The following is a 446813-nucleotide window of genomic DNA, read 5'->3' on the forward strand; positions in this document are numbered from 1 at the left end:
CGCTCCACGATTGGTGTTCCTTGCTTCCCGCTGCCGATTCGCTCGCGCCCGAGTGGCTCGCCGTTCCCGATGACGCGAATGATCTCGCGGCCGGTGTCTGGCCCGCGCGCGCCGCCCGAGACGCCGACGGCGTCCTGACCCTCGCCGGGGTGGATGCCGCGACCCTCGCCCGCACCTACGGCACCCCCCTTCTGGTGCTGGACGAGGACGAGGTGCGTCAGCGCGCACGGGAGTTCCGCCGGGCCTTCGACCAGGCGGCGTCGGAGCACGGCACGGTCGCGCAGGTGTACTACGCCGGCAAGGCGTTCCTCAGCGCCACCGTCGCGCGCTGGGTGGTCGACGAGGGACTCCGCGTCGACGTGTGCACCGGGGGAGAGCTCGAGGTGGCGCTGGCCGCGGGAGTCGCCCCGGCATCCATCGGCTTCCACGGCAACAACAAGTCGACGCGCGAGCTCGAACGAGCGGTCGAGGTCGGTGTGGGCAGCATCATCGTCGACAGCGCGATCGAGATCGAACGACTCGCGGCGATCACCGCCCGCGTGGACGCGGTGCAGCGGGTGCTCGTGCGCGTGATCAGCGGCGTGCACGCCGAGACCCATGACTTCCTCGCCACCGCGCACGAAGACCAGAAGTTCGGATTCCCGCTCGAGGATGCCGAGGTCGCCGTTGCTCGCATCCGAGAGATCCCCGGGCTCGACTTCGTGGGTCTGCACTGCCACATCGGGTCGCAGATCTTCGGCGTCGCCGGGTTCCGCGAGTCCGCCTCGCGCGTGCTCGAACTGCACGCGGCGCTGCTCGAGGGCGGTGCGGTCCCGCAGATGAACCTGGGAGGCGGCTTCGGCATCGCCTACGTCCGCAGCGACGACCCCACTCCGATCGACGTCCTCGCCGGTGAGATCGTGTCCGCCGTCGCCGCGGGCTGCGCCGCGCGCGGCATCGCCGTGCCCGCGCTCTCGTTCGAGCCCGGCCGCGCGATCGTCGGAACGGCGGGCGTCACGCTCTACGAGGTCGGCACGACCAAGGACGTCACCATCGACTCCGGTGCCGTCCGGCGCTACATCAGCGTCGACGGCGGGATGAGCGACAACGCTCGCCCGGCGCTCTACGGGGCGCAGTACTCCGCGCGCATCGCCTCGCGCGTGGGGATCGGCGCCCCGCAGCTGAGTCGCGTGGTCGGCAAGCACTGCGAATCCGGCGACATCGTCGTCGATCACGAGTACCTGCCCTCCGATCTGGTACCGGGCGACCTGCTCGCCGTGCCGACGACGGGCGCGTACTGCGTCTCGCTGTCGAGCAACTACAACCATGTTCCGCGTCCGCCGGTCGTCGCCGTGCGCGACGGTCGCTCGAGGGTCATCGTCCGCGGTGAGACCATCGACGATCTCCTCTCCCGTGACGCGGGCATCGACGGGGCGAACGCCCCCGAGGGAGAGAAATGACCCACCTCCGAAGGAGCAACAATGGCTGAGTACCGACGACTTCGAGTGGCGCTTCTCGGCGCCGGAGCGGTCGGATCCCAGGTCGCCGACCTCCTGCTGCGCCACGGCGACGAGCTCGCCGACCGTGCGGGCGCCTCGCTGGAGCTCGCCGGCATCGCCGTGCGCGACGTCGATGCTCCGCGCGACGTCGACCTTCCGCGCGAGCTCTTCACCACGGATGCCGAGTCGCTGATCCTCGGATCCGACATCGTGATCGAGCTCATGGGCGGTATCGAGCCCGCACGCACGAGCATCCTGCAGGCGATCGGCTCCGGCGCCGATGTGGTCACGGCCAACAAGGCACTCCTCGCCACCCACGGTCCGGAGCTCTTCGAAGCCGCCGACCGTGTCGGTGCCTCCGTGCACTACGAGGCCGCTGCGGCCGGCGCCATCCCGATCATCCGCCCGCTGCGCGATTCACTCGCCGGCGACCGCATCGTGCGCATCATGGGCATCGTGAACGGCACGACGAACTACATCCTCGACCGCATGGACACCGAGGGCGCCGACTTCGCCGACGTGCTCGCCGACGCGCAGCGTCTCGGATACGCGGAGGCCGACCCCACGGCCGACGTCGAAGGCTACGACGCGGCGCAGAAGGCCGCGATCCTCGCGAGCCTGGCTTTCCACACCGCCGTGCCGCTCGACGCGGTCTACCGCGAGGGCATCACCACCGTCACCGCCTCGATGATCGAGGAGGCCCGTTCCGCGGGCTTCGTGATCAAGCTCCTCGCCGTGTGCGAGCGCCTCGACGTCGACGGAACCGAATCGATCTCGGTGCGCGTGTACCCGGCACTGGTACCGCACTCGCACCCGCTGGCGTCGGTGCACGGCGCCAACAATGCGGTGTTCGTCGAAGCCGAGGCCGCCGGTTCCCTGATGTTCTACGGCGCGGGCGCCGGTGGAGTGCAGACCGCGTCGGCCGTGCTCGGTGACGTCGTCTCCGCCGCTCGCCGCCACATCGCCGGGGGCGTGGGCGTCGGCGAGTCGACGCGGGCGAACCTGCCGGTCGTGCCCATCGGGCACGTGACGACCCGTTACCAGGTCACCCTCGAGGTCGCGGACGCTCCGGGTGTGCTCGCCACGGTCGCCGGCATCCTGAGCGACGGGGGCGTCTCGGTCGCCACGATCGTCCAGACGGTCGAGGGCGACGAGGAGCCCACCGCGCGACTCATCATCGGCACGCACCGGGCAGCCGAGCAGTCGCTCAGCGCCGCGGTCGCGGCACTCGCCGACAGCTCGGTCGTCGAGCGCGTCGTGTCGGTGCTGCGCGTGGAAGGCGAGTGACGGTGGCGGAAGGGCGCACGATCGAGGTCCGCGTTCCCGCCACGAGCGCGAACCTCGGGCCGGGATTCGACACCCTCGGCCTCGCACTCAGCGTCTACGACTCCCTCGTCGTCACCGAGCTCCCGGCGGGTGAACTCGACATCGAGGTGTCGGGTTCGGGCGCCGAGGAGATCCCGCGCGACGCGTCGAACCTGATCGTCCGCACGGTCGAGCACGTCTACGCCGATGCCGGCCGGCCGATGCCGGGTCTGCGGATCGTGGCCGAGAACGGCGTGCCGCACGGCCGCGGCCTGGGATCCTCCGGCGCGGCCGTGGTCGCCGGGGTCCTGATCGCGAAGGGCCTCCTCGCCGGAGACGTCGAGATCGGCGACTCCGATCTGCTGCGACTCGCGACCGAGCTCGAGGGGCACCCTGACAACGTCGCGCCCGCCCTCTTCGGCGGCCTGACGATCGCCTGGATGAGCGAGCGCGGCGCGCAGCACAAGAAGCTCCTCGTGCACCGGGGCGTCTCGCCCCTCGTGCTCGTGCCGGCGTACACGATGTCGACGTCGCAGGCGCGCTCTCTGCAGCCGCCGCAGGTGTCCACTGCGGATGCCGTGTTCAACGTGTCGCGTTCGGCGCTGTTGATCGCGGCGCTGACGCAGAGCCCCGAGCTCCTCCTCGACGCGACCGCCGATCGGCTGCACCAGGATTACCGCGCCGAGGCGATGCCCGAGACGCAGCGGCTGGTGCAAGCCCTGCGTGCCGCCGGTTTCGCCGCCGTGGTCTCCGGTGCCGGCCCCAGTGTGCTGGTGCTCGCCGACGGGCCGGGAAGCCGCCAGGACGCGGTCGAACTGGCCGGGCGAGTGACCGACACTCCGTGGGAATCCCTCCTGCTCGCCGTCGATGTGCGTGGTGGTACAGTGGGGGATCGAGCGGAGGGCTCCACGTAACGTCTTCGTGAATCTGGCCCCATTGCAACTCTTGCAAGACCCGCACGTCCAACCTCATGGCACAAGTGCCCAGGCCGGCTGGCGCCGAGCGTCAGCCCGTGCGAACGCGCGCAGCACCCGTTGCGCGTGTGGACCGCTCACTACCCCCGAGAAATAGAGGGAGTACTCGTGGAGAACTTCTCCGAGACCCAGAACGACCAGGCCGCCCCGGTCGTCGATGCCCCGGCAGCAGCCGGCACCGACGCATCCGCTGAGGCGGCACCCGCCCGCAAGCGCGCACCGCGACGTGCGACGACGGCGACCGCCGCCGCGAAGGCCGAGAAGGCGGCAGAGGCCGCGCCGGCCGCCGACGCGGCACCGGCCAAGGCAGATGCCGCAGGCGACAGCGCCGAGGCCGCTCCGAAGGCCAAGGCGCCGCGCCGCAGCCGCGCCAAGAAGGCGGATGCCGAGGCCCCCGCCGCGGAGTCCGCGGGCGAGACGCCCGCTGCGGAGAAGGCTGCCGAGAAGGCGGCTCCCGCCCAGGCCTCCGACGAGAAGTCGACGGAGAAGCCCGCTGACGCCGGTGCTGCGGATGCTTCCGCCGAGCAGGCCCCCAAGACCACGGGACGCGGTCGCCGCGCCCCGAAGAAGACGGCGGAGTCCGACGCTTCGGCCGCCGACGCCCCTGCCGCCGATTCCGCTGCCTCCGACAACGCTCCCGCCGCGGACAACGCCGGTGAGGGTGGCGACGGCGGAGACGAGCAGAGCGGTCGCGGCCGCAGCCGCAACCGCAGCCGCAACCGCGGACGCGGCCAGAACGGCACCGGTGCCGCGCAGGAGCAGCAGGCGCAGCCCGCCGGCGACGACGAGCAGGGCGGCAACGGCCGCAACCGTCAGCGCAACAAGCGCCGCGGCAACGCGCAGACCGACGAGTTCGACACCGAGATCGGTGAGGACGACGTCCTGATCCCGGTCGCCGGCATCCTCGACGTGCTCGACAACTACGCCTTCGTCCGCACGACCGGTTACCTCGCCGGCCCCAGCGACGTCTACGTCTCGCTCGGGCAGGTCAAGAAGTACAACCTGCGCAAGGGCGACGCGGTCGTCGGCTCGATCAAGCAGCCCCGCGAGGGCGAGCAGCAGGGGCGCCAGAAGTACAACGCCCTGGTCAAGGTCGACTCGATCAACGGGCTGTCGATCGACGATGCCGCCACGCGCGTCGAGTTCGGCAAGCTCACGCCGCTCTACCCGCAGGAGCGCCTGCGCCTCGAGACCGCGCCCGAGAAGCTCACGCAGCGCATCATCGACCTGGTCGCGCCGATCGGCAAGGGCCAGCGCGGCCTCATCGTCGCGCCGCCGAAGGCCGGTAAGACGATCGTCCTGCAGCAGATCGCCAATGCGATCGCGCAGAACAACCCCGAGGTCCACCTCATGGTCGTGCTCGTCGACGAGCGCCCCGAAGAGGTCACCGACATGGAGCGCACGGTCAAGGGCGAGGTCATCGCCTCGACGTTCGACCGTCCGGCCGAGGACCACACCACGGTCGCCGAGCTCGCCATCGAGCGTGCGAAGCGCCTGGTCGAGCTCGGTCGAGACGTGGTCGTGCTGCTCGACTCGATCACCCGTCTCGGCCGCGCGTACAACCTGGCGGCTCCGGCTTCCGGCCGCGTGCTCACCGGTGGCGTCGACGCGTCGGCGCTCTACCCGCCCAAGCGCTTCTTCGGCGCCGCGCGCAACATCGAGAACGGCGGATCCCTCACGATCCTCGCCACGGCTCTCGTCGAGACCGGCTCCAAGATGGACGAGGTCATCTTCGAGGAGTTCAAGGGCACCGGCAACAGCGAACTGCGCCTGTCGCGTTCGCTCGCCGACAAGCGCATCTTCCCGGCCGTCGACGTGAACGCGTCGAGCACCCGCCGTGAAGAGATGCTGCTCTCCTCCGACGAGGTCAAGATCACCTGGAAGCTCCGTCGCGCCCTCGCCGGCCTCGACACCCAGCAGGCCCTCGAGGTCGTGCTCGGAAAGCTCAAGGAGACGCAGTCGAACGTCGAGTTCCTCGTGCAGATGCAGAAGTCGATCCCGACCCTGCCCGCAGGTTCGCACGACAACAACATCCGCTGAGCGGAGAGTCCGTGTTCGAGTCCGTCCAGGCTCTGATCGACGAGCACCGCCGGGTCCAGGAGGAACTCTCCGACCCGGCGGTGCACGCCGACGCCGCGCGCGCCAAGCGTGTGAACCGCCGCTATGCCGAGCTGTCGCGCATCGTCGCCGCGTACGAGGCATGGGTCGCGGCATCCGACGACCTGGATGCCGCGCGCGAGCTCGCTCGTGAGGACGAGGCCTTCGCGGCGGAGGTCCCCGGACTCGAGGCCGGACTGCAGGCCGCGCAGGAGAAGCTCCGGCGACTCCTCATCCCGCGTGACCCGGATGACGCCCGTGACGTGATCATGGAGATCAAGGCGGGGGAGGGCGGCGCCGAGAGCGCGCTCTTCGCGGCCGATCTGCTGCGCATGTACGTGCAGTACGCGGCGTCGATGGGATGGAAGACCGAGCTGCTCGAGCGCAACGAGTCCGATCTCGGTGGCTACAAGGACGTCCAGGTCGCGATCAAGGGCTCCTCGACCGACCCGGCGCAGGGCGTCTGGGCGCACCTCAAGTACGAGGGTGGTGTGCACCGCGTGCAGCGCGTGCCGGCGACCGAGTCGCAGGGACGCATCCACACCTCGACCACCGGTGTGCTCGTCTTCCCCGAGGTCGACGAGCCCGACGAGATCGAGATCAACCAGAACGATCTCAAGATCGATGTCTTCCGCTCTTCGGGGCCGGGTGGGCAGTCGGTCAACACGACCGACTCCGCGGTGCGCATCACGCACGTTCCGACGGGCATCGTCGTCTCCATGCAGAACGAGAAGTCGCAGCTGCAGAACCGCGAGGCGGGAATGCGCGTGCTCCGTGCGCGGCTGCTCGCGAAGCAGCAGGAGGAGCTCGATGCGGCGGCATCCGATGCTCGCCGGTCGCAGATCCGCGGCATGGACCGGTCCGAGCGGATCCGCACCTACAACTTCCCCGAGAACCGCATCGCGGATCACCGCACGGGATTCAAGGCCTACAACCTCGATCAGGTGATGGACGGCGCGCTCGGACCGATCATCGAATCGGCGATCACGACCGACGAAGAGGCCCGGCTCGCCGCCGTCGGCACCGAGTCCTGATCCGCACGCCCCCGGAGCGCTAGGCTCGGCGCGTGATCACATTCCTCTTCCGCACCCTCATCTACATCGTGTCCGCGGGGCTCGGGCTGATCGTCGCCGATCTCCTGCTCGACGGATTCCAGATCGAGTGGTCGAAGTGGTGGGGCTTCGTGCTCTGCATCCTGATCTTCGCGCTGCTGCAGAGCATCCTCTCGCCGTGGATCAGCAAGATCGCCGACCGCTACGCGCCGGTGCTGCTCGGTGGAATCGGCATCTTCTCGACCCTGGTGGCGTTGATCATCGTCGTGCTGCTGCCCATCGGCGGTCTGCGCATCGTCGATGTCACCGGCTGGTTGCTCGGCGCGGTGATCGTCTGGCTCATCACGGCGCTGGGCACGGTGCTGCTGCCGCTGATCTTCCTCAAGCGCCGAGTCGGCGACGCGAGCGAGAAGCGAGATCGTCGCGCACGCTGAGCGGAGTCAGATCGAGTAGTCCGGCACGGTGAGCAGCGCGCGCGTGTCTTCGCCGCTCGCGCGCTGACGCGGTTTGGCCGGCACGCCGACGAGCACGCTGTCCGCGGGCGCATCCCGGGTGACGACGGCGTTCGCTCCGACGAAGGAGTGCGCCCCGATCGTCACGGGTCCGAGGATCTTCGCTCCGGCTCCGACGGCGACACCGTCGCCGAGTGTGGGGTGGCGTTTGCCGGTCGAGCGCGAGCGCCCACCGAGCGTGACCCCGTGGTACAGCATCACGTCGTCGCCGATCTCCGAGGTCTCGCCGATCACGACGCCCATGCCGTGGTCGATGAAGAAGCGGCGGCCGATCCGGGCCCCCGGATGGATCTCGATGCCCGTGAACCAGCGGGTGAGCTGCGAGTTGGCGCGTGCGAGGAAACGCAGCCGCCGTCGCCACAGCGCATGCGAGACGCGGTGCGCCCAGATGGCATGGAGTCCGGGGTACAGCAGTGCGACCTCCGCGGCGCTGCGGGCAGCAGGATCGCGGAGCCGGGCAGCGGCGATGTCCTCGCGCATTCGACCGATCATGCGGTGGTCGTCAGTCCTCGCGCAGGTCCGCGAACAGCGCGGTCGACAGGTAGCGCTCCCCGGTGTCGGGAAGGACGACGACGATGTTCTTCCCCGCGTTCTCGGGGCGGGAAGCGACCTGCAGGGCTGCCCACGTCGCTGCGCCGCACGACATGCCGACGAGGAGACCCTCGCGGGCGGCCAGCTCCCGAGCCACCCGGATGGCGTCGTCGAACTCGACGGGGATCACCTCGTCGATCACCTCACGGTCGAGGATCGCGGGGACGAAATTCGGCCCGATGCCCTGGATCTTGTGCGGGCCGGGGTGGCCCTCGCTGAGCATGGGGGAGTCCTTGGGCTCGACGGCGATGACCTGTACACCGGGCTTGGCGGCCTTGAGCGCCTGTCCGGTGCCGGTGACGGTGCCACCGGTGCCGACTCCGGCGATGAAGATGTCGACCTCGCCGTCCGTGTCGCGGAGGATCTCCTGTGCGGTGGTCTCACGGTGGATCTGCGGGTTCGCGGCGTTCTCGAACTGCCGCACCCAAACCGCGCCCGGGGTGTCGGCGACGATCTGCTTCGTGATCTCGATCGCACCGCTCATGCCCTTGGTCGGGTCGGTGAGGACGATCTCTGCGCCGAAAGCCTTGAGCAGCACACGGCGCTCCTTCGACATGGACGCGGGCATGGTGAGGATCACCTTGTAGCCGCGCGCTGCCCCGACCATCGCCAGGGCGATGCCGGTGTTGCCGCTGGTCGACTCCACGATCGTGCCGCCCGGCTGCAGCTCACCGGATGCTTCGGCGGCGTTGATCATCGCGATGCCGATGCGGTCCTTCACGCTGGAGGCGGGGTTGTAGTACTCGAGCTTCGCGAGGACGGTGGCGCCGAGGCCCTCGGTCACGCGGTTCAGACGGACCAGCGGCGTGTTGCCGAACGCGGTCGTGATGTCGGAGTGGATACCGGGCATGGAGGAGCCTTCCTGTGCGGGTCGCTTCGCTCTCAGCCTATGGGAGGGGTACGGGGGAGAGGGCAATGTGACACCCGGCGGGCGCTCTACGCTGGAGATCATGCCCGACACGTCTTTCGCCGCACTCGTCCGTGCGGCCGCTCAGCGCCTCGCCGATGCCGGTGTGACCGATCCGCTCGTCGACGCGGAGCTCCTGGTCGGTCACGTGCGGGGTCTGCGTCGCGGCGAGGTGCAGGCGGCCGTCGTCCGAGGCGACGTGATGAGCGACGCGGATGCCGAGCGGCTCGATGCTCTCGTGACGCGCCGGGAGTCGCGGGAACCCCTGCAGCACATCACCGGCACCGCGCCGTTCCGGCATCTCGAACTGGCCGTGGGCCCCGGGGTGTTCGTCCCCCGACCCGAGACGGAGATGGTGGTGCAGCACGCGATCGACGCGCTCCTGCACGCACCCGATCCGCAGCCGATCGGCATCGATCTCGGCACGGGGAGCGGGGCGATCGCACTCGCGATGGCGACCGAGGTGCCGCACGCGCGGATCTACGCCGCGGAGCTCTCGCCCGAGGCGCACGCGTGGGCGAGCCGCAACACCGCCGATGCCGAGAACCTCACGCTGGTGCTCGCCGACATGGCGGATGCCTTCCCCGACCTCGCCGGTGCCGCCAGCGTCGTCATCTCGAACCCGCCGTACGTGCCGGACTCGGCGATCCCGCGCGACCCCGAGGTGCGCCTCTTCGACCCGGCGATGGCGCTGTACGGCGGCGAGGACGGTCTCGATCTCGTGCGCGCGCTCAGCACCAATGCTCTGCGGCTCCTCCGTCCCGGCGGGCTGCTGGTGATCGAGCACGGTGAACTCCAAGGGGCCGAGATCCGCGGCATCCTCGAGCGCGACGACTGGCGTGCCGCGGCGACGCACCGCGACCTCACCCTGCGTGACCGCGCCACCACGGCCATCCGTCCCTGATCCGTTCTCTCGGCGGCCTCCCGTAGAATCGGAACGACATGTCCTCCATCTTCGACTGCGGCGACGAGGCGCAGCTGCTCGCCGGTATGCGCCATGCACGCCAGGCGATCGGCCGCGGTGAACTCATCGTCATGCCCACCGATACCGTCTACGGCGTGGCCGCCGACGCCTTCTCGCCCGCTGCCGTGCAGCGGCTGCTCGATGCGAAGGGACGGGGGCGCGATCAGCCGCCGCCCGTCCTCATCGGCAGCAAGGAGACGCTGACGGCTCTCGCGGAGTCGGTCCCCGAGCCGGTTCAACGCCTCGTCGACGCCTTCTGGCCCGGCGGGTTGACCATCGTGCTCCCTGCTCAGCCCTCGCTCGTCTGGGATCTCGGCGAGACCCGGGGAACCGTCGCCGTGCGGATGCCCGAGGGGCGCGTGGCGCTGGAGCTGCTGGCCGAGACCGGACCGCTCGCGGTCTCGAGCGCGAACCTCACGGGTCAGGCCGCAGCGATCTCGGCCTTCGACGCCGAGAAGATGCTCGGCGACAGCGTCGCCGTCTACCTCGCAGACGGAATGAGCCGCGACGGTGTGGCCTCGACGATCGTCGATGCCACCTCGCTCGTGCGTCCGCCGGCGGAATCGGATGCCGGACGCGTGCGCATCCTGCGTGACGGGGCGATCAGCCGGGAGCAGCTGGAGGAGGTGCTCGGCGATCTGCTCGAGCCCGCCCCGGAGCCGGATTCCGCGGCGCCCGCGCCTCGACAGGACGGGGATTCGTGAAGCAGTACCTCTTCACGATCATCCTGACCGCCGCGATCACCTTCGTGCTGACCTGGGCGGTCCTGCGGGTGAGCCTGCGGTTCAAGCTGTACCCCGAGATCCGCGATCGCGATGTGCACACGCGTCCCACTCCGCGGCTCGGCGGGGTCGCGATCTTCCTCGGCATCGCCGCCGCGATGGGGATCTCGGCGGCGAACCCCTTCTTCCAGAGCATCTGGATGCCGCCGCAGACGATGTGGTCCATCCTCGGAGCCGCACTGCTGATCGCCGTGATCGGAGTCGTCGACGACCTGTGGGACCTCGACTGGATGATCAAGCTCGGCGCGCAGTTCCTCGCGGCCGGGATCCTCACGATCGGGGGAGGGCTGCAGATCCTCTCCCTCCCGTTCGGCGATCTCATCGTCTTCTCGAGCTGGCTGAGCATCACGATCACGATGTTCGCGATCGTCGTGGTCATGAACGCCGTCAACTTCATCGACGGCCTCGACGGCCTCGTCGCCGGGGTCTGCCTCATCGCCAACGGCGTCTTCTTCGCCTACTCCTACATCTTCACGCGCGACTCCGGCGCCTCGAGCTACTTCAACCTCTCGACCTTCATCGCCGCCGTCCTCATCGGCGCCTGCATCGGTTTCCTGCCCTGGAACTGGAGTCCGGCGAAGCTGTTCATGGGCGACTCGGGCGCACTCGTGCTCGGCCTGCTGATGGCCGTCTCCGCGATCTCCCTCACCGGGCAGATGGATCCGTCCGCGCTCGACCCCGAGCGTCTCGGGCGGTCCCAGCTGCTCGGTGCGTTCATCCCGATCCTGCTGCCGCTGATGGTGGTGCTGCTGCCGTTGCTCGATTTCGGCCTGGCGGTGCTGCGCCGCATGCACGCCGGCAAGTCGCCGTTCTCGCCGGACCGCAAGCACCTGCACCACCGCATGCTCGACCTCGGTCACCGCGACCGTGATGCCGTCCTCATCTTCTACGCCTGGACGGCGGTGATCTCACTCGCCGTCCTCCTCATGTACGTCGGAGCCCGCGAGGACTGGCCGGGCCAGTACCTTCCCGGTGTGGGATTCGGTGTGGTCGGGATCGCGGCCTGCCTGGTTCTCACCCTGAAGCCCTCGCGACGTGCGATCGCCGCAACCCCCGACTCCGACCCGACCCCCGTGGAGCCCTCATGAGTCCGAACCCCGTTTCCAGCACGCCGATCCTGCGACGCACTCTCATCTGGTCGGGAGTCGCCACAGTGGTCCTCGCGATCGCCGCGGCGGTCGTGGGCTATCTCGTCGGGCAGGAGAACGGACTGATCAGCGGCCTGCTCGGTGTGCTCATCGCCGCCGTGTTCCTCGGGATCACCGGTGCGAGCATCCTGATCGCGAACCGGTGGTTCGGCGAGCCGCTCTACGTCCAGTTCTTCTTCGCGATCGTGCTCGGCGGGTGGCTGCTCAAGCTGATCGTGTTCTTCCTCGGCGTCATCGTCCTCAAGGACCAGCCCTGGCTCGACCCCGTGATCTTCTTCGTCGCGATCGTCGCCGGCGTGCTGATGTCGCTGATCGTCGACGCCGTCGTCCTCATGACGATGCGCCTGCCGAACGTCAGCGATGCATCGCTTCCCTCGGTCGCGCCGGAGGACGTCGCTCCGGGGGCCCCGACCGCCGACGAGGACCCCCAGAGGTCTTAGGGCCGCCTCATACTCTGATAGTGTTGAAACGTGCCCGCCGCTCGCCCGCGAGCGCTTGCGCTGTGAAGCACACCGACCATCGTCGCCCCGGTTCTGACCGGTGCCCCGAAGCTGGAGCCCGCGCTGTTTAATCTTGCTGCGACCCTGACGCCACGACTTGCCACCGATGACGAGTTCCACGCTCCGTCGATCGCGGAGTTCTTCCCCGATGCGGTGTTCCAGATCGGCGACCTGGTCATCCACCGCATCCACCTGATCCAGTTCCTGGCCACGATCGCGGTCGTGCTGATCCTCTGGCTCGGAACGCGCAACATGCGCGTCGTCCCCGGGCGCTTCCAGAGCCTCGTCGAGATGGGCCTCGACTTCGTGCGAGTGAACGTCGCCGAGGACCTGCTCGGGCGCAAGGACGGCCGTCGCTTCCTGCCGATCCTCGCCACCATCTTCTTCATGGTGCTGTTCATGAACATCACGGGAATCATCCCGTTCCTGAACATCGCGGGTACGAGCATCATCGCCGTCCCGCTGCTGCTGGCCGTCGTCAGCTACGTCACCTTCATCTACGCCGGCATCAAGAAGAGCCCCAAGGGCTTCTTCAAGAACTCGCTGTTCCCGTCGGGCGTCCCCCCGTTCCTCTACATCATCGTGACGCCGCTCGAGTTCCTCTCGACGTTCATCATCCGGCCCGTCACGCTGACCCTCCGACTGCTGATGAACATGATCGTCGGGCACCTGATGCTCGTCCTGTTCTTCTCCGCAACGCAGTTCTTCGTCATCACTCTCGGAGGGTGGTGGACAGCACTCGGCGCGGGCACGCTCGCGTTCGGCTTCGCGTTCACACTGTTCGAGATCCTGGTGGCGTTCCTGCAGGCCTACGTCTTCACCATCCTCACCGCGGTCTACATCCAGCTCGCGGTCGCAGAAGAGCACTGAGCGGGTCGGCAACAACCGCCTTCCCACCCAACGAAAGGAAAAACCCGTGGACGCAACTACGGTTCTCGCTGAAATCTCCGGCAACATCGGCACCGTCGGCTACGGCCTCGCGGCTATCGGACCGGCCATCGGCGTGGGTATCGTCGTCGGCAAGACGATCGAGGGCGTCGCCCGTCAGCCCGAGCTGGCCGGTCGCCTCCAGGTCCTCATGTGGATCGGTATCGCCTTCACCGAGGCGCTCGCCTTCATCGGCATCGCGACCTACTTCATCTTCCAGTCCTGACAGACACCCTCTGCGATAAGGAGACAGGATGCTGAACGCTCTTGTCACGTACGCGGCGGAGGAGGCGGACCACAATCCGCTCATCCCCGCCTGGTACGACATCATCTGGTCGGCGGTCTGCTTCGTCGTGATCCTGGTCGTCGTCTGGAAGGTGGCGCTGCCCAAGCTCTACACCCTCCTCGACGCTCGCTCCAACGCGATCGAGGGCAACATCGCCAAGGCCGACGAGGCCCAGAAGCAGGCCGAGGCGGCTCTCGAGGAGTACACCCGTCAGCTCGCCGAGGCGCGCACCGAGGCCGGTGAGATCCGAGAGGCCGCCCGCGAGGACGGCAAGAAGATCGTCGCCGAGGCCAAGGATGCCGCTTCGTCCGAAGCAGCTCGCATCACGGCGACCGCGCACACGCAGATCGAGGCCGAGCGTCAGACCGCTCTCGTCTCGCTGCGCAGCGAGGTCGGCACGCTGGCCATCGACCTCGCCGGTGGCGTCGTCGGTGAGACGCTCTCCGACGATGCCCGCGCGACGGCGGTCGTCGACCGCTTCCTCGCCGACCTCGAAGCATCCGAGAAGGCGGCTCAGTAATGGGCAGCGCGACCACTCAGGCACTCGCGGCATCCATCCAGACGCTTGCCGCAGCGAAGGACGTCACCCTCGACACCGCGCGGGAGCTCTTCGCCGCCGCGCACGCCGTGGGCGATTCGTCTCAGCTGAGCGGCGCGCTGGCTGACCCGGCGGCCCCCGCAGCGGCACGGCAGAACGTCGTGACCGCGGTGTTCGGCGGGCTGTCGGCGAACACGCAGGCCGTGCTCAAGACGGTCGTCTCGGAACGCTGGTCCAACGCCGACGAGCTCGTCGACGGCATCGACGAGCTCGCGATCCGTGCCTCGGCGATCGCCGAGGCAGGCGCCGACATCGAGGGGGAGCTGTTCGGCTTCTCCCGCGTCGTCGCCGCGAACCCCGAGCTCGAGCTCGCACTGGGAAGCCGTCTCGGCGGTCAGGACGCGAAGTCGGCTCTCGTCGAGCGTCTGCTCTCCGGAGCGACCAGCGCCCCCGCGGCCCTGATCGTCTCCTCCCTCGTGCGTCAGCCGCGCGGGCGGCGGATCCGTCAGCTCCTCAACCGCGCCATGCGGATCGTCTCCGACCAGCGTGACCGCGTCGTCGCGACGGTCTACAGCGCGAGCGAGCTGAACGACGCGCAGCGCGCCCGCCTCGGCGAAGCGCTCTCGCGACGCTACGACGGTCAGGTGGCGCTCAACGTCGTCATCGACCCGACGATCATCGGTGGTCTGCGCGTGCAGATCGCCGACGACGTGATCGACGGCAGCATCTCCGCACGACTCGCCGACCTTCGCCAGAAGCTCGCGGGCTAACACGACTTCGCGCGGGGAACCGCGCACCCAGATACAAAGGGAAGACAATGGCAGAACTATCGATCAGCCCCGACGTCATCCGTGACGCGCTGAAGGACTTCGCCGCCGCTTACGAGCCCACCGGGGCCGCGGCGACCGAGGTCGGCACGGTCATCGACGCCGCTGATGGCATCGCGCACGTCGAAGGACTGCCCGGTGTCATGGCGAACGAGCTCGTGATCTTCGCCGACGGCACCAAGGGCCTCGCCCAGAGCCTCGACGAGCACGAGATCGGCGTCGTGGTCCTCGGCGACTTCGCCGGCATCGAGGCCGGTCAGGAAGTCACCCGCACGGGTGAGGTCCTCTCCGTCCCCGTCGGCGACGGCTACCTCGGCCGCGTCGTAGACCCGCTCGGAAACCCGATCGACGGCCTCGGCGCGATCGCCACCGAGGCCGTCCGCGAGCTCGAGCTGCAGGCGCCCGGCGTCATGCAGCGCAAGTCGGTGCACGAGCCGATGCAGACCGGCATCAAGGCCATCGACGCGATGATCCCCGTCGGCCGCGGCCAGCGTCAGCTGATCATCGGTGACCGCCAGACCGGTAAGACGGCCATCGCGATCGACACGATCATCAACCAGAAGGCCAACTGGGAGTCGGGCGACGTCAACAAGCAGGTTCGCTGCATCTACGTCGCCATCGGCCAGAAGGGCTCGACCATCGCTTCGGTGAAGGGCGCGCTCGAAGAGGCCGGTGCTCTGGAGTACACCACGATCGTGGCCGCTCCGGCATCCGACCCCGCGGGCTTCAAGTACCTCGCCCCCTACACCGGTTCGGCCATCGGTCAGCACTGGATGTACGGCGGCAAGCACGTCCTCATCATCTTCGACGACCTGTCGAAGCAGGCCGAGGCCTACCGTGCCGTCTCCCTTCTGCTGCGCCGCCCGCCGGGCCGCGAGGCTTACCCGGGTGACGTCTTCTACCTGCACTCGCGTCTGCTCGAGCGTTGCGCGAAGCTGTCCGACGAGCTCGGCGCCGGTTCCATGACGGGCCTCCCGATCATCGAGACCAAGGCGAACGACGTCTCGGCGTACATCCCGACCAACGTGATCTCGATCACCGACGGCCAGATCTTCCTGCAGTCCGACCTCTTCAACGCCAACCAGCGTCCGGCGGTCGACGTGGGTATCTCGGTGTCGCGAGTCGGTGGTGACGCTCAGGTCAAGTCGATCAAGAAGGTTTCCGGAACGCTGAAGCTCGAGCTCGCGCAGTACCGCTCGCTCGAGGCGTTCGCGATGTTCGCCTCCGACCTCGACGCCGCCTCGCGTCGTCAGCTGTCGCGCGGTGCACGTCTGACCGAGCTGCTCAAGCAGCCGCAGTACTCGCCGTACCCGGTCGAGGAGCAGGTCGTCTCGATCTGGGCCGGAACCAACGGCAAGCTCGACACGATCGAGGTCGAGGACGTCCTGCGCTTCGAGCGCGAACTGCTCGACTACCTGCGTCGCAACACCTCGGTGCTCGACACCCTGCGTGAGACCAACGTCCTCAGCGACGACACGGTCGCGGAGCTCGAGAAGCACACGGATGCCTTCGTCCTGGAGTTCCAGGGTGGCAAGGGACACGCCATCGGCGCCCCGGGCCACGAGGAGCACGCCGCTGCGGAGGCAGACGACGTCAACCAGGAGAAGATCGTCAAGGGTCGTCGCGCGTAATCGCGTGAGGTACTGATTTCATGGGCGCTCAACTCAGGGTCTACAAGCAGAAGATCAGTTCTGCTCAGACGACCAAGAAGATCACGAAGGCGATGGAACTCATCGCGGCTTCGCGCATCCAGAAGGCGATGGCACGCGTCAAGGCGTCCACCCCCTTCGCGCGAGCCGTGACGAGGGCCGTGTCCGCCGTCGCGACGCACTCGAACGTCGACCACCCGCTCACCCGTGAGCCCGAGAACATCAGCCGCTCCGCGGTCGTGATCTTCTCGTCGGACCGCGGTCTCGCCGGTGCCTTCAACTCGCAGATCCTCCGTGAGGGTCTCGAGGTGGCGGAGCTGCTGCGCGGTCAGGGCAAGGAGCCGGTGTTCTACCTCGTCGGTCGCAAGGCCGTCGGCTACTTCCAGTTCCGTCGCATCGCGGCGGCAGCGGAGTGGACCGGAGACACCGACACCCCGTCGTTCCACACGGCCGAAGAGATCTCGTCGACTCTGCTCGACGCGTTCTCGCGCGGCGGTGCGGGCGGCGGTGTCGACGAGATCCACCTCGTGTACAACCGCTTCGTCAGCATGATGACGCAGTCGCCGGAGTCCGTGCGCCTGCTTCCGCTGGAGATCGCGGAGGCCGACGAGTCGGAGGCGGGCAGCGCTGTCTACCCGCTCTACGAATTCGAGCCCGACGCCGAGACCGTGCTCGACGCGATCCTGCCGGTGTACATCCAGAGCCGCGTCTTCAACGCCCTTCTGCAGTCGTCTGCCGCCAAGCAGGCTGCGACGCAGAAGGCGATGAAGTCCGCCAGCGACAACGCCGACAAGCTCATCACCGACTACACCCGTCTGCGCAACAACGCGCGCCAGGCGGAGATCACGCAGCAGATCGCGGAGATCGTCGGCGGCGCCGACGCCCTCTCGTCTGGCAAATAGACCATCAGGAAAGAGACGAAGAAATGACCACCACCGCTACGGCTGACCAGCCCGCGACCGCGGTCGTCGGGCGCGTCGCACGCGTCAACGGTCCGGTTGTCGATATCGAGTTCCCGCACGACTCGATCCCCGGCATCTACAACGCGCTGAAGACGACGATCACCATCGGCGAGGAGTCGACCGAGATCACCCTCGAGGTCGCTCAGCACCTCGGTGACGAGCTCGTCCGCGCCATCGCCCTGAAGCCGACCGACGGCATCGTCCGCGGCCAGGAGGTTCGCGACACCGGAGAGGCCATCTCGGTCCCGGTCGGCGACATCACCAAGGGCAAGGTCTTCAACGTGATCGGCGAGGTCCTCAACGGCGAGCCCGGTGAGACCCTCGAGGTCACGGAGCGCTGGCCGATCCACCGCAAGGCGCCCAACTTCGACCAGCTCGAGTCGAAGACCACGATGTTCGAGACGGGCATCAAGTCCATCGACCTCCTCACCCCGTACGTCCAGGGTGGAAAGATCGGTCTGTTCGGTGGAGCCGGTGTCGGTAAGACCGTCCTCATCCAGGAGATGATCCAGCGTGTCGCGCAGGACCACGGTGGCGTCTCGGTGTTCGCCGGTGTCGGTGAGCGCACCCGTGAGGGCAACGACCTGATCCACGAGATGGAAGAGGCGGGCGTCTTCGACAAGACCGCGCTCGTGTTCGGCCAGATGGACGAGCCGCCGGGGACGCGTCTTCGCGTCGCACTGTCGGCCCTGACGATGGCGGAGTACTTCCGCGACGTGCAGAAGCAGGACGTGCTGCTCTTCATCGACAACATCTTCCGCTTCACGCAGGCCGGTTCCGAGGTCTCCACGCTTCTCGGCCGTATGCCGTCCGCGGTGGGTTACCAGCCGAACCTCGCCGACGAGATGGGTGTGCTCCAGGAGCGCATCACCTCGACGCGTGGTCACTCGATCACCTCGCTGCAGGCGATCTACGTGCCGGCCGATGACTACACCGACCCGGCTCCGGCGACCACCTTCGCCCACCTCGACGCGACGACCGAGCTCTCTCGTGAGATCGCTTCGAAGGGTCTGTACCCGGCCATCGACCCGCTGACCTCGACGTCGCGCATCATGGACCCCCGCTACCTGGGCGAGGACCACTACCGCGTCGCCACGACGGTCAAGCAGATCCTCCAGAAGAACAAGGAGCTGCAGGAGATCATCGCCATCCTCGGTGTCGATGAGCTCTCCGAGGAGGACAAGATCGTCGTGTCGCGTGCGCGTCGCATCCAGCAGTTCCTCTCGCAGAACACCTACATGGCCAAGAAGTTCACGGGTGTCGAGGGTTCGACCGTCCCGCTCAAGGAGACCATCGAGTCCTTCGATGCGATCACCCGCGGTGACTTCGACCACGTGGCCGAGCAGGCCTTCTTCAACGTCGGTGGTATCGGCGACGTCGAAGAGCGCTGGGCGCAGATCCAGAAGGAGAACGCCTGACCATGGCGCTCAACGTCAGCCTCGTCTCCGCCGACGCGGAGGTCTGGACGGGGGAAGCGAGCCTCGTGATCGCCAAGACCGTCGAGGGTGAGATCGGCTTCATGTCCGGTCACGAGCCGGTGCTGGCCATCCTCGCCGAGGGCCAGGTCCGGATCACCCAGACCGATGGCACCAAGGTGCTCGCGAACGCGCAGGACGGGTTCCTCTCGATGGAGGGCAACGTCCTGACGATCGTCGCCGGCAACGCGGCGCTCATCGCCTAGCAGTCGACTACATGCGTCCGCCTCGGACCCGATCTCCGGGTTCCGAGGCGGACGCATCTGCATTCCCCGAGGACTCATGAAGATCCTTCTCCCTCCGTCCGAGACCAAGCATCCCGGCGGTACCGGTGATCCACTCGATCCCGCCGCACTGGCGCTGCCGGTTCTGCACGAGCATCGCACGGCGGTGATCGACGCTCTCGTCGATCTCGCGGCCGATGAGGAGCAGGCTCGACGGGTGCTGAAGCTGAGCGAACGCCAGGTGGGCGACATCGCCCACAATCGGATGCTGCGGAGCGCACCGACGATGCCCGCGATCGACCGCTACACCGGAGTGCTCTTCGATGCGCTCGACGCGCGCACGCTCTCTGCGGCGTCACGCCGCTGGCTGGGGGAGCACGTGTGGATCCACTCGGCACCGTTCGGGCCGGTCGGAGCGCTCGACGGCATTCCTCCCTACCGCCTCGCGGCGGGCACCGCCCTCCCGGGACTGGTGGCGATGCGCCGGCACTGGGCCGATGCCACCAGCGCCGCCCTCGCCGAAACGGAACCCGCGTTCGTCCTGGATCTGCGGAGCGAAGCCTACGTCGCACTGGGACCGATTCCCACTTCCGTGCCGTCGGCCTACGTCCGGGTCGTCACCGACGACGGCGACGGGGGAGCGCGGGCTCTCAACCATTTCAACAAGAAGTCGAAGGGTCAGCTCGTCCGCGCTCTTGCGGAGAGCCGGCCGCGGATCGGCTCGTTGCGATCGCTCCTCACCTGGGCATCGAAACACGACATCGTCCTTCGGCGCACCGAAGACGACCGGGTGCTCGAGCTGGTCGTCACGGAGTGACGCCCGTCCGCGCATGGGGAGATGTCCCCGTGCGTGTCGTTGCCGCGTCGTTATCTGCACCGCTATGGTGGGTCTCGCGGCGTGGATTGCGCCACCAATTCGGATCCGGAGGGGATCATGAATCCTTACTACGACTCGAGCTACTGGGCATTCCTCGGTGGCGTCATCATCTTCAGCGTCATCATCGGCCTCGCCGCCTACGTGCTCGTCTCCCTCTTCTTCATGAAGATCTTCGAGAAGGCCGGTGTCGAGGGCAAGTGGCGCGCGTGGGTGCCCGTGTACAACTACATGGTCTTCGCGAAGCTGGGCGACATGTCGCCCTGGCCGGTGCTGATCGTGATCGGTCTTTCGTTCATCCCGTACCTGAACTTCCTCACCGGACTCGCGGCGGCAGCGCTCTTCGCCGTCATCGCGTGGCGCGTCGGACTCAAGCTCCAGAAGGATGCGGTGTGGGTGGTCCTGTGGATCTTCCTCTCCATCGTCTGGCTCGGCATCAACGCGTTCGACAAGTCGCGATGGAACCCGAACATCCAGCCCGCTCCGTGGGCCGGAAACGGATTCTTCGCTGACCGCACCGTTTGGGCGGGCATCCCCGTCCAGCCTTCTGCCGCCGCCCCGCAGGCCGGATACGGCGCTCCCGGTTACGGCGCGGCCCCGCAGGGGTACGCACCTCCCGCTCCGCAGGGCTACGCCCCGCCGGCTCAGCCCGGATACGCACCTCCCGCACAGCCCGGATACGGCACCCCCGCGGCGCCCCCGGCGAGTGCACCCGCGACCCCGCCCGCGCCGCCTGCTCCGGCCGCGCCGCCCGCGACTCCGCCGGCACCGCCCGCCGCTCCGCCGGCACCGCCCGCTGCTCCGCCGGCACCGCCGACGGACCCCACGCAGCCTCCGGCCTGATCGTCCCGTGCGAAGAGCCCTCGACCTCACGGTCGGGGGCTCTTCCCGTCTTCACGGCGCTTCGGCCCGTCGCCGAAAACCGGCGCGCCGCTGGGATAGCGTGAGGGCATGGTCATGTCACAGCGCCGCGTCGGTGCGTCCGGACTCCTCGTCTCCGCCACCGGCCTCGGATGCAACAACTTCGGGCGGGCCGGCACCGACACCGAGACGATCGAGGGCACGCGCGAGGTGATCTCCGCGGCGATCGCCAACGGCATCACCCTGTTCGACACGGCGGACATGTACGGCGCCGTGGCCGGAACGAGTGAGACGCTCATGGGGGAGGCCCTCCAGGGGCGACGCGACAGCGTCGTGCTCGCGACGAAGTTCGGTCACGAACGCGACCTGGGCTACGCCTTCCCCGCAGCCCGAGGATCTCGGCGCTACGTCCGTCGCGCGGTCGAGGAGTCCCTGCGTCGTCTGCAGACGGACTGGATCGATCTGTATCAGTTGCACCTGCCCGATCCCGAGACGCCGATCGCCGAGACCACCGATGCTCTCGACGAGCTGGTCCGTGAGGGCAAGGTCCGCTATTACGGTCACTCGAACTTCACCGGTTGGCAGATCGCCGAGGCCGAGTTCACCTCGACCGCTCGCTCGAGCGGTCGCTTCGTCTCGGCGCAGAACCACTACTCGCTGCTCGCCCGTGCCGCCGAGAGGGAGGTCCTCCCCGCGGTCGAACGGTACGGGCTGGGCTTCTTCCCGTTCTTCCCCCTCCACAACGGGCTCCTCACGGGCAAGTTCACCCGCGAGGGTGGACCCGCGAGCAGCCGGATCATGTCGTCTCGGCGTCACGTATGGGAGAACGCGCCGTGGGAGGCGTTGGAGGCGTATCGCGTGTTCTGCGAGGAACGCGGGATCACGATGGTCGAGGCGACGTTCGGCTGGTTGCTGTCCCGTCCCGCGGTCTCCAGTGTCATCGCGGGCGCGACGTCGGCGGCGCAGGTGGAGTCGAATGCGCGCGCCGGCGATGCATGGCGACCCGACGCCGAGGAGCTCGCCGTCATCGATGCGCTCTTCCCCCTGCCTCAGGACCCGGGGGCGCAGGTGTGAGCGCAATCAGCGATTCGACTACGATGTGTGAGTACCTCGCGGCCGTCCGATCCGCCGTGGGACCATCGGAGGCAGCACGTGGCTGAGACGACAACGACGACGCGTAGCGTCACGGTCGCGCAGCGCCCGCTGCTGCTCTCCTGGGCGGGCACGACTGATCAGGGGCGCCGTCGCGACACGAATCAGGATGCATTCCTCGCGGAGTATCCGCTGTTCATCGTCGCCGATGGAATGGGTGGACACGCAGGAGGCGAGATCGCCAGCCGCAGCACGGTTCAGCGGCTGCAGGCACTGGTCGATGACGGATCCGTGGAGCGGGCGGCGATCGAGAAGGCGCTCGAACTCGCGGTGGCGGACATCGCGGATCACCCCGAGACCACCGACGAGGGAACCGGGACCACGCTGACCGGCGTGTTCCTGGAGCTTCAGGACGGGGAGCCGCACTGGGTGTCGCTGAACATCGGCGACTCACGCGTGTACCTCCTGCGCGACGATCGCCTCGTGCAGGTGACCACCGATCACTCGGTCGTCCAGGAACTCATCACGGCGGGGAAGCTGAGCCCGGAGGAAGCGGAAGGGCATCCCTACAGCAACGTGATCACACGGGCGGTCGGGGCGAGCGAGCTGACGCCGCCGGACTACCTGACGATCGAGGTCCGCGCCGGCGATCGGTTCGTGATCTGTTCGGACGGTCTCACCAAGGAGCTCACCGACTACGGCATCCAGCACTTCCTGCGGGAGAACCCCGAACCGGGGCCGGCCGTCGACGCGATGCTCGCCGCGGCCCTCGAGAACGGCGGTCGAGACAATGTCACCGTCATCATCGTGCAGGTGACCGATCCTGCGGACTCCTCCTCCACACCGGACGAGAACGGCGAATAGCCCCGATCGCCTGTGAGCGGAGACCCTCCGCCGATCCCCATGCCGTCGAATGGAGGGCATGGATCCCCTCCCGATCGTGCTGCCGGCCGCGCAGGTCCCGCCTCGACGCGCCCCTTTGCCGTTCCTCGCCGCCGGTATGCCCGTCGTCGCCGGCGTCGTTCTCTGGCTGGTCACCGGCTCGCTCTTCTCCCTCTGCTTCGCCGCGCTCGGCCCCGTGATGATGGTGGCCTCGCTCGTCGATTCGGGACGCGGTCGTCGTCGGGAGCAGCGACGCATCCTCGAGGAGGATGAGCGGTCATGGGCGGTGGCGGAGGAACAGCTCTCCTCGCTGCACGGGGAGGAGAGACACCGCCGCTGGGGCCAGCACCCCGACGCGGCCACCTGCACGCAGGAACCGCCGCTGCGCGGCACGGAGCCGCCCGAGGCGAGGACGCCCGTCGTGGTCGGTTCCGGTGCTGTCGCCAGCATCATCCGTACGACCGGTGGTGACGGTGAGCGGGCACGTGAACTCCAGGAACGTGCGCGTGTGCTCGAGTCCGCACCGATCATCGTTCCCCTGGGCGCGGGAATCTGCGTGCGGGGCCCGCAGCCTCTCACCGTCGCCGTGGCGCGTGCGCTGGTGCTGCAGCTCTCTCTGCGGTTCGCGCCGGGACAGCTGAAGCTCGTCGGCGAGGGGTTCCCCGACGGGGACTACGCCGGGCTTCCGCACTCGTCGTCCCTCCGGCGAGGATTCCGCCTCGGTGTCGGACCCGCGTCGATCCGGGAGGTCGAAGCGGACGCGACGATCTGGCTGGCGCGGTCCGGCGAAGAAGTACCCGACGGCATCCTCACCGTCCTGGATCTGCAGGAACCGCGGGAGGCCACGCTCCGAACCCCGGAGGGCGTCGTCACGATCGCCGCCGAAGGGGTCTCCCGCCAGCAATTCGAGACGAGCGCCGCCCGCCGACTCGCCTCCGACGACGAGGCGGATGCCGTGCCGGAGGCGGTGGAGTTCGCTCAGCTCGTGCAGACACCGGCCGAATCAGGGCTGCGGGCGGTCATCGGTCGAGGAGCCGGTGCGGACGGAGAGGTCGACATCGTCGAAGACGGTCCGCACGCCATCGTCACCGGCACCACGGGTACCGGCAAGAGCGAGCTCCTGGTGACCTGGGTCACCGCGATAGCCGCGTCGTACGGCCCTGAGCGAGTGAACTTCGTCCTGGCCGACTTCAAGGGCGGAACGGCGTTCGAACCGCTCCGGGCGCTGGCCCAGGTGACCGCGGTCATGACGGATCTCGACGAGGCGGGAGCGCGACGCGGCGTGGAGAGCCTGCGCGCCGAACTGCGCCGTCGGGAGGGCGCTCTCGCCGCAGCCGGTGTGCGCGATATCGCCGACGTGGAGATTCCGCGACTCCTGATCGTCGTGGACGAGTTCGCGGCCCTCCTGCAGGACCATCCGGATCTCGGCGCCGTGTTCACCGACATCGCCGCGCGAGGCCGCGCGCTGGGGATGCATCTGATCCTCGGCACCCAACGCGCCTCCGGGGTGGTGAGGGACTCCCTCGCCGCGAACTGCCCGTTGCGGCTCAGCCTTCGGGTCAGCGATCCGTCCGACAGCCGCGCGATGATCGGGACGGCGGCCGCGGCGGAGATCCCCGGGGGAGTGAGTGCTCGAGGCCTCTGCCTCGTGCGCCGCCCGCAGGACGATGATGCCGAACCTCTTCGCGTCGCGTTGACCCGTGAAGACGACCTGAGCGGGGTGGCGAAGCGCTGGGCGCACCTGCCCAGGCCTGTGAGTCCCTGGCTGCTTCCGCTCGCCGAGATGATCCCGCTGCCGGAGGATGCGACGAGGCCGGGGAGCTCGGAGATCCTCTGGGGAGTCGCCGACGTCCCGGAGTCGCAGGAGCAGCCGTGGCTCGTCATCCGGGCGGGCCAGGATCGCGGGATCGCCGTGATCGGCGCTCCCGGGTCGGGGCGCACCACCGCTCTCCGCGTGCTCGCCGCACAGGTCCCGGAGGCGCTGTGGATCCCCGCCGACACGGAGCGGATGTGGGACGTCGTGCAGTCGCTGGTCGAGGGACGGACACGGATGCCCGCGCTCGTCCTTTGCGACGACCTCGATGCCCGTGCCGCGGAGCTGCCGCCCGAGTATGCGCAGACTCTGGTGCAGCGGTGGGAGCAGATCCTGCGCGGTGCGACCGGGAGCAGCGTCGTGATCACGGCGACGCGATCGAGCGGAGCCATCGGGCGCGTGCTCGACGCGCTGCCGCGCCGAGCCCTGCTGCGCGCCGCGAGCAGGGTCGATCACGTCGCGGCCGGCGGCGAGAGCGCGACGTTCGACGAGCGTCGTCCACCCGGCCGTGCTCGCCTCGACGGCCACGAGACGCAGTTCTTCTGGAAGCCCGACGGAGCGGCGAGTGACGGGCGCGCGATCGGCGGCGAGGGGCCGGAGCGCTGGGAGCCGGGAGCGGGGCTCCATGCCATCGTCACGGCCGGGGCCGCGTCGCTCGTCTCCGCGGTTCAGCAGGCGTACCCCTCCGCGCGGGTGAGCGTGATCGGGTCGGGGGCCGTCATCGGTGCGGGTGAGGGCTTCACGCAGACCCCGGGCGGAGAACACGAGCCGGTCGTCCTTCTCGGCGACACCGATGCCTGGCAGCGCGAGTGGTCGCTCTGGCAGCGCGTCCGCACGGAAGGCGAGGTGCTCATCCGCGCGGAGCGGCCTTCGGATCTCCGGCAGTTGGTCGGGCACCGGGAACTGCCGCCGTTCGCGCGGCTTCACGCCGGACGGGTGTGGGCGGTGCGCGGAGCCGAGGCACCGCGGCGACTCGTGGTTCCCGCGCTCCTCGGTGAGCGGGAAACCTGGAGACGTGAGCCCGCGCCCGTGACGGCAGCGAGCGTCGGTGCGCAGCCGCCAGCGGACCAGCCCCGCACACGGCGGAGCCTGCGAGAACGTCGGGGATGAGGCGTCAGATACCGGGGGAGACGAGAACCCGACCGACCGGCTTTCCGCCGCCGAGCACGTCGAGCGAGAGCGCGTCGGCCAGGTCGGCGACATCACGATCCGTGAGTGCCCCGGCTCGCGCGAGCAGCGTCGCAGCCACGATGGTCGATGCGCGTGCTCCGCCGTCGAGCATCTTCAGGGCGACGGTCGTGCCGTTGGGGGCCACCATGACCATGACGCCCTCGGCGCCTCCCTTGGCGAAGACTCCGAGCTTCTCGATGGCGACGGTGTCGGGCCGCCCGGGACCCTCGATGGTCCAGGGGTGCTCGCGCACCGCGCGCACCAGGGAACCGGCGACGCGGTGAAGGGCGAACGGCGAGCGATCCGATGCCGTGCCGATCCGGTGGATCGCGCGGGCGAGGCCCGTCAGCGTCATCGCGTAGACCGGTGCGCCGCAGCCGTCGATCGACGTGTGGGAGATCTTCTCGCCGGTGAGACGCTCGATCACCTCGCGGATGTGCGCCTGCAGAGGGTGGCCCTCCTCCAGATACCCCTCCGTGGGCCAGCCGGTGGCGATGCAGGCCCGCAGCATCGCGGCGTGCTTGCCCGAGCAGTTCATCCGCACGCTCGCCTGCTGGCCGTGCTCCCGCACCATCTCGTCGCGGGTCGCCTGATCGCTCGGCCAGGCCGGCGGGCAGGCGAGCGCGTCTTCGTTCAGACCGCCGGCCGTCAGCATCTCCCGCACCGCGGCGGCATGCCGATCGGTCCCGATGTGACTCGCCGTCGACAGAGCGAGGTGCTCGCCCTCGAGCGCGGCTCCCGCCGTGATGCAGGCGACCGCCTGCAGGGGCTTCATGCTGGAGCGCGGCAGGATGAGCGCATCGGCGTTGCCGAGACGGGCGACCACCTCTCCCTCGGAGGAGAGCACCACCGCCGCTCCCGCGTGTCGCGACTCGACGAAGCCGCTCCGCTCTACGACGGCGAGTTCGACGGAATCCTGAACGGTGAGAGTCTCCAGCACCCGTCCAGACTATCCCCGCCGCCCGACGAGTCGCCGAAGCGAGTGCGGCGCCGGGAGTGTCGGCGACCGGTGGCACACTGGGGAGCATGGCAGAACACGCAACGCGCATCCTCGGAGAGCACCGTTATGCGCTCACGAGCATCTGGACCGGCAACACCGGGACCGGCACGAGCGGCTACCGCGACTATCGGCGCGACGTCGAGATCTCCGTCGAGGGAAAGCCGATGCTCCTCGCATCCGCCGACAAGCCTTTCCGCGGCGACCCCGCGCGATGGAACCCCGAGGACCTCCTCGTCGCATCGCTGTCGGAATGCCACCTGCTCTCGTACCTGCACGCGTGCGTCACCGCGGGCGTGGTCGTCCTCTCCTACCGCGACGACGCGACCGGCACGATGCGCGAAGACGGCGCGGGCGGCGGAGCGTTCTCCGAGGTCACGCTGCACCCGCAGGTCGTCGTCGCCGACGCATCCATGATCGAGGCCGCGGAGCGCGCGCACGTGCAGGCCAACGAGTGGTGCTTCATCGCGAACTCGATGAACTTCCCCGTGCGGCACGAGGCCACGGTGACAGCGCTCGGCTGAGCGCTCGACGACCGTCAGCGGCGCTCGTGCGGCAGTGCCTGCTTGATCTTCTCGATCGCTCCCTGCGCGGGAGCTTCGTTGTATGCCCCGGCGAGCTCCTGGCCCGAGAGCGCGTGGATCGCGGCCATGATCTCGTCGGTCGCGAGACGACGCGCTCGACCGCTCGTCGCGGGGCCGTGTGGGGCGAGATCGAGGGGTTTGCCGAAACGCACCGTGATGCGCTCCTTCGTCGTGGGGATCTTCGCGCCGACCGGCATCACCTTGTCGGTCCCGATGAGCCCGACGGGGACGACGGGCGCTCCGGTCTGCAGAGCCAGGAAAGCGACGCCCGTGCGGCCCTTGTAGAGCCGACCGTCGGTGGAACGGGTGCCCTCCGGGTAGAGCGCTACGGCGAGTCCCTCATCGAGCAGCTGGCGCTGCAGGTCGAGTGCGTCCAGAGCAGCCTGTCCGGCACCGCGGCGTACCGGTATGGCTCCGATGGATTCGAAGAAGGTCTTGCTGAGCCAGCCCTTGGCGCCCGTGCCCTCGAAGTAACTGGATTTCGCGAGGAAATGCACCGGACGGGGGGCTGCAACCGGGATCGCGATGGAATCGATGAAGGACAGGTGGTTGCTGGCGAAGATCACGGCCCCGGTGCGCGGGACGTTCTCCTTGCCCTCGACGCGCGGACGATAGATCAGCCGGGCGAGCGGGCTGATGATGCTGCGCCCCAGCGCGTAGGCGAATCCGGCGTGACGAGGCTCCGCTGACTTCGAGGTCTCTGCGGTCTCTGCGGGGGACGATTCCGGGTCCACGGACGGCTCAGAGGTCATCAGAGAAGGCTACTCCGAGATCCATGCCGGCACTGGAATGAAGCGGTTGTGTCGCGTCTCCCAGCGCGGGCCAAGCGAAATGCGAGAGGATGAAGCGTCCCGCCCGCGATCTCGAAGGCTCAACTGTGCGCAAGCGTCCGCTCCTCCTCCTGTCCACCGTCGCCGCGGCGACCCTTCTGCTGGCCGGCTGCTCCGGCAGCGCTGAGCCGGAGAGCTCGGCCACGCCGGAGGAGACCGCGGGAGCGACGTCGTGCCTCGCCGACCTCGCATCCGGTGCCGGGTCCGACGCCGTCACGGTCGAGGGAACGGACGGCGACGCGAAGGTGACGGTCCCCGCAGGCACCGAGATCACCGAGCCCGAGCGTTCGGTGATCACCGAGGGCGACGGCGATGAGGTGCTTCCCGGCGACCTCGTCTCGCTGCGTTACCAGCTCGTCGACGCGACGACCAACGAGGTGCTGAGCAGCTCCGAGCGCGGCCCGGACGGCATCCTCTCGGCGTTGCTCGCCTCGCAGCAGCAGCAGATCTCCGACCCCACGCAGTCGACCGTGTTCACGGTCGCGGCGGAGTGCCTCCCCGTCGGGTCGAGCGTCGTGCTCACCCTCCCCGCCTCGCAGGAGGGCCTGAACCCGAGCGTGCTCTACGTCCAGACGATCGAGAAGCTCCCGACCATCGCATCGGGTACCGACGTCGAGCCCGAAGCGGGGATGCCCACCGTCGAGCTCGACGCGGACGGCGCCCCCACCATCACTCTCCCGGACGGCGACGCTCCGGCCGAGACGAAGGTCGCGGTCCTGAGGCAGGGCGACGGCGCGACGGTCGCCGAGGGTGATCTCGTCACTGTTCAGTACCGCGGCATCAAGTGGTCGGACGGGGAAGAGTTCGACTCCAGCTGGAGCCGCGGAGCGGCCCCGGCGCAGTTCCCCACGACGGGTGTCGTGACCGGCTTCAAGAAGGCGCTCGAAGGCCAGAAGGTCGGATCGCAGGTCATCGTGACGATGCCGCCGTCCGAGGCGTACGGTGCGAGCGAGGGCAACGAGCTCCAGAACGAGAGCCTCGTGTTCGTCGTGGACATCCTCGCGACCACCCCGCCGGAGCAGGTCCAGCAGTAAGCGACGGAGCCGAGGGCGTGTCATAGGCTGACGACATGCAGCGCATCATCGTCCTCGGCTCCACCGGCTCCATCGGAACGCAGGCGCTCGACGTCATCCGTGCCAACCCCCGCCGTTTCGAACTGGTCGGTCTCGCTGCAGGCTCGAACGCAGAGATGCTGGGCGAGCAGGCCGAGAGCTTCCGTGTCGAGAGCACCGCTCTGGGGGCGGTCGAGGCCGAGCAGCTCGTGCGCGACGTCGACGCCGACGTGGTGCTGAACGCGATCACGGGATCGATCGGCCTCGGCTCGACACTCGCCGCTCTGAAAGCCGGACGCACGCTCGCCCTGGCGAACAAGGAGTCCCTCATCGTGGGCGGCGAGCTGGTGCTCGCCGCGGCACGGCCCGGGCAGATCGTGCCCGTCGACTCCGAGCACTCCGCGATCGCGCAGGCGCTCCGCAGCGGAACGCACGCCGAGGTGCGTCGGCTCGTCGTCACGGCCTCCGGCGGTCCCTTCCGCGGGCGCACCCGGCAGGAGCTCGCCGAGGTCACGCCGGCCGAAGCCCTGGCCCACCCGACCTGGGATATGGGGCGCATGGTCACCACCAACTCCGCCACCCTCGTCAACAAGGGCCTCGAGGTCATCGAGGCGCACCTGCTCTTCGACATCGCCTACGACGACATCGACGTCGTGGTGCACCCGCAGTCGATCGTGCACTCGATGGTCGAATTCATCGACGGCTCGACCATCGCCCAGGCATCGCCGCCCGACATGCGCCTGCCGATCTCGCTGGGACTCGACTGGCCGAACCGCGTCGGTGGGGTGGGGCGCCCCCTCGATTGGAGGACGGCGTCCTCCTGGACGTTCGAACCTCTCGACGAGGAGGCCTTCCCCTCCGTCGCGCTCGCGAAGACCGTCGGACGTGCGGGAGCGACGTTCCCCGCCGTCTACAACGCCGCGAACGAGCAGGCGGTCGACGCCTTCCACGACGGACGACTTCCGTTCCTGGGAATCGTCGACACGATCGCCCGCGTCGTGGATGCGCACGAACCGCCCGAGCAGCTCACGGTGGAGTCGCTCGCCGCGGCCGAGCTCTGGGCGCGGCAGAAGGCGGACCGGCTGATCGCCGCCGCCTGAGCCTCAGTCCTCGTCGGGGTAGGGCACGGGCCAACGCGAGTCCGGCACCGGCCACCCGGCCGCGCGCAGAGCACGGCGGGCGAGTTCCCTGGCCGAGTACGGCGTGCGCACACCACGGATATCGCGGTAGTCCTGGTGCCCGGGTCCTGCCCAGAGGATCGCATCGCCGTCCCCGACGAGCTCGACAGCGGCGACGATGGCCGTCTCCGGCGGCGAGTACTCGTGGATCTCGGCATCCGGGCGTGCTTTCCGTGCGCCCGCCACCAGCGTCGCACGGATCGACTCGGGATCCTCGAAGCGGGGGTGGTGATCGGTCACGACGAGGATGTCGCTGCCCTGCACGGCCGTGCGGGCCATGTCGAATCGCTTGCTCGCGTCGCGGTCGCCATCGGCGCCGAACAGCATGACGACGCGTCCCGGCGTCACGCGACGCACGGCGGCGAGTGTCTTCTCGAACGCGTCGGGGGAGTGGCCGAAGTCGACGAAAACGGCCGGGCCGCGCTCGCCCGACACGAGCTGCGTGCGCCCGGGCAGATACGCGCGGATGCCGCCGTCGCGCTCGAGGGCCGTGACGATCCGCTCCCAGGCGTAGCCGCCTTCGAGGAGCATCACGATCGCCAGTGCGGCATTCGCGGCCATGTGTGGGCCGATCACCGGGACCGTCGTCGTGAGGGTTCCCGCGGGGCCCGCGAGGGTGAAGGTGGTGCCGGCGGCGCGCTCGTCGTCGATCGTGACGACCCAGTCCGCTTTCGCTGCGATCTTCGGGTCGGCGGCGATCAGCGGGGTGCCCACCGTCACGACCGGGATCTCGGCGCGTTCGACGACGATCGCGCCGGAGGGGGAGTCGAGGCAGATGACGCCGCGCTTCGACCGGTCGGGGCGGAAGAGCGGCAGCTTGGCCTCGAAGTACTCCTCCATGTCGGCGTAGTCGTCGAGGTGGTCGTGGCTGAGGTTGGTGAAGCCGGCCACGTCGAAGTGGATGCCGTCGACGCGGTGGCGCGAGAGCGCCTGGGCGCTCACCTCCACGGCCACGGCCTCGACCTCGCGCTCGCGCATGAGGGCGAGGAGGGCGTGGAACTCGGATGCTTCGGGCGTCGTCAGTCGCGAGACGATGACCTCGCCCGCGATGTGCCGTTCGGCGGTCGAGGAGAGCCCGGTGACGACGTCGATCTGGTCGAGGATGCCGGCGAGCAGATGGGAGACGCTCGTCTTGCCGTTGGTCCCGGTGGTCGCGAGGAGCAGGGGGAGCGGATCGTCGGCCCCGGTGCCGTAGACCCAGGCGCTCAGGTCGCCCAGGATCGCGCGCGGATCGTCGACGATCAGGATCGGGAGGCCGACCGACTCGGCGATCGCGGCGCCGTCGTCGTCGGTGATGATCGCGACCGCGCCCTTCTCGGCGGCCGCGGCCGAGAACTCGGCGCCGTGGCGGTTCACGCCCCGGATCGCGACGAAAGCCTCTCCCGCGCGGAGGTCGGCGGTCGCGAGGGTGATGCCGCTGACGGCCACCCCCTGCAGCTCGCCGCGCGTGTCGCGAGCGAATCGGGAGGCGAGTTCGGACAGCTGACGCCGGGGCGGGTTCGCGGGGCGGAGCACGGGAGGCAGGCTCGGTTGTTGTTCAATCGACATGTCTCTTCCATGATCTCACGTGCCGGGCGTATTCCTAGGCTCCAGGCAGTAGCGTTGGCGCGTGGAAACCCTGCTCTATGTGGGTGGCATCCTGTTCATGCTGGTCGGGCTCGCGCTCTCGATCGGACTGCACGAGATCGGTCACCTCCTGCCCGCGAAGCTCTTCGGCGTGCGCGTCGGCCAGTACATGATCGGCTTCGGGCCGCGCATCTGGTCGCGCCGGATCGGCGAGACGGAGTACGGGTTCAAGCTGCTGCCGATCGGCGGGTTCATCTCGATGTCGGGCATGTACCCGGCCTCGAAGAACTCCCGCGCAGCAACAGGGATCTTCCGTTCGCTCGTCCAGGACGCGCGCGCCGCGAACGACGAGACGATCGCGGCGGGCGAGGAGGACCGCGTCTTCTACAAGCTCCCGGTCTGGAAGCGCGTGATCGTCATGCTCGGCGGGCCGTTCATGAACCTCGTTCTGGCGCTTCTCATCTTCACGGTTCTCGCTTCCGGGATCGGACTGCAGCAGGGCACCACGACGATCTCGTCGGTGACGGAGTGCGTGCTGCCGGCCGGTTCGTCGCAGACCGAGTGCACGGCCGACGACCCGGCCTCACCGGCGGCCGAAGCCGGGATCCTGCCCAACGACATCCTCGTCTCGATCGACGGCACCCCGGTGTCGACCTTCGCGGAGGCCACCGCGATCGTGCAGGCGGCGCCGGGCGAGACGCTCGACGTGGTCGTGCGGCGCGGCGGCACCGAGCAGAACCTCGAGATCACACCGATCGTCGCCGAGCGCACGCTGACGGACGCCAGTGGCCGCCCGATCCTCGACGACGCCGGGGATCCGGTGGTGAAGGAGGTCGGCTACGTCGGGATGTTCGCGCAGATGGGCTACGTCCCGCAGCCGCTCTCGGTCGGACCCCAGATGGCCGTCGAGAACGTGGGCCGTGTCGCGAATCTGATCGCGACGCTGCCCGTGCGCCTCTGGGACGTCGGCGTCTCCCTGTTCACCGGGAGCGAGCGTGATCCGAACGGACCGCTCAGCGTCGTCGGCGTCGGGCGGCTCGCTGGTGAGGTCGCCGCGACCGATGCGCCGGTGCTCAACCGTTTCGCCGTGCTGCTGAACCTGCTCGGCTCGTTGAACATCGCTCTCTTCGTCTTCAACCTGATCCCGCTGCTGCCGCTCGACGGCGGTCACATCGTCGTCGCGCTGTGGGAGGGGATCAAGCGCGGATGGGCGCGCCTGTTCCGCCGCCCGCCGCCCGCACCGGTCGACGCCACGAAGCTGGTGCCGCTCACCGTCGTGGTCGCGGTCCTGCTGATCGGGATGGGCGCACTTCTGCTCCTCGCCGATCTGTTCAACCCGGTGAACTTCCTGCAGTAGGGTCCCCGCTCAGCGGAGTGCGTGAGCGACGAGCCGTTCCAGCGTGCGGATGCCGTCGCGCGACAGGATCGACTCGAGGTGCCCCTGCACCGATGAGAAGCGCGGCCCGCGCAGAGCGTAGACGTCACCGCTGGTGGAATCGGCCGAGACCTCGGCGTCGCCGATGACGGTCGCACCGGGGGAGACCCGCGCGGTGAACGTGTTGTAGAAGCCGATCGACGCATCCTCGCCGAAGACCGGGACCGACTTCTGCAGACCCTGGTGGGGAGCATCCAGCGGGGTCAGCGCGATGCCGAGGGAATCGGCGAGGATCTGGTGGCTGAGGCAGACCGCGAGGAGCGGTGCCCCCGCCGAGCGGCGGCGCGCGACGACGTCGCGCATCCGCGAGATGCGCGGGCTCTCGGTGTCGCGCGGGTCTCCCGGACCGGGACCCGCGACGACCAGGTCGACCGCGTCGATATCGGCGTCGTGCACATCGCTCCACGTGGCGATTCGCACGTCGAGACCGAGGTGCCGCAGCTGATGCGCCAGCATCGTGGTGAAGCGGTCCTCCGCATCGACGACGAGTGCGGTGCGCCCGGCGAACGGACCCGAATCGTCATCGCCCTGCGGGTTCAGCCAGAAATCCGCCAGGCGTGCGTTCCGCGAGGAGAGCAGCGCCGCGACCGTGGGGTCGTCGGCGAGCGTCAGCGGGGCGCCCGGGGCATCCGCATCGCTGCGCTCCTCGGCGACACGGTCCCGATCGATCGCCCCGATGGCGCCGAGCACACCGGCAGCCTTCCCATGGGTCTCGCTGACCTCACCGTGCGGATCGGAGTGGCGCACGAGCGTCGCCCCGACGGGCACCCGCACCTCCCCGCCCTTCAGGTACACGGTGCGGATGAGGATGGGGGCGTCGAGGTCATGACCGCCGTCGACGTTCGGGGTGAAGAGCGCGGCGACGCCGGAGTAGTAGCCACGCGGTTCGCGTTCGTGCCGGTGGATCACCGCGCAGGCGTTCTGCATGGGAGACCCGGTGACGGTGGGGGCGAACATCGTCTCGCGGAGGATGTCGCGCGGGTCGAGTCGGCTCCGGCCCCGCAGCATGTACTCGGTGTGCGTGAGCCGGGACATCTCCTTGAGGTGCGGTCCCGTGATGCGACCGCCGTCGGAGCAGACCGCGCTCATCATCTTGAGCTCTTCGTCGACGACCATGAAGAGCTCCTCGGTCTCCTTCGTCGATGACAGGAAGTCGACCAGTGTCTCCTTGGTCGCTCCTCCCGCGGGGTGGCGGAACGTGCCGGAGATCGGATTCATCGTGACGATTCCGTCGCGTGCGACGACGTGCGCCTCGGGGCTGGCGCCGACGGCGATGTGACCGGGTGTGAAGACGGCGAAAGTCCAGTAGGCGCCGCGCTCGTGCGTGAGCAGTGCGCGGAACCAGGTGAGGGCCGCGGTGCGCTCGTCGACGTCGATGCGTGCGGTGAAGTCGCGCCGGATGACGAAGTTCGCGCCCTCGCCGCGGCCGATCTCGTCGGCGATGACGCGTTCGACGATCGCGGCGTACTCGTCGTCGGCGATGTCGAAGCCGTCGTCGTGCAGGGGGATCCGCGCTTCGGGCAGCGCGGTGAGGAGGTCGGGCGTCGGGAGGTGCAGATGCTCGTCGACGACGATGCAGCGCAGCGGCGCACCGTCGTCCTGCGAGACGAAACCGCGCTCGCGCACCTGGCGATACGGAACGAGGGCGAACACCTCGCGGGCGGCTCCGTCGACGGTCAGCGGGATGTCGGCGAGCAGATCGACGTCGACCACCTCGCCGGTGAGCAGCTCGACGGTGTCGGCGCCATCGCGCGCGATCAGCACGAAGGACGAACGCGGGTCGGCCGTGAGCGCGGCGAGTCGTGAGAGGGTCATCGATGTCTCCTGTGCAGGGCTCCGGCTCGGCGCAACGAAAAGACCGCCCCGGAGGCGGTCTGGATTCGTGGGAACGCGAACACACCGCCTAGGAGGCGGGCCACCAGGTGAAGTTCGCGAGCATGGGGCGAAACTACCACACCGGGGGTGCGCCGGCCGGGCGGATGACGGCCCGTTCCCCCGGCTCCGCTTCCAGCCTGCGCCCATCCTGGCGGCGTAGTCTGGAGCAGTGCCAGCAGTGAACCTCGGAATGCCGAAGATCCCCGAAGTCCTCGCCCCGCGCCGCAAGTCTCGCCAGATCAAGGTGGGCAAGGTGCTCGTGGGTGGGGATGCTCCCGTCACCGTTCAGTCGATGACGACGACGAAGACGACCGACATCAACGGGACGCTTCAGCAGATCGCCGAGCTCACGGCGTCCGGCTGCGAGATCGTGCGCGTGGCTGTTCCCCACCAGGACGACGCGGATGCGCTCAAGATCATCGCGATGAAGAGCCAGATCCCCGTGATCGCCGACATCCACTTCCAGCCGCGCTACATCTACACGGCGATCGACGCCGGATGCGGTGCCGTGCGGGTGAACCCCGGCAACATCCGCGAGTTCGACGGCAACGTCGGCAAGATCGCCGAGGCGGCGAAGGCCGCGGGCGTCTCCCTGCGCATCGGCGTGAACGCCGGTTCGCTCGACCGGCGCATCCTCGCCAAATACGGCAAGGCCACCGCCGAAGCACTCGTCGAGAGCGCGGTCTGGGAGGCCTCGCTGTTCGAGGAGCACGACTTCCACGACTTCAAGATCTCCGTCAAGCACAACGACCCGATCGTGATGGTGAAGGCATACCGTCAGCTCGCCGAGCGCGGCGACTGGCCCCTCCACCTCGGCGTCACCGAGGCGGGACCGGCGTTCCAGGGCACGATCAAGAGCGCCACCGCGTTCGGCATCCTCCTCGGCGAGGGGATCGGCGACACCATCCGCGTCTCGCTCTCCGCCCCGCCGGCCGAAGAGGTCAAGGTCGGGCATCAGATCCTGCAGTCGCTGAACCTGCGCGAGCGCAAGCTCGAGATCGTCTCCTGCCCCTCGTGCGGCCGTGCGCAGGTCGACGTCTACACGCTCGCGGAGAACGTCACCGAGGGCCTCAAGGACATGACGGTGCCGCTGCGCGTGGCCGTCATGGGCTGTGTGGTCAACGGGCCGGGCGAGGCGCGCGAAGCAGACCTCGGAGTCGCGTCGGGCAACGGCAAGGGCCAGATCTTCGTCAAGGGCGAGGTCATCAAGACCGTGCCCGAAGCCGACATCGTCGCGACGCTGATCGAGGAGGCGAACCGGATCGCCGCCGAGATGGGTCCCGAAGCCCCGCTCGGCACCGCGCAGGTCGTCACCGTCTGACCCGGCAGGGAGAAGCAATGTCGTCGACAGTCGTGTCGTTCGCCGACGGTTCCATCCGGGGCGAGAGCGTCATCACCCGTATCGAGCCGGTCGACGACGGCGCCGTCGTCGTCGTCGAGGCGACGCCCTTCCACCCGGTCGATCACACGTGGCCCGATCAGCCGGGCGATACGGGAACGATCGTCGTGGGCGAGGAGAGCGTCACGGTTGCGGAGGCGGTCATGGCCGCCGTCAGCGATGAGGGCGACTTCGCGATCGGCGCGGCGATCCCGGTGCGACGCGGGGCCGACGGGTGGACGTGGTTGGTCGCCCATCGCCTCGACGGCTCGGCGCCTGCGGGATTCACGGAGGGCGCGGCGGCCCGGCTCGTGGTCGACGAGCCGCACCGAGCGGGACTCAGCCGTGGTCATACGGCCTGCCATCTCGCGTCGCTGGCGCTCGATCTGGCCGTCGCCGACCTGTGGCGCAAGGATCCGGGAACCGATGCCCTCGGTACGCCCGACTTCGAGGGGCGGGCGAATCAGTCCAGTCGTATCCACGAGGACGGCAGCGTCGACGAGTATCGCCTGGGCAAGAGCCTGCGGCGCGCCGGCTTCGACACCGAGACGTTCGCGGCGACGCTCGCCGAGCGGGAGGCATCGATCAACGCGCAGTTGACCGCGTGGGTGTCCTCCGCCGCGGGCAGCCGGATCGTCACCGAGGGACCGGCGATCGTCGACCGGCGCCGGTGGCACTGCGAGCTCCCCGAGGGGGAGGCGGTGATCCTCTGCGGCGGTACGCACGTGGATTCGCTGGCGGCGTTCGAAGCGATCCGGGTGTCGCTCGATCTGAGTGATCCGCAGCTGCTCGTGATGACGACGACCGTCGTCCCCGCGGCCTGACGCACGGTCAGTCCAGGGAGAACTCGATCTCGCCCGCACCGATGTCCGCACGCGCGACGCGCAGGCGGACGACGTCTCCCGGGCGCGCATCGATCGGAACGGGTGCGGATGCCGTGACGGCGGGGTCCGCCAGTTGGATCCGCGCGCGCTCCCCGTGGAGCTCGATGATCGTCGCATCGACCCGGGAACCCACCAGCGGGGTGATGAGCGCGGCCTCGACGGCGTTCACGGTGGCGGCGTCGAGCCGGGAGGCGCGCTGCGACGAGTCCTGCATCAGACCGGGCAGGTCGGCGAGCGAGTCCCGCACCCACGAGGGCACGGCTTCACCGCGGGACACGGCGAGGCAGATCGTCAGCGTCCATCGGTCGACGAGTCGGCGCAGCGGCGCCGTCGCGTGGGCGTAGGGCGCGGCGATCGCGGCCTGCACGGTGTCGGTCGGTGTCGAGCCGTCGAAGGTCGCGTAGCCGGCACCTCGGAACAGGGTCGCGGCCGCCTGCAGCACGGGGAGAGTGAGCGGGTCGTTGCGGTCCAGGTTCCGGAGGAAGTCGCCGTAGTCGCCGGTGGTCCAGGGCCGTCCCAGCGCCGCCGCCTGTCGACGGAACGTGTCGAACGCCGCGTCGTCGGGGCGGGGCATCGTGCGCAGGATCCCCACCTCCGCCTCGAGCATGAGCGAGGCGGCCGCCATGCCCGTCATGAGCGACAACTGCGCGTTCCACTCCTCGACGGGGAGGGGGCTGCGCCGTCGGATCGCGTATCCGCCGGCGTCGGTCCGGACGACCTCTTCGTCGGGCAGGTTCAGGCTGGCGCCGCCCCGGGCTCGCTCCTGCGCGATGCGCAGCCGGCCGATCTCGGGCAGGAGGGAGACGGGTCCGTCCTCGCCACGGTCGACCGCATCCTGGGCGCTGGCGTACTCGAGTTGCACCCGCGACCGGATCAGCGCTCGTTCGAGTGAGGTGCCGACGACGGTTCCGTCACCGTCGAGACCGAAGGTCCATACGAGAGCGGGGCGATCGACGTCGGGGAGCAAGGAGGCGCGGTCCTCGCTCAGCACGGGCGGATGCAGCGGGATCGATCCATCGGCGGCGTAGAGCGTCTGGCCGCGGCGCCGCGCCTCGACATCGACGGCGCCCCCGGGGGAGACGAAGCCGGGGACATCCGCGATCGCGTAGCGCACGGTGTACCCGCGGCCGGCGCGCTCGAGATGGAACGCCTGGTCGAGATCGCGGGAGCCGGGCGGGTCGAGCGTCGCGAACGGCACATCGCGCAGGTCGAGCTCGGGCGGCGGCGACGGGGAGGAGAGTGCTTCGTCGAGCGCTTCGGCGGGAAAGTCGACCGGGGCATCGAGGTCTGCACGCAGTGCCGAGAGCGCGACGGCGAGCTCGGTCTGCGCGGCGGAGGGGTCGACGTGCGAACGACGCTGCGGCATGCGTCCACACTAGGCGGATCCTCACGCGGAGGATTGTCACGGGGCGATTCCCTGCGGCCCGATCGTCGGGGGTTCGCGTTAGCGTGGAGGACATGACCACTTCAGCCAAGGCTCAGACCCTCGTCGACCTCTATGACGCCCCCGAGATCCTCCGCGTCGTGAACGTATGGGATGTGGTGTCCGCGCGAGCGGTCGCCAAGCTCCCCGAGACCCGGGCGATCGCGACGGCCGGTCACGGCATCGCCGCATCGTTCGGCTACGACGACGGCACGATCCCGCGCGACATCATGCTCGACATGGTCGGCCGGATCGCGGCATCCGTCCACGTGCCGGTCACCGCCGACCTCGACGACGGTTACGACGACGCGGGGGAGACCACGCGTCTCGCCATCGCCGCCGGTGTCGTCGGCGCGAACGTCGAGGATCGCCTCAAGCCCCTCGACGAGTCGGTCGCCGTGGTGGAAGCCATCGTCAGGGCGGCCGAGGCGGAGGGCGTGCCGTTCGCCCTCAACGCACGCACCGACGCGTTCGTCCGCGCCGGCGGGCGCCCGGTCGAACAGAGCGTCGCCGACGCGATCCAGCGCGGTCGCGCGTTCATCGATGCCGGCGCCACGTCGGTGTTCGTACCCGGCATCCTCGACGCCCACGTCACTCGCCAGCTGGTCGAGGGTATCGGCGAGCGGAAGGTGAGCGTGATCGGCTTGCCGGGCGCGCTCAGCGCCGCCCAGTACGAGAAGCTCGGCGTCGCCCGTATCTCCTACGGCCCGCTCCCGCAGCGAGCCGCGTTGACGGCGCTGCAGGAGCTCGCCGCCAGCCTCTATAAGGGTGGCGTCGTGCCCGAGGGGCTCCCGGCGCTCAACTGAGTCATCGGCCGAAAGACGACGGCCACGGGTCAGTAGACTTGGCCCGTGGTCACTCGTCTTTCGAACTTCTTCCTCCGTACTCTCCGTGAAGACCCTGCAGGTGCAGAGGTCGCGAGTCACAAGCTGCTGATCCGCGCCGGCTACATCCGGCCGCAGGCGGCGGGCATCTTCGCGTGGCTGCCACTGGGACTGCGGGTCAAGTCGAAGATCGAGACCGTCGTGCGCGAGGAGATGGCCGCGGCCGGCGCGCAGGAGGTTCACTTCCCGGCGCTCATGCCGCGCGAGGCCTATGAGGCGACGGGGCGCTGGGACGAGTACGGCGACCTGCTCTTCCGCCTGAAGGACCGCAAGGGGGGCGACTATCTGCTCGCGCCCACCCATGAGGAGGCCTTCACGCAGCTCGTGAAGGATCTCTATTCGTCGTACAAGGACCTGCCGCTGACGATCTACCAGATCCAGGACAAGTACCGCGATGAGGCCCGCCCGCGTGCCGGTCTGCTGCGCGGACGCGAGTTCACGATGAAGGACGCCTACTCCTTCGACGCGTCCGACGAGGGGCTGGAGGCCAGCTACCAGGCGCAGCGCGATGCGTACGAGCGCATCTTCCAGCGGCTGGGGCTCGAGTACGTGATCGTCCAGGCGGATGCCGGGGCGATGGGCGGCTCGCGGAGCGAGGAGTTCCTGCACCCGACCCCGGTCGGCGAGGACACCTTCGTGCGCAGCGCCGGCGGATACGCCGCGAACGTCGAGGCGTTCACCACCGCCGTGCCCGACGCCGTCGCCTTCGACGCCGATGCCGCGCCGATCGTGTTCGACTCGCCGGACACCCCGACCATCGACACGCTCGTCGCGCATTCCAACGCCGTTCTCGACGGGGAGTACTCGGCGGCGGACACGCTCAAGAACGTCGTCCTCGCCCTCACGCACCTCGACGGCACGCGCGAGCTGGTCGTCGTCGGCATCCCGGGCGACCGCGAGGTCGACGAGAAGCGCGCCGAGGTGGCCTTCGCGCCGGCCGAGGTCGAGACCGCCACCCCGGAGGACTTCGCGAAGCATCCGCTGCTCGTGAAGGGCTACATCGGCCCGTGGTCGAGCACGGGCGCGGTGCTGGGTGAGGAGTCCGCCACGGGGATCCGCTATCTCGTCGACCCGAGGGTCAGCGAGGGCACCAGCTGGATCACCGGGGCGAACATCGACCAGAAGCACGCGCACTCGGTGGTCGCCGGGCGCGACTTCACAGCCGATGGCATCGTCGAGATCGCCAACGTGCGCGCCGGCGACCCCGCCCCCGACGGCTCCGGACCCGTGGAGCTCGCGCGCGGCATGGAGATCGGGCACGTCTTCCAGCTCGGGCGCAAGTACGCCGAGGCGCTCGGTCTCAAGGTGCTCGACGTCAACGGCAAGCTCGTCACGGTCACGATGGGCTCGTACGGCATCGGCGTCACGCGCATCCTGGCGATCATCGCCGAGCTCAACAACGACGACAAGGGGCTCATCTGGCCCGCGTCGGTCGCGCCCTTCGACGTGCAGGTCGTCGCCGCCGGCCGCGACCAGATCGCGTTCGACGTCGCGGCGGAGCTCTCGTCCGCTCTGGAGGGCATCGGGCTCGACGTGCTCTACGACGATCGCCCCAAGGTCTCACCCGGTGTGAAGTTCGGCGATGCCGAGCTCGTGGGCGTGCCGAAGATCGTGATCGTCGGGCGCGGCGCGGCCGAGGGCCAGGTCGAGCTGTGGGATCGCGCCACGGGTGACCGCGAGGCCGTGTCGATCGCCGAAGCCGTCGAACGACTCTCCCGCTGACGATCGAACGAACGCCGCGTCCCGTCGGGGCGCGGCGTTCGCGTTCTCGGTGTGGCACCTCGCGCCCGTTCAGCGGGTCGTGACACGCTGGACGCATGATCGACGAACCGCTCCCCGATGCCCTGAGTGCCGAGATCAACGCCGTGCTCGACGATGCCGGAGTGCATGCCGACCGTCGGCTCGTGATGAGGATGCTGCGCACCGCGATCCTGCTGGGGGAGGACGGCACCGACCGTCTCGACCTCAAGATCGCTTCAGCGGCGCTCGCGGAGATGCGCGACGCGTTCCGACTGTTCGCGCCGTACCGCGGTGTGCCCAAGGTCACGGTCTTCGGATCCGCTCGCACGCGCACCGACGATCCGCTGTACCGGCAGGCCCGCGACGTCGCGGCGGCGCTGGCGACCGATGGATGGATGGTCGTCACGGGTGCAGGGCCGGGGATCATGCAGGCCGCGGCGGAGGGAGCCGGGCCCGCACTCTCGCTCGGTGTCTCGATCCGCCTGCCCTTCGAAGAGAAGCCCAACGGGATCGTGTCGTCCGGTCAGGACCACGTCGTGGCGATGAAGTACTTCTTCACCCGCAAGCTGATGCTCATCAAGGAGTCGGAGGGGTTCATCTGCCTGCCCGGCGGGTTCGGCACGCTCGACGAGATGTTCGAGCTCCTCACCCTTCAGCAGACGGGCAAGGCGGAGCCGATGCCGATCGTGCTCCTCGACGAGACCGGTGGGCGATTCTGGGAGGGGCTGCGCAGTTTCGTCGACGAGCACCTCGCGCCGGCGGGGGTGATCTCGGAGGGCGATTTCGATCGAGTGGTGATCACGGACTCCGTCGACGCCGCGCGGGCGGAGATCACGGGGTTCTGGCGCAACTACGATTCGCTGCGCTGGTTCGGGGACACCCTGGTGCTGCGGCTGCGGGCGGAACCGACGGATGCCGAGCTCGCCGACCTGAACGAGCGCTTCGCGTCGATGTTGGCGTCCGACCGCATCGAGCGCGCCACCCCGCGATCCGTGGAGATCGCCGATGGCGATGCCGTCGACCTTCCTCGCCTGGCGCTCCGCCTCGATCAGCGACGCGTGGGCGACCTGTTCCGATTGATCGGCGCGATCAACGCCCTGCCCTCCGCGGATGCGCTGCCGGAGAGGTCGCCGTCGGCCTGACGTGGCGACCCGTGGCGGGGGCGGGGTATCGTTGTACGGATGTCGCGTGTGTGATTCCGCGCGACGAGAGCTGAATAGGGAGCCGTCATGGATATCGAACTGAGCCTGCTGCGTGGAATCGAGAAGGAGAAGGGGATTCCCTTCGACGAACTCGTCGCGATCATCGAGCAGGCGATCCTGACCGCCTACTCCAAGCACGTCTCGGCCGAGGGCGACCTTCCCGAGGGCGTGCGCGTCGACCTCGATCGCAAGACCGGTCACGTCGCCGTTCTGCAGGCGGTCTCCGACGACGAGGGCGCCATCATCGGCGAGGAGGACGCCACGCCGAGCGACTTCGGCCGCATCGCCGCTTTCGCCGCCAAGCAGGTCATCAGCCAGCGCCTCCGCGACATCGCCGACGAGGCCGTACTCGGCGAGTTCCGCGGCAAGGAGGGCGACATCGTCGCGGGCGTCATCCAGCAGGGTCCGAACCCGCGGATGATCCATGTGGATCTCGGTTCCGTCGAGGCCATCCTGCCCCCCGAGGAGCAGGTTCCCGGCGAGGAGTACACGCACGGATCGCGCATCCGCGTCTACGTGACGAGTGTGGCGAAGGGGCTGAAGGGCCCGCAGATCACCGTCTCGCGCACGCACCCCGGTCTCGTCCGCAAGCTGTTCGCGCTCGAGGTCCCCGAGATCGCGGCCGGCCTCGTCGAGATCGTCTCCCTGGCCCGCGAGGCGGGGCACCGCTCGAAGATCGCGGTCAAGGCCAACGACCCGTCCATCAACGCCAAGGGCGCCTGCATCGGCGAGCTCGGCCGCCGCGTGCGCGCCGTCACCGAAGAGCTGTCGGGGGAGAAGATCGACATCGTCGACCACGACCCGGAGCTCGCGGCCTTCGTCGCGAACGCGCTCTCCCCGGCGAAGGTGACGAGCTCGTTCATCCTCGACGCCACCACCAAGGCCGTTCGAGCCCTCGTTCCCGATTACCAGCTCTCGCTGGCGATCGGCAAGGAGGGGCAGAACGCCCGTCTCGCCGCGAAGCTCACGGGCGCCAAGATCGACATCCAGCCGGACAGCGTCCTGGACTGAGCGCCCACCGTCCGCTCGGCACGCGCCGCCCGCGTGCCGAGCGAGAGGAAACGCAGGTGTAAGATGGAACCCGTACGAACGTGCGTCGGCTGTCGCATGCGTGCTCCCCGCTCCGCCCTCCTCAGGGTGGTGTCCCAGAACGGAATCCTCATCATCGATGAGCGCGCCGTCCTGCCGGGGCGAGGCGCGTGGATGCATCCGACGCAGGAATGCATGGCGTCCGCACTGCGGCGCCGCGCTTTCGGACGAGCACTCCGTGTGTCCACCCCTGTGGACACGCAGACCATCGAGAAACGGCTGAACGGCTATGGAAACAAAGTGAACGGCTCGAAATGAGACCCGTCCGCGACTAATGGTCTGCCCTGTCTGGGCAGACTGCCCCAGACAGGAGAATTGTGGCTGGTAAACCACGCGTACACGAGATCGCCGCCGAACTCGGCGTCGACAGCAAGGTCGCACTTGCAAAGCTGAAGGAACTCGGCGAATTCGTCAAGAGTCCCTCATCGACCATCGAACCGCCGGTGGCGCGCAAGCTGCGCGCGGCGATCGATGCCGACCCCTCGCTCAAGGCATCCGCTGAGACTGCTCCGGCTGCGAGCCCCGCCGCCAAGCAGGCAGCCGCCAAGCCGGCAGCGGCCAAGCCGGCCGGCAAGTCGGCGCCGACCCCGGGCCCCAAGCCCGGTCCCAAGCCCGCACCCGCACCGGTCGTCGAGACGCCCGCTGCGGAGGCTCCCGTTGCGGAGTCGTCCGCGCCCGCCCCGGCGGCCCCTGCACCGGAGGCACCGGCACCCGCCGCGCCCGCCGGTGACAGCGGCGCGCCCAAGCCCGGCGTTCCGCGCCCGGGGAACAACCCGTTCTCCTCGGCCCAGGGCATGGGACAGCGTCCCACCGGTCCTCGCCCGGGGAACAACCCCTTCGCTTCGGCGCAGGGCATGGGACAGCGCCCGACTCCGGGCAACATCCCGCGCCCGCAGGCGCCACGCCCCGGTGCACCCCGTCCGGGTGCTCCGCGTCCCGGCTCGCCCCGTCCCGGTGCCCCTCGCGGTGGCCAGGGCGGTCGTCCCGGTGCTCCGTTCCAGCAGCGTCCCGGCGGCCCCGGTCGTCCCGGTGGCGCCGGTGGACCCGGTGCCGGTCCCGGCGCGCGTCCCGGTGGTGGCTTCGCCGGTCGTCCCGGTGGCGGCGGCGGTCGTGGCCGTGGTCCCGGCGGTGGTACCGCCGGTGCGTTCGGTAAGGGCGGCGGCAAGAGCAAGCAGCGCAAGTCGCGGCGGGCGAAGCGGCAAGAGTTCGAGATGCGGAGCGCCCCGGTCGTCGGCGGCGTCAACGTCACCCGTGGAAACGGGGAGATCATCCGCATGCGCCGCGGTGCGTCGATCGCGGACTTCGCCGACAAGATCGAGACGCTGACCGGTTACACGGTCCAGCCCGGAACCCTCGTCACGATCCTCTTCAACCTGGGTGAGATGGCCACGGCCACCGAGTCCCTGGACGAGGCCACGTTCGAGGTCCTCGGCGAGGAGCTCGGCTACAAGATCCAGATGGTCTCGCCCGAGGACGAGGACAAGGAGCTCCTCGAGGGCTTCGGTCTCGACCTCGAGAAGGAGCTGGAGGAGGAGAGCGACGACGACCTCGAGATCCGTCCGCCGGTCGTCACCGTCATGGGTCACGTCGATCACGGTAAGACCCGACTGCTCGACGCGATCCGTCAGACCAACGTCATCGAGGGCGAAGCCGGCGGCATCACCCAGCACATCGGTGCCTACCAGGTGTGGACGGAGCACGAGGGCATCGAGCGTGCCATCACCTTCATCGACACGCCGGGTCACGAGGCCTTCACGGCCATGCGTGCCCGTGGTGCCCAGGTCACCGACCTCGCGATCCTCGTGGTCGCGGCCGACGACGGCATCATGCCGCAGACGGTCGAGGCGCTCAACCACGCCCAGGCGGCGAACGTGCCGATCGTGGTCGCGGTGAACAAGGTCGACAAGCCCGACGCCAACCCGTCGAAGGTGCGCCAGCAGCTCACCGAGTACGGGCTGGTCGCCGAGGAGTTCGGTGGCGACGTAATGTTCGTCGACGTCTCGGCGCGTGCCAACACCGGCATCCAGGAGCTCCTCGACGCCGTGCTGCTCACGGCCGACGCGGGTCTCGACCTCACCGCCAACCCGAACAAGGCCGCTCGCGGTGTCGCCATCGAGGCGAAGCTCGACAAGGGCCGCGGTTCGGTCGCGACGGTGCTCATCCAGTCCGGAACGCTCCGCATCGGAGACGCGATCGTCGCCGGCACCGCCTACGGACGTGTGCGTGCGATGGCCGACGAGAACGGCGAGCAGGTCCTCGAGGCCTATCCGTCGCGTCCGGTCCAGGTTCAGGGGCTGAACTCGGTGCCCCGCGCCGGTGACGTGTTCATCGTCACCGACGAGGACCGCATGGCTCGCCAGATCGCCGAGAAGCGTGAAGCGGTCGAGCGCAATGCGCAGCTGGCCAAGGCCCGCAAGCGCATCTCGCTCGAGGACTTCACCCGTGCGCTCGAAGAGGGCAAGGTCGAGTCGCTCAACCTCATCATCAAGGGTGACGTCTCGGGTGCCGTCGAGGCGCTCGAGGAATCGCTGCTCAAGATCGAGGTCGACGACTCCGTCCAGCTGCGCATCATCCACCGCGGTGTGGGTGCGATCACCGAGTCCGACGTCAACCTCGCGACGATCGACAACGCGATCATCGTGGGCTTCAACGTCCGCCCCGACACGAAGGCGCGCGAGCGCGCCTCCCGCGAAGGCGTGGACATCCGGTTCTACTCGGTCATCTACAACGCGATCGACGAGATCGAGAACTCCCTCAAGGGAATGCTCAAGCCGGAGTACGAAGAGGTCCAGTCGGGTGTCGCCGAGATCCGCGAGGTGTTCCGCTCCTCGAAGTTCGGCAACATCGCCGGTGTCATCGTGCGATCGGGAACGATCACGCGAAACGCCAAGGCCCGCGTCATCCGCGACGGAGTCGTCCTCGCGGACGGCCTGGCGATCGAATCGCTGCGTCGCTTCAAGGACGACGTCACCGAGGTGCGTACGGACTACGAAGCCGGTATCGGCCTCGGCAAGTACAACGACATCCAGATCGGTGACGAGATCGAGACGACCGAGCTCGTGGAGAAGCCGCGCGGCTGATCCTCGTTGAGTCGCTCCGGCGATGGATGCCATCGGGATAACGGGAACCCCCAAGACCCCGACTATCCCGATGGCATCCATCGCCTCCGCAACAGTTTCACGCCGCTTCGGCGGTTGAAGAGAGAGAATCAAGCATGGCTGGAGAACGACAGGCTCGCCTCGCCGACCGGATCCGCGTGATCCTCGCCGAGCGCCTCGAGAAGGGGCTGCGCGACCCGCGGCTCGGCTTCGTGACGATCACCGACGTACGCGTGAGCGGTGACCTCCAGCACGCGTCGGTGTTCTACACCGTCCTCGGCACCGAGGAGGAGCGCATCGCCAGCGGCGCGGCGCTGACCTCGGCCACGGGGATGCTGCGCAGCGAGGTGGGGCGACAGCTCAGCACCCGTCTGGTGCCCACGCTGGAGTTCATCCCCGATGCGCTCCCGGAGAACGCCGACCACATCACCGCGCTGCTGCGTCAGGCTCAGGAGCGCGACGCCGAGGTGGCGAAGCTCGCCTCCTCCGCCTCGCACGCCGGCGACGCCGACCCGTACGTGCGCGCGGAGGACGAGGACTCCGACCGCTGATCCCGCCTGCGCGGAGACGCGTTGGGTATATCGGTCGATGACCGCCGCGGTCGCGGTTCTGCTTGCTACCGTCGCACCGGATGAGAAGCGTCTCATCCGGTGCGAGGGGGTGCATCATCGACGGCGCAGTGGTGTCCGGAGGAACGAGTCACGCGTGGGCGACGGTCGGTCCGTTGCTCGGCGAGCTGATCGACGAACAGATCGGGTGCGCGCCGCACGTGCTGTCGCGCCTCATGGTTGATCTGCACGCGAGTGCGCCCACGATCCGTCAGGTGGCGGCCGCGTTGACGCGCGGGCAGCGCCAGGGGCTGCTTCCGCTGCCGTCTCCTCTCCCGATGGTGCCCGCCGTCGTCGAGGCCTTCCGAGGGCTCGATCTCTCGGCGCGTGATCGTGCTCTTCTTTTCGCGCTGGCCGTGACGCTGACCGACGAGCTGGAGCCGCTGCTCGCCTTCGACGGACGCACGGCCGAGGATCTCGCGGCGTCCGCGATCGGCGGGCATCTCGACCTGCACGCCGGCCGCATCCGTCTCCAGGACCGGCGACTCGCGATCTGGATATCCGACGGCATGGGGTCGGGCGAGGCCGCCCGGGTGCACGCGCGTCTGCACGAGGTTTTCGCGCGGCAGCGGCGCACGATCGAGGCGGACTGGCATCGAGCGCGCGCGTCGCTGGAGATGGACCCCGGATCCGCCCGCGAACTCACGCGGATCGCGAGAGGGCTGTCGGAAGCGGGGCACGCCGATCGCGCCCTGATGATCGCGCGCGAGGCGGCCGCGCACGCCGCGGGGCGGGATCTCGACGAAGCCCGGATGGTCGCCGGCGCGGCCGCGATCGGGGGCGGATACGCGCTTGAGGCTGCCGCCTGGCTGGGCACCCTGTTCCCGCACGGAACGGAGCGCTATCGGTTGCAGGGCCTCGCCGGCCTGCTCATCGCACAGGCTCACCTGCAGGGGTCGGTTCCCGAGATCGACCTGGAGGCGCTGCGCCCGGCCTCGGATGCACCGGAGGACTGGTACTCGATCGCTCGGGGAGCGGCGCTGGCCGTGCCCCTGTGCGCGGAGCGCGGTGACCGACGGGGCATGCGCGCCTGGCGGGAGTCGCTGCGGTACGCCTCTGCCCGGGTCGGTGTCGAGTCGAAGCTCCGAGACCCCGCAGTCGCCCTCGCGTGGCTGCTCGTGGGCGAGTCCGAAGAAGACGATGCCGAGGGCACGGGCCCGGTGACGGGAGGCCTGATGCGCGCGCTGACCTCCGCTCTCGACGGACGGATCGACGTCGGGCTGCGTCTGCTCGCGCATGAGGACGCGCTCGCGTCGGGTGTGGATCCGCTCGTGGAGGGATTCGAGCGGAGTCCGCTCGTCGATGCGTACCGCGCGGTCGCGCACGCCCTGCTCCTGGTCTGGCGCGGTGACATGGCCGAGGCACGCGAGCATCTGCTCACGGCATCCATGACGCTCCCGGTGAGCATGCCGTTCGCCGGACTCGGTGTCGTTCTCGCCCGCAGGCTCGACCTCGCCGTGCTCGGAGAACTGGGACCGTTCGCTCGTGCGCTGACCTGTGCGCTGCCGTCGGCTCAGCGGATCGATCTGCTGGTCGATCAGGGCATCGAGGCGTTCCTCGACGGAGACTTCGACGGAGCCGCCGGATTCGTCCGGCTGTGGCGCGAGCTCGGGGCACCGCAGACGTCGTTCGCCGTTCCCGGGCTCGAGGAGATCCGCCCGGGCGGTGACGAGGAACCGGTCGTGCGTCTCATCGAGCCCCCGGAGGTCAGACTCGCCCGGTCGCTGCGTACACGCGTCGCCACCGCTCCCGATGTGCGCTGGCACTCCGAGCGCGACGAGGTCCTGCGCGCGGCGCGCACTCTGCGGTCGCCGTTCGCGCGCGCTCGCATCGAGGCGATGCTCGGTACCCGTGCGGCGATCCGCGGGGAGGCGGTCGTCGCTCGCGAGCACCTGCGCACGGCGCTCAGCCTGTTCGAGCTCTCGGGGGCTCACGCCTGGGCGCGATCGGTCGTACGCCGGATCGCGACCCTCGACGCCGATGACGCATCTTCGGCGATCGATCCACTGGCGGCGTGCCGGGCAGCATGGTCGCAGCAGCTCACCGCGCGCGAGCTCGAGGTCGCGATGCGGGCGGCGGCCGGCGCGAGCAACCGGGAGATCTCGGAAGCGCTGGTGGTCTCCGTGCGCACGGTCGAGGTGCACATCGGACGGGCGTTCGCGAAGCTCGGCGTGCGCTCGCGGGTCGAGCTCACCGTGCTGGCTCACCGGACCAATCAGCTGCTGTGAGGAGTCAGCGCGGTAGCGCGATCTCGCCGTTCCCGGCCTCGGCGAGCCCGTCCGCGACGAGCGAGTCGATCGCGCGATCCCGTTGCAACGGATCCGGCCAGTCCGGCAGCAGATCCTCCAGGGCGATCCCTGCGGGGGCGATCTCCCTGAGCACGCGCAGCACCGCGCCGCGCGCCTGCCGATCCGAGCCTTCGTAGGCCGCCTGCTTTCGGCGCGTGTCCACCGTCGCGGGACTCCCCGCGGCGATCCACACGCACCGGTCGGCGATCGGGCACTCTTCGCAGATCGGCGCGCGTGCGGTGCACACGGTGGCACCGAGCTCCATGACGGCGGCGTTGAACACCGCGGCGGCGGAGTCGTCCACCGGCATCTGCGCCTCCATCAGGGCGAGGTCGCGCCGTGAGGGAGGGCCCGGGTGCGCGATGCCGTCGACGGCGCGCGCGAGCACCCGGCGCGTGTTGGTGTCGACCACCGGATGCCGGTCGCCGTAGGAGAAGACGGCCACCGCGCGGGCGGTGTAGTCGCCGATCCCGGTGAGCGCGAGCAGCGCGGGGACGTCTCGGGGCACCGTTCCGTCGTGCTCGCGGACGACCTCCGTCGCCGCACGGTGGAGCCAGAGCGCGCGGCGAGGATAGCCGAGGTTCGCCCATTGCTGCACGACCTCGGCGGGGGAGGCCGTGGCCATGTCCGCCGGTGACGGCCAGCGCTCCAGCCACGCATCGAGACGGGGGATCACGCGGGCGACGGGCGTCTGCTGCAGCATGAACTCGCTCACGAGCACGCCCCAGGCGCCGAAACGCTCGTGGAACTCCGGCCGACGCCAGGGCAGATCGCGAGCCGCGGAACGGTACCAGTCGATGACCGGGGCGGCGATCTCCCGGTCGCGGTTCTCGGGCGTCTCCGGCATCCGACAAGCCTATTCGAGCCGCGACCGCGTGTTCGCCCGTGCGGCCGGGCACCGTAGGCTGGAGGGATGGTTCTGCCGGGCATCCTCCTCGTCGACAAGCCCGCAGGGCTGACCAGCCACGACGTCGTCGCGCGCACGCGTCGTGCGTTCGGCACCCGCAAGGTCGGGCACGCCGGAACGCTCGACCCGATGGCGACCGGACTGCTCGTGATCGGCATCGAGGGTGCCACCCGGCTCCTCACCTACATCGTGGGCGCCGGCAAGACCTACGAGGCGACCATCCGTCTCGGACAGGCCACGGGCACCGACGACGCCGACGGAGAGATCACCGCGTACGCGGATCCCGCCGCCTGGGCGGACGTCTCCGATGCGGGCATCGCCGCGGAGATCTCGGCCCTGACCGGTGAGATCTCGCAGGTTCCCAGCGCGGTGTCCGCGATCAAGGTCGACGGTCGCCGCGCATACGATCGCGTCCGTGCGGGGGAGGAGGTCGTCCTCGCCGCGCGGAACGTCGTCGTCTCGCGCTTCGATGTCGTCGGCGACAGAGCGGGTGACGGCATCCGCGATCTCGACGTGATCGTGGACTGCTCGTCCGGTACGTACATCCGGTCGCTGGCCCGCGACCTCGGTGCCGCGCTGGGCGTCGGCGGGCACCTCACCGCGCTGCGGCGCACCCGGGTGGGGTCGTTCGACGTCGCGGATGCCGTCGACATCGATTCCCTCGAGGGGGCTCCGGTCCTCACCCCTGCGCAGGCCGCGGAGCTCATCCTGCCCGTGCTGTCCGTCTCCGCCGAGGAAGCGCGGGATCTGCGCCACGGGAAGCGACTCGCCGGCCAAGCCGGCCGGATCGATGCACCGCTGGTCGCGGCCATCGACGACGAGGGCGTTCTCGTCGGTGTCATCGAGAAACGCGGAGGCGACCTCAAGAGCGCCATGAACATGCCGGAGAGTGCCCGATGATCCTGTGGTTCACCCTCGCCCAGATCGTGGTGGCGGTCGTCGCCGGAGCGTTCTGCGTCGTGGCGGGACTCGCCGGCCGTCGCCCGAGCGACTGGTCCGTCGGCGCCGTCGCCCTCGTCGAGGCCCTGCTGGTCGCCCAGGTGGTCACCGCGATCATCGCTCCGCTCGTGGGGAACCCGCCCACGGGGGATCTCCTCGAGTTCTGGGTCTATCTCGTCTCCGCCGTGCTCCTGCCGGTCGGGGCCGTGCTCTGGGCGTTGATGGAGCGCAGCCGCTGGAGCACCGTCATCCTCGGAGTCGCCGCCCTGGCTATCGCGATCATGGTGTGGCGCATGCACGTCATCTGGACCGTGCAGATCGCGTAACCCGGAGGCGCACACGGACGTCGGTCCCCTCTGGCGCATCTAGGATGGAATGCGCTATGAGCACCACCGCCCCCACCACCAGGATGACCGGAATCGGTCGCGTCCTCGTGATCGTCTACGCCGTCATGGCGCTCGCGGCCACCGGCCGGAGCTTCGTGCAGATCTTCCGACGGTTCGACGAGGCTCCTCTCGCGTACTCGCTCTCGGCCGTCGCCGCCGTCGTCTACATCCTCGCGACCCTGGCGCTCGTGCTCGCGAGGCGGCGCGGCTGGTACACCGTGGCCTGGGTGGCGATCGTCTTCGAGCTCACGGGTGTCCTGGTCGTGGGCCTGCTCAGCATCCTGATCCCCGAGCAGTTCCAGCACGAGACCGTGTGGTCGCTGTTCGGACGCGGATACCTCTTCATCCCGCTGGTGCTCCCGGTGTTCGGCATCTGGTGGCTGCGGACCAACCGGCCGGACGTCGCACGGACGACCGTCGAGGTCGACGCGTGATCGTCTTCCGCGATCTCGCTGAGGTCCCGGAGGGCTTCGGCCCCAGCATCGTGGCGATCGGCAAGTTCGACGGGGTGCACGCCGGCCATCGTGCCGTGATCCGACGGCTCGAGGAACGAGCGGCCGAGACGGGCGCGCGTTCCGTCGCCGTCACCTTCGACCGCAACCCGCTGGCGATCCTGCGGCCCGACCGCTGCCCCGAGAACGTCGTGACGGTGGAGCGCAAACTCGAGCTCCTCGGCGAGCTCGGTCTGGATGCCACGCTGCTGCTCACCTTCGACGAGGAGATGGCCTCGCTCAGCGCCGAGGACTTCGTGACCGAGATCCTGGTCGCGGCTCTCGGGGTCTCGACCGTCCTCGTGGGCGAGGACTTCCGCTTCGGGAACCGCGGTGCGGGCACCCCCGAGCTGCTGCGCGAGATGGGGCCCAGCCACGGGTTCACCGTCGAGGTGGTCGATGGCGTCTACCTTCCCGGCTCCGCACGACGGGTGTCGTCGACGTGGATCCGCGAGCTCCTCATCGCCGGCGATGTCACCGGCGCCGCACGGGTGCTCGGACGCTCGCCCGATGTGCGCGGCGTCGTCGTCCACGGCCTCAAGCGGGGACGGGAGTTGGGATACCCGACCGCGAACCTGTCGGCCGTCGTCGATGCGTTCGTCCCGGCCGACGGCGTGTACGCCGGATGGTTGATCGACCACGACACGGGCATCCGTCACCCCGCCGCGATCTCCGTCGGGACGAACCCGACCTTCGACGACGTGCTCGAGCGTCAGGTCGAGGCGCACGTGCTCGGCGAGACCGGTCTCGATCTCTACGGGCACGACGTCACCGTCGAGTTCACCGAGCGCCTGCGCGGCATGGTCGCCTTCGAGGGCATCGAGAAGCTCACGGCGCAGATCGCCGCCGACGTGAGCGATGCGGAGCGCGTGCTGCGCGAGCACACCGCCTGATCGGTCCGCCGCGCGCGTCGCCACGAGGGTTCCCCGCCCGGGATGGCGTAGAGTGGTCGCAGTCATCGTCGAATCTTCCGCGTCCTGCGCGCATCGGCGAGATGATCGATCTACATCCGCACGGTCCTGGCTCACGCCACACGCGGACAACAGAGCGCCGGAGCCCCTGGGGCGTTCCGGCCTTCACGCTCAGGAGGAGCATGCCGACCACGGCAACCGCCGCCACACGGCGCAAGAAGTCGTCTCGTCGCGATGACGAGGCGCCCCTCATCCCGATCCTCGCGCGCAAGGTGCGCGAGATCGAGGCCAAGTCCCAGCGCGGAAAGCTGGGACCGACCAACCGCGTCAAGTTCCAGGTGATCGCGTTCCTGGTACGCGAAGAGCGCGCCAGGGTCAAAGCGGATGCCGACATCGGTGATGCCGCACGCGCCGAGCTGCTCAAGCGGCTCGACGGCGTCGCGACCATCCTCGCCAAGACGGCGGCGCGCGACACGTCGCTCATCCAGCTGCTCGAAGCGGACCAGGCGACCTCGCCGGTCGCCAAGCGCATGCGCCGCGACTGGCTGCTCGAGTCCGGTGCGGAGCTCGCTCCGGAAGAGTTGATCATCGCAGATGCCGCGCCGGTTCAGATCTCCGTCGTTCCTGCGGCGATCGCCGAGCGACAGGTGACCCCGCCGTCGGTCGAGGCCCGCCAGCTCGCGAACCCGTTCCTCGCCCCCGATCTCACGCCGCGCGTGACCACCACCCCGCGCCGTCGCCTCGACGGCTGGGAGCTGATGGGCCCGCTGTACAAGGCGTTCGAGACCGGTGCGGGCGGCTCGGCCGCCAGCATGGAGCTGCCTCCGGCACCCGAGTACGACCACATCTCGCCGAAGGGTCTCGAGGTGATGGTGCATCAGTCCCGCTTCCTCGAGGCGGTTCGCGACGGGCATCGCAGCTTCCTCCTGGCCGATGAGCCCGGCCTGGGCAAGACCGCCCAGTCGGTTCTCGCCGCCTCGGTCGCGGGCGCCTACCCGCTCCTGGTCGTGGTCCCGAACGTCGTCAAGATGAACTGGGCGCGCGAGGTCGAGCGGTGGACGCCGCAGCGGCGTGCGACCGTGATCCAGGGCGACGGCGACGACATCGACGCCTTCGCCGACATCTTCATCGTCAACTACGAGATCCTCGATCGGCATCTCTCGTGGCTGTCGTCGATCGGACTGCGCGGCATGGTCGTCGACGAGGCGCACTTCATCAAGAACCTGTCGTCGCAGCGCTCGCAGAACGTGCTGTCGTTGGCCTCTCGTGTGCGCGAGCGCACGCCCGGCGGGAAGCCGCTCATGCTGGCCCTGACCGGTACGCCGCTGATCAACGACGTCGAGGACTTCGACGCGATCTGGCGGTTCCTCGGCTGGACCACGGGGGAGAAGCCCGGTCCGGAGCTCATGGAGAAGCTCGACGCGACCGGATTCACTCCGGCGGACAAGGCGTTCTACCCCGAGGCGCGCGACGCCGTCATCGCGATGGGGATCGTCCGCCGCAAGAAGAAGGACGTCGCAGCCGACCTGCCCGACAAGCTGATCGCCGATCTCCCCGTGCAGCTCGACGACGAGTTCGGGCGGAGCATCCGCCAGGCCGAGCGCGAGCTGGGGGAGCGTCTCGCCGCCCGCTACCGTCGGATCATCGAGGCCCGTGGCGATCGCGGCCTCGCGCCGGGCGAGATCGACGACGACATCGTGCGTCTCGTCGCCCAGAACGAGCTCGAGGAGTCGAAGGCCGCCGGAACCGGGGGCGACAACGTCTTCACCATGGTCCGGCGTATCGGCCAGGCCAAGGCGTCGCTCGCCGCCGACTACGCCGCGCAGCTGCAGCGCTCGGTGGGCAAGGTCGTGTTCTTCGCGAAGCACATCGACGTGATGGATCAGGCGGAGGCGCACTTCGCCGCCGCGGGCATCCGCTCGGTCTCGATCCGTGGCGACCAGACGACGACGGTCCGTCAGCAGGCGATCGACGACTTCAACGGCGACCCCGAGGTCGGCATCGCGGTCTGCTCCCTCACCGCAGCGGGCGTCGGTCTCAACCTGCAGGCGGCGTCGAACGTCGTGCTCGCCGAGCTGTCGTGGACGGCGGCCGAGCAGACGCAGGCCATCGACCGCGTGCACCGCATCGGTCAGGACGAGCCGGTCACCGCGTGGCGCATCATCGCCGCGCACACGATCGACACGAAGATCGCCGAGCTCATCGATCAGAAGCAGGGCCTGGCCGCTCGTGCGCTCGACGGCGAGGCCGTCGACGATGCGGCAGCCGAACCCGTGCAGCTCGGGGCGCTCATGCATCTGCTACGGGAGACGCTGCGCAGCGCGTGAAAAGTCGTTAAGAATCGCGATTCTTGATTGCGATTCGAGGGCAGAGAAGGGCCATTCGGAGAAGTTGTGCCGGATGGCCCTTTTTCTTCGGCAAGATCTCCGGTTTTCGACATGCTCGAATGGCGCTCGACGGGCGCATGGCACTAGTGTCGATCGCAGGCAGCGTCGCCTTTCCCCTTTCCTTCTCCCGAGCGTCTGAGGCAACAGCATGAAGATCGGAATCCTGACGAGCGGTGGCGACTGCCCCGGACTCAACGCGGTGATCCGCGGCGTCGTGCTCAAGGGCACGACCACTTACGACATGGAGTTCGTCGGCATCCGCGACGGCTGGCGAGGGGTCGTCGACGGCGACTTCTTCCCGCTCACGCGCCACGAGGTCAAGGGCCTCTCGAAGGTCGGCGGAACGATCCTCGGCACCAGCCGGACGAACCCGTACGAGGGGCCGCGGGGCGGCGCCGAGAACATCGCGAAGACGCTCGCGGCGCACAACATCGACGGCATCCTCGCGATCGGCGGAGAGGGCACGCTCGCGGCCGCCAACCGTCTCGCGAACGACGGCATCAACGTGATCGGTGTGCCGAAGACGATCGACAACGATCTGCGAGCGACCGACTACTCGTTCGGCTTCGACACCGCGGTGAACATCGCCACCGATGCCATGGACCGTCTGCGCACCACCGGCGATTCGCATCAGCGCTGCATGGTGGCCGAGGTCATGGGTCGCCACGTCGGGTGGATCGCACTGCACGCGGGTATGGCCGCCGGCGCGCACGTCATCTGCATCCCCGAGGTGCCGATGTCGATCGACGAGATCACCGCTCTCGTCTCGAGCGCGCACGACCGCGGTCGTGCGCCGCTCGTCGTCGTCTCCGAGGGCTTCACGCTCACCGGGATGGACACTGCCTACAGCGACAAGGGGCTCGACGCGTTCAACCGTCCCCGCCTCGGTGGTATCAGCGAGGTGCTCGCCCCCGAGATCGAGCGCATCACCGGTATCGAGACGCGTTCGACGGTGCTCGGACACATCCAGCGCGGAGGGTCTCCCTCCGGATTCGACCGGGTCCTCGCGACACGCCTCGGCCTGCACGCGGCGGATTCGCTCGTCGCCGAGTCCTGGGGCCGCATGGTCTCGCTGCGCGGAACCGACATCGTCGAGGTACCGTTCGCCGAGGCGCTGGGCGAGCTGAACACGGTTCCCCGTAGCCGGTACGACGAGGCCGCAGCCCTCTTCGGCTGAGCGCGTCAGCTCGAATCAGGCGATCGCGCCGCATCGGGCCGCTCCTCGACGGAACGGACCCATGCGGCGCGATCGCCTTCTCTTCGCGCGGTCAGTCGGCGAGGCCGAGCGTGTCGAGCAGCCAGGCGAGCTCGAACGCACGCTCGCGCCAGGAGTTGTAGCGCCCGCTGACCCCGCCGTGCCCGGCGACCATCTCGCACTTGAGCAGGACGTCGGATGCTCCGGCCTCCCGCAGGCGGGCGACCCACTTCGCCGGTTCGACGTAGAGGACGCGCGTGTCGTTGAGCGACGTCACCGCGAGGATGCGCGGGTACTGCACGCCGTCGCGGACGTTCTCGTACGGCGAGTAGGACTTCATGTACGCGTAGACGTCGGCGTCGTGGAGTGGATCGCCCCACTCGTCCCACTCGATGACGGTGAGGGGGAGCGACGGATCGAGGATGGTCGTGAGGGCGTCCACGAACGGGACGGCGGCGAGCACGCCGGTGAACAGTTCGGGAGCGAGGTTGGTGACGGCGCCCATCAGGAGTCCGCCGGCGCTGCCGCCCTCGGCGACCAGGCGGTCGGGAGCGGTCACCCCGGTGTCGACGAGGTGACGCGCGCTCGCGACGAAGTCCGTGAAGGTGTTGCGCTTGTGCAGCAGCTTGCCGTCCTCGTACCACTGGCGGCCCATCTCGCCGCCGCCGCGGACGTGCGCCACGGCGAAGACGACGCCCCGATCGAGTTCCGACAGGCGGGCCACCGAGAACCCGGGATCGATCGAGTGCTCGTAGGAGCCGTAGCCGTAGAGGTGCAGAGGGCGCGGAGTTTCGCCGGGGGCGCCGAACTCCTTCTTCCACACCAGCGAGATCGGCACTCGGGTGCCGTCGTCGGCCGTCGCCCAGTCCCGCCGCTGCCCGTACTCGGTCGGGTCGTAGCCGCCGAGCACGGTGACGCGCTTGCGGAGCAGCAGCTCCTTCGTCGCGAGGTCGAGGTCGTACACGGTGCCCGGAGTGACGAACGACGTGTACCCGAGGCGGAGGAAGGGGGAGTGCCACTCCGGGTTGCCGCTCACTCCGGCCGAGTACAGCGGTTCGTCGAAGGGGATGTCCGCGACGGCGTCCGTCGTGTAGTCCAGCAGACCCACCCGCTCCAGGCCTTCCGCCCGGTACTCGACCGTCGCGAAGTCGCGGAACGCATCGACGCCGAGCAGCCGCCGACCGGGCTCGTGCGGCAGGATGATGCGTCGCGCGCCCTGGGGTGCATCGGCCGCGACCGAGACCAGTTCGAAGTCGAGGGCATCGTCGTTGTGGAGGATGAGCAGCCGGTCCTCACCATCGACGACCGCGTGCTCGACCGAGTACTCGATGCCTTCGGCGCGCGGCCAGACGATCCGCGGCTCCGCCGTGAGAGGCCCGGCGAGATCCACCAGGTACTCCTCGCTCGTGATGCTCGAGCCGACGCCGATGACCAGGTACTTCCGGCTGCGGGTGATGCCCGCGCCGAGCCAGAACTTCTCGTCGGGTTCGTGGAACAGCTGGACGTCCTCGGACACCGGGGTTCCGAGCGCGTGCAGCCAGAGAGTGTCGGGACGCCAGGCGTCGTCGCGCGTCGTGTAGAGGATGGCCGAGCCGTCGGGCGTGAAGAACGCGCCGGCGGTGTTCGGGATCTCGTCGGCCAGGGTCTCGCCGGTGGTGAGGTCGCGCACACGGATCGTGTAGACCTCGTCGCCCTCGAAGTCGGTCGACCAGAGCAGCTTCGTCGCGTCGTCGGAGGTGTCGAACGCTCCGAGCGAGAAGAACTCGTGACCCTCGGCCTCGACGTTCCCGTCGAGGAGCACGACCTCGCCGGGAACGGCGACGTTCGGCGTCAGCTGCGGGGGAGTCCAGTCGTCGGCGTCGGCCGCCGCACGGCAGTGGATCGGGTACTGCGCCCCTTCGACCGTGCGGCTGTAGTACCACCAGTCGCCGCGTCGGGTCGGCACCGAGAGATCGGTCTCCTGCACGCGGCCCCTGATCTCCTCGAACAGCGTCTCGCGGAGTCCGGCGAGGTGCGCGGTCTCGGCATCCGTGTGCGCGTTCTCGGCCTCGAGGTGCGCGACGACCTCGGGGGACTCCTTCTCGCGCAACCATTCGTACGGGTCGTCGAACGTGTCGCCGTGGTGGGTGCGGAGAGTCGAGCGTCGGTCTGCGATCGGGGCGTTGGTCACCGCTCCACGCTATCCCAGGTCGAGTTGACCGGCACCGGGGACGGTGGGAGGATTCAACGGGGCCGGTTAACGGAAGTCAAACCCACGGTGAACTCTTCGTTCGTCACGTCGATCTCGTCGACATCTCCCTCTTCCTCAACGACCGAAAGCGAACGGTGGAAACCGCAGCCCTCCTCGTCGTGCTGGTGATCCTGCTGGCACTCTTCTTCGACTTCACCAACGGCTTCCACGACACCGCGAACGCGATGGCCACGCCCATCGCCACCGGTGCCCTCAAGCCCAAGACCGCCGTGCTCCTCGCCGCGGTGCTGAACCTCGTCGGCGCCTTCCTGTCGACCGAGGTCTCCAAGACCGTCTCGCACGGGATCATCCACGAGGACGGCATCCAAGCCGCCGTCTTCCTGCCGATGATCTTCGCCGGGCTCATCGGCGCGATCACCTGGAACATGCTCACGTGGCTGCTCGGGCTGCCCTCGAGCTCGTCGCACGCGCTGTTCGGCGGTCTCATCGGCGCCACGCTGGTGGGCGTGGGCGTGCAGGGCATCGACTTCGGGATGGTGCTGTCGAAGATCATCCTTCCCGCTCTGATCGCGCCGGTCACCGCCGGGATCATCGCCTTCGTCGCCACCAAGGCGGCGTACTCGATCACCCGTCGCTACGACGGCAAGCCCGACGGCCGTGACGGTTTCCGCTGGGGGCAGATCTTCACGTCCTCGCTCGTCGCACTCGCACACGGAACCAATGACGCGCAGAAGACGATGGGTGTCATCACCCTGGCCCTCATCACCGTGGGATGGCAGAACGCCGATCAGGCCGACCCGTACCTCTGGGTGATCATCGCCTGTGCGGTGACGATCGCTCTCGGCACGTACCTCGGCGGATGGCGGATCATCCGCACCCTCGGCAAGGGCCTCACCGACGTGAAGCCGGCGCAGGGCTTCTCGGCCGAGAGCGCGACGGCGGCCACGATCCTCGCGTCGAGCGCATTCGGCTTCGCGCTCTCGACGACGCAGGTCGCCTCCGGCTCGGTGATCGGTTCCGGTCTGGGCCGCCGCGGGTCGACGGTGCGCTGGCGGACGGCCGGTCGCATCGCGATCGGCTGGCTCCTCACGCTTCCGGCCGCCGGCGCGGTCGGCGCGCTGGCCGCGCTCATCGCCCTCTGGCTCGGAGGCTGGGGAATCGCGATCGACGCGGTCCTCGCCCTCGCCGTCATCATCGGGCTCTTCCTGCGCTCGCGGCGTGACGCGGTCACGCCCGCGAACGCGATGAGCGATGTGGCCGAGTCCGGCCTCGCGATCGATCTGCCGGATGCCCCGCCGCCCACGCGCCGCCAGCAGCGGATCGAGCAGGCCAAGGCCGAAGCCAAGGCCCGCAAGCAGGCGAAGGCGGATGCGCGTGCGCAGGGCAAGAACGGCACGCGCACGACGAGCACGACCGCGGTCCGCGACGAGGCCGGTACCGAGAAGGGAACGGGCGAATGAGCGTCTCCATCGATTGGCTCGCCTTCTTCCAGGTGTTCGTCGCGGCGCTGATCGGCGCCGTCGCGATCGTCACCTTCTACGCCTTGGGTCTGCGCCTGCTGGTGCGCAGCGGACACGCTCCCGTCGTGAGCCCCGCGGAGTTCACGGACGCGATCACGGTCATCACCGAGAAGGACCTCCGGCGAGCCGAGAAGCAGGCCGCCAAGGCGGCGCGCAAGAGCCCGCTCACCGACGGGCAGAAGCGCCTGTCGCTCGTCGGTGCGTACGGATGCTTCGCCCTCTGCGCTCTCGCGGTCGTCGCCGGCATCATCATCATCGTCGTCGGCCACTGACGGCCCAGGGCGCTCCGGCGTCCCACCCCCGTCGTAGGCTGGTGCCATGCCAGGGCCCTACGTCTTCGGTCGGCATCAGCCGGCGTCGCACACGATCATCCATGTCAGCGACCCGCACTTCCTCGCCGGAGGCGCGCGCTTGGGCGGGCGCTACGACGTCGACGACACGTTCGCGCGCACGCTGGTCGCCATCCGAGCGGTTCACCCCTCTCCGGCAGCGATCGTCCTCACCGGTGACCTGACCGATCTGGGGGAGCCCGACGCCTATCGTCGCCTGCGTGCCGCGATCGAGCCGGTCGCCCGGGAACTCGGGACGCGGGTGATCTGGGTCGCGGGCAACCACGACGAGCGACCCGCGCTGCGGGAGGGACTGCTGGACGCGCCCGCGACGGAGGAGCCCGTCACGGGTGTCTGGGAGATCGACGGCCTGCGCATCATCGCGCTCGACACCTCGGTGCCCGGCTGGCACCACGGCGACCTCGACGACGGCCAGCTCGCCTGGCTCGCCGACGTTCTGCGGACCCCTGCTCCGCAGGGCACGCTGCTGGCCATGCACCACCCGCCCCTGCCGAGCCACCTCCCGCTGTTCGACATCCTCGAACTGCGCCATCAGGAGAAGCTCGAGGCCGTGATCCGGGGGAGTGATGTACGCGGTATCCTCGCCGGCCACCTCCACTACTCGTCGACCGGGGTGTTCGCCGGGGTGCCCGTGAGCGTCGCCTCCGCCACCTGCTACACCATGAACGTCGCGCGTCCGGCGGCCGAGGTCAACGGGATGGATGCCGCGCAAGCGTTCAACCTCGTGCACGTGTACCCCGACACCATCACGCATACCGTCGTGCCGGTGACGACGGCGCCCACCGGCGAGTACTTCTCGGAGGCGTGGCTCGAGAAGATGGCGGCGCTGGATCCCGAGGCGCGTCTGGAGGCGTTCTCGCGGAAGCCGACGCGCTGATGCGGTGCCCCGAGCGCGGCGAAGGCGCGGGCGTAGACTGGAGTCATCCCCCACTCCACTCATTCGCCACGACCCACAAGGATGTGACATGGCATCTGCCGCGCCGACCCTGACCCGTACTGAGACCGACTCCCTCGGGAGCATGGAGATTCCCGCCGACGCGTACTGGGGCATCCACACCGCCCGCGCCGACGAGAACTTCCCGATCACGAAGCGCCCGATCTCGGTCTACCCGGATCTCGTTCGCGCCCTCGCGATGGTCAAGCAGGCCAGTGCCCGCGCGAATCGCGAGATCGGAGTGCTCGACCCGGAGCGGGCGGATCTGATCGACCGCGCGGCCCAGCGCGTCATCGACGGCGAGTTCCACGACCAGTTCACGGTCGGGGTGATCCAGGGCGGTGCCGGCACCTCGACGAACATGAACGCGAACGAGGTCATCACCAACATCGCGCTCGAGATGGCGGGACACGAGAAGGGCGACTACGCGTTCCTCTCGCCGATCGACCACACCAACCGCAGCCAGTCCACCAACGACGTGTACCCGACCGCCGTGAAGATCGGCCTGTCGCTGACCCTGCGGGCGCTGCTCGAGGAGCTCGACCTGCTGCGCCGATCGTTCCTGGCGAAGTCAGGGGAGTTCCACGACGTACTGAAGGTCGGACGCACGCAGTTGCAGGACGCCGTGCCGATGACGCTCGGCCAGGAGTTCCACGGTTTCGCGACGACCCTCGGCGAGGATCACAGCCGGCTCACCGAGAACGCCTCGCTCATGTTCGAGATCAACATGGGCGCGACGGCGATCGGCACCGGCATCACGACCCACTCCGACTACGCGCCCGCCGTCCTCAAGCACCTGCGTGAGATCACCGGCCTCGACCTCGAGACCGCCACCGACCTCGTCGAGTCGACGAGCGACACCGGTGCGTTCATGTCGTTCTCGTCGTCGCTCAAGCGCAACGCCATCAAGCTCTCGAAGATCTGCAACGACCTGCGCCTGCTCTCGTCGGGACCGCAGGCCGGTTTCGGCGAGATCAACCTCCCCGCCCGCCAGGCGGGCTCGAGCATCATGCCGGGCAAGGTCAACCCCGTGATCCCCGAGGTCGTCAACCAGGTCGCCTTCGCCGTCGTGGGCGCGGACATGACGGTGACGATGGCGGTCGAGGGCGGGCAGCTCCAGCTCAATGCCTTCGAGCCGGTGATCGCGCACTCGATCTTCCAGTCGATCACCTGGATGCGCCAGGCGATGTGGACCCTCCGGGTGAACTGCGTCGACGGCATCACGGCCAACCGCGACCGCCTCGGGACCATGGTGGGTGCCTCGGTCGGCGTGATCACGGCGCTCACCCCCTTCATCGGGTACGCGGCCGCGGCAGCGCTCGCGAAGACCGCTCTGCTCACCAACCGGAGCGTCGCCGACCTGGTCGTCGAGGCCGGCCTCATGTCGCGGGAAGAGGTCACCAAGCAGCTGTCGCCCGCGCGTCTGTCCGGACTCGAGGCCGTCACGGCCGCGATCCCGATCATCCCGACCGACGATCTCATCGAGATCTGAGCGGAGACGGCAGAAGGGCGGATGCTTCGGCATCCGCCCTTCTGCGATTCCGCGCACCGACGACGATCAGTCGAGGATGCGGCAGTGCGTCGTGAGTTCGCCGATGCCGTCGATGCCGACGGTGACGGTCGAACGGTCGCGGAGGAAGATCTGCGGATCGCGGGAGTAGCCGGCACCGCCCGGGCTGCCGGTGGAGATGAGCGTGCCGGGCAGCAGCGTGAGCGACTGCGAGAGGTGCGCGATGAGCGTCGCGACCGAGCGCACCATCTGGCCGGTCGTCGCGTCCTGCACGGTGTGACCGTCGACGACGGTCCAGATGTGCAGATCCTGCGGGTCGGCGATCTCGTCGGCGGTCACCGCGAAGGGACCCGTCGGAGTGAAGCCGTCGAAGGACTTGCAACGCGACCACTGCGCCTCCGCGAACTGGATGTTCCGCGCGGTGATGTCGTTGACGACCGTATAGCCCCAGACGTGGGAGAGTGCATCGCTCGCCGCGACGTTCTTCGCCGGGGTGCCGATCAGAACACCGAGCTCCGCCTCGTAGTCGACCGCTTCGCTGAGGGCGCGGGGCCAGGAGGTCGTCTGCTGGTGACCCGTCAGCGAGTTCGGCCACAGGGTGAAGACGGTCGGTGCGGCGTCGGTCTTGAGACCCAGCTCGCTCGAGTGGGCCGCGTAGTTCAGTCCCACGGCCAGCACGGCCGGGGGCGCCAGAACCGCCGAGGCGAACGACCAATCGGCGAGCGGATGCCGGGGCGCGGCGCCGTCGGCGAGGGCGGAGCGGAGCAGGTCGAGTGCGGTGTCCCCGCGTTCGATGAGCTGCTGCAGCGTCGCCGGAGCGTCGGTGAGGAGGTCGGAGACGAGGATGGCGTCGGCGTCTTCCACCACGGCGAGAACCGCAGAGAGGGAATCCGGACGGCGCAGATGAGCGAACCGCATGCCTCTACGCTACCCGGTGGCTGCGCCCTGTCCGCGGAGGCGTCCGGTATACCGCTACCGGCACCGCTGTGGCCCCTATGCTCGTGGCTATGAGTTTCGGAGGACCGTCCCAGCCGCAGCAGCCCTCGCCGTACACCCCGCCGCCGGCCCCGCAGCAGCCTCCAGCTCCGCAGCAGCCTCCCGCTCCGCAGCAGCCTCCCGCTCCGCAGCAGCCTCCAGCCGTGCAGCAGCCTCCCGCCCCGCAGCAGGCGCCCGCCCCCCAGTTCTCGCAGCAGCAGTACGCGCAGTCGGCGTACATGCCTCGGCAGTTCTCGCAGCAGCCGGCCTATGCCTCCGCTCTCGCGCAGCCGACGCCGTACACGCCGCCCGCTCCGGCCGCGCCCTCTCCCGCCGAGGGGCTGCCGGCGCTCCCCGTGCCGACGCGCAAGGGGCGCAGCGTATCGATCTGGCTCTTCGGATTCCTCGGGCTCCTCCTCCTGGCGCTGATCGGGTACTTCGTCGTGGCACTCGGGCCCTCGGCATCCGTCATCGGGCTGGTGCTCGCGCTCATCCCGCTCGCGATCGTGTTCCTCGGCGTGAGACTGATCGATCGATGGGAGCCCGAGCCCAAGAGTCTCGTGATCTTCGCGATCGCGTGGGGTGCCGTCGCTGCGGTCGGCCTCACACTGCTGGTCGATCTCGCGCTCACCTTCGCCTTCGGTTTCCGCTCGGAGGAGCTGGCCGCGGTCGTGCAGGCGCCCATCGTCGAGGAGTTCTGGAAGGGATTCGGCGTCTTCCTCATCTTCCTCGTGGCACGTCGCGCGTTCGACGGTCCGATCGACGGCGTCGTCTACGGCGCGCTCGTCGGCGCGGGGTTCGCGTTCACCGAGAACATCCAGTACTTCGCGATCAGCCTGATCGAGGGCGGGGGAGAGCAGCTCTCGGTGACCTTCGTCGTACGCGCGCTCCTCTCTCCGTTCGCCCATGCGATGTTCACGTCACTGACGGGACTCGCGATCGGACTCGCAGCACGCCGCCACTCCTCGGCATGGGCGGCCCTCGGCGCGGGGCTCCTCGGCCTGCTGGGCGCGATCCTGCTGCACGCGCTGTGGAACGGATCCGCGACCTACGCCGACTTCTTCCTGCTGTATTTCACGCTGCAGGTCCCGCTGTTCGCCGGCTTCATCATCGGCATCGTCGCGCTGCGCCGGGAGGAGGCGCGACTGACGAAGGCGCGTCTGAGCGACTACGCGGCAGCGGGGTGGTTCACTCCCGAGGAGGTCACGATGCTCGCGACACCGGCGGGGCGCAAGGTCGGAATGGCCTGGGCGGCGCGGTTGCGCGGAGATCGTCGACCCCTGATGCGCGAGTTCATCAAGGACGCGACGACGCTGGCATCCGTCCGCCAGCGGGCGATCACCGGACGGGATCCGCTCGCGTCGGACGACGAGCGCGCGCTCCTCATCCGCACCCGTGCGACGCGCGCCGCGCTGCTCGCGTACTGAGCGACCCGGGGTGGGACCCCGCCCCGAACAGACTCAGCGCCCGGTGCTGCGGCGATGCCTGCATGTCTCCCGGGCGCTGAGTTGGCTTGAAACCAGGGTGCACCCGCCTCCCGGGAGTGTCAAGGGCGACTTCGTCGGGTGTTCGCTGTGAGCAGGTGCGGTCGCGTTGACCGGTCGGCGTCCACTCGGGTTGGATGGAGTCATGACTGATCGTACGAAGCCCGAGTTCGACGCCCCCACCGGTCCTGCCCCCGCAGAGCTGGTCATCCGCGACATCATCGAGGGTGACGGCACCGAGGCCAAGCCCGGCGACACCGTCACCGTGCACTACGCCGGTGTCGAGTTCGAGTCCGGCGAGGAGTTCGACTCCTCGTGGGGCCGCGGTGAGACCATCCAGTTCCCCCTGCGCGGCCTGATCCAGGGCTGGCAGGACGGCATCCCCGGCATGAAGGTCGGCGGCCGTCGCGAGCTCACCATCCCGCCGCACCTCGCCTACGGACCGGCCGGGGGAGGACACTTCCTCTCCGGCAAGTCGCTGATCTTCATCATCGACCTCGTCGCCGTCGGCTGATCCCACGGCGTTCACGAAGACGCCTCGTCCCGTTCGCGGGCGGGGCGTCTTCCGTTGCACTCAGGAGATTCTTATTCATGGGAATATATCTTTCGAGAGCACGGTTCCCTTTCCTGTCGCCATTCGAGCGGCCCCCACGTCCCAAGGAGATCCCATGACCAGCATCGACATCCCCGGCTACCGCCCCGGCACCTACGTCCTCGACCCCTCCCACAGCGAGGTCACCTTCAGCGTCCGTCACATGATGATCTCGAAGGTGCGCGGCACCTTCGGCGTGAAGAGCGCGACGCTGACCGCTCCCGAGAACCCGCTCGAGACCACGGTCGAGGCGAGCGTCGACGTCTCGTCCGTCGACACGAAGGACGAGGGTCGCGACCAGCACCTGCGTTCGGCCGACTTCTTCGACACCGAGAACTTCCCGACCATGGACTTCGTCTCCACCGGTGCCCGTGCCGAGAACGGCGAGCTGTACGTCGACGGTGACCTCACCATCCGCGGCATCACCAAGCCCGTCAGCTTCGAGGTCGACTTCGGTGGCTTCGGTTCCGACCCGTGGGGCAACTACAAGGCCGGCGCGTCGGCCAAGGCCGTCATCAACCGCGAGGACTTCGGCCTGACGTGGAACGCCGCCCTCGAGACCGGCGGCGTGCTCGTCGGCAAGGACGTCACGATCAACCTCGACCTGCAGGCTGCACTGCAGCAGGACTGATCCGCGTGCGATGAGGACCCCGGGCCGTTCACGGCTCGGGGTTCTCTGCGTCGTAGTCGCGGAAGCGCGCGCTGCGCCGCATGAGGACGGCAACCAGCGCGATCACGATCACCCCGCCCAGCACGGGCGGGAACCAGAGCGCTGTGAACGTCGAGAGGGTTCCCGCGTACAGCGCGCCGACCCGGGGCCCGCCCGCCACGACGACGATGAAGACGCCCTGGAGGCGGCCGCGCATGGCATCGGGCACCGCCGCCTGCATCATGGTGTTGCGGTAGATCGAGCTCACGTTGTCGGCCGCTCCGGAGAACACGAGCGCGATGCACGCCACCACGATGAGGGCGATGTTCGGTGCGGCCTCGGAAGCCGGCGGGAGGAAGACGCCCGTGAGCAGGACGATCCCAAACGCCAGGATCGACGCGCCGTACGCCTGGACGGCACGGGCGATGCCGCGTCCGTGCCAGCGGTACTGCACCACGCGGCCGGAGAACAGGCTCGAGGCGAAGGTGCCCAGTGCGACGGCGGCGGTGAGGAGCCCGGTCGTCACGGCGCCACCGCCCAGCAGGATCGTGCCGAGGGCGGGGAAGAGCACGAGCGGCTGGCCGAAGGTCATCGCGATGATGTCGACGATGTACTGCATGCGGATGTTGCCGGCTCGTCGGAGGAATCGCCAGCCATCGACGAGGGAGGCCAGTCCGGGGCGCACGATGTCGCCTTCGGGGCGGAGGGCGGGCAGGGTCCAGAGTCCGAGGAACATCGACAGCATGAGGACGACGTCGATCGTGTAGGTCCATCCGTATCCGGTCAGGGCGACCAGGATCCCGGCGAGGGCCGGGCCCGCCATGACGGTGAGACCCATCGAGATCCCGTTCAGAGCGGATGCCGGCGCGAGCAGGTCGCGCGGGATCAGGCGCGGAACTATGGCGGTGCGGGTCGCCATGCCGACCGAGTTCGCGGCCGCGGTGATCATGCTCAGGGCGTAGAGCCACCAGATCGTCTCCGAGCCGGTCCACGTCAGCGCGGCGAGCAGCGCCGTGGACGCGAAGGTGACCGTCGCGGCGATGAGTGCGACGCGTCGTCGGTCGAACGCGTCGGCGAGCATGCCGCCGTAGAGTCCGGCCAGGATCATCGGGACGAGCCCTGCGACCGCGATCATCGAGACCGCGAAGGTGCTGCCGGTGAGGCTGAACACGTGCAGCATCACGGTGACGAGTGTCAGTTGCCCGCCGATGCCGGCGAGGGCCGATCCGATCCACATCCGAGCGAACGCGGGGCTCGCCTTCAGAGGGGAGAGGTCGATGAGATGTCCGCGTGATCCGCTCATCGCGATGCCTGGCCGTGCTGCACCTCTCGAGCGTATCCGAGGGGGAACGGGTGGGCGCGGATCGCGGTCGCCGGCAGGGGGCTGGGGCTGGTAGACTCTTCAGGTTGCCGTTTGATCGGCCGCGGATAAAGAGAGCCCTCGCATCAGGCGTCGGGCGCCGCGCAACAAGCTGAAAGGGGATCGAATCTATGGCACTCGAAGCAGACGTCAAGAAGGCGATCATCGAAGAGTACGCGACGCACCCCGGTGACACCGGATCCCCCGAGGTGCAGGCCGCAATGCTGACGCAGCGCATCAAGGACCTCACCGAGCACCTGAAGGAGCACAAGCACGACCACCACTCGCGTCGTGGTCTGTTCCTGCTCGTCGGTCAGCGCCGTCGTCTCCTCGGCTACCTCCAGAGCGTCGACATCGAGCGTTACCGCTCGCTGATCGCTCGCCTGGGTCTTCGCCGATAAGGCAGAGCACGCCAGCGTACAATCGCGCAGAACATTCTTGAGAAGGCCGCCCCAGGTGTGGGGTGGCCTTCGTCATTTCCCGGAGGGGTTGATCTCGCTCCCGCTTTCCCGGAGGAAAGTAAGAAGCGGTGACCGGTCGTCGGCAGCGCGCCGTCGATCGGCGGGCGCTCGCGTGGTTGCAGATCGTCAGTGCGGTGGTCACGGCCGCCTTCCTCGTGGCCAGCGTGATCGCACTTCGCCGGCCAGCGGACGGCGGAGCGCAGGCCCTTCTGTTCGCCTTCCTCGTCTACGGTCAGATCTTCAGCGGCTCCGCTCAGCGCAGCGGACTGCAGTGGCGTTTCACCCGTGTCGGCACGCTCGGCGTCGGTGTCGTTCTCGGAGCGCTCCTGATGCTCTCCGTCGCCCCGGCGGGCGTCCTCGCGAGCGTGCTCCTGCTGCTGCTCGCCCTGTGCGTGCTCGCCTGGTTCTGCGCCGGTGCGACCGATCTCGGTCTTCCCGCCATCGGAGCGCTCTGGCGGTGGCCGCACGAGGTGGGTCTCGCGATCGGCTTCGCCCTTCTGGTCGGGCTGACGGTCTTCGACGTCGGGCGCGCGGAGGGCGGAGCGACGGCGGGTGTGATCGCCGGATGCGGCGTCGTGCTGCTCTTCGTCGGATTGACGTTCGTGCCGGGGCGTGGTGTGCGTGGCTGACCGGTCCGCCCATCCGCGCACGCGACTCGATGACAACTTCGCGTCGCCGCTCCGGTTCTCGCTGTTGGCGACGCTGAGTAAGGGAATCGAACTCGACTTCGCGACGCTGCGCGAGATCCTGCAGTGCGCCGATTCGCCGCTGAGCAAGTCGATCAGCCACCTGCACGCCGCAGGTTACGTCACGGTGCGCAAGGCGAGTCTGGGGAGCAGGCAGCGAACGTGGGTGCGCTCGACCGGCGAAGGGCGGGAAGCCTTCGCCGGTCATCTTCAGGCGTTGCGGGAGATCGTCGCACTCGGCGGCGGCGCGTCGCTGTGAGGGTCAGGCGTCGGCGCCCACGAGGTCGGCATGATGGATCGCCGCGACGTCGGGGTGTGCGCGCAGCCGCGACTTGAGCGCGTTCTCGCCGTAGAGAGCGTGGATCGGGTTGCTCGGATCCTCGGTCACCCCCGTGGCCGCGGCGGCGAGATCGGCGGGGAGCTCGATCAGCGGCAACCGCTTGTCGAGCGCGGGGTTGAAGAAGAACGGGATCGAGATGCGCTCGTTCGGCGCCTGCGGAGAGACGACGCGGTGGTTGGTGGCCTTGAGATAGCCGCCGGTCGCGTACTCGAGGAGCTCGCCGATGTTCACGACGAAGGCTCCGGGCACCGGGGGAGCGTCGACCCACTCGCCGTCGCGCTCGACCTGCAATCCGCCCTTGCCGGGCTCGACCCACAGCAGCGTGAGCACACCGGAGTCCTTGTGCGCACCGACGCCCTGCTGGGGCTCCGGCTCATGCGTGCCCGGGTAGCGGACGATCTTGATCAGGGTGGAGGGTTCGCCGAAGTGCTCGTCGAAGTACGACGAGTCCGCACCGAGGGTGTCGGCCCACGCGCGCAGGAGCTTGCGCGCGACCTCCGAGAGGGTAGCGTGCCACTCGGCGACGATCTCCTGCAACTCGGGCTGCGCGGCGGGCCAGAGGTTCGGTCCGATGAGGCGGTTGAACGCCGGGCCGCCGTCGATCGCGTCGCGCTCGGGGCCGATGTCGATCTGCTCGCGCCAGTCGACCTTGCCCTGCGTCCGCTCGCCACCGATGCGCGTGTACCCGCGGAAGTGCGGGCTGTTGACGTTCTCGATCGCCAACTTGTCGGCCTCGGGTAGTGCGAAGAAGTCCAGCGCGGCCCGGTGCAGGCGTGCCTCGAGGGCGGGGGAGATGCCCGTGCCGGTGAGGTAGAAGAACCCGACATCGTGCGTGGCGGCGCGCAGGTCCTCGCGGAAGCGCGCGGCGGCCGCGGGCCCCTCGTCGAGCTGGGAGAGGTCGAGGATCGGGAGCGAGAGTTCAGCCATGGCACGAGAGTACGTCGCCGCCGCGCCGGGACGGGCGTGTGTTGCGGAGGATTACCGCGGTGCTAAAGTCTCGTAGGTAAGGGATGCCTTACCTCAGTAATATTCTGCAGAGAGATCCCTCCGTGCTCGCCACTTTCCTCATCGGCCTCCGTGAAGGCCTGGAAGCCGCCCTCGTCGTCGGCATCCTCGTCGCCTACCTCGGACGACTCGACCGGCGTGACGTGCTGCCGCGGCTGTGGGCCGGCGTCGGCCTCGCGGTCGCCCTCGCGCTCGGCATCGGCGCCGTCCTGACCTTCGGGGCGTACGAGCTCACCTTCGTGGCGCAGGAGCTGATCGGCGGGCTGCTCTCGCTGCTCGCGGTCGCCATGGTGACGTGGATGATCTTCTGGATGCAGAAGGCCGGGCGCACGATGAAGGCCACGCTCGAGGGCGGCATCGACCGTGCGCTCACGCAGGGCGGGCTGTGGGCCCTCGTCGCGATCGGCTTCGTCTCGGTCGCCCGCGAGGGGATCGAGACCACCCTGCTGCTGTGGTCGATGGTGCAGTCGTTCGGCGACGCGCCCTCCGCTCTGCTCGGAGCACTCCTCGGACTCGCCGCCGCGGTGGTGATCGGTGCCCTGATCGCGCGCGGTGCCGTGCGCCTCGACCTGCGGCGCTTCTTCGCCTGGACCGGCGGCTTCCTGGTGATCGTCGCCGGAGGCGTGCTCGCCTACGCGTTCATGGATCTGCAGGAGGCCGGGGCACTCCCCGGACCGTTCACGGCCGCCGCCCCCATCGACGCGGTGACCGGTGCCGTGGCCGTCGGCTGGCAGGCGTTCCCGTTCGGGTGGGCGTTCGACGTGACGTCGGCGATCGCTCCCGACAGCGCGTGGGCCGCCATCCTGCAGGCCACCGTCGGCTTCATGCCGCGGATGACCTGGCTGCAGGTGACCGCCTGGGCCGTCTACATCGCGGTCGTCGGCTTCCTCTTCGTGCGCGGTCTCCGCTCGCGTCGTCCCTCGGCATCCGCTCCGCTCGTCTCGTCGAACGCCGCGGACGCATCGGTTTCCTCACCCACACAGCAAGGAGCAGCATGACCACCTCCCACCGGATCCTCGGCGCCGTCGCCGCGACGGGCGCGGCCGCGCTCGTGCTCAGCGGCTGCGTCGCGAAGAGCGATGTCACCGCCGGCGCGGCCTTCGACGTCTCATCGACCGACAGCGCCTGCTCGGTATCGGGCACCTCGGCCGAGAGCGGCACCCTGACGTTCGAGGTCACCAACGACAGCGGTCAGGTCTCGGAGTTCTATCTGCTCGCCGACGACGGGCTGCGAATCGTCGGCGAGGTCGAGAACATCGCGCCCACCGCCTCGCGCACCCTGACCGTCGTGGCTCAGCCGGGCGACTACTTCACGCTCTGCAAGCCGGGGATGATCGGCGAGGGCGTCGGCAAGTCGCCGTTCACCGTCACCGGTGAGCGCGTCACGGTCGACGGTCCCGACGCCGAGCAGAAGCAGCAGGCCGTCGACCTCTACGCCGCCTTCGTGAAGGACCAGGTCGGCCAGCTCGTTCCTGCGGTCGAGGACCTCGTCGCAGCATACGAGGCGGGCGATGACGACACCGCTCGGAGCCTTTTCCCCCTCACGCGCGCCTTCTACGAGCGCATCGAGCCGGTCGCCGAGGCGCTGGGCGACCTCGACCCGCGCATCGACTACCGCGAAGTCGACGCCGTGGCCGAGGGGCTCGACTGGACGGGCTTCCACCGCATCGAGAAGGACCTCTGGGTTCCCGCGCAGGACGCGTTGAACGCGGACGGCGAGACGCCGGCCTGGCAGGATTGGGCGCCGTCGACGACCGAGGAGCGCGCCGACTTCGGCGACCTGCTGCTCGCCGACGTGCAGGAGCTGTACGACTACGTGCACTCCGACGACTTCACCGAGACGCTCGACGATCAGGGGATCGGCGGAATCTCCAACGGCGCCATCGCGCTGCTCGACGAGGTCGCGACGGGCAAGATCTCCGGCGAGGAGGACTGGTGGTCGGGCACCGACCTCTACGACTTCGCCGCGAACGTCGAGGGATCGAAGATGGCGTTCTCGCTGGTGCAGGACTTCGCCGAGGCGCAGGGCGACGACGGGGCCGCGCTCGTCTCGGAGATCGAGTCCGGCTACGCGGCGCTCGAGGAATCGCTCGCGGCGCACGGCTCGCTGACCGACGGCTTCGTCGGGTACTCCGAACTCACGGATGCCGACAAGCGCGAATTCACCGACCTCATCAACGCGCTCGCCGAGCCGCTCTCGCAGCTCACCGGCACGGTTCTCGACTGAGCACTGGGATCGACGGAAGGGTACGATCACGCACGTGAACGACACAGGAGCGGATGCCGCGGCCGACTCGTCCTCCGGCGAGGCGGTGGCCGCGGCATCCGCTCCGACCGGCCTCAGCCGCCGGGGCCTGCTCGGCCTGGCGATCGGCGGGGGAGTCGCGGGCCTGGCCGTCGGTGCGGGCGCCGGGCTGTCCGGCGGCGTCGCCCTCGGGCGCGCACGGGCCGCCGAGGACGCCCTCGCCGCCTATGACTTCTTCGGGGAGCATCAGGCGGGGATCACGACGCCTGTGCAGGATCACCTGCATTTCGCGTCGTTCGACATGATGCCGCGCACGGATCGCGACGATCTCGTCTCACTCCTGCAGGACTGGACGTACGCGGCATCGCGCATGACCCAGGGCCTCGACGTCAGCGCGACGGGAGCGGTCGGCGGGTCGGCGGAAGAGCCGCCGGACGATACCGGCGAGGCGCAGGGCCTCCCTGCTTCCGGGCTCACGATCACGATCGGCTTCGGTCCCGGTCTGTTCGAGAACGAAGACGGCGACCGGTACGGGATCGCCGCGTCCCGTCCCGCCGCTCTCGTGCGGCTTCCCGCCTTCCTCGGCGACGACCTCGACCCGCAGGCCTCGCACGGAGACCTCTGCATCCAGGCCTGCGCCGACGATCCCCAGGTGGCCGTGCACGCCATCCGCAACCTCAGCCGCATCGCCTTCGGCCGCGCGCGTCTGCGCTGGTCGCAACTGGGCTTCGGCAAGACCTCGCGCACGACCGCGGCGCAAGCCACTCCGCGCAATCTCTTCGGGTTCAAGGACGGCACCGCGAACATCCTCGCCGACGACACCGCCGCGCTCGACGCCCACGTCTGGGTCGCGGACTCCGACGACCCGGCCTGGATGGCGGGCGGGTCCTACCTCGTCGCCCGCAAGATCGCGATGCTCATCGAGACCTGGGATCGCGTGCGGCTGTCGGAGCAGGACACGATCATCGGACGGGACAAGGGGGAGGGTGCGCCGCTCTCCGGGGGCACCGAACTCACCGAGCCCGACTTCTCCGGATCCGCGATCGACGCCAACGCGCACGTGCGGCTCGCCCACCCCGACCAGAACGACGGCATCCGTATCCTGCGGCGCGGGTACAACTACGTCGACGGGAACAACGACCTCGGGCGGCTGGACGCCGGGCTCTTCTTCCTGTCGTACCAGCGCGACCCCGCGCAGTTCATCACGCTGCAGCGCCGGCTGTCGACCGACCTCATGAACGAGTACCTGCGCCACGTCGGCTCGGGGATCTGGGCGATCCCACGCGGGGCGACCGCGGGGTCGTACATCGGGGCGGAACTCTTCGCCTGATCCGCCGCCGGGCGCGGGCGGCGGAGCGGGTCACTCCGCGATCATGCGCATGATCGCGGCGGTGGCGGCATCCGCCCCGAAATGGTCCTGGGCGGTGATCGTGACGACGGCGTCGCCGGCGAAGATCACCAGCTGCCCGTAGGCGCCGTGCAGGCGCCATCCCGCGCCCGGCCCGTCCCACCCGGCCAGCGCGTACCTCTCGTAGCCGGGGTTCTGGCCGCACGCGAGCCACTCGGAATGCATCCGGTCGATCCAGTGCGCGTCGATCAGGCGGTGCCCCTGCCACTCTCCACGATCTCGGATGAGGCGTCCGATCCGGGCCATCTCCTCGGTGCGCAGGAAGAGTCCGCCACCCGCGACGATTCGGCCGTTCGGGCAGCGCTCCCACTCCGTGTCGACGATGCCGAGCGGCGCGAACAGGCGCGGTTCGAGGTAGGCGTGCACGTCGCCCACGTGCTCGGCGAGCACGCGCATCGCCGTGTACGTGCTCGCGTTCGAGTACTGGAAGGCGCGTCCGGGCGTCGGTCGGCGGAGGAACTCCGCCGCGAGGTCGGGCCAGTCCGTCATCATCGTCTCCGACCACGGGAGATCGATTCCGCTCGACATGGTGAGCAGGTCGCGCAGCGTGACCTCCTCGACCCCGGCGCCGAGCTCCCATCCGGGAAGGGAGGCCGCCACGGGTTCGTCGACGGAGATCAACCCTTCGTCGGCGGCGATGCCTGCGGCGAGCACGCACACGCCCTTGGCGACCGACTGGATGTCGATCCGCTCGTCGGGCGCCCAACGATGCTCGGCGGTCTCGTCGCCGATGAGGACGTGCAGACCGAGGGCGCCGAACCCGTCGGTCTCGATCTCATCGACGATGCGGTCGCGGAGGGTCGAGGCTCGGGTCACGTCGTCCAGGCTATCGCGGCCGTCGCGAGCCGGTCGGGTCGTTGCGCCGTCCCTCGCGGGAGGTCAGCTCGGGGTCGCGGAAGAGCCACTTCGGTCGCGGTTCGACGAGGGGGCGGAACGCCCGCCGGACGGGCTTCGTGGCCAGCGCGAGCGCGACGACGACCGAGAGCAGTGTGACGAGCGGCAGCCAGATCCAGGTGGGTTCGAGGTCGCGCAGGATGCCGGACTCGCGGAACGGGTAGAGGACGAAGGAGTGCAGGAGGAAGACGTACATCGTGTACTGGCCGAACGTGGTCCACCAGTACGTGCCGCGGGGGATCAGCGCGAAGAACGCCGCGCACAGCAGCACCGCGAGCAGCATCAGCGCGATGCGCACACCGCCGGCCCACCACTGCTCGCCGCCGAGCCCGAGGTCGGCGTAGGAGTCCTCGTAGAAGAGCCAGTGGCGCAGATCGAACTCCTGCCAGAACGGGAGCCAGTTCCAGGCCGCCCACCCGGTGCCCGCGAGCACGGCGACCGCGACGACCCGGATCCACCACGGGCGGAAGTCGAGCAGGCGCAGACGGGCCACGACGTCCCGTTCGCGCAGCCACCAGCCGAGGGTGAAGAAGGGCAGAAGGCCGAGCGTGCGCGAGAGCGAGAAGGTGCTGTCGATGTTGGGGAGGTAGCCCACGCCGATCGAGATCGCGACGGTCCAGAGCAGCGGCCAGCGCAGCAGCGCGAGGTAGGGGAGGATGAGGCGGAAGATCCCGAGAGCGAGGAGGAACCAGAGCGTCCAGGACGGCTGCGTCGGGTTGGGGTTCGCCTGGCCCTCGACGAGCCACTTCGTGAGCGTCCAGAGCGTCTCGAAGATGATGTACGGCAGGAGGATGTCGGTGATCACTCGTGCCATCTGCGTCTTGGTCGGCGAGCCCGACTTCGAGAAGTATCCCGAGATGATCGCGAACGCCGGCATGTGGAAGGCGTAGAGGGCGAGGTAGAAGGCGAACGCGATGTCGGAGTCGTAGATGAGACGCTGGATCGCGTGGCCCAGCACCACCAGCACGATGCAGGCGTAGCGTGCGTTGTCCCAGAACGGGACGCGGCGTCGGGGGCGCGGAGTGGTTCCTGTCGCCGGCGGTGTGGAGTCCGCTCCGGTGGTGCTCATGCTCCGAGGCTACCGCCGGGAATAAAGTTGGTGCGATCGCGTTGACTCATATACATTCAAGTGAATAGAACCGGGTGCAATCATCGGGTTCGGAGAAGTTGGAGAGAAATCATGAGCGAGCAGTCAGGGGCACCCGCGATGCAGTTCGGCATCATGTCGGTGAGCGACATCACGCGCGACCCCACCACCGGAGTGACGCCGAGCGAGCAGGAGCGCATCAAGGCGACGCTGGCGATCGCGAAGCACGCCGAAGAGGTCGGCCTCGACGTCTTCGCCGTCGGCGAGCACCACAACCCTCCGTTCTGGTCGTCCAGCCCCACCACCTTCCTCGCCGCCCTCGCGGCGCAGACCGAGCGTCTCATCGTCTCCACCTCGACGACGCTCATCACGACCAATGACCCCGTGCGCATCGCCGAGGAGTACGCGATGCTCCAGCACGTGTCCGACGGTCGGATGGACCTCATGCTCGGGCGCGGTAACACCGGCCCCGTCTACCCCTGGTTCGGCCAGGACATCCGCCAGGGTCTGCCCCTCGCGATCGAGAACTACGCGCTGCTGCACAAGCTGTGGCGCGAGGACGTCGTCGACTGGGAGGGCAAGTTCCGCACGCCGCTGCAGGGCTTCACCTCCACCCCGCGCCCGCTCGACGGCATCGCGCCGTTCGTGTGGCACGGATCGATCCGCACGCCGGAGATCGCCGAGCAGGCCGCGTACTACGGCGACGGCTTCTTCGCGAACAACATCTTCTGGCCCAAGGAGCACTACCAGCGCCTGATCGAGCTGTACCGCCAGCGCTACGCCCACTACGGCCACGGCACGCCCGAGCAGGCGATCGTCGGTCTCGGCGGACAGGTCTTCATGGCGGCCAAGTCGCAGGACGCGGTGAACCAGTTCCGCCCCTACTTCGACAATGCACCGGTCTACGGTCACGGTCCGAGCATGGAGGACTTCACCGAGATGACGCCGCTCACGGTCGGATCGCCGCAGCAGGTCATCGACCGCTACGCGGGCATGCGCGACCACTACGGCGACTACCAGCGTCAGCTGTTCCTGATGGACCACGCGGGTCTCCCGCTCAAGACCGTCCTCGAGCAGCTCGACATCCTGGGTGGCGAGGTCGTGCCCGTCCTGCGCAAGGAGCTGGCGGAGAACCGCCCGGAATCGGTGCCGGATGCTCCGACGCACGCCGCGCGAGTGAAGGCGGAGTTCGGCGACGGACCCACCCGCCAGGCCCGCCCGGGTGCGAACCGCGGAGACAACCTCACCGGCGACAGCCCCTACCAGGACACGCCGGCCCCCGCCGGTGCGTCGTTCGGCCTCGGCCGCAAGGAGGCGTGAGATGACCACGCGTCGGATCGCCGTCGTCTCGGCCGGACTCTCGAACCCGTCGTCCACCCGGATGCTCGCGGATCGTCTCGCCGCCGAGACCGTGAGAGAACTCGCCGCTCGCGAGATCGACGCGACGGTCGACGTGATCGAGCTGCGCGACTACGCGCACGACATCACGAACAACCTGCTCACGGGGTTCGCTCCTCCCGCCCTCGAGACCGCGATCAACACGGTCGTCTCGGCGGACGCCCTCATCGCGGTGACGCCGATCTTCTCGACGAGCTACTCGGGACTCTTCAAGTCGTTCATCGACGTGCTCGACCCCGACGCGCTCACGGGAAAGCCGGTGCTCATCGGTGCGAATGCGGGCACGGCCCGTCACTCGCTCGCGATCGACTACGCCATCCGGCCGCTCTTCGCCTACCTCCACGCCGACGCGGTCTCGACCGGCGTCTTCGCGGCCTCGAGCGACTGGGGCGGCGCGGGTGACGACGTCGCCCCGCTCGCCAAGCGCGTCGAGAAGGGTGCGCGCGAGCTGGCCGACGTCATCGCTCGCCGGGAGGCGGCGGTCGCGACCGATCCGTTCGACCCCGCGACCTACCTCGGCGAGGGACGCTCGTTCGGGCACATGCTCGGAGGCCTCGCCGGCGAGTGAGCGCGGGGCATGACGCCATCGACAATGTCCGTGGGGCATCGTACGGTGGCGTCATGTCAGCCTCCGAAGCAATCGCCGCCCTCCGTCGTTCGTTCGCGGGGCGGATGCTGCTGCCCGACGATGCCGGTTTCGACGCCGCACGGGCGCCGTGGAACCTCTCGATCGATCAGCACCCCGCGCTGGTGGCGAATCCTCGAGACGTCGGCGATCTCCGGGCGCTGCTCGTCGCGGCACGCGAGACCGGGATGCCCCTCGCGGTGCAGCCCGGCGGTCACGGGGCGGGGAGCGATGTGACCGGGGCGATCCTGGTGCGCATGGCCGACTTCGACATGCTCGACATCGACACGGCTGCGGGGACCGCCGTCGTCGGTGCCGGTGTGCGGTGGGGGCGCGTTATCGAGGCGCTCGAGGGCTCGGGATGGGTCGCTCCGGCGGGGAGCAGCCCGGTCGTCACCGTGGCCGGTTACACGCTCGGCGGCGGTCACTCCCTGTTCAGCCGCACGGCGGGTCTCGGGTCCGACAACCTGCGTGCGGCGTGGGTGCTGCGCACCGACGGGCGCCATGAGCGCGTCGACGACGGGAGCGACCCCGATCTCATGTGGGCACTGCGCGGCGCGGGCGGGGTCGTCGGCGTCGTCACGGCGCTCGAGATCGATCTGGTGCCCGCCCCCGCCGTCTGGGGCGCGACGCTGGTCTTCGACGTCGCGGATGCCGAGGCGGTCCTCCGCGGTGTGCGCGACCTGGCCCCGGTCGCACCGCCGACGCTGAACGCGTCGGTCACGTCGACCCGCATGCCCGACGCGCCGCAGCTGCCCGAAGCGATTCGCGGCAAGAGCTTCGTGACGGTGCAGCTCATCTCGACCGCGGGCCCGGCCGATGATCTGCTCGAGCGCCTACGGAGCGTCGCGCCCGTGCAGCGAGAGGCGGTGGGGGAGACCTCTCCCGTCACCATCGCTGCACAATCGGGGGAACCGACCGAGCCCACGCCGAGCCGTGGTGCCTCGGCGGCGCTGGCCAGTCTCGACGACGACACGATCGATGCGCTCCTCTCGTTCCATCGGCACGACGACCAGTGGCCGGTGATCGGAATCGAGTTCCGCATGCTCGGAGGGGCGCTGGCAACACCGCGGCGCGCGGGATTCGCCGGTCTCGAATCGGCCGGATGGCTCGTGTACGCGCTCGCTCCGCTGTTCCCGGGCGCTCCGGTTCAGCCCGGTGATGCGAGCCTTGCGCGTTTCCGCGAGATCATCGCACCGGCATCCGCCGAGCGCACGGTTCCCACCTTCCTCACGCCCGGGCAGACGCTCGCCGGGGCGGCGACCGGCGAGGCGCTCGTACGCCTGCGTGCGGTGCGGGAGCGGTTCGACCCGGATGGCCTCCTCCACCACGGACGTCTTCCGCGCTGAGCGCCCCGCATGCACGGCAGCTGGTGCAGGCGTGGGCTCAGGTTCCGTCGCCTCGTCGCCACGTGTACTCGGTCTCCGGGCGACCGCGGGCGCCATAGCGTGCCCCGCGGTCGGCGAGGCCCTCAGCGGCGAGGTGTTCGAGGTACCTCCGAGCGGCGACGCGCGACATCCCCAGCTCGGCCGCAGCCTCGCTCGCCGAGAGCGGTCCGCTGCGCCGCAGCGCGGCCGTCACCCGATCCAGGGAGGAGGGTGAGAGGCCCTTCGGCAGGGGAATGCTCCCGGTCGACCTCCCCAGCAGCGCGTCGATCTCGGCCTGGGTCGCTTCTCCGTCCGTCGCCCGCGCCTGCGTGCGATGCGCGCGGTACTGCGCCAGTCGCTCCTGGAAGACGGAGAACGAGAACGGTTTGACGAGGTACTGGAAGACACCGAGCGCCGCCATCTGACGGACCGTCTCGGCGTCTCGCACCGCGGTGATCGCGATCACGTCGACGGCGGCGGAGCGGGCGCGGAGGGTGCGCAGCACATCGAGTCCGGAGCCGTCCGGCATCGTCACGTCGAGGAGCACGAGGTCGAATCCGTCGCCGTTCGCGCGGTCCAGGATCGCCTGCACCGCGGCGCGTGCTCCGGTGCACTCCCCGGCGACGACGAACCCGTCGAGCCGCTCGATGTAGTTCCGATGCAGCTCGAGCGTGAGGGCGTCGTCATCGACGAGCAGCACGCGGATCATCGCCTGCCCCGCCCGCGCGCAGCCGGAAGGGTCACGTGGAAGGTGGTCGGATCGTCGCGGACCTCGATCCGGCCACCGGCATCGAGCACGAGAGCGCGCACGAGCGTCAACCCGACCCCTCGCCCTGCGACGCCCGCCTCCTTCGTCGAGAATCCGGAGGCGAAGATCTCGTCGCGCAGCGATGGGGGGACACCGGGGCCGCTGTCGGCCACGTCGAGCTCGATCCCGTCGCTCGGCGAGCGACGCAGTGTGACCGACACCCACCTGTCGTCGGAATCCGTCACGGCATCCATCGCGTTGTCGATCAGATTGCCCAGGACCGACACGCTGTCGACGGGCGACAGCGGCGTCGGCGGAGTGTCGGGCGCGATGGTCATGCGCCAGTCGATTCCGCGCTCCTTCGCCTGGGAGGCCTTGCCGAGCAGCAGTGCTCCGACGGTGGGGTCGCCGTGCCGGCGGGCGGTGACCTGGTCCACCAGCGACTGGCTCTGCCGCGAGGTCTCGGTGAGGATCTCGATGGCCTCGTCGATGCGCCCCAGTTCGAGAAGCGCGACAGCGGTATGCATGCGGTTGCCGTGCTCATGTGTCTGAGCGCGCAGCGCGTCGCCGAGCGTACGGATCGACTCGTAGGACGATACGGCGTCTCTCACCTGACCCGGAGGCAGATCCCCGGCGATCCGTCGAGTGATCCGCCGTGCCGCCCAGGCGCCGAGTGCCCCGGCCGCCACGAGGGCGGCGGTGATGCCGAGGGAGAGGGGAAGGCGTCGCAGCAGCGTTTCGCTGATGGTTTCTGTGGTGACGCCCGCGGCCACCCAGCCGAGGAGACTCCCGTCCGCACCCGTCACCGGGACGATGGTGCGGACCGAGGGGCCCAGTGTGCCGGTGAACTCCTCGGTGAGAGGCGCCGGACGATCGGGGATGGTGCCGAGATAGGGCTTCCCGATCTCGTCGAGATCGGGATGGGTCACCCGGATGCCGGTGGTCGTCATGATCGTGATGAAGTCGAGCCCCGCGGCGTCGATGACCTCCAGGGCGTACGGTTCGAGCGTGCGCGTCGCGCGTTCCCGGTCCGCGTCCGCGAGCGACGACGAGACGAGCGGTGACGCGGCGAGCGCGACGGCGGTGGACGCGGTCACCCGCTCGGCCTCCGCACGCGTGGCGCGCTGCGCCTCGACGACCAGGAACAGCGCCACCAGGGCGCCGATGACGCCGGCGGACACCAGCAGGACGAGGAACACGCGCGAGGCCGCGCTCCGGTCGGTGCGGGCGTGCGACATCGCGTCTCCCTTCGTCTGCGGTGGCGAATGTGACCAATACGACCACAAATGGTGCCGTCGCGGGAAGTCGGCGAACGTGGGCACACCGCCGGCGACGACGCCGGTCCCGAACGACGACGTTCATCTCCGAGGAGGAACAATGGCCATCACCACCGGATTCACGTTGCCCGGCTTCCACTGGAGGCGCGGCAAGCAGTCCTGGGACCGTCACACCTGGCTCTACGTGTCGGTGATCATCGCGGTCGTGCTGGGCGCACTCGTCGGGCTGATCTGGCCCGAGGTCGGGCAGAGCTTCGAGCCGCTCGGCAAGGGATTCGTGGCGCTGATCAAGATGATGATCGCCCCGATCATCTTCTGCACGATCGTCGTCGGGGTCGGGTCGATCGCCAAGGCCGCGACGGTCGGGAAGATCGGCGGACTCGCGCTGCTGTACTTCATGGTGATGTCGACCTTCGCCCTGGCCATCGGGCTGGTCGTCGGCAACCTCATCCACCCGGGATCGGGCCTCGATATGGCCGGAGCGACGTACGATGCCGACACGGCGGAGGCGAAGAGCACCCAGGACTTCATCCTCGGGATCATCCCGGCGACGTTCTTCTCGGCGTTCACCGGAGAGAGCGTGCTGCAGGTGCTCTTCATCGCGCTGCTCACGGGCTTCGCGCTGCAGGGGTTGGGCGACCGCGGCGCACCGATCATGGACGCGGTCAAGAACCTCCAGAAGGTCGTTTTCCGCATTCTCGGGATGATCCTCTGGCTCGCACCGCTCGGCGCGTTCGGAGCGATCGCCGCGGTCGTCGGCAAGACGGGCATCTCGGCGATCTGGAGCCTCGGCATCCTGATGGTGGCGTTCTACATCACGTGCATCCTGTTCATCGTCGTGATCCTGGGCGTTCTGCTCTACGCCGTGACGCGGGTCAACATCTTCCGGTTGATGAAGTACCTGGGCCGGGAGTACCTGCTGATCGTCGGCACGTCGTCGTCGGAGTCGGCCCTTCCACGGCTGATCGCGAAGATGGAGCACGTCGGGGTGTCGAAGCCCGTCGTCGGCATCACCGTTCCCACCGGTTACTCGTTCAACCTCGACGGAACGGCCATCTACCTCACCATGGCCTCGCTGTTCATCGCGACCGGCATGGGGCAGCCGATGTCGATCGGCGAGCAGATCGGTCTGCTGGTCTTCATGATCATCGCGAGCAAGGGAGCGGCCGGGGTCACCGGCGCGGGACTCGCGACGCTAGCCGGGGGACTGCAGGCCTACCGTCCCGATCTCGTCGACGGCGTGGGCGTGATCGTCGGCATCGACCGGTTCATGTCCGAGGGACGCGCTCTCACCAACTTCACCGGCAACGCGGTCGCGACGCTCCTGATCGGCACGTGGACGAAGCAGATCGATCGCGATCGGGTCGGTCGGGTGCTCAGGGGCGACCTGCCGTTCGACGAATCACTGCTGGACGGGGTCGACGACCACGGGATGTCCGACGGCAGCGAGGCTGCTGACGTGCACGAGCTCAAGGAGTCCGCGCTCGACGAGATGTCGGCGAAGGAGGAGCGCGCGCGTCGGCGTGCGCTGCAGAGCTGACTCGAACACCGGATGAAGGACGCGGGAGCCGACGGACATGTCGGCTCCCGCATCGGTGGTCAACCGCTCTTGCGTCGGAACTCGCGCCGCGTCTGCGGGGCCGCACCGCCGTGGACGGCGGAATCGCCATCCAGGTGGGACTCGCCCTGGCGGTGCTGCGCGTTCTTCTTCTCGAGCGCTTCCTTGAACTTGCGCTTCATCTCCTCGGAGGAGGAGGTGGCGCCTTCTTCGGTGCTCATGTCCGCCAGCCTAGGCCACCGGCGTCTCGTCCGGGAGGTCTCGCCTGCTGCGGCGCGTGATCAGATCGATGAGCAGACCGAGACCGATCGCCACCGCGACAGACACGGGGACCGCCACGATCGGTCCGCCGGGGAGGACTGCGGCGACGGCTGCGCCGACCGATGCCTGGTACACGGCCCATCCGAGTGCTGCCACGGTGACCAGGGCGAGATAGCGCGGAGGATGCACGCGGGACGCTCCGGCGACGAGGTTGATCGCGAGACGGGCGAACGGAACGAACCGTGCGGTAAAGAGAACCGTGGCCATCCCGCCGTCCAGTCTGCGGCGGGCCCAGTCGAGCGCCCGTCGGACGCGCGGCGCGCGCATCCACCCCCAGCGTTCGGTTCCGACGAAGCGCCCGATCAGGTAGCACGCGATGTCGCCGAGAGCCGCCGCGGCTGCGGCGCAGGCGATGACGGCCCAGAGCGGGGGAGCGCCCGTCGAGACGGAAGCCGCGCCCAGAGCCGTCACCGCGACCTCTCCGGGGATCACCACCAGGAAGGCGTCACCGAACACGAGGAGGCACATGACCGCGAGCGCCCAGGGGCCGGCGAGGACATCGGCGAGGAGATCGGTGGGCACGTCCTCAACGGTGCCCTCCGGCGGTGAACGGCAACTGAAATCCGGATAGCCGGTGACGGGCTTTCGTGCATCCGGTGAACATCTGGTGCGCGCCCCGCGAATCGGCCTCGACCGCCGATCGCTGCCTCCATCCTGGGGGTGTGAGAGTCGCGATCGTGACAGAGTCCTTCCTTCCGCACATGAACGGTGTGACCGGATCCGTCCTGCAGATCCTGCGCCACCTCGAACGACACGGGCACGATGCCCACGTCATCGCCCCCGCCGCGAACGGCATGCCGCAGGACCTGCACGGTGCCCCGATCGAGGCGATCCCGAGCCTCGCACTCCCGGGGTACCGCAACGTCCGCGTCGGCACCTCGCCGGCCTCGCGCCTGGCGGTCGCCCTCCGGCGCTTCCGCCCGGACGTCGTGCACCTGGCGTCACCGTTCGCGCTGGGATGGCGGGGCGTGCTCGCCGCAGAACGGCTCGAGGTGGCGTCGGTCGCGGCCTACCAGACCGACGTCGCGGCCTACACCGAGCGCTATCGCGTCGCCGCGACGACGGGGATCGCACAGACGCACATCGCCCGGCTCCATCGGCGCGCGACGCTGACCCTCGCCCCCTCGTCGGATTCCGCCCGGCAACTCGAGCACCTCGGCGTCGACCGGATCCGCCGGTGGGGGAGAGGCGTCGACGCGGAACGCTTCCAGCCGGCGCGCCGTGATGAGAATCTGCGCGCCCGGTGGGGTGGGGAGGTCGTCATCGGGTACGTGGGCCGCCTCGCCCCGGAGAAGCAGGTCGAGGACCTCGTCGCGCTGCGTTCCCTCCCCGGCGCGCGCCTCGTCATCGTCGGAGACGGACCGAGCAGAGCGCGCCTGCAGGCGATGCTGCCGGATGCCGTCTTCCTCGGTCACCTCGACGGCGATGCGCTCGCCACCGCCGTCGCCTCGTTCGATGTCTTCGTGCATCCAGGGGAGAGCGAGACCTTCGGACAGACGTTGCAGGAAGCGCACGCGAGCGGTGTGCCCGTGGTGGCCACCGGTCGCGGCGGGCCCCTCGACCTCGTCCGGATGGGGATCGACGGATGGCTCTACCGCCCGGGAGACCTCGACGACCTGCGGATGCGGGTGGCCGACCTGGCGGGCGACGCCCGCAAACGCCGGGCGTTCGGTGAATCCGGCCACGACGCGGTGCAGGAGCGTTCCTGGGACAGCGTGTGCGGACGCCTCCTCGAGCACTTCGACGAGGCCCGCACGTTGAAGCGGGTCGACACCTCGCTCCGCGCTCGCCGCAGCATCCGACCCGAGACGCCCCTGCCCGTCGTCCCCGCACGGTGGCAGAGGTACATCGCCCTCGGCGACTCCCTCACCGAGGGGCTGTGCGATCCCGCCCCCGACGGCGCGCTGCGCGGATGGGCCGACCGCCTCGCCCTCCTGCTGGCCTCGCGGGGAGGGCTCCACTACGCCAATCTCGCCATCCGCTCCAAGCGGGTCGCCGATGTGTGCGGCCCTCAGCTGGACCGCGCCCTGCAACTCCGTCCCGACCTGGTCTCCGTGCTCATCGGTGCCAACGACCTGGTGAAGCACCGCGTCGACATCCCCGCGCTCGCCGCGGAGCTCGAGCGTGCGATCGTGCGTCTGCGGGCGACGGGAGCCACGGTCGTCCTCGTGACGCCGTTCCTGCCGGGTCGGCGTGCGGCGGCGATCTACACGGCCCGGTTCGCGGCGTTCGCCACGGCGCTCGGCGGCATCGCCGCGCGTACGGGCTCGGTGCTGATCGACACCGACCTGCACCCGGCGCTGCGCGAGCGCGAGCACTGGGGGGAGGACCTCGTCCACCTCAGCAGCAGTGGTCACCGCTTCCTGGCGTATCGCGCGGGCGAGATCCTCGGGGTTCCGCACGCCGAGGCCCTCGGCGCCCTCGACGCCTCACTGCACGAGCAGATCGACATCGGTACCGGACTGTGGTGGTCCCGCCATGCCCTGCCCTGGGTGTGGCGGCGGCTGCACGGGCGTGCAGCCGGCGACGGCCGTGTCGCGAAGCACGACGACTACGTCTACCTGGGGCGCTCGACGGCGCAGCGCGGCGTACCGGCGGGGCGGGGGTGAAATCGGGCGTCCCTGGTAGGGTTGGGGAGGCTGACCTGTGTCGGCCGGACAACTTCACATCGACTCATGGAGCGATCGGCGGAGGAGCTGGTCCCCTGTGGTGGGTTCCTCGGCAGACGTCATGTCGGGTGGCTTTCTACTGGTGGCCAGCGCAGGCGACATTCGCGAGAGTGCTCGCGCGCCCTTATCCTGCCGTTCCGCTCCTTCATGAACACGCTCGCGCGTCACACGGATTCGCGAGTCTAAACAAAGAAGGAGAGACCTCTTGGAAGGTCCTGAAATCACCGCCACCGAGGCCGTTCTCGACAACGGCCGCTTCGGCACCCGTACCATCCGCTTCGAGACCGGCCGCCTCGCGCAGCAGGCTCAGGGCGCAGTCGCCGCGTACCTCGACGGCGAGACCATGCTCCTCTCGGCCACCAGCGCCGGCAAGCACCCGCGTGAGGGCTTCGACTTCTTCCCGCTGACGGTCGACGTCGAGGAGCGCTCCTACGCCGCCGGCAAGATCCCCGGCTCGTTCTTCCGTCGCGAGGGTCGTCCCTCCACCGAGGCGATCCTGGTCTGCCGTCTGATCGACCGTCCGCTGCGTCCGTCGTTCGTCGACGGCCTGCGCAACGAGGTCCAGATCGTCATCACCGTCCTCTCGATCGCTCCGGGAGAGTTCTACGACGCTCTCGCGATCAACGCGGCATCCGCGTCGACGCAGATCTCGGGTCTCCCGTTCTCCGGCCCCGTCGCCGGTGTGCGCCTGGCGTTCATCCCCGGCCAGGGCGAGCACGCCGACCAGTGGGTCGCGTTCCCGACGGCCGAGCAGGTCAGTGAGGCCGTGTTCGACCTCATCGTCGCCGGTCGCGTGGTCACCAAGGCCGACGGCACCGAAGACGTCGCGATCATGATGGTCGAGGCCGAGGCTACCGAGGGCAGCTGGAACCTCATCAAGGCGGGCGCCACCAAGCCCGACGAGGCCGTCGTCGCCCAGGGCCTCGAGGCCTCGAAGCCGTTCATCGCGCAGCTCGTCAAGGCTCAGGCCGAGCTCGCCGCCACCGCGTCCAAGGAGCCGGGCGTGTACCCGGTCTTCCCGCCGTACTCGAGCGAGGTCTACGACTTCGTCGCGGGTCGTGCGTACGACGAGCTGGTGAACGTCTACCAGATCGCCGACAAGACCGAGCGCCAGAACGCCGACGACGCAATCAAGGACCGCGTCAAGGCGGAGCTCATCGCGGCGACTGAGGCTGGTGAGCTGCCCGCTGGCGCACCCCTCGAGTTCTCGGGTGCGTACAAGTCGGTCACGAAGAAGATCGTCCGCGGTCGCATCCTCACCGAGAGCGTCCGCATCGACGGTCGCGGCCTGGCCGACATCCGTCCGCTCGACGCCGAGGTGCAGGTCATCCCGCGCGTGCACGGCTCCGCGATCTTCCAGCGCGGCGAGACCCAGATCATGGGCGTCACCACGCTGAACATGCTCAAGATGGAGCAGCAGATCGACTCGCTGTCGCCCACGACGAGCAAGCGCTACATGCACCACTACAACTTCCCGCCCTACTCGACCGGTGAGACCGGCCGCGTGGGTTCGCCGAAGCGTCGCGAGATCGGGCACGGCTTCCTCGCCGAGCGCGCACTCGTGCCGGTGCTGCCGAGCCGCGAGGAGTTCCCCTACGCGATCCGTCAGGTCTCGGAGGCGCTCAGCTCCAACGGTTCGACGTCGATGGGCTCCGTCTGCGCGTCGACCCTCTCGCTGCTGAACGCGGGTGTGCCGCTGCGCGCCCCCGTCGCCGGTATCGCGATGGGTCTCGTCTCCGACGAGGTCGACGGTGAGACCCGCTACGCCGCCCTCACCGACATCCTCGGTGCGGAGGACGCGCTCGGCGACATGGACTTCAAGGTCGCCGGTACCAGCGAGTTCGTCACGGCGATCCAGCTCGACACGAAGCTCGACGGCATCCCGTCGTCGGTGCTCGCGGGCGCGCTGACCCAGGCGCGCGACGCGCGTCTGACGATCCTCAACGTCCTCAACGCCGCGATCGACGCGCCCGACGAGATGGCGCCGACCGCGCCGCGCGTCATCAGCGTCCAGATCCCGGTCGACAAGATCGGCGAGCTGATCGGCCCGAAGGGCAAGACGATCAACGCGATCCAGGACGAGACCGGCGCGCAGATCTCCATCGAGGAGGACGGCACCGTCTACATCGGCGCGACCGACGGCCCCTCGGCCGAGGCCGCCCGCGCTCAGGTCAACGCGATCGCCAACCCGACCAACCCGGAGGTCGGTGAGCAGTTCCTCGGCACCGTCGTGAAGATCGCCACCTTCGGTGCGTTCGTCTCGCTGCTGCCCGGCAAGGACGGCCTGCTGCACGTCACCGAGGTGCGCAAGCTCGCCGGTGGCAAGCGCGTCGAGAACGTCGACGACGTGCTCTCGGTCGGTCAGAAGATCCTCGTGAAGATCACGAAGATCGACGACCGCGGCAAGCTCTCGCTCGAGCCCGTGATCGACGAGGCCCCCGCGGCCGACGCCGCTCCGGCCGAGGAGGCCGCGGCCGAGTAATCGGCTCCGTACGACGAGGCCCGGTGCCTTCCCGCAGGGGAGGGCATCGGGCCTCGTCGTTCTCGTGATCGAACTGTTATGGGAAGTTTGCCCGCCGTTCCGCGGATTGGTCGGCGAGTTCGCCGGTTTCGCATACCCTCGAAGTACGCACCGGGGGGTGCATGAATGCAGGTACGAAGATCGGATCGCACCGATCGACGTGGGGGTGAGAGTATGCGATTGTTCGGCGTAGGCGCAGGGGCCCCGGATGATCGCGCGCTCGCGCAGGGTGCGGAGCATCCTTCCGCCCCGATCCCGATCGTGGGTCCGGGGGTCGGCGAGACCATCCGCGTCCCGCTCGGTGAGACCGGGCTCGAGACATTCCCGCTCATGCTCGGCGCCGCCGAGTTCGGGTGGAACGTCGATCTCGAGACGAGCCACGGCATCCTCGATCGCTACATCGAGTTCGGCGGCAACGCCGTGCACACCGCCGACGGGTTCTCGGGCGGTCGCAGCGAGCACATCATCGGTCAATGGTTGCGGTCCCGCGGGCTGCGCGACGAGGTCGTGCTGAGCGCGCGCATCGGCGCGCACGCGGACAACCCGGGGCTCGGGTCGGTCAACCTCGTGCGCGCGGTCGAGGGGTCGCTGACACGGTTGGGTACCGAACGCATCGACGTGCTCTACCTCGATGCCACTCTCGACGCCACGACGAATCTCGAAGACACCCTCGCGACCGTGGAGTGGCTGGTCGACGCCGGCAAGGTGGCGGCCGTCGGCGCGTTCGGATTCGCACCGGAGCGTCTGGTCGAGGCGCGCATCCTCGCGTCGGCGGGCTATCCGCGCATCGAGGTCGTCGACGCCCCGTACAACCTGATCCGCCGCCAGTCGTTCGAAGGTGATCTCCGCCTCGTCGCCGGTGCGCAGAACCTCGCGGTGACCCCGTCGCACGCGCTCGAGCACGGATTCCTCTCGGGCCGCCACCGGAACAAGTCCGTCGCCTCCCGCGGAGTGCGGGGCGAGCAACTGCGAGGCAACCTCAACCGTCGCGGCATCCGCATCCTCCGCGCGCTCGATCAGATCGCGGAGGAGCTGAGCGTGCCGGTCGCCGCTGTCTCGATCGCCTGGTTGCTCGCCCAGAGGTCGATCGTGGCACCGATCGTCAACACCTTCGCCGCCGAGCACGTCGACGAGCTCATGCAGGGGGCGGGCGTCGCCCTGTCGCGCGCGCAGCTCGCCGACCTCGCGCGAGCAGGCACCTGAGCGGCTTCACACGACTGTCATATGCGTGGCATAGGGTGGAGTGAGAGCCCGGCAGATGCTGGCGATGAAGCGAGCGAGTAGTGACGCACTATATCTATCTGGTCAGACACGGTGAACATCAGGATGCCGAGCACGGCCTGGCCGACGGACCCCTTTCCCCGCGTGGACAGCGCCAAGCCGAATTGATCGCCGACCGCCTGGGCGGACTCCCGCTCGATGCCGTCTGGCACTCTCCACTGCTGCGGGCGAACGAGACGGCACGGGCGATCGCGGCCCGCCTGCCCTCCGTCGATCCCAAGCCGACCTCGTTGCTGTTCGACTGCGTCCCGACCGGCATGACCGAGGAGACTCCGGCTGCGTTCGAGCCGTTCTTCGGATCGATCACCGACGCGGAGATCGAGGCCGGCGGCGCGCAGATGTACGACGCCGTCAATGAATTCCTCGTGCGCAAGACCGGCGAGGTGCACGAGGTGCTCATCACCCACAACTTCGTGATCTCGTGGTTCGTGCGCGAGGTGCTCGGGGCACCGGAGTGGCGGTGGATGACGTTGAATCAGGCCCATTGCGGTCTCACCGTCATCGCGCAGAAGCAGGGCCGTCCGTGGACGCTGCTGAACCACAACGACACCGGCCATCTGCCCATGGAGCTCCGCACGGGTATTCCGGACGCGATCCCGGTCTGAGTCGGCGGCGGTTACCGCGCGCCCCCGGCCGTGGCGCGCAGTGCCCGAAATAGACTGGTACCCATGACCACGCAGGTAGCAATCGTCGGCGGGACCGGCAAGCTCGGGGCGATCATCCACGCCGTCATCGACGACCTGGACGGGTTCGAGGTGAGCCGCATCCTGTCCTCGTCGAGCGACCTGTCGGAGCTCGTGGGTGCCGACCTGGTGATCGACGCGTCGACGCCCCAGGTGAGTATCGACGTCGTGCGCTCGGCGGTCGAGCACGGGCAGAACGTACTCGTCGCGACATCGGGCTGGTCGGCCGAGCGCATCGCGCTCGTGCGACCTCTGGTCGAAGCCGCAGGAACCGCCGCAGTGTTCATCCCCAACTTCTCGCTCGGTTCGGTGCTCGGTTCCGCTCTCGCCGCTGCGGCGGCACCGTTCTTCGACTCCGCCGAGATCGTCGAGGCGCATCGCGAGACGAAGATCGATTCGCCCAGCGGCACTGCCCTGCGCACCGCCGAACTCATCGCGGCCGCGCGTTCCGAGCAGGGGCCGGTGAGCGCCCCGCACGCCGATCAGCGGGCCCGAGGTCAGCAGGTCGGCAGCGTCCCGATCCACTCGCTCCGTCGTCCCGGCGTCATCGCGAAGCAGGAGGTGGTGCTCGCGGGCCCCGGCGAGTCGCTGACGTTCACGCACGACACCGTCGAGCCCGCCCTCGCCTATGCCCCCGGCATCCGCCTCGCGGTTCCGTTCGCTCGGGACGCGACGGGAGTCGTCGTCGGTCTCGAGAACATGATCGACATCGGCATCCGCTCATGATCTCCCGCATCGGCGTCGGAGTGATGGCCCTGTGCCTCGCGCTCTACATCGTCGTGGTGGGCTATCGCGCCGTGCTGATGCTCGGCACCGGCGAGCCGATCGCGATCGCGATCGGCGTCGCGCTGCTCGTCATGCCGTTGATCGGCGCCTGGGCGCTGATCCGCGAGATGCAGTTCGGCTTCGCCGCGGACCGGCTCGGGCGCACGCTCGATGCCGAAGGCGGGATGCCGGAGGCGGAGACGGAGCTGACCCCGAGCGGACGCATCGCCCGGGCGGATGCCGACCCGATGATCGAGCGATACACCGCCGCGGCGGAGGCCGCACCGGAGGAGTGGCGCGCGCGATTCCGGCTGGGTGTGGTGCAGGATGCCGCGGGGCGGCGCAAGGACGCCCGCGCGAGCATCCGCGAGGCGATCAGGCTCTCGCGCGGCTGATCGCCGGCGACTCAGGCCAGAGTGGCTTCGAGGGTGATGTCGATGCCCGCGAGCGCCTGAGAGACCGGGCATCCGGACTTCGCCTCTTCGGCGATCTCCTGGAATGCCTCGGGGGAGAGCCCGGGCACCACCGCGTTGACGTTGAGGTGGCTGCCGGTGATGCCGACGCCCGGCTTGAAGGTGACGGATGCGCTCGCGTTCACGCGCTCCGGCGGGGTGCCGTTCTCGCTCAGCGCGTGAGCCAGAGCCATGCTGAAGCACGACGCGTGCGCGGCGGCGATGAGCTCCTCCGGCGTCGTGGTGGTGTCGCTGCCCTCACTGCGTGCCTTCCAATCGATGGGGAAGGTGCCGAGCTTCGACGACGAGAACGCGACGGTGCCGGAGCCCTCCGCCAGTGATCCGGTCCAGGTGGTGGTCGCTTCGCTGGTGACGGGCATGATTCCTCCGGTTCTCGCACTGCGGATGCGCAGCGTCGCGTCGTCGCCAGCCTAGCGAGCGGCGCTCTCCGGGGGAACGTGTCAGGCCGTGCGCGTGCGTCCGAGGAGTCCCGCGCGCTGGAGCAGCAGGTACAGCTGGCAGCCGAGGCACAGGCCGATCGCGGCGTTCAGGAACGCGGCGATGAACGCGGCGGCGGTGGCGATCGGGAGAGCCCAGGGCACACCTGCCAGCTGGAGGACGAGGCCGATGGTCACGACGAACAGACCGACTCCCTGCGCGAAACGCGGCGGACGGGGGTCTTCGAGCTCGGTCGGGGGCGCGAGACGCGGACGGATCGCGCGGCGGAAGAGCACTCCCCACGGGGCGGTCGCGGGGGAGAGGATGCTCCAGAGGAAGAGCAGCGCGATCACCACGGTGAGAAGGAAGGCGGGATCGAGTGCGCGATCCGAGACCGGTGCATCCGCGATCACCCATTGGCTGCCGGACGTGAACGTCGAGTCGGAGAGAGGCTGGTAGGCGAACCACCCGAAGGTCGCCACGCCCCGAGCCGTCGCGAGTCCGGTGAGTCCGAGAAACGTCGCGATCAGCAGCAGGACGGCCGTGATGGTCGCGGCGAAACGCGGACCGCGGGGATCGATGCCGGCGGGAGAGGACATGGATGCTCCTGACGTCGTCTCAGAGGGAGGCGAGGGCTTCGGTGAGGGCGCGTCGCTGCGGCACGCCGTGGAATCGGGAACGCACGGCGCCGGATTCGTCCACGAGGAACGTGGTCGGCGTCTGGAGCACGTGATAGCGCGAGGAGAGGTCGGGGCGGTGGGTGAGGTCGACCTCGACGTGACGGAGGCCGTCGCCCTCCTCGGCATAGGAGCGCAGCATCCGGCGGACCTGCGGGCAGCGGGCGCACATCTCGGTGCTGAACTGCACGAGCGTGGCTTTCGATCCGAGCTCGGCGGGAACGGCATCCTGTGCATCGAATCGCAGCGCTCCGCCCGCCCTGCGGCGTCCGTCCCGACGCTTCGCGACTGCGCCGATCACGACCGCGAACGCCACGAGCGCGGCGAGGATCGCGAGGGCGACGACGGGAGACATGCATCGAGGGTACGGCGCGGGTGCGGGTGGAGGGGTCGATGTGTCCGACGATGACGGCAGCGAGCGGATGCACCTCCGCCCGTGTCGTAATGCGGGAAGGTATTCTGGCTCTCATGAGCGCAGCCGTCCCGACGCCGTACGAAGACCTCCTCCGCGACGTCCTCGAGAACGGAACGCACAAGTCCGATCGCACCGGTACCGGGACGACGAGCGTGTTCGGACGGCAGATCCGCTTCGACCTGTCGCAGGGTTTCCCGCTGATCACCACCAAGCGTGTGCACTTCAAGTCGATCGCCTACGAGCTGCTGTGGTTCCTGCGCGGCGAGTCGAACGTGCGATGGCTGCAGGAGAACGGCGTGACGATCTGGGACGAGTGGGCGGACGACGCCGGGGAACTCGGTCCCGTCTACGGCGTGCAGTGGCGTTCGTGGCCGACACCGGCGGGGGAGAGCATCGATCAGCTGGCGGAGGTCATCGAGCAGATCCGCCGCTCGCCGGATTCCCGTCGCCTGATCGTGTCGGCCTGGAACCCCGCCGACATCCCCGACATGGCCCTCGCGCCCTGCCACGCGCTCTTCCAGTTCTACGTCGCCGACGGCAAGTTGTCATGCCAGCTCTACCAGCGCAGTGCCGACATGTTCCTCGGCGTCCCGTTCAACATCGCGTCCTACGCGCTCCTCACCCTGATGATCGCCCAGCAGGTCGGTCTCGAGCCCGGCGACTTCGTGTGGACGGGCGGCGACTGCCACATCTACGACAATCACATCGAGCAGGTCACCGAGCAGCTCACCCGCTCCCCTTACCCGTACCCGACTCTGCGCTTCGCGCGTACGCCCGAGTCGATCTTCGACTACACCTTCGAGGACTTCGTCGTCGAGGACTACCAGCACCACGCTCCGATCCGCGCGGCGGTCGCGGTATGACCTGGGTCGGCCTGATCTGGGCGGAGGCGGCCGGTGGCGTCATCGGCGCCGAAGGCGGCATGCCGTGGCACGTTCCCGAGGACCTGGCGCACTTCAAGGAGGTCACGCTGGGTGCCCCCGTCGTGATGGGGCGCAAGACGTGGGACTCGCTGCCCGAGCGGTTCCGCCCGTTGGCCGGCCGAGAGAACATCGTCATCACCCGCCAGCAGGACTGGAGCGCCGAGGGTGCACGCCGAGCGGCGACCGTCGCCGAGGCGGTGCGCGGCCAGGATCGGGTCTGGATCATCGGGGGAGCCGAGATCTTCCGGCAGGTGATCGGTGACGCCGATCGGCTCGAGGTCACCGAGCTGGACCTCGAGGTCGACGGCGACGCGTACGCTCCCGCGAAGACCGGATGGCGCCTGGTCGACGAAGGGGAGTGGCTCACCTCCCGCACCGGCGTGCGCTACCGCTTCCTCGGATACGAGCGCTGATGCCCACCGCGCTGATCACCGGAGCGAGCGCCGGACTCGGGGCCGAGTTCGCACGTCAGCTCGCGCGGCGCCGCGCCGACCTCGTGCTGGTCGCGCGGTCGGAGGAGGCCCTGTCGTCGTTCGCGGCCGAGCTGCGCAGCGAGTTCGGTGTCGCCGTCGAGGTGCTTCCGGCCGATCTCGCGATCGAGGAGGGCGTCGAGCGGGTCGAGCAGCGACTCGAGCGCGCGGATGACCCGATCGACCTGCTCGTCAACAACGCCGGGTTCGGTTTGCCCCTGCAGTTCGCCGACAACGACATCGCCGACGAGGTGCGTCACCTGCGGGTGCACGTCGAAGCCTCGATGCGCCTCATGCACGCCGCGCTGCAGACCATGCGCGGTCGGGGAGGGCGCATCATCAACGTGGCCTCGGTGGCCGGATTCATCTCGCGTTCGACCTATTCCGCCTGCAAGGCGTGGCTGATCCAGTTCAGCCGGTGGGCCAACGCCGAATACGCACGGGACGGGGTCAGCGTGACCGCGCTGTGCCCCGGGTTCACCCACACGAGCTTCCACGAGCGGATGGGCCTGGCTCCGGGGCGCGAGGGCGTTCCGGCGATCATGTGGCTCGACGCGCGCGACGTGGTGCGCGAGGGACTGCGAGACGCCGCGCGCGGGAAGTCCGTGTCGGTGCCGTCGCTGCGGTACAAGGTGATCGTGGCCGTGGCGGGTCTGCTTCCGCGGTCGGTCACGGCAGGGATAGCTCGGCGCGGACGGGTCTGACGATCCGGCTCAGCGGAATCGTCCCAGGCGGATACCGGCGAGGGCGAGGGCACCGATCGTCTCGCCGTCCCTGATGCGTCCCTCGGCGATCATCGCGAGCGCATCGGCGAACGGCACCCAGGAGACCTGGTCGATGCCCTCCTCGCGCTGACTCTCCGCGGCCGTCGCGGGGTCGGACGCGGTCAGTCCACGGGCCAGGAAGACGTGCTCCGGAGCATCCGCGACGCCGTTGAGCGCGTTCATGATGCCGAGCTCGTGCCATTCGGATGCCGTGAACCCGGTCTCCTCGAGGAGTTCGCGTCGCGCGGCGACGAGCGGATCCTCGCCGTCGCTGCCGCCGGCGGGCACCTCGACGGAGATCCCCGTCGTGTAGCGCTCGAGGGTGACGAGACAGACGCGCTCCTCGTCGTCGAGCGCGACCACGAAGACGGCGGGATGCTGCATCCGCACGACCCCGTAGATGCCGTCGTCCCCGCCGGGGCCGGTGACCTTGTCCTCGCGTACCTCGATCCAGCGGTTGGCGTAGACGGTGTCGGACTCGTGAGTGACCCATGCCATGCCACGAGCCTAGTTCGCGGCCGCGTCCTCGTGAGGTCGGGCCGAGACGATACTCTGGTTGCATGACGCACTCGGGCAACCCTTTCGGACAGGTTCTCGTCGCGCTCGTCACTCCGATGACGGCCGACGGCGAAGTCGACTGGCCCGCCGTCGAGAAGCACATCGATGACGTCATCACCGCCGGTGCTGACGGTGTCGTCGTGACGGGAACGACCGGCGAGACCTCGACCCTCACGGACCCCGAGAAGCTGAAGCTCGTCGAGATCGGCAAGTCCGTCTCCGCCGGTCGCGCCAAGATCATCACGGGGGGCGGGTCGAACGAGACCGCCCACGCGATCGAGCTGTACAAGGCGAGCGAGAAGGCCGGCGCCGACGGCATCATGATCGTCACGCCGTACTACAACAAGCCGACTCAGGCCGGCATCCTCACGCACTTCCGTCTGGTGGCCGATGCCACCGACCTGCCGGTGATCCTGTACGACATCCCCGGGCGCACCGGTGTGCCGATCAAGTACGAGACCATCCTGCGCCTGGCGAAGCACCCGAACATCCTCGCGGTGAAGGACGCCAAGGGCGACTTCTCCGAGGTGAGCCGAGTGCTCAACCAGACCGATCTCATGTACTTCTCGGGTGATGACGCGAACGTGCTCCCGCACCTCGCCATCGGCGCGACGGGCCTGATCGGTGTGACCGCGAACATCACCGCGACTCCGTACCGCACGATCGTCGACGCCGTGAATCGGGGCGATCTCGCCACCGCGACCGCCGAGCACAAGCGTCTTGAGCCCCTCGTGCGCGCCGTGATGACCCACGTTCCCGGAACGGTCGCCGCCAAGTACATCCTCCACGGCCTCGGCCGGATCTCCAGCCCGCGCGTGCGTCTTCCGCTCGTCGGGCCGGAGGAGTGGGAGGCCGCACTCATCGAAGACGAGCTCGATCTCGTCGCCGGCGTCCCGGGCGCCGATTTCTCGAACTTCCGCCCCGACCGCAACGCGGCCGCCGGTGGTGCCCTGCCCAAGGTGCACGGCACGACGCGCTGAGTCGCGTCGCCATGAACGAACGGACGCGCCGAGTGTCCGACTGAGGAGACAGCATGTCCATTCCCCTGGCCGAACCGTCCGCTCTCGACGAAGGAACGCTGCGGGTCATCCCGATCGGCGGTCTCGGCGAGATCGGTCGGAACATGACGATGTTCGAGTACGACGGCAAGATCCTGATCGTCGACTGCGGTGTGCTCTTCCCCGAGGAGCACCAGCCCGGCGTCGATCTGATCCTTCCGGACTTCGAACCGATCCGCGACCGCCTCGACGACATCGTCGGCGTCGTGCTCACGCACGGGCACGAAGATCACATCGGCGCCGTTCCGTACCTCCTGCGTCTCAAGGGCGACATCCCCCTGATCGGGTCGGGTCTGACCCTGGCGCTCGTCGAGGCGAAGCTGAAGGAACACCGCATCAAGGCGTTCACGCTGACGGTCAAGGAAGGCCAGCAGGAGAAGGTCGGCCCCTTCGATCTCGAGTTCGTGGCCGTGAACCACTCCATCCCCGACGCTCTGGCCGTCGCCATCCGCACGCCGGCGGGCATGGTGCTCGCCACCGGTGACTTCAAGATGGACCAGCTGCCGCTCGACGGACGCATCACAGATCTCCGCGCGTTCTCGCGCCTGGGAGAGGAGGGAGTCGACCTCTTCCTGGTGGACTCGACCAATGCGGATGTGCCGGGCTTCACCCCGACCGAGCGGTCGATCGGCCCGGTGCTCGACCAGGTGATCGGCAAAGCGCCGCGCCGTGTGATCGTCGCGAGCTTCTCGAGCCACGTGCATCGCGTGCAGCAGGTCATCGACGCGGCCCACGCCCACGGGCGGCGCGTGGCGTTCCTCGGCCGCAGCATGGTGCGCAACATGACCATCGCCGAGCAGCTCGGGTACCTGAAGGTGCCGGCCGGCGTGCTCATCGACTTCAAGAAGGCGCGCGACCTCCCCGACGAGCAGATCGTCTACATGTCGACCGGTTCGCAGGGCGAGCCGATGGCGGTGCTCAGCCGCATGGCGAACATGGATCACGCGATCGAGGTCAGCGAGGGCGACACCGTCATCCTCGCCTCGAGCCTCATCCCGGGCAACGAGAACGCCGTCTACCGCGTGATCGACGGCCTCACCAAGCTCGGTGCGAACGTCGTGCACAAGGCGAACGCCCGCGTGCACGTCTCGGGACACGCCGCGGCGGGGGAGCTGCTCTACTGCTACAACATCCTCAAGCCCAAGAACGTGCTGCCGGTGCACGGCGAGTACCGTCACCTCATCGCGAACGCCAAGCTGGCGCAGGACACGGGGATCGCCGAGGAGCGCACGATCATCGCCTCCAACGGCACCGTCATCGACCTGCGCGACGGCGTGGCGTCGGTCGTCGGACAGCTCGACCTCGGCTTCGTGTACGTCGACGGCTCGACGGTCGGCGAGATCACGGATGCCGATCTCAAGGACCGTCGGATCCTGGGCGAGGAGGGCTTCATCTCGGTCATCGTGGTGGTGGATGCCGCGACCGGACGCATCATCTCCGGGCCGGAGATCCACGCGCGCGGTGTCGCCGAGGACGACTCGGTCTTCGACGACGTGACGCCGAAGATCGTCGCCGCGCTCAAGGAGGCCTCCGGCAACGGTGTGCGCGACACCCATGCGCTCTCTCAGGTCGTGCGTCGCACGATCGGCCGGTGGGTCAACCAGCGTCTGCGTCGCCGTCCGATGATCGTCCCCCTCGTGATCGAGGCGTGATCAGCGGGATCGGCTGAAAGCCGCGTCGATACGCGGGAATGTCGGCCGTGGGCCGTAACGTGAGGGCATGGCCAGGAGTACGACCAAGTCCGAGCGCGCGTCCGGGAGCGCGCCGTCCCGCCCCTCGCGGCGGGCGGCTCCCCAAGCCTCGCCTGCGCCAAAGAAGCCGGCAGCGAAGAAGCCCGTCCCGAAGAAGTACATCGACGAGCTCGACAAGCCGCCGGTGGCGGTCCGGGCGTGGACGGGGCTCGCACACGGCGTGGGCGGGCTCTTCCGCGCCTTCGGCCCGGAGACGTTGGAGAAGGACGACCGTCGTGACGGCTTCCCGTTCCTGCTGGTGCTGCTGGCGATCCTCGGTGCGGTGAACGAGTGGTTCTTCATCGGCAACGAGGTCGCCGCGAACATCAGTGCGTACTCGGTGGGGATGCTCGTCGGGCGGATCGCCTTCTTCATGCCGGTGCTCCTGCTCCTGCTCGCCGGTTGGCTGTTCCGCCATCCTTCGTCGGTCCACGACAACGGTCGCATCGGCATCGGATTCGGTCTCTTCGTGCTCGCCCTCGCGGGCATCAGCCATGTCGCCGCCGGTGCTCCGGACGGCGCGGGAACCGCCGCGCGCGCGCACCCGAACATGGGAATGGCCGCCATCAGCGAGGCGGGGGGAGTCTTCGGCTGGCTCGTCGGTGAGCCGCTCGCGCTGGTGCATCCCGCCGTGGCGTACGTCGTGCTCGGGCTCATCATCGTGCTGAGCATCTTGATCCTCACCAAGACGCCGCCCAACCGCATCGGGCGACGCCTCGGCGACCTCTACGCCTGGATGTTCGACGCCGAGCGTCCTCAGCCGGCGGCCGAAGCGCCCGAGATCGACGATGCCGACAAGACCGACGACGAGAACGTCCTGCCGTGGTGGCGGCGCAACAAGAGCGGCCGTGAGGAGGACCCCGACGAGGGCACCCTCGGCTCCGACGACATCACTGCGCTCCTCTCGACGGCGGAGCCGACCCCGGCATACGACCAGGCCGTCGTCGTCGAGAACCGGTACGACTCCGCCACCGAGGTTCTGTCCGACGTGCGCTCCGTCGCCGATTCCCTCGCCGAGCAGCAGACGACGGCCCTCCTCGACGACGATTCCGACACCGGTGAGGTGCCCGAGCTCCCGGGCCTCGACGGCTTCGGGACCGAGGGCCCGGGAGACCGCGGCCCCCAGGCGCCGGTCGCGCCGTACATCCTCCCGTCGCCGGGCCTCCTGGTCGAGGGGCCGCCCCCGGTCATGCGCTCCGAGGCGACCGACAAGGTGATCGAACAGATCACCAGCGTGCTCACGCAGTTCAAAGTCGACGCGAAGGTCACCGGCTTCTCGCGCGGACCGACGGTGACGCAGTACGAGGTCGAGGTGGGCCACGGCGTCAAGGTCGAGAAGATCCTGCAGCTGAGCAACAACTTCGCCTACGCCGTCGCCTCGAACGACGTGCGCATCCTTTCGCCGATCCCCGGTAAGAGTGCGATCGGTATCGAGATCCCGAACGCCGACAAGGAGATGGTCGCGCTCGGCGACGTGCTCCGTTCACCGGCCGCGCAGAAGAGCACGCACCCGATGACGATCGGCGTGGGCAAGGACGTCGGCGGCAACATCGTCATCGCGAACCTGGCGAAGATGCCCCACCTCCTGGTCGCCGGTTCCACCGGTTCCGGAAAGTCCAGCTTCGTGAACTCGATGATCACGAGCCTGCTGATGCGTGCGCGCCCGGCGGACGTGCGCATGGTGCTGATCGACCCGAAGCGCGTCGAGCTCACCAGCTACGCGGGTGTGCCGCACCTGATCACTCCGATCATCACCAACCCGAAGAAGGCGGCCGAGGCGCTGCAGTGGGTCGTCAAGGAGATGGATATGCGGTACGACGACCTCGCGTCGTTCGGATTCCGTCACATCGACGACTTCAACCGCGCGGTGCGCGCCGGCGAGGTCGAGGTACCCGTCGGCAGCGAGCGCGTGCTCAAGCCGTATCCGTACCTCCTCGTCGTGGTCGATGAGCTCGCCGATCTCATGATGGTCGCCCCGCGCGACGTCGAGGACTCGATCGTGCGCATCACCCAGCTCGCCCGTGCGTCCGGCATCCACCTGGTGCTCGCGACCCAGCGCCCGAGCGTCGACGTGGTGACCGGCCTGATCAAGGCCAACGTGCCATCCCGTCTCGCGTTCGCGGTCACGAGCGTCACCGACAGCCGCGTGATCCTCGACAGCCCCGGTGCCGACAAGCTCATCGGACAGGGTGACGCACTCTTCTCGCCGATGGGTTCCTCGAAGCCGTTCCGTCTGCAGGGCGCGTGGGTCGACGAGAAGGAGATCGACGCGGTCGTCAAGCACGTGACGCGACAGGCCCGGCCCGAGTACCGCAACGACGTCCAGGAGGCGCTGGAGCCGCGCAAGAAGGAGGTCGACGAAGACATCGGCGACGACCTCGAGCTGCTGTTGGCCGCCGCCGAGCTGGTTGTCTCCTCGCAGTTCGGTTCGACCTCGATGCTGCAGCGCAAGCTCCGCGTCGGCTTCGCCAAGGCCGGACGCCTGATGGATCTGCTCGAGTCGCGCGAGATCGTCGGCCCGTCCGAGGGTTCCAAGGCTCGTGACGTGCTCGTCACGGCGGAGCAGCTCGGGGGAGTGATGGCGAAGCTGCGCGGTGAGGACGTTCCCGCGACGCCCAACGCGGCGCCGGCGGCTCCCGCCCCGGCACCGGCGGCGGCGATGGCCTCCGATCCTCTCGACGCGCAGTTCGAGGGTCTTCCCGTCGTCGAGGCCGAGGGCGATGAAGACGCCTGGGGCCTGACGGGACGCGACTGATGGCGATTCCTCGGCAGCTGCCCAACGCGATCACCATCGCGCGCATCCCGCTCGCGGTGGTGTTCTTCGTACTGCTCCTGCTCGGGGGTACCTACGGGGTTCCCGATCTCGCGCTGCGCTGGACTGCGGCCATCCTGTTCATCTTCGCCATCTCGACCGACTGGGTCGACGGCTACCTCGCCCGCCGCTACGAGATCGTCAGCGATTTCGGCAAGCTCTGGGACCCGATCGCCGACAAGCTGTTGACGGGCGCGGGTTTCATCGGACTCGCGATCCTCGGCGAGGTGTCCTGGTGGATCGTCGCGATCATCCTCGTTCGCGAGTGGGGCATCACGATCCATCGCCTGATGATCGTCAACGAGCACGTCGTCGCCGCGGCATGGATGGGCAAGGTCAAGACCGCTGTACAGGGTGTCGCTCTCGCCTGGGCACTGATGCCTCTGCACGTGGTGATCGGCCTTCCCGCCTGGACCCTCATCACCTTCGTGCTCATGCTCGTGGTGCTGGTGCTGACCATCTGGAGCGGGATCGACTACGTCGTCGCCCAGGTGCGCGGGGCGCGTCGGAGTCGATGACCGACCTCGCGGCATCCGTGATCGAGACGCTCGGGCGTCGCGGCTGGACACTCGGCGTGGCGGAATCGCTCACGGGCGGGGCGGTGATCGCCGAACTCGTCGGCGTGCCGGGTGCGTCCACCGTGGTCCTCGGAGGAGTGGTGGCGTACGCGACGCCGGTCAAGCACACGCTGCTCGGGGTGGACGAGTCGCTCCTCGACCGAGAGGGCCCCGTGCATCCGGAGGTCGCACGCCAGATGGCGCGGGGCGTCCGGCACGCCGTGAGTGTGGACGGCATCGACGCGGCGGTCGGCGTCGCGACGACGGGAATCGCCGGCCCCGTCTCGCCCGACGGGCAATCGGTCGGAACCGTGCACATCGCCGTCGCCACGCCGGAGCGCATCGAGGCGCGATCGTTCCTCTTCCCCGGTGACCGGAATCGGATCCGGTCGGCGTCCGTTCGAGCCGCCCTCGAGATGCTCCGAGAGCTGTCCCGGGAATAGTCGCCGTCGCGACGAGGTTATTGATTTCGTGCTCACACTCAAACCACAGAGTGCAGTTGTAGATTTTATGAAGGTCGGCGAGGTTATACTGGCCATCACTTCGGGGGAGACTCCGAGAAACCGATTGGGGAGGAGGTTCCGATGATTCTTGTACGACAGGAAATCGGCGATGTGCTGAGGGACTTCCGTCTGCAGAAGGGGCGCACCCTTCGGCAGGTCGCGAGCAAGGCTTCCGTGGCGCTCGGCTATCTGAGCGAAGTGGAGCGCGGTCAGAAGGAAGCGTCGAGCGAGATCCTCGCCTCCGTCGCCGATGCGCTCGACGTCCCCATCTCCACCATCATGCGCGAGGTCGGAGATCGCATCTCCGTGCTCGAGGGCATCCAGGTGTTCCCCGACGTCGTTCCCGACGATCTGGTCGCCTCGATCGAGCCCGAGCTCTCGCTCCACTGATCCCACGCACCCCGTCGTTACGCGATGCGTCGAAGTGAGTTCCTGCGTGCCGTCGAGGACGAGTTCCCCGGCCGCACGTCGTCGGTGTTGAACGATCTGGTGCTGACCCCGCTCGCCGGTCGCACGGCGAAAGAGGCTCTGGCTGCGGGGATGCCCCCGCGGGAGATCTGGTTCGCGCTCTGCGACGAGATGGAAGTGCCCGAGAACCGACGGCACGGTGCCGGCCGGCTGGAGCCGCGTCGGCGCTGAATTCGCGCATGCGTTCGATCGATGTCGAGATCGGATGCCGGGATGCGGCGTGTCGTCGAATATTCGTTCGAAGCGAGCGTAGTCTTCTGCACAGTGGTTCAGACGTTCGTGTTTTCCACTGTTCGTGTGACTCGACGACGCAATGTCGGAGGCTCCTCGTACGGTGAAGACATGGCCACCGAGCCATACGCCTTGTCGGAGAGTTGCTTCCAGCCGGAAGCGCCGCGACAGCCTACAGGCGGCACCACGCGAAGCAGAAGGAGCACGACATGCCATCTCCCGCCGACCGCGAGAAGTCCCTCGAGACCGCACTCGCCCAGATCGACCGCCAGTTCGGAAAGGGCTCGGTCATGCGGCTGGGCAGCGACGAGCGCGCACCCGTCGCAGTCATCCCCACCGGCTCCATCGCCCTCGACGTCGCTCTCGGCGTCGGAGGCCTCCCGCGTGGCCGCATCGTCGAGATCTACGGCCCGGAGTCCTCGGGTAAGACCACGCTCACGCTGCACGCGATCGCCAACGCCCAGCGCGCCGGTGGTATCGCGGCGTTCATCGATGCCGAGCACGCGCTCGACCCCGATTACGCCGCCAAGCTCGGCGTCGACATCGACGCACTGCTCGTCTCGCAGCCCGACACGGGTGAGCAGGCGCTCGAGATCGCCGACATGCTCGTGCGCTCCGGTGCCATCGATCTGATCGTCATCGACTCCGTGGCAGCGCTCGTGCCCCGCGCCGAGATCGAAGGTGAGATGGGCGACTCGCACGTGGGTCTGCAGGCGCGACTGATGTCGCAGGCGCTTCGCAAGCTCACCGGTGGTCTTAACCAGACCAACACCACGATGATCTTCATCAACCAGCTGCGCGAGAAGATCGGTGTGTTCTTCGGCTCTCCCGAAACGACCGCCGGTGGTAAGGCGCTCAAGTTCTATGCATCGGTTCGCCTCGATATCCGTCGTATCGAGACCCTGAAGGACGGCACCGACGCGGTGGGTAACCGTACCCGCGTGAAGGTCGTCAAGAACAAGATGGCCCCGCCCTTCAAGCAGGCGGAGTTCGACATCCTCTACGGAGTGGGCATCTCGCGCGAGGGTAGCCTGATCGACTTCGGCGTCGAGCACGGAATCGTCAAGAAGTCGGGGTCGTGGTACACCTACGACGGTGACCAGCTCGGCCAGGGCAAGGAGAACGCCCGTACGTTCCTGCTGAACAACACCGACGTGGCACTCGCCATTGAGACGCAGATCCTGCAGAAGCTCGGCATTGGTGGCGCGGCTGCTCCCGCGGCTCCGGCAGATGAGCTCGCCGAGCGTCGCCCGGCCTGATCATGAACGGTGAGAACGGGGGCGGTCCGCATCAGGACATCGGGCGGGTCGCCCCCGTCATCCCTCTTTTCGGAGCGCGGGGCGTCACCCCGCCGACCGCGACCGCGAAGACTCCCGATACAGCGGTGGAGCCACCCGCTCCAGTATCCGCTTCCGTCTCACTCGTGTCGTTCGTCGACGACCGAATTCCCGGCGACGATGCGCTGGACCCGGTCGAGGTTCGAAAAGCGGCCGAAGAGAGTCTGGTGCGCAAGCTCCGTACTCGATCGCTGTCGGTCTCCGAGGCCCGGCAGGTCTTGAGGACTCACGGGCTCGATGGCACACAGATCGACGACGTCATCGACGACTTCCTCCGGCGCCGGTACCTCGACGATCACGAGCTCGCGCAGATGCTCGTGGCCGCGGGGGTCGATCGCAAGGGCCAGGGTCGCGTCGCCATCTCCCGCTCCCTCTCGCAGCGCGGGATCCCGCGCGACGTGATCGCCGCAGCGCTCGACGAACTGCCGGACGACGACGCGGAGCGCGCGCTGGAGTTCGCTCGCACCAAGGCCCGCTCGCTCAGCCGCCTCGACCACGACACCGCTCTCCGGCGTCTGCTCGGACAGCTCGCTCGTCGTGGGTACGGCGGATCCGTCGCGACGAACGCGGCGAAGACGGCGTTGAACGAGGCATCGTTCGGGACGAAGAGCTCTGGCGTGCGCTTCGTCGAGTCGGACTGACGCGTCAGCCCGGAGGAGCCGTCTCCCGCTCGTACAATGGAGAGATCATGACTACTCCGCGCAGTGAACCGACGATCATCACCTCGTCGTCGGCAGCCGTCGACGCCGACGGTCGTCAGAGATCCTACGAAGTACGCACGTTCGGCTGCCAGATGAACGTGCACGATTCCGAGCGTCTCTCCGGCTCACTGGAGAGTGCAGGCTACGTTCGCGCCGCGGCCGGTGACGAAGCCGATGTCGTCATCATCAACACCTGCGCGGTGCGCGACAACGCGGCGGGGAAGCTCTACGGAACACTCGGCCAGCTCGCAGGCGTCAAGCGCCGCAAGGACGGAATGCAGATCGCGGTCGGCGGATGTCTCGCGCAGATGGACAAGCAGACCGTGCTCGACAAGGCTCCGTGGGTCGATGTCGTCTTCGGCACGCACAACATGGGTTCGCTGCCGCGTCTCCTCGAGCGCGCACGCCACAACGGCGATGCCGAACTCGAGATCCTCGAGTCGCTCGAAGTGTTCCCCTCCACGCTCCCCACCAAGCGCGACGCCGCGCACAGCGGCTGGGTGTCGATCTCGGTGGGCTGCAACAACACCTGCACCTTCTGCATCGTGCCGAGCCTGCGCGGCAAGGAGAAGGACCGGCGTCCCGGCGACATCCTCAACGAGATCCGACTGCTCGTCGAGGACGGAGCGATCGAGGTCACCCTCCTCGGACAGAACGTCAACTCCTACGGGGTCGAGTTCGGTGATCGTCAGGCGTTCAGCAAGCTGCTGCGTGCCGCCGGCGAGATCGAAGGGCTCGAGCGCATCCGCTTCACCAGCCCGCATCCCGCCGCGTTCACCGACGATGTGATCGATGCGATGGCCGAGACGCCCAACGTGATGCCGCAGCTGCACATGCCGTTGCAGTCCGGCAGCGACCGCATCCTCAAAGCCATGCGCCGCTCCTACCGCAGTGAGAAGTTCCTCGGCATCCTCGATCGGGTGCGCGATCGGATGCCCGACGCGGCCATCACGACCGACATCATCGTCGGTTTCCCCGGCGAGACCGACGAGGACTTCGAAGACACGATGCGCGTCGTCGAGCTCTCCCGGTTCTCCAGCGCTTTCACGTTCCAGTACTCGATCCGGGAGGGCACCCCTGCCGCGACGATGGAGGATCAGGTTCCCAAGGCCGTCGTGCAGGAGCGCTACGATCGCCTGCTCGCGCTGCAGGAGCGGATCTCGCTCGAGGAGAACCAGAAGCAGGTCGGTCGGTCCGTCGAGGTTCTCGTCTCGACGGGCGAGGGGAAGAAGGACGCCGAGACGCATCGGCTCACCGGACGCGCTCAGGACAACCGTCTCGTGCACTTCGAGGTCACACCGGGCTCCGACCTCCCCCGTCCGGGCGATTTCGTCACCGTGACGATCACCCACGCGGCGCCGTTCCATCTCCTCGCTGATGACCCGACCGGTGCGCCGTTGCAGATCCGCCGCACGCGTGGAGGCGACGCCTGGGATCGCGCGCAGTCCGAGTCGTGCGCCGTCCCCGCTCCGGTGGGCGACGGCGGTCCGCGGGCCGTGTCCCTCGGGCTCCCCACCCTGCGTGTCGGAGTGTGAACGACTCCGCCGATACTGCGCCCGAGGCGGCGCCGCGTCTCTGGGCGGTGGTCGGCGCCACCGGTACGGGCAAGAGCGAACTCGCACTGAACATCGCCGAGGGGCTGAGATCACGCGGGAATCCGGCTGAGATCATCAACGTCGACGCGATGCAGCTGTATCGCGGTATGGACATCGGCACCGCCAAACTTCCTCTCGATGAACGACGCGGAATCCCGCACCATCTCTTCGACGTCCGCGAGGTCGACGAGGAGGCGGCGGTCGCCTGGTACCAGCCCGAGGCGAGGGCCGCCGTCCTCGACGTGCAGAGCCGCGGTGGTGACGCGATCCTCGTCGGCGGGTCGGGACTCTACGTCTCGAGCGTCGTCTTCGACTTCCGGTTCCCGCCTCGTGACGAGTCCGTCCGCGTGCGCCTCGAGGCGGAACTCGCCGAACACGGAGCGGACGCCCTGCTCTCTCGGCTGAAGGTAGCGGACCCTGCGACGGCGGCGCGTATCGATCCGAAGAACTCTCGCCGCATCGTGCGTGCGCTGGAAGTGCTCGAACAGGGAGCCACCACACACGGCGCCGCTCTGCCGACCACGCCGACGCTCTGGCAGCGGAGCACGCGCGTGATCGGTGTGCACGTCGAACGCTCCGCACTCGTCGAACGGCTCGACGCCCGCGTGGAGCGGATGTGGGCCGAGGGGCTTCTCGGAGAGGTGGAGCGGCTCCGCTCTCAGGGACTCGAACGAGGCGTCACTGCCAGCCGCGCGATCGGTTATGCGCAGGCGCTGGGTCAACTGGACGGTCGTCTCGATCAAGCCGAAGCCATCGCCGAAACCCAGGCGCTCACCCGCCGTTACGCGCGGCGACAGGTGTCGTGGTTCAAGAGGTACCCCGCGATCGAATGGGTCGAGCATCCGATCGATGTCGCGGCGCTGATCGCCGACTGACCGATGTCGGTGGCCGCTGGGATCATGACCACATGGCGACCCATTTCTACACGGCCTCGAGCCTCGACGGTTTCATCGCGACGGCGGATCACTCCCTCGAGTGGCTGCTGAGCCAGGACTTCGACCAGGACGGTCCCATGGCCTACCCGGCGTTCGTCGAGGGGATCGGTGCTCTCGCGATGGGCGCATCGACCTACGAGTGGCTGTTGCGCGCGCAGGGCGAGGAACCCTGGCCCTATACGCAGCCCACCTGGGTGTTCACGCATCGAGAGCTCGCTGTTCCCTCCGGTGCCGACGTGCGTTTCGTCCAGGGAGAGGTCAGCGACGCGCACGCGGCGATGCGGCTCGCAGCCGGCGGCGATGACATCTGGGTCGTCGGTGGTGGCGACCTCGCCGGCCAGTTCGCCGACGCCGGTCTGCTCGACGAGGTGTGGATCCAGTTCGCCCCGGTGACGCTCGGGGCTGGGGCGCCCCTGTTTCCCCGCGCCCTGGAGTTCGAGCTGCTCGACGTGGCTCGTAACCGCGGTTTCCTCTGCGGTCACTACCGCGTCGTCGGGTAGCGCCCGCCCCGGATAGGCTCATTCTTCGGCGCGATCCGGGAGGCGTCGATGAACAGGAGCACCATGGCGTGGAACGTGCGGGCATTCGAACAGGCCGACACCGATGCGGTCATCGAGCTGTGGACCGAGGCCGGACTCACCCGGCCCTGGAACGATCCCCGCCTCGACATCGAGCGCAAGCTGCGAGTGCAACCCGAGCTGTTCCTCGTCGCGACGGACCCGGAAGGCGTGACGGTCCTCGGTTCGGTCATGGCCGGGTACGACGGCCATCGCGGATGGCTCTACTACCTCGCCACAGCGGCTTCCCATCGCGGCCACGGCATCGCGCGTGAACTGGTCGCCGAGGCGGAACGGCTGCTGCTGGCTCTCGGATGCCCGAAGGTGCAGCTCATGGTCCGCGAGGGCAACGAAGCGGTGCTGGGCTTCTACGATGCGCTCGGATACGAGCGGTTCGCGGTGGCGAACACCGGCAAGCGGCTCATCGCCGACGCATAGCCGAGATCCCTAGACTGGGAGCATGGTCGCATTCACCAAGGGTCACGGCACGGGCAACGATTTCGTCATCATCGCCGACCCCGACGGTGCTCTCGACCTCACCGCCGATCAGGTCGCGGCACTCTGCGACCGTAACTTCGGTATCGGCGCCGACGGTGTGCTGCGAGTCGTCCGCTCCGCCGCGATCGCCGACGGTGCTGCAGCGCTGGCCGAGGAGCCGGATGCCGAGTGGTTCATGGACTACCGCAACGCCGACGGTTCGATCGCCGAGATGTGCGGCAACGGCATCCGTGTCTTCGCGCACTACCTCCTGTGGGCGGGCCTCGCCGTCATCGAGTCGGGGTCGACGCTCTCGATCGGAACCCGCGCCGGGGTGCGCGACGTCACCCGCAGCGAGAACGGGTACCAGGTCGACCTCGGCCGCTGGCGTCTCGACGGCGACGATCCGCTGGTGACCGCCAGCGGGCTCGCGGTCACCCGACCCGGTCTGGGAATCGACGTGGGAAATCCGCACGTCGTCGTGGCCGTCGCGAGCGAGGCGGAACTGGCTTCTCTCGACCTCCACCGACCTCCGCTCCTCGATCCGCTCCCGCCCGCCGGTGCCAACGTGGAGTTCGTCGTGCCGGGCGAACCCCTGGTGCGCGACGGCATCGGCCATGTGCGCATGCGGGTGTTCGAGCGCGGGGTGGGCGAGACTCTCAGCTGTGGAACGGGCGTGGCCGCCACGGCTCTCGCCGTTCGTCACTGGGCGGGGGAGCAGGCGCCCGACAACTGGCGCGTCGAGGTTCCCGGCGGGACGCTCGGAGTGCGGATGTTCGCCGCCGAGGACGGAGAGCACGTCGCTCTCGCCGGTCCCGCCCAACTCGCCTTCCACGGCGAGATCGAGCTCGCCTGAGCACAGCGCCCCGCCCGCGGGCCGGCGAGCGGTCGCTGACGCCTCAGGCGATCGTGATGGGCTCGGTCGGGGGAGTCCCGTGCTTGCGCACCTTGAGCACCCGGTAGCCCTTGCTGGTCGCGGTGCGATAGACCGTGAAGCCGGGGTGGAACGTCGAACCGATCCAGCGCTGGAGGGAGTCGGCGCCGAGGTTTCGCTGCACGACCAGCCAGGCGTCACTGCGCTCGTCGAGGCGCGGAATCCACTTCTCGAGCAGATCGTGCAGAACGTTCTTGCCCACGCGGATCGGCGGGTTCGAGCGGATCGTCCGGAAGGTCACATCGGCGGGAACATCCTCGGGCAACGACGCGTTGACATTGGTGAGCCCGAGAGACGCCGCATTGCGGCGGACGAGATCGAGGGCACGCTCATTCACATCCACGGCCCAGACCTTCGCGTGGGGCGCGGCGAGTGCCATCGACAGCGTGATGGGACCCCAGCCGCTGCCGAGGTCGAGAAGATTGCCCCCCGGAGGAACGGGAGGCATGTTGGCGAGAAGCACTGACGTACCGGCGTCCAGGCGATCCGGGCTGAAGACACCGCCGGCGGTGGTGAGTTCGAGCTCGCGGCCTGCGAGCGTCACGCGGATCGTTCGCAGGTTCTCAGGACTGACCGGGGCCGCAGTGAAGTAGTGATCGGACCCCATACGGTGAGCGTACCGGAGAGCGCGGGCTAAGGTTAAGGCTCGAAACGAAAGCAAGAGATCAGGGACGGATGACGGAAACCACCACACAGCACGAAGACGGCGATGCACTCGATCGTGTGCTCGCTCACGCCGAGAGTCGCTCGGAAGTCCGCGTGTTCGGAGCAGCACAGGCGCTGCAGGACCGGTCGACGGCGGCGCACGCCGCATCGGACGGTGACCAGTGGGACCTGGAGGATCGTCATGCGCTTCGTCGCGTCGGCGGCCTCTCGACCGAACTCGAAGACGTCACCGAGGTCGAGTACCGGCAGCTCCGACTCGAGAACGTCGTGCTCGTCGGGGTCTACCCGCAGGGTGCGCAGACCGACGCCGAGAACTCCCTCCGCGAACTCGCGGCCCTTGCCGAGACCGCGGGCGCCGTCGTGCTCGATGGTGTTCTGCAGCGTCGGCCCCACCCTGACGCCGCCACCTACCTCGGTCGCGGAAAGGCCCAGGAACTCAAGGACATCGTGGCCGCTGTCGGCGCGGACACGGTCATCGCCGACACGGAGCTGGCGCCGAGCCAGCGCCGTGCGCTCGAGGACGTCGTGAAGGTCAAGGTCATCGATCGCACGACCGTGATCCTCGACATCTTCAGCCAGCACGCCAAGAGTCGTGAGGGCAAGGCGCAGGTCGAACTCGCCCAGCTCGAGTACCTCCTGCCGCGTCTGCGCGGCTGGGGTGACTCGATGAGCCGCCAGGCGGGTGGACAGGTCGGTGCCGGTGGCGCCGGAATGGGCTCGCGCGGCCCGGGTGAGACGAAGATCGAGCTCGATCGCCGACGCATTCGCACGAAGATGGCGCTTCTGCGTCGTCAGATCCGCGACTTCGGTCCGGCTCGCGAGGCGAAGCGCGCGGAGCGCAAGCGCAACACGATCCCCTCCGTGGCGATCGCCGGGTACACGAACGCCGGCAAGTCGAGCTTGCTCAACGCTCTGACGAGCGCTGGCGTGCTCGTCGAGAACGCGCTGTTCGCGACGCTGGATGCGACCGTCCGCCGCTCCGAGACCGCTGACGGACGCGTGTTCACGCTGACCGACACGGTCGGGTTCGTCCGCAACCTGCCGCATCAGCTCGTCGAGGCTTTCCGCTCGACGCTCGAGGAGGTCGGTGACGCCGACGTCGTGCTCCACGTCGTCGACGGCTCCCACCCCGATCCGGCCGGACAGTTGCAGACCGTTCGCGATGTGATGGGCGACGTCGGGGTGCGCGACATGCCCGAGCTCGTCGTGTTCAACAAGGCCGACCTGATCGATGACGACGAGCGACTCGTGCTGCGCGGTCTCGAGCCGAAGGCGCATTTCGTGTCGTCGCGCTCGGGGGAGGGCATCGCCGAGCTTCGTGCCGCGATCGAGGAGGCTCTCCCGAAGCCGGCCGTCGAGGTGCACGCCGTGGTCCCGTACGATCGGGGCGACCTGGTCGCCGCGATCCACGAGACCGGGATGCTGTTGGCCGTCGACCATCGCGAAGAGGGCACCGCGGTGCACGCTCGGGTGTCGGAGCGGCTCGCCGCCGATCTCGCGCCCTACGCGAGCTGAGGCCGACCGCAGCGGTCAGGAGGCGATGAACCGCCCCTCGACCGTGGCGGAGACGACGATCTCCTCCGGTTCGTACTCCATTCCGGGTGAGGCGTCTGCCATCGCGAAAGCCGCCCCGCGCGCCTTCAGCATCGGTGCCGCGGGCTGCGCCTCGCGATTCGAGATGAGTCCGACATCGGCGATCTCGACGGGCGTGACCGAATCGCGTCCGAGGGCGCCGGCGTAGGCCTCGGCACGGGTGACGGCGACACCGACGGCCGCGGCGGCGACCTCGCGCTCGATGCGCGTCCGCGTCTCGGGCGTGAGGTGCCAGTTCACCCAGCCGACCTCGACGCCGTCCCAGGCGGAGATGTCGGACACCCAGATCGACAACTCGGATGCTTCGGTGAACGTGGCTGTGAAGTCGATGCTCGCGTAGTACACCGGAGCGAGTCGCTTGCCCTCGTTGTTCCACGGCCTCTCGGCGCGCACCGAGAGGCGCTTGCTCGACCAGTCGACGACTGTCTGAGCGTCGCTGCGCTCGGTGATGCTCGCGCGCAGAGGTTCGGCGAGACGCATGACGGTGTCGACGACCGCCGCCCGCTCGGGGCCCTCGGAGCGGACGGTGACGCGGATGGTGGCGCGCTCCGGCGCGACGCGCGCCTCGTGCTCGCCGCGGACGGTGACGGTGACATCGCTCATGGGGCCGACTCTACGCCAGGCACCTGACGCACGGATGACGGCGACTGCTCAGCGCCGGGAATGGCAGGTGCGCAGGATCCGTTGTATCCTGTGAAGCTGGGTGCCACGGCATCCGGATGAAAACTCCACAGTGCGACAGCGGCTCCTTCGAGAGAAGGACCACGGGGCTGATCGGTTTCGACAGCGCCTGTGAATCCACGAGAAGCGGGCCGAGGATGCAGAGTTATCTCGTAAACGCTCTCTGCAAAACAATAGTTGCCGAAACCAAGCGCAACGACTTCGCCCTCGCTGCATAAGCGAGCCCGATAGTCCGTCAGGCCGTATGTGATTCCGATACGGATCCTGGCGTCATCTAGGAATCTTGCTGCGTGGTGGCGTCTGGACGCCACGTGGGACTCCTCCCAGGCTGGGCTCGTCGACTTAGGTGTCTGTGACAAAGGTCGGAGCCGAGTAGAACGTCTTCACAGACTGCGCCCGGAGAAGGCGTGGAGACTCAGCGTTGGACGGGGGTTCGATTCCCCCCAGCTCCACCAGGTCGCTGTCGCGAAGGAGAAGGCCCTCGGGTTCCCGCCATGTGTGGGAACCCAAGGGCCTTCTTCGTGGGGCGACGGCGGTTACTTCTCCGCCGACACGTCGTCGCCGTGCGTCGGCGGTACCGTGGGCGGCTCGCCCTTGGCATCTTCTGCGCCGAGGTTGTCGTTCTCCTCGGGTCCCGGGGACTGTTCCGTGCTGATGTCGTTGCGATCGCTGTCTGCGTTCATGGCGTCACCTTCTTTCTCGGTCGGATGGGGGAGTGATGCGGCGCTCTAGAGCGGGATCGTCGGTTCCTGCGGGTTCGGCGCCAACGGCTCCTCCGGGTTCGGCGCGAGCGGTTCGTCCGGAACGGGGGCGAGAGGCTCGCCCGGTGTGGGATCGAGCGGCTCGGGCCTGGTGGGCTGCTCGCCCGGTGCGAGCGGAGTGGAGAACGGGTCGGACATGTGCGCTCCTTCCGCGGCGCGGTCTGCGTCGCTGGTCCTGAGCGAACCACGCACAGCCATCTATGTCTGCTCCCTTGCCCTTTTCACGCGGATGTGATGCCGTGCAGGCCTTCCGCACGAGGGGTCCATGGTGCACTCTGGGAGCGACCGAGAGGGGCAGTCATGGGAGAGTTCGTCATCGGAGCGACGATCGAGGGCGCCGAGCCGGTGCAACTCGACCCGCGACGATTCAATCGGCACACCTTCTGGTGCGGCCAGAGCGGCAGCGGCAAGACGTACGCGCTGGGCGTGGTGCTCGAGCAGTTGCTCCTGCACACGGAGCTCCCCGTGCTCGTCTTCGATCCCAACGCGGATTTCGTGCGGTTGCGTGAGATCCGCCCCGGCACCGATGACGCAGCGGCGCGCCGACTGGGCGATCTCGATGTCCGTGTGTTCCGCTCCGGCCGTGCGGAGGGCGAGCGCCTACGGGTGCGCTACGTGGACCTCTCGCCGGCGGCCAAGGCCGCTGTGCTGCGCATCGATCCGATCGCGGATGCCGAGGAGTACAACGCGCTGCTGCACACGCAGGTGTCGTCCGGGCAGTTCGATTCGGCGGAGATGATCCGCGGCCTCCGCGAGAGCGGGGAGGCGGTGAAGGTGCGACTCGCGAATCGCATGGAGAACCTCCAAGTGCTCGAGTGGGAGCTGTGGTCGCGTGGTGCGGCATCCGTCGTCGACGTGATCAGCGAGCGCCCGAGGGTGACGGTCCTCGACCTCGGAGGCTTCGATCATCCGGCCGAACCCGGCGTCGCCGCCCTGGCCGTTCTGGAGGATCTCTGGGCGCGTCGGGAAGAGCGCCGACCGCTGCTGATCGTGATCGACGAAGCTCATAACCTCTGCGTTCCGGAGCCGACGACGGCTGTGGAACGGGAGTTGACGGCACGCCTCGTGCAGATCGCCGCTGAGGGGCGGAAGTTCGGGCTGTGGCTCTTCCTGTCGACACAGCGCCCCACGAAGATCCACCCGAACGTGCTGTCGCAGTGCGACAACCTCGGGCTGATGCGCGTCAACGCTCCACGCGATCTCGCCGAACTCGCCGAAGTGTTCGGGTTCGCCTCGGAGCACGCCATCCGTCGTGCGCAGACCTTCGCGCAGGGTCAGGCGCTGTTCGCCGGCGGTTTCATCGCCGAGCCGACGTTCGTGCAGATGGGAGCGCGTCTCACCGAGGAGGCGGGCGGCGACGTCCGTGTTCCGATGGCGTGAGCGTCGACGCGCTCAGGAGTCCTCGGGGATCGGCGTCTGCACGGGGATGGCTCCGGTCCGCAGACGCTCGACGGTCTCCTTCTCGACGAGAACCGGCACGTAATCCTGGATGCGCCCGCCGCTGAGGCGTTCGTGCTCCTCGTGGGCGATGTGCTCGATGCTCTCCCGCGGAACGTCGGGGAATCGGGTGGCGATCCGGTCGAGCATCGCGGCGGTGTTCGCTTCGTCGTTGCGTTCGCTCATGGGCCGATTGTCTCCCGGCTGCCCGGCATCCGCAATGGAGTCCCCTCAACCGGCGCCTTCGATGAGGAGGAGGCCCTGCTTGGTGTCGGCGAGCTTCACCCACCCATCGCCGAACAGGTAGGTCATGCCGTACCCGTCGTCATCGGTGCCCATCGCGTACTGCGGATCCTCGGTGATGTACACGCCCTCGGGACCGTCTTCGCGATGCCACCCCGCGGCCAGGAGCGATGTCTGCGCATCGCTCGCCGCGCCCGCGCTCAGCTCGGCCCAACCGTACAGCTGGCCGTGATCGGAGGCGACGGCGTAGTCGCCCCAGAAGCACAGCAGCCCCTCGTCCTCCGGGATGGTGGTGTCGCCGATGACGAAGTCCTTGGTCTCGGCCGTCCACCCCGCCTCGGTCAGGGCCGCGACCGTGCCGGACGAGATCATCGACTCGCACGTGAGCGCTGCGGAGGTGGGTTCAGGGTTCGGCGTCGCGGCCGGCTCGACGCTCGCCTGCGGCGCCGGCGTCGCGGGATCGGTCGTCGGGGTCGGGTCGGTCTCGCCAGGGGCGGAGCACGCCGTCAGAGCGGCGACGAGGAATGCTGCTCCAGCTGTGATGGAAACGATGCGGGGAGGGATCATCGCGGGCCTCGGGAGATCAGGGATGCAGGAAGGTGAGGAAGGCGTCGTGGAGGATGCCGTTGGTGGCGAGTGTCGAGCGCGTCGAGATCGTCTCGGCCCCCGCGTAGTCGGTCATCGTGCCGCCCGCCTCGCGGACGATCGGCACTGCGGCCGCGATGTCGTACTCCTTGACGTCGAACTCGGCGACCATGTCGAGGCGTCCCTCGGCCAGGAGCATGTACGAGAAGACGTCACCGTAGGCGCGGTCGCGCCACACCCGGTCCGCGAGCGCGATGAGAGTGTCGATGCGTCCGGCATCCGCCCACTGCGCGATGCTCTGGAAGCTGACACTGGCGTCGTCGAGCGACGAGACGGAGGAGACGTGCAGTCGGCGCGGCTCGTTCTCCGTCGCCGTCCAGGCACCCTCCTCGGGGGAGGCCCACCAGCGTCGGCCGAGCGCGCGGGCATGCTGACGACGCCGACCTGCGGAACGCCGTCGACCGCGAGGGCGATCATCGTGCCCCAGAGCGGCACACCGCGCAGGAAGTTGGCGGTGCCGTCGATCGGATCGATGATCCACTGGCGGTGAGTGTCGCCTTCGGCGCCGAACTCCTCGCCGAATATGCCGTCCTCCGGGCGCTCGGTCGCGAGGATGTCGCGGATCGCGCGTTCGGTCGCGAGGTCGGCATCGGTGACGTGGGAGTTGTCGGCCTTGGTCGAGATCTGCAGATCGGCGGCGTCGAACCGGGGGAGCGACTGCGCATCGGCCGCGTCGGCCAGACGCAGGGCGAGTTCGAGATCGCTGCGGAAGTCGGATGCGCGGGGGATGGCGGTCACGCCACCAGCGTAGTCGCCCGTGCCGAGGGTCTCGATCGGGGCATGACCGTGCGGTGACGCGGCCGAGAAGACGTGCTCGAGAAGCAGAAAAGCCCCGAAGACTGGCGAGAGTCAACGAGGCTGATCCGTGCACCCCCTGGGACTTGAACCCAGAACCCACTGATTAAGAGTCAGTTGCTCTGCCGATTGAGCTAGAGGTGCGTGGCCCGGGATGACCCCGACCGAGGAATTACATTACCAGGGGATCGACGCGGTGCGAAATCGAGCCCGCACCCCCGGGAGTGTCGCAGCGATCGAGGCGGCGCGACGCTCCCGGGCGGATGATCAGGCGGCGTCGCCGACGAGGATCGCCTGGGCGTCTTCGGCGGCGGGAACCGCACCGTGCGAGTCGATGTGGGCGAGAGCACGCCGTCCCAGGAAGACCGTGAGAGCGGCGATCAGGACGGATGCCGCGGCGAACAGGTACGGGACCGTCACGTTGAACGAGTGCCACAGCAGTGCGGCGAGGGGAGGGGCCATCGCCCCGCCGAGGAAGCGCACCGCCGAGTACGACGACGAGGCGACCGAACGGGGAAGGTCGGTGGCCTCCATGACCGCCTCGGTGAGCACGGTGTTCATGATGCCGAGCAGGAGGCCGCCGATGATGATGCACACGACGAGGGCCGCAGGGTCGCCGGCGAGGAGGCCGGCCGCGACGAGATCGACCGCCAGCAGGGGCAGCACGGTCACGATGATGCGGGTCCGCGGCATCCGGCGCATGAGGAGCGGAGCGACCCAGACGCTCGTGATCGCGAGCGCGACGCCCCAGCCGAAGAACGTGAAGCCGATGCCGAGTGCGCCGAAGCCGAGGGGGAAGGGCGAGAAGGCGAGGAGCACGAAGAAGCCGATGTTGTAGAACAGCGCGGCGACGGCGAGGATCGCGAGCGCCGGGCGGCGGAGCGCGGTGAAGGGAGCCGAGAACGGCACCGGAGTGCGCTTCTCTGCGGGGCCGCGCAGCAGCACGAGGACCGCGACGAACGCGATCGCCATGAGGGCGACGACGCCGAAGAAGGGTCCGCGCCAGCTCATCTCGCCGAGGAGCCCGCCCAGGAGCGGACCGATCGCGATGCCGAGACCCAGCGCCGCCTCGTAGAGGATGATCGCTGCACTGCTGCCGCCGGACGCCGCGCCGACGATCGTGGCGAGAGCGGTGGAGATGAAGAGCGCGTTACCGAGGCCCCACCCCGCGCGGAAGCCGATGACGGCGTCGACGCTGCCGCTGAGGGCGCAGAGCAGGGCGAACGCGACGATGAGCGCGAGTCCGATGAGGAGAGTCGCCTTCGCGCCGATCCGGCTCGAGATCCAGCTCGTGACGAGCATCGCGAGGCCCGTGACGAGCAGATAGCTCGTGAAGAGGAGTTCGGTCTCGACGGGCGAGGCCTGCAGGGACTCCGCGATCGCCGGGAGGATGGGGTCGACCAGTCCGATGCCCATGAACGCGACTACGCAGGCGAAGGCGACGGCCCACACCTGCGCGGGTTGCTTCCAGACGGAGGGGGTGGCGGTCGTGTTCATTGCGAGGAGTCCTTTCGGTCGGTGGGGTCGGTGTGCGCGGCGAGGATCTCGGCCGCACGGGTCAGGGTCGCCCAGTCGGCGTCGTCGAGCGCGTGGAACCGCGGCGCGAGCGTGTCGCGGAACTCGTAGCGCCAGGCGGCGAGAGCACGGGCTCCGGCGTCCGTCGCCTCGACGACCACCGCGCGGGAGTCGGCGGGGTCGGGGGAGCGGCGCACCAGTCCGTCGCGCTCGAGCGCGCCGATCAGGCGGGTCATTCCCGGTTGCGTGGTGCGAGCGGCTGCGGCGAGTTCGCCGACTCTCGAGGCGCCCTGTCGGCCGAGCAGGCTGAGCACCCGCCACTGGGCGGCGGGTGCCTCGTTGCCGGCATCCTGCGCGGCGATGCGGCCGAGCGCATACGCCGAGAGCACGATGGAGGGGATCACTTCCGCACGTTGCATACCAACGAGTATATACCCGATGGTATGTAATGGGTGTCAGTGGCGAGCGCCCGCGATCCTCGCCGAGAGTTCGTGGGCGTGAGCGAGCAGCGTGCGGCCGAGGTGCGCGAGGCGATCGGGGCCGAAGCGGAACTCCACGCCCGTCAGGCTCAGAGCCCACTCCGGACGGCCGTGGCGATCGAACACGGCCGCGCCGATGCCCCAGCTGCCTTCCACGATGAGGCCGGGATTGACCGCGAAGCCGCGTTCCTTCGTCTCGGCGAGGCGCGCACGCAGCGGCTTCTGCGCATGCGGGCGGCCCCACGTCGACGCGAGCTCCGGGTGCCGACCGAGATACGCATCCACATCGTGGTCGGGAAGGAACGCCAGGATCGCGAGGCCCGCGCTCGCCACGCCGAGGGGGAAGCGCACGCCCTCGCTGAGCACGAATGAGCGGATCGGGAAGGCGCCTTCCTCACGGAGGAGGCATACGGTCTCATCGGCTCGTCGTACCGAGAAAAAGGCGCTCTCCTCGGTCTTGACGGCGAGCGACCGCACGATGTCGCGCGCGAGAGCGGTGACGTCGTAGCGCGCGGCTGCGGCGTTGCCCATGAGGTACAGCTCGGGTCCGGGCATCCAGCGGGCGGTCGTGTCGTCCCGATCGACGAGTCCCTCGGCGCGGAGCGCGCTGAGCAGGCGATGCGTCGTCGACCTCGACAGGTCGGCGGCGTGGGCGAGCTCCTGGAGCGCCATCCCTTCGGGGCGCCCGCCCGAGACGAGGCGGAGGAGTCCGGCCGCCCGTGCGATGGCCTGCGCTCCCGGCACGCTCGTCGACGCTCGTTCCATAATGTGGACGCTACTCGGCGAAACGTCCACATCGCAAGCATCCGCTGTCGCTCCCACCGCGCGACCGTCAAGCTGGACCCAACGCCCGTTCGAAGGAGTACGCGTGATCGACAAGCACTGGCCCTCTGCCGCGGAGGCGGTCACCGACATCCCCGACGGAGCGTCCCTCGCCGTCGGCGGGTTCGGCCTCTCCGGGAACCCCATCGCCCTCATCGAAGCTCTGCTCGCCCAGGGGACGACGGACCTGAGCGTCGTCAGCAACAACTGCGGCGTCGACGACTGGGGTCTCGGCATCCTGCTCGGAGCGCACCGCATCCGCAAGATGACGTCGTCGTACGTGGGCGAGAACAAGGAATTCGAGCGTCAGTTCCTCACTGGCGAACTCGAGCTCGAGCTCACCCCGCAGGGAACCCTCGCCGAGAAGCTGCGCGCCGGCGGGTCGGGGATCGCCGCCTTCTTCACGCAGACGGGCGTCGGTACGCAGGTCGCCGAAGGGGGTCTGCCGCGCAGATACGCGCCCGACGGCACGATCGCCGTCGCCTCGCCCGCCAAGGACGTGCGCACCTTCGGCGAGGGGGACGACGCCCGCGAGTACGTGCTGGAGGAGGCGATCACCACCGACTTCGCCCTCGTGCACGCTGCCGTCGGAGACCGCCACGGCAATCTCGTCTTCACCAAGGCCGCACGCAACTTCAACCCGCTCGCCGCGATGGCGGGCCGGATCTGCATCGCGCAGGTCGAGCGCCTCGTCGAACCGGGCGAGCTCGACCCGGACGGGGTGCACCTGCCCGGCGTGTACGTGCACCGCGTCGTCGAGGTCGGACCCGACATCCCCAAGCGCATCGAGCGACGCACCGTCGCCACGGAAGGAGCCTGACATGGCGCTCACCCGAGACCAGATGGCCGCCCGCGCCGCCGGAGAGCTCGAGGACGGCTCGTACGTGAACCTCGGCATCGGGCTTCCCACCCTCGTCCCGAACTTCGTACCGACGGGCGTCACCGTGGTGCTGCAGTCCGAGAACGGCATCCTCGGCGTCGGCCCGTACCCGACGGAGGATGCCGTCGACCCCGATCTCATCAACGCGGGTAAGGAGACGGTCACCGTGCTCGCGGGATCGGCGTTCTTCGACTCGGCGACGAGTTTCGGCATGATCCGCGGGGGCAAGATCGACGCCGCGATCCTCGGTGCCATGCAGGTGTCGGCGACCGGAGACCTGGCGAACTGGATGATCCCCGGGAAGATGGTCAAGGGCCCCGGTGGGGCGATGGACCTCGTGCACGGTGCCGCACGCGTCATCGTGCTCATGGAGCACGTCGCGAAGGACGGATCCGCCAAGATCGTCGAGCGGTGCTCCCTGCCGCTCACCGGTCGGGGGGTGGTCGACCGCATCATCACCGACCTCGCCGTGATCGATGTGACCGAGGCCGGCCTCGTGCTCGTCGAGACGGCCCCCGGAGTCACCGCCGACGAGGTCATCGCCGCCACCGAGCCCCCGCTGACACTGTCGCCCGCGCTCGCCGGTCTGAGAGGCTGAAGGACATGCACGACACCGATATCGTCATCGTCTCCGCCGCCCGCACCCCGCAGGGTCGTCTCAAGGGTCAGCTCGCGGCCGTCACGGCCCCGCAGCTGGGCGCCTTCGCGATCCGCGGTGCGCTCGAGCAGGCATCCATCCCCCCGGAGGACATCGACGCCGTCATCGTCGGGCAGGTCCTCTCGGCGGGATCCGGGCAGAACGCCGCACGCCAGGCGGCCATCGGCGCGGGGATCGGCTGGGGCGTTCCCGCACACACGGTCAACAAGGTGTGCCTCTCCGGCCTCACCGCGATCATCGACGCCGCTCGCATGATCCGCACGGGAGATGCCGAGGTGGTCGTCGCGGCCGGCATGGAGTCGATGACCCGCGCCCCGCACCTGCTCATGGGGTCACGCGACGGATGGGCCTACGGCAGTGTCGAGGTGCTCGATCACATGGCCTACGACGGGCTCACCGACGCGTACGACCGGGAGAGCATGGGAGCGTCCACCGAACGGCACAACGCCCGATACGAAGTCACGCGCGAGGCTCAGGACGCCGTCGCCGCGCTCTCGCATCAGCGTGCGGCGGCCGCCCAGGCTGCGGGCGTGTTCGACGACGAGATCGTCACGGTCTCGGTGCCTCAGCGCCGCGGGGAACCTCTGCTCGTCACCGCGGACGAGGGAATCCGCCCCGACACGACGGTGGAGTCGCTCGCAGGACTCCGTGCCGCCTTCGCAGAAGGGGGCACGATCACGGCGGGCAACTCCTCGCAGATCTCCGACGGAGCCTCCGCCGTCATCGTCACGACGCGCGCGCTCGCCGCGGAGAAGGGATGGCCCGTCCTCGTGACGGTCGGCGCGAGCGGCCAGACCGCCGGGCCGGACAACTCCCTGCAGGCGCAGCCGGCGCGCGCGATCGAACGCGCGTGCGAGAAGCAGGGGATCTCGCCGTCCGATCTCGATCTGGTCGAGATCAACGAGGCGTTCGGCGCCGTGGTTGCGCGTTCGCAGGTCGAACTCGGCCTGGATCCCGCGCTCGTCAACATCCACGGGGGAGGGATCGCGATCGGGCATCCGATCGGCGCATCGGGTAATCGCCTCGTCGTGCACCTGGCGCACGAGCTGGCGCGTCGCGGCTCCGGCACGGCGGCCGTCGGCCTCTGCGGCGGGGGCGGTCAGGGCGAGGCGCTGATCCTCACCCGGTGACACGCGGACTCAGGAGGAGCGGCGGCGCGTGCGCTTCTGCGCCGCCGCCTTCTGCGCCTGCTTCTCGTCGCGGTTCGCGCGCTTCGCCTGCGCGGGGGCGAGGGGTGAATCCAGGGCGACCTCGAGACCGCGGTCGAAGCGGCGGGTGTCGCGCACGGCGCCGATCGCGAGGGCGAAGGTGATGGCCCAGCTGATCCAGGCGAGCGCGGCGCGCCAGGTGACGGGGGACTCGCGGGTGCCGCGGAGGAGCGAGACACCGGTGGTGATCGCTCCGAACAGGCCCGTGCTGAACAGATAGCGCATGCCCCTACGCTACCGCCCGAGTCCCGGCCGGGGCGGGGGATTGACACGAACGCCGGATGCCGGGCATACAGCCCCTTCGGATCGGCACTCGCTATCATGGGTGTCAGTCGCGGCTCGTCCGCGACCGTAGAACCGTGTATCTACCGGCCGTCGGCACTCCGACGGACAGCGGCGGCACCCGACCACCGCGTCCGCGGGCGCGCGAGAGCCATGACCCAGACACACACCTCCACCGAGCCGAGCCTCTTCCGTCTCGCCGGCTTCCCCTACTTCCTCATCGCCTTCATCGCGAGACTGCCCTTCGCGATGATGGTCGTCGGCGTGCTGACCGTCGTCGTCTCGGCGCGCGGATCGCTGTCGCTCGGCGGGCTCACCTCCGCAGCGGTCGGCCTCGGCACCGCGTGCTTCGGCCCGCTCCTCGGTGCCGCCGCGGATCGCTACGGCCAGCGGACCGTGCTGCTGCTGCTCGCCATCGCGAACGGCACGATGATGGTCGTGTTCACCCTCGTCGTCTACGGCGACGCGGTCGACGGCCTCGTTCTCCTGGCCGCAGCCGGCATCGGGGCGACGGCCCCGCAGGTCTCGCCGCTGTCGCGTGCGCGGCTGGTCACGATGATCAGCGAGCGGATGCCGGAGACCCGCCGGGCCCGCACGGTCTCGGGCACCATGGCCTACGAGTCCGCCGCCGACGAGACGGTGTTCGTCTTCGGGCCGTTCATCGTCGGCATCCTCGCGTCGCTGATCGCGCCGTGGGCTCCTCTCGTGGGCGCGGCGGTCCTGACGATCGTCTTCGTCGGTGCGTTCGCCCTCCACCCGAGCGGTCGACACGTCGCCGCCGTGCGCGGGGCAGACGGGGCAGCGCCCTCGGCGGTGTCGGAACTCTTCCGCCCGCAGCTCGTCATCGTCGTGATCGGCATCCTCGGCGTCGGCATGTTCTTCGGCACCATGCTCACCTCGCTGACGTCGTTCATGGCGGACCGGGGCGCCTCCGAACAGGCGGGTCTGCTCTACGGTGTGATGGGCGTCGGCTCGGCCGTTCTGGCGCTCGGCGTCGCGTGGCTTCCGGTCCGCTTCTCGCTCCGCGCCCGGTGGCTGGTCTTCTCGGGCATCCTCTTCGCGGGCTCGCTCCTGCTGGGCGTCGTGGATTCTCCCGCGATGATGATGCTCGCTCTCGGCATCATGGGGGTCGGCATCGGCCCGACGCTCGTGACGCAGTACAGCTTCGGCGCCGCGCGCAGCCCGCTCGGACGCTCGGCGACGGTCATGACGATGCTCGGCTCGGGGATCGTCGTCGGCCAGTCGATCGGTGCGGCCGTCGCCGGTGAGCTCGCCGAGAACGTCGGCACCTCGGCGGCGCTCGTGCTGCCGATCGTCGCGGCCGGGGTCGCGTTCGCAGCGGGTCTCGTCAACTGGGTGCTCAGCCGCACGCGTGCGCGGAACGTGGCCGTCGCGGCGTGACGCGGTGAACCGGGGCCGCGAACCTCGATAGCCTGGGGGTACCCCCTGGTGTGAGGAGCCATCTTGGCCGCTGCAGAGTTCGTCGTCGTCGCCAACCGTCTTCCCGTCGATCGGGTCGAGGGCCCCGACGGGGAGGAGACCTGGCGCACGTCGCCCGGCGGACTCGTCGCGGCTCTCGAGCCGATGATGCGCAGCACGCACGGCGCGTGGGTCGGCTGGGTCGGCCAGCCCGACGTCGAGCGCGACCCCTTCGAGGCCGACGGCATCCACCTCATCCCGGTGTCCTTGAGCGCGCAGGAGGTCGCGGAGTACTACGAGGGCTTCGCCAACGACACCATCTGGCCGCTGTACCACGACGTCATCGCGCCCCCGCAGTTCCACCGCGAGTGGTGGGACGCCTATGTCACCGTCAACCGGCGCTTCGCCGAGGCGGCGGCCGCCGCGGTCGCGGAAGACGGCACGGTGTGGGTGCACGACTACCAGCTGCAGCTCGTTCCGCAGATGGTGCGTGAGCTCCGCCCGGACGTCACGATCGGGTACTTCCACCACATCCCTTTCCCGGCGCACGGCCTCTATGCGCAGCTGCCCTGGCGCGACCAGGTGCTGCAGGGCCTGCTTGGAGCCGACGTGATCGGGTTCCAGCGCGCGCAGGACGCCACCTACTTCCTCACTGCGGTGCGGCGCCGCCTGCGTTACGAGGTCAAGGGCGCGAACATCGCCGTCCCGCAGGACGACGGCTCGATCCGGACAGCCGTCGCCCGCGCCTTCCCGATCTCGATCGACACCGCTCCCTACCTGGATCTCGCTGCGAACCCCGCCGTCCAGGCCAGAGCCGCGGAGATCCGTGCGAGCCTCGGCAACCCGAAGCGCATCCTGCTGGGCGTCGATCGCCTCGACTACACCAAGGGCATCCGTCACCGGATCAAGGCCTACGGCGAGCTCCTCGCCGAGGGGCGTCTGAGCGTCGACGACGTGACGCTCGTGCAGGTCGCGAGCCCCAGCCGCGAGCGCGTCGACGCCTACGTGCACCTGCGCGACGAGATCGAGCTGGCCGTCGGGCGCATCAACGGCGACAACGACACGATGGGGCACACCGCGATCCGCTATCTGCACCAGGGGTATCCCCGCGAGGAGATGGTCGCGCTGTACCTCGCGGCCGATGTCATGCTCGTCACCGCTCTGCGCGACGGCATGAACCTGGTCGCGAAGGAGTACGTCGCCACGCGCGTCGACAACCGGGGAGTGCTCGTCCTCAGCGAGTTCACGGGCGCCGCCGACGAACTCCGCCAGGCGGTGCGCGTCAACCCGCACGACATCGAGGGCGTCAAGGCCGCGATCATGACCGCGGTCGAGATGACACCGGCCGAACAGGGCAAGCGCATGCGCTCGCTCCGTCGCCGTGTGCTCGAGAACGACGTGGACGCCTGGTCGTCGTCGTTCCTCTCCGCGCTCGACGACGCACGCCGTTGAGCCGCCCCGCATCTTCCCGCCCCCACGACTGGAGACACCCATGACCAGCCCCTGGATCCCCGGAACCCCCGCGCCCGAACTGAGCGCGCTCGCGCGTACCGAGCGCCTCGTCGTCGCCCTCGACTTCGACGGCGTCGCCTCGCCGCTCGTGCCCGATCCCATGGCGGCTCGCGCGCTGCCGGAGACCGTGGAACAGATCCGTCGTCTGACGGCCCTGCCCGACACGATCGTCTCGTTCGTCTCCGGGCGCAGCCTGCACGACCTCCGCATCATCACCGAGCACGAGGACGACTCGCCGGTCGCCCTCGCGGGATCGCACGGCGCGCAGTACTGGTTCCCCGGCGAGGGCGAGGCCGCACCGACCGGCGACGCCACCGAGGAGGGTGCCCGAGAGGAACTCTGGGCGGCCGCTCGTCCGATCATCGACCGCTACGAAGGCGCCGAGTTCGAGCCGAAGACCTTCGGCATGGGCGTGCACACGCGTCGGGCGGATCGGGAGACCGAGGAGAAGCTCTTCGCCGAGATCGACGCGCTCGCCGCCAAGCGATTCCCGCACTGGCGCCGTCGCGCGGGCCATCGCGTGCTCGAGTTCTCGTCGCGGACGGAGGGCAAGGACGCCGCGATCGGAGTGCTCCGCGAGCGCTTCCACGCCACCGGCATCCTCTTCGCCGGCGACGACGTCACCGATGAAGACGCCATGCGCGTGCTGCAGCCGGGCGATCTCGGCGTGCGTGTCGGCCCGGGGGAGAGCGCCGCGGCGCTGCGCGTCGACGGACCCGTCGATGTCGCACGCCTTCTCGGCGCGCTGGCGGACGAGCGGGCCGCCGGGCGGGAATAGACTGCCTGCATGTCTCCGCACGATCCTGCCAGCGCGTCCATCGACATCAAGCCCCGCAGTCGTGTCGTCACCGACGGCATCGAAGCCACGACCTCACGAGGCATGCTGCGTGCCGTCGGCATGGGCGACGAGGACTGGGAGAAGCCTCAGATCGGCATCGCCTCGAGCTGGAACGAGATCACGCCCTGCAACCTGAGTCTCGACCGGCTCGCGCAGGGTGCGAAGGAGGGCGTGCACTCGGGCGGCGGCTACCCGCTGCAGTTCGGCACGATCTCCGTCTCCGACGGCATCTCGATGGGCCACGAGGGCATGCACTTCTCGCTCGTCTCGCGCGAGGTCATCGCCGACTCGGTCGAGACGGTCATCATGGCCGAGCGCCTCGACGGAACCGTGCTGCTCGCGGGCTGCGACAAGTCCATCCCCGGCATGCTCATGGCGAGTGCGCGCCTGGGGCTGTCGAGCGTGTTCCTCTACGCCGGCTCGATCGCGCCGGGATGGGTGAAGCTCTCCGACGGCACCGAGAAGGACATCACGATCATCGACTCCTTCGAGGGCGTCGGCGCCTGTCGTGCGGGTCGCATGACGGAGGAGGACCTGAAGCGCATCGAGTGCGCCTTCGCTCCCGGAGAGGGTGCCTGCGGCGGCATGTACACCGCCAACACGATGGCCTCGGTGGCCGAGGCCCTGGGGCTCAGCCTTCCCGGCTCCGCGGCGCCGCCCTCGGCCGACCGTCGCCGTGACTACTTCGCCCACCGCTCCGGCGAGGCCGTCGTCAACCTGCTGCGCCAGGGGATCACCACGAAGGACATCCTGACGAAGGAGTCGTTCGAGAACGCGATCGCCCTCGCGATGGCGCTCGGCGGTTCGACCAACGTCGTGCTGCACCTGCTGGCGATCGCTCGCGAGGCCGAGATCGACCTGAGCCTGCACGACTTCAACCGCATCGGCAGCAAGACGCCGCACGTCGCCGACATGAAGCCCTTCGGCAAGTACGTGATGAACGACGTCGACCGTCACGGCGGCATTCCCGTGATCATGAAGGCGATGCTCGACGAGGGCCTGATCCACGGCGACGCACTCACGGTCACCGGCAAGACGGTCGCCGAGAACCTGCGCGACCTCAACCCCGATCCCGTCGACGGCGACGTCATCCACACGTTCGACAACCCCATCCACGCGTCCGGCGGCATCACGATCCTGCACGGCTCGTTCGCCCCAGAAGGAGCGGTCGTGAAGTCCGCAGGCTTCGACGCCGACGTGTTCGAGGGCCCGGCGCGCGTGTTCGAGCGCGAGCGCGGAGCGATGGATGCTCTGGCGAACGGCGAGATCAACGCCGGCGACGTCGTGGTGATCCGCTACGAGGGCCCGAAGGGCGGGCCGGGCATGCGCGAGATGCTCGCGATCACCGCGGCCATCAAGGGCGCGGGACTCGGAAAAGATGTACTACTCTTGACGGACGGACGATTCTCAGGCGGCACAACCGGCCTGTGCATCGGCCACATAGCACCCGAAGCGGTGGACGCAGGTCCTATCGCCTTCGTGCGCGATGGTGATCTGATACGGGTCGATATCGCAGCTCGCTCTCTCGACCTACTCGTCGACGAGGCGGAGCTCGCCTCCCGCCGCTCTGGCTGGGAGCCGCTTCCCCCGCGCTATACCCGTGGCGTTCTTGCCAAGTACTCACGCCTCGTGCGGTCCGCCGCCGAAGGCGCGACGACGGGCTGATCCCGACTCGTTCGGCACGCAGCATCGTCGTCTCCGGCATCCGATGCCCTACAGATCACCAGAAGGAAAGTCATGACTGCTGACTCCGTCTCGGCTGTGCCGAGGCCGCCCGCCCGTCAATCCAACGCCCCCGAGATCACCGGCGCCGAGGCCGTCGTCCGTTCGCTCGAGCTGCTCGGGATCACCGACGTCTTCGGACTTCCCGGCGGCGCGATCCTGCCCGTGTACGACCCGCTCATGGACGCGTCCGACCTGCGTCACATCCTCGTGCGGCACGAGCAGGGTGCCGGCCACGCTGCCGAGGGCTATGCATCCGCCTCCGGCAAGGTGGGCGTCTGCATCGCGACGTCCGGACCCGGAGCCACGAACCTCGTCACCGCGATCGCCGACGCCTACATGGACTCGGTGCCCCTGCTGGCGATCACCGGACAGGTGTTCTCGACGCTGATGGGAACGGATGCCTTCCAGGAGGCCGACATCGTGGGAATCACGATGCCGATCACGAAGCACTCCTTCCTGGTGAAGGACGCCGCCGACATCCCCGGCGCGATCGCCGCCGCATACGAGGTGGCATCGACCGGCCGTCCCGGTCCCGTGCTGGTCGACATCACGAAGGACGCGCAGCAGGCGATCGCGCCGTTCGTCTGGCCGCCCAAGGTCGATCTGCCCGGTTACCGCCCCGTCACCAAGGCGCACGGCAAGCAGATCCAGGCCGCAGCCGCCCTGCTCGCCGAGGCCAAGAAGCCCGTGCTCTACGTCGGCGGCGGTGTGATCCGCGGACGCGCGTCCGCCGAACTGCTCGAACTCGCCGAGTCGACCGGTGCGCCCGTCGTGACCACGCTCATGGCCCGCGGTGCATTCCCCGACTCGCACCCGCAGCACCTGGGCATGCCGGGCATGCACGGCACGGTCCCGGCCGTGCTCGCGCTGCAGGAGGCCGATCTGCTGATCTCGCTCGGCGCCCGCTTCGACGACCGTGTGACCGGTAAGGCTGCGCTCTTCGCGCCGAACGCGAAGGTCGTGCACGTCGACATCGATCCCGCCGAGATCTCGAAGATCCGCATCGCGGACGTGCCGATCGTCGGCGACGTGCGCGACGTGCTCGTCGACCTCGAGGCCGCCTACCGCGGCGCGATCGGCAGCGCGAAGCCCGACACCGAGGAGTGGTGGTCGTACCTCGACGGACTCCGCAACGAGTTCCCCCTCGGCTACACGCCTCCGACCGACGGCCTGCTCGCGCCTCAGCACGTGATCCAGCGCATCGGCGAGCTGACGGGCCCCGAGGGAATCTACGCGGCCGGCGTCGGACAGCACCAGATGTGGGCGGCGCAGTTCATCAAGTACGAGCGTCCGAACGCCTGGCTCAACTCCGGCGGAGCCGGGACCATGGGGTACTCCGTGCCCGCGGCCATGGGTGCCAAGGTCGCCGAACCCGACCGCGTGGTGTGGGCGATCGACGGCGACGGATGCTTCCAGATGACCAATCAGGAGCTCGCGACCTGCGCGATCAACAACATCCCGATCAAGGTCGCGATCATCAACAACTCCTCGCTGGGCATGGTGCGCCAGTGGCAGACCCTGTTCTACGACGGGCGCCACTCCAACACCGACCTGAACACCGGGCACGGCACGGTCCGCATCCCCGACTTCGTGAAGCTCGCCGAGGCCTACGGATGCCTCGCGATCCGCGTCGAGAAGGAGGACGAGGTCGATGCGGCGATCCAGCTCGCCCTCGAGACGAACGATCGCCCCGTCGTGATCGACTTCGTCGTCAGCGCCGATTCCATGGTGTGGCCGATGGTGCCCCAGGGCGTCAGCAACAGCTACGTCCAGTACGCCCGCGAGCACGCGCCCGCATTCGACGAGGAGGACTGACCATGTCGACCCACGTGCTGAGCCTCCTGGTCGAGGACACCCCCGGCCTCCTCACCCGCGTCGCAGGGCTCTTCGCCCGGCGCGGATTCAACATCCACTCGCTCGCCGTCGGTGTGACCGAGGTGCCCGGCATCTCGCGCATCACCGTCGTCGTCGATGTCGACGAGCTGCCGCTCGAGCAGGTCACCAAGCAGCTCAACAAGCTGATCAACGTGATCAAGATCGTCGAGCTCGACTTCGCCACCTCGGTGCAGCGCGAGCACATGCTCGTGAAGGTGCGCACCGACAACGCCACCCGCTCGAACGTGATCGAGGTCGTGAACCTCTTCCGCGCCTCGGTGGTCGACTACGCCGCCGACGCGCTCGTGATCGAGGTCACGGGCGACAAGGGCAAGGTCGACGCGATGCTCCGCGCGCTCGAGCCCTTCGGCATCAAGGAGATCGCGCAGTCGGGCCTCCTCGCCATCGGCCGCGGCGGCAAGAGCATCACCGAACGCGTCCTGCGCGGCTGACCCAGACCACCCCATCCATCCGCTCCACCGCCGTCCGGCACGGAGCGAGAAGAACCGCCACGAACAAGGAGAAACACACAGTGAGCACCGAGATCTTCTACGACGCCGACGCCGACCTGTCCCTGATCCAGGGCAAGAAGGTCGCCATCGTCGGTTACGGCTCGCAGGGCCACGCCCACGCGCAGAACCTGCGCGACTCGGGCGTCGAGGTCGCGATCGCCCTCAAGGAGGGCTCCAAGTCGGCTCCGAAGGCCGAAGAGGCCGGCTTCGCGGTCAAGACCGTCGCCGACGCCACCGCCTGGGCCGACGTCATCATGATCCTCGCGCCGGACCAGCACCAGCGCACGATCTACAGCGAGTCGATCGCCCCCAACCTGACCGCGGGCAAGACCCTCGCCTTCGCGCACGGCTTCAACATCCGCTTCGGCTACATCGATGCTCCCGAGGGCGTCGACGTGATCCTCGTCGCCCCGAAGGCGCCGGGCCACACCGTCCGTCGCGAGTTCGTCGCCGGTCGCGGCATCCCCGACATCATCGCCGTCGAGCGCGACGCCTCGGGCAAGGCCTGGGACCTCGCACTCTCGTACGCGAAGGCGATCGGCGGTACCCGCGCCGGCGTCATCAAGACGACCTTCACCGAGGAGACCGAGACCGACCTGTTCGGCGAGCAGGCCGTGCTCTGCGGTGGCGTCAGCCACCTCGTGCAGGCCGGTTTCGAGACGCTGACCGAGGCGGGCTACCAGCCGCAGATCGCGTACTTCGAGGTGCTCCACGAGCTCAAGCTCATCGTCGACCTCATGTGGGAGGGCGGCATCGCCAAGCAGCGCTGGTCGATCTCCGACACCGCCGAGTTCGGCGACTACGTCTCGGGCCCGCGCGTCATCGACGAGCGCGTCAAGGAGAGCATGAAGGGCGTGCTCGCCGACATCCAGTCGGGTGCGTTCGCGAAGCGCTTCATCGACGACCAGGACAACGGAGCCGAGGAGTTCCTGGCGCTGCGCGCCAAGGAGGAGCAGCACCCGATCGAGGTCACCGGTAAGGAGCTGCGTTCGCTCTTCGCATGGAAGCAGCAGGACGAGGACTACATCGACGGCAGCGCTGCGCGCTGATCGACCGATAGACGAGAGCGGGCGTCCCGGAAGGGGCGCCCGCTCTTTCGCGTCCGGTGGTGGTCAGGGGCGGGTGAGCTCCTCGAGCACCTCGACGACGTGGCGGTACGGCTGTCCCGTGGCGCGGGTCATCCCGATCTCGCACGTGCGGTTCGCGGAGACGAAGGCGTCGAAGCCGCCCCGATCGGCATCGGCCGCACGTACCTCCTCCGATTCGACCGCGGTCGCGCTGGCAGTGAGCTCGGGGTGCAGCATGCCCCGATCTCCGGCGAAGGCGCAGCATCCCCAGCCCTCGGGAACGAACACGTCCGTGGCGACGGCCGCGGCGATCTCGGTCAGAGCGCCGGTCGCTCCGAGCGCGGTCGTGGAGCAGGTCGGATGCACCGCCACACTGTCGAGCTTCGCCTGAACGGTCACGCGGGGGAGCACCTCCCGAGCGATGTAGGTCGTCGCGTCCTCGATGACGAGGCCTGCGTACTCCGGATACTCGGAGACGGACTTCGCGAGCATCGTGTGGAGCCCCTCGGTGCAGGAGGCGGCATCGCACACGACCGGAAGATCGCCGAATCGGCTCGCCTCCCAAAGGCTCGACAGCACGCGTTTCGTCATGCGGTCGTAGCCGGCGAGGTGCCCCTTCGACTTCCAGGGCGTGCCGCAGCACATTCCGCCGGCATCCTCCGGGATCACCACGGCGATCCCGGCCCGATCGAGAAGCGCGCGGACCGCGTCCCTCGACCCCTCTCCGTGCCCCTCCGCGCCGAACATCGTGCCGATGCACGCCCCGAAGAACACGGCACGGGCGTCGGACGGGTTCTGGGCGGACGGGGCCTTCGTACCGCCGCGCGGGAGTCCGCCGTCGTAGAGAGGGACGGTATCGGATCCCAGGATCGCTCGTCCGACCCGGGTCGCACCGGTCACGATCGGGGCGGGCAGGGCGGAGGCGAAGGTCAGCGCCGTACCGCCGACGCGCGTCACGGCGCCCCAGCCCTTCGCCGCGGCATCCCAGAGGCCGTCCTCGATCTTCGACGCTTCCTCGGCGCGCAGGCGACGGACGAGATCGCCGGTGTTGATGTCGACGGGGCACGCGACTGCGCACATGCCGTCGACCGCACAGGTCTGCACTCCGTCGTAGTCGTAGTCGGCGCGCAGGTCCTCGAGAAGCGCGGTGTCTCCCTGCTCCTCGGCCCAGGCCATGTCGCGCCGCAGTACGATGCGCTGGCGCGGGGTGAGGGTGATGTTCTTGCTCGGGCACGTCGGCTCGCAGTAGCCGCATTCGACGCACCGGTCGACCTCCTTCTCGACCGTCGGCACGCGCTTGAGGTCGCGGAGGTAGGAGTCCGGGTCGTCGGAGAGCACGACGCCCGGATTGAGGATGCCGGCGGGATCGAAGAGACGCTTGATCGACCACATCATGTCGGTCAGTTCATCGCCGTACTGACGGCGGACGAACGGCGCCATGATGCGCCCCGTCCCGTGCTCCGCCTTCAGCGAGCCGCCCTGGCCGAGCACGAGCTCGACGAGGTCGTCGGTGAAGCGCCGGTAGCGCGCGACGCTGTCGGGATCGTCGAAGCGTTCGTTGAGCAAGAAGTGCACGTTGCCGTCCTTGGCGTGACCGAAGATCACCGACCCCTCGTAGTCGTGCGCGGCGAACAGCTCGATCAGGCGCTCGCAGGTCACCAGTAGACGGTCGACCGGCACGACGATGTCTTCGAGCAGCGCGGTGGTGCCGGACGGACGTGCTCCGGCGACAGCGGTGTAGAGGCCCTTGCGCACGTGCCACAGCGCCGCGCGCTCCGAGGCATCGGTGGTCAGCGCCGCCTCGATCGCGAGGGGGAGGTCGGCGAAGTGTGCGAGTGCGGTCGCACTGTCGATCGCCAACTCCTCGGTGCTGCCGGCATGGACCTCGACGAGGAGTGCCGCGTGCTGATCGACGTCGATGTCGGCGATCGCGGCGGGCACGTCGCCGAGCCCCTGCGCGACGCGGAGTGAGGCGGCATCGAGGAGCTCGATCGTGGCGAGCCCGAGGTCGCCGAGCCCGGGGAGGGCGGCCATCGCATCGGAGAGCGTGGTGAACACGAGCAGGCCGGTGGCGATAGCAGGACGGATCGGGATGGTGCGGAAGCGCGCCTCGGCGACGAAGGCGAGTGTGCCCTCCGAGCCGATCACGAGGTGCTCGAGGATGCGCACCGGGGTGTCGAAGTCGAGGAGGGCGTTGATGCCGTAGCCCATCGTGTTCTTCATCGAGAACTGGCGGCGCACGAAGGCGACGTTCTCGGGTGAGGACAGCAGCTGTGCGCGGAGGGCGAGGAGCCCCGTGGCGAGGTCGGGATCGGAGTCGCGCAGGCGCTCATCGGCGTCGGGAAGTGCGGTGTCGAGGACGGTGCCGCTCGGCAGGACGAGGAGGAGAGACTCCACGGTCCGGTAGGAGTTCTCGACGATGCCGCAGGCCATGCCGCTGGAGTTGTTGGCGACGACACCCCCGATCGTGCAGGCGATCTCGCTGGCGGGGTCGGGGCCGAGCTTGCGACCGTGGCGCACCAGACGCGTGTTCACCTGGCGCACGGTGGCGCCGGGGCCGACCCGCACCGAGGCGCCGTCGTCCTCGACGCGGATGTCGCGGAACCCGCTGCGCGTGTCGACGAGGATGTCGCCGCTGACGCCCTGTCCCGAGAGGCTCGTGCCCCCGGAACGGAACGTGAGCGTGCGCCCCGCTGCGCGCACGGCCTCGAACACCCGGGCGACTCCCGCGGCGTCGGTGGGGGAGAGCACGGCATCCGGCACGAGCAGGTAGTGGGAGGCGTCGTGCGCCCGGGCGAACCGGTCGATCGAGCGGGCGTGCACCTCGGTCGACGGTCCGAGGATCGTCGGATCGAGTGGTTCGGCGAGAGTGATCGACACGGGAGGCTCCTCGGCGCTGACGGAAGATTGTCTGACAAGTGTACCGATGACCACGATCTCGCTAATCTGAGTGGGTGAACAGTCCCATGGATGCCCCGCTCGCGGTCGTCGGCGTCGTCGATGCCGTCACGTCACGGCTGCGGGATCGCATCCTGAGCGGGGACCTCCGCTCAGGCTCGGCGCTCACCGAAGCGTTCGTGTCGGAGGAGTACGCGGTCGCTCGGCCGAGTGCGAAGGCCGCGATCGAGCAGCTCGTCGCCGCGGGCCTCCTCGAGCGCACCGCGCACCGCAGTGCCCGTGTCGTGGCGATCGACCCGGAGACCGTGCGCGACGTCTATCGCACCCGGACGCGACTGGAGAGCGCGGCGTTGCGAGAGCTCGCCGGCACGCGCACGGTACCGGCTGCGGCGATCGCGGCGAACGCCGAGATCCAGGCGATGCCCGCGGGGCCCGATCCCGCCACCGTCGATCCCGATCTGCGCTTCCACACGGCGCTGATCGATGCCCTCGGCAGCGCTCGAACGGGCCGGATGTACCGCAGTGTGCTCGACGAGGCGCGGATGTGCATGGCGCAGGTGCAGGGCCGTCGTCTGCTCGAGGCCGGCGTCATCGCCGCCCAGCACGCCGAGATCCTCGACGCTTTGGCGGCCGGTGAAGCAGAGCGGGCCACCGCCGTTCTCGGCATCCATCTCTCGTCGGCGCAGGAGCGCCTCGTCGACGCTCTCGGCGCGGACTGACGAATCCGGCGATCAGCTCGCCGGGGCCTCTTCGACGACGAGCGGGGCCTCCGCCGGGTCGGCCCACACCGGTGCGGGCAGCACGGTGTCGACCTGTCCGGCCTGAATCGCGCGGAGAGCCTCGGTGATCTCCTCGTCGTTCTCGGGGACCGGGAGGCCGCAGGCGCGCAGCTCGGAGCCGAACTGGAGGGTCAGGCGGATCTTGCCGGCCTCGACCGCTTCGGCGGTGGTGCCGGTGCGGATCTCGCTGCCGGTCTGGATCGCCGACACCTCGTCGCACACGTGATAGACGGCGCCGCCGTCGACCCACACGACCTCGTCCTTGCCCAGCAGCTGGATCACCGCGGACTGATCGGCCGTGTACTGCTCGACGGAGGGCGGGTCGAAGTCGATGCCGATGAACACCGCGATCGCCGCGAGCACGATGCCGACGATGCCCGCCGTCGTCTTCTGGCCCTTGTCCATGTCCTTGTTGAGGAAGACCAGGATGATCAGGGGGAGGAACGCCACGATGGCGATGATCGCGCCGAGCTGATTCTGCACGAAGAAGCGCACGGTGTCGGATCTCCGCGCGGGATCCAGGCGATTGGCCTTCTTCCAGAGCACCGACCCGGTGATCGAGAGTGCGGCGATGACGACGAGCAGCACGAGCAGCGCGATGAACGCCCACTGCGGGAACTGCGCCGTGACGCCCTGCTCCTCGAGTAGTCCGGTGTCGGGGTCGCGGACGAACGTGCCGTCCTCGCCGACGAACACGCGCTGACGGATCAACCAGAAGATGCCGACGGCCTCACCGACGATCGCGAGGAGCCACAGCGCTCCGGCGATCCAGCGGAAGCGTGTGGCCTTCGCCTTCGCTTCGGGGGTCGGCTTCCAGTTCGCGGGCGGTTCGACACCCTCTGCATTCGTTGTGCGCTGCTCAGCCACGATGGCCCCCTCCTCGGTCGTGACGCCGAGCCTAGTGGACGAGGTGTCCTACGCTGGAGACATGACCTCCGATTCCGATGATGCCCTGAACTGGGACGGGGATGACGACGCGTCGCTCGCGCGTCCGGCTCCGGTGAAGCGCGAGAAGATCGCCGCCGAAACGCCTGCCCCCGTCGTCGCCGATCGCGTCGAGGGTCCGTCGCAGGACGCCGCGCCCCTCGGGGACGACCGAGCGGAAGAGGAGGACGAGCGTGCACCGCTGAGCACGGCGATGCTGCTCATCACGGGTGTCGTCGGTGGTGTGTACCTCCTGTACTCGATCGGCTGGGTGGTCGGTGGTCTGAGGCTCAAGCCGCTCGCCAACTTCTTCGTCGCCGACGAGATGTTCGTCCCGTGGTTCGTGCTGGCGGTCGCCGCACCCGCGCTGTGGTTCCTGGCCACGTGGGTGCTCACCCGCGGGCGGGCGTCGTGGGTGCGGGCATCCCTTCTCCTGCTCGGTGTCGTGCTCCTCGTGCCGTGGCCGTTCGTGACCGTGGGGGTGATCGGAGCATGAGCGCCGAGCAGAGCATCGACAGCACGCGCACCTCGCCCCGCTGGATCACCGGCCTCATCCCGGGGCTGGCCGGGCTGTTCTACGCCTACGCGGTGTGGAACGCCGTCGCCCATCTCATCCGGATGGCGCAGGGCGGGCTGACCGGTGGAGGGTGGATCACACTGTTGTTCGGCGTCGTGTTCCCCGCGATCGTCTTCGTGTTCGCCTCCGCGATCGGACGTCGACGTCGCGCGGGTGAACTCGCGCTGGCACTGCTCGCCGGCCTCGGGATCGTGGCGGTGTTCTGGCTCTGCGTGCTGTCGTTGAGCCTCGGGCTCATCGCCGCCTGACGGGCGTCACACGGTAAAGCCGAGCGATCGCCTCGGGTACAGTGGAGGAGATCGCGCCCCCGAAGGCGTGCGGCGCATCGGCCCCTATTGTGTTGCCCCGAAGGATCCACTGTGCCGAAGCCCGTAGTGCTCATCGCCGAAGTTCTCTCTCCTGCCACGATCGAGGCCCTGGGCCCGGACTTCGATGTCCGCAATGTCGACGGCACCGATCGCGAGGCGCTGTTCTCGGCGCTGTCGGAGGCGGATGCCGTGCTCGTGCGCTCGGCGACGCAGATCGATGAAGAGGCGCTGACGCACGCGCCGAAGCTGAAGGTCGTCGCCCGCGCCGGCGTCGGACTCGACAACGTCGACATCAAGGCGGCCACCGCGGCCGGCGTCATGGTCGTCAACGCGCCGACCTCCAACATCGTCTCGGCCGCCGAACTCACCGTCGGTCACATCCTCAGCCTCGCGCGCCGCATCCCCGCCGCGCACGCCTCGCTGTCCGCCGGGGCCTGGAAGCGCAGCTCCTTCACCGGAGCGGAGCTCTTCGAGAAGACCGTCGGCATCGTCGGCCTCGGCCGCATCGGCGCGCTGGTCGCCGCACGTCTGGCCGCGTTCGACATGCGCGTCGTCGCCTACGACCCCTACGTCACCTCGGCGCGTGCGCAGCAGCTCGGTGTGCAGCTCCTCTCGCTCGACGAGCTCGTCGCCGAGTCGGACTTCCTCACGATCCACATGCCGAAGACGCCTGAGACCACGGGGATGATCGGTGCGGAGCAGTTCAAGGCCATGAAGCCGACCGCCTTCGTCGTGAACGTCGCGCGTGGGGGGCTCATCGACGAGGAGGCTCTGCGCGAGGCGCTCGTCGCGGGCGAGATCGCCGGCGCCGGCCTTGACGTCTTCACGTCCGAGCCTCCGGTCGAGGGCGGGAGCGCCCACGCGCTCCTCGACCTCCCGAACGTCGTCGTCACCCCGCACCTCGGTGCCAGCACCGAGGAGGCGCAGGAGAAGGCCGGTGTCTCGGTCGCCCGCTCGGTGCGCCTCGCCCTCGGTGGCGACCTGGTGCCCGACGCGGTGAACGTCGCCGGTGGTGTCATCGACCCGTACGTGCGCCCCGGCATCTCGCTCGTCGAGAAGCTCGGCCAGATCTTCGCCGCTCTCGCGACGTCGCCGCTCACGAGCCTCGACGTCGAGGTGCACGGCGAGCTGAACGACTACGACGTGAGCGTCCTCAAGCTCGCGGCTCTCAAGGGCGTCTTCACGAACATCGTGAGCGAGACGGTGTCGTACGTCAACGCTCCGCTGCTCGCCGAGCAGCGCGGCATCGCGGTGCGTCTGCTCAAGGACGATGTCAGCGCCGAGTACCGCAACGTCATCACCCTCACCGGTGCCCTCTCCGATGGTTCGCAGCTCTCGGTGTCGGGCACGCTCACCGGCCCGAAGCAGGCCGAGAAGCTGGTCGGCATCAACGACCACGCACTCGAGCTCCCGATCGAGAAGCACCACGTCGTCATGCTCTACACCGACCGTCCCGGAATCGTCGCGGTCTACGGGCAGAAGTTCGGCGAGGCCGGCATCAACATCGCCGGCATGCAGATCGCACGCGAGGCCGCCGGTGCCCAGGCGCTGAGCGTTCTCACGCTGGACTCGCCGGTCTCCGACGAACTGCTCGACGACGTGCGCGATGCGATCGACGCCGACCTGTTCCGTCAGATCGAGATCACCGACATCTGATCACGACGGGGGATTCGAGGGCGGGGCGCGCGAGCGCCTCGCCCTTCGTCGTCGACGGGATGCCGATCACGGAGCCGTCGTGCGGAGGACGAGCGCGATCAGTGCGGAGAGTTCGTCGGGCCGGGGGACGAGATGCTCGGAGCCGTTCACGTCGAGGGAGTTGTTGAAGTAGAGGCCGTCGCTGAGCAGCATGACGAGGTCGAGCCCCGCCTGGTCGCGCACGTGCGGACGGATGGTGTCCTCCCAGCGCCTGCGCGAGTCCCGAAGGGCGTCCGCAGCGGCGACCGAGCCGCCCTGGGCGAGCCGTGAGGCGGTGACCAGCGCACGGTCGAGTGCGTCGTCCTCCATGACGGAGGTCCGCACGTAGTACGACACGGGGCCTTCGTCGGCGGCGTTCATGCGTGCGAGGTCGGCGGTCGTCAACTCCTCCAGGCGCTGCAGGAGCCCGGCGACGAGCTCGTCCTTCGATCCGAAATGGTAGAGCAGACCGCCCTTCGAGACACCGGCGGCCTTGGCTGTCGCCTCGATGGTGGCGGCCCGCTCGCCCTCGGTGAGGACGAGCTCTTCGAAGGCGTCGAGCACGCGCTCGCGGGCGAGGGGTGGTCGGGGCATCGGGTCCTCTGCTCAGTCGTCGATCAGGGCGGATTCTGTTACTATACCAGCCGGACGGTTTAGTAATGCCGCCGCAGAAAGTGAGAGGTGTGACATGACCCGGACCGCGTCGATCCCGACCGCAGGAACGGATGCCCCCCGCGTCGGAGCCCGCGGATGGGCCGCGCTCATCGTGCTGATGCTGCCGGTGCTGCTGGTTTCGGTCGACAATACGGTGCTCAGCTTCGCGCTGCCCGAGATATCCATCGCGCTCGCCCCCTCCGGTGCCGAGCAGTTGTGGATCATCGACGTCTACCCGCTCGTGCTCGCGGGACTCCTCGTGACGATGGGAACGCTGGGCGACCGGTTCGGCCGCCGCAGGATGCTGTTGATCGGCGCGAGCGGATTCGCCGCCGTGTCGGTGCTCGCCGCCTTCGCCCCGACCGCCGGTCTGCTCATCGCCGCCCGTGCGCTGCTGGGATTCTTCGGCGCGATGCTGATGCCCTCGACCCTCTCGCTGCTGCGGTCGATCTTCGTGAACCGCGATCAGCGTCGGCTCGCGATCGCCGTGTGGGCCTCCGCGTTCTCCGCAGGCTCCGCGCTCGGACCGATCGTCGGCGGGTTCCTGCTCGAGCACTTCAGCTGGGGCTCGGTGTTCCTCATCGCCGTGCCGGTGCTCATCCCGCTCCTCATCGCCGCGCCGCTGCTCGTTCCCGAGAGCCGCGACCCGAACCCCGGGCGCATCGATCTGCTCAGCATCGCCCTGTCGATGGCCGCGATGATCCCGGTCGTCTACGCGATCAAGTCGCTCGCGGTCGACGGACCCTCGGTCGTCGCCGGTGCATGGGCGCTGCTCGGGGTCGTGATGGGCGTGCTGTTCGTGCGCCGCCAGCTCCGCGCCGAGATCCCGATGCTCGACATGGCGCTCTTCCGGCGCGGCACCTTCTCGGGGGCGATCCTGGTGAACCTCCTCAGCGTCGTCGCGCTCGTCGGATTCCTGTACTTCGTGTCGCAGCATCTGCAGCTCGTGCTCGGCCTGTCGCCGATGATGGCCGGTCTGGCCCTCGTGCCCGGCATGGCCGTGATGATCGTCGCGGGGCTCGGCGTCGTACCGATCTCGCGACGCGTGGCGCCCCACCTCGTCGTGCCGATGGGTCTCGCGTTCTCGGTGGCGGGGTACCTGATCGTGGCGTTCACGACCCACGAGCACGGTGTCGCTCCGCTCATCATCGCCTTCGTGGTGCTCGGCATCGGCATCGGCGCCGCCGAGACGATCTCCAACGAGCTGATCCTCTCCAGCGCGCCGGCCGAGAAGGCGGGTGCGGCCAGCGCGGTCTCGGAGACCGCGTACGAACTCGGTGCGGTGCTCGGTACCGCGGTGCTGGGCGGCATCATCACCGCGTTCTACCGCGCTGCGATCGTGCTTCCGGCGGGGCTGCCCGCCGAGACCGCGGATGCCGCGCGCGAGACGCTCGCCGGTGCCTATACCGCCTCGAACGAGCTCTCGGGCACGCTGGGCGACGAGCTGTGGCAGGCGGCGGCGGACGCCTTCGGCTCGGGTGTCTTCATCACCTCGCTCATCGGTGCGGGACTCGTCGTGGTCGCGGGCGTCATCGCCGCCGTCACACTGCGCACGCGCACCCCGAGCTGACCAGTACGCTGGGGGAACCGAGCCGTCGACACCGACTCGCGGCTCGGTTCCCGAAGCAAGGAGTGTCATGTCGCGTGTCGTGAAGCTGGCCGTCATCCCGGGTGACGGCATCGGTCCCGAGGTCATCGCCGAAGCCGAGAAGGTGCTCGACGCGGTCACCGCCGAGACGGAAGTGACGTTCGACAAGACCCGCTTCTCGCTCGGAGCCGCCCGGTTCCTCGAGACCGGAGACACGCTCACCGACGACGACCTCGCCGCGATCTCCGCCCACGACGCGATCCTGCTCGGCGCGGTCGGCGGGACGCCGGGCGACCCGCGGCTCAAGGACGCGAACATCGAGCGCGGTCTGCTCCTCAAGCTTCGTTTCACGCTCGACCACTACGTGAACCTGCGCCCCTCCAAGCTCTTCACGGGCGCCGTGGGGCCGCTCGCGAACCCCGGTGACATCGACTTCGTCGTCGTGCGCGAGGGCACCGAAGGTCCCTACGTCGGCAACGGGGGTGCGATCCGTCAGGGCACCCCGCACGAGATCGCCAACGAGACCTCGGTGAACACGGCGTTCGGCGTCGAGCGCGTGGTCCGCTACGCGTTCGAGCTCGCGGAGCGTCGTCGCAAGAAGCTCACACTCGTGCACAAGACGAACGTGCTCGTGCACGCCGGTGCCATCTGGCAGCGGATCGTGAACGAGGTCGCGGCCGAGCATCCCGATGTCGCGGTCGACTACCTCCACGTCGATGCCGCCACGATCTTCCTCGTGACGGATCCCGCGCGTTTCGACGTCATCGTCACCGACAACCTCTTCGGTGACATCCTCACCGATCTCGCCGGTGCCGTCACCGGCGGAATCGGACTCGCCGCCTCGGGGAACATCAATCCCTCGGGCGCCTTCCCGTCGATGTTCGAGCCGGTGCACGGTTCGGCGCCCGACATCGCGGGGCAGCAGAAGGCCGATCCGACCGCTGCGATCCTCTCGATCGCGCTGCTGCTCGACCACCTCGGCCTCACGGCCGAATCCGCACGCGTCAGCGCGGCGGTCGAGGCGGACATCGCGAGCCGTGACGGCGCGCGCACCACCGCCGAGATCGGCTCCGCGATCGCCGCACGCCTCTGATCCGCAGGCGTAGGCTGGAACCGCGCGAGGACGCGTACACCCCTCAGAACGGAACATCACCATGACGACCATCGACGCACAGGCAGCAGTGGCTCCGCTCGATTTCGCTGTGACCAAGAACCTCACCGCGGCCTCGCCCGCGCGAGTCGCCGAAGTGCTGGAGAGCCCCGGCTTCGGTGTCGTCTTCACCGACCACATGGTCGACATCTGCTGGTCGCTCAAGGGCGGCTGGCACCGACCGCGCGTGCAGCCCTACGGCCCGATCCCGCTCGACCCCGCGGCATCCGTGCTGCACTACGGCCAGGAGATCTTCGAGGGCATCAAGGCCTACCGCCACGCGGACGGGTCGATCCACACCTTCCGCCCCGACCGCAACGCCGCTCGCCTGCAGGCGAGCGCGCGTCGCCTCGCGCTCCCGGAGCTCCCGACCGAGTACTTCATCGAGTCGCTGCGTCAGCTCATCGCTGTCGACGGACGCTGGGTGCCGTCCGGTGCCGATCAGAGCCTCTACCTCCGGCCGTTCATGTTCGCCAAGGAGGCGTTCCTCGGCGTCCGCGCCGCGCAGAAGGTGGCCTACTACGTCATCGCGAGTCCCGCGGGCGCGTACTTCACCGGAGGTGTGAAGCCTGTGCGCATCTGGCTCTCCGAGGAGCACTCCCGCGCGGGTCGCGGTGGTACGGGCAAGGCGAAGACCGGTGGGAACTACGCGTCGAGCCTCCTGCCGCAGGCGCTGGCGAGCTCGAAGGGCTGCGACCAGGTCGTCTTCCTCAACGAGAAGAACGACGTCGAGGAGCTCGGCGGCATGAACGTGGTGTTCGTGTTCAAGGACGGCCGCATCGTCACTCCCGAGTCCGACAGCATCCTCGACGGCATCACGCGCGACTCGCTGCTGCAGCTCGCCGAGGACCGCGGGTACACGGTCGAGCGCCGGGCGATCTCGATCGACGAGTGGCGCGAGGGCGTCGCCTCGGGCGACATCACCGAGGTGTTCGCGTGCGGTACGGCCGCCGTCGTCACCCCGATCGGTGCGCTCGTGGGCGAGGGCTTCGACGAGCCCCAGCCGATCGGCGAGCTCGCTCTGTCGCTGCGCGAAGAGCTCACCGACATCCAGTACGGGCGCCGTGACGACCGCCACGGCTGGCTGCTGCGCCTCGACGCCTGACCGCTCGCCAACCACCCGAGACCCCGTTTCGCCGAACCGGCAAAGCGGGGTCTCGTCGTCGGGGCCGCTGGATAGGCTGGAGTCATGAAGATCGCCCGATTCAGCCATGACGACGCCATCCTCTTCGGGATCGTCGACGAGAAAGACCTCGTCGTCCTCTCGGGCGACCCTCTCTTCGCCGGCTACGAGCCGACCGGTGACCGTGTGCCGATCGCTGACGCCGTCATCCTCGCCCCGGTGATCCCGCGATCGAAGATCGTCTGCGTCGGCAAGAACTACCACGACCACGCCGCCGAGATGGGCGGAGAGGCCCCCGAGGAGCCGCTGCTCTTCCTCAAGCCGAACACCGCCGTGATCGGCCCGGGCGACACGATCGTGCGCCCGGCGATCTCGGAGCAGACCGAGTACGAGGGCGAACTCGCCGTCGTGATCGGCAAGGTCGCGAAGAACGTCTCGGCGGCGGATGCCCTCGACTACGTGCTCGGATACACGATCGGCAACGACGTGACCGCCCGCGACCTGCAGCGCAAGGACGGCCAGTGGGCGCGAGCGAAGGGCTTCGACACCTTCTGCCCGCTCGGCCCGACGATCAACACCGACTTCGACCCGTCCGAGGCGACGATCGAGACGCGCGTCAACGGAGAGGTCCGCCAGAAGGCGCCGCTGACCGACATGATCCATTCGGTCGAGGAGATCATCGCTTACGCGTCGGCCGTCTTCACACTGCTCCCGGGTGATGTCATCCTCACCGGAACGCCCGCGGGCGTGGGCACCTTCGCGGCCGGTGACACGGTCGAGGTCGAGATCACGGGTCTCGGCATCCTGCGCAGCGCCGTGCGCGACGCCGTTCCCGCGGCATGAGCGCGCCGGCCCTCACCGCCGCGCAGCAGTCGGCGGTGCAGCGCCGCACGGTCCTCGTCCTCTCCCTCGGGCAGGTTCTCGGAGGGATCGCCTTCGGCGCGACGGTGTCGCTCGGCGCGCTCCTGGCCGCCGACATCTCGGGAGACGACGCGCTGTCGGGGCTCGCGACGGCGTCGGTCACGCTCGGCGCGGCGCTCTGCGCGATCCCGCTGGCGCGTCTCGCCGCGCGGGTGGGCCGTCGAAGGGCACTGACCCTCGGCAACCTCTTCGCACTCGTCGGCATCGCGGTCGTCATCCTCGCTGCGTCGCTGCGCGTCTTCCCGCTGCTGCTGGCGGGCATCCTCATGATCGGCGCGGGCAACGCGGGCAACCTGCAGTCGCGCTTCGCCGCGACCGATCTCGCCGTTCCCGCCCATCGAGGCCGCGACCTGTCGATCGTCGTCTGGGCGACGACGATCGGTGGCGTCGCCGGCCCGCTGCTGCTCGGGCCGGGGGAGATCGTCGGCGCCGCGATCGGGATGCCGCCGCAGACCGGGTCGTACGTCTTCTCGTTCGTCGCGCAGTCGGCGGCCCTCGTGCTCTACCTCGTCGCGCTGCGCCCGGATCCGCTGCTGGCCGCGCAGCGCATCGCGACCGTCGCGGCGGCGGCCTCCAGCGTCCAGGCCGTCGACCGCCCCGTCGTCGCGCGCTACGCGATGTTCGCGATCGCGGGTTCCCACGTCGTGATGGCCTCCGTGATGGCGATGACCCCGATCCATCTCTCGCACATGGCGCACAGCATGCACGCGGGGCACGATACGGCGGCCGCCGCGGCCGACGTCTCGCAGCTCGTCGGGATCACGATCGCGCTCCACGTCGCGGGCATGTACGCGCTCTCCCCGGTCTTCGGCATCCTCGCCGACCGCTGGGGGCGGCTGCAGGTCGTACTGTTCGGGCAGGTGCTGCTGGGCGGGTCGTTGATCTTCGCGATCTTCGCCAACGACCGGGCCTGGGGCGTCATGGTCGCCCTCATCCTCCTCGGTCTCGGCTGGAGCGCCGCGACCGTCGCCGGTGCCGCGCTGCTGACCGAGTCGAGTGCACCCGAGCTGCGCACGCGCCGGCAGGGGCGCAGCGACTCGCTGATGAGCCTGTCGGCGGCCGCCGGCGCGGTGCTGGCCGGGGTCATCCTGTCGAACTTCCAGTACGCGGGACTCGGGATCGCGGCATCCGTACTGGTGCTGATCATCGTCGCGCTGTCACCTCTCGGCCGCCGCGCACGCTCGTGAAGTCCTGGGCGGGAGTGGGGGAGGCGTACGCGACCTCGTACGCATCGCTCTGCGCGGGCACGGTCGACACCCTGCTCGACGCCCTCGGGCCGGCTCGGGGACGCTCGCTGCTCGACGTGGGCGCGGGAACCGGAGAGCTGGTCGCCCGCGCGACAGGAGCCGGGTGGGCGGTGACCGGTTGCGAGCCCGAGCCGACGATGCGGGAGGTCGCCGGGCGCGCCCATCCCGGACTGTCGTTCGTCGCCGCGGCGCTCCCCGAACTCCCGTTCGCGTCAGCGTCGTTCGACGCGGTGACGGCGAACTTCGTGCTCAACCATGTCGTCGATCCGCGAGCATCGGCTCAGGAGATGACCCGGGTGGCGTCGGACGGTGGTCTGCTCGCCGGCACGATCTGGACATCGTCTCCGTCGTGGTTCTGGCTCGAGGTGTGCGAGCGGGCAGGCGTGACGCCTGCCGCTGGCGAGCGGCTTCCGGCGCACAAGGACTTCGAGCGCACCGTCGGGGGCTTCTCCGCGATGCTGACGGATGCCGGTTGGCGGGACACCTCGACGATCGAACAGACATGGACGTGGGAGGCTGCGCCGGAGATCCTGTGGAGCTCGGCGGAGGGCGGCGTCGCCTCGGCGGGCCAGTTCTACCGCAGCCTCGATCGCGAAGAGCGTGCACGCTTCCGATCCGGTTTCGATGAGGCGTGTGCCGTCCACACGCGCGGTGGGATGGTTCCCCTGCGTCATTCGGCGGCAGTGGCGGTGGGGCGCGCGCTCTAGAATCGAAGGGCTATGGCTACTCCTCACCCCCTCACCACGACCGCCAGCGGTGCCGACGTCCGCGTCCGCTTCTGCCCGTCGCCCACCGGCCTGCCGCACGTCGGCATGGTTCGCACCGCTCTCTACAACTGGGCGTACGCCCGCCACAACGGCGGCAAGCTCGTCTTCCGCATCGAAGACACCGATGCGGCGCGCGACAGCGAGGAGAGCTTCCGGCAGCTCGTCGACGCCCTCACGTGGCTGAAGATCGATTGGGACGAGGGCGTCGAGGTCGGCGGACCGCACGAGCCGTACCGCCAGTCGCAGCGACACGACATCTACCGGGGCGTCATCGACAAGCTCCTCGCGTCGGGTGCGCTCTACGAGAGCTACTCGAACGCCGAGGAGATCGACGCCCGCAACGAGGCCAACGGTCGTGCGAAGCAGCTCGGATACGACAACTACGACCGCACGCTGACCGAGGAGCAGAAGGCCGCCTTCCGCGCCGAGGGCCGCCAGCCCGCTCTGCGTCTGCAGGTGCCGGATGAAGACCTCACGTACGTGGACCTCATCCGCGGAGAGGTCACCTTCCCCGCCGGTTCCTTCCCCGACTTCGTCGTGGTGCGCCCGAACGGCATCCCGCTGTACACCTTCGTGAACCCGGTCGACGACGCCCTGATGGGCATCACGCACGTGCTGCGCGGCGAAGACCTCATGCCCTCGACTGCCCGTCAGCTCGCGCTCTACGCCGCGCTCATCGACGCGGGCGTCACGACGTTCGTGCCGCGCTTCGCCCACATGCCGCTCGTGCTGGGGGAGACGGGCAACAAGAAGCTCTCGAAGCGCGACCCGCAGGCCGACCTGTTCCTGCACCGCGAGCGCGGCTTCATCCACGAAGGTCTCCTCAACTACCTCGCCCTGCTCGGCTGGTCGATCGGTCACGATCGTGACGTGTTCTCGCTCGACGAGTTCATCGCCGCGTTCGACATCGAGAACGTCAACCCGAACCCGGCCCGCTTCGACCAGAAGAAGGCCGAGTCGATCAACGGCGACCACATCCGCATGCTCGACGTGAAGGACTTCGCCGAGCGCACGATCCCGTATCTCGCCGCGGCCGGGCTCTTCGACGAGCCGACCCACGAGCAGCTCGTGCTGGCGTTCCGCGCCGCTCCGCTCGTGCAGGAGCGCGTGCAGTTGCTGGGGGAGGTGCCCGGCATGCTCGGCTTCCTCTTCACCGACGACGTCGCGTACGAGGCCGATGCGCTCAAGAGCCTCCCGGCGAACGCCGGCGAGGTGCTCGACGCCTGCGTCGCGGCGCTGGAGCCCGTCACCGATTTCACTCCGGAGAAGATCCAGGATGCCCTGGCGACGGCGCTCGTCGAGAACCTCGAGCTCAAGCCCCGTGTCGCCTACGGCCCGCCGCGCGTCGCGATCACCGGTCGCCGCGTGTCGCCGCCGCTCTTCGAGTCGATGGAGCTGATCGGCAAGGACGAGACGCTGCGTCGCCTGCGTCTGCTGTCGGAGACGCTGGCGGGCTGAGACGCCCGACGAACCGCCTGGAGGAGGACCCCGTTCGCGGTTGTCCTCCTCTTCGCGTTCGGGGCACGCGCACGGGAGCGCGACACGCGCGGAGGGAGCCGCTCCATTTGGCGCTTCCCGATCCGTCCGGTAGGCTTGACTCTCGGTGCGAGGCTCCGGTTTCGCCCTTGGGGTATGGTGTAATTGGCAACACGGCGGTTTCTGGTTCCGTTGTTCTTGGTTCGAGTCCAGGTACCCCAGCAAGACGAAGAGGCCCGGAATTCCGCGAGATGCGGAACCCGGGCCTCTTGCTTTGCCCGCGGGGAGCGGGCCCCGGAGGGCCTACTCGCACTCCCCGATGAACTCGAGGTAGCAGACGGCCTCGTGGGTGATGGCGGGCTCGTAGTCGTCGTTCGACACCTCGCGGGTCGCGGTCTCCGCGGTCTTCGTCAGATGCCCGAACGACCCGAGCGACGAGACGTACATGCCCTCCTGGTCGAGGCCGCGCATCCGGTCGATCTCGGTGCGGTGCTGCGTGCAGAGCAGCGTCGCCGCACCCGTCAGCTCGACATCGGCGCAGGCGCCGGCGTACTGGGCCTCCATGAGGCCGATGCAGTCGGTCCAGTCCTGGTTGACCGTGCACGGGCTCACGCCGTCGTCCGCGACGTTGTAGAGGCCCGTCTCGTACTCTTCGGTGTGGAACGTCTCGGGCTTCTCGGCGACATCGGTCTTGGTCCAGTGGCGTGCGGTCGTGAACGCGATCACGACGACGATGATCGCGGCGATCACGAGGGCGCCCACGATCGAGAGGGTGACCCACAGGCCGGTGCGCTTCTTCTTGGCGGGGGCTTCCCCTCCCGGCGTTCCGTACGGTGTGGTCGCTGCGTACGGATCCCCGGGCCCGCCGTAGGGCGCGCCCGTCGGGCCGTCGTGCGGCGCGGTCGCGGCGAAGGCGGCCGGCGCGGCGAACGCAGCGGGCGCGGCTCCGTATGCGGCGGTCGGGGCATCGGATGCCGGTGCCTGATCGACGGGCGGCGACGGCTCCGCGGGCGGAGCGGCAGGCGGGGGAGCCGCGGCGAAGCCGCCGACCGGTGCGCCGGTATACCCGTCAGACGCAGAAGAAGGTGCGGGCGCGGCCTCGGATGCAGGTGCAGGCGCGGGTGTCGCGGCCTCGGGCGCCGGGGGAGCGGGCTGACTGATCGACTGCCAGTACCCGTACCAGCTCTGGCTGGCCTGGGGATCGGCGACGACCTGCTGGGCCTCGGCATCCGAGAGCTGGATGCCCAACGACTGGCGCGCCTGCGCATTCAGGAGGTACGAACGGAATTCATCGAGTGACAGGCCCATGCTGGCGATGATGGCAGAAACCCGCAGCGCGCGACAATCCGGTTGGGTATTCCTCCCCATGCCCGCCGGACCTAGCAGAGCGCACGCGAACGTGACCAGCCCCTTCTCGGATCGGGTGCCGGCGGGCAGAGTGCTGGCATGGCAGCTCTCGTGCGCGTGATCCCCGGTGAAGACCTCGGCTTCCGAAGGATCCGATCGGGATCCGGCTTCCGTTATGTCGACAAGGGCGGTGACGCCGTACCGGAGGCCGATCGGGAGCGCATCCACGACCTGGTCATCCCGCCGGCGTGGACGGACGTCTGGATCGCCGCGGACCCGCTCGCGCACATCCAGGCCGTCGGCGTCGACGGAGCGGGGCGCAAGCAGTACCTGTACCACCCGCTCTGGCGGGTCAAACGGGACCGCCACAAGTTCGGCCGCGCGCTGGCCCTCGCCGAAGCCCTTCCGCATGCGCGGGGGCGGGTCACCCGAGCATTGCAGCACGAGACCCTCTCCCGCGAGAAGGTGCTGGCCACCGCATTCCGGTTGCTCGATGACGGAGCCCTCCGGATCGGGTCGGAGCGCTACCTCGTGCGCCACGGCAGCCGCGGCCTGACGACGCTGCGCCGCCGTGACGTGCACGTCGAGGGGAACGTCGTGTCGCTCTCGTTCCCGGCGAAGAGCGGGCAGACCGCGGCGATCGAGATCACCGACGACGTGCTCGCGGCCGTGCTCGACGATCTGGCCGCTGGCCCGGACCGGGCGCCGCTCCTCGCGTATCGGCGGGGACGCCGGCGCGTGAAGATCACGCCCGCCGAGGTGAACCGCTACCTCAAGGACGTCACGGGCGACGCGTTCACGGCGAAGGACTTCCGCACCCTCCACGGCACGATCCTCGCGGCCGACGCCCTCGCACGCATCGGCCCGCTCGACTCGCGTCGGGATCGCGAGCGCGCCGAGCGCCTCGCCGTACAGGCCACGGCCTCGGCGCTCGGCAATACGGTCGCGGTCGCCCGGGGCAGTTACATCGATCCCCGCGTCTTCAAGCTGTACTCCCGCGGGAAGACGCTCGACCTCTCGGTCGCCCCGGAGACCGCGATCCGCCGTCTTCTGGGCGACACGAGGCGGCGTCGCTGATCAGCTCTCGCGAGGGTAGGTGTAGAAGCCCTCACCCGTGGCCACGCCGAGCTTGCCCTGGTCGATGTAGCGCTCCTTGATGAGGTCGGCGAATGCCTGCTGCTTCGCGTCGCCCATCCGCGAGATGTTGTAGGCGGTCGTGAGTCCGACGATGTCGTAGATCTCGAAGGGGCCGGCGGGTGCTCCGGTGCCGATGCGCCACGTGGCGTCGATCGCCTCCGGCTCCGCGATGCCGTCGACGAGCAGCTCGCCCGCAGCCTGGAGGAAGGGCACGAGGAGGGAGTTGAGGAGGTAACCCGCCTTCTCCTTCTTGATCTCTATCGGCACCATGCCGATGCGGCGTGCGAATTCGACGACCTCGGCATACACCGCCGGGTCGGTGGAGGGAGTGCCCATCACCTCTGCCGTGTTGTGCGACCAGATCTCGTTGGCGAAGTGCAGGGCGAGGAAGCGATCGGGGCGCCCCGTCGAATCGGCGAGCGCGCTCGGGAGAAGGGTCGACGAGTTGGTCGCGAAAACGGTCGACGACGGTGCGGCCTCCGCCATGCGCCGGTAGATGCCCTGCTTGAGCTCGAGGTTCTCGGGAACGGCCTCGATCACGAGGTCGGCTGCGGCGACGGCGTCTTCCAGATCGGTGGTCAGACGGATCCGCGGGATGGCCGCGTCCGCGCCGCCGTCGGCTGCGCCCTTCACCGAATCCGCGACGTACCGCGCGGCCAGTCCGCGGAATCGCTCGCCGGCCCGCTCGAGGGCCGCATCGTCGATGTCGTAAGCGGTGACGTCGAATCCATGGAACGCGGTCTGGAACGCGATCTGCGATCCGAGGACGCCGGTGCCCAGGACGGTGATGTTCTTCATTTCTCTTCCTTCTTCTGCGGCCTCGTGGGCCGTTTTCGGGGACGACGCGTCCGGGTCAGGACGCGTCGGCGGTGCGGTCGAACCTTTCGAGATCGTGCGCGAAGCGGGCGACCTCGCCGTCGGACCACCGAGCGAGGTGCGCCTCGACGATCCGCTGGAGCGACGTGAGCGCACGGTGGAAGGCATCTGCGCCGTCCTCCGTGAGCTCGAGCGGGCGTCCGCGTCCGGTGTCGTTCGGTGTCTCGCGGACGAGTCCGAGACGGATCAGCGCTGCGAGCTGGCGTGAGACCGTCGATCGGTTGAGGCGGAACATGCGCGCGATATCGGTGGAACGGATGCCGGGCTGCTCGGCGATCGCCATCATGATCGACTGCTCGGTCATCGAGAGGGGAGTCTCCTCGTCGCGCGCGTCGGCGAGGCCGCGGCGGGTGATCGCGACGAGAGAGCGGAGCACGCTCATGCTGTGGTCCTGACGTTCCTTGTCCATCTCACCCTCCTGTTGCTTGATGCAACGCTACGCCGAGGTGTTGCATTCCGCAACATACTCACGGGATGGCCTGCACCCCGACGGTGCGGATGGGAGGATGGAGGGATGGAAACCGCCAACCTCACCCGTGACGAGACCGCGGCGCGATCCGCCGCGATCACCGCGCACCGGATCCGTGTCGAGCTCGATCTCGCGGGCGCTCCCGAGCGCGCGCGGACAGGCTTCCACTCCCGGACCACGCTCGAGTTCGACGCCACGGCGACCGAGACCTGGCTCGACTTCATCGGGGAGTCGGTCGAGCGCGTCGTGGTCAACGGCGACGAGGTCGAGGTCGAGTACGACGGCGCCCGCATCGCTCTGCGCGGTCTCGCGGCCACGAACACGGTCGTCGTCGATGCCGTCGGTGCCTACAGCCGTTCGGGCGAAGGTCTGCACCGGTTCCACGATCCCGCCGATGGCGAGACCTACCTGTACACGCAGTACGAACCGGCGGACTCGCGCCGGGTCATGGCCTGCTTCGAGCAGCCCGACATCAAGGCGTCGTACACCTTCGTCGTCGATGCGCCGGCCGGCTGGGAGGTCCTCTCCAACCAGGCCGCCGTGCGCACCGAGGCGGGCGTCGGCATCCAGCGCGTCGAGTTCGCTCCGACGCTGCCGATCTCGAGCTACATCACCTCGGTCGCTGCGGGCCCCTACACCCGTGTCGACGGGGAGTGGCACGGCGGCGACCAGCGCATCGCGCTCGGGGTGTTCGCCCGCCGATCGCTCGCCCAGTACCTGGAGGCGGAGGAGATCCTCGAGGTCACCCGTCAGGGTCTGGACTTCTTCGCGGAGGCGTTCGCCTATCCGTATCCCTGGGGCAAGTACGACCAGATCTTCGTGCCCGAGTACAACCTCGGGGCGATGGAGAACCCGGGGCTGGTCACCTTCACCGAGGCGTACCTCTCCCGCGGCGCGGCGACCGATGCCCAGCGCGCGGCACGAGCGAACACGATCCTGCACGAGATGGCGCACATGTGGTTCGGTGATCTCGTGACGATGCGCTGGTGGGACGACCTCTGGCTCAAGGAGTCCTTCGCCGACTACATGGGTGCCCACGCCTCGGCCGCCGTTACCCGGTACACCGATGCCTGGGTGACGTTCGCGGCCCGGCGCAAGGCCTGGGCCTACCAGCAGGATCAGCTGCCGACCACGCATCCGATCGTCGCCGACATCACCGATCTCGAGGCCGCCAAGCTCAACTTCGACGGCATCACGTATGCGAAGGGCGCGTCTGTCCTCAAGCAGCTCGTCGCCTTCGTGGGCGAGGACGCGTTCTTCGAAGGAGCCCGCCGTTACTTCGCCGCCCACGCGTTCGGCAATACGACGCTCGGCGACCTGCTCGTGCAGCTGAGCGCCGTCTCGGGTCGAGACATGGGCGAATGGTCCCGGGCGTGGCTGGAGACGACGGGCATGTCGACGCTGTGGCTGGAGGAGACGGACGATGCGGATGCCGCAACCCGTGTGCTCGTGCAGACCGACCCGCGTCCGCACCGCCTGCGCATCGGTCTGTACGCCCGCGAGGGGGAGCGGCTCGTGCGTCGCGAGCAGATCGCCGTCGACATCAGCGAGGAGCGCACGTCGATCGTCGTCCCCGAGGCGGATCTCGTTCTGCTGAACGACGACGACCTCACCTATGCGAAAGCGCGTCTGGATGAGCGCTCACTCACCGCCGTCGAGGAGTCGCTGTCGGCGATCGACGACCCGCTCGCGCGTGCACTCGTCTGGTCGTCGCTGTGGAACGCCACCCGCGACGGCGATCTCGATCCCCGGCGGTATCTCGGCATCGTGCGCGCGCACGCACCGCTCGAATCCAACAGCGGGCTCCTCACCGGCGTCCTCGCCAACGCCGCGTTCGCGATCCGCCACTTCGTCGCGGACGCGCATCGCGACGCGGAGCAGCGGTCCTGGCTCGCGGCGTCGCTCGTCGCCGTGTGGGACGCGGATGCCGGCAGCGATGCACAGCTGTCGTGGGCGCGCGCCTTCGCCGGGGCATCCGCGTACGACGACCACCATGCCGAGCAGGTGCGGGAACTGCTGGGCGGGCACGTGCCCGACGGCCTCGTCGTCGACCCCGACCTCCGTTGGCAGCTGCTGACCGCGTTGGCGACCACCGGGCACGCCGATGCCGCGGAGATCGCCGCCGAGCTCGAGCGCGATGACACCGGAAGCGGCCGGACGGCCGCGCGTCGCGCGCTGGCCTCCCGTCCGGAAGCCGACGTGCGTGCTGCGGCCTGGGAGGCGGCGTGGAACGACCTCTCGCTCAGCAACGACCACCTCGATGCCGAGATCGGGGGGTTCCGTGCCGGCGGACGCCGTGATCTCATCGCGGGCTTCGACGCGGAGTATTTCCGCCGCATCGGCGACGCGTGGCGGAGCCGCAGCATCGAACTCGCGCGGCGCCTCGTGCTCGGGCTGTTCCCCTCGTCGGACAGCACCGACGCGGCCGACGCCTGGTTGGCCGAGAACGCGGAGGCGCCCGCTGCGCTGCGCCGACTCGTCCTCGAGCAGCGCGATCACCTCGCCCGCGAGATCCGCGTGCGGGCGGCGCAGAGCTAGGGCGTCCCCGGTTCGAGGGCCATTCCCATCACCGTGCGCACGATCCACGGATGCGCGCGGTCGTCGTCGATGTGGGTCATCCCCAGGTTCTCGGCGACGCCGCGCGAGGCGCGGTTCTCGGGATGGATGATCGCCGTCAGCACGATCGGCGCGTAGCGCTGTCGTGCGAGCTCGACGCACGCGTGCGCGGCCTCGGTGGCGAAGCCCCGTCGTTGCATCTCCCGTCGCACGTGGTACCCGACCTCGAGCACACGCTCGTCGTTCACCGATTGCCAGGTGAGTCCGCAGTCTCCGACGAACTCGCCCTCGTGGGTCTCGATGATCCACAGGCCGTGGCCGTCCTCGGCATAGCGAGCGCGCATCCGTGCGATCCAGTCGGCGCTCTCCTCCCGCGTCTTCGGTGCCGGGTAGTAGGCCATGACCTCGGGGTCGCCGAGCATCGCCGCGACGCGGTCGAGGTCGTCATCGCCCATCTCCCGGAACCGCAGGCGTTCGGTCGGGTGGGGGAGGAGACTGGGTGTCGACATCAGACGTCGAGCGACTCGCCGGGCTCGAGCACGAAGAACTCGCCACCGCCCTGCTGCGTCGCCCACTCCAGTCGCTGACGGTGCATGGTCTTGCCCGCCACCGAGAGCGTCATGTCGTGCGTGCCGAAGGCCCGGCGGGGCTTCACCGCGAGGACGTAGTCGATCGCCTCGCCGATCTTCAGCCACGGGGCACCGAGGGGTGCCGCGAGAGTGCCGACCTCGACGCCCTCCGGCACGGCGTAGGAGTCGCCGGGGTAATACAGCTCGTCGTTCACGAGCACGCCGACGTTCTCGATGACGGGGATCGACGAGTGGATGATCTCGTGCGTTCCGCCGAAGAAGCGCAGAGTGAATCCACCGACCGTGCGCGTCTCGCCGGGGGAGACGACGGTGATCTCGTAGCCCTCGGCCGCGCGGGCGACACCCGCCGGTCCGAAGATCGGAACGCCCGGCGCCATCCGCAGGATGCGGTCGAGATGCTCCGGCGTCCAATGATCGGGGTGCTCGTGGGTGAGCACGACGGCGACGACGTCGCCGAGGTCGTCGAGCGGAGTCGTGAAGGAACCCGGATCGATGAGCAGGGTCTCACCGTTCTGATCGATGCGGAGGCTGGCATGTTCGAACTTGGTCACGCGCATGCGTCGAGTCAACTCCCTCTCCGTGCGCCGTGCAAACCCTTGACTTTCTGCGCGCCACGCCCGGGCGACGCGATGCCGGGGCCTCGATTTGGCGTCGTGAGAAATGCCGTGGCATACTTGAACGGTTGTCGCGCGACGGAAACGAAACGCAGACGGCCCCATCGTATAGCGGCCTAGTACGCCGCCCTCTCACGGCGGTAACGCGGGTTCGAATCCCGCTGGGGTCACACAACAAGAGAAGGCCCCCGGTTCTCCGGGGGCCTTCTTCGTGCGTCGACGTCTGTGCTCAGGTCGCGCGCTTCGCGCCGGTCAGCCACAGCGCGACCGCCGTCGTCAGCAGAGCCGCCGCGGCGAGCGGGAAGTCGAGCCCGTACATCGTGATGCCGATCACCGGGGAGACGAACACGAGCACTGCGGCGGTCGTCGCTGCCGGGGAGGGGAAGCGCGCGGGTGTCTGCCGCGGAGCCTTCTCGAAGCGCACGAGCCACAGCGATGCCAGCCACACGGCGCCGAGGACGATCGCGAAGAACACCGGACGCGTCCACCACCATGCGGCGCTTCCGGGGGTGGGCATCGGCAGGGGCAGCAGCAGCTCGATCCCGATGAGCACGAGGATCACCGGGAAGTGCCAGAGGTAGATCGTCATCAGGCGGGAACCGATCAGGAAGACCGCGCCCTGCGCCGGTCGCGTGCGCATGAGAGCCGTCAGCGGCTGGCGCAGGAGCGTCAGCCCCGCAGCCTGCACGATCGCCAGCAGCGCCATCGGCGCGGTCGGAGGCCACTGGTTCGTGAGCATGCTCGCGGGATATCCCGCGATCGCGACGAGCGCCCAGAGCGCGCCGTAGCCGGCCACGAAGATCGCCGCAAGCTGCCACCGACTGCGCCGCGCGAACCAGCCGTCGTACAGGAAGAAGCCCACCTGCTGCGCGAACAGCCAGATGAAGACGATGTTCGGGATGCCGAAGATCTCCTGACCGAAGCCGTACCCCGTCGGCGGCACGCGATCGATGCCCAGCAGCTCGCCGAGAATCAAGAACCGGAAGGCATCGACCGCGAAGCCGGCGAGCAGCAGCACGACGAGTACGCGCGCGCCGAACCGCTCGTGCAGACGCATCATGAACGGCGCGCACGCCTGAGCGATCAGATACGCGGCGAGGAACCACAGCGGTGAGCCGACGCCGATCGCGATCGAGTCCACGAAAGCGGGATCGAGGTCGATCAGCCGTGTGACGCCCAGGGCGACCGTGAAGAACACGAAGACCGGGAGTGCGGGGCGGGCGAGCCGGGCGAGCCGCACGCGCACGAAACCGTCGGCCGTCTCTCCTCGGGCGGTCGCGGAGCGCCATCCCGCGCGCGCCGCGTATCCGCCGACGACGAAGAACAGCGGCATGATGTTGACGATCCACGTGCCGGCGACGAACCAGGACTGCAGCTCGACGGTCTTCTCGATCACCAGAGATCCGTCCGAGCCTCGGCCGACGCCGGTGAACAGGATGTGCACGAAGACCACGAGGAGCACGCACGCCACACGTGCGAGGTCGAGCGTGAGGTCTCGTCCGGCGGGGACGGTGCGGGTCGTCGTGTCGGCGGCGGCGCGGGTCATGCCGAAGACTCTAGCGCCGCGAGGCGATCGCCCAGGTGCCCGTGCCGTCGCCTGTGGAAAAAGCGCCGAAGGGGCACCCGCCGAGCGTGCGGGTACCCCTTCGGACATCAGCGCGGGTCAGGCCTCGACGTCGGATGCCGCAGCCGTCGCAGCGTCTCGACGCATCCGGCGGGCCCGACGGATGAGCCAGATCGCGAGCACCACCACGCCGGCGATCGCAGCCCAGGGGAGGAGGAAGCCGACGGCGATCACGAGAGCGTTGAGCGAGACGATGAGCCCGTTCCATCCTGCCCACAGCCCGTCACCGAACCCCGCGGGATCGGCCGTCGTCGTCGTGGCGGTCCGGGTCAGCTGGACCTGGAGGCTGGACATCGCGACCTGGTCGTCGAGCGCGGCGAGCTGCTGTTCGTAGGACTCGAGCTGCGCCTGGCGGTCGGTCAGCGCGACCTCGGCCTCGATGAGCTCCGAGACGGATCCCGTCTGCGCCATGAGTTCGGTGAGCCGCTGGACCGAGGCTTTCGTCGCGTCGACACGCGCCCGGAGATCCACGGCGACGTCGGTGACGTCCTGGCGGGAGATCGACGACGACAGCACCTCCCCGGATTCGTCGAGCTCGGCGATGACCGCGGCCAGGTCGGCGGACGGTACGCGGATGCTGATCCACCCGTACCCCGAATCCGCCGGAGCGGGCTCCGACGTGCCGTCGACGGCCAGGGCCTTGCCAACCTCGGTGCTCTCGACGTACCCGCCGTGCTCCTCGGCCAGCGCGCTGATGGCGTCCGCGGCATCCGCGATGTCCTCCACCTCGAGCGTGGCGTTCGCGTTCGCGATGATCTCGCGGTCGGCCGTGGCGACGTCTCCGCTCGCGATCGAGCTCGATTCCGCCGCGCTGTCGAGGCTCGCACTGCGATCGCCGGAGACACCCTGCTCGGGCATCGCGACACCCGGGACGGGCGCATCGACGGCGGGGGAGCTGAAGCCATCGGCCGTGCTCGAGGCGCCGCCGGAACCGACGACGCCGAGGATCGGGGGCGTCACCAGCACGCCGACCGCGAAGGCCGCGGCGACGCCGACACCGGTCAGCCAGCGACGGCGGCGCGCTCCGGCACGCGCAGGAGCCACCTGCGGGGCCGGGCCGGGAGCGCGCTCCTCGGCGATCTGGGCGAACACGGCGGTCTCGATGCGCGTGACCGCCTCATCCGACAGCTCGGGCAGCTCTTCCGGGGTGGTCTGGTCGTTCATGCGTCTCTCACTTCCTGGACGGCGCCCCGCAACTGGGTGCGCACTCGGGAGAGACGGTTCCGAACGACGGCGTGACTCACACCCAGCTCCTCCGCGGCCGCCTGATAGGCGTACCCCTCGGTGGCGCAGAGGCGGAAGATCTCGCGATCGATCTCGCTGAGGTTTCCCACCTCATCGGCGATCCGAGCCGCGAGCGCCGCCGTGATGACCTGCTCCTCGACGTTCACCGTGTCGGGGAGGGAGTCATCGAGCGCGTCGGAGGTGTGCGCCTGATCCCGCCGCCGTTGCCGCAGACGATTCGCCGCCTGGAAGCGGCAGATCGTCGCGAGCCACGGCAGGATCGACTCGCCCTGGAGGTCGAGTGCGGGGAGCTTGCGCCAGGCGACCAGGAAGGTCTCCTGGGCGATGTCCTCGGCATCCGCGGGGGAGGCGAGGATGCCGTAGGCGATCCAGTACACGGGTCGGACATGTGCGCGGTACAGCTCGCGGAAGGCGCTCTCGTCACCCGACGCGGCCTGCGCCGCCCATCTCTGATCACTCGTCTGCGTAGGCATCCTGATTCCGTTCGGTGTCTCTCACCCGGAGAGTGTCGAGGGATGCCCCATCGTCTCAGAATCCTCCGCGCGCCGATATCGTCGGCGCTCCGATAGCATTGCGTCTGCGAGGGGGAGTATCCCGGATCCGCGCGTAACGTCATCACGAGCACCAAGGCCGCTGCTCCGGGCGCGCGACGCACCGTGTGCGGGGGAGAGACTCTCGATCCTTCTAGACCCTTCGCGAAAGCTGTCGTTCCCCGTGGAAATCCCTCTCTGGTTCGAGATCACCTCGATGATCGTCCTCACGGTCATCCTCATCGGCGACCTCCTGCTCATCCGGCTCCGGCCGCACATCCCCTCCACGAAGGAGTCGACCCTGTGGGTCGTCTTCTACGTCGGGCTCGCCCTGCTGTTCGCCCTCCTCCTGGGCAACGTCGGCGGGTGGCAGAACGCCGGCGACTTCATCACCGGGTGGGCGCTGGAGTACAGCCTCTCGGTCGACAACCTCTTCGTCTTCGTGCTGATCATGGCCCAGTTCGCCGTGCCGCGGCGTCTGCAGCAGCAGGTCCTCATGGTGGGCATCATCATCGCGCTGCTCCTGCGCGGTGCCTTCATCCTCGTCGGCGTCACGATCATCGAGAACTTCTCCCCGATCTTCTACATCTTCGGCGCCTTCCTCGTGTGGACGGCGATCCGCCAGGCGATGCCCGAGGGTGACCACGACGGCGAGGTGCAGCGCGAGAACTTCATCGTGCGCCTGCTGCGCCGCCGGATCGACATCAGCGAGACGTACGACGGATCCAAGATCCGCACGACCGTCGACGGCAAGCGCATGTGGACCCCGATGATCATCGTGTTCATCACGATCGGAGTGACCGACCTGATCTTCGCGATCGATTCGATCCCCGCGATCTTCGAGATCACGACGAACGGGTTCCTCGTGTTCTCGGCGAACATCTTCGCTCTCATGGGCCTGCGTCAGCTGTACTTCCTGCTCGGTGACCTGCTCGACCGCCTGCGTTACCTCCATTACGGCATCGCGGTGATCCTCGGGTTCATCGGCATCAAGCTGATCCTGCACGCCCTGCACGTCAACGAGCTGCCGTTCATCAACGGCGGTGAGCACGTGGAATGGGTGCCCGACATCGACAACATGGTCTCGCTCGGAGTCATCCTGGTCTCGATGACCGTGGCGACCATCGCGAGCCTGATCGCGGCTTCGCGGGAGAAGCGGGCGCAGAAGGTGGCACCGCCCGCGGAGTGATCCCGGAGAGACGCGACTCGGGCGCGGATCACTCCGCCGACCAGAGGATCTCCGCGTCGAGGGTGGCGTCGATCGTCTGACGGAGCAGTGCCCCGACCGATTCCGACTGCAGAAGCGAATAGCGGTCGTACTCGCCGAGCGGGGCGATCGCGGCGAGCTGCCAGGACGCGGCGAGGGGATCGTCGGAGAGTTCGGTGTTCGGATCCCAGCGCGCCTCGGGTGCGCGGGCGAGCACGCGCCGCACGATCGACTCGCCCTCGGCGAGCAGGGGGGTCAACCCGTCGTGCCACTCCAGAGTGGGGAGCGGGGTCAGAGCGGCTCGTGGATGCGGGTCGTCGTCGAGCCACTGCTCGACCAGGAAACGCTCCGTGCCGACGGCGAGCGCATGCAGCACCTCGGTGTCGGCGGACACGCTGACGAGCCGCGCCAGGGTTCCGATGCGACTGCGCTGATCGCCACCGCCCGCCTCGGCGCCGCGCTCGATCAGGACGACGCCGAACTCCGGATCCTCTTCGTCGAGCAGCCGCCCGATCATGGTGAGGTAGCGGGTCTCGAACACGCGGAGCGGGAGCGGGGTGTACGGGAACAGCACCGAGCCGAGGGGGAACATCGGCATCGGGTTCATGGGATCAGTCAACACCCCGCGCCGCACGCAGGCCAGCGTCGTACAGTGAAGAGATGCGCAGACCGCTCCCCGTCACTCCCGCGCCCGGCCAGGAATCGGTGTGGGACTACCCGCGACCGCCTCGAGTGGAAGCGGTGGCGGAACGCGTGACGATCCGGCTCGGCGGCGAACTGATCGCGGACACCGACCGGGCGATGAGAGTGCTCGAGACGAGCCACCCGCCGGTCTACTACCTCCCGATAGCCGACTTCGCACCGGGTGCGCTCACCGACGCGGCCGGTTCGTCGTTCTGCGAGTTCAAGGGTGCAGCGCGCTATCTCGATGTCCACGGCGGAGGTGTCGTGCGTCCGGGCGCCGCATGGAACTACCCTGATCCGACGCGGGGTTTCGAAGCGCTCGAGGATCGCGTCGCCGTGTACGCCGGGCCCATGGACGAATGCACGGTCGGCGGAGAGATCGTCGTCCCGCAGCCGGGTGGTTTCTACGGCGGCTGGGTCACGTCGGCCGTCGTGGGTCCGTTCAAGGGGATCCCGGGCTCGATGGGCTGGTAGTTCCCGCCCGCCGACGATCAGAACGCCCGCAGGTTCGCCTGCAGCCCGCCGTCCGCGTACTCACGGCGCAGGATGCCGCGCCGACGGAGGATCGGCACCAGCTCGTCGAGCGTGCGGTGCAGGGTCACCGGGTGGAAATCGCCCCAGAGCAGTACGCCGTCGTTGCCCCACTCGCCGAGCTCCTCGATCAGGTCGGCGAACTCCTCCGCCGTACCCACGAAGCCGCTCCGATCGCTGATGCGTCCGGCGCGGACGAGGGCGGTGAGGTGCGCGCGCAGGGGGGCGTCCTCGCCGCGGTCGCCGATCAGTCGCTGGATGCTTCCGCGTGACACGTGTGCGCCGAAGATCGACAGATCGAGCGGGCGATCGAGGTCGAGTCCGGTGAGATCGGTCTCGAGGTCGCTCGACTGCTTGCGCGCGATCTGCTCGAGGGCGGCGTCATCGGGATGGGCCGAGGCGGCGACGATCCGGTATGCCTCCTCGGGCGACGAGACGATGACGGGCTGGATGGCGAACAGGATCTTGATGTCCTCCGGGCGGCGTCCGCGTTCGATCGCCGCATCGTGGATCTTCTTCCGATACGCGCGCACCGACTTCTCGTTCAGCGGCGCGAGCGCGAGCTGCACGTCGGAGTTCGCGCCCGCGAAGCCGAGGCCGCGGCCCGACCCGCCCGGCGACACGATCGCCGGTTCGCCGTCGGTGAAGGGGATCGCGTTGAGCGGCCCGTCGAAGGAGTAGTACTCGCCGCGGTGCTGTACCGGGCGCAGCTTCGAGCCGTCGGCATAGACGTCGCTGGCACGATCGAGCACGAGGGCTCCGTCGTCCCAGCTGCGCCAGAGCGCGCGGATGCCGTCGAGCCATTCCTCCGCGCGGTCGTAGGCCTCGTCGTGCCCGAGCTGCGCCGCGCCGGAGAAATGACGCGCGCTCCCGGTGTCGGTGACGACGTTGAGACCGAGGCGATGTCCGCTCAGATGCTGGAGCGTGGCGAACTGGCGGGCCGACGTGAACGGCAGGGACGCCGCGGGATTCACCGTGGGCACCACGCCGAGATGCTTCGTCGCCTGGAACAGGTAGGGGGCGAGCAGCAGAGGGTCGTGCTTGGGCCCACCGAAGGCGTGGCGCACCCGCAGATCGATGGTCGAGGGCGATCCGAGTGAGGGGCCGTCCTCGATGATCACCAGATCGAATCCGGCCTGCTCGAGCGTGCGCGCCGCTTCCTGGTAGATCTCGGGTCGTGTCCAGTCGTAGTCCCAATCGAGCGACGGGTAGCCCCAGCCCTGCGGTCCGAAGCCGCGCGCGAGGAACCAGCCGAAGTGCTGCGGGCGGCTCATGCGACGACCTCCCGAACGGTCTCGAGCACGCGCGACAGATCGGCGATGAGGTCGTCGATGTCCTCGATGCCGATCGAGAGGCGCAGGGTACCCGGGTGCACGCCGAGAGCGAGGCGCTCGTCCTCGGTGCGGTGGGAGTGGCTGGTCGTGCCCGGATGCAGCACCAGGGAGCGGACGTCGCCGATGTGCGTCATGTGGATGAAGACGCCGACGCTCTCGACGAAGTCGCGTGCGGCGGGGAGGCCTCCGCGGAGGGTGACGGTGAAGATGGAGCCGAACCCGCCCTGGAGATAGCGCGCCGCGGTCGCGTGATCGGGGTGGGTGGGGAGACCGGCGTAGTCCACCCGCTCGACGTCGGGATGCTCCGACAGCCACTCGGCGACCGCTTGGGCGTTGCGCGACTGCCGTTCGACCCGCAGTCCGAGCGTCTCGACGCCCTGACCGATGAGGAAGGCGTTGAGCGGGGAGGGAGAGGCGCCGAATCGAGGAGCCACGCTCTCCCGGGCGTACGCGATCCGCGCGTTCCCACCGTGCCGTGCGGCGACACTCGGCTCGCCGTTGCGGCCCGGGAGAACGAGATGGGGAGCATTGTGTCCGGCGGCCGCCGGGTCGAAGCGGCCGTCGTCGACGATCACACCGCCGAGCACCGAGCCGTGCCCGGCCAGGAACTTCGAGGCGGAGTGCACCACGATCGCCGCTCCGTGCTCGAGCGGACGCACGAGGAACGGCGTCGCGAGCGTGTTGTCCACGATCAACGGGATCGCCGACTCCTCGGCGACCGCGCTCACCACGGCGACGTCGAGGATGTCGTTGCGGGCGTTGGCGATCGACTCGGCGAACAGGGCCCGGGTGTTCGGACGGATGGCGGCGCGCCAGGCATCCGGATCGGCGATGTCGTCGACGAACGTCGTCTCGATCCCCAAGCGGGAGAGATTGTCGAGGAAGAGTCCGCGACTTCCCTCGTAGATGTGCGTCGACGAGACGATGTGGTCGCCTGCGCCCGCGACCGTCAGAAGGGCGGTCACGACCGCCGCCTGACCGCTCGCGACGAGCAGGGCATCCGCCCCGGACTCGAGCGCGGCGATCTGCCGCTCCACGGCCCGAACGGTCGGATTGCCCGTGCGGGTGTAGCCGAAGCCGGCGCCGGTGCCGAAGTGATCGGCGGCGTGATCGAAGTCGTCGAACTCGAAGCCGGCGGTCAGGTAGATCGGCGTCGCGCGCGCAGCGGCGGAGTCTCGCGTCCTCGCGGCGTGCACGGCGCGAGTCGCGAAGCGGGCGTGGTCGGCGGTCATGCGATGCCTCTCGATGATTCGGGTGAACAGTAGAGTGTCACGGCGCGTCATCGGGCGCCGAAGCGGTGGTAACCTGACGTCATGCGGATCGTGCTCCTTCTTAGCGGCCGCGACGAGACCTCGTTCTGAGCCCCTCCTCGTCGCGGAGTCCATCGTGGGCCGAACCGCCAGCTTCAGGAGAAGAGCCATGAACACCCCCGCAGTCGACGTCGATTCCTCACGCCCGAGAACCCTCGCCGAGAAGGTCTGGGACGACCACCTGGTCGTCAAGGGCGAGAACGGCGAGCCGGATCTCATCTACATCGACCTGCACCTCGTGCACGAGGTCACCAGTCCGCAGGCCTTCGACGGCCTGCGCTCGGAAGGGCGACCGCTGCGCCGCCTCGACCTCACGATCGCCACGGAGGACCACAACACTCCGACGTGGGAGATCGACAAGCCGATCGCCGATCTCACCAGCCGCACGCAGATCGAGACGCTGCGCCGCAACGCCGCCGAGTTCGGAGTCCGCCTGCACTCCCTGGGAGACGCCGAGCAGGGGATCGTCCACGTGGTCGGCCCGCAACTCGGACTCACCATGCCGGGCATCACGGTCGTCTGCGGCGACTCGCACACCTCGACCCACGGTGCCTTCGGCGCCATGGCCTTCGGCATCGGTACGAGCGAGGTCGAGCACGTCATGGCGACCCAGACGCTGCCCCTGAAGCCGTTCAAGACGATGGCCATCAACGTCGAGGGAACGCTGCGACCCGGCGTCACCGCCAAGGACATCATCCTCGCCGTGATCGCGAAGATCGGCACCGGCGGTGGCCAGGGCTACGTGCTCGAGTACCGCGGCAGCGCGATCCGCGCCCTCTCGATGGAGGGGCGCATGACGATCTGCAACATGTCGATCGAGGCAGGTGCCCGCGCCGGAATGGTCGCGCCCGACCAGACAACCTTCGACTACCTCGAGGGGCGTCCGCACGCGCCGAAGGGCCAGGACTGGGAGGATGCCGTCGCCTACTGGCGCACGTTGCCCTCCGACGACGGCGCCGCGTTCGACGCCGAGGTGTTCATCGACGCCGACGACCTCGAGCCGTTCGTGACCTGGGGCACCAACCCCGGACAGGGAAGTTCGCTCTCGGCGGCGGTGCCGGATCCCGCCGCGATCACCGATCCGAACGAGCGCGCCGCCGCGGAGCGCGCACTCGAGTACATGGACCTCACGCCGGGGACGCCTCTCAAGGAGGTGCCGGTGGATGCCGTCTTCATGGGGTCGTGCACGAACAGCCGCATCGAGGACCTGCGCGCCTTCGCATCGATCATCGAGGGCAAGAAGAAGGCGGACGGGGTGCGCGTGATGGTGGTGCCGGGCTCGGCGCGTGTACGCCTCGAGGCCGAGGCCGAGGGCCTCGACCGGATCATCAAGGACTTCGGCGCCGAGTGGCGTTTCGCCGGGTGCTCGATGTGCCTGGGCATGAACCCCGACCAGCTGGCACCGGGGGAGCGCTGCGCATCGACCTCGAACCGCAACTTCGAAGGCAGGCAGGGCAAGGGCGGGCGCACGCACCTCGTGTCGCCCCTCGTCGCGGCGGCCACGGCCATCCGCGGAACCCTGTCGAGCCCAAGCGATCTGGAGGTCTGATCATGGAGAAGTTCACCACCCACACCGGCATCGCCGCTCCTCTGAAGCGGTCGAACGTCGACACCGACCAGATCATCCCCGCCGTCTTCCTCAAGCGGGTCACCAAGACCGGCTTCGAGGACGCGCTGTTCCACGGCTGGCGGCAGGACCCCGAGTTCGTGCTCAACCAGCCGTCGTATCAGGGCGCCTCCGTGCTGCTGGCCGGTCCCGATTTCGGCACCGGCTCGAGCCGCGAGCACGCCGTCTGGGCGCTGCGCGACTTCGGCTTCAAAGTGGTGCTCAGCCCGCGCTTCGCCGACATCTTCCGCGGTAACTCGGGCAAGCAGGGCTTGCTCGCCGCAACGATCTCCGAAGAGGATCTCGAGCGTTTCTGGGCCGAGATCGAGCGGAATCCCGGGGTTCGGATGACCGTCGACCTCGAGGCGCGCACCGCGTCGATCGGCGACATCCAGGCCGAGATCGGTATCGACGATTACACTAGATGGCGGCTCCTCGAAGGGCTCGATGACATCGGGCTCACGCTGCGCAACGAAGACAAGATCGCGCAGTTCGAGGCCCGTCGCGAGTCGTGGCGGCCCCGGACCCTTCCCGTTCAGTAACGCGGTGGAGGCGGGTGGCTGAGGGGCACCCGCCCCGAACACAGTGAACTGAAGTGAGGCTCCGAATGACGACACCCGTGCGCGACGCTCTTCCGGACGGAGTCCCCGCACTCACCGGAGACGTCCTCGCGATTCGAGGCGGACGCCCGCTGCGCGGCCGCGTCGACGTCAAGGGGGCGAAGAACCTCGCCACCAAGGCGATGGTCGCCTCCCTCCTCGGTGAGACCGTCAGCACCCTCCGCGACGTGCCCGCGATCAGCGACGTCGCGGTCGTCCGCTCCCTCCTCGAGGTGCACGGCGTGCGCGTGTCCGAGGGTGACGAGCCCGGTGCGCTCGTCTTCGACCCGAGCGACGTCGAGTCGGCGCACTTCGAGGAGATCGACGCCCACGCCGGTGCATCGCGCATCCCGATCCTCTTCTGCGGCCCGCTGCTGCACCGTCTCGGTCAGGCGTTCATCCCCGACCTCGGCGGGTGCCGCATCGGCGACCGCCCCATCGACTTCCACCTCGACGCGCTCCGCAAGTTCGGCGCCGTCGTCGAGAAGCTCCCCAGCGGCATCCGTCTGTCGACCCCCAACGGTCGCCTGCACGGCGCGAACATCCACCTCCCGTACCCGAGCGTCGGCGCGACCGAGCAGGTCCTGCTGACGGCCGTGCGAGCGGAGGGCGTGACGGAGCTGCGCAACGCAGCGATCGAGCCCGAGATCATGGATCTCATCGCCGTGCTCCAGAAGATGGGCGCGATCATCTCGTACGAGCCCAACCGGGTCATCGTCATCGAGGGCGTCGAGAAGCTCCGCGGCTACGATCACCGGTCGATCTTCGACCGCAACGAGGCGGCTTCCTGGGCATCCGCCGCTCTGGCGACCGACGGCGAGATCTTCGTCGGCGGCGCGAAGCAGCAGGAGATGCTGACCTTCCTCAACGTCTTCCGCAAGGCGGGCGGATGGTTCGACATCCAGGAGGACGGCATCCTCTTCCGTCGTGAAGGCGAACTGCGCCCCGTGGTCGTCGAGACCGACGTCCACCCCGGCTTCATGACCGACTGGCAGCAGCCGCTCGTGGTCGCCCTCACCCAGGCCAACGGCCGGTCGGTCGTGCACGAGACGGTGTACGAGAACCGCATGGGCTTCACCGAGGCGCTCGTGAAGATGGGCGCCGACATCGTCGTCCACCCGCGCGGGCTGCAGGCCGGACCGCGCCGCGTGCCGCGCCGCGACCTCGAGCAGGCCGCCGTCATCACGGGGCCGACCCCGCTGCACGGCGCCGACATCGTCGTGCCCGATCTCCGGGGCGGGTACAGCCACGTGATCGCGGCGCTCACCGCTTCCGGCGAGTCCAAGGTCTCGGGGGTCGACATCCTCAGCCGCGGCTACGAGAAGTTCCTCGCGAAGCTCGACGCGCTCGGCGCCGACTTCGACGTCCTCCGGTGACGCCGATGCGCAACAGGTCGCCGGAGACGACGCGGCCCAGCATCTTCTGGCCGGTCGCAGTGATCGTCCTCCCTCTCGTCTCGTTGATCGCGAAGATCCGGGTGAGGAACCCGGAGAAGCTCCCGCGCGACGGGGCGTACGTGCTCGCGCCGAACCACTATTCGGAGTTCGATCCGCTGATCGTGGCGGTCGCCGTGTGGCGAATCGGACGCGCACCAAGGTTCATGGCGAAGGAGAGCCTCTTCCGTGTGCCGGTTCTCGGATGGATCCTGCGCAGGACGGGCATGATCCCCGTGGCGCGGGCATCGTCGGCCACGGCGGCCAAGCAGACGATGCTGCAGTCGAAGGAGATCGTCGAGCACGGTCGCGGGGTCATCGTCTACCCCGAGGGCACCCTCACCCGCGATCCCGACCTGTGGCCCATGCGCGGTAAGTCCGGCGCGGTCCGCCTGGCCCTGACCGACGGCATCCCGCTGATCCCGATGGCCCAGTGGGGCACCCAGGAGATCATGGGCCGGTACCAGAAGGGGCTGAGCCTCTGGCCGCTCCGGAAGCCCGTGGACGTGATCGTCGGCGACCCCGTCGACGTCTCCGACCTCCAGGGGCGCGGCGGCGATCAAGCCGCCTTGAACGAAGCCACCACGCGGTTGATGAACGCGATCACCGTTCTGCTCGAAGAGCTGCGCGACGAGAAGGCCCCCGCCGAGCGGTGGAACCCGTCGACGCACGGTCAGAAGGAGACGGGGCGCCTTGACTCCTAAGCGAACGACGCACCAGGGGCCGCGCGTCGCCGTGATCGGCGCCGGCAGCTGGGGCACGACCTTCGGCAAGATCCTCGCCGACGGCGGCGCCCAGGTCACCATGTGGGCACGCAGAGCCGAGCTGGCGCAGGAGATCAACGAGGCCAAGCGCAACTCGCGATACCTCCCCGGCATCAACCTTCCGCGGTCGATGGCCGCGACGCATGAGCTCGCGACCGCGCTCGAGGGCGTCGATCAGGTCTACCTGTCCGTGCCCAGCCAATCCCTGCGCGAGAACCTGAAGGCGTTGCGGCCGCTGCTCGCCGGCTCGGACGCCAAGATCGTCAGCCTCATGAAAGGCGTCGAGCGCGGCACCGGACTGCGCATGAGCCAGGTCATCCAGCAGGAGCTCCGCTGCGATCCCGACCGAGTGGCCATCGCTTCGGGACCCAACCTCGCGCTCGAGATCGCTCGGGAGCAGCCGACGGCCGCCGTCATCTCGTCGCGCAGCCAGGAGACGGCCGAGACGGTCGCCCGTGCCGCGCGCAACGATTACTTCCGCACCTTCGTGAACACCGATGTGATCGGCACCGAGTTCGGCGGAGTGCTCAAGAACCTCATCGCCGTCGCGATCGGGATCGTCGACGGCGTCGGCTACGGCGAGAACACGAAGGCGTCGATCATCACCCGCGGACTGGTCGAGATGACCGACTTCGCGGTCGCCAACGGTGCGCACCCGGAGACGCTCCAGGGGCTGGCGGGACTGGGCGATCTGATCGCGACCTGCCAGTCGCCGTTGAGCCGCAACAACACGGCCGGGCGTCTGCTCGGCCAGGGATACAGCTTCCAGGACGTCGTCAAGCAGATGCAGCAGACCGCCGAGGGACTCGCGTCCGTCGCGCCGATCCTGCAGCTGGCACGCGAGTCCGAGGTGCACATGCCCATCGTCGAACAGGTGAAGATGGTGCTCGACGGCAAGATGAGCCCGCGCGACATCGCACCCCACCTGACGACGGACGACGACACCCCGCAGGGGGAGAGGACCAACCATGGACAAGCAGACGGTGGTGGTGCTGTTCGGAGGGCGCTCCAGCGAGCATTCGATCAGTTCCGCAACGGCGGGCGGAGTGCTGGGCGCGATTGATCGTGGTCGCTACGACGTGATCCCTGTCGGGATCACCCGCGAGGGCGCCTTCGTTCTCGAGGACGACGACCCGGCCAAGTTCCCGCTCGATGCCGCGCACCTCCCTGAGGTGGTCGACAACGGCACCCGCGTGCTGTGGCCCGAACCCGGCGGAGACCGCACGCTGCGCGTCGTCCGTGTCGACGGAACGATCGACGGTCTCGGTGAGATCGACGTGGTGCTCCCGATCCTCCACGGCCCGCACGGAGAGGACGGCACGATCCAGGGGTACTTCGACACCCTCGAGGTGCCGTATGCCGGTGGCGGTGTGCTCGACTCGGCGCTCTGCATGGACAAGCACTTCATGAAGATCGCGCTGCAGGCAGCCGGCATCGTCGTGGCGCCCTGGGTCACGGTTCGGCGCCGTGCATGGGAGCAGGATGCCGCGCAGGTGCGCGCACAGGCTGCCGAACTGGGCCTCCCGCTGTTCGTCAAGCCCGCGCGTGCGGGCTCGAGCGTCGGCGTGTCGAAGGTGGAGGCGCTGGACGAACTCGACGCGGCGCTCGCGATCGCGTTCGCCGAAGACGACAAGGTACTGATCGAGACCGGCGTCAGCGGACGTGAGATCGAGGTGGCGGTGCTCGAGGGCGCCGACGGCGTGCGCGCATCGCTGCCCGGCGAGATCGTGCTGACCTCGCGCGGGTTCTACGACTTCGAGGGCAAGTACCTCGGGGGAGACGGCGTCGATGTCGTGTGCCCGGCCGTGCTCACGGATGCCGAGATCGCGGCGATCCAGAGCGCGGGTGTGAGCGCGTTCGAGGCCGTGGACGGTCGCGGGCTGGCGCGCGTCGACATGTTCCTCACTCCGGAGGGCGACCTCGTCGTCAACGAGCTCAACACGATGCCGGGGTTCACCCCGATCTCGATGTTCCCGAAGTGCTGGGTGGCCTCCGGTCTCAGCTACGGCGACCTGATCTCGGAGCTCATCGAGGCGGGCCTGCGCCGCTGATCGGCGACGCGAGGTGCCTCAGCCCGCTGTCGGAGGCTGAGGCTGGCCGGGGTGCGGGCCCGGGTACTGCTGCTGCGGATACGCCTGCTGGGGCGGGTACGCAGGTGCGGGATGCCCGGCGCCGTACGCACCGCTCGGCGCCGCCGGGCCGGCTGCAGCGCGGTGGACGATCGCGGCCACGAGAGCGGTGACCCACCCCCAGACGAGTGCCCAGGTGACTCCCGCGGTGCTGATCGTGAAGAACTGCACCTGGTAGATCTCGATCTGCGTGGGGTCGATCTGGAGGTACGCGAGGGTCAGCGGCGCACGGACGAGGCCGGCGGCTGCGGACGCGATCATCACGGCACCCCAGGTGCCGAAGAAGACGGCGGCCCCGCGCCCGGGAAGAGCTCCGCGGACGATCATTCTCACGAAGAGCCAGGTCAGGCCGCTCAGCACGACGAGCGCCAGGAGCATGCCCAGGACCGGCAGCGGAGAGCCTCCGCGGCCGAAGCCCCACCCGAGCGGATCGGGCAGGATCCAGGCCCGCGGGACATTCGGCACGCCGCCGAGCACGAAGAGGTAGCCGGCGAGGGAGCTGAGGAGAGCGCCGACGCCCACCAGGACGGCGGCGATGACGGGAGTTCGATTCGCGGGCTGAGGGTTCATGCCGCGAGTCTAGGAGACCGCGCTCAGCCGGCGGGGGACTCCACGCGGTCGGTGCATTTCGCGGTCGCCCGCTCGAGCCCGGGCTGGATGCTGGCGGAGAGCTTCTCGACGACCGTGCGGAAGTCGATCTCGGCGCCGCGTCGGATGATGACCTCGACGGCGGGGTCGCGCCCGTAGGTGACCAGGCGTTGACGCTCTTCCTCCTGGTCGAGCACGAGCCAGTCCACGCTGCCGATCGTCGTGCAGACGAGATCCGACGGCGCGGGCGGGGCGACGCCGCAGCGGAGCACGATCGTCGGATCACCCCATGCTCCCGTGGCCTGGGCATCCGTCCATACCCGGTCGAAGCCGGCGACGTTCTCGGGCAGCAGCACCGATACGTTCGCACAGGCCGGGTTGTTCGCATCATCCGCGGGCTCGAGGTGGATCGTCGTGGAGCATCCGGCGAGGGCGATCGCAGCGGCGCCGGCGACCGCGACGGCAGCAGCGAGGCGACGGAAGAGGGGCATGCTTCCAGGCTACCTTTGAGTTCATGCCCTCCCGACCCGAGAACCACGACCCCCTGCTCGGCGAGCTCTCGGAGGGAAGCATCCTGCGCGCGATCCTGTCGCGCACGCCGCCCGGATCGCACACGATCCTCGGTCCCGGAGACGACGCGGCGGTGATCTCCGCCCCATCGGGTTCGGTGGTCGCGACGACCGACACCCTCGTGCACGGTCCCGACTTCCGTCTCGCCTGGACCTCCGGCTACGACCTCGGGTGGAAGGCCGCCGCGGTCAACCTCGCCGATGTCGCCGCGATGGGGGCTCGTCCGACAGCCCTGCTGGTCGCCCTCGCCGTCCCTCGCGATCTGCGGCTGTCGTTCGTCGAGCGGCTGGCCGACGGCTTCCGCGACGCGTGCGAGGCGCTCGCGCCGGGGTGCGCGGTGGTCGGGGGCGATCTGACGGTCTCGGATGTGCTGACCGTCGCGGTCACCGCCCTCGGCGATCTCGAGGGGCGCTCGGCCATCACCCGCTCGGGCGCGCGGCCCGGGGAATCCGTCGCCATCGCCGGTGAGCTGGGCCTCGCGGCCCACGGGCTGGCGGTGCTGTTCGGTCGTTTCCGCGACGGCGAGACGCCTGTCCCCGTCGATCCGTCGAGGCTCGGCGACGGTGAGGCGGCCGCGGTCGCCGCCCAGCTGCGACCGTCACCGCCGATCGGCCTCGGACCGATGGCCGCCGTGACGGGTGCGACCGCGATGATGGACGTGTCCGACGGGCTCGCGCTCGACGCCGGTCGCCTGGCGGATGCCTCCGGTGTCACCCTCGCACTCGACGGGCACGCGCTCGGGCCGGATGCGCGTCGTGCCCTGGCCGGAGGCGAGGACCACGCCCTTCTGGCCACCTTCCCCGAGGGGATGCTCGCTCCGGGCTTCCGCGTGATCGGACGCGTGGTCGAGCGATCCGGTGACGGTGTGCTGTGCGATGGCGAACCCGTGGATGTCCGGGGTTGGGACCCCTATCGCGACTGGGACTCCGCCGCGGGCTGATCGCGATCCGCGCCGTCGAGCGGCTGCCCCCACCACACTGTGGTGTCGCCGTAGGTCTTCTCGCGCACGAGCTCGAGCCCCGCGGCGTCGAGATCCGGGGGTGTCGATCGGCGCGCACGCTCGACCACGACCAGTGCGTCGGGGGACAGCAATGGCGCGAGGGCGACGAGATCCGCGGTCATCGCCTCGTCATCGAGGTCGTACGGCGGGTCGGTGAACACCAGGTCGAACGGGCCCTGCGCACGCACCAGGAACGGATGCACGGCGCTCTCGTGCACGCGGGCCGCCGCGACTCCGCCGGCGCGTGCGACGGCCGCGGAGTTCTTGCGCACGATCGCTGCGGCGGCGCGCCCCCGTTCGACCAGATCGGCGCTGCGAGCGCCGCGGCTGAGCGACTCCAGCCCCAGGGCGCCGGAGCCGGCGTACAGATCGAGCACCCGGGCGTCATCGATGGCGCCGAACGACTCGAGCGCTCCGAAGAGCGACTCCCGCACCCGATCGCTCGTGGGGCGGGTGCCGGCGTCCGGCACCTCCAGGCGCGTTCCTCCGGCCGTACCGGCGATGATCCTCGTCACCCGTTCACGATACGACAGGCGGAGTGACGCGGGTGTCGGTGGCGTTCCCTAGACTCGATGCATGTCGCTCACCCTGGATTCGTCGCTCGACGACGCGTTGGGTACGACGACCGCGAAGACGCTGGATCGGGCGTTCTCGATGCGCACGGTGGGCGATCTTCTCTCGCACTATCCGCGCCGCTACGCCGATCCGGGCGAGCTGACTCCGATCCGCGAGCTCCCGCTCGGCGAAACGGTGACGATCGTGGCCGAGGTGCTCTCGTCGAGCTTTCGTCGCATGCGCAATCGCAACGGGGCGATGGTGGACGTCGTGATCGGCGACGGGATCGGTCGGATGTCGCTGACGTTCTTCGCGAAGAACATCGGTCAGGCGGAGTGGCGGTCGAACGATCTCGCGGTGGGTCGGCGAGGCGTGTTCTCCGGCAAGGTCGGGGAGTTCAACGGCGTGACGCAGTTCGCGCATCCCGAGTACGAGTTGTTCGATGACGAGGATTCCGCTCGACGCAGTGCGGATGCCCGCGCTTCGGTGCCGATCCCGATCTACCCGGCGACGTCGACGGTACAGACCTGGCAGATCGCGAGATTCGTCGGTCGGGTGATCGATGCGCTCGTCGACGTGCCCGATCCGCTCCCGGAATCCGTGCGATCCCGAGAGGAGCTCCTCACCGCGCGCGAGGCCATCGAGCTCATCCATCGGCCCCGCACCAAGAACGACATCGATCCTGCGGTGCGCACTCTGCGCATGCACGAGGCATTGACCCTGCAGACCGCTCTGCTCCAGCAGCGTGATGCGGTGCGCGCGCTCTCCGCGACCCCCCGCGCCGCGTCGCCGGGAGGGCTGCTCGAGCGCTTCGATGCCGCGTTGCCCTACACGCTCACGCCCGACCAGCAGACGGTCGGTGCGCAGGTCGCCGAAGACCTGATCGGCGCGTGGCCGATGAACCGGCTGGTGCAGGGCGAGGTCGGTTCGGGAAAGACGCTCGTCGCGCTGAGGGCGATGCTCCAGGTGGCCGAGAGCGGGGGACAGGCGGCGCTCATCGCCCCGACCGAGGTGCTCGCGGGGCAGCATCTGCGCTCGATCACCAAGATGCTCGGTCGCGAACTGGCTCCGCTCGTGATGCCGACTCTCCTCACCGGCCAGATGCCGGCTGCCGAGCGACGCAAGGCCGCCCTGCGCGTCGCCTCCGGCCAGGCATTGATCGTGGTCGGCACCCACGCACTCCTCGGCGAGAAGACCACGTTCGCCGACCTCGGTCTCGTGGTCGTCGATGAACAGCACCGCTTCGGCGTCGAGCAGCGCGAGGCGCTGCGCGCGAAGGGCTCGAGCCCGCACGCACTCGTGCTCACCGCGACCCCGATCCCGCGCACGGTGGCCATGACGGTCTTCGGCGACCTCGACACCTCCGTCATCCGGACGATGCCGGCGGGGCGCGCGGGCATCGAGTCCTTCGTCGCTCCGCTCGCCGAGCATCCCGGGTGGTTCAACCGTGTCTGGGAACGCGCGGCCGAGGAGATCGCCCAGGGGCGTCAGGTCTTCGCGGTGTGCGCGGCCATCGACACGACCAAGAAGACCGGCGAGGCGGGGGAGCAGCCGGCGATCGCGTCGGAAGGCGGGAACGGCCCGCGCTGGGGCGTCGTGCAGCTCGATGAGGCGCTCGCGACCCATCCCACACTCGGCGGGTTGCGACGTGCGGTCCTGCACGGGCGGATGCCGTCCGACGAGAAGGATGCGGTCATGCAGGCGTTCGCGCGCGGCGAGATCGATCTCCTGCTCGCGACGACCGTGATCGAGGTCGGCGTCGACGTTCCGAACGCGTCGACCATGATCGTGCTCGACGCCGATCGCTTCGGCGTGTCCCAACTCCACCAACTGCGTGGACGCGTCGGTCGCGGTGGCGTCCCGGGGCTCTGCCTGCTGGTCACGGAGGCCGAGTCCGGCTCCGTCGCCCGAGAGCGCGTCGATGCCGTCGCGGCTACGCTCGATGGCTTCGCGCTGGCCGAGGTCGATCTCGAGCTGCGCGGCGAAGGCGACGTGCTCGGCGCCGCCCAGGCGGGCGTGCGCTCCTCGCTCAAACTCCTCCGGGTCGTGAAGGACGCGGGCCTCATCGTGCGTGCTCGCGAGCTGGGTGAGGAGATCCTCGCGGCTGACCCCGACCTCACGCGACACGCCGGTCTGCGCGACGCGATCCTCCGGCGAGTGAGTGACGAGGACAGAGCCGCGCTCGCGAAGAACTGAGCTCGATGTCGCCGCACGGGGAGTGCATCGGAGAGGTGCCCTAGGCTGGTGGGCATGAGCAGCAGGATCGCCGTCGTCCCCGGTTCCTTCGATCCGCCCACGCTCGGACACCTCGACGTGATCCGGCGGGCCGCGACCCTGTTCGACGAGCTCCACGTGCTCGTCGTGCACAACCCCGGCAAGGAGGCGATGCTCCCGATCGCTCAGCGCATGTCCTTGCTGGAGCGATCGATCGCCGACGACGGGATGCCCGGCAACATCATCATCGGCTCGTGGAGCATGGGGCTGCTCGTCGACTACGCGCGCGACGTGAATGCGGGAGTCCTCGTCAAGGGCATCCGATCGCAGATCGACGTGGCCTACGAGTCGCCGATGGCGATCGTGAACCGCCACCTCGCCGACATCGAGACCGTATTCCTCCTGCCCGATCCCGCGCACGCGCTGGTGTCGAGCTCACTCGTGCGTCAGGTGGCCTCGCTCGGGGGCGACATCTCCCCGTTCGTCCCGCCGGTGGTGGCCGAGTTCCTCGACACGGGCGCCCGGGGGATCTGAGACGGAGCGTTCGTCCAGCCCCGCGCCGGTGAGGGCCGGTAGCATTGTCGGGTGCGATCCCGACTGAACGGCCCCTTCATCCTGCCCGTCCGCGACATCGTCCGGCGGCCGGGGGAGATGCGCGAGCATACCTTCACGGTGACGCTTCCCGAGCAGTGGGGCGAGGGGATCGTTTCGTTCGAGAAGGGCTCGAACCTCGACCTCGACGTGCGACTGGAGTCCGTGCACGAGGGGATTCTCGTCTCCGGAGCGGCCGACGCGGAGTACGTCGGCGTGTGCGGTCGATGCCTCATCGACATCGCTCGGCCCGTCGAAGTCGAGTTCCAGGAGCTTTTCGCGTATCCTGGTGAGGAAGAAACTGACTTCGAGGTTCAAGACGACCACGTGGATCTTGAAACTCTCGTCAGGGATGCGACCGTTTTGGCGCTTCCATTTCAGCCGGTGTGTCAGCCGGATTGCCTGGGTCTCGACCCGGAAACGGGCGAAAGGCTGACCGCGAGCACCGGGACGGAGCAGGCCGCTCCCATCGATCCTCGATGGAGTGCGCTCCAGCAGATCACAGACCAAGACGGAACGGCACAGAGCCGCGCCGCCGAGAAAGAAGAGAGCTAGTCATGGCTGGTAACCCCCCGAAGCGCAAGGTTTCCCGTTCGAACACCCGCTCGCGCCGCGCGCAGTGGAAGGCGGCGCCCGTCGCCCTCGTGAAGACGATCGAGAACGGCAAGGTCGTCTACAGCCGTCCGCACCAGGCGAAGGTCGTCACCGACTCGCAGGGCACCGAGCTGTTCCTCGAGTACAAGGGCCGCAAGGTCGCTGACGTCTGAGTCGCGAGTCATCGTGACGGAGGTCCCTGAGGGGAAGCGACCTCTCCCAGCAAAGCTCCGCGTCGATATCGACGCGGAGCTTCTGGAGTTGGCGCTCACTCATCGTTCCTACGCCTACGAGCACGGCGGCATCCCGCACAACGAGCGTCTCGAGTTCCTCGGGGACTCGGTGCTCGGGCAGGCGGTGACCGTGATGCTGTTCACCACGCACCCCGAACTCGATGAGGGGCAGCTGGCGAAGCGCCGAGCGAGCGTCGTGTCGACCGTGGCGCTGGCCGAGGTGGCACGAGGAATCGATCTCGGCAGTCACCTTCTCCTGGGACGCGGCGAAGAGCAGACCGGTGGACGCGACAAGGACTCGATCCTCGCCGACACCATGGAAGCCGTCATCGGCGCGACCTACCTCTCGGCGGGTCCGGATGCGGCGACCGAGCTCGTTCTGCGACTCACCCGGCCGCTGCTCGACGACCCCGAGCGCTACGGCGCGGCGATGGACCCGAAGACCAGCCTGCAAGAGCTGGCCGCACGTATCGGCGCGACCCCGCCCGTCTACGGGGTGGTCGCCAGCGGTCCGGATCACGATCGGCGCTTCACGGCGACGGTCGTCGTCGGCGATGTCCGGATGAACGGCCTGGGCAGCAGCAAGAAGACGGCCGAGATGGCTGCGGCGCTCAGCGCCTGGCGCTTCCTCAGCGAACGTGCCTGAGCTTCCCGAAGTCGAGGTCGTCCGAGCGGGGCTCGCTCCCGCCATGACCGGCGCGATCATCACGGGTGTCAGCGTGTTCGACGAGCGTGCCCTCACCCGGCATCCGGCCGGCGCTGCGGATTTCGTGCGTCGCCTCGAAGGGCGTCGTGTCGTCACGGCCTCGCGACGCGGCAAGTTCCTGTGGATGCCGCTCGAGTCGGATGACTCCGCCTTGATCGCGCATCTCGGGATGAGCGGTCAGATGCTGCTGCGCGCGCCGGATGCTTCGGCCGAGCGTCACGAGCGCATCCGACTGCACATCGAACATCCGACGCACGGCGAGCTCGCCGTCGTGTTCGCCGACCAGCGCACGTTCGGATCACTCGCCGTCGACGCTCTCGTCGCCGACGGCCCGAGCGCCGTGCCATCGCAGGTGCTGCACATCGCCCGCGACCCGATCGATCCGTTCTTCGACGACGTGATCTTCCGCGCGGCCCTGGCCAAACGCGGCAGCGCGATCAAACGGGTTCTCCTCGACCAGACGGTCGTCAGCGGCATCGGCAACATCTACGCCGACGAGGCGCTGTGGGCCGCTCGCATCCACCCCGAGACCCCGGCCGACCGACTGTCGACGCAGGCCGCGCGTCGGCTTCTCGGCGAGGTCCGCTCCGTGCTCGCCAAGGCCCTCGCCGAGGGTGGTACGAGTTTCGATGCGCAGTACGTCAACGTCAACGGCCAGGCGGGATACTTCGCCCACTCGTTGAACGCCTACGGGCGCGGCGGCAAACCCTGCCCGCGCTGCGGAAAGCCCATCGTGCGGGAGAGCTTCATGAATCGCTCCTCGCACTACTGTCCGCGCTGCCAGCGGAGGCCATGACCGCTCCGCTCGGAGTCCAGTCTCCCCCGTAGCGTCTAGTCTCTCGGTATGACCTCGACGCCCACCGCATGGAATCTCCTCTTCCGCTCTCACGATGGAGTCGCCGCGGCTCCCGGCCGTGCGGCGGTTGCGCCGGTGCCTCCGCAGCCTCCTGCCGGGTGGGCCGGAAGCTATGGCCCGGGTGTCGATTGGAGGCACTGGCCGCGAAGCTCTGCGACCGGACTCCCGATGATGCACGTCGTCACCCTATGGCTGCCCGAGGACTATCGGCGGCAGGGGAGCCGGTATCCGGGAATCGCGTTCTTCGCCGGTGAGGGCCAGTTCGCGCCCGATCCCGTGATCGCGGATGCAGGGTCGGCCGACCCCTTCCTGCGTGATCTGGCCGAGGCCGTCGAACATCCTGGCCTTCGTCGGCGGCGCGACCTCATCGACGGAGAGTTCGCGCTGCTCTGGCTGACGGCAGACGAGCTCGCCGCAGGGCCCACGGCACCGCGAGGTGATCTGCGCCTGCCCGGCTCCTGGTCCGACGAGAGCGAGGGCTGCAACGCCTGGGACACTCACGAACCGACGACGGACGTGTGGCTGGTTCCGCGCGTCGATCCCAACGCCGGATTCGCCCCCGGAGAGGTCGGTGCGGGTGTCGTCGCGCCCGATGACTACTCGAGTCCGTTGGACGAGCGTTACGAACTGCGCCCGTGGGCCGCGCCGCTGTGGGGGATGAGTCATCTCGGTGGAACCGCGTTTCCCGTGCAGGCGATGCCGGACGGGCTGACTCCCTGGTATCTGGAGATCGAAGAGATCGTCGGGACGAACTTCGGTGGTGGAGGCAACGCTCAGATCGACCTCGAGTCCGATGCCTTCGATTGGGCGTGCGGCTGAGGCACGTTCGAACTCCGAAGTGATCGCCGGATCAGCCCGCGAACAGGCCGATGTAGGCGAGTCCGTTGTAAAGCTTGGTCGTATCGGTGACCACCTGGGTCGGATCGCCGTAGACGAACATGGCGTTCGCGTCGTGGATGCCGAGTTCAGCGCACTTCTTTTCGATCGCTGCTGTCGAGACTTCCGCTTCGAGGGTGCTCTCGGCGACGAGCTCCGCGACCGAGCGCGGGACATCGTGGTGGATGACGAGCAACAGGTCTTCGTCGTACACGTGTTCTTCGTCGAGATCGACGCTGAATCCGATACCGGCATCGACCGCGGATGCCTCCTCATCCTGCCAATAGGAGTCGGGCACCTCGAAGTAGGAGAAGAACTACGCTTCGGTCTGCGCTGTCGTGCCGATCCAGAAGTGGAGTGCGGAGAAGGGGGTAGGGAGCTTGGGCGGCCCGTACGCGTCGACCCAATCGAACAGGGTTCCGGGGCGAAGCCCCTAGCGCCGTTCGATCTCGGGAAAGCCCCCGCGGGGAGTGCGGGTCAGCGCTTCGTCCACGAGAGCTCGCTTGTACGCCTCGGTCGCGGCATCGGGAGCCGCGCTCACTCGTCGTACCCGACGGCCGGGGACTCCGCTGCAGGCGACTCCAGCGCCGAGCGCGCGGGCCCATAGGTCAGCGGCACACGCAGCGTCAGCTCTTTTGCGGCATCCCAGAAGTCCTCGTCGATCTCGTCGACACGAGGGGCGAGCTCGCCCGCGACCGCGCGGTAGACGTCGTCTATCGTGCTGACCTCTTCGGACTCCGTGATCGGGCCGATGAGATCCCAGAACTCCTGGAGCGCGGCGTTGGTGCGGTGCGCCCCGCATTCGGAGAGCGCCGCGCGGGCGGTTTGCACTTCGGCGATGCCCCAGTTGCCCAGGAACTGGATAAGGCCGCCGTTGTATCCGTCGGCGACCAGCCGCCAGAGCGCAACCAGCGCTCGCGAACGGGGGGCGAGGGCATCGGGTTTCCACGCGGCGGACTCCAGCTCCGCGAGGGCTTCTTCGAAGAGGGCGTCCTGTTCGATGCTCCAGACGCTCAGGGCGCCCCCTTCCGAGGTCTGCCCGGCAGCGGGCCAGTTCACACCGTGGCCGGAATCGGTGAGGATCCAGCCCGCGCGCTCCGCAGCACTCATCGCCGCGACCGTCGGCCCCACCGAGGTCAGCGGGGCGGCCAACGCGCGGCCGTCATCGAGGTGCACGAGGATACGCTTCTCCTCGAATGTCACATCCACGATGTGCGCTCCGACCACAGGGCCATCCGTTCCTCCTCAGAGCTTCTTCTGCCACGCCCCGACATACGAGACCGGTACGAAACCGATCGCCTCGTTGATGTCGAGCATCGGCCGGTTCTCCTCGGCATTGAAGGTCGAGACCCGCGTCGAGTCGGGCGCGAGTTCGCGCCACCGCAGCAGGTTTGCGCACTTGACGATGGTGCCGAGCCGATGCCCGCGGTGCTCCCGAGCGACGAGCGTGCCGAACTGATGCGTCACGCCCGCGCGGTCCTCGCCGATGAGCAGCTCGTTGTACGCGACGATCGCGCCGGTCGGCACATGTCGCACCGCGGCGACGGAGACCATCTGGCCGGCGCTCGTGAGGCGGGCATCACGACGCACGACGCGTGCGGCATCCCACTCCTCGGCGTCGAACTCCATGTCGCCGCTCGGTGCATCGGTCACCAACCGTGCCAGCACATCGGCGTAGCCGTCGCGCAGCTCCGGCGGGGTCGGCAGATTCCACTCGATGCGGCGGTAGTCGGAACCGGCTCGGCTCATCGCCTGCTCCAGAGCGTCGCGCAGCGGCGCCGGGTCGGCGGTGAGATCGAGTTCGCTGTTGCGTTCGACCTGCTCGAGTCGGTAGCCGCGCGCCCCCAGCAGGTCGGTCAGCGCGATCGCGGGCACTCGTCCCCAGCCGGTCTTCGGGACCAGCATCCGATCAGCCTCGATCGGGCGGTGCAGGCTCCAGATCTGGAGGATGTCGCGTCCGCGTGCGCGCGCCTCGTCCTCGGCGCGATCGAGCAGAGCCTCTTCGACGCCTTCGCTCCAGTGCTCCTCCGGCACGAGCAGGTCGAGCTCGGCCGCCCGCGCCCCCGCGTCCTGGGCGTAGTCGACGGTGACGGCGCCGACGATGCGGTCGCCCCGTCGGGCGAGGAAGCCCGTGTGCAGTGTGTCGGTCGTGTCGTGCCACGCGGGCAGCATCTGCGCGGCGGTCGGTGCGAGATCGGGCAGGCCGACCATCTCGTCGCATACCCGGTGGCCGAGTTCGCCATAGGCGAGGAACCCCGCGGCGTCGGGGTCGTCGAGCGTCAGGGGAACGGCGAGGGGGACGACCGTCGTCGGGGTGGTCATGTCAGTTCTTTTTTCCAAGCGCCCTCGTAGGCGCGCGCGGTGAAGCCGATCGCTTCGTTGATGGCGAGCATCGGCCGATTCTCTTCGGCGTTGTAGGTGATCACCCGCTGGGAGGTCGGCGCGATCGCAGTCCAGCTCTGTAGGGCTGCGCATTTCACGCGCAGCCCGAGTCGGTGTCCGCGGTGCTCGCGCAGCACCAGGGTGTCGTGCTGGATCGTCGTCGTCGATCCGCTCGTGCCGGTGCCGAGTTCGGTGAACGCGGCGAGTTCGCCCGTGACGATGTGCTGGGCGGCGGTGACCTGGAGAGTGTGACCCGCCTCGGCCTGCCGTTGCTCCATGCGGCGCACGCGTGCCGCATCCCATGCCTCCTCGTCGGCGTCGAGGTCGGCCGACGGTGCGTCCGTCGACATACGCGACTTCAACCAGGCGTACCCGTCGAGGTGTTCGGCCGGTGTCGGCAGCGTCCAGCGCACGACCCGGTAGTCGCTCGATGCGGCCTCCGCCTCGGCGAGGAGCTCGGCGCTCCGCGCGCGGGCGACGTCGTCGAGGTCCAGCAGGCTGATCCGGTACACCTGCTCGAGCGAGAAGCCGCTGCGGGTGAGGAAGCGGGCGACATGATCGTTCGGGACGCTGCCGTGCCCGGTGGGCGATTCGAGGCGCGCCCCGTCAGCGGTGGGCTGTTCCGTCCAGTTCTGGATCACACCGCGGCCGTGCGCTCGCGCAGCCTCCTCGACGTGAGGGAGGATCGCCCGCCCGATGCCGCGCCCCCAGGCGAGCGGACGCAACTCGATGGTCGCGATCGCCACACGCGACCCCGCTTCGTGGGGGAGATCGACGACGACGCGACCGATCATCTCGTCGGCGAGTCGGACGGTCCATACGAGCGTCGTCTGCTCCTCGCGCGATCGCAGTCGGGGGAGGAGTTCGGCCGGCGACAGATCCTGCTCGTCGCGTCCGGTGAGTTCGCGGTAGACGAGGTTGCGGACGCGGGCGAGCTCACGGAACTCGCCCGCGTCCGCTGCATCCGCCCGGGCCGGAACCACGAGCGGATGCAGGGTCGCGCCTGCGCTGAGGGGGATGCTCATCCGATTCTCCTTCTCAGTGCATCTGACGCTGGAGGTGGTAGGCGAGGATCGCCGCGCTCTCCTGGGGGCTGCGGTGCTGGTCGTGGAGGAACAGCGGTGCAGCCGGAGCGAACTCGCGCTTCGGTCGGCGGGGGCGTTGCGTCCGACGGAGCAGCCAGAGGCCGATCCGCAGTGACAGGCGATCACCGAGCGACAGGGCGCGCAGTTCTTCGGGTTCGGGGATGTGCAGGACCGTGCGGTCCTGAGTATCCGGTGGGTGGGTGATGTTGCGGGACAGCGTGATGTTCACGGTGGTTTCCTTCGAAAGGGGTGTGCAGAAACGCGGAAGACGCGGCGTCGACGGCCGGACGGCCGGACGGACGGATGCGCAGAGGGCGCGGAGAGCGGATGCCGAGAGGCGTGAGCCGCGGATCGATGACGCTCGGCGGCGGTGGCGCACAGGGCGATCGACGCGGACGGATCCCCGAGGGGATCAGTCGAGGGCGGGTGCTGTTCTAGGAGACAGCGTTGCCGTCGACGCCGAGGTCGGTTACCGAGTACGCAAGGCGCGGCGCAGTGGAAGCGTGCGCGACCAGACCGTTGGTCTGTGCGGAGAGCTGAATGTTCATCATCGGTAACCTCCCTTCTTGAGGTGTCGGTGGCCCAAGCTAGCGAACGTTCGGGCACCGAGTCAAGCATTTTCCCAGTTTCACGGCGTGTCGCGCGTGTCGGTCTCGGGTGCCTCCCGCGCGGTCTCCCGGCCGAATCCCGCATTTCCGGTAACGTATGGGCGTGATTCTCCCCGAACGATCGGTGCCCCGATGCATCTGAAGAGCCTGACCCTCAAGGGCTTCAAGTCGTTCGCGCAACCGACGAGCTTCGTCTTCGAACCCGGTGTGACGTGCATCGTGGGACCGAACGGCTCCGGTAAGTCGAACGTCGTCGACGCTCTCGCCTGGGTGATGGGGGAGCAGGGCGCGAAGACCCTCCGCGGCGGCAAGATGGAGGACGTCATCTTCGCGGGCACGTCGACGCGCGGCCCGCTGGGTCGTGCCGAGGTTCAGCTGACGATCGACAACAGCGACGGTGCGCTTCCGATCGAGTACGCCGAGGTGACGATCAGCCGAACGCTCTTCCGCAACGGATCGAGCGAGTACGCCATCAACGGCGACAGCTGCCGGCTCCTCGATCTGCAGGAGCTGCTCAGCGATTCCGGCCTCGGTCGTGAGATGCACGTGATCGTCGGGCAAGGACGTCTCGATACCGTTCTGCAGGCGTCGCCCGAAGATCGGCGCGGCTTCATCGAAGAAGCCGCCGGCATCCTCAAGCACCGTCGACGCAAGGAGAAGACGGTTCGCAAGCTCGACGCGATGGAGACGAACCTGACGCGTCTGAGCGATCTCGCGGGGGAGATCCGTCGCCAACTCAAGCCGCTCGGTCGTCAGGCCGAGATCGCCCGCGAGGCGCAGTCGATCGCTGCCGTCGTGCGCGATGCGAAGGCACGACTCTTCGCCGACGACGTCGTGGCCCTGCGCACGGCGCTGGCCGACCACACGCGCACGGAGAAGGAACGACACACCGAGCGCCTCGTGCTCTCGGACCAGGCCGACACCGTGCGGGCGAGCATCCACCGGCTCGAACAGGATCAGAACTCCGTCGCCGTCGATCAGGCGCGCAGCGTCGCGTTCGGGCTGGAGCAGGTGCAGGAGCGCATGCGCGGTCTCTACACGCTCGCCAATCAGCGGCTCGCCCTCCTCGGCACCGAGGACGACGATGCCGCGGTCACCGCGGTCACCGTGACGCAGGCGACGATCGACGAGGCCAAGGACGACATCACCGAGATCTCGGCCGGTCTCGGTGACGCCCAGGACGCGGCCGTCGCGGCCAGCCGAGAAGTCCTGAACGCCCGCGCCGAGCTCGACACGCTCGACGTCGACATCGCAGAGCAGAGCGCTCTGGTGTCGGAGTACGACATGCGTCTCTCGGAGCTGCGCGGCACCGCCGATGCGGCCGCCTCCGCGCTTGCCGCCGTGCGCGGCGCTGTGCTCCGCCAGGAGAACGCGCTCGAGGCCGCGAACGAGCGGCGGCGAGAGGCGTCGGAGGCGCTCGAGGCGATCGAGGATGCCGAGGCGCCCGAAGGTTCTGCGGCCGATTACTCTGCGGCGTACGAGAGTGCGCAGCGCGCGGCGACCGCGGCGGAGGCTGAGCGCGAGACTCTGCGCGAGCGGCTGCACGCCGCCGAGCGCGAGGTCGACTCGTTGACGGCCAAGGCGGCGGCGCTCGGGAGCGCGCTGGCGCTGTCGGGTGGTTCCGCCGAGATCGTGAAGGCGGGTGGCCCGGGGATCCGGGGTCTCGTCGGCGACGCGGTGCAGGTCCGATCGGGCTTCGAAGCCGCGGTGGCCGCCGTGCTCGGTCCCCTCGCCGAGGGCGTGCTCGTCGATACAGCCGCCGATGCGTTCACGCTGGCTGCCGAAGCGGCCGACCAGCGGAGGGGAGTGGTCGACTTCGTCGCGGCCGAGACCTCGCGTCGTTCGGTCGAACTCCCGCAGTTGTCCGGAGTGACCCCGGCGGTTTCGGCCGTCGATGCGCCCGCGGGAGTGCTCGGAATTCTCGCCCACGTCCTCATCGCCGACGATCTCGATGCTGCTCGCGCTGCGCGCACCGCTCTGGATGCGCTCGACGACGAGTCGACCACGATCGTCACCGTCGGCGGAGACGTCGTCACCGCCCACAGCCTGCGCACCGGGTCGGGAGGCGAACGCTCGCGCCTCGAGCTCGCGGCCGAGCGCGACGCCGCCACAGAGCGGCTCGCCGAGGTGCAGGTGATCGTGGATTCGCTCCGCGAGGCACGGGAAGACGCGAACGAGGCCGTCGAGACGACGCGGCGCCAGTCGAAGGACGCCCTGCGCGCACTGCGCGAGCTGGACGCGGCCCTGGCCACGCACGCCGAACAGGTGAACCGCATCACGGTGCGTCACGAAGCCGCGGTCGCCGAGTGCGAGCGTCTCGAGACCGGTCTCGCACAGGCGCAATCGGCCGTGGCGGATGCCGAGGCGAAGGCGGAGTCCGCGAAGACCGCGCTCGACGATGCCGTCTCCGCTCCCCGCCCCGTGCTCGATGCCTCGGCGCGTGCCGGTCTGCTGGAGGCGTTGGAATCCGCGCGCGAGGGCGAGGTGCGGGCGCGGCTCGAGATCGAGACGCTCCGCGAACGCGTGCGTGCGGCGCAGTCGCGGGTGACCGCACTGGAGCGCCAGCGCGAGCAGGAGCGGGATGCCGCCGCCGAAGCTGCCCGCCGTGCCGTGATCCGCCGCGCGCAGCGCGAGGCGGCCGCCGGTGTCGCCGAGGAGCTCCCTCGCGTCCTCGACTCGCTCGACCGTTCGGTCACCGAGGCGCGCGTGGCGCTGGCCGAGGCCGAGACGGCTCGGGCGGCCCAGAACCAGGAGCTCACCGGACTGCGGGCGCAGGAGTCCTCATTGCGGGAACGCCTGGCCGGGCTCACCGAGAGCGTGCACGGCCTCGAACTGCAGATCCACGAGAAGAAGCTCCACCTGACCGGGCTGCTCGAACGCGTCGCCTCCGAGCTCGCGCTCGACGAAGACATCCTCGTCGCCGAGTACGGCCCCGATCAGCCCGTTCCGCGCGACATCGCCGAGGTCTCGGACGACCACGAGATCGACGTCGACCTGACCATTCCGTTCGACCGCCGCATCCAGCAGCGACGCCTGGCCGACGCCGAGCGCAAGCTCGCACAACTCGGCCGGGTGAATCCGCTCGCGCTCGAGGAATTCGCCGCGCTGGAACAGCGTCACGCGTTCCTCACCGAACAGCTCGCGGATCTCACGCAGACCCGTCAAGACCTGATGACGATCATCGCCGACCTCGACGAGCGGATGCAGACCATCTTCGCGAGCGCGTTCGCGGATACCCAGGAGGCGTTCGGCGAGGTCTTCCCCCTGCTGTTCCCCGGCGGTACGGGGAGCATCTCGCTCACCGACCCCGACAACATGCTCACGACCGGGATCGAGGTCGCCGTGCGCCCGGTCGGGAAGAAGATCGAACGGCTCTCCCTGCTCTCGGGCGGAGAGCGCTCACTCGCAGCCGTCGCTCTGCTCGTGGCGATCTTCAAGGCGCGTCCGAGCCCGTTCTACATCCTCGACGAGGTCGAGGCCGCGCTCGACGATGCGAACCTCGGCCGACTTCTCACGGTCTTCGAGCAACTGCGCGAGACCTCGCAGCTGCTCGTGATCACGCACCAGAAGCGCACGATGGAGATCGCCGACGCGCTGTACGGCGTGTCGATGCGTCAGGACGGCGTCTCCGCGGTGGTCGGGCAGCGCGTGGGCGATCGCGCGGCCGCGGCGAGCTGAGGTCTCGCAGCGAATCGCCGGGGACGGCGGCGGACTCCGCGATGCTTCGCGCCCCGTAGGCTGGGGGGCATGGCGGAGAAGTCCTGGTCCCTCGGTCGCGCACTGCGCGGCATGTTCGTCAAGCCCACGATCGATGAGACGACCTGGGACGACCTCGAGACGGCGCTGATCACGGCGGACTTCGGTCCCGACATCAGCGAGCGCATCGTCGAGGAGCTCCGGGCGAAGGTCGAACGGTTCCGTACGACCGACCCGAAAGACCTCCAGCGGATGCTGCGCGAGACGCTCGAGGAGCACTTCGCGAAGTTCGACACCACGCTCAAGCTCACCGAGCGCCCCGCCGTGGTGCTCGTCGTGGGTGTGAACGGCGTCGGGAAGACGACCACGATCGGGAAGTTCACGAAGTTCCTGCGCGGATTCCAGCGCAGTGTCGTCGTGGGCGCCGCCGACACCTTCCGCGCGGCGGCCGTCGACCAGCTCGCCACCTGGGCCCAGCGCGGTGGCGCCGCGATCGTGCGGCCTCAGCAGGAGGGCCAGGACCCCGCATCGGTGGCGTTCCAGACCGTCGAGTACGCGCAGCGCGAGGGGATCGAGATCGCGATCATCGACACCGCGGGCCGGCTGCACACCAAGGGCGGCCTGATGGACGAGCTCGGCAAGATCCGGCGTGTGGTCGAGAAGCAGGCGCCGATCAGCGAGGTGCTGCTGGTGCTCGACGCCACGACCGGGCAGAACGGGGTGATGCAGGCGGAGTCCTTCCTGCAGCACGCGGGGGTCACGGGACTCGTCCTCACGAAGCTCGACGGGTCTGCCAAGGGCGGTTTCGTTCTGGCGGTTCAGGAGCGCACCGGCATCCCCGTCAAGCTCCTCGGTCAGGGTGAGGGCATCGATGACCTGACCGGATTCACCCCGCACGTGTTCGTGCAATCACTTGTCGGATGACGACGGGACTACCGTCGCGAGCATGAGGCTGGTTTCATAGCGGTATGGCGATCGAACACGACTACTTCGGGCTCCTGTCCTCAGGGCCGGACGGATCGATCTTCTGGTCGGAGACGGTCGAACTCGGCGACCAGAGCGTCACCGTCGACCTGACCGCGCCCGATCAGGACGATGTGTCGTCCGAGGCGCTCGACATCGCAGCCTCGTTGATCGCCGGGCTCGAGAACGTCGACGACACGGCACGTCGCGGGATGCTGTCGGAGGTCGACGATCGCACGAGCGAGGTGACCGAGTACATCCTGCAGCAGCAGGAGGCCTACGGTGACGACCTCCCCGATGTCCTCGTCGACATCTCGGGCGACGCCGCCGTCGACATCATCCGTTCTCTCCGGCTCATGAGCATGACGATCCTCGCCGACGAGCACGGCGGGTCCGAGCCGTTCGCGGTGCTGGAGTACGCGCTCGACGCCGCCACCACCGACGACGTGCTCCTGGTGAACCTCGGTTCCGACGGCAGCGTGCAGTCGGTGATGAGCGCCGACTGACGCGACGGTCTGTGCTCAGACCGCCTGGGTGAATCCCAGATCCGCGCTGTCGGCGATGTGGGCGAGGTGCGCGGGGATCTCCCGTCCCTTCGACACCATCGACTGCGCCCACAGGCGGCCCGCACGGTACGACGAACGCACGAGGGGCCCGGCCAGGACACCGAGGAACCCGATGCGCTCGGCCTCGTCCTTGAACTCGACGAACTCCGCCGGCTTCACCCAGCGCGCCACCGGGAGGTGACGCGGCGACGGGCGCAGGTACTGCGTGATGGTGATGATGTCGCACCCGGCGTCGTGCAGATCCTGGAGCGCCTGGACGACCTCCTCCGGTTCCTCACCCATGCCCAGGATGAGGTTCGACTTGGTGATGAGGCCGGCGTCTCGCGCCTGTGTGATCACGTCGAGCGAGCGCTCGTAGCGGAACGCCGGGCGGATGCGCTTGAAGATGCGCGGCACGGTCTCGACGTTGTGCGCGAAGACCTCGGGGCGCGCATCGAAGATCTGCCCCAGGAACGCCGGATCGGCGTTGTGCTCGTTGGCCAGCAGCTCGACGCCGGTGTTCGGATTGAGCTCGTGGATCTTGCGGACGGTCTCCGCGTTGAGCCAGGCTCCCGTGTCCGGCAGATCGTCACGCGCGACGCTGGTCACCGTCGCGTAGCGAAGGTTCATCCGCACCACGCTCTCGGCGACCCGACGCGGCTCGTCGGTGTCGTAGTCGGCGGGCTTGCCGGTGTCGATCTGGCAGAAGTCGCACCGGCGCGTGCATTGCGAGCCCCCGATGAGGAAGGTGGCCTCGCGGTCCTCCCAGCACTCGAAGATGTTGGGGCAACCGGCCTCCTGGCACACGGTGTGCAGGTCCTCGCTCTTCACGAGCGACTGCAGGGCAGTGTACTCCGGGCCCATCTTCGCCTTGGTGCGGATCCATTCGGGCTTGCGTTCGATCGGCGTCTCGGCGTTTCGTACTTCGAGGCGGAGGAGCTTGCGCCCCTCGGGGACGGCGGTCATGCGGTGACTCCTGAGTACTCGGTGGCGAAGGTGCGGATCACGGAGGAGAGGACGTCGGCGGGGGAGACGTCCGCCCCGACGATCTCGCTGATGGTGGTGACGCCGGCATCGGTGATGCCGCACGGGATGATGCCGCGGAAGCCTGCGAGGGAGTTGTCGCAGTTGAGCGCGAACCCGTGCATCGTCACGCCCTGCTGCACCCGCACGCCGATCGCGGCGACCTTGTCCTCGGACAGCGGGCGGCGCACCCAGACGCCGCTCCTGCCCTCGACCTGGTAGCCGTCCACGCCGAGCGGTCCGAGGACATCGATCAGCAGACGCTCCAGGCGGCGCACGTGGGCGACGACGTCGAGCGGCTCCTCGAGTCGGACGATGGGGTATCCGACGAGCTGCCCCGGTCCATGCCAGGTGATCTTCCCACCGCGGTCGACATCGATCACGGGCGTCCCGTCCGCGGGGCGTTCGTGCGGCTCGGTGCGCTTGCCGGCGGTGTACACGGCCTCGTGCTCGAGCAGGATGAGCGTGTCGGGGCGGGTGCCGTCGACCACGTCCGTGTGGATCCGTCGTTGAAGATCCCATCCCTCGGCGTAAGGGACGAGGTCCGGAGCGAGTCCGGCCGTCACGATGTCCAGCATCCGATCTCCCGTCGAAGCGCATTGTTGTAACGCGTCCAACAATACGCCTCTCGATGCTCGCCGCGACGCATCGGCGCGGCGCGGTACCGTGAAGGCATGAAGACCACCGGTCGTGCCGGACGCCCGAAGGCGTCGTCTCGCGAGACGCTCGCCGAGGCCGCCTGCGAACTCTTCCTCGAGCAGGGGTACGAGTCGACCTCCATCGCCGAGATCACTCAGCGGGCAGGGGTGAGCCGGTCGAGCTTCTTCAACTACTTCGCGTCGAAGAGCGACGTGCTCTGGTCGGGGCTCGACGCTCGCATCGCTGAGGCATCCGATGCTCTCGACGCCCTCGATCGTGACGCGAGCGACGCGGACGTGCGCCTGATCCTGCTCGCAGCGGTGCGGGAGTTCGCCCCCGACCCCCTGGCCCTCGCACTGCGGAACGTCGCGGCGATGGGCCTCGAGGACGAGCTTCCGCGCGACGCGGGCGTGCGCCAGGCGCGGCTGGCCGCGGCGATCGCACAGGCTGCCCGCGCCTCGGGGATCGATGAGATCCGCGCCGATATCCTCGGTGCGGCTCACGCAGCCGCGGTGCTCTCGTCGCTCCGGGTCTGGGCGGAGCAGGGGGCGGGTCGTGCGGCACCCGAGAACGTGCTCCGCGATGCGCTCGACCTCATCGGCGACCTCCGCTGGTCCCGCTGATTCGAGAAGCCGGGCCGAGCCGACGATCCGCGTCGGTCGACTCGCGTAGAATCGGAGCACCATGGCTACGTTTGGCACGCTCTCCGATCGGCTCACCGAGACCTTCCGCAATCTGCGCACGAAGGGAAAACTCACCGCGAGCGATGTCGACGGCACCGTGCGCGAGATCCGCCGCGCACTCCTCGACGCCGACGTCGCACTCACGGTCGTCAAGGACTTCACGGCGAAGGTCCGCGAACGTGCGCTCGGAGACGAGGTCAACAAGGCGCTGAACCCCGCCCAGCAGGTCGTTCAGATCGTCAACGAGGAGCTGGTGCAGATCCTCGGCGGAGAGCAGCGTCGTCTGCAGTTCGCGAAGACCGCTCCGACCGTCATCATGCTCGCCGGCCTCCAGGGCTCGGGAAAGACGACGTTCGCCGGAAAGCTCGCCAAGCAGCTCGAGGGCGAGGGGCACACGCCTCTGCTCGTCGCCGCGGACCTCCAGCGCCCGAACGCCGTGAACCAGCTGCAGGTCGTCGCCGAGCAGGCCGGCGCCACCATCTACGCCCCCGAGCCCGGCAACGGCGTCGGCGACCCGGTCAAGGTCTCGCGGGACGGTGTCGAGCACGCGCGCCGCCAACAGCACGACGTCGTGATCATCGACACCGCCGGACGACTCGGCGTCGACGCCGAGCTCATGAAGCAGGCGGCCGATATCCGCGCGGCGGTCCAGCCCGATGAGGTCCTGTTCGTGATCGACGCGATGATCGGTCAGGATGCCGTGAACACGGCGAAGGCGTTCCAGGAGGGCGTCGATTTCACCGGTGTCGTGCTCTCGAAGCTCGACGGCGACGCGCGCGGTGGAGCCGCGCTCTCGGTCGCGTCGATCACCGGTCGCCCGATCATCTTCGCCTCCACGGGTGAGCGTCTCGAAGATCTCGAGCCCTTCTACCCGGATCGCATGGCGAGCCGCATCCTCGACCTCGGTGACATCCTCACTCTGATCGAGCAGGCGCAGCAGGCGTTCGACGAAGAAGAGGCGATGAAGGTCGCCGAGAAGCTCGCGACCGAGCAGTTCACCCTCGAAGACTTCCTCGAGCAGCTTCAGCAGATGAAGAAGATGGGCTCGATGAAGAAGATGCTGGGGATGCTCCCCGGCATGGGCCAGATGAAGCAGCAGCTCGACGACTTCGACGAGCGCGAGATCGACCGCACCGAAGCGATCATCCGGTCGATGACGCCGGGCGAGCGCCGCAATCCCAAGGTTCTCAACGGCTCGCGCCGCCTGCGCATCGCTCGGGGTTCGGGCATGACGGTCACCGACGTGAACCAGCTCGTCGCCCGCTTCGAACAGGCCGCGAAGATGATGAAGACCGTCGCCCGCGGCGGCACCCCGAACATCCCCGGCATGGGCCCGGTCCCCGGAATGGGACGCCCCGGCGCATCGTCCAAGCGCGGGAAGAAGGGCAAGTCGTCGAGCGGATCACGCTCGGGCAACCCGGCCAAGCGTGCGGCCGAGAACTCCGGAGCCGTCGCTACCGCGCAGCCGACCGGTTCGGGATTCGGTCTGGGCGGCGGCGCGAACGCGCCGACCGAGGCCGATCTCGCCGAGATCCAGAAGCTGTTCGGCAAGAGCTGACGGCCCGCCCGGGCATCGCCGCGAACTGCCCGCCGACCAATGCGGCGAGGACGACGGCGATCCCGACACCCTGAATGACGGTGAACGACTCGCCGGCGACGACGACGCCGAGGAGCGTCGCCACCACCGGGGAGAGCAACGCGAGCAGTCCGGGCGCGATCACCGGCAGTTTCTGGATGCCGCCGAACCACAGGGTGTAGGCGAAGATGCCGCCCGCCGTCGCGAGCCACGTGTAGCCGAGTGCGGCCGTCGCGTCGATCGCCGGGGGCGTCCCCTCGATCAGGAGCGTGAGGGGCAGGAGAACGAGACCTCCGGCGCCGAGCTGCCACCCCGCGTAAGTGATGGGACCGACCCCCTTCGGCCGTCCCCAGCGCTTCGTCAGGACCATTCCGGCGCCGGTCGCCGTCACGCCGCCGAGCGCCGCGAGGACTCCCCACGCGTCGAGCCCCGCCGACGGCCCGAGGACGATGAGTGCGACGCCCATCGTGCCTCCCAGTGCCGCGGCCGCGGAGGACGGACGGATGCGCTCGTGCAGCACGAGCGCACCCAGCGCGAGCACGATCAGCGGTTGAGCGCCGGCGACCGCGGCAGCCACCCCTCCCGGAAGACGCTCGGCGGCGAGGAAGAGCAGGGGGAAGAACGCCCCGATGTTGAGCGCGCCGAGCACCACCGCCTTTCCCCACCAGGCGCCGCGGGGGAGTCTGCGCGAAAGCAGGATCGCGAGGACCCCGGCGGGGAGGGAGCGCAGGAGACCGGCGAAGAGCGGATGCCCCGGCGGCAGCATCTCCGTCGTGACGAGGTAGGTCGTTCCCCAGGCCATCGGTGCGAGGGCGGTGAGGAGCAGGATGCGCAGACGGTTCATGTTCTCAGCATGGACACGCAGCCAACATGAATCCAACGCATTCTGAGCATGCTGTTCATGACGTGAGATCATGTTCAGATGGAGCTTCAGCAGATGCGCTACGTCGTCGAGGTGGCCGCGACGCGGAGCTTCACCCGAGCCGCCGAGCGTTGCTTCGTCACGCAGTCCGCGCTGAGCCACCAGATCGCCGCCCTCGAGCGGGAGCTGGGTCAGCGACTGTTCATCCGGTCGAGCCGCGGTGTCCGGATGACCGAAGCGGGGGAGGCCTTCCTCCCACCGGCGCGCAGCGCGCTCGCTTCTGCGCAGCAGGCCATCGATGCGGTGGCCGCCGAGCCCGATCAGCTGGACGGCACCGTTCGGATCGGAATCATCCCGACGGTCGTCGCCGTCCGCGTTCCGCGCCTCCTCGCGTCGTTCCGAGCCGCACACCCCGCCGTACGGGTCGAACTGGAGATGGGCAACAGCGATGAGCTCGTCGCGAAGATCCGGCGCGGCGATCTGGATGTCGCGCTTCTCGGGCTGCAACCGGGCGCCGAGCCCCGCGGTGTCGGATACCGGGAGATCGCCGTCGATCATCACGTCGCGGTGCTCCCGCGTGCCCACCGACTCGCGGCGCGCACCCGACTGAGACTTGGCGATCTCGCCGAGGACGTCTTCGTGGACTTCCCGGCCGGGACGTCGGGGCGAGCCCAGAGCGACGTCGCCTTCCGGGCGGCGGGCGTCGATCGCGACGTCGCATTCGAAGTCGACACGGCCGGAGTCATGCTCGGCCTGGTCGCCGAGGGACTCGCGGTCGCGCTCCTCACTCCGGGGGCGGTTCCCGCGGGTATGGCCGGGGTGAGCACGGTGCCGGTCGTCGACGGCCCGAGGCGAGCGGAGTACGTCGCCTGGGATCTCGACTCGCCTCGGCGTGTCGCTCGTGCGTTGCTGACGGTGCTCGATGGGGAGGCATCCGTCTGACAACGGCGAAGGGGCGGGCCCGGAGTTCCCTCCGGACCCGCCCCTCGCGGTGATCGGTCGTTACTTGACGTCCTCGTCGACCCAGTCCATCGACTTGGTGACGGCCTTGCGCCACAGGCGCAGCTGGCGGTCGCGCTCGTCGCTCTCCATGGAGGGCTCCCAGCGACGGTCTTCCTGCCAGTTTGCGGAGAGCTCGTCGAGGCCGCTCCAGAACCCGACGGCGAGGCCGGCGGCATAGGCGGCGCCGAGGGCGGTCGTCTCCGCGACGACCGGTCGCACCACCGGCACACCCAGGACATCGGCCTGGAACTGCATCAGAGCGTCATTGGCGACCATGCCGCCGTCGACCTTGAGCTCCGTGAGGTCGACGCCCGCGTCCGCGTTGACCGCGTCGAGCACGTCGCGGGTCTGGAAGGCCACGGCCTCCAGTGCGGCGCGCGCGATGTGGTTCTTGTTCGCGTAGCGGGTGAGGCCCACGATCGCGCCACGCGCATCCGGTCGCCAGTACGGTGCGAACAGGCCCGAGAACGCCGGGACGATGTACACGCCGCCGTTGTCCTCGACCTTGTCGGCCAGTTCCTCGACCTCGGGGGCCGAGGAGATGATGCCGAGCTGGTCGCGCAGCCACTGGATCAGCGATCCGGTGACGGCGATCGAACCCTCGAGCGCGTAGTGCGTCGGAGCGTCGCCGAGCTTGTAGCCGACGGTGGTGAGCAGACCGTTCTTCGAGTGGACGATCTCCTCGCCGGTGTTGAAGATGAGGAAGCAGCCGGTTCCGTAGGTGTTCTTGCTCTCACCTGTCTGGAAGGCGGCCTGTCCGAACGTCGCGGCCTGCTGGTCGCCGAGGATGCCGGCGATCGGCGTCTCGCGCAGCAGCGAGGAGTCCTCCGCCGCACCGTAGACCTCGGAGGAGGAGCGGATCTCCGGCATCATCGAGCGCGGCACGCCGAACGCCTCGAGGATGTCGTCGCGCCACTCGAGCGTCTCGAGGTCCATGAACATCGTGCGCGAGGCGTTCGTGACATCGGTCACGTGCACGCCGCCGTCGACGCCGCCGGTGAGGTTCCACAGCACCCAGCTGTCGGTGGTGCCGAAGATGAGGTCCCCGGCTTCCGCCTTCGCGCGCGCACCCTCGACGTTCTCGAGGATCCACGCGATCTTCGTCCCCGAGAAGTACGTCGCCAGCGGGAGTCCGACGATCGGCTTGAAGCGCTCGACTCCGCCGTCGGCCGCGAGGCGGTCGACGATGTCCTGCGTGCGGGTGTCCTGCCAGACGATCGCGTTGTAGGCGGGCTTGCCGGTCGTCTTGTCCCAGACGACGGCCGTCTCGCGCTGGTTGGTGATGCCCACCGCTGCGATGTCGTGACGGGTGAGGTCGGCGCGGCTCAGTGCGAGGCCGATGACCTCCTGCACGTTGCGCCAGATCTCGGAGGCGTCGTGCTCCACCCAGCCGGCCTTCGGCAGGATCTGCTCGTGCTCCTTCTGGCCCGTCGCGATGATGCTGCCCTTCTTGTCGAAGATGATCGCGCGGCTGGAGGTGGTTCCCTGATCGATGGCGAGGATGTAGTCAGCCATGGTGTGTTCTCCTTTGAAGTGGGATTCGGGTGGCGTCAGGCTGCGAGGCCGAGCAGGGCGGGGGCGGCGAAGGCCGCGATCGCACCACCGATGAGCGGTCCGACGACCGGCACCCACGAGTAGCTCCAGTCGCTCGAGCCCTTGCCCTTGATCGGGAGGATCGCGTGGGCGATACGGGGGCCGAGGTCACGGGCCGGGTTGATCGCGTAGCCGGTCGGTCCACCGAGCGAGGCGCCGATGGCGACCACGAGCAGCGCGACGGGCAGCGCGGTGAGCGGTCCGAGGCCTCCGGGCACGCCGACCTCGATGTCGCCGTAGTCGGCGAATCCGAAGATCACGAACACGAGGACGAACGTACCGATGATCTCCGTGACGAGGTTCCAGCCGTAGGACCGGATCGCGGGGCCGGTCGAGAAGACACCGAGCTTGTTGGCGGCCTCCGGCTCCTCATCGAAGTGCTGCTTGTAGGCGAGCCAGACGACGATCGCACCGAGGATCGCACCGAGCAGTTCTGCTGCGGTGGCGACGAGGAACATCGTGAAGGTGATCTTGCCGGCGATCGCCAGGCCGATACCCACGGCCGGGTTGAGGATCGCACCCGAGTACGCCGAGACGATGACACCCGCGAACACCGCGAGGCCCCATCCCCAGTTGACCATCAGGAAGCCGCCGCCGAAGCCCTTGTTCTTCGCGAGGGCGACGTTGGCGACGACACCGCATCCGAGAAGGACCAGCATCGCCGTGCCGACGAACTCCGACAGGAAATAGAGACCGAGATTGACATCAGGCATGTCTTCTTTGACCTTTCTTACGTGTCACGTCATCCCTGCCGTGACACTTCTTGGGTTACGCCGCGGGGAGGCGGCGGTTCCGTCTCGTCAGCCGCGGGTGCGGGACGAGATGTCGAGGCCGTGCCGCTCGTTCAGCAGCTGGCGGGTCTGTTCGAGTTCAGCATCGTGCCTCGAACGGTCCCAGTCCAGTAGGGGAGCGAGCGCGTCGGCGATCTCATCGAGGACCTCGGCATCGGCATGACCGGTGAACGCGATGCTCGTGCGACGCAGGATGACGTCCTGCAGGCGCGCGACGAGCTCGTTCTGCACCATCCACTCGAGCTCCCGGGTCGAGAGGTCGCCGCCGGCGAGCGGGGCGTCCGCTCCCTGCTCGACGTACTCCCAGACCTGGGCGGCGCGGGTGCCGTAGCGGGCGAGGAGCTTCTCGGCGCGGTCTCCGGCGCCCGCGAGGTTCTCCTGGATCCAGATGCGCTTCGCCTTCTCGGTGCGCGGGAAGTCGCGGCCGCCTCCGATGGCGCGGCCGGCGGTCGAGACCGTGCGGGTGCGGTTCAGCAGGCCGAGCACGACGTCGGAGAGCGACTCGCCGAGCGCACGGAAGGTCGTCCACTTGCCGCCGACCAGGCTCACGAGCGGGACGGCGCCCTTCTCGTCGACCTCGATGCGGTAGTCGCGCGAGACGAAACCGGGTGCGGTGTCCTCGTGACGGGGGAGCGGACGGATGCCGGAGAACCGGTACACGATCTGCTCACGGTCGACCGCGATCTGCGGGAAGACGTGGTGGATCAGGTCGAAGAAGTAGTCGACTTCCTCCTCGGTGCAGACGGCGACCTCGCGGGGATCCGCGTCGATGTCGGTCGTTCCGACGAGCACCTTGCCCTTGAGCGGGTAGATCAGCACGATACGACCGTCGGAGTGCTCGAAGAAGATCTCGCGTCCACGCGTGGCGGCGAGCAGCTCCGGGTGGTCGAGCACGATGTGCGACCCCTTGGTGCCGCCCATGAATCGCGTGTCGGTGCCGAGGGCGTCGTTCGTCAGGTCGGTCCAGGGGCCGGAGGTGTTGACGACCACGTCGGCCTTCACCGGGAACTCCGTGCCGCTCTCGCGGTCACGGAGGACGATGTTCTCGCCGTCGCGGGCGATCGCCTCGACGTAGTTGAGCGCGTGCGCGCCCGGGTGCGCGGAACGGCCGTCCTGCAGGACGTCGAGGGCCAAGCGCTCCGGGTCGTGCATGGACGCGTCGTAGTACGTGGCGGTGTACTTGATGTTCGGGTCGAGCGCGGGCAGTTCGGCCAGCGAACGCTTGCGGCCGAGGAAGCGGTGGCGCGGCACGCTACCGCCGTCACGGGAGAACGTGTCGTAGATCGTCAGACCGATCTTGATGAGGAACGCACCGCGCTCCTGCGGCTTGCCGCTCTTGTGCGTGAGAAAGCGCAGGGGTGCCGAGAGGATGCCCGAGAACGTCGAGTAGATCGGGATCGTCGTCTGCAGCGGCTTCACGTAGTGCGGAGCGATGCGCAGGAGGCCGTTGCGCTCCTCGACCGACTCGCGAACGAGACGGAACTCGCCGTTCTCGAGATAGCGGATGCCGCCGTGGATCATGTGGCTGGACGCCGACGATGCCCCGGAGGCGAAATCGCCGCGTTCGACGAGGACGACGTCGACGCCCTGGAGGGCGAGGTCACGGAATGTCGATATTCCGTTGATGCCGCCGCCGATGAGCAGCACCGTCGTACGTCCGGATTCGCGGAGCGCGCGTACGTCGTCGCGCTCGGCCGATGAGTGTGTCGATTCGATCATTCTCGAGCTCGCTTCCTTGCTTGCCCCCCAGCATCGACCTCTCCTCCGCTGCGCGCAAGCCCAGTGCACATATGTGCAAGGATCGAGGGCAAGGAGGCGGTCTTGGCTGATCACAGTGCACATCCGCGTGACGGGAAGCTGGTCGCCGCGCTCACCGCGGCGCAGCTCTACTACATGCAGGACAAGACGATGGAGGTCATCGCGCGCGAGCTCGGCACCTCCCGCTCATCGGTATCTCGTCTTCTGAGCTACGCCCGGGAGAGCGGTTTGGTCGACATCCGCATCAATTCGCCTCTCGAGCGGCTCGGGATGCTCGAGCAGCGGATCCGCGATCGCCATCGCATCGTGGCGCACGTCGTTCCCATGCCCGAGATCGTCAGTGAGGTCGAGCGCCTGGAACGGGTGGCGTTGACCGCGGGGCGACTGCTGTCGCAGTTCGTCGACTCGAACATGATCATCGGCGTGGCGTGGGGGTCGACCATCAGTGCGGTCAGTCGCGGCCTCACGCAGAAGGAGACGCACAACACGACATTCGTGCAGTTGAACGGTGCGGGCAACACCCAGACCAGCGGTGTCGAGTACTCGAGCGACATCCTCCAGCGCTTCGGCAGCGCGTTCGGTGCGCAGGTGCAGCAGTTCCCGGTGCCGGCGTTCTTCGACGACCCGGCGACGCGCGAGGCGATGTGGCGGGAGCGGAGCACACGGCGTGTGCTCGACCTGCAGTCGAAAATGGACATCGCGGTCTTCAGCCTCGGATCGCCCGCGGCCGAGGTGCCGAGCCGCGTGTACGTCGGCGGATACCTCGGGCGCGACGACTATCGGAGCCTGCGCGAGGACCATGCGATCGGAGACGTCGCGACCGTCTTCTTCCGTGCCGACGGCTCCTGGAAGGACATCCGTCTCAATGCGCGAGCGACCGGCCCGACACTCGATCGCCTGCGACGCGTACCCCGACGGGTCTGCGTCGTGTCCGGCATCCCCAAGCTCGCCAGCGTCCGTGCGGCGATCGCCGCGGATCTGATCACCGATGTGGTCCTCGACGAGGGACTGGCGCGCCGCCTGGCGGAGGACTGAGGGTCAGGCTTCGTGCGTCGAGGCCTCCGGGCCGGAGCGGAACTCGCGGATGAGGTGCTGCACGACCTCTCCGAGGTCGCCCTCGGCGGCGTCCGCCACGGCCACCTGCCGCGCATAACTGGCTCCGTCGCGCAGGATCGTGCCGACGCTGCCGAACTCCCGTTCGCATCCGAGCGCTCGTGCCACGGGCGCGAGTTCCTCGAGGGTCTCGGCGAGGTGATCCCGCACGTCGCGCTGCGCGCCGGAGTCGTCGACGATCACCCGCGCGTCGAGTCCGTAGCGGGCCGCGCGCCATTTGTTCTCGCGGTGGAACCAGGAGGGCAGGGCAGACAGCGGGCGTCCCTCGTCGAGTTCTCGCGAGAAGTGCTCGACGAGGACCTGCACGAGCGAGGCGACCGCGGCGAGTTCGGGGAGCGTCGACATCCCGTCGCAGGCGCGCACCTCGATCGTTCCCCAGCGGGGCGCGGGGCGGATGTCCCAGCGGACCTCGGAGGCATCCTTCATCACCCCGGTGCGCACCATGTCGTCCATGTACGACTCGAACTGCGCCCAATCGTGCAGGGGCCAGGGAAGCCCGGCGGTCGGCAGCTGCTGGAACACCAGCGCGCGATTGGAGGCGTACCCGGTGCGCTCTCCGGCCCAGAACGGACTCGAAGCCGCGAGTGCCTGCAGGTGGGGGAGGTACGCGGTGAGCGCGTTGATGATCGGGAACACCTTGCGATGGTCATCGACGCCGACGTGCACGTGAATGCCCCAGATCATCATGTTGCGGCCCCACCACTGCGTGCGCTCGATCAGCGTGTGGTACCTCGTCTTATCGGTGACCTGCTGGTCGTACCACTGCGCGAACGGGTGGCTGCCGGCCGACAGCAACTCGATCCCGATCGGGTCGGTGGCCCCGCGCACCGCGGAGATCGCCCGGGCGATGTCGTCGACGGCGTGGGCGACGGACTCGCCGACGCCGCTCGTGACCTCGATCGTGTTGGTGAGGAGTTCACCGGTGACGGTGTGGCGTTCGCTGGCGCTCTGTTCCTCGAGAACGGCGAGGAGTTCGGGCGCTCGTCCGGCCAGATCACCGGACGCCGGATCGGCGAGCATGATCTCCCACTCCAAGCCGACGGTGGAGCGGGCTGAGGGGGCGAACTCGAGCGTCACGTGCACATTCTGGCACGCGGCCGACGCGACACGGCAAAGCCGGAGTCCTCACGTTTCGCGCCCGGGCTCGGCATCTGGCAGAATAGAAGGTCGGACGGCATGCTCGACCCTCTATCCAGCTTCCGTCCTCCTCTTTGAGCTTCCGCCGGATGTGCACCCCACTCTCCAGGCGACCAGTTCGTTTCCTTCCACACAATTCAGGAGAATCGTGGCTGTCAAGATTCGTCTCAAGCGCCTGGGCAAGATCCGTGCGCCGTACTACCGCATCGTCGTCGCCGACTCGCGCACCAAGCGCGATGGTCGCGTGATCGAGGAGATCGGCAAGTACCACCCCACCGAGGAGCCCTCGTTCATCGAGGTCGACTCCGAGCGTGCGCAGTACTGGCTCTCCGTCGGCGCGCAGCCGACCGAGCAGGTCGCCGCGATCCTCAAGATCACGGGCGACTGGGGCAAGTTCAAGGGCGACGCCGACGCGAAGTCGACCCTCAAGGTCGCCGAGCCGAAGGCCGCCTTCGAGGTCGACTCCTCGAAGAAGTCCGTCGTCAAGCCCAAGGCGGAGAAGAAGGTGGAGGCTCCCGCTGAGGAGGCTCCCGCCGCCGACGCCGACGCGGAGGCCGCCGAGGCTCCCGCCGCCGACGCAGAGTAATCCGTCGTGCTCGCCGCCGCGCTCGAACACATCGTCAAGGGGATCGTCGATCACCCGGAGGATGTGCGCATCACCGCATCCACGTCGCCGCGAGGCGATCTCCTCGAGGTGCGCGTGCACCCCGATGACCGTGGACGCGTGATCGGGCGCGGCGGCCGCACCGCCAAGGCACTCCGTACGCTCGTCGCCGCCCTGGCCGACGGCCGTCGCGTGCGCGTCGATGTCGCGGACGACTGACGTGGTGCCGCAGGACACCCCACAGGGCAAGAACCAGCTCCGGGTGGGGCGCCTCGTGAAGGCCCATGGCCTCAAGGGCGGGCTCAAGCTCGAGCTGTACACCGACAACCCGGAGCGTCGCTTCGTCACGGGAGCCGAGTTCACGTTGCAGGTGCCCGAGGCATCTCCGTGGCACGGCAAGACCATCACCGTGCGCGAGTACCGGGTGATGAACGGCAACCCGGTCGCCTTCTTCGACGACGTCGACGACCGCACCGCCGCCGAAGGCCTCGTGCGAGCCATCCTCTGGATCGACCAGGACGTCGACGAGACCGAGGACGACGCGTGGTTCGACCACCAGCTCGTGGGCCTCGATGTCGTCCGTGACGGCACCGTGGTCGGACGCGTCCAGCGCATCGAGCATTTCCCGGCGCAGGATCTCCTCATCGTCAAGTCCGGTGAGAAGGAGATCATGGTGCCGTTCGTCTCGGCGATCGTTCCGACCGTCGACGTCGCTGCCGGTCGAGTGATCGTCACCCCGCCGCCCGGGCTCTTCGAGGAGCTTCCGGATGCCGACGACGACTCGGCGGCGGCCGAGGAACCGCTCGCAGCCGAGGATTCCCCGGCGGCCGAGTAGCCGCTGAGAGGTCACTCCCGTGCGCATCGACGTCCTCTCCATCTTCCCGTCGTACTTCGACGGCCTCACGCTCTCCCTGCTCGGCAAGGCGCGCGATGCGGGCATCCTCGACCTGAACGTCCACGACCTCCGAGACTGGACGTCGGATCGTCACCGCACCGTCGACGACACCCCGTACGGCGGGGGTGCCGGAATGGTGATGAAGCCGGAGCCCTGGGGGCTCGCGCTCGACGAGGTCGCCGCGGCCACCGAACGTCCGACGATCATCTTCCCTTCGCCGGCTGGTGAGGTCTTCACGCAGGCCACCGCGCGCGATCTCGCGACGCGCGAGCACATCGTCTTCGGCTGCGGCCGGTACGAGGGCATCGACGAGCGGGTCTTCGAGTACGCCGCGGCGCTCGGTGAAGTCCGCCTGATCAGTCTCGGCGACTACGTGCTCAACGGCGGCGAGGTGGCGACGATGGCGATGATCGAGGCCATCGGACGCCTGGTGCCGGGAGTCGTCGGCAATCCCGAGAGCCTGGTCGAGGAATCGCACGAGGACGGCCTGCTGGAGTACCCCTCGTACACGAAGCCGGCGGTCTGGCGGGAGCGCGCCGTTCCGGAAGTGCTCCTCAGCGGGAACCACGCCCACATCGCGCAGTGGCGCCGTGATCAGCAGTTCGAGCGCACACGAGCTCGTCGACCGGACCTGCTCGCCGACGACGCCGACTGACGGGGACGGATAGACCTCCTCCTTCTCGGTGATAGCGTCCGAGGATGATCGATCGCGCGCTCGCGGATTCCTTCCGGACCATCGGAGCGGACTACGACCGCTATCGACCGGGCTTCCCGGATGCCGCCGCCGACCTGATCCTGCCGGAGCGGGTCGGGGCGGTGCTGGACCTCGGTGCCGGAACCGGCAAGTTCACCGAGCTTCTGATCGGTCGCGCGACCTCCGTCCAGGCAGTCGAGCCGTCCGAACCGATGCTCGACGTGCTGCGGGCGAAGCTGGTCGATGTGACGGCGCATCTCGGCACGGCCGAGAGCATCCCCCTCTCCGACGCCTCCGTCGACGCGGTCACGGTGGCGCAGGCGTTCCACTGGTTCGAGCGCGAGGCGGCGTGTGCCGAGATCGCTCGCATTCTGGCGCCCGGTGGTGTCCTGGGGCTGGTCTGGAACCACTCCGATCCCGCCTGCACCTGGGACCGCGCTGCTCACCGCATCGCTCATCCGGCAGTGGGGGCCGAGGATCAGACGACCGGGAGTGCCGTCGAGGATCTTCCCGGCTTCGAGTTCGACTCGCGTGCGGTGATCGCGTGGTCCGAGAACATCTCACGTGATGATTACCTGCGTCGGTGGGGCACGATCAGCAGTGTCCTCGTCGCCGACCGCCGATCGAAGACCGAGATGCTCGCGGCGATCGAAACGGTCCTCGACGACGCCCCCGAGACGAGTGGGCGGGCGGAGCTGGTTCTCCCGCAGCTCACCGAGGTGTACAGGTACCGCCGGACGGCGTGACCGCGAGGACGCTCAGTCGACCCCGAGAAAAGATCGGTCGGTCAGCACGATGGGTCCGTCCGCGGTGATCGCGACGGTGTGCTCCGAGTGCGCGCCGCGCGAACCGTCGACGCTGCGCAGAGTCCAGCCGTCGGGGTCGGTGACCAGCTCGTCGGTCGTCGCGAGGAACCAGGGCTCGAGTGCGAGCACGAGTCCGTCGCGGAGCGGGAATCCGCGTCCGGCGCGACCGTCGTTCGCGACGTGGGGGTCGCCGTGCATCGTGCGACCCACTCCGTGCCCGCCGAAGTCCGTGTTGATCGAGTACCCCTCGCCATGTGCGACGGCTGCGACGGATGCCGAGATGTCGCCGATCCGGTTGCCGACGACGGCCGCGGCGATGGCGGCATCCAGTGCGCGCTCCGTCGTCTCGATCAGCCGGAGGTCCTCGTCGCGCGGGGTGCCGACCACGAACGACACGGCGGAGTCGGCCACCCATCCGTCGACGGATACGGCGAAGTCGAGCGAGACGAGGTCGCCGTCACGCAACGTGTAGTCGTGGGGGAGCCCGTGAAGCACTGCGTCGTTCACGGATGTGCAGATGACCTTCCCGAACGGGCTCGCACCGAAGGACGGGTGGTAGTCGATGTAGCAGGACTCGGCACCGCGCTGACGGATCAGGTCATGGGCGCGACGGTCGATGGAGAGGAGGTTGGTCCCGACCTTCGTGTCGGAGCGCAGTGTGGCCAGCGTCTCCGCGACGAAGCGGCCGGCTGCGCGCATCTCGTCGATCTCGGCAGGGGTGCGCAGTTCGATCATTCGGGGGAGTCCTCTCGTCCTCGTCCATTCTCCCCGATCCGGGCGGATGCGGCGTCGCCGCGCTCACAGCGAACAGCCGTGCGAGCCGCCGCCCACCGGCATACCATCGAAGCATGTGGTTGCGACGGGCGTTCTTCCGCTGGCTCCTGCCGGCGGCCTTCCTCTTGCCCCTGTGGCTCCTCGTCGGATGGGGAGTGTTCCAGGGCGGATGGGCCATCCTCTGGGTGCTGTTCATCGCGATCCCGTCGGTGTTCCTGGGCCAGCTCCTCCTCACCCTCCTCACTCGTTCGCGTCCATCGGTGCGCACCGACCGTGCCGTGTCGTGGTGGGACGTGGCCGGGTTCACGCTCTGGCACGGTCTCACGATCGCGGTCGGATGCTTCATCCCCGGGGTCTTCCCATGGTTGCTGACCGCCGCGGTGATCGTCGGCCTCGCACTCGTCTGGTTGCAGGGGTGGCAGCTCTGGAGTGAGGCGAAAGGGAGCGGGGCGCGGTTCCGCGAGACGATCGCCTGGTCCTCGTTCCCGGCATCCGATGACGCATCACCGGAGCCTCGCCCGCGCGAGGTCATCGTCGTGCAGGAGAAGGACCCGCTCGGCTGAGACGCGTGTTTTGGCGGCTGCGGTCATCCATGGCAGAATAGATGTTTGTGCCGTGACCGGTTCTGCCTCAGGGGAGCCCGCGGATGCTTCGGCCCCGTACGGTGCACACCCATTCTTGTTCCTTCCACCATGCATGCGACCTGAGGCGAGTGCAGAGAGAGACGATCATGCAGATCCTCGACGCCGTAGACGCGGCTTCCCTCCGTTCGGACATCCCGGACTTCTTCCCCGGTGACACCGTCAAGGTGCACGTCAACATCACCGAGGGCAGCCGCTCGCGTATCCAGGTCTTCCAGGGCGTCGTCATCGGCCGCTCGGGCGACGGCGTGCGCGAGACCTTCACGGTCCGCAAGATCAGCTTCCAGGTCGGCGTCGAGCGCACCTTCCCGGTGCACTCGCCGGTGATCGACCACATCGAGGTCGTCACCCGCGGTGACGTCCGCCGTGCGAAGCTCTACTACCTGCGCCAGCTGCGTGGCAAGAAGGCGAAGATCAAGGAGAAGCGCGACCGCTGAGTCGCCGCATCTCCACAGCACCCCAGGACACGATGTCCTGGGGTGCTTTGTTTCGTCCCCAGTATGCGAACCTTGATACTGCCGCTCGATGGCACGCACGACTGACGAAGGATGCCGATGACCTCTGAACCCTCCGCCGCGCCCGCCACGGGCACGAGGCGGCGCCGTGGACTGCTGGTCTTCCTGCGCGATGTGCTGATCATCATCCTGATCGCCGCGCTCGTCTCGTTCGTGGTCAAGACCTTCATCGTCCGCTCCTTCTACATCCCCTCGGCATCCATGGAGCGCACGCTCATGGTCAACGACCGCATCCTCGTCGATGAGCTCACGCCGCGATGGACGGGATACGAGCGCGGTGACGTGGTGGTGTTCCAGGACCCGGGCGGATGGCTGGGCGACCAACCGCAGCCGCCGGCATCCCCTCCGCTCGTGCAGGCGATCGACGGCGTGCTGACCTTCATCGGCATCTCCGCCTCCGATTCGCAGGACCATCTCGTCAAGCGCATCATCGGCCTCCCCGGCGATCACGTCGTGTGCTGCAACGCACTCGGCCAGATCACGATCAACGGTGCTCCGATCGACGAGCTCGACTACCTGAACCTCCCCGAAGGGAACACCGCGGCGTCGAACGAACCTTTCGACGTCGTCGTGCCAGAGGACTCGCTGTGGCTGCTCGGCGACAATCGCACTCGGTCGCGGGACTCGCGAGCGCATCAGGAACTTCCCAGCGGCGGCTTCGTCCCGGTGTCGAATGTCGTGGGGAAGGCCTTCCTGACGACCTGGCCGTTCGGGCGGATCGGGGCGATCGACGGACACCACCAAGCCTTCGACAGCGTTCCGGACGAAGAATGACGGTCGTTTCCCCGACCCTCACGCTCGAGCGGCGCATCCTCGGAGACAGCGCTCTGATCATCTCGCTCGACGAGGTCGGTCGCGGAGCGCTCGCGGGCCCGGTCGCGGTGGGCGCGGCGGTGATGGATGCCGCCGGAGCGCGACGTCGTGTGCCCGAGGGGCTCCGCGACTCCAAGCTCGTCACCGAGCGACGTCGACCCGACGTCGCGGAGCGGGCGACGGCATGGGTACGCGCCTCGTCGGTCGGATGGGCCAGTGCCGCGGAGGTCGACGAGGTCGGCATCATCCGGGCACTGGGTCTGGCCGCCTCCCGTGCCGTCGATGCGGTCGTCGCGCAGGGCACGTCGACCGCGGGGGCGGTCGTGCTGCTCGACGGGAACCATGACTATCTCTCTGCCGTGCATCATTCCGTACTCGACGTGCGTCCGGTGATCAAAGGCGATCGGGACTGCGCTTCCGTCTCGGCCGCATCCGTGATCGCGAAGGTCGCGCGCGACGCGCACATGGCCGACCTCCATGCCGACTACCCGCAGTACCAGTGGGATCGCAACAAGGGATATGCGAGCACCGAGCATCGAGAGGCCATCCGCACGCTCGGGCTCTCCCCGCTGCATCGTGCGTCGTGGGCGATCGCCGATGCTCCCGCCCTATTCTGAGCGCCGGATGCGGTGCCGCACGCGTGCTCTCGCGACCCTAGGATGGAACCACCATGGATGAGGAAGCCTTCGACGACTACGACCGCGAGCTCGAGCTCGCGCTGTTCCGCGAGTACCGAGACGTGGTCTCGCAGTTCCAGTACGTCGTCGAGACCGAGCGTCGGTTCTACCTGGCGAACGATGTGAACGTCGTGCGTCGCGACACGGAGCACGACTTCTACTTCGAGATCTCGATGAGCGATGTGTGGGTGTGGGACATCTACCGCGCCGATCGCTTCGTGAAGGCCGTGCGTGTGCTGACCTTCAAGGACGTCAACGTCGAGGAGCTGCAGCGCCGGGAGTTCGAACTTCCCCAGGAACTGTCGCTCGACGGCGAGTGAGTCGTAGAAGCGCACCTCTCCTGCACGGCTGACGCCTGAGGCCCGGGTTTCCGCCGTGCGGTGGACGCTCGGAGTCCGCCCCGCCGCGCGGGTGCCACGATCGTCATGCTGTCGGAATGGCAGCGAAGGATGACCTCGGTAGAGCCGGGGAAGAACGGGCGGCGCGGCATCTCGTCGGCGCCGGGTACACACTCCTGGACCGCAACTGGCGTTGCGCACAAGGTGAGATCGACATCGTGGCTCTCCAGGGCGAGGACCTCGTCTTCGTCGAGGTGAAGACGCGGCGGACGATCGACTACGGTCATCCGTTCGAGGCGATCGACGCGCGCAAGAAGCGGCGGATGTGGGGGCTCGCCCACGCCTGGGCCGTCGCGCACCCGCTTCATGCTCGTGGGCGTCGGATCAGGCTCGATGTGGTGGGGATCGTCGGTCACGACCCGTCATCCGGTTCGCTCGAGCACGTGGCGGACCTCGTATGAGCACCACACGCACCTGGGCGGTCGCCATCACAGGGGTGGACGGGCACATGGTCGAGGTCGAGGCGGACCTCTCGAACCAGACGCCGGAGTTCAAGATCATCGGGCTGCCCGACAAGTCGCTCGGAGAGGCGGTGCAGCGCGTGCACAACGCATGCAAGAACTCCGGACTCGACCTCCCGCGGCGAAGGATGACGGTGAATCTCTCGCCGGCCAGCCTGCCGAAGCACGGATCGGGCTTCGACCTCGCGGTCGCCGTCGCGACACTCGCTGCGGGGGATGCGATCTCCCCGCGATCGATCCGGGACACCGTGCACGTCGGCGAGCTCGGTCTCGACGGTCGCGTTCGACCGGTGGCCGGAGTGCTCCCCGCGGTGTTCGCGGCCGCGAGGGCAGGCTTCGAGCGCGTGATCGTGCCCCAGGCCAACGCCGCCGAAGCGCGACTGGTGACCGGGATCGAGGTCCGCGGGGCGCGCTCGCTCGCGGAGGTGGCGGTCTGGCACGGGGCGGATGTCGAGATCCCCGAGGTGCCCGTCGAAGAACCGCCCGCCGTGGAGGAGGAACCGAGCGAGTCGCTCGACCTCGCGGACATCGTGGGGCAGGAGTCGGCGGTCGAGGCGCTCGTGGTCGCCGCAGCGGGCGGGCACCACATGCTCCTCAGCGGTCCCCCTGGCGCCGGCAAGACGATGCTCGCGCGACGTCTCCCCGGAATCCTTCCACCGCTCACCGAAGGCGAAGCACTCGAGGTCGCCTCGATCCGCTCGCTGATGGGTGACCGAGTGGCGTGCCTCGACCGGACCCCACCGATCGAGGCACCGCATCACAGCGCATCCGTCGCCGCACTGGTCGGCGGCGGATCGCGGGTGGCGCGTCCCGGCGCGATCGTGCGCGCCCATCGCGGCGTGCTGTTCCTCGACGAGGCGGCCGAGTTCTCGAGGGTGGCTCTGGACGCGCTTCGCCAGCCGCTCGAATCCGGCGCGATCGAGGTGATCCGTTCGGGGTTCACCGCACGGTTCCCCGCGCGCTTCCAACTCCTGCTCGCGATGAATCCGTGTCCGTGCGGCAATTACGGCGTGCGCGGCGCGGAATGCACCTGCCCGGCGCAGGCGATCAGACGATATGCGACCCGGCTCTCGGGACCCCTCCGCGACCGTATCGACATCGAGTTGCGTGTCGCGAGAGTGGCTGCATCGCGCGCGACCGCAGGTGGCCGCTCCGAATTCTCGACGGCCGCCGCTCGACAACGCGTCGCCGATGCGCGGGGTCGTGCCGCCGCGAGGTGGACGGGGACGCCGTGGTCGCGGAACGCCGACATCCCGGGGACGTGGCTCCGGCAGGGGGAGTTCCGCCTGGACTCCGCGGATCGTCAGCCGCTCGATCGCGCACTCGAGCGGGGAGCGCTGACCCTGCGCGGCTACGACAGGGTGTTGCGGTTGGCGTGGACGATGGCCGACCTCGCCGGACTCGCGCGTCCTCGACCGGATGAGATCGGTCGAGCGCTGCTCCTCAAGAGGGGGATGACGCCGTGACCCACGAGATGATCGGCGACCGGGAGGTCGCGCGTGCGGCGTCCGCTCTCCGAGCAGGTGAGGCGGGCGTATCGACGGAGGCGATCGCTCGCGCGGCGTGGTCGGTGCTCGCGGAACCGGGCGACGGCGTCGCGGGCTCGCTGATCCGGGAACTCGGTGCCGCCGGTGCCCTCGAGCTTGCCCTCGATGCGCCGAGTCCGGCGGATGGTCGTGTGGACGGCTCCGCACGGGCGCATCGCGCGTTGGCGGAAGGGAGAGCGCGCTGGCGGCCGCGTGCGCAGACCCGTGCGTTGGTCGACGCCTTGCACGGTGCGAGCCAGGTCGGTGCGCGCCTGGTGATCCCCGGCGACCCGGACTGGCCGGATTCGCTGGACGACCTGGGGGAGCACGCTCCACCGGCGCTGTGGGTTCGCGGGGACGCCCGACTCCTGAGGGCGACCCCGCGCGTGGCCATCGTCGGCGCTCGCGCGGCGACCGGGTACGGCGAGCACATCGCCGCCGAGATCGCCGGAGATCTCGCCGCGGGCGGTGCGACGGTCGTCTCGGGCGGGGCGTACGGCATCGACGGCGTCGCGCATCGTGCGGCGCTCGGAGTCCGAGGGGCGACCATCGCGTTCCTGGCCGGCGGTGTGGACCGCGCGTATCCCTCCGGACACCAGGAGCTCTTCACCCGAATAGCCGGGCACGGAGCGGTCGTCAGCGAGTTGCCGTGCGGAGCCGCACCGACGAAGTGGCGCTTCCTGGCCCGAAACCGTCTGATCGCGGCACTCGGCCAGGCGACCGTGGTCGTCGAGGCGGGTTGGCGGAGCGGCTCCCTCAACACGGCGGGTCACGCGGCGGCGCTGGGGAGACCCCTCGGAGCCGTGCCGGGGCCGGTGACCTCGGCGGCCTCAGCGGGGTGCCATCGCCTGCTCCGTGAGTACGACGCACGCTGTGTGACCTGCGCAGCAGAGGTCCGCGAGCTCTGGGGCGACGACACGCAGGAGGCGTCGGCTTCGCGGCGCCAGGATCCGGATCGCACCCGTCTGCTCGACGCTCTCGGAACGCGGACGCCGCTCGACGTCATGGAGATCTGTCGACGCAGCGGTCTCGCCCCCGACCGGGTGCGCGCGCTGCTCGGTCTGCTCGACCTCGAGGGGATCCTGACACGATCGGATGCGGGGTGGGTGCGCGCGGCGACCCGCTGATCGAGCCGCGGCGGCGAGGTGCGATCTCTCGCACCGTCATCCGGTGCATGCTGGAGCCATGCAGCTCGCCGCCGCCGTCCAGGCCTTCACGGAGTACCTCGAGCGGGTGCGCCGGCTGTCGGCGGCGACGGTGCGCGCCTATCGCTCCGACCTGCGGGACCTGACAGCGTCGGCCGGAGACATCACGATCGGGGACGTCGATCTCGACGTGCTCCGCGACTGGCTGTGGAAAGCGACCCAGCGCGGAGATGCACGCTCGACGTTGGCGCGCCGCGCGGCGGCGGCGCGATCGTTCTTCACCTGGGCGACCGAGCACGAGATCATCGCGCACGATCCGAGTCTCCGCCTGATCGCTCCGAAGCGCGGTCGCACCCTGCCGGTCGTGGCCTCGAAGGACGCGATGACTTCGCTTCTCGAGCAGCACCGCATCCGCGCGACCGCCGGCGGAGACCCGCTCGCTCTCCGCGACCATGCGATCCTCGAGACGCTCTACGGCTCCGGCATCCGTGTCTCCGAACTCTGCGGACTGGACATCGACGATCTCGACGTCGATCGCCGTACCGCGCGCGTGCTCGGCAAAGGCGCCAAGGAACGAGTCGTGCCCTTCGGGGTGCCCGCCCGTGAGGCGCTGAACGCGTACCTGCGGCGCGCGCGCCCGGCGCTCGTCGCCCGGAGCGATGCCCCCGGTGCCGCCGTCTTCCTCGGCAGCCGCGGCGGGCGAATCGGACCGCGCGCGGTGTACTCGCTGGTGGCAGAAGTGCTCGGCCCTCTCGTGGGGTCGGAGACGGTCGGTCCACATGCACTCCGGCATACGGCGGCGACGCACCTCCTCGACGGCGGCGCCGACCTGCGCGCCGTGCAGGAGATCCTCGGCCACGCCAGCCTGGGTACCACGCAGATCTACACGCACGTCTCCGCCGAGCGACTGACCGCCACCTACCGTCTCGCGCACCCGCGCGCCTGAGCGGGCGTCACGAACCGTCGCAGCACGGCAGAAGGACCGCTCTGGCCGGTGCGCCGAAGAGCAGGAGCGGATTGATGTAGACGCGGTCGAGGCGCACCCCCACGTGCAGGGTGCCGACCATGCTGTGCCCACCCTGCGCGACGACCCCCACGATGTCTCCCGCCACCACGGTGTCGCCGGGATTCAGGGAGGAGGCGAGCGGCTCGAAGGTCGAGACGTATCCGGCGCCGTGGTCGATCGTGAGCAGCGGACGGTCGACGACGGTTCCGCGGAAGGCTACGACGCCGTCCGCGGGTGCACGGACCTCCTGTCCCGGAACGCCGGCGATGTCGATCCCGCGGTGGCCGGCCCCGTAGGCGTGAGCGGGAGCGCGGTACGGCGCCGTCACGGATCGCGGGCCGTCGAGGGGCCAGCGCCACGCGGCGTCGTTCTCCGACGAGTAGGACCGGACCGAGGGGTCGGGCTCGAGGGCGGCGATCGCAGGATCGTTCGCGCCGAGTGCGAGCGCGATGAGGAGGGCGGCGATCAGGAAGACACGTCCGGGTGGGGTCATGCCGAGAGTCTGCGGGTCGTTCAGGCCGACGAGACGTGAGTCCGAGCGACGGGCCCGGAGGCGGGGGAGAAGTGCGCGATGTCGCCGCCCGTGGAGAGCAGGACAGGCGGTCGTTGTCCTGTATGCTGGAGGGGCACCTCGAAATCGGGGTGACTACGCGTGCCCAGAGCGACTCCGGTCGTGGCATCCACTCCCACAGGTCCTTCCTCGGAAGGCGGGTGTGCGCCGGGCACCAGGAAGTCCGATCGAACGATCGGCGAAAACCTCAACGGCGCACCGCGCCAGAACAAGGAGACGACCATGGCTGTGGTCACCATCCGCCAGCTGCTCGACAGCGGCGTGCACTTCGGACACCAGACCCGTCGTTGGAACCCGAAGGTGAAGCGCTTCATCCTCACCGAGCGCAGCGGCATCCACATCATCGACCTGCAGCAGTCGCTCGGCTACATCGACAAGGCCTACGACTTCGTCAAGGAGACCGTCGCCCACGGTGGCACGATCCTCTTCGTCGGCACCAAGAAGCAGGCGCAGGAGATCCTCGCCGAGCAGGCCACGCGCGTCGGTCAGCCCTTCGTCAACCAGCGCTGGCTCGGTGGACTCCTCACGAACTTCCAGACGATCTCCAAGCGCCTCGCGCGCATGAAGGAGCTCGAGGAGCTCGACTACGAGACCCCGGCGAACAGCGGCTTCACGAAGAAGGAGCTCCTGCTCAAGAAGCGCGAGCTCGACAAGCTGCACAAGTCGCTCGGTGGAATCCGCAACCTCACCAAGACGCCGTCGGCCATCTGGGTCGTCGACGCCAAGCGCGAGCACCTCGCCATCGACGAGGCCAAGAAGCTCGGCATCCCCGTGATCGGCATCCTCGACACGAACGCCGACCCGGACGACTTCCAGTACCCGATCCCCGGCAACGACGACGCGATCCGCTCGGTCTCGCTGCTGACGCGCATCATCGCCGACGCCGCTGCCGAGGGCCTGCAGCAGAAGCACAACCCGGAGACGGGCGACGCCGAGCCTCTCGCCGACTGGGAGAAGGAGCTCCTCGAGACTCCCGCCCAGGAGGTCCAGGAGTCCGCTGACGCCGCTGCCGTCGAGACCGCGGCTGACGAGGCCGCCGTCGTCGAGACGCCCGCCGCCGACGAGACCGCTGCCGACGCGGCCGGTGCAGAGGCTCACGACGAGGCGATCGCCGCCGCTTCCGGCGAGGAGACCGCTGAGGTCGCCGCCGCCGAGGCCGCAGACGCCAAGTAATCCCGCGACCACCACACACATCACGAAGCAAGGAGCCACCACACATGGCCAACTTCACCATCGCTGACCTCAAGGCGCTGCGTGAGCAGCTCGGTACGGGAATGGTCGACACCAAGAAGGCGCTCGAGGAGGCCGACGGAGACGTCGAGAAGGCCACCGAGATCCTGCGTCTCAAGGGTGCGAAGGGCAACGCGAAGCGCGCTGACCGTTCGACCAGCGAGGGACTCGTCGTCGCTCGCGAGCAGGCCGGTGCCGTGACGCTGATCGAGCTCGCGTGCGAGACCGACTTCGTCGCCAAGAACGACCGCTTCATCGCGCTGGCCGACAAGGTCGCCGACGCCGCTGCAGCCGTCAAGGCCGACTCGGTCGAGGCGGCCCTGGCCGCCGACGCGGCGGGTCAGTCCGTCGAGCAGCTGATCTCGGAAGAGGCTGCGATCATCGGCGAGAAGGTCGAACTGCGTCGTGTGCGTACGATCGCCGGCGACAACGTCGAGGTCTACCTGCACCGCACCAGCAAGGACCTGCCGCCGCAGATCGGTGTCGTCGTCGCCTACTCGGGCGACGACGCGGACACCGCTCGCAGCATCGCGCAGCACATCTCGTTCGCCAACCCGTCGTACCTCTCCCGCGAGGACGTTCCGGCTGACGCCGTCGAGAAGGAGCGGGAGATCGTCACCGAGATCTCGCGCAACGAGGGAAAGCCCGAAGCGGCTCTCCCCAAGATCGTCGAAGGCCGCGTCTCCGCGTTCATCAAGCAGGTCGCCCTGCTGGAGCAGGACTACGCCAAGGACAACAAGCTCTCTGTCGCCCAGGTGGCGAAGGACGCCGGTATCACCGTGACGGACTTCGCGCGCTTCAAGGTCGGCGCGTAGCAGAGTCGAAGGGGTTCGGATCGGTGAGATCCGAACCCCTTCTTCATGCCCAGAAGGCACTATCTTGAATCGGGACGAGAGGACAACACCCATGACCGAACGCACCGGACGCCGCCGCGTCCTTCTCAAGCTCTCCGGAGAGGCATTCGGCGCCGGTCAGCTGGGTGTCAACCCGGATGTCGTCGGCCAGATCGCGCGCGACATCGCCGCAGCCGTCGACCGCGTCGAGGTCGCCATCGTCGTGGGCGGGGGCAATTTCTTCCGCGGCGCCGAGCTGAGCCAGCGTGGCATGGACCGGGGGCGCGCCGACTACATGGGCATGCTCGGAACCGTGATGAACGCGCTCGCGCTGCAGGACTTCCTCGAACAGGCCGGGGCGGCCACGCGTGTGCAGTCCGCGATCTCCATGACCCAGGTCGCCGAGCCCTACATCCCGCGCCGGGCGGAGCGTCACCTCGAGAAGGGCCGCGTCGTCATCTTCGGTGCCGGTGCCGGCCTCCCGTACTTCTCCACCGATACGGTCGCCGCTCAGCGCGCGCTCGAGATCGGCGCGGAGGAGGTCCTCGTCGCGAAGAACGGCGTCGACGCCATCTACACGGCCGACCCCAACAAGCACGCGGATGCCGAGCGCATCGAGCGGGTCACGTACAGCGACGCGCTGCAGCGCGGACTGAAGGTCGTCGATTCGACCGCCTTCAGCCTGTGCATGGACAACAACATGAACATGCGCGTCTTCGGCATGGAGCCGGCGGGCAACGTGACGCGCGCCCTTCTCGGTGAGCCGATCGGCACCCTGGTCACCACCTGAGTGTGTGACGCGGCGGAGAAGGCTTCGCCCGATAGAATTTGCAGAACACCCCGACGATAGGAGTCACCGTGATCGCGGACGTCCTCGCTGAAACCACCACCCGCATGGACCGGGCGGTCGAAGCTGCCAAGGAGGACTTCTCCACGGTGCGCACCGGTCGCGCGAACCCCCAGCTCTTCCAGAAGGTCCTCGTCGACTACTACGGAACGCCGACCCCGATCGGTCAGCTGGCATCGATGGTCAACCAGGAGGCGCGCACCCTCGTCATCACGCCGTACGACAAGTCGGCGCTCAAGGCGATCGAGCAGGCCATCCGCGACATGCCGAACCTCGGGGCGAACCCGACGAACGACGGCAATCTCGTGCGGGTGACGATGCCGGAGCTGACGGCCGACCGTCGCAAGGAGTACGTCAAGCTCGTCAAGTCGAAGGGCGAGGACGCGAAGGTCCACGTCCGCGGCATCCGCCGCAAGGCGAAGGACGACCTCGATGCGCTCAAGAGCGAGGTCGGTGAAGACGAGATCGCGCGTGGCGAGAAGGAGCTCGATGCTCTCACCCGCCAGCACGTCGACCTCATCGACGACGCGCTCAAGCGCAAAGAGGCAGAACTCCTCGAGGTGTGAGGACGGATGTCTGACACGCGAGATTCCGAGGACGGTGCGCCGTTGACCCGCCGCGAGGCGCGGGATGCGACGACGCCGGACTCGGGCATCCCGTTGGCGGACGAGGCGTTCCCCGCCTTCGACGCCTCGCTCATCCCGCCCCGCCCTCCGCTCCCGGACGAGCCGGCCGTGGTGATCCCCGACATGATCGACACGGCGGACCACAACGCCATCCGTGAACAGTGGCGGGCGAAGCGCGACGAGTTCGGAAGTCACGTCTCGCATGCCCGAGACCAGATCGACCAGGCGAACGAGCGGATCAAGCAGCGCACGGGTCGTGACCTCGTGCTCGCGATCCTCATCGGCCTCGCGTTCGGTGCGGCTCTTCTCGGTTCCCTCCTGTTCATCAAGGTGCTCTTCGTTCCGTTCGCCCTGGCGGCTGCGCTGCTCGGGGTCTACGAACTCGCGCGGGCTCTCCGGGCATCCGGCCGCCGGATCGATGTCGTCCCGCAGCTGGTGGCTGCCGGCGCGCTCGTGCTCTCCGGCTATTTCGCGGATATCTGGCTGTGCTGGATCGTGCTGTTCCTCGCCGTGGCATTCGTCATCGTCTGGAGGCTCATCGCGCAGATGTTCGCTCAGGACGGGCGCACCTACGGTGATGTGCTCGCGGATGCCGTCATCGGCGGCTTCGTGCAGGTCTACGTTCCCTTCCTCGCAGCCATCGCACTGATCCTGCTCGGGCAGGAGGGCGGACAGTGGTGGGTGCTCGGCTTCATCGCCATCGCGGTCGCGGCCGACACCGGCGCGTACGCCGCCGGCCTCGCCTTCGGGCGGCATCCGATGGCTCCGCGGATCAGCCCCAAGAAGACCTGGGAGGGTTTCGCCGGTGCGGTCGTCGCCTCGCTGACCGCGGGTGTGCTGCTCGCGATCTACCTTCTCGAACTGCCGTGGTGGGGCGGGCTCATCTTCGGTGCCGCCATCCTGCTGTCGGCGACACTGGGCGATCTGGGTGAGTCGATGCTCAAGCGCGATCTCGGGATCAAGGACATGAGCTCCTGGCTTCCGGGCCACGGCGGGCTGCTCGATCGGCTCGACAGCATCCTGCCGTCGACGGTCCCCGCCCTCTGCCTCTACTTCCTCCTCTCTCCCTGGGTGGTGCTGTCATGAACGACCAGAAGACCGAAGAGCAGCAGTCCTCCCGTGCGGCCTTCGCCGTCGCCACGGGGCGCACCAAGGGATATCACCCTGCGGCCGTCGACACCTTCCTCGCCTCGGCGCGCGCCGCCTTCGAGCACGGGGGAGATCTCGGTGCGGCGGATGTCCGCACAGCCTCGTTCCCGCTCGTGAAGGGCGGCTACGTGGTCGGTGACGTCGACGCCGCACTGAGCCGTGTCGAGGACGCTTTCGCCGCGCGCGAGCGCGATCGTGCCGTGCGTTCCGAGGGCGCGGGCGTCTGGGTCGAGCAGGCGCGCGACGAGGCTCAGGTGATCCTCGACCATCTCGCGCGTCCGCGCCGTCACCGCTTCGCCCGCACGGGTGCACTCACCTTCGGATACCGCGTCGACGAGGTCGACCACGTGGCGACGCGCATCGTGCGCTACCTTCGCGACGGCGACGCGTTGAGCGCGGAACAGCTGCGTTCGGCGGCCTTCCGGATGCAGCGCGGCGGTTATCGCGAGGAGCAGGTGGACGCCCTGCTCGACGCGGCGATCGACGTGATCCTCGCCGTCCGCTGACCTTCTCATGGCCGTCCCAGGCAGTCTTGCGTAGACTGTCGACCATCGTGAACTCCCGAAACGACATGACACCTGCACGACGTGACGCCTCGCCGGTACCTGTGGCGACGGCGAATTCCGCGCATCGTGGTACTCGTCGATGGTCGCGTCGCCGCGGTGTGGTCGCGGCATTCGCATCGCTCGCGGTCGTCGGTTTCGCGGCCGCGATGGTCGCACCGACCGCCGTCGCTCTCGCGGATCCGCCCGAGCAGGAGACGCCGGACAGCGCGTACTCCGTCGCACTCGAAGACACCCAGAACCTGACGGTGACGGTCGAAGGTGCCGAGATCGCTCCGGTCGAGCGCGGATCCTTCGAGGTCTACGTGACGCCGAAGCCAACTCCCACGCCCACGCCGACGACGGCCTCCAAATCGAACTCGGGAGGGACGGCCCCCGCGGCCCCGCTCTTCTACACCGGTGGCGGAGCGCCGGCGGACTGGATGGCTGCCGCGGGAATCGCCGAAGCCGACTGGGGCTACGTCGATTACGTCGTGTCGCGCGAGAGCGGGTGGAACCCGAACGCCACGAACAGCAGTTCGGGTGCCTGCGGCCTCGTGCAGGCTCTGCCCTGCAGCAAGGTGCCGGGCAACGGGTACGACCCGGTCGACAACCTGCGCTGGGCGAGCGGCTACGCGACCGGGCGCTACGGCAGTTGGGCCGGCGCCTACAACTTCTGGATCAACAACCACTGGTGGTGAGCAGGCACGATGCCCCGCTCCCGCAGGCGGCCTCCTTCGCGATCTGAGGCCGACGAGTCCTTCGAACGCCTCCTCGCGGGGTGGAAGCGTACCGAGACCCGTCGCGGTGCGGAGTGGACCGTGCAGCCCGTCTCGGCGATCCAGGCCCAGAAGTCCTACGTGTGCCCCGGGTGCTCTCGCACGATCGAACCGGGCACCGCTCATCTCGTCGCCTGGCGCGCCGATGGAGTCCTCGGCGATGCCGCCGACCTCGCCGCACGCAGGCACTGGCACACACACTGTTGGAGGCAATCGTGACCATCGAGATCCGCGGACCGCTCGAACTGCCCGCGCAGCGGGAGGACATCGAGCTGCGTACGGCCGACGGCCTCACGCTCGTCGGTGAACTCGCTCTCCCCGAAGGGGCCGACCCCGTCGCGACCCTCGTGACTCTTCACCCGCTCCCCACCGCGGGAGGGTTCATGGACTCGCACATCCTGCGCAAGGCCGCGGCGCGCCTCCCTGCCCTCGCGAACCTCGCCGTCCTGCGGTTCAACACGCGGGGGACGACGTCGCCCCGCGGCACGAGCGAAGGGGCGTTCGACGGGGGAGCGGCGGAGCAGTTCGATGTGGCCGCCGCGATGGAGTTCGTCCACGAGCGCGAGCTGCCGCGCCCCTGGCTGCTCGGATGGTCGTTCGGCACGGAGCTGGCCCTCAAATACGGGCGGGATCACGACATCGCGGGCGTCATCCTGCTCTCTCCGCCCCTGCATCGCGCGACGGACGCCGAGGTCGCCGCGTGGGCGCAGTTCGATCGGCCGGTCGTGATCCTCGTCCCCGAGTTCGACGACTACCTCCGGCCCGAGGAGGCGCGTGAGCGCTTCGCCTCGATCCCGCATTCGACGCTGATCGCCGTCGACGGCGGCAAGCACCTCTGGGTGGGGGAGTCGCAGACGCGCCGTGTGCTCACCGAGATCGTGGCCGCCGTCCACCCGGCGGCCCTTCCGCTGCCGACAGAGTGGCCGGCATCGCGCTGAGCGGCGTCAGAGCTCGTTCATGCGGGGGATGAGCACCTGGCGGTAGATGATCAGGATGCTCGCGGCGACGGGGATCGCGATGAGCGCTCCGAGGAGGCCGAGCAGGCTGCCGCCGGCGAGCGCGGCGACCACGACGACCGCACCCGGTACCGACACGGCGCGGCTCATGATGCGCGGAGAGATCACGTACGCCTCGATCTGCATGTAGATCAGGTAGTAGATGCCGGCGGTGATCGCGGTCGCGGGGGATCCGAGACCCGGGATCAGGCAGATGAGCACGATGAGCGTGGAGCCGGTGAGCGTACCCACGAGCGGGATGAGCGAGAAGAAGAACGCGATGACCGCGAGCACGGCAGGGAAGGGCGCCTGGATGATCGAGAGGAAGATCGCGCTCAGCACGCCGTTGATCACGCCGAGCGAGACCTGGCCCATGACGTAGTACCCGACCGAGTCGGTGATCTGGTCGGCCAGGTCGATGAAGCGCTCCCGCTTCGAGGCCGGCGCGAGCTGGTAGACGGCGCGCTTGAGTGAGGGAGTGGATGCCGTGAGGTACACCGTGAGGATCAGCACGATGAAAGCGCCGAACAGGCCGGTGATGATCGAGGTGCCGACCACGATCACGCTCTCGGTTATCGTTCCCCAGTTCTCGAGCAGCCAGTCGGTCGCACGCGTGAACGTGTCGTCGATGAATGAGGGCTGCAGGCCCGGGAAGACATCGCTGATCCAGTCCTTCACGTCGCCGATGTAGGTGCTCTGCAGGAACAGCGTGATGCGCCGGACGAGCTGGCTGATCTGATCGACCAGGATGGGGAGCACCATCAGGACGATGCCCGCGAAGACGCCCAGCACTCCGAGGATGGTGACGAGCACCGCGAGCCAGCGGGGGAGCTTGCGGCGTTCGAGGAATGCGACCACCGGGTCGAGTCCGAGGCTGAGGAACAGCGCGGTGCCGACGTACAGCAGGACGGTGGAGAGGTTCTGCAGGCTTCCGATCAGGAGGATGCCGAGGCCCACTCCGAGCGTCGCCACCAGGGCGGTGCGGAAGGGGTTGTGGATCTTCATCTCGACTCCTCGTGTCGGGGTGCTGCCAGGCTACCGATCGTGCCACGCGCAGCCCGCGCGACGTGCCGTTCCACACCGGGGGAATCACCCTTGTGGGCAACACACAGGTGGTTTCGCTAGTCTGAAATGTCGAGTGTTGCGTCCCGGCCGATCGTGCGGGATGCGTGAGGAGACTATTCGTGCGTTTCGTATGGGCCGTCGTGGCCTTCGTCCTGGCCGCGGCCCTGATCGGTGCCGGCATCGCTCAGCGCACCATCTTCATGGGGCCGGATTCGGTGCAGGAGAAGGTGCAGATCGAAGAGCCTGCGCCGTTCATCCTGCTCGACGGGGATGTGCTGCGTGCCCACCCCGGCGCGCAGACGCTGCTGATCAGCGGCGACGGCGACATCTTCTCCGCTTACGGACGCACGGCCGACATGGAGGCGTGGCTCGCCGACTCCGACTACAACCAGGTGACCGTCGACGACGACGGATCCTTCCAGGTCGAACACATCGCCGCGCCTGCGGCCGAGGATGACGCAGTCGACTCGGGAGACGCCGCGACGGAGGAGCCGACCGCCGAGGACGACCCCGCTGCAGACAGCGGACGCAACCCCGTCGGATCCGACCTGTGGCTGAACTCCTTCAGCGACACCGACTCGCTGTCGCTCGACAATCTCCGTCTCCCCGAGGGAGTCAGCGTGCTCGTCGCCTACGACGGGACCGAGAACGCGCCCGACGACATCGTGGCGTCCTGGCCGCTCGACACGTCCACCCCGGCCGCAGGTCCGCTCATGGCAGGCGGGGGTGTGCTGTTGCTGGTGGGACTGATCCTCTACGTGCTCGGCATCCGTCATCAGCGTCGCGGTCGCGGTCCGCGTCGCAAGGGCCCGGGTCCGCTCCCGGTGACCGAGCCCATCGACCTCGCCTCCCTGCCCGCGGGCGAACGCGCAGCGATAGAGAGCGGAGCGACCCCGGCGAAGCCGCAGGCCACCGACGACGACGTCCAGGACGCCGAGATCGTCGACGAGCCCGCTGCGCCCGCAGACGAGAAGACCGGCGGGAAGACGGACGAGAAGACCGAGGGGAAGTCGACGATGAAGGCCGCAGATCCCGCTCGCCGGCGTCGCCGTCTCCTCGTCGTACCGATCCTCGGGCTCACCGCGGTGCTCGCGGCTGGTTGCTCGTCCGATTCGTGGCCGCAACTGGGCGCTCCCGAGGCGACACCGTCGCCCACTCCGACGGTGATCGCCCCCGAGAACCAGAAGCCGCCGGCCGTCACCGAGGGTCAGGCCGAACGCATCCTCGGCGAGATCTCCACCACACTCGTCGAAGCCGACACGAACCGCGATCTCGATCTCGCCAAGACGCGGCTCGACGGACCGGCGCTGACGGCTCGCACGACGGATTACGCCCTGCGCACCGCGATCGCCGATTCTCCCGTTCCCGCCGCGATCCCCACCGACGACGTGGAGGTCGTGCTCCCCGAGGCGACCGATCGTTGGCCCCGTACGACGCTCCTGCTCTCCAAGAGCGCGGACGACGAGACCGTCCCGCCCGTGCTGCTCACCATGACGCAGCAGGATCCGTGGTCGAACTACAAGGTGACGAACATCGCGGAGATGTCGGCGGACGCGGTGTTCCCGGACGTCGCCGCCGCCTGGCTCGGCACCGCGCTGGTCCCGGATGACTCCGCCTTCCTCAGCATCGCTCCCGGCGAACTCGCCGCCGCGTTCGCGGACGTCGTCGACACGGGGGAGAAGAGCGCCTCCAACGGGCTCTTCGACGATCTCTCGCAGAAGCTCGCGACCTCGATCCGCGACAGTCGGCAGACGGTGGTCCAGAACCTCATCGACAACGGTGCGGCCGAGACGTCCGAGGTCAGTTTCGACATGGCGCCGACCGACACCCCCGCCGTCTCGATGACGACCCTCGACAGCGGAGCGATCGTCGGCATCACGCTGACCGACGCCGAGACCGTGAAGCCGACGTCCGCCGACGCCGTCATCCGCTTCGGGGACAACGCGAAGGCCAATGCTCTCACCGGCGTCTCGGAGTCCGCGAAGGGCGTCGTGACGACCTATGAGTTCCAGCTCTTCTTCTCGGTCCCCGCGCAGGGATCCACCGAGCAGATCAAACTCCTGGCATCGCGTCAGGATCTCGTCTCCGTAGAGGTGATCAAGTGACCGAGTTGTCTCCTGCGGCGCTGCGTGGTGCCGTCGACCTGTCGAGCCTGCGCAACCGGCCGGCCGCTCCCGCGCCCGGCGCCCCGGCGGCGCCCGCCGCGGGCACACCTTTCGCCGATCTCGTGATCGATGCGACCGACGAGACGTTCGGGCAGGTGCTCGAGCTGTCGCGCACGGTGCCCGTCGTCGTCGACCTCTGGGCGGAGTGGTGCGGGCCGTGCAAGCAGCTCAGCCCCATCATCGAGAAGGTCACCCGCGAGCTGGGCGGGCGTGTGCTGCTGGCGAAGGTCGACGTCGATGCGAATCCGCAGCTGGCGCAGAGCTTCCGCGCGCAGTCCATCCCGATGGTCGTCGCCCTGATCGCCGGACAGCCCGTGCCGATGTTCAACGGCGCCGTTCCCGAGGAGCAGGTGCGCGCGGTCTTCGCGCAGCTGCTGCAGCTCGCCGCGCAGAACGGCGTGACCGGTTCGCTGGCGGTCGACGGCGCGCCGGTCGGCGAGGAGGCTGCCGCTCCCGAGGAGCCCGCGCTGCCGCCGCTTCATGCCGAGGCCTTCGCTGCGATCGAGGCGGGCGACTACGCCGCCGCCATTGTCGCGTACGAGAAGGCGCTCGTGGAGAACCCCCGCGACGAGGACGCTATCGCCGGGCTCGGACAGGTGCGGTTGCTCGATCGCGTGCAGTCGCTCGATCTGCAGACCGCTCGTGCCGCCGCCGCGGCGGCACCGCTCGACATCGCGGCACAGTTCGACGTCGCCGACCTCGATCTCGCGGGTGGGCACGTCGACGATGCCTTCGGACGTCTCCTCGATCTGTTCGCACAGCTCCCGTCGGATGAGCGCACACCGGTTCGCGAGCGTCTCGTCGAGCTGTTCGGACTCATCGGTGCCGGCGACCCTCGCGTCGTCTCGGCGCGGAACCGCCTGACCTCGCTCCTCTTCTGATCACCGCTTCCGGCTCGGGTCGCCCTAGCCGCGGGTGACGCTCGGAACGTGGGGGTCGGTCTGGTACCGGAGCCACAGCGTCGACAGCGCCGGGAGGGTGATCGTCGCCGTCGCCGGACCGCCGTCCTCCACGTGCGCGACGACGACACCGAGATTGCCCGATCCGCGGCCTCCGAACGCCGAGGCATCCGTGTTGAGGATCTCCTCCCACACGCCTTCACGGGGGAGTTCGAGGCGGTAGCCGACGTGCTCGATGCCGGAGAAGTTGCTGATCACGACGACGCGTCCGCCGTGACCGTCGCGGCGCTCGAACGCGATCACGGTCGGATCCCAGCTCGGTGCTCCCAGACGTGAGAACGACGAGGCATCGCTGTCGCGGGCCCACAGCGGCGCCTGCACGCGATACGCCGCGTTGAGAGACGCGACGAAGTCCTGCAGCTGGGCGTGGGACGGCTGGTCGAGCAGCCACCAGTCCAACTCACGTGACTCCGACCATTCGGCGAGCTGACCGAACTCCTGGCCCATGAAGAGCAGCTTCTTGCCGGGGTGGCCCCACATGTAGCCGAGGTAGGCGCGCACGTTGGCGAGCTTGTGCCAGTGGTCGCCGGGCATCTTGGTCACGAGGCTGCCCTTGCCGTGGACGACCTCGTCATGGCTGATGGGCAGCAGGTAGTTCTCGCCGAAGGCGTATACGAACGAGAACGTCATCTCGCCTTCGTGGTGCGCGCGGTACATCGGATCGCGGGCGATGTACTGGAGCGAGTCGTTCATCCAGCCCATGTTCCACTTGAAGCCGAATCCGAGACCGGCATGGTCGGTCGGTGCGGTCACTCCGGGGAAACTCGTCGACTCCTCGGCGATCATCATGATCCCGGGGTGCAGCCGGTACGACGTCGCGTTGACCTCCTGCAGGAACCGGATGGCCTCGAGGTTCTCGCGACCTCCGTGGATGTTCGGCTCCCACTCGCCCTCGTTGCGCGAGTAGTCGAGGTAGAGCATCGATGCGACGGCGTCGACGCGGAGACCGTCTACGTGGAACTCGTCGAGCCAATACAGCGCGTTGGCCACGAGGAATCCTCGCACCTCGGGGCGGCCGTAGTCGAAGATGAGGGTTCCCCAGTCCTGGTGCTCGCCACGACGCGGGTCCGGGTGCTCGTACAGGGGCTGGCCGTCGAAGCGGGCCAGCGCGAACGCGTCCTTCGGGAAGTGCCCCGGAACCCAGTCCATGATCACGCCGATGCCCGCCTGGTGCAGACGATCGATGAGGTACCGCAGATCGTCGGGCGTCCCGAACCGGCTGGTGGGCGCGTAGTAGCCGCTCACCTGATAGCCCCAGGACCCGCCGAACGGATGCTCGGCCACCGGCATGAACTCGACGTGGGTGAACCCCGTCGTCGTCACGTGCTCGATCAACGGCTCGGCGAGGTCCCGATACCCGAGACCGCCCCGCCAGGAGCCGATGTGGACCTCGTAGACGGAGAGAGGCTGCGCGACGGCATGCGTGGCGGCGCGTCGGGTCATCCATGCACCGTCGCTCCAGACATACGACGATGCCGTGACGACCGACGCCGTGTCCGGCGGTACCTCGGCCCACTGCGCCATCGGGTCGGCCTTGAGGATCCACTCCCCGGAGCGCGTACGGATCTGATACTTGTAGCGGGTGCCGACCGCGAGATCGGGCACGAACAGCTCCCAGACGCCGCTGGCGCCCATGGAGCGCATGGCGTGGGACTCTCCGCTCCATCCGTTGTGGTCGCCGATCACGCGCACGGCCGTGGCGTTGGGCGCCCACACGGCGAACGCGACCCCCGTCTCTCCGTCGACGTCGCCGGGATGCGCCCCGAGCACGTGCCAGAGGCGTTCGTGCCGGCCCTCGGCGATCAGATGGATGTCGACGTCGCCGAGGGTGGGCGCATGGCGATAGGGGTCGCCGACGACGGTCTCCTCGTCGTCTCCATAGGCCGTCGCGAGACGGTAGGGCACGGGCGGGCCGTCGTGCTGCGCCTCCCAGATCCCCTGAGCGACGTGGGCGAGGTCGAGTCGCTGGCCGTTGCCGAAGACGGCGGCGACCGACGAGGCGAGCGGTCGGCGCGCACGGATCACCGTGACGGTGCGGTCGGCGCCATCCTTGTGCGGGTGGGCGCCGAGGACGGCGTGCGGGTCGTGGTGGGTGCCCGAGGACACCGCCTGCCACTCGGCGGATGCCGTCAGGTCGTCGATGGAAGTCATGGGCGGTGCCTCACCTTCAGGATGTGCACGGGCTCGGCGAAGGCGTCGAGGCGCACGTAGTTGTGATCCGACCAGGTCCACACCGCTCCCGTGAGCAGATCCTCGACCTCGAACTGCTCACCGAGGGGGACCCCCCAGCGCGAGGTGTCGAGGTGCACGGTGGTCTCGCGGACGGAATGCGGGTCGACGTTGGCGACGACGATCAGCGTGTCGGGGGAGCCGGTTCCGGTGAAAGCAGCATCCAGGTGCTTGCTGTAGACCAGCACGTGGTCGTCGTCGCTCCAGTGCACGTCGAAGTTGCGGAGCTGACGCAGCGCGGGATGCTGTCGGCGGATCTCGTTCAGTCGGCGCAACAGCGGAGCCAGGGACTCGCCGCGGGCCTCGGCGCCCTCCCAATCGCGGAACTTGAACTCGTACTTCTCGTTGTCGATGTTCTCCTCGGACCCGGGACGGGCGACGTTCTCGAGGAGCTCGTAACCGGCGTACACGCCCCACAGCGGTGCGGCGGTCGCGGCGATGCAGGCTCGTACCCGGTATGCCGCGCGCCCGCCGAACTGCAGGTACTCGGTGAGGATGTCGTGCGTGTTCACGAAGAGGTTGGGGCGCATGTAGTCGCTGGTCTCGTGCGACACCGAGGTCAGGAACTCCTCGAGCTCGGCCTTGGTGTTGCGCCACGTGAAGTAGCTGTAGCTCTGCTGGAAGCCCGCGGCGGCGAGCGCGCGCATGACGGCGGGGCGGGTGAAAGCCTCGGCCAAGAAGATGACGTCGGGGTCCTGGGCGTTCACGGTCGCGATGAGCCACTCCCAGAACTGCAGGGGCTTGGTGTGCGGATTGTCGACCCGGAAGATCTTCACGCCCTGCGCGACCCAGTGCTGCACGATCCGGAGCATCTCGGCGTAGATGCCCGCCGGGTCGTTGTCGAAGTTCAGCGGGTAGATGTCCTGGTACTTCTTCGGCGGGTTCTCGGCGTACGCGATCGTGCCGTCGGGCAGCGTGGTGAACCATTCGGGGTGCGCGGAGACCCACGGGTGATCGGGAGACGCCTGGAGGGCGAGATCGAGCGCGACCTCGAGCCCCTCCTTCTTCGCCGCGCGGACGAATGCACGGAAGTCGGCGGCGGTGCCGAGCTCGGGGTGGATGGCGTCGTGCCCTCCCTCGGCCGCGCCGATCGCGTAGGGCGACCCCGGGTCGCCGGGCTCGGTGGTCAGCGTGTTGTTGCGTCCCTTGCGATTCGTCGTACCGATGGGATGGATCGGCACGAGGTAGAGCACATCGAAGCCCATGGCCGCGACACCGGGCAGTCGCTTCGTCGCGCTGCGGAACGTGCCGCTCTTCACCGTTCCGTCCTTGAGGCGCTTGGCGCCTTCGGAGCGGGGGAAGAACTCGTACCAGGACGCGACGCCGGCGGCGGTGCGGTCGACCACGAGCCGATGGTCCGGCGTCGCGGAACGGAGGGCGGTGACGGGGCGATCGGCGAACGCGCGCGCGAGGTCGGCATCCGTCGACAGCGCCGAGGTCGTTGCGGCGTCCCCGGTGGCGAGGGAGGCCGCCGCGGCGGTCAGCCGCTTGCGCTCTGCGGCCGGACGATCGCGCTCCGTCGCTGCGCGCTGGAGTATCTCGGCTCCGAGCGCCGCCATCACCGGGACGTCGACCCCGGCGGCGACCTTGAGCTCCGCGGCGTGCGCCCACGTCGCGAAATCGTCGGAGAACGCCTCGAAACGGTACGTCCACGATCCCTGGGCATCGAGCGCGATCTCCGCCGCCCAGGTGTCGGTGCCGTCCTCACGGGGAGCGAGTCGGTGCAGGCTCTCGGCGCCGTCCGGTGCGGTGAGCCGGAGATGGACCCCGATGATGTCGTGACCCTCACGGAACGAGACCACGCTGAACGGGACGACCTCGCCGACGAACGCCTTGGGCGGGAACCCACCGGGAACGGAGGGCTGCACGTTCGTGAGCGGGAGTCTGCCGGTGGTCACCCCTTCGGTGATCGGTTCGTCCGCGCGGGGACGCAGGGGGATCTGGGCGGGGCTCCGAAGAGCCGAGGGAGAACTTCCGACGCGTGCAGCCACATCCCGAATGTACCGCTCCGGTCAGACCTCCGATACCGGGTGGACAAGCGCGTCGCGACCCGACATCATTCGACCAGGAAAAGTCGCATCGACGTGCCGGCGACGGGGAGGACGTCACCGGGCGCGAACACCTCACGGTCGTCCGACGGACGCTCGTCCGCGCTGGACCAGAGCGACACGAAGCGGGTGGCGCCCTCGATCTCCTCGGGCAGCCGTACGTCGATCGGGGACTCGGTGCCGTGCACGATCAGGAGGATGCGATTCGCGTCCTCGGCATCCGGAGTGGATGCCGCGACGTACTGGAGCGTGCGGTTGCCCGGATCCGTCCATTGATCGCTCTCCATCGTCTCGCCGTTCTGGTCGAACCAGTCCATCACCGAGGCGTTCGGGATGTGCTCGCCGAGGCGCGCGTACCGGCTCGGGCGCAGTGCGGGGTTCTGCGAGCGCAGCTCGATCAGACGTGCGACGTGCGCCTGCAGGTCGAGCTGCCACGGTTCGTAGTCCCAGGCCAGCCACGTGAGTGCGGAGTCCTGTGCGTAGGCATTGTTGTTGCCCCGCTGCGTGCGACCGACCTCATCGCCCGCGGTGAGCATGGGGATACCGGCCGAGAGCAGCAGCGTGCCGAGGAGATTGCGCATCGCCTTGCGGCGGGCGGAGAGGATCGCGGCATCGTCGGTCGGTCCCTCGACACCGTGGTTGAAGGCGCGGTTCGTGTCCGCGCCGTCGCGATTGTGCTCGCCGTTGGCCTCGTTGTGCTTGACGTCGTAAGAGACGAGATCGTGCAGGGTGAAGCCGTCGTGCGCTGTGACGAAGTTGACGCTCGCGAGCGGCCCGCGCTTCTCGTCGAACGTGTTCGACGATCCGGCGAGTCGCGTCGCGAATCCGCCGATGCCGACCGGCGCGGACGCCCGACGCGCGTAGTCGATGTCGCTCAGCCAGAAGTTGCGCACGCGGTCGCGGTAGCGGTCGTTCCATTCGTGCCACCCGGCCGGGAAGTTGCCGGTCTGCCATCCGCCGAGCCCCACGTCCCACGGCTCGGCGATCAGTTTGGTGTCGCGCAGCACCGGATCGTTCGCGATCGCCGTCAGGAGCGGATGCTCGGGGGAGTAGGTGTGGTCCGCGTCGCGGGCGATCGACGTCGCGAGGTCGAAGCGGAACCCGTCGATCTGCATCTCCTGCGCCCAGTAGCGCAGGGAGTCGAGCACGAGGCGTGCACCGGCATCCGTCGACGTGTTCAGGGTGTTGCCGCAACCGGTCGTGTCGATGTACGCGCCGCTCGCGTCCTGGCGGTAGTAGTTCGCGTTGTCGAGACCGCGCAGGCTGGAGCGGGGCCCGCCGATGCCCTCCTCGGAGGTGTGGTTGTAGACGACGTCGAGGATGACTTCGAGCCCGGCTTCGTGGAGCAGACGTACCATCCCCTTGAACTCCGCGAGGACCGCTTCGGGTCCCTCCTTGCGTGCATCCTCCGAGGCGTAGGCGGTGTGCGGGGTGAAGAAGTTCAGCGTGTTGTAGCCCCAGTAGTTCGTGAGCCCGCGCTCGAGCAGGCGCGGCTCCGGGACGAACGCGTGCACGGGGAGGAGTTCGATCGAGGTGATCCCGAGCGTGTGGAAGTACTCGATCATCGCCGGGTGGGCGAGCCCGGCGTAGGTGCCGTGGAGGGCGGGCGGCACATCGGGCTGTCGCTTGGTGAGGCCCTTGAGGTGGCCCTCGTAGATGATCGTGCGGTCGAGCGGGACACGCGGCTTGCGGGAGTCCCCCCAGTCGAAACCGTCGACGATCACGACCGACCGCCACTCCTCGTACCCGCCGCCCTGGGCGAGGCCGCGGGAGTAGGGATCGAGGAGCAGCGTCTCGGGGTTGAACGTATTGCCCGGTCCGTGCGGGCCACCGACGCGGATCGCGTACCGGGTTCCGGGCTGGAGGAGCGGTGTCGTGACCTCCCACACACCGCCCGGGAGGCGCTCGAGGGAGACCTGGTCGGTCGCCCAGTCGAGATCGGTGGCGTCGAACACCACGAGTTCGACGGAGGACGCATTCTGCGACCAGACGCGCAGCGTGCCGACCCCGTCGTGCAAACGCACGCCGAGATCGTCGAGGGTGGTGCCGCCGGGCGCGGCGAAGACTCGGGTCTCGGGCATGAATACACCCTAGAGTGCTGTGCTCGGGTGTCGGACCAGTGAGAACCGGGTTCCGCGCGCCGATGCACGTCGGAATGGGGGAGAGTGGAGAGATGCACTATCTCGACCACGCCGCGACGACTCCGCTGCGCCCGGAGGCGCGCGATGCCTGGCTCGCCGCGAGCGAGACGATCGGCAATGCATCGTCGACGCACGGCGCCGGACAGGATGCCCGTCGGCTCCTCGAGGAGTCGCGTGAACGGGTGGCCGAGGTGCTCGACGCCGACCCGATCGAGATCGTCTTCACCTCGGGCGGGACCGAGTCGATCAATCTCGCGCTCCAGGGGAGCTGGCGCGCCCGCGCTCAGGGACGCGACGCGATCGTCCTGCCCGACGGTGAGCATCACGCGACCATGGACACCGTGGAATCCCTCCAGAGTGAGGGGGCGGTCGTGCGCCCCGTCGCCCTGACCTCGGCGGCGCTCATCGATCCGGGGCGTTTCGCCGCGGCACTCCCCGGAGCCGCCCTCGCCACCGCGCTGGTCGCGAACAACGAAGCGGGCACGGTGAACCCCGCCGCAGAGCTGGCCTCCTCTGCGGCGGAGGCCGGCGTGCCCCTGCACCTGGATGCCGTCGCCGCGCTCGGCCATCTGCCGCTGTCGTTCCGGCGACTCCGCGGTGACGCCGGAACGGGAGTCGGGCTCGTGGCCCTCAGCCTCGCCGGGCACAAGATCGGAGCGCCGGTCGGCGTCGGTGCTCTGATCGTCGCCCGGACCGCGCGCATGGCTCCGTTGCTCCGGGGCGGGGCGCAGCAGCGCGGCCTCCGCGCCGGTACCCAGGACGTCCCGGGCGCCGCCGCCTTCGCCACGGCTCTCGAGCTCGCCGAGCGTGAGCGTCCTGCCGAAGCGATCCGACTCGGCGCGCTGCGGGACCGGTTGGTCGCCGGCATCCGAGCGCGGGTGCCCGAGGCCGTGCTGCTCGGCGACCCGGTCGATCGGCTCCCGGGCAACGCGCACATCCTCTTTCCCGGGGCGGTGGGGGAGAGTCTGCTCTTCCTGCTCGACACCGCGGGCGTCGCTGCCTCGACCGGGTCCGCGTGTCAGGCGGGGGTCGCGGAGCCCTCGCACGTGGTGCGGGCGATGGGGCGGAGCGAGCAGGATGCGCGGAGCGTCCTGCGGTTCAGCCTGGGACGAACGTCGACGGACGACGACGTCACCGCCGTCGTGGAGGTGATCGGAGACGCCTATCTCCGCGCATCCGGCTCCGGCACAGCCGCACGCTCGTAGACTGGATCCATGCGAATCCTGGCGGCGATGAGTGGCGGAGTGGACTCCGCCGTTGCCGCGGCGCGCGCGGTCGAGGCCGGCCACGAGGTCGTGGGGGTGCATCTCGCGCTCTCGCGTGCCGGTGGCACTCTCCGCACCGGCAGCCGGGGATGTTGCACGATCGAGGACGCCATGGATGCGCGCCGCGCGGCGGACCGGCTCGGCATCCCCTTCTACGTGTGGGACTTCTCGGAGCGGTTCCGCGACGACGTGATCGATGACTTCATCTCGGAGTACCAGGCGGGTCGCACCCCCAACCCGTGCATGCGCTGCAACGAGAAGATCAAGTTCGCGGCACTGTTGGAGCGGGCGATCGAACTGGGCTTCGATGCGGTCTGCACGGGGCACTACGCCACACTCGTGGACGGCGAGGGCGGGCTCGAGCTGCATCGCGCATCCGACAACGCGAAGGATCAGTCCTATGTGCTGGGAGTGCTCACGGCCGAGCAGCTCGCGCACACGTACTTCCCGCTGGGGACGACGCCGTCCAAGGCTCTGGTGCGCGCGGAGGCCGCGGAGCGCGGCCTGAGCGTCGCGCAGAAGCCCGATAGCCATGACATCTGCTTCATCCCCGACGGCGACACGCGCGGCTGGCTGGCCGAGAAGGTCGGCACCGCGACCGGCGAGATCGTCGACCGCAGCGGCGCCGTCGTCGGGTCGCACGAGGGGGCGCACGGCTACACGGTCGGACAGCGCAGAGGCCTGAAGCTCGGCATCCCGGCCGCCGACGGCAAGCCGCGCTTCGTGCTCGAGGTCCGTCCCGTGTCGAACACGGTCGTCGTCGGTCCCAAGGAGGCGCTCGCGATCCGCGAGATCTCGGGCGCGAGATTCAGCTGGGCGGGGGCAGCGCCGACGGCATCCGACTTCGACTGCCACGTGCAGATCCGCGCCCATGCCGAGCCGGTCGAGGCGACCGCTTCCGTCGATGCAGACGGCGTGCGGGTGGTGCCGGTCGTGCCGCTCGACGGCGTCGCCCCCGGACAGACCGCGGTGCTCTACGTCGGTACGCGCGTGCTCGGCCAGTTCACCATCGACCGGACGGTCTCGGCGGTTCCGGTCGACGCCTGAGCGGCGCCCCTCCGAATGTCGGTGCCCGCTCGTAGACTTGCCGGGTGCCCGACATCATCTCGCTCGAAGACGCCCGCACCGAGGCCGAGGAGCTGACCACTCGCATCCTGGAAGCGAAGGATGCCTACTACGGTCGCGATACCTCGCTGGTCGACGACGCGACCTACGACGGGTGGATGCGTCGGCTCGAAGAACTCGAGCGTCTGCATCCCGAGCTGCAGGGTCAGGATTCGCCCACGCAGATGGTCGGCGCGGCCGAGACGACAGGGCTCGCGACGATCGAGCACGCCGAGCGCATGCTCAGCCTCGACAACGTTTTCTCCCTCGACGAGCTCCGGGAGTGGGCGGCGAAGACCCGCGCCTCCGCCGGTCGTGACGTCGCGTGGCTCACCGAGCTGAAGATCGACGGTCTTGCGATCAATCTCCGCTACGAGAACGGCGTCCTCACCTCCGCGGCCACGCGCGGCGACGGACGGGTCGGCGAGATCGTGACCGAGAACGCGCTGCGGCTGCCGGAGATCCCCGAGCGCCTGGACGGCGAAGGGCATCCCGCGATCGTCGAGGTGCGCGGCGAGGTCTTCATCCCGGTGGCCGCGTTCGAGCGACTCAACGCGGCGCAGGCGTCCTTCCGGGAACGCGCCTACTCCGATGCGCTCGCGCGCTGGGAGGCCCGCACCGGTGCGAAGCGCCCGTTCGACGAGGAGAAGGCGCGTACGGCGGCCGCTCGTCGGTTCCCGTCGTTCGCCAACCCCCGCAACGCCGCCAGTGGCGGGCTGCGCCAGCAGATCGACAAGAAGGACGGCCTCGAGCTCGAGGCGGGACTGCTGCGCATCGAATCCCTCGCTCTCTACGTGCACGGCATCGGCGCCTGGCAGAACCCGCCGGTCGCGGCTCAGAGCGAGGTGTATGAGCTCCTCTCGACCTGGGGCCTCCCGACGAGCCCGCACACGAAGGTCTGCGCGAGCATCGACGAGGTCACCGGCTTCGTGGAGTACTTCGGCGAGCATCGTCACGACATCGAACACGAGCTCGACGGCATCGTGGTCAAGGTCGACGAACTCGAACTCCACGACGAGCTCGGCGCGACGAGCCGGGCGCCCCGGTGGGCGATCGCCTACAAGTACCCGCCCGAAGAGGTGCAGACGAAGCTGCTCGACATCGTCGTCTCGGTCGGGCGTACCGGGCGCGCCACACCCTTCGCGGTGATGGCCCCGGCGCAGGTGGCGGGTTCCGTCGTGCGCCAGGCCACGCTGCACAACAAGGACGTGGTCAAGGCGAAGGGCGTGCTGATCGGAGACACGGTCGTGCTCCGCAAGGCCGGCGACGTGATCCCCGAGGTGCTGGGACCGGTCGTCGAGCGTCGCGACGGGTCGGAGCGCGAGTTCGTGATGCCGGAGGTCTGCCCCGAGTGCGGCACGGAGTTGCGGGCGATGAAGGAGGGCGACATCGATCTGCGTTGCCCCAACGCCCGCTCGTGCCCCGCCCAGGTGCGCGGTCGTGTCGAGCACATCGGTTCGCGTGGTGCGCTCGATGTCGAGGCGCTCGGTGAGGTGACGGCGGCCGCGCTCACTCAGCCGACCTCACCGGCGGAGCCGCCGCTCGTGACCGAGGCCGGCCTGTTCGACCTGTCGTTGGAGCAGCTGGTCCCGATCGAGCTGTTCGTGCGCGACGCCGAGACCGGCCTGCCCAAGCAGGACGACGACGGCATCGTCAAGACCCGTGCGCCGTTCCGTCGCAACCCGACGGCAGCCGAGAAGAAGTCGGGTGTCGAAGGTCCTCAACCGTCGTCCCAAGCCGTGACGCTGCTGGCGGAGCTGGAGAAGGCGAAGACCAAGGAACTCTGGCGCCTGCTCGTCTCGCTCAACATCCGTCACGTCGGACCGGTCGCGGCGCGCGCACTGGCCCAGTGGTTCGGCTCGCTCGATGCGATCCGTGGGGCGTCTCGCGAGGAGCTGGCGGCCGTCGAAGGAGTGGGCGGGATCATCGCCGACTCCCTTCTGGCATGGTTCGACGTGGATTGGCACGTCGCGATCGTTGATCAGTGGGCGGCGGCGGGAGTGCAATGGGCGACTCCCGGACACCCCGGCCCCGGAGCCGCCGTCTCGGCCGGAGGCGTGCTCGAGGGGCTGACGATCGTGGCCACGGGTTCGCTCGACGGGTACACGCGTGAAGGCGCCCAGGAGGCGATCATCCAGGCCGGCGGAAAAGCGGCCTCGAGCGTCTCGAAGAAGACCGACTTCGTCGCCGCAGGACCGGGGGCCGGATCCAAGCTTGGCAAGGCCGAGGAACTCGGCATCCGCATCCTCGACGCCGCGCAGTTCCACCTGCTGGTGACGGAGGGACCCGAGGCGCTCGGCGAGGTGTCTTCGGCGGAATGAGGCGTTACGGTCCGGTCATCGTCGCTGAGGGCGCGCTCGTCGTGGGTGACCCGGGGCGCGGCCACCTCCGCCTCACGGAAGACGTCGTCGTGCACCGGCACGGGGCCGGAGCAGGCCGGGTGTTCGCGTGGGAGCACCTCTCGTCGGTGCGGCTCGACGTTCCGACGACGGGATTCCGTTACCCGGGGCTGGCAAGCACGATCGGGCTGGGAATTCTCGCTGCGGCGGCGCAGGAGGATGTCGGTATCGGACCGGATGACGGCTCGGTGGAGCTCATCGTCCGCGGAGAGGCGCAGCGCCTCGATCTCGGACGCCACCACGTCGGAGGGTACTGGCGCCCGACGGTCGTCGGCGCTCAACTGCTGCTCGACCAGTTGATCGGTCACCCTGAGCAGCGCCTTCTGCTGGCGCGACCCGAGGTGCTGGTCGATCTCGCGGCGAAGCTCGCGCGGCGCGAGGCCGGCTAGCTCCGCCGCGAGCGCTCAGTTCTTGTGCCGCGGCTTGCGGAACGGCTTCTCCTCGCGGTCGCCACGCGGCGGACGGCTGTCGTCGTTGCGGCGCGGACGATCGTCACGGTCGCGTCGGTCGAAGCGAGCGCCGCCCTCACGCGGCCCGCCGCGTCGCGCACCCGGTCCACGATCCGGCTTGATCTCGATGAGCTGGCCCGAGATGCGTGTGCTGCTCAGCTTCTCGAGAACGGCCGGGTCGAGGTTCGCGGGAAGCTCGACGATCGAGAAGTCGGGGCGGATGTTGATCGCCCCGAAGTCGTCGCGTCCGAGGCCGCCCTCGTTCGCCAACGCGCCGACGATCTGTCGCGGCTCGACACGGTGGCGCCGGCCGACCTCGATGCGGTAGGCGGCGTAGTCGCCACGCCCGCGGCGTTCGGTGCGGGGCTCGCGGGAGTCGCGCGCGTTGCGTTCGCGCGGCGGGCGGTTGTCGGCGGCGACGGCCTTCGCGAGAGGGTCGTCCGCCGGGTCGAGCAGCAGGGGAGTGTCCCCCTGGGCGACGATCGCGAGGGCCGCGGCGACATCGCCCTCGGGGACGTCGTGGTTGCGGACGTAGTGGGCGACCACATCGCGGAACGACTCGATCCGGGCGGCGTCTCCGAGAGCGGCGGTGATCGCGTCGTCGAACCGGGTGAGGCGCGTGGTGTTGACGTCTTCCGTGGTCGGGAGCTGCATCTGCGTCGGCTCCTGACGCGTCGCCTTCTCGATGTGCTTGAGGAGGTAGCGCTCACGCGGAGTGATGAAGCTGATCGCGTCACCGGTGCGACCGGCACGGCCGGTGCGACCGATGCGGTGCACGTAGGATTCCGTGTCGGTCGGGATGTCGAAGTTGATGACGTGGCTGATGCGCTCGACGTCGAGGCCGCGGGCGGCGACATCGGTGGCGACGAGGATGTCGAGCTTGCCGTCCTTGAGCTGGTTGACGCTGCGCTCGCGCTGCACCTGCGGCACGTCGCCGTTGATCGCCGCGGCCGAGTACCCGCGCGCACGCAGCTTCTCGGCGAGCGTCTCGGTCTCGTTCTTGGTGCGGACGAAGACGATCATGCCGTCGAAGTTCTCGACCTCGAGGATGCGGGTCAGAGCATCGACCTTCTGCGCATAGGACACCACCAGGTATCGCTGGGTGATGTTCGTGCCGGTCGCGGTCTTCGACTTGATGCTGATCTCTTCGGGATCGCGCAGGTACTTCTGCGCCAGACGGCGGATCTGCGGCGGCATCGTGGCGGAGAAGAGGGCGACCTGCTTCTCCTCGGGCGTCTGCGCGAGGATCTGCTCGACGTCTTCCGCGAAGCCCATCTTGAGCATCTCATCGGCCTCGTCGAGCACGAGGTACTGCAGCTCGGAGAGGTCGAGCGTGCCCTTGGCGAGGTGGTCCATGATGCGGCCGGGGGTGCCGACCACCACGTGCACGCCGCGGCGGAGAGCCGACAACTGGACGCCGTAGCCCTGGCCGCCGTAGACGGGCAGCACGTGGACGCCCTTCATCTTCGAGGCGTACGACTCGAACGCCTCGCACACCTGGAGCGCGAGTTCGCGGGTCGGGGCGAGCACGAGGGCCTGCGGCGTCTTCTGCGAAACGTCGAGACGCTCGAGGACGGGCAGCGCGAAGGCCGCGGTCTTTCCCGTGCCGGTCTGCGCCATGCCGACGACGTCGCGACCCGCGAGGAGCGTCGGGATGGTGGCCGCCTGGATGGGCGACGGGGTCTCGTAGCCGAGGTCACGGATGGCTTTGAGGACGGGCCCGGTGATGCCGAGATCCTCGAATCCGGGGGTCGCGGGGGAGTCCTCGGGGGCGTCGGTCAGCACTGCATCTTCAGGGGTCACTTCCCAAGGGTAGCGCCCCGAGGGTGCTGCGCGCCTGTGAGGGCGTCCTCAGGAACCGCTGGTGAGTGCGAGAAGACGTTCCTTGACCTGCCGCCGGAGCACCTTTCCGATGAGGGATTTCGGCAGTTCGTCGACCACGAACAGCCGGCGCGGAACCTTGTAAGGGGTGAGGATCCCCCGCACGAACTCGCGGATCGCTTCGACGTCGACATCGACACCGCCGTCGACGACGATCGCTGCAGCGACCTCTTCGCCGGAGTGCGCGCTCGGAAGGCCGACGACCGCGGCATCGACGATCTGCGGATGCTGCCGCAGCGCGTTCTCGACCTCGGTGGGGGCGACGTTGAACCCGCCCGTGATGATGAGCTCTTTGATGCGGTCCACGATCCGCACGAAGCCGGCGTCATCGATCGTGACGATGTCACCCGTGCGATACCAGCCGTCGGCGAAGACGGCATCCGTCTCCTCCGGCTTGCCGTAATAGCCCGAGAAGACCTGCGGACCGCGCACGACGAGCTCGCCCGCCGATCCGGCCGGGACATCGACCGTCGGATTCTCGGGATCGACCACGCGGCACTCGGTACCGGGCAGCGGGAGACCGACGGTGCCGGGCACGCGGTTGTCGGCGACGGGGTTGGCCATGAGCACGGGGGAGCACTCGCTGAGTCCGTATCCCTCGACGAGGAAACCGTGCGTCGCCGCCTCGAAGGGTACGACGAGTTCGTGGGGCAGCGCCATGGCGCCGGAGATCGCGACCTCGATGCCGTCGAGCGAGACGCCCTTCTGGTTCGCCGCCGTGAGCAGGCGATCGGCGATCGGCGGCACGAGGGGCAGGAACGTGGCGGGGTGTTTCTTCATCGCGTCGAGCACGAGATCGGGATCGAACTTGGGGAAGAGCACGAGGCGCGCACCCATCGACATCGCGAACGTGAGGCACAGCGTGAGGCCGTAGGCGTGGAACATCGGGAGGACGGCGTAGACGACGCATCCCTTGCCGCGCTGGATCGACGGGACCCACGCCTTGGCCTGCGCGGCATTGGCCAGGAGGTTGCGATGGGTCAGCGAGGCGCCCTTGGGGGTGCCGGTCGTGCCCGACGTGTACTGGATGATGGCGAGGTCGTCCGTCGAGGGGCGCGGATGCGACTCGGGGATCGGGCCGTGGGAGACGAGCGACTCCCAGGTCACCGTTCCACGGACGCGAGTGGTGAGCGCCGCGCGGGATTCCCGAGCCTTCGCCACGGGAAGGCGAAGCGCGACTCGGGTGAGGAACGGCATCGCCGTGGTCACGTCGACCGAGACGAGGGTCGACACCGCGAGATCGGACGGGAACTCCTGCACGGTCGAGACGACCTTGTTCCAGACGATCGCATGCTTCGCGCCGTGGTCCTCGAACTGCTTCCGCAGCTCGCGGGGCGTGTACAGCGGATTGTGCTCGACGACGACCGCTCCGAGCCGCAGGACGGCATAGAACGCGACGATGTGCTGAGGGCAGTTTGGCAGCACGATCGCGACGGGGTCGCCCGCGCGCACGCCGAGATCGCGGAGTCCGCCGGCGACACGGTCGATCGCGTCCTGCAACTCGGCGTACGTGGTCTCGCGGCCGAAGAACTGCAGAGCCGGTGCATCGGGATAGTCCCGCACCGACTCGGCGACGATGTCGATCAGGGATCCCGAGACGGGAGCGAGGTCTTCCGGGACGCCGTCTGCGTAGCTGGCGACCCACGGGCGAGGAGGCTGGAACGTACTCACGCGCCCCAGCATAGGGGGAGGGATCGAACGCGCGGAGGCGGCTGTGGAGGAAGCCGCTGACTAGACTTGCAGGCGTGTCTGAAATCACCCCCGAACTCGTGCGCCATCTCGGTGTGCTCGCACGCATCCAGCTGAACGACGACGAGGTGTCGCGGCTCACGGGCCAGCTCGACGCGATCGTCGACAACATCGCGAAGGTGTCGGAGGTCGCGACCGCCGACGTCGTCGCGACGAGCCACCCGATCCCGCTGAGCAACGTCTTCCGTCCCGACGTCGTCGGGCAGACGCTGACGCACGAGCAGGTGCTGCAGAACGCTCCGGATGCCGCCGACGGCCGCTTCCGCGTCACCGCGATCCTGGGAGAAGAGCAGTGAGCGACATCATCCGCCTGGACGCCTCCGACCTCGCGGCGAAGCTCGCCGCCGGGGAGGTGTCGAGCGTCGAAGCGACGCAGGCGCACCTCGACCGCATCGCCGCCGTGGACGGCGACGTCCACGCCTTCCTGCACGTGAACGCGGGGGCGCTCGAGGCCGCTGCGGCCATCGACGCGCGCCGCGCCGCGGGGGAGGAACTGGGTCCGCTCGCCGGCGTACCGCTCGCGATCAAGGACGTGCTGGTCACGACCGATCAGCCCACCACCAGCGGCTCACGCATCCTCGAGGGATACCGCTCGCCGTACGACGCTACGGTCGTCGCGCGCTCGCGCGCCGCAGGTCTCGTGCCCCTCGGCAAGACCAACATGGACGAGTTCGCGATGGGCTCGTCGACCGAGCACTCGGCTTACGGACCCACCCACAACCCATGGGACCTGGAGCGCATCCCGGGCGGTTCCGGCGGTGGGTCGGCTGCAGCCGTCGCCGCTTTCGAGGCCCCGATCGCCCTCGGCTCGGACACCGGCGGATCGATCCGCCAGCCCGCGCACGTGACCGGCACGGTAGGCGTGAAGCCGACCTATGGCGGGGTCAGCCGTTACGGGGCGATCGCCCTGGCGTCCAGCCTCGACCAGGTCGGTCCCGTCTCGCGCACCGTCCTCGACTCCGGACTCCTGCACGATGTCATCGCCGGTCACGACCCGAAGGACTCGACGTCGCTGAAGGACGCCTGGCCGTCGTTCGCCGACGCCGCCCGCGAGGGCGCGCGCGGCGACGTGCTCAAGGGCCTCAAGATCGGTGTCATCCGCGAACTGCCCGACAGCGGCTTCCAGCCGGGTGTCGCGGCATCCTTCCGCGCCTCGCTCGCGCTCATGGAGGCGCAGGGAGCCGAGATCGTCGAGATCGGCGCACCTCACTTCGAATACGGTGTGGCGGCGTACTACCTGATCCTCCCCGCGGAGGCGTCGAGCAACCTCGCGAAGTTCGACTCGGTGCGCTTCGGCCTGCGGGTCACTCCGGACGGGAACCCGACCGTCGAAGACGTCATGTCGGCGACGCGCGACGCCGGTTTCGGCGACGAGGTCAAGCGCCGCATCATCCTCGGCACCTACGCGCTGTCGGCGGGATACTACGACGCGTACTACGGCAGTGCCCAGAAGGTGCGCACGCTCATCCAGCAGGACTTCGCCGCCGCCTTCGCGGAGGTCGACGTGATCGCGACGCCGTCGGCGCCGACGACCGCGTTCAAACTCGGCGAGAAGATCGACGACCCGCTGCAGATGTATCTCAACGACATCACGACGATTCCCGTGAACCTCGCGGGTGTGCCGGGGATCTCGATCCCGAGCGGCCTGGCGGACGACGACGGTCTCCCCGTCGGCATCCAGTTCATCGCTCCGGCGCGTGAGGACGCCCGCCTCTACCGTGTGGGAGCCGCACTCGAGACGCTCCTCGTCGATTCGTGGGGCGCCCCGCTGCTCACCCGCGCACCCCAGCTCGCAGGAGGGAACCGCTGATGGCCGCCGCCAAGCTCATGGACTTCGACAAGGCCCTCGAACTGTTCGAGCCCGTGCTCGGATTCGAGGTGCACGTCGAGCTGAACACGAACACGAAGATGTTCTCGGACGCGCCGAACCCGGCGAACGAGGCGTATCACGCCGCGGAGCCGAACACGCTGATCGCGCCGGTCGACCTCGGTCTCCCCGGCTCACTGCCCGTCGTGAACGAGACGGCGATCCGGTCGTCGATCAGCCTCGGGCTCGCCCTGGGCTGCTCGATCGCGGAGTCGAGCCGTTTCGCGCGCAAGAACTACTTCTACCCCGACCTCGGGAAGAACTATCAGATCTCGCAGTACGACGAGCCGATCGCGTACGAGGGGTCGGTCGAGGTCGAGCTCGAGGACGGCACGCTCATCACGATCCCGATCGAGCGCGCGCACATGGAGGAGGACGCCGGCAAGCTGACCCACATGGGCGGCGCGACCGGTCGTATCCAGGGTGCGGAGTACTCGCTGGTCGACTACAACCGCGCGGGCGTGCCGCTGGTCGAGATCGTGACGAAGGTCATCACCGGCACGGAGCACCGCGCTCCCGAGGTCGCCAAGGCCTACGTCGCTGCGATCCGCGACATCGTGCGTGGACTCGGCATCTCCGAGGCCCGTCTCGAGCGGGGCAACCTGCGCTGCGACGCGAACGTCTCCCTGCGACGCCGGGGCGAGGAGAAGCTCGGCACCCGCACGGAGACCAAGAACGTCAACTCCATGCGCTCGGTCGAGCGTGCGGTGCGGTACGAGATCCAGCGCCAGGCGCAGATCCTCGCCGACGGCGGCTCCATCACGCAGGAGACGCGCCACTGGCACGAGGACACCGGAACCACGTCTCCGGGTCGTCCGAAGTCGGATGCCGATGACTACCGCTACTTCCCGGAGCCGGATCTCCTCCCCGTCGAGCCGGCCCCTGCACTGATCGAGGAGCTGCGGGCGGCACTGCCCGAGCAGCCCGTCGCGCGGCGTCGTCGTCTGATGACCGAGTGGGGCTTCACCGATCTCGAGTTCCAGGACGTGCGCAACGGCGGCATCCTCGACGAGGTCGAGGCGACGATCGCGGCCGGGGCCGCGCCCGCGGCCGCTCGTAAGTGGTGGACCGGCGAGATCGCCCGTCTCGCCAACGCCCAGGAGAAGGATGCCGCTGCCCTGGTGAGCCCGCAGAACGTCGCCGCCCTGCAGAAGCTGGTCGACGCGGGAACGCTGACGGACAAGCTCGCCCGTCAGGTGCTCGAGGGCGTCATCGCCGGCGAGGGAACGCCGCAGGAGGTCGTCGACGCCCGTGGCCTCGCGGTCGTCTCGGACGACGGCGCGCTGATCGCGGCGATCGACGATGCGTTCGCCGCACAGCCGGACGTGCTGGCGAAGATCAAGGATGGCAAGGTGCAGGCCGCCGGTGCCGTGATCGGTGCGGTCATGAAGGCGATGAAGGGTCAGGCGGACGCTGCGCGCGTGCGCGAACTGATCCTCGAGCGCGCCGCGCAGTAGGTCCTGTTCTCCCTCGGGCCGGTGTCGGTGGTCCGAGGGAGAATGTTCTCATGGGGCACGGAGACGGCAGAGGGCGCATGGTGTCGTCGGCGGGAGCCGATGACACGGGAACGCGCATCCTGCACGTCGACATGGACGCCTTCTACGCGGCGGTCGAGGTGCTCGACGATCCGGGTCTTCGTGGATTCCCGATCATCATCGGAGCGCCCGACGGGCGGTCGGTCGTCTCGAGCGCGTCGTACGAGGCGCGTCGCTACGGGGTCCGCTCGGCCATGCCGGTCTCCCAGGCGATCAGGCTCTGCCCCTCGGCGCGGATCGTGATGCCGCACTTCCACCGGTATCAAGAGGTCTCCCGACAGGTGATGGCGATCTTCGAGTCGTTCACGCCGCTGGTCGAGCCGCTGTCCGTCGACGAGGCGTTCCTCGATGTGCAGGGCGTGCGCCGGTTGTGGGGGAGCCCGGGGGTGATCGCCCGGCTCGTGCGCGAGCGCGTGGCGGACGAGGTCGGTATCACGTGCAGCGTCGGCGTCGCGGCGACCAAGCACGTCGCGAAGATGGCATCGACGATCGCGAAACCCGACGGAATGCTCGTCGTCCCGGCGGCACGCACGCTCGAGTTCCTCTCGCCGCGGCCGGTCCGCGCGATGTGGGGTGTCGGTCCGAAGGCTGCGGAGGCGCTCGAGGCGCGTGGCATCCGGACCATCGGCGACATCCGTGAGTCCTCTCCGGAGATGCTCGACCGCGCCGTCGGCTCGGCGCTGAGCGCCCGTCTGGCGCAGCTCGCCCGCGGAGAAGACGCCCGAGCCGTCGACACCGAGCGTGTGGAGAAGAGCATCGGACACGAGGAGACGTTCGAGCACGACATCCTCGATCGTCCGTTCCTGCGAGCGGAACTGTTGCGGCTCGCGGACCGCGTCGCCGCCCGTCTTCGCCGTGCGCAGTGGGAGGCGGCGACGGTCTCGATCAAGATCCGTTTCGACGACTTCCGCACCGTGAACCGCTCTCAGACGCTGTCGGAACCCACCGCGGTCGGACAGCGCATCGGCGAGGCCGCCCAGGCGCTGTTCGAGCAGATCGACCGTCGTGACCCGATCAGGCTCGTCGGAGTGCGTGCCGAGAAGCTGCAGCCGGCGGGCGGCGGTGGGATGGGGCTGTGGGACGACGACGAGGACTGGAGGCGGGTCGAGGGAGCGGTCGACGATGCCGTGGCTCGCTTCGGGACTGCGACCATCACGCGCGCGCGACACATCGGGCGCGGCGAAGGGCGCGGTGCTGCACAGCATCCTCGGGCGCACGGCGTGGATTGACGCTCCGCAATCCCTTGCGGTCGACTAGCGTGGTCCCATGCCGAACATTGCACTGGAACTCGGAAAGCAGGCCGCGTCCATCGGGGTCAAGAGCGCATACGGAGAGCCGCAGGACGTCGACGGCGTCAGCATCACTCCCGTCGCCTTCACCTACTCGGGCTTCGGCGGGGGAAGCGGCGACGGCGCGGAAGGCGGTGGCGGCGGCGGAGTCTCCGTTCCCGTCGGCGTCTACGTGCGTCGCGAGGAGGGGCTGCGTTTCGAGCCCAACATCGTCACGCTGCTGGTCGTGGCGGTGCCGTTCGTCTGGGTCGCCGGCCGAGCTCTCTCACGTATCATCCGTGCCCTCAAGAAGTGATGATCCTGTCGCTGCGGCGCTCGCCCGCGCGGCGGGGCTGATCTGCGACGATCTCCGCGCGTTGGCTGCGTCGAACCCGGTCGTCCTCATCGACGGCTGCAGCGGCGCGGGGAAGTCCACTCTCGCGGCGCGGGTCGCGGAAGAGTGGCCGCTCGTCGGTCGTGTGCAGGTCATCGCCCTCGATTCGCTCTATCCCGGATGGGACGGCCTCGATGGGGGAGTCGAGCGGGCGCTGGAGGGAATCCTCCGGCCGCACGGGCGCGGCAAACTCGGCGCATGGCAGCGTTGGGATTGGGAACGCGCCACCGAGGCGGAGACGCATGCGGTCGATCCTGCGCTCGGAGTGATCGTCGAGGGCAGCGGACTGTTGACACCGGCCACGGCAGCCCTGGGCGATGTGCGGGTGTGGCTTGAGGCTGCGGAGCCGGTGCGCAAGCGCAGGGCGCTGACGCGCGACGGCGAGACCTACCGTCCGCACTGGGATCGTTGGGCGGCGCAGGAGCGCGCGCACATCGCGCGTGACGACCCCCGGTCGTTGGCGACGCGGATCATCGACATTCCCTGACCCGCGGGCGCATCAGTCGCCCATCTCCGCATCGATGAGGAGCTCGAGGCGGTACCCGATCCAGTCGTAGATCCCGAAACGCGGATCCTCGGGGTCGTGGTCGTCGTCCTCGATGATCCCGAGGCGGGTGGCGAGGACCAGGCGGATCGCGTTCAGAGTGCGCAACCACGCATCGACCTCGCCGCGCGGGACCTCGAGGGTGCGGGCGCGGAGCATGTCGTCATCGGTCATCGACGCGCGGAAGGACTGGAACGGGCCGAGTGCGCGGCGGACCACGTCGGCATCTGCGAGGCGGCGCTCGAGCAGATCGTCCCGGGTGGCCTCGGCGAAATCGCGTGACGCGTGCTCATCGTCGGGATAGGGGTTCGGTGCGAGACGATCGAGGGCCTCGTCGTTCGCATCCGCGGACGACAGCAGCGTCGTGTACTCGTCGACGACCTCGTCCAGTCGCACGCCCTCGAGGGTGACGAGGGTGATCTCGACGGCAGCGGCGCTCACTGCGGGGCCTTCCGCACGGTCGCCCAGAGGCCGTACTCGTGCATGGCCTGAGCGTGGACCTCCATGGTCTCGCGGGGCCCCGTGGCGACGATCGCGTGCCCGTCGTGGTGCACGGCGAGCATCAGCGACGTCGCGCGATCGATCGAGTAGCCGAAGTACGTGCGGAACACCCGTACGACGTAGCTCATGAGGTTGACCGGATCGTTCCAGACGACGACCTGCCAGGGCTCGAGCGGCGCGGCGCGGAGATCGATGTCCTCCACGACGTCCGGGACCACCGCAGGCGTGCTCATGCCCACCCCAGATCGTGGAGCTGCGCGTCGTCGAGGCCGTAGAAATGCGCGATCTCGTGCACGAGTGTGGTGTGGAGCTCGTCGCGGAGCTCCCCCTCGTCCTCGCACACGGCGAGGTGGGGTTCGCGGTAGACGACGATCCGGTCGGGGAGTTCGCCCATCCCGTACTGGGTGCGCTCGGTCAGGGCGAGACCGTCGTACAGGCCGAGGAGGTCGAGGCTGCCGTCCTCCGGGCGGTCCTCGACGACGAACACGACGTTGTCGAGTCCGTCGACCATGTCGTCGGGCAGCCGATCGAGCTCGTCGACGACGAGGGTCTCGAAGGTCGCGGCATCCATTTCCATCGTGTTCAGCCTAGGGGCCGCGCAGGATCAATGCAGGAAGACGAGGAGCCCGGCGACCGCGATGAAGAGGATGCCGAAGACGGTGTTGAGGGTGCGCTGGCCCTTCGCCGTGCGCGTGAAGCGTCGGAACGGCCGGGCGGCTGCGGCGAAGAAGCCCCACATCACGAGGACGTCCACGACGATGACCGTGGCCAGGAGGATCAGGTATTGAGGCAGTTGGGGTTCGTCGAGGCGGATGAACTGGGGGATGAAGGCGAGGAAGAACACGATCGCCTTGGGGTTGAGCAGGTTGACCCAGAAACCCCGACGGATCATGGACCAGTGGCCCTCGTGCGCATCGACCAGGTCGAGTGCGTCGTCGGCGACGGCGACGGGAGCCGTGGGCTTCGCCAGGATCAGGCGCAGGCCGAGGTAGACGAGGTAGGCAGCACCCGCGTAACGGATGCCGTTGAACAGCAGTTCGGACCGCGAGACCAGCAGCCCGACTCCCGCCGCCACCACGACCACGTGCACCACGAGGGCGAGCTGCTGCCCGATGATGCCCCAGATCGATCGACGCCAGCCCTGGGAGAGGGCGTTCGACATCGTATTGATGGCGCCGGCGCCCGGGGTGAAGCTGATCACCACGGATGCCGTCAGAAGCGAGAACCAGACCGCGAGTGACACCTCGTCAGTCTAGGGGCGCGACTCGGAGCGAGATCCCGCAAAGCGAAAGGCCCGAGTCCGGGGACTCGGGCCTTTCGTATGGGGTGAGTAACGGGACTCGAACCCGCGACATCCGGCACCACAAGCCAGCGCTCTACCAGCTGAGCTATACCCACCATGTGCCTACCGGAGCAGGCAACCAGACGAGTCTATTACATGTTTGGGGTGAACTCCGACACGGTGCGCTGAGCGATGGTCTTCGCGTCGTCGCTCGAGGGGCCGGGCTCGTCGACGAACACCGCCTCCCGGTAGTAGCGGAGCTCACGGATGGACTCGAGGATGTCTGCGAGCGCGCGGTGCCCGCCGTCTTTGGACGGAGCCTGGAAGAAGACTCGCGGGTACCACCGGCGCGAGAGCTCCTTGATGCTGGATACATCGACGTTGCGGTAGTGCAGCCACTGATCGATTTTCGGCATGTACTTCGCGAGGAACATGCGATCGGTGCCGATCGTGTTGCCGGCGAGGGGCGCCTTGCGCTCGACGGGGACGAAGCGACGGATGTAGGCGAGGGTCTGCGCCTCGGCCTCTTCGAGCGTCACTCCGAGGGGGATCTCCTCGATCAGGCCCGACTTCTCGTGCATCTTGGTCACGAAGTCGTTCATGTTCTCGAGCGAGGCGGCGCTCGGGCGGATCACGATCTGGAATCCGGGATCGACGGGTTGGAGTTCGAAGTCCGTGATGACGACGGCGATCTCGACGAGTTCATCGATCGAGAGATCGAGCCCCGTCATCTCACAGTCGATCCATACGAGACGATCGTTCTCCGACGCAGATACCATGCCGTCATACTATCGACGGCTCCGACATCGGAGCGCGAGCACGGTACGGTAGTGCTATTCGCCTCCGTAGCTCAGCGGAAGAGCAGCGGCCTTCTAATCCGCCGGTCGCAGGTTCGAATCCTGCCGGGGGCACGACTGCGTCATCGGTTCACGAGTAGCGCAGCGCGGATACCGCGTCGTCGACCCGCCAGAACTCGCCGATCAGTCGGAACGCACCGGTCTCGAGGTGGAGACGCTCGGCGCGATAGCGCAGACCGAGCGGATCGGTGGCGACGCGAAGGTGGCCGAGGACTCGGCCGGACGCGTTGTCCTGCACACGCCACAACTGATCGGCGGCGCGGATCAGGTGTTCACGCGTCGAGGCGATGCGGGGCGTCGTCCAGGGCTGTGCGGTGGTGGGTGCGATCAGTGTGTCGTTCATGAGTTCTCCTCTCACCTCGAACGTATGACCGACCACCGACATTCGGATCGACGGCCTGGGGCACTCTTCCTGCACGCTGACCGGGGATTCCCGTTCGTCCACCAACCGCGTGATACTCGTCCCGCAGTGCCATTTGCCTGCCGCAGTCTGGAGCGAGCCGAGCGGAAGACTCGGGAGCGAAGGAGAACGAGATGATGGATACCGTGACGATCGTCGGCAAGGTGGCGACCGACCCCAACCAGGCGCAGACGGGCGGAGGCGTCGCCGTGACGAACTTCCGTCTCGCGAGCACCCATCGCCGATTCGATCAGTCGGCCCAGGCCTGGGTCGATTCCGGAACGAACTGGTACTCCGTCGCCGCGTATCGGCAGCTCGGCGAGCATGCGAAGGCCTCGCTGCGCTCCGGCGACAGCGTGATCGTCACCGGGCGTCTGCGGATCCGCAATTGGGAGAGCAACGGCAAGAGCGGCACGAGCGTCGACATCGACGCCGATGCGATCGGGCACGACCTCCGGTGGGGGACGACGGCCTACCTCCGTTCGAGCCGCACGACGCCGGCCGCCGAGGTGCCGACCCCGGCTCGCGACACCGACGGGGAGGATCGCGGCGACGAGGAGTCCGCGCCGCTCGCGCTCGACACGGCATGGGCCGAGACGGACACCCCCGCGGTGGACGAGGAAGCGACGGCGCCGGCACTCTACTGAGCCCGCGCGCGGCAGCGACTCCCGCCGTGTCGTGTGACGGCGATCGTCGGCACGTCCCCGTAGACTCGGGGCGTGCTTCGACGATCGGTCCTCCCCGTCATACGCGCGGTCGTCGGTGCGTCCGTCGCTGCGGCCGCTGTTCTCGTGCTCGCGGGCTGCGTGGGCGACCCCGATCCCGCGCCCACGTCTTCGGCTCCGTCGCCCTCGGCGACCGACGCCCCCGTGGCGGTCGCCTTCGTGCCCGACGGCTCCGCCGACGACAACCTCCCGATCTTCACTCAGACCGCACAGGGCGTGTGGGATTCCGAGCAGCGCGGCGAGGGGCGAGCGTACATCGACGCGCTGGTGGGCGTCGGCTTCGACAAAGCGGCGATGCAGGTCACCAACGACCAGTCGACCGTGGGGAACGCGGCCGAGAGTCTGCAGTTCTCGGTGCGCTGGGGCGACACCGAGTGCCTCATCGGCCAGGTCGGTCCGTCGACGGGCCAGCTGGTGACGCAGGTGATGCCGCAACTCGCCGAGGGGCGATGCCTCATCGGCATCACGCGCGCGATCGACTGGTGACCCGCACTCCAGCCGGTAGGCTGGAGTGTCGATCAGACGCCGACAGAAGGAGCGATTCCCGGTGGCAGAGTACATCTACTCGATGGTCCGTGCGCGCAAGGCGGTGGGCGAGAAGCTCATCCTCGATGACGTCACGATGGCCTTCCTCCCCGGAGCGAAGATCGGCATGGTCGGCCCGAACGGTGCCGGTAAGTCGACGATCCTCAAGATCATGGCCGGCCTCGACACGCCCTCCAACGGCGAGGCGAAGCTCTCGCCGGGGTTCAGCGTCGGCATCCTGATGCAGGAGCCGGAGCTCGACGAATCCAAGACGGTGATCGAGAACATCCAGGACGGCATCGCCATCAAGGCGAAGGTCGACCGTTTCAACGAGATCTCAGCGCTGATGGCTGATCCCGACGCCGACTTCGACGCCCTCCTCGCCGAGATGGGCACCCTGCAGGAGGAGATCGACGCAGCCGACGGATGGGACCTCGACTCCCAGCTCGACCAGGCGATGGATGCGCTCCGCACCCCGCCGGCCGATGCGGCGATCGCTCCGCTCTCCGGTGGTGAGAAGCGCCGCGTGGCTCTCGCCAAGCTGCTGCTGCAGAAGCCGGATCTGCTGCTGCTCGACGAGCCCACCAACCACCTCGATGCCGAGAGCGTGCTCTGGCTCGAGCAGCACCTGCAGGCGTACAAGGGCGCGGTCATCGCGATCACCCACGACCGGTACTTCCTCGACCACGTCGCCGAGTGGATCGCAGAGGTCGACCGTGGTCGCCTGATCGGCTACGAGGGCAACTACTCGACCTACCTCGAGAAGAAGGGCGAGCGCCTCGAGATCCAGGGCAAGAAGGACGCCAAGCTCGCGAAGCGCCTCAAGGAGGAGCTCGAGTGGGTCCGCTCCAGCGCGAAGGGGCGTCAGACCAAGTCGAAGGCGCGTCTCGCCCGGTACGAGGAGATGGCATCCGAGGCGGAGCGCACCCGCAAGCTCGACTTCGAGGAGATCACGATCCCCGCCGGTCCTCGACTCGGCAGCATCGTCATCGACGCGAAGAACCTGCAGAAGGGCTTCGACGGTCGCTCTCTCATCGACGGACTCAGCTTCAACCTGCCGCCCAACGGCATCGTCGGCGTGATCGGCCCGAACGGCGTCGGAAAGACCACGCTGTTCAAGACGATCGTGGGCCTGGAGCCGCTCGACGGCGGCACCCTGAAGATCGGTGAGACGGTCAAGATCAGCTACGTCGACCAGTCTCGGGCGAACATCGACCCCGACAAGACGCTGTGGGAGGTCGTCTCCGACGGACTCGACTTCATCACCGTCGGCAAGACCGAGATCCCGTCGCGCGCCTACGTGTCGAAGTTCGGATTCAAGGGGCCGGACCAGCAGAAGAAGGCCGGTGTGCTCTCCGGTGGTGAGCGCAACCGTCTGAACCTCGCCCTCACGCTCAAGGAGGGCGGCAACCTGCTGCTCCTCGACGAGCCCACCAACGACCTCGACGTCGAGACGCTGAGCTCGCTCGAGAACGCGCTGCTCGAGTTCCCCGGCTGCGCCGTGGTCATCACGCACGACCGGTGGTTCCTCGACCGCATCGCCACGCACATCCTGGCGTACGAAGGCAACGACGAGAAGCCCGACCAGTGGTACTGGTTCGAGGGTAACTTCGAGGCCTACGAGGAGAACAAGATCGAGCGCCTCGGGCCGGACGCGGCGAAGCCGCACCGGTCGACGCACCGCAAGCTCACGCGCGACTGAGCACCGATGTCCGATTCGAGCACAGCGGCAAGTCCCCGTCTGCACATCCCCATCCACCTGCGGTGGGGAGATCTGGACGCGTTCAACCACGTCAACAACACCTCCATGCTCAAGCTCCTCGAAGAGGCGCGCGTGCGGGCGTTCTGGCGTGCGGGACCGGGGGAGGAAGCCCCCTCAACCGCTGTGCTCGATTCGGGGATCGACGAGGGCGTGCTCACGCTCATCGCCCGCCAGGAGATCGAGTACCTCGCGCCGGTGCCGTACCAGCGCCGGCCGCTCGAGGTGCAGATGTGGTTCGGCAAGCTCGGCGGATCGAGTGTCGAGGTCTGCTACGAGGTGCACAACGACCCCGCGTCCGAGCCGCGCACCATCTACGCCCGCTCGACCGCGATCATCGTGCTCGTCGATGCCCGCACCGGGCGGCCGACCCGCCTCACCGGAGAGATGCGCGAGGCGTGGGAACCCTACGTCGGCGCGTCGATCGAGTACGCGCACCGCTGAGCGGGTCGAGCGCTGGATCGGGACTCAGGCGCCTTCGGGCACGCGGATCATGATCTCCTGCGCGACGCTCGCGACCAGAGCTCCGTCACGCGTGTAGATGCGTCCCGTCGCGAGTCCGCGACCCCCGCGGGCGTTCGGCGACTCCTGCACGTAGAGCAACCACTCGTCGACCCGCGCCGGACGATGCCACCACATCGCGTGGTCGAGGCTCGCCACCTTCAGCCCGGGAAGCGCCCAGTAGACGCCGTGCGCCCGCAGGATCGACTCCTGGATCGTCATGTCGCTGAGGTACGCGAGAGCCGCGCGGTGCAGTCGCGGATCGTCGGGAAGCGGTGCGCGCATCCGCATCCACACCGCCTGACGGGGTGCCCGCTCATCACGGCTCGGCAGGTAGAGCGGGTGGCCGACGTGACGGATGTCGGCAGCGCGGTCGGTCAGCATCCGCACCGTCCCGCCGGGCAGACCCTCGACCGTCGCCTCATCCGGGGCGAGTGTCTCCGGATCGGGGATTCCCTCGGGTAGCGGCTCGGCATGCTCGACGCCGGGATCCTCGTCCTGGAACGAGGCGATCATCGAGAAGATCGGCACCCCGTTCTGGTACGCCTGCGACCGCCGCGTGGAGAACGACCGCCCGTCGTGGATGCGATCGACCGCGATCGTTATCCCCTGTGCGGAATCGCCCGGGCGCAGGAAGTAGCCGTGCATCGAATGCACCGGTCGGTCTTCGGGGAGCGTGCGCTCGGCGGCGATGAGGCTCTGGGCGAGCACCTGGCCGCCGTAGATACGGCCGGTGGGCATCGGGTGCGACGCGCCGGTGAAGATGTCCTCCGTCGTACGCGCCTGCGTCGAATCGAGATCGAGCACCTCGAGCAACTGCTCGACGGTGCGGACGGCGTGGCTCTCCGCGCTCATATCTCCCTCTCCGCGGCCGGACCACCGCTCCGTTGATAGTTTAGAACCCGTGCCCCACGACCTCCTGCTCGCCGACCGCGAGACCGCGAAAGACGTCCTCACCTTCCTGGGACGGGCGGCGCGGATCACCGACGAGGGGGTGCGTCTGCAGGCGGCGAACGGAGTTCTCGCGTTGACCACCGCGGCGCTCGCTCCGCAGGGGCTGTTCGACCAGACCCCCACCGTGCTGGCGATGCGCATCGTCCATGCCGATCCCGAGCTGCAGTGCGACATCGTGGTCGACCGACTCACAGCCGGTGACGACGACGTGCGACTCGCACTACCCGAGACGGGTCTCTCCCCGGCGTGGGCGGGTGTCGCGCCGCCGCGAAGCGGATGGGAGCAGATCGCCGCGCTTCCGGCATCCGTCATCGCGAATCGTGCCCAGTGGGGGATTTCCGCCGTCGCGCGCGGTGCGACTCCCGGCGCCGGAGAGGAAGCCGTCCGCGCGTTGCGTGCGGCCATCTGGGGCGAACCGGACGACGACCTGGCGGGCCTGCCGCGCGGGATCGCCTTCGCGGCCGACGCGCTGGGATTCATCTCGGGTGAGGAGCAGGTGCCGGTGACGCGCTCGGGGCGATGGTCGCGCCTCGCATTCCGTCGCGGGCATGTGCTCGCGCGCGGTCCCGTCGCGACCGGACTCACCGCCGTGCGGGGTACGGGACTCCAGGGCTCGATCTAGCCGCCGGCTGCCGGCTCATCGCGCCGCGGCGCGTCCTGCCTGCCGTCCGGAGAACAGGCAGCCGCCCAGGAACGTCCCTTCGAGCGCGCGATAGCCGTGCACGCCACCGCCGCCGAAGCCGCTCGCCTCGCCTGCCGCGAAGAGACCGGGGATGGCAGAGCCCTGGCCGTCGAGCGCACGCCCGTCGAGATCGGTCTGGATGCCTCCGAGCGACTTGCGGGTGAGCACATGGAGCTTCACGGCGACCATGGGGCCGGCGGACGGGTCCTGCAGACGATGCGGTGCGGCTGTGCGGATGAGCTTGTCGCCGCGGTAGCTGCGCATCGAGCGGAGCATGCCGATCTGGGCATCCTTGGTGAACTCGTTCTCGACCTCCCGATCACGCGCCTGCACCTCGCGCCGCACGGTGTCGATGTCGAGGTGTTCTCCGCCCGGATGCGCCTGCATCTGCTCGAGCAACGACTCCAGATCGTTCTCGACGATGAAGTCAGCGCCCTCATCGAGGAACGACTGGACGGGGCCGGTCGGTCCCTTGGCGAGACGCGACTTCAGCAGCAGCCCGACGTCCTTACCGGTGAGGTCCGGGTTCTGCTCGCTCCCGGAGAGCGCGAACTCCTTCTCGATGATCTGACGGGAGGTCACGAACCACGAGTGGTCGTGGCCCGTCGTGCGCAGATGAGCCAGGGTCCCGAGCGTGTCGAAGCCCGGGTACAGCGGTACGGGCAGGCGCGAGCCGGTCGCATCGAGCCAGAGCGATGAGGGACCGGGGAGGATGCGGATGCCGTGCGACGGCCAGACCGGATCCCAGTTCGTGATGCCCTCGACGTAGTGCCACATGCGGTCGCCGTTGATCAGCCGGGCGCCGGCCTCGGCGGAGACGCGCTGCATCGAGCCGTCGACGTAGGCGGGCACCCCGGTGAGCATGTGGGCCGGGGGAGTGCCGAGCCGCTCGGGCCAGGCCGCACGCACCAGATCGTGGTTGCCGCCGATACCGCCCGAGGCCACGATCGTCGCGCCCGCACGGATCTCGAAGTCGCCGACGATCTCTCGGGAGGAGGGGATGCCGCGCTCCTCGCCGTTCGAGGCGAGGATGTCGCCGCGGGCACCCGATACGGCGCCGTCGGCCGTGAGGAGTGCGGTGACGCGATGGCGGGGCAGGACGGTGAGCCGCCCCTCGCGCTCGCCCTGTTCGACCCGGGCCGCGAAGGGAGCGACCACTCCCGGACCGGTGCCCCAGGTGATGTGGAAACGAGGCACGGAGTTTCCGGGGCCGATCGCCCCGTAGCCTCCGCGTTCCGCCCATCCCACGACGGGAAAGAAGCCGACGCCCCGTTCGCGCAGCCAGGCGCGCTTCTCCCCGGCGGCGAACTGCAGGTAGGCCTCCGCCCATCGGCGCGGCCACTCGTCCTCCGGGCGGTCGAAACCGGCGGAGCCGAACCAATCCTGCGTCGCGAGCTCGATCGAGTCGCGGATGCCGAGGCGTCGCTGCTCGGGGGAATCGATGAAGAACAGTCCGCCGAACGACCACCACGCCTGTCCGCCGAGGTTCGTGCGCGGCTCCTGATCGATGAGCACGACGCGGCAACCGGCGTCGAGCGCCTCGGAGGCGGCGACGAGTCCGGACAACCCCCATCCGATCACCAGGACATCCGTGGACAGGGGCGTGTTCGTCATGGTGTCTCCGTTGATTCCTGACGTGAGCGGGTTTCGAGCGTGGGGCGTCCGTCGGCGCCGGCACCGATTCCCGACGGCTCGAACGTGTTCACCATGGCATATGCGGCGCGCTCGAGGTAGTCCCAGAGCGTGGATTCGTGCAGAGGCGACAACTCCGCCTCGTCGACGGCGGTGCGCATGCAGCGGAGCCAACGATCGCGGGCGTCGGGGTCGACGTGGAACGGCATGTGGCGCATGCGCAGCCGCGGGTGCCCACGGGTCTCCCCGTACGTGGTGGGCCCTCCCCAGTACTGCTCGAGGAACAGCAGCAGCCGCTCTTCCGCGGGACCGAGATCCTCCTCGGGGTACATGGGCTTCAGCACCGGATCGATCGCGACCTCGCGGTAGAAGACCGAGACGATCTTCGCGAACGTCTCGCGGCCGCCGACCTCGTCGTAGAACGTCACTTGTCCGTGCTCCCGTCGCCCGTGGTGGGCTTCTTGCGCCGCCAGATCCCGCGGTCGGGGATCACCGGAACGCCGGTCACGGCGTTCGGACGCGTCTTGGGGGGATTCGCTCCGCGTACGCGTCGCGCTCCGTCGAGGCCGGTGGGGATCACGGCGTGCATGCGGGGGATCGCGATCTCCTTCTCGGCCAGTGCCGAGCGCAGACGCTTGCGCAGCTCCTGAGCGACGTCGTCCTTCGCGTTCGCGCGGGCCTTGATCACGATGCGCACGACGAGGGCGTCGCCCTCGATCGATTCCAGGCCCCACAGCTCGGGCTTCTCGACGATCCGGGTGCGCCACTTCGGGTCCTTCGCGAGGGCGAGGGCGGTGTCGAGCATCGTTTGCTCGACCACTTCGAGATCGGAGTCGACGGGCACGCCGATGTCGATGATCGCGCGGGCCCAGCCCTGCGACATGTTGCCGATGCGCAGGACCTCGCCGTTGCGCACGTACCAGAGGGTGCCGTTGACATCGCGCACCTGCGTGATGCGCACGCTCACGTACTCGACCACGCCGGTCGCGAGACCGAGGTCGACGACGTCGCCGATGCCGATCTGATCCTCGGCGACGAGGAAGATGCCGTTCAGCACGTCCTTGACGATGTTCTGGGCGCCGAAACCGAGGCCGGCACCGACCGCGGCGGTCAGCAACGTCAGGGAGCCGAGCAGGCTGTTGTCGATCGCGTTCACGATGAGCACGAGCGCGATGATCACCAGCATCACGTTCACGATGTTCTGGAGGATCGACCCCAGGGTGCGTGTGCGCTGCACGAGGCGCATGTCGGCGAGCGGTGAGCGTTCCAGGGCCTGCGTGTCGTCGACGGATGCCTTGTTCTTCGCGCTGTCGACGATGCGGTGCACGACCCGACGGATGACCACGCGCAGCACGAGGGCGATGAGCACGCAGCTCACGATGATGATCGCGACCAGGAGTGCTTTGCCTCCGACGATCCCCAACACGCGGAGCGTCTCCTCCCAGATCGCGGGGACGTCGGTCGGCTCGACGGGATCGGTGTTCTCGAACGGAATGATCATCGCCACCGATTCTAGCGATCGGGTCTCGGTGCGGGCTGGGTACGAGAAGGGGCCCGGGGCGACGTCGTCAGACGCACCCCGGGCCCCGTCCCGCAGACGCTCAGTCGTCGCTGTCGCGGGACTGCGCGGTGAGCGCGCGCTCGACGTCGGCGAGGTTCTCGAGCACGAGGCGGCGCAGCGCCGGCGCCGCATCCTGATGCTCGGACAGCCACGCGCGCGTCGCGTCGCGAAGAGCGACATCGGCCAGTGCCGTCGGGAACAGACCCGTCACGAGGTACTGCGCGATCTGATAGGTGCGCGACTCCCACACGGGGAGGAGCATCTCGAAGTACGGCCCGACGAACTCGCGGAGAGCTTCGGCACCCGCGGGGTGCACGAAGCCGAGAGCCGCGGAGCGGACGATCGTGTTCGGGGCATCGTCACGGTCGACGAGAGAGGCCCACGCCGCCTTCTTGGATGCGACGTCGGGGAGAGCCGCACGTGCCTGCGCGGCGAACTCGCCACCCTTGGAGGTGTTGTCCGCGGCGAGAGCGGCGTCGATCGTCGCGGCATCCGTGGCCCCGATGGTCGCGAGGCCCACCAACAGCTGCCAGCTCAGGTCGGCATCGATCTCGAGACCGGGCAGCGTCTCCTCGCCCGAGCGCAGGCGACCGACGATGCCCGCGTGCTCCGGCGTCACGAGAGAGGTGGCGAAGGCGGTGACGAACTGCAGTTGGCTGTCGCTGCCGGACTCGGCCGACTCGGCGAGTGCCCAGAGGCCGTCGGCGACCTTGAGTCGCGCCGCGTCGCGCTCCTCGGGCGCGACGTAGAGCGTCGCCGCCGTGCGCAGCTGCGCGAGCGTCGTGCGCACGGTCGTCGACTCGCTCTCCCGGCCGATGTTGCCGAGCACGAGATCGATGTAGTCGGATGCCGCGCTCTCGGCGTCGCGGGTCTGATCCCACGCCGCACCCCAGACGAGCGAGCGCGCGAGCGGATCGTGGATGTCGGCGAGGTGCGCGATCGCCGTGGCGAGCGAGCGCTCGTCGAGGCGGATCTTCGCGTAGGCGAGGTCCTGGTCGTTCAGCAGCACGAGGTCGGGCTGGGCCAGGCCCTGCAGCTCCGGCACCTCGGTGCGATCGCCGTCGACGTCGACCTCGACGTAGTGCGTGCGGCTGAGTGCACCGTCGGTCAGGTTGTAGAACCCGATGCCCAGACGGTGCGGGCGGATCGTCGGGTAGTCGGCCGGGGCGGTCTGCGTCACGGCGAAGCGCGAGATCGTGCCGTTGCCGTCCTCCGCGATGACGGGCTCGAGGGTGTTGACCCCCGCGGTCTCGAGCCATTTCTTCGACCACGTGCTCAGGTCGCGTCCGCTGGTGGCCTCGAGCTCGACGAGCAGATCGCTCAGCTCGGTGTTGCCCCACGAGTGCTTCTGGAAGTACTGCGAGACACCGGCGAAGAAGGCCTCGATGCCCACCCACGCGGCGAGCTGCTTGAGCACGGAGCCGCCCTTGGCGTACGTGATGCCGTCGAAGTTGACCTGTACGTCCTCGAGGTCGTTGATCTCGGCGACGATCGGGTGCGTCGACGGGAGCTGGTCCTGGCGGTACGCCCAGGTCTTCTCCATCGCGTTGAAGGTCGTCCATGCCTCGGTCCACTCCGTGGCTTCGGCGGTCGCGATGGTTGACGCCCACTCGGCGAACGACTCGTTCAGCCAGAGGTCGTTCCACCACTTCATGGTCACCAGATCGCCGAACCACATGTGTGCGAGCTCGTGGAGGATCGTGACGACACGACGCTCCTTCACGGCATCCGTCACCTTGCTGCGGAAGACGTAGGTCTCGGTGAAGGTGACAGCGCCGGCGTTCTCCATGGCTCCGGCGTTGAACTCCGGCACGAAGAGCTGGTCGTACTTGGCGAACGGGTAGGGAACGCCGAACTTGGACTCGTAATAGGCGAAGCCCTCACGGGTCTTGTCGAAGATGTAGTCGGCGTCGAGGTGCTGCCAGAGGCTCTTGCGTCCGTAGACACCGAGGGGGATGACGCGGCCGGATGCGCTCGTGAGCTCGGAGAAGGTCGACTCGTACGGGCCGGCGATCAGGGCCGTGATGTACGAGGAGATGCGGGGGGTCGGCTCGAAGCCCCAGGTCGCGGTGACGTCGTCGTCGTGCACGATGGGCTCGGGCGTGGGGGAGTTCGAGATCACCTTCCAGGCGGCGGGCGCCGTGATCGTGAACTGGAACGTGGCCTTCAGATCGGGCTGCTCGAACACCGCGAACACGCGACGGGAGTCGGGCACCTCGAACTGGGAGTAGAGGTAGACCTCGCCGTCGACGGGATCGACGAAGCGGTGCAGGCCCTCGCCCGTGTTCGTGTAGAGGCAGTCGGCGTCGACGACCAGCACGTTCTCGGCCTGCAGGCCCGTGAGGGTGATGCGCGAGTCCGCAAAGACCTCGTTCGGGTCGAGCTGCTCGCCGTTGAGCGAGATCTCGCGCACATCGCGCGCGATCAGGTCGATGAACGTGAAGCTGTCGGGCGTCGCGGTGAAGCGGACGACGCTCCGGGATCCGAAGATCTCGGCGCCCTTCGTCAGGTCGAGTGCGATGTCGTACGACTCGGTGCCGACGACGTCGCGACGCTCCTGCGCTTCGATACGGGTGAGGTTCTCTCCAGGCACAGCTTTACTCCCAGGGGTGAGGGGTCGTCGCCGGGGAATGGCGCAGTTGGCGCCGACGGCAACCATGACAGACTACGCCAGCGCGCGACCCTCGCCACTCCGTCGAGGTGAAAGGATAGGAGGGTGAGCGCGATCGAACCCGTAGTCGTCCCCTTTGCCTCTGCTGCCGCGGCCGGAGGTGCAGCCATCGTCACGACCCCCGTCGCCTACGACGGGATCCTCCTCGCCGGCTTCGGCGGACCGGAGGGGCAGGAGGACGTGATCCCCTTCCTGCGCAATGTGACGCGAGGGCGCGGCATCCCCGACGAGCGGCTCGAAGAGGTCGCACATCACTACCGTCACTTCGGCGGCGTGAGTCCGATCAACGGCCAGAACCGCGCGCTCAAGGCGGCGCTCGAAGCCGAACTCGCCGCGCGGGGCATCGATCTGCCCGTGTACTGGGGCAACCGCAACTGGACGCCGTATCTCGCGGACGCGGTGACGACGGCATCCGACAACGGTCACTCGACGCTGCTCGCCTTCGCGACGAGCGCGTACAGCTCGTTCTCGAGCTGCCGGCAGTACCGCGAGGACTTCGCGGGCGTTCTGCAGGAGACCGGCCTCGGTGACAGCGTCACGATCGACAAGATCCGCCCGTTCTACGACCACCCCGGATTCGTCGACGCCTTCGAGACCGGCGTCCGCGAAGCGATCGAGGGCTTCCTCGCCGACGGGATCGCGGCATCCGACATCCAGATCCTGTTCTCCACGCACAGCATCCCGACGGAGGACGCGCAGCGCTCCGGCGCGCGCGACATCGACTGGGGTGAGGGCGGCGCGTACGCGGCGCAGCACGAGGCCGTCGCGGCCTGGGTGATGGACCGCGTGCTGCAGACGCTGCCGACCGGTGCCGGTGTGTCGTGGGAGCTCGTCTACCAGTCGCGCTCGGGCCCCCCATCGCAGCCGTGGCTCGACCCCGACGTGTGCGACGTCATCGCCGAGCTGCCCGGGCGCGGACGCCGGGCCGTCGCCGTCGTTCCGCTGGGCTTCATGAGCGACCACATGGAGGTGCTCTGGGACCTCGACACCGAGGCCAAGGAAGCGGCGGAGGAAGCGGGACTCGCCTTCACCCGCACGCCCACCCCGGGTGTGTCGCCCACGTTCGTCGCCGGGATCGTCGACCTGATCCAGGAGCGTCTCGAGGGGCGTCCGCGGAGTGAGCGCCAGCACCTGACCGACCTTCCGGGCGGTTTCGACGTCTGCCGTCCCGGCTGCTGCGAGAACGTGCGCGCCGGCTTCAAGCCGGCGGCCGCGGGCATCGCCCCGTAGTCCGACACGATGTCGGTGGCGTCAATAGAATGAAGGCCATGCGCATCCACATCGCCACCGATCACGCCGGTCTCGAGTTCTCGACCCAGTTGCAGGAGCATCTGCGCGCGGCGGGCCACGATGTCACCGATCATGGGCCGATCGCGTACGACGCGCTCGACGACTACCCGGCGTTCTGCATCCGTGCCGCACAGGCCGTCGTCGCGGACCAGGCCGCGGGGATCGAAGCCGCCGGCATCGTCTTCGGCGGGTCGGGCAACGGCGAGCAGATCGCGGCGAACAAGGTGCAGGGCATCCGCGCCGCGCTCGTCTGGAACCTGTCGACCGCCGAGCTCGCCCGCGAGCACAACGACGCGAACGTGATCTCGATCGGCGCCCGTCAGCACACGTACGACGAGGTCACGTCGTTCATCGATCTCTTCCTCGCCACGCCCTTCTCGGGCGAGGAGCGCCACGTTCGTCGGATCGGGCAGATCGCCGACTTCGAGCGCGACGGCTCCCTGCTGCCGGACCCGCGGGCCTGACATGCCCGAGGGTCATTCCGTCCACCGGATCGCGCGCCAGTTCGACCGCAACTTCATCGGGAAGACGCTCTCCGCCGCCAGCCCGCAGGGCCGATTCGCCGAGGGCGCCGCGGTTCTCGACGGCCGATCCGCCGTGAGCGTGCAGGCCGTCGGCAAGCAGATGTTCCTCGAGGCCGAGGGCGACGTGTGGCTGCGCGTGCACCTCGGCCTCTACGGCGCCTGGGACTTCGCGGGAGAGATCCTCGTCGACCCGACGATCGCCTCGGCGAACGGTCGGATGGGGCAGACCAACCAGCGCGGCACGGTCATCGACGAGGAGATCCTCGACGACGCCGGAGAGAACTCGCTCGCATCGATCGGCGCCCCGCGGCGCACGCGCGTGCACGTGCGCATGTCGGAGCAGACCAAGGGCCTCGCCGACGAGGGCGTGGAGTGGCCGCCGCCCGTGGTCGGGCAGGTACGTCTGCGTCTGATGACCGACATCACCGCCGCCGATCTCCGCGGCCCCACCGCGTGCGTCCTGCAGACCCCCGACGAGATGCTCGCGACCATCGCGAAGCTCGGACCGGACCCGCTCGTCGGAGACCCGGTCGAGAACGAGGAGCGCTTCGTCCGCGCAGTGCGGAAGAAGCAGACGGTCATCGCCCTCCTGCTGATGGACCAGTCGGTCGTGAGCGGCATCGGAAACGTGTACCGCGCCGAGATGCTCTATCGGCAGCGGCTCAACCCGCACACCCCGGGACGTGACGTTCCCGAGGACGTCGTGCGTGCCCTCTGGCACGATTGGGTGCGGCTGCTGGCGATCGGCGTCGAGACCGGCCAGATGATGACGATGGACGACCTGTCGCCCGAGCGGTATCGAGCAGCCATGGCGAGCCGTGACGACAGGCACTGGGTCTACCACCGCGCGGGTCTGCCGTGTCGCGTGTGCGGTACCGAGATCGCCCTCGAGGAGATCGGCGCGCGCAAGCTCTACTGGTGCCCGCGCTGCCAGGCGTGAGAGCCCGGGATCGAGTCGAGTCCTAGGCTGGGAGGATGCGTCAGAATCCCAGCTTCACTCTCGCCGATCGGGCGGAGATCCGTCGCGTGATCGGGGCGAATCCCTGGGCCACGATCACGAGCAGCACCGCCGATGGACTCGTCGCCTCGCACTACGCCGTACTGCTGGACGACGCGAGCGACGACCTGACGGTGGTGGGTCACGTCGGCCGGCCCGATGACCTCATCCACGGACTCGGCGACGGTGAGATCCTCATCGTCTTCCAGGGGCCGCACGGTTACATCTCGCCGGGTTGGTACGGCGATGTGGCCGCTGTGCCGACGTGGAACTACACCGCGGTGCACCTGTCGGGCGTGCCCGAGATCCTGAGCGCCGACGAGAACCTCGCGGTGCTGGACCGTCTCGTCGACCGTTTCGAGAGCGAGCTTCCCGACCCGCGACGGATGTGGGAGCGGCCGAACGATGCGGCCTTCATCGAGCGTCTTGCGGCCGGCACCGTCGGCTTCCGGTTGACCCCGACGCGCGTGGTCGCGAAGCGCAAGCTCAGCCAGAACAAGCCCGCGGAGACGATCGAAACGGTCATCGGCGAACTGATCGGCGAGGGGCCGTACGCCAACCCGGCGTTGGCATCGGAGATGCGTCGGGCGCAGGACGCACGGAAGGAGAAGCGGGCATGAGCGTCGTCGGTGACGAGGTCGGGATGATCCGCGGGGTTCGCATCGCCGGACCCGGTCGTGAGTTCCTGATCGACGAGGAGCCGGTGGACATCGTGATCGCGGACGGACGGATCGCCGACATCGCGCCCGCCGGCGCCCTGCGCCCGACCGGTGCGGTGCTCGATGCCGAGGGGGCGTGGGCGGTGCCGGGGCTCTGGGACAACCATGTGCACACGGTGCAGTGGGCGTTGGCGGCCGAGCGCGAATCGCTGGATGACACTCTCTCGGCCGCCGAGGCGGCGTCCCGGATGGGGGCGGTCGCGCCTCTGTCGGACGGGCGGCGCGTGGGAACGGGGTATCGCGACGCGCTCTGGGACGACCGCCCGACGCTCGCCGTGTTGGACGCAGCGACCGGTGAGGTGCCGACGTACCTCATCAACGCTGACGTGCACAGCGTGTGGCTGAACTCCGCGGCGCTGCGGCGCGAGGGCATGTCGACCACCGACGGGGTGCTGCGCGAGGAGGGGGCATTCGAGATCTCGCGCCGTCTGAACGCGGTCGACCCCGAGCATGCGGACCGCGCAGTGCAGCGAGCGGGGGAGGAGGCCGCGGCTCGCGGAGTGACCGGGATCGTCGACTTCGACATGGCCTGGAACGCGGATGCCTGGCCGCGCCGTGTCGCGAGCGGGTTCGCCGCGCACCGGGTGGAGTTCGCGGTGTACCCGTTCGACCTCGCTCGGGCGGTGGCGGAGGGTCTTCGTACCGGTGAGCTCATCGACGATGCGGACCTTCCGCAGGCGCGACGAGGCCTCATCCGGGTGGGACCGTTGAAGATCATCAGCGACGGCTCGCTCGGCACGCGGACCGCGGCGTGCACGCACGCGTACCCGGGTGATCCCTACAACTTCGGGGTGATGACGGTTCCCCGCGATGAACTGATCGGACTGCTCACCACCGCGACCGGCGCGGGCCTCGCCGTCGCCGTGCACGCGATCGGCGATCGCGCGGCCTCCACCGCGCTGGACGCCTTCGCCATGACCGGGGCCGTGGGCTCCATCGAGCACGCGCAGCTCGTCCGGCACGCCGATCTCGCGCGATTCGCCCGACTCGGCGTCACCGCGAGTGTGCAGCCGCAGCACGCGATCGACGACCGCGATCTCGCGGAGCGGCTGTGGGCGACGCAGGATTCCCTGGGGTACCCGCTCGCATCGCTGTTCGCCGCGGGGGCCGATGTGAGGTTCGGTTCCGATGCGCCGGTGGCTGCCCTCGACCCCTGGCAGGCGATGGCCGCCGCCGTCACACGTACCGAGAACGCGCGCGACGCCTGGCATCCCGAGGAAGCGGTGACCTTCGATCAGGCGCTGCAGGCGAGCATCCGGTCGACGAGCGTTCCCGGAGCTCCCGCCGACCTGGCGTTGTGCGCCGCGGATCCGCGGCGAGCGACGGGGACGCACCTGCGCGACATGCCGGTGGTCGCGACACTGCTCGCCGGTCGCGTCACCCACCGGGCCTGAACAGCACGAAGGGCCCCGGGATCGAATCCCGGGGCCCTTCTCTCGTTCTCGTGCGACGAGATTACGCGGCGATGTGCGAGACGAGGAACCAACGGTCCTTCTCGAGGCCGCGCATGATCTCGATCGCGACGTCCTGGCTCGTGAGGTCGACCTCGTCGAGGCCGTCGATCGCGGCCTTGGTGTCGACCAGGATCGCGTCGATGTCGGCGATCACGGCGCGGACGAGTTCGTCCGACTGCGTGAAGCCGGCGGGGACGCCGGTCTCGCCGGCCTTCGCGGCGACCGCGCTCACGCGGGCGTCGATCGGGAGACCGAGGGCGACGATGCGCTCCGCCGCGGTGTCGGCGAAGTCGCCGGCGTGGGCGACGATCGTGTCGAGGAGTTCGTGGACGCCGACGAAGTTGGCGCCGCGCACGTGCCAGTGCGCCTGCTTGCCGTTGATCGTGAGCGCCTGCAGGCCCAGGACGACGGGCGAGAGGAACTGTGCGGCGGCAGCAGCCACGGTGGGGTCGCTGGCGGTGGTGGAAACGGTCTGTACCTTGCTCATCTTGTGCTCCTCCGAGGTGCCTTTTCGTACCTGATGAAGACAACGCTACTCAGGTTGAAACATTCCGCAAGCAAGCTGAGGCTCCGCTAACCGTCCCGAAAATCCGCGGAATCACGCGGAAGTGAGGATAGTCTCGCCTCATGAGCATCGCATCCGGAGCATCCGTCCTCGCCCTCCCCGATCGGGAGCCGTCGATCGATCCCGAGGCGTTCGTCGCCGAGGGTGCTCGCATCGTCGGCGACGTCACTCTCGCGGCGTCGTCGAGCGTCTGGTACAACGCGGTTCTCCGGGCCGATTCGGCCTCCATCGTGATCGGAGCGGGCAGCAACGTGCAGGACAACGTCTCGGTGCACGTGGACGCCGGACACCCGGTGCTGATCGGGCGCCATGTGTCGATCGGGCACAACGCCGTCGTGCACGGATGCTCGATCGGCGACGGTTCGTTGATCGGCATGGGGGCGGTGATCCTCAGCGGCGCGGTGATCGGGAGCGGGTGCCTGATCGCGGGTGGTGCCGTCGTGCTGGGAGGCACCGAGGTGCCGGACGGATCTCTCGTCGCGGGCGTTCCTGCGAAGGTGCGTCGCGCCCTGACCGAGGAGGAGCGTGCCGGACTGCTCGCGAACGCCGACATCTATCTCGCGCACCAGCAGGTGCACGCGCGCGCGACGGAGGTATGACCCGGGGCACCGCTAGGCTGGACGTACACGGGGCGGTGGCCAAGCTGGTCAAGGCAGCGGGCTCATAACCCGACGATCGTGGGTTCAAGTCCCACCCGCCCTACCGTGCCGTGACAGTGGATTAGGCTTGCCTTAGTAAAGATGAGAATCACGGCTTCCGACGACAGCAGAACACCGGGCGAATCCTTCGCCGCTCCGCAGAGGGGCGCGCACGACAGCGACCCGGTGATCGGCGTAGGCACCGCGTCGGGCAAGGCGATCCTCTTCGGGGAGCACGCCGTCGTCTACGGGCACCCCGCGATCGCCCTTCCGCTGCGCGATCTTCGCGTTCGTGCCGAGGCGGAGCCGCTGCCCGAGCGCCGTCTTCTGCACAGCGCGCTCTACACCGGTGACCTCGGTCGGGTTCCCGACCGCCTCGCCTCCACCGCTCGCGCGGTCGAGGCGACGATGAGCGCGGTCGGCGCCGACGGCTCCGGGGTACGGGTGCACGTCGAGAGCGACCTGCCCGCGGAACGCGGTGTGGGATCGAGCGCCGCAGTGTCGGCGGCCATCGTGCAGGCCGTCGCCGCCGCCTTCGGTCACGAACTCGATCCCACCGAACGTCATCATCTGATCCAGATCGCGGAACGCGCCGCGCACACGTCGCCCAGCGGGCTCGACGCACGCACGGTCGTCTCCGACCGGCCGGTGTGGTTCCAGGACGGCAGCGCGCACGATCTCGAGGTCGCGGGTCCCCTGTCGTTCGTGATCGCAGACTCCGGAGTGCGGGGACGCACGCGCGAGGCCGTCGCCGCCGTCCGCGCGCTGCGCGACGCCGATCCGATCGCCGTGGAGCGGCGGCTCGATCGGCTCGGAGCGCTCGCCCGCGAGGGTCGGGCGGCGCTGGCATCCCCGAGGCCGGAGGAGATCGGCGTCCGAATGGACGAGGCGCATGCGCTGCTCGGGGAGCTGGGAGTCGGAGATCCCGCGCTCGACCGGCTCGCCGGCATCGCCCGCACGGGCGGCGCGCTCGGAGCCAAGCTCACCGGAGGCGGTCGGGGAGGATGCGTGCTCGTGCTGGCGCGTGATCCCGATCATGCGACGGAGCTCGCGCACGACCTTCGCGGACGAGGCGCCGCCGCCACCTGGACCACCGAACTGAGAGGAACGCGATGACCGCCGTCACGGCCCGCGCCCACCCGAACATCGCCCTCGTCAAGTACTGGGGAAAAGCGGACACGGCGTTGAACCTGCCCGCGACGGGCAGCCTCTCGATGACGCTGGACGTGTTCCCCACGACCACGACCGTGACGCTCGCGCCGGATGCCGCGCACGACGAGGTCGTGCTCAACGGAGCGGTCCGTGAGGGAGTGGTCCGTGATCGTGTCGTGCGCTTCCTCGACATCGTGCGGGAGATGGCCGGGTCCCGGACCGCGGCCGTGGTCGATTCCGTGAACACGGTGCCCTCCGCCGCCGGTCTCGCCTCCTCCGCGTCGGGGTTCGCCGCCCTCGCCGCGGCGGCGTCGCGTGCGTACGGCCTCGACCTCAACCGAACGGCGCTCAGCCGACTCGCCCGCCGCGGGTCCGGATCCGCGGCGCGATCGGTGATTCCGGGGTTCGCGGTGTGGCACGCAGGCAGTGATGTGGAGTCCTTCGCCGAGCCGCTCGACGCCCCCGATCTCGCTATGGTGATCGCGATCGTGAATTCCGAGGAGAAAGCCGTCTCGAGCCGCGACGCCATGAAGCGGACGGCGCTCACGTCGCCGTTCTACCCCGCGTGGGTCTCCTCGACGACGGAGACGCTGTCGGCCGCGGTGCAGGCCAGCCGTGACGGCGACGTCGAGCGTCTCGGGCGGATCACCGAGACGAACGCGCTCCGCATGCACGCGGTCATCCAGTCGTGCGATCCGCCCGTGCGATACCTGTCGCCGGTGAGCGTCGCCCTCTTCGACCTCGCGGAGTCGCTCCGAGCCGACGGTCTGCCGGTCTACGCGACCGCCGATGCGGGGCCCAACGTCGTGTTCCTGTGTCGACCGAAGGACGCGGATGCCGTGGCCGCGGCGGCCCGTCCGCTCGCGGAGACCATGATCGCGCGTCCAGGGCCCGGAGTGGAGGTGCTCGCATGAGCCCCGTCATCACGGTCCGCGCACCGGGCAAGCTGTTCATCGCGGGGGAGTACGCGGTCGTCTCGCCGGGCGAGCCCTCCGTGCTGGTCGCCGTCGACCGGTACGTGTCGGTCTCGGTGTCGGAGAGCGTCGGCGCCGGGAGCATCCACTCGCCCGAGTACGGGCGTTCGCCGCTGCTGTGGACCCGCAGTGCCGACGGGCTGCGCATCGATCCGGAGCACCACCCCTACGACTACGTGCTGGCGGCGATCACGATCGTCGAGAGGCTCCGCGCCGACCTGCGGGTCGCCCCGCGCTTCTTCGATCTGCGGATCGAGAGCGGTCTCGACGACGTCAGCGGACGCAAGTTCGGCCTGGGATCATCGGCGGCGGTCACGGTGGCGACCGTGCGCGCACTCGACGAGTTCTACGGGCTGGGCCTGGATCGCCTGGCGGCGTTCAAGCTGTCGATGCTCGCGACGATCCGGGTCAACCCCAGCGCATCCGGGGGCGATCTGGCAGCGAGCGCCTTCGGCGGATGGATCGGCTATCGCGCGCCCGACCGGGATCTCCTCGGAGAGAGGTCCGAGAGCGGACCGATCGCACCGCTGCTCGCGGACGAAAACCTCTGGGCGGGCCTCCAGATCGTGCGTCTGCATCCGCCGGAGCAGCTGCGGTTCGTGGTGGGCTGGACCGGCGAACCCGCGTCGACGGCGCGACTCGTCGACGAACTCGGCCGACGAACGCTGGCGGGAGCGGTCGATCACCCTGCGTTCCTGCTCGACTCGCGCGCGTGCGTGTCGGCGCTGTGGGAGTCGCTCTCGCGCGGCGACGACGCGGCGACCCTCGACGGCATCCGGGAAGCCCGACGACTGCTGCAGCGCCTCGGCGCCCAGGCCGGGCTGCCGATCGAGACCGCGCAGCTCGCAGTGCTGTGCGATATCGCCGAGGCGGCAGGGGCGGCCGCGAAGCCCTCCGGCGCGGGCGGCGGCGACTGCGGCATCGTGCTCGCTCCCGTGCACACCGATCTCGCCGACATCTTCCGCGAATGGGAGCATCACGACGTGCGTCACCTCACGATCGGCGTGCACCCGCCCGAGGGGGTGCTCGATGTCCTCTGAGCGCAAGGACGATCACGTGCGGCTCGCCGCAGCCCAGCAGGACGAAGCGCGCATCGCATCGAACGGCTTCGACGACGTCGCGTTCGTGCATCACGCCCTCGCGGGGATCGACGCCGAGCGCGTCAGCCTCGCGGGTGATCTGCTGGGAGCACGCTGGAGCGTGCCTCTCTACGTCAACGCGATGACCGGCGGAAGCGAGAGCACCGGACGCATCAACCGCGACCTCGCGATCGCCGCGCGGGAGGCGGGAGTGCCGCTGGCTTCGGGATCGATGAGCGTCGCGCTGGAGAATCCCTCTCTCGCTTCCACGTTCCGTGTGCTCCGCGAAGAGCATCCCGACGGGTTCCTCTTCGCCAATCTGGGTGTCGAACGCACGCCGGACGACGCGCGCCGAGCCATCGATCTGATCGAGGCGAACGCGTTGCAGGTGCACGTCAACAGCGTGCAGGAGACGGTCATGCCCGAGGGACGCCGCGCGTTCTCGTCGTGGCAGCGGTCGCTCGAGTCCCTGGTGGCGGCCGTCGACGTGCCGGTGGTCGTCAAGGAGGTCGGTTTCGGGCTGAGCGCCCGCACGCTCGCCCTCCTCGCCGATCTCGGCGTCGCCGCCGCGGACGTGTCCGGTCGCGGAGGAACGGACTTCGTCCGTGTCGAGAACGCCCGCCGCGGGGGAGAGGGCTACGCCTACCTGGCGGGATGGGGGCAGTCGGCCGTCGAGTGCCTGATCGACGCCCCGGCATCCGCCCCGGTCCTCCTCGCCTCCGGCGGCGTGCGCACACCGCTCGATGCCGTGCGCGCCCTGGCGCTCGGCGCACGGGCGGTGGGCGTCTCCGGCCCGTTCCTCAAGACGGTGCTCGACGGCGGTCCCGAGGCGCTGGCCTCGCGCCTCGGGGAATGGACCACGCATCTCACAGCGCTCTCGGCGCTCCTCGGCGCCGCGGCGACCTCCGACCTGGTGCGCACCGATCTCGTCGTCACCGGCGACACCGCAGACTTCTGCCGCGCGCGGGGCATCGACCTCGCGGCCCTCTCGCGGCGCTCCGACGCACGATGACCGAAAGGCTCCCCATGTCCGACGCCCTGTTCACCCCCATCCCCACGCGCTGGGTCGGTCCGCTGCTGCTCAGCGGCGAGGTCGAGGGCGAGCAGTCCGTGCCGCTCGCGACCTACGAGTCGCCGCTGTGGCCGTCGGTGGGGCGGGGTGCCCGGGTATCGCGGCTCGTCGCCGGCGGCATCCGCGCCACCGTGGTGGACGAGCGGATGACGCGATCCTCGCTGTTCGTCGCGCCATCGGCGGCCGATGCGGTCGCTGCAGCCCGCAGCATCGAGGCGCGCCGAGACGAGCTCGGAGCGGTCGTCTCGGAGCGCAGCCGTCATGCGCGGCTCATCGACCTCGACACCGAGATCGTCGGACACCTGCTGTTCGTGCGGTTCGCGCTGACGACCGGAGACGCGTCCGGTCACAACATGGTGACTCTGGCAGCCGAGGGGCTCATGGAACGGGTTCTCGCCTGGCACCCCGAGTTGGAGTACGGCTCGATCTCGGGCAACTACTGCTCCGACAAGAAGGCCACCGCGGTGAACGGCATCCTCGGTCGGGGGCGCAGCGTGATCGCCGAGATCCTCATCCCCGCCGACATCGTCGAGCAGCAGCTGCGTTCGACGGCCCGTCGCATCGTCGAACTGAACGTGCGCAAGAACCTCGTGGGTTCCACGATCGCCGGGGCGCTGCGTTCCGCCAACGCGCACTACGCGAACATGCTCCTCGCGTTCTACCTCGCCACGGGGCAGGACGCGGCGAACATCGTCGAGGGCTCGCAGGGCATCACCTATGCGGAGGAGCGCGGAGACGGCGACCTGCTCTTCTCCTGCACGCTGCCGAACCTCATCGTCGGCACCGTCGGCAACGGCAAGGACCTCCCGGCCGTGGAGGACGCGCTCGAGCGTCTCGGCTGCCGCGAGGAGCGCGCGCCGGGAGGCAACGCCCGCCGCCTCGCCTCGCTCATCGCCGCGACGGTGCTGTGCGGCGAGCTGTCGTTGCTCGCGGCCCAGACCAACCAGGGAGAACTCATGGCCTCGCATCTGTTGCTCGAGCGTCGTCAGGGAGGTGCGAAGTGACCGTCGTCGGCATCCACGACCTGTCCATCGCCACCGCGAGCCGCGTTCTCGATCTCGCCCTCCTCGCGGAGCGCGCCGGCATCGATCCCGACAAGTATCGGATCGGCCTCGGTCAGGATCAGATGAGCGTCCCCGCCCCCGATGAGGACATCGTCACGATGGCGGCCGCGGCCGCGCTGCCCATCGTCGAGCGCCATGGAGCCTCGGGCATCCGCACCGTGCTCTTCGCGACCGAGTCGGGCGTCGATCAGTCGAAGTCGGCGGCGGTGTTCGTGCACGAGCTCCTCGGACTGGACCCCGCGACGCGCGTCGTCGAGCTCAAGCAGGCCTGCTACTCCGCCACGGCCGCTCTGCAGTTCGCCCTCGGGATCGTCGCGCGCCAACCGGAGGAGTCGGTGCTCGTGATCGCGGCGGACGTCGCCCGATACGCGGTCGACACCGCCGCGGAGCCCACGCAGGGCGCCGGTGCCGTGGCGATGCTCGTCACGCAGAATCCCGCGATCGCCGAGGTCGAGCCGGCCACCGGCATCCACACCGCCGATGTCGACGACTTCTGGCGACCGAACGACAGCGACACGGCCGTCGTGAACGGCAAGCTCTCGATCGACGCCTATCTCGACGCCTTCGTCGGGGCATGGGACGACTATCGAGCGCGCGGGGGCGCGGCTATCGAGTCGATCGACTACTTCTGCCACCACCAGCCGTTCACGCGGATGGCGGTGAAGGCGCACCAGCGCCTGGCGGTGCACACCGGCGCCGCGCTGACGCCCGCTCAGATGGAGCCGACCACTCGGTACAACCGTCGTTTGGGAAACTCGTACACGGCATCCCTCTACTTCGCTCTCGCCGCCCTTCTCGACGGTGAAGACGACCTGACCGATCGGCGCGTCGGGATGTACAGCTACGGCTCGGGCAGCATCGGCGAGTTCTTCTCGCTGCGAATTCACCCCGGCTACCGCACGGCACTCCGTACCGAGGCGACGAAGCGCATCCTCGATTCCCGGAAGCCGCTCGACGTCGATGCGTATCGGGCGCTGCACGCCGCGCACTCGGCGTCGAGCGAGGTCGACCGTGAGATCGCGCCGACATCGCCGGCGCCGTTCCACTTCATCGGGGTTCAGGGGCGCGCGCGCCGGTACGCCCGCACTGACGCATGAGGTAGCGTTCGGAGCATGACGGCCGGCGACGAGCTGACGACGATTGCGACCGAGCTGTACGTGCGTCCACTCGGCGAGTTCGTGAGCGCCCGTCGTGCGAGCGCGAAACAGGCCTCCGACCGCGGGCTCGCGGCGGAGATCGCGGCGCTGCGCAAGCCGTCGATCGCCGCCTGGGTGGTGAACGTCTTCGCGCAGGAACGCGCTGCGGAGCTGGGTGAGGCGCTGCGACTCGCTCGCGAGCTCCGTGAAGCTCAGGACGATCTCGATGCGCCGGCACTGGCTCGGCTCGGTCGCGAGCGCCGGGCGCTGACACGCAGGCTCGCCGAGCAGGCCCGCGACCTTGCGATCGCCCGCGGCGAGAAGGTCACTCCGGGCACGTTGGATGCCGTGCAGCAGACGATCGGCGCGGCGTTCTTCGACGAGGCGGCATCGATCGCCGTCGCTTCCGGACGCCTCATCCGCGAGATCGAGCCCTCCGAGAGCGTGGCGCTCGGCGACGTCATGGCCGGGGGACCGGTGCACGGGGGAGAGGCCGCTCCCGAGCACCATGTGGACGAGCTGGCGGAGCGGCGTCGCAAACGTCAGGCCGAGCGTGCCGTGCGCGATGCCGAGGATGCCGTCGCGTCCGCCGAACGCGCGCGGGCCGCGGCGGAGAGCGCGGGCCGCGATGCCGACCGTCGCATCGACGAGGCGAGCGCCCACATCGTCGCTCTCGAGCGGGAGCTGGCGCGCACCCGCGTCGAGTTGGACGGTGCGCGGCAGGACGCCGACGCGGCGAGATCGCGCGTGGCCACGGCGACAGAGGCCGTCCAGGTCGCCTCCGATGCCCTCGATCGGGCGCGCGCGGACCTGGACTCCGTATGAACAGATGACTGTATGCGAAGGAATTGAGTCTGATATCAGTATTCCGGTGGCGCTGAACCGTTCCATTCCCAGCTCCTGCCCCTCGGCACACCGCTGCAGGTGCGCTGAGTCCGAGGTCACCGCAGACGGAAGGCCCCGGACGCGCATGCGCCCGGGGCCTTCCGTCTGATCACCGCGAGGAACGCCTCGTCTCGGCATCCGATCCGGACGGGGCGTCCGGGGCATCGCCGTGGGCGCCCGGCGTCGGCCGCGCACGCAGCTCGGCCTCGAGCTTCTCGGCTTCCTCGCCCGTGATGGCCTCTCCCCGCGCGACGAGTCCTGCCTGATCCGACAGGGGGATCTGCTTGAGGAACAGCGAGAGCACGAGCGCGAGCACGATGAACGGCACGAGGTACCAGAACACCGGAGCGAGGGCGTCGGCGTACGCGGTGACGATTCCGTCGCGCACCTCGTCGGGCAGTGAGTTGAGGGTGGCCGGGTCGATCGTCGCGGCGGATTGGGCGGCGTCGGAAGACGACGCTCCGGCATCCGTGAACACGCCGAGCAGGTTCTCGGTGAGACGGGTGGTGAAGATCGTGCCGAACACCGCCGTCCCGAGAGAAGCCCCCACCTCGCGGAAGTAGTTGTTCGTGCTCGTCGCGGTACCGATCTCACCGGCCGGAACGGCGTTCTGCACGACCAGCACGACGACCTGCATGATGAGGCCGAGTCCGGCGCCGAAGACGAACAGGAACACGCAGATGAGCCAGATGGGCGTCTCGGCCGACAGCGTGGTCATGGCGACCATCGCGATGCCGGTGAGGACCGTTCCCACGATCGGATAGGCCTTGTAGCGACCGGTCTTCGAGATCGCGATGCCCGAGAAGATCGAGGTTCCGATCAGTCCCACCATCATCGGGATCATCAGCAGTCCGGATGCCGCGGCGGAGGTGCCGGAGGACATCTGCAGGAAGGTCGGCACGAAGCCGATCGCGGCGAACATCCCGATGCCGAGAACCAGCCCGATCGCGGTGGCGTTCACGAAGATCGGATTGCGGAACAGGCTCAGCGGGATGATCGGGTCCTGCACGCGGGACTCGGTGATCACGAACGCGGTCGCCGCGACGATCAGTCCCGCGCCCCAGGCCCACGTGGCCATCGAGGACCAGCCGAAGTCCTTGTCGCCACCGAAGTCGGTGAAGAAGATGAGGCAGGTCGTGGCGATCGAGAGGAAGATGACCCCGAACACGTCGATCGGCTTCTCGGCCTTCTTGCTGGGGAGCTTGAGGGCGACGAGGGCGATGATGAACGCGGCGATGCCGACGGGGATGTTGATGTAGAACGCCCACTGCCAGGTCATGTGATCGACGAAGAAGCCGCCGAGCAGCGGCCCGGCCACAGCGGAGAGGCCGAAGACCGCACCCAGGGGGCCCATGTACTTGCCGCGCTCGTTCGCCGGAACGATGTCGGCGATGATCGCCTGCGAGAGGATCATCAATCCGCCGCCGCCGAGGCCCTGCAGCGCGCGGAAGACGACGAACATCCAGAAGTCCGTCGCGAACGCGCAGCCGACCGAGGCGAGGGTGAAGAGCGCGATCGCCACGAGGAACAGGCTCCGTCTGCCGAGCACGTCGCCGAACTTGCCGTAGATCGGCATGACGATGGTGGTCGCGAGGAGATAGGCCGTGGTGATCCACACCTGATGGTCGACGCCGCCGAGTTCGCCGACGATCGTCGGCATCGCGGTCGAGACGATGGTCTGATCGAGGCTGGAGAGCAGCATCCCGGCGATCAGGGCGCTGAAGATGATCCAGATGCGGCGCTTGGTGAGCAGGAAGGGCGCATCTGCCGTGGCGGTGGTGGACATTCAGTGGTCTTTCTGTGCGGAGGTGAAGAGGTCGCGGGCGATGTCGAGGCGTTCGGCGACGAGTCGGCCGAACGGGATGGGGGACTGGTGATCCAGGATCTGAGCGACGGCCAGGCGGATGCAGGCGCCGACGGTGTGGACGACGACCTCGGCGCGCATCGTCTGATCGGCGCCTTCGCGGCGCACGATGAGGGCGACGTCGCGGCGCTCGTTCTCGGCCAATCGCTCGAACGCGCCCTTCAGCAGTCGCGGTTCGTGCTCGATCACCTGGAGGAGGGCGGGGGCGTCGGACAGCGGGTCGAGCATCTCCCAGCGACGGACCACGACGTCGACGAAGTCGTCGAGCAGGTCACCGCTCTTCGCCACGAACTCGTCGTCGAGCTCGACGAGGCGCGGATCGATTTCGGTGTATCCGAAGACCGCGTTGTCCTTGCTCTCGAAGTAGTTGAAGAACGTGCGGCGGGAGACCCCCGCCTCGGCGCAGACCTCTTCGACGGTGAACCCGGCGAAGCCGCGCTCGATCGTCAGGCGTCGAGCCGTGTCGGTGAGTGCGCGGATGGTCTCGCGCTTGCGAACATCGCGGAGCGAAGGTGCATTGTTCTCCATAGAGTGCAAGTTTGCACTTCAAACCTTGGAGTGCACTGAATGGAGGGGCGGGTCAGCCGCGCGAGGCCTCCAGAGGCGCATCGGAACTGATCTGCTCATCGATCAGAGCGATCCCGCCGGTCGAGTTCGCAGAATGGGCGAGCGCCTCGATCCACTGGCGGCTCAGTTCCGGCGGCTCCGCCTCATCGAAGACGAAGCGGAGGGGAATGGAGGGGTGCAACCAGATCGTCGATCGTCCAACGGCATCCGTCTCCGGGTGCTTCCACGACAGCGTGAAGCTCTCGTTGCGCCGGAGCTTGGTCGAGATCACGACCTTCAGGTGCGCGAGTGCGCGATCCTCGATGCCGATCGGTTCGGCGCTATCGCCGTAGTAGAGACTGCCCACAATCGGACTCTACGGTGCCCCGCGACGCTCGGTCTCCCGCACGGAACGACGCGCCGCTGACGCGAAACGTCCGTGCGCCCGATGTCATCTGCGCGCCTGGGCCGCGGTGGCCGACGGCGCCACCCCGTACTCCGAACGGTATGACGCGGCGAAGCGCGACGGGTGGCTGAAACCCCAGCGTCGTGCCACCACCGCGATCGAACCATGGCCCCCGTCGGAGAGGTCGCGATGCGCGCCCGCCAGACGCGCGCGGCGCAGGTACTCGGCCGGAGTCGAGTCCAGCGCCCGGCGGAAGGCGTACTGCAGGCCGCGTGTCGAGATGAACGCGGCAGCGGCGACGTCGTCGATCGTGATCGGGCGGTGCGCGTTCTCGTCGATGAACACGAGTGCTCGTCGCACGGCGATCGGAGCGGCCCCGCGCTGAGCCGCGCGCGACATCGAATCGTGGATGCTCGTGGGGAAGACCGACAGCGTGACCGCCAGCGCATGGCGCTCGAGCTCGGCGCGCAGGATGCCGTCGGCGGCGGTCTCGGCGACCGCATCCTCGAGATACGCGACCGTGCGCTCCCAGTGGCGTCCGGATTCCTCGTCGCGCGGGGCGAGGCCGGACGATCGGAGTGTGAGTCTGTCGTCTCCGGTGATCTGGCGTACGCGTGCCTGCGCCGCCGCCCGGTCGATCACCAGGGCGCGCACGCGCGCGGTGTGCTCCCAGCGCGCATGCACCTGCGCGCCGTCGGTCAACCACGGCTGGCCGGCGTCGATGGACTCCCTCCCGGAGCCGACCTCGGCGTTGGGCGCGGCGACCCGGCAGACCAGGAGCTCGTTCTCCGGTTGCGCGACGGACTGCACCTCCGCCGCGAGGTCGTACCGCACGAGCGTCAGACTTCCGAGTTCGGCCGACGTCCAGTCGAACATGAAGCGATTCGGATCCACGCGCTGCAAGGAGGCAGAGGGAACGTATTGCCGCCAGGTCTCCTCGACCCGCTCGACCTCGTATGATCTGAACCTCACCGCGTCCCCCTCGTGGCGCCACCGATATATTCCAGTGCGTTCGGATGGTACCGGACGGTGATGCTGCTCATATTCACGGATAGCGGCGGGCGTCACACAGCGTCAACCCCCTTGTTCCCGGGCGCCGTCGTGTGCAAAGTTCGGCACCGACTCTCAGGAGGATGATGGCGACTCAACAGTCGGACGGCCCGCCGGCACCGCACGATCTCGGCGCCAGATCCTGGCGTTTCGTGGCGCGCGGAACCGCGCGCAAGTTCGCCGACGACGGCGCTGCCGACATCGCGGCGGCGCTGACCTTCCACTCCGTGCTGGCCCTCGTGCCGGCCATGCTCGTCGGCGTCTCGGTCGTCAGCCTCCTCGGAAGCGATTCCACGGCGGTGACCTTCGTTCTCGAGGTCGTGCGCGCCGTCGCGCCCGAGGAGTCGGCGATGACGATCGCAGACGCCGTCGACGGCCTCGCGGACTCCGCTCTCGCGGGCCCCGCGCTGATCATCGGTATCGGACTCACGATCTGGGCCGTCGCCCGATACATCGCCGTCCTCGGCCGCGGGATGAATCGCGTCTACGACGTCGACGAGGGACGCTCGCCCTGGGCTCTCAAGTCCATGCAGGTGGCGGTGGCGCTCGTCGTGCTCCTCGCCACGGCGGCTGCGGTGGCCGTGGGCGCCGCGAGTTCGTCCGTCGCCGCGGCCATCGGCGAGCAGCTCGGCGGCGGGGAGGCCGCACTCCTGGTCTGGCGGATCGCGCGCTGGCCGATACTGGTCGTGATCGTGGTCGCCACCGTCGCGTTCCTGTACGACCGTGCGCCGAACATCCGTCATCCGCGATTCCGTTGGCTCAGTTGGGGTGCGGCGATGGCGATCGTCGTTCTCGCCATCGCCTCTCTCGCGTTCGGGCTGTACGTCTCGAGCATCGTCGACTACGAGCGCGTGTACGGGCAGCTCGCCGGCATCATCGTGCTCCTGCTCTGGCTGTGGATCGCGAACCTCGCTCTCGTTCTCGGAGTGGAGTTCGATGCGTCCCTGGAGCGTGCGCGGGAGCTGAGCGCGGGGATCCCGGCAGAGGCGAGTCCGCGCCTCCCGCTGCGGGATCGATCACGGGTCGTCCGCAAGCAGGCGCGACGGAGCGCCGAGATCGCCGAGGCGCGTCGGCTCCGCGATCGGCCGTGATCGCGCGATCGTCAGAGGAGCGGGTTGGCCGCGTCGACGGCGTGCGGACGCACCGGCCACGTACCGTCGACCGCTTCTTCCGGATCGAGGCGGCCGATGCTGATGAAGTACTCGGTCAGGCTCTCCGCCTGAGCCCGTGCCCACCCGATCTGCCGCGTGTGCAGATCGTCGAGAGTGTCGGGCAGCGAGAACTGTCGCGCGATCGCCTGGGCCACCCGTCCCGCGGCGATGGCGTCGGCCGCGGCCTCGTGTGCGCCGTCGAGGGCCACCGCGTAATGGGCGGCGACGAGGCCGAGAGTGCGCTTGCCCCTGCGGTAGCGATCGACGGCCTTGTCGATCACGAAGGGATCGATGATGGGCGCGGGATCGGACAGCGGGGCCAGTCCGTGTCGGACGGCCTCGTGCGCGAGGAGTGAGAAGTCGTAGGAGGCGTTGTACGCGACGACGGGGATGCCCTGATCGAGGAGCGAACGCAGGGCGATCAGCACCTGGGCCACGACTTCGCGTGCGGGGCGCCCCTCCGCCCGTGCCCGAGCGGTCGTGACGCCATGCACCGCGGTCGCTCCCTCCGGGATATCGACACCGGGGTCGGCGAGCCAGGTACGGGCCACGATCTGGTGGCCCTCGGCGTCGAGCACGCCGACATGCGCGGTGACGATGCGATCGGATGTGACGTCGATCCCCGTCGTCTCCAGGTCGAACACGCCGACACGGCGCAGCCAGGGCGGGAGCGGGAGATCGTCGGCCATGGGCCCACGCTAGATCCGGGCTCGGACATTCGGAGGGAGGCGCTCGGGAATCCGTAGACTCGTGACATGACCGTGCCCTCTCCGTACGCCGACCGCCTGGCTCGACTTCCCGTCGAGCGACGGGAGACAGAAGTGCGCGGTGGCACGACGGCGTACTGGGTGTACGGCCCCGAGGATGCCGAGACCACGATCGTGGCCGTGCACGGCTTCCGCGGAGAGCATCACGGGCTGGAGCCGGTTCTCGCCTTCCTCCCGGAGGCACGCGTGATCGCGCCCGATCTGCCCGGCTTCGGTGAGACGGCTCCGCTTCCCGGACGCACGCACGACCTCGATGAGTACGCGGCGTGGCTCGGCGATTTCGTGGGGGAGGTCGCCCCCGGCGCCGTCATCCTCGGGCACTCGTTCGGGTCGATCGTCACGTCCGCGGCCGTGGCGCGCGGGCTCGTGACGCCCCGCCTGATCCTCCTCAATCCCATCGGGGCGCCGGCGCTGGAAGGCCCCAAGGGTGTGATGACACGGCTCGCCGTGCTGTACTACGCCCTGGGAGCGCGTCTGCCCGAACGCCTCGGAACCGCGCTTCTGCGCAACCGCCTCATCGTGCGGGTGATGAGCATCACGATGGCCAAGACCTCCGACCCCGCTCTGCGCCGATTCATCCACGATCAGCACGACACGTACTTCTCGCGCTTCTCGGATCGCGACGTGCTCCGCGACGCCTTCGTGGCGAGCGTCTCGCACGACGTGCGCGGGTTCGCTCCCGACATCCACGTCCCGACGCTGCTGGTGGCCGCGCAGCGCGACGACATCACGCCGATCGAGGCCGAGCGCACGCTCGCGACCCTCTTCGACGACGCGGCGCTCGTCGAGATCGCCGAGGTCGGTCACCTGATCCACTACGAGACGCCGGCCGAGGCCGCCGGTGCGATCAGACGCTTCCTCCGGATTCCCGTCGCGCGAGGCCGATGAGTCCGGCGACCCGGAACGGGATGACCTCGCCCATCGCGAGAGACGTCTCGGTGCGCTCCACGCCCTCGATCGACAGGATCCGCGCGTCGGTGTCGAAGAGGTGACGCGCGTCGCGGCAGGCGACCCGTGCGAGCAGGTCGATCGAGCCGCTGAGCCCGTGCGCCTGCACGACCTCCGGGATGCGGGCGAGCTCGTTGATGATGCGCGGGAGCTCTGTCTGCCGCACTCCGATGCTGACGAACGCCTGCAGCGGGAATCCCAGCACGTCGGGGGAGAAGGCGCGTTCGTAGGAGAGGAAGATCCCGGTCTGTTCGAGCCGGGTCATGCGCGCCTGGATCGTGTTGCGCGACAGCCGCAGGGTCTCTGCGAGCGCGACGATCGTGACGCGCGGGTCGTCGGCGAGAGCGGCGAGGATCTCGAGGTCGGTGCGGTCCAGTCCTGGCATAGTGCCAAACGATAGCAGGACGGATTTCTCGGATGCTTGGCAACATGCTCAAGCCCCTCTCGGATGCTTGAGCGACGTGTTCAGCGGACGTACGCTCGGGGCATGCCGGCATCGTCGCCGGCTCCAGCGCGAGAGCCTCACGAGGGCTGCTGAGAACGAGGAGGACGATGATGTCACCGCAGATCACTCCCATCGCCGACACCGAGCAGGATCTGGAGCTCGCAGAGCGCCTCCTCGATCCGGACGGCACCCGCGTGCGGCATCCGCAACTCGACCCCTTCGTCGCCGACGTCGACCATGACGTGCTGCGCGGACTGCTGCGCGACATGGTGGTGCTGCGGCGGATCGATGCCGAGGGCGTCGCGCTCCAGCGGCAGGGTCAGCTAGGCCTCTGGGCGCCGTGCCAGGGGCAGGAGGCGACGCAGATCGGCACCGCCCGGGCGTTGGAGGATCGCGATTACGTCTTCCCGAGCTACCGCGAGACCGGCGTCATCTATGCCCGGGGCGCTCAGCCCGGCGACTACGTGCGCATGTGGCGCGGTGAAGAGGGATCGGCGTACGATCCGGCCGCACTGCGGGTCGCACCGCTGCAGATCATCATCGGTGCGCAGACGCTGCACGCCGTCGGCTATGCGCTCGGCATCCGGCACGAGGGGGCCGATGAGGTCGCCGTGACCTACTTCGGCGACGGTGCCACAAGTCAGGGCGACGTGAACGAGGCGATGATCTTCGCGGCCTCGTACCGCGCCCCCGTCGTCTTCGTCTGCCAGAACAACCACTGGGCGATCTCCGAGCCGGTGGCGGTGCAGTCGCAGTACCCGATCGCCGGTCGCGCCCCGGGCTTCGGCATCCCGAGCCTGAGGGTCGACGGTAACGACGTCCTCGCCTGCCTCGCCGCGATGCGGTGGGCGCTCGATCACGCTCGTTCGGGCAGGGGACCCGCCTACATCGAGGCGGTCACCTACCGGATGGGGCCGCACACGACTGCCGACGACCCCACGCGCTACCGGCCGGAGGGCGAGCTCGACGCCTGGCGCCGCCGCGACCCGATCAGCCGTCTCGAAGCTCACCTGCGCGCCGCGGGCGAGCTCTCGGAGGAGTACGTCGCGCAGACGCAGGAGACCGCCGACGCGGTCGCCAAGGAGATGCGGGCGCAGTGCCTCGGCATGGTGACCCGTCCGCCGCTGGCGGTCTTCGACGGCGTCTACGCCGAACCGCACACGGGTCTCGACCGCCAACGCGAGGAGTACGCCGAGTACCTCGCCGGCTTCGAGGAGGCGACGGCATGACGGAGCTGACTCTGGGCAAGGCGCTCGGCGCGGGATTGCGGAGGGCCATGCGCGACGACGACCGGGTCGTGCTCCTCGGCGAGGACATCGGCAAGCTCGGCGGCGTCTTCCGGATCACCGACGGCCTCCTCGACGAGTTCGGCGCCGGTCGTGTGATCGATACGCCGCTCGCGGAGTCCGGGATCGTCGGGACGGCGGTCGGACTCGCCTTCCGCGGCTATCGCCCGGTGGTCGAGATCCAGTTCGACGGATTCGTGTATCCGGCCTTCGATCAGATCGTGGCGCAGGTGGCGAAGCTGCACTACCGCACGCAGGGGCGGGTGAAGATGCCGATCACGATCCGCATCCCGTGGGCCGGGGGCATCGGCGCCGCCGAGCACCACTCGGAATCGCCCGAGGCGTACTTCGTCCATACCGCGGGGCTGCGCGTCGTGGCCGTCTCGAATCCCGAGGACGCCTATCGCAGCCTGCGACAGGCGATCGCCTCCGACGATCCGGTGATCTTCTTCGAACCGAAGCGCCTCTACCATCACAGGGGCGAGGTCGACCTGGATGCGCCGCTCGCGGATGCCGTACCGATGGGGCTCGCTCAGGTGGTCCGCGGGGGGACGGATGTGACCCTCGTCACCTACGGCGCGATGGTGTCCACCGCGCTCGAGGCCGCGTCGGCCGCGGAGGACGAGGGCGTATCGATCGAGGTCGTCGATCTGCGCTCCCTCTCGCCGGTCGACTACGACACGCTGGCCGCCTCCGTGCGCAAGACGGGTCGCGTCGTTGTCGCGCACGAAGCCTCGCGGGAGGCTGGTGTCGCCGCCGAGGTGATCGCGAGCATCACGGAGTTCTGCTTCGAGTACCTCGAGTCGGCGCCCCTGAGGGTGACGGGGCACGACGTGCCGTACCCGCCCGCGAAGCTCGAGAAGTACCACCTTCCCGATCTCGACCGGCTGCTGGATGCGGTGGATCGCGTGCTCGATCGCGGCGCACGAACGGGGGTGGACGCATGATCGCCGAGTTCCGCCTCCCCGACCTCGGCGAGGGCCTCACCGAGGCCGAGGTCGTGCAATGGCTGGTCGCTCCCGGTGAGCAGGTCGCGCTCAACCAGACGCTGGCGGAGGTCGAGACGGCGAAAGCGGTCGTTGAACTCCCCTCACCCTATGAGGGAACGGTGGCCGAGCTGCACGCCGACGCCGGAGAGACCGTCGCGGTCGGCTCGCCCCTGATCGCCTTCGAGGTCGTGGGCGAGGAAGCGGATGCCTCCGCTCCGACGGCCGGAGCGGAACGGGCTCAGCCCAATCTCGTCGGATACGGGGCGGCCCCGTCGACGTCGGGGCGGCCTGCACGGCGCGCGCGGCGCGCAGTAACGAGCGCGCCGGTGATCGATGCGGCCGTGATCGAGGCCGCACCGCACGACGCGTCCCCCTCGGTCACGGCCGAGCCGGCGGTCGTGGAGCGCCCGCGCTCGACCCCGCCCGTGCGCGCGTATGCGAAGCGCGCGGGCGTGGATCTCGCCGTGGTCGCGGCCGTCGTCGGCGATCGCGTGATCACCCGCGCGGACATCGATTCCTTCGCCTCGACCGGGGCGGACGCCGGAGGCCGGACAGCCGCGGCGCCACGGCGCGAGACCTCTCCCGCGTTCGGCGCATCGGAGGAGGGGGCGCGCGAGGTGCGCATCCCCATCCGGGGCGTGCGCAAGCACACGGCGGCCGCGATGGTCGAGAGCGCCTTCACCGCGCCGCACGTCACGGTCTTCCACACGGTCGACGTCACGGCCACGGTCGAACTGCTCGACTCGCTCCGCGCCGATCGTGTCTGGAGCGAGCACCGCATCGGCCCGCTCGCGGTCGTCGCCAAGGCCGTGTGCCTGGCGCTCGGTCGAACGCCAGGATTGAACGCGCATTGGGACGAGGCGGCCGGGGAGATCGTCCAGTACCGCTACGTGGACCTCGGTATCGCTGCGGCGACGGACCGCGGACTCATCGTGCCGAACATCCGCGATGCCGAGGGTCTCGGCCTCGGCGGCATGTCGGATGCGATCCGCGATCTCGCGGCCACGGCTCGCGCGGGGAAGACCACACCGGCGGAACTCCAGGGCGGCACGTTCTCGATCTCGAACATCGGGGTCTTCGGCATCGATGCCGGCACGCCGATCCTGCCGCCGGGGCAGTCGGGAATCCTCGCGGTGGGTGCGATCCGACGCCAGCCCTGGGAGCACCGCGGCGAGATCGCGGTGCGCGACATGATGACGCTGAGCCTCTCGTTCGACCACCGTCTGGTGGACGGGGCCGAAGGTGCGCGATTCCTGCGCGACGTCGCCGACGTGCTGCAGGAGCCGGGTCGGGCGATGCTCTTCGGTTAGCTGCGCAGCGCCGCGGAAGCCATGCGCGCCAGCACGTCGCCGGTGGCCGCGTGGCGGCGCGCCGCAGCACGGGTGCTGTGCGGCGTGGAGTTGATGAGGCCGAAACAGGCCTGCACGCGCAGGCGCAGCTCGTCGCGGTCGGCTGGAAGCAGGGGGGCGAGCGTGTCGATCCACAGTTCGATGTAGTCGCGCTGCACGTGCCGGACATCGGCGCGGTCGTCGTCGGCCAGGTGCACGACATCCCGGTCCTGCACCTGGATCACCGCGGCGTTGCGCAGAGCGAAGTCGACGTGGAAGCGGATCAGCGCCTCCATCCTCTCCTCGGCGTCCGCGTCGGCGGTCGCCACCCGTGTGCCACCCGTCAGGAGATCGTGGCTGACCTTCACGAGCACGGAACCGAGCAGCGCCTGCTTCCCCGCGAAATGACGGTAGACGGCGGGGCCGGAGACGCCCACGGCGGCCCCGATGTCCTCGAGGCTGACGCCGTTGTACCCGCGGGCGGCGAAGAGCAGCGCGGCCTCGTGTCGGATGGCATCCGAGCGCTCCGCCTTCGCGCGATCACGCGCGGTGACCGGGGTTGTCATCTCAGTTAATCCTCGCTAACCTGAATCATCGGGTTAGTGCACACTAACCGAAAGATCGTGTGCAGCGCCAGCACCGGGGCTGCGCCGAAGCGTGTCGAGGAGGACACCGCGATGCCCGCAACCCAGCAGGCCCTCGCCGAGCAGTTGCACGCGCGACTCGCCGCCGCGGCGCTCGGTGGCCCGGAGGCCTCGCGCCAGCGCCATGTCGCCCGGGGGAAGCTCCTGCCGCGCGAGCGCGTCGACCGACTTCTCGACGAGGGGAGTCCGTTCCTCGAGGTGGCGCCACTCGCGGCGGACGGGCTGTACGACGGCGAAGCGCCGGGAGCCGGAGTGATCGCCGGCATCGGACTGGTGCACGGCCGGCACGTGATGGTCGTCTGCAACGATGCGACCGTGAAGGGCGGCACCTACCTCCCGATGACGGTCAAGAAGCATCTGCGTGCTCAGGAGATCGCACGCGAGAACCGCCTGCCGTGCCTCTACCTGGTGGATTCCGGCGGGGCGTTCCTCCCCAAGCAGGACGAGGTCTTCCCCGACCGCGACCACTTCGGTCGCATCTTCTTCCACCAGGCGCGGATGTCGGCCGAGGGCATCCCGCAGCTCGCGGCGGTGCTCGGATCGTGCACCGCGGGTGGCGCCTACGTACCGGCGATGAGCGACGAGACGGTCATCGTGCGCGGGCAGGGCACGATCTTCCTCGGCGGTCCGCCGCTGGTGAAGGCCGCGATCGGCGAGGTCGTCACGGCGGAGGAGCTCGGTGGGGGAGAGATGCATGCGCGCCGCAGCGGGGTCGTCGATCACCTCGCCGAGGACGACGAGCATGCGCTCGAGATCCTCCGGGACATCGTGCGCACGCTCCCGGCACCGCGCGAGCCGGTCTGGGAGGTCCTCCCGACGCGCGAACCCGACGAAGCGGGGTCGCTGTACGACGTGGTCCCCGTCGACGTCAACGCCGCGTACGACGTGCACGCGGTGATCGATCGCCTGGTCGACGGCGGCAGCGTCCGCGAGTTCAAGGCGGAGTACGGCACGACGCTGGTGACCGCCTTCGCCCGGATACACGGGCACCCCGTGGGCATCGTCGCGAACAACGGCGTGCTCTTCAGCGAGTCCGCGCTCAAGGGAGCGCACTTCATCGAGCTGTGCGATCAGCGGGGCATCCCGCTCCTCTTCCTGCAGAACATCACCGGCTTCATGGTCGGCTCCGACGCCGAAGCAGGCGGGATCGCGAAGGACGGCGCAAAGATGGTCACCGCCGTCGCGAGCTGCCGGGTGCCGAAGCTGACTGTGATCATCGGCGGATCCTTCGGCGCGGGCAACTACTCGATGTGCGGGCGCGCCTACTCGCCGCGCTTCCTGTGGACGTGGCCCGCTAGCCGGATCTCGGTGATGGGCGGCAACCAGGCGGCATCCGTCCTGGCGACCGTGAAGGAGGACCAGCTCACCGGCCGCGGAGAGTCCTGGACCCCGCAGCAGCGCGCGGACTTCGAAGAACCGATCCGTGCCCAGTACGAGGAGCAGGGCGAGCCGTACTACGCGACCGCCCGCCTCTGGGACGACGGGATCGTCGACCCGCAGCAGACGCGGCAGATGCTCGGGCTCGCGCTCGACGTCGTCTCGCGCGCGCCGCTGCCCGAACCGCGCTTCGGCGTCTTCCGGATGTGAGTGGGATGAGCGAGCACCTCTTCGACACGGTCCTCGTCGCGAACCGCGGCGAGATCGCACGGCGCGTGATCCGCACCCTCACCGCGCTCGACATCCGCAGCGTCGCGGTCTACAGCGACGCCGACGCGGATGCCCCTCACGTGCGCGAGGCGGACGAGGCGGTGCGGATCGGCCCGGCCCCGGCGAGCGCTTCGTACCTCGACATCGACGCGATCATCGCGGCGGCCGTCGACACGGGCGCCCAGGCCATTCACCCTGGCTACGGTTTCCTCTCCGAGAGCGTCGGCCTCGCCGAAGCCTGCCGCGCGAACGGCATCGTCTTCATCGGCCCCGGCATCGAGGCGCTGCAGATCATGGGGGACAAGGCACGCGCCCGCGAGCATGTGGTGCGTCACGGCGTGCCCGTGGTCCCGGGCTTCGACGCCGCGGGGCTCGACGACGAGCGGATCGCGCACGAGGCGGATGCCGTCGGCTACCCGCTGCTCGTTAAGCCGAGTGCCGGCGGCGGCGGGAAGGGGATGGAGGTCGTCGCGGCGGCATCCGATCTGTCCGGTGCGCTGGCTTCCGCACGCCGCGTCGCGGCAGCGGCCTTCGGCGACGATTCCCTGGTTCTCGAACGCCTGCTCCGGCGTCCCCGGCACATCGAGGTGCAGGTGTTCGGTGACGTCCACGGCACGTTCATCGCCCTCGGCGAGCGCGAATGCACGCTCCAGCGGCGGCACCAGAAGGTCATCGAGGAGGCACCGTCGGTCGGCATCTCCGCCGCCACCCGGGAGGACCTCTTCCGGGCGGCGGTGCGCGCTGCCGAGAGCGTGTCGTACATCGGGGCGGGCACGGTCGAGTTCCTGATCGACGCCGACGACCCGACGGAGGTGTTCTTCATCGAGATGAACACGCGCCTGCAGGTCGAGCATCCGGTCACTGAGGAGGTGACGGGTCTCGATCTCGTGGCGCTGCAGTTACGCGTCGCTGCAGGACTCGCCCTCGATGCCGGGCCCGTCGTGCACGGTCATGCGGTCGAGGCGCGCGTCTACGCCGAGGCGCCCGAACGGGGCTTCGTACCCTCGACGGGGACCGTCCTGCTCTTCACACCCCCGCCGGGTGTGCGCGTCGACTCCGCCGTCGAGACCGGATCCGAGGTATCGGGGTTCTACGACCCGATGATCGCGAAGATCATCGCCGTGGCAGACGATCGCGAGACCGCACTGCGGCGTCTCGACATCGCTCTCTCACGCACCGTCGTGCTGGGTGTCGAGACGAACATCGCGTTCCTGCGCACCCTCTGCCAGGACGAGCGCGTGCGAGCCGGCGACCTCGACACCGGGCTCATCGAGACCCTGCTCCCGATCGCACCGGAGCCGCCGTCACCCGGCATGCTCGACGCGGCTTCGCGGGTCGTGCTCTCCGACCCGGCGGACGCCGATGCGCTGTTCCCCTGGAACGACGGCTCGGGATGGCGTCTCAGCGGCGTTCCATCGGCCGCAGCGGCGCGAGTGTTCCTCACCGACGATGACGCCGTCGTGGAGGCGTCACCCCTCGACGGCGTGCGGCGCCACGCGGTCGCACGAGCCGATGCGGACGGAGCGATCTGGGTCGCCGAGGACGGGCGCGGCGTGCGCCTGCGCCCGCTCGACCGTCGCGCAGCGCTCGATCGTCGCCTCGCTGCCCGGTCCGACGCGGCATCCGCCACCGAGCCGGAAGGGCGTGCGCCCATGCCGGGGAGCGTGGTCGCGGTGCACGCGCAGGATGGCGACCATGTGAGGGCGGGAGCAGCGCTCGTGTCGATCGAGGCGATGAAGATGGAGCACCCGGTGCTCGCTCCGCACGACGGCGTCGTGCGGGTGCTCGTGGCCGTGGGCGATCAGGTGCGGCGCGGCGAACCCGTCGTGCGCGTGATGACGGATACGACGACGGAGGAGACAGACACATGGACGACCTGAGCCCCGAGGAGCGTGAACTCGCCGGCATGGTGCGCGAGTTCGCCGAGACCGTCGTCGCTCCGCGCTCGTACGAGGCGGACCGCACGCACACCCTGCCGATGGACGTGGTCGCGCAGATGGGAGATCTCGGACTGTTCGGCCTGCCCTTCCCGGAGGAGTACGGCGGACAGGGCGGTGACTATCTCGCGCTGGGCATCGCGATCGAGGCACTCGCCCGGGTCGATCAGTCGATCGCGATCACGCTCGAGGCCGGTGTGAGCCTCGGCGCCATGCCGATCTTCCGCTTCGGCACGGAGACGCAGAAGAACGAGTTGCTCCCCGACCTGCTCGCCGGCCGCGCCCTGGCCGGCTTCGGGCTCACCGAACCGGAGGCGGGGAGCGACGCCGGTGCCACGCGCACGACCGCACGACTCGACGGCGAGGACTGGGTCGTCGACGGCACCAAGCAGTTCATCACGAATTCCGGCACTCCGATCACGCGTTTCGTGACCGTCACGGCGGTGACGGGGAGTGTGGACGGTCGCAAGGAGATCTCGACGATCATCGTGCCGAACGGCACGCCCGGTTTCACGGTCGAAGCGCCGTACGACAAGGTGGGGTGGAACGCCTCCGACACGCATCCGCTCACCCTCGACGGGGTGCGGGTTCCCGCCGCGAACCTGCTCGGTGAGCGGGGAGAGGGCTTCCGCAATTTCCTCAGCATCCTCGACGAGGGGCGCATCGCCATCGCCGCACTCGCCACCGGCGCGGCCGAGGGCTGCCTCGAGGAGGCCGTCGCCTATGCGAAGAGCCGCACGGTCTTCGGCAGCGCGCTGAGCACCCGGCAGAACGCCCAGTTCACGCTGGCACGCATGCGGGCGCGTGTGCACACGGCCCGTCTCGCCTGGCACCATGCGGCACGGTTGCGCGACGAGGGCCGCCCGTTCGCGGAGCAGGCGGCGATCGCGAAGCTCGTCTCGGGCGAGGCGGCGATGGACAACGCCCGCGATGCCACGCAGATCTTCGGCGGCAACGGGTTCATGAACGAGTTCCCCGTGGCGCGCCACTACCGCGACTCGAAGATCCTCGAGATCGGCGAGGGAACCACCGAGGTGCAGCTGCTCGTGATCGCGCGGGGCCTCGGACTCGCCGGGTAGCGTGGGGGCATGAGCGCGCAGGAGATCGTCCAGAGGGGCATGTACTTCGAGGAGTTCGAACTCGAGACCCGCTATCTGCACCGCCCGGGTCGCACGGCCACCGAGGCCGACAACGTGCTGTTCACGACCCTCACGATGAACACGCAGGCCCTGCACCTCGATGCGGCGTTCGCCGAGGCGCAGGAGCCCTTCCACGACCGCCTCATGAACTCGATGTGGACGCTCTCGACGATGGTCGGCGCGTCGGTCGCCCAGCTGACGCAGGGCACGCTCGTCGCACAGCTCGGATTCGGCGACATCCGCTTCCCGCATCCGCTCTTCGCGGGCGACACCCTGTACACCGAGAGCGTCGTGACCGGCATGCGGCCCTCGTCGTCGCGTCCGACCCAGGGGATCGTGGAGATCGCCCACACCGGCCGCAACCAGGACGGCACGATCGTCGCGACCGCCACCCGCTCGGTGCTCGTGCGCCGCCGGCCCGAGGAGACCTCATGACCTTCGACCTGGGACCCGCGCTCCTGTTCTGCCCGGCGGACCGTCCGGAGAGATTCGCGAAAGCGGCGGAACGGGCGGATGCCGTCATCCTCGACCTCGAGGACGCCGTGCTCCCTGGGGCGAAGGCGTCCGCGCGCGAGAACGTGCGGACGGCCGCCCTCGATCCGGCGCGCGCCATCGTGCGCGTCAACGCGCCGGGCAGTGCGGAGTTCGCCGCCGATCTGGCCGCCGTGGCTGCCTCGCCGTTCCGGACGGTCATGGTCGCGAAAACCGAGGATCCGTCGACGCTCGACGTCTTCGACACGGACTACGCCGTGATCGCTCTCTGCGAGACCGCCCGAGGGGTGCAGGCGGCCGAGAGCATCGCGGAGCACGAGCGGGTCGTCGCCCTCATGTGGGGTGCGGAGGATCTGGTCGCATCGCTCGGCGGCACATCGAGCCGTCGTCCGGACGGCACGTACCGCGACGTCGCCCGGTACGCGCGTACGAGGATCCTGCTCTCCGCCGGCGCGCACGGCAAGGGCGCCATCGACGCCGTGCACGTCGACATCGACGACGTCGACGGGCTGGAGGAGGAAGCCTCGGATGCCGTCGCCTCCGGGTTCCGCGCGACGGCGTGCATCCACCCCTCGCAGGTGCCGGTGATCCGCGCCGCCTACCGTCCCGATCCGGCGAGCGTCGAGTGGGCGCGCGGAGTGCTCGCGGCGGCCGAGGAGGAGCGGGGCGTCTTCCGGTTCGAGGGCCGGATGGTCGACGAACCGGTGCTGCGGCACGCCCGCTCGATCGTCGCGCGGGCGAACTGAGCGGGCACGCGCCGGCCCGCGCCCCTCAGAGCAGAACGGTCTCTTCGAGCAGGCGCAGCGAACCCGGGGACGCCTCGAACCGCGTTGCGGAGCCGTTGCGGATGATGTCGCCGACGCGGGGGAGCGTGCCTCCCGAGACGTGGTCGATCAGCGAGCGGATCACGCCACCGTGCGCGACCACGATGACGGACTCCGCAAGGGGAGCCGAACGGCGACGCGCATCGAGGGCGATCCGATCGAGCGCCCTGAGCGCTCGATCAGCCACGCCCTGGAGCGTCTCGGCGCCGGGGACTTCGGCGTCCCAGTCGCCGTAGGTCTCGAGGTAGTCGGCGACGAGCATGCCCTCGCCCTCGCCGAACTCGCGCTCGCGCAGATCGGAATCGAGCGTGGGCGCGGTCAGTCCGAGCTGGTCCGCGATGATCTCGGCGGTCTCGCGCGCCCGTACCAGTGGGCTCGCGTAGATGGTGTGGTGCACGCCGTCCGCGAGCTGTTCCGCCGCCCATCGGGCATCGGCCCGTCCGGTGTCGTTCAGCGGGATGTCGGTCGATCCCTGGATACGGCGGGCCAGGTTCCAGTCGGTCTGGCCGTGGCGGACGAGGGTGAGCAGAGTCACGAGAGAAGCTCCTGCAGGGCGGGGAGCACGTCGCTGGTGCCGGCGGCGATGGTGACATCGGCCCAGGCATCCGCGCGGGTCGGCTCGCGGTTGACGATGATCAGGGGGATGCTGCGGCGGCGCGCGCGCTCGACGAGCCGCACGCCGGAGTTCACGACGAGCGAGGAGCCGGCGACGATCATCGCCGTGCTCGACCGCAGCAGGGACTCCGCGGCGCGGAAGCGGTCCTGCGGAACGTACTCGCCGAAGAACACGACATCGGGCTTGAGCATGCCGTCGCAGACGGTGCATCGGGGGATCACGAAACCTTCGATGCTCTCGGGGAGAACATCGCCGTCCGGCGCGAGCGGCACGTTCTCCGGCACCGTGATCCAGGGGTTGAGTTCTTCGATCTGCCCGGCGACGTCGCGGCGGTCGAAGACCTGCCCGCAGTGCAGGCACAGCACGCGGCGCATCGTGCCGTGCACCTCGATCACGTGCGAGCTCCCGGCTCGTAGGTGCAGACCGTCGACGTTCTGTGTGATCACACCGCTGACGACGCCGGCGGACTCCATCTCCGCGAGCGCACGGTGCCCGGGGTTCGGATCGGCGCGGGCGAACGCGCGCCACCCGAGATGACCGCCGACCCAGTAGCGCCGCCGCGCGGCCTCGTCGCCGAGGTAGGTCTGGATCGTCATCGGGTTGCTCCGTGGCGTGGCGCCCTCGCCGCGATAGGCGGGGATCCCCGAGTCCGTCGAGACGCCCGCGCCCGTGAGGAGGGCGATGCGTCGACCTCGCAGGAGGTCGGCCGCCTTCTCGATGCGGAGCCGGAGCTCGTCGTCTGCGATCGTGGTCACTGATCCTCCCCGTGTGATTCTACGGGGCCGGCCGATGCCCGGCTCCCTCGAGGCGCGGCCCGCGCATGGGAAGGTGGGAGTCTATGGACATCCTGCACATCGACTCGTCGACGGACCCGCGACTCGACGAGTACCGGTCGCTCACCGACACGGCCCTGCGGAGCATCCGGGAACCGGCCGGCGGACTGTACATCGCCGAGTCGTCGAAGGTGATCGAGCGCGCGATCCGTGCGGGGCATTCGCCGAGGTCGGTGCTGGTGCAGGAGCGGCGGCTCGACGGCATCCGCAGCATCGTCGCCGGGTTCGACGTGCCCGTGTACGTGGTGCCCGACGACGTCGCCGAGGCGGTCACCGGGTTCGCTGTCCATCGCGGGGCGATCGCGTCGATGCACCGTCCGCCCCTGCCGTCGGTCGCCGAGACCCTGGGCGAGCAGAAGAGCGCTCGGTCGCGCATCGCGATCCTCGAGGGGCTCGCCGACCACACGAACATCGGGGCGCTGTTCCGGTCGGCCGCGGCGCTCGGCGTCGACGCGATCCTCATCTCGCCGGACTGCTCGGACCCGCTGTACCGCCGCGCGGTGCGCGTATCGATGGGCACCGTGTTCCAGGTGCCCTGGACGCGGATCCCGGAGTGGCCCGCGGGCATCCATGAACTGCAGGATGCCGGCTACGTCGTCGCGGGCATGACGCTGGGCGAGGGAGCGATCACTCTCGACGACCTCGTCGCCGAGGATCATGACAGGCTTGCGCTGGTGTTCGGCACCGAGGGCCATGGCATCACGCCCGCCACCGACGCGATCCTCGACCGCCGGGTGACGATCCCGATGATGGGAGGCGTGGATTCCCTCAACGTGGCCGCCGCATCGGCGGTCGCTTTCTACGCGACCCGTTAGCCGAGGCCCGAGGCGCTGTCGAGGGCACCCACCGCAGCCGCGAGCGCGGTGAGCCGAGCCTCCCGATCCCCGGTGAGCTCGATGACCGTCGCGCGATCTCCGCGCAGGTCGCGATCGTCGTAGATCTCGAGGAGAGCGGCATCCATCGCGGAGCGCAGCGCGGGATCCTCCTCGTCGTGCACCCAGATGCGGTCGTGCGCGTTCAACGGCAGGAGTGCCACCAGATCGACGTTCTGCATCGCGTCGGAGATCATCGCCTCGGCGCGCTCGAGGACCTCGGACGGCACGCTTCCGCGGCCCAGATCCTCCCAGGCCCGAAGATAGGCGAGGAAGTCGAGCGGGCCGCGCTCCGCGATCACGCGTTCGTGCGGGTCGAGCGAGACGAGCCGTCGGGCGCTGATCGTCAGCTGGGCGAGGAACGACGCCGGCCCGGGATCGTCCTGCCCCTCGCCGAGCACCTCGAACGGATCGGGGAGATGATCGACGCCCGGATGGAGGCCGAGGAAGTCCGCGATCAGAGTGCTCTTGCCGCTCGCATGCGTGCCGGAGACGACGATGCGCACGGGGATCAGTGGCTATCGGGGAAGAAGATCGGCGACGGCTCCGGGCGCTTCGCCGCGATGTGGTCTCCGGAGGACTGGTGGCGCAACCGGCGCAGGACCCAGGGCACCAGGTGTTCGCGCGCCCAGCCGAGGTCTTCGCCCCGGGCCTCGCGCCACGTGCGGATCGGCAGCGGTTCCGGCTGCAGCGACTCGAGATCGTTCGGCACGTTCAGCGCGCGCAGCACCATGCGCGCGACCTCGTGGTGACCGAGGGAGTTGTAGTGCAGGCGGTCGTCGTCGAAGAACCGCATGTCCTGCACGACCTTCAGAGCCCACTGATCGGCCACGATGCAGTCGTGCCGCTCGGCGATCGCGCGGACGTTCTCGTTGTAGATCGCGACCTTGCCTCGGAACCCGCGGAACACCGGCGTGAACGCGGTGTCGACGCCCGTGAAGAGGAGCACGGCCGCGCCGGTGGAGGCGAGCCGGGTGACGGCATCCTCCAGCTGTGCCGCGATCGCATCGGGATCGGTTCCGGGGCGGATGACGTCGTTGCCGCCGGCGCAGATCGACACCAGATCGGGGTGCAGCGCGACGGCCGGCTCGATCTGGTCGTGCACGATCTGGGAGATGAGCTTGCCGCGGACCGCGAGGTTCGCGTAGGCGAAGTCGTCGACCTGCGCGGCGAGCACCTCGGCGACGCGGTCGGCCCAGCCGCGATGGCCCCCGGGGTTCGTGGGATCGGGGTCGCCGATGCCCTCGGTGAAGGAATCCCCGATGGCCACGAAACGACGCCACGGGTGCACCGACTCGTTGGGGACGTAGGGGGTCCGGGTCGAATCCTGGTCTGTCATCCAGCTCTCCTTCGCGAACGCGCGCGGCTCGACGATCGCGGCTGCGCAGTGACCGAGCCTACTCCGCCGGGCGCGTCGGGGAGGGGCGCGCGCCGATGTCCGACGGAGCGATTATCGTTGAGCCGATGCTCTCACCGTCCTTCCCACAGCGCGCCCCCTGGGGAACCGCGAACAAGCTGCGCGCCTGGCAGCAGGAGGCGCTCGAACAGTACTTCGCCGCCGACCAGAGGGACTTCCTCGTGGCCGCGACGCCGGGCGCCGGAAAGACCACCTTCGCCCTCACCCTCGCGGTCGAACTCATGCGCACGGGCGAGGTCAATCGCATCATCGTCGTCGCCCCCACCGAGCACCTCAAGACGCAGTGGGCCGATGCCGCGGCGCGGGTGCACATCCGCCTCGATCCGCGCTTCCGCAACAGCGACTGGGCGCCGGCACGCCACTATCACGGAGCGGTCGTGACCTACGCGCAGGTGGCGGCCAAGTCGTCCGTGCACCGGCACTTGACCGAAGACGCCAAGACGCTGGTGATCCTCGACGAGGTGCACCATGGCGGCGACGCGCTCAGCTGGGGCGATGCGATCCGCGACGCCTACGGCCCCGCGAAGCGGCGGCTCCTGCTCTCCGGCACGCCGTTCCGCAGCGACACCGCACCGATCCCGTTCGTGGAGTACCACCCCGACGAATCCGGCGCGCGCATCTCTCGCACCGACTACAACTACGGCTACGGCCGCGCCCTCGCCGACGGTGTCGTGCGTCCCGTGCTCTTCCACATGTACGCGGGCAAGATGCGCTGGCGCACGACGTCGGGCGACGAGCTCGAGACGCACCTCGGGCAGGACAACACCAAGGACGTCACCTCGCAGGCCTGGCGCACGGCGCTCGATCCCGAGGGCGAGTGGATGCCGGCGGTGCTCTCCGCCGCCGATCGCCGCCTCACCGAGATCCGTCACCACGTGCCGGATGCGGGTGGTCTGGTGCTCGCGACCGATCAGACGGTCGCCCGTGCCTACGCCAAGATCCTGCACAGCATCACCGGCCAGCAGGCGACGATCGTGCTCTCCGACGACGCCACCGCCTCGGAGCGCATCGAGAAGTTCAGCGCGGGCGACCAGCGCTGGATGGTGGCCGTCCGGATGGTGTCGGAGGGCGTCGACGTGCCGCGCCTCGCGGTCGGCGTGTATGCGACCTCGTCGTCGACGCCGCTGTTCTTCGCGCAGGCGATCGGTCGATTCGTGCGCGCGCGTCGTCGGGGCGAGGCGGCCAGCGTCTTCCTCCCGCAGGTGCCCGTGCTCATGGGCCTCGCGAACGAGATGGACAAGCAGCGCGACCACGCGCTCGACCGGCAGTCGAAGGACGACGACGGCCTCGAGGACTCCCTGCTCGAGAGCGCCAACCGCGAGGAGGAGACCTCCGACGCGCTCACTCAGGAGTTCAGCTATCAGGCGCTGTCGTCCGTCGCTCACTTCGACCGTGTCGTGTTCGAAGGCCAGGAGTTCGGGCAGTTGGCCGAGCCCGGCACCCCCGAAGAAGAGGAGTTCATCGGGTTCCCCGGCCTCCTCGAGCCCGAGCACGTGCACGAGCTGCTCATGCAGCGGCAGTCCCGGCAATCGCGGCTGCGCGAGGCGCGTGAAGCCTCGGCCGGCCCGACCGAGACGACGACCCTCCCGCCGCCTCTGCACCGCACCCTCAAGGAGCAGCGTCAGCTCCTCAACAGCCTGGTCGGTCTCTACGCGCGGCAGAAGGGCGAACCGCACGGCGCGGTGCACGCCGAGCTGCGCCGGATCTGCGGGGGGCCGGCGGTCGCGCAGGCCACCGTCACCCAGTTGCAGTCCCGGATCGAGATCCTCCGCAAGCGCGTACGCTCCTGAGCGCTTCGGATCCCCGAAATGCTGGCAATCCCGGCGTCGGCTGCGTTCGCACGCCTTCCCGCGGATAGCGTGGAACGGTTGTCCACGCACCCGAGGAGTCAGACATGACCGCTCCGCTCGCCGCCGAACCCACGGCCGCCGACCGTCGCCGCTGGGCGCGCTACCTCGTGGAGGAGCGCGCCGAGGGAACGGTGTATCAGCGTCTCGCGGCGCGCCGGACGGGGGAGGAGCGCGACATCCTGCTGCGCCTCGCCGATGCCGAACGGCGCCACGAGCAGCACTGGCTCGACCTCCTCGGCGGGGAACCGGCTCGCCTGCCCCGCGCCGGAGTCCGCTCGCGGCTGCTGGGATGGATGGCCGGGCGCTTCGGCTCGATCTTCGTCCTCGCGCTCGCGCAGAGCGCCGAGGCGCGGTCGCCCTATGACGCGGAGCAGTATGCGACTCCGGCCATGCGTGCCGACGAGAAGGTGCACTCCGAGGTGGTGCGCGGTCTCGCCGCCCGTGGTCGCCGCCGTCTGTCGGGGTCGTTCCGAGCCGCGGTGTTCGGTGCCAACGACGGACTCGTCAGCAACCTCGCGCTGGTGCTGGGCATCGGGGCGACCGGAGTCAGTTCCGGGTTCGTGCTCTTCAGCGGGATCGCCGGTCTCCTCGCGGGCGCGCTGTCGATGGGGGCGGGGGAGTTCGTCTCCGTGCGGTCCCAGCGCGAGCTCCTCGCGGCGACCGAGGCGAACGAGGATGCCGCGGCATCCGCTCACGATCTCGACATCGACGAGAACGAACTCGCCCTGGTGTACCGCGCCCGCGGCGCGGACCCCGAGGAGGCCCTCGCGAAGGCGCGCCGCATCGTGACGGCGGCCCAGGCGGGGGTGCGGCGCACGGCGACCGGGCCCATTCGCACCCACGGCGACGTGAGCGAGGTCGTCGGCAGCGACTGGACCGCTGCGATCTCGAGCTTCCTGTTGTTCGCCTCCGGAGCGATCATTCCCGTGCTCCCGTGGATCTTCGGTCTGCAGGGTGCCGCAGCCGTCATCGTCGCGCTCGTGCTGGTGGGCATCGCGCTGCTGAGCACGGGTGCCATGGTCGGCATCCTCTCGGGAGGACCGCCGCTGCGCCGGGCCCTGCGCCAACTGGCGATCGGGTTCGGCGCCGCGGCGATCACCTATCTGCTCGGTCTGCTGTTCGGCGTGGGCGCGGTCTAGGACGCGTCGCCGTCGCCCTGGGCGCCACGGGTCGGAGCGTCGCCGCCGGGCATCCCACCGCCCTGACCGCCTCCGGGCTGGCCGCCCATCCCACTCGTGCCGCCCTCTCCGGCCGTCACGGTGGTCGTGGATCCATCGACGACCACGTCGTAGCTGTCGCCGCTCACGATCCCGGCACCCGAGTACACGACCGTGGCGAAGGCCTTCGAGGCGGTGTACTCGGCGACCACCGTGCCGTCCGACACGATCTGCACGGTGGATCCCACCGCACCCGATACCGAGGCGAACACCCATCCCTGAGCGGAGTCGGTCGTCGGTGCCATCGCCATGCCCGCGCTGCCGGCAGCGAGAAGCGTGCCCCCGGAGACGTCGAACGTGCCGTTCACATCGATCGCTCCATTCCCGTTCCCGGTCGGGCCCCACACCGTGAGAGTGCCCCCGGTCATGGTCGCCGAGCCGTTCGAGTCGAACCCGTCGCCCTCGGCATCGACCGTGACGTCGCCACCGTTGATGGTGATCATCTCGCCGCTGTCCTGCATGCTCTCACCGCTCCCCGATGAGGCGTTGAGCCCGTCGTCCGAGGCGGTGACGAACACGGTGCCCGCGTCGATCGTGATCTGCGCGCTCTCCAGTCCCTCGTACGAGCGGGTGATCTCGGTCTCGCCTCCGTCGATGAACAGAGCGGTGTCGGCGTGGATGCCGTCATCGCCCGTGGCGAGAGTCAGCGTTCCCGCATTGATGTGCACCGCGCCGTTCGAGTGCACGGCATCGTCCGCGGCATCCGCGTGGACCGTCCCTCCTTCGACCACGACGTAGACGCCGCCCTTGAGCGCCTTCGAGGAGACGTCTTCGCTCGGGGAGTCGGCGGAACCGCCCCCGCTTGTGACGGAGATGTCTCCACCGGTGACCACGAGGTCGGTGGCCGCCGAGAGCCCGTCGCCGGCGCTCGTCACCGAGATCTCGCCTCCGGACACCCAGAGGTAGCCGCGCGTCGCGTCGTCGGCCTGATCGCTCGTGAGTCCGTCACCGCCGGCCGTCACGGTGATGTCGCCGCCCTCGATCGTCAGCGAGTCCTTGCCGCGCAAGCCGTCGTCGGCCGCGGTGACGGTGAGAGTGCCGCTGAGGACCTTGAGGTCGTCCTTGCTGGTGATGCCGTCGTTGCCGTTCCCCTGGACCGTGAGCGATCCGCCGCCGCTGATCGTCAGATCGGCATCGCTGTAGAGAGCGGCGTTCGCCTCGGCATCGTCGGCGTACGACGAGGCGTCCGACACGCTGTTGGTGCTGCCGTCCGCCAGCACGATCGCGACGTCGTCGGCGCTGAGGATCGAGAAAGCGGATCCGGCGGTGTTCGTGATCGACGCGTCGTCGAGGGTGATCGCCACGACCGCGTCCTCCGGGGCATCGACCACGACCGCCCCGTCGAGTGAGCCGGTGAGCGTGTACGCGCCCCCGGCGGTGATCGTGACGGTCGATCCCTCGACGGTCACGCCGTCGCCGTCGATCGTCGCGGTGTCCCCGTCCAGCGTGACGGTCGCCGACGATCCCTCCGCCTCTGCGGCGTCGACCGTCGTCGCATCCTCGTCGTCGGCGAGCACCTGTTCGGCGGTCAGCGTCGCATCCACGTCCTGAACGGTCGACGCGGTCTCGGTGGTCGTCGATGCGGCCGAGGTCGCGGTCGTCGCGGTGCAGCCTGCGAGCACGACGCCGGCGAGGGCGAAGGGAGCGGCGGCGAGCAGGATTCGGTTCTTCGTGTTCATGGTGGTCACTCTCTTTCGCGGGTCAGGCGGCGGTCGCCGTGGGCAGAACGCTGCGCCGGAGCACGCGCGTCCACTTGTTCGAGGGCAGGTTGGGGCGCATCGCGGCGAGTCCGGTGCCGTATTTGCTGATGCTCGAGGGGCGGATGCCGTGGCGCCAGAGCAGCCGATCGAGATCGCCGGTGCGCAGCCCGGACTTCGTCTCGATGATGACGAGGCCCGGGGTGCGCATACGGGTTCCGTCGGCGAGCTCCCACGCGAGTGCGGCATCGACCGTGGCGCGGCCGCCGCCGTCGGGCGCCAGGAGCGTCGTCCGCCGGTAGCGCGTGGCGAGGGTCGCCTGCAGTTCGAGCTCGGAGGCGTCGGCGAGCCCGAGAGGGCGGAGACCCTCGGAGGCGTACGCGAGCCCGTCAGGGCTGAGCGCATCGCGCGCGTCGAAGTCGTACTCGATGCGTTCCTTGACCGTCGTGCTACGGGCCCCGCGGGTCTTCAGCTCGAGGAAGGCGTCGGCGGTGTCGACGTAACTGCGCGTGCGCAGTTTGAAGCGACGGCGGCGGCCCAGCGCGGCCAGGCGGTAGCTGAGCAGGTCGGGCGTGTCGAAGTAGTGCGACTCGTAGGCGAATGCCGTTCGGCCGTCGATCGTCAGCACCCTGGTGTCGCGCGGCAGCGCGGCCAGCACCGTCTCGGCCTCCACCGACGAGAGCACGTATTTGCGATCCACACGGGTGAGGAGGGCGGCCTCGGCCACGAGCTCGTCCAGTCCGATGAGGGCGAGCGTCGGGGGAGTCATCGGCGGGCTCCGCTCAGCGCGGCGCCGACCTCGACGGACGCGGATGCGCGGTAGCGCACATCGACGAGCGTCGTGTCGTTGACCAGATCGATCTGCAGCACCGTGAGCTGCGTCACGGGACCGTCGAGCACGCGCTCCAGGTGCGACGCGAGCGCGCGCTCGTCGGTGTACGCGCGGTCGACGGAGATCGTGAGGTGCCGCGAGCGCGCGAGGGCCCGCGGGTGGTCGGCGACGTACAGCGCGACGATGATGAGGGCCATCAGGCCGAGGGCCGTCGGAGACACATCCGTGGAGAGTCCCGCGATCAGTCCGAGGGCGAGCGAGGCGAAGTAGTAGGCGACCTCGCGCTGCGAGATCTCCGAGGAGCGCAGGCGGATGATCGACAGCACGCCGAACAGCCCCAGTCCGAGGCCCAGCGCTACCGTCGCTCCCGAGAGCACGACGGCGACGGCGAGCACACCGACGTTGACGCCGACGAACGCGACGAGGAGGTCGCGGCGACGGTGTCGGGTGAAGTAGATGCCGAGGGCGAGGATCGCGATGGCGACGAGGTCGGCGGCGATCATGACGATGCTGGCCATGGGGACTCCTGAGTCTGTGAGGAACGTGTTCGACCATTGAGTCCTTCGCGTCTATGCGCTCTCTATGTCTCGTCTATGCGCGGATGACGAATGTGTGCGCTCATCGAGGACCCATAGCGGAACGACCTGCTTCGCCGAGATTCCGGAAAGGATGCCGATAGGCGTGAGCCGTACTCCTGGAGCATGGACACCGCACACGACACCCCTTCCCGCCCACGTCGACGCCGGGGCCGACGCCCGGTCATCGCCTCCGCCGTCGCCGCCGCACTCGCCCTCGGTGGCGGGGGAATCTGGGCCGCGGATCGCTACCTCATCGAACACGTCGCGATCAGTGACGTCTCGTCCTACGAGGCGGCGCAGAGCACGACGGATGACGCGGTCACGACGACGACCAACGGTGAGACGACCGACACCTCGTACACCTCCGATCAGGCCGACATCACGCTGTCGACCGTCACCACCGGATCCGGTACCGACACGGTCACGTACTACGTGGCCGATGTCACGCTGACGGATGCGACGGCGCTGCGCTCCGCTTTCGCCGGCGATGCGTACGGGACGAACATCACCGAGACGACGAGCTCCATCGCAGCGGACCACGACGCGATCTTCGCGATCAACGGCGACTACTACGGGTTCCGTGACACCGGCATCGTCATCCGCAACGGGGTCGTCTACCGCGACGACGGAGCGCGCGACGGGCTGGCCTTCTACCAGGACGGGCACGTCGAGGTGTACGACGAGACCGCGACCACCGCGGATGAGCTCATCGCCGACGGCGTCTGGAACACCCTGTCCTTCGGGCCGGCGATCGTCGAGGACGGATCGGTACTCGCCGGCATCGAGGACGTCGAGGTCGACACGAACTTCGGCAATCACTCGATCCAGGGCGAGCAGCCGCGCACCGCCGTCGGCGTGATCGACGACAACCACCTCGTCTTCGTCGTCGTCGATGGGCGCGATGAGGGCTACAGTCGCGGGGTCACCATGACGGAGCTCGCCGACATCATGGTGTCGCTCGGCGCAACGACGGCTTACAACCTCGATGGCGGAGGATCGTCCACCCTGTACTTCGACGGCGAGGTCGTCAACCAGCCGTCCAACGGCGGCGAGCGCGGAACGAGCGACATCCTCTACATCGCGGGGAGCGGCTCGTGATCGTCCTGATCCCGGCGTACGAGCCGGATGAGCGGATGGTCGAACTGGTCGAGGCACTGCATACCGCAGGGCATCGGATGATCGTCGTCGACGACGGCAGCGGGGAGGCCTACGCCGAGCTGTTCCGTCGCGTCGAGGATCGCGGGGTCGAGGTGCTGCACGAGCCCGAGAACGTCGGGAAAGCGACCGCGCTGAGGAACGGACTCGCGCATATCGCGCGTCGCTGGCCGGGAGAGGACGTCGTCACGGCCGACAGCGATGGGCAGCATCGCCCGGACGACATCGCTGCGGTCGGCGCGGCGACCGCGCAGGGGGACGCTCTCGTCCTGGGTGGACGCCGATTCACCGGCGATGTACCCGTGCGCAGTCGCTTCGGCAACGCCGTCTCCCGCACGCTCTTCCGCACGGTCGGGGGAGTGGGTGTGCACGACACGCAGACGGGTCTGCGCGGCATCCCCGCCGTTCGCATCCCCGAGGTGCTGGCGGTGACGGGAGAGCGCTTCGCCTGGGAGATGAACGTGCTCCTCGACTTCGCGCGACGTCGCGTGCCGATCCGCGAGATCGAGATCGCGACCGTCTACCTCGACGGCAATGCCTCATCGCACTTCCGTCCGGTCCGGGATTCGCTGGCGGTCCTGCGTCCGCTCCTGCGATACGTCCTCGTCTCGTTCGGGTCGTTCGCCCTCGACGTGGCCGCGCTGCACCTGCTGTATGCCGCCTCCGGGATGTTGCTGCCGTCCATGGTCGGCGCACGCGCGCTGAGCGCCACGGTGAACTTCGCACTCAACCGCGCCGTGGTGTTCCGCGCGGCCGAGGGAGGGTCTCTCCGACGACAGCTCGTGCGCTACGCGGGACTCGCCGCGGTGCTGCTCGCGGTCGGGTACGTCGGTGTCGCACTCCTCGTCAACGCCGGAGTTCCCGTGATCGCGGCGAAGATCGCGGTCGACGCCGTCGTGTACATCGCCGGATATGCGGCGCAGCGCGCTTTCGTGTTCGCCCACGGACGGCGCGAGGGGGCAAGCAAAAAGCCCCGGCGGATCCAGGGGATCCACCGGGGCCATCTGTGCGCGGAGGGGGACTTGAACCCCCACGCCCTTACGGGCACTACGACCTCAACGTAGCGCGTCTACCATTCCGCCACCCGCGCAGGTTTTGGATGATCGTTGCCGACCGAAGAATGACATTACCACCTTCTGGGGTCGGCCTCGAATCGGGCGTGACGCCCGGGCGTGGCACGCGCTTTCGATAGCCTGGTTCGCATGACCGAACCCTCCCTTCCCGAGGTCGCGCGCATCGCGAGCGAGCTGATCCGCTTTGACACCTCGAACTTCGGCGGCGGCAACGCGAAGGGGGAGCGTGAGGCTGCGGAGTACGTGGGTGCGTACATGGCAGAACTCGGGCTCGAGGTCGAGTACTACGAGCCCGTCTCGCGCCGCACGAACGTGATGGCACGGGTGCCGGGTCGCGACCGCTCGCTGCCGGCGCTCGTCGTGCACGGGCACCTCGACGTGGTCCCCGCCATGGCGGAGGACTGGACGGTCGATCCCTTCGCCGGGATCGTGCAGGACGGGATGCTGTGGGGGCGCGGCGCCGTCGACATGAAGAACATGAACGCGATGATCCTCACGGCCGTCGCCGACATCCTCCGCGCGGGCGAGATGCCGGCGCGCGACCTCGTCCTCGCGTTCTTCGCCGACGAGGAGAACGGCGGCGTCGAGGGATCGGCGCTCGTCGTGCGCGACCGCCCCGAATGGTTCGCCGGTGCGGCGACCGCGATCAGCGAGGTCGGCGGATACTCGATCACGGTCGACGACCGTCGGGCCTACCTGTTGCAGGTGGGCGAGAAGGCGCTGATCTGGATCCGGCTGGTCGCGAAGGGACGGGCGGGCCACGGCAGTCGTCTGCACGACGACAACGCGATCACGTCGCTGGCCGAGGCCGTCGCGGCGATCGGTCGCACGCGCTGGCCGATCCGGCTCACGCCGACCACCACCGCGCTCCTCGAGGGACTGAGCGCACTCACCGGGCGCAGCGCCGACGATCCGGACGCCCTGGCATCGGCCGCCGGTCCCGCCGAGGCGTTCTTGCGATCTTCGTTCCGGACGACGACGAATCCCACCGGCCTCACCGCCGGGTACAAGCACAACGTCATCCCGGAGCGCGCCGAAGCGCTCATCGACGTGCGGGTGATCCCCGGCACCGAGGACGAGGTGCTGGCCGAGCTCCAGCAGATCGTCGGCGACGACATCGTGATCGAGACCGTGGTCCGTGACATCGGTATGGAGACCCCGTTCGAGGGCGAGCTCGTCGAGGCCATGGTCGCGAGCATCGGTCGGCACGACCCCGGTGTGCCCGTCATCCCGTATCTGCTGGGGGCCGGAACCGACAACAAGGCGCTGTCGACCCTCGGGATCACCGGATACGGGTTCGCGCCGCTCCGGCTGCCCGCCGATCTCGATTTCACAGGCATGTTCCACGGAGTCGACGAGCGTGTGCCCGTAGACTCGCTTGTCTTCGGTCAGCGGGTGCTGGCCGATCTGCTGCGCACGTACTGAGCGCTCCCGCCGGCTCCGTGCCGCCGTCGACCCTGAAGGCCTCCATGCATCTCTTCGAAGCGCTCATCCTCGGTATCGTCCAGGGGCTGACCGAGTTCCTGCCGATCTCCTCCAGCGCCCACCTGCGCATCGTCGGCTCGTTCCTGCCCTCGGGCGAGGACCCGGGTGCGGCGTTCACGGCGATCACGCAGATCGGCACCGAGGCGGCCGTGGTGGTGTTCTTCTGGCGCGACATCGTCCGCATCGTCACGCAGTGGTTCCGGTCGCTCGTCGGCAAGGCCCCGCGCACCGATCCCGACGCGCGGATGGGCTGGATGATCATCATCGGCAGCATCCCGATCGTCATCCTGGGCCTGTTCTTCCAGGATCAGATCGAGAGCGTGTTCCGCTCGCTCTGGGTGGTCGCGATCATGCTGATCGTGTTCGGCATCCTGCTCGGCATCGCCGATCATGTCGGAGCGAAGAAGCGCACGCTCAACCAGCTCACCTACCCGCACGGCGTCGCCTACGGATTCGCACAGGCCCTCGCCCTCGTCCCGGGCGTCTCGCGCTCGGGCGGCACGATCACGATGGGGCTCTTCCTCGGCTACGAGCGCGCCGCGGCGGCCCGCTACGCGTTCCTCCTGGCGATCCCCGCCGTCTTCGGCAGCGGCTTCTACCAGCTGGCGAAGAGCTGGAACGAACCGGCGTTCTTCTCGCTCGGCGACACGCTGGCGGCCACCGGTATCGCCTTCGTCGTCGCCCTCGGGGTCATCGCGTTCTTCATGAGCTGGATCTCGAAGCGCAGCTTCCTGCCGTTCGTGATCTACCGCATCCTGCTGGGCACGGTGATCCTGGTCCTGCTCGGCACCGGAGCGATCGCCGCCTGAGCGCGGACGCGCTCAGCGCTTGTGGTCGCCCGGACCGTCACCGCGTCGACGCAGGTACTTCTCGAACTCCTGGGCGATCGCATCGCCCGATGCCTCCGGCGAGTCCCATGTGTCGCGGGTGCGCTCGAGCTGGCGGATGTACTCGGTCATCTCCTCGTCGTCCGCCGCGGCCGCATCGATGGATGCCTCCCACGCGGCGGCTTCCGTGCGCAGTGCATCGCGCGGCACCGACACCCCGGTGAGCTCTTCGAGGCGATCGAGCAGGGCGAGGGTGACCTTCGGCGACGGCGTCGCGTTCGCGACGTAGTGCGGCACGCTCGCCCACAGCGTGGCCGTCGGGATGCCGGCCGACTCGGCGTAGTGCTCGATGACGCTCAGGATGCCGACGGGGCCCTCGTAGAGGGACTTCTCGAGTCCGAGCTCCTCGCGCGCCTGCTCGTTCTGGCTGGCCGCGAAGATCGAGATCGGCCGGGAGTGCGGCACATCGGCGAGCATCGCGCCGAGCATGATGAAGCCGCTCACGTCGTCGCGCAGCGCGACGTCGATGAACTCGGCGGCGAACGACTGCCACGTGCGAGCCGGTTCGACTCCGGTGAGCAGCCAGAACTCGGGCCCCTCGCCCGCGTCGCGCGGACGCCACAGCGTCGCTTCCGGCCACTTCAGGCGCCGACGACCCTCGGTGTCGAGCTGGGTCGACGGACGCGTGTACTGGTAGTCGAAGTAGAGCTCGGGGTCGACGGTGTGCACGAGGTCGTACTCGCTCGTGGCGCGCAGGGCCGCGACGGCGCCGCTGGCCGCTTCACCCGCGTCGTTCCAGCCGTCGAAGGCGACGATCACGATGCGCGAACCGAGAACATCCATCGTGATCCCCTTTCGATCGAGTGACGGTGTCGTCTCCCCAGGCTAGTCGCGCTCGGAGGAAGACGGGTCCTGCGCCGGATAACATGGCTCGGTGAGCACACAGCCCCGCGCGGTCCTCTGGGACATGGATGGAACAGTCGTCGATACCGAGCCGTACTGGATGGCGGCCGAGACCCGGCTCGTCGAGTCCTTCGGCGGGACGTGGACGCACGAGGACGCGCTGCAGCTGGTCGGCAGCGGACTGATCGACAGCGCGATCATCCTGCAGAACGCGGGCGTGCGCATGGAGGCCGAGGCGATCGTCGCCCATCTGACCGATGAGGTGCAGAACCTTCTGCGCACCGAGGGAGTGCCCTTCCGCCCCGGCGCACGCGAGCTCCTGCTCGACCTGAAGCAGGCAGGGATCACGACCGCGCTCGTGACGATGTCGCTGCGACGGATGGCGCTGAGCGTCGTCGATCTCATCGACTTCCCGGCCTTCGATCTGGTCGTCGCCGGCGACGACGTCGACAACCCGAAGCCGCACCCGGAGCCGTACCTGCAGGCCGCCGCCCTGCTCGACATCGACATCACCGAAGCCATCGTGATCGAGGACTCGCCGACCGGTGTCCGTGCCGGGATCGCCTCCGGCGCCGTGACCCTCGGGGTCCCGCACATCGTGCCGCTCGACGACCTCGGTGCGCACGAGCTCTGGCCGACGCTCGACGGCCGCACCGCACACGACCTGGTCGACCTCCTCGACCGCCATTCCGCCACGACGGGAGCCACCCGATGACCGCCTCCGGTACGCACCGTCCGAGCGGCCCGTTCCGCGAGGGCGACCGCGTCCAGCTCACGGGTCCCAAGGGCCGACTGCACACCGTCACCCTCCGGGAGGACGGCGAGCTGCACACCCACCACGGGGTGCTGCGCCACCGCGATCTCATCGGCCTGCCCGACGGATCGGTGGCCGTGAACAGCTCGGGCCACGAGTATCTCGCGCTGCGCCCGCTGCTGAAGGACTTCGCGATGTCGATGCCCCGTGGCGCGGCGATCGTCTATCCGAAGGATGCCGCCCAGATCGTCATGCAGGCCGATGTCTTCCCCGGAGCGACGGTGGTCGAGGCCGGAGTGGGGTCGGGCGCACTGTCGCTGTCGCTGCTTCGTGCGGTGGGGCCGGCGGGCAGGCTCGTATCCTTCGAGCGGCGAGAGGACTTCGCCGAGGTCGCCCGCGGCAACGTCGCGACGTTCTTCGGCGAGCAGCCGGACACCTGGAGCGTCGTCGTCGGCGATCTCGTCGAGCAGCTGCCCTCCGAGCTTCCCGCCGGATCCGTCGATCGCGTCGTGCTCGACATGCTGGCCCCGTGGGAGTGCATCGACGTCGTCGCCGACGCGCTCACACCCGGGGGAGTGGTGCTCTGCTACATCGCGACCGCCACGCAGCTCTCGCGCGTCGCGGAGTACATCCGCAACACCGGACTGTTCACGGATCCGGACGCCTCCGAGACGATGGTGCGCGGCTGGCACGTCGAGGGCCTCGCGGTGCGTCCCGATCACCGGATGGTCGCGCACACCGGCTTCCTGCTGACCGCGCGTCGTCTGGCTCCGGGCACGGTCGCACCCTCCGTGAAGCGTCGCGCCTCGAAGTCCAGCTACGGCGACGACGACGTGGAGCAGTGGACCCCCGGTGCCGTCGGCGATCGCGAGATCACCGACAAGAACCTGCGCAAGCGCGCGCGAGAGGCTGCGCGCGCCGCCGAGGGCGCGCGCATCGCGACGGCATCGCGCGAATCGGAGCACCCGACCGAATAGACTGGAGGGCGTGCGTAAAACGTCCGCCGTTCTGGCCACTCTCAGCCTCGCCGTCCTCGCTCTGACGGGGTGCACCGCTGCTCCGACCTTCGATGGCGCCGCATGCGACCGCTCCGGCGGTTCCAGCGGTCTCGCCGATGCGGTGACGGTCGAGGGCGATCTCGGTGCGAAGCCGGATGTGAGCATCTACACGCCGCTGCACGTCGAGAAGTCGGCGACGACGGACGTCGTCGTCGGCGACGGTCGTGCTGTTCAGAACGGTCAGCAGCCCTTCGTCTACGAGCTCACCCTCTTCAGTGGCGAGACGGGCGAAGAGGTCGCCGGCACTCCGTACGACCCCGCTCAGGGGCCGCTGACGAGCCTCGACATCCAGGGTGCGCGTTTCCCTGCTCTCGCTGACGCGCTGAAGTGCGTCACCCAGGGGTCTCGCACGGTGGTCGCTCTGACCGCGGATGATGCTGGAGCGGAGGCACTGCAGAGCTTCGGTCTCGATGCCGACGACACGATGGTGTTCGTCGTCGACACCATCGACGTGCTCCTGCCGAAGGCCGAAGGCTCCCTGCAGTTCAACGATGCTCGCGGCATGCCGACCGTCGTCCGTGCTCCGGACGGCACTCCCGGCGTGATCATCCCCAACTCCGACGCACCGTCCTCTCTGGTCACGCAGACGCTCATCCTCGGTGAGGGCGACGACGTCGAAGCCGATCAGGTGCCGATCGTCCAGTACACCGCGCTCGGCTGGGACGACAAGACCGTGATGACGCAGACGTGGGGCAAAGCGGTCTCCACCGATCTGCAGCAGGTGGCACCGGCCGTGGCCCAGGAGCTGGTCGGCAAGCCCGTCGGCTCCCAGGTGCTCGTCGTGACTCCGGCTTCCGACTCGGCCCCCGCCGTCGTCTACGTCGTCGACATCCTGGGCGCCATCACGGTACCGACTCCGTGATGGCCGCCCGTATTCCCGCCGAGGAGCGCCTGACGAATCTCGTCGTGGCTCTCATGGCGACGGAGATCGGGCTCACGAAGCAGCAGATCCTCGACAACGTCTCCGGGTACCGCCAGCGCGCGGATGCCGGAACGCGGTCGGATGCCCTCGAGAAGATGTTCGAGCGCGACAAGGACGAACTCCGCTCGCTCGGTGTGCCCGTCGAGACGATCGGCGACGCCGCAGACCCGAACGATCTGCGTGAGGCGCGCTACCGGATTCCGCAGGCGGAGTACGACCTGCCGAGCGACATCGACTTCACGCCCGCCGAACTCGCCGTGCTGCGTCTCGCGGGCAGCGTGTGGAGCGCGGAATCCGCATCGGGCGACGCGCAGTCCGGTGTTCGGAAGATCCGCGCCCTCGGGATCGACGGTGACGAGCCGATCATCGGGTTCGCGCCGCGCATCACGGCGCGGGATGCCGCGTTCGGTCCGCTCCAGGAGGCGATCGAGAAGAGCCGAGTCGTCGCTTTCGACTACCTGAAGCCGGGGGAGGACGCTCCTCGTCGTCGCCGGGTCCAGCCGCTCGCGCTGGTGGACTACGAGGCGCGCTGGCACGTGTTCGGCATCGACATCGACGCCGCGGGCGACCGTACGTTCCTGCTCAGCCGCATCGTCGGGGATGTGACGGTGACCGCGACGACCTTCGACCCCGTCCTGCGGGACGGAGCGGGTGACCGCGCGCTCGCGGGACTCGAGGAGGTGGCGTCCCAGAACTCCGCTCTGCTCGAGATCACTCCGGGTACCGAGGCGTCTCTGCGGCTCGGGCGGAGGGCGGTCCCGGCGGTCCAGGGCATCCGCGTCCCCTTCGTCGATGTCCACATCCTCGCCGACGAGCTCGCCTCGTACGGCCCAGAGGTCCGTGTGGTCGAGCCCGACGAGCTCCGCGACGCGGTGGTGTCGCGTCTCCGCGCGGTCGCCGAGGCCCACGCCGAGCGGGAGGTCCGACGATGAGTGCGAAGAAGCCGTTGCTCGCCGGTGATCGGGTGCGTCTGTACCTGACCCTCGTGCCGTACCTTCTCGAGCACGGACAGGTCTCTCTGGCCGAGGCATCAGCGGAGTTCGGCGTGACCCCGCGCGAGATGCGGGCGATGGTCGAGAAGCTGACCGTCATCGGCCTTCCCGGCGAAGCCGGTTTCTGGCAGCAGCCGCAGGAGATGTTCGACATCAACTGGGATCTGCTCGACCAGGAAGACGTCATCGAGATCACGAACGACGTCGCGCTGCGCCGGGTGCCGCGGTTCACCGCGCGCGAAGCCGCAGCGCTGCTCGCCGGGCTGCAGATGGTCGCTGCGGTGCCCGCTGTCTCGGACTCAGGGCTCGTCGCCGGTCTCATCTCGAAGCTCTCCCGAGGAGCGGCCGACGCTCCCGCCGAGGTGGTCATCGCGCCCACGGCGGTCGACGAGGTGCGCGAGGCGGTGTCCCGTGGGGTGCAGGAGGGGCGCGCGATCTCGTTCACCTATCAGGCGCCGGACGCGCAGCCGACCACGCGCACGGTCGATCCGGTGCAGATCCTGATCACCAACGGCCAGTGGTATCTGCAGGGATGGTGTCATCTGCGTCAGGCGATGCGCACCTTCCACCTCGACCGGGTGAGCCGCCCGCAGCTGACCGACATCCCGATCACGCACGCGGGGGAGCACGTGCCCGAGGCATTCGCCGAGGTGGCGGACGACCGCGAGGTCACCGTGCGCGTTCCCGAACGACTCGCTCCGCTCCTGGGCGGGCTTCTCTCCGCCGATGAGGTCGAGACCCTCGATGGCGTGGTCACGGCGCACCTGCACCTCGCAGATCCGCGCGGTATCAAGCGCATCGCGGCCCGTTTCGGGGGAGCGCTCGAGGTGCTCGAGCCGGGCATCGCGCGCGCGGCGACCCGGGAATGGGCGTCTGCGGGACTCGCGCTCTACCACCGCCCATCCACAGCACAGCCGGGTAGACTGGCCGAATCGCCCACCGACGACGGGAACTAGAGATGTTTGCTGGACTGCAGGGGTGGCACCTCCTGATCGTGCTCGCCGTGATCCTCCTCCTTTTCGGCGCGGCAAAGCTGCCCGCCCTCGCGAAGAGCGTCGGCCAGTCGGCCCGCGTCTTCAAGGGAGAGATGAAGGCGATGAAGGAAGAAGACGGTCCGGCGGCCGCGGAGAACGCGGCAGTGGACCCGACCACGGTGAAGAACTCGGGCTCAGAACCTGAGACTCCGCCGCGCGCCTGACCGCTCGTGGCAGTGATGGACCCGGCCGCGAAGGCGAAGCCGGACCGCGACCGGCGGATGTCTCTCGGAGCGCACCTCGTCGAGTTGCGCCGCCGTCTGATGATCGCCGCCATCGCGCTGGTCGTCGGCATGGTGCTGGCGTTCATCGTCGCGGATCCGATCATCCACTTCATCACCGAGCCGATCCGTCTCATCACCGAGAAGCGGGGCGACGACTTCAGCGCCCTCAACTTCTCGACCGTGACCTCCGCGTTCGACATGCGCATGCGCATCGCCCTGTCGATCGGTCTCTTCGCCTCCGCGCCGGTCTGGCTGTGGCAGATCTGGGCGTTCATCATGCCCGGCCTCACGCGCAAAGAGGTGCGCTATACGGTCGGCTTCGTCGCGGCCGCCGTTCCGCTGTTCCTGGGCGGGTGCTACCTCGGCGTCATGATCATGCCGCACATCATCGAGCTGATGTGGAGCTTCACGCCGGAGGGCGGTACGAACTTCTACGCCGCCCAGGACTACTACGACTTCATCTTCAAACTGATGCTCGTGATCGGCGTCTCCTTCGTGCTGCCGGTCTTCCTCGTCGCACTGAATTTCGCCGGCATCATGTCGGGGCGCGCGATCCTCAAGGGATGGCGCGTCGCGATCATCATCGCCACGGTCTTCGCCGCCCTCGCGACGCCGGCTGCCGACGTGGTGAGCATGCTGATGCTCGCGGGCATCCTGATCGTCCTGTACTTCGCAGCCGCCGGTCTGTCGCTGCTGTTCGACCGGCGCAAGCGCAAGCAGGATGCGGCCGCCGGCCTCCTGCCGGACGCCGCATGAGTTCGCCGGCGGAGCGATACGCCGCCGCGCGACAGGCATCCGAGCACCCCGAGACCTCCGCGTTCGCCGCCCGCCAGCGCTTCGATCTCGACCCGTTCCAGCTCGAGGGCTGCCATGCGCTCGAGCGCGGGAACAGCGTCCTGGTCGCGGCGCCGACCGGGGCCGGTAAGACGATCGTGGGCGAGTTCGCGATCCATCTCGCGATGCAGACTCCGCGCGACAAGGCGTTCTACACGACGCCGATGAAGGCGCTCTCGAATCAGAAGTTCCGCGAGCTCGTCGACGTCTACGGAGCCGACGAGGTCGGGCTGCTCACCGGCGATACCAACATCAACGGCAACGCGCGCATCGTGGTGATGACCACCGAGGTGCTGCGCAACATGATCTACGCCGATTCGGCGGCGCTGCGCGACCTCCGCTACGTCGTGATGGACGAGGTGCACTACCTCGCCGATCGATTCCGCGGCGCGGTGTGGGAAGAGGTCATCATCCACCTGCCGTCGCAGGTGCGTCTCGTCTCGCTGAGTGCGACGGTCTCGAACGCCGAGGAGTTCGGCGACTGGCTCGACACGGTGCGCGGCGACACCGAGGTGATCGTCTCGGAGATCCGCCCCGTCCCGCTGGAACAGCACGTGCTCGTGCGCGACGATCTGCTGCCGCTGTTCGACGACCGGGCGGGTGTGGCCACGGCTCAGGTGAACCAGGAGCTGATGCGCATCCGCTCGTTCACGGGCTCGCACTACGACAACAACCGTCGCGCGCAGTCCTACGTCAGCAATCGTCACGCCGGCCGACAGGCCAAGCGCCCTCCGCGCGGAGGCCAGCGTCCGGTACGTCCGTCGAACGCGCGCCGCATCGAGCGGATCGATCGCCCGGAGGTCATCCACCTCCTCGAACGCGCGAATCTGCTGCCGGCGATCTTCTTCATCTTCAGTCGCGTCGGCTGCGATGCCGCCGTCGCGCAGGTGCGCCGGTCGGGTATGCGTCTCACGTCACAGGAGGAGCGCACCGAGATCCGCGCGATCGTCGAGGAACGCACCCGCACGCTCCAGGAGGAGGACCTCGGCGTCCTCGGCTACTGGGAGTGGCTCGACAATCTCGAGCGCGGCGTGGCCTCGCACCACGCGGGCCTGCTGCCGGCCTTCAAGGAGGTCGTCGAAGAGCTCTACCAGCGCAAGCTCGTCAAGGTCGTCTTCGCGACCGAGACCCTCGCGCTCGGCATCAACATGCCGGCGCGCACCGTCGTGCTCGAGAAGATGGAGAAGTTCAACGGCGAAGCCCGCGTCGCGATCACCTCGGGGGAGTACACGCAGCTCACCGGTCGCGCCGGGCGCCGCGGCATCGACGTCGAAGGCCACGCGGTGGTGCAGTGGACCGAGGGCATGGATCCGCAGGCCGTGGCCGCTCTCGCGTCGCGGCGCACCTACCCGCTGAACTCGAGCTTCCGGCCGACGTACAACATGGCCGTGAACCTCATCGACCTGTTCGGCAAGCCGCGGGCCCGCCAGATCCTCGAGTCGTCGTTCGCGCAGTTCCAGGCCGATCGCGCCGTGGTCGGTCTCGCCCGTCAGGTGCGCGAGGCCGAGGTGTCGCTCGCGGGCTACGAGAAGTCGATGTCGTGCGAGCACGGTGATTTCGTGGAGTACTCGACGATCCGTCGCGAGCTGAGCGACCTCGAGAAGAAGAACCGGCAGGACTCGGGAGCCCCGCGTTCGGCCCGTGACAAGCGGCTGAAGCGCATCCAGCAGCTCCGCACGAAGATGCAGCGGCACCCGTGCCACAGTTGCCCGGATCGCGAAGCGCACGCCCGGTGGGCGGAGCGCTACTGGAAGCTGAAGCGTCAGACCGACCGCATCCGCCGTCAGATCGAGACCCGTACCGGAACGGTGGCCCGTGTCTTCGACCGCGTGGTCGAGGTGCTCGAGACGCTCGACTACCTGCGCTCCGACGGCGACGAGATGACGCTCACCGAGTCGGGCCGCACGATGCGGCGCATCTACGGCGAGCGGGATCTGCTCGTGGCCGAGTCGTTGCGCCAGGGGCTGTGGTCGGGCCTCGATGCACCCTCGCTCGCGGCCATGGCCTGCTGCCTGGTCTACGAACCGCGGCGCGATGAGGCGAACTCGGGGGAGCGCGGTCTTCCGCGCGGCGCGTTCCGTGCCGCATACGAGAAGACGACGGCGCTGTGGGCCGTTCTCGATGACCTCGAACAGGATCATCATCTTCCCGGCTCCGAGCCGCTCGCCGCCGGCCTCGCCGGAGCGATGCACTCCTGGGCTCGCGGCGGGATGCTGGATCGGGTGCTCGTCGATGCCGATATGGCGGCCGGCGACTTCGTCCGCTGGGCCAAGCAGACGATCGACCTCCTCGACCAGCTCTCGATCGTCGCCGAGGACGGAGCGCTCGCCCGCACGGCCCGCACGGCGCTCGACGGCGTGCGCCGCGGCATCGTCGCCTACTCCTCGATGTGACCGGGGTGAACATGGCTGAACGCACGATTCGACCGCGCCCGCTCCTGCCGTTGTGGGCGGCGTCGATCGCGGCCGCCGCCGCGGCGCTGCTCATGAATCTCGCCTACCCGGCGGCCGCGATCTGGGTTCTCGCGTTCCCGGCGACCGCGCTGCTGCTGCTGGCGTTGATCGGCCGCCGCGCGGGCGGAGCGCTGCTTGTCGGCCTGGTCTACGGCATCCTGTTCTTCGCTCTTCTCGTGTCGTGGACCTCGAGGTATCTGGGCCCGGTTCCCTGGGCTGCTCTCAGCGTCCTCGAGGGCGGCCTGACGGCTCTCGCCCTCATCCCGATCGCCCTCGCCTACCGGTGGATCCCTCGCGCGCTTCCCGGCGCCTGGGGGCGGATGCTGGTGCTCCCGGTCGTCGTCGCGGCCCTCTGGGTCGACCGGGAGGTCTTCGTCGGCTCCTGGCCCTATGGCGGCTTCCCCTGGGCACGGATCGGGATGAGTCAGGCCGAGAGCCCGCTCGCTCCGGTGTCGTCGTGGCTCGGCGTCGGCGGTCTCGGGTTCCTGATGGTTCTCGCCGTGGCGATGCTGATCGAGGCGGTGCGGCTGAGGCTGTGGCGGCGCCCGATGCCGCTGCTCGTGCCCGCTGTCCTCGCGGTCGTGCTGCTCGCGACGCCGCAGTTCCCGACCGCCCCCGCGGGCGAGATGCGCATCGCCGCCGTGCAGGGAAACGGTCCGACCGGGTACTTCGACGAGCGCACGCCCTTCGCCGTGGTCCGCGCGCAGACCGAAGCCACCGAGCCCCTCTACGGCGAAGACGTCGACCTCCTCGTCTGGCCGGAGGGCAGCCTCGACACCGACCCCTTCCAGAACGAGACGCTCGCGCGTCAGCTGACGCTGGTCTCGACCCGGATCGACGCGCCGGTGCTCGCGAACGCCGCGACCGCCCGCAACGACCTCTACTGGAACACGTCGATGCTGTGGACGGATGCCGGGGGAGCAGAACAGATCCACGACAAGCGGCATCCGGTGCCCTTCGGCGAGTACGTTCCCGACCGCGACTTCTACTACGCCCTGGCCCCCGATCTGATCGGCCTCATCGGCCGCGAGTACACCCCGGGGATCAACCCGCCGCTCATGGACATCGACGGCGCCCTCATCGGTCTCGCGATCTGCTTCGACGTCATCTACGACGACGTCATTCACGAGAGCGTGACGGGCGGCGCCGAGGTCCTCGTGTTCCAGACCAACAACGCGGACTTCCGGGGGACCGCCGAGAATCTGCAGCAGCTCGCGTTCGCGCGGATGCGGGCGATCGAGACCGGGCGCAGCGTCGTCAACGTCTCGACGGTGGGTACGAGCCAGATCATCCGTCCGGACGGGTCGACGATCACGAGCCTGGACGCAGATGAGGCCGGGGCGATGCTCGAAAACGTCGAGCTCCGCTCCGGCCTCACGGCGGGTGTGGTGCTGGGTCCCTGGCTGCAGCAGATCCTGCTCTGGGGTGGGCTGGGCGCGCTCGTTCTCGGGTGGTGGCGCGCTCGTCGGGCTTAGGCCCCGATCTTCTCCCGCGTCGGGTCTTCACCGGCCCCGCGGCGCGCGCGGATGAAGGCGAGGCGCTCCTCGAGCAGTTCTTCGAGCTCGGCGCGCGTGCGGCGCTCCAGCAGCATGTCCCAGTGGGTGCGGGCGGCCTTTTCGTCGGTCGCCTCGAGCGTCACGGCCTGGCCGTCGACGTTGAGTCGGGCGTCGGCACCGCAGGAGCGGCATTCCCAGGTCTGGGGCGGCTCGGCGTCGGCCGCGAACATCAGGTTCGTGACGTGGCCGCATGTGTCACAGGTATAGGTGGTCTCACGGCGCTCCATGAAAACGACGCCCTCTTCGCTCTGTAGGCTCTGGGCGCCGAGTCGGATGCCGCGCAGGCTGCGATCTGCCATTGTGTGGTCCTCTCGTCGCTGTCAGGTATAACGCTCCAGCCTGTGCGCTTCATCCACGTCCCTGGAAACTCGGCGTTATTCACAGCGGAATCCCAGCGCGGGAGGTTATGAGGGCGACAGCGTGTCGAGGGCGAGGTCGGCGCGATCCGAGACGATCCCATCGACGCCGAGGGCGATGAGTCGGTTCATCTCCGCGGCATCGTTCACGGTCCACACATGCACCTCGACGCCCCGAGCATGCGCGGCGCGGAGCAGCGCGGGAGTGAGCACGGTCAACGGCCCTTGCCGCTCGGGGATTTGCAGGGCGTCGATGTCGCGGAGCACCCGTGCGGGGGAGAGGCGCAGGACGGACAGCGCGCGCACCGTCGCGATGGTTCGGCTTCCCCCCGATGTCGCGGGGCGAAGCGCGGCGCCCGCGCGGAGGACGGCGGCGACGGTCGCGCGCCGGTGGGCATCGGAAAAGCTCGTCACGAGGGTCCGATGCGTGTGATCGGCGAGGATAGGCCCGAGGGGCTCCGCCGCGGCGGCGGTCTTCACGTCGATGTTGAAGCGCACGGTCGGGAACAGGTCTAGGGCCTCGGCGACCGTGAGGAGGCCGCCGTGATCGGCGAAGAGACGGACGAGGTCGCGGGTGCGCACCTCCCGGACTGCTCGGCGGTCGCCGCCGGTCAACCGCTCGAGGGTCGCGTCGTGGAAGAGCACCACGTCGCCGTCGGCCGTTACCTGGCAGTCGGTCTCGACGTACTCCACCCCGGCGGCGTGCGCAGCGGCGAAGGCTGCGGCGGTGTTCTCCCAGACGCCCGAGTCCTCGCCCGCCGCGGTCACGAGACCACGGTGGGCGAGGACTCGGGGATGCCGTGCCTTCGCGAAGTACGGGTGCGTCACACGCCCGGCGGGGGAGTCGGTGCCTGACCGGGCTTCGGCGTGAACGCACTGCCGATGCCCTTGAGTGCTTCCGTGAGTTCGCTCGGGATGATCCACAGCTTGTTGGACTGACCTTCGCTGATCTTCGGCAGCATCTGCAGGTACTGGTAGGCGAGCAGCTTGTCGTCGGGGGCGCCCTGGTGGATCGCCGTGAAGACGTTCTGAATCGCCTCCGCCTCACCCTGCGCTCGCAGGACCGCGGCCTGCTTGTCGCCCTCCGCGCGGAGGATCTCGGCCTGACGTGCACCTTCGGCCTCGAGGATCGCGGACTGCTTCGTTCCCTCAGCGGTGAGGATCGCGGCGCGACGGTCACGCTCGGCGCGCATCTGCTTCTCCATCGAGTCCTGGATCGAGATGGGCGGATCGATCGCCTTCAGCTCGACGCGGCCCACGCGGATGCCCCACTTGCCGGTCGCCTCGTCGAGGACGACGCGCAGCTGACCGTTGATGTTGTCGCGGCTCGTGAGCGCCTCTTCGAGGTTGAGTCCACCGACGACGTTACGGAGCGTCGTGGTCGTGAGCTGCTCGACGGCGCCGAGGTAGTTCGCGATCTCGTAGGTCGCGGCCCGGGCATCCGTCACCTGGAAGTAGACGACGGTGTCGATGGAGACGACCAGGTTGTCCTCGGTGATCACGGGCTGGGGCGGGAAAGAGACGACCTGCTCGCGCATGTCGATCAGGGGGCGCAGTCGGTCGATGAACGGCACCAGGATGTTCAGACCGGGGGTGAGGGTCTTGTGATAACGGCCGAGCCGTTCCACGACCCCGGCCGTGGCCTGCGGAATGATGCGGATGGAACGCGCGACGGTCACCACCACGAAGATGATGACCGCGATCGCGAGGATCCAGAGGATCGCGGTGGGGATGAACGAGGCGTCGTTCACGGAGTCTCCTAGTCGTTGACGGGACGGACGATGGCGGTGGCGCCGTTGATCGCCGTCACGGCGATCGGCGATCCCTGGGGGATCGGTACGGGCGTGGCGGAGCGAGCGGTCCAGGTGTCGCCGTTGCTGAGCTTGACCTGTCCGGAGATCTGCGTGATGTCGTGGAGTGCGGTTCCCCGGAGGTCGAGGAGAGCATCGACGTTCGACTTGGTCGGATCCTCGCCGCGCCGCAGCCGCCGGAGAAGCGGCGGTCGCAGGAAGAGGATGAACAGCGCCGCGGCTGCCGCGGCGACGATCACCTGCGCCCAGACCGGGATGCCGACCAGATCGGTGAGCAGACCGATGGCGCTGCCGAAGCTGAGCATCAGGAACGTGAAATCGAGCGTGAGCATCTCGATCACGAGGAACGCGGCGATCAGGACCAGCCAGCCGATCCAGGCCCATTGGTCGATGAACTGTACGAAAGTCGAGACGGTGTCCATGCGGCCTCCTTAGCGGTCAACCTATCACGGGGCCCGACGCCGTATCGGGCGGCGCGGGGCGCTGTTGATAGTCTGAGTTGCCGCGTCATCGCGGCGTTTCACGCACCATGAGGAGTCACCGTGACCGCTGTTCTTCCCGCAGGATCTCTCGACGGCAAGGTCGCCCTTGTCACCGGCTCGTCGCGGGGGATCGGCGCCGACACCGTGCGCTACCTGGCGGAGGCCGGGGCGGATGTCGTCATCAACTTCCGCAACAAGGCCCCGCGCGCCGAGAAGCTCGCCGGTGAGCTGCGCGAGCTCGGACGCCGCGCGCTCGTCGTCGGTGCCGACCTGACCGACCCCGCGTCGGTCGCGGCGATGTTCGACGCCGTCACCAACGAATACGGTCGTCTCGACGTGCTCGTGCTGAACGCCTCCGGCGGCATGGAATCCGGCATGGCCGAGGACTACGCCCTCGCGCTCAACCGCGACGCGCAGCTCAACGTGCTCCGCGCAGCCGAACCGCTCCTGGGCGAGGGCGCGCGCGTGGTCTTCGTGACGAGCCACCAGGCGCACTTCATCCGTACCACCCCGACCATGCCCGAGTACGAGCCGGTCGCTCTGTCGAAGCGCGCCGGCGAGGATGCGCTGCGCGAGCTCATTCCCGGCCTCGCCGAGAAGGGCATCGGCTTCACGGTCGTCTCCGGCGACATGATCGAGGGCACGATCACGGCGACGCTGCTCGAGCGTGCGAACCCCGGAGCGATCGCCGAGCGTCGCGAATCCGCGGGCAAGCTCTACAACGTCTCGGAGTTCGCGGCCGAGGTCGCTCAGGCGGCCGTCGATCCCGTCCCCGCCGACAACACCCGCCTCGTCGGCGACGTGAGCGCGTTCGTCGCCGAGTAGCACCCGCACGCGAATCGGCCCCGTGCTCCACCTCGGAGCACGGGGCCGATCTGCAGTGCGGATGTCAGTGCGCGGCGTCCTCCTGGACGGCGGCCGTGAACTCCTTGGCGTCCTTTCCGAGCGTGATGGCCCGGACGATCTGCACGATGCCGAGCGCGACGAGCGAGATGCCGAGGATCAGCCAGAAAGCGAACCCGGCCACGAGCGGCGAGAACAGCACGATGATCCCGGCCACGATGCTGAGGAGCGCGTACAGGAGGGTCCACACGCGCGAGCCGTCCTGACCGAGCAGGCTCAGGGCCACCACGCCGTCGACGATCCAGCTGATGCCGATGAAGATGACGACGACGAAGGCGAGAGCAGCCGCGGCCGCGCCGAGGTTCGCGAAGGCGATGATGCCGGCGACGATGTAGAGCAGGCCGAGGAGGATGTGCCCGACGCGCGACCAGCCGCCGCGGGCGCCCGAGAAGATGCCGAGGCCGATGTAGACGAGACCCGCGACGACGAGGTAGGCGGCGAAGATCGCCGTGACGACGACGGCGGACTTCACGGGCCAGACCAGCAGCACGATGCCGGCGATGAGGGCGAGGACGCCCGAGACGGCGAGCGTGATGCGGATCGACTTGAACAGCGATTTCGCTTCGGAGAGTGGTGCGGACATGGGGGACCCTTTCTGAGAGAATCCTGTGTGGATGACCTCAGAGTAGCGCCGTCCATCCTCGCCGTGGGGCTCATCTCGTGAGGGGACGTCGCGCAGGGTCATGCGCCGATGCGGGGCGTCATGGCAGGATCTACACGTGACTCCCGACGTGGATGCTCGCCTGCGCGAGCTGGTGTCGATGCGTAAGGTGCGGGACCGCATCGACCGCGACTACGCGAAGCTTCTCGACGTGGAGGCTCTCGCTGCCGGGGTGCACCTGTCTGTCGGGCACCTCAGCCGCCGGTTCCGGGAGACCTACGGCGAGTCTCCGTACTCGTATCTCATGACGCGCCGGATCGAGCGGGCGATGGCTCTGCTCCGGCGCGGGGACCGTTCGGTCACCGAGGTGTGCTTCGAAGTCGGCTGCTCGTCGCTGGGCACGTTCAGCAGTCGTTTCACGGAGCTGGTGGGTGTCCCACCCAGCGTGTACCGTGAACGCGCCGCCCACGTCGACGGGATCCCCGTCTTCCAGGCCAAGCAGGTCACCCGGCCGATCAGGAATCGAGAAGCGCCGCCCCGCGACGCCCACCTAGCGTGAACACCATGAAGATCAGCATCCACTACGCCTTCCTCCCGCACACAGACGCCGACGCGGCTCTCGCCTTCTATCGCGACGCCCTCGGCTTCGAGGTGCGCAACGACGTCGGATACGACGGCATGCGCTGGCTCACCGTCGGTCCCGCGAACCAGCCGGAGACCTCGATCGTGCTCCACCCGCCGGCGACCGACCCCGGTCTGACCGACGACGAGCGCCGCACGGTGCTCGAGCTCATCGCGAAGGGCAGCTACGGGGCGCTCACGCTCGCCAGCGACGACCTCGACGCCCTCTTCGAGCGGCTCGTCGAGAGCGGCGCCGACGTCGTGCAGGAGCCGATGGATCAGCCGTACGGCGTGCGCGACTGCGCCTTCCGCGACCCCTCGGGCAACCTGCTCCGTATCAACCAAGCCGGCTGAGAGATCAGCCTCGTCTCCGAAGGATGCCGATGACCACCGTCGACCACCCCGCTGACAGCCACGACCTCATCCGCGTTCAGGGTGCACGTGAGAACAACCTCAAGGACGTCAGCGTCGACATCCCGAAAAGACGGCTGAGCGTCTTCACCGGCGTTTCGGGATCGGGCAAGAGCTCGCTCGTCTTCGACACCATCGCCGCGGAGTCCCGCCGGATGATCGACGAGACCTACAGTGCCTTCGTCCAGGGGTTCATGCCCTCGGTTCCACGGCCGGACGTCGATGTGCTCGAAGGTCTGACGACGGCGATCATCGTCGATCAGGAGCGTCTGGGGGCGAACCCGCGCTCGACGGTGGGCACCGTGACCGATGCGAACGCGATGCTGCGCATCCTCTTCAGCAAGCTCGGCACCCCCTACATCGGCGGACCGACCGCCTTCTCCTTCAACATCCCCACGCAGCGCGCGAGCGGGGTGATGACCGGCCCCGGCGGTGAGAAGAAGATCGTGAAGGACGCGATCTACCTCGGTGGCATGTGCCCGCGGTGCGAGGGCAGGGGAGCGGTGTCCGACCTCGACCTCGCGCAGATCGTCGACGAGTCCAAGTCCCTCGACGAGGGCGCCATCATGGTGCCGGGGTACACGGCGGACGGCTGGATGGTGAAGGGGTTCTCGCAGTCCGGGTTCTATCCCGGTGACAAGCCCATCGCCCAGTTCTCCGAGAAGCAGCGCCAGCTGTTCCTCTACGGAGAGGTGACGAAGGTCAAGATCGCCGGGATCAACATGACCTACGAGGGACTGATCCCGAAGATCACCAAGTCGATGCTGTCGAAGGACCTCGATGCCCTGCAGCCGCACGTCCGTGCGTTCGTCGAGAGGGTCGCCACCTTCGCGGAGTGCCCGGAATGCGATGGGACCCGTCTGACGGAGGGGGCGCGGTCGTCGAAGATCGACGGCATCAGCATCGCGGATGCCTGCCGCATGCAGGTCACGGATCTCGCTGGATGGGTGCGCGGGCTCGACCTCCAGGGCGCGGGACCGCTGCTCGAAGCCCTGAGCGCGAACCTCGACGCCTTCGTCACCCTCGGGCTCGGGTATCTGAGTCTGGAGCGCCCGTCGGGCACGCTGTCCGGGGGAGAGGCGCAGCGCATCAAGATGCTCCGCCACCTCGGCTCGTCGCTGACCGACGTGACCTACGTGTTCGACGAGCCGACGATCGGCCTGCATCCGCACGACATCCAGCGGATGAACGGCCTGCTACTCAAACTGCGCGACAAGGGCAACACTGTGCTCGTGGTCGAGCACAAGCCCGAGACGATCGTGATCGCCGACCACGTCGTCGATCTCGGCCCGGGCGCGGGCAGCGCCGGCGGCGAGATCTGCTTCCAGGGCACGGTCGACGGGCTCAAGAGCAGCGGGACGCGTACGGGGGAGCACCTCGACGACCGCGCCGTGCTCAAGGACGCGGTGCGCGCGGCGGACGGGGCGATCGAGGTGCGCGGTGCGACCGCGAACAACCTCCAGAACGTGGACGTCGATATCCCCACGGGCATCCTGACGGTCGTCACGGGTGTCGCCGGCTCCGGGAAGAGCTCACTGATCCACGGCTCCGTCTCGAAACTCGATGGAGTCGTGGCGATCGACCAGGGTGCGATCAAGGGTTCGCGTCGGAGCAATCCCGCCACCTACACCGGGCTGCTCGAGCCGATCCGCAAGGCGTTCGCGAAGGCCAATGGCGTCAAGCCGGCGCTGTTCAGCGCGAACTCCGAAGGTGCGTGCCCGACCTGCAAGGGCGCCGGTGTCATCATCACCGAGCTCGGCTTCATGGACACGATCGAGACACCGTGCGAGGACTGCGGGGGAAAGCGCTTCCAGGCCGCGGTTCTCGAGTACAAACTGGCGGGCAAGGACATCACCGAGGTGCTCGACCTGCCGGTGTCCGAAGCGCGGGTGTTCTTCTCGGAGGGTGACGCCAAGATCCCCGCGGTGACGGCGATCCTCGGCCGGCTGGACGACGTCGGTCTCGGGTATCTCTCGCTCGGACAGCCGCTCTCGACCCTGTCCGGCGGTGAGCGTCAGCGCATCAAGCTGGCGATCCAGATGGGGGAGAAGGGCGACGTCTACGTGCTCGATGAGCCGACGACCGGTCTCCACCTCGCTGATGTGCAGAAGATCCTCGGGCTCCTCGACCGTCTCGTCGAGTCGGGCAAGACCGTGATCGTGATCGAGCACCACCAGGCGGTGATGGCTCACGCGGACTGGATCCTCGACATCGGTCCCGGCGCCGGGCACGACGGCGGCCGTGTGGTGTTCGAAGGCACGCCCGCGGATCTCGTGGCAGAACGCTCGACGCTCACCGGCGAGCATCTCGCGGCCTACGTCGGGGTGTGATCCCCGACAAGCGGAACCGATATATCAGTCCCGTCGAGCGATGATCGTGTAGGTGCAGGGGAGCAGATCGCGCTGGGCTTCCGGCCATGCGTATCCTCCGGGCACCTCCACCATCCGCGGGCTGAATCGCCAGGGGAGTGTGCGGCCTTCATCGACGTGCACGATGCGCAGGCCCGCACCGAGAAGGGCGCCCAGGATCTCAGCGAGCGAGTGCGGCCACTCGTAGGTGCGCGTGTGCGACACGGTGCCGTCACCTGCGTAGGTGCTCGCGTCGTCCCAGACCTGCGCCGTCCCGTCGCCGAAGTACCGATAGCGCGCGGTGAGCGTCTCCGCGTCCTCGTCGAGCGCGTACAGCGCAGGATGCCCGTCGCGGATGAAGAACGTCCCGCCGGGGCGCAACAGCTCATGGATCTGCTGGGCCCAACGGTCCAGATCGGAGAGCCAGCAGATCGTCCCGATGCTCGTGTAGACGACATCGAAGTCACCGGAGACCGCGGCCCGGGCATCGAGCACGTCGGTTTCGACCCACTCGGCGTCGACGCCGTGCTCCTCGGCGAAGGCTCGTGCGGTCTCCAGGGCCGGCGCCGAGAAGTCGACGCCGGTGACTCGTCGCGCACCGGCGCGCGCCAGCGAAACGGTGTCGGTGCCGATGTGGCACTGCAGGTGGCACACGTCGAGCCCGACGATGGATCGTGCGGGCAGGAAACGTTCGAGCACCGTGACGTCGTGGCGGATGACATCGCTGAGGTGCTCGGGGTCGTCGAACGACTCGCGCTCGTACGACACCGCGTGCAGCGGCACGCGGTCGTCCCAGTTCTCACGATTGGCCTCGCGCGCCGCCGACCAGTCGATCTCCACGTGTTCGCCGTTCATGGGGATCAGCCTAGCGAAGCGGATTCCGTTATAACCGATAATGCACATTATGTCAGGTCAACCCAGGATCGAGGGATGGCGACTTCTCCCCGTCGTGGAGAAGGACGCGCGCCGTACGTGTGTGGTTGACTGGCTCGCGGTTCACATTCGTATGCCGATGCGTCCGCTCATTCCACGGGGGAAGAAGATGAAACGTCAGATCGCAGCCTGGACTATCGCCGTCGTCGCGCTTCTCGGAATCACCGGATGCTCGGGCGCGCCCGGTGCCGAGTCCTCAAGCGGTCAGGCAACCGTCGACGAGAGTTCGGCTCCCGTTGAGCGGGACTTCGCACAGTCGGTGGCGGACGCGTGTGCATCCGTGCGCACTCAAGTTTCTGGAGTGGCTTCTGAGCTGTCTGGGCTGGATATGAGTGCCGCTATGGCTGACCCGGAAGGCACAGTTACGAAGATCACGGAGACCGTTGACGCCTTCGCGGCGGCTACGGAGTCCATCGGTAACCAGGAAGTCGGGAACGCGGTCTCCGCGCTTCGTACCGATCTCGCCTCTCTCCGAGACTTGCTCAAGCGCGTCCTCGTTGACAAGGATGCGTCTGCGGCCGCCGAGGTGACATCGCTCTCCTCCGATGTTCAGGAGTCCATGCAGGTGCTCGCGACGCTCTGCGCCGGCTGAGCACCCAGATCCTCGGGGCCCGGCGAGCGATTGCGCGCCGGGCCCCGTCGTCTGCGTCGAGGCCGCGGCGACGCGAGTAGCGTGGAAGGGTGACGCACGCTCCCCTCTCCCCCGTCTCGAACCCCGGGTGGCGAGCCTGGCTGATCTGGTCGGTGGGCGTCGCGGCCTACGTCGTCGCCATCACGAACCGCACGTCGTTGGGCGCCGTCGGCGTCGACGCGGCCGATCGTTTCCAGGCGGATGCCTCGACCCTCGCGCTCTTCGCGGTCGTGCAGCTCGCGGTGTACGGGGGTATGCAGATCCCGATCGGTGTACTGCTCGACCGGTACGGCTCGCGTCCGATCATCACGATCGGGATGTTCCTGATGGCGGCGGGTCAGTTGGTGATGGCCTTCTCCCCCAGCATCGGCATCGCGATCTTCGCCCGTGTGCTGCTGGGTGCCGGAGATGCGGCCGTCTTCCCCGCGGTGCTCCGATTGGTCGCGGTGTGGTTCCCCGCCCAACGCGGTCCCGTGATGGTGCAGTTCACGGGCATCATCGGACAGGCGGGGCAACTGGTGGCGCTCGTCCCTCTGGCCGCTCTCCTGCACGCCACGAGCTGGACGATCACATTCGGGAGTATCGCCGGGCTGGGCGTGCTCTTCACGATCCTCGTCGCTCTGGTCATCCGCAACCGCCCCGCCGAGCAGGACACCGATGTGACGGTGAACACCGACACCGGAGTGGTGCGCGTGGTGACCTCGGCGATCGACACCGGTGTCGGCATCCGCGCCGCTTGGGCGCACCCGGGAACGAGGCTCGCGTTCTGGTCGCACTTCACGACTCCGTTCGCGGGTACGGCGTTCATCCTGCTCTGGGGAATGCCGTTCCTCACTGCCGCGCAAGGTCTCACGGCGGCACATGCCGCGGGACTCATATCCGTATATGTCGTTGCCGGCATGATCTTCGGTCCGATCATCGGAGACCTCTCACGCCGACTCCCGAACCATCGGTCCCTCGCCCTCGTGCTCCCCGCGGTGGGACTGCAACTGATCGCGTGGTGCGCGGTGATCGCATTGCCCGAGGCCGCACCGATCTGGTTGCTCTACGCTCTCGCGATCGCTCTCGCGACCGGTGGCCCGGCGTCGATGATTGCCTTCGACCACGCCCGCACTCATAACCCCTCGCACCGACTGAGCACCGCCACAGGCGTCACGAACGCGGGAGGTTTCATCGCCGCGCTCATCGCGATCTTCCTGATCGGACTGCTGCTCGACCTCCAGGGCGCGGGCACGCCCGAGACCTACTCTCTCGACGCGTTCCGCATTGCCTTCCTCGCGCCGATCCCGCTCTGGATCATCGGGTGCGTGTTCATCGTGATCGAGCGCAAGCGCACGCGGGTCCGGATGGGACTCGACCCGGAGCGACGTCGCCGCTAGACGCGTCGCCTCTGAACGGTCGACCTCAGACTGCGCGGAGCAGCGGGAGGACGGTCTCGAGGATGAGCTCGACGCTCACGTGTTCGGGTACCTCGGCGTCACCGGCCTCGAACTCGGCGAGTTCGATCCCGCGGACGGAGCCCGCGGGGAGCGCCGCGAAGATCGCCGCGATCTGGTGCGGCAGCATGCCCTCCCCCACTCGGTAGGCAGCGGGGATGTATCCCGGCTCGAGCACGTCCCAATCGACGTGGATCCAGACGGGCCGGCCGTCGATGAGCTCGAGAACGCGCTCGGGCGTGCTGTCGGCGGGGGCGAGAACGCGCACTCCGGCGCCGGCGAGGAGTTCGCCTTCGGCCGGATCGATGTCACGGCCGCCGACGACGATCACCTGCGTCGGGTCGATCCCCGCGCCGTGTCCGCTGTCCCACAGTCCGCAAGCCGCGGCGAGCACCATGCCGCCGAGATAACCGGAATCGGTCGTGTCGGGCGTGTTGAAGTCGCCGTGCGCATCGATCCAGAGCGCGACGGCATCCGGGTGCCTCTCCGCGACGGTCGGGAGGGTGCCGAGGCTCGCGGCGCACGTGTTGGTCGCGAGCAGCGGTACGGTTCCGGCGTCGATGGCGCCGGCGACCGCGTCGCGCAGGCCGTGCAGCGTGTCCTTCGCTTCGGGAAGCGCCGTGCTCCAGTCGTCGGTGCGGGAGGGACTCAACGTGCCGATCGTCGTCGCAGGGGTCCGGAGCAGCGTAGACAGTGCATCGCCGACGCGACGTGCGCCCACGAGTGCGCCGTCCGTGCGGTCCGCCACGCGGCCCTGGGAGACGATGAGAGAGAACGCTGCAGGCATCCCCCCACTCTCCCACGCGGCGCGGATGGGGGCCAAAACCGTCCCCGTCACCGCTTTCGTGGCGTCCATCCCGACGGCGAGGTACCGTCCTGCAGCGCCCGCTCGCGGTCGACCGCGTCGGACCAGCCCTGCGCAGCTCCGTCGCCATCGAAGCCGCCGCGCGCGACGCGCATCCCCACATCGGGGTGATGCATCCGAGGGGCTCCCCCGCGGCGGACCGAGGCGCGCACACTCCAGGCGTCGTCGGCGAAGCCGCCCCCGCGGAACGTGCGGTACTCGTCGTAGCGTGCGGGGTCGAGCAGGTCCCAGCACCACTCCCACACGTTGCCGAGGGTGTCGAACAAGCCGTACAGGTTCGGGATCTTGCCGCCGACCGGTTGCGGGGTCGTCACGCCATCGGCGGCTGTCCAGGCGGCATCCGCGAGCGGCGCGTAGTGGGGGCCGACGGACCCCGCCCGGCACGCGAACTCCCACTCCGCCTCCGTGGGCAGCCGGAACCCCTCGGACGAGACGTCCCAGCTGACGTCCTCCCCGTCGAACAGATAGGCGTGCTCGAGCCCTTCCCACTCCGAGAGCGCGTTGCAGAAGTGCACGGCCCGCAGCCAGCTGATGTCGGTCGCCGGTCGGCGGGGATGCGGAGCGGCCCCGTCCAGGACCTCGGCCATCTGCTCCTGGGTCACCGGGTAGACACCGATCTCGAAGGGCTCGAGATCCACCGGACGCTGCGTCTTCGTGCGCGCATCCTGCAGCACGATCGAACCCCCGGGGATGCGGCGCAGTTCGATGTCGCTCGTCACCCCGGAGTCCGCTCGGTCCACACCGGGTACTTCGCGGTCCGGCCATCGCCCGACGACGTGCGCGTGACCCGACGCCGGACCCAGGGGCCGACGTGCTGTCGGTAGTAGGCGAGCCCGCTCGGTCCCGCTCCCCCGCGCTCGCTCGGTGCCCACCAGGTCTCGGGCGGTTCGTACCCCAGCGCATGCAGCACGCGCGCTGCGACCCGATGATGGCCCGCGGCATTCATGTGCAGGCGGTCCTCGGACCAGTACGCGCTCTGCGCGAGTTCCCGATCGGGCCAGTTCAGGGCGCGCACCACGTCGGGGCGATCGGCGACGCGTCGCAGCACCGCCTCGGAGAGCTGATCTCCGCGGCGCTGGATCAGGGACCCCATCGGAAGCTGTCCACTGGGGTTCGCGCCGGAGAGCAGGATCATCGTGACGCCCTCCTCGTCGCATCGGCGGAGAACGCGGCTGAACGCGTCGGCGATGTGCTCGAGGTCGGTGCGCGGTCGGAGCATGTCGTTGCCGCCGCCGTTGAACGACAGATGCGTGGGACGCAGCGCCAGAGCGGGTTCGAGCTGCTGCTCGACGATCGGCCACGCGAGTTTGCCGCGGATCGCGAGATTCGCGTACTGGATCGGATGCCCCGCCGCATCGGCCCATCCCTGGGCGGCGATGTCGGCCCACCCGCGCTCTCGGCCGTCGGGAAGAACATCGCCGACCCCCTCGGTGAAGGAGTCCCCGATCGCCACGAAACGCACGTCTGCCATCGGACAAGCCTATTCCTGCGGGACCGGACCCCGTACCGATCCCGCAGGCCCGATCAGGCGCGCTTGTCGAGCAGAGCGCGCACGCGCGGGATGACCTCGCTGCCGTAGAGCTCGATGCTGCGCATCATCGCCTCGTGCGAGAGCGTTCCGGTGGCGTACTTCAGGTCGAATCGGCCCAGCCCGAGGGTGGTGATCGTGTCTGCGATCTTCGCGGCCACCCGGTCGGGAGAACCGGCGTAGATCGCCCCCTCCGGCCCGATGTCGTTCTGGAAGCGGGCACGGCTGTATGCGGGCCAGCCGCGTTCCTTGCCGATCGTGTTGTTCATCGCCTCGAAGCCCGAGTACGCGGCGTCCCATGCCTCCGCATCGGTGTCGGCGATGTGGCCGGGCGAATGAACGGCGATCGGGTGCTTCGTCGTTCCGAAGGAGTCGACCGAGCGGTGATACAGATCGACGAACGGCCGGAATCGCGCGGCAGGACCGCCGATGATGGCGAGCATGAGACCGAGTCCGTGGCGTGCGACGCGCACCACGGACTCCGGGCTGCCGCCCACGCCCACCCAGGTCCGCAGACCCTTCTCCGTCTTCGGGAACACATCCGCGTTCTCGAGCGACGCGCGCATGGACCCGGACCAGGTCACCGGCTGCTCCTTCAGGAGCTCGACGAAAAGCTCGAGCTTCTGCTCGAACAGTGCGTCGTAGTCGCGGAGGTCGAAACCGAACAGCGGGAAGGACTCGATGAACGAGCCGCGACCGAGCACGACCTCCGCGCGACCGTTCGACACGGCATCGAGGGTCGAGAACCGCTCGAACACGCGCACGGGGTCGTCGGACGACAGAACCGTGACCGCCGTGCCGAGGCGGATGTTCTCGGTGCGCGCGGCGATCGCCGAGAGCACCATCTCGGGAGCCGACACCGCGAACTCCTTGCGGTGGTGCTCCCCCACCCCGAAGAAGTCGACGCCCACGGCATCCGCCATCTCTGCCTGCGCGATGACGTTGCGGATCGTCTGGGCGCCGCTGAGGAGGGTGCCCTCGGCGTCGCGGGTGATGTCGCCGAACGTGTCCAGTCCGAATTCGATGCTCATGTCATGCCTTCCTATTCAGGTGAATGAACATCGCCGGAGCATCGGACATTCCCGTCATCGCGGAAGCAGCACACCACGCAGGGTGTCGAGACCGACGCCGCCCAGGTCCAACGCACGCTTGTGGAATGCCTTGAACGAGAAGTCCTCGCCCTCCTGCTGCTGAACGGCCTCGCGCACCTGCTCCCAGATGCGCTGTCCGACCTTGTACGACGGAGCCTGCCCCGGCCAGCCCAGGTACCTGTTGACCTCGAACTGCACGAACTGGTCGGACATGTTGACGTTCTGGCGCATGAACTCGAGCGCGTAGTCGGCATCCCACACGCCCGTTCCGTCGAGACGCGGCTTACCGAGGTGCACGCCGATGTCGAGCACGACACGTGCCGCACGCATGCGCTGACCATCGAGCATCCCCAGGCGGTCGGCCGGGTCGTCGAGGTAGCCGAGCTGCTCCATCAGGCGCTCGGCGTAGAGCGCCCATCCCTCGGCGTGACCCGAGGTGCCGGCGAGCAGACGGCGCCAGGAGTTGAGCTCGGAACGGTTGTAGACGGCCTGCGCGATCTGCAGGTGATGCCCCGGCACACCCTCGTGGTACACGGTGGTGAGCTCGCGCCAGGTGTCGAACTCCGTCACACCCTCCGGAACGGACCACCACATGCGTCCGGGGCGCGAGAAGTCGTCGGTGGGTCCCGTGTAGTAGATCCCGCCCTCCTGGGTCGGCGCGATCATGCACTCGATCGTGCGGATCGCCTCGGGGATGTCGAAGTGCGAGGCGGCGAGTTCGGCGACGGCGCGGTCGCTCGTCTCCTGCATCCAGCGCTGCAGCGCATCGGTGCCGACCAGCTTGCGCGCGGTATCGGCCTCGAGATGCGCCACGGCTTCTTCGACGGTGGATCCCGGCAGGATCTCGTTCGCGATCGCCGTCTGCTCGGCGACCATCCGGGCGAGTTCCTCGCGTCCCCACTCGTAGGTCTCGTCGAGGTCGATCGTGGCTCCGAGGAATCGGCGCGAGTTGAGCGCGTAGAGCTCGCGACCGACCGCGTCGACCTCGGTGGCCTCGGGCACGAGTTCCTCGGCGAGGAACCGTCGCAGTTCGCCGTATGCGACGCGGGCGGCGGCCGAGTTGTCGGCCAGGGTGCGCGCGAGGGATGCCGGAAGCTGGCCGCTCTCGGGCGTGGCATCGGCCACGAAAGCGGCGAAGAAGCCGTCATCAGCCGTGTACCGGTCGATCTGGGTCGCCACCTCGACGACCTGTCGGCGGGCCGGCGTCACTCCGCGCGCGATGCCCTCGCGCAGTGTCTCGGTGTAGCCGCGCAGCGCGTCGGGCACCGCGGCGAGGCGCGTGGCGATCACCGACCAGTCGTCGGCGGATGCCGTGGGCATGAGGTCGAAAGCCGAACGCACGTCCTGCGCCGGAGAAGCGATGACGTTGAGGTCGCGCAGATGCCAATTCGCCTCGTGCAGTTCCAGCTCGAGACGCAGCTCGGCGCTGAGGTCGGCCTTCGTGACCTCGTCGATCGTGTCGACCGGCTCGAGGGCCGTGAGCGCGTCGAGCGTCTGCCGTGTGGCCGCTGCGATCGCCTCGTGGCCGGCCGGACTCAGATCGCCGAAGCGGTCGTTGACCTCGTCGCGCCCGATGTAGGTGCCGAGCGTCGGAGCCAGCTCGACCAGAGTGTCGACCCAGTCCTCGGCGACCTTGTCGATGGCGGTGGGAGTGCGCGGGATGGAAGTCATGCGATCCACACTAATCCTCGGACGCCGCCGCCCGTGGTCAGTGTGCGGCCTCGTTCCAGTCGTGCCCGCGACCCACCTGCACGTCGAGCGGCACCGACAGATCCGCGGCGTCGCCCATGCGCGTGCGCACGATGCGCTCGGCGGCATCCCACTCCCCCGGGGCGACCTCGAGCACGAGCTCGTCGTGGATCTGCAGCAGCACCCGCGAGCGGAGCCCTTCGCGGCGGATGTCGTCGTGGATGTGGAACAGCGCGATCTTCATGATGTCGGCGGCGCTGCCCTGGATCGGGGCGTTCAGCGCCGCGCGCTCGGCGTTCTCCCGCAGCACGCGGTTCGGGCTGGCGAGGTCGGGGAACGGGCGACGGCGTCCGAAGATCGTCTCGGTGTAGCCGACCTCCTTGGCCGCGAGAACGGAGGCGCGCAGGTAGTCACGCACGGCGCCGAAGCGCGCGAAGTACTCGATCATGAGCTGCTTCGCCTCGGACTGCTCGATACGCAGCTGCTTCGAGAGGCCGAACGCCGAGAGGCCGTAGACCAGGCCGTACGACATCGCCTTGACCTTGGTGCGCATCGCGGCGGTGACATCGCCCGGCTCGACCCCGAACACCCGAGCGCCGACGAACCGGTGGAGGTCCTCTCCGCTGTTGAAGGCTTCGATCAGGCCCTCATCGCCCGACAGATGCGCCATGATGCGCATCTCGATCTGGGAGTAGTCGGCCGTGAGCAGCGCTTCGTAGCCGTCGCCGACCTGGAACGCGCTGCGGATGCGCCGCGATTCCTCTGTGCGCACCGGGATGTTCTGCAGATTCGGGTCGGTGCTCGAGAGCCGCCCGGTCTGGCTTCCGGTCTGCACGTAGGTCGTGTGGATGCGCGCGTCGTCGCCGATCGCCGTGTCGAGCGACTCGATGATCTGACGCAGCTTGGTGGCCTCGCGGTGCTGCAGCAGCAGGTTGAGGAACGGGTGCGGGTTCGACTCCTGCAGGTCGGCGAGCACGGCGGCATCCGTCGAGTAGCCCGTCTTCGTCTTGCGCGTTTTGGGCAGCTGGAGATCTTCGAAGAGAACCTCCTGCAGTTGCTTGGGCGAGCCGAGGTTGAACTCGCGGCCGACGATGCCGAACGCCTCCTGAGCGATGCCCTCGGCGCGGGTCGCGAGTTCGCCGGAGAACGTCGACAGCACCTCGTGGGAGACCGCGACCCCGGCCAGTTCCATGTCGGCCAGCGCGAGCAGCGTGGGCAGCTCGATGTCGGTCAGCACGGCGGCCACCGACTCGGGGATGTCGTCGCGCAGCGCGGTCGCGACGCGCAGTGCGAACCACGCCTCCTGCGCGGGAGTCGCCCCCTCGGTCTCGGGCACGAGTTGAGACGGGTCGGCCTCGGGGAGCTTCTCGCCGAGGTAGCGCTCGACCAGGTCGCCGAGAGTCTTGTCGGGGAAGCTCGGGCGCAGGAGCCAGCCGGCGAGGCTCGTGTCGTACGCGAGGCCGCCGAGGCGGATGCCTGCTCGGTTCAGCGCCTTCAGCTGACCCTTGGCGTCGTGCAGGACCTTGGGACGATCGGACTCGAGCCAGGAGCGCAGCTCGTCGGCCGCGGCATCCGTCCAATCGGTCTCGCGAAGCTCGGAGTCGGAAGCGACCCCCAGACGCACCGGAAGCCCGCTCTGCGTGAGCACACGGAGTGAGAGCTCGCCCTGCACGGCTTCCGCCCACGTCGCGAGTTCGCCAGCCACCACCTGCTGCGGAACCGGCAGCTCGACCACCGCGGCCGGGTCTTCGGCGACCTCGCCGGCGCCGACGGCTTCGAACACGCGCGGCAGCAGTGTGCGGAACTCGAGGCGCGCGAAGATGTCGCGCACGGCCTGCGCGTCGATGGGAGCGACTGCCAGATCGTCGGGTGAGACGGGGAGCTCGACGTCGGTGAGCAGACGGTTGAGCTTGCGATTGCGGCGCACGTCGTCGATGTGATCGCGCAGGTTCCCTCCCACGACACCCTTGATCTCCTCGGCACGAGCGAGCAGATCGTCGAGCGACCCGAACTGTGTCAACCACTTCACGGCGGTCTTCTCGCCCACCTTGGGCACGCCAGGCAGATTGTCGCTGGTCTCGCCCACGAGCGCGGCGATGTCGGGGTACTGCTCGGGACGTACGCCGTAGCGCTCCTGCACGGTCACCGGGTCGTATCGCTTGAGCTGCGACACGCCCTGCACCGACGGGTACAGTAGCGTGACGTCGTCGTTCACGAGCTGGATGGTGTCGCGATCGCCGGAGACGACGAGCACCTGATAGCCCTGCTCCGCACCCTGCGACGACAGGGTGGCGAGGATGTCGTCGGCCTCGATGCCCTCTTTCGTGAGCACCGGGATCGACATCGCCGCGAGGCAGTCCTGCAGCAGCGGGATCTGACCGCGGAACTCCTGCGGCGTCTCGGACCGCGTCGCCTTGTACTCGGGGTACTCATCGGTGCGGAACGAGTGCCGCGAGGTGTCGAACGCGATCGCCATGTGCGTCGGCTGCTCGGCCTTGATCAGGTTCACCAGCATCGACAGGAACCCGTAGATCGCGTTCGTGTGCTGGCTGTCCTTGGTCGTGAAGTTCTCGACCGGCAGCGCGAAGAAGGCGCGATAGGCGAGCGAATGGCCGTCGACGACCATGAGGGTAGGCTTTGCGGAGTCCGTCACCCTGTCAGCCTAACGAGGACCACGGACACGCGCTGAGGAGGATGCATGAGCGACGTCGCGACGAGCGAAGGACTCGAGTGGGCCACGGCCCGTGGAATGGGCGCCCTGGCCGAGAAGATGGGCATCGAGTTCACCGAGTTCAGCATCGAGCGCTCGGTCGGCACGATGCCGGTCGAGGGCAACACCCAGCCGGTGGGCCTTCTGCACGGCGGCGCCTACGTGGTGCTCGGCGAGTCACTGGGGTCGATGGCGGCCAATCTGCACGCGGGCCCCGGGCGGCTGGCGGTCGGTGTCGACATCAACGCCACGCACACGCGTTCCGCGACCTCGGGGATCGTGACCGGGGTGTGCACGCCGATCCATCTCGGACGCAGCATCGCGGTGCACGAGATCGTGGTGACCGACGATCAGGGACGGCGCTGCTCGACCATCCGCATCACCAACATGATCAAGGACGCCCCGAAGGCTCGGTGATCCCCTCATCCAGCAGCCGCTGGAAGAGGACGTGGTCCTGCCACTCCCCCGCGATCTCCAGATAGCGCGGGGCGATGCCGATGCGGGTGAAGCCGTTCGCGGCGAGTACCCGCTGGGAGGCGGCGTTGTGCAGCAGCGTCGCCGCCTGCACGCGGTGCAGTCCCAGGGAATCGCGCGCGTGACGGAGCACTGCGGCGACCGCGCGCGTCGCGAGTCCGCGTCTCGTCGAGTCCGCGGCGATCCAGTAGCCCAGATCCCCGCTGAGGAACGGCCCGCGCACGATGCCGTTGAGGTTCATCCTGCCGACGATCCGGTCGTCGGGTGCCGCCACCACGAATCGGATGCTGCGTCCCGTCTGCGCTTCGGCGACGGTGCGGTGTACGTCCCGCTCCTGCCACTCCTCCGTGAAGAACTCCTCTGTGCGAGCGGGTTCCCAGGGAGCGAGGTGGGCACGATCGGCCGCGTACGCGCGCGCCAGAGCAGCGCCGTCGCCCGTGCGGACCGGACGGAGGGTGTGCTCGGGGTCGAGCCGGAACACTACTTCTTCGGAGCGAGCTGCTCGATGATCGCCTTGGCGACGTCCTGCATCGTGAGACGACGATCCATCGACGCCTTCTGGATCCAGCGGAACGCCTCGGGCTCGCTGAGCCCCATCTTCTCGTTCAGCAGGCCCTTGGCGCGATCGACGAGCTTGCGGGTCTCGAAGCGCTCGACCATGTCGGCGACCTCGGCCTCGAGCGTGATGATCTGCTCATGACGCGCCAGTGCGATCTCGATCGCCGGCAGCAGGTCGTTCGGCGTGAACGGCTTGACCACGTAGGCCAGAGCGCCGGCCTCGCTCGCGCGCTCGACGAGTTCCTTCTGGCTGAAGGCGGTCAGCAGCACGACCGGGGCGATGTTGCCCTTGTGCAGCTTCTCGGCGGCGCTGATGCCGTCGAGCTGAGGCATCTTGACGTCCATGATGACGAGGTCGGGACGCAGTTCGGTCGCGAGCGCGACAGCGGTCTCGCCGTCGCCGGCCTCTCCCACCACGTCGAAGCCGTTGTCGCGGAGGATCTCGACGATGTCGAGACGGATCAGCGATTCGTCCTCGGCGACGACGACGCGTCGGGGTGCGGATGACGTGGGCTGTTCAGCCAGTTCTTGCTCGGTCACGTACCCATCCTACTGGAGTGCGTCTCCGCCACGGCCGTGCGCGTCGGCACGGCGTCGGGACGGCTGCTTCTGCGCTACAGTCGTAGTCGCGATACACGGGCCGGCGTGGCGGAATGGCAGACGCGGAGCACTCAAAATGCTTTGTCCGAAAGGGCGTGTGGGTTCGAGTCCCACCGCCGGCACACAGACAGATCGACTCATCCCGCCATGAGTTCGAGTTCCTCGACGACCCGCGGATCGGCGAGGATCCGGAAGTGCCCTCCGGTGTCGAGTCGGACGTTCTTGGCGCCCGGCAGCTCGCTCCCCTCAGGGATGTGCGGGTCGAATCCCGCATAGATCGAAACGATCCGCGCGTTCGCATCGACACTGCGGGAGAGCGCGACGATGCCCGGATCCTCGGGCGAGAACGCGCGCAGGGTGCGCGAGGGGATCCGCCTCGCGTAGCGCGAACCGCGGAACGGCGTCGCGACCGCGAGCATCGCTCGAACGCGAGCGCCCTCCCGCCCGGTCATCACCATCTTCCCGGCAAGTCCCCCTTTGCTATGGGCGACGAGGATCACGTCACGCAGATCGTTCTCGTCCAGATAGTCCTCGACGAGCGCCGCCATCTCTGCGACCGGACGCTGGCTGCGCTCCAGCGTCTCGAGCACGTGAACCCTGTGCCCTCGGTCGTTGAGTCGAGCGACCAGCGGCTCCAGGAATCGCCACGTCTCATAGACACCGGGGAGTATGACCAACGGTGCACGCTCCCCCTCGGCGTAGGCCTCCGCGCTGCTCCGACTCAGGAAAGCGCGCGCCTGCCAGTACCCTGCGTAGGCGTAATCGGCCGCCCACCAGGCTGCCTTGCGGATCGCGCAGACCGTCATCGCTCCCCGTCATCGCTCGCGAGCGCGCGGGCGCGAGCAACGCCGGCGTGGTCGAGGATCGCTGAGCACACCGCCCGCGGTTCCGAGCGATGCACCACGTGACGACCGCCGGGGATCTCGACGAGATGCGAGACGACGGCTCGATCACGCAGGCGGCGGCACCACGCCGACCCGGCGATGGGATCGTTCAGGCCTCGGATCACCAGCACCGGCATGAGAAGCCCTCCGACGACGTCCTCCAGCGCGTACCGCAACATGTGCCGCGCCTGTGCGAGGTACCACGGCACCCCGCACCGCAGGTAGTCCGCGAAGACGAGGGCGTTCGTCGCGGGGCTCTCCCCCGCGGTGTCGACCGCCAGCGCGAACGCCTGGGCAGGGAGCGAACGGTGCTCGTCGTCCGCGACCGGGCCGATCAGCACCAGGGAACGGACGAGATGCGGCGCGAGGTGGGCGACCTCTGCAGCCCATTGCGCGCCCATCGAGTGCCCCACGAGGATCACGGGGCCGCCACAGACGATCGGGAGGAGCTGTATCAGCAGCCGGGCCATCCGACCGATGTCGACGTCCTCTCGGGGTTTCGGCAACCCGCCGAACCCCGGCAGATCCACCGCCACGACGCGGGCTTCCGCGGACAGCATCCGCAGAAGGCGTCGATGGTACCGGTGCGACATGCCGATGCCGTGCACCAACACCACGGTCGGGACCTGCGGGTGGTGCCGGGTCGTACCCGTGACGACTCCGAAGACGGTTCCGTCGACAACGAGACGGCGACGGCGGAGATCCATGTTCGCACGCTACCCGTGCGAGACGATGTGCGTCACCGGGTTGACGTGGCGGACGACGAAGGGGCGGAGCCGAAGCCCCGCCCCTTCCCGACCCTCGGGTCAGACGCCTTCCTTGTAGATCGGAGCGGCGCCGTTGACGGCGTCTCCGACCTTGTGGACGCGGATGTCGTTGGTCGAACCGGCGATTCCGGGAGGGGACCCGGAGATGACGACGACCTTGTCGCCCTCGACGGCGAGGCCGTTGGAGAGCAGGTAGTCGTCGACCTGGAGGTACATGAGGTCGGTGTGCTGCACCATCTCGACGAGCGTCGACTGGATGCCCCAGGTCAGCGCCATACGACGACGGATGTCGGGCTCCGGCGTGAACGCGAGCATCGGGATGCGCGAACGCAGGCGCGACAGGCGACGAGCGCTGTCACCGGACTGCGTGAACACGCAGAGGAACTTCGCCTCGACGAACTCCGCGACCTCGAGGGCGGCGAGCGTGATCGCCCCGCCCTGCGTGCGCGGCTTGGTCGTCAGCGGCGCGATGCGCTCCAGGCCGTGCTCTTCGGTGGACTCGACGATGCGGGCCATGGTCTCGACGGTGACGACCGGATAGTCGCCGACGCTGGTCTCGCCCGAGAGCATGACGGCATCCGCACCGTCGAGCACGGCGTTGGCGACGTCCGAGGTCTCGGCGCGCGTCGGGACCGGGCTGTTGATCATCGACTCGAGCATCTGCGTCGCGACGATGACGGGCTTCGCGTTGCGGCGAGCGAGCTCGACGGCGCGCTTCTGCACGATCGGCACGGCTTCGAGCGGCAGCTCGACACCCAGGTCGCCGCGGGCGACCATGATGGCGTCGAACGCGTCGACGATGCCCTCGAGCGCGTCGACCGCCTGCGGCTTCTCGACCTTGGCGATCACGGGGACGCGCACGCCCTCCTCGGCCATGATCTCGTGCACGCGCGTGACGTCCTCCGCGTTGCGGACGAACGAGAGGGCGATCAGGTCGGCGCCGATGCGCAGACCCCACCGGAGGTCCTCTTCGTCCTTCTCGCTCAGCGCCGGAACGTTGACCGCGACGCCGGGGAGGTTGATGCCCTTGTTGTTCGAGACGGCACCGGCGACGACGACCTTGGTGGTCACCGTCACGCCGTCGGTCTCGACGACCTCGACGCGCACCTTGCCGTCGTCGATCAGGAGGTAGTCTCCCGGCTTGACGTCCTGGGGCAGGCCCTTGAAGGTCGTGCCGGAGATGTCCTTGTTGCCGACGATGTCATCGGTCGTGATCTTGAAGATGTCGCCCTGGGCGAGCTCGTAGGGGCCGCCCTCGAACTTGCCCAGACGGATCTTCGGCCCCTGCAGGTCGACGAGGATCGCGACCGCGCGTCCCGAGTCCTCTGCGGCGCGCCGCACGTTCGCGTAGTTGTTCTCGTGCACGGAGTAGTCACCGTGGCTGAGGTTCAGGCGTGCGACATCCACACCGGCGTCGATTAGCGCACGCACGGTCTCATAGGTGGAAGTTGCGGGGCCCAGGGTGGCGACGATTTTCGCGCGTCTCAACAGATTCTCCAGGGGATAAAGGGATAGAACTCGGGCGACACTGCCGGCCTCAGCCTACGCGGGCTGAAGGCCGATAGCGACATCGTGCGGCTGAACGGGAGACGGCAGAACGGTGCTGCCCATCAGGTACAGGTCGACGCTCGCGGCCGCGGCGCGGCCCTCGGCGATGGCCCACACGATGAGCGACTGTCCGCGTCCGGCATCACCCGCGACGAACACGCCCGGGACGGTCGACTCGTAGGTCGCGTCGCGCCGGAAGGCACCGCGATCGGTGAGCTGCGGACGGGTGTCCTCGGTGAAGCCGTCGGTCTCGGGACCGGTGAAGCCCATGGCGATCAGCACGAGGTCCGCGGGGATCTCGCGCTCCGTGCCGCTCTTGGGCACGCGGCGTCCGTCGATGTACTCGGTCTCGGCGACGCGCAGTGCGCGCACCTCTCCGACCTCGTTCGAGAGGAACTCCACGGTCGACGCGAGGAACACGCGCTCCCCGCCCTCCTCGTGGGCGGAGGAGACCTCGAACACGGTCGGCATCATCGGCCACGGCTGGTGGTCGGGGCGCGTCTCGCCCGGCTGCTTGCCGATCGCGAGGTTGGTCACGCTCAGCGCACCCTGGCGGTGCGCGGTGCCGATGCAGTCGGCTCCGGTGTCTCCACCGCCGATGACGATGACGTGCTTGCCCTCGGCCGAGATCTGGTCGGTGACCGTGTCTCCGGCGACGGCATGGTTCGACTCGACGAGGTACTCCATGGCGAAGTGCACGCCGTCGAGGTCGCGGCCCGGGATCGACAGGTCGCGGGGAACCGTCGAACCGGTGGCGATGACGACCGCGTCGTACCGGGCGCGCAGGTCGGCCCACGAGATGTCCTTGCCGATCTCGACGCCCGCACGGAAGCGGGTGCCCTCCTCCTGCATCTGGCGCAGGCGCGACTCGAGCTGCCCCTTCTCCATCTTGAAATCCGGGATGCCGTAGCGGAGCAGGCCGCCGATGCGATCGTCGCGCTCGAAGACGGCGACGGTGTGCCCGGCGCGCGTGAGCTGCTGCGCGGCGGCGAGTCCGGCCGGGCCGGAACCGACGACCGCGACGGTCTTGCCGGTCAGGCGCTCCGGAGGCTGCGCCTCGACCCATCCCTTGGAGAAGGCCTCGTCGATGATCGAGACCTCGATCTGCTTGATCGTCACGGCGGGCTGGTTGATGCCCAGCACGCAGGAGCTCTCGCAGGGCGCCGGGCACAGACGGCCCGTGAACTCCGGGAAGTTGTTCGTCGCGTGCAGGCGGTCGATCGCCGCGCGACCTTCTCCGCGCCACGTCAGGTCGTTCCACTCCGGGATCAGGTTGCCCAGCGGGCAACCCGAATGGCAGAACGGCACGCCGCAGTCCATGCATCGGCCTGCCTGGCGCCGGAGCACCGCCTTGTCGCCCGGCTCGTAGACCTCTTTCCAGTCCATGATGCGGACGGGAACCGGACGGCGAGCGGGGAGCTCGCGCTCGGTTACCTTCAGAAAGCCTTTGGGATCAGCCACCGGTCACCTCCAGGATGCGGTTCCAGACGATGTCGCCGTCGGGGTCGATCCCCTCGGCCACTGCCTCCTCGCGCATGCTGCGCACGGCGGCGAAATCACGCGGGAGGACCTTGACGAACTCCGCCGAGACTTCGGCGAAGCGGTCGAGGAGTTCGGTGCCGAGCGGCGACGCAGTGCGTTCGACGTGCTCGACGAGGAGACTGCGCAGCACCTCGAGATCGGCCCGGTCGAGCGGCTCGAGGAGCAGCTCGCCGCTGCCGAGGGACTGCGCGTTGATCTTGGCGGTGTCGAGCGCGTGCACGTACGCCACTCCCCCGGACATACCGGCGCCGAAGTTGCGGCCCGTCGAGCCCAGGATGACGGCCAGACCACCCGTCATGTACTCGAGCGCGTGGTCGCCCACGCCCTCGACGACGGCGGTGGCACCGGAGTTCCGGACGAGGAAGCGCTCGCCCACGACGCCCGAGATGAACATCGTGCCCGCGGTCGCTCCGTAGCCGATGACGTTGCCGGCGATCACGTTCTCCTGCGGCGCGATCTGCGAGCCGCGGGGCGGCCGGATCGTGATGTCGCCACCGGAGAGGCCCTTGCCGACGTAGTCGTTCGCGTCGCCCTCGAGCCGCAGCACGATGCCCTGCGGCATGAAGGCGCCGAGCGACTGCCCGGCGGTGCCGTGCAGAGTCACGTCGATCGTGCCGCGGGGCAGCCCGGCCGCGCCGTGACGCGCCGTGACCTGGTGGCCCAGCATCGTGCCGACCGCACGCTCGGTGTTGGCGATGGGCAGCTCCACGACGACGGGCTCTCCGTTGAGGAGGGCGTTCTTCGCGATGTCGATGAGCTGCACGTCGAAGTGCTTCTCCAGCTCGTGGTCCTGCGTCCGGCCGCTGCGACGCGGCTCTCCGGCCGGGAAGACCGGTCCTTCGAGCACAGGGGTCAGATCGAGGCCGTCGGTCTTCCAGTGCTCGATGGCCGCGTTCGTCTCGAGCAGCTCGGCGCGTCCCACGATCTCGTCGATCGAGCGGAACCCGAGCTCTGCGAGCAGTTCACGCACCTCTTCGGCGATGAACTCCATGAAGTTCACGACGAACTCGGGCTTTCCGGTGAACCGCTCGCGCAGCGCCGGGTTCTGCGTGGCGACGCCGACGGGGCAGGTGTCGAGGTGGCAGACGCGCATCATGATGCAGCCGCTGACGACGAGGGGCGCGGTCGCGAAACCGAACTCCTCGGCGCCGAGCAGCGCGCCGATGATGACGTCACGACCGGTCTTCAGCTGCCCGTCGACCTGCACGACCACGCGGTCGCGCATGCCGTTGAGCATGAGGGTCTGCTGGGTCTCGGCGAGACCGAGCTCCCACGGCGTTCCGGCGTGCTTGAGGGAGTTCAGCGGGCTGGCACCCGTTCCCCCGTCGTGGCCGGAGACGAGGATGACGTCGCTGAGCGCCTTCGCGACGCCGGCCGAGACCGCGCCGATGCCCGACTGGCTGACCAGCTTCGTGTGGATGCGCGCCTCGGGGTTCGCTCTCTTCAGATCGAAGATGAGCTGCTTGAGGTCCTCGATCGAGTAGATGTCGTGGTGCGGTGGCGGCGAGATGAGGCCGACACCCGGGGTGCCGCCGCGTGTGCGCGCCACCCAGGGGTACACCTTCTGCGGCGGCAGCTGACCGCCCTCGCCGGGCTTGGCGCCCTGCGCGAGCTTGATCTGGATGTCGTCGGACTCGGTGAGGTACTGGCTCGTCACGCCGAAGCGACCCGAGGCCACCTGCTTGATCGCGCTGCGGCGCTCGGGGTCGAGCAGACGCTCGGAGTCCTCACCGCCCTCACCGGTGTTCGACTTGCCGCCGATGCGGTTCATCGCGATCGCCAGCGTCTCGTGCGCCTCCTGGGAGATGGAGCCGTAGCTCATCGCTCCGGTCGAGAAGCGCTTGACGATGGCGGAGACGGGTTCCACCTCGTCGATCGGAACCGGCTTGCGGGTTCCGGTGCGCAACGAGAAGAGACCGCGCAGGGTCTTGAGCTCCGCCGCCTGGTCGTCGACCAGCTTGGTGTACTCGCGGAAGATGTCGTAGCGGCGGGTGCGCGTGGAGTGCTGCAGCTTGAACACCGTCTCCGGGCTGAAGAGGTGGGGCGAGCCGTCGCGGCGCCACTGGTACTCGCCGCCGGTCCACAGGCGCTCGTGCGCACGGGCCGCGGCATCCTCCGGATAGGCGTAGTCGTGACGGGCCTGGTTCTCGGCGAAGACCTCGTCGATGCCGATCCCGCCGAGCTTCGACTCGGTGCGGGTGAAGTAGGCGTCGATGAACTCCTGGCTGAGGCCGACGGCCTCGAACACCTGCGCGCCGGCATACGACGACACCGTGGAGATGCCCATCTTCGACATGATCTTGAGCACGCCCTTGCCGAGCGCGTAGATCAGGTTGCGGACGGCCTTCTCCGGCGAGATGCCGGTGATGTAACCGGTGCGCACGAGGTGCTCGACCGTTTCCATCGCCAGGTAGGGGTTCACGGCGGACGCGCCGTACCCGATGAGCGTGGCCACGTGATGGACCTCGCGCACATCTCCGGCCTCGACGATCAGGCCGACCTTCATGCGGTTCTCGCGACGGATGAGGTGGTGATGCACCGCCGCGACCATCAGCAGCGACGGGATCGGCACGAGATCCTTGTTCGAGTCGCGATCCGACAGGATGATGAACTCCGCGCCCGCCTCGATCGCCGCATCGACCTCTGCGCACATCTCATCGAGACGATCGGTGAGCGTCTGGGGTCCGGCGTCGAAGTGGTAGAGACCGCGGATGGTGACGCTCGAACGGTCGGGCAGCGCCTTGTCGATGTGACGGATCTTGGCGAGCTCGTCGTTGTCGATGACCGGGAAGTCGAGCGACACGGTGCGGGTGTGCTCGGGGCCCCACGACAGCAGGTTGCTCTCGGGGCCGAGTCCGAGCTTGAGGCTCGTGACGACCTCTTCACGGATCGAGTCCAGCGGCGGGTTCGTCACCTGGGCGAACTGCTGCGTGAAGTAGTCGAACAGCAGACGAGGACGCTTGCTGAGCACGGCGATGGGCGTGTCGGAGCCCATGGCACCGAGCGGCTCCGCCCCGTTCTGGCCCATCGGGGTCAGGAGGATGCGGACCTCCTCCTCGGTGTAGCCGAACGTGCGCTGGCGGCGCGTGATGGATGCCGGCGGGTGCACGATGTGCTCGCGCTCGGGCAGTTCGGCCAGACGCACGGAACCCGCGTCGAGCCACTCCTGCCACGGCTGCTGAGTGGAGAGCTCGCGCTTGATCTCCTCGTCCTCGACGATCCGGCGCTGCGCGGTGTCGACGAGGAACATCTTCCCCGGGCGCAGGCGACCGCGGCGCTTGATGCGCTCCGGCTCGAAGGTGAGGACGCCGGTCTCGGAGCCGATGACGATGAGACCGTCCGTGGTCTCCGTCCAGCGCCCCGGACGCAGACCGTTGCGGTCGAGCGTCGCGCCGACGAGCGTGCCGTCCGTGAAGATGAGTGCGGCCGGGCCGTCCCACGGCTCCATCTGGTTCGAGTGGTACTCGTAGAAGGCGCGCAGCTCCGGCGTGATGTCGGTCTGCTTCTCGTACGCTTCGGGAACCATCATCATGATGGCGTGCGGCAGGCTGCGGCCGGTCAGCGTGAGCAGCTCCAGCACCTCGTCGAAGGAGGCGGAGTCGCTGGCGCCGTCGGTGCAGATCGGCAGCAGGGGGCGCACGTCGCCGAGCAGTTCGGACTCGAGCTGCGACTGACGGGCGCGCATCCAGTTGCGGTTGCCGCCGACGGTGTTGATCTCGCCGTTGTGGGCGAGCATGCGCAGCGGCTGCGCGAGCGGCCACGACGGGAAGGTGTTTGTCGAGTAGCGGGAGTGCACGACCGCGAGCTCGGAGGCGAAGCGCTCGTCCTGGAGATCCGGGTAGAACGGCTCGAGCTGGAGTGTCGTGACCATGCCCTTGTAGCCGAGCGTGCGGCTCGACAGCGACACGAAGTAGGCGCCGAGCTCATGGCCTGCACGCTTGCGGAGACGATAGGCGACTCGGTCGAGCGCGATGTCCGTGAGGGGCGCATGCGCGTGGGTCGTTCCCCCGGCGCTCACGAAGAGCTGCTCGAAGGCGGGACGGGCCTCGTCGGCCAGCTTGCCGAGGTGCTCGTTGACCGTGGGGACCTCGCGCCAGCCGAGGACGCGCAGTCCCTCGGCGCGGGCGATCTTCTCGATGCCGGCCTTCTGCTGGCGGCGATCGCTGGAATCGCGGGGCAGGAACGCGAGCCCCGCGGCGTACTCCCCCACCGGCGGCAGGTCGAAGTCGGTGACCGCGCGGAGGAACGCATCCGGCATCTGGGTCAGGATGCCCGCTCCGTCACCGGTGCCGGCATCTGAGCCGATCGCACCGCGGTGCTCGAGGTTGCGCAGCGCCTCGAGCGCGAGCGCGATGATGTCGTGCCCGGCGTAGCCGCGCAGCGTCGCGACCATGGCCAGGCCGCAGGCATCCTTCTCGAACGCCGGGTTGTACATGCCCTGCTTCGGGGGATAAGCGCCGGAGGCGCCGTAAGGGGGCTGGAAGTACACCAGTTACCGTCCTCAGATATTCAAGTGACACCGGGGACGACGTTGGCCCGCTCGTTCAGTGCAATGGTTCTCTCGCGCCACGAGGTGGCGGCTATCGGGAGCCGTTCTCGCTCGTGGGAGCGGTGCTTGTGGCGGTAGCTCCTGCGGTGACGTCGTCTGCCGGAGGCTCGCTCACGTCGACGAAGTCAGAGGGATTGTCCTGCGATTGTACATCAGCGTCGTCCTGGTCCTTCCGCGACCGGCCGGGCGCGTACGGCGACGGCTCGAGTCCGGGGTGGCGACGCGTCTGCACGACGAGGATCACGAGACCCACGATGATGCCGAGGATCGCGGCTGCGACGTTGCTTCGCAGGCCGAGGATGATCTCGCTCGGGTCGATGCGGATCGACTCCCAGACGACGCGTCCTGCGCTGTACCAGATGAGGTAGATCGCGAAGAGGCGGCCCCACTGGAAGAACAGCTTGCGACCGAGCCACAGCAGCACGATGACGCCCAGGCCGTTCCAGATGACCTCGTAGAGGAAGGTCGGGTGGAAGAGCGTGCCCTCCGGGAGTCCGGGCGGGAAGGCGCTGTTCGTCGACTCGATCTCGAGTCCCCAGGGCAGATCGGTCGGGAGGCCGAAGAGCTCGTGGTTGAACCAGTTGCCGAAGCGGCCCATCGCCTGCGCGAGGAGCAGTCCCGGTGCGAGAGCGTCGGCGAAGGTCCAGAACCGGATGCCGGTCCACTTGCAGCCGAGGTACGCACCGACTGCACCGCCGATGAGGGCGCCGAAGATGGCGATGCCACCCTCCCAGATCGCCCAGACGGATCCGGGCTGGAACGGGTTCCACGTGTTGATGCCCTCGCCGAAGTAGTCGTTCGGGTGGGTGGCGACGTGGAAGATCCGCGCACCGATGATGGCGAGCGGGACCGCGAGGATCGAGATGTCGATGACGACCCACGGCTCCGCTCCGCGCTTGGTGAGGCGGTGGTTGGTCAGCAGCGTGGCGACGATGATCCCCGCGATGATGCACAGCGCGTAGTAGTGAATCGAGAGACCGAGGAACACGAAGTTTCGCTCGGGCGGGCTCGGGATGCTGGTGAGCACGCCGGTGAGGGTGCTGTGGAGCGCGAGGGACATGAGTGCGATCCTACTTCTCGGTGACGGGGCGCGACGACGACGTGCCGTCGGCCAGGGTTCGGGTGACCTCGGCGAGAGCGTCGAGGCCCCCGTCGCGGAGGGCGCGGACGAGCGCCGTACCGACGATCGCACCGTCGGCGTACTCGGACACCGCGGCGATCTGCTCGGGCGTGGAGATGCCGATCCCGACGCAGGCGCGGGTGGCGCCCTGTGCGCGCAGGCGCCCGACGAGGGTACGGGCGGCGCGGTCCAGTTCGGCCCGCTCCCCCGTGATCCCCATGGTCGAGACGGTGTAGACGAAACCGGTGGAGGAACGCACGACCAGGGCGAGTCGTTCATCGGACGAGGTCGGTGCGGCGAGGAAGACCCGGTCGAGGCCGGTGCGCTCGCTCGCGGCGATCCACTCGTCGGCGACCTCGGGCGTGATGTCGGGGGTGATGAGCCCCGCCCCACCGGCGGCGAGCAGGTCGTCGGCGTACCGATCGACGCCGTACTGCACGACCGGGTTCCAGTAGGTCATGACGAGGACCGGAACATCGGTGGCCGCGGTGATGGCGCGCAGCGCGGTGAAGAGATCGGCCGTCCGGAAGCCGGCAGCCAGCGCGGCGGTCGTCGCCTCCTGGATGACGGCGCCGTCCATGACCGGATCGCTGTAGGGCGGTCCGAGTTCGATGATGTCGACCCCGTTGCGAGCGAGGGTGATCGCCGCCTGGATGCTCGTCTCGAGATCGGGGTAGCCGACCGGGAGGTAGCCGACGAAGACCTTGCGCCCCTCGGACTCCGCCTTCTCGAAGGCGCGCTCGATGCGACTCACTGATCTCCTCCATCGGTCGTCGAGGCGTCGTAGAGGTCGAAGTAGGTCGCGGCCGTCGCCATGTCCTTGTCCCCGCGTCCCGACAGGCACACCGCGATGACGGCATCCGGTCCGAGTTCGCGTCCGATGCGCAGCGCGCCGGCGAGAGCGTGGGCCGACTCGATGGCCGGGATGATGCCCTCGGTGCGGCTGAGGAGGCGCAGCGCCTGCATCGCCTCGTCATCCGTGGCGGGGATGTATGTGGCTCGCCCGATGTCGGCGAGCCACGAGTGCTCCGGCCCGACCCCCGGGTAGTCGAGGCCGGCCGAGATCGAGTGGGACTCGACGGTCTGGCCGTCGCCGTCCTGCAGAACGTAGGTGCGCGAACCGTGGAGCACACCCGGACGGCCGCGCTCGATCGACGCTGCGTGCCGCGGGGTGTCGACGCCGTCGCCCGCGGCCTCGACGCCGTACAGTCGCACGCCCTCGTCGTCGAGGAACGCGTCGAACATGCCGATCGCGTTGGAGCCCCCTCCGACGCACGCCACGACGGCGTCCGGAAGGCGTCCGACCTCGGAGAGGAGCTGCTCGCGCGCCTCTTCGCCGATGATCTTCTGGAAGTCTCGGACCATCGCCGGGAACGGGTGCGGACCCGCGGCGGTGCCGAAGATGTAGTTGGTGGTCTCGACCGAGGCGACCCAGTCGCGGTACGCGTCGTTGATCGCGTCCTTGAGGGTGCGCGAACCGGAGGTCACCGCGACGACCTCTGCACCGAGCAGCCGCATGCGCGCGACGTTGAGCGCCTGGCGCTCGGTGTCGACCTCGCCCATGTAGATGGTGCATTCGAGTCCGAAGAGCGCGGCGGCGGTGGCGGTGGCGACACCGTGCTGCCCCGCACCGGTCTCGGCGATGACGCGGGTCTTGCCCAAGCGCTTCGTCAGCAGCGCCTGCCCCAGAACGTTGTTGATCTTGTGGGAACCCGTGTGGTTGAGATCCTCGCGCTTGAGGAAGACGCGCGCTCCCCCGGCGTGCTCGGCGAAGCGCGGCACCTCGGTGAGGATCGACGGGCGCCCGGCATAGGAGGTCAGGAGCCCGGCGAGTTCCGCACGGAACTCCGGATCGGCGACCGCGGCCTCGTAGGCTGCCGTCAGTTCGTCGATCGCCGCGATGAGCGATTCCGGCATGTACCGGCCACCGAAGCTTCCGAAGTACGGACCATGCTGTTCACGCAGGCTCATTCGCCGGCCTCCAGGAAAGTGGTGAGTGTCGCGACCGGATCGCCGGTGACGAGCGCCTCGCCGATGAGGACGACGTCGGCGCCCGCACCCCGGTAGTGAGCGACGTCGGCGGGTGTGAGGACCGCGGACTCGGCGATCTTGATCGCGGAGGTCGGGATGCGGTCGGACAGTCGTCCGAAGAGATCGCGATCGAGCTCGAGCGTCGTCAGGTCGCGTGCGTTCACCCCGATGAGCGGTGCGCCGAGATCGATCGCCGCCTCCAGCTCGTCGGCGGAGTGCGTCTCGACGAGCGGCGTCATACCGAGCTCGCCGATGAACCCGAAGAGCTCCCGCAGCACGGCGGGCTCCAGTCCGGCGACGATCAGCAGCACCAGGTCGGCGCCGGCCGCGCGTGCTTCGAGCACCTGATAGCGGGTGGCGATGAAATCCTTGCGCAGCACCGGCAGCGACACGCGGGCGGTGACGGCCTCGAGGTCGGCCAGACTGCCACCGAAACGACGCTCCTCGGTCAGCACGCTGATCGCCGACGCACCGCCGGTCTCGTACAGCGAGGCCTGGAGTGCCGGATCGGGGATGTCGGCGAGTGCCCCGCGCGACGGACTCGCACGCTTGACCTCGGCGATGATCTTCACTCGCTCCGCGGGCGCGAGGAACGACAGCGCATCCTTCGCGGCGGGCCGCGCGAGGGCTTCTCGCTCGACCTGCGCCAACGGACGCGACAGGGCGCGACGCTCGGCGTCTGCGACAGCGCCGGCCGTCAGGTCGGCGAGAACCACTAGTGCGCCTTCGGCGAGTACTTGGGGCCCTTCACGCCGTAACCGGCCTTGGCGAGGATCCAACCGACGAGCGCACCGATCGGGATCAACGCGGCCGTAATCCAGACGAGGGTCGGCTGCTCGAAGCAGAACGCGACCGTGGCGGCGGTGAAGCCGATGAGCATGATCACGACAGCGGTCCAAGCCGCAGGCGAGTGTCCGTGGCCGGGGTCGGCGATCGGGTTGGTCATGGTCTCCTCCGGGGAACGACAGCGGGATCGGATTCAGTCTATCGGGGTCATCGGGTCGGATCGGTTCCGCGGGACAGGTCGTCCCAGGAATCGATCGCGTCGACGGGGCCGTCGGTGTGGGCGGGGACGTCGTCTCCCGTGCGGTACCGACGCCCGCCGCTCTTCCAGCGTCGCCAGGTGCACAGCGCGAACACCGCGGCGGCGAGGAGCAGCACCCACCCGACCAGTGCGATGACCGGCCAGGCCGAGGGGGTGATCGACGCGACGACCGTCTCGACGGCGGAATCACCGGCGAGACCCGTCGCCTCGGTCACCGTCGGAGCCACGGCGGACAGCGGCACCCCGACGAGCATCTGGAGCGTCGACCACCCGAGGAACACGGCGGCCACGGCGGCGAGCACCGCGAAGATCAAGCGCAGTACCGGGCCGGCGATCGACAGCGCCGCGCCGAGCGCGAGCACGGCGAGACTCAGCGGGGCGAGCAGCACCAGAGCGGACGCTCCGGGGACGAGGATCTCGGCACCGGCATCCGCTCGCTGCACGGTCAGCCAGGTCTGCGTCGACGAGATGATCCCGATCGCGCCGGCGAGAAGGAACCCGAGGAGGGTGATCGAACGTCCGCGTCGCGCCACGTTCATTCGGACGCGCCCCCGACCGCGGCTTCGAGATTGGTCGTGTCGAAGCACGTGCGCGTCCCCGTGTGGCACGCGGGGCCGGTCTGATCGACCGAGAGCAGGATCGCGTCGCCGTCGCAGTCGAGTCGGGCTCCGTGCACGACCTGGATGTTGCCGGAGGTGTCGCCCTTGCGCCAGTACTCCTGGCGGGAACGCGACCAGTACGTCGCACGACCGGACGTGAGAGTGCGCCGCAGGGCCTCCTCGTCGACCCACGCCATCATGAGCACCTCGTGCGAGTCGTATTGCTGCACGATCACCGGGGCGAGCCCATCGGAGTTCCAGGCCACCTGGGCGACTCTGGCATCGAGATCGGTCATCGGACCAGCACTCCTTCTGCGCGCAGCGCATCCTTCACGTCGCCGACGGTCAGCGCGCCCGTGTGGAACACGCTGGCGGCGAGCACGGCATCGGCTCCCGCGTGGATCGCCGGGGCGAAGTGCTCCACGGCACCGGCACCACCGGAGGCGATCACGGGGACGGTCGCGACCTCACGCATGAGGCTCACCAGCTCGAGGTCGAAACCGTCGCGCGTGCCATCCGCGTCGATCGAGTTCACGAGAAGCTCTCCGGCGCCGCGCTCGGCAGCTTCGCGCGCCCACTCCAGGGCATCGAGCGTCGTCTGCGTGCGGCCTCCGTGCGTGGTGACGACGAAACCGGAAGCGGTGTTCCCCGCGCGCTTGACGTCGAGCGACAGCACGAGCACCTGTGCGCCGAAGCGGTCGGCGATCTCGCCGATGAGGTCGGGCCGCGCGATGGCCGCGGAGTTGACGCCGACCTTGTCCGCGCCCACGGCCAGAAGCCGAGCCACGTCGTCGACGGTGCGCACTCCCCCGCCGACGGTCAACGGCACGAAGACCTGCTCCGCCGTGCGCTGCACGACGTCGTAGGTCGTCGCACGGGCGTCGACCGTGGCCGTGACATCGAGGAAGGTGATCTCGTCCGCGCCCTGAGCGGCGTAGTGCCGGGCGAGTTCGACAGGGTCCCCCATGTCGCGGAGGTTCTCGAAGTTCACGCCCTTCACGACGCGGCCGTCGGCGACGTCGAGGCACGGGATCACGCGCCGCGCGAGAGCCATCAGAGCCTCGCGGCGTGGATGGCGGTGACGAGGATCGCCCGCGCTCCGAGCGCGTAGAGGTCGTCCATCACCTGGTTCACGCGCTTGCGCGGGATCATCACCCGGACGGCGACCCAGGCGGGATCGCGCAGTGGCGAGATCGTCGGAGACTCGCGCCCCGGAGCGATCGCGACGGCCTGATCGACGAGTTCGGCCGGCAGGTCGTAGTCGACCAGCACGTAGCGGCGGGCGACCATCACCCCGCGCAGGCGACGCAGCAGCGTGTCGGTTCCATCTGCATCGCCGTCACGGCTGATCAGCACGGCTTCGGACTCGAGGATCACCGGGCCGAAGATCTCCAGACCCGCCTGGCGGAGGGTCGTACCGGTCGAGACAACATCGGCTACCGCATCCGCCACTCCCAGGCGCACGGCCGACTCGACGGCACCGTCGAGCTGCACGAGTTCGGCGGTGACACCGTGCTCGCGCAGGAAGGCTCCGACGAGGCCCGGGTAGGCGGACGCGACGCGCACGCCCTCGAGGTCCTCCAGCGAGGAGAAACGCCCCGGAGGGCCCGCGAAGCGGAACGTCGAGCCACCGAATCCGAGCTGCTCGATCTCGCGCGCGGGCTGCTGCACGTCGAGGAGGAGGTCACGACCGGTGATCCCCACGTCGAGCGCGCCGGAGGCCACATAGGTGGCGATGTCGCGCGGGCGGAGGAAGAAGAACTCGACGTCGTTCTCGGCGTCGATCACGTGCAGGGTCTTGGGGTCGCGCCGGCCGGCGTATCCGGCCTCCGCGAGCATCTCGGCGGCGGTCTCGGAGAGAGAGCCCTTGTTGGGAACGGCAATGCGCAGCATGTCTGACTTTCAGATCGAATCGGGATGGGCGGAGCGCATCACAGATGTCGATAGACGTCCTGCAGGGAGAGTCCCTTCGCGAGCATCATCACCTGAACGTGGTAGAGCAGCTGGGAGATCTCCTCGGCGGCGGCCTCATCGGATTCGTACTCCGAGGCCATCCAGACCTCGGCGGCCTCCTCGACGATCTTCTTGCCGATGGTGTGCACGCCGCCGTCGAGCTCGGCGACCGTGCCCGATCCCTCGGGTCGGGTCTCGGCCTTGACGCTGAGCTCGGCGAACAGCTCGTCGAAAGTCTTCACGCTTCCAGGCTACCGGCTCCCGCGAGGCCCCTGAGCCGCGTGACGGCGGCTTCGACGTCGTCGGCACCGTACACCGCCGATCCCGCGACGAAGGTGTCGGCCCCCGCGGCTGCGGCGATCTCGATCGTGCGATCGGAGATCCCCCCGTCCACCTGCAACCAGACATCGGATCCCCGACGCCGCGCCTCGTCGGCGAGTCCGCGCAGCTTCGGCATCGTCTCGGGCATGAACCCCTGGCCGCCGAAGCCGGGCTCGACGGTCATCACGAGGATCTGATCGAACTCGTCGAGGATGTCGTAGAGACTCTCCCCCGCCGTCCCCGGCTTGATCGCCACGCCGGCACGCGCACCGATGTCGCGCAGACGGCGGGCGAGCGCCACCGGATCGGCGGCGGCCTCGAGATGGAACGTCACGCTCGCGGCCCCCAGCTCGGCGTAACCGGGAGCCCAGCGGTCGGGATCCGAGATCATCAGATGCACATCGAGCGGGATCGGACTCGTCGCCTGGATGCGCTCGACCATCTGCGGTCCGAACGTGAGATTCGGCACGAAGTGGTTGTCCATGACGTCGACGTGCGCGAAGTCGGCGGAGGCGATCTTCGCGAGGTCCCTCTGCATGTTGACGAAATCGGCGGCGAGGATGCTCGGGTTGATGCGCGGCGCGCGGGGAAGCTCCACGGTCACTCTCCCTTCGGTACGCGCTGCAGGAGCGCGAGGAACATGGCGTCGGTGCCGTGACGGTGCGGCCACAGCTGGACGGAACCGGACTCGGCGCGGCCGTCGGATGCGAGATCGATCGGCGAACGGGAGATCTCGGAAATCACGGCCAGGGCATCGAGCTCGACGAGGTCCTCCCGACCGCGCAGAACCTCCTGCACCACTCCGGTCGTCTCGGCGAGGTGAGGCGAGCAGGTGACGTAGGCCACGATGCCGCCGGGCGCGAGTGCGTCGACCGCCGCCGACAGCAACTGCTCCTGGAGCGGAACCAGCTCGGCGACATCGGCGGGTGACTTGCGCCAGCGCGCCTCCGGGCGTCGCCTCAGCGCACCGAGACCGGTGCAGGGAGCGTCGACGAGCACGCGATCGAACTCGCCGGGGCGAGAGGCGGCGAGCATACGGCCATCCTCTTCGTGCACCGGGATGTCTCCGGGGACCGGGCGCAGCGCGCTGCGCACCAGCCCCGCGCGGGTCGGGACCACCTCGTTCGCTTCGAGTACGGCACCGGTCTCGTGGGCGATCGCGCCGAGCAGTGCGGTCTTGCCGCCGGGGCCCGCGCAGAGGTCGAGCCACTTCTCTCCGGTGGCTATCGGCTTCGCCGCGGCGAGAGCCAGCGCGACGAGCTGCGAGCCCTCGTCCTGCACGCGGACGGTTCCGCGCGCATCGGTGATGATGCGGTGGGGATCGCCGCCGGGCGATCCGAACGCGGTCGCGGCATACGGGCGACGGGGCTCCGCCGGCTCGGCGAGCCCGGGAAGGGCGACCAGCGTCACCTCGGGAGAGGCGTTGTCGGCCTCGAGAAGCGCATCGAGCTCCGACACCCGGCCCTCGGCGTCGAGCGCACGGCGAAGCGCACGGATCACCCAGACGGGATGCGCGCTGCGCAGTGCCAGGCGCTCGTCGTCGGACCGCGCGGACGACTCGATCTTGTCCTGCCACTCGCCCGGCGTCTCGCGCGAGACGCGGCGGAGCACGGCGTTGGTGAAGCTCGACGCTCCCCGGCTCACCTCGGTGGCGACGATGTTCACCGACTCGTTCACCGCGGCGTGCGATGCCACGCGCGTGGCGAGCAGCTGATGCACGGCCAGGCGCAGCGCATCGAGGACCGCGGGATCGATCGAGTCGACCGGACGATCGGCGGCGGCGGAGATGATCGCGTCGTAGGTGCCGCGACGGCGGAGTGTGCCGTAGGTCAGCTCGGTCGCCAGCGCCGCGTCCTGCGGAGTGAGACCGGCTTCGCCGATCGCGTGCGGCAGCGCGAGGTTCGCGTAGGCGTCGTCCTCGGACACGGCACGAAGCACTCCGTAGGCCACCCGTCGTGCGGGCTGCACGGTGCGGGCCTGCACCCGCTGACCGCTGCCCCGTGCCGATCGCTGCGTGGCATCGGTCCGGGGACGGGAGGGCCCGGGCTTGCCCTGGCGCCGTCGCTTGTCGTCGCTCATGATCCTGCACGCATCCCTTCGGCGTCCCGCTGTCCGCGCCACCAGTCGGCGGCGTTCATCGCTCCCTTGCCCGCGGGCTGCACGCGCGTGACGGCGAGCGGGGCCGACGCGGTGCCGATCAGCACCGCCGTCTTCGTCGCGCTGATCTCCCCTGGTGCGAGCTGAGCCCTCTCGGCAGTAGGAGCGGCTTCGAGGATCTTCACCCGCTGTCCGCCGACGGTCGTATGCGCGCCGGGTTCGGGGGTGACCCCGCGGAACCGCGCGAAGACGACCTCGACCGGGGCCGACCAGTCGAGGGCGCCGTCCTCGAGCGTGAGTTTGGGGGCGAAGGAGGGCTCTCCCGTCTGGGGAACGGCGCGGGCGCTGCCGTCGGCGATCGCGGCGACCACGTCGGCGGTGAGCGCCGCACCGTCGTCGGCGAGTGTCGCGAGGGCGACGTCCGCGGTCGACGAGTCGGGAAGCGCGATCTCCCGCGTCGCGAACACATCGCCCGCGTCGAGCTCTGCGACGAGTCGGAACACGCTCGCACCGAGCACGGGATCGCCGGCGATCAGCGCGCGCTGCACCGGTGCGGCGCCGCGCCACGCGGGCAGGATCGAGAAATGCAGGTTGATCCAGCCCTCGCGGGGCCCCGAGAGGAGCGGCTCCCGCACGAGGCCACCGTAGGCGACGATCACGCCGAGCTCCGGCTCGAGGGCGAGGATGCGTTCGGTCGCCTCGGCGTCGAGGCGGGCAGCGGCGATGACGGGGATGCCGAGCTCGACAGCGGCCTGGGCGACCGGGGACGGCGTGAGCACCCGCTTGCGTCCGAGCGGCGCATCGGGTCGTGTGACGACACCGACGACATCGTGCTCGGTCGCCAGGCGGCGGAGCGTGGGAACGGCGGCGGCCGGTGTGCCGGCGAAGACGAGGCGCATGAAAGGTTCTCCGGAGGGATCAGAGTTCAGGATCGAGGATATCGAGGCGGACGGTGAGGGTGCTCCGCGGATTCTTCCCGCGGCCGCGGCGGCTGGCGACCGCTTCGGCGACGACGGCGGCGCGCAGCGCGGTCACCACCCGTGTTCCGGCGCCGTACTCGAATCGTACGAGCGCGCGCACGCGGGCAGGGATGTCGTCGGACTCGACGGGTACGGGTCCCAGCACGGCATCCGACGGGAGCGCGAGCTCGCCGAGCGCGATGAGCGCGCGCGAGACGGCGGCAGCCGACCCCTCGACGAGAGCGACGCGCGTCGTGGGCGGCATGTGCAGGGGGGCCCGGCTCTCGAGCTCGGAGCGGGCGTAACCGCTCTGGTTCCAGGTCGCCAGCGCGCGCGCGGCCTGGCCGTTCACGCCGACGAGGTGGATGGGTGCGCCGTGAGCCGCGAGAGCCGCAGCGTTCGACCACCAGCGCAGACACGACTCGCCGATACGAAGGTCCGGCGATTGCAGCATCCGCGGGCCATCGAGCAGGACGACCGCTCGATACCCGCCCTCGGCTGCGGGTTCGGCACCGCGCGTCGCCACGACCAGCGCGGGCTTCGCATCGACCCGCTCGACGGGGTGCGCACCGTCCGCCACGATCACACGGACTCCCGGGAAGGCGCGTCCGAGCTCATCCGCCGTGCGCTCACTGCCCGAGGATGCGAGGCGCAGCTTCGTCGACGAGCACGTCGGGCAGGTCCAGGCGCGTGCGCTCCGACCGCACCAGCCGCACACCGGCACCGCGCCCCGATGGCGTGCGCCGAGGGGACCGCCGCAGTGCGCACAGCGCGCGGGTGCCCGGCACTCGGCGCACACCAGGGAAGGAGCGAACCCGGGGCGCGACACCTGGACGAGCACGGGGCCCTCCGCCGTCGCCTCACGGGCGGCGAGGAAGGCCGACGAGGGCATGCGCTGCGCGGTGGGCTGCTCCATCTCCTGCGGCGTGCTCAGGATGACGCGGGGAAGGACGCGGCGTGTCGCTCGGATGTCACGGAGCCACCCGAGGGCGACGAGACGTTCGACGTCGGTCGTGCGGGTGTGCCCGGCGAGGAGGAGAGCGGACCCCTCTTCGCCCTGACGGAGGAGGGCCGCATCGCGCGCGTTGACGTACGGGGCCAGCGGCTCGCCGAGCAACGGGTCGCCGTCGTCCCAGATCACGACGAGTCCCGCCCGCACGGGCGCATAGACGGCGGAGCGGTTGCCGACGACGATGCAGGGCGCGTCCTCGAGCGAGCGGAGGAATGCGCGGTAACGATCCGGGTTCGTCTGGCGCGAGTCGTAGCGCACCACCTGCTCCGCCGGCACGAGGTCGGCGAGGGCGGCGAGCACCCGATCGAGATCACGGTGATCGGGAACGACCAGGATCGATGATCTCCCGGCGGCGAGAGTGCGCACGGCTGCGCCGGCGAGAAGCACGGCCCATGCCGGTCGGCCGTCGTCGAGACCCGGAATGGCCTCGACCGCTGCACGTCCTCCGTCGCTCAGGGTCTCCCCCAGTCCGTCGTACAGGGAGACGACGGCCTCCGCTGCGGCGACGACCTCGGCGGACGGCTCGAACGGCGAGGAGTCGGCGGTCCAGGCCTTCTCGACGCGCACCTGCCGCTTCGGGATGACGAGGCGGAGGATGTCGGATGCCGAACCCGCCGCGCGATCGGCGACCGCTCGGGCGAGCCGGTGCAATCGCTCCGGCAGCACCTGGACCGGAGAGACGACGGTGTCGACCTCGGACAGCGGCCGGTCGGCGTCGTCCTCGGTGCCGACCTCGACGACGTAGCCGTCGATCACCCGCCCCGCCGTGCGCAGCGGCACTTTCACGCGCACACCGGGCGCGACGTCGCCGAGCTCGGCGGGAACCGCGTAGTCGAAGAGACGGTCGAGCTGCGGCAGCGGCGAGTCGAGCAGCACGCGCGCGATGCGCCGGCTCTCGGCGCTCATGGGAGGTGGCGTTCCGTCACAGGCCGGCGGCGCGGCGCAGCTCGTCGACCCGATCCGTGCGCTCCCACGTGAAGTCGGGCAGCTCTCGGCCGAAGTGACCGTAGGCAGCGGTCTGCGCGTAGATCGGGCGCAGCAGGTCGAGCTGTTCGATGATCGCCTGCGGTCGCAGATCGAAGACCTCGTTGATGGCCCGGGTGATGATCTCGTCGGAGACCTTGCCGGTGCCGAAGGTCTCGACGTAGAGGCCCACGGGGCGCGCGACGCCGATCGCGTAGGCGACCTGCACCTCGAGCCGGTCCGCCAGTCCGGCCGCGACCGCGTTCTTCGCGACCCAGCGGGTCGCGTAAGCGCCCGAGCGATCGACCTTGGACGGGTCCTTGCCGCTGAACGCTCCCCCGCCGTGGCGCGCAGCCCCGCCGTAGGTGTCGATGATGATCTTGCGTCCGGTCAGGCCGGCGTCGCCCTTGGGGCCACCCGTGACGAACGGGCCCGCAGGGTTGATGTAATACGTGACGTCATCGAGGTCGAGGCCCGTGGTCGCGAGCACGGGCGCGATCACACGCTCGCGCACTAGGGACTTGAGCTCGTCCTGAGAGATGTCGGGGTGGTGCTGGGTCGACACGACGACCGCGTCGACGGTCTTCGGGGTGAAGCCGTCGTAGCCGAGCGTGACCTGCGTCTTGCCGTCGGGGCGGAGGAAGGGGAGCTCGCCGCTGCGGCGGACCTCGGTGAGGCGTTCGGCGATGCGATGCGCCGTCCACGCCGCCATGGGCATGAGCTGCGGCGTCTCGTTCGTCGCGAACCCGAACATGATGCCCTGATCGCCGGCTCCGAGCCCGTCGAGCGGGTCGACGGAGGAGCCGTCGCGGTGCTCCTGCGCGTTGTCGACGCCGTGCGCGATGTCGGTGGACTGCTCGCCCACGGAGACGCTCACGCCGCAGGAGTCGCCGTCGAAGCCGGTCTCGCTGGAGGTGTAGCCGATGCCGTTGACCACCTGGCGGACGATCGTCGGGATGTCGACGTACGCCTCGGTACGGATCTCGCCGGCCACGTGCACGAGGCCGGTGGTGACGAGGGTCTCGACCGCGACGCGGGAGTCCTGGTCCTTCGAGAGCAGACCGTCGAGGATGCTGTCCGAGATCTGGTCGCAGATCTTGTCCGGGTGCCCTTCGGTGACGGACTCGGACGTGAACAGACGCAGGGCGCTCATCGGGGACTCCAGAACGGGATCGGAAGGGGAAGGGCTGATGAACCCATTCTGGCCCGCGCCACCGACAGAGCGGGTGCGCGGGCCGCGAATATCACTCTGCGTGACGCAGGCGGAGCTTGTCCTCGTTGATCTCGTGCAGCGCGATCGTGAGCGGCTTGTCCTCGACCGAGGAGTCGACGAGCGGGCCGACGTTGTCGAAGAGGTTGCCCTCGTGCAGATCGGAGTAGTAGTCGTTGATCTGACGTGCGCGCTTCGACGCGTAGATCACGAGCTCGTACTTCGAGTCGACGCGGTCGAGCAGGTTGTCGATGGGGGGATCGATGATGCCCTTGGTGTGGTGTCCGGCCATGATGAGACCTCCTGATCAGGCGACGGGATCGTCGCGAAGACGGTGCGATGGGCGCGCGAGAGCACTCAGCGCGCAGAGCTTGAAGACAATTCTACGACCTCGTCGGCCGCAGCGGCGACCGTCTCGTTCACGATGAGGTGGTCGAACTCGTTCTGCGCGGCCAGTTCGACCTTCGCGGTGCGCAGTCGGCGCGCCCGTTCCTCGGGGCCCTCGGTGCCTCGTCCGACCAGCCGCTGCACCAGTTCGTCCCAGCTCGGCGGCAGCAGGAAGATGAGCGTGGCCGACGGTTCGGCTGCCCGCACCTGGCGCGCGCCCTGCAGATCGATCTCGAGCAGCACCGTCCTGCCCTCGGCCAGTGCGGCGTCGATCGGCGCCCGCGGCGTGCCGTAGCGGGAGCGGTTGTGCACGACGGCGTACTCCAGGAGCTCACCCTCGGCGATGAGCCGATCGAAGTCGGCGTCGTCGACGAAGTAGTAGTGCACTCCGTCGATCTCGCCCGGTCGCGGAGCCCTCGTCGTGGCCGAGACCGAGAGGTGGATCTCGGGGTGGTTCTCGCGGATGTGCGCCGCCACGGTGCCCTTGCCGACAGCCGTCGGGCCCGCGAGGACGAGCAGTCGGCTGCGTGCCCCGCGCGGCTCCGGAACCGGGAAGCGGCCGTCGAGCCACTCCGAGAGCGCGGCGCGCTGACGCACGCCCAGTCCGCCGAGGCGCTTCACCGGGGAGATCCGCAACTCGTCGAGGACGCGATCGCGCTTGCCCGCCCCGATCGCCGGGAGCGCCAGCAGGAAGTCGGTGATCCGCAACGAACCTTCGACCGAGTCGGCATCCTCCGTCGCGCGTCGCAGCACCGCCTGCGGCGTCACCACGCGCGTGGTCAGATCGCGCTTGAGCGATGCGCGTGCACGCCGGCGTTCGACCGCCTTGCGCGCCGCCGCGGCGCGGTCGACCTCGGGAACCACCCGGACATCAGACATTCAGGGACTCCTCGTACTCTGCGACGCGCGCGGTCACGGCATCGGCCAATCCGTTCGGGCCGGCGGCGAGAACGCTCCGGCTCTCGCTCGCGATCACGCACGGCGCCATGGTGCCGAAACGCGGGCGCAGATCCTGCGGGGTCGCGCCCTGCGCTCCGAACCCCGGAGCGAGGATGGGCGCGGGTGGGGCGAACGCCGCGATCGCGGCATCCGTCCAGTCCACGGTCGCACCGATCACGAAGCCCGCGCTCCCCCACTCGCCGTCGGAGACGGCGGCGGCGTTGCGCGTGGACACCTCGTCGATCACCTGCGCGGAAACGGTCGAGCCGCCGGAACCCGTCGACGCCTGCAGCGACCGCGCCTCGGGGTTGCTGGTCGCCGCCAGGACGAACAGCCCCTTCCCGTGCGTGTGCGCCAGAGCGAGAGCGCCACCGAGCGCCCCTACACCGAGGTACGGGTTCACCGTCAGCGCGTCGGCCTCGAGCGGCGAGCCCGGGGTCAGCCAGGCGGCCGCGTACGCATCCATGGTGCTGCCGATGTCGCCGCGCTTCGCATCGGCGATCACCAGCAGGCCTGCTCGCCGTGCAGCGGCCAGTACGTCCTCGAGGGCCGCGAAGCCCGACGAACCGAAACGCTCGAAGAACGAGACCTGCGGCTTCACGAAGGCGACGCGCTCGGCGACGGCATCCACCGTGCGAAGACCGAACTCCCGCACGCCTCGGGCGTCGTCGGTCAGACCCCACGACGCCAGCAGCGCCGCGTGCGGATCGATTCCGACGCAGAGCGGGCCGCGCGCGAGGATCCCCGCGCGCGCCCGCTCACCGAAACCTGCACTCACACCGTGGCCTGACGGTCGAGCGCATACTCCTGCAGGCTCTTCACCTGGAAGCCCTCGTCGGCCGCGTCCATACCGCTCACGGCAGCGCCGAGCACGGCCATGGTCGTGAACAGCGCCTTGTCGGCGGCGACGGCCGCCGCGCGGATCTCGTAGCCGTCGGCACGCGCCGTGCCACCCGAGGGGGTGTTCACGACGATGTCGATCGCTCCGTCGTTGATCAGGTCGACGATGTTCTGCGCGCCCGACTCCTGGGTCTCGCTGAACTTCTCCACGACCTGCACCGCGATGCCGTTGCGGGAGAGGATCTCCGCCGTACCCTCGGTCGCGACGATCGTGAAACCGAGCTGCTGCAGCCGGTGCGCGGGCAGGATGACCGCCCGCTTGTCGGAGTCGGCGACCGAGATGAACACGGTGCCCGAGGTGGGCATGCCCCCGTATGCCGCAGCCTGGCTCTTGGCGAAGGCCGTCGGGAAGTCCTTGTCGATGCCCATGACCTCACCGGTCGAGCGCATCTCCGGTCCGAGCACGGAGTCGACGATCTTGCCGTCCTTGGTGCGGAAGCGCTTGAACGGGAGCACGGCTTCCTTCACCGCGACGGGCGAGCCGAGCGGCACCCGCGAACCGTCGTTCTCGGGCAGCATGCCCTCGGACTTCAGCTCGGCGATCGTGGAGCCGGCCATGACGCGGCTGGCCGCCTTCGCGAGCGGGATCCCCAGCGCCTTCGAGACGAACGGGACCGTACGGCTGGCGCGCGGGTTGGCCTCGATCACGTAGAGCACGCCGGCGCTGATCGCGAACTGCACGTTCAGCAGGCCGCGGACTCCGACGCCCTGAGCGATCGCGAGCGTCGCGGTGCGCACCCGATCGATGTCGCTGCGTCCGAGCGAGACGGGCGGGAGGGTGCAGCTCGAGTCGCCGGAGTGGATGCCGGCCTCCTCGAGGTGCTCCATCACGCCGCCGATGTAGAGCTCGGTGCCGTCGAACAGCGCGTCGACGTCGATCTCGATCGCGTCGTCGAGGAAGCGGTCGACGAGAAGGGGCTTGCCCTCCTCGATGACGACCTCGCCGGCGGTGCGCACGAAGTAGTCGCGCAGGCTCTCGGTGTCGTAGACGATCTCCATGCCGCGACCGCCGAGCACGAAGCTCGGGCGCACGAGCACCGGGTAGCCGATGTCCTCGGCGACCGCCACGGCGCCGTCGACGTCGATCGCGGTACCGTGGCGCGGGGCCACGAGCCCGGCGGCATCGAGGATGCCGCTGAACAGCGCCCGCTCCTCCGCGAGGTCGATCGCGGCAGGACTCGTTCCGAGGATCGTGTACCCCGCCGCCTCGATGCCCTTCGCGAGCCCCAGCGGGGTCTGGCCGCCGAGCTGGCAGACGACACCCAGGATGGTGCCGCTGGCGGCCTCGGCGTCGAGGACCTCGAGGACGTCTTCGAGCGTCAGGGGCTCGAAGTACAGACGGTCCGAGGTGTCGTAGTCGGTGGACACGGTCTCCGGGTTGCAGTTGACCATGACGGTCTCGTACCCGGCATCCGACAGCGCGAACGACGCGTGCACGCACGAGTAGTCGAACTCGACGCCCTGTCCGATGCGGTTCGGTCCCGAGCCGATGATGACGACCTTGGTGCGTTCGGAGGGCTCGACCTCGGTCTCGAAGTCGTAGCTCGAGTAGTGGTACGGCGTGAGGGCGGGGAACTCGCCGGCGCAGGTGTCGACGGTCTTGTAGACCGGGCGGATGCCGAGGCCGCGGCGCACGCCACGGATCTCGTCCTCGCTCTCGCCGCGGATCTCGGCCAGCTGCGCGTCGGAGAAGCCGTGCTCCTTGGCGTAGCGCAGGGTGGCGGCGTCGAGCTCGGGTGCGGTGCGCACGATCTCGGCGACCTCGTTGATGAGGACGATCTGGTCGAGGAACCAGGGGTCGATCGCGGTCGCGTCGAAGGCCTGCTCGATCGTCGCGCCCTTGCGCAGCGCCTGCTGAAGCACCACGATGCGACCGTCGGTCGGCGTCTTCGAGATCTCGAGGAGCTCTTCGACGGAGCGCTCCTCCGGACCCCAGTGGAAGCTCGAGCCGCGCTTCTCGAGGGAACGCAGCGCCTTCTGCAGGGCCGTGGCGTAGTTGCGACCGATGGCCATCGCCTCGCCGACCGACTTCATGGTGGTCGTGAGGGTGACGTCGGCGGCCGGGAACTTCTCGAACGCGAAGCGGGGCACCTTCACCACGACGTAATCGAGCGTGGGCTCGAAGCTCGCCGGCGTCACGCCGGTGATGTCGTTCGGGATCTCGTCGAGGCGGTAGCCGAGGGCGAGCTTCGCCGCGAGCTTCGCGATCGGGAATCCGGTCGCCTTCGAGGCCAGCGCGCTCGAACGCGAGACGCGGGGGTTCATCTCGATCACGATGATGCGCCCATTCTCGGGGTTCACCGCGAACTGGATGTTGCAGCCACCGGTGTCGACGCCGACGGCGCGGATGATGTCGATGCCGATGTCGCGCAGCTTCTGGTACTCGCGGTCGGTGAGCGTGAGCGCCGGGGCGACGGTGATCGAGTCGCCGGTGTGCACGCCGACCGGGTCGACGTTCTCGATCGAGCAGACGACGACCGTGTTGTCGGAGGTGTCGCGCATGAGCTCGAGCTCGTACTCCTTCCAGCCGAGGATCGACTCCTCGAGGAGCACCTCGTTGGTGGGCGAGTCGTGCAGACCCGCGCCGGCGATGCGCCGCAGGTCCTCCTCGTCGTAGGCGAATCCGGAGCCGAGGCCGCCCATGGTGAAGCTCGGGCGCACCACGAGCGGGTACCCGAGCTCGTCGGCGGCCGCCAGCACCTCGTCCATGGTGTGGGCGATGCGCGAGTCGGCGACGTCGGCGCCGGCGTCGAGCACGAGCTGCTTGAAGATCTGGCGGTCCTCGCCCTTGTTGATCGCCTCGAAGTTCGCGCCGATCAGCTCGACGTCGTACTTCTCGAGGATGCCGTGGTTGTGGAGCTGGATCGCCGCGTTGAGCGCGGTCTGGCCGCCGAGGGTCGGAAGGATCGCGTCGGGGCGCTCCTTCGCGATGATGGTCTCGATGACCTCCCAAGTGATCGGCTCGACGTACGTGGCGTCGGCGAAGTCCGGGTCGGTCATGATCGTCGCGGGGTTCGAGTTCACGAGGATGACGCGCACGCCCTCCTCACGGAGCACGCGGCACGCCTGGGTGCCGGAGTAGTCGAACTCGCAGGCCTGGCCGATGACGATCGGGCCGGAGCCGATGACGAGGACGGAGTTGATGTCGTCGCGCTTGGGCATTACTTGGCGTCCTTCTGGCTGGCGATGACCAGGTCGCGGAACCGGTCGAAGAGGTAGTTGGCGTCGTGCGGTCCTGCCGCGGCCTCCGGGTGGTACTGCACCGAGAAGGCGGGGATGTCGAGAGCGCGCAGGCCCTCGACCACGTTGTCGTTGAGGCCGACGTGGCTGACCTCGACCTTGCCGTAGCCGTTCGGGCTGTCGAACGCGCCGTCGAGCGGAGCGTCGACCGCGAACCCGTGGTTGTGCGCGGTGATCTCGACGCGCCCGGTGGACTTGTCGAGCACGGGCTGGTTGATGCCGCGGTGTCCGAACGGCAGCTTGTAGGTGCCGAGGCCGAGCGCGCGCCCCAGCAGCTGGTTGCCGAAGCAGATGCCGAAGAACGGCAGGCCGTCGTCGAGCACGGCGCGCAGGAGCTCGACGTGGTCGCCGGATGCCGCGGGGTCACCGGGGCCGTTCGAGTAGAAGACGGCGACGGGGTCGATCGCGCGGATGTCGTCGATGGTCGACGTCTGCGGCATCACGTGCACCTCGAAACCGCGGGAGGCGAGGTTGTCGATCGTGGCCTGCTTGACCCCGAGGTCGAGGACGGCGAGGTTGCCGACCCGCTCCCCCAGCGCCGTCGTGATCGTGACGGCGTCGACCGAGACCTCGGCCGACAGGTTCTGACCCGCCATCTGCGGCGCTTCGCGCACGATGCGCACCTGCTCCTCGGCGTCGAGCGCGGCATCCGCTCCCGAGAAGATGCCACCGCGCATGGAGCCGGCGGAACGGATGTGGCGCGTGATGGCGCGGGTGTCGATGCCGCTGATGCCCACGATCCCGTCCTGCACGAGGACGTCGTCGAGCGAGGCGTTCGCGCGCCAGTTCGAGACGACGCGCGAGGGGTCGCGCACGATGTAGCCGGCGACCCAGATGCGGCGGGACTCGGGGTCCTCGTCGTTCATCCCCGTGTTGCCGATGTGGGGTGCGGTCTGCAGCACGATCTGGCCGGCGTACGACGGGTCGGTGATCGTCTCCTGGTAACCCGACATTCCGGTCGAGAAGACGACCTCGCCGAGGGTGGTGCCGCGCGCGCCGTACGCGCGGCCGGTGTAACGGGTGCCGTCCTCGAGGACGAGCACGGCGGATTCGGGAAGAGCGGTCATTCTGTGGCTCCTGTGTCGTGAGCGGCGGGGATGAGCCGTCGCAGGTCGGAGATGAGGTTCTGGGGATCGCCGGTGGCGAGTCGCAGGTAGGAATCGACGACGGTGAGGTCGTCGGCCCGCCAGTCGATCCGCACGAGTCCGCCCGGCTCGACCACGCGGTCGATGGTGACGGTCGCGCGGCCGATGTCGACCAGGCGGGAGGAGGCGAGGAACACGGTCGGTGCTCCGTCGAGGCAGAGCGCCACGCCGCGGTCCGTGATCGCGAGCTCACCGCGTGCGCGGTAGGCCAGCGGCGAGATCGCGAGGCGCTCGAGGGGCTGGTCGTGCTTCGTCGTCGAGACGTAGAGCACTTCATGACGCGACGCGACCTCGGCGTGCTCGGGCACTCCCAGCGGAGCGACGATCGCCGAATCGCGTCGCTGCCGTCGTCGCCACGAGAGCAGCATCGTCAGCAGGACGAGGAGGGCGAAAGCGATGGTGATCGCGATTGCGATGTCCCGTGCGCTCATGCGTTCAGGCCCTCGACCAGCGAGCCGGCGTCGACCGTCAGCCGTCCGCCGTGCACCGTGTACTCCACCCGACCGGGCAGGGCCCGACCGAGGTAGGGAGAGTTGGTGCTGCGCCCGTGCAGGTCCCCCTCGCTGAAGACGCCCTCGACCGAGGCGTCGTAGAGCGCGAGCTGCGCGGGCTGTCCGGCGAGGAGCGGTGTGCCGTGACCGGTGAGACGACCGATCCTGGCGGGGGTCGCGCTCATCACCCGAGCGACGTCCTCCCAGCCGAGCAGTCCGGTCTGCACCATCGACTGGTGCACGACGCGCAGGGCGCTCTCGAGCCCCACCATGCCGTTCGCGGCGGCCTGCCACTCGCACGCCTTCGCCTCGCTCGGGTGCGGCGCATGATCGGTGGCCACGATGTCGATCGTGCCGTCGGCGAGGCCCTCGCGCACGGCGAGCACGTCCTCCTCGCGGCGCAGCGGCGGGTTGACCTTGTAGCGGGCGTCGTATCCTCGCACGAGCTCGTCGGTGAGGAGCAGGTGGTGCGGGGTGACCTCGGCGGTCACCGCGATCCCGCGCTTCTTGGCCCAGCGGATGATGTCCACCGACCCGGCCGTCGACAGATGGCAGACGTGCAGGCGCGACCCTACGTGCTCGGCGAGCAGCACGTCACGCGCGATGATCGACTCCTCCGCGACCGCGGGCCAGCCCGTGAGCCCGAGCTCCGCCGAGACGGTGCCCTCGTTCATCTGGGCGCCCTCGGTGAGGCGCGGATCCTGTGCGTGCTGGGCGATGACGCCGTCGAAGGACTTCACGTACTCGAGCGCGCGCCGCATGATGAGCGGATCGAAGACGCAGAAGCCGTCGTCGCTGAAGACGCGTACCCGGGCGCGCGAGGAGGCCATCGCCCCGAGCTCGGCCAGCCGCTCGCCCTTCTGCCCGACGGTGACCGCGCCGATCGGCTGCACGGTGGCGTAGCCGGCGGCCTCGCCCAGGGCGAGTTCCTGCTCGACCACGCCGGCGGTGTCGGCGACCGGCGAGGTGTTCGGCATCGCGAAGACGGCCGTGAACCCGCCGGATGCCGCGGCCCGCGTGCCGGTGAGGATGGTCTCGGATGCCTCGTAGCCGGGCTCCCGCAGGTGGGTGTGGAGGTCGACCAGGCCCGGCAGTGCGACCAGGCCCTCGGCGTCGATGACTCGAGCCCCGGCGCGGCTGAGACCGCTGCCGATCTCGGCGATCAGGCCGTCCTCGATGATGATGTCGGCACTGTCCGTGCCGAGCAGCTTCGCGCCGGTGATGACGAGGGTCTCGCTCACAGGTCTCCCCCTCGTTCGTCGTCTCGTTCCCCTGCCAGCAGCAGGTACAGCACCGCCATGCGCACGGATACTCCGTTGGTGACCTGCTCCAGCACCGTGGAGCGGGGCGAATCGGCCGCTTCGGAGGAGATCTCCAGTCCGCGGTTCATCGGTCCGGGGTGCATCACAATGCTACCGTCCGGAAGACCGGCCACACGCCGTGCGTCGAGTCCCCAGCGCCGTGAATACTCCCGCTCAGTAGGGAAATACGCGGCATTCATCCGTTCGAGCTGAATCCGCAGCATCATGACCGCGTCCGGTTCGCCGGCCAGCGCCTCGTCGAGGTCGTAGACCACGCGGATCGGCCACAGCGATACGTTCTGCGGCACGAGCGTCGGCGGCGCGACGACGGTGACGTCGGCGCCGAGGGTCGTGAGGAGCCAGACGTTCGAGCGCGCGACCCGGGAGTGCAGCACGTCGCCGACGATCACGACGCGCACGCCGGAGAGGTCGCGGCCTCGGCTGTCGGCACCGAACCGCCGCTTGCGGATCGTGAACGCGTCGAGCAGCGCCTGAGTGGGGTGCTCGTGCGTTCCATCGCCGGCGTTGACGACACCGGCGGAGATCCATCCGCTCGTCGCCAGCGTCTGCGGGGCGCCGGAGCCGGGGTGACGGATGACGACCGCGTCGGCACCGATCGCCTCGAGGGTCTGGGCCGTGTCCTTGAGGCTCTCGCCCTTCGACACGCTGGAGCCCTTGGCGGCGAAGTTGATGACATCGGCCGAGAGGCGCTTGGCGGCGGCCTCGAACGAGATTCGCGTCCGCGTCGAGTCCTCGAAGAAGAGGTTCACGACGGTCTTGCCCCGCAGGGTCGGGAGCTTCTTGACCTCGCGGGACTGCGTGTCGGACATGTCCTCGGCGACGTCGAGGATGCGCAGCGCGGTGGCGCGATCGAGGGTGCGGGTATCCAGGAGATGCCTCATTCGCCGATCGTCACCTCCTCGGCCCCGTCATTCTCGACGAGACGCACGTTGACGCGCTCGGTGCGCGCGGAGGGGATGTTCTTGCCGACGAAATCGGGGCGGATCGGCAGCTCGCGGTGGCCGCGGTCGACCAGGATCGCCAGTCGCACGACGGACGGGCGGCCGATCGACTGGATCGCGTCGAGCGCGGCACGGATGCTCCGACCGGAGAAGAGCACGTCGTCGACGAGCACGACCGTGCGCCCCTCGATACCGCCGGCGGGGATCTCGGTCGGACGCGGAGAACGCGTCGGATGCTTCGCCAGATCGTCGCGGAAGAGCGTGACGTCGAGGGCGCCCACCGGAACGGGACGCTGAGCGATCTCGCTGATCAGAGCGCCGAGGCGACGGGCGAGCGTCACTCCGCGGGTCGGGATACCCAGCAGGACGATGTCATCGGCCCCTCGATTCGATTCGAGGATCTCGTGCGCGATACGGGTCAGAGCCCGCGAGATATCGGCTTCGTGCAAGACGGTGCGTGCACTCATCAGCCGCTCCCTTCTCCGCCTCACAGGACGGTGTTAAAGGTTGCTTTCCTCACCAGTCTAGCGGGGTGTCAGCGCCAGCCGAGCACGTCGCGGGCCCTCGCGTCCGAAGCGGGGCATTCATCCTCTGGTGCGGAGCGGAGGCGCTCGTGTGAAAGCATCGCCGACTCGGCACCGGCCGCAGAGGTGATCGCCGCGAGCGCGGCTGCGATGGAAGCCGCCGCCGTCTCGACGATCGCGGGAGCACTCTCCGGGGCGGCGTGCGGATAGGCGACGAGCTCGGCTATCCCGTTCGACACGCGCCGTGCCGTCGCGATGATGACGACCTGCGGCGTGTCGGACCGAGACGATTCCTCCCGGCGTCCGGCCAGGAAGCTCGCCAGGCGACTCCTCCGGTGCGCCGCCGCCCCTCGTCCGCTCGCTTCGAGGGCGACCGCGATCCATCCCGCCTCGTCGGCGGTACCGGTGAACGCGGACTCTCGTACGGCGAAACCCTGCTCGGCGAAGAAGTCCGTTGCGATGCGCAGGAGTCGATCGGTCGTCGAACGCACCACCCACCGCGCGCCCTCAAGGGCCGGGAGCGTCACGCGGTCAGCTCGCCTCGGCGAGCACGTCGCCGGCCGGCTCCTCGAGCTTCGAGGAGCGGATCGGGTGACCGCTCGTCGAGAGGCAGCGACCGGTCTTCAGGTCCCACTTCCAGTCGTGCATGCTGCACGTGAGGATGCCGTCGCCGTCGACCGTTCCGGTGCGGGTGAGGTCGGCGCGCAGGTGCGGGCACCGACGCTGCACGAGCCAGTCGCCGATCTCGGCGTCCTCGGTCTGGTCGGTCTGCTCCTGGTACCAGTTCTCGACGTACTCGATGCGGTCGACCGACAGGCACTTGAGGAACGTCGTCAGGAACTCGTTGAACTTGCCGCTGCGCCCGACCTGGAACTGCATCGACAGGAAGATCGAGTTCGACCAGTCAATCTCGTGATCACGGATGTTCGTCGAGACGAGGTCGGCGGGGATCGTGTACCAGTAGACGCACTCCTCCCCCGCGTACTCGCGCACCTTGGCGCGCGGGAAGTCGACCACCATGTCGAGGTCGCCGATCCGGAACCGCACGTTGCCGCCGACGCCGAGACGGATCGTGCGGGACTTCTTCAGCAGCGGCTCCCACCACTCCTTGATCGCCGCGAGGATCTCCTCCGCGGGCAGCGCCTCGGCTCGCGAGGCCTCTTCGTCGCGGATCTCCTGCTGACGACTGGCGCGCTGCTCCTCGAGGTAGTCCCACTTCTCGTCGAAGATGTGCGAGATCTCGGCATCGGTGTACAGCGTCTGCTCGGTCGTGACGTCACCCGAGGCGACCGTGACGACCGTACCGGGGATGAAGAGCTGACCGTCGTACTGCGGCGCCAGCTCCTTCATGTGCGCGAGGAACTGCTTCTGGTCGGTGAAGATCGATTCGCCGTTGCGCCCCGTGCCGTTGAAGTCGAAGAGCTCGTCGCGCAGGAACATGGGCGGTCCCGCCATCGGGAACACGTGCGGCGCATCGACCTTCTCGATGTAGTACATCGCGCGCTTGTTCTGCGCCTCGCGCTTGAGCTGGGCGAAGTTCTGTTTCGCATCCATCGGGAGGTCGTAGACCATCGGCCACCAGATCGCGCCCGAGACCTGGGTGAAATACGCGTCGGGCTTGCCGAAGTGCAGCAGGCTGTCGAGGTCGAGCGGGTGCGAATCGTTCTGGTTCAGCACCGACCCGGTGCCGTCGTCGACGCTGAGCGAGGAGTCGCCGATCGGGCCGTCGCTGGGGGCGCGCAGCGGGGTGATCATGATCTTGAGGTCGCCGCGCTCGATGATCTCGCCCGCGGGCGCGTACGTGATGTTGGTGTAACCGAGGGCCCGGATGTCCTGCTCGAGATCGTCGATCGGGTACTCGGGCAGCAGCACCTCGATGTCCTTGCGGATGTACCGCTCGAGCAGCTTCGGGTCGAAGTGGTCGCGGTGACGATGCGAGATGTAGAGGAAGTCCGCTTCCCTCCCGAAGCGCTCCCAGTCGAGCGCGCGGTTGTCGGGGAAGGGGAACCAGGAGCCGAAGAAGGACGGTCCGAGCACGGGGTCGCAGATGATGTTCCCGCCAACCGTCTCGATGAACATCCCGGCGTGGCCGAGTCCCGTGATCCGCATTGCGCTCCTCCTGGTGCATCCCGGACGCCCCTGTTCGAGCGCCCTCCTGGACGGCACCGATTCTACCCGCGCCCCGCTGTGCGTCCGCGGCGACCGGGCCGTGGATAACCCGGTGTCGGAGACTCAGTCGTCGAAGAGTCCGCGGATGTCGTCCGCGGTGAGCGCCTGGGCGAAGAGGGCCTCGTCGTCCATCACGGCCGAGAAGAGCCGTGCCTTGCGCCGCTGCAGGTCGAGCACCTTCTCCTCGATCGTGCCCACCGAGATCATGCGATAGACGAAGACCTGCGAGGACTGTCCGATGCGGTGCGTGCGGTCGACGGCCTGCGCCTCGGCCGCCGGGTTCCACCACGGGTCCAGCAGGAAAACGTAGTCGGCCTCGGTGAGCGTCAGGCCGAACCCACCCGCTTTGAGGCTGATGAGGAAGACCGGCTGCGTGCCGTCCCGGAAGCCGTCGACGATCTCCTGTCGGCGCAGGGACGCTCCGTCGAGATGCGCATACGGGATACCGGCGGCGGTGAGCCGTTCGGCGGCGAGGTCGAGGAACGACGTGAACTGGCTGAAGACGAGGGCGCGGTGGCCCTCCTCCTGCAGTTCGGCCACCCTCTCCAGGAGAACGTCGAGCTTGCGCGACCCGATCCGGCGATCGTTCGCATCGATGAGGGCCGGCGACAGGCTCAGCATCCGCAGCAGCGTCAGCGAACGGAACACGATGAACCGGTTGCGATCGAGATCGGGCAGCAGACCGAGCACCTTCTGACGCTCGCGCTGCAGCACGGCCTCGTACAGCGCGCGATGCGAGGCGCTGAGCTCGACTTCGAGGATCTGCTCCTGCTTCGAGGGGAGGTCGGGGGCCACGTGCTCCTTGGTGCGCCGCAGCACCAGGGGGCGGATCCGTCGCCGCAGCTGCGCGAGACGACGCTGACGGTAGGGGCCGCCCTCCTCGTTCTCGGGGACCTTGCCCTGCTCGATCGGCTGGAGGTAGCGCTCACGGAACTTTCGGGCGGAGGGGAAGAGACCGGGTGCGGTGAGCTGGAGCAGCGCCCAGAGCTCGGTGAGGCTGTTCTCGAGGGGGGTTCCGGTCACGGCGATCGTCACGTCCGAGCGGAAGCCCTCGATCGCGCGGTGCAATTTGGTCGCGGGATTCTTGACGAACTGGGCCTCATCGAGCACGATCCCCGCCCACTCGACCGCGGCGAAGGCATCCGCGTCGAGACGGGCGACCGCGTAGGTGGTGACGACCACGTCGGCGCCGAACGGCTCGGCCAGACCGGACGAGCGCGTCGCGCCGCGCACCTGCACCGTCAGCCCGGGGGCGAACCTGGCCGCCTCGGAATGCCACGTTCCGGCGACCGACGTCGGCGCGATCACGAGGAACGGCCGGCGCTCGCCCGTCTCGCGGGCATGCGCGATCAGAGTGAGGATCTGGAGTGTCTTCCCCAGGCCCATGTCGTCGGCGAGGATCCCGCCCAACCGGTGCTGCCAGAGGAAGGCGAGCCAGTCGAATCCCTCCTTCTGATACGGACGCAGCTCGGCGGTGATCCCCTGCGGCATCGGTGCGGACGGCACACCCGTGGCAGCGCGCAGCCCTTCGGCCGTGGCCCGCCAGGTGACGGCGGGGAGAGCCTGATCGGCGAGATCCTCGAACTCCTCCCAGAGGTCGGTCTGATGACGGCTGATGCGGGGCCCGGTCTCCCACTCGTCGAGGTCGGCGGCCTCCTCGAGCAGTTCGCGCAAGCGATCCAGCGCAGGATGCTGCAGCGAGAAGTAGCTCCCGTCGACGAGGAGGAGTTTCCTACGCCCCTTCGTCAGAGCGGCGAAGAGCGGTTCGAACGGAATCAGTCGGCCGTCGATGCGCACGAGCACGCCGAGGTCGAACCAGTCGGGGTCGGCGGATTCGACCGTCGAGACCGTCACCTCCGGTTCGCCGGTGAGCTCGTGATACGTCTTGCGTCGACCGGACACCTCGACGAGCACCCCCTCGACCTCGAGACGGGGGACGAGATGCGTGACGAACTCGGCGGCTTCGACGTCGTGGAACGCACCCGTCGATGTGAAGCGCGCCCCTGTCGCCCGCTGCCAGACCGCGAGGATCGGTTCGAGGATTGCCGTCTCGGCCGCCCGATCGCGCACGCCGTGGGTGGACTCGTCGAGAGGCACGCGACCGAAGCCCCGGTACTCCCATTCGAACGCGAAGGCGATCGTGTCGCCGCGACGGAACGTGAGCTGGAGCACCGGTGTCGGCAAGGGCAACGGCGGAAGATCGACCCGCGCACTGCCGCGCACCTCGATGCGCCGCGCCAGCAGCGGATACGCCTCGCGCAGGAACGCCTCTTCTTCTGCATGCGGCACGACCAGGGGGCCGGGAGCGGCGACCAGCGCGTGCACCGAGTCGCTGAGCGGTATCTCGGACAGGACCACCCGCACCCGGTGCCCACGGGAGGTCACGGCGTAGACGCCGCTGCGTCCGATCGGGCGGATGTCTGCGTCGCCGATCGTCTCGCCGTCGAACTCGACCGCGGCCGACACCTCGAGGTCGCCCTCGTCGTTCCTGGCGATGTCCGCGCGCACACCCGCACGGTCGGCCAGCACGACCTCGACATCCTTCTGCGTCGGGACGAGCGGGATGCCGAGTGCCGCGCCCGCGCGGAGGTGGGACCACAGCAGACGGGATTCGAGGTGGTCGACCAGCAACCAGTCACCCGCTGTGCCCGAGAGCAGTGAATCGCGCGCGATGCTCAGGAGGTCAGCGAACCAGCGCGAACGCTCACGCCCGTACCGCGCCGACGACCGCCGAACGGCGTCCCACGTGGCGCCGCCCTGTACCCACGCACCGCTGGCGGCGCTGCGCTCCAGAGGGCGGATGCCGAGGAGGATCTCTCCCGTGCGCCGGGCGACGTCGCGAGGTGTCGCCGCACGGAGCGGTCGGGCCGCCCACGGGTTGCCCCCGCGCGCCTCGCGGTAGCGGAGCTCGACACCGAGCGCGAGCGGAGCGAGGTCGTCATCAGCGTCGTCGCGCGAACCGAGCAGCGCGCGCCATCCGTCGTCCGGACGCGACGGTTCGCGTCGCGCGGGATCGATCGGGAGCGCCATGGACCTCATCCTCCCCCGCACCTCCGACACGCGGCGGAGGTGCGATCAGAGCGTTCAGGCCGCGCGGGACACCCGGCCGAGGACACCGTGCACGAACGCGCCCGAGTCATCGGTCGAGAACTCCTTGGCGAGCTCCACCGCCTCGTCGATCGCGACGGCCGTCGGGACCTCGTCGTTGTGCAAGATCTCCCAGACGGCGATGCGCAGGAGTGCGCGGTCGACCGCCGGCATCCGCTCGATCTTCCACTCACGACTGTGCGTGGTGATCTGCTCGTCTATCTCGTCGCGGTGATCGATGATGCCGTCGACGATCTCACGGGCGTACAGCCACGAGGCCTCGCGAGCAGGTTCGCTCGCCGCCCGCTTGGCCTCGGCCGCGAGGGCGATGGCGACGTCGTCTCCGCGCACGTCGGCGGAGAAGAGGATGTCGAGTGCGCGCTTGCGCGCCTTCGTCCGAGCGCTCACGCCTTACTTCTCGCGACCCAGGTACTCACCCGTGCGGGTGTCGACCTTGATCTTGGTGCCCGTCTCGAGGAACAGTGGAACCTGCATCTCGTAGCCGGTCTCGAGGGTTGCGGGCTTCGTGCCGGCCGACGAGCGGTCGCCCTGCAGACCGGGCTCGGTGTACGTCACCTCGAGGATGACCGACGCCGGAAGGTCGATGTACAGCGGGTTGCCGTTGTTCAGAGCGATCGTGACCTGCTGGTTCTCGAGCAGGAAGTTCTTCGCATCGCCGACCGTGGCCGCGCCGACCGTGAGCTGGTCGAAGTCGGTGGCGTCCATGAAGACGAAGCCGTCGCCGTCGTTGTACAGATAGGTGAAGTCGCGGCGGTCGACGTTCTCGATGTCGATCTTCGCGCCCGCGTTGTACGTGCGGTCGACGACCTTGCCGGAGACGACGTTCTTGAGCTTGGTGCGCACGAACGCACCGCCCTTTCCGGGCTTCACGTGCTGGAACTCGATGACGCTCCAGAGCTGCCCGTCGATGCTGAGGACGACGCCGTTCTTGATGTCTGCGGTAGATGCCATGCGCTGAGAGTTCCGTTCCTGTGTGGTTTTCGCGGCCGCCCTCGCAGGGCGCGGACCCGGCCGACAGTAGATTCTACGGGATGAGGGCGGTGAGCCGTCGCACGGCCTCGGCGTACCCCTCCACGCCGCGCCCGATCACCCGCACGGCGGCGACGTCCTCGAGGTAGGAGTGGTGGCGGAACTCCTCGCGCGCGTGCACGTCCGAGATGTGCACCTCGGCGAAGGGCAGGGCGATACCGGTCAATGCGTCACGCAGCGCCACGGACGTGTGGGTGAGCCCGCCGGGGTTGATCACGATCGCGGCGCAGTCCTCGCGGGCGGCCTGGATCGCATCGATCAGGACGCCCTCGTGATTGCTCTGGATCGCCCGGATCTCGTAGCCCGCCGCGGCGGCGGCATCGGTCGCGAGACGCTCGACGTCGGAGAGCGTCGCTGTGCCGTAGACCTCGGGCTCGCGCGTGCCGAGCAGATTGAGGTTGGGGCCGTTGACCAGCAGGATCCGAGCGCTCACGCGCCGACCTCCTGGTAGGCGGCGAAGAGCAGCGACTCGTCGGGAGCCTGGAGAACGGTCGGCTTGGCGATGTCGTCGAGCAGGATGAAGCGGAGCATTCCCCCACGACTCTTCTTGTCGCGCTGCATCGTGGCCAAGAGCTGCGGCCAGGCGCCCGCGCGGTACGAGGTCGGAAGACCGAGCGACTCGAGAACCGCGCGGTGGCGCAGCGCCGCCTCGTCGGACAGACGCCCGGCGAGACGCGAGAGCTCGGCAGCGAAGAGCATCCCCACCGAGATCGCCGCGCCGTGGCGCCAGCGGTAGCGCTCGGCATGCTCGATGGCGTGTCCGAGCGTGTGGCCGTAGTTGAGGATCTCGCGTTGACCGGCCTCTCGGAAGTCCTCCGAGACGACGGCGGCCTTCATCCCGATCGCGAGCTCGACGGCGCGGCGGAACTCGTCAGAGGCGGGATCCACGGCGCGTGCGGGATCCGCCTCGACGATGTCGAGGATCTCCGGCGCCCAGATGAAGCCGGCCTTCACGACCTCGGCGAACCCGGCCGTCGCCTCGTTGGCGCTGAGGCTGCGCAGCTCGTCGAGGTCGCCGATCACCGCACGCGGCGCCCAGAACGCCCCCACGAGGTTCTTGCCCTCCGCGGTGTTGATCCCGGTCTTGCCCCCGACGGAGGCGTCGACGAGACCGAGGACGGTGGTGGGCACCTGCACGAGCTGGATGCCGCGCAGCCAGGTCGCGGCCACGAAACCGGCGAGGTCGGTCACCGCTCCCCCGCCGTAGCCGATCACGGCATCCGTGCGCGTGAAGTCCGCCTGACCCATCACCTGCCAGCAGAAGGCCGCCACCTCGATGCGCTTGCCCTGCTCGGCATCCGGGATCTCTGCGAGCAGAACCTCGCGCGGACCGTTCTCGGTGTCGGCAAGGAGTCTGTCGCGTAGTTCGGCCGCCCGCGCGGCGAGCGTCGGAGGGTGCACCACGAGAATCTTGCGCACCGTGGGCGTCAGCGCCTCCGACACGCGGTCGAGGATGTCCCGGCCGATCACGATGTCGTAGGCATCGTCTCCGGTGACGCTGATGGTCGTGGTGGTCATCGCTGCTCTCTCCTCCAGGTGACGATCTCGTCTGCGATCTTTTGCATCGGCCGGCGCGACGTGTCGAACGTCGCCGTTGCCACTTCTTCGTACCAGTCCCGGCGCGCCTCGAAGATCGAGGTCCATCGCTCCAGGGGATCCTCCGACTCGAGCAGCGGGCGCCCGGCTCCGCGGATCCGATCCGCGACCGCCTCGGGACTCACCGTGAGGAAGACCACGGGATGCGCGCCCAGCAGCGCGCGGGTCCCGGCATCCGTCACGGCGCCGCCGCCGAGGGAGATCACGCCGCCCTCCGCGAGTGCGTCGGCGACCGCGAGCCGCTCCAGCTCGCGGAAGTGACCCTCGCCGTGCTCGGCGAAGATCACGGGGATCTGGCCGTGGGCGGCGACGATGCGCTTGTCGGTGTCGATGAACGGCACGCCCAGGCGGCGTGCGACACGCCGCCCCACACTGGTCTTGCCCGCAGCCATGGGACCGACGAGCACCAGTGTGAGCGGATCAGTGCTGTTCGTCATGCGCGAGCAGCGCGGCCTCGGATGCCGGCGCGGTGCGCAGCTCCGCCGGGATCGCCGCGAGGTATCCCTCGAGGTTGCGACGGGTCTCGCCGACGCTGTCGCCGCCGAACTTCTCGAGCACGGCCCGGGCGAGCTCGATGGCGACCATCGCCTCCGCCACGACGCCCGCCGCGGGGACGGCGCAGACGTCGGAGCGCTGGTGGTGGGCCGTCGCGTCGTCACCGGTCGCGATGTCGATCGTGCGCAGCGCATGCGGCACCGTGGCGATCGGCTTCATGCCGGCGCGCACGCGCAGCACGGTGCCGGTCGACATCCCGCCCTCGGTTCCGCCGGCTCGGTCGGAGCCGCGGGTGATGCCGCCGTCGGTCGCGAAGAGCTCGTCGTGGGCGGCCGAGCCGCGACGACGTGTCGTCTCGAATCCGTCGCCGACCTCGACCCCCTTGATGGCCTGGATGCTCATCAGCGCCTGCGCGAGGCGGGCATCGAGCCGGCGGTCCCAGTGCACGTGCGAGCCGAGCCCCGGCGGAAGGCCGTAGGCGAGCACCTCGACGATGCCGCCGAGGGTGTCACCGTCCTTCTTCGCGTCGTCGACCTCGGCGACCATCAGCGCGGAGGTGGTCGCGTCGAAGCACCGGAGCGGATCGGCGTCGAGGGCGTCGACGTCGTCCGGCGTCGGCAGCGGTGAATCCGCCGGCACGGCGACCGGTCCGATCGAGAGGGTGTGGCTCACGAGACGGATGCCGAGCTCGCTGAGGAAGGAACGGGCGACGGCACCCAGCGCGACGCGGGCGGCGGTCTCCCGAGCACTCGCACGCTCGAGGATCGGGCGGGCCTCGTCGAAGTCGTACTTCTGCATGCCCACGAGGTCGGCGTGACCCGGGCGGGGGCGGGTGAGCGGGGCGCCGCGGCCGCGGGACTTGTCGGTGAGCTCGGCGGGCTCGGGGTTCATGACCTCGGTCCACTTCGGCCACTCGGTGTTTCCGATGCGCAACGCGATCGGACTCCCCAGGGTCTTGCCGTGGCGGACGCCGCCGGAGATGCTCAGCTCGTCCTGCTCGAACTTCATGCGCGAGCCGCGCCCGTAGCCGAGTTTCCGACGCTGGAGGTCGGCCTGGATCGCCTCGGAGGAGATCGGGACACCGGAGGGAAGGCCCTCCATGATGGCGATGAGTTCGGGGCCGTGCGATTCGCCGGCCGTCAGCACGCGGAGCATTCCTCTAGTCTCCCATGCGCGGCCGCGCCCGCCGTCCGCGTTTCAGCGACGTGTCACAGAGCGCGCGGAGTCAGAGAGCAGCGCGCATCGCGGCCAGGACGGATGCCTCGTCGTCGAGCACGTGCGCCGGGTCACCGTGCAGGAAGACGCGGATCTGACGGATCGCCTGATGGAGCAGCATCCCGAGGCCCGACACGACGGGTGCGTCGCTCCACACCGCCGCCAGCGCCGATGGCCAGGGCGCGTAGGCGGCATCGAAGAGCACTCCCCCGCCACCCGCCAATGGCAGGGCGACGTCTGCGGGAAGAGACGTACCCGACGGAAGCGTCGCGACCGTCAGATCCACCGGGGTGGGAGGCGAATCGAACGAGGCGACGGAGACGGTCACGCCGAGACTGCCGCCGAGATCGACCAGTGCCGCAGCGCGATCCGGCCGTCGCGCGCGGATCTCCGCCCGCTCGGCACCGATCTCCGCCGCAGCGACCAGGGCGGATGCCGCCGTCGCCCCGGCACCGAGGATGCGCACGATGCTCGCCGCCCGCATCCCGTCATCGGCCAGGGCGTCGACGATCCCCCCGACGTCGGTGTTGAACCCCGCCGGCCCGCCGTCGAGCAGGAGCGTGTTCACGGCTCCCGTGAGCGTCGCATGGCGATCGCGCACCGCCGCGGCCCGGAACGCCTGTTCCTTGAGGGGCATCGTGAGCGAGAGTCCACGCCACGATCCGTCGAGACCGGACAGCGCCGACGGCAGGTCGTCGGCGCTCACGCGGCGGCGGTCGTAATCCCAGTCCAGCCCGAGCACACGATAGGCCGCGGCATGGAGCGCCGGAGACTTCGAGTGAGCGATCGGATCCCCCCACACCGCGAGCCGGTGGGGGGAACGAGCGTCAGCAGCCGGCATCCGGATTCGCCCGGCACCATTCGCGCCACTTCTCGATGCCGGCCTGGTGCTCCTCGTACGTCTCCGAGAACTGCGTCTCGCCCGTCGACAGGTCGATCGTGACGAAGTACAGCCAGGGACCGTCCTCGGGGTGCATCGCGGCATCGATCGCGGCGAAGCTCGGACTCGCGATCGGCGTCACCGGAAGCCCCGTGCGCACGTAGGTGTTCCAGTCGTTGTCGTCTTCCAGAGCCTCGGTCGAGCTCGACACGACTCCCTCGTGCAGCGAGCCGTACCCGTACTGGGCCGTCGAGTCCATCTGCAGCTTCATGTCGATGTCGAGACGGTTCTCGATCACGCGGCTCACCTTCGCGAAGTCGGCCGTGCGGCCCTCGCGCTGGATGATCGACGCGATCGTCAGGATGCGCTCGGCGTCGGTATCGGGAACGCCCGCTTCGGTCAACGCCTCCCGCGTGCGATCGACCATGCGCTGAATGACCTGCGTCGCCGTCACCTCGGGATCGAAGGTGTACACGGCCGGGAACAGCCACCCCTCGAGGCTCGGCGCGTCGACGCCGTAGGCGGAGGGATCGGCGACGGCGGCTTCGAAGTCCTCCACCGGCAGACCGAGCGACTCGGCCATCGCCGCCAGGGAGGACTCGATCGTGCCGCCCTCCGACACCGACGCCGTGTTCTCGAGCTTGTTGTCTTCGTTGCCCAGCTCCTCGAGCGCGGCTGCGGCGGTCATCTTCTTCTGCAGGCGGTACACACCCGGGTAGAAGGTGACAGCGATGTTCTCCTCGATCAGGTAGTCGTAGAACACGTCCTCGGTCTTGGTGACACCGGCCTCGTAGAGTGCCGTCGACACCGGGCGTCCGGTATCGCCGTCCTTGATCGTGACGAAGGCTTCGCCGGAGGCTTCGCCGTCTTCGTAGTCCTTCGGCTCACCCCAGCCCATGATGTCGTTGATCTGCTCGCCGTAGGTGTTCATCGCCCAGGCGCCGGCGGCGGCGATACCGCCGACGATCACCAGGATGACGAGCAGCGCGATCAGACACCCGCGACGTCGCTTCCTCGGTGCCTTCGCCAGAGCGCGGTCGTCATCGGGAGCCACGAACAGAGCGTCGAGGCCTCCGCCGATCGGGGCCTCTCCCTGGACGGCTTCGGCGGTGGGAGCGGCGACGGGTGCCGGTTCCCTGCGTGCCGGCGCGATCCGCACCTCTTCGGCGGACGGACGCACGGGCTCGGCAGCCGACGTCACCGGTTCGACCGCCGATGTCGCGGGCTCGACTGCCGGGACGGGGGCGCCGACCGGGTCCACGGCGTCGGGCAGCGCGGCGGGAGTCGTCTCGGGTGACGCGTCGCCTCGGCGCGCGGCCTCACGGGCGGCGCGCCGGGAGCCGGGCGCCGGGCCGCTGTAATCGGCCGTCGGATGCTGCTGCGTCGGCTCGGGGAGGTTCGCGAAGAGATCGCCGAGCGGCTCGTTCGCATCGGGCGCGGGGGACGCGCCATCGCGTTCGGACATGTTCAGGGATGCTCCTCGTCGGACGGGACAGCGGCACCGGCCGGGTTTCCGGTGCTCTTCTCCGTGTCGATCGCCTGCTGCAGCAGCACCACCGCGGCGACCTGATCCACAATGCTACGAGAGTTCTTCTGATTTCGACCTGAAGAACGCAGGGCCGCGTGCGCGGACACCGTGCTGAGCCGTTCGTCGACGAGCCGTACCGGGACACCGGTGCGCGTGCGAAGGGCTGCGGCGAACTCCCGTGCGTCCACCGTCGACGCGGTGTCCGCGCCCTGCATGTTCACCGGGAGACCGACGACGAACTCCATCGGCTCGTACTCGGCCGCGAGCTCCACGAGCCGATCGATCGAGGTCTCCGAGCGCGGCACCGTCTCGACGGGGACGGCGAGCATTCCGTCGGGATCGCACCGCGCGACGCCGACGCGGGCGCGCCCGACATCGATGCCGAGGCGCACCCCGCGTCGGAAACCGCTCACGCTGCGTGCAGCTCCTGGACGATGGCGTCGAGTGCGGCGGGCAGTGCCGCGGCATCCGTTCCGCCGCCCTGTGCGACGTCGTCACGCCCGCCGCCGCCTCCGCCGAGCACTCCGGCGGCGCGCTTCGCGAGCGCTCCCGCCTTCGCACCTGCGGTGCGAGCGGCGTCGTTGGTGGCGACGACCACGACCGGACGACCGTTCACCACGGCGCCGAGTGCGACGACCGCAGCATCGGAGCCGAGGCGGTCGCGGACGCCGAGCACGAGTTCGCGCAGATCGTCGGCCGAGGCCAGCTCACCGAGCGACTCCGTGGCGACGTAGAACGCGGCGATCCGGCGCGCCGCGTCGGCGATCGCGGGAATCTGTCCCGCGCGCTCCTTGGACTCGAACTGAGCGATGCGCTTCTCCGCCGCCTTGAGGTTCGCAGCGAGGTCGGAGATGCGCTCGGCGAGCTGATCGCGCGGCGTCTTCAGCGAACTCGTGAGCTGCGAGACGATCGCACGCTCGGCAGCGAGCTCACGGAAGGCGTCGACGCCGACGAGGGCTTCGATGCGACGGTTGGATGCTCCCACCGACGATTCTCCGACGAGGCTGACGAGGCCGATCTCGGCGCTGGAGCCGACGTGGGTTCCCGCGCAGAGCTCACGCGACCACGGGCCACCGATGTCGACCATGCGCACCACGTCGCCGTACTTCTCGCCGAACAGCGCCATGGCGCCGGCTTCCTTCGCCTCGTCGAGCGAGACGATGCGCGTGGTGACCTCTAGGGCGTCGTGGACGGCGCGGTTCGTGATCTCCTCGATCTCGGTGCGCGTGTCGGCCGACAACGCCTGCGACCAGGAGAAATCGAAGCGCATGTAGCCGGCGCGGTTCAACGAGCCCGCCTGCGTGGCGGTCGGACCGAGCGTGTCGCGGAGCGCAGCGTGCACGAGGTGCGTCGCGGAGTGCGCCTGACGCGCCGCGCGACGGTTGGCCGCATCGACGACCGTGGTGGCGGCGTCGTCGACGGCGACCGATCCGGTGCTCACCTGCACCGTGTGGCTGATGAGTCCGGGCACGGGACGCTGCACGTCGAGCACTTCGAGTTCGAAGCCGGGGCCCACGATCGTTCCCTTGTCGGCGACCTGACCTCCGGACTCGGCGTACAGGGTCGTCTCAGCGAGGACGACCTCGGCGATCTGGCCCTCCGATGCGCTGCGCACCGGCTGCCCGTCGACGAGGATGCCCAGGATGCGGGACTGCACCTCGAGTTCGGTGTACCCGTCGAAGCCGGTCTCGCCGAGAGCGCGCAGCTCCCGGTAGACGGAGACATCCGCGAGCTGACGCTTGCGGTTGCGTGCGTCTGCCTTGGCGCGGTCGCGCTGCTCGCGCATGAGCGTGTCGAACGCGCCGCGGTCGACCTCGAGCCCGGCTTCCTCGGCGACCTCGAGCGTGAGGTCGATCGGGAATCCGTAGGTGTCGTGCAGCAGGAAGGCCTCCGGGCCGCTCAGCGCCGTCTTGCCCTCCTTCTTGGTCTCGTCGAGCGCCAGGTCGAGGATCGTCGATCCCTGGGCCAGCGTGCGACGGAAGGTCTCCTCCTCGGCGAACGCCGACGCGGAGAGGGTCGACCAGTCGCGCTCGAGTTCGGGGTACGACGACTTCATCGCGTCGCGCGAGGTGGCGAAGAGTTCGGGGAAGACCGGCTCGTCGACGCCGAGCAGCCGCATCGCACGCACCGTGCGGCGCATGAGGCGACGGAGGATGTAGCCGCGGCCCTCGTTCGACGGACGCACGCCGTCGGAGAGCAGCATGAGCGAGGAGCGCACGTGGTCGGCGATGACGCGGAAGCGCACGTCGTCCTCGTGGACCTTGCCATAGGTGCGGCCGGAGAGCTCGACGGCACGATCGAGGACGGGGCGCACCTGGTCGATCTCGTACATGTTCTCGACGCCCTGCTTGAGGAAGGCGACGCGCTCGAGACCCATGCCGGTGTCGATGTTCTTCTGCGGGAGCTCGCCCACGATGTCGAACTCGGTCTTTCCGCGGATGTTCTCGATGAAGTCCTGCATGAACACGAGGTTCCAGATCTCCAGGAACCTCGAATCGTCGGCCGCGGGGCCGCCGTCCTTGCCGTACGCCGGTCCCCGGTCGAAGAAGATCTCGGAGTCGGGGCCACCCGGGCCGGGCTGACCCGTGTTCCAGTAGTTGTCGGCGCGTCCGAGGCGCTGGATGCGCTCGGGCTTCAGTCCGATGATGTCGCGCCAGATCGACTCGGCCTCGTCATCGGTCTCATAGACCGTGACCCAGAGGTCCTTCTCGTCGAACGCGAAGCCGCCATCGGCCTCGCTGCTGGTGAGGAGTTCCCAGGCGTAGCGGATCGCGCCCTCTTTGAAGTAGTCGCCGAACGACCAGTTGCCGAGCATCTGGAAGAACGTGCCATGACGGGCGGTCTTGCCGACCTCTTCGATGTCGTTCGTACGGATGCACTTCTGCAGGTCGGCGATCCGCGGATGCGGCGACGGCACGACGCCCGTGAGGTACGGGACGAAGGGCACCATGCCCGCGACCGTGAACATCAGGGAGGGGTCGTCGCTGACGAGCGAGGCGGAGGGGACGATGACGTGGTCGTTCTTCTCGAAGAAGTCGAGATAGCGCTGCGCGATTTCCGCAGAATTCATAGGGGTGCCCGGGTGTCCTTGTTCGGAGGTGAGAAGTTCCGCGCGGTTGCGCGAGGGGTCAGTGGTCTTCCGGCTCGGTGAGCCGGGCCTCCTGCGCGCGGTACGCGTCGCCGATGAGCGCGGTGAAGCCGTTGATCCTGGCATCGACCTCGGCGAGGATGTCGTGCCCGCGGGGGTCCTTGTTCATGAAATGCGCAGCGACGAAGCCGCCGATCACGCCGATCAGGAACCACACCATGTTCTTCATGTCGTCATCCTTGCCTTGACCCGCGAAGGCGCGGTGTCTCCATCGTATGCAAAAACGACGAGAGGCGTCGGGTCACCCCGACGCCTCTCGTTTCGAACGCTGAGATCAGCGCCCTGTGGGCTCAGCGAGCCGCGTAGTACTCGACGACGAGCTGCACTTCGCAGGTCACGGGGACCTCGGCGCGCTTCGGACGACGGACCAGGCGGGCCTGGAGCTTGTCGAGCTCGACCTCGAGGTAGCCCGGAACGGGGGGCAGGACCTCGGCGTGACCGCCGGCTGCTGCCACCTGGAAGGGCTCGGTGCCCTCGCTCTTGGCCTTGACGTGGATGAGCTGTCCGGCCTTCACGCGGAAGGACGGGCGGTCGACGAGCTGGCCGTCGACGAGGATGTGGCGGTGCACGACGAGCTGGCGGGCCTGCGCCGTCGTACGGGCGAAACCGGCGCGCAGCACGAGAGCGTCGAGACGCATCTCGAGGAGCTCGACCAGGTTCTCACCGGTCAGACCCTCCTGGCGGCGGGCTTCGTTGAAGGTGTTGCGCATCTGCTTCTCGCGGATGCCGTACTGCTCGCGCAGACGCTGCTTCTCACGCAGACGGACGGCGTAGTCGCTGTCAGCCTTGCGCTTGGTGCGGCCGTGCTCACCCGGAGCGTAGGGACGCTTCTCGAGGTAGCGGGCGGCCTTCGGGGTGAGAGCGATGCCGAGGGCACGGCTCAGACGCACCTTGCGGCGGTCCTGGGACTTCGTGGTCACGAAGCTGTCCTTCCGATGACGTGGTCGCGTCTCTCGCGACTCACGGACGTATCACCCGCGCTCTTCCTCGGGGCGCACGCCGGGGCGCCGTCGAGGTGTGGTGTGAACGAGGAGATGCCCGAAAACTCGGTTTCGAGCCGCTCAAGTCTATCAGAGGCGCCGCGCGTCCCGCGATGCACCGGATTCCGCCGCATCCTCCAGAGGCTCCGACTCTCGATCCGGACCGGGCCCGCCGACGGTGAGCCACGCGATCGCGAATGCGATCGCCGCCAGAGCCACAGCGGTTCCGAGCGTGAGATAGCCCTGGGTGAGCACCCACCCGACGCCCGCCACGAGAAGCGCTGTCGCCGCGATCGCCGCCGGCAGCGGCATGGTGCGCGCCCTCTCGACCGGCCAGATCCGTTCGATCCGGGGGACGGTCGCGCAGAGCACGGCGAGCACCGCCACGATCGCGAGCACCCACGGGATGCGTGTGATCCACCATGTGGGGGTGAGCACCGGAGGGAACGGCAGCCCTAGCGCCTGCTGTGCACCGACGACGATCGCCATCGCGACCGTATGCCACAGGTAGATGACCATCCCGTACATTCCGAGGGCGCCGATGATCACGAGCGCGGGGCGCAGACGCATGAGCGCGCGGATCGCCGGCTGAAGGAGCGTGAACAGGTAGACCTGCGCCAGACCGAGCAGGAGCAGGAGCACGGTCGGCGGGTTGAGGTTGGCGATCATGTCGGGGTCGTAGCCCAGCCCGAAGACGGCGACGCACATGAGGCCGTAGGCGGCGACGGCCAGCAGCAGGAGCAACCACCGCGGACGGCGCGAGTACCACTGATCCCGCACGCCGAAGCCGAGTTGCTGCACGAAGAGCCAGACGAAGAGCCAATTGAGGGCGCCGATCGGCAGACCCCCGAAACGAGAGACGAGATCGACGATCACGACCAGCGAGGCCAGTGTGAAGTACGTCGTCCAGGCCGCACGGCGGTGCAGCGCGGCCATCAGCGGTACGAACGAGGTGCAGATCGCGTAGACCGCGATGAACCAGAGTGGCTCGGCGAGCCGGAACGCGAAGGTCCGGAGGAACTCGGCATCGGCTCCGCAGACCGCCATCACCGCGAGGGTGAGGAGTACGCCGAGCATCGCGAGGAACACCGGGCGCGCGAGTCGGAGGGCCCGGACGCGGATGTACTCCCCCGCCGTCTCCCCTCTCTTCTCGAGTCGGCGCCAGGTGGTGATGCCGGCGAAGCCTCCGGCGATGAAGAACGTGGGCATGATCATCCCGATCCAGGTGATCCAGGCCAGCGGCGTCCACTCCGCGAGTGCGTTGAAGGCACGGGGCGGATCGCCCTCGATGCCCATCTGGATCGCATGCAGCACGACCACCACCGGGAGGCAGATCGCGCGGACGAAGTCGATCGAGAGATCACGATCGGGCGGAATGCGAAGAGGAGAACGCGTCACCCGCACACTGTAGAGGGTCGGGCGTCCGCTGCGGGCAGGGGCTGCGGGTCAGCGCCCGTCGAGAATGCGGCGGATCTTCTCGAGCCGCGCCGAGACATCGCGCTCGGCCCCCAGAGCCTTCGGCGCGTAGTAGCGGCGCCCCTGCAACTCGTCGGGGAGGTACTGCTGGGCCACGATGCCGAACTCGTTGTCGTGCGGGTACGCGTAGCCGCGGCCATGACCGAGCCGCTTCGCCCCCGGATAGTGCGCATCGCGCAGGTGGAGCGGGACCCGGCCGAAGCCGCCCTTCCGGATGTCGGCGATCGCGGCGTCGATGCCCGCGTACGCCGCATTCGATTTGGCCGTCGTCGCGAGGTAGACGGTCGCCTCGGCGAGCGGGATGCGCCCCTCCGGCATCCCGATGAAAGCCACGGCGTCGGCGGCGGCGACGGCGATCACCAACGCCTGCGGATCGGCGAGGCCCACGTCTTCGGAGGCGGAGATCACGAGCCGCCGAGCGATGAACCGGGGATCCTCTCCCGCCTCGATCATCCGGGCGAGGTAGTGCAACGCCGCATCGGCATCCGACCCGCGAATCGACTTGATGAACGCACTGATGACGTCGTAGTGCTCGTCTCCCTGACGGTCGTAGCGCAACAGCGCTCGGTCGACGGCCTGCGCGACGTCATCGGCGGAGACTTCCGGGACGACGGATGCCGCACCGGCGGCTTCTTCCCCGGTATCGCCGCTCGCCACGCCGGCTTCGTCGTCGTCGGCGACCTCAGCGTCCTCATCGTCGTCGCCGGCGTCTTCCGCGTCGGGCGGGCTCCCGTGCGAGAGCGCAACGGCCGCACCGGCCTCGAGGCCGGTGAGGGCACGGCGCGCGTCGCCGGAGGCGAGACGGATGAGCGCGGCCCGCGCCTCATCGCTGAGCGTCACCGCGCCGTGCAGGCCGCGAGCATCGGTGACGGCACGATCGACGAGCAGACCGATGTCGTCGTCGGTGAGAGGTTGCAGGGTGAGTAGGAGCGATCGCGAGAGCAGCGGCGAGATCACCGAGAACGACGGGTTCTCGGTCGTCGCGGCTATCAGGATCACCCAGCCGTTCTCGACACCGGGCAGGAGAGCGTCCTGCTGCGCCTTCGTGAAGCGGTGGATCTCGTCGAGGAACAGGATCGTCGTCTGACCGTAGAGGTCGCGCTGCGTGATGGCCTCCTGCATGACCTCGCGCACGTCCTTCACCCCCGCCGTGATCGCCGAGAGCTCGACGAAGCGGCGACCGGAAGAACGGGCGATGGCCTGCGCGAGCGTCGTCTTACCGGTACCGGGAGGCCCCCAGAGGATGATGGAGACCGCGCCGGGCGACGATGCCTCGGGGTCGGCGAGGGCGACGATCGGCGAGCCGGAACGGAGCAGGTGCCGCTGACCGGCCACCTCGTCGAGCGAGACGGGACGCATGCGCACGGCGAGCGGCGTCTGCCCCGAGAGCAGGGCGGCGGCAGGGGTCATCCCTCCAGGCTAATGCGGTCCACCGACACCGGCGACGATATGCTCTGAGACGACGTCGCCCGGCGGCGTCGATGAGAGGAGCACGCAATGGCGGCACGCGGTTCGAAGAGCGCGCAGGAGCGCACCCGGGCCGAGCGCGCGCGGGTCTACGCGGCGCGCACGGCTCAGCACCAGGAGAAGATCCGTCGCCGCGTGCGCGACAACGTGATCGCCGGCGTGGGTGGCGCGGTCCTCGTGCTCGCAGCGATCGCGAGCCAGGTGGCGCACGCACAGGTCACGGCACCGGAGCCCACGCCCACTCCCTCCTCGTCCGTCGAGCCGAACGCTCCGGTGGAGACCCCCGCCCCCACCGAGGCACCCGCTCCCGAGGAGACCCCGGCGGAGTGATCCGCGCCCGCTCCGACGCGGAGCGGAACGTCACCGCATCGCATCGTCGCGGCGTACTAGGCTGAACATCGTCCTTTCCGCCTCCCGCGGCCAACCGCGCAAGGAGAACACTGTGTCTGCCAACGAGTCCTCGAAGCCGACTCCCCCCGTCCCCGCTCCCCCGGCGAAGCCGCTGCCGCGCAAGCTGCCCGCCCCCGCCGCCGCCGTTCCGGCCGCGTCCACCGCCCCCGTCTCCAGCGATGCTGCGAAGTGGGGTCGCGTCAGCGAGGACGGCACGGTCGAGGTGCGCGAGGGTGAGAACTGGCGCGTCGTCGGCCAGTACCCCGACGGCACGCCCGACGAGGCGCTCGCCTACTTCGTGCGCAAGTACGAGGACATCGCCTTCAAGGTGCAGACCCTCGAACAGCGTCACCAGGCCGGCGGCGCGACCGCCAGCGATCTGGTCAAGCAGGCCGGGCACCTGGTCGACGAAGCCACGGATGCTGCCGCCGTCGGTGACCTCGCCGGTCTCCTCGAGCGGCTGCACACGCTGACCGCGTCCCTCTCCGAGGCCACGGCCGAGGAGCAGCAGCGCGCGAAGGAGCTGCTCGACCAGGCCATCGCCGAGCGCACCGCACTGGTGGAGCGCGCCGAGGCGATCGCCGCACGCGACCTCTCGAAGGTGCAGTGGAAGCAGGTCACCGCCGAGCTCGGTGAGCTCTTCGACGCCTGGCAGGCTCAGCAGCAGAACGGCCCGCGCCTGTCGAAGGGCCTGTCGCAGCAGCTGTGGAAGCGATTCCGCGACGCTCGTTCGGTCGTCGACAAGCACCGTCGTGCGTTCTACTCGGAGCTCGACGACACGCACAAGGCCGCCCGCGATGCGAAGACCCGCCTCATCGAGCGCGCCGAAGCCCTCGCCCCGCGCGGCACCGACGGGATTCCCGCCTACCGCACGCTGCTCGACGACTGGAAGGCCGCCGGCCGCGCAGGTCGCAAGGCGGACGACGCCCTCTGGGCCCGGTTCAAGGCCGCCGGAGACGCGCTCTACGCCGCGCGTGCCGAGCAGTCCGCCGCCGAAGAGGCCGAGTCCGCTCCCAAGATCGAGGCGCGTCAGGCTCTTCTGGAAGAGGCCAAGGCCGTTGCCGACGAGTCCAACATCAAGCGCGCCCGCGCCCTGCTCACGCGCATCCAGCGGCAGTGGGATGAGATCGGCCGCATCTTCCCCCGCGACAAGGAGCGCGCGCTCGACGACAAGCTCCGCGTCATCGAGCAGGCCCTCAAGGCCCGCGAAGAGGTCGACTGGAAGAAGAACAACCCCGAGACCAAGGCGCGCGCCAACGACATGAGCTCTCAGCTCCTCGAGGCGATCGAGAAGCTCGAGTCCGAGCTCGCGACGGCCGAGAAGTCGGGCGACAAGAAGGCGATCAAGGAAGCGTCCGACGCTCTCGAGGCGCGCCGCGCCTGGCTGAGCGCCCTCGGCGGCTGACGAGTTCTCCACAGCTCCCGTCCGAGCGCACGACAGCGGGATGCCCTGGGCCACACTGGCCTGGTGCATCCCGCTTTCCTGTATCTGCCCGGCCAACGCCTGACACTGCCCGAGCTCACCGCCGCCCGCCTCGACGGCGACGTCGTCGACATCGGCGAGGCCTTCATCCCCGCCGATCTCGTCGAGGGCGCCGACGTGCGGGCAGCGTCGATCGCCACGATCGTGCACCCGGGCACCGCGGTCTGCGGGCCGAGCGCGGTATGGGTGCACGGTGCATGCGATGCGCCGCCGAACCCGCATCATCTTCGCCGAGCGGTGGCGAGGCGCATCCGCGCCGTGCAAAGTCCACGGGTGCGATATCACGACACGCCACTCCCGGCCGAGGACCTCGTCCTCATCGGCGGCATCCCGATCACGACTCCCGAACGCACGCTGATCGACCTCGCGCTCGGGAGCCACCGGGAACCCGCTCTGGACCGCTGGGCGCACATGCTCATCGAGCACGACCCGGGTCTCATCGGGACCGCGCGGGAACGCATCCGCACCCTGCGGCGCGTGCCAGGCTCTCGACGTGCCCTGGAACTTCTCGAGGGACTCGGTATCAGGAGGACGTGACGCGGTACACGTCGTACACCGCATCGATCCTGCGCACGGCGTTGAGAACGCGGTCGAGGTGCACGGCGTCGCCCATCTCGAACACGAACCGGCTGATCGCCAGTCGGTCGTCATTGGTGTTGACCGTGGCGGAGAGGATGTTGACGTGGTGCTCGCTCAGCACGCGCGTGACGTCGGACAGCAGACCGGAACGGTCGAGGGCCTCGACCTGGATCTGCACGCGGAACACGCTCTTGGTGGTCGGCGCCCACGACACCTCGACGAATCGATCCTGCTCGTTGCTCAGGGCCTTGACGTTGACGCAATCGCTGCGGTGCACCGAGACGCCGCTGCCGCGCGTCACGAAGCCGACGATCGGATCCCCGGGAACCGGCGTGCAGCACTTCGCGAGTTTCACGAGGATGTCGGCGGCGCCGCGGACGAGAACGCCGGAGTCGCCCGCACGCGGTTCGCGGGTCGGCACGCTGCCCGGCAGGTCGATGGCGCCGGTCGTGGTGTCGTTGGCGGCGACGTTGGCCGTGACCTTCTCGAGCACCGACTGGGTCGAGATATGCCCCTCGCCCACGGCCGCGTACAGCGCCGAGACGTCTTCGTAGCGCAGCTGCTGGGCGACCTCGGCGAACGAGTCCTGGCTCATCAGACGCTGCAGGGGCAGGTTCTGCCGGCGCATCGCGCGCGCGATCGCCTCCTTGCCCTGTTCGATGGCCTCTTCGCGCCGCTCCTTCGTGAACCAGCCACGGATCTTGTTGCGCGCACGGGTGCTCTTGACGAATCCGAGCCAGTCCTGACTCGGTCCGGCATCCGGGTTCTTCGAGGTGAAGACCTCGACGACGTCGCCGCTCTTCAGCTCGGACTCCAGCGGCACCAGGCGACCGTTCACCTTCGCACCCATCGTGCGATGGCCGATCTCGGTGTGCACCGCATACGCGAAGTCGACGGGCGTCGCACCGGCGGGAAGACCGACGACGCGCCCCTTCGGCGTGAAGACGTAGACCTCCTTCGCGCCGATCTCGAACCGCAGCGAGTCGAGGAACTCCCCCGGGTCGGCCGTCTCGGCCTGCCAGTCGGAGATGTGCGCGAGCCAGGCCATGTCGGTGTCGGATGCCCGCACCTCGGCCTTGCCGCCGTTCATCCGCTCCTTGTACATCCAGTGCGCCGCAACGCCGTACTCGGCCTGCTGGTGCATCTCGTGCGTACGGATCTGGATCTCGACCGTGCGCCCCGCGGGGCCGATCACGGTCGTGTGCAGCGACTGATAGAGATTGAACTTCGGGGTGGCGATGTAGTCCTTGAACCGACCGGGCAGCGGCGTCCACCGCGCATGGATCGCACCCAGCACGGCGTAGCAGTCGCGCACCGAAGCGACGAGCACGCGGATGCCGATCAGGTCGTAGATGTCGTCGAACTCGCGACCCCGCACCACCATCTTCTGGTACACGGAGTAGAGCTGCTTCGGTCGGCCCGAGACCTTGCCGCGGATGCGCAGATCACGCAGATCCTCGTCGATCTCCTCGACGACCTGGCTCAGATACTTCTCGCGCTGCGGAGTGCGCTGTGCGATGAGGCTGTGGATCTCGTTGTAGATCTTGGGGTGCAGCACCGCGAACGAGAGGTCTTCGAGCTCGGACTTGATCGCCTGGATACCGAGACGGTTGGCGAGGGGCGCGTAGATCTCGAGCGTCTCCTTGGCCTTCTTCGCCGCCTTCTCCGGCGGGACGAAGCCCCAGGTACGAGCATTGTGCAGACGGTCGGCGAGCTTGATCAGGAGCACGCGGATGTCCTTCGACATCGCCACGATCATCTTGCGGACGGTCTCGGCCTGGGCGCTCTCGCCGTACTTGACCTTGTCGAGCTTGGTGACACCGTCGACCAGCATCGCGACCTCGTCGCCGAACTCGGCGGTGAGGTCGGTCAGCGCGTAGCCGGTGTCTTCGACCGTGTCGTGCAGGAGCGCCGCCGCGATGGCGCGCGGTCCGAGACCGAGCTCGGCGAGGATCTGCGCGACGGCGAGCGGATGCGTGATGTACGGCTCGCCGCTCTGCCGCTGCTGGCCGGTGTGCTTGTCTTTGGCGACCGCGTACGCGCGCTCGATCACCGAGAAATCACCGCGGGGATGGTTGGCCCGGACGGTGCGGATCAGGTTGTCGAGGTCGTTGACCCTGGACGCGCGCGAGAAGATGCGGGGAACCAGACGCCGCAGGCTCGATCCCTGCGCCGGCGACTGCGCTTCCGCCATCCGCTCACCTCCGAATCAGAACATCAGACAATCCTACGTCCGTCCGGCGGGAGCGGCTCCCACCGGACGGATACGTCAGGCTTCGACCGTCGCGCGCAGGCGCGCTTCGCGGATCCGGGCGTCGCGCTCGCGGATCTGCGGCTCGTTCTCGCGGAAGAGCGAGTAGAGCGGAGCGGCGACGAACAGCGTCGAATACGTCGCCACGAGGATGCCGACGAAGATCGACAGCGAGATGTCGGTGAGGGTCTCGGCACCGAGCCACAGCGATCCGATGAAGAGGATCGCTCCGACCGGGAGCGCCGCGACCACCGAGGTGTTGATCGATCGCACGAGGGTCTGGTTCACCGCCAGGTTGACGGACTCCCCGAACAGACGCGCCGATTTCTCGCCGTCTTCATGTGTGTTCTCCCGGATCTTGTCGAAGACGACCGTCGTGTCGTACAAGGAGTACGCCAAGATCGTGAGGAATCCGATCACCGCCGCCGGCGAGATCTCGAAGCCGGCCAGCGCGTAGACGCCGACGGTGATCACGAGCACGTCGAGCAGGCCGATGATCGCCGCGGCCGACATCTTCCAGGTTCGGAAGTAGATCGCCAGGATCAGGAAGGTGAGGGCGAGGAAGATCGCCAGGCCCCACAGCGATTGACGCGTGACGCTCTCGCCCCAGGCCGGACCGATGAACGACGACGTCACCTCCGCAGTGTCGACGCCGTACGCGTCGGCGAGTGCCGCGGTGACCTGCTGCGTCTCATCGGCCGTCATCTGGTCGGTCTGGACGCGGATGTCGTCGCCGTTCACCACGACGACCTTGGTCGCCGACTCGGGCACGACCGACTTGACCGCGTCGGTGGCGATCTGCTGATCGGTGCTGTCGGGCGCCGCGACGGTGAACTGCGACCCGCCGGTGAACTCGATCGAGAATTGGATCGGACGGATCAGCGGCACCAGAGCCGAGCCCACGACCAGGATGATCGCGATGATGAACCACAGGCGGCGGCGACCGACGAACGGGAAAGAGGTCTTCCCCGTGTACAGGTTGTTGCCGAACTCATTCATGGAAGGCATCAGGCGTCTCCCTCACTTCCGGCGTTGGTGGGTCTGTCACCCGCGAGAGCCTCCGCGCGCTTGCGCTCGGCGATGGTCTGACGACGCTCCGCCTCGCCGCGCGAACGCGAGTTGCGCGCGCCACGGCCGGCGGACGCCGTCGCGACCTCGCGGAACTGCGACCGATTGCGGTAGACGGCGCCCAGTGCTTCGGGGTCGAGCCCCGAGAGCTTGTGGCCGCCTCCGAAGAAGCGCGTGCGAGCGAGCAGTTGCATCACCGGGTGCGTGAAGATCACGAAGATGAACACGTCGATGATGGTCGTGAGGCCGAGCGTGAACGCGAACCCCTTCACCGTCGAGTCGGCCAGGATGTACAGCACGAGCGCGGCGAGGATGTTGATGGACTTCGAGATGTAGATCGTGCGCTTGGCTCGGCCCCATCCGTCTTCGACGGCGGAGGTGATCGACTTGCCGTCTCGCAGTTCGTCTCGGATTCTCTCGAAGTAGACGATGAAGGAGTCGGCGGTGAATCCGATCGACACGATCAGACCGGCCACACCGGCCAGCGAGAGGCGGAAGCCGAGTCGCCACGCCAGGATGCAGATGACGATGTAGGTCAGCACACCCATCACCGCGATGGACGCGATGATCACCGTCCCGAGGGCTCGGTAGACGATGAGCGAATAGATCGCGACGAGGATCAGGCCGATGAGACCGGCGATGAGACCGATCTGCAGCTGCTGCGTACCGAGCGTCGCCGACACGGTGTCGGAGCTCTGCACGGTGAAGCTCAGCGGCAGCGCGCCGTACTTGAGCTGGTCGGCGAGGGTCGTCGCCGAGTCCTGCGTGAAGCTGCCCGAGATGCTCGGACGACCGTCGAGGATCACACCGTTCATGCGGGGCGCCGAGATGACGACGCCGTCGAGCACGAACGCGAACTGGTCGCGCGGCGACAGGCCGTCGATGCGGTTCTGGTTGAGGCGGGTGCTGACCTTGCCGAACTTGTCGGCCCCATCCGGGTTCATCGTGAGCTGCACGAGCCACGCGCCGTTCTGCGGGTCGCGACCGCTCGCGGCGTCGTCGATCGCCGTTCCGTCGAGCTCGGTCGGGCCGAGCAGGAACTTGGCCTGACCGGTCTCGTCGCAGGCGATCATCGGCTGCTCGCTCGGCACGTTGGTGGGGTTGTCGGGGTTCGCGCAGTCGTAGGCGAGGAACTCGGCCTGGAGCTTGGGCGTGGCCCAGTTGAGGTCGCTGCCGTCGGTCGGCTCGGCGGTCGGCGTCGCCTCGAGCGAGGGGTCGGGGCTGGGGTACGGCGTCTCGTTACCGTCGTCACCGACGAAGGACGTCGTCGCGGCGGTCGTGGCCAGGACCGCCCGGAACTCGAGCTGCGCGCTGCTGGTGATCCGCTCGCGCGTCTGGTCGTCGGCGACACCCGGGATCTGGACGACGATGTTCCGTCCGCCCTCGGTGGTGATGTCGGCCTCCGCCACGCCCGAGGCGTCGACGCGCTGGCGGATGATGGAGGCCGCCTGGTTCAGCTGTTCCGCGGACGGCGCTGCTCCCTCGTCGGTCTCGGCCTGCAGCACGATCTGGGTGCCGCCCTGGAGGTCGAGTGCGAGCTCCGGAGCCCACGAGCTCTTCCCGAAGACGTACACCCCGGCCGCGTTGATGCCGAAGAGGACACCCGTCACGAGGAGCAGGCCGAGAAGGACCCGCCAGGCGTGACGGACAGGAGAGGATGAAGCCACGTGAGTTCAGCTTTCTGAGAGGCCGGATTCCGGGGTGCGGTCGAACGCCGCGGACTTACTTGTCGTCTGCGTCGCGGTCGAGGCGCGCGCGCGTCTCTTCCGGGGTCTCGGCGATCGGAGCATCGGCCTCGACGACGGTGTCGTCGTCAGCGAGCTCGGCGTCGTCGGCGACGATGTCCTTGGGCTCGACGATGCGGAGGATCGCCTGGCTGTGCACCTCGATCACGACACCGGGGGCGACCTCGACCGACGCGGGGTGGTCGAGGTCATCGGGGTCGTAGGAGACGATCGTGCCGTAGATGCCGCCCTGCAGGAGCACGCGCACGCCGGGAACCGTCTTCGTCGCCTTCTCCTCCTGCTCGGCCTTCATCTGCTTCTGACGCTTACGCGTGTTGAAGATCATGAAGACGAGGAGGACGGCCAGGAGACCGAAGAGGATGATTTCCATGGGGCGGAGCGCCTTTCTGAGGTGCACGCACCATCAACGGGCGCACAGAAGTTTCGGGGGAAGTCTTCTGTGATTATAGGTCATCGAAGCGAAGCGCTCCGTCGGGATGCGCCACACCCAGATGCGCATACGCCTCAGGCATGGCGACGCGCCCCCGCGGAGTGCGACCGAGGAAACCGATCCGGACGAGATAGGGCTCGACGACGCTCTCGACGGTCTCGGCTTCTTCGCCGACGGCGACGGCGAGGGTGCTCAGTCCCACCGGCCCCCCGCGGAACCGCCGCACGAGCGCTTCGAGAACCGCGCGGTCGAGGCGGTCCAGGCCGATGGGGTCGACGTCGTACAGTTCGAGAGCGGCGCGGACGTCGGCGATGGTCGCCGCTCCCCCACCGTGCACGAGCGCGTAGTCGCGCACACGTCGGAGAAGGCGGTTCGCGATGCGGGGCGTCCCGCGCGATCGGCGGGCGATCTCGGACAGCGAATCGGACGGCAGATCGACGCCGAGGACCGCCGCGGATCGCGCGATCACCCGCTCGAGCTCGCCCTCCTCGTAGAACTCCAGATGACCGGTGAACCCGAATCGATCGCGCAGCGGATTCGGTAGCAGGCCCGACCGCGTCGTCGCTCCCACCAGGGTGAACGGTGCGAGTTCGAGCGGGATGCTGGTGGCCCCCGCCCCCTTGCCCACCATGATGTCGATGCGGAAATCCTCCATCGCGAGATAGAGCATCTCCTCGGCGGAGCGCGCCATCCGGTGGATCTCGTCGATGAAGAGCACCTCGCCGGGAACGAGGCTCGACAGGAGCGCAGCGAGATCGCCGGCGTGCTGGATGGCCGGTCCGCTCGACAGGCGCAGGGGGCGCTCGCTCTCGTGCGCGACGATCATCGCCAGCGTCGTCTTGCCGAGTCCTGGCGGGCCTGCGAGAAGGATGTGATCGGCGGGTCGGCTCTGGATACGTGCGGCCTCGAGGAGGAGCTGGAGCTGGCCGCGCACCTTCTGCTGTCCGACGAACTCGCCGAGACTCGTCGGACGCAGGGCGCCCTCGATCGCGAGCTCGGTCTCGTCGACGGGCTCGGAGGCGTCGAGTGCGTCAGCCACGTGCCGGCCCCAGCAGGGCAAGAGTGCGGCGGAGGAGCGGTGCGACGGCCGAACGCTCGGCATCGGATGCCTCTGCGGCCGTCTGCGCGGCGGCCTCGGCGGCGACCTTCTCCGACCATCCGAGTCCGACGAGGGCGGCCGCGACCTGACCCACCACGTCCACGGCGCCCGAGGGACTCGGCGCTGCCGCGACCGTCGGCTGCACCTTACCGGCGAGCTGCACGACGATGAGCTTCGCGGTCTTGGGACCGATTCCGGACACGCGACGGAAAGGCGCGTCATCCTCGGCGTTCAGCGCCTCTGCGATCTGGTCGACGGTGAGGTGCGACAGCACCCCCAGGGCGGATTTCGGCCCGACGCCCGTCACGCTGATGAGGAGCCCGAAGACCTCCAGCTCGTCGCGCTCGGCGAACCCGAAGAGCGAGAGCGCGTCCTCGCGCACGATCAGGCTCGTGTGCAACCGCAACTGCTCCCCCACCGTCGCGGTGTGCGCGACGTCGGCCGGGACGGCGACGGAGAAGCCGACGCCGCCCACCTCGACGACGACCTGGTCGGAGGTCGAGTGCAGCACGGTGCCGTGCAGGGAGGAGATCATCCTCCCAGCCTAGGCCCCGCGTCGTACGTATGTTCGAGCGACACGCTCCGCGTCCGCCCAGGCGCGCTGGGCCGGCGTGAGCCCGCCCGCGGCGGATGCCGCCCCCGCGCCGCCTCGGCGCCAGGCGTGGCAGAGGGCGATGGCGAGGGCATCCGCGGCATCCGCCGGCTGCGGAGGCGCGTCGAGGCGCAGGATCCGGGCGATCATCGCCTGCACCTGGCGCTTGTCGGCAGATCCGTAACCGGTCACGGCGGCCTTGACCTCGCTCGGCGTGTGGGTCGCGGCGGGAAGACCCGCCTCTGCCGCGAGCAGCAGCGCGACTCCGCTGGCCTGAGCCGTGCCCATCACCGTGTGCGTGTTCTGCTGCGCGAACACGCGCTCGACCGCGACCGCCTGCGGAGAATGCGCGGCGATCACCTCACGGATGCCGGCGGCGACGATCGCGAGACGCTCGCCGATCGGCGCATCCGGAGACGAACGGATCACCCCGACGTGCACGAGCGTGCCGCGACGCGATCCGTCGACGTCGACGATGCCCACACCGCATCGCGTGAGGCCTGGGTCGATCCCGAGAACGCGCAGCGAGGAAGAGGTCACTCCCCCAGGCTAGGCGGCACCGTCGACGTCGGGCGCGTGGCGCGCCTAGCTGTCGTCGTTCTCGAGCTCGGCCTGCACCTCGGACGAGAGGTCGAAGTTGCTGAAGACGTTCTGCACGTCCTCGCTGTCCTCGAGCGCGTCGATGAGGCGGAAGACCTTGCGCGCGGTGTCGGCGTCGATCTCGACCTTGAGGTTCGGCACGAACTCGACGTCGGCGGATTCGTAGTCGATGCCCGCCTCCTGCAGCGCGCTGCGCACGGTGACCAGGTCGGTCGCCTCGGTGATGATCTCGAAGCCCTCGGAGTGCGGCTCGATCTCCTCGGCACCCGCCTCGAGCGCCGCCATCATGACGTCGTCTTCGGTGGTCCCCTCGGCACCGACGACGATGACGCCCTTGCGCGAGAAGTTGTAGGCGACGCTGCCCGGGTCGGCCAGCGTTCCCCCGTTGCGGCTGAGAGCCGTGCGCACCTCGGCGGCGGCACGGTTCTTGTTGTCGGTCAGACACTCGATCATGAGCGCCACGCCGTTCGGTCCGTATCCCTCGTACATGATCGAGGTGTACTCGACGGCCTCGCCGCCGATTCCGGCTCCACGCTTGACCGCGCGGTCGATGTTGTCCTTCGGGACGGAGGTCTTCTTCGCCTTCTGCACCGCGTCGAACAGCGTGGGGTTGCCCGCGAGGTCGGCGCCGCCGAGCTTGGCCGCGACCTCGATGTTCTTGATGAGCTTGGCCCAGGACTTGGCGCGCCTGGAGTCGATGATGGCCTTCTTGTGCTTCGTGGTGGCCCACTTGGAATGCCCGGACATAAGTCTCCACTCGTCGTATCCGCCCGTGGGCACGGCCCAGGGCATCGTCCAGTCTAACGAATCGAGACGTCGCCTACCGGGGTGCGCTCGCGTAGCGTCGTGCCTCGTCGAGGAAGAGCGCGTGGAATCCGGGCTCACCGTCCATCTCGGGATGGAAGCTCGTGCCGAGCAACGGCCCCTGGCGCACCGCGACCACCGCGCCGTCGGGCAGGGCGGCGAGCACCTCCACCGCGGCCCCCGAGCGTTCCACGATCGGCGCCCGGATGAACGTCGCAGACACCGGGGCATCGCCGAGCACCGGCACGTCGAGGTCGATCTCGAACGATTCGGACTGACGTCCGAAGGCGTTGCGCCGAACGTCGACGTCGAGGCCGCCGAAGGACTGCTGTCCCTCGATCGCGTCGAGCACGGTGTCGGCCAGGAGGATGAGCCCCGCGCACGTGCCGTACATCGGCATCCCCGCACGGATCGCCGCGCGAATCGGCTGCTGGAGCCCGAACAGTCGCGCGAGCTTGTCGATGACGCTGGACTCTCCGCCCGGCAGGACGAGACCGTCGATCGCGTCGAGTTCTTCCGGGCGGCGCACGAGCACCACCTCCGCACCGAGCTCCGCGAGCAGGGCGGCATGCTCGCGCACGTCGCCCTGCAGCGCGAGGACGCCGACGGTCGGACTACCAGCCACGCTCGGACAGCCGGTGCGGCGCGGGGAGGTCGGACACGTTGATCCCCACCATCGCCTCGCCCAGCCCGCGCGAGACCTCGGCGATCACACTCGGATCGTCGTGGAACGTGGTGGCCTTCACGATCGCCGCGGCGCGCTGGGCGGGGTTGCCCGACTTGAAGATGCCGGAGCCGACGAACACACCGTCCGCTCCCATCTGCATCATCATCGCGGCGTCCGCGGGTGTTGCCACGCCTCCCGCGACGAACAGCACGACCGGCAGCTTGCCCGTCGCCGCGACCTCGACGACGAGGTCGTAGGGCGCCTGCAGCTCCTTGGCCGCCACGTAGAGCTCGTCCTTGGTCATCGAACGCAGCACGTTGATCTCGCTCGTGATCTTGCGGATGTGCTTGGTCGCCTCCGAGACGTCACCGGTGCCGGCCTCGCCCTTCGAGCGGATCATCGCGGCACCCTCGTTGATACGGCGCAGGGCCTCGCCGAGGTTCGTCGCCCCGCACACGAAGGGCACGGTGAAGCCGAACTTGTCGATGTGGTTGACGTAGTCCGCCGGCGACAGCACCTCGGACTCGTCGATGTAGTCGACTCCGAGCTCCTGCAGGATCTGCGCCTCGACGAAGTGGCCGATGCGCGCCTTGGCCATCACGGGGATCGAGACGGCGTCGATGATGCTGTCGATCATGTCGGGGTCGCTCATGCGCGAGACACCGCCCTGCGCACGGATGTCGGCGGGGACCCGCTCGAGCGCCATCACGGCGACGGCGCCGGCATCCTCGGCGATCTTGGCCTGCTCGGCCGTGACGACGTCCATGATGACGCCGCCCTTGAGCATCTCGGCGAGACCTCGCTTGACCCGCGCGGATCCGGTGGTTGCCTGGTCGTTCATCGCATTCCTCTCGGCTGAGCCAATGACTCGTTTGATCTATGTCAAACCGTAGCATCGTCCCGGACGTTCTAGAATCGGTGTCGAGGACCCATGAGCGCCGAGATCACCGGAACGACCGCAGCAGACATCGCCGACAGCGTGCGCGCCCTGCGCGACCGCGGAACCCTCCGCCCCGGCGATGCGCTCCCCCCTGTGCGCGAACTCGCCGCCACTCTCGGCGTGAACCGCAACACCGCGGTGGCCGCCTACCGCCAACTCGCGCAGGCGGGGCTCGTCGTCTCGCGCGGGCGCGCCGGCACCACGATCGCCGGCGTCGAGGCGGTCGCCCAGGAGGGCTACGCGGCGGACACGGTCCTCCGCGACGTCGGCACGGGCAACCCCGACCCCCGGCTCATCCCCGACCCGTCCCCCGCGCTCGCCCGCGTCACGGGGCGACCGGTGCTGTACGGCGAGCCCGTGATCGACCGCGGCCTCGACTCCTGGGCGCACGAGTGGATCGCCACCGACCTCGACCAGTCCGACTTCCGCGTCACCGTCACCAGCGGCGCGGTCGATGCCGTCGAGCGACTCCTCGCCCAGGCACTCACCCGCGATGACGCGGTCGCGCTCGAGGACCCCTGCTTCCTCGCGAGCATCCACACGGTGCGGCTCGGAGGGTACCGCGCCGTGCCCGTCCCGGTCGACGGCGAGGGGATGACGGTCGTCGGCCTCCGCGCGGCGCTCGACGCCGGCATCCGCGCCATCATCTGCACTCCGCGCGCGCAGAACCCCACCGGCAGCAGCCTGACGGCTGCGCGCGCGGCCGAGCTCCGCGCCGTGCTCGCCGACCACCCCTACGTGCTGATCATCGAGGACGACCACTTCTCGATGCTCTCGCAGCGCCCCTACGAGACCTTGATCGGACCGGGGCACCGGCGGTTCGCCCTCGTGCGCTCCGTCTCGAAGTTCCTCGGCCCCGACATGTGCCTGGCGCTCGCGGCCACCGACCCCGAGACGGCCGAGCGTCTGTCGATGCGGCTCAGCCCGGGGACGACCTGGGTGAGCCATCTCCTCCAGCGACTCACCCACGCCCAGCTGACCGACCCTTCCGCGCTCGCGACGATCGGTACGGCAGCCGCGCACTACGCCGAGCGCAACGCCGCTTTCGCACAGCTTCTGCGCACCCACGGATTCGACGCCCCTGACTCCGACGGTCTCAGTCTCTGGGTCGAGCTCCCGCGCCCCGCACGCGCCGTCGCCGAAAAGCTCATGCGCCGCGGATGGCTGGCCCGCACCGGCGACGAGTTCGCCCTCGACGAGAAGGCCGAGCCATCGCGGCATCTGCGGCTGACCGTCCATGATCTGTCCGACGCGGATGCCGCGGCCTTCGTCGCCGACCTCGTCGCGGCTTCCCGATGACCACCCGAAGCGGGAACGCACCCGCACTGAAAGAAAGGATCGGGAGATGAAGATCCTCTCCATCCAGTCCGCCGTCGCCTACGGTCACGTCGGCAACTCCGCCGCGGTGTTCCCGCTGCAGCGCATCGGCGTCGAGGTCCTCCCGGTCTACACCGTGAACTTCTCGAACCACACCGGGTACGGTGCCTGGCGCGGCCCGATGATCGATCCCGCCGAGGTGCGCGAGGTCATCACCGGCATCCAGGACCGTGGCGTCTTCGGCGGCATCGATGCCGTGCTCAGCGGATACCAGGGCGGTGAGGGCATCGGTGACGTGATCATCGACGCCGTCGCCCGGGTCAAGGCGGAGAATCCGAATGCGGTCTATGCGTGCGACCCCGTGATGGGCAACGCCAAGTCCGGCTGCTTCGTGGCGCCCGCGATCCCCGTGCTGCTGCGGGAGCGGGTCGTGCCGGCGGCGGACATCATCACCCCGAACCAGTTCGAGCTCGGCTTCCTCACCGAGACCGAGCCCGACACGCTCGAGTCCACGCTGGCCTCGGTCGACCTGGCGCGTGCGATGGGACCGCGCACGGTGCTCGTCACGAGCGTCGAGCGGCCGGACCGCGAGGAGGGGACCATCGAGATGCTCGCGGTCGACGACGAGGGTGCCTGGATCGTGCAGACGCCGCACCTTCCGATGAAGGCCAACGGGTCGGGCGACGTCACCGCTGCGCTCTTCACCGCGCACTACGTCGAGACCGGCAGCGCGCAGACCGCCCTCGAGCGCACCGCATCGAGCGTCTACGACCTGCTGAAGGCGACGCTCGACTCCGGGGAGCGCGAGCTGCAGCTCGTCGAGGCACAGGAGTTCTACGCGCACCCGCGCATGCAGTTCAGCGCCCGTCAGGTGCGCTGAACTCAGGCCGCAGGCCAGGCGTTCGCGACGGCCTCCCGCACCTCACCGAGCAGCTGCGGGAGTGCCTTCGTCTTCGCGATGATCGGGAAGAAGTTCGCATCGGAGCGCCACCGCGGCACGACGTGCTGGTGCAGGTGCCCGTCGACACCCGCGCCGGCGACGGCACCCTGATTCATCCCGATGTTGAAGCCGTCGCAGCGCGACACCTCCGTCAGGACCCGCATCGCCGTCTGCGTCAGAGCGCCGATCTCGGCGACCTCCTCCGGGGTGGCCTGGTCGTACGTCGCGATGTGGCGGTACGGGCACACGAGCAGGTGACCCGAGTTGTACGGGAACAGGTTCAGCAGCACGTATGCCGTCTCACCGCGCGCGACGATCAGTCGCTCGGCATCCGGGTGCTTTGGCGCCTCGCAGAAGGGGCACTCCTCGCGCAGCGGCTCGGGCCCCGCCTGGATGTAGGCCATCCGGTGCGGGGTCCAGAGCCGCTGGAACTCGTCGGGGACTCCGGCGAAGTCCGACGCCGGCTCCAGCGGCTCCTCCGGGGTCACGCCAGATCCCCCGCCGTCTGCACGAGCGCGTGCTCGGCGATCGCGGTGCGGATGCGGGTGACGGCATCCGCGATCGGGACGCCGTTCTCCTGGGTGCCGTCGCGGTAGCGGAACGAGACCGTACCGGCGGCGCGGTCCTGCTCACCGGCGATGAGCAGCAGCGGAACCTTGCCGGTCGTGTGCGTGCGGATCTTCTTCTGCATCCGGTCGTCCGACGTGTCGAGCTCGGCGCGCACGCCCGAGTCGCGGAGCGTCGTGATGACCTCGCCGAGGTAGTCGGCGTAGTCCTCGGCCACGGGGATGCCGACCACCTGCACCGGCGAGAGCCACACCGGGAAGTCGCCGGCGTAGTGCTCGAGCAGGATCGCGAAGAAACGCTCGATCGAACCGAAGAGCGCGCGGTGGATCATGATCGGGCGCTTCTTCTGCCCGTCCGTGTCCATGAACTCGAGATCGAAGCGCTCCGGCAGGTTCGGGTCGACCTGGACGGTCGACAACTGCCAGGTGCGACCGATCGCATCGCGGGTCTTGAGGTCGATCTTCGGGCCGTAGAACGCGGCCTCACCCGGGACCTCGGTGAGCTTGAGTCCCGAGGCGACGGCGACGCGACGCAGGGCGTCGGTCGACGACTCCCAGAACTCGTCAGAACCGATCCACTTCGACTTCTCGTCGTCCTTCATCGACAGCTCGAGCTCGAAATCGGTGAGGCCGAAGTCCCGCAGCATCGAGAGGATGAAGTCGAGGACCTTCGCGACCTCTCCCTCGAGCTGGTCGGGCGTGACGAAGAGGTGCGAGTCGTCCTGAGTGAACCCGCGCACACGGGTGAGACCGTGCAGCGCACCCGAGAGCTCGTTGCGGTAGACCGTGCCGTTCTCGGCGAACCGCAGCGGCAGATCGCGGTAGCTGCGCGCGCGCTCCTTGTAGATCAGGATGTGCATCGGGCAGTTCATCGGCTTCAGGTAGTAGTCCTGGCCCTGCTTGGTGATGTTGCCCTCGTCGTCGCGCTCCTCGTCCATGACAATCGGCGGGAACATGCCGTCCTTGTAGGTGACGAGGTGGTTCGAGGTCAGGAAGAGGTCTTCCTTCGAGATGTGCGGGGTGTACACGTAGGTGTAGCCGCCCTCGATGTGACGCTTGCGCGCGTGCTGCTCCATCTCGCCGCGGATCATGCCGCCGCGCGGGTGCCAGACCGAGAGCCCGGATCCGATCTCCTCCGGGAAGGAGAACAGGTCGAGCTCCTTGCCGAGGCGACGGTGGTCGCGCTTCGCGGCCTCTTCGAGGCGGTGCTGATATGCCCGCAGCTCGTCCTTCGACGGCCAGGCGGTGCCGTAGATGCGCTGCAGCTGCGGGTTCTTCTCGCTGCCGCGCCAGTAGGCGGCGGCGATGCGGGTGAGGTCCCAGCCGTTGCCGATCATGCGCGTGTTCGGCAGATGCGGGCCGCGGCAGAGGTCCTTCCAGACCACCTCGCCGTCGCGGGTGGTGTTGTCGTAGATCGTGAGTTCGCCCTCGCCGACCTCGACCGAGGCGCCCTCCGCCGCTTCCTTGCCGCCCTTGAGCCCGATGAGCTCGAGCTTGAACGGCTCGTCGGCGAGTTCGGCGCGGGCCTCGTCATCGGTCACCACGCGGCGCACGAAGCGCTGGCCCTCGCGGACGATGCGCTGCATCTCCTTGGTGATCGCCTTGAGATCCTCGGGCGTGAACGGCGAATCGACGCCGAAGTCGTAGTAGAAGCCGTCGGTGATGGGCGGGCCGATGCCGAGGTTCGCCTGCGGATTGATGCGCTGCACCGCCTGGGCGAGCACGTGCGCGGTCGAGTGGCGCAGGATACCGAGGCCGTCGGGGCTGTCGATCGTGACCGCCTCGACCTCGTCGGCGTCGGTCACTGTGGTCGCGAGGTCCTTGAGGATGCCGTTGACGCGCATGGCGACGACGGATCGGTCAGAGAACAGGGCGAAGCCGTCTTTCGGCTGGGCGTTTTCAGGCACTGATCACTCCATCTGGGTCTGGATCTAGGCTACTCGCATGGCCGGGTCGTGCTGACCGTCACGCCCCCGGCTCGGTGGCCGTCTGCGTGACGACCGGAGCGAGGATGATGATCGCGGCTCCCACGAGGGCGATGGATGACCCCACCCAGTCCCAGACGGTCGGTTTGAAGCCGTCGACGATGATGCCCCACGCGAGCGATCCCGCGATGAAGACCCCACCGTACGCGGCCAGCACCCGGCCGAAGTTGACGTCGGGCTGGAGTGCCGCGATGAACCCGTAGGCGCCGAGGGCCATCACCCCGAGCACGGCGAGGATCCAGCCGCGCTCCTCCTTGACCGCCTGCCAGATCAGCCATGCTCCGCCGATCTCCGCGACGGCGGCCAGCACGAAGAGCACGATGATGCGGAACACGGTCATGCGGCCAGTCTGGCAGTCGCGTACCACCGGGCACGAGCGTCCGCTACCGCCGATGCGGTACGCCGGAGTCCGCGTCCGGTCGATGTGCGCGCACGCGCCGTCGCGCGACGCTGGATCTGCGGCGCAGAGCGCGCCCGGAGAGGCTGGCGATGAAGAAGTTCGTGAAGAGGGGGCTCGTCACCCTCGTGGCCGTCACCGCGACGATCACCCTGGGGCTGGCGACGACGACCGTCGTGAACGTCGTCGCGTCGGAGATCGAGAAGGAGGCGATCGAGCCGTACGGGACCTTCGTCACCGTCGACGGTCATCGGATGAACGTCGTGATCACCGGCTCCGGTCCCACGGATATCGTGCTCCTCCCCGGATTCGGCACGGCGTCACCGGCGATCGACTTCTCACCGCTCGTCAATGACCTCGCGACCGACTATCGCGTCGTCGTGATCGAACCCCTCGGCTACGGATTGAGCGACGGCACCGAACGCGCGCGGACGACGGAGAACATCGTCGCGGAGGTACACGACGCCCTCGAACAGCTCGACATCGACTCGTACGTGCTGATGGGGCATTCCATCGCGGGCATCTATGCGCTCGAGCTAGCGGCGAAGCATCCCGAGGAGCTCCGCGGCTTCGTCGGGATCGACACCAGCGTGCCGGGGCAGCCGCACATGGACACCGAGTTCCCGACAGGACTCATGGGCGCCGCCCGAACTCTGGGACTCGCACGCCTGTTGCTTGCGGTGGGCGGCGTCGGGCATGAGGGTGGGGCCTACTCCGATCATGACCGGGAGCAGATTGCGATGATCTCCCATCGCACGTCGATGGCGCCCACGTACCTCGACGAGATGGCGCACATCGCCCCGAACTTCGCGCAGGCCGAGGGACGCACCTTTCCCGATGATCTCCCCGTGCTGCTGTTCGCCGTAGCCGACAACGAGAAGAATCCGGACTGGGTCGCCCTGCACGAGGCCCAGGCGGCGAGCGTCGCCGACGGCACGGTGATACCTGTCGACGGCGATCACTATCTCCATCACACGCATGCGGCGGAGATCGCGGACGCATTCCGGAGCTGGGCGGCCGAACGGATGCCGTTTCCGCAGTGAACCGGGGTAGCGTGAGCGGATGACCCGTACGATCGCCCGGTGGATCCTCGCCGCAGGACTCGGCGCGATCGGCGTCCTGCACTTCGTCCAGACGCGCGGCTTCCGCGTGGTCGTGCCGGACTGGGCCACGCGCATGTCCGGGCTCGACAAGGAGACGATCGTGGTCGCCTCCGGTGCGGTGGAGATCGGGCTCGCCGCGGGGTTGGTCGCCCTTCCTCGGGAGCGCGCGCGGATCGGATGGGCCACTGCGCTGTTCTTCGCCGCCGTGCTGCCCGGCAACGTGCACCAGTGGCGCACCGGCCGTTCCACGCCCGGGCTCGACACCGACCGCCGTCGATTCGGGCGGCTGTTCCTGCAGCCGCTCCTCATGGTGTGGGCGGTGTGGGCCACCAGCGCCGAGGGTCGAAGTCAAGGCCGACGCTGACATTTCTCCGATCGCACGACGAGCGCCAGAATGGGGCGATGTCCTCCCCCTCGATCGTGTGGTTCCGTGATGATCTGCGTCTCGCCGACAACCCCGCGTTGCGCGCCGCGATCGATCGCGGGGAGCCGATCCTCGCCGTCTACGTGCTCGACGAGGAATCCCCCGGCATCCGACCGCTCGGCGGAGCGGCCCGCTGGTGGTTGCATCACTCACTCGCCTCGCTGAGCGAACGGCTGCGGGGGCGTGGGGGCGCACTGGTGCTGCGCCGCGGTCCCGCCGCCCGCGTGATCCCCCAGGTCGTGGCAGATACCGACGCCGGCGCCGTCTTCTGGAATCGCCGGTACGGCCGACCCGAGCGCGACATCGACGCCGAGCTGAAGACCGCTCTGCGGAGCGACGGCGTCGAGGTCGCCTCCTTCGCGGGATCCCTTCTCCACGAGCCCTGGACGGTGACGACGGGGGCCGGTACGCACTTCTCCGTGTTCACCCCCTTCTGGCGGGCATGCCTCTCGCTGCCCGCACCGCGACTCCCCCTCCCCGAGCCACGCGAGATCGACGGCATCCGCTCGGCTCCGGCATCGGACGACCTCGACGACTGGGCTCTGCTGCCCACCCGTCCGGACTGGGCGGAGGGACTGCGCGAGACCTGGGAACCCGGGGAACCCGCCGCTCGACGTCGGCTGCGCTCCTTCCTCGACGAGGACCTCGGATCGTACGACCGCGCACGCGACGAGCCTTCGGCCGGAGCCACCTCGCTCCTGTCCCCCCGCCTGCGCTGGGGAGAGATCAGCCCGTTCACGGTCTGGCACGAGGCGGTCTCCGCGGACGGCGCGGGCGGGTTCCTCTCGGAGCTCGGGTGGCGCGAGTTCGCGTGGCACACGCTCTTCCACTTCCCCGACCTCGCGACGAAGAACCTGCGCCCCGAGTTCGACGCCTTCCCGTGGCCGCGGCTGAAGCCGTCGCACCTCGACGCGTGGCAGCGCGGCGAGACCGGCGTGCCCCTGGTCGACGCCGGAATGCGCGAACTCTGGCGCACCGGGTACATGCACAACCGGGTGCGGATGGTCACTGCGTCGTTCCTCGTGAAGAACCTCCTCATCGACTGGCACCGCGGCGAGGAGTGGTTCTGGGACACCCTCGTCGATGCCGATGGGGCGAACAACCCGTTCAACTGGCAGTGGGTCGCGGGCTCCGGCGCGGATGCCGCGCCCTACTTCCGCATCTTCAACCCCGAGCTCCAGGCCAAGAAGTTCGATCCGAACCGCCTGTACATCTCGCAGTGGGCATCGGATGCCCCCGCCGAGCCGATCGTCGACCTCGGGGAGACGCGGAAGGCGGCGCTCGCCGCGTACGACATCGTCAAACGCGCACCCCGCGATCGGTGACCCGCCGCGGGGTCGGCCCTCCGGCCCCGGCAGGGCGCGCTCCCCGTACGATCGAGGGAGCCCCCGCTCCCCTGCCGTGAAGGATCCCCGTATGTCCGTCGACCGCATCGACACCCTCACCGAGAACGATCTGCGAGAGGCGGGGAGCGTCAAGTGGACGACCTTCCCCGACACGATCGGCGCCTTCGTCGCCGAGATGGATTTCGGGGTCGCACCCGCGGTGAAGGACGCGGTGGGCGATGCCCTCGAGCAGGGCCTCACGGGCTACCTTCCGCAGCATCTCGCCGACCAGCTCGCCGCCGCGACGGCCACCTGGTACGCCGCTCGCTACGGCTGGGAGATCTCGTCGGCGCAGGTGAAGCAGGTCCCCGACGTGATCACCGCTTTCGAGTACGCGATCGAGCAGTACACGGCTCCGGGGGCCGCCGTGATCGTCCCGACGCCGGCGTACATGCCGTTCCTCATGGTTCCCCCGATGCACGGGCGACGGGTCATCGAGGTGCCGAGCATCGTCGAGAACGGGCGCTGGGTGCTCGACCACGACGCGGTGGCCGCGGCGTTCGCCGAGGGCGGCGAGCTGCTCGTGCTGTGCAATCCGCACAACCCGCTCGGAACGGTCGCGACGCGCGAAGAGCTCGAACGGGTGGCGGAGACCGTGCACGACGCCGGCGGACGCGTGTTCTCGGACGAGATCCACGCGCCGATCGTCTACGCCCCCGCCCGGCACATTCCCTACGCCTCGATCTCCGATGTCGCCGCAGGTCATACCCTCACCGCCACCTCCGCGTCCAAGGCGTGGAACCTCGCCGGTCTCAAGTGCGCGCAGATCATCGTCTCGAACGAGCGGGATGCGGAGCTCTGGGAACGCGAAGGAGCGTGGTCGGGGCACGGCACCTCGACGATCGGAGCGGTCGCCAACGTCGCCGCGTACGCCGATGGGGGCGAGTGGCTGCACGAGACGGTCGCCTATCTCGACGGTAATCGCCGAGCACTGGCCGCCCTGGTCGCCGAGCACCTTCCCCAGGTGCGGATGACCGTTCCGGAGGGAACCTACATCGCTCTCCTCGACTTCCGGGAGACCGGGCTGACCGGCGATCTGAGCGAGTGGTTCCGCGAGAACGCCGGTGTCGCGATGACGGACGGCGCCGCCTGCGGGGTGGCTGCGATCGGTTTCACCCGGTTCGTCTTCGCCCTACCGCGGCCGCTCCTCGAGGAGGCGGTGCGTCGGATCGCAGCCGCGCTCAGCGCCCGCTGACCTGTGGAATGCTCCCGAGCTCTTCCGCTGGGCGGCTCGGCGTGGTTTGCTGTGGGCGGAGGGGTACCACTGGGGAAAGGGTACCGAAATGGGCGAAGCCGATTCGCACGCCGACGCGCAGTTCGCAGCGGTCTGGACCGCCATCACGAGCCCGGTCGGGGGTCTCGCCGCCGGGATCATCGTCGCGCCCGCCATTCAGGACTACTGCCGGACGGGCTGGCTCGCGGGTGCGTGGGAGAGCGATTCTCCCGCGGGATGCGCACTCTTCCCCACGTGGATGTACGGAAGCAGCGCCTTCCCGACGGCACTCGGATTCGTCGCAGCGGCGGTGGTCGGGGTGGTCGTCTGGCTCTTCGCGTACTTCGGCCACGAGAGTCACTGAAGTCCAGTTACCTCTCGGGCGAGCACTTCGACGGCCGGAAACGCAAAAACCCCCGGCTGGACCGGGGGTTTCGTCTGTGCGCGATACTGGGATCGAACCAGTGACCTCTTCCGTGTCAGGGAAGCGCGCTACCGCTGCGCCAATCGCGCCTATGAAGGCTATTCAGTTCTCAGTGAGGTGGCGACGGGATTCGAACCCGTGTAAACGGCTTTGCAGGCCGGTGCCTAGCCGCTCGGCCACGCCACCGTGTGGATTGACCCCACGTGCGGAAGGCCTTCTGAAGAAGACCCTCTGCACTCGAGCGGATGACGAGACTCGAACTCGCGACCCCAACCTTGGCAAGGTTGTGCGCTACCAACTGCGCTACATCCGCATTTCGTTCCCGGTTGTCCCGGGCACTTATGAAACATTAGCCGATGATCCGCGACTGTCCAAACCGGAAGCGAATCTCGCGCGTGTCTCGCCGGATGGTCATCACGGCCCGCGCGCGTCCGGTAGTATCGTTTCTCGACCCCCTGGGTCATGGGCGATTGGCGCAGTTGGTAGCGCGCTTCCTTCACACGGAAGAGGTCATCGGTTCGAGTCCGGTATCGCCCACACATCACAGCCCCGCACGTCGCTTCGACGGAGCGGGGCTTCTTCGTTCCGCCCCATCCCCTCGGCGAGACGAGCGCGCGTGCTAACTTAGGGTGTCCTAATCTGCCCACGGCAAGGCAAGCGGAGGCTTCATGTCGCTCACCGAAACCGACTCCGAGGAGAGCGTCGTCTGGCGCATCGGAACGAACGAGTTCGACGTGGTCGACGGGGCCGCTTGGGACACCCACACCCACCCCGATCGTCACGAACTGCTCTGGGGGGCGCGAGGCGTTCTCACCGCCGAGACCGAGCACGGACACTTCGCCATCCCCGCCACGCAGGGTCTCTGGATTCCCGCCGAGACGTCCCATCGCGTGATCGCCGCGGCCGGCACCTCGTTCCGCTGCACCTTCATCGACGGCGACATCGCCTCCCCCTCGCCGCGCACGACCGCGGTCGCCCTGCCCGACGTGATGCGCGCCGTGCTCGACCGACTCGAGGCTCCGCCGTACCTCGCGGCGGGACCGCGCCTGCATGCGGAGGAACTCGTGGTCAGCCTGCTCGAACCCGTCGAAGCATCCGTCGTCGACCTTCCCCTCCCCCTCGACCTGCGTACCCGAGCGATCGCCGAGGCGCTGCTCTCCGACCCCGCCGACGATCGCTCGATCGAGGAGTGGGGGCATCACGTGGGCGCCAGCGCGCGGAACCTCTCACGCCTGTTCGTCGCCGAGACCGGCCTGAGCTTCTCCACCTGGCGCACCCGAGCACGCATGCGCCGCGCCATCGAATGGCTCTCCGCCGACTACACGGTCGCGCACGTGAGCCGGCGCTCCGGCTACGCGACGCCGAGTGCGTTCGTGCAAGCCTTCCGCCGGGAAGTCGGGCGCACGCCCGGCGAGTACGCCGCGCGACGCGACGAGGATTCCGCGAAGTCGGCGTGACCTCGACACGGTGTGGCATCTCCGCGACATCGGACGGATCCATACTGGGTAAGCCGAGCCTTACCTAAGCCCCGGCTCCCCGATCCTCTTCCGGAAGACCCTCCCATGCGCTCCACGCCCGTGTCCCTCGTCGCGCTCGCAGCGACCTGCCTCCTCCTGACCTCGTGCGCCGCCTCCTCCGCCGGCGGCTCCTCCACCGCGGACGACACGGTGGAGCTCACGACTCCGACCGGCGTCGACATCACGATCCCGGCCGAGCCGACGGCGGCGCTCGGCTTCTACACGACCGACCTCGACATCCTCATCACGCTCGGTTTCGACCTGGCCGGCACACAGCCGATCCGCGACGACTTCACGGCCTTCCCCGACTTCTTCCCTCAGGAGGAACTGGAGGGGCTGGAGACCTTCGGGAACTTCCCGGAGTTCAACCTGGAGGCCGTGCTCGAGGCCGAACCGGACTTCATCCTCAGCGGCCTCGGCTACGAGGAAGACCTCGACGGGCAGCTCCAGAAGATCGCACCGACCTACACGTACAACGCATTCGACGGGGGCGACTGGCGAGACGTCGTCGCGAAGGCCGCGACCGATCTCGGCCGCGAGGAGCAGTGGCAGGAGTGGGTCGACCAGTACGAAGCCCGCATCGCCGACATCCGCTCCCGCCTCGACGCCGCCGACATCCACCCCGTCGTCGCAGACGTCGGCTACTGGGACGGTCAGGTCACGACGTCCTGCTACGGCGTGCCCTGCCTCGTCTTCGCCGACCTCGGTCTGGAGATGGCGCCCCTGATGAACGCGACGGAGGACGGCCTACCCGCGAGCGACGAGTACGCGGAACTGAGCCCCGAGCAGCTCGGACAGCTCGAGGGCATCGACGTCGTGTTCACCGGAGCCGAAGAGGATGGCACCGTCTGGGTCGAGGAGGACGAGGCCCTGCAGCAGAACGCGATCTGGCAGAACCTCTCGTTCGTGCAGGACGGCGAGTACTACCCCTACAACTACGAGATGATCTACGGCTCCCCCAGCGGCATGGACGCGTTCCTCACCGTCGTCGAGAAGGCGCTCCTCGGATGACCGTCAACCTCGTGCACCGCATCGTGGTGCAGCGCGTCGAACGGCTGAGCCCGGGCATGATGCGGGTCGTCTTCGGCGGCGAAGGTCTCGATGGATTCGTGACCACCGGGGTGGGCGACGAGTACTTCCGTGTCTTCTTCCCGACCGAGGGGCAGATCGAGCCGAACCTGCCGTTCCCGACCGACGATGGCTACTGGGTCTTCCCGGAGGGTGTGGATCCGGCCCCGATGCGCACGTACACGGTGCGGGACTGGGATGCCGCGGCGCGCGAGCTCACCATCGACTTCGTCGTGCACGACGGGGGGATCGCGGCGGCGTGGGCCCTGCGCGCCCAGCCGGGTGACGTGCTCGGGGTCAACACGCCGAAGGCGCTCTATGCGGCGCCCGCCGACATCGAGTGGCAGCTTCTGATCGCCGACGCCACCGGCCTGCCGGCGGCCACGCGCCTCGCCGAGAACGCGCCGAGCGGCGTCCGCACCCGTGTGGTCGTCGAGGTCGCGACGGCCGAGGACGAGCTGTCCCTGACCACCCCGGACGGAGTGGAGTTGCACTGGGTGCACGGCGGCAACGGGCACGGTCCCACGCGCATCGAGGAGATCCTGCGCGCATCCGAGCTTCCGACGGGGCGCGGGTACGTCTGGGTCGCCGGTGAGACGAAGGCCACGCGCGGCGTGCGTAAGCACCTCCGTCACGACCTGAAGCTCCCGGCGACCGACTACAAGGTCCTCGGCTACTGGACCGAGAACGCCGAAGCCTGGCGGGAGCGCTACGAATCCCTCGACGAGCGCACCCACGCGCGACTCATGGCCATGTGGAATGACGACGGCCGCTCCGAGGAGGAGATCGAGGACGCCTACGACGCCGAGCTGGAGAAGCTCGGGCTGTGAGGTGCGCGGTATGACCTCGACGCTCGTCGAGGAGAGAGCACCGCAGGTTTCGGGGGCACGCCGCGGCCTGGTGGTACTCCTCCTCGCCGGCGCGCTCGCGCTCGTCTGCGTGGCGAGCGTGCTGTTCGGCTCGCAGCGGATCTCTCCGGTCGACGTCTGGCACGGCCTCACGGTCGGCACGGGTGACGCCGGCGCCATCGTGCAGGGCATGCGCGTCCCGCGCACGATCGTCGGTCTCGCGGTCGGCGCAGCGCTGGGCATCGCCGGAGCACTGATCCAGGGCTTCACCCGCAACCCGTTGGCCGATCCCGGCATCCTGGGGGTGAATGCGGGAGCGAGCCTGGGCGTCGTGATCGGCGTCGCCTTCTTCGGTGTGAGCGCCGCGAGTGGATACATCTGGTTCTCGTTCGCCGGCGCGATCGCGGCGACGGTCCTCGTGTACCTGATCGGTTCGGCAGGCCGCACCGCCCCGGATCCGTTGCGGATGACGTTGTCCGGTGTCGCGCTCGGTGCCGTGATGGGCGGCGTCGTGGCGGCGATCGGTCTCCTCAACCCGAGCGTCTTCGACCGGATGCGCAGCTGGAACGCGGGCTCGCTCACCTCGCTCACCCCGGACGTCTACGCGGTGCTGCCCTTCGTGTTCATCGGCCTCGTCCTCGCCTTCTGCCTCGCGCCGTCGCTCAACGCTCTCGCGCTGGGCGACGATCTCGCGACCGCCCTCGGATCCCGGGTCGCCCTCACGCGGGTGCTCTCGATCGTCGCGGTGACACTGCTCTGCGGTGCGGCCACCGCCGCGGCCGGTCCGATCGCCTTCGTCGGCCTGATGGTGCCGCACGCCGTGCGCTGGTTCGTCGGGCCCCATCAGGGCTGGATCCTCCTCGGCACCGTCTTCGCCGCACCGCTGCTGCTTCTCACCGCAGACGTGGCGGGTCGACTCGTGCTCCGCACGGGCGAACTGCCCGTCTCGGTCGTGACGGCGGTCATCGGCGCCCCCGTCCTCATCGCCCTCGTGCGCCGTCGGAAGGTGAGCGGGCTGTGAGCGCCGACCTCCTGACCACGCCGGTGGATGCCGGCCGCCGCGTCTTCACGCCGCAGACGTCCTTCTTCTCCCGGCGCATCGGTGTGCGGGCGACGATCGTCGCTCTCGCCGCCACGGCGCTCGCGATCGCGATCGGCGTGTTCGCGCTCACCCTCGGCGATTCCGTCTTCAGTCCGGGCGAGGTCGTCGCGACGCTGCTCGGCTTCGGGGAACCCCGCGCCGAGCTCGTGATCATCGACTGGCGGCTCCCGCGAGTGCTCGGCGCACTCGTCTTCGGCGCCGCCCTCGGCATCGGCGGCGCGATCTTCCAATCGCTCACGCGCAACCCTCTGGGCAGCCCCGACGTGATCGGCTTCGACGCGGGGGCCTATACCGGCGCGCTGATCGTGATCACGACGTTCGGCGTCAGCGTCGCATCGACCGCCGCCGCCGCGCTCGTCGGCGGCACCGCGACGGCACTGGTCGTGTACCTGCTGGCGTTCCGCCGCGGGTTCACCGGGTTCCGACTCATCATCGTCGGCATCGGAATCGCGTCGATGCTCGCCTCGGTGAACACCTGGATCATCCTCAACGCGAACCTGAACGTCGCCCTGCTCGCCAGCGCCTGGGGCGCCGGCTCGCTCAACCTCATCACGGCAGAGCAGGTCGGCATCGCCGCGTGCGTGATCATCCCGATCGCGATCGCGGTCGCGATGCTCGCCGATCGTCTCCACATGCTCGAGCTCGGCGACGACGCGGCGACCGCCCTCGGGGTGCGCACCGGAGGGGTGCGTCTGACGCTCGTGATCCTCGGCGTGGGACTCACCGCGGTCGTCACGGCGATGGCGGGCCCGATCGCCTTCATCTCGCTCGCCGCACCTCAGATCGCCCGCCGCCTCACCGGTTCGGCGAGCGTCACGCTCACGGCATCCGCCGCTCTCGGCGCACTGCTGCTGGTCGCGAGCGATGTGCTCGCGCAACGGCTGTTCGCCCCGACCCAGATCCCGGTCGGCCTCGTCACCGTCTGCCTCGGCGGCGTCTACCTGGTCTGGCTACTCATCCAGGAAGCGAGAAGCCGATGACCGAGAAGACGATGACCGAAAAGCCGATGACGACGTCCAAGACCCTCACCCGCCCCCGCCTGCAGGGCGCCGACCTCACGGTCGGCTATGACGGCCGCGTGGTGTCTGCGCATCTCGATGTCGAGATCCCCGCGGGCTCGTTCACGGTCATCGTCGGCCCGAACGCCTGCGGCAAGTCGACGCTGCTGCGTGCGCTCGCGCGTCTGCTGCGCCCCACGACCGGGCAGGTGCTGCTCGACGGTCGAGCGATCTCGGACCTGCCGACGAAGGAGATCGCGCGGCGACTCGGGCTGCTCCCCCAGACGTCGCTCGCGCCGGACGGCATCCGCGTCTCGGACCTCGTCGCCCGCGGTCGACACCCCCACCAGACGATCCTCCGCCAGTGGTCGCACACCGACCAGGCTGCCGTGGCCGCCGCCCTCGCGGCGACGGGCACGGCCGAGCTCGCGGGGCGTCTGGTCGACGAGCTCTCCGGCGGACAGCGCCAGCGCGTCTGGGTGGCGATGCTGCTCGCGCAGGAGTCGCCGACCATGCTGTTGGACGAGCCGACGACGTTCCTCGACATCGCGCACCAGTACGACCTGTTGCGCCTGTTCCATGGCCTCCACGCCGAGGGACGCACGGTCGTCGCGGTGCTCCACGATCTCAACCAGGCCGCGCGCTTCGCCGATCACATGATCATGATGCGCGATGGCGAGATCGTGGCGTCCGGGGATCCGTCGACGATCGTCACGGCCAAGCGGGTCGAGGAGGTCTTCGGACTCGCCTGCTCCGTGATCCCCGACCCGCACGCAGGGACGCCCCTGGTCGTGCCGCTGTGAGCCGTCGGCTCAGCCCATGAAGGCGCGCAGGTCCGGGTAGCCGGTCGTCGCCCACGCACCGTCGACGACGATGTTCTCGCCGTTGACGTACGACGCGTCGGCCGACGCGAGGAACAGCGCGACGCCCGCGATCTCGTCGGGATCGGCGGCGCGCTTCGCGGGGATGCGATCCAGGTAGGTGTCCATGACTCCCGGGACGGCCAGCAGTCCGCCCGTGAGCGGCGTGGCGACCAGGCCGGGCGAGATCGCGTTCACCCGGATGCCCTGCTCGGCGAGCTCGAGCGCGGCGTTCTTCGTGAGCATCACGACACCGGCCTTCGCGGTCGAGTACCCGGCACCGGAATGCATCGGCACCTGGGAGTTCAACGATGCGATGTTCACGATCGAACCCGCGCCGCCCTGGGCGAGGAACTGCTTCGCGCCGAGCTTCGTGCCCAGGAACGCGCCGTAGAGGTTCAGCTTGATGTTGAAGTCCCAGGTCGCGAGATCCATGTCGATGACGCGGCCCGGCTTCGAGCCGCCGGCGACGTTGTACACCGCATCGATCCGGCCGAATCGTTCGACGGCGGCGGCGAAGAGCGCCTCCATCGACTGCTCGTCGGTGACATCGGTGCGCACGCCCGCCACGTTCTCGCCGAACGTCTCGGTGGCGGCGGCCACGGCATCCGCATTGATGTCGGCGACGAACACCTTCGCACCCCGATCGACCAGGCGGCGCGTGATCGCCGCTCCGATCCCCGAAACTCCGCCGGTGACGACCGCGACGCTGTTCTCGAACCCTGACATGACTTCCTCTCTGCGGCACCGTCGTGGTGCCGTCCTTCCCGCCACGTTACGCCTTATCTGACACATGTCGGATAAACTGGGCGACATGGATGCACGGGCGCGACGTTCACGGGAGCACCTCCGCGACGCCGTCCTCGATCTGGCCGGACGGATGCCGATCGCCGACGTGACCGCCTCCGCGATCTGCACCGCGGCGGGTGTGACCCGCGACACCTTCTACCGCCATGCCGAGAGCCCAGTCGACCTCCTCGCCGACGCCCTCTCGTCCGAGATCGCCGAAGCGATGGAGATCCTCCCGCGCACCGACGCGATCGGTGACGGCGAGCGGGCACTGCTCGAGCACGTCCTCCGCCGCGCGGACGTCTACCGCGGCGCGATGCACCCCCTGCTCGCCGCTCCCGTGCGCAGCAACCTCGAGCGGTCCATCCGGTCGGGCCTCGAACTCTGGGTGCACCTTCACCCCGACATCGTTCCCCCGGACTTCCGCGAAGATCCCGCGGCGATGGCGATCGCGTTCGCCTACGCCGCCGCCGGCACCGTGGGTTCCATCGAGGAGTGGCTGCGCAGCGGCGACGACGACATCGACCGCGCCGTGAGGCTCATCCTCGCGGCGTCCCCGGAGTGGTGGCTGCGCTGACGGCCGCCGGAAAAGGAGAGAAGGATGAAGGCCGCAGTTTTCCACGCGCAGGAGGATCTCCGCATCGAGGAGGTCGCAGATCCCTCCCCCGGACCCGGGCAGGTCAAGCTGCGCAACGCCTTCGCGGGCATCTGCGGCTCCGACCTGCACGTCTACTACACGCCGGAGGCAGCGGGCCTCGACTTCGAACACCCGCATCCGCTGACCGGGTCGACCCTCCCCCAGATCCTCGGACACGAGTTCTCGGGCACGGTCGTCGAGCTCGGCGAGGGCGTCGACGGAATCTCGGTCGGCGACCGGGTGGCCGTCTGGCCGATCTACTACTGCGGTGACTGCGCTGCATGCCGCCGCGGTATGTACAACGCGTGCCAGAAGATCGGATTCCACGGTCTGAGCTCGAACGGTGGCGGCATGGCCGAGTTCACGACCGTCGACGCGTCGAAGCTGCACGTGCTTCCCGAGAACGTCGACCTGCGTCTCGGCGCCCTGGTCGAGCCGATGGCGGTCGCGTGGCACGCCGTCTCGCGCAGCGGCGTGGAGTCGGGGGGAACCGCCCTCATCGCCGGTGCCGGCCCCATCGGCATCGGCGTGTGGTTCGCCCTCAAAGCACGTGGCATCGAGAAGGTGCTCGTGTCCGAGCCCAGCGCGGATCGACGCGCGATCATCGCGGCCCTCGGCGCCACGGTCGTCGACCCGGTGACGGAGGATCTCGGCGCGGCCGTCACCGCTCTGACCGACGGCGACGGCGTGGACGTGGCGTTCGATGCCGCCGGCGCCGGCCCCGCCATCACCTCCTCGCTCGCGAGCCTCGTGCCGGGTGGCCGTGTCGTCGTCGTCGCGATCCACGAGCGCACGATGGACTTCCTGCCGACCCAGCTGGTGATGGCCGAGACCGAGATCGCCGGCGCGCTGGCGTATCTCCCCGAGGACTTCGACGCGGTCATCGCCGCGATGGCCGCAGGCGTGTACGACACGACCGGGTGGGTGAAGGACGTGCCGCTGGATGGCGTCGTGGATGCGATCCACGCTCTCCGTGGCGGCGCCGGGGCGAAGATCCTCGTCCAGTCGAACTGACGCGCACCTCAGGGCGATGGCCGGGACCCGACGCGATCGGTCCAGGCCATCGCCCTGAGCTCTTCCATCGGTGGGGTCCGACTGACTAACGTCGGGATCACCCCCTGCGATGCCCTCCGGCGAAGGAGCCCTCATGCACACCTCTGACGCGATCGTGATCGGTGCGGGAATCGCCGGCCTCTCTGCCGCACGACTTCTTCGGGCGGAGGGCTTGAGCGTCGTCGTCCTCGAGGCGCGGGACCGCATCGGCGGCCGTGTGACGACCGATCGCTCCGCCGGCCGGGTCACGGATCTCGGCGCCTCCTGGATCCACGGCATCGACGGCAGCCCGGTCGCGGCCGCGGCGACCGCCTTCGGCATGCGCACGAAGGAGTTCACGGTCGGGGGCTACCAGCCCGACAGCCGTCCGATCGCTCACTACGGCCCGGACGGCATCCGTCTGTCCGACGTGGATGCCCGTGCCTACGTCGCCGACATCCGTGCGGTGGATGCGGCGCTCCGCGACGCCATCGCCGTGTCGGCGGCCGATGCGTCGTATCGCGATGTGACGGAGGCCGCCCTCGCGACGCAGGGATGGAACGCCGACCGCACGCAGCGGGTGCGCGAGTACCTCGAGCATCGCGCCGAGGAGCAGTACGGCGCGTGGATCGAGGACCTCGCCGCTCACGGGCTCGACGACGACACGATCGACGGCGACGAGGTCGTCTTCCCCGACGGGTACGACAGCCTCGCCACGCATCTGGCGGAGGGGCTCGACGTACGGCTCGACCACCCCGTCTCCCGTGTCGAGTGGTCGGCGGAGGGCGTCGTCGCCACCACACCGCACGAGGTCTTCCGCGCGACGACGGCGGTACTCACGGTGCCGGTCGGGGTGCTGCAGTCCCCCGCACTGGTGATCGACCCTGCGCTGCCCGAGCCGAATGCCGGGGCGCTGTCGCGCCTGCGCATGAATGCGTTCGAGAAGATCTTCCTCCGCTTCCCCGCGCGGTTCTGGGACGACGGCGTCTATGCGATCCGCCAACAGGGGCCGGAGGGCCGATGGTGGCACTCCTGGTACGACCTCACCGCCCTCGACGACGAGCCGACGCTGCTCACCTTCGCCGCGGGGCCGGCGGCGCAGCAGACGCGGGACTGGGACGACGATCAGGTCGTGGAGTCGGTGCTCGCGCAGCTGCGCCGGCTGTTCGGCGCCGACGTGCCGGCCCCCGTTGCGGTGAATCGCACGCACTGGCAGGACGATCCGTTCGCCCACGGTGCCTACGCGTACATGACGCTCGGCTCGACGACCGCCGATCACGACGACCTGGCGACCCCGATCGGCGGCGTGCTGCACATCGCCGGAGAGGCGACCTGGACCGATGACCCGGCGACCGTGCCCGCCGCGCTCCTGTCGGGGCACCGCGCGGCGGCCCGGGTCCTCGGGCGCGAGGTCGCGGTCGAGCGGCTGTGGTCCCGGCCGTGAACTCCGGACCACAGCCACCGACCGCACCTCACTCGTAGCGCAGGGACTCGACGGGGTCGGCTCGCGCTGCTCGGGCGGCGGGCAGGGTCCCGGCGAGGAAGGCGATCACCATCACGAGGGCGATGATCGACAGGACCGAGACCGGATCAAAGGCGATGAGGGTCAATCCCGGCAGGTCCGCGAGGAGGCCGTCGGCCAAGACCGCGCTGATCCCCGCGCCGGCGAGCATCGCGATCCCGACGCCGATCGCGCTCCCGAGGAATCCGAGGAAGGCGGCCTCGAGGCTGAACAGACCGAACACGCGTCCCGAGCCCATGCCCATCGCCTTCATCAGACCGATCTCGCGCGTGCGCTCCTGAACCGACATGTACAACGTGTTCACGATGCCGAACGCGGCGGCCAGCAGGGCGATGATCGCGAAGGCGTTGAGCACGAGCACGATTCCGTCGATGACGGTGGTGATGGTGCCGAGCTGGTCGGCCACAGTCGTCCCGGTGAACCCGGCATCGGCCAGACGGTCCTTCAGCGCCTGGATCTCGTCGTCCGTCGCGTCGGGTGCGAACCACACCGTCGCCGATGCGAAGCGGTCGATCTGATCCGCGGGCAGGCCGGTCGCCTGGGCTTCGAAGAGCGCGTCGCTCATCGATCGGTTCACGAGGATGCTCGAGCCCGTTGGGCTTGCGAGCGCCTCCTCGGTGATGCCGACGACGGTCGCGTCGATCGTGTGCGAGGTGCGCGCCGCATCCGTGATCCCCAGCGTGACCGTGGAGCCGAGCGCATCGTCGTCGTCCGCGAACCCGAGGGCCTCCACGTAGGCGGCGGGCAGCGCGACCTCCGTCTCCGACGCGTCGTCGTCGGGATCCGTTCCGGCGGCGAGCACGGTCGTCTGCCCCGGGATGAGGCTCCCGACCGAGGCGACGAACGGCGTGCCGTCGCCGGCCCGGATGAAATCGGGGGTGATCGTGCGTGTGGGGTCCACGCGCACGACGCCATCGATCCGCTCGATCTCGGCGACGTCATCGGGATCGAGCGCGATCACCGTCTGCCCGGGGATGCCGCTCGAGACCGCGTCCGGGTCGTACTCGCGCGGTTCCCCGCCAGTCGCGCCCGGCACCGTCGTCGCATCGTCCGCGGCCCGCGTGACGCTCATCGCGTCGGCGGCGCCGACCCCCGAGACCGTGTCGTCGATGTACCGATTGATCCCGGTGCCGAGGCCGCCGGTCAGAGCGAGCGTGAAGGCTCCGACGAAGATCGCCAGGATGGTGAGGATCGTGCGGGTCTTCGCTCGGAACGTGTTCGAGATCGCCGATCCGACGAGGTCCGCGGCCCTCATGCGGCGGCCTGCTCTTCGCTCTCGTCGACGATGCGCCCGTCGCGGATGACGATCCGGCGATCGCAGCGCGCCGCGAGATCCTCGTCGTGGGTGACGACGATCAGCGTGATGCCGTGCTCGCGGTTGAGTCCGAACAGGATGTCCTCGACCACGGCGCCCGTCGCGCTGTCGAGGTTGCCGGTCGGCTCGTCGGCGAAGATGATGCGCGGATTGTTCACCAGTGCCCGCGCGATCACCACGCGCTGCTTCTGACCTCCGGAGAGGTCCACCGCCCGGTTGCGCGCCTTGTCGGCGAGGTCGAGCTGCTCGAGCGCGGCCATGCCGCGCCGGCGGCGCTCGCCCGCCCGGACGCCCGCGATCTTGAGGGGCAGCACGACATTCTCGAGCACGCTGTTGCCGCCGGTGAGGAAGAACTGCTGGAAGACGAAACCGAACGTCTTGTTGCGCGTGCGGTTGAGCTGCGCGCCTCGCAGGCGAGCCGTCTGCACACCCTCCAGAGCGATCGTTCCGGTATCCGGGGCGTCGAGCAGGGCGAGCAGGTGCATGAGGGTGGACTTTCCCGATCCGCTCTTGCCGACGATCGCGATCGATTCCCCTTCGCCGACGTCGAAGCTCACCCCCTTGAGCGCATCGAAGCGGGTCGGGCCACGCCCGTAGGACTTGTGGACATCCCTGATCTGAAGAAGGGGTGCGGGCATCGGAGAACTCCGTTCGGATCGACGGATATCAGCGTCCCTCTCGCCCCGGGGTCCGCACATCCCTCGATCGCGTTCCGCATGTACCGCGTCCGCGGTACTCCCGATGACCCGGGCGACCGACGCGACGGCGGCCGTTCCACGGCAGACTGAGGGGATGGCAGAGCACACCGACGTTCCCGAGGCGCCCGCGGATCCGCGCCCCCGGATGCCGGTATGGCTCCCCGACGTGCTCGTCGCTGTCGTCGTGCTCGTCTTCGCCCTGGCACCCACTCCGATCCCCGACTTCCGCCCGACGAGCGTGCTCTCCCTCGTCCTCGTGCTCCTTCCCCTTGCGATCGTCCCCTGGCGACGGCGGTGGCCGCTCCTGACGCTCGCCGCGCTCCTGGTCAACTTCGGCGCCGCAGCCGCCACCGGCATCCTCTCGCCCGGTATCGGCATCGCGATCGGCCTCGCGATGTACCAGGTCACCCTGCGCACCATCCGTCGACGTGCGCTGCTGATCGCGGCGTGCGCCGTCGTCGCCGTGATGCTGTTGTCCCTGCTCTCGGCGATCGGCTCCGTGTACGACCCGCGGGCGTTCCAGTTCGGGCTGATCGTGGCGCTCTCGACCGCCCTGGGCGACGCGGCGCGCTCGCGGCGCGACTACATCTCCGCCATCACCGAGCGGGCGGAACGCGCGGTGCGCAGCCGAGAATCCGAAGCCCAGCGGCGCGTGAGCGAGGAACGGCTGCGGATCGCCCGGGATCTGCACGACGCGGTCGCGCACCAGATCGCGGTCATCAGTCTGCAGGCGGGAGTCGCGACCTCGGTGATCGACGATCGCCCGGAGAAGGCCAAGCAGGCGTTGGCGACGATCCGCGGCGCCGCGCGCAGCGTGCTCGGCGAGATCGGAGACCTCATGTCGATGCTGCGCACGGCCGACGTCGGCGACGGGAGCACCGGCCCCCAGGCCGGCACCGACCGCATCGACGAGCTCGTCGACCAGTTCGCGTCGTCCGGGTTGGAGGTGACAGTGCGCACCGAGGGCGACCTCGACCGCGTCACCGGCGCGACCGGGCTCGTCGCCTACCGCGTCGTCCAGGAGGCACTCACGAACGCGCACAAGCACGGCACCGAGCATCGCGCCCACCTCCTGCTCCGCGCCGACGACGACGGCCTCGCTATCACGGTCACCAACCCGATGACCGCGTCGCCCTCGCCCGACGGCAGCGAGTCCCCCGGTCTCGGTCTCCTCGGCCTTCGCGAGCGCGTGACCTCCGTGCGAGGCACGGTCGACGCAGGACCCGACGGCGGCAGCTGGAAGATCCGCGCCTGGATGCCGCGGTCGAAGGAGCAGTCATGATCCGCGTTCTCATCGTCGACGACCAGGCACTGATCCGACAGGCGGTCGCCGACATCCTCGGCGCGCAGGACGACATCGACGTCATCGGGCTTGCCGCGAACGGTCGGGAGGCGATCGACTTCGCTTCGGCGCATCGGCCGGACATCGTGATCATGGACATCCGGATGCCCGTGCTCGACGGCATCGAGGCGACCGCGCAGATCTGCCGAGCGCCGGGTCTCGAGGGCGTCCGCGTGCTCATCCTGACCACCTTCGAGGAGGACGAGTACCTCGTCCAGGCGCTTCGTGCGGGCGCCAGCGGCTTCATCGGCAAGGGCGCCGAGCCCGACGAGATCCCGCGCGCCGTGCGCTCCGTGCACGCCGGCGACGCCCTGCTCTCCCCGTTGGCGACCCGCGCACTCATCGACCGCTTCGTCGCGATGCCGGTCCGCGGAGCCCCGGCACCGGGAGTCGCCAAGCTCGATTCGCTCACCGAACGCGAGCGAGAAGTGCTGCTGATGGTCGCTCGGGGTCGCTCCAACCAGGAGATCGCGGAAGAGCTGTTCATCTCGCCGCACACCGCCAAGACCCACGTGAACCGCATCATGACCAAGGTCGGAGCGCACGACCGCGCTCAACTCGTGATCCTCGCCTACGAGGGCGGTCTGCTCGTTCAGGGCGGCTGAGGGCCGTTCCTCCTCCGCGCACGAGAGCGCCCCTCCCGCTCAGAACAGGAGGGGCGCCGTCGTCCGCGCGTCAGGCTCGGGCGGCCCGCGGCGTGGTCTGGGGCTGCGGCTGCGAGAACAGCACGACGATGATGACCGTCACGCCCACGACGACGTGCGGCAGCCAGACGTTGAGCGCTTCTCCGGAGAAGCCGAAGATCCACGGCGAGAGGGCGAGGAACAGGCTCGCGACGATGTCGAAGACGAGGTGCACGGGCATGGGAATGAACCCGAAGGGTCCCCATTCGTACTTCGTGAACAGGCTGTAGACGATGAGGCCGACGCCGAGCACGATCGGGATGATGACCGCTGCGCCACCGACGGCGGCGAATCCGAACAGCCATGGTGCCGCGATGAGTGCGATGCCGACGACGTAGTCGAGGACTCCGTGAACCTTCGTGGGGATGAAACGCATGATGCCTCCTTGTGCGGGAACCGCGGGAGCGGCTCATGCAAGGAGTTCGACACCCCGGCGCAAACGGATTGGAGGAATCTCCTACCGGTCGGCGCGCCAGCCGTAGCGCCGCTGGAGGGCGGCGGCGACCCGGTCGAAGCGCGCACGCGCGAGCACGGCGGCCTCGCGGCGCATGCCCGCATCGTGGACGCTGTAGAGCTGCTCGACGTCGACCCAGGACTCCCGCCCCTGGGAGTCCCACTCCCCCGATCCGATCGACAGGTAGTCGCGATCACCGTCGTGGGAGCGGCTGGTCATCCGCACGGCGAACACCCGATCCGACGACTCCCGGCCGATCACGAGCACCGGGCGGTCCTTGCCCCGCCCGTCGCCCTCCTCGTAGGGCACCCAGGTCCAGATGATCTCCCCGGCATCGGGAGCGCCGTCGCGATCGGGCGCGTAGCTGATGACGACGTCGTCGAGGTGCGCGGGATCGAGGCGCACGGTCTCGACCCCGCGGGTGCTCCCGGCATCCGTTCTCGACGCCTTCAGCACGGCCGAACGTCCCGGCTCCTTGCGGGGCCGGGACGTTCGGGGTGTCAGTGCGTCGAGCAGCGCTTGCGCGATCGTGACGAGGATGCTCCTGGATGAACTCACACGTTCACACTACGTCGCTCGCGCTCGGGCGATCAGGCGTCGGTGAGCGCGTAGCCCTCCTCGCCGTGGACGACGGAGTCGACACCGGCGATCTCGTCCTCGCTCGTGACGCGGAAGCCGATCGTCTTCTCGATCGCGAAGCCGATGATGAAGGCGACGACGAAGGAGTAGATCAGCACGCCACCTGCGGCGATGGCCTGGACGGCCAGCAGGCGCCAGTCACCACCGGTGAACATGCCCTGTCCGGTGGCGAAGAAGCCGAGGTAGAGGGTACCGATGAGGCCACCGACGAGGTGGATGCCGACGACGTCGAGCGAGTCGTCGAAGCCGAGACGGAACTTCAGCTCGACGGCCAGGGCGCAGACGACACCGGCGACGAGGCCGAGGACCAGTGCCCAGCCGGGCGTCAGGTTGGCGCAGGCGGGGGTGATGGCGACGAGACCGGCGACGGCACCCGAGGCCGCGCCGACCGAGGTGGGCTTGCCGTCCTTGATCTTCTCGATGACGATCCAACCGAGGATGGCCGCCGCCGTGGCGCCGAGGGTGTTGATGCCGATGAGTCCGATACCGCCCATGTCCTCCGACAGCCACTCCGCACCGGCGTTGAAGCCGAACCAGCCGAACCACAGCAGAGCGGCACCGAGCAGCGTCAGCGGCACGTTGTGCGGCTTGAGGATGCCCTTCTGGAAGCCGATGCGCTTGCCGAGGACGAGAGCGAGGGCGAGGGCCGCGGCACCCGCGTTGATGTGCACCGCGGTACCACCGGCGTAGTCGATGACGGCGATGCCGCTGTCCTCGCCGAAGAGCGTGGTGCCGAGGTTCATGATCCAGCCGCCGCCCCAGACCCACGCGGCGATCGGGAAGTACCCGACCGTGGCGAAGATGCCGGCGAAGATCAGCCAGGAGCCGAACTTGGCGCGGTCGGCGATGGCGCCGGAGATCAGGGCGACCGTGATGATCGCGAAGGTCGCGCCGTACGCGACACCGAGAAGGGCGACGTTCGCGTCGGGGCCCTCGGACAGCGCCGAGAGACCGAAGTCGGCGAACGGGTTGCCCGCGAACTGCGTGGGGCTGTCGACCGCGCTCATCGAGTAGCCGAACAGGATCCAGAGCACGGCCACCAGTCCGATGGAGCCGAAGCTCATCATCATCATGCTGACCACGCTCTTCGCCTTGACCAGGCCGCCGTAGAAGAAGGCGACACCGGGGGTCATGAGAAGAACGAGGGCGGTCGCGGTGATCGCCCAGGAGATGTTGCCGGGAGCATCCATGGAATACCTCACATCCGAGTAACTGAGAGCACCAGTGTGGCGATGCCCGGTTTCGGGAAGGCGCGAGGAGTGTTTCGCTCCGGTTACACCCGGCGTCGGTGTGTAACCATCGCGTTACGCGCGGCTGGAATGCGTCAGTGCATTCAGCCGGGAGATGGCGCGCAGGTACTTCTTGCGGTACCCGCCGCCGAGCATCTCCTCGGCGAAGACCTGGTCCAGCGATACTCCGGTCGCGGCGATCGGGATCTGCGCGTCGTAGACGCGGTCGACGAAGGCGACGAACCGCAGCGCCTCGGACTGATCGGTGAGCACGCGCACATCGCGCAGCCCGACGAGTCGGAGGCCGTCGATCAGGCGGATGTACCGAGAGGGGTGCACGCGCGCCAGGTGCGCGACGACCTCGTCGAACGCATCGTCGGAGACCAGCCCGGACTCGGATGCCGTGGCGATCGCCGAGGCGTAGTCCTCATCGGAGAGCACGATCGAATGCCCGTCGATCGCCCGCTGACGGAAGTCGACTCCGTCGATCCGCATCGTCTGGAAGCTGTCGGACATCTGATGGATCTCGCGGAGGAAATCCTGCGCGGCGAAGCGGCCCTCGCCCAGAGCATTCGGAGGGGTGTTCGATGTGGCCGCGAGCTTCGTGCCCGAGGTGACGAGCTCGCCCAGCAGACGCGTCATGACCATCGTGTCGCCGGGGTCGTCGAGCTCGAACTCGTCGATGCAGAGGAGGTCGGCTCCGCGCAGCAGGTCCACCGTGTTCTTGTATCCGAGGGCCCCGACCAGGGCGGTGTACTCGATGAAGGATCCGAAGTACTTCCGTCGGGCAGGCATGGCGTGATAGATCGACGCGAGGAGGTGCGTCTTCCCGACGCCGAAACCGCCGTCGAGGTAGACGCCGGGCTTGACCGCCGGCTCCTTCTTCGGTCGGCTGAAGAACGACGCCTTCTTGACCGGCGCACCACGCCCGGCGAAACGCAGGAGCGTCTCCTTCGCCTCCTCCTGGGAGGGGTACGCCTCATCCGCGCGGTAGCTGTCGAACGTCGCACCGTCGAACTGCGGCGGCGGGACGAGGCTCGCGAGCATCTCGGGACCGGTGACGGTCGGCTGGCGGTCGCTGAGGCGCACGACGCCCGTGGTGCTCTGCGTGTCGGTCATTCGTTTCCTGTGTCGAAGTCTTACGAATCCGGCGCCTGCGGCACCGCGGGGAACTATCGTCGAAGCGACGGAACAACACTACGCCGTCGCCGCCCGCCCCCTTCACTCGCACACCCCCGAGGAGCATCCCGTGACCATCGAGTTCGACACGTCGTCCGCAAAGTTCGCCGAGTACTCCGAGCCCGGCCGGCTCGTCACCACGGAGTGGCTCGCCGCTCACCTGGGAGAGCCGGGGCTGGTCGTGGTGGAGTCCGACGAGGACGTGCTCCTGTACGAGACCGGACACATCCCGGGCGCGGTGAAGGTCGATTGGCACACCGAACTCAACGACCCGGTCGTGCGCGACTACGTCGACGGCGAAGGCTTCGCCGAGCTGCTGAGCCGCAAGGGCATCGCCCGTGACGACACGGTGGTCATCTACGGCGACAAGAACAACTGGTGGGCGGCGTACGCACTGTGGGTGTTCTCGCTGTTCGGTCACGAGGACGTCCGTCTGCTCGACGGCGGCCGCGACCGCTGGATCTCCGAGGGCCGCGAGATCACGCGCGAGGCGACGAACCGCCCCGCGGTCGAGTACCCGATCGTCGAGCGCGACGACACGCTCCTTCGCGCCTACAAGGAGGACGTGCTCGCCCACATCGGCAAGCCGCTCATCGACGTGCGCTCGCCCGAGGAGTACAGCGGGGAGCGCACGACCGCCCCCGCCTACCCCGAGGAGGGCACTCTGCGCGCCGGCCACATCCCCACCGCGCAGAGCGTGCCGTGGGCGAAGGCGGTCGCGGAGGACGGCGGGTTCAAGTCCCGCGCCGAACTCGACGCCATCTACCGCGACGGCGCCGGTCTCGCCGATGGCGACGAGGTCGTCGCGTACTGCCGCATCGGTGAGCGGTCCAGCCACACGTGGTTCGTGCTCAAGCACCTCCTCGGCTTCGAGAACGTGCGCAACTACGACGGCTCGTGGACCGAGTGGGGCAGCGCGGTGCGCGTTCCGATCGTGACCGGCTCGGAGCCCGGAGCGCTCTGAGCGTGTGACAATGACAGGGATGAGCGAAACGCACGTTCCTGAGACCCTCGCCGAGATCCGAGACGCCTTCCTCGACACGCCCGAGAGCGATCGGCTGCTGCTCCTTCTGGAGTTCGCGGATGAGCTCCCCGCGGTGTCCGAGGAGGTCGCGAACCATCCGGAGATGTGCGAACGTGTCGCCGAGTGCCAGTCCCCCGTATACATCTACGTCGAGATCGTCGATGGCCGCGTCGTCATGCACGCCACCGCACCGCCGGAGGCGCCGACGACTCGGGGGTTCGCGAGCATCCTCGTGCAGGGCATCACGGGACTCACGCCCGACGAGGTGCTGGCGATCCCCGAGGACTACCCGCAGGCGATCGGTCTGACCAAGGCCGTCTCGCCCCTGCGCATCGGCGGTATGACGGGAATGCTCATGCGAGCGAAGAAGCAGGTCAGGCAGAAGCGCTGAATCCCTGCGCCGCGAGCCAGTCGCGGATCGCTGCGGTCCACCCTGTCTCGTCGTAGTTCCAGATCTTGGTGTGGCGCGCCCCCGAGAAGACCGGCATCGTGACGAGGTCCGGGCGCGCGTCCCGTAGGGCATGCGAGGCGTCCGCCGGCACGAAGCCGTCGTCGTCGCTGTGCAGGATGAGCGTGGGGGCGGCGAGCTCCTCGGCGCGCGCGACCATGTCGAGGCGGTCGAACGCTATCGCGTCCTCCGCCCCGCTCATTCGCGCGGTCACCGGAAGGGACAGCGCCCCCATCGCCAGTGCCGGAAGCGGTGCGCGGAGCCCCGCCTCTCGTGCCTGATAGCGCAGTACGGTGCGCCAGTCGACCACCGGCGACTCGAGGATGAGCCCGGCGATGCGGTCGCGGTTGCCGGAGTTCACGGCCGTCTGCAGTGAGACGGCACCGCCCATCGACCAGCCCATCAGGATCACCCGCTCGGCTCCGTGCCGGAGGGCATAGGCGATCGCGGCATCCACGTCACGCCATTCCGCGGCTCCGAGCGCATACGCTCCGCCGCGGCTTCGCGGGGCCTCGCCGTCGTTGCGATACGAGACCACGAGGTTCGGCAGCCCTGCGGCGTGGAGGACGGGCACCGCACGCAGGCACTCGGCCCTGGTCGTTCCACGTCCGTGCACCTGAATGACCCAGGTGCTCGACGCCGCGGGGAAGAACCACGCAGGGCAGGGTCCGGCGGGCGAACCGATGAGGACGTTGCTCCAGGGCAGATGCAGCTCCGACGGGGCCGAGTAGTACCAGCCGCTGAAACCGGCGTCGCGATCGACGCGCGCACCCGGCTCGATCTGGGTGAGGAGCTTGCGCCGCACGGTCGTGCTGTCGGCGCTCAGCACCGCACCCAGCTTGACGTATCCGTACGTTCCCGTCGTGTAGAGCCCGTAACGCCCGGGAAGCTCGGTGTCGAGCGTGCGAGCGAGCTCGATGGTCTGCGCGCCCGTGTCGACCGCGAGGATCTTCGTGTTGGGTCCGCTCCGGGTGGGCATTACGACCCGGCGGGCGATGCTCAGCACGAGCAGCGCGGACGCCGCTCCGAGTGCGAGCAGGACAGGGAGAAGGAGTGCAACGGCGTGCCTGAGACTCTTCATCGCTTCCTGACTCTAGCCTGTTGCCGTGACCGCACCCCCCGATGCCGGGACCCTCTTCGAGAACGCCGCCGCAGAACTGCGCGAGACGGCGTTCCGTGACGACATCACCGTGCGCGAGATTCCGACCCCGACCGGCCTCGCGCCCTTCGCTCTCGCGCTCGCCGCCGATGTCCGCCCCGACGACGACGGCGACTCCGTGTACGGAACGGGTCGTTTCGTGCTGCTGCACGATCCGGACGAACCGGCGGGCTGGGGAGGATCGTGGCGGATCGTCATCTTCGCGCAGGCACCGCTCGAGACGGAGATCGGCACGGATCCGCTGCTCGCCGACGTCACCTGGTCGTGGCTCGTCGATGCCCTCGACTCCCGGGAGGCCCGGTACGGCGCAGCGTCGGGCACCTCCACCAAGACGCTGTCGAAGGGATTCGGGGGCCTCGCCCTCGAAGGGGACGGCGCACAGATAGAATTGCGGGCGTCCTGGACTCCGCAGGGCCCGTTCCGTCCGCACGTCGAGGCATGGGCCGAACTGGTCGGAATGCTGGCGGGTCTTCCGCCCGGTTCCGAGGGCATCGCCGTTCTCGGCGCGCGAAAGGCTGTACGTGACTGAATACTCCGTGATCTCGGATGCCGAGGAGTTCCGCGCCGCCTGCGCCGTGCTCGCGAACGGCACCGGACCGGTCGCCGTCGATGTCGAGCGCGCCTCCGGCTTCCGTTACTCCCAGCGCGCCTACCTCGTACAGGTCTTCCGCCGCGACGCCGGCGTGTTCCTTTTCGACCCGCCCGCCATCGGCGACCTCACGCCGCTGAACGCGGCGATCGGCGACGTCGAATGGGTCTTCCACGCCGCGAGTCAGGATCTCCCCTCGCTGCGCGAGCTCGACCTCGACCCGCACACGATCTTCGACACCGAGCTCGCCTCGCGCCTGCTCGGGCACGAGCGCGTGGGTCTCGCCGCCGTCGTCGAGCACACGCTCGGCATCACGCTGAAGAAGGAGCACTCGGCCGCGGACTGGTCGACGCGCCCCCTGCCGGATTCCTGGCTCGAGTACGCGGCCCTCGACGTGCTGCACCTGATCGACGTGCGCGATGCGCTCGCCCTCGAACTCGAGGAGCAGGAGAAGACTGCATTCGCCGCCGAGGAGTTCGCGGCGACCCTGAGTCGCGCACCCAAGCCGCCCCGCGAAGACCCCTGGCGCCGTCTGAGCGGACTGCACCAGGTGCGCGGTGCCCGCAATCTCGCCGTGGCGCGCTCCCTCTGGCAGGCACGCGAAGCATATGCGCAGGCCCAGGACGTCTCCCCCGGACGCCTCATCCCCGACCGTTCGCTGGTGGCGGCGGTCATGGCGAATCCGCAGAGCAAGCAGGCGCTCGCCGGTATCAAGGAGTTCCAGGGGCGCGCGAGCCGCACGCAGCTCGACCGCTGGTGGCAGGCCATCGTCGACGGACGGGCGACCGAGGAGCTGCCGCGCGAACGGGTTCCGAGCGACGCTTTGCCGCCCCCGCGCGCCTGGGCGGATCGCAACCCCGAGGCCGATGCACGCCTGAAAGCCGCGCGCCCCGTGGTCGAGGCGATCGCCGAGGAACTGCACATGCCGACGGAGAACCTGTTGACGCCCGAGTACCTCCGACGCGTCGCGTGGGCGCCCGCGGGAGACACCCCGGAAGCCATCGGCGGCGCACTGACGGCGCTGGGCGCGCGCACCTGGCAGGTTGAACAAACCGCACAGAAGATCGCCGCCGCTTTTGTAGAAGCAGCGCAACAGCCCGACGAGGCTCCCGCCACGGCTTCGTAGGTTCGATCCAACCGATTCCTCCCCGTTTCGGGGCCTCCCTAGACTGAGGCCACCGCACAAACTTGGAGGCAGAGTGGCCGAGATCTCGGACGTCTTCTTCGTCGATGGAGTGCGCACCCCCTTCGGGCGCGCCGGCGAAAAGGGCATGTACTGGAACACCCGCGCAGACGACCTCGCCGTGAAGGCGACCATCGGTCTCATGGAGCGGAATCAGGCCGTCCCGGCCGACCGCATCGACGACGTCGCGATCGCCGCGACCTCGCAGACCGGGGATCAGGGACTCACGCTCGGTCGATCCGTGGCGATCCTCGCCGGACTCCCCCAGACCGTTCCCGGCCTCGCGGTCGAGCGGATGTGCGCGGGAGCGATGACGAGCGTGACGACCATGGGCGCCTCGATCGGGGTGGGCATGTACGACCTGGCCCTCGCCGGTGGCGTGGAGCACATGGGTCATCACCCGATCGGCGGCAACGCCGACCCGAACCCGCGATTCGTCGCCGAGAAGATGGTCGACCCCGGAGCGCTCAACATGGGCGTCACCGCCGAGCGCATCTTCGATCGCTTCCCGCACCTCACCAAGGAGCGCTCCGACCGGTTCGGCATGCTCAGCCAGCACAAGGTGCAGGCCGCCTACGACGCGGGCAAGATCCAGCCCGACCTCGTCTCGGTGGCGATCAAGGATGCCGAGGGCGCCTGGGGACTCGCGACCGAGGACGAGGGGCGCCGCCCCCAGACCACGATGGAGGATCTGGCCGCTCTGAAGACGCCGTTCCGCCCGCACGGTCGCGTCACCGCCGGCACCTCCTCGCCCCTCACCGACGGCGCGACGATGTCGCTGCTCGCCGGTGGCGGCGCGGTCAAGGAACTGGGTCTCGCCCCGAAGATGCGCATGGTCTCGTTCGCGTTCGCGGGCGTCCAGCCCGAGATCATGGGTATCGGTCCGATCCCGTCGACCGAGAAGGCGCTGAAGAAGGCCGGCCTGTCGATCTCCGACATCGGGCTCTTCGAGCTCAACGAGGCGTTCGCCATCCAGGTCATCTCGTTGCTCGATCACTTCGGCATCGCGGACGACGACCCCCGCGTCAACCAGTGGGGCGGGGCCATCGCGCTCGGCCACCCGCTCGCAGCCTCCGGTGTGCGCCTGATGATCCAGCTCGCGGCCCAGTTCGCCGAGCGCCCCGACGTCCGCTACGGCCTGACCGCGATGTGCGTCGGCCTCGGACAGGGCGGTTCGGTCATCTGGGAGAACCCGCACTACGACGGCAAGAAGCGGAAGTGATGGCAGGCATGGCGAACACGATTTCCGAACAGTACGCGAACGTCGACTTCGCACCGATCCGGGCGCTCACCGACGGCGAGGTGATCACGCAGTCGCCCGTCCGCGACATCCGCCTGGCGTCGGGAAAGGTGCTCGCGCTCATCACGCTCGACAACGGTCGCGACCACACCCGCCCGAACACCCTCGGGCCCGCGACGCTCACGCAGCTCGGCGAGACGCTCGACGCTCTCACCGCGCGAGCGGCTGCCGGAGAGATCCAGGCGGTCGGTATCACGGGCAAGCAGTACATCCTCGCCGCGGGCGCGGATCTCTCCGACATCGGCAAGGTCGGATCGCGCGACAACGCCCGCCTCATCGCGCAGCTCGGCCACAAGGTGCTGGGCAAGTTCGGCGAGCTCGGCGTGCCCTCGTTCGCCTTCGTGAACGGCCTCGCGCTGGGAGGCGGACTCGAGATCGCGTTGAACTCGACCTACCGCACGGTCGACTCCTCTGCCGCGGCGGTCGCGCTGCCCGAGGTCTTCCTCGGCATCATCCCCGGCTGGGGTGGCGCCTACCTGCTGCCGAACCTGATCGGCATCGAGAACGCGCTCGAGGTCGTCATCTCGAACCCGCTCAAGCAGAATCGGATGCTCAAGCCGCAGCAGGCGTTCGATCTCGGCATCTTCGACGCGATCTTCCCCGCGGCGAACTACCTCGAGAATTCACTGGCCTGGGCCGATGCGGTCCTCGGCGGCAAGAAGGTCGAGCGGAAGAACGAGCCCGGCAAGCTCGAGCGGCTCACCAAGTGGCCGATCGCGATCAAGATGGCGCGCGGCATGCTCGAGTCCAAGATCGGCACCGTGCCGAAGTCGCCCTATGCGGCGCTCGACCTGCTCGACAAGGCCAAGAGCGGCACCAAGGCCGAGGGGTTCGCCCGTGAGGACGAGGCCCTCGCCGATCTCGTCACGGGTGACCAGTTCGCGGCATCCATGTACGCGTTCGACCTCGTTCAGAAGCGTGCGAAGCGCCCCGTCGGCGCGCCGGACAAGGCCCTCGCCAAGAAGGTCACCAAGGTCGGCATCATCGGGGCCGGCCTCATGGCCAGCCAGTTCGCCCTGCTGTTCGTGCGCAAACTTCAGGTGCCGGTGCTCATCACCGACCTGGACCAGGCGCGCGTCGACAAGGGCGTGGCGTACATCCACGAGGAGATCGGCAAGCTCGAGGGCAAGGGCCGCCTCGACGCGGACTCCGCGAACAAGCTGCGCGCGCTGGTCACCGGCACCACCGACAAGAGCCTCTACGCGGACTGCGATTTCGTGATCGAGGCCGTGTTCGAAGAGGTCGGCGTCAAGCAGCAGGTGTTCGGCGAGATCGAGAAGATCATCGCCGAGGACGCGATCCTGGCGACGAACACCTCGTCGCTGTCGGTCGCGGAGATCGGCGCGAAGCTGGAGCACCCGGAGCGTCTCGTCGGCTTCCACTTCTTCAACCCGGTCGCGGTCATGCCGCTGATCGAGATCGTGAAGACGCCGAGCACGTCGGATGCCGCGCTGTCGACGGCCTTCGTCGTCGCTCGCAATCTCGGCAAGAACGCGGTGCTCACCGCCGACGCTCCCGGATTCGTCGTGAACCGCCTGCTGGCGAAGGTCATGGGGGAAGCGGCCCGCGCCGTGTACGAGGGCACCCCGATCGTCGACGTCGAGAAGGCGTTCGGTCCGCTCGGCCTGCCGATGGGTCCGTTCCAGTTGATCGACCTCGTCGGCTGGAAGGTCGCCGCGCACGTCCAGGACACGATGGCGACGGCGTTCCCCGAGCGTTTCTACGCGAACGAGAACTTCCACGCCCTCGCAGAACTGGACGCGATCGTCGAGAAGGACAAGGGCGGCCGGGTCACCGGGTGGACGAAGCAGGCCGAGAAACTGCTGAAGCCCGCCGTGGGTTCCACGCCGGCATCGGCCGCGACGATCCTGCAGCGCGTGCAGGACGGCCTGGCCGACGAGATCAAGCGGATGCTCGACGAGGGCGTCGTCCCGGAGGTGGAGGACATCGATCTCTGCCTGATCCTCGGCGCGGGCTGGCCGTTCATCGACGGCGGCGCCTCGCCGTACCTCGACCGGGAGGGCGCGTCGGATCGTGCCTTCGGAGGATCGTTCCACACCCCGCAGATCCGGGGCGTCGAGAACCGCTGATCACGCGCAGCGGAGGGGGTCGTGCAGCGCGCACGGCCCCCTCCGTCGTTCTCCACGCGCTCGGCTGACGGTCGGTCGTTCCGACCCCGTCCCGTATCCGTCCGGCGGCGGTCGGGCGAACACGCACCGAACAGCGCATGAACAGCGCTCCTTCACGCCCGTTCACGGCACTCCGATCGCGGACGAGGGGGCACAGTGGTGTGCATGGACATGCTCCTCTCGATGCTGGGTGGCAAGGGACTCTCGGGTCTGCTCAAGACCGGGACCGCGATCCTCACGATCCTGCTGGTCGTTCCGGCGCTCCTGAAGATCTTCATCGTGACGGTGGACGAAGGCTGGGCAGCGATCCGCACCCGCAACGGCAAGCCGATCATCCGGAACCGCCCACAGCGGCGTCCGAGCAGTCGCGGCGGTGCTGTCGGCGAAGTGGTCGTGCTCCATCCCGGATCGCACGGCGCGTTCCCGCTGTTCTACTGGTACAGGCTCGTCGACGTGCGTTGCCGCGCGACCGACCTGCCCGCCCGCGAGATGACGGGAGCGAAGGGGCACCAACATCGCGTCCACGCGTCGTTCGAGTGGAGACCGATCCCCACCGGCCGCGATCTCCGGGTGTTCGAGCTCGACGTCGTGAACGTGAAGGAGCGCGCGTCGAACATCGTCGGCGCAGCCTTGCGTGACGTGATCCGCGGCTTCGACGGTGCGGAGCTCCCGCACAACGACGAGATCAACACCCGAGTCATCGCCGCGAGTGCTGACGAGGTACGGCGAGCCTGCGGCGTCGAGCTCGTGCGCGTCATGGTCACCGGCGATGCGCTCACCGACGGCTACCTGCTGTCGACGGCGCTCCGCGACACCGATCGCGACGCGCAGGCGGTCGCCGCGCTCCACGCGCTCAACTGATCAGCGCGGGTGTCAGCGCTTCTCGTGCAGCGGGAGGTCGATCGTGCCGGTCTCCCCGGCGCTCCGTGCGACGGGGATACGTGTTCCCAGCACCTGCGCGACGACGTCCTGCGCGATCTTCGACGCGGTGAGACCGGCGTCCGCCAGGATCTGCTCCCGTGACGCGTGGTCGAGGAACTCGTCGGGCAGACCGAGCTCGTCGACCGCCGTATCGATTCCTGCCTCGCGCAGCACCTGACGCACGCGCGTGCCGATCCCGCCGACGCGGATGCCGTCCTCCATCGTGATGACGAGACGATGACGTGCCGCCAGGGCGACGATCGACGGCTGCACCGGGATCGCCCAGCGCGGATCGATGACCGTGGCTCCGATCCCCTGGGCGCGCAACCGCTCCGCCACGTCCATGGCCATCGCCGCGAACGGGCCGATCGCCACGATCAGCACGTCTTCGCTCTCGCCTCGCGCGAGCACGTCCACGCCGTCGTGGAGGCGGTCGAGCGCGGGCAGTTCGGCGGCGACCTCGCCCTTCGGGAAGCGGATGACCGTGGGCGCGTCGTCGACCAGGACGGCCTCTTCCAACGCCTCCGTGAGCCGGACGCCGTCGCGCGGAGCCGCGATACGGATGTGGGGCACGATCTGCAGCATCGCCAGATCCCACATGCCGTGATGGCTGGGTCCGTCGGGACCGGTCACCCCGGCACGGTCGAGCACGAACGTCACGCCTGCGCGGTGCAGCGCGACGTCCATGAGCACCTGGTCGAACGCACGCCCCATGAAGGTCGCGTACACCGCGACCACGGGGTGCAGTCCCCCGTATGCGAGACCCGCCGCTGACGCGACGGCGTGCTGCTCGGCGATACCGACGTCGTACACGCGCTCGGCGAATCGCTCGGCGAACGGCGCCAGACCGGTGGGGCGGAGCATCGCGGCCGTGATCCCGATGACGTCTTCGCGGCGCGAGCCGATGTCGACGAGCGCATCGGAGAAGACATCCGTCCATCCGCGACCGCCCGACGAGAGCGTCTCGCCGGTCGCGGGGTCGATCTTGCCGACGGCGTGGAACTGGTCGGCGTCGTCGTCGCGCGCCGGCTGATAGCCGCGCCCCTTCTCGGTGATCGCATGAACGATCACCGGAGCGCCGTAGGACTTCGCGAGCTCGAGAGTCTCGAGGAGGGCGGGGAGATCGTGCCCATCGACGGGCCCGAGGTACTTGATGTCGAGGTTCGAGTACAGGGCCTCGTTGTTCGTGAAGCGCGAGAGGAAGCCGTGCGTTCCGCCGCGGACTCCGCGGAACACGGCGCGCCCCACGGGACCGAAGGCGCGGAAGAGCCGATCGGACTTGTGGTGCAGGTCCTTGTACGCGGCGGCGGTGCGCACGCGGTTGAGGAAGCGCGACATGCCGCCGATGGTCGGGGCGTAGGAGCGCCCGTTGTCGTTGACGACGATCACGAGGTTGCGGTCGTTGTCGTCGGAGATGTTGTTGAGCGCTTCCCAGGTCATGCCCCCCGTGAGCGACCCGTCGCCGACGACCGCCACCACATGGCGGTCGGCGCGTCCGGTGGCCGTGAGGGCGCGGGAGACGCCGTCCGCCCAGCTCAGCGAACTGGACGCGTGCGAGGACTCCACGACGTCGTGCGGGCTCTCTCCGCGTTGCGGATAGCCGGCGAGACCGCCGCGCACGCGGAGACCCGAGAAGTCCTGGCGCCCGGTGAGCAGCTTGTGCACGTACGACTGGTGTCCGGTGTCGAAGATGAACGGATCGTCCGGCGAGGAGAACGTGCGGTGCAGCGCGATCGTCAGCTCGACGACGCCGAGGTTCGGACCGAGATGCCCGCCCGTGCGGGAGACGTTCTCGACGAGGAAATCGCGGATCTCCTGCGCCAGATCGGCCAACTGCTCGGCGCTCAGACCGTCGAGGTCCCTGGGTCCTGAGATGCTCGGAAGAATGGGCATCGGCACCTCCTCACCTGCTGTGTCGTCGGTCGCGGACTCGGTATCCGGGGCCTCATCGATGGTACCGCCAACCCCGGAGAATCCCCCGGGAGGCGCACCCCCTGGCATGACGAAGGGGACCCGGCTACGATGCGCCGGGTCCCCTGTCGGAGTGCTCAGACGAGCGAACGCAGAACGTACTGCAGGATGCCGCCGTTGCGGTAGTAGTCCGCCTCACCGGGGGTGTCGATGCGCACGACCGCGTCGAACTCGACGGCCTGCTTGCCCTCGGGCGAGTGCTCGCTCGGCGTGGCCGTGACGCGCACCGTCTTGGGGGTCACACCGTTGTTGAGCTCTTCCAGTCCCTCGATCGAGACGATCTCGGTGCCGTCGAGGCCCAGCGACTCCCAGCTCTCACCGGCGGGGAACTGCAGCGGGACGACGCCCATGCCGATCAGGTTCGAGCGGTGGATGCGCTCGAAGCTCTCGGTGATGACCGCCTTGACGCCCAGCAGGCTGGTGCCCTTCGCCGCCCAGTCGCGCGACGAGCCGGAACCGTACTCCTTGCCACCGAAGATGACGAGCGGGGTGCCCTGCTCCTGGTAGTTCATGCTCGCGTCGTAGATGTACGACTGCGGGCCGCCCGGCTGCGTGAAGTCGCGGGTGAAGCCACCCTCGACCACGGCACCGTCGTTGACCGCCGACACCATGAGGTTCTTCAGGCGGATGTTCGCGAACGTACCGCGGATCATCACCTCGTGGTTTCCGCGGCGCGAGCCGAAGGAGTTGAAGTCCTTGCGGTCGACGCCGTGCTCGGTCAGGTACTGCGCGGCCGGCGTGCCCGGCTTGATGTTTCCGGCGGGCGAGATGTGGTCGGTGGTGACCGAGTCGCCGAGGGTCGCCATGACACGAGCACCCTGGATGTCCTTCACCGGGGTGAGCTCCATCGTCATGCCCTCGAAGTACGGCGCCTTGCGCACGTAGGTCGAGTCCTCGTCCCACTGGAAGATCGCGTCTTCGGGAGTGGGCAGGCTGCGCCAGCGCTCGTCACCGTCGAACACGGTCGCGTACTGCTTGATGAACTGCTCGCGCGAGATCGACGAGTCGACGATCTCCTGCACCTCGTCGGGCGACGGCCAGATGTCCTTGAGGAAGACGTCGTTGCCGTCACTGCCCTTGCCCAGGGAGTCGTTCTCGAAGTCGAAGTGCATCGAGCCGGCCAGCGCGTAGGCGATCACGAGCGGCGGGCTCGCGAGGTAGTTCATCTTCACGTCGGGGCTGATGCGACCTTCGAAGTTGCGGTTGCCCGAGAGCACCGCGGTGACGGCCAGGTCGTGCGAGTTGATGGCCTCGGAGACCTCCTCGATCAGCGGACCGGAGTTTCCGATGCAGATCGTGCAGCCGTAGCCGACGGTGTAGAAGCCGAGACCCTCGAGGTCCTTGTCGAGACCGGACTTCTCGTAGTAGTCGGTGACGACCTTCGAACCGGGGCCGAGCGTGGTCTTGACCCACGGCTTCTGCTTGAGACCCTTCTCGAGCGCCTTGCGAGCGACGAGACCGGCGGCGATCATGACCGACGGGTTCGACGTGTTGGTGCACGAGGTGATGGCCGCGAGCGTGACGGCGCCGTTGTCGAGGATGTACTTCTCGCCGTCGGGGGTCGTCACCGGAACCGGCTTGGAGGCGTTCGCCGGTGCTCCGCTGTTGATGTGGACCGGACGCGTGGTCGGCTCCTCGTCGCCGGGGGCCTGACCGGGGTCGGACGCCGGGAACGAGTGCTTGGACTCGAGGTCGACGATCGAGTCGGAGGTCGACGGGGTCGCGTATCCGAGGATGTCCTGCTCGAACTGCGACTTGGCCTCCGACAGGAGGATGCGGTCCTGCGGGCGCTTCGGGCCGGCGATCGACGGGACCACGGTCGCGAGGTCGAGCTCGAGGTACTCGCTGAACACGGGCTCCTGCGAGGGGTCGTGCCACAGCTTCTGGGTCTTGGCGTACGCCTCGACGAGCGCGACGGCCTCTTCGCTGCGGCCCGTGAGGCGCAGGTAGTCGAGCGTGACGTCGTCGATCGGGAAGATCGCGGCGGTCGACCCGAACTCGGGGCTCATGTTGCCGATCGTGGCGCGGTTGGCGAGCGGCACGGAGGCCACGCCCTCGCCGTAGAACTCGACGAACTTGCCGACGACGCCGTGCTTGCGCAGCTGGTCGGTGATCGTGAGGACGACGTCGGTCGCCGTGACGCCGGCGGGGATCTCACCGCTGAGCTTGAAGCCGACGACGCGCGGGATGAGCATCGACACGGGCTGACCGAGCATCGCGGCCTCGGCCTCGATACCGCCGACGCCCCAGCCGAGCACGCCGAGACCGTTGACCATCGTGGTGTGCGAGTCGGTGCCGACGCACGTGTCGGGGTACGCGCGCAGCACGCCGCCCACCTCGCGGTCGTAGATGACCTTCGCCAGGTGCTCGATGTTCACCTGGTGCACGATGCCCGTTCCGGGCGGCACGACCTTGAAATCGCTGAAGGCCGTCTGGCCCCAGCGGAGGAACTGGTAGCGCTCGCCGTTGCGCTCGTACTCGATCTCGACGTTGCGCTCGAGGGCGTTCTCGGAGCCGAACAGGTCGGCGATCACCGAGTGGTCGATGACCATCTCGGCCGGCGAGAGCGGGTTGATCTTGTTCGCGTCGCCGCCCAGGGCCGTGACGGCCTCGCGCATCGTGGCGAGGTCAACGATGCAGGGCACACCGGTGAAGTCCTGCATCACGACGCGCGCCGGCGTGAACTGGATCTCGGTGTTCGGCTCGGCCGCGGCATCCCACGATCCGAGCGCCTCGATCTGCGCCTTCGTGACGTTCGCGCCGTCCTCGGTGCGAAGGAGGTTCTCCAGCAGCACCTTAAGGCTGAAGGGGAGCTTGTCGAAACCGGGCACCGTGTCGATGCGGAAGATCTCGTAGTCGGTGCTGCCGACCGTCAGGGTGCTCTGGGCACCGAAGCTGTTCACCGTGGACACGATTCCGTCTCCTTCTGATCTGATGGAAGCGACAGGCGATTCCATCTTGCTCGCCTGGGAGGGGCCGGGGCTAGCAAGGCGGACCTAACCAGTCTGCGCCTTCGACCCTCCAGGCAGAAGCCCTGCAATTTATCTTGATGTCAAGATAAATCTATCACGCCTCGGACGTCGTCTCCGCCGCCTGCGCCTCGCGCTTCTCCGGCGGGTACAGCGCGCGCACGACGAGCCACGTCACGGCGACCATCGGGGCGAACAGCGGCAGCCCCATGATCAGCTTGAGCGTGCCCAGCGCCGTCACCTCGCCCGCGAGGTACAGCGGGAGCTGCACGGCGAGGCGCGCGAAGAAGAGGGCCGACCAGGCCACGCCGAGCCAGAGGAACGCGCGACGCTTGCGGCGATCCTGACGCCACGCCATCCCCTCCCCCATGAGGAAGCCCGCGGCGATGCCGATGAGCGACCAGCCGATGAGTGCGGTGACGAGCAGGACCGTGCCGTACGCGGCGTTCGTGATCAGCCCGGGCACGAAGTTGTCCTGCCCGCGCCCGGTGATCAGCGCCAGCGCGGCGGCCGCACCCGCGGCCACCAGCCCGCCGATCGCCGCGGACGGCGGCGACTTCTGCACGAGACGGACGATCGTGAACACGGCAGCCAGCCCCACCGACACCCCGAGGGCGAGGATGAGCGGCTCGGGGCGGATCGTGAACAGAACGACGAACGCCAGACTGGGCAGGACGGACTCGAGGATCCCGCGCCATCCGCCGATCGCCGACCAGACGACCGTGTGCGTGTTCGCACCCTCGGCGGGGTCGACACCGGCGCGGCGCGCCGCTCCGCTGAGCGCTGCGCCGAGGATCTCCGAGGCCGACTGCTCGCGGTCGCCCTGCGGCGCCGCCCCGCTCACGCCGATCCCGGCGTGGCCGGCATCTTCAGGGGAATGAGGTCGCGAGGCGGCATGGGCGAGCCGCCGCGCACGACGACGATCGAACGGAAGAGATCCTCGACCTTCGCGGCGGCGTCGGGATCGGATGCCGCGGCACCGCCGATCACGCCGCGCAGGAACCACCGCGGACCGTCGATTCCGATGAAGCGCGCGAGGCGGAGCCCGCTGCCCTCGTTCGCGGCGGCGGGCACCTCAGCCAGCAGCTCCTTGCCGAGAGAGCCTTCGCGCTCTTCGACGCGGCCGCCCTGGGCCTTGACCTGGTCGCGGAGCTGGACCCGGGTCTCGTCCCAGAGTCCGCCGGAGCGAGGCGCCGCGAAGGGCTGCACCTGCAGCGAGGAATCCGCGTAGTCGAGACCGACGGCGACGATGCGCTTGGACTGCTCCTCGACCTCGAGGCGGAGATTGAGGCCCTCGCGCGGCAGGATCTTGATGCCGCCGAGGTCGATGTAGGGCCGGACCGGATTCGCCTCGGAGTCGTCGAACGGACCGTCGACGGCACGGTTCAGCGGTGCGGACTCCTGGGGAGTGGGGGTGTTGTCAGTCATTGCTCTTCCCTGCCTGATATCCGGTGGATCCGAATCCGCCCTCGCCGCGAACGCTCTCGGGCAGTTCGTCGACCGGGTGGAACACGGCACGCGTCACCGGCATGATGATCAGCTGCGCGATACGATCGCCGACCGCCACATCGTACGCGCTCCGGGTGTCGGTGTTGATCAGACTCACCTTGATCTCACCCCGGTAGCCCGCGTCGACGGTTCCCGGCGAGTTCACGATCGAGATGCCGTGCTTCGCCGCGAGTCCGCTGCGCGGCACGACGAAGGCGGCGTAGCCGTCCGGCAGCGCGATGCGCACACCCGTGGCCACCAGCGCGCGCTCGCCCGGCTCGAGGTGCACGGCCTCCGCGGCCGTCAGGTCCGCGCCGGCATCGCCGGGATGCGCATAGACCGGCGGCTGAGCGGCGATAATGGGGACATCAACGGAATCGGTCACCCCATGAGGCTAATGCAGAACCCCACCACCGACGCACGATCGCGCTACCGCGAGCGGCTCTCGCCGAGCCTGTGGCTCCTGGTCACGGTCGCGCTCGCCGGCCCCATGGTGGCGCTCATCTTCGTCCCGGTCGGCGCGACGATCGCGCTCGTCGCCGGAGCAATCGTCTCGGCGCTCCTCGTGGCGCTCTTCATCCTCATCACCCCGGTCGTCTCGGTCGAGGACGGGGTGCTCCGCGCCGGCCGTGCACACATCGACGTCGCCCATCTGGGTGCTCCGCTCGCGCTCACGGGCAACGATGCAAAGGACGCCCGAGGAACGGGCCTGCCGGCTCGCGGATGGCACCTGATCCGCGGCGGCATCGACGGCATCGTGGTCGTCCCGAACGACGATCCCGCCGACCCGGTGACCGCCTGGACGGTCTCCACCCGCACTCCCGACCGCCTCGCCGCGGCCATCCGCACCGCGCAGCGCTGAGCGCGCCGCCCGCGATCGAGTAACACGCACAAACGACAACGCGCCCCTGACCGCGAGGGTCGGGGCGCGTGATTCGTCGCGCTGAGCCGTCAGGCCGCGCATTCCTTGCAGATCGGGCCTGCGGCCTCTTCGTGGTCGAGCTGCGAGCGGTGCTTCACGAGGAAACAGCTCATGCACGTGAACTCGTCCTGCTGCGCGGGCAGCACGACGACGTCCAGCTCGAGGTCGGAGAGGTCGGCTCCGGGGAGGTCGAAGCTGGACGGGTTGTCGGCGTCCTCGTCTCCGGTCGATCCGGAGAGCTTGTCGGGAACGCGCTCCTTCAGGGCTTCGATCGACTCGGAGTCGTCTTCGCTCTTACGGGGGGCGTCGTAGTCGGTTGCCATGCGGTTAGATCTCCACATTCATGGTGCGAGTGGTGGTGCGCCGTCGGGTATTCGGCGGCCATAGTTTGCATGACCGAGAGGCATTTCGCAAATGCCGGTGCGATCGACAGAGCAAACTCGCGGCGCGCCCACGGTATTCCCGCCCGGACCGGGCCACGCGTGACACCATGAATGCACACCCATCAGAGGGGCATTCGCATGGAAAACGTCACCATCGTCGGCACCGAGGCAGGAGTCCTCGTGCTCGCGACCGAGTCTGGCGAGCGGTTCGCGCTGGCCATCGACGACGTGCTGCAGCGGGAGCTGCGCAGGGCGACCCGGCAGGCCGAACCGGCCGCCCAGAAGCTCGCCGCCAGCCCGCGCGACATCCAGGCGCAGATCCGCGCCGGTCTCACGGCATCCGAAGTGTCCGCGCTGCTCGGAATCAGCGTCGACGACGTCGTGCGCTTCGAGGCGCCGGTGCTCGCCGAGCGCGAGCACGTCATCGGACAGGCGCTCGCCGTCCCCGTGCTGATCGGCAGCGAAGTCGAACCCGACGCGCAGCCCACGTTCGGCACGGCCATCCGCGCCAAGCTCTCCGATGTCGCGGCGACCGCCGAGCGTTGGGCGAGCTGGAAAGAGGAGTCCGGCTGGATCATCAAGCTGGAGTTCACGGCGAACGAGGTCGATCACGACGCGCGGTGGAGCTTCGATCCCCGCCGCAGCGCTCTGTCGCCCCTGAACGCCGACGCCACCCAGCTCTCCCGCCAGGGGTCCCTCCCCGACGGGCTGATCCCGCGTCTGCGCGCCGTGGAGTCCGACCGCACCTCCTCGCCCTACAAGGACGACAGCCGGTTCGACTCCGGAGCGTTCGGCCCGCGTCTCGTGCCGGCCCCCGAGGTCTCCGTCGAGGAGCCGTCCGCTCCCGAACGATCGAACGCGGCGGCGCAGGCCGCGGCGATCAATCGGGCGCCCGAGACGCAGAGCACGAATCCCGAGACGGCCGATCTGCTGGAGGCGCTCCGTCGTCGCCGCGGACAGCGCGAGGCTTCGCCGGCCATCGACGACGCGCCGACTGTCGAGCAGAGCCCGCCGGCCGCAACCACCGACGACGAGCCGGATCGCAACCTGATCGCGCTCTTCGAGGACGCCTTCGAGCCGGAGCAGTCCGACGAGCCCCGCGCGGATGCTCCCCCGTCCCCGCGCGACCCCTCCGATTCGAACGAATCCTCCTCGCGGAAGCGGCGCCGGAACGCGATGCCCTCCTGGGACGAGATCGTCTTCGGAGCGCGCACCGACGAGTGACGCTCGTGGGTTCAGTGCGCGAACGCACCGAGCCCGATCAGCGGAACCTGACGCTCCTCGGGAGTGAGTCCGCCGTGCTGTCCCACCATGCCGCGACCGCGTTGATCGGCGGCAGTGCCGTCGTAGATCGCCCCGTTCCCCCGCGGGACGGCGAGCAGGTCGCCGATGCGCGCCGCCGCGGCATCCGCGACCCGCGGTCCGAACAGGCCCGCGGCGATCGCCTCATCCCGTGAGGCGACGTCGGCGAGGCCCGCGAAGTCGGAGCGCCACCGGACGATGACCTCCTCGGGGTCGGCTGCGGGGTCGAGATAGGCGTGGATCATGCGCGGCTCTCCCCCGACGTGCCGGATACCCGTCAGATGAGCCTCGTCGAGAACGATCTGCCGCCGTTCGGGAACATCGATCATGCCGTGATCCGACGTGACCAGCACTCCCACGCCGGACGGCACGCGCGCGGAGAGTGCGGCATCGACGTCCTCGAGCGCGGCCAGCCACTCCGCCGACGCCATCCCGTGCTTGTGCCCCGCCTTGTCGACCTCGGGCAAGTAGCAGTAGACCAGGGAACCGGGGTTCTGTTCGGCGAGGGCGTAGGCGAGACGCACGCGATCGGCCGCACGCGCCTCCGCAGCGAAGGCGGCGCCGCGCATCGTCGCGCGGGTGAATCCGCTCTGCGCATAGGCGGCGAGTCCGACCGCGAACGCCCCACGCCCGGTCGCTACCGCACGCTCGAAGATCGTCGGGGCCATCTGCCAGGTCGCGGGGTCCAGCCCCTCGCTCTCCCATCCCGTGAGCTGATTGACGAGCAGGTCACGATCCGGGTCGACGACGCGGTAGCCCATCAGACCGTGCTCGCCCGGCCAGACACCGGTGAGGATGCTCGTCAATGCGGAGGCGGTCGTCGAGGGGAACACCGATGTCGCGACGTCGCGCTTGGTCATCTGCGCCGTCAGGTTGCGCGCATGACCGGCGTGCGCGCGCAGTCCGATGGCACCGAGTCCGTCGATCACGACGAGCACGACCGACGCCGCTCGGGGAAGACGCACGGCATCGCCGCTCAACGCGGAGAAGACGTCGTCCGCCACCCCGACGATGCTCCGGGCTGACGCGGACTCGGACGGTAGCATGAGGGACACCCGAGCCAGTCTGACACAGGCTCCCGCACGCCCTCAGGAACCCCATGCCGAAAACGCCGCCGCCCGAGCCCGTCGAGGAGCGCATCCAGGACATCGATCTCTCCAGCGAGATGCAGGGGTCCTTCCTCGAGTACGCGTACTCCGTGATCTACTCGCGGGCCCTTCCCGACGCCCGCGACGGCCTCAAGCCGGTGCAGCGCCGAATCCTGTACCAGATGGCCGAGATGGGGCTGCGCCCCGACCGCGGACACGTCAAGAGCGCCCGTGTCGTCGGCGAGGTGATGGGAAAGCTGCATCCGCACGGTGACTCGGCGATCTACGACGCACTGGTGCGCCTCGCCCAGGACTTCGCCCTCCGCGTGCCGCTCGTCGACGGGCACGGCAACTTCGGCTCCCTGGACGACGGTCCCGCGGCCGCCCGCTACACGGAGGCGCGCCTCGCCGCTTCCGCCCTGGCCCTCACCGAGAACCTCGATGAAGACGTCGTCGACTTCGTCCCCAACTACGACGGCCAGTTCCAGCAGCCGGCCGTGCTGCCCGCCGCGTTCCCCAACCTCCTGGTCAACGGCGCGAGCGGTATCGCCGTGGGTATGGCGACCAACATGGCGCCGCACAACCTGATCGAGGTCGTGGCCGCCGCGACGCACCTGCTCGAGAACCCGGACGCGACGACCGAAGAGCTCATGGAGTACGTGCCGGGACCGGACTTCCCGTCCGGCGGAGTCCTCATGGGCCTCGACGGTGTGAAGGACGCCTACACGACCGGTCGCGGCGCGCTCAAGGTGCGCGGGAAGGTCTCGATCGAGCCCCTGGGCCCGCGTCGCACCGGCATCATCGTCTCGGAGCTGCCCTACATGGTCGGCCCCGAGCGGCTGATCGAGAAGATCCGCGATGCCGTCCAGGCCAAGAAGCTCCAGGGCATCAGCGACGTCACCGACCTCACCGACCGCAATCACGGC

The 446813-nt window shown here is 68.9% G+C and carries 431 protein-coding genes, 12 tRNA genes, 1 other RNA gene and 2 pseudogenes (1 of these 446 running past the window's edge); 255 read left to right on the top strand and 191 right to left on the bottom strand.

The window, feature by feature from the left end:
* The first annotated feature begins 20 nt into the window (after positions 1-20).
* From lysA to ACZ5Y9_RS07955, 6 genes are all read left to right on the top strand, one after another.
* The gene (gene lysA, locus ACZ5Y9_RS07930) at positions 21-1439 is read left to right on the top strand and encodes a diaminopimelate decarboxylase (RefSeq protein WP_464472718.1); all 1419 of its coding nucleotides are present in this window, start codon (positions 21-23) and stop codon (positions 1437-1439) included.
* Positions 1440-1460: 21 nt separating this feature from the next.
* On the top strand, positions 1461-2765 hold the full coding sequence (locus ACZ5Y9_RS07935; RefSeq protein WP_464472719.1) for a homoserine dehydrogenase: 1305 nt from the start codon (positions 1461-1463) through the stop codon (positions 2763-2765).
* Positions 2762-3697, top strand: coding sequence for a homoserine kinase (gene thrB / locus ACZ5Y9_RS07940; protein WP_247622791.1), 936 nt, complete (start codon positions 2762-2764; stop codon positions 3695-3697). Before ACZ5Y9_RS07935 ends, thrB begins: the two co-directional genes overlap by 4 nt.
* A 168-nt stretch (positions 3698-3865) precedes the next feature.
* Positions 3866-5797 carry a transcription termination factor Rho gene (rho, locus tag ACZ5Y9_RS07945; RefSeq protein WP_247622790.1) on the top strand — a complete coding sequence of 644 codons (1932 nt, stop codon included), beginning with the start codon at positions 3866-3868 and terminating at the stop codon, positions 5795-5797.
* An 11-nt stretch (positions 5798-5808) separates the two neighbouring features.
* Positions 5809-6888: a peptide chain release factor 1 gene (gene prfA, locus ACZ5Y9_RS07950; protein ID WP_247622789.1), complete on the top strand. Its 1080-nt coding sequence runs from the start codon at positions 5809-5811 to the stop codon at positions 6886-6888.
* 32 nt (positions 6889-6920) lie between these two features.
* Entirely contained in the window at positions 6921-7340 is a 420-nt protein-coding gene (locus tag ACZ5Y9_RS07955) for a hypothetical protein (protein WP_464472720.1), read from the top strand.
* Between the two features lie 6 nt (positions 7341-7346).
* Here the strand turns inward: ACZ5Y9_RS07955 and epsC are convergent, their stop codons facing one another.
* Both epsC and cysK read right to left on the bottom strand, forming a co-directional pair.
* Positions 7347-7910, bottom strand: a complete 564-nt coding sequence (gene epsC / locus ACZ5Y9_RS07960; RefSeq protein WP_404596570.1) for a serine O-acetyltransferase EpsC — start codon at positions 7908-7910, stop codon at positions 7347-7349.
* A gap of 10 nt (positions 7911-7920) precedes the next feature.
* Entirely contained in the window at positions 7921-8859 is a 939-nt protein-coding gene (gene cysK / locus ACZ5Y9_RS07965; RefSeq protein ID WP_247955971.1) for a cysteine synthase A, read from the bottom strand.
* Between the two features lie 100 nt (positions 8860-8959).
* Between cysK and prmC the strand changes: the two genes are divergently transcribed.
* The 17 genes from prmC to ACZ5Y9_RS08050 all read left to right on the top strand — a co-directional run bounded on the left by prmC (position 8960) and on the right by ACZ5Y9_RS08050 (position 25830).
* Positions 8960-9820: a peptide chain release factor N(5)-glutamine methyltransferase gene (gene prmC, locus ACZ5Y9_RS07970; RefSeq protein WP_464472721.1), complete on the top strand. Its 861-nt coding sequence runs from the start codon at positions 8960-8962 to the stop codon at positions 9818-9820.
* A 38-nt stretch (positions 9821-9858) separates the two neighbouring features.
* On the top strand, positions 9859-10584 hold the full coding sequence (locus tag ACZ5Y9_RS07975; RefSeq protein ID WP_464472722.1) for an L-threonylcarbamoyladenylate synthase: 726 nt from the start codon (positions 9859-9861) through the stop codon (positions 10582-10584).
* On the top strand, positions 10581-11750 hold the full coding sequence (locus ACZ5Y9_RS07980; RefSeq protein ID WP_247622783.1) for a glycosyltransferase family 4 protein: 1170 nt from the start codon (positions 10581-10583) through the stop codon (positions 11748-11750). The genes ACZ5Y9_RS07975 and ACZ5Y9_RS07980 overlap by 4 nt, the downstream gene beginning before the upstream one ends.
* Positions 11747-12250, top strand: a complete 504-nt coding sequence (locus ACZ5Y9_RS07985) for a hypothetical protein (protein ID WP_247622782.1) — start codon at positions 11747-11749, stop codon at positions 12248-12250. The genes ACZ5Y9_RS07980 and ACZ5Y9_RS07985 overlap by 4 nt, the downstream gene beginning before the upstream one ends.
* 123 nt (positions 12251-12373) lie before the next feature.
* Positions 12374-13180, top strand: a complete 807-nt coding sequence (gene atpB / locus ACZ5Y9_RS07990) for a F0F1 ATP synthase subunit A (protein WP_372491578.1) — start codon at positions 12374-12376, stop codon at positions 13178-13180.
* A gap of 46 nt (positions 13181-13226) precedes the next feature.
* Complete coding sequence (gene atpE / locus ACZ5Y9_RS07995) at positions 13227-13463, top strand: ATP synthase F0 subunit C (RefSeq protein ID WP_045258877.1); 237 nt, start codon at positions 13227-13229, stop codon at positions 13461-13463.
* Between the two features lie 28 nt (positions 13464-13491).
* Positions 13492-14043, top strand: coding sequence for a F0F1 ATP synthase subunit B (locus ACZ5Y9_RS08000; RefSeq protein WP_247622780.1), 552 nt, complete (start codon positions 13492-13494; stop codon positions 14041-14043).
* Positions 14043-14831: a F0F1 ATP synthase subunit delta gene (locus tag ACZ5Y9_RS08005; protein WP_247622779.1), complete on the top strand. Its 789-nt coding sequence runs from the start codon at positions 14043-14045 to the stop codon at positions 14829-14831. The genes ACZ5Y9_RS08000 and ACZ5Y9_RS08005 overlap by 1 nt, the downstream gene beginning before the upstream one ends.
* A 47-nt stretch (positions 14832-14878) precedes the next feature.
* Positions 14879-16519 (top strand): F0F1 ATP synthase subunit alpha, encoded by a 1641-nt coding sequence (atpA, locus tag ACZ5Y9_RS08010; protein WP_247622778.1) that lies wholly within the window; start codon positions 14879-14881, stop codon positions 16517-16519.
* Between the two features lie 20 nt (positions 16520-16539).
* Positions 16540-17439, top strand: coding sequence for a F0F1 ATP synthase subunit gamma (locus ACZ5Y9_RS08015; protein ID WP_247622777.1), 900 nt, complete (start codon positions 16540-16542; stop codon positions 17437-17439).
* Positions 17440-17462: 23 nt separating this feature from the next.
* Positions 17463-18917: a F0F1 ATP synthase subunit beta gene (gene atpD / locus ACZ5Y9_RS08020; protein ID WP_247622776.1), complete on the top strand. Its 1455-nt coding sequence runs from the start codon at positions 17463-17465 to the stop codon at positions 18915-18917.
* A 2-nt stretch (positions 18918-18919) separates the two neighbouring features.
* On the top strand, positions 18920-19180 hold the full coding sequence (locus tag ACZ5Y9_RS08025) for a F0F1 ATP synthase subunit epsilon (protein ID WP_247622775.1): 261 nt from the start codon (positions 18920-18922) through the stop codon (positions 19178-19180).
* A 76-nt stretch (positions 19181-19256) separates the two neighbouring features.
* Entirely contained in the window at positions 19257-20015 is a 759-nt protein-coding gene (locus tag ACZ5Y9_RS08030; protein WP_247622774.1) for a YaaA family protein, read from the top strand.
* Between the two features lie 117 nt (positions 20016-20132).
* On the top strand, positions 20133-20915 hold the full coding sequence (locus tag ACZ5Y9_RS08035) for a large exoprotein (RefSeq protein ID WP_404596564.1): 783 nt from the start codon (positions 20133-20135) through the stop codon (positions 20913-20915).
* A gap of 108 nt (positions 20916-21023) precedes the next feature.
* Positions 21024-22007 carry an aldo/keto reductase gene (locus ACZ5Y9_RS08040; protein ID WP_464472723.1) on the top strand — a complete coding sequence of 328 codons (984 nt, stop codon included), beginning with the start codon at positions 21024-21026 and terminating at the stop codon, positions 22005-22007.
* A 78-nt stretch (positions 22008-22085) separates the two neighbouring features.
* A complete protein-coding gene (locus ACZ5Y9_RS08045) occupies positions 22086-22889 on the top strand; it encodes a PP2C family protein-serine/threonine phosphatase (RefSeq protein ID WP_247622772.1) in 804 nt (267 codons plus the stop codon).
* A gap of 58 nt (positions 22890-22947) precedes the next feature.
* Entirely contained in the window at positions 22948-25830 is a 2883-nt protein-coding gene (locus ACZ5Y9_RS08050; RefSeq protein WP_464472724.1) for an FtsK/SpoIIIE domain-containing protein, read from the top strand.
* A gap of 4 nt (positions 25831-25834) precedes the next feature.
* Here ACZ5Y9_RS08050 and ACZ5Y9_RS08055 read toward each other — a convergent pair whose 3' ends face one another.
* Positions 25835-26830 (bottom strand): asparaginase, encoded by a 996-nt coding sequence (locus ACZ5Y9_RS08055; RefSeq protein WP_247622770.1) that lies wholly within the window; start codon positions 26828-26830, stop codon positions 25835-25837.
* An 86-nt stretch (positions 26831-26916) separates the two neighbouring features.
* Between ACZ5Y9_RS08055 and ACZ5Y9_RS08060 the strand changes: the two genes are divergently transcribed.
* Positions 26917-27411, top strand: coding sequence for an OsmC family protein (locus ACZ5Y9_RS08060; protein WP_247622769.1), 495 nt, complete (start codon positions 26917-26919; stop codon positions 27409-27411).
* Between the two features lie 14 nt (positions 27412-27425).
* Here the strand turns inward: ACZ5Y9_RS08060 and ACZ5Y9_RS08065 are convergent, their stop codons facing one another.
* On the bottom strand, positions 27426-28223 hold the full coding sequence (locus ACZ5Y9_RS08065; RefSeq protein ID WP_247622768.1) for a lysophospholipid acyltransferase family protein: 798 nt from the start codon (positions 28221-28223) through the stop codon (positions 27426-27428).
* An 89-nt stretch (positions 28224-28312) separates the two neighbouring features.
* Between ACZ5Y9_RS08065 and ACZ5Y9_RS08070 the strand changes: the two genes are divergently transcribed.
* Positions 28313-29335, top strand: a complete 1023-nt coding sequence (locus ACZ5Y9_RS08070) for an FKBP-type peptidyl-prolyl cis-trans isomerase (protein WP_464472725.1) — start codon at positions 28313-28315, stop codon at positions 29333-29335.
* A gap of 35 nt (positions 29336-29370) precedes the next feature.
* Positions 29371-30453 (top strand): 1-deoxy-D-xylulose-5-phosphate reductoisomerase, encoded by a 1083-nt coding sequence (gene dxr / locus ACZ5Y9_RS08075; protein ID WP_247622766.1) that lies wholly within the window; start codon positions 29371-29373, stop codon positions 30451-30453.
* Positions 30454-30456: 3 nt separating this feature from the next.
* Here dxr and ACZ5Y9_RS08080 read toward each other — a convergent pair whose 3' ends face one another.
* A complete protein-coding gene (locus tag ACZ5Y9_RS08080; protein WP_464472726.1) occupies positions 30457-32079 on the bottom strand; it encodes a Mur ligase family protein in 1623 nt (540 codons plus the stop codon).
* A gap of 61 nt (positions 32080-32140) precedes the next feature.
* Between ACZ5Y9_RS08080 and ACZ5Y9_RS08085 the strand changes: the two genes are divergently transcribed.
* On the top strand, positions 32141-33454 hold the full coding sequence (locus ACZ5Y9_RS08085) for a M50 family metallopeptidase (RefSeq protein ID WP_247622764.1): 1314 nt from the start codon (positions 32141-32143) through the stop codon (positions 33452-33454).
* 9 nt (positions 33455-33463) lie between these two features.
* Here ACZ5Y9_RS08085 and ACZ5Y9_RS08090 read toward each other — a convergent pair whose 3' ends face one another.
* On the bottom strand, positions 33464-35347 hold the full coding sequence (locus tag ACZ5Y9_RS08090) for a chorismate-binding protein (protein ID WP_464472727.1): 1884 nt from the start codon (positions 35345-35347) through the stop codon (positions 33464-33466).
* A gap of 250 nt (positions 35348-35597) precedes the next feature.
* Here ACZ5Y9_RS08090 and ispG point away from each other — a divergent pair, with 250 nt between their 5' ends.
* Together ispG and ACZ5Y9_RS08100 are read left to right on the top strand one after the other, a co-directional pair.
* Positions 35598-36728 (top strand): flavodoxin-dependent (E)-4-hydroxy-3-methylbut-2-enyl-diphosphate synthase, encoded by a 1131-nt coding sequence (gene ispG, locus ACZ5Y9_RS08095; protein ID WP_247624699.1) that lies wholly within the window; start codon positions 35598-35600, stop codon positions 36726-36728.
* A gap of 17 nt (positions 36729-36745) precedes the next feature.
* Positions 36746-37609: an alanyl-tRNA editing protein gene (locus ACZ5Y9_RS08100; RefSeq protein WP_247622762.1), complete on the top strand. Its 864-nt coding sequence runs from the start codon at positions 36746-36748 to the stop codon at positions 37607-37609.
* Positions 37610-37616: 7 nt separating this feature from the next.
* Here ACZ5Y9_RS08100 and ACZ5Y9_RS08105 read toward each other — a convergent pair whose 3' ends face one another.
* A complete protein-coding gene (locus ACZ5Y9_RS08105) occupies positions 37617-39035 on the bottom strand; it encodes an RNB domain-containing ribonuclease (protein WP_247622761.1) in 1419 nt (472 codons plus the stop codon).
* A gap of 92 nt (positions 39036-39127) precedes the next feature.
* Between ACZ5Y9_RS08105 and ACZ5Y9_RS08110 the strand changes: the two genes are divergently transcribed.
* From ACZ5Y9_RS08110 to ACZ5Y9_RS08145, 8 genes are all read left to right on the top strand, one after another.
* Positions 39128-39898 carry an isocitrate lyase/PEP mutase family protein gene (locus tag ACZ5Y9_RS08110; RefSeq protein WP_247622760.1) on the top strand — a complete coding sequence of 257 codons (771 nt, stop codon included), beginning with the start codon at positions 39128-39130 and terminating at the stop codon, positions 39896-39898.
* A gap of 45 nt (positions 39899-39943) precedes the next feature.
* A complete protein-coding gene (locus ACZ5Y9_RS08115; protein ID WP_404596554.1) occupies positions 39944-41698 on the top strand; it encodes a proline--tRNA ligase in 1755 nt (584 codons plus the stop codon).
* A 95-nt stretch (positions 41699-41793) separates the two neighbouring features.
* Positions 41794-42858, top strand: coding sequence for an LOG family protein (locus ACZ5Y9_RS08120; protein ID WP_247622758.1), 1065 nt, complete (start codon positions 41794-41796; stop codon positions 42856-42858).
* A gap of 87 nt (positions 42859-42945) precedes the next feature.
* The gene (gene nusA, locus ACZ5Y9_RS08125) at positions 42946-43929 is read left to right on the top strand and encodes a transcription termination factor NusA (protein ID WP_247622757.1); all 984 of its coding nucleotides are present in this window, start codon (positions 42946-42948) and stop codon (positions 43927-43929) included.
* A 96-nt stretch (positions 43930-44025) separates the two neighbouring features.
* Positions 44026-44265: a YlxR family protein gene (locus ACZ5Y9_RS08130; RefSeq protein WP_247622756.1), complete on the top strand. Its 240-nt coding sequence runs from the start codon at positions 44026-44028 to the stop codon at positions 44263-44265.
* A gap of 59 nt (positions 44266-44324) precedes the next feature.
* Positions 44325-47087, top strand: coding sequence for a translation initiation factor IF-2 (infB, locus tag ACZ5Y9_RS08135; protein WP_464472728.1), 2763 nt, complete (start codon positions 44325-44327; stop codon positions 47085-47087).
* 134 nt (positions 47088-47221) lie between these two features.
* Complete coding sequence (gene rbfA / locus ACZ5Y9_RS08140; RefSeq protein WP_247622754.1) at positions 47222-47656, top strand: 30S ribosome-binding factor RbfA; 435 nt, start codon at positions 47222-47224, stop codon at positions 47654-47656.
* A 131-nt stretch (positions 47657-47787) separates the two neighbouring features.
* The gene (locus ACZ5Y9_RS08145; RefSeq protein WP_464472729.1) at positions 47788-49941 is read left to right on the top strand and encodes a LuxR C-terminal-related transcriptional regulator; all 2154 of its coding nucleotides are present in this window, start codon (positions 47788-47790) and stop codon (positions 49939-49941) included.
* Between the two features lie 4 nt (positions 49942-49945).
* On the opposite strand, the gene ACZ5Y9_RS08150 is transcribed toward ACZ5Y9_RS08145, so the two are convergent.
* Positions 49946-50848, bottom strand: coding sequence for an HhH-GPD family protein (locus ACZ5Y9_RS08150; RefSeq protein ID WP_464472730.1), 903 nt, complete (start codon positions 50846-50848; stop codon positions 49946-49948).
* Between the two features lie 66 nt (positions 50849-50914).
* On the opposite strand from ACZ5Y9_RS08150, the gene truB reads away from it, so the two are divergent.
* The 6 genes from truB to ACZ5Y9_RS08180 all read left to right on the top strand — a co-directional run bounded on the left by truB (position 50915) and on the right by ACZ5Y9_RS08180 (position 57199).
* A complete protein-coding gene (truB, locus tag ACZ5Y9_RS08155; protein WP_464472731.1) occupies positions 50915-51808 on the top strand; it encodes a tRNA pseudouridine(55) synthase TruB in 894 nt (297 codons plus the stop codon).
* The gene (locus tag ACZ5Y9_RS08160) at positions 51805-52173 is read left to right on the top strand and encodes a hypothetical protein (protein ID WP_247622750.1); all 369 of its coding nucleotides are present in this window, start codon (positions 51805-51807) and stop codon (positions 52171-52173) included. The genes truB and ACZ5Y9_RS08160 overlap by 4 nt, the downstream gene beginning before the upstream one ends.
* A gap of 56 nt (positions 52174-52229) precedes the next feature.
* Positions 52230-52667, top strand: a complete 438-nt coding sequence (locus ACZ5Y9_RS08165; protein ID WP_247622749.1) for a hypothetical protein — start codon at positions 52230-52232, stop codon at positions 52665-52667.
* Positions 52664-53617: a bifunctional riboflavin kinase/FAD synthetase gene (locus tag ACZ5Y9_RS08170; protein ID WP_464472732.1), complete on the top strand. Its 954-nt coding sequence runs from the start codon at positions 52664-52666 to the stop codon at positions 53615-53617. The genes ACZ5Y9_RS08165 and ACZ5Y9_RS08170 overlap by 4 nt, the downstream gene beginning before the upstream one ends.
* 200 nt (positions 53618-53817) lie before the next feature.
* A complete protein-coding gene (locus tag ACZ5Y9_RS08175) occupies positions 53818-55962 on the top strand; it encodes a DEAD/DEAH box helicase (RefSeq protein ID WP_464472733.1) in 2145 nt (714 codons plus the stop codon).
* Positions 55963-56170: 208 nt separating this feature from the next.
* Positions 56171-57199, top strand: a complete 1029-nt coding sequence (locus ACZ5Y9_RS08180; protein WP_336640529.1) for an ATP-dependent 6-phosphofructokinase — start codon at positions 56171-56173, stop codon at positions 57197-57199.
* 91 nt (positions 57200-57290) lie between these two features.
* On the opposite strand, the gene ACZ5Y9_RS08185 is transcribed toward ACZ5Y9_RS08180, so the two are convergent.
* Positions 57291-59387, bottom strand: coding sequence for a S9 family peptidase (locus tag ACZ5Y9_RS08185; protein WP_464471108.1), 2097 nt, complete (start codon positions 59385-59387; stop codon positions 57291-57293).
* A gap of 155 nt (positions 59388-59542) precedes the next feature.
* On the opposite strand from ACZ5Y9_RS08185, the gene ACZ5Y9_RS08190 reads away from it, so the two are divergent.
* The 4 genes from ACZ5Y9_RS08190 (at position 59543) to ACZ5Y9_RS08205 (ending at position 63704) form a co-directional block, all read left to right on the top strand.
* Positions 59543-60868 (top strand): inorganic phosphate transporter, encoded by a 1326-nt coding sequence (locus ACZ5Y9_RS08190; RefSeq protein ID WP_247622744.1) that lies wholly within the window; start codon positions 59543-59545, stop codon positions 60866-60868.
* Entirely contained in the window at positions 60865-61200 is a 336-nt protein-coding gene (locus ACZ5Y9_RS08195) for a peptidase (RefSeq protein WP_247622743.1), read from the top strand. Before ACZ5Y9_RS08190 ends, ACZ5Y9_RS08195 begins: the two co-directional genes overlap by 4 nt.
* Before the next feature lie 46 nt (positions 61201-61246).
* Positions 61247-62155 carry a phosphodiesterase gene (locus ACZ5Y9_RS08200; RefSeq protein ID WP_464471109.1) on the top strand — a complete coding sequence of 303 codons (909 nt, stop codon included), beginning with the start codon at positions 61247-61249 and terminating at the stop codon, positions 62153-62155.
* 88 nt (positions 62156-62243) lie between these two features.
* The gene (locus tag ACZ5Y9_RS08205) at positions 62244-63704 is read left to right on the top strand and encodes an aspartate ammonia-lyase (RefSeq protein ID WP_247622741.1); all 1461 of its coding nucleotides are present in this window, start codon (positions 62244-62246) and stop codon (positions 63702-63704) included.
* A gap of 66 nt (positions 63705-63770) precedes the next feature.
* On the opposite strand, the gene ACZ5Y9_RS08210 is transcribed toward ACZ5Y9_RS08205, so the two are convergent.
* The gene (locus tag ACZ5Y9_RS08210) at positions 63771-64640 is read right to left on the bottom strand and encodes a fumarylacetoacetate hydrolase family protein (protein WP_247622740.1); all 870 of its coding nucleotides are present in this window, start codon (positions 64638-64640) and stop codon (positions 63771-63773) included.
* Positions 64641-64729: 89 nt separating this feature from the next.
* Between ACZ5Y9_RS08210 and ACZ5Y9_RS08215 the strand changes: the two genes are divergently transcribed.
* The 3 genes from ACZ5Y9_RS08215 (at position 64730) to ACZ5Y9_RS08225 (ending at position 67404) form a co-directional block, all read left to right on the top strand.
* On the top strand, positions 64730-66124 hold the full coding sequence (locus ACZ5Y9_RS08215) for a PrsW family intramembrane metalloprotease (protein ID WP_247622739.1): 1395 nt from the start codon (positions 64730-64732) through the stop codon (positions 66122-66124).
* Positions 66125-66326: 202 nt separating this feature from the next.
* Positions 66327-66695 carry an FKBP-type peptidyl-prolyl cis-trans isomerase gene (locus ACZ5Y9_RS08220; protein ID WP_247622738.1) on the top strand — a complete coding sequence of 123 codons (369 nt, stop codon included), beginning with the start codon at positions 66327-66329 and terminating at the stop codon, positions 66693-66695.
* Positions 66696-66849: 154 nt separating this feature from the next.
* On the top strand, positions 66850-67404 hold the full coding sequence (locus ACZ5Y9_RS08225; protein WP_247632403.1) for a YceI family protein: 555 nt from the start codon (positions 66850-66852) through the stop codon (positions 67402-67404).
* A 28-nt stretch (positions 67405-67432) separates the two neighbouring features.
* Here ACZ5Y9_RS08225 and ACZ5Y9_RS08230 read toward each other — a convergent pair whose 3' ends face one another.
* A complete protein-coding gene (locus ACZ5Y9_RS08230) occupies positions 67433-68725 on the bottom strand; it encodes an MFS transporter (RefSeq protein WP_464471110.1) in 1293 nt (430 codons plus the stop codon).
* A 188-nt stretch (positions 68726-68913) separates the two neighbouring features.
* Here ACZ5Y9_RS08230 and rpsO point away from each other — a divergent pair, with 188 nt between their 5' ends.
* The 3 genes from rpsO to ACZ5Y9_RS08245 all read left to right on the top strand — a co-directional run bounded on the left by rpsO (position 68914) and on the right by ACZ5Y9_RS08245 (position 70188).
* Positions 68914-69183 (top strand): 30S ribosomal protein S15, encoded by a 270-nt coding sequence (rpsO, locus tag ACZ5Y9_RS08235; protein ID WP_017203073.1) that lies wholly within the window; start codon positions 68914-68916, stop codon positions 69181-69183.
* Between the two features lie 128 nt (positions 69184-69311).
* Positions 69312-69872 (top strand): hypothetical protein, encoded by a 561-nt coding sequence (locus ACZ5Y9_RS08240; protein WP_464471111.1) that lies wholly within the window; start codon positions 69312-69314, stop codon positions 69870-69872.
* A complete protein-coding gene (locus ACZ5Y9_RS08245; RefSeq protein ID WP_247622734.1) occupies positions 69865-70188 on the top strand; it encodes a transcriptional regulator in 324 nt (107 codons plus the stop codon). The genes ACZ5Y9_RS08240 and ACZ5Y9_RS08245 overlap by 8 nt, the downstream gene beginning before the upstream one ends.
* Positions 70189-70191: 3 nt before the next feature.
* Here the strand turns inward: ACZ5Y9_RS08245 and ACZ5Y9_RS08250 are convergent, their stop codons facing one another.
* The gene (locus ACZ5Y9_RS08250) at positions 70192-71196 is read right to left on the bottom strand and encodes an isopenicillin N synthase family dioxygenase (protein WP_464471112.1); all 1005 of its coding nucleotides are present in this window, start codon (positions 71194-71196) and stop codon (positions 70192-70194) included.
* Between the two features lie 122 nt (positions 71197-71318).
* Between ACZ5Y9_RS08250 and efeU the strand changes: the two genes are divergently transcribed.
* From efeU to efeB, 3 genes are read left to right on the top strand one after another with little or no spacing between them, the layout of a single operon-like run.
* Entirely contained in the window at positions 71319-72272 is a 954-nt protein-coding gene (gene efeU, locus ACZ5Y9_RS08255) for an iron uptake transporter permease EfeU (RefSeq protein WP_464471113.1), read from the top strand.
* Complete coding sequence (gene efeO / locus ACZ5Y9_RS08260) at positions 72269-73501, top strand: iron uptake system protein EfeO (RefSeq protein WP_464471114.1); 1233 nt, start codon at positions 72269-72271, stop codon at positions 73499-73501. Before efeU ends, efeO begins: the two co-directional genes overlap by 4 nt.
* Before the next feature lie 34 nt (positions 73502-73535).
* Complete coding sequence (efeB, locus tag ACZ5Y9_RS08265) at positions 73536-74849, top strand: iron uptake transporter deferrochelatase/peroxidase subunit (RefSeq protein WP_464471115.1); 1314 nt, start codon at positions 73536-73538, stop codon at positions 74847-74849.
* 30 nt (positions 74850-74879) lie between these two features.
* On the opposite strand, the gene ACZ5Y9_RS08270 is transcribed toward efeB, so the two are convergent.
* Together ACZ5Y9_RS08270 and ACZ5Y9_RS08275 are read right to left on the bottom strand one after the other, a co-directional pair.
* Positions 74880-75743, bottom strand: coding sequence for a serine hydrolase domain-containing protein (locus ACZ5Y9_RS08270; protein WP_464471116.1), 864 nt, complete (start codon positions 75741-75743; stop codon positions 74880-74882).
* 10 nt (positions 75744-75753) lie between these two features.
* Entirely contained in the window at positions 75754-76890 is a 1137-nt protein-coding gene (locus tag ACZ5Y9_RS08275; protein WP_464471117.1) for an acyltransferase family protein, read from the bottom strand.
* A gap of 111 nt (positions 76891-77001) precedes the next feature.
* Here ACZ5Y9_RS08275 and ACZ5Y9_RS08280 point away from each other — a divergent pair, with 111 nt between their 5' ends.
* The 3 genes from ACZ5Y9_RS08280 to ACZ5Y9_RS08290 are packed head-to-tail and all read left to right on the top strand — an operon-like array spanning position 77002 to position 80280.
* Complete coding sequence (locus tag ACZ5Y9_RS08280) at positions 77002-78228, top strand: LLM class flavin-dependent oxidoreductase (RefSeq protein ID WP_247622727.1); 1227 nt, start codon at positions 77002-77004, stop codon at positions 78226-78228.
* A 1-nt stretch (position 78229) separates the two neighbouring features.
* Positions 78230-78874: an FMN reductase gene (locus tag ACZ5Y9_RS08285; protein ID WP_247622726.1), complete on the top strand. Its 645-nt coding sequence runs from the start codon at positions 78230-78232 to the stop codon at positions 78872-78874.
* Positions 78875-78927: 53 nt separating this feature from the next.
* A complete protein-coding gene (locus tag ACZ5Y9_RS08290) occupies positions 78928-80280 on the top strand; it encodes an FAD-binding oxidoreductase (protein WP_464471118.1) in 1353 nt (450 codons plus the stop codon).
* Positions 80281-80317: 37 nt separating this feature from the next.
* On the opposite strand, the gene ACZ5Y9_RS08295 is transcribed toward ACZ5Y9_RS08290, so the two are convergent.
* Both ACZ5Y9_RS08295 and ACZ5Y9_RS08300 read right to left on the bottom strand, forming a co-directional pair.
* Positions 80318-81007 (bottom strand): response regulator, encoded by a 690-nt coding sequence (locus tag ACZ5Y9_RS08295; RefSeq protein WP_247622724.1) that lies wholly within the window; start codon positions 81005-81007, stop codon positions 80318-80320.
* The gene (locus ACZ5Y9_RS08300) at positions 81004-82284 is read right to left on the bottom strand and encodes a sensor histidine kinase (protein WP_247622723.1); all 1281 of its coding nucleotides are present in this window, start codon (positions 82282-82284) and stop codon (positions 81004-81006) included. The genes ACZ5Y9_RS08295 and ACZ5Y9_RS08300 overlap by 4 nt, the downstream gene beginning before the upstream one ends.
* 139 nt (positions 82285-82423) lie before the next feature.
* On the opposite strand from ACZ5Y9_RS08300, the gene ACZ5Y9_RS08305 reads away from it, so the two are divergent.
* Positions 82424-83863 (top strand): cation:dicarboxylate symporter family transporter, encoded by a 1440-nt coding sequence (locus ACZ5Y9_RS08305; RefSeq protein WP_247622722.1) that lies wholly within the window; start codon positions 82424-82426, stop codon positions 83861-83863.
* 59 nt (positions 83864-83922) lie between these two features.
* Here ACZ5Y9_RS08305 and ACZ5Y9_RS08310 read toward each other — a convergent pair whose 3' ends face one another.
* Together ACZ5Y9_RS08310 and ACZ5Y9_RS08315 are read right to left on the bottom strand one after the other, a co-directional pair.
* Positions 83923-84102 (bottom strand): DUF5302 domain-containing protein, encoded by a 180-nt coding sequence (locus tag ACZ5Y9_RS08310; RefSeq protein ID WP_247622721.1) that lies wholly within the window; start codon positions 84100-84102, stop codon positions 83923-83925.
* Between the two features lie 10 nt (positions 84103-84112).
* Positions 84113-84724 carry a DedA family protein gene (locus ACZ5Y9_RS08315; protein ID WP_247622720.1) on the bottom strand — a complete coding sequence of 204 codons (612 nt, stop codon included), beginning with the start codon at positions 84722-84724 and terminating at the stop codon, positions 84113-84115.
* 155 nt (positions 84725-84879) lie between these two features.
* On the opposite strand from ACZ5Y9_RS08315, the gene ACZ5Y9_RS08320 reads away from it, so the two are divergent.
* The 6 genes from ACZ5Y9_RS08320 to ACZ5Y9_RS08345 all read left to right on the top strand — a co-directional run bounded on the left by ACZ5Y9_RS08320 (position 84880) and on the right by ACZ5Y9_RS08345 (position 92516).
* On the top strand, positions 84880-86811 hold the full coding sequence (locus tag ACZ5Y9_RS08320) for a GDSL-type esterase/lipase family protein (RefSeq protein ID WP_464471119.1): 1932 nt from the start codon (positions 84880-84882) through the stop codon (positions 86809-86811).
* 265 nt (positions 86812-87076) lie between these two features.
* Complete coding sequence (locus ACZ5Y9_RS08325) at positions 87077-89353, top strand: polyribonucleotide nucleotidyltransferase (protein WP_247632386.1); 2277 nt, start codon at positions 87077-87079, stop codon at positions 89351-89353.
* Between the two features lie 213 nt (positions 89354-89566).
* Entirely contained in the window at positions 89567-90595 is a 1029-nt protein-coding gene (locus ACZ5Y9_RS08330; protein ID WP_247622717.1) for an aldo/keto reductase, read from the top strand.
* 80 nt (positions 90596-90675) lie between these two features.
* A complete protein-coding gene (locus tag ACZ5Y9_RS08335) occupies positions 90676-91278 on the top strand; it encodes a histidine phosphatase family protein (protein WP_247622716.1) in 603 nt (200 codons plus the stop codon).
* A 63-nt stretch (positions 91279-91341) separates the two neighbouring features.
* Positions 91342-92082, top strand: a complete 741-nt coding sequence (gene dapB, locus ACZ5Y9_RS08340) for a 4-hydroxy-tetrahydrodipicolinate reductase (RefSeq protein ID WP_464471120.1) — start codon at positions 91342-91344, stop codon at positions 92080-92082.
* Positions 92079-92516, top strand: a complete 438-nt coding sequence (locus ACZ5Y9_RS08345; protein ID WP_247622714.1) for a hypothetical protein — start codon at positions 92079-92081, stop codon at positions 92514-92516. Before dapB ends, ACZ5Y9_RS08345 begins: the two co-directional genes overlap by 4 nt.
* 11 nt (positions 92517-92527) lie before the next feature.
* Here ACZ5Y9_RS08345 and ACZ5Y9_RS08350 read toward each other — a convergent pair whose 3' ends face one another.
* The 3 genes from ACZ5Y9_RS08350 to ACZ5Y9_RS08360 form a co-directional block, all read right to left on the bottom strand.
* A complete protein-coding gene (locus tag ACZ5Y9_RS08350; protein WP_404596531.1) occupies positions 92528-92953 on the bottom strand; it encodes an OsmC family peroxiredoxin in 426 nt (141 codons plus the stop codon).
* Positions 92954-93034: 81 nt separating this feature from the next.
* The gene (locus ACZ5Y9_RS08355; protein ID WP_464471121.1) at positions 93035-93610 is read right to left on the bottom strand and encodes a DUF4395 domain-containing protein; all 576 of its coding nucleotides are present in this window, start codon (positions 93608-93610) and stop codon (positions 93035-93037) included.
* Between the two features lie 19 nt (positions 93611-93629).
* A complete protein-coding gene (locus ACZ5Y9_RS08360; protein ID WP_247622711.1) occupies positions 93630-94043 on the bottom strand; it encodes a thioredoxin family protein in 414 nt (137 codons plus the stop codon).
* A 113-nt stretch (positions 94044-94156) separates the two neighbouring features.
* Between ACZ5Y9_RS08360 and ACZ5Y9_RS08365 the strand changes: the two genes are divergently transcribed.
* The 3 genes from ACZ5Y9_RS08365 to ACZ5Y9_RS08375 are packed head-to-tail and all read left to right on the top strand — an operon-like array spanning position 94157 to position 96200.
* A complete protein-coding gene (locus tag ACZ5Y9_RS08365) occupies positions 94157-94966 on the top strand; it encodes a thymidylate synthase (protein WP_464471122.1) in 810 nt (269 codons plus the stop codon).
* Positions 94963-95439 (top strand): dihydrofolate reductase, encoded by a 477-nt coding sequence (locus ACZ5Y9_RS08370; RefSeq protein ID WP_247632380.1) that lies wholly within the window; start codon positions 94963-94965, stop codon positions 95437-95439. Before ACZ5Y9_RS08365 ends, ACZ5Y9_RS08370 begins: the two co-directional genes overlap by 4 nt.
* On the top strand, positions 95439-96200 hold the full coding sequence (locus ACZ5Y9_RS08375) for an SDR family NAD(P)-dependent oxidoreductase (RefSeq protein WP_247622708.1): 762 nt from the start codon (positions 95439-95441) through the stop codon (positions 96198-96200). The genes ACZ5Y9_RS08370 and ACZ5Y9_RS08375 overlap by 1 nt, the downstream gene beginning before the upstream one ends.
* 9 nt (positions 96201-96209) lie before the next feature.
* Here the strand turns inward: ACZ5Y9_RS08375 and ACZ5Y9_RS08380 are convergent, their stop codons facing one another.
* Positions 96210-96758, bottom strand: coding sequence for an NUDIX domain-containing protein (locus ACZ5Y9_RS08380; RefSeq protein ID WP_247622707.1), 549 nt, complete (start codon positions 96756-96758; stop codon positions 96210-96212).
* A gap of 62 nt (positions 96759-96820) precedes the next feature.
* Between ACZ5Y9_RS08380 and dapA the strand changes: the two genes are divergently transcribed.
* From dapA to dapF, 14 genes are all read left to right on the top strand, one after another.
* A complete protein-coding gene (gene dapA, locus ACZ5Y9_RS08385; RefSeq protein ID WP_247622706.1) occupies positions 96821-97798 on the top strand; it encodes a 4-hydroxy-tetrahydrodipicolinate synthase in 978 nt (325 codons plus the stop codon).
* 53 nt (positions 97799-97851) lie between these two features.
* Positions 97852-99528 carry a ribonuclease J gene (locus ACZ5Y9_RS08390; RefSeq protein WP_247622705.1) on the top strand — a complete coding sequence of 559 codons (1677 nt, stop codon included), beginning with the start codon at positions 97852-97854 and terminating at the stop codon, positions 99526-99528.
* Between the two features lie 67 nt (positions 99529-99595).
* Entirely contained in the window at positions 99596-102361 is a 2766-nt protein-coding gene (locus tag ACZ5Y9_RS08395; protein ID WP_464471123.1) for a DNA translocase FtsK, read from the top strand.
* A complete protein-coding gene (gene pgsA / locus ACZ5Y9_RS08400; RefSeq protein WP_247622703.1) occupies positions 102361-102936 on the top strand; it encodes a CDP-diacylglycerol--glycerol-3-phosphate 3-phosphatidyltransferase in 576 nt (191 codons plus the stop codon). The genes ACZ5Y9_RS08395 and pgsA overlap by 1 nt, the downstream gene beginning before the upstream one ends.
* Entirely contained in the window at positions 102933-103418 is a 486-nt protein-coding gene (locus ACZ5Y9_RS08405) for a CinA family protein (RefSeq protein WP_464471124.1), read from the top strand. The genes pgsA and ACZ5Y9_RS08405 overlap by 4 nt, the downstream gene beginning before the upstream one ends.
* 141 nt (positions 103419-103559) lie before the next feature.
* On the top strand, positions 103560-103868 hold the full coding sequence (locus tag ACZ5Y9_RS08410; protein ID WP_060925763.1) for a helix-turn-helix domain-containing protein: 309 nt from the start codon (positions 103560-103562) through the stop codon (positions 103866-103868).
* 24 nt (positions 103869-103892) lie between these two features.
* Positions 103893-104117, top strand: coding sequence for a DUF3046 domain-containing protein (locus ACZ5Y9_RS08415; RefSeq protein ID WP_247622701.1), 225 nt, complete (start codon positions 103893-103895; stop codon positions 104115-104117).
* Between the two features lie 269 nt (positions 104118-104386).
* Positions 104387-105436 carry a recombinase RecA gene (gene recA, locus ACZ5Y9_RS08420; protein WP_247622700.1) on the top strand — a complete coding sequence of 350 codons (1050 nt, stop codon included), beginning with the start codon at positions 104387-104389 and terminating at the stop codon, positions 105434-105436.
* A gap of 245 nt (positions 105437-105681) precedes the next feature.
* Positions 105682-106155, top strand: coding sequence for a regulatory protein RecX (locus tag ACZ5Y9_RS08425; protein WP_464471125.1), 474 nt, complete (start codon positions 105682-105684; stop codon positions 106153-106155).
* Between the two features lie 47 nt (positions 106156-106202).
* The gene (gene miaB, locus ACZ5Y9_RS08430; protein ID WP_247622698.1) at positions 106203-107750 is read left to right on the top strand and encodes a tRNA (N6-isopentenyl adenosine(37)-C2)-methylthiotransferase MiaB; all 1548 of its coding nucleotides are present in this window, start codon (positions 106203-106205) and stop codon (positions 107748-107750) included.
* Complete coding sequence (gene miaA / locus ACZ5Y9_RS08435) at positions 107747-108685, top strand: tRNA (adenosine(37)-N6)-dimethylallyltransferase MiaA (protein WP_247622697.1); 939 nt, start codon at positions 107747-107749, stop codon at positions 108683-108685. The genes miaB and miaA overlap by 4 nt, the downstream gene beginning before the upstream one ends.
* Before the next feature lie 32 nt (positions 108686-108717).
* Entirely contained in the window at positions 108718-109245 is a 528-nt protein-coding gene (locus tag ACZ5Y9_RS08440; protein WP_247622696.1) for a dihydrofolate reductase family protein, read from the top strand.
* A gap of 48 nt (positions 109246-109293) precedes the next feature.
* Positions 109294-109740, top strand: coding sequence for a GNAT family acetyltransferase (locus ACZ5Y9_RS08445; protein ID WP_247622695.1), 447 nt, complete (start codon positions 109294-109296; stop codon positions 109738-109740).
* Positions 109741-109762: 22 nt separating this feature from the next.
* On the top strand, positions 109763-110635 hold the full coding sequence (dapF, locus tag ACZ5Y9_RS08450; protein WP_464471126.1) for a diaminopimelate epimerase: 873 nt from the start codon (positions 109763-109765) through the stop codon (positions 110633-110635).
* Positions 110636-110678: 43 nt separating this feature from the next.
* Here the strand turns inward: dapF and ACZ5Y9_RS08455 are convergent, their stop codons facing one another.
* Positions 110679-111320 (bottom strand): class I SAM-dependent methyltransferase, encoded by a 642-nt coding sequence (locus tag ACZ5Y9_RS08455; RefSeq protein WP_464471127.1) that lies wholly within the window; start codon positions 111318-111320, stop codon positions 110679-110681.
* 68 nt (positions 111321-111388) lie between these two features.
* Here ACZ5Y9_RS08455 and hflX point away from each other — a divergent pair, with 68 nt between their 5' ends.
* Positions 111389-112894 (top strand): GTPase HflX, encoded by a 1506-nt coding sequence (hflX, locus tag ACZ5Y9_RS08460; protein WP_247622692.1) that lies wholly within the window; start codon positions 111389-111391, stop codon positions 112892-112894.
* 15 nt (positions 112895-112909) lie between these two features.
* On the opposite strand, the gene ACZ5Y9_RS08465 is transcribed toward hflX, so the two are convergent.
* The gene (locus ACZ5Y9_RS08465; protein ID WP_336640501.1) at positions 112910-113575 is read right to left on the bottom strand and encodes an SIMPL domain-containing protein; all 666 of its coding nucleotides are present in this window, start codon (positions 113573-113575) and stop codon (positions 112910-112912) included.
* A 163-nt stretch (positions 113576-113738) separates the two neighbouring features.
* Here ACZ5Y9_RS08465 and ssrA point away from each other — a divergent pair.
* Positions 113739-114108, top strand: a transfer-messenger RNA (tmRNA) gene (gene ssrA / locus ACZ5Y9_RS08470).
* Positions 114109-114189: 81 nt separating this feature from the next.
* Here ssrA and ACZ5Y9_RS08475 read toward each other — a convergent pair.
* Positions 114190-114336: a hypothetical protein gene (locus ACZ5Y9_RS08475; RefSeq protein ID WP_247622690.1), complete on the bottom strand. Its 147-nt coding sequence runs from the start codon at positions 114334-114336 to the stop codon at positions 114190-114192.
* 45 nt (positions 114337-114381) lie between these two features.
* Positions 114382-114552 carry a hypothetical protein gene (locus ACZ5Y9_RS08480; RefSeq protein ID WP_247622689.1) on the bottom strand — a complete coding sequence of 57 codons (171 nt, stop codon included), beginning with the start codon at positions 114550-114552 and terminating at the stop codon, positions 114382-114384.
* 162 nt (positions 114553-114714) lie between these two features.
* Here ACZ5Y9_RS08480 and ACZ5Y9_RS08485 point away from each other — a divergent pair, with 162 nt between their 5' ends.
* Complete coding sequence (locus ACZ5Y9_RS08485; RefSeq protein WP_247622688.1) at positions 114715-115794, top strand: ATP-binding protein; 1080 nt, start codon at positions 114715-114717, stop codon at positions 115792-115794.
* A 12-nt stretch (positions 115795-115806) separates the two neighbouring features.
* Here the strand turns inward: ACZ5Y9_RS08485 and ACZ5Y9_RS08490 are convergent, their stop codons facing one another.
* The 7 genes and pseudogenes from ACZ5Y9_RS08490 to ACZ5Y9_RS08520 all read right to left on the bottom strand — a co-directional run bounded on the left by ACZ5Y9_RS08490 (position 115807) and on the right by ACZ5Y9_RS08520 (position 120293).
* Positions 115807-116037: a three-helix bundle dimerization domain-containing protein gene (locus tag ACZ5Y9_RS08490; RefSeq protein WP_247622687.1), complete on the bottom strand. Its 231-nt coding sequence runs from the start codon at positions 116035-116037 to the stop codon at positions 115807-115809.
* A gap of 45 nt (positions 116038-116082) precedes the next feature.
* Positions 116083-116661, bottom strand: coding sequence for a hypothetical protein (locus ACZ5Y9_RS08495; RefSeq protein WP_247622686.1), 579 nt, complete (start codon positions 116659-116661; stop codon positions 116083-116085).
* Positions 116662-116677: 16 nt separating this feature from the next.
* Positions 116678-117477: pseudogene (locus ACZ5Y9_RS08500) on the bottom strand (inositol monophosphatase family protein).
* 128 nt (positions 117478-117605) lie between these two features.
* A tRNA-Lys gene (locus tag ACZ5Y9_RS08505) sits at positions 117606-117678 on the bottom strand.
* Between the two features lie 123 nt (positions 117679-117801).
* On the bottom strand, positions 117802-119031 hold the full coding sequence (locus ACZ5Y9_RS08510) for an MFS transporter (protein ID WP_464471128.1): 1230 nt from the start codon (positions 119029-119031) through the stop codon (positions 117802-117804).
* Complete coding sequence (locus tag ACZ5Y9_RS08515; RefSeq protein WP_464471129.1) at positions 119028-119468, bottom strand: MarR family winged helix-turn-helix transcriptional regulator; 441 nt, start codon at positions 119466-119468, stop codon at positions 119028-119030. Before ACZ5Y9_RS08515 ends, ACZ5Y9_RS08510 begins: the two co-directional genes overlap by 4 nt.
* Before the next feature lie 36 nt (positions 119469-119504).
* Positions 119505-120293, bottom strand: coding sequence for an IclR family transcriptional regulator (locus tag ACZ5Y9_RS08520; RefSeq protein ID WP_247632359.1), 789 nt, complete (start codon positions 120291-120293; stop codon positions 119505-119507).
* A gap of 103 nt (positions 120294-120396) precedes the next feature.
* Between ACZ5Y9_RS08520 and ACZ5Y9_RS08525 the strand changes: the two genes are divergently transcribed.
* From ACZ5Y9_RS08525 to ACZ5Y9_RS08535, 3 genes are read left to right on the top strand one after another with little or no spacing between them, the layout of a single operon-like run.
* Positions 120397-121170: a CoA transferase subunit A gene (locus ACZ5Y9_RS08525; RefSeq protein ID WP_464471130.1), complete on the top strand. Its 774-nt coding sequence runs from the start codon at positions 120397-120399 to the stop codon at positions 121168-121170.
* Position 121171: 1 nt separating this feature from the next.
* Complete coding sequence (locus tag ACZ5Y9_RS08530; RefSeq protein WP_464471131.1) at positions 121172-121828, top strand: 3-oxoacid CoA-transferase subunit B; 657 nt, start codon at positions 121172-121174, stop codon at positions 121826-121828.
* 5 nt (positions 121829-121833) lie between these two features.
* Positions 121834-123018 carry an acetyl-CoA C-acetyltransferase gene (locus ACZ5Y9_RS08535; protein ID WP_464471132.1) on the top strand — a complete coding sequence of 395 codons (1185 nt, stop codon included), beginning with the start codon at positions 121834-121836 and terminating at the stop codon, positions 123016-123018.
* A gap of 9 nt (positions 123019-123027) precedes the next feature.
* On the opposite strand, the gene ACZ5Y9_RS08540 is transcribed toward ACZ5Y9_RS08535, so the two are convergent.
* Positions 123028-123321 carry a hypothetical protein gene (locus ACZ5Y9_RS08540; RefSeq protein ID WP_247622673.1) on the bottom strand — a complete coding sequence of 98 codons (294 nt, stop codon included), beginning with the start codon at positions 123319-123321 and terminating at the stop codon, positions 123028-123030.
* Positions 123322-123531: 210 nt separating this feature from the next.
* Between ACZ5Y9_RS08540 and ACZ5Y9_RS08545 the strand changes: the two genes are divergently transcribed.
* The 7 genes from ACZ5Y9_RS08545 (at position 123532) to ilvC (ending at position 132308) form a co-directional block, all read left to right on the top strand.
* Positions 123532-124779 (top strand): MFS transporter, encoded by a 1248-nt coding sequence (locus ACZ5Y9_RS08545; protein WP_464471133.1) that lies wholly within the window; start codon positions 123532-123534, stop codon positions 124777-124779.
* Positions 124780-124842: 63 nt separating this feature from the next.
* The gene (locus ACZ5Y9_RS08550) at positions 124843-126249 is read left to right on the top strand and encodes an alpha,alpha-trehalose-phosphate synthase (UDP-forming) (RefSeq protein ID WP_247622671.1); all 1407 of its coding nucleotides are present in this window, start codon (positions 124843-124845) and stop codon (positions 126247-126249) included.
* Between the two features lie 40 nt (positions 126250-126289).
* The gene (otsB, locus tag ACZ5Y9_RS08555) at positions 126290-127087 is read left to right on the top strand and encodes a trehalose-phosphatase (RefSeq protein ID WP_464471134.1); all 798 of its coding nucleotides are present in this window, start codon (positions 126290-126292) and stop codon (positions 127085-127087) included.
* Between the two features lie 9 nt (positions 127088-127096).
* On the top strand, positions 127097-128812 hold the full coding sequence (gene ilvD / locus ACZ5Y9_RS08560; RefSeq protein WP_247622669.1) for a dihydroxy-acid dehydratase: 1716 nt from the start codon (positions 127097-127099) through the stop codon (positions 128810-128812).
* A gap of 72 nt (positions 128813-128884) precedes the next feature.
* Positions 128885-130687 carry an acetolactate synthase large subunit gene (locus tag ACZ5Y9_RS08565; RefSeq protein WP_247622668.1) on the top strand — a complete coding sequence of 601 codons (1803 nt, stop codon included), beginning with the start codon at positions 128885-128887 and terminating at the stop codon, positions 130685-130687.
* Positions 130688-130689: 2 nt separating this feature from the next.
* Positions 130690-131199: an acetolactate synthase small subunit gene (gene ilvN, locus ACZ5Y9_RS08570; RefSeq protein ID WP_247622667.1), complete on the top strand. Its 510-nt coding sequence runs from the start codon at positions 130690-130692 to the stop codon at positions 131197-131199.
* Positions 131200-131279: 80 nt separating this feature from the next.
* Positions 131280-132308 (top strand): ketol-acid reductoisomerase, encoded by a 1029-nt coding sequence (ilvC, locus tag ACZ5Y9_RS08575; protein WP_247622666.1) that lies wholly within the window; start codon positions 131280-131282, stop codon positions 132306-132308.
* Between the two features lie 63 nt (positions 132309-132371).
* On the opposite strand, the gene ACZ5Y9_RS08580 is transcribed toward ilvC, so the two are convergent.
* Positions 132372-135206, bottom strand: coding sequence for an FAD-binding and (Fe-S)-binding domain-containing protein (locus ACZ5Y9_RS08580; RefSeq protein ID WP_464471135.1), 2835 nt, complete (start codon positions 135204-135206; stop codon positions 132372-132374).
* Positions 135207-135280: 74 nt separating this feature from the next.
* On the opposite strand from ACZ5Y9_RS08580, the gene ACZ5Y9_RS08585 reads away from it, so the two are divergent.
* Positions 135281-135943: a GntR family transcriptional regulator gene (locus ACZ5Y9_RS08585; RefSeq protein ID WP_464471136.1), complete on the top strand. Its 663-nt coding sequence runs from the start codon at positions 135281-135283 to the stop codon at positions 135941-135943.
* Positions 135944-135955: 12 nt separating this feature from the next.
* On the opposite strand, the gene ACZ5Y9_RS08590 is transcribed toward ACZ5Y9_RS08585, so the two are convergent.
* Positions 135956-136870, bottom strand: coding sequence for a hypothetical protein (locus tag ACZ5Y9_RS08590; protein ID WP_464471137.1), 915 nt, complete (start codon positions 136868-136870; stop codon positions 135956-135958).
* 61 nt (positions 136871-136931) lie between these two features.
* On the opposite strand from ACZ5Y9_RS08590, the gene ACZ5Y9_RS08595 reads away from it, so the two are divergent.
* The 3 genes from ACZ5Y9_RS08595 to serA all read left to right on the top strand — a co-directional run bounded on the left by ACZ5Y9_RS08595 (position 136932) and on the right by serA (position 139468).
* Positions 136932-137423: a hypothetical protein gene (locus ACZ5Y9_RS08595; RefSeq protein WP_464471138.1), complete on the top strand. Its 492-nt coding sequence runs from the start codon at positions 136932-136934 to the stop codon at positions 137421-137423.
* Positions 137420-137752 carry a hypothetical protein gene (locus ACZ5Y9_RS08600; protein WP_464471139.1) on the top strand — a complete coding sequence of 111 codons (333 nt, stop codon included), beginning with the start codon at positions 137420-137422 and terminating at the stop codon, positions 137750-137752. Before ACZ5Y9_RS08595 ends, ACZ5Y9_RS08600 begins: the two co-directional genes overlap by 4 nt.
* Before the next feature lie 111 nt (positions 137753-137863).
* On the top strand, positions 137864-139468 hold the full coding sequence (gene serA, locus ACZ5Y9_RS08605) for a phosphoglycerate dehydrogenase (RefSeq protein ID WP_247622660.1): 1605 nt from the start codon (positions 137864-137866) through the stop codon (positions 139466-139468).
* Positions 139469-139534: 66 nt separating this feature from the next.
* Here serA and ACZ5Y9_RS08610 read toward each other — a convergent pair whose 3' ends face one another.
* Complete coding sequence (locus ACZ5Y9_RS08610) at positions 139535-140080, bottom strand: TetR/AcrR family transcriptional regulator (protein ID WP_247622659.1); 546 nt, start codon at positions 140078-140080, stop codon at positions 139535-139537.
* 94 nt (positions 140081-140174) lie between these two features.
* Between ACZ5Y9_RS08610 and ACZ5Y9_RS08615 the strand changes: the two genes are divergently transcribed.
* From ACZ5Y9_RS08615 to ACZ5Y9_RS08650, 8 genes are all read left to right on the top strand, one after another.
* Entirely contained in the window at positions 140175-141710 is a 1536-nt protein-coding gene (locus ACZ5Y9_RS08615; protein WP_464471140.1) for an MFS transporter, read from the top strand.
* Positions 141711-141777: 67 nt separating this feature from the next.
* Complete coding sequence (locus ACZ5Y9_RS08620; protein WP_464471141.1) at positions 141778-142821, top strand: 3-isopropylmalate dehydrogenase; 1044 nt, start codon at positions 141778-141780, stop codon at positions 142819-142821.
* A 61-nt stretch (positions 142822-142882) separates the two neighbouring features.
* Positions 142883-143983: a branched-chain amino acid aminotransferase gene (locus tag ACZ5Y9_RS08625; RefSeq protein WP_464471142.1), complete on the top strand. Its 1101-nt coding sequence runs from the start codon at positions 142883-142885 to the stop codon at positions 143981-143983.
* An 84-nt stretch (positions 143984-144067) separates the two neighbouring features.
* Positions 144068-144844 carry a fumarylacetoacetate hydrolase family protein gene (locus tag ACZ5Y9_RS08630; RefSeq protein ID WP_247632345.1) on the top strand — a complete coding sequence of 259 codons (777 nt, stop codon included), beginning with the start codon at positions 144068-144070 and terminating at the stop codon, positions 144842-144844.
* Complete coding sequence (locus tag ACZ5Y9_RS08635) at positions 144841-146109, top strand: MFS transporter (RefSeq protein WP_464471143.1); 1269 nt, start codon at positions 144841-144843, stop codon at positions 146107-146109. The genes ACZ5Y9_RS08630 and ACZ5Y9_RS08635 overlap by 4 nt, the downstream gene beginning before the upstream one ends.
* Positions 146106-146876 (top strand): class I SAM-dependent methyltransferase, encoded by a 771-nt coding sequence (locus ACZ5Y9_RS08640; RefSeq protein ID WP_464471144.1) that lies wholly within the window; start codon positions 146106-146108, stop codon positions 146874-146876. Before ACZ5Y9_RS08635 ends, ACZ5Y9_RS08640 begins: the two co-directional genes overlap by 4 nt.
* Before the next feature lie 12 nt (positions 146877-146888).
* On the top strand, positions 146889-148394 hold the full coding sequence (gene gltX, locus ACZ5Y9_RS08645; protein ID WP_464471145.1) for a glutamate--tRNA ligase: 1506 nt from the start codon (positions 146889-146891) through the stop codon (positions 148392-148394).
* 168 nt (positions 148395-148562) lie between these two features.
* Positions 148563-148634: transfer RNA gene (locus ACZ5Y9_RS08650), tRNA-Gln, on the top strand.
* A gap of 81 nt (positions 148635-148715) precedes the next feature.
* Here the strand turns inward: ACZ5Y9_RS08650 and ACZ5Y9_RS08655 are convergent.
* Positions 148716-149720: a hypothetical protein gene (locus ACZ5Y9_RS08655; protein WP_464471146.1), complete on the bottom strand. Its 1005-nt coding sequence runs from the start codon at positions 149718-149720 to the stop codon at positions 148716-148718.
* A 138-nt stretch (positions 149721-149858) separates the two neighbouring features.
* On the opposite strand from ACZ5Y9_RS08655, the gene ACZ5Y9_RS08660 reads away from it, so the two are divergent.
* Positions 149859-150836, top strand: coding sequence for a DNA topoisomerase IB (locus tag ACZ5Y9_RS08660; protein WP_464471147.1), 978 nt, complete (start codon positions 149859-149861; stop codon positions 150834-150836).
* Here ACZ5Y9_RS08660 and ACZ5Y9_RS08665 read toward each other — a convergent pair whose 3' ends face one another.
* Positions 150837-151694: a 3-hydroxyacyl-CoA dehydrogenase gene (locus ACZ5Y9_RS08665; protein ID WP_247622649.1), complete on the bottom strand. Its 858-nt coding sequence runs from the start codon at positions 151692-151694 to the stop codon at positions 150837-150839.
* Positions 151695-151749: 55 nt separating this feature from the next.
* A complete protein-coding gene (locus tag ACZ5Y9_RS08670; RefSeq protein WP_464471148.1) occupies positions 151750-152181 on the bottom strand; it encodes a MarR family winged helix-turn-helix transcriptional regulator in 432 nt (143 codons plus the stop codon).
* A 105-nt stretch (positions 152182-152286) separates the two neighbouring features.
* Here ACZ5Y9_RS08670 and pepN (ACZ5Y9_RS08675) point away from each other — a divergent pair, with 105 nt between their 5' ends.
* On the top strand, positions 152287-154779 hold the full coding sequence (pepN, locus tag ACZ5Y9_RS08675; RefSeq protein WP_464471149.1) for an aminopeptidase N: 2493 nt from the start codon (positions 152287-152289) through the stop codon (positions 154777-154779).
* Here pepN (ACZ5Y9_RS08675) and ACZ5Y9_RS08680 read toward each other — a convergent pair.
* The gene (locus ACZ5Y9_RS08680; RefSeq protein WP_464471150.1) at positions 154776-155306 is read right to left on the bottom strand and encodes a GNAT family N-acetyltransferase; all 531 of its coding nucleotides are present in this window, start codon (positions 155304-155306) and stop codon (positions 154776-154778) included. The two genes, pepN (ACZ5Y9_RS08675) and ACZ5Y9_RS08680, sit on opposite strands and share 4 nt — an antisense overlap.
* Positions 155306-155944, bottom strand: coding sequence for an MBL fold metallo-hydrolase (locus ACZ5Y9_RS08685; protein WP_464471151.1), 639 nt, complete (start codon positions 155942-155944; stop codon positions 155306-155308). Before ACZ5Y9_RS08685 ends, ACZ5Y9_RS08680 begins: the two co-directional genes overlap by 1 nt.
* 154 nt (positions 155945-156098) lie before the next feature.
* Here ACZ5Y9_RS08685 and ACZ5Y9_RS08690 point away from each other — a divergent pair.
* Positions 156099-156171 (top strand) — tRNA-Glu (locus ACZ5Y9_RS08690).
* Positions 156172-156230: 59 nt separating this feature from the next.
* On the opposite strand, the gene ACZ5Y9_RS08695 is transcribed toward ACZ5Y9_RS08690, so the two are convergent.
* The 3 genes from ACZ5Y9_RS08695 to ACZ5Y9_RS08705 all read right to left on the bottom strand — a co-directional run bounded on the left by ACZ5Y9_RS08695 (position 156231) and on the right by ACZ5Y9_RS08705 (position 159343).
* Positions 156231-157547, bottom strand: coding sequence for an acyltransferase family protein (locus tag ACZ5Y9_RS08695; RefSeq protein WP_464471152.1), 1317 nt, complete (start codon positions 157545-157547; stop codon positions 156231-156233).
* 117 nt (positions 157548-157664) lie between these two features.
* The gene (locus ACZ5Y9_RS08700; protein ID WP_464471153.1) at positions 157665-158789 is read right to left on the bottom strand and encodes a DUF4349 domain-containing protein; all 1125 of its coding nucleotides are present in this window, start codon (positions 158787-158789) and stop codon (positions 157665-157667) included.
* On the bottom strand, positions 158786-159343 hold the full coding sequence (locus tag ACZ5Y9_RS08705) for an RNA polymerase sigma factor (protein WP_247622642.1): 558 nt from the start codon (positions 159341-159343) through the stop codon (positions 158786-158788). The genes ACZ5Y9_RS08700 and ACZ5Y9_RS08705 overlap by 4 nt, the downstream gene beginning before the upstream one ends.
* A 241-nt stretch (positions 159344-159584) precedes the next feature.
* Between ACZ5Y9_RS08705 and ACZ5Y9_RS08710 the strand changes: the two genes are divergently transcribed.
* Positions 159585-160589: a TerC/Alx family metal homeostasis membrane protein gene (locus ACZ5Y9_RS08710; RefSeq protein ID WP_247622641.1), complete on the top strand. Its 1005-nt coding sequence runs from the start codon at positions 159585-159587 to the stop codon at positions 160587-160589.
* A 28-nt stretch (positions 160590-160617) separates the two neighbouring features.
* Here ACZ5Y9_RS08710 and ACZ5Y9_RS08715 read toward each other — a convergent pair whose 3' ends face one another.
* Positions 160618-161214, bottom strand: coding sequence for an LON peptidase substrate-binding domain-containing protein (locus ACZ5Y9_RS08715; RefSeq protein WP_464471154.1), 597 nt, complete (start codon positions 161212-161214; stop codon positions 160618-160620).
* A 53-nt stretch (positions 161215-161267) separates the two neighbouring features.
* On the opposite strand from ACZ5Y9_RS08715, the gene ACZ5Y9_RS08720 reads away from it, so the two are divergent.
* Positions 161268-161765 carry a DUF427 domain-containing protein gene (locus ACZ5Y9_RS08720; protein WP_464471155.1) on the top strand — a complete coding sequence of 166 codons (498 nt, stop codon included), beginning with the start codon at positions 161268-161270 and terminating at the stop codon, positions 161763-161765.
* A 17-nt stretch (positions 161766-161782) separates the two neighbouring features.
* Here ACZ5Y9_RS08720 and ACZ5Y9_RS08725 read toward each other — a convergent pair whose 3' ends face one another.
* Positions 161783-163096 (bottom strand): LLM class flavin-dependent oxidoreductase, encoded by a 1314-nt coding sequence (locus ACZ5Y9_RS08725; RefSeq protein ID WP_464471156.1) that lies wholly within the window; start codon positions 163094-163096, stop codon positions 161783-161785.
* Positions 163093-164388 carry an O-acetylhomoserine aminocarboxypropyltransferase/cysteine synthase family protein gene (locus tag ACZ5Y9_RS08730; protein ID WP_464471157.1) on the bottom strand — a complete coding sequence of 432 codons (1296 nt, stop codon included), beginning with the start codon at positions 164386-164388 and terminating at the stop codon, positions 163093-163095. Before ACZ5Y9_RS08730 ends, ACZ5Y9_RS08725 begins: the two co-directional genes overlap by 4 nt.
* A 187-nt stretch (positions 164389-164575) precedes the next feature.
* Between ACZ5Y9_RS08730 and leuC the strand changes: the two genes are divergently transcribed.
* The 6 genes from leuC (at position 164576) to ACZ5Y9_RS08760 (ending at position 170919) form a co-directional block, all read left to right on the top strand.
* Positions 164576-166015 (top strand): 3-isopropylmalate dehydratase large subunit, encoded by a 1440-nt coding sequence (gene leuC, locus ACZ5Y9_RS08735; protein WP_247622636.1) that lies wholly within the window; start codon positions 164576-164578, stop codon positions 166013-166015.
* Positions 166016-166017: 2 nt separating this feature from the next.
* The gene (leuD, locus tag ACZ5Y9_RS08740; RefSeq protein WP_247622635.1) at positions 166018-166614 is read left to right on the top strand and encodes a 3-isopropylmalate dehydratase small subunit; all 597 of its coding nucleotides are present in this window, start codon (positions 166018-166020) and stop codon (positions 166612-166614) included.
* A 65-nt stretch (positions 166615-166679) separates the two neighbouring features.
* Positions 166680-168047: a UDP-N-acetylglucosamine 1-carboxyvinyltransferase gene (gene murA, locus ACZ5Y9_RS08745; RefSeq protein WP_247622634.1), complete on the top strand. Its 1368-nt coding sequence runs from the start codon at positions 166680-166682 to the stop codon at positions 168045-168047.
* 5 nt (positions 168048-168052) lie between these two features.
* Positions 168053-168808 (top strand): lysophospholipid acyltransferase family protein, encoded by a 756-nt coding sequence (locus ACZ5Y9_RS08750; RefSeq protein ID WP_336640466.1) that lies wholly within the window; start codon positions 168053-168055, stop codon positions 168806-168808.
* Positions 168798-169931 (top strand): NAD(P)H-dependent glycerol-3-phosphate dehydrogenase, encoded by a 1134-nt coding sequence (locus ACZ5Y9_RS08755; RefSeq protein WP_247622632.1) that lies wholly within the window; start codon positions 168798-168800, stop codon positions 169929-169931. The genes ACZ5Y9_RS08750 and ACZ5Y9_RS08755 overlap by 11 nt, the downstream gene beginning before the upstream one ends.
* Positions 169837-170919 (top strand): D-alanine--D-alanine ligase family protein, encoded by a 1083-nt coding sequence (locus ACZ5Y9_RS08760; protein WP_247956064.1) that lies wholly within the window; start codon positions 169837-169839, stop codon positions 170917-170919. Before ACZ5Y9_RS08755 ends, ACZ5Y9_RS08760 begins: the two co-directional genes overlap by 95 nt.
* An 18-nt stretch (positions 170920-170937) precedes the next feature.
* Here the strand turns inward: ACZ5Y9_RS08760 and ACZ5Y9_RS08765 are convergent, their stop codons facing one another.
* Complete coding sequence (locus ACZ5Y9_RS08765) at positions 170938-171567, bottom strand: hypothetical protein (protein WP_336640465.1); 630 nt, start codon at positions 171565-171567, stop codon at positions 170938-170940.
* Between the two features lie 23 nt (positions 171568-171590).
* The gene (locus ACZ5Y9_RS08770; protein ID WP_247622629.1) at positions 171591-172076 is read right to left on the bottom strand and encodes a DUF3515 family protein; all 486 of its coding nucleotides are present in this window, start codon (positions 172074-172076) and stop codon (positions 171591-171593) included.
* A gap of 23 nt (positions 172077-172099) precedes the next feature.
* Between ACZ5Y9_RS08770 and thiL the strand changes: the two genes are divergently transcribed.
* Positions 172100-173095, top strand: a complete 996-nt coding sequence (gene thiL, locus ACZ5Y9_RS08775) for a thiamine-phosphate kinase (protein WP_464471158.1) — start codon at positions 172100-172102, stop codon at positions 173093-173095.
* On the opposite strand, the gene rsmD is transcribed toward thiL, so the two are convergent.
* Positions 173065-173670 (bottom strand): 16S rRNA (guanine(966)-N(2))-methyltransferase RsmD, encoded by a 606-nt coding sequence (rsmD, locus tag ACZ5Y9_RS08780; RefSeq protein WP_247622627.1) that lies wholly within the window; start codon positions 173668-173670, stop codon positions 173065-173067. The genes thiL and rsmD overlap by 31 nt on opposite strands.
* A 61-nt stretch (positions 173671-173731) precedes the next feature.
* Between rsmD and ACZ5Y9_RS08785 the strand changes: the two genes are divergently transcribed.
* The 7 genes from ACZ5Y9_RS08785 (at position 173732) to ACZ5Y9_RS08815 (ending at position 179723) form a co-directional block, all read left to right on the top strand.
* Positions 173732-175906 carry an ATP-dependent DNA helicase RecG gene (locus ACZ5Y9_RS08785; protein ID WP_247622626.1) on the top strand — a complete coding sequence of 725 codons (2175 nt, stop codon included), beginning with the start codon at positions 173732-173734 and terminating at the stop codon, positions 175904-175906.
* Positions 175907-175960: 54 nt separating this feature from the next.
* Positions 175961-176458, top strand: coding sequence for a pantetheine-phosphate adenylyltransferase (coaD, locus tag ACZ5Y9_RS08790; RefSeq protein ID WP_247622625.1), 498 nt, complete (start codon positions 175961-175963; stop codon positions 176456-176458).
* A gap of 117 nt (positions 176459-176575) precedes the next feature.
* Positions 176576-177070: a YceD family protein gene (locus tag ACZ5Y9_RS08795; RefSeq protein ID WP_443677136.1), complete on the top strand. Its 495-nt coding sequence runs from the start codon at positions 176576-176578 to the stop codon at positions 177068-177070.
* A gap of 2 nt (positions 177071-177072) precedes the next feature.
* Entirely contained in the window at positions 177073-177282 is a 210-nt protein-coding gene (rpmF, locus tag ACZ5Y9_RS08800; protein ID WP_247622624.1) for a 50S ribosomal protein L32, read from the top strand.
* An 88-nt stretch (positions 177283-177370) separates the two neighbouring features.
* Positions 177371-177988, top strand: a complete 618-nt coding sequence (gene rnc, locus ACZ5Y9_RS08805; protein WP_247622623.1) for a ribonuclease III — start codon at positions 177371-177373, stop codon at positions 177986-177988.
* Positions 177981-178844 (top strand): bifunctional DNA-formamidopyrimidine glycosylase/DNA-(apurinic or apyrimidinic site) lyase, encoded by an 864-nt coding sequence (mutM, locus tag ACZ5Y9_RS08810; protein ID WP_247622622.1) that lies wholly within the window; start codon positions 177981-177983, stop codon positions 178842-178844. Before rnc ends, mutM begins: the two co-directional genes overlap by 8 nt.
* Before the next feature lie 228 nt (positions 178845-179072).
* Complete coding sequence (locus tag ACZ5Y9_RS08815; RefSeq protein ID WP_247622621.1) at positions 179073-179723, top strand: hypothetical protein; 651 nt, start codon at positions 179073-179075, stop codon at positions 179721-179723.
* Positions 179724-179754: 31 nt separating this feature from the next.
* On the opposite strand, the gene ACZ5Y9_RS08820 is transcribed toward ACZ5Y9_RS08815, so the two are convergent.
* From ACZ5Y9_RS08820 to ACZ5Y9_RS08840, 5 genes are all read right to left on the bottom strand, one after another.
* Complete coding sequence (locus tag ACZ5Y9_RS08820) at positions 179755-180078, bottom strand: immunity 22 family protein (protein ID WP_247622620.1); 324 nt, start codon at positions 180076-180078, stop codon at positions 179755-179757.
* A 239-nt stretch (positions 180079-180317) separates the two neighbouring features.
* Positions 180318-180989: a DMP19 family protein gene (locus ACZ5Y9_RS08825; RefSeq protein WP_464471159.1), complete on the bottom strand. Its 672-nt coding sequence runs from the start codon at positions 180987-180989 to the stop codon at positions 180318-180320.
* Positions 180990-181025: 36 nt separating this feature from the next.
* Positions 181026-182102 carry an N-acetyltransferase family protein gene (locus tag ACZ5Y9_RS08830; RefSeq protein ID WP_464471160.1) on the bottom strand — a complete coding sequence of 359 codons (1077 nt, stop codon included), beginning with the start codon at positions 182100-182102 and terminating at the stop codon, positions 181026-181028.
* Positions 182099-183187, bottom strand: a complete 1089-nt coding sequence (locus ACZ5Y9_RS08835; RefSeq protein WP_247622617.1) for a GNAT family N-acetyltransferase — start codon at positions 183185-183187, stop codon at positions 182099-182101. The genes ACZ5Y9_RS08830 and ACZ5Y9_RS08835 overlap by 4 nt, the downstream gene beginning before the upstream one ends.
* Before the next feature lie 13 nt (positions 183188-183200).
* Positions 183201-183476 (bottom strand): hypothetical protein, encoded by a 276-nt coding sequence (locus ACZ5Y9_RS08840; protein ID WP_247622616.1) that lies wholly within the window; start codon positions 183474-183476, stop codon positions 183201-183203.
* Positions 183477-183987: 511 nt separating this feature from the next.
* On the opposite strand from ACZ5Y9_RS08840, the gene smc reads away from it, so the two are divergent.
* The 3 genes from smc (at position 183988) to ACZ5Y9_RS08855 (ending at position 189020) form a co-directional block, all read left to right on the top strand.
* On the top strand, positions 183988-187533 hold the full coding sequence (gene smc / locus ACZ5Y9_RS08845; RefSeq protein WP_464471161.1) for a chromosome segregation protein SMC: 3546 nt from the start codon (positions 183988-183990) through the stop codon (positions 187531-187533).
* A 69-nt stretch (positions 187534-187602) separates the two neighbouring features.
* Positions 187603-188475: a signal recognition particle-docking protein FtsY gene (ftsY, locus tag ACZ5Y9_RS08850; RefSeq protein WP_247622614.1), complete on the top strand. Its 873-nt coding sequence runs from the start codon at positions 187603-187605 to the stop codon at positions 188473-188475.
* 44 nt (positions 188476-188519) lie between these two features.
* Positions 188520-189020, top strand: coding sequence for a DUF2004 domain-containing protein (locus ACZ5Y9_RS08855; protein WP_247622613.1), 501 nt, complete (start codon positions 188520-188522; stop codon positions 189018-189020).
* 15 nt (positions 189021-189035) lie between these two features.
* Here the strand turns inward: ACZ5Y9_RS08855 and lipA are convergent, their stop codons facing one another.
* Together lipA and lipB are read right to left on the bottom strand one after the other, a co-directional pair.
* The gene (gene lipA / locus ACZ5Y9_RS08860) at positions 189036-190025 is read right to left on the bottom strand and encodes a lipoyl synthase (RefSeq protein WP_464471162.1); all 990 of its coding nucleotides are present in this window, start codon (positions 190023-190025) and stop codon (positions 189036-189038) included.
* A complete protein-coding gene (gene lipB, locus ACZ5Y9_RS08865; RefSeq protein ID WP_247622611.1) occupies positions 190022-190660 on the bottom strand; it encodes a lipoyl(octanoyl) transferase LipB in 639 nt (212 codons plus the stop codon). The genes lipA and lipB overlap by 4 nt, the downstream gene beginning before the upstream one ends.
* A gap of 96 nt (positions 190661-190756) precedes the next feature.
* Between lipB and ACZ5Y9_RS08870 the strand changes: the two genes are divergently transcribed.
* The gene (locus ACZ5Y9_RS08870; RefSeq protein WP_247622610.1) at positions 190757-191344 is read left to right on the top strand and encodes a TetR/AcrR family transcriptional regulator; all 588 of its coding nucleotides are present in this window, start codon (positions 190757-190759) and stop codon (positions 191342-191344) included.
* Positions 191345-191405: 61 nt separating this feature from the next.
* On the top strand, positions 191406-192962 hold the full coding sequence (gene ffh / locus ACZ5Y9_RS08875; RefSeq protein ID WP_464471163.1) for a signal recognition particle protein: 1557 nt from the start codon (positions 191406-191408) through the stop codon (positions 192960-192962).
* Here ffh and ACZ5Y9_RS08880 read toward each other — a convergent pair.
* A complete protein-coding gene (locus ACZ5Y9_RS08880) occupies positions 192859-193824 on the bottom strand; it encodes an EamA family transporter (RefSeq protein ID WP_464471164.1) in 966 nt (321 codons plus the stop codon). The two genes, ffh and ACZ5Y9_RS08880, sit on opposite strands and share 104 nt — an antisense overlap.
* A gap of 78 nt (positions 193825-193902) precedes the next feature.
* Here ACZ5Y9_RS08880 and ACZ5Y9_RS08885 point away from each other — a divergent pair, with 78 nt between their 5' ends.
* Positions 193903-194784, top strand: a complete 882-nt coding sequence (locus ACZ5Y9_RS08885; protein WP_464471165.1) for a LysR family transcriptional regulator — start codon at positions 193903-193905, stop codon at positions 194782-194784.
* Positions 194785-194844: 60 nt separating this feature from the next.
* Here the strand turns inward: ACZ5Y9_RS08885 and glpK are convergent, their stop codons facing one another.
* The 3 genes from glpK to ACZ5Y9_RS08900 form a co-directional block, all read right to left on the bottom strand.
* Entirely contained in the window at positions 194845-196359 is a 1515-nt protein-coding gene (glpK, locus tag ACZ5Y9_RS08890; protein WP_247622606.1) for a glycerol kinase GlpK, read from the bottom strand.
* A gap of 35 nt (positions 196360-196394) precedes the next feature.
* Complete coding sequence (locus ACZ5Y9_RS08895) at positions 196395-197150, bottom strand: MIP/aquaporin family protein (RefSeq protein ID WP_247622605.1); 756 nt, start codon at positions 197148-197150, stop codon at positions 196395-196397.
* A gap of 87 nt (positions 197151-197237) precedes the next feature.
* A complete protein-coding gene (locus ACZ5Y9_RS08900) occupies positions 197238-198947 on the bottom strand; it encodes a glycerol-3-phosphate dehydrogenase/oxidase (RefSeq protein ID WP_440746929.1) in 1710 nt (569 codons plus the stop codon).
* Positions 198948-199121: 174 nt separating this feature from the next.
* On the opposite strand from ACZ5Y9_RS08900, the gene ACZ5Y9_RS08905 reads away from it, so the two are divergent.
* Positions 199122-200021 carry a sugar-binding transcriptional regulator gene (locus ACZ5Y9_RS08905; protein WP_336641850.1) on the top strand — a complete coding sequence of 300 codons (900 nt, stop codon included), beginning with the start codon at positions 199122-199124 and terminating at the stop codon, positions 200019-200021.
* A 3-nt stretch (positions 200022-200024) separates the two neighbouring features.
* Here the strand turns inward: ACZ5Y9_RS08905 and ACZ5Y9_RS08910 are convergent, their stop codons facing one another.
* Positions 200025-201176, bottom strand: coding sequence for a glutamate--cysteine ligase (locus tag ACZ5Y9_RS08910; RefSeq protein WP_464471166.1), 1152 nt, complete (start codon positions 201174-201176; stop codon positions 200025-200027).
* Between the two features lie 208 nt (positions 201177-201384).
* Between ACZ5Y9_RS08910 and rpsP the strand changes: the two genes are divergently transcribed.
* The 5 genes from rpsP to ACZ5Y9_RS08935 are packed head-to-tail and all read left to right on the top strand — an operon-like array spanning position 201385 to position 204175.
* Positions 201385-201822, top strand: a complete 438-nt coding sequence (gene rpsP / locus ACZ5Y9_RS08915; RefSeq protein WP_247622602.1) for a 30S ribosomal protein S16 — start codon at positions 201385-201387, stop codon at positions 201820-201822.
* 6 nt (positions 201823-201828) lie between these two features.
* On the top strand, positions 201829-202059 hold the full coding sequence (locus ACZ5Y9_RS08920) for an RNA-binding protein (protein ID WP_247622601.1): 231 nt from the start codon (positions 201829-201831) through the stop codon (positions 202057-202059).
* Complete coding sequence (gene rimM / locus ACZ5Y9_RS08925; RefSeq protein WP_464471167.1) at positions 202043-202675, top strand: ribosome maturation factor RimM; 633 nt, start codon at positions 202043-202045, stop codon at positions 202673-202675. Before ACZ5Y9_RS08920 ends, rimM begins: the two co-directional genes overlap by 17 nt.
* Positions 202676-202694: 19 nt before the next feature.
* A complete protein-coding gene (trmD, locus tag ACZ5Y9_RS08930) occupies positions 202695-203390 on the top strand; it encodes a tRNA (guanosine(37)-N1)-methyltransferase TrmD (RefSeq protein WP_464471168.1) in 696 nt (231 codons plus the stop codon).
* A 44-nt stretch (positions 203391-203434) separates the two neighbouring features.
* The gene (locus ACZ5Y9_RS08935) at positions 203435-204175 is read left to right on the top strand and encodes a class I SAM-dependent methyltransferase (protein ID WP_464471169.1); all 741 of its coding nucleotides are present in this window, start codon (positions 203435-203437) and stop codon (positions 204173-204175) included.
* Positions 204176-204187: 12 nt separating this feature from the next.
* On the opposite strand, the gene map is transcribed toward ACZ5Y9_RS08935, so the two are convergent.
* The gene (map, locus tag ACZ5Y9_RS08940) at positions 204188-204970 is read right to left on the bottom strand and encodes a type I methionyl aminopeptidase (protein ID WP_247622597.1); all 783 of its coding nucleotides are present in this window, start codon (positions 204968-204970) and stop codon (positions 204188-204190) included.
* 113 nt (positions 204971-205083) lie between these two features.
* On the opposite strand from map, the gene ACZ5Y9_RS08945 reads away from it, so the two are divergent.
* From ACZ5Y9_RS08945 to ACZ5Y9_RS08985, 9 genes are all read left to right on the top strand, one after another.
* Positions 205084-205572, top strand: a complete 489-nt coding sequence (locus ACZ5Y9_RS08945; RefSeq protein WP_464471170.1) for an MFS transporter permease — start codon at positions 205084-205086, stop codon at positions 205570-205572.
* Positions 205573-205739: 167 nt separating this feature from the next.
* On the top strand, positions 205740-206087 hold the full coding sequence (rplS, locus tag ACZ5Y9_RS08950) for a 50S ribosomal protein L19 (protein ID WP_247622595.1): 348 nt from the start codon (positions 205740-205742) through the stop codon (positions 206085-206087).
* A 117-nt stretch (positions 206088-206204) separates the two neighbouring features.
* Positions 206205-206939, top strand: a complete 735-nt coding sequence (gene lepB / locus ACZ5Y9_RS08955; protein WP_247622594.1) for a signal peptidase I — start codon at positions 206205-206207, stop codon at positions 206937-206939.
* On the top strand, positions 206936-207595 hold the full coding sequence (locus ACZ5Y9_RS08960; RefSeq protein ID WP_247622593.1) for a ribonuclease HII: 660 nt from the start codon (positions 206936-206938) through the stop codon (positions 207593-207595). The genes lepB and ACZ5Y9_RS08960 overlap by 4 nt, the downstream gene beginning before the upstream one ends.
* A gap of 53 nt (positions 207596-207648) precedes the next feature.
* A complete protein-coding gene (locus tag ACZ5Y9_RS08965) occupies positions 207649-207975 on the top strand; it encodes a DUF2469 family protein (protein ID WP_247622592.1) in 327 nt (108 codons plus the stop codon).
* Positions 207976-208091: 116 nt separating this feature from the next.
* Complete coding sequence (locus ACZ5Y9_RS08970) at positions 208092-208454, top strand: YraN family protein (RefSeq protein ID WP_247622591.1); 363 nt, start codon at positions 208092-208094, stop codon at positions 208452-208454.
* Positions 208451-209980, top strand: coding sequence for a YifB family Mg chelatase-like AAA ATPase (locus tag ACZ5Y9_RS08975; protein ID WP_464471171.1), 1530 nt, complete (start codon positions 208451-208453; stop codon positions 209978-209980). The genes ACZ5Y9_RS08970 and ACZ5Y9_RS08975 overlap by 4 nt, the downstream gene beginning before the upstream one ends.
* Entirely contained in the window at positions 209977-211167 is a 1191-nt protein-coding gene (gene dprA, locus ACZ5Y9_RS08980) for a DNA-processing protein DprA (protein WP_247622589.1), read from the top strand. Before ACZ5Y9_RS08975 ends, dprA begins: the two co-directional genes overlap by 4 nt.
* 58 nt (positions 211168-211225) lie before the next feature.
* Positions 211226-212131 (top strand): tyrosine recombinase XerC, encoded by a 906-nt coding sequence (locus ACZ5Y9_RS08985; RefSeq protein ID WP_247622588.1) that lies wholly within the window; start codon positions 211226-211228, stop codon positions 212129-212131.
* Positions 212132-212138: 7 nt separating this feature from the next.
* On the opposite strand, the gene ACZ5Y9_RS08990 is transcribed toward ACZ5Y9_RS08985, so the two are convergent.
* Entirely contained in the window at positions 212139-212684 is a 546-nt protein-coding gene (locus ACZ5Y9_RS08990) for a murein hydrolase activator EnvC family protein (protein ID WP_247622587.1), read from the bottom strand.
* Between the two features lie 300 nt (positions 212685-212984).
* On the opposite strand from ACZ5Y9_RS08990, the gene rpsB reads away from it, so the two are divergent.
* From rpsB to ACZ5Y9_RS09035, 9 genes are all read left to right on the top strand, one after another.
* Entirely contained in the window at positions 212985-213935 is a 951-nt protein-coding gene (gene rpsB, locus ACZ5Y9_RS08995; protein WP_247622586.1) for a 30S ribosomal protein S2, read from the top strand.
* A 44-nt stretch (positions 213936-213979) separates the two neighbouring features.
* Entirely contained in the window at positions 213980-214807 is an 828-nt protein-coding gene (gene tsf, locus ACZ5Y9_RS09000; protein WP_247622585.1) for a translation elongation factor Ts, read from the top strand.
* A 91-nt stretch (positions 214808-214898) separates the two neighbouring features.
* Positions 214899-215615, top strand: a complete 717-nt coding sequence (gene pyrH / locus ACZ5Y9_RS09005; protein ID WP_247622584.1) for a UMP kinase — start codon at positions 214899-214901, stop codon at positions 215613-215615.
* 68 nt (positions 215616-215683) lie between these two features.
* On the top strand, positions 215684-216238 hold the full coding sequence (gene frr / locus ACZ5Y9_RS09010) for a ribosome recycling factor (RefSeq protein ID WP_247622583.1): 555 nt from the start codon (positions 215684-215686) through the stop codon (positions 216236-216238).
* Between the two features lie 6 nt (positions 216239-216244).
* The gene (locus tag ACZ5Y9_RS09015) at positions 216245-217384 is read left to right on the top strand and encodes a phosphatidate cytidylyltransferase (RefSeq protein ID WP_404596469.1); all 1140 of its coding nucleotides are present in this window, start codon (positions 216245-216247) and stop codon (positions 217382-217384) included.
* On the top strand, positions 217381-217953 hold the full coding sequence (locus tag ACZ5Y9_RS09020) for a DivIVA domain-containing protein (protein ID WP_247632297.1): 573 nt from the start codon (positions 217381-217383) through the stop codon (positions 217951-217953). Before ACZ5Y9_RS09015 ends, ACZ5Y9_RS09020 begins: the two co-directional genes overlap by 4 nt.
* A 158-nt stretch (positions 217954-218111) precedes the next feature.
* Positions 218112-218690 carry an aggregation-promoting factor C-terminal-like domain-containing protein gene (locus ACZ5Y9_RS09025; protein WP_247632296.1) on the top strand — a complete coding sequence of 193 codons (579 nt, stop codon included), beginning with the start codon at positions 218112-218114 and terminating at the stop codon, positions 218688-218690.
* A gap of 9 nt (positions 218691-218699) precedes the next feature.
* On the top strand, positions 218700-218987 hold the full coding sequence (locus ACZ5Y9_RS09030) for a hypothetical protein (RefSeq protein ID WP_247956090.1): 288 nt from the start codon (positions 218700-218702) through the stop codon (positions 218985-218987).
* Between the two features lie 2 nt (positions 218988-218989).
* The gene (locus ACZ5Y9_RS09035; protein ID WP_464472737.1) at positions 218990-219706 is read left to right on the top strand and encodes an alpha/beta hydrolase; all 717 of its coding nucleotides are present in this window, start codon (positions 218990-218992) and stop codon (positions 219704-219706) included.
* A gap of 6 nt (positions 219707-219712) precedes the next feature.
* Here ACZ5Y9_RS09035 and ACZ5Y9_RS09040 read toward each other — a convergent pair whose 3' ends face one another.
* Positions 219713-220768: an AI-2E family transporter gene (locus ACZ5Y9_RS09040; RefSeq protein WP_464471172.1), complete on the bottom strand. Its 1056-nt coding sequence runs from the start codon at positions 220766-220768 to the stop codon at positions 219713-219715.
* 179 nt (positions 220769-220947) lie between these two features.
* Here ACZ5Y9_RS09040 and ACZ5Y9_RS09045 point away from each other — a divergent pair, with 179 nt between their 5' ends.
* Together ACZ5Y9_RS09045 and ACZ5Y9_RS09050 are read left to right on the top strand one after the other, a co-directional pair.
* Positions 220948-222933: a DUF8094 domain-containing protein gene (locus ACZ5Y9_RS09045; protein WP_247622577.1), complete on the top strand. Its 1986-nt coding sequence runs from the start codon at positions 220948-220950 to the stop codon at positions 222931-222933.
* Positions 222930-223874 (top strand): tetratricopeptide repeat protein, encoded by a 945-nt coding sequence (locus ACZ5Y9_RS09050; protein WP_247622576.1) that lies wholly within the window; start codon positions 222930-222932, stop codon positions 223872-223874. Before ACZ5Y9_RS09045 ends, ACZ5Y9_RS09050 begins: the two co-directional genes overlap by 4 nt.
* A gap of 24 nt (positions 223875-223898) precedes the next feature.
* Here ACZ5Y9_RS09050 and glgB read toward each other — a convergent pair whose 3' ends face one another.
* The 3 genes from glgB to glgX form a co-directional block, all read right to left on the bottom strand.
* A complete protein-coding gene (gene glgB, locus ACZ5Y9_RS09055; RefSeq protein WP_464471173.1) occupies positions 223899-226103 on the bottom strand; it encodes a 1,4-alpha-glucan branching protein GlgB in 2205 nt (734 codons plus the stop codon).
* Entirely contained in the window at positions 226100-228079 is a 1980-nt protein-coding gene (locus ACZ5Y9_RS09060) for an alpha-1,4-glucan--maltose-1-phosphate maltosyltransferase (RefSeq protein WP_372491553.1), read from the bottom strand. The genes glgB and ACZ5Y9_RS09060 overlap by 4 nt, the downstream gene beginning before the upstream one ends.
* 158 nt (positions 228080-228237) lie before the next feature.
* Positions 228238-230310, bottom strand: a complete 2073-nt coding sequence (gene glgX / locus ACZ5Y9_RS09065) for a glycogen debranching protein GlgX (RefSeq protein WP_464471174.1) — start codon at positions 230308-230310, stop codon at positions 228238-228240.
* A gap of 92 nt (positions 230311-230402) precedes the next feature.
* On the opposite strand from glgX, the gene ACZ5Y9_RS09070 reads away from it, so the two are divergent.
* The 4 genes from ACZ5Y9_RS09070 to ACZ5Y9_RS09085 are packed head-to-tail and all read left to right on the top strand — an operon-like array spanning position 230403 to position 235527.
* Positions 230403-231575 (top strand): cysteine desulfurase family protein, encoded by a 1173-nt coding sequence (locus ACZ5Y9_RS09070; RefSeq protein ID WP_464471175.1) that lies wholly within the window; start codon positions 230403-230405, stop codon positions 231573-231575.
* Positions 231576-231602: 27 nt separating this feature from the next.
* On the top strand, positions 231603-232682 hold the full coding sequence (gene mnmA / locus ACZ5Y9_RS09075) for a tRNA 2-thiouridine(34) synthase MnmA (RefSeq protein WP_247624695.1): 1080 nt from the start codon (positions 231603-231605) through the stop codon (positions 232680-232682).
* 44 nt (positions 232683-232726) lie between these two features.
* Positions 232727-235060: an NAD-dependent DNA ligase LigA gene (ligA, locus tag ACZ5Y9_RS09080; RefSeq protein ID WP_247622571.1), complete on the top strand. Its 2334-nt coding sequence runs from the start codon at positions 232727-232729 to the stop codon at positions 235058-235060.
* Entirely contained in the window at positions 235057-235527 is a 471-nt protein-coding gene (locus ACZ5Y9_RS09085) for a hypothetical protein (RefSeq protein WP_464471176.1), read from the top strand. The genes ligA and ACZ5Y9_RS09085 overlap by 4 nt, the downstream gene beginning before the upstream one ends.
* A gap of 15 nt (positions 235528-235542) precedes the next feature.
* On the opposite strand, the gene ACZ5Y9_RS09090 is transcribed toward ACZ5Y9_RS09085, so the two are convergent.
* A complete protein-coding gene (locus ACZ5Y9_RS09090; protein WP_407665532.1) occupies positions 235543-237390 on the bottom strand; it encodes a DEAD/DEAH box helicase in 1848 nt (615 codons plus the stop codon).
* Positions 237391-237438: 48 nt separating this feature from the next.
* On the bottom strand, positions 237439-239151 hold the full coding sequence (locus ACZ5Y9_RS09095) for a long-chain-fatty-acid--CoA ligase (protein WP_464471177.1): 1713 nt from the start codon (positions 239149-239151) through the stop codon (positions 237439-237441).
* A gap of 62 nt (positions 239152-239213) precedes the next feature.
* Between ACZ5Y9_RS09095 and gatC the strand changes: the two genes are divergently transcribed.
* Genes gatC through ACZ5Y9_RS09125 form a run of 6 tightly spaced genes read left to right on the top strand, consistent with a single transcriptional unit; the run spans position 239214 to position 244768 of the window.
* A complete protein-coding gene (gatC, locus tag ACZ5Y9_RS09100) occupies positions 239214-239513 on the top strand; it encodes an Asp-tRNA(Asn)/Glu-tRNA(Gln) amidotransferase subunit GatC (RefSeq protein ID WP_029259178.1) in 300 nt (99 codons plus the stop codon).
* Positions 239510-241027 (top strand): Asp-tRNA(Asn)/Glu-tRNA(Gln) amidotransferase subunit GatA, encoded by a 1518-nt coding sequence (gene gatA / locus ACZ5Y9_RS09105; protein WP_464471178.1) that lies wholly within the window; start codon positions 239510-239512, stop codon positions 241025-241027. Before gatC ends, gatA begins: the two co-directional genes overlap by 4 nt.
* Positions 241027-242541: an Asp-tRNA(Asn)/Glu-tRNA(Gln) amidotransferase subunit GatB gene (gene gatB / locus ACZ5Y9_RS09110; RefSeq protein WP_336640425.1), complete on the top strand. Its 1515-nt coding sequence runs from the start codon at positions 241027-241029 to the stop codon at positions 242539-242541. The genes gatA and gatB overlap by 1 nt, the downstream gene beginning before the upstream one ends.
* 50 nt (positions 242542-242591) lie before the next feature.
* Positions 242592-243848 (top strand): DNA polymerase IV, encoded by a 1257-nt coding sequence (dinB, locus tag ACZ5Y9_RS09115; protein WP_464471179.1) that lies wholly within the window; start codon positions 242592-242594, stop codon positions 243846-243848.
* Between the two features lie 37 nt (positions 243849-243885).
* Positions 243886-244203, top strand: coding sequence for a hypothetical protein (locus ACZ5Y9_RS09120; protein ID WP_247622565.1), 318 nt, complete (start codon positions 243886-243888; stop codon positions 244201-244203).
* Entirely contained in the window at positions 244187-244768 is a 582-nt protein-coding gene (locus ACZ5Y9_RS09125) for a nucleoside/nucleotide kinase family protein (protein WP_247622564.1), read from the top strand. Before ACZ5Y9_RS09120 ends, ACZ5Y9_RS09125 begins: the two co-directional genes overlap by 17 nt.
* A 12-nt stretch (positions 244769-244780) precedes the next feature.
* On the opposite strand, the gene ACZ5Y9_RS09130 is transcribed toward ACZ5Y9_RS09125, so the two are convergent.
* The 6 genes from ACZ5Y9_RS09130 to orn all read right to left on the bottom strand — a co-directional run bounded on the left by ACZ5Y9_RS09130 (position 244781) and on the right by orn (position 247387).
* The gene (locus ACZ5Y9_RS09130; protein ID WP_464471180.1) at positions 244781-245266 is read right to left on the bottom strand and encodes a DUF2017 family protein; all 486 of its coding nucleotides are present in this window, start codon (positions 245264-245266) and stop codon (positions 244781-244783) included.
* Positions 245263-245559, bottom strand: a complete 297-nt coding sequence (gene clpS / locus ACZ5Y9_RS09135; protein WP_247956104.1) for an ATP-dependent Clp protease adapter ClpS — start codon at positions 245557-245559, stop codon at positions 245263-245265. The genes ACZ5Y9_RS09130 and clpS overlap by 4 nt, the downstream gene beginning before the upstream one ends.
* On the bottom strand, positions 245556-245903 hold the full coding sequence (locus ACZ5Y9_RS09140; RefSeq protein WP_247956105.1) for a metallopeptidase family protein: 348 nt from the start codon (positions 245901-245903) through the stop codon (positions 245556-245558). The genes clpS and ACZ5Y9_RS09140 overlap by 4 nt, the downstream gene beginning before the upstream one ends.
* A gap of 27 nt (positions 245904-245930) precedes the next feature.
* Complete coding sequence (locus ACZ5Y9_RS09145) at positions 245931-246569, bottom strand: LysE family transporter (RefSeq protein WP_247622560.1); 639 nt, start codon at positions 246567-246569, stop codon at positions 245931-245933.
* Between the two features lie 79 nt (positions 246570-246648).
* A tRNA-His gene (locus ACZ5Y9_RS09150) sits at positions 246649-246724 on the bottom strand.
* A 36-nt stretch (positions 246725-246760) separates the two neighbouring features.
* Positions 246761-247387 (bottom strand): oligoribonuclease, encoded by a 627-nt coding sequence (gene orn, locus ACZ5Y9_RS09155; RefSeq protein ID WP_247956107.1) that lies wholly within the window; start codon positions 247385-247387, stop codon positions 246761-246763.
* Between the two features lie 60 nt (positions 247388-247447).
* Here orn and ACZ5Y9_RS09160 point away from each other — a divergent pair.
* A tRNA-Arg gene (locus ACZ5Y9_RS09160) sits at positions 247448-247519 on the top strand.
* A 16-nt stretch (positions 247520-247535) separates the two neighbouring features.
* Here ACZ5Y9_RS09160 and ACZ5Y9_RS09165 read toward each other — a convergent pair.
* Positions 247536-247808, bottom strand: coding sequence for a hypothetical protein (locus tag ACZ5Y9_RS09165; protein WP_247622558.1), 273 nt, complete (start codon positions 247806-247808; stop codon positions 247536-247538).
* 191 nt (positions 247809-247999) lie between these two features.
* Here ACZ5Y9_RS09165 and ACZ5Y9_RS09170 point away from each other — a divergent pair, with 191 nt between their 5' ends.
* The 4 genes from ACZ5Y9_RS09170 (at position 248000) to ACZ5Y9_RS09185 (ending at position 251318) form a co-directional block, all read left to right on the top strand.
* On the top strand, positions 248000-248512 hold the full coding sequence (locus ACZ5Y9_RS09170) for a single-stranded DNA-binding protein (RefSeq protein WP_247622557.1): 513 nt from the start codon (positions 248000-248002) through the stop codon (positions 248510-248512).
* A 72-nt stretch (positions 248513-248584) separates the two neighbouring features.
* Positions 248585-249076, top strand: a complete 492-nt coding sequence (locus ACZ5Y9_RS09175) for a DUF6993 domain-containing protein (protein WP_464471181.1) — start codon at positions 248585-248587, stop codon at positions 249074-249076.
* Positions 249077-249137: 61 nt separating this feature from the next.
* Entirely contained in the window at positions 249138-250817 is a 1680-nt protein-coding gene (ettA, locus tag ACZ5Y9_RS09180; protein ID WP_464471182.1) for an energy-dependent translational throttle protein EttA, read from the top strand.
* A gap of 6 nt (positions 250818-250823) precedes the next feature.
* Positions 250824-251318, top strand: a complete 495-nt coding sequence (locus ACZ5Y9_RS09185) for an acyl-CoA thioesterase (protein WP_464471183.1) — start codon at positions 250824-250826, stop codon at positions 251316-251318.
* Between the two features lie 24 nt (positions 251319-251342).
* On the opposite strand, the gene ACZ5Y9_RS09190 is transcribed toward ACZ5Y9_RS09185, so the two are convergent.
* A complete protein-coding gene (locus tag ACZ5Y9_RS09190; RefSeq protein WP_247622553.1) occupies positions 251343-252230 on the bottom strand; it encodes an acyl-CoA thioesterase in 888 nt (295 codons plus the stop codon).
* Between the two features lie 49 nt (positions 252231-252279).
* On the opposite strand from ACZ5Y9_RS09190, the gene ACZ5Y9_RS09195 reads away from it, so the two are divergent.
* A complete protein-coding gene (locus ACZ5Y9_RS09195; RefSeq protein WP_464471184.1) occupies positions 252280-252951 on the top strand; it encodes a DUF8185 domain-containing protein in 672 nt (223 codons plus the stop codon).
* A gap of 15 nt (positions 252952-252966) precedes the next feature.
* On the opposite strand, the gene ACZ5Y9_RS09200 is transcribed toward ACZ5Y9_RS09195, so the two are convergent.
* From ACZ5Y9_RS09200 to pepN (ACZ5Y9_RS09215), 4 genes are all read right to left on the bottom strand, one after another.
* Positions 252967-254625: an FAD-binding dehydrogenase gene (locus tag ACZ5Y9_RS09200; RefSeq protein ID WP_464471185.1), complete on the bottom strand. Its 1659-nt coding sequence runs from the start codon at positions 254623-254625 to the stop codon at positions 252967-252969.
* Positions 254622-255071 carry a globin gene (locus ACZ5Y9_RS09205; protein WP_247622550.1) on the bottom strand — a complete coding sequence of 150 codons (450 nt, stop codon included), beginning with the start codon at positions 255069-255071 and terminating at the stop codon, positions 254622-254624. The genes ACZ5Y9_RS09200 and ACZ5Y9_RS09205 overlap by 4 nt, the downstream gene beginning before the upstream one ends.
* Positions 255068-256144: a mechanosensitive ion channel family protein gene (locus ACZ5Y9_RS09210; RefSeq protein ID WP_247622549.1), complete on the bottom strand. Its 1077-nt coding sequence runs from the start codon at positions 256142-256144 to the stop codon at positions 255068-255070. The genes ACZ5Y9_RS09205 and ACZ5Y9_RS09210 overlap by 4 nt, the downstream gene beginning before the upstream one ends.
* Before the next feature lie 100 nt (positions 256145-256244).
* Positions 256245-258797: an aminopeptidase N gene (pepN, locus tag ACZ5Y9_RS09215; RefSeq protein ID WP_247622548.1), complete on the bottom strand. Its 2553-nt coding sequence runs from the start codon at positions 258795-258797 to the stop codon at positions 256245-256247.
* Between the two features lie 123 nt (positions 258798-258920).
* Between pepN (ACZ5Y9_RS09215) and ACZ5Y9_RS09220 the strand changes: the two genes are divergently transcribed.
* The 5 genes from ACZ5Y9_RS09220 to ACZ5Y9_RS09240 are packed head-to-tail and all read left to right on the top strand — an operon-like array spanning position 258921 to position 263799.
* Entirely contained in the window at positions 258921-260105 is a 1185-nt protein-coding gene (locus ACZ5Y9_RS09220; protein WP_247622547.1) for a ferrochelatase, read from the top strand.
* A 38-nt stretch (positions 260106-260143) separates the two neighbouring features.
* Positions 260144-260629 (top strand): ribose-5-phosphate isomerase, encoded by a 486-nt coding sequence (locus ACZ5Y9_RS09225; protein ID WP_247622546.1) that lies wholly within the window; start codon positions 260144-260146, stop codon positions 260627-260629.
* Between the two features lies 1 nt (position 260630).
* The gene (locus ACZ5Y9_RS09230; protein ID WP_247622545.1) at positions 260631-261629 is read left to right on the top strand and encodes an Fpg/Nei family DNA glycosylase; all 999 of its coding nucleotides are present in this window, start codon (positions 260631-260633) and stop codon (positions 261627-261629) included.
* 35 nt (positions 261630-261664) lie between these two features.
* Positions 261665-262306, top strand: a complete 642-nt coding sequence (locus ACZ5Y9_RS09235) for an FMN-binding negative transcriptional regulator (RefSeq protein ID WP_247622544.1) — start codon at positions 261665-261667, stop codon at positions 262304-262306.
* Positions 262303-263799 (top strand): amidohydrolase, encoded by a 1497-nt coding sequence (locus ACZ5Y9_RS09240; RefSeq protein ID WP_464471186.1) that lies wholly within the window; start codon positions 262303-262305, stop codon positions 263797-263799. The genes ACZ5Y9_RS09235 and ACZ5Y9_RS09240 overlap by 4 nt, the downstream gene beginning before the upstream one ends.
* A gap of 61 nt (positions 263800-263860) precedes the next feature.
* Here the strand turns inward: ACZ5Y9_RS09240 and ACZ5Y9_RS09245 are convergent, their stop codons facing one another.
* Complete coding sequence (locus ACZ5Y9_RS09245) at positions 263861-264346, bottom strand: Dps family protein (RefSeq protein ID WP_247622542.1); 486 nt, start codon at positions 264344-264346, stop codon at positions 263861-263863.
* Between the two features lie 140 nt (positions 264347-264486).
* Here ACZ5Y9_RS09245 and ACZ5Y9_RS09250 point away from each other — a divergent pair, with 140 nt between their 5' ends.
* From ACZ5Y9_RS09250 to ACZ5Y9_RS09290, 9 genes are all read left to right on the top strand, one after another.
* The gene (locus ACZ5Y9_RS09250; protein ID WP_464471187.1) at positions 264487-265023 is read left to right on the top strand and encodes a gamma carbonic anhydrase family protein; all 537 of its coding nucleotides are present in this window, start codon (positions 264487-264489) and stop codon (positions 265021-265023) included.
* A 29-nt stretch (positions 265024-265052) separates the two neighbouring features.
* Positions 265053-265126, top strand: a tRNA-Ile gene (locus ACZ5Y9_RS09255).
* A gap of 38 nt (positions 265127-265164) precedes the next feature.
* Complete coding sequence (gene mvk, locus ACZ5Y9_RS09260; RefSeq protein WP_247632267.1) at positions 265165-266178, top strand: mevalonate kinase; 1014 nt, start codon at positions 265165-265167, stop codon at positions 266176-266178.
* Positions 266175-267128 carry a diphosphomevalonate decarboxylase gene (gene mvaD / locus ACZ5Y9_RS09265; protein WP_464471188.1) on the top strand — a complete coding sequence of 318 codons (954 nt, stop codon included), beginning with the start codon at positions 266175-266177 and terminating at the stop codon, positions 267126-267128. Before mvk ends, mvaD begins: the two co-directional genes overlap by 4 nt.
* Positions 267125-268228: a phosphomevalonate kinase gene (locus tag ACZ5Y9_RS09270; RefSeq protein WP_464471189.1), complete on the top strand. Its 1104-nt coding sequence runs from the start codon at positions 267125-267127 to the stop codon at positions 268226-268228. The genes mvaD and ACZ5Y9_RS09270 overlap by 4 nt, the downstream gene beginning before the upstream one ends.
* Positions 268218-269279, top strand: a complete 1062-nt coding sequence (gene fni / locus ACZ5Y9_RS09275) for a type 2 isopentenyl-diphosphate Delta-isomerase (protein ID WP_464471190.1) — start codon at positions 268218-268220, stop codon at positions 269277-269279. Before ACZ5Y9_RS09270 ends, fni begins: the two co-directional genes overlap by 11 nt.
* Positions 269280-269293: 14 nt before the next feature.
* Positions 269294-270343, top strand: coding sequence for a hydroxymethylglutaryl-CoA reductase (locus ACZ5Y9_RS09280; RefSeq protein ID WP_247622536.1), 1050 nt, complete (start codon positions 269294-269296; stop codon positions 270341-270343).
* Complete coding sequence (locus ACZ5Y9_RS09285) at positions 270340-271500, top strand: hydroxymethylglutaryl-CoA synthase (RefSeq protein ID WP_464471191.1); 1161 nt, start codon at positions 270340-270342, stop codon at positions 271498-271500. The genes ACZ5Y9_RS09280 and ACZ5Y9_RS09285 overlap by 4 nt, the downstream gene beginning before the upstream one ends.
* Before the next feature lie 15 nt (positions 271501-271515).
* A complete protein-coding gene (locus ACZ5Y9_RS09290) occupies positions 271516-272364 on the top strand; it encodes a transposase (RefSeq protein ID WP_464471192.1) in 849 nt (282 codons plus the stop codon).
* A gap of 169 nt (positions 272365-272533) precedes the next feature.
* Here ACZ5Y9_RS09290 and ACZ5Y9_RS09295 read toward each other — a convergent pair whose 3' ends face one another.
* The 4 genes from ACZ5Y9_RS09295 to ACZ5Y9_RS09310 form a co-directional block, all read right to left on the bottom strand.
* Positions 272534-274210 carry an MDR family MFS transporter gene (locus ACZ5Y9_RS09295; protein WP_247622533.1) on the bottom strand — a complete coding sequence of 559 codons (1677 nt, stop codon included), beginning with the start codon at positions 274208-274210 and terminating at the stop codon, positions 272534-272536.
* Positions 274211-274816, bottom strand: coding sequence for a TetR/AcrR family transcriptional regulator (locus ACZ5Y9_RS09300; protein WP_247622532.1), 606 nt, complete (start codon positions 274814-274816; stop codon positions 274211-274213).
* 52 nt (positions 274817-274868) lie between these two features.
* Positions 274869-275201: a DUF7882 family protein gene (locus tag ACZ5Y9_RS09305; RefSeq protein ID WP_247622531.1), complete on the bottom strand. Its 333-nt coding sequence runs from the start codon at positions 275199-275201 to the stop codon at positions 274869-274871.
* 84 nt (positions 275202-275285) lie between these two features.
* Entirely contained in the window at positions 275286-276212 is a 927-nt protein-coding gene (locus tag ACZ5Y9_RS09310) for a helix-turn-helix transcriptional regulator (RefSeq protein ID WP_247622530.1), read from the bottom strand.
* A 164-nt stretch (positions 276213-276376) separates the two neighbouring features.
* On the opposite strand from ACZ5Y9_RS09310, the gene ACZ5Y9_RS09315 reads away from it, so the two are divergent.
* Positions 276377-277381 (top strand): YihY/virulence factor BrkB family protein, encoded by a 1005-nt coding sequence (locus tag ACZ5Y9_RS09315; RefSeq protein ID WP_464471193.1) that lies wholly within the window; start codon positions 276377-276379, stop codon positions 277379-277381.
* 11 nt (positions 277382-277392) lie between these two features.
* Here the strand turns inward: ACZ5Y9_RS09315 and ACZ5Y9_RS09320 are convergent, their stop codons facing one another.
* A complete protein-coding gene (locus tag ACZ5Y9_RS09320) occupies positions 277393-278130 on the bottom strand; it encodes an exonuclease domain-containing protein (protein WP_464471194.1) in 738 nt (245 codons plus the stop codon).
* 66 nt (positions 278131-278196) lie between these two features.
* Here ACZ5Y9_RS09320 and ACZ5Y9_RS09325 point away from each other — a divergent pair, with 66 nt between their 5' ends.
* On the top strand, positions 278197-279096 hold the full coding sequence (locus ACZ5Y9_RS09325; RefSeq protein WP_464471195.1) for an alpha/beta fold hydrolase: 900 nt from the start codon (positions 278197-278199) through the stop codon (positions 279094-279096).
* Here the strand turns inward: ACZ5Y9_RS09325 and ACZ5Y9_RS09330 are convergent.
* On the bottom strand, positions 279056-279541 hold the full coding sequence (locus tag ACZ5Y9_RS09330) for an Lrp/AsnC family transcriptional regulator (RefSeq protein ID WP_247622526.1): 486 nt from the start codon (positions 279539-279541) through the stop codon (positions 279056-279058). The two genes, ACZ5Y9_RS09325 and ACZ5Y9_RS09330, sit on opposite strands and share 41 nt — an antisense overlap.
* A gap of 170 nt (positions 279542-279711) precedes the next feature.
* Between ACZ5Y9_RS09330 and pdhA the strand changes: the two genes are divergently transcribed.
* Genes pdhA through ACZ5Y9_RS09345 form a run of 3 tightly spaced genes read left to right on the top strand, consistent with a single transcriptional unit; the run spans position 279712 to position 283186 of the window.
* Positions 279712-280830: a pyruvate dehydrogenase (acetyl-transferring) E1 component subunit alpha gene (gene pdhA / locus ACZ5Y9_RS09335; RefSeq protein WP_464472738.1), complete on the top strand. Its 1119-nt coding sequence runs from the start codon at positions 279712-279714 to the stop codon at positions 280828-280830.
* Entirely contained in the window at positions 280827-281834 is a 1008-nt protein-coding gene (locus ACZ5Y9_RS09340; RefSeq protein WP_247622524.1) for an alpha-ketoacid dehydrogenase subunit beta, read from the top strand. The genes pdhA and ACZ5Y9_RS09340 overlap by 4 nt, the downstream gene beginning before the upstream one ends.
* Positions 281831-283186 (top strand): dihydrolipoamide acetyltransferase family protein, encoded by a 1356-nt coding sequence (locus tag ACZ5Y9_RS09345; RefSeq protein WP_464471196.1) that lies wholly within the window; start codon positions 281831-281833, stop codon positions 283184-283186. Before ACZ5Y9_RS09340 ends, ACZ5Y9_RS09345 begins: the two co-directional genes overlap by 4 nt.
* Here the strand turns inward: ACZ5Y9_RS09345 and ACZ5Y9_RS09350 are convergent.
* Entirely contained in the window at positions 283183-283770 is a 588-nt protein-coding gene (locus ACZ5Y9_RS09350; protein WP_247622522.1) for a TetR/AcrR family transcriptional regulator, read from the bottom strand. The genes ACZ5Y9_RS09345 and ACZ5Y9_RS09350 overlap by 4 nt on opposite strands.
* A gap of 111 nt (positions 283771-283881) precedes the next feature.
* Between ACZ5Y9_RS09350 and ACZ5Y9_RS09355 the strand changes: the two genes are divergently transcribed.
* The 5 genes from ACZ5Y9_RS09355 to ACZ5Y9_RS09375 are packed head-to-tail and all read left to right on the top strand — an operon-like array spanning position 283882 to position 289809.
* Positions 283882-285435: a carboxyl transferase domain-containing protein gene (locus ACZ5Y9_RS09355; RefSeq protein WP_464471197.1), complete on the top strand. Its 1554-nt coding sequence runs from the start codon at positions 283882-283884 to the stop codon at positions 285433-285435.
* A 5-nt stretch (positions 285436-285440) separates the two neighbouring features.
* Positions 285441-287375: an acetyl/propionyl/methylcrotonyl-CoA carboxylase subunit alpha gene (locus ACZ5Y9_RS09360; protein WP_464471198.1), complete on the top strand. Its 1935-nt coding sequence runs from the start codon at positions 285441-285443 to the stop codon at positions 287373-287375.
* Positions 287363-288511, top strand: a complete 1149-nt coding sequence (locus ACZ5Y9_RS09365; protein WP_464471199.1) for an acyl-CoA dehydrogenase family protein — start codon at positions 287363-287365, stop codon at positions 288509-288511. Before ACZ5Y9_RS09360 ends, ACZ5Y9_RS09365 begins: the two co-directional genes overlap by 13 nt.
* Positions 288512-288520: 9 nt before the next feature.
* Positions 288521-289006 (top strand): MaoC family dehydratase, encoded by a 486-nt coding sequence (locus ACZ5Y9_RS09370; protein ID WP_464471200.1) that lies wholly within the window; start codon positions 288521-288523, stop codon positions 289004-289006.
* Complete coding sequence (locus tag ACZ5Y9_RS09375; protein WP_464471201.1) at positions 289003-289809, top strand: HpcH/HpaI aldolase/citrate lyase family protein; 807 nt, start codon at positions 289003-289005, stop codon at positions 289807-289809. Before ACZ5Y9_RS09370 ends, ACZ5Y9_RS09375 begins: the two co-directional genes overlap by 4 nt.
* Before the next feature lie 25 nt (positions 289810-289834).
* Here ACZ5Y9_RS09375 and ACZ5Y9_RS09380 read toward each other — a convergent pair whose 3' ends face one another.
* Together ACZ5Y9_RS09380 and ACZ5Y9_RS09385 are read right to left on the bottom strand one after the other, a co-directional pair.
* The gene (locus ACZ5Y9_RS09380) at positions 289835-290422 is read right to left on the bottom strand and encodes a histidine phosphatase family protein (protein WP_404596423.1); all 588 of its coding nucleotides are present in this window, start codon (positions 290420-290422) and stop codon (positions 289835-289837) included.
* Positions 290419-291258: a Sir2 family NAD-dependent protein deacetylase gene (locus ACZ5Y9_RS09385; RefSeq protein ID WP_247622515.1), complete on the bottom strand. Its 840-nt coding sequence runs from the start codon at positions 291256-291258 to the stop codon at positions 290419-290421. The genes ACZ5Y9_RS09380 and ACZ5Y9_RS09385 overlap by 4 nt, the downstream gene beginning before the upstream one ends.
* Before the next feature lie 83 nt (positions 291259-291341).
* Between ACZ5Y9_RS09385 and ACZ5Y9_RS09390 the strand changes: the two genes are divergently transcribed.
* Entirely contained in the window at positions 291342-292151 is an 810-nt protein-coding gene (locus tag ACZ5Y9_RS09390; protein WP_247632241.1) for a TrmH family RNA methyltransferase, read from the top strand.
* Here ACZ5Y9_RS09390 and ACZ5Y9_RS09395 read toward each other — a convergent pair.
* Both ACZ5Y9_RS09395 and ACZ5Y9_RS09400 read right to left on the bottom strand, forming a co-directional pair.
* Positions 292148-292714 (bottom strand): DEAD/DEAH box helicase family protein, encoded by a 567-nt coding sequence (locus tag ACZ5Y9_RS09395; protein WP_464471202.1) that lies wholly within the window; start codon positions 292712-292714, stop codon positions 292148-292150. The two genes, ACZ5Y9_RS09390 and ACZ5Y9_RS09395, sit on opposite strands and share 4 nt — an antisense overlap.
* A gap of 5 nt (positions 292715-292719) precedes the next feature.
* The gene (locus tag ACZ5Y9_RS09400; RefSeq protein ID WP_464471203.1) at positions 292720-293547 is read right to left on the bottom strand and encodes an SGNH/GDSL hydrolase family protein; all 828 of its coding nucleotides are present in this window, start codon (positions 293545-293547) and stop codon (positions 292720-292722) included.
* 125 nt (positions 293548-293672) lie between these two features.
* Between ACZ5Y9_RS09400 and ACZ5Y9_RS09405 the strand changes: the two genes are divergently transcribed.
* Together ACZ5Y9_RS09405 and ACZ5Y9_RS09410 are read left to right on the top strand one after the other, a co-directional pair.
* Positions 293673-295415, top strand: coding sequence for a DEAD/DEAH box helicase (locus tag ACZ5Y9_RS09405; RefSeq protein ID WP_247622511.1), 1743 nt, complete (start codon positions 293673-293675; stop codon positions 295413-295415).
* Positions 295416-295519: 104 nt separating this feature from the next.
* Positions 295520-296614: a VIT1/CCC1 transporter family protein gene (locus ACZ5Y9_RS09410; protein ID WP_247622510.1), complete on the top strand. Its 1095-nt coding sequence runs from the start codon at positions 295520-295522 to the stop codon at positions 296612-296614.
* On the opposite strand, the gene ACZ5Y9_RS09415 is transcribed toward ACZ5Y9_RS09410, so the two are convergent.
* From ACZ5Y9_RS09415 to ACZ5Y9_RS09425, 3 genes are read right to left on the bottom strand one after another with little or no spacing between them, the layout of a single operon-like run.
* A complete protein-coding gene (locus ACZ5Y9_RS09415) occupies positions 296611-298371 on the bottom strand; it encodes a carbohydrate-binding domain-containing protein (protein WP_464471204.1) in 1761 nt (586 codons plus the stop codon). The two genes, ACZ5Y9_RS09410 and ACZ5Y9_RS09415, sit on opposite strands and share 4 nt — an antisense overlap.
* A 22-nt stretch (positions 298372-298393) precedes the next feature.
* A complete protein-coding gene (locus ACZ5Y9_RS09420; RefSeq protein ID WP_464471205.1) occupies positions 298394-299158 on the bottom strand; it encodes a polyphosphate polymerase domain-containing protein in 765 nt (254 codons plus the stop codon).
* Positions 299155-299739: a DUF4956 domain-containing protein gene (locus ACZ5Y9_RS09425; protein WP_464471206.1), complete on the bottom strand. Its 585-nt coding sequence runs from the start codon at positions 299737-299739 to the stop codon at positions 299155-299157. Before ACZ5Y9_RS09425 ends, ACZ5Y9_RS09420 begins: the two co-directional genes overlap by 4 nt.
* Before the next feature lie 183 nt (positions 299740-299922).
* Here ACZ5Y9_RS09425 and ACZ5Y9_RS09430 point away from each other — a divergent pair, with 183 nt between their 5' ends.
* Both ACZ5Y9_RS09430 and ACZ5Y9_RS09435 read left to right on the top strand, forming a co-directional pair.
* Entirely contained in the window at positions 299923-300897 is a 975-nt protein-coding gene (locus tag ACZ5Y9_RS09430) for a phosphodiester glycosidase family protein (protein ID WP_402785636.1), read from the top strand.
* Positions 300898-300932: 35 nt separating this feature from the next.
* Positions 300933-301832 (top strand): annotated as a pseudogene (locus tag ACZ5Y9_RS09435) (glycosyltransferase); the annotation flags it as partial.
* 129 nt (positions 301833-301961) lie between these two features.
* On the opposite strand, the gene ACZ5Y9_RS09440 reads toward ACZ5Y9_RS09435, so the two are convergent.
* Positions 301962-302044 (bottom strand) — tRNA-Leu (locus ACZ5Y9_RS09440).
* A gap of 112 nt (positions 302045-302156) precedes the next feature.
* Between ACZ5Y9_RS09440 and ACZ5Y9_RS09445 the strand changes: the two genes are divergently transcribed.
* Both ACZ5Y9_RS09445 and ACZ5Y9_RS09450 read left to right on the top strand, forming a co-directional pair.
* Entirely contained in the window at positions 302157-303452 is a 1296-nt protein-coding gene (locus tag ACZ5Y9_RS09445) for a M20/M25/M40 family metallo-hydrolase (RefSeq protein WP_464471207.1), read from the top strand.
* Between the two features lie 44 nt (positions 303453-303496).
* Complete coding sequence (locus ACZ5Y9_RS09450; protein ID WP_247622502.1) at positions 303497-304321, top strand: undecaprenyl-diphosphate phosphatase; 825 nt, start codon at positions 303497-303499, stop codon at positions 304319-304321.
* Between the two features lie 12 nt (positions 304322-304333).
* Here the strand turns inward: ACZ5Y9_RS09450 and ACZ5Y9_RS09455 are convergent, their stop codons facing one another.
* Positions 304334-305182 carry a PAC2 family protein gene (locus tag ACZ5Y9_RS09455; protein ID WP_247622501.1) on the bottom strand — a complete coding sequence of 283 codons (849 nt, stop codon included), beginning with the start codon at positions 305180-305182 and terminating at the stop codon, positions 304334-304336.
* Positions 305183-305306: 124 nt separating this feature from the next.
* Here ACZ5Y9_RS09455 and ACZ5Y9_RS09460 point away from each other — a divergent pair, with 124 nt between their 5' ends.
* From ACZ5Y9_RS09460 to lnt, 9 genes are read left to right on the top strand one after another with little or no spacing between them, the layout of a single operon-like run.
* On the top strand, positions 305307-305957 hold the full coding sequence (locus ACZ5Y9_RS09460; RefSeq protein WP_247624693.1) for an HAD family hydrolase: 651 nt from the start codon (positions 305307-305309) through the stop codon (positions 305955-305957).
* Positions 305954-306973: a tRNA (adenine-N1)-methyltransferase gene (locus ACZ5Y9_RS09465; RefSeq protein WP_247622500.1), complete on the top strand. Its 1020-nt coding sequence runs from the start codon at positions 305954-305956 to the stop codon at positions 306971-306973. Before ACZ5Y9_RS09460 ends, ACZ5Y9_RS09465 begins: the two co-directional genes overlap by 4 nt.
* 10 nt (positions 306974-306983) lie before the next feature.
* Complete coding sequence (locus tag ACZ5Y9_RS09470) at positions 306984-307916, top strand: hypothetical protein (protein WP_440747021.1); 933 nt, start codon at positions 306984-306986, stop codon at positions 307914-307916.
* On the top strand, positions 307916-308908 hold the full coding sequence (locus ACZ5Y9_RS09475; protein ID WP_247956151.1) for a helix-turn-helix transcriptional regulator: 993 nt from the start codon (positions 307916-307918) through the stop codon (positions 308906-308908). Before ACZ5Y9_RS09470 ends, ACZ5Y9_RS09475 begins: the two co-directional genes overlap by 1 nt.
* Positions 308905-309924, top strand: coding sequence for a helix-turn-helix transcriptional regulator (locus ACZ5Y9_RS09480; RefSeq protein WP_247622497.1), 1020 nt, complete (start codon positions 308905-308907; stop codon positions 309922-309924). Before ACZ5Y9_RS09475 ends, ACZ5Y9_RS09480 begins: the two co-directional genes overlap by 4 nt.
* Positions 309925-309926: 2 nt before the next feature.
* Positions 309927-310166 carry a twin-arginine translocase TatA/TatE family subunit gene (tatA, locus tag ACZ5Y9_RS09485; RefSeq protein ID WP_247622496.1) on the top strand — a complete coding sequence of 80 codons (240 nt, stop codon included), beginning with the start codon at positions 309927-309929 and terminating at the stop codon, positions 310164-310166.
* Positions 310167-310223: 57 nt separating this feature from the next.
* Complete coding sequence (gene tatC, locus ACZ5Y9_RS09490) at positions 310224-310982, top strand: twin-arginine translocase subunit TatC (RefSeq protein ID WP_247633975.1); 759 nt, start codon at positions 310224-310226, stop codon at positions 310980-310982.
* Complete coding sequence (locus tag ACZ5Y9_RS09495; protein ID WP_464471208.1) at positions 310979-313453, top strand: DEAD/DEAH box helicase; 2475 nt, start codon at positions 310979-310981, stop codon at positions 313451-313453. Before tatC ends, ACZ5Y9_RS09495 begins: the two co-directional genes overlap by 4 nt.
* Positions 313454-313464: 11 nt before the next feature.
* A complete protein-coding gene (gene lnt, locus ACZ5Y9_RS09500) occupies positions 313465-314988 on the top strand; it encodes an apolipoprotein N-acyltransferase (protein WP_464471209.1) in 1524 nt (507 codons plus the stop codon).
* Here the strand turns inward: lnt and ACZ5Y9_RS09505 are convergent.
* The 4 genes from ACZ5Y9_RS09505 to ACZ5Y9_RS09520 all read right to left on the bottom strand — a co-directional run bounded on the left by ACZ5Y9_RS09505 (position 314985) and on the right by ACZ5Y9_RS09520 (position 317658).
* A complete protein-coding gene (locus tag ACZ5Y9_RS09505; protein ID WP_247622493.1) occupies positions 314985-315368 on the bottom strand; it encodes an RNA polymerase-binding protein RbpA in 384 nt (127 codons plus the stop codon). The two genes, lnt and ACZ5Y9_RS09505, sit on opposite strands and share 4 nt — an antisense overlap.
* Positions 315369-315473: 105 nt before the next feature.
* The gene (locus ACZ5Y9_RS09510; protein WP_247622492.1) at positions 315474-316253 is read right to left on the bottom strand and encodes a glycerophosphodiester phosphodiesterase family protein; all 780 of its coding nucleotides are present in this window, start codon (positions 316251-316253) and stop codon (positions 315474-315476) included.
* Positions 316250-317176, bottom strand: a complete 927-nt coding sequence (locus ACZ5Y9_RS09515) for an SPFH domain-containing protein (protein ID WP_247622491.1) — start codon at positions 317174-317176, stop codon at positions 316250-316252. The genes ACZ5Y9_RS09510 and ACZ5Y9_RS09515 overlap by 4 nt, the downstream gene beginning before the upstream one ends.
* An 8-nt stretch (positions 317177-317184) precedes the next feature.
* A complete protein-coding gene (locus tag ACZ5Y9_RS09520) occupies positions 317185-317658 on the bottom strand; it encodes an NfeD family protein (protein WP_247622490.1) in 474 nt (157 codons plus the stop codon).
* Between the two features lie 120 nt (positions 317659-317778).
* Between ACZ5Y9_RS09520 and ACZ5Y9_RS09525 the strand changes: the two genes are divergently transcribed.
* Complete coding sequence (locus tag ACZ5Y9_RS09525) at positions 317779-318543, top strand: SDR family oxidoreductase (RefSeq protein ID WP_247622489.1); 765 nt, start codon at positions 317779-317781, stop codon at positions 318541-318543.
* A gap of 64 nt (positions 318544-318607) precedes the next feature.
* Here the strand turns inward: ACZ5Y9_RS09525 and ACZ5Y9_RS09530 are convergent, their stop codons facing one another.
* Positions 318608-319204 (bottom strand): HdeD family acid-resistance protein, encoded by a 597-nt coding sequence (locus ACZ5Y9_RS09530; protein ID WP_247622488.1) that lies wholly within the window; start codon positions 319202-319204, stop codon positions 318608-318610.
* A 100-nt stretch (positions 319205-319304) separates the two neighbouring features.
* Here ACZ5Y9_RS09530 and ACZ5Y9_RS09535 point away from each other — a divergent pair, with 100 nt between their 5' ends.
* Genes ACZ5Y9_RS09535 through ACZ5Y9_RS09545 form a run of 3 tightly spaced genes read left to right on the top strand, consistent with a single transcriptional unit; the run spans position 319305 to position 322584 of the window.
* Positions 319305-319781 carry a helix-turn-helix transcriptional regulator gene (locus tag ACZ5Y9_RS09535; RefSeq protein WP_464471210.1) on the top strand — a complete coding sequence of 159 codons (477 nt, stop codon included), beginning with the start codon at positions 319305-319307 and terminating at the stop codon, positions 319779-319781.
* A 5-nt stretch (positions 319782-319786) separates the two neighbouring features.
* Positions 319787-320197, top strand: a complete 411-nt coding sequence (locus ACZ5Y9_RS09540; RefSeq protein ID WP_247622486.1) for a VOC family protein — start codon at positions 319787-319789, stop codon at positions 320195-320197.
* Positions 320198-320226: 29 nt separating this feature from the next.
* Complete coding sequence (locus tag ACZ5Y9_RS09545) at positions 320227-322584, top strand: ATP-binding cassette domain-containing protein (RefSeq protein ID WP_464471211.1); 2358 nt, start codon at positions 320227-320229, stop codon at positions 322582-322584.
* Positions 322585-322608: 24 nt separating this feature from the next.
* Here the strand turns inward: ACZ5Y9_RS09545 and ACZ5Y9_RS09550 are convergent, their stop codons facing one another.
* Positions 322609-323457, bottom strand: a complete 849-nt coding sequence (locus ACZ5Y9_RS09550; protein ID WP_464471212.1) for a class I SAM-dependent methyltransferase — start codon at positions 323455-323457, stop codon at positions 322609-322611.
* Between the two features lie 187 nt (positions 323458-323644).
* Between ACZ5Y9_RS09550 and ACZ5Y9_RS09555 the strand changes: the two genes are divergently transcribed.
* Both ACZ5Y9_RS09555 and ACZ5Y9_RS09560 read left to right on the top strand, forming a co-directional pair.
* Positions 323645-324127, top strand: a complete 483-nt coding sequence (locus tag ACZ5Y9_RS09555; protein ID WP_464471213.1) for a hypothetical protein — start codon at positions 323645-323647, stop codon at positions 324125-324127.
* Between the two features lie 89 nt (positions 324128-324216).
* Complete coding sequence (locus ACZ5Y9_RS09560) at positions 324217-325545, top strand: MFS transporter (RefSeq protein WP_464471214.1); 1329 nt, start codon at positions 324217-324219, stop codon at positions 325543-325545.
* Between the two features lie 25 nt (positions 325546-325570).
* Here ACZ5Y9_RS09560 and ACZ5Y9_RS09565 read toward each other — a convergent pair whose 3' ends face one another.
* Genes ACZ5Y9_RS09565 through polA form a run of 6 tightly spaced genes read right to left on the bottom strand, consistent with a single transcriptional unit; the run spans position 325571 to position 333428 of the window.
* Positions 325571-326389, bottom strand: coding sequence for an arginase family protein (locus ACZ5Y9_RS09565; protein WP_464471215.1), 819 nt, complete (start codon positions 326387-326389; stop codon positions 325571-325573).
* Positions 326390-326436: 47 nt separating this feature from the next.
* Entirely contained in the window at positions 326437-327186 is a 750-nt protein-coding gene (locus ACZ5Y9_RS09570) for a formylglycine-generating enzyme family protein (protein ID WP_464471216.1), read from the bottom strand.
* Positions 327183-327938 carry an SGNH/GDSL hydrolase family protein gene (locus tag ACZ5Y9_RS09575; RefSeq protein WP_247622479.1) on the bottom strand — a complete coding sequence of 252 codons (756 nt, stop codon included), beginning with the start codon at positions 327936-327938 and terminating at the stop codon, positions 327183-327185. The genes ACZ5Y9_RS09570 and ACZ5Y9_RS09575 overlap by 4 nt, the downstream gene beginning before the upstream one ends.
* Positions 327939-327991: 53 nt before the next feature.
* Positions 327992-329026, bottom strand: a complete 1035-nt coding sequence (locus ACZ5Y9_RS09580) for an LLM class flavin-dependent oxidoreductase (RefSeq protein WP_247632215.1) — start codon at positions 329024-329026, stop codon at positions 327992-327994.
* Positions 329027-329080: 54 nt separating this feature from the next.
* The gene (locus ACZ5Y9_RS09585; protein WP_464471217.1) at positions 329081-330757 is read right to left on the bottom strand and encodes a DUF885 domain-containing protein; all 1677 of its coding nucleotides are present in this window, start codon (positions 330755-330757) and stop codon (positions 329081-329083) included.
* 37 nt (positions 330758-330794) lie between these two features.
* Complete coding sequence (gene polA / locus ACZ5Y9_RS09590; protein WP_464471218.1) at positions 330795-333428, bottom strand: DNA polymerase I; 2634 nt, start codon at positions 333426-333428, stop codon at positions 330795-330797.
* Between the two features lie 45 nt (positions 333429-333473).
* On the opposite strand from polA, the gene ACZ5Y9_RS09595 reads away from it, so the two are divergent.
* Positions 333474-333902, top strand: a complete 429-nt coding sequence (locus tag ACZ5Y9_RS09595; RefSeq protein WP_247632212.1) for a hotdog fold thioesterase — start codon at positions 333474-333476, stop codon at positions 333900-333902.
* Here ACZ5Y9_RS09595 and ACZ5Y9_RS09600 read toward each other — a convergent pair.
* On the bottom strand, positions 333877-334440 hold the full coding sequence (locus ACZ5Y9_RS09600; protein ID WP_464471219.1) for a GNAT family N-acetyltransferase: 564 nt from the start codon (positions 334438-334440) through the stop codon (positions 333877-333879). The two genes, ACZ5Y9_RS09595 and ACZ5Y9_RS09600, sit on opposite strands and share 26 nt — an antisense overlap.
* Positions 334440-335057 (bottom strand): ANTAR domain-containing response regulator, encoded by a 618-nt coding sequence (locus ACZ5Y9_RS09605; RefSeq protein ID WP_247622473.1) that lies wholly within the window; start codon positions 335055-335057, stop codon positions 334440-334442. Before ACZ5Y9_RS09605 ends, ACZ5Y9_RS09600 begins: the two co-directional genes overlap by 1 nt.
* 99 nt (positions 335058-335156) lie before the next feature.
* Here ACZ5Y9_RS09605 and ACZ5Y9_RS09610 point away from each other — a divergent pair.
* Positions 335157-335239: transfer RNA gene (locus tag ACZ5Y9_RS09610), tRNA-Leu, on the top strand.
* A 15-nt stretch (positions 335240-335254) separates the two neighbouring features.
* Here ACZ5Y9_RS09610 and ACZ5Y9_RS09615 read toward each other — a convergent pair.
* The 46 genes from ACZ5Y9_RS09615 to ACZ5Y9_RS09840 all read right to left on the bottom strand — a co-directional run bounded on the left by ACZ5Y9_RS09615 (position 335255) and on the right by ACZ5Y9_RS09840 (position 386640).
* Positions 335255-335707, bottom strand: a complete 453-nt coding sequence (locus ACZ5Y9_RS09615; RefSeq protein ID WP_464471220.1) for an alpha/beta hydrolase — start codon at positions 335705-335707, stop codon at positions 335255-335257.
* Positions 335708-335919: 212 nt separating this feature from the next.
* A complete protein-coding gene (locus tag ACZ5Y9_RS09620) occupies positions 335920-336708 on the bottom strand; it encodes an alpha/beta fold hydrolase (protein WP_464471221.1) in 789 nt (262 codons plus the stop codon).
* Positions 336709-336807: 99 nt separating this feature from the next.
* The gene (pyk, locus tag ACZ5Y9_RS09625) at positions 336808-338256 is read right to left on the bottom strand and encodes a pyruvate kinase (protein ID WP_464471222.1); all 1449 of its coding nucleotides are present in this window, start codon (positions 338254-338256) and stop codon (positions 336808-336810) included.
* A 54-nt stretch (positions 338257-338310) separates the two neighbouring features.
* The gene (locus tag ACZ5Y9_RS09630) at positions 338311-339777 is read right to left on the bottom strand and encodes a glutamate synthase subunit beta (protein WP_464471223.1); all 1467 of its coding nucleotides are present in this window, start codon (positions 339775-339777) and stop codon (positions 338311-338313) included.
* Positions 339770-344293 (bottom strand): glutamate synthase large subunit, encoded by a 4524-nt coding sequence (gene gltB / locus ACZ5Y9_RS09635; protein WP_464472739.1) that lies wholly within the window; start codon positions 344291-344293, stop codon positions 339770-339772. The genes ACZ5Y9_RS09630 and gltB overlap by 8 nt, the downstream gene beginning before the upstream one ends.
* Before the next feature lie 145 nt (positions 344294-344438).
* The gene (lgt, locus tag ACZ5Y9_RS09640) at positions 344439-345467 is read right to left on the bottom strand and encodes a prolipoprotein diacylglyceryl transferase (RefSeq protein WP_464471224.1); all 1029 of its coding nucleotides are present in this window, start codon (positions 345465-345467) and stop codon (positions 344439-344441) included.
* A 10-nt stretch (positions 345468-345477) separates the two neighbouring features.
* Positions 345478-346281, bottom strand: coding sequence for a tryptophan synthase subunit alpha (gene trpA / locus ACZ5Y9_RS09645; RefSeq protein ID WP_247622467.1), 804 nt, complete (start codon positions 346279-346281; stop codon positions 345478-345480).
* Complete coding sequence (trpB, locus tag ACZ5Y9_RS09650) at positions 346278-347498, bottom strand: tryptophan synthase subunit beta (protein WP_404596391.1); 1221 nt, start codon at positions 347496-347498, stop codon at positions 346278-346280. The genes trpA and trpB overlap by 4 nt, the downstream gene beginning before the upstream one ends.
* Positions 347495-348274, bottom strand: a complete 780-nt coding sequence (trpC, locus tag ACZ5Y9_RS09655) for an indole-3-glycerol phosphate synthase TrpC (RefSeq protein WP_464471225.1) — start codon at positions 348272-348274, stop codon at positions 347495-347497. Before trpC ends, trpB begins: the two co-directional genes overlap by 4 nt.
* Positions 348274-348504 (bottom strand): HGxxPAAW family protein, encoded by a 231-nt coding sequence (locus ACZ5Y9_RS09660; RefSeq protein WP_247622464.1) that lies wholly within the window; start codon positions 348502-348504, stop codon positions 348274-348276. Before ACZ5Y9_RS09660 ends, trpC begins: the two co-directional genes overlap by 1 nt.
* A 47-nt stretch (positions 348505-348551) precedes the next feature.
* Positions 348552-349142, bottom strand: a complete 591-nt coding sequence (locus ACZ5Y9_RS09665; protein WP_464471226.1) for a Trp biosynthesis-associated membrane protein — start codon at positions 349140-349142, stop codon at positions 348552-348554.
* A complete protein-coding gene (hisI, locus tag ACZ5Y9_RS09670) occupies positions 349139-349498 on the bottom strand; it encodes a phosphoribosyl-AMP cyclohydrolase (RefSeq protein WP_464471227.1) in 360 nt (119 codons plus the stop codon). The genes ACZ5Y9_RS09665 and hisI overlap by 4 nt, the downstream gene beginning before the upstream one ends.
* Positions 349495-350256 carry an imidazole glycerol phosphate synthase subunit HisF gene (gene hisF / locus ACZ5Y9_RS09675; RefSeq protein ID WP_247622461.1) on the bottom strand — a complete coding sequence of 254 codons (762 nt, stop codon included), beginning with the start codon at positions 350254-350256 and terminating at the stop codon, positions 349495-349497. The genes hisI and hisF overlap by 4 nt, the downstream gene beginning before the upstream one ends.
* Positions 350256-351095 carry an ATP phosphoribosyltransferase gene (hisG, locus tag ACZ5Y9_RS09680; protein ID WP_247632201.1) on the bottom strand — a complete coding sequence of 280 codons (840 nt, stop codon included), beginning with the start codon at positions 351093-351095 and terminating at the stop codon, positions 350256-350258. Before hisG ends, hisF begins: the two co-directional genes overlap by 1 nt.
* Before the next feature lie 38 nt (positions 351096-351133).
* Positions 351134-351397 carry a phosphoribosyl-ATP diphosphatase gene (locus ACZ5Y9_RS09685; protein ID WP_017202142.1) on the bottom strand — a complete coding sequence of 88 codons (264 nt, stop codon included), beginning with the start codon at positions 351395-351397 and terminating at the stop codon, positions 351134-351136.
* On the bottom strand, positions 351394-352014 hold the full coding sequence (rpe, locus tag ACZ5Y9_RS09690; RefSeq protein ID WP_247624690.1) for a ribulose-phosphate 3-epimerase: 621 nt from the start codon (positions 352012-352014) through the stop codon (positions 351394-351396). Before rpe ends, ACZ5Y9_RS09685 begins: the two co-directional genes overlap by 4 nt.
* Positions 352015-352076: 62 nt before the next feature.
* Positions 352077-353555, bottom strand: a complete 1479-nt coding sequence (locus ACZ5Y9_RS09695; protein ID WP_464471228.1) for an RsmB/NOP family class I SAM-dependent RNA methyltransferase — start codon at positions 353553-353555, stop codon at positions 352077-352079.
* Positions 353552-354472: a methionyl-tRNA formyltransferase gene (fmt, locus tag ACZ5Y9_RS09700; protein ID WP_464471229.1), complete on the bottom strand. Its 921-nt coding sequence runs from the start codon at positions 354470-354472 to the stop codon at positions 353552-353554. The genes ACZ5Y9_RS09695 and fmt overlap by 4 nt, the downstream gene beginning before the upstream one ends.
* Positions 354473-354491: 19 nt before the next feature.
* Positions 354492-356450: a primosomal protein N' family DNA-binding protein gene (locus ACZ5Y9_RS09705; protein WP_464471230.1), complete on the bottom strand. Its 1959-nt coding sequence runs from the start codon at positions 356448-356450 to the stop codon at positions 354492-354494.
* 16 nt (positions 356451-356466) lie between these two features.
* A complete protein-coding gene (gene metK, locus ACZ5Y9_RS09710) occupies positions 356467-357660 on the bottom strand; it encodes a methionine adenosyltransferase (RefSeq protein ID WP_247622456.1) in 1194 nt (397 codons plus the stop codon).
* 91 nt (positions 357661-357751) lie between these two features.
* Positions 357752-358009: a DNA-directed RNA polymerase subunit omega gene (gene rpoZ / locus ACZ5Y9_RS09715; RefSeq protein ID WP_247622455.1), complete on the bottom strand. Its 258-nt coding sequence runs from the start codon at positions 358007-358009 to the stop codon at positions 357752-357754.
* Positions 358010-358074: 65 nt separating this feature from the next.
* A complete protein-coding gene (gmk, locus tag ACZ5Y9_RS09720) occupies positions 358075-358983 on the bottom strand; it encodes a guanylate kinase (RefSeq protein WP_464471231.1) in 909 nt (302 codons plus the stop codon).
* Complete coding sequence (pyrF, locus tag ACZ5Y9_RS09725; RefSeq protein ID WP_464471232.1) at positions 358976-359821, bottom strand: orotidine-5'-phosphate decarboxylase; 846 nt, start codon at positions 359819-359821, stop codon at positions 358976-358978. The genes gmk and pyrF overlap by 8 nt, the downstream gene beginning before the upstream one ends.
* Complete coding sequence (carB, locus tag ACZ5Y9_RS09730) at positions 359818-363105, bottom strand: carbamoyl-phosphate synthase large subunit (protein ID WP_247622452.1); 3288 nt, start codon at positions 363103-363105, stop codon at positions 359818-359820. The genes pyrF and carB overlap by 4 nt, the downstream gene beginning before the upstream one ends.
* Complete coding sequence (carA, locus tag ACZ5Y9_RS09735) at positions 363105-364250, bottom strand: glutamine-hydrolyzing carbamoyl-phosphate synthase small subunit (protein WP_336640347.1); 1146 nt, start codon at positions 364248-364250, stop codon at positions 363105-363107. Before carA ends, carB begins: the two co-directional genes overlap by 1 nt.
* Positions 364247-364759: a PH-like domain-containing protein gene (locus tag ACZ5Y9_RS09740; RefSeq protein WP_247622450.1), complete on the bottom strand. Its 513-nt coding sequence runs from the start codon at positions 364757-364759 to the stop codon at positions 364247-364249. Before ACZ5Y9_RS09740 ends, carA begins: the two co-directional genes overlap by 4 nt.
* Entirely contained in the window at positions 364756-366060 is a 1305-nt protein-coding gene (locus ACZ5Y9_RS09745; protein ID WP_247622449.1) for a dihydroorotase, read from the bottom strand. Before ACZ5Y9_RS09745 ends, ACZ5Y9_RS09740 begins: the two co-directional genes overlap by 4 nt.
* Entirely contained in the window at positions 366057-367022 is a 966-nt protein-coding gene (locus tag ACZ5Y9_RS09750) for an aspartate carbamoyltransferase catalytic subunit (RefSeq protein WP_247622448.1), read from the bottom strand. Before ACZ5Y9_RS09750 ends, ACZ5Y9_RS09745 begins: the two co-directional genes overlap by 4 nt.
* A complete protein-coding gene (pyrR, locus tag ACZ5Y9_RS09755) occupies positions 367019-367549 on the bottom strand; it encodes a bifunctional pyr operon transcriptional regulator/uracil phosphoribosyltransferase PyrR (protein ID WP_247622447.1) in 531 nt (176 codons plus the stop codon). The genes ACZ5Y9_RS09750 and pyrR overlap by 4 nt, the downstream gene beginning before the upstream one ends.
* Positions 367550-367617: 68 nt before the next feature.
* A complete protein-coding gene (locus ACZ5Y9_RS09760; RefSeq protein ID WP_464471233.1) occupies positions 367618-368133 on the bottom strand; it encodes a hypothetical protein in 516 nt (171 codons plus the stop codon).
* 4 nt (positions 368134-368137) lie between these two features.
* Positions 368138-369715 carry a Rieske 2Fe-2S domain-containing protein gene (locus tag ACZ5Y9_RS09765; RefSeq protein ID WP_247622445.1) on the bottom strand — a complete coding sequence of 526 codons (1578 nt, stop codon included), beginning with the start codon at positions 369713-369715 and terminating at the stop codon, positions 368138-368140.
* Positions 369716-369838: 123 nt separating this feature from the next.
* Entirely contained in the window at positions 369839-372805 is a 2967-nt protein-coding gene (locus tag ACZ5Y9_RS09770; RefSeq protein WP_464471234.1) for an SNF2-related protein, read from the bottom strand.
* Between the two features lie 54 nt (positions 372806-372859).
* Positions 372860-373270 carry a transcription antitermination factor NusB gene (nusB, locus tag ACZ5Y9_RS09775; RefSeq protein WP_247622443.1) on the bottom strand — a complete coding sequence of 137 codons (411 nt, stop codon included), beginning with the start codon at positions 373268-373270 and terminating at the stop codon, positions 372860-372862.
* 3 nt (positions 373271-373273) lie between these two features.
* Positions 373274-373834 carry an elongation factor P gene (efp, locus tag ACZ5Y9_RS09780; RefSeq protein ID WP_247622442.1) on the bottom strand — a complete coding sequence of 187 codons (561 nt, stop codon included), beginning with the start codon at positions 373832-373834 and terminating at the stop codon, positions 373274-373276.
* Positions 373835-373907: 73 nt separating this feature from the next.
* A complete protein-coding gene (gene aroQ / locus ACZ5Y9_RS09785; protein WP_404596373.1) occupies positions 373908-374345 on the bottom strand; it encodes a type II 3-dehydroquinate dehydratase in 438 nt (145 codons plus the stop codon).
* A complete protein-coding gene (aroB, locus tag ACZ5Y9_RS09790; protein WP_247622440.1) occupies positions 374342-375430 on the bottom strand; it encodes a 3-dehydroquinate synthase in 1089 nt (362 codons plus the stop codon). Before aroB ends, aroQ begins: the two co-directional genes overlap by 4 nt.
* A complete protein-coding gene (locus ACZ5Y9_RS09795; RefSeq protein WP_464471235.1) occupies positions 375427-375945 on the bottom strand; it encodes a shikimate kinase in 519 nt (172 codons plus the stop codon). The genes aroB and ACZ5Y9_RS09795 overlap by 4 nt, the downstream gene beginning before the upstream one ends.
* Positions 375929-377158, bottom strand: a complete 1230-nt coding sequence (aroC, locus tag ACZ5Y9_RS09800; RefSeq protein ID WP_464471236.1) for a chorismate synthase — start codon at positions 377156-377158, stop codon at positions 375929-375931. Before aroC ends, ACZ5Y9_RS09795 begins: the two co-directional genes overlap by 17 nt.
* Positions 377159-377228: 70 nt before the next feature.
* A complete protein-coding gene (locus tag ACZ5Y9_RS09805) occupies positions 377229-378059 on the bottom strand; it encodes a shikimate dehydrogenase family protein (protein WP_464471237.1) in 831 nt (276 codons plus the stop codon).
* Entirely contained in the window at positions 378046-379563 is a 1518-nt protein-coding gene (gene mltG, locus ACZ5Y9_RS09810) for an endolytic transglycosylase MltG (protein WP_464471238.1), read from the bottom strand. The genes ACZ5Y9_RS09805 and mltG overlap by 14 nt, the downstream gene beginning before the upstream one ends.
* Before the next feature lie 2 nt (positions 379564-379565).
* Positions 379566-380039, bottom strand: coding sequence for a Holliday junction resolvase RuvX (gene ruvX / locus ACZ5Y9_RS09815; protein ID WP_336640337.1), 474 nt, complete (start codon positions 380037-380039; stop codon positions 379566-379568).
* Positions 380036-382696 carry an alanine--tRNA ligase gene (gene alaS / locus ACZ5Y9_RS09820; RefSeq protein ID WP_247622434.1) on the bottom strand — a complete coding sequence of 887 codons (2661 nt, stop codon included), beginning with the start codon at positions 382694-382696 and terminating at the stop codon, positions 380036-380038. The genes ruvX and alaS overlap by 4 nt, the downstream gene beginning before the upstream one ends.
* 58 nt (positions 382697-382754) lie before the next feature.
* On the bottom strand, positions 382755-382943 hold the full coding sequence (locus ACZ5Y9_RS09825; RefSeq protein WP_247622433.1) for a hypothetical protein: 189 nt from the start codon (positions 382941-382943) through the stop codon (positions 382755-382757).
* 121 nt (positions 382944-383064) lie between these two features.
* Positions 383065-383694 (bottom strand): 30S ribosomal protein S4, encoded by a 630-nt coding sequence (gene rpsD, locus ACZ5Y9_RS09830; RefSeq protein ID WP_247622432.1) that lies wholly within the window; start codon positions 383692-383694, stop codon positions 383065-383067.
* Positions 383695-383844: 150 nt separating this feature from the next.
* Positions 383845-385152, bottom strand: a complete 1308-nt coding sequence (locus ACZ5Y9_RS09835; RefSeq protein WP_247622431.1) for an acyltransferase family protein — start codon at positions 385150-385152, stop codon at positions 383845-383847.
* A 48-nt stretch (positions 385153-385200) separates the two neighbouring features.
* Complete coding sequence (locus ACZ5Y9_RS09840; RefSeq protein ID WP_247622430.1) at positions 385201-386640, bottom strand: replication-associated recombination protein A; 1440 nt, start codon at positions 386638-386640, stop codon at positions 385201-385203.
* An 87-nt stretch (positions 386641-386727) separates the two neighbouring features.
* Here ACZ5Y9_RS09840 and ACZ5Y9_RS09845 point away from each other — a divergent pair, with 87 nt between their 5' ends.
* From ACZ5Y9_RS09845 to ACZ5Y9_RS09855, 3 genes are all read left to right on the top strand, one after another.
* Entirely contained in the window at positions 386728-387027 is a 300-nt protein-coding gene (locus ACZ5Y9_RS09845; protein ID WP_247622429.1) for a hypothetical protein, read from the top strand.
* Positions 387028-387139: 112 nt separating this feature from the next.
* Positions 387140-388492, top strand: coding sequence for a DUF349 domain-containing protein (locus tag ACZ5Y9_RS09850; RefSeq protein ID WP_247622428.1), 1353 nt, complete (start codon positions 387140-387142; stop codon positions 388490-388492).
* A gap of 63 nt (positions 388493-388555) precedes the next feature.
* Positions 388556-389107: a type IV toxin-antitoxin system AbiEi family antitoxin gene (locus ACZ5Y9_RS09855; RefSeq protein WP_247622427.1), complete on the top strand. Its 552-nt coding sequence runs from the start codon at positions 388556-388558 to the stop codon at positions 389105-389107.
* On the opposite strand, the gene ACZ5Y9_RS09860 is transcribed toward ACZ5Y9_RS09855, so the two are convergent.
* From ACZ5Y9_RS09860 to pdxS, 10 genes are all read right to left on the bottom strand, one after another.
* The gene (locus tag ACZ5Y9_RS09860; RefSeq protein WP_247622426.1) at positions 389094-391343 is read right to left on the bottom strand and encodes a RelA/SpoT family protein; all 2250 of its coding nucleotides are present in this window, start codon (positions 391341-391343) and stop codon (positions 389094-389096) included. The two genes, ACZ5Y9_RS09855 and ACZ5Y9_RS09860, sit on opposite strands and share 14 nt — an antisense overlap.
* Before the next feature lie 75 nt (positions 391344-391418).
* Complete coding sequence (secF, locus tag ACZ5Y9_RS09865; protein ID WP_247622425.1) at positions 391419-392408, bottom strand: protein translocase subunit SecF; 990 nt, start codon at positions 392406-392408, stop codon at positions 391419-391421.
* Positions 392408-394135, bottom strand: coding sequence for a protein translocase subunit SecD (gene secD, locus ACZ5Y9_RS09870; protein WP_247622424.1), 1728 nt, complete (start codon positions 394133-394135; stop codon positions 392408-392410). Before secD ends, secF begins: the two co-directional genes overlap by 1 nt.
* 55 nt (positions 394136-394190) lie before the next feature.
* A complete protein-coding gene (locus tag ACZ5Y9_RS09875) occupies positions 394191-394583 on the bottom strand; it encodes a preprotein translocase subunit YajC (RefSeq protein WP_247622423.1) in 393 nt (130 codons plus the stop codon).
* A 73-nt stretch (positions 394584-394656) separates the two neighbouring features.
* Positions 394657-395682 carry a Holliday junction branch migration DNA helicase RuvB gene (gene ruvB / locus ACZ5Y9_RS09880; protein WP_247622422.1) on the bottom strand — a complete coding sequence of 342 codons (1026 nt, stop codon included), beginning with the start codon at positions 395680-395682 and terminating at the stop codon, positions 394657-394659.
* Positions 395675-396277, bottom strand: a complete 603-nt coding sequence (gene ruvA, locus ACZ5Y9_RS09885; protein WP_247622421.1) for a Holliday junction branch migration protein RuvA — start codon at positions 396275-396277, stop codon at positions 395675-395677. Before ruvA ends, ruvB begins: the two co-directional genes overlap by 8 nt.
* A 9-nt stretch (positions 396278-396286) precedes the next feature.
* Positions 396287-396874: a crossover junction endodeoxyribonuclease RuvC gene (ruvC, locus tag ACZ5Y9_RS09890; RefSeq protein ID WP_247632169.1), complete on the bottom strand. Its 588-nt coding sequence runs from the start codon at positions 396872-396874 to the stop codon at positions 396287-396289.
* Positions 396875-396919: 45 nt separating this feature from the next.
* Positions 396920-397681 (bottom strand): YebC/PmpR family DNA-binding transcriptional regulator, encoded by a 762-nt coding sequence (locus ACZ5Y9_RS09895; protein WP_247624689.1) that lies wholly within the window; start codon positions 397679-397681, stop codon positions 396920-396922.
* A 73-nt stretch (positions 397682-397754) separates the two neighbouring features.
* Positions 397755-398363: a pyridoxal 5'-phosphate synthase glutaminase subunit PdxT gene (gene pdxT / locus ACZ5Y9_RS09900; RefSeq protein ID WP_247622419.1), complete on the bottom strand. Its 609-nt coding sequence runs from the start codon at positions 398361-398363 to the stop codon at positions 397755-397757.
* Positions 398353-399246, bottom strand: coding sequence for a pyridoxal 5'-phosphate synthase lyase subunit PdxS (gene pdxS / locus ACZ5Y9_RS09905; protein WP_247622418.1), 894 nt, complete (start codon positions 399244-399246; stop codon positions 398353-398355). Before pdxS ends, pdxT begins: the two co-directional genes overlap by 11 nt.
* A 90-nt stretch (positions 399247-399336) precedes the next feature.
* On the opposite strand from pdxS, the gene ACZ5Y9_RS09910 reads away from it, so the two are divergent.
* Both ACZ5Y9_RS09910 and pdxY read left to right on the top strand, forming a co-directional pair.
* A complete protein-coding gene (locus ACZ5Y9_RS09910; protein ID WP_247622417.1) occupies positions 399337-400644 on the top strand; it encodes an aminotransferase class I/II-fold pyridoxal phosphate-dependent enzyme in 1308 nt (435 codons plus the stop codon).
* Between the two features lie 46 nt (positions 400645-400690).
* Positions 400691-401542, top strand: a complete 852-nt coding sequence (gene pdxY, locus ACZ5Y9_RS09915) for a pyridoxal kinase PdxY (RefSeq protein WP_464471239.1) — start codon at positions 400691-400693, stop codon at positions 401540-401542.
* A 2-nt stretch (positions 401543-401544) separates the two neighbouring features.
* On the opposite strand, the gene ACZ5Y9_RS09920 is transcribed toward pdxY, so the two are convergent.
* The 3 genes from ACZ5Y9_RS09920 to ACZ5Y9_RS09930 all read right to left on the bottom strand — a co-directional run bounded on the left by ACZ5Y9_RS09920 (position 401545) and on the right by ACZ5Y9_RS09930 (position 404493).
* Positions 401545-402090 (bottom strand): HIT family protein, encoded by a 546-nt coding sequence (locus tag ACZ5Y9_RS09920; RefSeq protein WP_247622415.1) that lies wholly within the window; start codon positions 402088-402090, stop codon positions 401545-401547.
* Positions 402087-404012: a threonine--tRNA ligase gene (thrS, locus tag ACZ5Y9_RS09925; RefSeq protein ID WP_247624688.1), complete on the bottom strand. Its 1926-nt coding sequence runs from the start codon at positions 404010-404012 to the stop codon at positions 402087-402089. The genes ACZ5Y9_RS09920 and thrS overlap by 4 nt, the downstream gene beginning before the upstream one ends.
* 121 nt (positions 404013-404133) lie before the next feature.
* Positions 404134-404493 carry a YnfA family protein gene (locus tag ACZ5Y9_RS09930; protein WP_247622414.1) on the bottom strand — a complete coding sequence of 120 codons (360 nt, stop codon included), beginning with the start codon at positions 404491-404493 and terminating at the stop codon, positions 404134-404136.
* A 149-nt stretch (positions 404494-404642) separates the two neighbouring features.
* On the opposite strand from ACZ5Y9_RS09930, the gene ACZ5Y9_RS09935 reads away from it, so the two are divergent.
* From ACZ5Y9_RS09935 to ACZ5Y9_RS09955, 5 genes are all read left to right on the top strand, one after another.
* On the top strand, positions 404643-405593 hold the full coding sequence (locus tag ACZ5Y9_RS09935; protein ID WP_464471240.1) for an alpha/beta fold hydrolase: 951 nt from the start codon (positions 404643-404645) through the stop codon (positions 405591-405593).
* Positions 405594-405612: 19 nt separating this feature from the next.
* A complete protein-coding gene (locus tag ACZ5Y9_RS09940) occupies positions 405613-406017 on the top strand; it encodes a DoxX family protein (RefSeq protein ID WP_336640324.1) in 405 nt (134 codons plus the stop codon).
* A 38-nt stretch (positions 406018-406055) separates the two neighbouring features.
* Complete coding sequence (locus ACZ5Y9_RS09945) at positions 406056-407402, top strand: cryptochrome/photolyase family protein (RefSeq protein WP_464471241.1); 1347 nt, start codon at positions 406056-406058, stop codon at positions 407400-407402.
* 91 nt (positions 407403-407493) lie between these two features.
* Positions 407494-408657 (top strand): MalY/PatB family protein, encoded by a 1164-nt coding sequence (locus ACZ5Y9_RS09950; protein WP_464471242.1) that lies wholly within the window; start codon positions 407494-407496, stop codon positions 408655-408657.
* Between the two features lie 88 nt (positions 408658-408745).
* Entirely contained in the window at positions 408746-409039 is a 294-nt protein-coding gene (locus ACZ5Y9_RS09955; protein WP_247632161.1) for a hypothetical protein, read from the top strand.
* A 77-nt stretch (positions 409040-409116) separates the two neighbouring features.
* Here the strand turns inward: ACZ5Y9_RS09955 and ACZ5Y9_RS09960 are convergent.
* From ACZ5Y9_RS09960 to ACZ5Y9_RS09970, 3 genes are all read right to left on the bottom strand, one after another.
* Positions 409117-409188, bottom strand: a tRNA-Val gene (locus ACZ5Y9_RS09960).
* Between the two features lie 26 nt (positions 409189-409214).
* Positions 409215-409285, bottom strand: a tRNA-Cys gene (locus ACZ5Y9_RS09965).
* A 54-nt stretch (positions 409286-409339) separates the two neighbouring features.
* Positions 409340-409412, bottom strand: a tRNA-Gly gene (locus tag ACZ5Y9_RS09970).
* A gap of 151 nt (positions 409413-409563) precedes the next feature.
* On the opposite strand from ACZ5Y9_RS09970, the gene ACZ5Y9_RS09975 reads away from it, so the two are divergent.
* The 7 genes from ACZ5Y9_RS09975 (at position 409564) to ACZ5Y9_RS10005 (ending at position 415435) form a co-directional block, all read left to right on the top strand.
* Positions 409564-409636, top strand: a tRNA-Val gene (locus ACZ5Y9_RS09975).
* Positions 409637-409767: 131 nt separating this feature from the next.
* Positions 409768-410556 (top strand): helix-turn-helix domain-containing protein, encoded by a 789-nt coding sequence (locus tag ACZ5Y9_RS09980; protein WP_464471243.1) that lies wholly within the window; start codon positions 409768-409770, stop codon positions 410554-410556.
* Between the two features lie 105 nt (positions 410557-410661).
* Positions 410662-411627 carry an ABC transporter substrate-binding protein gene (locus ACZ5Y9_RS09985; RefSeq protein ID WP_247632159.1) on the top strand — a complete coding sequence of 322 codons (966 nt, stop codon included), beginning with the start codon at positions 410662-410664 and terminating at the stop codon, positions 411625-411627.
* Positions 411624-412514, top strand: a complete 891-nt coding sequence (locus tag ACZ5Y9_RS09990) for a siderophore-interacting protein (RefSeq protein ID WP_464471244.1) — start codon at positions 411624-411626, stop codon at positions 412512-412514. The genes ACZ5Y9_RS09985 and ACZ5Y9_RS09990 overlap by 4 nt, the downstream gene beginning before the upstream one ends.
* A gap of 10 nt (positions 412515-412524) precedes the next feature.
* Positions 412525-413553, top strand: a complete 1029-nt coding sequence (locus tag ACZ5Y9_RS09995; protein ID WP_464471245.1) for an iron chelate uptake ABC transporter family permease subunit — start codon at positions 412525-412527, stop codon at positions 413551-413553.
* On the top strand, positions 413550-414614 hold the full coding sequence (locus ACZ5Y9_RS10000; RefSeq protein WP_464471246.1) for a FecCD family ABC transporter permease: 1065 nt from the start codon (positions 413550-413552) through the stop codon (positions 414612-414614). Before ACZ5Y9_RS09995 ends, ACZ5Y9_RS10000 begins: the two co-directional genes overlap by 4 nt.
* Entirely contained in the window at positions 414611-415435 is an 825-nt protein-coding gene (locus ACZ5Y9_RS10005) for an ABC transporter ATP-binding protein (protein ID WP_464471247.1), read from the top strand. Before ACZ5Y9_RS10000 ends, ACZ5Y9_RS10005 begins: the two co-directional genes overlap by 4 nt.
* A gap of 9 nt (positions 415436-415444) precedes the next feature.
* On the opposite strand, the gene ACZ5Y9_RS10010 is transcribed toward ACZ5Y9_RS10005, so the two are convergent.
* Entirely contained in the window at positions 415445-416221 is a 777-nt protein-coding gene (locus ACZ5Y9_RS10010) for an SDR family NAD(P)-dependent oxidoreductase (RefSeq protein WP_464471248.1), read from the bottom strand.
* Positions 416222-416306: 85 nt separating this feature from the next.
* On the opposite strand from ACZ5Y9_RS10010, the gene ACZ5Y9_RS10015 reads away from it, so the two are divergent.
* From ACZ5Y9_RS10015 to ACZ5Y9_RS10025, 3 genes are all read left to right on the top strand, one after another.
* Positions 416307-416858 carry a TetR/AcrR family transcriptional regulator gene (locus ACZ5Y9_RS10015; protein ID WP_464471249.1) on the top strand — a complete coding sequence of 184 codons (552 nt, stop codon included), beginning with the start codon at positions 416307-416309 and terminating at the stop codon, positions 416856-416858.
* Positions 416859-416882: 24 nt separating this feature from the next.
* Positions 416883-417932: a 2,3-butanediol dehydrogenase gene (locus ACZ5Y9_RS10020; RefSeq protein ID WP_464471250.1), complete on the top strand. Its 1050-nt coding sequence runs from the start codon at positions 416883-416885 to the stop codon at positions 417930-417932.
* A gap of 133 nt (positions 417933-418065) precedes the next feature.
* The gene (locus tag ACZ5Y9_RS10025) at positions 418066-419394 is read left to right on the top strand and encodes a flavin monoamine oxidase family protein (RefSeq protein ID WP_464471251.1); all 1329 of its coding nucleotides are present in this window, start codon (positions 418066-418068) and stop codon (positions 419392-419394) included.
* 28 nt (positions 419395-419422) lie between these two features.
* On the opposite strand, the gene ACZ5Y9_RS10030 is transcribed toward ACZ5Y9_RS10025, so the two are convergent.
* Together ACZ5Y9_RS10030 and ACZ5Y9_RS10035 are read right to left on the bottom strand one after the other, a co-directional pair.
* The gene (locus tag ACZ5Y9_RS10030) at positions 419423-420727 is read right to left on the bottom strand and encodes an ABC transporter permease (RefSeq protein WP_464471252.1); all 1305 of its coding nucleotides are present in this window, start codon (positions 420725-420727) and stop codon (positions 419423-419425) included.
* Positions 420724-421425, bottom strand: coding sequence for an ABC transporter ATP-binding protein (locus ACZ5Y9_RS10035; protein ID WP_464471253.1), 702 nt, complete (start codon positions 421423-421425; stop codon positions 420724-420726). Before ACZ5Y9_RS10035 ends, ACZ5Y9_RS10030 begins: the two co-directional genes overlap by 4 nt.
* Positions 421426-421579: 154 nt before the next feature.
* Here ACZ5Y9_RS10035 and ACZ5Y9_RS10040 point away from each other — a divergent pair, with 154 nt between their 5' ends.
* Together ACZ5Y9_RS10040 and ACZ5Y9_RS10045 are read left to right on the top strand one after the other, a co-directional pair.
* Positions 421580-422767 carry a histidine kinase gene (locus ACZ5Y9_RS10040; RefSeq protein ID WP_464471254.1) on the top strand — a complete coding sequence of 396 codons (1188 nt, stop codon included), beginning with the start codon at positions 421580-421582 and terminating at the stop codon, positions 422765-422767.
* Positions 422764-423432: a response regulator gene (locus tag ACZ5Y9_RS10045; protein WP_464471255.1), complete on the top strand. Its 669-nt coding sequence runs from the start codon at positions 422764-422766 to the stop codon at positions 423430-423432. Before ACZ5Y9_RS10040 ends, ACZ5Y9_RS10045 begins: the two co-directional genes overlap by 4 nt.
* A 70-nt stretch (positions 423433-423502) precedes the next feature.
* Here the strand turns inward: ACZ5Y9_RS10045 and ACZ5Y9_RS10050 are convergent, their stop codons facing one another.
* From ACZ5Y9_RS10050 to zapE, 4 genes are all read right to left on the bottom strand, one after another.
* Positions 423503-423886 (bottom strand): SPW repeat domain-containing protein, encoded by a 384-nt coding sequence (locus ACZ5Y9_RS10050; protein WP_247622388.1) that lies wholly within the window; start codon positions 423884-423886, stop codon positions 423503-423505.
* Between the two features lie 81 nt (positions 423887-423967).
* Positions 423968-424522 (bottom strand): type II toxin-antitoxin system PemK/MazF family toxin, encoded by a 555-nt coding sequence (locus ACZ5Y9_RS10055; RefSeq protein WP_464471256.1) that lies wholly within the window; start codon positions 424520-424522, stop codon positions 423968-423970.
* A 32-nt stretch (positions 424523-424554) separates the two neighbouring features.
* Positions 424555-425793: an ammonium transporter gene (locus tag ACZ5Y9_RS10060; protein ID WP_464471257.1), complete on the bottom strand. Its 1239-nt coding sequence runs from the start codon at positions 425791-425793 to the stop codon at positions 424555-424557.
* Positions 425794-425907: 114 nt separating this feature from the next.
* Positions 425908-426951 (bottom strand): cell division protein ZapE, encoded by a 1044-nt coding sequence (gene zapE / locus ACZ5Y9_RS10065; RefSeq protein WP_440747091.1) that lies wholly within the window; start codon positions 426949-426951, stop codon positions 425908-425910.
* Between the two features lie 130 nt (positions 426952-427081).
* Between zapE and ACZ5Y9_RS10070 the strand changes: the two genes are divergently transcribed.
* Both ACZ5Y9_RS10070 and ACZ5Y9_RS10075 read left to right on the top strand, forming a co-directional pair.
* Positions 427082-427975: a sulfurtransferase gene (locus ACZ5Y9_RS10070; protein ID WP_247622384.1), complete on the top strand. Its 894-nt coding sequence runs from the start codon at positions 427082-427084 to the stop codon at positions 427973-427975.
* A gap of 19 nt (positions 427976-427994) precedes the next feature.
* On the top strand, positions 427995-428426 hold the full coding sequence (locus ACZ5Y9_RS10075; RefSeq protein WP_247622383.1) for a SufE family protein: 432 nt from the start codon (positions 427995-427997) through the stop codon (positions 428424-428426).
* Here the strand turns inward: ACZ5Y9_RS10075 and ACZ5Y9_RS10080 are convergent.
* Entirely contained in the window at positions 428410-429564 is a 1155-nt protein-coding gene (locus ACZ5Y9_RS10080; RefSeq protein WP_464471258.1) for an alpha/beta hydrolase family protein, read from the bottom strand. The genes ACZ5Y9_RS10075 and ACZ5Y9_RS10080 overlap by 17 nt on opposite strands.
* A gap of 25 nt (positions 429565-429589) precedes the next feature.
* Here ACZ5Y9_RS10080 and ACZ5Y9_RS10085 point away from each other — a divergent pair, with 25 nt between their 5' ends.
* The 5 genes from ACZ5Y9_RS10085 to ACZ5Y9_RS10105 all read left to right on the top strand — a co-directional run bounded on the left by ACZ5Y9_RS10085 (position 429590) and on the right by ACZ5Y9_RS10105 (position 435704).
* On the top strand, positions 429590-430171 hold the full coding sequence (locus tag ACZ5Y9_RS10085) for a DUF3000 family protein (RefSeq protein WP_247622381.1): 582 nt from the start codon (positions 429590-429592) through the stop codon (positions 430169-430171).
* Positions 430164-431357 carry a ribonuclease D gene (locus ACZ5Y9_RS10090; protein WP_247622380.1) on the top strand — a complete coding sequence of 398 codons (1194 nt, stop codon included), beginning with the start codon at positions 430164-430166 and terminating at the stop codon, positions 431355-431357. Before ACZ5Y9_RS10085 ends, ACZ5Y9_RS10090 begins: the two co-directional genes overlap by 8 nt.
* A 73-nt stretch (positions 431358-431430) precedes the next feature.
* Positions 431431-432636, top strand: coding sequence for a thiolase family protein (locus ACZ5Y9_RS10095; RefSeq protein WP_247622379.1), 1206 nt, complete (start codon positions 431431-431433; stop codon positions 432634-432636).
* Positions 432637-432644: 8 nt separating this feature from the next.
* On the top strand, positions 432645-434804 hold the full coding sequence (locus ACZ5Y9_RS10100) for a 3-hydroxyacyl-CoA dehydrogenase NAD-binding domain-containing protein (RefSeq protein ID WP_464471259.1): 2160 nt from the start codon (positions 432645-432647) through the stop codon (positions 434802-434804).
* A 204-nt stretch (positions 434805-435008) separates the two neighbouring features.
* Entirely contained in the window at positions 435009-435704 is a 696-nt protein-coding gene (locus ACZ5Y9_RS10105; RefSeq protein WP_247622378.1) for an SPFH domain-containing protein, read from the top strand.
* 12 nt (positions 435705-435716) lie between these two features.
* On the opposite strand, the gene dxs is transcribed toward ACZ5Y9_RS10105, so the two are convergent.
* From dxs to dut, 5 genes are all read right to left on the bottom strand, one after another.
* Positions 435717-437657 (bottom strand): 1-deoxy-D-xylulose-5-phosphate synthase, encoded by a 1941-nt coding sequence (dxs, locus tag ACZ5Y9_RS10110; RefSeq protein WP_464471260.1) that lies wholly within the window; start codon positions 437655-437657, stop codon positions 435717-435719.
* Between the two features lie 155 nt (positions 437658-437812).
* Positions 437813-440647, bottom strand: a complete 2835-nt coding sequence (locus ACZ5Y9_RS10115) for an aconitate hydratase (protein ID WP_282185355.1) — start codon at positions 440645-440647, stop codon at positions 437813-437815.
* A gap of 154 nt (positions 440648-440801) precedes the next feature.
* Complete coding sequence (locus ACZ5Y9_RS10120) at positions 440802-441548, bottom strand: DUF3159 domain-containing protein (protein WP_247622375.1); 747 nt, start codon at positions 441546-441548, stop codon at positions 440802-440804.
* Positions 441545-442132, bottom strand: a complete 588-nt coding sequence (locus ACZ5Y9_RS10125) for a DUF3710 domain-containing protein (RefSeq protein ID WP_247622374.1) — start codon at positions 442130-442132, stop codon at positions 441545-441547. The genes ACZ5Y9_RS10120 and ACZ5Y9_RS10125 overlap by 4 nt, the downstream gene beginning before the upstream one ends.
* Positions 442125-442577, bottom strand: coding sequence for a dUTP diphosphatase (gene dut, locus ACZ5Y9_RS10130; protein WP_247956242.1), 453 nt, complete (start codon positions 442575-442577; stop codon positions 442125-442127). The genes ACZ5Y9_RS10125 and dut overlap by 8 nt, the downstream gene beginning before the upstream one ends.
* Before the next feature lie 12 nt (positions 442578-442589).
* On the opposite strand from dut, the gene ACZ5Y9_RS10135 reads away from it, so the two are divergent.
* Positions 442590-443054, top strand: coding sequence for a DUF3093 domain-containing protein (locus ACZ5Y9_RS10135; RefSeq protein WP_464471261.1), 465 nt, complete (start codon positions 442590-442592; stop codon positions 443052-443054).
* 89 nt (positions 443055-443143) lie between these two features.
* On the opposite strand, the gene ACZ5Y9_RS10140 is transcribed toward ACZ5Y9_RS10135, so the two are convergent.
* Positions 443144-443437, bottom strand: coding sequence for a DUF4193 domain-containing protein (locus ACZ5Y9_RS10140; RefSeq protein WP_247622371.1), 294 nt, complete (start codon positions 443435-443437; stop codon positions 443144-443146).
* Positions 443438-443635: 198 nt separating this feature from the next.
* Between ACZ5Y9_RS10140 and sepH the strand changes: the two genes are divergently transcribed.
* A complete protein-coding gene (gene sepH / locus ACZ5Y9_RS10145) occupies positions 443636-444721 on the top strand; it encodes a septation protein SepH (RefSeq protein ID WP_464471262.1) in 1086 nt (361 codons plus the stop codon).
* 11 nt (positions 444722-444732) lie between these two features.
* Here sepH and ACZ5Y9_RS10150 read toward each other — a convergent pair whose 3' ends face one another.
* A complete protein-coding gene (locus ACZ5Y9_RS10150; RefSeq protein WP_464471263.1) occupies positions 444733-445803 on the bottom strand; it encodes an alkaline phosphatase family protein in 1071 nt (356 codons plus the stop codon).
* Between the two features lie 95 nt (positions 445804-445898).
* On the opposite strand from ACZ5Y9_RS10150, the gene ACZ5Y9_RS10155 reads away from it, so the two are divergent.
* Positions 445899-446813, top strand: the 5' portion of a protein-coding gene (locus tag ACZ5Y9_RS10155; protein WP_464471264.1) for a DNA gyrase/topoisomerase IV subunit A. The gene runs 1527 nt beyond the window's last position; the window shows 915 of its 2442 coding nt (coding positions 1-915); its start codon is at positions 445899-445901; the stop codon falls past the right edge of the window.

The sequence above is a fragment of the Microbacterium sp. T3-8 genome (genome assembly GCF_055398145.1).

Coding starts and splice junctions, on each gene's coding strand:
- ACZ5Y9_RS07935 (WP_464472719.1), top strand. CDS start 1,461: ATGGCTGAGTACCGACGACTTCGAGTGGCGCTTCTCGGCGCCGGAGCG.
- epsC (WP_404596570.1), bottom strand. CDS start 7,910: ATGATCGGTCGAATGCGCGAGGACATCGCCGCTGCCCGGCTCCGCGAT.
- cysK (WP_247955971.1), bottom strand. CDS start 8,859: ATGCCCGGTATCCACTCCGACATCACGACCGCGTTCGGCAACACGCCG.
- prmC (WP_464472721.1), top strand. CDS start 8,960: ATGCCCGACACGTCTTTCGCCGCACTCGTCCGTGCGGCCGCTCAGCGC.
- ACZ5Y9_RS07975 (WP_464472722.1), top strand. CDS start 9,859: ATGTCCTCCATCTTCGACTGCGGCGACGAGGCGCAGCTGCTCGCCGGT.
- ACZ5Y9_RS07985 (WP_247622782.1), top strand. CDS start 11,747: ATGAGTCCGAACCCCGTTTCCAGCACGCCGATCCTGCGACGCACTCTC.
- ACZ5Y9_RS08000 (WP_247622780.1), top strand. CDS start 13,492: ATGCTGAACGCTCTTGTCACGTACGCGGCGGAGGAGGCGGACCACAAT.
- ACZ5Y9_RS08005 (WP_247622779.1), top strand. CDS start 14,043: ATGGGCAGCGCGACCACTCAGGCACTCGCGGCATCCATCCAGACGCTT.
- atpA (WP_247622778.1), top strand. CDS start 14,879: ATGGCAGAACTATCGATCAGCCCCGACGTCATCCGTGACGCGCTGAAG.
- ACZ5Y9_RS08015 (WP_247622777.1), top strand. CDS start 16,540: ATGGGCGCTCAACTCAGGGTCTACAAGCAGAAGATCAGTTCTGCTCAG.
- atpD (WP_247622776.1), top strand. CDS start 17,463: ATGACCACCACCGCTACGGCTGACCAGCCCGCGACCGCGGTCGTCGGG.
- ACZ5Y9_RS08025 (WP_247622775.1), top strand. CDS start 18,920: ATGGCGCTCAACGTCAGCCTCGTCTCCGCCGACGCGGAGGTCTGGACG.
- ACZ5Y9_RS08030 (WP_247622774.1), top strand. CDS start 19,257: ATGAAGATCCTTCTCCCTCCGTCCGAGACCAAGCATCCCGGCGGTACC.
- ACZ5Y9_RS08035 (WP_404596564.1), top strand. CDS start 20,133: ATGAATCCTTACTACGACTCGAGCTACTGGGCATTCCTCGGTGGCGTC.
- ACZ5Y9_RS08040 (WP_464472723.1), top strand. CDS start 21,024: ATGGTCATGTCACAGCGCCGCGTCGGTGCGTCCGGACTCCTCGTCTCC.
- ACZ5Y9_RS08050 (WP_464472724.1), top strand. CDS start 22,948: ATGGATCCCCTCCCGATCGTGCTGCCGGCCGCGCAGGTCCCGCCTCGA.
- ACZ5Y9_RS08060 (WP_247622769.1), top strand. CDS start 26,917: ATGGCAGAACACGCAACGCGCATCCTCGGAGAGCACCGTTATGCGCTC.
- ACZ5Y9_RS08065 (WP_247622768.1), bottom strand. CDS start 28,223: ATGACCTCTGAGCCGTCCGTGGACCCGGAATCGTCCCCCGCAGAGACC.
- ACZ5Y9_RS08070 (WP_464472725.1), top strand. CDS start 28,313: ATGAAGCGTCCCGCCCGCGATCTCGAAGGCTCAACTGTGCGCAAGCGT.
- dxr (WP_247622766.1), top strand. CDS start 29,371: ATGCAGCGCATCATCGTCCTCGGCTCCACCGGCTCCATCGGAACGCAG.
- ACZ5Y9_RS08080 (WP_464472726.1), bottom strand. CDS start 32,079: ATGTCGATTGAACAACAACCGAGCCTGCCTCCCGTGCTCCGCCCCGCG.
- ACZ5Y9_RS08090 (WP_464472727.1), bottom strand. CDS start 35,347: ATGACCCTCTCACGACTCGCCGCGCTCACGGCCGACCCGCGTTCGTCC.
- ispG (WP_247624699.1), top strand. CDS start 35,598: ATGCCGAAGATCCCCGAAGTCCTCGCCCCGCGCCGCAAGTCTCGCCAG.
- ACZ5Y9_RS08100 (WP_247622762.1), top strand. CDS start 36,746: ATGTCGTCGACAGTCGTGTCGTTCGCCGACGGTTCCATCCGGGGCGAG.
- ACZ5Y9_RS08105 (WP_247622761.1), bottom strand. CDS start 39,035: ATGCCGCAGCGTCGTTCGCACGTCGACCCCTCCGCCGCGCAGACCGAG.
- ACZ5Y9_RS08110 (WP_247622760.1), top strand. CDS start 39,128: ATGACCACTTCAGCCAAGGCTCAGACCCTCGTCGACCTCTATGACGCC.
- ACZ5Y9_RS08120 (WP_247622758.1), top strand. CDS start 41,794: ATGATCGACGAACCGCTCCCCGATGCCCTGAGTGCCGAGATCAACGCC.
- nusA (WP_247622757.1), top strand. CDS start 42,946: ATGGATATCGAACTGAGCCTGCTGCGTGGAATCGAGAAGGAGAAGGGG.
- ACZ5Y9_RS08130 (WP_247622756.1), top strand. CDS start 44,026: ATGCGTGCTCCCCGCTCCGCCCTCCTCAGGGTGGTGTCCCAGAACGGA.
- rbfA (WP_247622754.1), top strand. CDS start 47,222: ATGGCTGGAGAACGACAGGCTCGCCTCGCCGACCGGATCCGCGTGATC.
- ACZ5Y9_RS08150 (WP_464472730.1), bottom strand. CDS start 50,848: ATGCCGGAGACGCCCGAGAACCGCGACCGGGAGATCGCCGCCCCGGTC.
- truB (WP_464472731.1), top strand. CDS start 50,915: ATGGTTCTGCCGGGCATCCTCCTCGTCGACAAGCCCGCAGGGCTGACC.
- ACZ5Y9_RS08160 (WP_247622750.1), top strand. CDS start 51,805: ATGATCCTGTGGTTCACCCTCGCCCAGATCGTGGTGGCGGTCGTCGCC.
- ACZ5Y9_RS08165 (WP_247622749.1), top strand. CDS start 52,230: ATGAGCACCACCGCCCCCACCACCAGGATGACCGGAATCGGTCGCGTC.
- ACZ5Y9_RS08175 (WP_464472733.1), top strand. CDS start 53,818: ATGCCGACCACGGCAACCGCCGCCACACGGCGCAAGAAGTCGTCTCGT.
- ACZ5Y9_RS08180 (WP_336640529.1), top strand. CDS start 56,171: ATGAAGATCGGAATCCTGACGAGCGGTGGCGACTGCCCCGGACTCAAC.
- ACZ5Y9_RS08195 (WP_247622743.1), top strand. CDS start 60,865: ATGAGCGTCTCCATCGATTGGCTCGCCTTCTTCCAGGTGTTCGTCGCG.
- ACZ5Y9_RS08200 (WP_464471109.1), top strand. CDS start 61,247: ATGCCAGGGCCCTACGTCTTCGGTCGGCATCAGCCGGCGTCGCACACG.
- ACZ5Y9_RS08205 (WP_247622741.1), top strand. CDS start 62,244: ATGGCATCTGCCGCGCCGACCCTGACCCGTACTGAGACCGACTCCCTC.
- ACZ5Y9_RS08210 (WP_247622740.1), bottom strand. CDS start 64,640: ATGCGGTTCGCTCATCTGCGCCGTCCGGATTCCCTCTCTGCGGTTCTC.
- ACZ5Y9_RS08215 (WP_247622739.1), top strand. CDS start 64,730: ATGAGTTTCGGAGGACCGTCCCAGCCGCAGCAGCCCTCGCCGTACACC.
- ACZ5Y9_RS08220 (WP_247622738.1), top strand. CDS start 66,327: ATGACTGATCGTACGAAGCCCGAGTTCGACGCCCCCACCGGTCCTGCC.
- ACZ5Y9_RS08225 (WP_247632403.1), top strand. CDS start 66,850: ATGACCAGCATCGACATCCCCGGCTACCGCCCCGGCACCTACGTCCTC.
- ACZ5Y9_RS08230 (WP_464471110.1), bottom strand. CDS start 68,725: ATGAGCGGATCACGCGGACATCTCATCGACCTCTCCCCTCTGAAGGCG.
- rpsO (WP_017203073.1), top strand. CDS start 68,914: ATGGCACTCGAAGCAGACGTCAAGAAGGCGATCATCGAAGAGTACGCG.
- ACZ5Y9_RS08250 (WP_464471112.1), bottom strand. CDS start 71,196: ATGGCTGAACTCTCGCTCCCGATCCTCGACCTCTCCCAGCTCGACGAG.
- efeO (WP_464471114.1), top strand. CDS start 72,269: ATGACCACCTCCCACCGGATCCTCGGCGCCGTCGCCGCGACGGGCGCG.
- ACZ5Y9_RS08275 (WP_464471117.1), bottom strand. CDS start 76,890: ATGAGCACCACCGGAGCGGACTCCACACCGCCGGCGACAGGAACCACT.
- ACZ5Y9_RS08280 (WP_247622727.1), top strand. CDS start 77,002: ATGAGCGAGCAGTCAGGGGCACCCGCGATGCAGTTCGGCATCATGTCG.
- ACZ5Y9_RS08285 (WP_247622726.1), top strand. CDS start 78,230: ATGACCACGCGTCGGATCGCCGTCGTCTCGGCCGGACTCTCGAACCCG.
- ACZ5Y9_RS08290 (WP_464471118.1), top strand. CDS start 78,928: ATGTCAGCCTCCGAAGCAATCGCCGCCCTCCGTCGTTCGTTCGCGGGG.
- ACZ5Y9_RS08295 (WP_247622724.1), bottom strand. CDS start 81,007: ATGATCCGCGTGCTGCTCGTCGATGACGACGCCCTCACGCTCGAGCTG.
- ACZ5Y9_RS08300 (WP_247622723.1), bottom strand. CDS start 82,284: ATGTCGCACGCCCGCACCGACCGGAGCGCGGCCTCGCGCGTGTTCCTC.
- ACZ5Y9_RS08305 (WP_247622722.1), top strand. CDS start 82,424: ATGGCCATCACCACCGGATTCACGTTGCCCGGCTTCCACTGGAGGCGC.
- ACZ5Y9_RS08310 (WP_247622721.1), bottom strand. CDS start 84,102: ATGAGCACCGAAGAAGGCGCCACCTCCTCCTCCGAGGAGATGAAGCGC.
- ACZ5Y9_RS08330 (WP_247622717.1), top strand. CDS start 89,567: ATGCGATTGTTCGGCGTAGGCGCAGGGGCCCCGGATGATCGCGCGCTC.
- dapB (WP_464471120.1), top strand. CDS start 91,342: ATGACCACGCAGGTAGCAATCGTCGGCGGGACCGGCAAGCTCGGGGCG.
- ACZ5Y9_RS08345 (WP_247622714.1), top strand. CDS start 92,079: ATGATCTCCCGCATCGGCGTCGGAGTGATGGCCCTGTGCCTCGCGCTC.
- ACZ5Y9_RS08350 (WP_404596531.1), bottom strand. CDS start 92,953: ATGCCCGTCACCAGCGAAGCGACCACCACCTGGACCGGATCACTGGCG.
- ACZ5Y9_RS08355 (WP_464471121.1), bottom strand. CDS start 93,610: ATGTCCTCTCCCGCCGGCATCGATCCCCGCGGTCCGCGTTTCGCCGCG.
- ACZ5Y9_RS08360 (WP_247622711.1), bottom strand. CDS start 94,043: ATGTCTCCCGTCGTCGCCCTCGCGATCCTCGCCGCGCTCGTGGCGTTC.
- ACZ5Y9_RS08365 (WP_464471122.1), top strand. CDS start 94,157: ATGAGCGCAGCCGTCCCGACGCCGTACGAAGACCTCCTCCGCGACGTC.
- ACZ5Y9_RS08370 (WP_247632380.1), top strand. CDS start 94,963: ATGACCTGGGTCGGCCTGATCTGGGCGGAGGCGGCCGGTGGCGTCATC.
- ACZ5Y9_RS08375 (WP_247622708.1), top strand. CDS start 95,439: ATGCCCACCGCGCTGATCACCGGAGCGAGCGCCGGACTCGGGGCCGAG.
- ACZ5Y9_RS08380 (WP_247622707.1), bottom strand. CDS start 96,758: ATGGCATGGGTCACTCACGAGTCCGACACCGTCTACGCCAACCGCTGG.
- dapA (WP_247622706.1), top strand. CDS start 96,821: ATGACGCACTCGGGCAACCCTTTCGGACAGGTTCTCGTCGCGCTCGTC.
- ACZ5Y9_RS08390 (WP_247622705.1), top strand. CDS start 97,852: ATGTCCATTCCCCTGGCCGAACCGTCCGCTCTCGACGAAGGAACGCTG.
- ACZ5Y9_RS08395 (WP_464471123.1), top strand. CDS start 99,596: ATGGCCAGGAGTACGACCAAGTCCGAGCGCGCGTCCGGGAGCGCGCCG.
- pgsA (WP_247622703.1), top strand. CDS start 102,361: ATGGCGATTCCTCGGCAGCTGCCCAACGCGATCACCATCGCGCGCATC.
- ACZ5Y9_RS08405 (WP_464471124.1), top strand. CDS start 102,933: ATGACCGACCTCGCGGCATCCGTGATCGAGACGCTCGGGCGTCGCGGC.
- ACZ5Y9_RS08410 (WP_060925763.1), top strand. CDS start 103,560: ATGATTCTTGTACGACAGGAAATCGGCGATGTGCTGAGGGACTTCCGT.
- ACZ5Y9_RS08415 (WP_247622701.1), top strand. CDS start 103,893: ATGCGTCGAAGTGAGTTCCTGCGTGCCGTCGAGGACGAGTTCCCCGGC.
- recA (WP_247622700.1), top strand. CDS start 104,387: ATGCCATCTCCCGCCGACCGCGAGAAGTCCCTCGAGACCGCACTCGCC.
- miaB (WP_247622698.1), top strand. CDS start 106,203: ATGACTACTCCGCGCAGTGAACCGACGATCATCACCTCGTCGTCGGCA.
- ACZ5Y9_RS08440 (WP_247622696.1), top strand. CDS start 108,718: ATGGCGACCCATTTCTACACGGCCTCGAGCCTCGACGGTTTCATCGCG.
- ACZ5Y9_RS08445 (WP_247622695.1), top strand. CDS start 109,294: ATGAACAGGAGCACCATGGCGTGGAACGTGCGGGCATTCGAACAGGCC.
- dapF (WP_464471126.1), top strand. CDS start 109,763: ATGGTCGCATTCACCAAGGGTCACGGCACGGGCAACGATTTCGTCATC.
- ACZ5Y9_RS08455 (WP_464471127.1), bottom strand. CDS start 111,320: ATGGGGTCCGATCACTACTTCACTGCGGCCCCGGTCAGTCCTGAGAAC.
- hflX (WP_247622692.1), top strand. CDS start 111,389: ATGACGGAAACCACCACACAGCACGAAGACGGCGATGCACTCGATCGT.
- ACZ5Y9_RS08465 (WP_336640501.1), bottom strand. CDS start 113,575: ATGAGCGATGTCACCGTCACCGTCCGCGGCGAGCACGAGGCGCGCGTC.
- ACZ5Y9_RS08475 (WP_247622690.1), bottom strand. CDS start 114,336: ATGAACGCAGACAGCGATCGCAACGACATCAGCACGGAACAGTCCCCG.
- ACZ5Y9_RS08480 (WP_247622689.1), bottom strand. CDS start 114,552: ATGTCCGACCCGTTCTCCACTCCGCTCGCACCGGGCGAGCAGCCCACC.
- ACZ5Y9_RS08485 (WP_247622688.1), top strand. CDS start 114,715: ATGGGAGAGTTCGTCATCGGAGCGACGATCGAGGGCGCCGAGCCGGTG.
- ACZ5Y9_RS08490 (WP_247622687.1), bottom strand. CDS start 116,037: ATGAGCGAACGCAACGACGAAGCGAACACCGCCGCGATGCTCGACCGG.
- ACZ5Y9_RS08495 (WP_247622686.1), bottom strand. CDS start 116,661: ATGATCCCTCCCCGCATCGTTTCCATCACAGCTGGAGCAGCATTCCTC.
- ACZ5Y9_RS08510 (WP_464471128.1), bottom strand. CDS start 119,031: ATGAACACGACCGCCACCCCCTCCGTCTGGAAGCAACCCGCGCAGGTG.
- ACZ5Y9_RS08515 (WP_464471129.1), bottom strand. CDS start 119,468: ATGCAACGTGCGGAAGTGATCCCCTCCATCGTGCTCTCGGCGTATGCG.
- ACZ5Y9_RS08520 (WP_247632359.1), bottom strand. CDS start 120,293: ATGGAACGAGCGTCGACGAGCGTGCCGGGAGCGCAGGCCATCGCACGG.
- ACZ5Y9_RS08530 (WP_464471131.1), top strand. CDS start 121,172: ATGGCGCTCACCCGAGACCAGATGGCCGCCCGCGCCGCCGGAGAGCTC.
- ACZ5Y9_RS08535 (WP_464471132.1), top strand. CDS start 121,834: ATGCACGACACCGATATCGTCATCGTCTCCGCCGCCCGCACCCCGCAG.
- ACZ5Y9_RS08540 (WP_247622673.1), bottom strand. CDS start 123,321: ATGCGCTATCTGTTCAGCACGGGCCTGTTCGGAGCGATCACCACCGGT.
- ACZ5Y9_RS08545 (WP_464471133.1), top strand. CDS start 123,532: ATGACCCAGACACACACCTCCACCGAGCCGAGCCTCTTCCGTCTCGCC.
- otsB (WP_464471134.1), top strand. CDS start 126,290: ATGACCAGCCCCTGGATCCCCGGAACCCCCGCGCCCGAACTGAGCGCG.
- ilvD (WP_247622669.1), top strand. CDS start 127,097: ATGTCTCCGCACGATCCTGCCAGCGCGTCCATCGACATCAAGCCCCGC.
- ACZ5Y9_RS08565 (WP_247622668.1), top strand. CDS start 128,885: ATGACTGCTGACTCCGTCTCGGCTGTGCCGAGGCCGCCCGCCCGTCAA.
- ilvN (WP_247622667.1), top strand. CDS start 130,690: ATGTCGACCCACGTGCTGAGCCTCCTGGTCGAGGACACCCCCGGCCTC.
- ACZ5Y9_RS08595 (WP_464471138.1), top strand. CDS start 136,932: ATGACCTCCGATTCCGATGATGCCCTGAACTGGGACGGGGATGACGAC.
- ACZ5Y9_RS08600 (WP_464471139.1), top strand. CDS start 137,420: ATGAGCGCCGAGCAGAGCATCGACAGCACGCGCACCTCGCCCCGCTGG.
- ACZ5Y9_RS08610 (WP_247622659.1), bottom strand. CDS start 140,080: ATGCCCCGACCACCCCTCGCCCGCGAGCGCGTGCTCGACGCCTTCGAA.
- ACZ5Y9_RS08615 (WP_464471140.1), top strand. CDS start 140,175: ATGACCCGGACCGCGTCGATCCCGACCGCAGGAACGGATGCCCCCCGC.
- ACZ5Y9_RS08620 (WP_464471141.1), top strand. CDS start 141,778: ATGTCGCGTGTCGTGAAGCTGGCCGTCATCCCGGGTGACGGCATCGGT.
- ACZ5Y9_RS08625 (WP_464471142.1), top strand. CDS start 142,883: ATGACGACCATCGACGCACAGGCAGCAGTGGCTCCGCTCGATTTCGCT.
- ACZ5Y9_RS08630 (WP_247632345.1), top strand. CDS start 144,068: ATGAAGATCGCCCGATTCAGCCATGACGACGCCATCCTCTTCGGGATC.
- ACZ5Y9_RS08635 (WP_464471143.1), top strand. CDS start 144,841: ATGAGCGCGCCGGCCCTCACCGCCGCGCAGCAGTCGGCGGTGCAGCGC.
- gltX (WP_464471145.1), top strand. CDS start 146,889: ATGGCTACTCCTCACCCCCTCACCACGACCGCCAGCGGTGCCGACGTC.
- ACZ5Y9_RS08655 (WP_464471146.1), bottom strand. CDS start 149,720: ATGGGCCTGTCACTCGATGAATTCCGTTCGTACCTCCTGAATGCGCAG.
- ACZ5Y9_RS08660 (WP_464471147.1), top strand. CDS start 149,859: ATGGCAGCTCTCGTGCGCGTGATCCCCGGTGAAGACCTCGGCTTCCGA.
- ACZ5Y9_RS08665 (WP_247622649.1), bottom strand. CDS start 151,694: ATGAAGAACATCACCGTCCTGGGCACCGGCGTCCTCGGATCGCAGATC.
- ACZ5Y9_RS08670 (WP_464471148.1), bottom strand. CDS start 152,181: ATGGACAAGGAACGTCAGGACCACAGCATGAGCGTGCTCCGCTCTCTC.
- pepN (WP_464471149.1), top strand. CDS start 152,287: ATGGAAACCGCCAACCTCACCCGTGACGAGACCGCGGCGCGATCCGCC.
- ACZ5Y9_RS08680 (WP_464471150.1), bottom strand. CDS start 155,306: ATGTCGACACCCAGTCTCCTCCCCCACCCGACCGAACGCCTGCGGTTC.
- ACZ5Y9_RS08685 (WP_464471151.1), bottom strand. CDS start 155,944: ATGCGCGTGACCAAGTTCGAACATGCCAGCCTCCGCATCGATCAGAAC.
- ACZ5Y9_RS08695 (WP_464471152.1), bottom strand. CDS start 157,547: ATGACCCGCGCCGCCGCCGACACGACGACCCGCACCGTCCCCGCCGGA.
- ACZ5Y9_RS08700 (WP_464471153.1), bottom strand. CDS start 158,789: ATGAACGACCAGACCACCCCGGAAGAGCTGCCCGAGCTGTCGGATGAG.
- ACZ5Y9_RS08705 (WP_247622642.1), bottom strand. CDS start 159,343: ATGCCTACGCAGACGAGTGATCAGAGATGGGCGGCGCAGGCCGCGTCG.
- ACZ5Y9_RS08715 (WP_464471154.1), bottom strand. CDS start 161,214: ATGAACCCGATGCCGATGTTCCCCCTCGGCTCGGTGCTGTTCCCGTAC.
- ACZ5Y9_RS08720 (WP_464471155.1), top strand. CDS start 161,268: ATGCGCAGACCGCTCCCCGTCACTCCCGCGCCCGGCCAGGAATCGGTG.
- ACZ5Y9_RS08725 (WP_464471156.1), bottom strand. CDS start 163,096: ATGAGCCGCCCGCAGCACTTCGGCTGGTTCCTCGCGCGCGGCTTCGGA.
- ACZ5Y9_RS08730 (WP_464471157.1), bottom strand. CDS start 164,388: ATGACCGCCGACCACGCCCGCTTCGCGACTCGCGCCGTGCACGCCGCG.
- leuC (WP_247622636.1), top strand. CDS start 164,576: ATGAACACCCCCGCAGTCGACGTCGATTCCTCACGCCCGAGAACCCTC.
- leuD (WP_247622635.1), top strand. CDS start 166,018: ATGGAGAAGTTCACCACCCACACCGGCATCGCCGCTCCTCTGAAGCGG.
- murA (WP_247622634.1), top strand. CDS start 166,680: ATGACGACACCCGTGCGCGACGCTCTTCCGGACGGAGTCCCCGCACTC.
- ACZ5Y9_RS08750 (WP_336640466.1), top strand. CDS start 168,053: ATGCGCAACAGGTCGCCGGAGACGACGCGGCCCAGCATCTTCTGGCCG.
- ACZ5Y9_RS08760 (WP_247956064.1), top strand. CDS start 169,837: ATGGACAAGCAGACGGTGGTGGTGCTGTTCGGAGGGCGCTCCAGCGAG.
- ACZ5Y9_RS08765 (WP_336640465.1), bottom strand. CDS start 171,567: ATGAACCCTCAGCCCGCGAATCGAACTCCCGTCATCGCCGCCGTCCTG.
- ACZ5Y9_RS08770 (WP_247622629.1), bottom strand. CDS start 172,076: ATGCCCCTCTTCCGTCGCCTCGCTGCTGCCGTCGCGGTCGCCGGCGCC.
- thiL (WP_464471158.1), top strand. CDS start 172,100: ATGCCCTCCCGACCCGAGAACCACGACCCCCTGCTCGGCGAGCTCTCG.
- ACZ5Y9_RS08785 (WP_247622626.1), top strand. CDS start 173,732: ATGTCGCTCACCCTGGATTCGTCGCTCGACGACGCGTTGGGTACGACG.
- coaD (WP_247622625.1), top strand. CDS start 175,961: ATGAGCAGCAGGATCGCCGTCGTCCCCGGTTCCTTCGATCCGCCCACG.
- ACZ5Y9_RS08795 (WP_443677136.1), top strand. CDS start 176,576: ATGCGCGAGCATACCTTCACGGTGACGCTTCCCGAGCAGTGGGGCGAG.
- rpmF (WP_247622624.1), top strand. CDS start 177,073: ATGGCTGGTAACCCCCCGAAGCGCAAGGTTTCCCGTTCGAACACCCGC.
- ACZ5Y9_RS08815 (WP_247622621.1), top strand. CDS start 179,073: ATGATGCACGTCGTCACCCTATGGCTGCCCGAGGACTATCGGCGGCAG.
- ACZ5Y9_RS08830 (WP_464471160.1), bottom strand. CDS start 182,102: ATGACCACCCCGACGACGGTCGTCCCCCTCGCCGTTCCCCTGACGCTC.
- ACZ5Y9_RS08835 (WP_247622617.1), bottom strand. CDS start 183,187: ATGAGCATCCCCCTCAGCGCAGGCGCGACCCTGCATCCGCTCGTGGTT.
- smc (WP_464471161.1), top strand. CDS start 183,988: ATGCATCTGAAGAGCCTGACCCTCAAGGGCTTCAAGTCGTTCGCGCAA.
- ftsY (WP_247622614.1), top strand. CDS start 187,603: ATGGCGGAGAAGTCCTGGTCCCTCGGTCGCGCACTGCGCGGCATGTTC.
- ACZ5Y9_RS08855 (WP_247622613.1), top strand. CDS start 188,520: ATGGCGATCGAACACGACTACTTCGGGCTCCTGTCCTCAGGGCCGGAC.
- lipA (WP_464471162.1), bottom strand. CDS start 190,025: ATGACCGCCGTCCCCGAGGGGCGCAAGCTCCTCCGCCTCGAAGTACGA.
- lipB (WP_247622611.1), bottom strand. CDS start 190,660: ATGCTGGACATCGTGACGGCCGGACTCGCTCCGGACCTCGTCCCTTAC.
- ACZ5Y9_RS08870 (WP_247622610.1), top strand. CDS start 190,757: ATGAAGACCACCGGTCGTGCCGGACGCCCGAAGGCGTCGTCTCGCGAG.
- ffh (WP_464471163.1), top strand. CDS start 191,406: ATGGCTACGTTTGGCACGCTCTCCGATCGGCTCACCGAGACCTTCCGC.
- ACZ5Y9_RS08880 (WP_464471164.1), bottom strand. CDS start 193,824: ATGAACCGTCTGCGCATCCTGCTCCTCACCGCCCTCGCACCGATGGCC.
- ACZ5Y9_RS08885 (WP_464471165.1), top strand. CDS start 193,903: ATGGAGCTTCAGCAGATGCGCTACGTCGTCGAGGTGGCCGCGACGCGG.
- glpK (WP_247622606.1), bottom strand. CDS start 196,359: ATGGCTGACTACATCCTCGCCATCGATCAGGGAACCACCTCCAGCCGC.
- ACZ5Y9_RS08895 (WP_247622605.1), bottom strand. CDS start 197,150: ATGCCTGATGTCAATCTCGGTCTCTATTTCCTGTCGGAGTTCGTCGGC.
- ACZ5Y9_RS08900 (WP_440746929.1), bottom strand. CDS start 198,947: ATGATCGAATCGACACACTCATCGGCCGAGCGCGACGACGTACGCGCG.
- ACZ5Y9_RS08905 (WP_336641850.1), top strand. CDS start 199,122: ATGCAGGACAAGACGATGGAGGTCATCGCGCGCGAGCTCGGCACCTCC.
- rimM (WP_464471167.1), top strand. CDS start 202,043: ATGTCGCGGACGACTGACGTGGTGCCGCAGGACACCCCACAGGGCAAG.
- ACZ5Y9_RS08935 (WP_464471169.1), top strand. CDS start 203,435: ATGATCGATCGCGCGCTCGCGGATTCCTTCCGGACCATCGGAGCGGAC.
- map (WP_247622597.1), bottom strand. CDS start 204,970: ATGATCGAACTGCGCACCCCTGCCGAGATCGACGAGATGCGCGCAGCC.
- ACZ5Y9_RS08945 (WP_464471170.1), top strand. CDS start 205,084: ATGTGGTTGCGACGGGCGTTCTTCCGCTGGCTCCTGCCGGCGGCCTTC.
- rplS (WP_247622595.1), top strand. CDS start 205,740: ATGCAGATCCTCGACGCCGTAGACGCGGCTTCCCTCCGTTCGGACATC.
- lepB (WP_247622594.1), top strand. CDS start 206,205: ATGACCTCTGAACCCTCCGCCGCGCCCGCCACGGGCACGAGGCGGCGC.
- ACZ5Y9_RS08960 (WP_247622593.1), top strand. CDS start 206,936: ATGACGGTCGTTTCCCCGACCCTCACGCTCGAGCGGCGCATCCTCGGA.
- ACZ5Y9_RS08965 (WP_247622592.1), top strand. CDS start 207,649: ATGGATGAGGAAGCCTTCGACGACTACGACCGCGAGCTCGAGCTCGCG.
- ACZ5Y9_RS08970 (WP_247622591.1), top strand. CDS start 208,092: ATGGCAGCGAAGGATGACCTCGGTAGAGCCGGGGAAGAACGGGCGGCG.
- ACZ5Y9_RS08975 (WP_464471171.1), top strand. CDS start 208,451: ATGAGCACCACACGCACCTGGGCGGTCGCCATCACAGGGGTGGACGGG.
- ACZ5Y9_RS08985 (WP_247622588.1), top strand. CDS start 211,226: ATGCAGCTCGCCGCCGCCGTCCAGGCCTTCACGGAGTACCTCGAGCGG.
- ACZ5Y9_RS08990 (WP_247622587.1), bottom strand. CDS start 212,684: ATGACCCCACCCGGACGTGTCTTCCTGATCGCCGCCCTCCTCATCGCG.
- rpsB (WP_247622586.1), top strand. CDS start 212,985: ATGGCTGTGGTCACCATCCGCCAGCTGCTCGACAGCGGCGTGCACTTC.
- tsf (WP_247622585.1), top strand. CDS start 213,980: ATGGCCAACTTCACCATCGCTGACCTCAAGGCGCTGCGTGAGCAGCTC.
- pyrH (WP_247622584.1), top strand. CDS start 214,899: ATGACCGAACGCACCGGACGCCGCCGCGTCCTTCTCAAGCTCTCCGGA.
- ACZ5Y9_RS09015 (WP_404596469.1), top strand. CDS start 216,245: ATGTCTGACACGCGAGATTCCGAGGACGGTGCGCCGTTGACCCGCCGC.
- ACZ5Y9_RS09020 (WP_247632297.1), top strand. CDS start 217,381: ATGAACGACCAGAAGACCGAAGAGCAGCAGTCCTCCCGTGCGGCCTTC.
- ACZ5Y9_RS09030 (WP_247956090.1), top strand. CDS start 218,700: ATGCCCCGCTCCCGCAGGCGGCCTCCTTCGCGATCTGAGGCCGACGAG.
- ACZ5Y9_RS09040 (WP_464471172.1), bottom strand. CDS start 220,768: ATGAAGATCCACAACCCCTTCCGCACCGCCCTGGTGGCGACGCTCGGA.
- glgB (WP_464471173.1), bottom strand. CDS start 226,103: ATGACTTCCATCGACGACCTGACGGCATCCGCCGAGTGGCAGGCGGTG.
- glgX (WP_464471174.1), bottom strand. CDS start 230,310: ATGCCCGAGACCCGAGTCTTCGCCGCGCCCGGCGGCACCACCCTCGAC.
- ACZ5Y9_RS09070 (WP_464471175.1), top strand. CDS start 230,403: ATGCACTATCTCGACCACGCCGCGACGACTCCGCTGCGCCCGGAGGCG.
- mnmA (WP_247624695.1), top strand. CDS start 231,603: ATGAGTGGCGGAGTGGACTCCGCCGTTGCCGCGGCGCGCGCGGTCGAG.
- ACZ5Y9_RS09085 (WP_464471176.1), top strand. CDS start 235,057: ATGAGGCGTTACGGTCCGGTCATCGTCGCTGAGGGCGCGCTCGTCGTG.
- ACZ5Y9_RS09095 (WP_464471177.1), bottom strand. CDS start 239,151: ATGCTGGGGCGCGTGAGTACGTTCCAGCCTCCTCGCCCGTGGGTCGCC.
- gatB (WP_336640425.1), top strand. CDS start 241,027: ATGGCCGCCGCCAAGCTCATGGACTTCGACAAGGCCCTCGAACTGTTC.
- dinB (WP_464471179.1), top strand. CDS start 242,592: ATGGGGCACGGAGACGGCAGAGGGCGCATGGTGTCGTCGGCGGGAGCC.
- ACZ5Y9_RS09120 (WP_247622565.1), top strand. CDS start 243,886: ATGCCGAACATTGCACTGGAACTCGGAAAGCAGGCCGCGTCCATCGGG.
- clpS (WP_247956104.1), bottom strand. CDS start 245,559: ATGAGCACGCCTGCGGTGGTCCCGGACGTCGTGGAGGACATCGATCTC.
- ACZ5Y9_RS09140 (WP_247956105.1), bottom strand. CDS start 245,903: ATGGAAATGGATGCCGCGACCTTCGAGACCCTCGTCGTCGACGAGCTC.
- orn (WP_247956107.1), bottom strand. CDS start 247,387: ATGGTATCTGCGTCGGAGAACGATCGTCTCGTATGGATCGACTGTGAG.
- ACZ5Y9_RS09165 (WP_247622558.1), bottom strand. CDS start 247,808: ATGAACGACACACTGATCGCACCCACCACCGCACAGCCCTGGACGACG.
- ACZ5Y9_RS09170 (WP_247622557.1), top strand. CDS start 248,000: ATGATGGATACCGTGACGATCGTCGGCAAGGTGGCGACCGACCCCAAC.
- ACZ5Y9_RS09185 (WP_464471183.1), top strand. CDS start 250,824: ATGTCCGATTCGAGCACAGCGGCAAGTCCCCGTCTGCACATCCCCATC.
- ACZ5Y9_RS09190 (WP_247622553.1), bottom strand. CDS start 252,230: ATGAGCGCGGAGAGCCACGCCGTCCGCACCGTCGAGCAGTTGCTCGAG.
- ACZ5Y9_RS09200 (WP_464471185.1), bottom strand. CDS start 254,625: ATGACGAACACGCCCCTGTCCACGGATGTCCTGGTGATCGGATGGGGG.
- ACZ5Y9_RS09210 (WP_247622549.1), bottom strand. CDS start 256,144: ATGATCATTCCGTTCGAGAACACCGATCCCGTCGAGCCGACCGACGTC.
- ACZ5Y9_RS09225 (WP_247622546.1), top strand. CDS start 260,144: ATGCGCATCCACATCGCCACCGATCACGCCGGTCTCGAGTTCTCGACC.
- ACZ5Y9_RS09230 (WP_247622545.1), top strand. CDS start 260,631: ATGCCCGAGGGTCATTCCGTCCACCGGATCGCGCGCCAGTTCGACCGC.
- ACZ5Y9_RS09235 (WP_247622544.1), top strand. CDS start 261,665: ATGCGTCAGAATCCCAGCTTCACTCTCGCCGATCGGGCGGAGATCCGT.
- ACZ5Y9_RS09240 (WP_464471186.1), top strand. CDS start 262,303: ATGAGCGTCGTCGGTGACGAGGTCGGGATGATCCGCGGGGTTCGCATC.
- ACZ5Y9_RS09245 (WP_247622542.1), bottom strand. CDS start 264,346: ATGAGCAAGGTACAGACCGTTTCCACCACCGCCAGCGACCCCACCGTG.
- ACZ5Y9_RS09250 (WP_464471187.1), top strand. CDS start 264,487: ATGAGCATCGCATCCGGAGCATCCGTCCTCGCCCTCCCCGATCGGGAG.
- mvk (WP_247632267.1), top strand. CDS start 265,165: ATGAGAATCACGGCTTCCGACGACAGCAGAACACCGGGCGAATCCTTC.
- mvaD (WP_464471188.1), top strand. CDS start 266,175: ATGACCGCCGTCACGGCCCGCGCCCACCCGAACATCGCCCTCGTCAAG.
- ACZ5Y9_RS09270 (WP_464471189.1), top strand. CDS start 267,125: ATGAGCCCCGTCATCACGGTCCGCGCACCGGGCAAGCTGTTCATCGCG.
- fni (WP_464471190.1), top strand. CDS start 268,218: ATGTCCTCTGAGCGCAAGGACGATCACGTGCGGCTCGCCGCAGCCCAG.
- ACZ5Y9_RS09280 (WP_247622536.1), top strand. CDS start 269,294: ATGTCCGACGCCCTGTTCACCCCCATCCCCACGCGCTGGGTCGGTCCG.
- ACZ5Y9_RS09290 (WP_464471192.1), top strand. CDS start 271,516: ATGACGGCCGGCGACGAGCTGACGACGATTGCGACCGAGCTGTACGTG.
- ACZ5Y9_RS09295 (WP_247622533.1), bottom strand. CDS start 274,210: ATGTCCACCACCGCCACGGCAGATGCGCCCTTCCTGCTCACCAAGCGC.
- ACZ5Y9_RS09300 (WP_247622532.1), bottom strand. CDS start 274,816: ATGGAGAACAATGCACCTTCGCTCCGCGATGTTCGCAAGCGCGAGACC.
- ACZ5Y9_RS09315 (WP_464471193.1), top strand. CDS start 276,377: ATGGCGACTCAACAGTCGGACGGCCCGCCGGCACCGCACGATCTCGGC.
- ACZ5Y9_RS09320 (WP_464471194.1), bottom strand. CDS start 278,130: ATGGCCGACGATCTCCCGCTCCCGCCCTGGCTGCGCCGTGTCGGCGTG.
- ACZ5Y9_RS09325 (WP_464471195.1), top strand. CDS start 278,197: ATGACCGTGCCCTCTCCGTACGCCGACCGCCTGGCTCGACTTCCCGTC.
- ACZ5Y9_RS09330 (WP_247622526.1), bottom strand. CDS start 279,541: ATGCCAGGACTGGACCGCACCGACCTCGAGATCCTCGCCGCTCTCGCC.
- pdhA (WP_464472738.1), top strand. CDS start 279,712: ATGTCACCGCAGATCACTCCCATCGCCGACACCGAGCAGGATCTGGAG.
- ACZ5Y9_RS09340 (WP_247622524.1), top strand. CDS start 280,827: ATGACGGAGCTGACTCTGGGCAAGGCGCTCGGCGCGGGATTGCGGAGG.
- ACZ5Y9_RS09345 (WP_464471196.1), top strand. CDS start 281,831: ATGATCGCCGAGTTCCGCCTCCCCGACCTCGGCGAGGGCCTCACCGAG.
- ACZ5Y9_RS09350 (WP_247622522.1), bottom strand. CDS start 283,770: ATGACAACCCCGGTCACCGCGCGTGATCGCGCGAAGGCGGAGCGCTCG.
- ACZ5Y9_RS09355 (WP_464471197.1), top strand. CDS start 283,882: ATGCCCGCAACCCAGCAGGCCCTCGCCGAGCAGTTGCACGCGCGACTC.
- ACZ5Y9_RS09360 (WP_464471198.1), top strand. CDS start 285,441: ATGAGCGAGCACCTCTTCGACACGGTCCTCGTCGCGAACCGCGGCGAG.
- ACZ5Y9_RS09365 (WP_464471199.1), top strand. CDS start 287,363: ATGGACGACCTGAGCCCCGAGGAGCGTGAACTCGCCGGCATGGTGCGC.
- ACZ5Y9_RS09370 (WP_464471200.1), top strand. CDS start 288,521: ATGAGCGCGCAGGAGATCGTCCAGAGGGGCATGTACTTCGAGGAGTTC.
- ACZ5Y9_RS09375 (WP_464471201.1), top strand. CDS start 289,003: ATGACCTTCGACCTGGGACCCGCGCTCCTGTTCTGCCCGGCGGACCGT.
- ACZ5Y9_RS09390 (WP_247632241.1), top strand. CDS start 291,342: ATGGACATCCTGCACATCGACTCGTCGACGGACCCGCGACTCGACGAG.
- ACZ5Y9_RS09400 (WP_464471203.1), bottom strand. CDS start 293,547: ATGACAGACCAGGATTCGACCCGGACCCCCTACGTCCCCAACGAGTCG.
- ACZ5Y9_RS09405 (WP_247622511.1), top strand. CDS start 293,673: ATGCTCTCACCGTCCTTCCCACAGCGCGCCCCCTGGGGAACCGCGAAC.
- ACZ5Y9_RS09410 (WP_247622510.1), top strand. CDS start 295,520: ATGACCGCTCCGCTCGCCGCCGAACCCACGGCCGCCGACCGTCGCCGC.
- ACZ5Y9_RS09415 (WP_464471204.1), bottom strand. CDS start 298,371: ATGAACACGAAGAACCGAATCCTGCTCGCCGCCGCTCCCTTCGCCCTC.
- ACZ5Y9_RS09420 (WP_464471205.1), bottom strand. CDS start 299,158: ATGACTCCCCCGACGCTCGCCCTCATCGGACTGGACGAGCTCGTGGCC.
- ACZ5Y9_RS09425 (WP_464471206.1), bottom strand. CDS start 299,739: ATGGCCAGCATCGTCATGATCGCCGCCGACCTCGTCGCCATCGCGATC.
- ACZ5Y9_RS09430 (WP_402785636.1), top strand. CDS start 299,923: ATGGACACCGCACACGACACCCCTTCCCGCCCACGTCGACGCCGGGGC.
- ACZ5Y9_RS09445 (WP_464471207.1), top strand. CDS start 302,157: ATGACCGAACCCTCCCTTCCCGAGGTCGCGCGCATCGCGAGCGAGCTG.
- ACZ5Y9_RS09450 (WP_247622502.1), top strand. CDS start 303,497: ATGCATCTCTTCGAAGCGCTCATCCTCGGTATCGTCCAGGGGCTGACC.
- ACZ5Y9_RS09455 (WP_247622501.1), bottom strand. CDS start 305,182: ATGGATGTTCTCGGTTCGCGCATCGTGATCGTCGCCTTCGACGGCTGG.
- ACZ5Y9_RS09460 (WP_247624693.1), top strand. CDS start 305,307: ATGGATGGAACAGTCGTCGATACCGAGCCGTACTGGATGGCGGCCGAG.
- ACZ5Y9_RS09465 (WP_247622500.1), top strand. CDS start 305,954: ATGACCGCCTCCGGTACGCACCGTCCGAGCGGCCCGTTCCGCGAGGGC.
- ACZ5Y9_RS09475 (WP_247956151.1), top strand. CDS start 307,916: ATGGCCGCCCGTATTCCCGCCGAGGAGCGCCTGACGAATCTCGTCGTG.
- ACZ5Y9_RS09480 (WP_247622497.1), top strand. CDS start 308,905: ATGAGTGCGAAGAAGCCGTTGCTCGCCGGTGATCGGGTGCGTCTGTAC.
- tatA (WP_247622496.1), top strand. CDS start 309,927: ATGTTTGCTGGACTGCAGGGGTGGCACCTCCTGATCGTGCTCGCCGTG.
- tatC (WP_247633975.1), top strand. CDS start 310,224: ATGTCTCTCGGAGCGCACCTCGTCGAGTTGCGCCGCCGTCTGATGATC.
- ACZ5Y9_RS09495 (WP_464471208.1), top strand. CDS start 310,979: ATGAGTTCGCCGGCGGAGCGATACGCCGCCGCGCGACAGGCATCCGAG.
- lnt (WP_464471209.1), top strand. CDS start 313,465: ATGGCTGAACGCACGATTCGACCGCGCCCGCTCCTGCCGTTGTGGGCG.
- ACZ5Y9_RS09505 (WP_247622493.1), bottom strand. CDS start 315,368: ATGGCAGATCGCAGCCTGCGCGGCATCCGACTCGGCGCCCAGAGCCTA.
- ACZ5Y9_RS09520 (WP_247622490.1), bottom strand. CDS start 317,658: ATGGACACCGTCTCGACTTTCGTACAGTTCATCGACCAATGGGCCTGG.
- ACZ5Y9_RS09530 (WP_247622488.1), bottom strand. CDS start 319,204: ATGTCCGCACCACTCTCCGAAGCGAAATCGCTGTTCAAGTCGATCCGC.
- ACZ5Y9_RS09535 (WP_464471210.1), top strand. CDS start 319,305: ATGCGCCGATGCGGGGCGTCATGGCAGGATCTACACGTGACTCCCGAC.
- ACZ5Y9_RS09540 (WP_247622486.1), top strand. CDS start 319,787: ATGAAGATCAGCATCCACTACGCCTTCCTCCCGCACACAGACGCCGAC.
- ACZ5Y9_RS09545 (WP_464471211.1), top strand. CDS start 320,227: ATGACCACCGTCGACCACCCCGCTGACAGCCACGACCTCATCCGCGTT.
- ACZ5Y9_RS09550 (WP_464471212.1), bottom strand. CDS start 323,457: ATGAACGGCGAACACGTGGAGATCGACTGGTCGGCGGCGCGCGAGGCC.
- ACZ5Y9_RS09555 (WP_464471213.1), top strand. CDS start 323,645: ATGAAACGTCAGATCGCAGCCTGGACTATCGCCGTCGTCGCGCTTCTC.
- ACZ5Y9_RS09565 (WP_464471215.1), bottom strand. CDS start 326,389: ATGCCTGCAGCGTTCTCTCTCATCGTCTCCCAGGGCCGCGTGGCGGAC.
- ACZ5Y9_RS09575 (WP_247622479.1), bottom strand. CDS start 327,938: ATGGCAGACGTGCGTTTCGTGGCGATCGGGGACTCCTTCACCGAGGGG.
- ACZ5Y9_RS09580 (WP_247632215.1), bottom strand. CDS start 329,026: ATGAGCATCGAATTCGGACTGGACACGTTCGGCGACATCACCCGCGAC.
- ACZ5Y9_RS09585 (WP_464471217.1), bottom strand. CDS start 330,757: ATGACTTCCATCCCGCGCACTCCCACCGCCATCGACAAGGTCGCCGAG.
- ACZ5Y9_RS09595 (WP_247632212.1), top strand. CDS start 333,474: ATGAGCGACGTCGCGACGAGCGAAGGACTCGAGTGGGCCACGGCCCGT.
- ACZ5Y9_RS09620 (WP_464471221.1), bottom strand. CDS start 336,708: ATGGATCTCCGCCGTCGCCGTCTCGTTGTCGACGGAACCGTCTTCGGA.
- gltB (WP_464472739.1), bottom strand. CDS start 344,293: ATGTACAACCCGGCGTTCGAGAAGGATGCCTGCGGCCTGGCCATGGTC.
- lgt (WP_464471224.1), bottom strand. CDS start 345,467: ATGTCCCTCGCGCTCCACAGCACCCTCACCGGCGTGCTCACCAGCATC.
- trpB (WP_404596391.1), bottom strand. CDS start 347,498: ATGAGCCTGCGTGAACAGCATGGTCCGTACTTCGGAAGCTTCGGTGGC.
- ACZ5Y9_RS09660 (WP_247622464.1), bottom strand. CDS start 348,504: ATGACCAACCCGATCGCCGACCCCGGCCACGGACACTCGCCTGCGGCT.
- ACZ5Y9_RS09665 (WP_464471226.1), bottom strand. CDS start 349,142: ATGAACGTGGCGCGACGCGGACGTTCGATCACCCTCCTCGGGTTCCTT.
- hisI (WP_464471227.1), bottom strand. CDS start 349,498: ATGACCGATCTCGATGCCAGAGTCGCCCAGGTGGCCTGGAACTCCGAT.
- hisF (WP_247622461.1), bottom strand. CDS start 350,256: ATGGCTCTCGCGCGGCGCGTGATCCCGTGCCTCGACGTCGCCGACGGC.
- hisG (WP_247632201.1), bottom strand. CDS start 351,095: ATGCTGCGCATTGCCGTTCCCAACAAGGGCTCTCTCTCCGAGACCGCC.
- rpe (WP_247624690.1), bottom strand. CDS start 352,014: ATGCAGAGGGACCTCGCGAAGATCGCCTCCGCCGACTTCGCGCACGTC.
- ACZ5Y9_RS09695 (WP_464471228.1), bottom strand. CDS start 353,555: ATGAGCGACGACAAGCGACGGCGCCAGGGCAAGCCCGGGCCCTCCCGT.
- fmt (WP_464471229.1), bottom strand. CDS start 354,472: ATGCGCCTCGTCTTCGCCGGCACACCGGCCGCCGCCGTTCCCACGCTC.
- ACZ5Y9_RS09705 (WP_464471230.1), bottom strand. CDS start 356,450: ATGAGCGCCGAGAGCCGGCGCATCGCGCGCGTGCTGCTCGACTCGCCG.
- metK (WP_247622456.1), bottom strand. CDS start 357,660: ATGAGCGCCCTGCGTCTGTTCACGTCCGAGTCCGTCACCGAAGGGCAC.
- rpoZ (WP_247622455.1), bottom strand. CDS start 358,009: ATGGCCGGACACCACACCAAGGGCATCATCGATCCCCCCATCGACAAC.
- gmk (WP_464471231.1), bottom strand. CDS start 358,983: ATGTCTGATGTCCGGGTGGTTCCCGAGGTCGACCGCGCCGCGGCGGCG.
- carB (WP_247622452.1), bottom strand. CDS start 363,105: ATGCCCAAGCGCGACGACATCAACTCCGTCCTCGTCATCGGCTCCGGC.
- carA (WP_336640347.1), bottom strand. CDS start 364,250: ATGACCGCTCTTCCCGAATCCGCCGTGCTCGTCCTCGAGGACGGCACC.
- ACZ5Y9_RS09740 (WP_247622450.1), bottom strand. CDS start 364,759: ATGAGCGCACGGGACATCGCAATCGCGATCACCATCGCTTTCGCCCTC.
- ACZ5Y9_RS09750 (WP_247622448.1), bottom strand. CDS start 367,022: ATGAGGCATCTCCTGGATACCCGCACCCTCGATCGCGCCACCGCGCTG.
- pyrR (WP_247622447.1), bottom strand. CDS start 367,549: ATGAGTGCACGCACCGTCTTGCACGAAGCCGATATCTCGCGGGCTCTG.
- ACZ5Y9_RS09765 (WP_247622445.1), bottom strand. CDS start 369,715: ATGCGGATCACGGGACTCGGCCACGCCGGGATGTTCATCGAGACGGTT.
- ACZ5Y9_RS09770 (WP_464471234.1), bottom strand. CDS start 372,805: ATGGCGCTCCCGATCGATCCCGCGCGACGCGAACCGTCGCGTCCGGAC.
- efp (WP_247622442.1), bottom strand. CDS start 373,834: ATGGCATCTACCGCAGACATCAAGAACGGCGTCGTCCTCAGCATCGAC.
- aroB (WP_247622440.1), bottom strand. CDS start 375,430: ATGACCACCACGACCATCAGCGTCACCGGAGACGATGCCTACGACATC.
- ACZ5Y9_RS09795 (WP_464471235.1), bottom strand. CDS start 375,945: ATGACGAACAGCACTGATCCGCTCACACTGGTGCTCGTCGGTCCCATG.
- aroC (WP_464471236.1), bottom strand. CDS start 377,158: ATGCTCCGCGTGCTGACGGCCGGCGAATCGCACGGCCCCGAACTCATC.
- ACZ5Y9_RS09805 (WP_464471237.1), bottom strand. CDS start 378,059: ATGCCGGCTGCTGACGCTCGTTCCCCCCACCGGCTCGCGGTGTGGGGG.
- mltG (WP_464471238.1), bottom strand. CDS start 379,563: ATGTCCGAACGCGATGGCGCGTCCCCCGCGCCCGATGCGAACGAGCCG.
- alaS (WP_247622434.1), bottom strand. CDS start 382,696: ATGAATTCTGCGGAAATCGCGCAGCGCTATCTCGACTTCTTCGAGAAG.
- ACZ5Y9_RS09825 (WP_247622433.1), bottom strand. CDS start 382,943: ATGAAGAACATGGTGTGGTTCCTGATCGGCGTGATCGGCGGCTTCGTC.
- ACZ5Y9_RS09840 (WP_247622430.1), bottom strand. CDS start 386,640: ATGACCCCTGCCGCCGCCCTGCTCTCGGGGCAGACGCCGCTCGCCGTG.
- ACZ5Y9_RS09845 (WP_247622429.1), top strand. CDS start 386,728: ATGGCGGCACGCGGTTCGAAGAGCGCGCAGGAGCGCACCCGGGCCGAG.
- ACZ5Y9_RS09860 (WP_247622426.1), bottom strand. CDS start 391,343: ATGGCGGAAGCGCAGTCGCCGGCGCAGGGATCGAGCCTGCGGCGTCTG.
- secF (WP_247622425.1), bottom strand. CDS start 392,408: ATGCCTTCCATGAATGAGTTCGGCAACAACCTGTACACGGGGAAGACC.
- ACZ5Y9_RS09875 (WP_247622423.1), bottom strand. CDS start 394,583: ATGGAAATCATCCTCTTCGGTCTCCTGGCCGTCCTCCTCGTCTTCATG.
- ruvA (WP_247622421.1), bottom strand. CDS start 396,277: ATGATCTCCTCCCTGCACGGCACCGTGCTGCACTCGACCTCCGACCAG.
- ACZ5Y9_RS09895 (WP_247624689.1), bottom strand. CDS start 397,681: ATGTCCGGGCATTCCAAGTGGGCCACCACGAAGCACAAGAAGGCCATC.
- pdxS (WP_247622418.1), bottom strand. CDS start 399,246: ATGAACGACCAGGCAACCACCGGATCCGCGCGGGTCAAGCGAGGTCTC.
- ACZ5Y9_RS09910 (WP_247622417.1), top strand. CDS start 399,337: ATGAGCGCCGAGATCACCGGAACGACCGCAGCAGACATCGCCGACAGC.
- pdxY (WP_464471239.1), top strand. CDS start 400,691: ATGAAGATCCTCTCCATCCAGTCCGCCGTCGCCTACGGTCACGTCGGC.
- thrS (WP_247624688.1), bottom strand. CDS start 404,012: ATGCGCGTCAACGGCATCCTCAAGGACCTCGCGACCACAGTGACCGAC.
- ACZ5Y9_RS09930 (WP_247622414.1), bottom strand. CDS start 404,493: ATGACCGTGTTCCGCATCATCGTGCTCTTCGTGCTGGCCGCCGTCGCG.
- ACZ5Y9_RS09935 (WP_464471240.1), top strand. CDS start 404,643: ATGAAGAAGTTCGTGAAGAGGGGGCTCGTCACCCTCGTGGCCGTCACC.
- ACZ5Y9_RS09940 (WP_336640324.1), top strand. CDS start 405,613: ATGACCCGTACGATCGCCCGGTGGATCCTCGCCGCAGGACTCGGCGCG.
- ACZ5Y9_RS09945 (WP_464471241.1), top strand. CDS start 406,056: ATGTCCTCCCCCTCGATCGTGTGGTTCCGTGATGATCTGCGTCTCGCC.
- ACZ5Y9_RS09950 (WP_464471242.1), top strand. CDS start 407,494: ATGTCCGTCGACCGCATCGACACCCTCACCGAGAACGATCTGCGAGAG.
- ACZ5Y9_RS09955 (WP_247632161.1), top strand. CDS start 408,746: ATGGGCGAAGCCGATTCGCACGCCGACGCGCAGTTCGCAGCGGTCTGG.
- ACZ5Y9_RS09980 (WP_464471243.1), top strand. CDS start 409,768: ATGTCGCTCACCGAAACCGACTCCGAGGAGAGCGTCGTCTGGCGCATC.
- ACZ5Y9_RS09985 (WP_247632159.1), top strand. CDS start 410,662: ATGCGCTCCACGCCCGTGTCCCTCGTCGCGCTCGCAGCGACCTGCCTC.
- ACZ5Y9_RS09990 (WP_464471244.1), top strand. CDS start 411,624: ATGACCGTCAACCTCGTGCACCGCATCGTGGTGCAGCGCGTCGAACGG.
- ACZ5Y9_RS09995 (WP_464471245.1), top strand. CDS start 412,525: ATGACCTCGACGCTCGTCGAGGAGAGAGCACCGCAGGTTTCGGGGGCA.
- ACZ5Y9_RS10005 (WP_464471247.1), top strand. CDS start 414,611: ATGACCGAGAAGACGATGACCGAAAAGCCGATGACGACGTCCAAGACC.
- ACZ5Y9_RS10010 (WP_464471248.1), bottom strand. CDS start 416,221: ATGTCAGGGTTCGAGAACAGCGTCGCGGTCGTCACCGGCGGAGTTTCG.
- ACZ5Y9_RS10015 (WP_464471249.1), top strand. CDS start 416,307: ATGGATGCACGGGCGCGACGTTCACGGGAGCACCTCCGCGACGCCGTC.
- ACZ5Y9_RS10020 (WP_464471250.1), top strand. CDS start 416,883: ATGAAGGCCGCAGTTTTCCACGCGCAGGAGGATCTCCGCATCGAGGAG.
- ACZ5Y9_RS10025 (WP_464471251.1), top strand. CDS start 418,066: ATGCACACCTCTGACGCGATCGTGATCGGTGCGGGAATCGCCGGCCTC.
- ACZ5Y9_RS10030 (WP_464471252.1), bottom strand. CDS start 420,727: ATGAGGGCCGCGGACCTCGTCGGATCGGCGATCTCGAACACGTTCCGA.
- ACZ5Y9_RS10035 (WP_464471253.1), bottom strand. CDS start 421,425: ATGCCCGCACCCCTTCTTCAGATCAGGGATGTCCACAAGTCCTACGGG.
- ACZ5Y9_RS10040 (WP_464471254.1), top strand. CDS start 421,580: ATGGCAGAGCACACCGACGTTCCCGAGGCGCCCGCGGATCCGCGCCCC.
- ACZ5Y9_RS10045 (WP_464471255.1), top strand. CDS start 422,764: ATGATCCGCGTTCTCATCGTCGACGACCAGGCACTGATCCGACAGGCG.
- ACZ5Y9_RS10050 (WP_247622388.1), bottom strand. CDS start 423,886: ATGCGTTTCATCCCCACGAAGGTTCACGGAGTCCTCGACTACGTCGTC.
- ACZ5Y9_RS10060 (WP_464471257.1), bottom strand. CDS start 425,793: ATGGATGCTCCCGGCAACATCTCCTGGGCGATCACCGCGACCGCCCTC.
- zapE (WP_440747091.1), bottom strand. CDS start 426,951: ATGACCGACACGCAGAGCACCACGGGCGTCGTGCGCCTCAGCGACCGC.
- ACZ5Y9_RS10075 (WP_247622383.1), top strand. CDS start 427,995: ATGAGCGAAACGCACGTTCCTGAGACCCTCGCCGAGATCCGAGACGCC.
- ACZ5Y9_RS10080 (WP_464471258.1), bottom strand. CDS start 429,564: ATGAAGAGTCTCAGGCACGCCGTTGCACTCCTTCTCCCTGTCCTGCTC.
- ACZ5Y9_RS10100 (WP_464471259.1), top strand. CDS start 432,645: ATGGCGAACACGATTTCCGAACAGTACGCGAACGTCGACTTCGCACCG.
- ACZ5Y9_RS10105 (WP_247622378.1), top strand. CDS start 435,009: ATGGACATGCTCCTCTCGATGCTGGGTGGCAAGGGACTCTCGGGTCTG.
- dxs (WP_464471260.1), bottom strand. CDS start 437,657: ATGCCCATTCTTCCGAGCATCTCAGGACCCAGGGACCTCGACGGTCTG.
- ACZ5Y9_RS10125 (WP_247622374.1), bottom strand. CDS start 442,132: ATGACTGACAACACCCCCACTCCCCAGGAGTCCGCACCGCTGAACCGT.
- ACZ5Y9_RS10135 (WP_464471261.1), top strand. CDS start 442,590: ATGCAGAACCCCACCACCGACGCACGATCGCGCTACCGCGAGCGGCTC.
- ACZ5Y9_RS10140 (WP_247622371.1), bottom strand. CDS start 443,437: ATGGCAACCGACTACGACGCCCCCCGTAAGAGCGAAGACGACTCCGAG.
- sepH (WP_464471262.1), top strand. CDS start 443,636: ATGGAAAACGTCACCATCGTCGGCACCGAGGCAGGAGTCCTCGTGCTC.